Here is a 461373-nt window from a genome sequence, read left to right on the forward strand (position 1 = left end):
AAAAGTGTTTTAATTTATTTGTAATTTTGTTTTTACTTTTTTAGTAAAATAAATAGTATGTTTTCATTCCTGAATCTAAATACCGTTAAAAGTATTAAATATCAGTTAAAAGTATATATTTGCTGACTTTAAAGAGTCTTGTAACTTCTGTTAAATGTGAATACTGATTAATAAATGTAGCTTTTTATTTTTCTAATAGGAATACATTAGTACAAACTTATTTGTTTTAATATATTGAAATACAAACTTGTTTTTTTTATTTTCTGCATTACTAAAAGTATTGGGAAAGCATTTAGTACGTCAATTTTAGCCTGAAAATGGTCTTCGGACAGCTTCCTACGGTCTTCGGACATCTACGAATGCTCTTCTGAAAGGTGAATTTAGTCTTTTAACAGGTTCTTTTATTCTTCTAACAATTACTTTATGTCTTCTGTCGCTTACATAGATACTTTTAACAGCTTCTGATATTCCTATAATACCTTCTTTTAGTTAGCGTAGGGTGGAAAAGGAGTTTTTAGTACTAAATAGTATTATCATTTTTCAGTAAGTTAAAATAGCAACAGGCATAAACTTGCTATTATAGTAGCATAAATAGATAATTGAGTATCATTTTGTAATGTTTATAGTTTTTATTATTGCTTTTTTTTAAAACAACAACAAATAAAATTTAGACATGAAGAAAAAAGAAGTTTTTAGAACGTTTAATTTCTCAGATGCAGTATTAGTAAGGGAAAAGAGAAGCTAGCTTTTATGCGAAGAGATGTAGCGAAATTTACTACTTATGGTATTTTAGCATCAGATATTTTAGCATTAGAAGAAAAAATTACGTTATTTTCAGATGGGATTTCCGATATTGAAATTTTAGGAGATCAAACGAATAGTACAGCATTAAAGAATATTATTGGTGATGAATTGCGCACAGCTATTAGGGATCTAATGACTCGAGTGCAATTGGTATTTAAACCCGAATCCTCTAATTATAGAAAGTTTGGTACAGATACGTTGTCTAAACAATCGGATGCAGAATTATTATTTACGAGTAGGAGAGTGGTTCGTGTGGGGTATTTTTTCTTATCTGAGCTAGAACCTAAAGGAGTATCAGCTACAACACTAGCAGATATTGTTACCTTAGGAAATAATTTTGAAAATGGCATTATAGATTTGAAAATCAAAATTGGAGACCGTGATGTAATGCAGGAGGAGCGTGTAGAAGCGGCTAACCTACTATATGAAAAGCTTGTTAGCTATACTAATACAGGACAAAGCATGTGGGCGAATAGTAATGTTGCAAAATACAATGATTATGTTATTTATAATACACTAACAGGTGAGCCTTTAGATGATACATTATAGAAAATTAGTCTGTTTTTGTACTGCTTAAATTGAATAAAAATAACTGAGGAGCTTAGAATATGAAGATTCAAAACCCCTCAGTTAAAATGACTATTTAACGTATTATTTATATAGTTGGTGTATTCACTCTTAATTTTTCAATTTCTAAGGCGTGCAATTGTTGTGCTAATTCATTTTTGATAGCATCATAGGCAGGATCATACGCAAGATTAGTATATTCCGATGGGTCATTAATTAAATCATACAATTCAAATTGTTTAAAATAAGCACCAAAAGCATCAAAATAGTAGGCAAACTTCCATTTTTCGGTTCTAATGCAACGAATGCGATTGGCCGCTCTAACGATATTCCAACTATTATTTGAACCCGCTTTAATATCATCATAGGTAAATAAAATGCTTTCTTGAACAGCTTTTCCTTCTTCAATAATAGGTAATAAACTTGTTCCAGCTAGTCCAGTAGGAGGAGTAGCTACGTTTGCTATTTCCATTAAAGTAGGCATAATATCTACCAAAGTAGCTAATTTCATTGAGTTTTGTTGACTGTCTTTGTTGAATAAAACTGGATTTGAAATAACTAATGGCACACGCAAAGCTTCTTCATAGGCAACAAATGTTTTTTGACGCAAGCCACCATGTGCTAGTCCCATTTCTCCATGATCAGAAGTGAAAGTAACAATCGCTTTGTCTGCCAAACGTTCTCCTTTTACATCTTCTTTGTATAATTCATCAATGAAATAGCCTAATTCCTTATCGACCTCTTTTAAAAGGGAAGCATAAAAATTAATATAGTTCAGTTTCTCTTCAGTTGAATTAATTTGCCCAAGACTCACTGCCATATTAATTAAAATTTGCTCTTGTACCATTGGTTTTTTATTGCGAATTAACTGTTCATCAACCGTATCAGGAAGTCCAATTTCTCTTCCCGACCAACTACTAGGATGATAACCAGAAGTGCCAGCTGAATTAGGATAGGCCAAAACATCATGAGGGTTTACAAGCGAAAGAACTAATAAATAGGGTTGATGGTGTCCGTTTCTACGTTTTTCTTTCACTTCTTTTAAATATTGAATCGCTTCGGCAGTATATTTAGCATCATGATTCGCAAAGCCTCCACCAAAATTAAGTGGGTTAACATCTTCACCTGCATCGGGAGCCACCCAACCCATTGCACCAAATAAAGAAATATCGGCAGCAGTAAGATCTTCATAATTTGTTTTAGTTCCATTAGGAGCAACTCCTTTACTCATGTGCCATTTGCCACGATATTGCACATCATAACCTTCTGCCCAAAGCGTGTTCATAATGTTGGGTAAAGAAGTGTCAAGTGTGGGTTCTTGGGGAGATAGCAATCCACCCTCAGTAAGCGTTTGCGATACTCCATGTTTTGCAGGGTAAATACCTGTGAATAAGGTAGTACGACTTGGAGAACACATACACGTATTACAAAATGCTCTGTCAAAACTAAAGCCATTTTGTTTCAGAAATGTAAGTGTTTTAAGGTTTTCTTGTTCCCATCCTGGTGGGAAATGCTGTGTTGCACGTTGCTCATCAGTAATAATCAGAATCATGTCGGGTTGTTGGCCCAATTCTTTCAGTTTTTGTTTAAATTCCATACTTGTTTATTTGTTATTAGTTTGAGAAAAAATAATATAGAAAAGCTTTCCTCATTGTTCGAAAAAATCGAAATAGGAGTGTTCACTAATTAATAGTATCATATTGCTAATTTCGAATAATAAACACTAAAAAAACAGCGTATAAATACCTGTTTTTTAGATTATTGAAATGGTTTTTTAATCGCTTTGCTACAATTTGTTATAAAAATAAAAAGAAATAAAAACCTACTTTATTACGAGGCTATTTTTGTAAACACAATTTTCTACGTAGTTTTATTGGCTGATGAGGAAAATCATCATTTCTGTACAATAAAAAAGAATTTTTAAAAGTTTTAGAAACTAAAAATAGTAGAATAAAATGAAAAAAAAAGGAGTATTAATGTTAGTTATTGTATGTTTTTTTGGCTCTTGTAACTTAAAAAATGACAATCATATCGCTTTAAACGATACTACTATAAGCAATGATTTAACTAATGTTGTTGAAAAAGAAAAAATAGATAAAAAAGAGAAAGAGTGCAATTGCTTTGACGGAATAGGCTCAAGTGATAAAGACAAACCTATTTTGGTACATCATTTTTTAAATGGCAAATCAATTAGTGTTTGCGGATTTTATGATGAAGAAATACAAAGTAATCAACTAATAATGTCGGAGTTTGCCATTTTTGATTGTGAAACAGGGAAAAATTATGTTGAATTTGGAGCAACGCAAACATGTGCTATAAAAACAACTCAAAAAGCTTTAATCATTGAAGAATTAAAATATTTACCTGTTGGTACGGATTGGAAATGGGAATTTATTAGTATGGGAGAACAGCAAATTAGCGAAAAAGGAAAAGAACTCATAATCTCAGAAATGAAACCAAAAATATTGTCTCTTTCAATTGATAAGAAATTAGAAATAGCATTTTTAAATTCATTAAAAAGGAATAGTGGAATAAGTCCTAACTGGGAAGAACAAATTGGAAAACTTGAAGTTTTAGCACTAAATGGAAATGAAAAAGCTATGGATATTTTAAAAAATTATGAAACTTTTTTTGCTATTAAAACAGATGGAGCTCTTGCAGAAACATGGAAAGAAGCTATAGCAAACGTTGAATGGATGAATAAAAAATAACATGACAAACAATTTTCCAACTTTAGAATCTAACCGATTATTATTAAGACAACTTAAAGACAACGATATTGAGAATGTTTTTAAAGGACTTTCGCATCCTGACATTATTAAGTATTATGGCATAAGTTTTAACAGTTTAGAGGCAACCCAAGAACAAATGGACTGGTTTGCGAATCTTGAAGCCACAAAAACTGGAATTTGGTGGGCAATTTGTTCAAAGGACGATGGTACTTTTTTAGGAGCTGGTGGTTTGAACGATAAGAATGAACACAAAGCAGAAATTGGTTTTTGGTTGTTTCCAGAACATTGGGGAAAAGGATACATGACAGAAGCTATGCCGTTAATTTGTGCTTATGCTTTTGACGTTTTAGATTTAAATAAAATTGAAGGTTTTGTGGAAACAGAAAACAATAATTGTAAAAAGGCTTTAGCCAAATTGCAATTTAATCTTCAAGAAACACAAGTGGATTGTGAAGTTAAAAACGGAAAGTTAATTAGTATCGATGTGTATACGAAAATGAAATCATAGCTTTTTAAATTTTTAGGGCTTATTTTCAATAAATTAAAAATTGGGTTTTATTTTAAAATGATATTGAAAAATGAAGCAAAAGTATATAAACATAAAATTCAAAAAAAAATAAAAAATCTAACTTTTACCTTCTAAATTTTTCCTATATTTGCTTGCAATTTAACTACAAATTGCAAAATGAAAGCACACACTACTAAAATTATTGGAGAAGGTCTAACCTACGATGATGTTCTTCTTATCCCAAATTATTCTCAAATACTCCCAAGAGAAGTTAGTATTCAGTCAAAATTTTCAAGAAATATCACATTAAACGTTCCAATTGCTTCTGCAGCTATGGATACCGTTACAGAAAGTGCAATGGCAATTGCAATGGCACAAGAAGGAGGAATTGGCGTTTTACATAAAAACATGACTATAGAGCAGCAGGCTGCTAAAGTTAGAAAAGTAAAACGTGCAGAATCTGGAATGATAATCGATCCTGTAACTTTACTTTTAACAGCTACTGTTGGCGATGCTAAAAAAGCAATGAAAGAACATGGTATTGGCGGAATTCCTGTAGTAGATGAGACTATGACTTTGAAAGGAATTGTAACTAATAGAGATTTACGTTTCGAAAAAGTAAACGAAAGACCTATTACTGAGGTTATGACTTCTGAAAATTTAGTAACAGCTAAAGTAGGGACAACGTTACAACAAGCAGAAGAAATTTTACAAAACCATAAAATTGAAAAATTATTAGTGGTTTCGGAAGGTAACAAATTAGCGGGTTTAATTACCTTTAGAGATATAACAAAACTAACTCAAAAGCCTATTGCCAATAAAGATACATTTGGTCGATTGAGAGTAGCAGCAGCTTTGGGTGTAACAGCAGATGCAGTAGAAAGAGCTAGCGCACTTGTTCACGCAGGAGTGGATGCTGTAATTATTGATACTGCTCACGGGCACACTAAAGGAGTTGTAGATGTTTTAAAAGCTGTGAAAGCTGCTTTTCCAAATTTAGATGTTGTAGTAGGAAATATCGCAACACCAGAAGCCGCACAATATTTAGTTGAAAATGGAGCAGATGGAGTTAAAGTAGGAATTGGTCCAGGATCAATTTGTACTACACGTGTGGTGGCAGGAGTAGGTTTTCCACAATTTTCAGCAGTACTAGAAGTAGCAGCTGCAATAAAAGGAAGTGGCGTTCCAGTAATTGCTGATGGAGGAATTCGTTACACAGGAGATATTCCAAAAGCAATGGCAGCAGGAGCCGATTGTGTAATGCTAGGTTCATTATTAGCAGGAACAAAAGAATCTCCAGGAGAAACTATTATTTTTGAAGGAAGAAAATTCAAATCTTATAGAGGAATGGGTTCAGTAGAAGCAATGAAGGAAGGTTCTAAAGATCGTTATTTTCAAGATGTTGAAGACGATGTTAAGAAATTAGTTCCAGAAGGTATTGTAGGTAGAGTGCCATACAAAGGAGAATTAGCAGAAAGTATGCTACAATTTATTGGTGGACTTCGTGCAGGTATGGGATATTGTGGTGCTAAAGACATTCCAACTCTTCAAGAAACGGGTCGTTTCATTAGAATTACAGCAAGTGGAATAGGGGAAAGTCATCCACATAACGTAACAATTACTAAAGAAGCGCCAAATTATTCAAGATAAAAAACAATATAGTATATATATAGAAAAGCAGTTTAGAACATCGTCTAAACTGCTTTTTTGGGTTATATAGAATTGCAACTACATCAATTCTATAAATAGTTTTTTAATAAGTTTAATTTCATCTACATACATTGTTTTTTTACGCGTAGCAAAATGTAAAGTATTTTTTAAGGGCTTTTTTCCTTTCCAAATTAACTGAATTTGATGGTTGTCTAATTCTTTTTTACATAAAAAATCAGGCACAACTGCAAGACCTTTTCCGCTACTTAAGCAACGTACAATTGAATTTAAATTGGGTACGATATAATTGGGACGAAAATCGGCATTCTTATTGAAATTTAATTGCCAAAATCGACGTAAGTGTTCCATATCTCCAGTTGTTCCATACCATTTTTGCTGCTTTAACCAGTTTTCAGTTTCTTCAAGATTGTTCTTTTTTTCAAGAGCTTTAAATTCGGAAGCATTTATTTCATTTCCACCAACCAAAACAATAGTTTCCGATGAAAAAGCTTCATAATCGATTGTATTTTTAGGAACAATTTGAGGTGTAATGATAAGATCTAGAATACCTTTTTCTAAATTTTCAACCATTTCTGGATATTCTCCAAACTGTATAATCACATTAAAAGGAAGTGTAGAAATATATTGTTCTAAAGTAATTTGAAAGGTTTCAAAACACATTCCAATACTAATTGTAGGTGTATGTTTTTCGGTACTTCTCTGAAAGTTTTTCTCAGCTTCTTCAAGTTTGCTTAATGCATTAACTATAAAGTTATATAAAACTTTTCCTCTTTCAGTCGGAATCATTTTTCTTCCTGTACGATTAAAAAGTTTGTATCCAACATAGTTTTCCAATGAACTCAAATGCAAACTAACACCAGGTTGAGAAATGAATAATTCAACTGCTGCACCTGTTAATGTTCCTGTTTTATAAATTGCTTTAAAAGTGCGATACCATTCTAAATTTACCATATTAGTTATTATAATTATAATACAAAGGTATGATTTATATTATTTTTATGATATTATATTGAGTTGTAAATTTGCTGAGTAAATAAAAAGATAGTCAGTATGAAAAAAATATTTGTAATAAATGGAGGTCAAAAGTTTGGTCATTCAGGAGGAAAATTTAACGAATCAATAACAAAAGAAACAATTGCATTTTTCGAAAATAATTCTAGTTTTGAAGTGCAATCTACAGATATAAATAATGATTATATTCCCGCAGAAGAAGTAGAAAAATTTGCTTGGGCAGATGTTATTATTTATCACACACCTATTTGGTGGTTTCAGTTACCTTTTGGTTTTAAAGAGTATATTGATGTTGTTTTTACAGAAGGCCATGAAAAAGGAATTTACTTTAATGATGGTCGTTCGTCTACAAATCCAACTCGAAATTATGGAACAGGTGGTATGCTTAAAGGTAAAAAATACTTAGTAACAAGTTCTTGGAATGCTCCAAAGGAAGCTTTTACTTTGAAAGATGAGTTTTTTAATGAAACCAGTGTTGATAATGGAGTATTGTTTGGATTTCATCGTATGAATGCATTTACAGGTATGACACCATTAGAGACTTTGCATTTTCATGATATTGAAAAAAATGCAGATGTTCCAAAAGAAATTAAAAGATATCAAGAACATTTAACAAAACTATTTATACAATAATTATGGCTATACATTTAACAGTAATTTTAAAAGCTAAAGAAGAACTTACTAATGAAGTAAAAAATCAGTTATTTCAATTAGTGGAGCATTCAAGAAAAGAAAAAGGTTGTTTGCAATATGACTTGCATCAGAGTACTACTGAATCGAATGTATTTGTTTTACATGAGGTTTGGGAAAATCAAGAAATTTTGGATTTGCATAATTCTCAGGACTATTTAAAGAATTTTTTCGCACTTGCTCCAAGTTTGTTGGCAGTGACACCAAATGTTATTTTTACGAATAAACTCGTTTAAAAAAACAAAAGGAGTACCGACTTATATCGTACTCCTTTTGTTTTTTTATATAAACACTTCTGTAAGCTTAAAATTATTGTTGCTTAAACTTGAAGAGTAAATCTTTAAAAGCAATACCAATTCTAAGTTTATGAGTATCTTGGTTGTAATTAATTAAATCTTCAGAATACCCTAAATAGTATTGCAAATAAATGTATTGATTATTTTTCTTAGAGATTTTATAATTTACACCTAGCATAAGACTACCTTTCCAATCGAAGCTAAAAGCTTTTCTAAAATCACTTTCCAGTATTAAATTTTCATTCAATTTGTAGGCTAAATCAATATTTCCGAAACCTCTATAATCGGTAATATCATTATTATCTGGTTTGTCTCCAATAGGAACCCAAGCTTTAATTCCACCTGTAAAATTATTGCTTAAATAACGCATATAATACAAAGAGAGAAAATTCCAACTTCTTGAAAACTCTAAATCTCGACCATTCGATTCGTGTTCATATTGAAGCATCATTAATTCATTTAGCTTTCCACTCTTAAAAAAAGGTTTAATAACTGCCAGTCCAGGATTATAATTTGTTTCTCTAAAGGGTAAAGATTTTTTATAAATGTCCCAAAAAGCCTTTTGTTTGTAAGTAAAAAACAAAAAAGTGTTCCAAGGTAAAGTAGCATTTGTTACTCTTTGTTTGAAACCGATTTGCATTTTGGCATCGCTATTATTACTATTAGGTGTTTCTCCTAGTGTAGTTCCAGAAATAATATAATTATCTCCAAATATTGTAAAAGAAGGCATTTCTTCTACAACATTTTTAAATTGAATACTATCTATAGCTGTGTTCGATTGCGCTTTTGTTTTTTGGTTAAAAAAGAGAGATAGTGCAAATAATAAAAGTAAATTGTTATATTTCATAGGGTTTTTAAGTGCAATAAAGAACTTTGTTTTTTTTTGAAGTCGCAATTTACTAACTAATATTTTTTTTATGTGTAATTAAAGTGATTTTTTCGAATTCTAATAGCACTTAAATTAATTTTCTTTTATGAGTTATTAAGAACGGAACGTTAAAAAGGATGAAGAAAGATAAAAAAGTAGAAATAACCAATCATAAATTATTTTATGAATTTGAATTTTCAAATCTCAAATTAGATTAAATTTTCATTATTAATTTATTGTTGGTTGCAATTTTAAAACTCTTAATGCGATATAAAATTGCTTTTTAATTACCTTTTATACATCAAAAAAACATACAGCACTCTCATTCTTATTTTGCTTTTTCAGGTTGAATTTCACAAACATTATTTGTATTGATGGTTCATTTTTCATCAAAAAAAAGCATCGATTTTATTTAAAATAAATAAAGAGCGTAATTTTTCCATTTTATCATCCAAACATTTGGTCGCCAGAATATTTATAAACACAAGTTATTATAAAACCAGTTCTAACAATTACGTATCAAAACAATGCATGAAAAGCGGAACGTATCTTACAAAAACTGGAGAAAGCTTGTTTATTTTCAAATTCAATTTAAACAGACGTTTTAGTACATCCTACATTTAAAATCGAATAGAAATGTGAAAAATAATATCAATTCTTCTCTTTTGCGCAGTATGCATGATAATTATCATTCTTTACTTCAATGATTTTTACAATTTTCGTAGCTTCAAAATTGAACAATTATATGAAAACACAAAACAATCATACTTTCCATATTCCAGTAATGGGCTTGGCGTATACAATAGACAGTCCAATTAGAATTGCACATTTCGGTATATCATCTGTTGTGTCTATAACTGATGATGACTTAATTGAAAAAATGCGTGCTTTTTATAGTGAAAAATTTAGTGTTCCTTATCAAGAAATTACACAAAAATTTCATGATTATCGCGCAGAAAGAATTACCCATTATTTAAACTTAATGGATACTATTGTAAACGATAAATTCGATAAATTTAAAACAGAATTAACAGAAAGTAAATCAGCTTTAGAGAATTACATTGCATTGCTTCCTAATAAATCGGACGTTAAAAAAACCTTGCAAAAATTTATAGATGAAGGTATTTGTTTTAAAGATGCATTAAGAAAGTTTTTAGAAAAAAATAGCTCATTAGGTGAAATAGATGTCAATATCATGACAAAAGTAGATAAAGACAATTATGATGGAAAAGAAAAATTACCAACAGAGTTTAATGATGCACATGCTGCATTACGAGGTTTTGCTAATAGTAATTTAAGCTCTTCTGTTGTACTTTCAGCAGGAATGAATCCTAGATTGTATAGCTATTTTGAAAACTTCCCAGATTTCTTTCCAAATGAAAATGCATTTCTAAAAAAGAAAATAATTTTAAAAGTCAGCGATTATCGTTCGGCATTAATTCAAGGTAGTTTTTTAGCTAAAAAAGGACTTTGGGTTTCTGAATATCGAATTGAATCTGGATTAAATTGTGGTGGTCACGCTTTTGCAACAGATGGTTTATTATTAGGTCCAATTTTAGAAGAGTTTAAAACAAAAAGAAAGGAACTTATTAATGCTACACATGATTTACTAGTGAAAGCATTAGAAATAAAACAAATGTCCGTTCCAAAAGAACCTTTGCCTTTAAAAATTACTGCTCAAGGCGGAGTTGGAACGGCTGAAGAACATGAGTTTTTATTAGAAAATTACAATTTAGAATCGGTGGGTTGGGGTTCTCCTTTTTTATTGGTTCCAGAGGCAACTTCATTAGACATAGAAACAAGAGAATTATTAGCAAACGCTAAAGAAAACGATTTCTATTTAAGTAATATTTCTCCACTTGGTGTTCCATTTAATTCTATTAAAGGCGTTTCTAATGATTTTTGGAAAGAAAAAAGAATTAACGATAATAAAGCAGGAAGCTCTTGTCCGAAGAAGTTCTTAGCCTTAAACAAACAATATGATGACGTTGGACTTTGTACTGCTTCCAAAAAATACCAAGACATTAAGTTAAGCGAACTAGAAGAAAGTAAAAATCAGTTATCAAATACAGCATTTTCCAAACAAAAAGCAATAATTACAGACAAAGCTTGTCTTTGTGTTGGCTTAGCAAATGCTTCCTATTTAGAAAATAATATGGAAATTAAAGGGCAACAACAAGGAGTAGTTATCTGTCCTGGTCCAAATTTAGCCTATTTTAATAAAGAGGTCTCTCTAAAAGAAATGGTGCAACATATTTATGGGAATGCTACTATTTTGAAAGATATAAATCGTCCAAATGTATTTATAAATGAACTTAAAATGTATGTGGACTATTTCGTAAATGAGGTAAATGTTTATACAACAGCGATTACAAATGCTCAACTAAAAAAAGTAAATAGTTTTAAAAGTAATATATTAGAAGGAATAGAATATTATAAAAATACTTTTTCTAAAACAACATTTTTTAAGATGGAAAGAGAAGCCGTTTTAAATGAACTTGAAAATTATAAAGAGCAACTATTAAAAAGCATAACAAGTACTAATAAACGTCATGAAACAGCATAATTCTTAGCTTGTCTTAATAGGTATAACATTATTTGCACAAGAAATAGATGCAAATTTGCAAATAAACTTATTAGCATTAAATACTGGTTTTCAATATGAAGAGCCTATATTGATCTAGTTGCTTCTTATGAATTGTATAAAAACATCGGAATTTCAGCCAGATATTCACCAATATTTGGTTCATATACTTTTGAAGTTTTATAAGTAGAAAATAAAATAAAGGATTAGATAATAATTGGGCTTTTGTTATGATTAACATTAACCAAAGAATATTTATATCCTCAAAATAGTTAATTGGTTGTTAGAAAAAAAAGACTGTGTCATTCATTAGGCATAGTCTTTTTTATTTCAGTTTCACCTAAAAAAGGAGAAAAGCGCGGTTATTTTAGTCCATTATTATCAGGAAGAAGCCATACAAGAAATTGCCGATTACGTAGACGTAAATTGTTCCCCTGAAATTAAAGCACTTTCAGATATTTTTTGTACCTCTTCTAATGCCTTAAAAATTGCAAATTCTGTTGCAAAAGAAACACCAATAATATTTGCTCCCGATAAAAATTTAGGCAAGTATATTATGGAAAAGGTAGCGATAACGAAAACCTACCATTTACAAATGCTTTAGCCGATACGAGTAAAATGCAATTTAAGAAAAGAAAATTTGGTTCAGAGTTAAGGATTCAAGGGAACCTAATGCATCCCTATTATGCTCCAAATTATGGAGAAGTTAAAAAGCCTTATTATGCCATTTTGAATTTTGGCTCTCATTATATTTTTAATAGATATACATTCAACTTAAAAATGGGAATTGAAAATATATTAGATAGTGAGTATACCACTTTTGCAGATAGGAATACGATACCAAGAATGGGAAGAAATGGGTTTACGAATGTCCTTTTTTCTTTTTGAAGCTATTCTTCTATAATCGCTTTGTAATGCATTTTAACTTGCTCTTCTCCGTATTTTCTTTCTAATTGTTTGATGGTAAAATGAGCTTCGGCCATTTTTTGAAAATGATTCATAAAGACTAAGTTAAGTGTGCCAGCACCTATTGCACCAGCAATAGGTATTCCTTCTGCGGCAAATTTTTCTAATGCTGTAATTTTAAAGCGCGTCGTTATTTTTGTTATCAACTGCATTATTGGTGCACTAGTTGCTAATTTATTAATTGCTGTTTTTAATCCGTTTTCTGTTATGTATTTTGAAGAGGCATCTATTGCTGTTCTTAGTCCCATTCGTATAGCATAATAACTCGTTTCTAAACTATCATCTTCTTTTGATGTACCACCTAAAGCAAAAATAGTTAAACATTCTAATTGCGTTTCAGTTGTATGAATGTCTTCCCCTTTGCTACGTGCAATATCTAAAATAGAGCGCATCATCATTTTAGTTGTAAAGAGTAAATCGGCAGAAAAACCAACAAAACCTAAAAACCCCAAGCCTATGCCAGAAGCGGTTACTGATGTTTTATAGATACTACTTTTTGGTTTTTTAAAAGGTTTGTCCTTATGCATGGTTAGCAAATTGGTCTTCATTACTTTCAATAAAACATTTTGAGCTATTTTAGAGACTTTAGATTGAGCTGTTTTGGGTAGGTAATTGATTGTGCTTTCTAGTTTATCGCCTACATAGTTCACTCCGCTCATTATGAGACCTATGTTTTCTAGGTTGCTTTTTGCCTGTCTTAATAGCTTTTGTTCTTCGGGTGTCATATACTATTTTCTTTTATTAAACAGCGAATAATCATTTATCCTCGATTATTAATTTTAAGGACAATCTTTACCTATTGTTGTTATGCTGCAATTTACACTTTTTACGCAATATTTTTCTTGGAATGCAAGTGATAAAAGGTATAAATAATAACAACAGGTATAATGCTTTTAATTTTTGAACAACAACGGCTAGTATATAAATGTAAAAAAAGATGAAATAGGGTAGGAATGGTGATTGTGTTTCCAAATGAACTCATTAAAACTCGGAAGGAAAGCAGAGATAACTCTTTGATGTTCTTGATAAAAAAGCCCTCTAGAGAGTCTAGAGGGCTGATTATTTACAACTATTTATTTCTTAGATTCTTCTATAGAAACTTTTCTAAACTCTTTTAATAGTTTTTCTAATTCTAAAGTTGATTTACGAGCTCTTGGTCCAGCAGCTTTAACTCCATTCTCAATTAATGATTCCGATTCTGATTTGAATGTTTCGAATTCTGCGTTGATTTTTTCGATTAAATCTTTCATGATAGTATTTTTAAATTAGTCCGCAAAAGTAGAAAGTTTAGTTTTAAAATTTAAATAAATTGTTGTTAAAATAATTGTCATTTTGTCAGTGTTAATTACTTTTTTGTAAGTCCTTGAATTTAAGCCATGCAACTTTGTTATTATGAGTTGTAGCGGTAGCTGCGTAATGAAATGAGGCTGTTTTTTTGTTTCCAAGGGGTAAAATCGTGTGGTTATAATTGGATTTTTTTGTTTTAATGGATTGGAATTACGTTGTTATGTTGTATTGTTTTTTACACAACGGATTAAAATCGTATTGTTATAATTGGAATGTTTTTTATACAACGGATTAAAATCACGTTGCTACAAAATGTGTCGTTCCTATGGAACTCGGATGTTAATGATAGTTCTTGTTAAACCCGCAAAATAAGCATTAACAATTAACCATTAACAATTAACTCAATCTTGTCATGCTGGAAGCATCTCATTCGTTAATACATTACCCAATGAATAAAGATAACCTCCATTGCTTAATGTTCTATAAAGGCTGTTTTAAGTTTGTTTTCTGTAAATTTTATTTTTCATAAAATTTATCTTCACCCCATTTTGCAGGGTTATTTAGTATATAATTTGCAATATTTTGATACGATTGTTCATTTCTGATAATATGGTCATAATAATTGCGTTGCCATAATTTTTCATTAAAACCCATTAACCCCATTTGTTTGGTGACAGATGATTTATACCCACGAACAATAGCACCCAACGTTTGCGATGGTGAACGTAGGGGCGAATTGCATTCGCCCAAAACACCATTCGAAGACGAATTGCATTCGCCCAAAACACCATTCGAAGACGAATTGCATTCGTGGATATTATTATTATTATTATTATCGGGCGAATGCAATTCGCCCCTACCGTTTAATACAATAATACCATGAATATGATTGGGCATTATTATAAATTCGTATAATGTTACATTTTTTCGAATGGCAGCCGTTTGCAACCATGCGTCGTGTGCAATTTGTCCGTATGCATTCAAAATCATTATTCCTTTTTCAATATGTCCAAAACGACAAATTCGATCTTCACAACAAATCGTAATAAAATACAAACCTGCTTGTGAATAATCATAACCTTTCAATCTGATAGATTTTCGTTGAGGCAATTTTTTACGGTTGCCCTTAGTCTCATTATTATAGTTTACATTGTCCTCCATATTATCAAATTTGTCTAAGCAATCTTTACAGTTGTCTACTATAATCCTACTTCTAATTTATAGGATTAATTTACTTTAATAAATTTAGTTATTATTGGCAAGTTGCTACAAAATGGGTCGTTCCTATGGAACTCGCATGTTAATGATAGTTCTTGTTAAACCCGCAAAACAAGCATTAACAATCAATTCCTAGAGCCATCGGCTCGGTCTATATTGTAAGGCAGGGTTTCAACCCTGTAATTACCACGTAACACGATAAAAAGAGCCGTAGGTTTGGTATATTGTATAAAACAATACCTCTCCTCTAAACCCTATTTCTTCCATAATACTACTTCAAACTAGCAATTATCGCTCTAAAACTCTCTAAACCTGCTTCAATATTCTCTACAATATCCAATGCTAATTCGTCTGGGTCGGGTAAATTATCTAAATCTGCTAATGATTTGTCTTTTAACCAAGTAATATCCAAACTTGTTTTGTCTCTTGCTATAATCTCATCATAACCAAACTTTCTCCAACGTCCTTCTGGATTGGTTGCTGCGTTATAGGTTTCTTTTCGTTTTGCTTTATTGTCTGTTTTATATAAATCAATGAAGTCTTTTAAATCAGAAAGTTTTAAAGGATTCTTTTTTAAGGTATGATGTACATTGGTTCTATAATCATACACCCAAACTTCTTTTGTCCAAGGATCTTTACTGGAAGGTTTCCCATCAAAGAATAACACATTGGCTTTTACACCATTGGCATAAAAAATACCTGTTGGTAAACGTAAAATAGTGTGTAAGTCTGTAGTTTCTAATAATTTTTTACGCACTGTTTCTCCCACACCACCTTCAAACAAAACATTATCAGGTAATACTACTGCGGCTTGACCTGTAGTTTTTAACATGGTGCGAATGTGTTGCACAAAGTTCAATTGCTTATTACTTGTCGTAACCCAAAAATCCTGACGGTTATAGGTCAAATCTTCTTTTTCTTGTTCACCCGCTTCATTGGTAAACGTCATGCTACTTTTTTTACCAAAAGGCGGATTGGCTAAAATGTAATCATATTTATCAGTCGAAGTAGTAATCAAAGAATCATTTGGCGAAATAAAATTATCCGAATCAATATCTCCAATGTTGTGTAAGAACAAATTCATCAATGCCAAACGTCTTGTACTGGCAACAATTTCATTACCAAAAAACGTTTCATATTTCAAGAATTTAGCCGCTTCTTTATCTAGGTTACGATTTTCTACAATCCAATCATAAGCCGCTAAAAAGAAACCTCCTGTTCCACAAGCTGGGTCAGCAATGGTTTTCATAGGTTCTGGTTGCAGACATTCTACCATAGCCTTAATTAATGGTCTTGGTGTAAAGTACTGACCCGCTCCACTCTTAGTGTCTTCTGCGTTCTTTTCTAAAATACCTTCATAGATGTCTCCTTTGTCTTTTACACCCATTAAAATCCAACTTTCGGCATTGATTAAAGCGATTAGCTTGAACAACTTGGCTGGGTCTTGTATTTTATTTTGACTCTTGACAAAGATTTGTCCTAAAATCCCTTTTTCTTTGGCTAATTCACGAAGCATAATGTTATAATGCAACTCCAACTCACTACCACTTTTACTAATCAACGTTTCCCAAGCAAACTCGCTAGGAATAGGCATGGTTCTATTGTGGGGTGGTTTGGTGTATTCATCTGCCATTTTTAAAAATAACAAATACGTTAGTTGCTCCAAATAATCTCCATACCCTACACCATCGTCTCTAAGGGTTTGGCAAAATGCCCATACTTTACTGACTATACTGGATGCGTTTGTATTTTCTTTGCTCATTTAATTGAATTGTAGAATTTAACAGTGTTAATGTTTTCTAATATTTGAATTTTATTTTTTGATTCATCAACTAGAGAAAAAGTTAATATTTTTTCTCTTTCAATTTTTAAAATTATAGTATTTTCATTTGTAAAAAAACATTCTAAAGTATCTGTGGTATTAAAATCTTCGCTAATTGTAGCATTATTAAAGATTTTGTTAAATATAATTTTATAGTTTTCATCCAATTCTATAACCTCACATAAAACTTTGTTTCCATTCATATTCAAATAGCCACAAACTAATTTTAAATTATTTTGTTCAGTAATAAAATAATCCAAACAAAAACAAACTGAATACTTTAAATGAATTAATTCTTTAAGTATTAATTCTTCTTGTATTATTTCAAATATAAATAAAACTGAACTATCTTGTTGAGTTAAAAAAGAAGATCTTAAAATTATTATTTCTTTTCCTTCTTTTTCAATCCTGTACAGTTGTTTAACATCAATTATAGATAACCAATTTCCGAAAGGGTCATCTTTTACAAAATCAGTAATTAATTCATTAAGTATTTTATTACATTTTAATTCATCAACTAATGAATTTACAGTAAACAGAGTATTTGTTTTACCACTAAAATCAGTTTTATAAAAAACATCTCCTTTATAACTAGAGTCCATTCTTTTTAAACTTAAAAAACCATTACTGTATTTAATGCTTGATGTAAAGTTTTCTAAAATATCAATTTTATTTTCTTCGATAAACTTTTTTAATACAATGATTTGACCATTCACTTTAAGATATACTACAATTTCATTATCTTCTTTATCAATAATAAAGTCATTAATTTGATACTTCTCAGAAAAGTAAAAAGTATTCATAAATATGTCCTCCTTCGGATTCCAATAGAAACAAGTATTAGAATTAAATCCAAATATTAATATTTTATTTTCAACAGATACAATTTCAATTTTTGAAACTCTAAAATTTTCATTTAAAGGAAGTTCAGCATAAATTATGGATTGATCATTTTCATTTCTAAGAGTTATACTTTTGTCTGTAACTATAACAATAAAACTTTTTGGAATATTTTTATTGATAGTTGCATTTTCTATTTCTTTGTAAAAAGTTTCTGAATCTAGTTCTAAGAAACTTTTTAATGATTGAATTATTCTTTTTAAATTTTCAAATAAATATCTATCATCACTGCATTTTTCTTCAAGATTTAAATTAAGTTTCTTGTATAGCTTAATTTCGTTAATAAATTTACCTAGATTATCATTATAAAAGCCGTAGTGCAAAACATTATAATGATTTGAATGTTTAATGTCAGATACAATTTCTTTAGGTATTTTTAATAAACAGTCATAAGCAATTAATGCTGTGGTTATAAAATTTAGAGGATCTAGATTTTTTGGAGATTCACTATATTTTGACCACAATTCAACTTTTTCTTTTAGTTCGGAAATATTAAATATTGAAAGAATAATAGTTTGTGTAAACTTTAATTTTTCTTTTTTATTCTTAATAGAATTATTATAATCCGAAAGAATATTTTCGAAGGCTTTCATTTTTTCTGAATCTACCCAGTCGTATTTTGAATTTAAATTTGAGGATAAAAATGAATCTAAACTATTTGTCTCAGTTGTGAAATTTTTTGTTTTTGTTGCTATCCTTTTAAACTCAGAATCTAATTTGTCTTGATATTTTGATATTTTTTCTTGTCTTTCAACATAATTAGGATTTATCGAATTAATAAAAGGAGATAATAAGTTGTAATCATTACCATATACAATTGATTCTATATTACATTCCGTTAGTAATTTTATATGATTTTTATTTGTTACTTCTTTTTCATGCAATAATATAAAATGCTGATTACTACTAATTGAAAACCAATCTTTTATAAAATTAAAAACTATTAGAAAATCATCATCCATTACACCATCTTTACTACAACCAATAAATAAAAAGTGATAATCCGAAAGCATTTTTTGCATAAATGATTTATATCCCAGGTTTTTGTTTAATAAATCATAATCATTCTTACTTAAAATTAGTGAGTCAGGCTTTGAAAAAATACCGTGTAGATGCATTACAATTTCATTGTTTAGCTTTAAGGAATTTAATGCTTGGTCATACTCATTGTGAATAAATAATTGCTTATTTTCAATATTATTATATGAGGTTAGTAATGTGTCATAATTAGTTGTAAAAATTATGTCTTGATTTAAATCTAGCACAGAATTAATCAGGTCTGAAGAAACAATTTTCAAATTTTCAAATTCTTCTTTTATCCAATTTGAAAAAGGGAAACTTGGTGCATTTAAAACTTCTTTCAAGAAATTTGCAGCTTCAAGAAGATTATTTTTTGATAGTTCATTTTCTGATTGTTCAATAAGATTCCTTGTATCAATATTTCTGACCCTTGCATATTCTAATCCATTTTTTATTAAACCTAACCAACCTGGGACATTTGCTGTAGCTGAAGAAAATCCGGCTCCAATAAATGGAATTACTTTTTTTTGCTTTAATAAATCAGTTAGTTTTTCTTGTGGTAATAATGACATTTTATAAATTTACTACGTTAATTTTCCTTCAAAAGCCTTTTTTAATATACTCTGTCTCAACGACTCTGCTTGTAACAAACTTTGCGCAATACTTTCCTCCATTTTATCGGCAACACTTAAACGACTTTCGATTTCTTGAACTATTTGGTGTTGTTCTTTTACTGAACAATATGGAAAGGGAATTTCTCTGCATGTTGATACTTTTACATTCCATTGTCCAGCAGTTGCTTTAGATGTTCCTTCTAACCAATTTGTGGTAAATGTATTTTGCATATAATAAGCAATGTATTTTGAAATTACATTCTCATTTGGTCTAAACATTACAATAGCTTGATTGATGTTCCATTCTGGAAATTGGTCAGTTACAATTGAGACTTTTCCTAGTGGTGGTCCAACTATATTAATAAGTACATCACCAGGAATACAAATTGATCTTTTTAAATCTTTTTCATGATTTGCTTTTGGAATATATGTTGGATTTTTTTTAAAGTTTAATGTACCATTGAAATTTAAATTATAAACTTTAATAAAAGGAATTTCTCCACTATCTTGTGATAAAAATTGACTTTTAGGTGTGTAGCCATTATTAATGATTTTTATAACATCAATTGTTTTGACCAATTCCCAACCTTTTGGCAACTCACCATCCTTAACATTCTCATTCGTCAACTTGCCTTCAAAAGCCCATTTTAATACACTTTGACGATAGGTTTTGAGTTGCTGTTGTGCGGTTTTTAAATCTTCTATGCCTTTGTCTAACTCGCTAAAAAGCTCTTCTATTTTGGAGACGATAGCTTGTTGGGTTTCTAGTGGTGGTAGAGGAATTTCAATTTTTCTTAAATTTCCTAAAGGAATAAATCTTTGAGTAGTTCCTTTAAGCAATTTTCGTTCACTAAGTTGTTTTCCGAAAAAGCTTGACCTTAAGAAGTTAACAAAAAATTCTGGTAATATTTTAGCTTCATTTTTTTTAAATAATCCAACATTTTTAATGCTAAAGTTTGCATCACCTTTAATAATTGCAGGGTTACCAATTGTACCAATCATAGCAAATAATATATCTCCATTTTCTACTTTTGACCTTTTAGAAATTTCAAAATGGTCTTCTTCAGAGATAAAACTTATTTTAGTGAAATCTATATCATTTCCTTTAAGGTTTTTTGAAGTTATTAAAGGTATACCGTTTTCTGTAACATATTTTGGTGTATCATGTGTTCCATCTCTTATATCCATTATTTCAGAGGAAATAACAATTTTCCATCCTTTCGGTAATTTCTTATCACTCATTACGCTGCTAATACCTCATTTAACTCATTAATAATCACATCAGTTTCTTCTCCAAACAACGCCCACATTTTACTCAAACCACCTTCTGCATTAAAAGGGCTTAAATCAAAATCGTCTTTTTCTATACTGAAACTATTGGCTACATAGTCCTTCATCATACGCAACCATTGCATTTGGTCTTCGGTAAAGGCATTGTGTTTTCCTGCATTTTTTTCAAAAATCCATTTTTTAAAATTAGCATCAACGGTTTTGTCATAACTCGTCAACGTACTGTCCATACCCACAACTCTTCGTATCAAAGAAACCAAAGCTATCAACTCATTTTTAGCAGAGCCATTGGTTTTTTCCAGTTGTTCGTATGCTTTCCAAACACTTACAGGAGCTAATAAAGGCTTTTCTGTTTTTAGTTTTTCGCACAGTTCTTTTATCATGGTATAGGTAAAAGTTCGGTGTCTATACTCTTGGGCATAAAAGATTTGCAAAGCGGTTATTTCGTCTTTGTTGGTTGCTATCCACGTTTTAAAGTCTTCAATCAATGCCGCACTGGTTACTTCTTGGTCTTTTACCCAACCTATATTGGTAATGGTATCTATGTTTACTACATCAATAATCTGGTCTAACTTTTTACGAATGTCAATAATAAAATTACGTAAATCAGGGCTGTTAAAAACCGCTACCGCATCGTCAATTAATTTTTGGTTTGCAACAGTAATGGCATTTTCAATTTCTATAGGAGCTTGTCCACGCATACTATTCCTAATTCGTAATTCCTCATTCGCAATGGTATCAGGGTCGTGCGCATTGAGTAGTTTTTGCACCACTTGGTTAATGCTTAAACCATTGGCTTTTTCGCTAAATTCCTTTTTATGTTTGTCTTGCAGTTGTTTTTCCAAACGAATCAAACGATTGGCAAGCGTACTCATCATTTCTTCGGAAGTATTGCCCATGGCAACACTGGTAAGCACATCTTTTAAAGAAACACCAGGTGCTTTTTCTAAAGGTCTACTGTCTGTTTTTTGGGATTGTTCTACACCAATAGCATCGATAATTACAAAATGGTCTTTGCTAAACTTAGCTGTAGGCGTTCCTTTGGCTTTCAATTCTTCAATAGAACACGTACGCGTACCACGACCTTTCATTTGTTCGTAATAACTTCTACTTTTCACATCACGCATAAACAACAACACTTCTAAAGGTCTGATGTCCGTTCCTGTGGCAATCATGTCTACCGTAACGGCAATACGTGGGTAATAATCGTTTCGAAACTGTTGCAAGACACTTTTGGGGTCTTCGTCACTTTTATAGGTAATCTTTTTGCAAAACTTATTTTCTTCTCCAAATTCTTCTCGTACAATATCGATAATGTCTTCCGCATGGCTATCGGTTTTGGCAAAAATCAACATTTTCGGTACTTCAAAGGCAGACAGGTCGCAACCTGTCTCTACAGGGTATCGGTCAGGAAACATAGCAGGTAAATTATCTTTTGTTGCTTTAATAATCGTTCTTATCGTACTTGGGTTCACAATGTCTTTATCTAATTGTTTGCCACTATATACTTCATCTTCATCCAACGCTTCCCAAAACTTTTTACGGGTTTGTCGGGAACGCTTGTCGATAAGAGGACTAAACTCTTTTAAAATACTAGCTCCATTTTTATTAATTTCGGTTTCAATGGTAAAGACATTATAAGGCACTAAAACGCCATCAATAACGGCTTTTTCATAGCCATAATCAGAAACCAAGTTTTGATTAAAATAACCAAAGGTTCTATTGTCTGGTGTAGCGGTTAACCCAATTTGGAACACATCAAAATAATCCAACACTTGTTTCCAAAGGTTGTAAATACTTCTATGGCATTCGTCAATTACTACAAAGTCAAAAAACTCAATCGGCACTTTTTCATTATACCCAACAGGAACAGGTTCTTTTGGAATAAAACGAGTTTCGTTAGGATTTTCTTCTTCAGCACTTTCATCTAATTCTGTATCTTTTAAAATAGAATACATCCGTTGAATCGTGCTTATATATACTTGCGAATCATTAGGAATAAACGAACTATTTAATCGCGTAACCCCATATAATTCGGTGAATAATCTATTATCTTCATTAGCCGTAAAAGCTCGAAATTCACTTTCGGCTTGTTCTCCTAAGTTTTTGGTATCTACTAAAAATAAAACACGTTTGGCTTTGGCATATTTAAGCAAGCGGTAAATAAACGTAATGGCTGTAAAAGTCTTTCCAGAACCCGTTGCCATTTGTATTAAGGCTTTAGGTCGTTGGTCTTTAAAAGATGTATCTAAATTGGTAATAGCTGTTATTTGACAATCCCGCAAACCTTCAATTGGTAATGCTGGTAAATCTTGCAAACGAGCACGAAGTGTTTTCTCTTGACTTAACCATTGCGCCAATGTTTCGGGTCTATGAAAAGTAAAAACGGTTCTAGAACGCGGTTTTGGGTCTCTATAATCGGTAAACTTTACAATTTCTCCATTGCTTAAATAGACAAAAGGCAAAGGTTTATTATCGAGTAAGCGCAGTTTTGCATTGGCATAACCTTCCGCTTGATCTTCGGCCGCGGTTAAGATTCCTAGCTCAGCACGCTTGGCTTCAATAATACCCACAGGCTTTTTGTCCAAAAACAAAACATAATCCGCAGGACCAATATCCGTTTGATATTCCCGAATAGCAACACCAAGTCCAGCCGCAAGATTGAAGCTTTTTTTATCTTGTATAATCCATCCGCAGGCAACTAATTGCTTGTCAATGGTATCACGTGCTATCTGTTCAGGATTTTGGTTGGACATATATTTTTATGGTACTTTTCAAACTTAGCGAAAAATTTTGGTACTAGCAACAGGTATTTCTACCTGTTTTTAATGCGACTACTTGTATTTGCAATGTAATACCATTTATCACATGAATTTACTGGAATAAAACGCCCTTTTTTCCTCGCTATTTCAATATAGAATAAAAACGTAGCGATGCTATGCTTTTCTATTTCATATCAAGAAAAAAATCATCATTTTCTTTTACAGTAAATTCAAATCACAAATGGTATAAACCATTTCCTAAAAACGAGAATACACTATTTCTATAGTAATTGTTACATTTTAAACGATTAGTTTACATTCTAAACCAAAGGTAATATAGCAAAAAATAGTATCCTTGCGGGAAACCGTATTTGTGGATGTTTTTTTTTAAGTCGAAAAGTCGAAAGTTTAAAGTTTAAAGTTGACAAGTTTTTTAAAAAATGTATGTCCCTATTTTTTGGCATTCCTAATCGCTAATTCTCAATTCTCAATTTTTACTATTTTTACTGTTTTTTTTAGGTTTGGTAGCAGTTTAGTAGCAGTTTCGTTCGGAGATTGTAGCGAAAAAGTGCCTGTTTAGTGCTACTCGTCCGCAGCGCTTCCGAACAACTTCCGAACAAAACCCTTATTTGACTGCTTTTAAACCCTTTTAATACATCAGTATAGGTCATAACCAGTCAAACCAAGTCAGAACCAGTCACAACCGTTCAAAAAAAGGTTTTTATTAGTTTTTGGTATGCCTTTTGAGATAGTAGAATAAGGCTAATTGTTGATGATGAATTATTAATGTTTAATGATTTTGTTTGTGGAATTTGTAGAAGGTTACGTCCGTTGTTTGGATAACGAGTTTGGGGATGTTTTTTTTAGTTTTTAGTTTGGGGTGTCATTTTTGGGTAGGAGGGATGTAGGTGAAAAAAATCTAGTGGACTAGATTGGTGTTCTTTTAGTTTAGTCAGTAATTCGGGAATGGGATAGCGTTTTTTGTTGTGAGTTTAGGATTTCTAAACCTTTTGTAAGATCTGTTAAAAAACCAAGGTTAACAGTTTGGCATATAAGTTATAAAGTTTTTTTATTCCATTTCTCCTGGTAAAGTTATACCATCTCCTTCTAATTTTGCTTCTTTCCATTGTTTTTCGAAGTCAGGAATGTTATAATAGTTTTTGGCTTTGAACTCTTTGCTGTAGGTATTGTCATAATCATAATGTTCTGCAAAAGTTCCCATAAATTCATAGGTTCTGTAGTCATTCATGTTACTATAAATAAAACTATGCATACGGGCTATAATTTCTGCTTTTTGAGAAAAAGTGAGTTCAAGGGTGTTTTTTGGATTTAAAAGCCAATCAAAATAATACCATTTCAAAAAGTTGAATTTTTCAGTTGCTTTCTCATCATTTTCTGAAATGATTTTTAAGAAAGTGTAATTAAAGCCGATTTTCCCATCGCATTTTTTATTGTAGATGATTTCATTTAATGGTTCAAGGTCTTGGGCGTCCATTTTGGTGTTTTCGGCTACCCATTCTACTAATGCGGTATCATCATAATAGCCAAAAGTAGTTACTAAGCTTCGCATAAAAGTTTCATCATTCAAAATAAGCCATTTGAAATGGGCTTTACTATCGTTAAATAAATACATGTTTCGTGCTACAAGAGTTTGGATGTTATTATTGCGGTCATATTCTAGGCTTTTATTCTCTTTCCATAAATTTTTAGAAACGATCTCTCCTTTTTCGTCTTTATAATAATTAGCTATACTATTTTCTTTTATTGTTAAGTCTTTAAACTTTTTTTGATAATCAATTATTTGAGGGATTGCGTAACTATCTGTAATGAAATTTTCGTTTTTAATTATAAAATTCCCAAAGTAGTCAATGATGTTGTTTGGGAAATATACAGGTGTTCTGTTGCATTTTTCGATAAAGTTTACATATAGATATTTTGAACTTGAATTTAAATCAATTGTTCTACCAAAAATTGTTTTTATTCTCTCTTTGAACTCTAAATCATTTAAAAATTTAAAACCGTTAGAAGCTAATATTTTTTTCACTTCTGGGAGTATGACTTCTAAATCTTGCGAAGTATATTTATAGGGATTATCAAAACTTGGCTGACCATATTCTAATTGTTTTTCGAGGATGTTTTCTAGAAAAAGAATGGGTTCTTTTTCAATAGTTTCTTTTTGATTTAATTCTTCGTCTGTATAATAGACTATTTTGCTTTCGTAAACATATTTTCTTTTATTTTCTTCATAAGTAGTAATTTTAATTAAACTACCAAATGAATCGTATTCAAAAGTACTGTTCGTGGTAGATTTTTTGCCTTTATTTGAGTTATTAGAATATTGTAAAGTAGTTAGATTATTGTTTTTATCTTTTGTTCTTATGTAGTTTATTCTCGTATAGGAACCATAATCTATATCATTTAAAATAATGCTAGAGACATCCCCATTAATATCATACAAATTTTCAGTAGTATTTCCTGTTTTTCCACTGGGATTGATATATTTTATTAATGAAATGTTGCCTTTTTTATTGTAGTAATATAATGTATTTGTCTTATTTGCGATATCTGAAACTTTATTAATAAAACCATTAGTATCATAAGAAAAAGTTCCTTCATTTACTATATCATTTTTATCTTCTTGATAGTAAACTATTTTATTTAACCTACTTTGTTTATCATAAATATAATTTCTTCTCCTAAAACCACTAACACTATCTAACCTAATACCTGTGTAGTAATAATTCGAGATGGATTTATCGTTTGGATTATCAGAACTGTATGTTTCTTCTTTTGTTAAAAGTCCTTTTTTAGAGAAAAACTTTACATAATATGATACAATTTTACTTTTTGATCCATCTTTTTCATTAAATGTATAAGATGTGTTTATTACTTTCTTTGGACTTCCTTTTAAATTATAATCTTTTGCAGTTAAATAACCACGGATATATACATCTTGTTTTAAAAATGTATTATCTTTTAAAGATTGAGAAAAACTACTTATTGTAGTTAGGAAGAATAAAAAACCGAATATTTTGATCATTTTGAATTAATTAAATTATTATTACTCCCCAGGAAGTGGCACTCCATCGCCTTCTTGTTTGGCTTCTTTCCATTGTTTTTCGAAGTCAGGAATGTTATAATAGTTTTTGGCTTTAAACTCTTTGCTGTAGGCATTATCATTGTCGTAATTTTCTGCAAACTCACCCATGGATTTATACTCACTATAGTCTTTCATATTGCTAAAAATGAAACTGTGAAGTCGTGCAAGGATTTCTGCTTTTTGAGAGAAAGTTAATTCTAAATTATTTTTTTTGTCCAATAACATATTAAAATAATCATATCTAAAAAAGGAATACATTTCATCTGCTTTTTCTAAGTCTTCTGCAATGATTTCTAGTAATGGATAATTAACCTTTATTTTATCGTCACATTTTTGGTTGTATATGACTTTGCTTATTTCTCGTATTTTATCTTTTTTAAAATCGGTGTTATCAGCAACCCATTTGTTTAATTCTTTATCGTCATAATTGCCAAAAGTAGTTACTAGACTTCGCATGAAGTATTTATCATTCAAAATAAGCCATTCGAAATGGGCTTTACTGTCATTGAATAAATACATGTTACGAGCTACAAGGGTTTGTATGTTTTTTTTGCGTTGTTGGTCTAGGTCTGAAACGTCTTTCCATCTAGTTACGTAAATATTGTCACCATTATTAGAAGTAAATTTTGTATTTACTTTGTTTTCAATATCTTTTATAGTAGGGTATAGTTCCTCATAATTAATAATTTCAGGAAGTAATAGTTGGTCAACAACTAATTTTTTTGATTTTGAAATAAAAATATTGGGTCTAAATCCATCGGAATCAGAAAAAGATGCTGTTTTTTTACAAACATCAAATAAATTAATGTAGGATATACTTTTATTAGAATGAATTGTGCCAAATATATTGTTTACCCGATTATTAAATGCTTCATCTGAAGGAAATTTATAACCATTGCTTAATAATGTTTTTGAACATTCATTTTCTAACACTTCAATATCATCATTGTTAAATTGATAATGTTTGATATCTGTTACATCATTTGAAACAGAGTATCCAAATTGTATCTGTCTTGTTAATACATCTGTATTCTTTATAACATTCTGTTTTAAAACATTATCATTATCTATTATTTCAGTTTTTTCGTCTAAAGTTTCAAACTCTGAGTTTTCTCCTTTTTTAACTTTATCACATGAATACAAAGCCAATAATAGAACAATTAGGACTCCATTTTTCAGTATGTTTTTTCTCATATTATTATATTATACTTTTACAATTATTCTTCCCCAAGAAGTGGTACTCCATCGCCTTCTTGTTTGGCTTCTTTCCATTGTTTTTCGAAGACAGGAATGTTATAATATTTTTTGGTGTGGCTTGTGTGTGCGCTACTTTTAAAGCTCCTTTTTCGTAGTTGATGAATTTCTTCTCTGAATAATTTATTTCATAAATTGCTATTACCCTCCATTTTCATCTACAAGTGCATCTTGATATTCTTCTGATTTTTTATAAAGATTTTGATAATCAGGTAAATTATAATAATTGTTTTTAACTATTTCTTTTTGAATGGAACCGTCTAAATCTCTCATCCAGATGCGTTGCATAAAATAACTTTTGTCATTAAAATTAGTATCATAACGGTATTGTTCTCCAAAATAAACTAGATGTGCTAAAAGCTTTGCTCTGTCTTGAAGCGAAAGTTCGTTTCTTTTGTCTTTTTCTTCCATTAAATACATTACATACATTTTTAAGGCTTCAAAATAATCCCTATCATTGGGCTCAATAATTTCTTTTAATATGGGGAAAATTTCTAAATTTAACTTTACTGTTCCATCACATTTCTTATTCCAGAGAAGTTGATCTAATGCTTCTGGGTTGTCATCATCAAAAGTTGTGTTTTCTACAACCCATTTGAGTAATTCTTTATCTTCATAATAGCCAAATTTAGTAACTAAACTTTTCATAAATTTAGCATCATTCAAAATAAGCCATTTGAAATGTGCTTTACTATCGTTAAATAAATACATATTGCGAGCTATGATTTTTTGAGGGACTTTTAATTTTATTTCATCATTTTTAAATTCCACAATTTCATTTAAACAGAAAGCATCAGTGATAACTCTATTTTCAAAATTAATCATTATGTATTTCCCTCGATCTATCCAATATGTTTCTTTTAGAAAATTATTTTTTTCCCATTTAAGGCAAGAATCATCAAGATATTGAGCATAATGATAAGTAAATTTTTCATTTTTTAGACTAAATATTTTATCTACTCTATCAATAAACATTCGGTCAATATAACCATTATCTAGTAATGCTTTTTTAATTATTGGAAAAGTTAATTCTAAATCTTTATTTGTAAGAATATGTGGATTGTCATATTCTACTTCATCTGATTCTATACGTTTTTGTTTCTCAAAATATTCTGCTATTTCTTTTACATTTGATTTACTACCTTGTGAGAATCCAACAAAGTAGAAAAAGAGTATTTTAATAAGAAAGAAATAATTTAAATGTTTCATAGTAGATTATTTATTTTGTTTGAAGCAAACATTACTCCTCTCCAGGAAGTGCTATTCCATCGCCTTCTAGTTTGGCTTCTTTCCATTGTTTTTCGAAATCAGGAATGTTATAATAGTTTTTGGCTTTGAATTCTTTGCTGTAGGTATTGTCATAATCATAATGTTCTGCAAAAGTTCCCATAAATTCATAGGTTCTGTAGTCATTCATGTTACTATAAATAAAACTATGCATACGGGCAATAATTTCTGCTTTTTGAGAAAAAGTGAGTTCAAGGGTGTTTTTTGGATTTAAAAGCCAATCAAAATAATACCATTTCAAAAAGTTGAATTTTTCAGTTGCTTTCTCCTCATCTTCTGAAATGATTTTTAAAAAAGTATAATTAAAACCGATTTTCCCATCGCATTTTTTATTGTAAATGACTTCGTTTAGTGGTTCTAAATCTTGGGCATCCATTTTGGTGTTTTCGGCTACCCATTCTACTAATGTGGTATCATCATAATAGCCAAAAGTAGTTACTAGGCTTCGCATGAAGTATTGATCGTTCAAGATAAGCCATTTAAAATGGGCTTTACTATCGTTAAATAGATACATGTTGCGAGCTACAAGAGTTTGGATGTTTTTTTTGCGTTGTTGGTCTAGGTCTGGAAGGTCTTTCCATCTAGTAATTTCAACCTTTGACCCTTTATCGTTAGTAAATTCTCTTTCCATAGAATTTTCAATATTAGCTATTGAGGAGAATTCCTTTTGATAATTAACAATTTCTGGAATTGCATATAATTCAGTAATAAAATTATTGTTTTTAATTATATAAAAACCAAAAGGTTTTATATCAATTGAATTATCGTTTCTATAAAATTTTATATCCTTTGAACAAACATCATAATCATTTGAAAAAAGAAAATTTTTATTTGAATCAGGGGATATTACTCTATTAAAAAATTTTTTTACTTTTAAATTAAATTTTTCATTACTTAATGTTTTATATCCATTACTTAATAAAATATTTTTTATTGTGGGTAATGTTACTTCTAAATCTTCCTTTTTAAAAACATAAGTTTCAATATCAAAAGAGTTGTTTAGCAATCCTGATATACCTTTCTCAAGTTGTTTTTTTAATATTAAATTAAACATAGAATCAGTATTAATAAAATTGTTATTATCGAAATTATTTTCTTTTTTGTATTCCATTTTTTTTGAGTAATTAACATCTTTTTCTTTTTTACAGCTATAAATACTTAGTATTAGTATTATAAATATTATTTTTTTCATCGTGTTGTATCTTTAGTTAATTCTTTTCCATCGGTAGAAACTACCATTAGTTCTTTTTCTTCATTAGTAGGATTGTAATTTATTGGTTTTACAATCCAAAATTCAGATCCAATACCTGTTTTTTTTATTGGATTTGTAGATATTGTCCTCTTTCCTTTGCCATCATTTGGTTTTCCATCTGATTGATTCCCTCCAAGGTAAATAAAACTTTTTCCATCTTCAGATTGACCACATATAAATGCGACATGAGAGTGAGAAAACACTATAACAGCACCATAAAAGACATCATCAACATTCTTAATTATTTCAGAATTTGGCCAACCATCTACATCATCTCTTTGTTTTTTTGCTTCTATTTTTGGTAGCCAATCAAAAGCAGCTACATTAGCTATAGAGTTTGTATTTTTATATTCTTGAACTTGAACAAAGCACCAATTAACAAATGAACCACACCAAAAAGTTTTATTAGTTCCATCAGGCATACTACTTTCGTCAAAATAAGTGTAAATCCTCTCTTTTAATGGGGATTCCGTTTGTCTAATCCCACTATATGTTTTTAACTCTTGAACTGCAAATGCCATCCAAGGAGCTCTTCCTGCCAAATCAAGATTAGTTGCGTTTTTACATCTTCCAGTAAATGTTTCTGTTTTACCAGGAATGTAATGTTGCTCTGTTACAACTTGTGTAATTTCTTTAACTGTTGTTTTTCCGTTTGCAAATCCTCTTCGTTCTACGTTCATTTGTTTTGTATAATTCCATGCTTGACGTTTATTTGCAAACTCACCTGGTTCTTTCATAAATGTATGATTAGAAGCATATCCGTATTTTGTTACCCATGGTTCTCTTTGGATATTTTTCTTTCTTGTTTCGAGGTTAGATTCAATACCATTATCTGGAACACTTATACTTTCATCAAACACTACATAATCTGGATTGTTGCCATTGCCTACTGCATTTGGTTTTATGACTTGTAAATAAAAATCGGTAAGGGTGGTGAGTTTGTCTTTATTTTTTTGCAAATATTTTTTAACATAGTCCATTTGTTCTATAAATGTCATTGCTTTTAATTTTGCATAGGTTGTTCCAATTGTGTTGGCACTGCCTTCATTAAATTGAACTAATCCCACATAGCCTTTGCCGTTTTCTTTTGATGGAGAAAATGAGTTTGCAGTTTCTAAATGAAAAATAGACATTAATTCGCTTGCTTTTTCTACTTTTTTATCTTCTCCCCAAAGTTCGGCACATACTTCTAATACTTTTTTTCTTTCCTCGCACGTAATTTTTGAACTCCAATAAAAATTATTATCCTTACAAAAACAAGTGACAGTATTGTTCTCTATCTCAGCCGATTCTATTTCTACAAAAACATTATTGTTTTGAACGGCTTCTGGTGTGGCTTGTGTGTGTGCTACTTTTAAAGCTCCTTGTTCGTAGTTGATGAATTTTTTGCGAAGGGTTAGCATTTCTTCTGGTGAAAAAGGGGTGCCATCGGCTTTTTTTGCTTTAATACCCATTTTTTCCATTTCTGTATCATGGGCTAAACTGGCTGGCAAGGAATCGTTTACTATTACTTGGCTTTTGAGTAGTTGGTAGGATTCTTTGTTAGGGTCGGCTGCATCTTTTACTTTTTTAGAAACTTGTGCTATATAATAATCATAGGTTTGGCCTTCTATCTTGCAATCTTCGTTTAATGTGAAACTTACTTCTAGTAAACCGTCTGGGCCTACTTTTTCTGCGTTGTAAGTCTCTATGGCTTCATGGGTAACAATGATTCCTGCTGCATCTTCGTTCATGTTTTCTTTAGGAACTTCTCTCAAAACGTCTATTTTGAGTTCCTCATCGATCATGTTAACAGTATGCGCCCATATTTTGTGCGTTTTTCCATAATAGGTTAGGGTTTGTTGCACATTTTTACCGTCTTCTGTGGCAAAAACGATCGATTTTACTTTTTGTTCGTTAGTAACTTGCAATACTTCGTTGGTCTCTAAAACGCTGTACATTTTTGTGCCCACAATTAAATTGGCATGTGTTATTTCTAGGTTTTCGGCTAAAGTTGTGGCACCTGAGCTATTTTCGGGTAGCTCGATGGTGAAAATTAGGCTATAAGTAGGAGTAGGGTTCTCTGTAGTTGCAGGAATTGCCGCTTCCATTTTTTTCTTATACTCGTCGTTTGTGGCTATTTTAAAATAGCCTTTTCCTTGGTCGTTTAATGCAATTGTTTTTTCTTCTAATAAAAATTTTTCAGGTTCTGCTAAGTAGCTATCATAGTCTCCTTTGAGCCATATTTTGGCTTTCAGAGACAAATTCGATAATCCTTCTATTTCCACAAAACCATAGGACTCTTCTTTGAAACCTGTTTCTGTGCGTTTGTATCCTGTTTTATAGGACCATAAAGCTCTTTTTAATAGGGGAGTTGTCACTTTTACAGTGGAGCTTACTTTTGTAGCTTCTGTATAGGCTCCAGAAACAGAGGCTTCAATTTTAAATTCCCCGTTTTTTGTGAATGTTAGCGAACCATCGTTATTATTAGTTACTCCCTCTGGCAATTGAAGTACTAATTGCTCGTCGTTAATGAGTGGCATTATTCGAGCGGTAGCATCATATTTTACTTTAGAGCCTTTGGGTACATGTAAAGGCAAGGTGATTTTATCTGCGGAGTTTTTAATTACCTCAAATGAAAAAGCATCTGTACCATTAAAACTAGGGGTTTTGCTTGCTTCTAAGGCTTTTCCGTAGGCCTCGATAACATATTTGCCAAAATAATTATTACCTGCTTTGGCATCTATATTGACTATTTCATCTATTCTTTTATTGATGTTAGGGTTTGTTGCAATAGCAGCAGTTTCAAATTGATTCAATCGTACTCTGTCTTTTTGTAGGTACCATTGCACTTTTGCATTAGTTGGAAGTAGGTCAACAGAATATTTTGCTACACTCACGTTTAGTACATCATTATAGCGTAAGAGTCCACTCCCTTTGTGGGAAATGGTATTAACACCGTAGGTGTCTTTCACTTCTAAGGAAACGGTGTGACGGTTTGTTCCTTGCGCATCGGTATAGGCTTCAATAGTATATTTTCCAGCATTTTTAAAAGTCATTACTGCCACTGGAGTAGTTCTAACGCTTTCATTGGCAATGCTAACCTTTAATAAACTAGTATCTTTAGTACTATAACTATTATATAGCACTGCTCCTTCTTTTAATACACGCCAACTCACAACAGGTGAGGTATCTACTAACTTGTTGTTGTTTAAAATTTTCGAAAAATCGCTAAATGAATTTGCCTTGAAGGAAATATTGATTGGAACAGGCATATTTTTAACGGTAGATTTACCTGCTACTGTAATGCCTTCAACATGGTCTTTTACATACTCAATGATAATTGCACATTCATCATCGCCAGCATTTTTACCATAAGCTTCTATACGGTATTCACCTTCTTCTAAATCTTTGAAGAGTGTGTTTAAATTGCAATTAAAAGTAGTACCTAGCCCTATAAAAGTTTTAATTTTATCTTTTATACCCGTTCCTTTAAACAACACCCATGAAATTTTTGAAGCATCTCCAGAAGCACAAGCCTCTAAATGAATCATGCTATCATTTTGAATGTTATTTTGCCAAAACACTTGTAATGGTTCGGGTTCTTTTATAAAATAATAAGTGTTTTTAGTTCCTTTAGGTTTTTCTCTAAAGGGTTTTATAATTTCAATATTGCTAACAGAGGTTTTGGTTGAAGATGAGGAAGCCGTTTCCCATATAGCAGAAGTATTGGCAATAGCAAAAGCATCGGCTTCATTAATATCTATTTGTGAGACACTTCCTTTTTGTCCGCTGTCGGCAAATTGAATGGTTCCTTTTTGGCCATATCCTTCGCATGTACCTGTAGAAACATCTAAAAGTACCTTCATACTTTTATTGAAATCTACATTTTCATAATAATCTTTATATTTTATACTGCATATCCCTGCACAGGGTGCTGTTTTATTGTCTGGTAATTTGCATGTTCCAAAACCTTTTCCATTATCGAAATTTTCAAAAGTATCATCTAAATAGGTAGCAATGGGTTTGTTTTGTGCAAAGTATTTATTTTTACCTAATTTCTTTTTCTGACTTGTTATGTTTATAGGGACTGCCTTCCCTTTATTGTTGTTTGTTGTAGAATTAGAACAAAATGCTTTTGCTCCTTCTATTATTATTTTCCCTTTTGCCATACTTATTGCTTTAACGTTATGGTAATTTCTTCTTTATAGGTAAACCCATCTTTCATTGCGAGATGGAAATTTGCCTTTTTTTTCTTTATTTTTCTTTCAATGGTATCAAAATAGGATTCGGTTACTAGTTTGATGTTTACTTTTTCCTGTTTTGCTTCTTTTTTACTTGCTTTTCTTTTTATTTTTTCGAGTAGCGATTTTTCTATTTCACTATTTGATTCAAAGGAAATAATAATTTCTTTAGAAGCAGGATTTAGTATTTTGGTTCTTCCAATACAAGCTTGAGAGCCAATAGACTTAATGTTCCATACTAGAGTTGTGCCTATATCGGGTTTATTTTTATCATCTATAGAAGGATTAAAAAAAAACAAATTCCAATAGGGTTCTTTGAATTTACTTTTTGTGAAAGCAGCTTCATTTTTTATGATGTCATAATATTGATTTCTAATATTTTTCACGTTTTCTGAATCTTCAAATTCGTTTATTATACACTCTGAGTTTTTTTGCCATTCCTGCAACCAATTGTCAAATTCAAAGAAATTTTTGAAATTCCCGTTAATATCGGTTTGAATTTTTAAAGGGTAGGTGAGCGCTTCTAGTGCTGCCAATATCTCTAAAAAAATATTTTCTTTTTCATTTTCTTTTTTTTCTGTTATTTTATTTACGAGATATACTTTCCCTTCTTCAGCGTTTTGTAGTATTGAAAAATCAATGCTATATTTTGTTTCTATTTTCTTCTGTAGACTATTAACCGTACAATCGATTTTTTCTACTATTTCAAAAACCATTTAAATAATTTTTAAAATAAAATTATTGCTCAAATTCAAATTCAACTTCTTGGTTTTTTATCAAATCAAAAACTACATTTCCTTCTTCTAGTACATAGAAGATATCTAGTTCATTATTATTAAATCGAACATAAGCTATTATCTCATTATTAAGACCATCAAATGAACTTTTATCACCTTTGTATGCATTGTTTAATTCTTTTGTTTCTTTGTATATGTAAACAGAATTATAAGCATATTTTTTAGTATTAGTTTTACTATAATTAGTAATAAAATCGTGTAATTCCTTTTTTAAATTATCATTAACTTGAAAATCTCCTTTTAAGAAAAAGTAATCAATTTTGTCTAGGTTATTCTCACTATCTTTAAATTCGTAATGATAGGGACTTAAAGGTTCTATTTTGATATTTTGCATTTTTTTATTTGTGTTACAAGAAAACAATAGTAAAGCAAATACTGTTATTATATTTATCTTTGTCTTCATGTTCTTAGTTTGTTATTTTTATTTTTTTAATCATTTCGGTAATAAATGGCTTTGCATTTCTATAATGTTGAAGAATATACCATGCCTTAAAACAATCTCCTGTATGATATTGAGGTATTCTATCTGAACCATGTTTTACAATATCATCCCAATCTAAGCCAAAATGGTCATAAAAAGTATAGATTAAATCACATTCCCATTTTCCATTTGATTCTGTATATACATAGTTTTCAATTTCTGCCTTTACACTCCAAACTTGATGTATAGTTATTCCTAACCCAGACACTTTATCCCAAAATGAAGAAAAATTGAGTAAATCCATAGGTATTATTTCCATCTGATTTGGGTCATATTTTGCAATGCTCAATTCTGCTTTAAAAAGATTTACAAAATTGTCATGAAATTTTAAAGTGGCAGCGTTATTTTCTATTTCCTTATTTAACGCATCACTTTTGTATGTTCCGCCAGTACCACTTTTAAAAAGAGATGACATTTCTAAAGCAACAGTTTCCATGCTTCCTATTGAGAGCGATTGCATTAACTGATCTAAATATGCTCCTAAAGTTGCGTTATTGTGTGTAAACATAGCATCGTTCATAATGCTTGCAGATTTAGGAGGTTTATCTCCGCTCATCATATCTTCTGCGGGTGTCTTATCAAAATTATAGCCTGGGTCTCTTCGTGCTTTACCAATAAGTTTTGAATTGACTCTTATTGTTTTTTGCTCTTCTTCACTTTGCGCTACAAAATCACCAAACTTTTTACCACCTTCTTTACCATTAAAACGGACTTCATTTGGTGAAGTAAATTCTAAGTTCTCTTTTGTTGCTCTTATTGCTATAGTTTCGGCTTCCTTGTGTGATGTACCTAAAGTGGTTCTAACAATATTTCCTCCTTCATTCATCTTTATTGCATGTTAACTTTTTTACCACTATTCACATTTACTTCTTTCGCACTTTCTACATGAATGGCTTCCTTACTACTTATTATATTTCCTTTTTCCATGTTTTCTGTAATCGATTTAGCTTTTGAGCTTCTACCTATTTGAGCGGTTTCAAAAATATTACTAGCTGTTAAGCTATAGTCTTCATTGGCTAATTCGGTTATGCTTTCTCCAGCAATTATATTTATATTTTTTTGAGCACTAGAAACTATATTTCCTCCAGCACTATAAATTATATTTTCACCTGCGTTTACAGTAAAGTTTTTTGGTGCATTGATGCTGATATTCTTGTTTCCATCTAATAGCACACTATTTCCACTAGGGTCTTCTAGAAATATGGAACCAACAGCATCGTCTATAATAATTTTACAGCCACTTCTTGTTTGTATCACCTTTTTATCGTTACCTGAAGTCGCATAGGCACTCGATGCACTACCGTTATACATTGCTCCAAGAACAAAAGGTTTCTCTGCATTTCCTGCTTCAAAACCAACTAATACTTCTTCTCCAATTTCTGGAATAAAATACATTCCTTTTCCTCCTCCTGCATGTGGATTTATCATACGAATCCATGGTGAGTTTCCGTCTTGCCAAGCAAACTTTACTTGCACACGACCTAATCCTGATGGATCATTATTATCTGTAACAACTGCGGGTTGCGTATCTGCTGTTGGATGATTGTGTACGTTTCCATAAGGTGGTGCTAAAACGGTATCTGGAACGGCTTGAAAAGTGTTGTGATAGGAGCCCGATTCTTCACAAACATGAGTAATATCGGTAATAATATAGCTTCCAAAATTTTGCTCTTGCAGACCATCTAATAGATTACCTGTCATTGAAAAAGCAGGTTCTTGAATAGAAACGACGTCTCCAATTCGTAATCCTGTTTCGTCACTATCTCCTTTTGCAGTTACTAAATCGGCTGCTCGAGATTGCAATTGTGTGGTTACTCTATCTATTAAATGTGTTCGTGCACTTCCTTCTTCGATAGGGTGTGTATAAAGCATCGTTGAATCGTCTGGAAAAAGCTTTTTAGAACTCTCATACATTACTTTAGAATAGCCTTCTGGCTGGTAATTTACTTCTGTAGCATTCGCTTTTTGTGTTTCTGCATTACTAGAATCATATCCTAAATATTCAAAACCTAGTGGTTTCGCACGCATTTCGATATTGAAACTGTGCAACGATCGACCATATTCTAATACGAAATTTTTAGATTTTGGTTGACCGAATGTTAATTCTTCTCCATTATAATAGAACCATTGTCCTTTTTTTTGTGCCATTCTACAGGCAAAGCCAAAATCGCTTTCTCTGTATTGCACTACATAAGGCAAACTTGTATCGTTTTTTATATCAACTGTCGGTTGCAGTTCTCTTTGAGGATAGCTGCCTGTAATTTTTTTTATGATATCTGACAAAGAATCGTCTGAAAAAGATTGTGTTTTTGGTGTTCCTTCCATTGCAATGGTTGGACTATAACCATTTATTATGATTCCTCCTGCTGCTCCCGAAGTACGAATCATTTGTGCTTCTGTTATTATCCCATTAAACAAAAGTGGTGATGATGTTCTTAAACTTGAAGGTTGTATCTCAATTTTTATGGTTTGACCAATATAGCTTTGTGATTTATCTATTGCTTGACTCACAAATTCTTTTGGTAAAGGTTGTAATAATGAAAAAGTATGATGTGTATGTACTTTTTGATGTATCACTAACTTAGAAAATCGCGTAAGAGATTCGCCTCCAATTTGGATGCGTATAGTAGTGCTTATTGCCATGATGTATTTATTTGTTTTGTTGCTCCCAAATATACAAAAGTGTTTTAATTTATTTGTAATTTTGGTTTTACTTTTTAGTTAAAAAAGTAGGAGACTTTTATAGATTTCTTTTAAATATCTTTAAAAACAGCATAAATCAAACGAAACTATATAGATTGGGACTTAAAGGGAGTTTTAGTTTTCTTAATGAATAGTAATACTAATGGAATTATTATGTTTTCTGTTTTTATAAAGAAATGTATAAATGCAAATAAGTTTGTTTTTTGTTATCTAAATGCAAACTTGTTGTTTTTTTGAAGAAAGTTATTAAAAGTAGGGCAGAAGCATTTGGTCTTTCAATTGTAGCCTACAAATGGTCATCGGACAGGTGTAGATGGTCCTTCTGAAAGGTGAAATGACGCTTCTAAACACTACTTTTTTATCTTCAGACACTTACATAAATACTTCTAACAGTTTCTGACGCTCTTCTAACACCTTCCTTTAGTTAGTTGAGTGGAGAAAAGGAGCTTTTTAATGCCCTCTTCTAAAACTACTTGACAGATTTAATTGTTAAATCTAATGTGAGGATAAATTAATTGTTTATACGATTGAATTATCATGGAAGAATAATGAAAAGCGATGTTCATGTATTCCTGAAAGGAACTATCTTATTAGAAAGCAACTACAGTGACAAATTTATATGGTACTTGAAAATGATGTTTGAAAAAATAGATTATTCTTTTGATTTGAAAGCAGGAATAATTGGTAGATTTTTGAGTCTAGTTCCTAATATTACCTCAGCAGCTTACAAGTAAGAAAAAAATAAGTTCAGTTTTTGTATAGTAGCTTTTACGGAATATGAGAAAGCCTAGTCGTTAGACCAGGCCTTTTTTGTTTTTGAACGTTTTTGCAACTATAAGAAGTTGAGGAAAAGTATGCCAAAAGCTTTTACTTATTCGGCTAATTTAAAAAATACAAAGCAGAGTTTAAATTAAGTATTATTATCTCAATATCTTATAAGCTCTATTGTATATTGTTTTTTGTAATTTAATTTCCACGATAAGTTGAATATCCAAATGCTGACAATGTGATAGGAACGTGATAATGATTTTGATCTTTTATTTGAAAAACAACTTCAATGAAAGGATAAAAACTTTCAATGTTCTCTTTTTTAAAATATTCGTTAGTATAAAATGTTAATTTATATATTCCTAAATTTGATTTTTCTGAATTTAAGAAGTCGGTAATTCTTCCGTTTAAATCAGTTTTTTTCTCATCTACAAACGACCAAACTTTAGTTTGTTCGTTATATTTTTCTAATTTGATTGATATGTCTTTTGCTGGTGAACCTTTTGACACATCTAGAATATGACTTGAAAGTTGGAACTTATTGTTTTGTCCGAACATAAAGGTTGATAAAAGTATTAAAAACGTAGTGTAGATTAATTTTTTCATTATTTTATTTATTAAATTATTTACTAGTTGTGATTCCATTTTCATAAATTGTTGCCGCTTTTGCTATTAAATCGTCATTTTCTGGGTTTCCACCACCAGCAACTCCAATACTACCCACAACATTTCCTTTATACCATATAGGTAAACCACCACTTAAAAGTAATAGTTCTGGTAGCGTATTCAAATTATTAATAAGTGGATTATTATTTGCTTTTTGTAATAATTCAAGTGTTGAAGTTTTAGTTGATAATGCTGTAAAAGCTTTCCTACGAGCTGCTTCTGTGTTATGTATTCCTACACCGTCACCTCGAATCATTAAAATTATATTACCAGAAGCGTCAAGAATTGCTATTGATACATTTTTATTAATTTCATTTGCTTTTTTCAATGCTTTATCAGTTAAAAGATAGGCAGCATCTAATGTTAGATTTTCTACTGATTTAATGTAGTTTTTCTCATAAGTGGCGACTTCTTTTAGGTTTGGATTTTTTTGTGCATTAGTAATAAAAGGAATGATAGCAATTAGTAATAGTAAATTTTTCATCTGTTTTTTTTACAAAGGTAATTGCTGAAAACTTCAGAAAAGTTGTTCTATGTCAACGTTTTTTATAATTTAGATTTCACTCTGCTTAATGTTGAAGCTGATATTCCTAAATAGGATGCAACCATTTTGTTTGAAACATTTAATAATAATTTAGGCTGATGTTTAATTATCCATTTTACTTTTTCTTTAGCATCAAACCCTTGAAATCCGTAAATTCGTTTTTGCGCCATTATAAAACCATTTTCTAAAATTTCAGTGTATAACTTTGCAAATTCTGGCAAAGTATTTACCAAGTGATAAAAATCAGTTCTTGAAATAACGAGTAATTCCGAATTTTGAATTGTTTGTAGGTATTCTTCGGCAGGTTTTTGGTCTATAAAACTAGGTAAAGCTGTTGCAAAATTCTCTTCAAATGCAAAAAATCTTGAATTATCATTACCGTCTTTTGAAATTGTGAATAAACGAATACATCCTTTGTTTATAAAATAATAATTTTGACATACTTCTTCACTAGTCAGTAAGATTTGGTTTCGTTTAGTATGTATAATTTTAAAATATGAAACTATTTTTTTTAATGTATTATCATTCACATCAGTTTTTCTCTTTAAAACTTTTTCAAGAATTTGAAACATTTTCTTTAATATTTTTGATAAAATAGTTTACACATTATTGTACTACAGCATATTTGGGACTAAATTAAGCTCTATTTTTAGGCTTAACTAAATCCTCCCAAATATAAGACGAATCTTCCATTAAGTCAATTACCCAAATCGTATTAAACTTAAGCTGTTGTACTATGTATTTATAAAATTAGTAATTTTTCTTTTGGTTTGCCTAATATTACTCAATTATACGAACATAAATTTACGCTATAATTTACTGTACCCATTTACCTCTATTTACCATAGGTATACCTAGCTGTAAATAGTTTATACTTTTTCAACCAAAAGATATTCCAAATAGCTAAAAGCTGTTACAACTAAATTGTTACGATCTTTAGCCTTTTTAGTAAGCTCATTTAATACGTTTTTATTAATTTTTAGTCCTTTAATCATTATCCATTTAGGATTTTTCAGTACTCTCAAATCCTCAAGTGGGTTTTTGGAATTCAATATGAAATTTGCCAATTTACCATTTTCAATAGTTCCAATTTGTGACAATTCTTTATTTGTTTTGGAAGGATTTATTGTTGCTGTTTTTAAAACTTCATAGTTACTTAATCCTGCTTGTTTGTAAAGTAAAAGTTCCTGATGGATAGAGTAGCCAGGGGCCGTTATTCCTATTCCTGATTCAGTTTCGCAAATAATATTTATGCCTGCTTCATTCATTTTTTTAGTATATACAAATGAAATTGATGTTGCTTAAAAATATTCGTTTTAATTGAGTTATTATTTTCTTTTTCGTTTGTCCATCTATTCTATTTTACTATCAACTATTTGAATTAATGGATTTATATAATGTACAGCATTAGATTTCAACTCACTTTCACCTTGTTCAAGCATTTCAAAAATTTTGTAATGACTAGTCAATGTTGGACAAAATGATTTTTGAGTATTCACGAATTTTTGAATTATCGTTTCAAGTTTTAAACTATCAATTTGGTATTCTAATACTTGTTGAACAATTTCTTCTGCGTGTTCAATATTTGTTATTTAAGGTTGAAATTGGTTTAGATACGGTATTTCTCTGCAAGGATAGGCGGCAATGCAAATATTAGAAATTATAGACTGCTCAATAATAGTTACCCTTTGTTAATTTTTTCTTTAAATTCTTCAATTCTTTGTTTATAATGATCATCAGCATTTATTTCATACGCTTTAGTCGCAAATTTTAAGGCATTTTTAAAATCATTATTTCTTTCATAATAATCGGCCATAGAATCGTAGCTGTTGGCACTATTTGGGTAATACTCAATGGTTAGTTCAAAGTACATCTTAGCTCTTTCCATTTGGTCCATATCCATACTCATGTAACCCTGCATATTTATTAAGAATTCAGGAAAAGGAGGTACAGCGTATCCGAAATGTGTTTCAAGTTTACGTTGTCGATACCTTACAATCTTATTAATTTCTTCTGCAGTTGTAGTTGGCATATTATATTTGTCAATATTTTCCGTTTGGTACCATTCAAAAACAGAAATTAAACCATCCATAATGGAAGGAAAGGGAATAGTACCATGTAAATCTCTTTGATAAAACTTCCATTCAAAAGCTAATTGATTTTGCTTATTTTTATTCAATATTTCAGAAAAAGCAATATTAGATCGTGAAAATAAGGTCAAGTCTGTTGTGTCTTTTTTTATTTCATTTAAGGGCACCCCTGAACCTCCCAGAGACATAAATAATGACTTCCCTTTGTAATTAGCGCTTGAAACTTTATCTTTTGCTTCTGTAATTAATCGTTGATTATCCCAATCCAAACTAGGATCAATCGCCAAATAATTGGAAAACAATTCTGGGTGATGAATTAGTGTGTAAATAGTAAATAAACCTCCGTAAGAATGACCAATAAGAGTCCTGAAATTGGTTACAGGGTATTTCTTTTCTATAAAAGGAATTAGTTCAGTCTCTATAAACTTACTAAAATTGACAGCTTCTCCGTTTTCTTGTTTAAAAGGACTTCCATACATCTCAGTTACTTTTGAAGTTGTCAAGTCCGGCATTCTGTTCTTATTGTTTGAAATGCCAATAATAACCATTTCGGGTGTAAAGCCACCACTATAATAGTTTTGTACATCATTCACTGTAGGGAGAAATACTTCACCATCTAAAACAAAAACAACTGGGTATTTTATGTTTTCATCGGGTTTGTAATCCGCAGGGAGTTGTACATAAATTTTTCTAGTTTCTTTTAGCGTATTAGAGTAAAGACTATCTATAGCGCCTACTTTTTGTAAAAACTGTTGGTTTTCATTTCCCTGAGCTTTTACAAATTGTTGAAAAAAAATAATGAGTCCTATTGTCAATACTATTTTTGATCCTTTTGTCATTTTATTGTTTTTAATTATTCTTATTTAATTTTCTATAATTGAGGTTAAAACTCCAATATGAGTAGTAGCGGATTTACACTAACGAATTTTAAAGTTTTACATTGACTATTTTTATAATTAATTCTATGTTTTTAATACTTAAATCACTATTCTCTATAAACAAAGTTGGAAACAGATTTACTCTGCTTATTTTTTAACAATTCATTCAATTTTGTCATTGATTGTTTATTAATAAGTCTGACTGCATTTTACTATTCAAGAGTATATTTTAATTTTTTTTGCTGCTTTATAATCAATTATTTTCCATGATATTCCATGTTAGGAATCGGGTTATCGTTTTTTAGATATTTGTCAAACCAATTAAGGACTTGCTTATCGACTTCAATTTTGTGTTCAGAAATTCCATGATCACCGCCTTCAAACATAATAAGTTTGTATGGAATTCTAAATTTTTCAAATTCTAAAGCAAGTTTTAGGCTTTGCTCTGGTTTTACTCTCCAATCAGATGTTCCGTGGAGCATTAGTATTGGGACTTTTTTAGGGAATTTATCAGCCCATTTAATGGCAGATCTTTTTTCTAGTTCAATTGCTTTATTCTCTTTGTAATTTGTAATTAATTCGGCTAAGACACCTGTTTCCATTTCAGGTCTATCTTCAATTGAAGCATAATTATCTGCGATAGCTCCTCCAACGACTGCTGCTTTAATTTTATCTGATTGGGTTACTGCTAAATATGTCATCATACCGCCACGACTCCAGCCATACATACCTATTTTATTTGTATCGGCAACTTCTATTTCTTTTAAAACTTCTGGTAGAATAGTTATATCGTTAACATCATTACCTCCAAACTCTTCTTGACCTTCGCTACCTCCATTCCCTCTGTATTGACTTGCAATAACTACATAACCTTCTTTAGCGATTTGACCAAGTGTAATTGCTCCATGTGCTATTTTTAGGACTCCAAAGTCTCTATTTCCACCTCTATTATATATTATACAAGGATATTTTCCTTGTTTCTTAGGTTTAACTAAAAGCCCATTTATTTTTAGACCATCACTTAAATATGTGATAGTATAAATTTCAATACTATCTAAATATTTAAATTGGTTTTTAAATTCTGTTTGACCGTCTTTCACTTCAGTTAGACGGGAATAAATAGGCGTTTTAGATAGTTCTATTAAGTTTTCTTTTAGAAGAAGCTTTTTTTCTTGAGCTCTTACATTTGTAAATAGAACTAATAGAAATAAAACTTTCAAATAATTTAAATTCTTCATTAGATGTATGTTATTTTTTATTATTACTCGTTACTTCATTTATCCATTTATAAACTTCATTCAAAGCAATAGGTGCTATTGTTTGTTCTAACTCTTTGTATTCATCTATATTACCCGTTTTACACTCTTGAAAAAGATGGTTTAGGTTTTCTAATTCTATAATTTTATATTTTTTGTTTCCACCTTTAATTAAAGCTTTACGTATGGCATTTTGATTTATAGTTGCATCAACCTGTTTATCCATACTTCCATTTAAAGATAACATGGGGATCTTTAATTTCTCAAATTCATTGGCTGGATTATAGTTAAAAAAATATTTATTCCATGGTTTTAATACTGTTTCGGTTTCATTATCAATAAATTTTGAAATATTATCATCTGAAGCTCCTAATGATTTTAATATTGGGGTTAAGTAGCTCTTATTGTGCTTTATTAATGCTGTTCTTTTTTTTGCAATATCTAAGTTTGATGATGCAATTTCAATTGCTATTCTTACATTTTTTTCAAAATCATTTTCATTTGGTACAGGAAATGGTCTTAGAATTTTGGATTGCATAACTGCGACTTCACTTCCAGGAATTGCTGTAGCCGCTAACGTAACTATAAAGGATATATTTGAAGATTGATTTGCAACTAATGGAGCAATAATCCCTCCTTCACTATGTCCTATTAAGCCTATATGTTTTACGTTAATATCGTTTCTTGATTTTAAATAGCTAACAGCACTTACTACGTCTTTTGCAAAATCGGCTGTTGTAGCTTTACTAAAATCTCCACTAGATTTTCTAAAACCACGGTCATCATAACGCAATACGGCAATACCATTACGCGTAAGATAATCTGAAATCACTAAAAATGGACGATGTGACTCTGCGCTACCATCTCTGTCGTGTCTTCCACTTCCGCTTATTAAAATAACAACGGGATATTTTCCTTTTTGAATAGGTCTTGTAAAAGTTCCCGAAAGAGTAATGTCTGCATCAGTATTTTTAAATTTTACCTCTTCTTCGTAATAAGGATATGGTTTGGTAGGTTCTTGAGGTCTTTTGTTTTCTGCCATTTTAGGGTTACCCTTAACTAGATTTAAAACAAGTTCGACACTACCTTCTGTATATGTTCCTTCGATTTGGCTTGTGTTTTCATTCCAAACGCCTTCATATTTTATCCCAATGTTTGACCCGTCAATGGTCAATTTTCCGTTTTTAAAAATAGTAGTTTTTGGTTTGATATCCATTACATCAAAAGTTGGAATAGCCATTTTTGATGTAATACTATTTTGATGTTCTTCAAAAAGAAAAACGAAAAGAATTTCTTTATTATCTGGTTTTTTTGTGATACCATGCCATACCCCTTCAAGGCTTTGCGAAAAAGCATTTATAGTTGCGATTAGCATAATAATTATTATGGTTATTTTTGATTTCATTTGTCTATTTATTTTTTGATTAAATTTTACACTTTCAGCTATTAATTTTTAGTTTAACACTGCTTATAGTGGTCGTTATTTATTCGTTTGATTTGATTGATGAAGTGAATCTCGAATTGTATTTATCCTAAATTACATTGCAATAAATAATTCAGTTGGCTTATGCAGCCTATATTGTGAACTTTCCTTATTAAATTGTTTTCCCTGCTTTTAAAGCTTTAGTATCCATATTAATACCTATGATTATTCCAATCAACATCCCAATACTTAAACCTATTGCTATACCCATAGACCTTTCAAGACTTGATAAAAAAATAATTCCAAATAGTATTCCGAAAGAGGATCCTAAACCAACCCCAATTTTGGTATAGTGGTTTTTTGTAATTAAAGAAAATTTATCCTTTAGATAGTTCTCGAATTTTATTTGAGCTTTTTTAAAATATTTTTTTCTATTTAAAGGATTTGATTTTAGATTCAAATTTTCGAGTTCCTTCTCTATATCTTTAATTTCATCTTTTGTGAATTCTCTAGTTTTTAATTTTTTTAGAATATAAAGGAAATTTTCGTAAACTTTGATTTCAGTTGTGTTATTCGTTTTAATTTTTAAACTTTCAAAAAAGTCTTGTGCTTCTTGTATTTTCATGATTTCTAATGTTTTCTTATTTAGTGGCTAGAATTTAAAAACATTACACATAAATTTATTTATTTTTTAAAAATTTTTTAAAAAGCCAGTAATAAGTGGCTTTTTAGCAGTATTTAATTATTCAGTTTTTCTATTTCGCTCATTAATAGTTCTAGTTTTTTTAAAACTTTTCCATAAATTGCTGAAATACAACCTCTAAACAAATTGCAAATTTTGGTATTTTCAATATGGATATTGTTTGACATTTTTATGTTGCCAAAGAAGGTTGATAATACTCCATTTGTTATCAATTTTAATTAAGTGTAAGTATTCTACCCAATTATCAGAAAATAATTTAACAGTTGCTATTCTATCGTAGATATCTAAGATTCTGACATCATTTTTTGGTTTGATTGGAAACTTTGTATTTGATTTGTTCCAGCTATTGGCATTTTGAATCATCTCCTCTTTAGCTATTGATGTACTAATTTCTTTATTATACTTTCTACTATATCCTACAGTCACTTTATTTAAGCTATCATTCATTACTTCATTCATCAATTCTGGTTTTAACTCTTGTAAAGCAATTAAGTAACCTAATGATATTCTTTTTATCTCTAAACTATCTTTTTGAGAAGCAATTTTACTTAAAGAGATATGTTGGTTGTTTATAATTTCTCTATCTCTAATAAACTTCATATTGTGATCGAAGTGTGTTTCTTTAATATGGTTTCCCTCTGTATCATATTCTTTTGTCCCTACTGAGAATCCAGATTGACTCATAACCAAATTATTATTATCATCATGATAGCTGTATTTTATATGATTTGCCTTTTTGTCATATGTATCCTGATAAGAAGCAATACCCACTGAATTATTTGTAATTTTTAAATCTTGATTAAGATTATATGTTGCTTTTGGGTTTCCATCATGATTAAGAACTATACCTGTAATACCAAATTCAAAATAGTTTGAAATGTTTTTTGGAATTTTGTTTAGATTATATCTCTTCTCAATTATCATTTTTTTGTTTTTATACCAATAATATTCAGAAATACCCCAATTAGACTCCATTGGTTTATCATTCAAATCGAAAAACTCCAACTTAGAATAACTTCCTTTCTTATCTTTATAAAAAACTTCTTTGTAAACCTTACGATCATTTGAAATTCTTTTACCATTTATATCAAAAAACGTTCTGATTTCTTTATCTTCTTCATGAGAAATTCTAATTTTATATGCACCAATCGAGGCTAATGGATGTATTTTTTCAGTAAAATAGTGGTTGTTAATGATTTCTACTAACTCCTTATTTTTATTGTATTTAAAAATATAATGTGAAGTGGATAAAGCATCATTCTCATTCATTGGATAAATACCTGCTAATTGTATATATGGAGAAACATGATTATATCTTAAATGTCCATAATATTTATTGTTTATTTTTTCTTGTGCATTTGTTGTTGACATGCAAAGAAAAAAGATAACTAGTGCACTACTTTTTAACCTCATGATTTTAATATTTAGAAATACAACATTCAAATTCTATTACTTATTCAGTCTTTCTATTTCGTTCATTAATAGTTCTAGTTTTTTGAAAACTTTTCCATAAATTACATTTAAATCCCATTGGAATATTCGACCTCCAAAATAACCTAATAACACCGCAATAAATAAGACTAAAACAATTGCTATTACCGGAATTCCATAAAATAAATCTGCATCAGGAAAATGAATAAGTACCTTATTAACAAAGTGTTCTCCTATAGTTTTATTTCTTACCTCTTTAAACCAAAAGCTAATAACAAAAGCTAAAAAAATTAAAGGATAAAAAAAGGTTGATACTTTCTTATTAATATCTTTATGTTTGTTAATCCATAGGTTAAAACTTTTAAGGTATTCATAGCTACTCTCTTTTTTATCAAGTTTTTCTAAACCATTTAAAAGGTTTTTATTTATAATGAATAACACCATAAGCATTATAAAGAATATTATACCTGCTAACACTATTTCTAAAAAATAAGATAAGATTAAAAATACAAATGCAAAAACAACAATTGCCACTAAATTGATACGAAACATTCTTTTAAATTTATCTATAATATGTATGGATTTTTGGTTGTAAAGATTGTTTATTCTTGGAGCTATTAAGGCCCCATCTTTTTGAAAGCCTTCTTTCCATATATTTTCAATTGATTTTTCCATCTAGTATTTCTTTTAATCTATTTTTAATTCTTTTAACTCTAACACCAATATTATTTTGATTTGTTCCTATAATATCTGCGATTTCTTTATATGGTTTTTCTTCTAAATACAACATAATAATAGCCCGATCTATTTCAGATAGTTTTCTGATGGCTTTGTATAATAGATTTAAAGATTCATCTGAAAAAGCTGAATTTGCTTCAAACTCTTCATCTGGAATTGCATCAGAAACAAAATGTTGTACGTTATTTTTCTTTTTCTTAAGCAAAGTCAAGCAGACATTTAAAGAAATACGATAAACCCACGTACTCCATTCTGATTCCTCACGAAAATTTTCTCTACTTCTCCAGATCTGTAAACAGACCTCTTGATAATAATCTTCAAAATCCTCTTGTGAATTCGTATATGCCCGACATAACTTAATAATTATTCCGGAAAATGGTACTATATATATGTTATAAAAGTCAGTACTCACAATCGTTTTTATTTGTTTAGTAGCTTAAATTAATAATTATTACATAAAAAATTATATTTTTTATGTAATAATTATTTGAAAAGTTGTTACTGGTCCAAGAAGATTTTCTTTTCTTCTAATTATCACTTTGTTTTTTTTACGGCTTTTTTTATTAATTTATCAATGAATGAGTGTTTAAAATTTAGCTGTAGGCCCACAAGAAGATTAAATATCTTTTTGTTTTATTATATTATTTACTTTATGGACATACAATAGACAAGATTTTTTGCCTACAGAAAATTTAATTGAAACTCCAAGTTTTTACTGTTTTATCCTTACTTGGTGTAGCTATTAATTTATTGTCAGAGCTTATGTCCATTCCTAAACCTATATCATCTGTATGCTCGGTTATTGTTTGTAGAATTGTTTCCTTACTTATGTCCCAAAGTGTTGCTACAATTGGTTTTGTGAATCCAGTGAAACCAAAATGATATTCTAATAATTCTCCAAGCGGTTTTTTATCTGTTCCGCCAGCTAAAACCATATCATTACCAATAAAAACAACTGAATGAATCGCTTCGTTTTCTCCCTTTAAAGTGTGTACTAATTTCCATGTTTTAGTATCCCATATTTTAATGGATTTATCATCACCAGCACTTGCTAGTAATTTTCCGTTTGGACTAAAGGCCATTGCTAAAGGCACCATTGAATGTCCTACAATAGTTTTTATTAATTTGCCCAATTGCACGTCATAAATTCTAATTGCATTATCACTACCAGAAGCTGCTAAATAGTTCCCAGTTGGATTGAAAACTACTTCCCAAATATTGTGGGTTGCCTCTTTAAATTCATTCCTGATTCTTCCAGTATTTACGTCCCATATAGTTACTTTGTCGTCGTCACTGCCTGCAGCAATTAATTCTCCATTTGGACTAAAATTTACAGACCAAATAACACCCTCGTTGCCTTCTAATACTTTAACAAGTTTACCAGATTTCACGTTCCAAAGTCTTACTTTTCCATCATATGCACCAGTGGCTACAAGATTTCCATTTGAGTTAAAATCTACAGATGGAGATCCTGTTTCATGAGGTAAATTATGTACTACTTCTCCTGTAATTCTATTCCAAATTTTAGTATTTTTGTCAATACCCCCACTTACCATTAATGTATCATTTGGTGCAAACTTTACTTCCCAAACATCACCTGAGTGATGATAAAATGTTTCCTTTAATTTAATAAAGTTTCCTTCAACTAACTTTGGTTGGTTAAATAATTGTGAATACACAAAATATAGAATTACAAATAAGGATAATAATAGTACAATATTTCTTTTTTTCATGTTAATTTAAACTTTTAATTTTTTGAATCATTTCTTTTGCGGACTCTGATTTTGGATTTAATTTTAGAGCTCTCTCATAAGATATGAATGCGTTTTCTTTGTCTTGATTCTTAAAATAAGCTTCTCCTAAGCTATCCCAAGAATTAGATTCCTCTGGAAACAATTTGACATTTTCTTTAAATACAATAATTGCTTCATCAATTGATTTTTCTTGTAGTAATTTATATCCAATACTGTTTAAAATATTATTTTTATTTATTGAAACAGTTTTATTTATTGCTTCTATATAAGCTATTACAAAAGCCTCTTTTTCATTGGTTTTAATGTTAGGTTGTACACCTTTACCTTCCCAATTTGAATTCGTAATTGGGTGTATTGTTTTAATGTATGGTACAGCTATTGAAAAGTCACTATTTAAGTTAATTGTCCTAGTTCTATTTGCTCCTCCTTTTGTAACTTCACCCACCACAATTGCTTTGTCAAAATGTTTTAATGCATATGTAAAAGCCTCTGCAGCAGAAAATGTTTTCTTGCTTGTTAAAATATATAATGGTTTATTTGTCATTCTTTTACCATCAATAGTTTCTAGTGAAAATAATTGCGTTTTTTCATTCGTTTTACGTTCATGAAAATTACTCAATACTACTGGTTTTACATCCATAAAATAGCTAGATAATAGTTGCATCATACTTGGAACTCCTCCGCTATTTTCTCTTAAATCTATAATAACAGCATTAGTATTGTATAAAAAGTCCATTGCAGATGTTACTGCGTCTTTTGCATAAGTTGTATCTGCAAACATGCGTAAATTTAAATATCCGATATTTCCATTTAAGACTTTAACTTCGGAAAATCCATAGTTGATTTCTGCCATTTTCATTGCCATCATTTTTTCCTTTTTGATTTTCATTTCTTCTGAAATGTCAAGATTACTTTTAGCTATTTTTTTGGGATCATACTTTAACTTTAAATGTAAATCTTTACTTATTTTTTGTAAATCTTGATTTATTATTTTAGTAAAGGAGTCAGGATTTGTAATTGATTTGTATTTATTAGATTTTAAATTAGAATTTATAACTAAAGTCATTTCTTTTGCAACATCTAAATCTATATAAGTCTCTAATAAGTTTTTAGAAATTAATTTAATAATTTCTTTTTTTTCGTGTTTAGTCATTTCTTTGTGCTGAGCTCTTAAGTTTGTCAGAGACATAAAGACTAATAGGAATAACATAATTTGTTTTCTCATTTTATTTTGTTTTACTAATTAGACGCAAACCTATTTTTAAATTCAAATTGTAACAATTAAATTTCATCTTTGTGACCTTTTTACACCTATACAGGTTTCTTTTACACCTAAAATCCACTTGAGAATAATATTCCTATGTTTGTACTGATAATTGATATGTTTATGTAATTTATTTTTGGAAGGTAGAAATAGTACTAATTTTGTATTATGATTAAATTCTTAAAAAAATATAAAGCTTTTCTATTTGGACTCATTTTCTTTAGGGTTGTTGTCCTTGTATTGACTCACTTTGACTTAATATTTATTGATAATTCAGAATATTTATCTAATACCTTAAGTTTTATCTTTTATTGGTTTTTATTCTCTTTGCCAATATATTACTTGCCTTTTTTGAAAGAACATAAAACCAATAGTCTTAAGTTTTTTGGTCTTTTAGTTCTTTTAGTTCTTTTAGTTCTTGTTTTAATCAATGATGCCAATTCAAAGATGATTGATAATCCAATTACTTTTATTGGAATTATTTGTATTGGTTTGCTTTTTACCTCAATTGTAGCATCAAAATTTTTCAAAAAATATGCTCTATTTATATTAGTCTTTTATGTATTTAGTTTGAGTTATTTTATCTATATTAGAGTATATATTGATGATATAAATAAATATCTACAGCAGGAAAAGGAAATCAAAATTATTTTAACCATTCCTTTTTTTATATTGATTTTAGGATGGTTTTTTCAGCAATGGAAATGGATGAAAACATTAGAATCAAAAAAAACAAAAGCAGAATTGGCACTCCTAAAAAGCCAAATAAATCCACATTTTTTTTTTAATACTTTAAATAATCTATATGGATTAACAGTAGAAAAATCTGATGAAGCTCCAAGTGTTGTTTTAAAATTATCAGATATGATGCGTTATACTATTTATATGGGAAAAGAAGATTTAGTACCTTTGAAAGATGAGGTTGAATATTTAAATAATTATATTGAATTACATAAAATTAGATACCATAAGAGTGTAGATATACAATTTACCTATTCCAATATATTCAATTATGAAATTGCACCTTTATTGTATATAATCGCAGTTGAAAATGCATTTAAACATGGTGTTGAAAAATCAACTGAAAGAGCGTTTATTCATATTACTATTTCTACAGAAAATGGAATCATTCATTTTGAAATAAAAAACAATTTTGAAGAATTATATACTAAATTTAATCCAGGAATTGGGTTGAGTAATTTAAAACAACGGTTACAATTATTATATCCGAAAAAGCATCAGCTAACCATTGATAGTAGTGGTTTAGTATATAAATTAACTCTTAAAATAGACACTCTATGATATCTTACTTAATTGTTGATGATGAGCCAATTGCTCATCGTATTATTGAAAAATATTGTAGTATGTTGCCTCATTTAGAAAAAAAAGGTAATTGCTACAATGCTTTTGAAGCTATGCAATTTTTAAATGAAAATGAAGTCAACTTATTGTTTTTAGATATAAATATGCCTAAACTATCTGGTTTTGAGTTTATTAAGACGATATCAAACCCACCCAAAATAATTGTAACTACTGCATATAAAGAGTTTGCATTGGAAGGTTATGAGCTTAATATTTCTGATTACTTATTAAAACCTTTTAGTTTTGAACGCTTTGTAAAGGCAATAAATAAGACAATAAATACTGTTAAAGAAAAAGACACTTTACTTGGTTTCACAAAGCCTATTATAGAATCGTTAGGAACGAGTTTTTTTCTTAAAGGAGATAAAAAGCATACTCAAGTTCACTTAAAAGATCTCTTATTTATAGAAGCTTATGGCCATTATACAAAAGTTTATTTAAAAAATGAGATGATTGTAAGTCATGAAAAAATTTCATCATTTGAAAAACTTCTTCCAGACTCTCAATTTATTAGAACACATAAATCGTTTATCGTTTCCAAAAGTGAAATCAATCATATTGAAGGGAATCGAATTATTATTCAAAATCACAAAATACCGATTGGACAAACCTATAAAGTAAATGTTAATAAACTTTTTTAAATTTCTATTTTTAGCTGTTACTTTTTAGCGTTAAAACGAATTAATTAGAATACATTTATTTGATTGGATGCATCATCTAATAGTAGTTTTGCTTTTAAATTTACATCATAAGGAAAAGCAAATTCTTTTATTGGATAGTGCTCTAGACATTTGGTTTCATCTTCTTTTTTAAGGATTACAGGCATTCTTTTTTTTGTATTATGAATTTCATTAGAGGGTTAGCTTCTGTTGTAACTATAGCATAAGTGTTTTTTACTTCTCCTGTAATGGTGTCAATCTATTTAGAATATATGCCAGCAAAAGCAAATAGATTATTATTAATCATCCATTTTTCCGTTTCGTAAGCTTTGTTTCTTAGAATATCTAGATGACTATTTATTAATCAGGATTCTTCAGAATTTCCTTTTAATTTGCCTGCTGAAGTATTCCATTTTGATTTTTCTACAAATCTTGAAATACTTAATTCTATCCTTGTTCCATTTATGGTTATTCTTTGGTAAATGGGTAATAAACCATTTTTGGCTGCTTTAGAACTTTTCACGTAGAAAAGAATTGACATTTTGTGTTTCATTTTGTGGTGACTTATTATCGTTATCAAATTAGTTTTTTATTCTTCTATTATCAAGATGTTTATCTTTTGAACAGCTTGCTATCATTGGGCTATCTTAAAATTCGGTTACCCTAAATTTGATTTTTTTAGGGTAACCGATTATAGCACCAACCTTTTGAGATTTTATGAATAATTTGAATACTATGAAAAACAAAAAAGCCTTTAAATCGTATGATTTAAAGGCTTTTAGCTTAAAATGAATTTTAAAATGTGGAGTCGGAGAGAATCGAACTCTCGTCCAAACAAGCAATCGAAGAGCTTTCTACGCGTTTAGTTTCCGTTTAGATTTTCGACAAAAAGCAAGACCAGAAACAGCCACTCTTTGCTTAGTTTTACATTTTCAAAACGGATTTAAAACATTACCGTTTCTAGGTTTACTTTTACGGTTCACCTATTTCAAACTCCATAAACCAAGGATTTCGAGGTGAATCTAGCTTTCCAACCTGGTTGGAACTAGGCAAATCTTACTATAATTCAGATTAAGCAGCTAAAGCGTAATTATTTTCGCCGTTTAAAGGTTTAGGACCATTTATTAACGAGAATTGTCCCAGTTCTCGACGTGCTTACTTCTCAATTCCACTCGCTGTCAAAACCAGTCGACCCCATTTTGAGTGTTCAGTAATCAGGTTTTAGTTGTCAGTATATAAAATTTGTAATAAATTCTAAACATTAACTTCTAAAACTGTGCCAAAAGTACATTCTTTTTTTCGATAAAAAAAATCTTGTTTTTAGAAATCTATAAAGTTATATTTGTAACAATATCAAGCTAAACCAAATACAAAAATAACAAAATGAAATTCGGAATTATAAAAGAACGCAAGAATCCACCCGATAGACGTGTTGTGTTTTCTCCTGAAGAATTGTTAAATTTTAAGACCAAATATACTGATGCTGAAATAGTTGTTGAATCTTCGGATATTAGAGTTTTTAATGATAATGCGTATAAAGAAAAAGGGTTCGAGGTTGTTCAAAATATGGAGGACTGTGATGTATTGTTTGGGGTAAAGGAAGTCCCAATGGATGCCTTAATTCCTAATAAAAAATATTTTTTCTTTTCTCATACTGTAAAAAAACAACCTTATAATAGAAATTTACTAAAAACAATACTTGAAAAGAACATTGAATTGTTTGATCATGAAACAATTGTTGATGCGAATAATTCTCGATTAATTGGTTTTGGACGTTATGCAGGAATCGTTGGTGCTTATAACGGAATTCGTGCATTTGGAATGAAATATGAACTTTTTAATTTAGCTAAAGCTGAAACTTTGGCTGATCAAAAAATGTTGATTGAACGATTGAAAAGGAATCAATTGCCAAATGTCAAAATAGTTTTGACAGGTAATGGAAAAGTAGCTCATGGTGCTAAAGAAATGCTTGATGCTATGAAAATTAAGCAAGTATCTCCTGAGAATTACTTATCAAAGTCATATACAGATGCTGTTTATACTTTTATTGATGTTTTGGATTATAACAAAAGGAAAGACGGAGAAGTTTTAGGAAAAAGGGATTTTTATAATAACCCGAGTGACTATGAGTCTGATTTTGAAAAGTTTTCAAATGTTTCTGATATGTTTATAGCAGGTCACTTTTATGGTAATGGAGCACCCGTTATTTTATCGAAAGAAATGCTAAGCTCTCCAAAATGTAAATTGAAGGTAGTTGCTGATGTATCTTGTGATATTGATGGACCCATTGCTTGTACACTTAAGGCAAGTACTATTGCAGAGCCTATTTTTGCTTATTTACCTAGTGAACATAAAGAAGTAGCATTAACGCACCCTGCAGCTATTTGGGTAATGTCTGTAGATAATTTACCTTGTGAATTGCCAAAAGATGCAAGTGAAGGTTTTGGAGATATGTTTTTGAAACATGTGATTCCTGCTTTTTTTAATGATGATGCAGATGGTATTTTGGAAAGAGCTAGAATAACTGAAAATGGTAAATTGACTCCTCGTTTTGCATACTTACAAGATTATGTGGATGGAAAAGAATAAAATATTTTTTTTAAAGAAAAATATAAAAAATGTAAAAGAGGCTGTCTATTTTAGACAGCCTCTTTTATTTATTGTGATACATTAATTACTGTTGGTTTTCTTTGTAAAGTTAACCTTAATTATTTTATTTCTTTTACTATAATTTTACCAATTAAATTCACATCAGTTCCTTGTGTTTTTTCAAGTTCCAAATTGATGTCCGTTGTAGGCTTAATCAAGCAGCTTGTTGTTGAAATGTTGTATGAAATATCCGACCCACCTTGTCCAAAATAAAGTTCAGTTGCAAGATATTGATTGTTTGTTGCATCTTTCAATCTGAAAGTATGTCCACCTGTTGCATTGTAGATGTAAAAAGCTACACTAACTTCATACATTTTATTTGCATGTAATGTGATGGATGATCCATTCATTACAACACCATTTACATAAGTTCCTGCTGGAGCGACTGCTGTTAATGTTTGTGCTCCCAAAACACTTGCGTTTCCGATGTTTGCGTATGCATATTCTGGCATTGCTCCTGAACCTGTAGCACTGATTACACTACCTGTTATGTCAATACCTGTACCTGCAGTATAAGTTCCAGCTGGTCCTTGTGGCCCTTGTGGTCCAGTTGCACCATCTAAACCGTCAGCACCATCTAATCCAGCTGGTCCTTGTGGTCCCATTGGTCCAGTTGCACCATCTAAACCGTCAGCACCATCTAATCCAGCTGGTCCTTGTGGCCCAGTTGCACCATCTAAACCGTCAGCGCCATCTAATCCAGCTGGTCCTTGTGGTCCCATTGGTCCAGTTGCACCATCTAAACCGTCAGCGCCATCTAATCCAGCTGGTCCTTGTGGCCCTTGTGGTCCAGTTGCACCATCTAAACCATCAGCACCATCTAATCCAGCAGGCCCTTGTGGTCCCATTGGTCCAGTTGCACCATCTAAACCGTCAGCGCCATCTAATCCAGCTGGTCCTTGTGGCCCTTGTGGCCCAGTTGCACCATCTAAACCATCAGCACCATCTAATCCAGCAGGCCCTTGTGGTCCCATTGGTCCAGTTGCACCATCTAAACCGTCAGCGCCATCTAATCCAGCTGGTCCTTGTGGACCTGGTGTTGAATTTGCTGCATAGAGTGCAAAAGGAACACTCATCATCTGGCTTGTACCAGATATCGAGTAACTCGTTCCTCCTGTAGGATCTGTTTCTGTTTTAATAAAGTAAGGCCCTGCTGACCAGTCTATTGTTGCTAATGAACCTGATACCACTGTTCCTGAGCCAACAGTCAACGTTACTAATCCATTTGCATTAGATGTTGGTGTCTGTGTTTCTTCATAAACAGCTGTTCCACTAGCGCTTGTTTGTAATATGCTAATTTTCATTCCAATTGGCGAACTAGTAACTATAGCATCTCCAGCATCTCTGATTACTGCTTGATAAGTAAATCCATCTGGCGATTGTGAATAGGTAACCATACCTATTAATAAAAATGCAAAAAGTAGAATTCTATTTTTCATATAATAATGTTTTAGTTATTTTTTAATAAGTTTAAATGATTTTAGTAATTTATTTGATGTAATAACATTTAGAACATAAGTTGCTTTTGGCAATATATCAAGATCAATATTTGTTTGATTTGATACAATTGTTCCTGTTTTAAGTAGTTTTCCATTCACGTTAAATAGCTCATATTTCATTACATCTTGAAACTGAGTAAAATTCAAATCCAGCGTTACTTGAGAAACTGCAGGATTAGGGTACATAGCTAAGTTAATAGCAACTGAATTACTCGGTGTTGATAACGAGTAAATCTCTATTGATTGTTGCACTCCTTGAGATAGCTCTCCATTTGTCCCATTAACAGTCTCATAAAAGACTAGCCCGTAAGAATAGCTAACAGAGCCACCGGAGCCTGTTGCATCTCCTCCAGAAAGAACAAATCCTTCTTGGCCGAAAACTGAGGACAACGAGATTAAAAATAATAATGTCAAAGTTTTTTTCATATACTATTAAGTTTTAAGGTTTTACCAAAATTAATAAATTTTTAACAAATAAAAACATATTTTTTTGTTAATTTTAATCAAAATGTTACATTTTTATTGTAGTTTTTGTTAAAATATTAAATCATTATGAATGTTAAAATTTTGTAAACGCTCAATTATAAAAGAAACAAACTATTAAATCAAAAGATTCACAAACTGAAAAAGAACAATTTTAAAATGTGCGAAAAAAAATAATTTTATTATTGTTTTGTTATAGTTTTTCATTTTCACAAACATAACTAACTGTACAATCTTTTCAACAGGGTTTTTAAATCCAGTAGAAATTACTCATGCTGTTGATTCTAATCTTTTTATCGATAAACAATGGGGTTTAAATAAAATTCGTGTTTAATTAGAGGTTGTTTAATAAAAGAAGTGTTTTTGAATTTAAATTGAGCTTCTATTATTTTAACAAAGATGATTGATGATTTTCAATGTGTGAGAAATAGAACAATTTTAAAAAAATGAGTTATATTGGTCACAATTAATAACATATTAAATAAATAAATGAAAGAAAGTTTAAAGTATTTTGCAAAATTATCATCTACAGCAGCTTTTAGTTGGTTGAAGATAAATGTTCTAGGGACAATTTCTACAATTATTGTTTTCATTGTAGCTTTAATTTTTATAGGTAAAGATATAGATGCAGGTCATTCTGGGCATGTAAGCGCTATTCCTTTTATAGGGTTAATGTTTGTAACGAAACCTTTATCGAGTATTTTGTTTGTACTAATTGTAGTATCTCCTGGTTTCATTTTTGCACTTGGTAACAAGTATATCATTGGAAAGTTGATTAATAAAATTTTGAAGGATAAATCGGAAGGTTATATTGAACCTTTTATAGACAAGATACTTTCAAAATTTCAAGAGAAACAACCCTACTTAATTCGAAAAGGAGCTGATGCCTCTATGGTTAAATTGAAATTAATGAATCAGGTTAAAACGGAATCGGATAATAAATGGATGAAACGTATTGTTACTTTCGGATTACAAAAAATTAGTCTTAATGATGTTGACTTTTCTAGTGATACTATTTCTTTTTCTGAAATTATAAAAAACAAATTAGTTACTGCTTTATATGATATTTCGGAGCCTAGTAGAAATTCTATTTTAATTGTTCTTGGTTTGCAATGGTTTTTTTTATTAGTAATTATTTTTTCTCCAATTTAAGATTTTGTACTGCATTAAATTGTAAAACCAGATACAAATGAAGTAATTTGTATCTGGTTTTGTGTTTTATAGCCCTGATGGAAGTGGCATCCTTTTAAACCTATCAGGTTTTAAAACCTGATAGGTTTAAAAGATAGAGCGAACAGCAGGAGGAATGTGTTACCGAAAATAGTTGTGGTGCTTTTAATTATTTCCCCAATCTATTTTTCGTGAGAAATACATTACTGCTCCTAAAATTAGGAATAGTCCAATACTTCCTACCAATAAGGCATAATTTTCTAATTGAATGATTACAAAGATAAAACTATACAAAACGGTTAATGAAGCCCCAATTAATAGTGGGAATTTTTTCTCTTTTAATACCGAAATTGAATAGAGTAGTAACATGATGATTACAGCACTTGCTGCCACAGCATAGGCAATAGTGAAACTAGAATGTTCTGTAATGGAAATTAATAGGGTATAGAACATAATTAAGGCAAGGCCAATCATTGTATATTGGAAAATATGGATGCTTTTCTTACTGATGGTTTGTATTAGAAAGAAAATTAGAAATGTTAGACCAATTACTAGGAATCCGTATTTTGAAGCGCGTTCGTTTTGTTGGTATTCGTCTACTGTTTCAATTAGTTTTACACCATAGGAATAGTTGGTTAATTTTGGTATTTTATTAGTGTATTGTTGTGAGAAAGGTCGGTTTATGTGAAGAATTTTCCAATCGGCATGAAAACCTTGATTGGTTATTTTCTTAGTACTATTGTTGGCAGCAAAACTACCAATGAAGTTGGGTGAATTCCAATTGGCGTTTATATTTGTGGTGGTTGTTTTTCCAATGGGAATGAATTGAACACTATTACTTCCGTTATAATTCATATTGAAATTGAAGTCCATTTTTTGACCTGGATTATAGGTGAAAGCATCTGTTTCTAATGTGCCAAAATAATCATCTTCGTTTGTTTTTGATTCTAAACTGTAATAAGTTTCATTCACACCAATTTTCAAATCGCTTTTGATACTTTTTAGATTGGTGGTTTTAATTATAATGGAGGCTTTGTCCCAAAGTACATCTTCTGTATTGATGTTTAATTTATTAAAGTTGATGTTTTGAAAACTTCCATTAAATTTCATATTGGCTTTAAAAACAATAGGATTATATAGTCCACGATTAATATCGTCTACTTTTTCAATGGTAGTAGTATTGTGCAAATCATCTGGAAAAAAAAAGGCTTGTTGAATAATGGCTTTCTTTTGCGTTGTTTTTTCTTTTGTGATAGCATCGACAATGACAGTTTCTGTATAAGTTTTGTAGGGAATTTGAAGTATTGGTCCATAAAAATGTATTTGACTTCCCCAAGTTTGGTTGACGTTGAGTGTGGTTTCATTCTTGCGTTCCGAACGTTCTCGAATTAGATTTTGAACTAGGTTTAAAGGGATTAATAAGAATAGCGTTAACACACCAACCATAATCATTTTGGCTGTATTGCTTTGTAGAAAAGCTGATTTTGGGTTTGGTGTTGGGTTTTGATTTTGAATAGGATTTTCCATGTGTTATGATTTTAATGAATTGATTTTATATTTGTTGAAAGACTATTTTGAGATATAAAAGTGTAATTGGAATATTGAGTAATAAAATGAAAGTGCTTTTTAGTTGAAACCAATACATTGTTTTATAAACAATTAGATTGAAAATTAAATTGATAAAAACGATACTATTGAAAAGCAAGGCAGTTATAACATAATAGAACCCAATAATGATTATTATTTCATTTTTTGTGATGTAAAACAATACCAAAAGGAAAGTGCCGATACTAAAGGAAAGAAGGGCTAAGAGTTTTGCTAAGTTTCTGTCGGATATTATTTTTTCTTTATGCTCGTTCATTTAAATGATTCTTAATTTGATAGGTAAGATAAATGAGACTTCCATATAAAACAGAAAAGAGTATTGCCTTGAATGAAAGAAGTGTTTGAAAAGAATCTATTAGTAATTGAAACGGATTGGTAATAATAGTCCAACTATTGAAACGGAGGAAACGACCTAAATAGATTCCGAAACCACTTAAAAGGCAGATCATAGGAATGGAATAGGTAATAATTGTTTTAGAATAGAAAAGTGAGAAACAATTTTTGAATTCTTTTAAGGAAAGTAACCCAAAAAGAAAACCAAGGCTTGCAAATGAGAAAAGTAAAACCAAATCGAACCAAAAGAGTTCTGGATTTCCTTTCTTTAGATGTACAAAATCGGTTAAAATATAGAACGAATTGGGTAGAAATAATAGCCAAACAATAAAGAGTAGTGCTCTCGATTTTACATTTTCTAAGAGTTGAATTTTTTGTTTAGCAAACGTGAGCACCAAATAAGGGACAGCCGCTAAAAATAAATTCCAAACTAGAAAGAAATAGAAGATTGACTGTGTTATTTTTGCTCTAAAAAGTAATAATAGACCACAATAGATAGACAAAAGTAGGAGTAAACCGTTTGTTTTCTTATTTGATAAGTAAGCATTAATGATAATTTTCATAGATGTAAAAATTTAATTGTTAGCGGTCATATACAGTATCGCTTTTTATTTATAGGTGTTTTTGTTTGCAGCAAACTTGATGTTAATGGCAATTTTATAGTTATTGTATATTAAAAGTTTGTTTAATTTCTGAAACTGGAAGGCTTAACATTTTTTGAAAGTCTGAATCATAAAAACGATGTGCTTTTTGTCCTCTTTTGTATTGCTTGTAAAAGTTCTTATATTCCGATTGGTAGAAAAGTATACCTGTTGTAATTACCAATAATAAAAAGAGGCTTTTTTTTCCGTTGCCTAAAAGATAGAATTGCAAATAGAGTTCGTCTTTAACCGTAGTACCAATATTGGCAAGCACGTGTAAAACATCATGTTCTTCAAGGCTTTCTTGAATTTCAAATTGATTGATCTTAAAGAAGTGACCTAATTGATACCCAAGCGTGTTTGTTTGGTGTTCTAACAACGATTGGATGTTTATTTCCCATGGTTTATGATTTTTGAAAAAATATTGATAAGGAATTTTCGCTACTGTATACAAGTAGGCTATTATTCGTTCTTTAATTGTTGTTTTCATAGTACTTTGTTTTTCAAAGTTTTTAGATAAAAAAAGGGTTTCCCCTTTTTAATGTATTTTTTTATAGTAAAAGAATAGTAAAACTATAGCTAATAATAGTAGAAGAGAAGGTTCTGACATTTGCGGTGTTTCTTCATCTAAATCCAGAGCCTTGTTTCCAGATAATACCTTTTGCTGTTTGCTAAGTAATGCTGCTTTTTGAGCTTCATTTTCAACTACTATAAAAGAAGTATATGGATTCATAATATGAGACGCAAAGCTTGCTCTAATTAGTTCAATCCATTCTTTTTGATATTCTTTCGGATGAAAAATAGAATGAAGGTATTGCGTTTGCATTTTTATTCCGTTTTCCCAATTTTTGTTTGATGCATTATCGAAATCTATTGTTGCATTGGGAAGAACGCTTAATTGATTATTGTCTTTTAGTAGATAGGTTTGTCCATTCTGTTCATATTTTAAACAGGAAATGGTGTTTTTTGAAGGAATCGAACTTACTTTATTTACAGTTTCTAATGGATTGTTGACTAATGAATGCGATGTGATTTCATAATCAGCATTTATTGTATAGAAAAGTTCAGATTCATAATAATTACTGGTGTAATTTGAAAAGTTATTCTCTATTATAGCTTTGTTTAAATTATTAGAAAGCACAACGATGATTGGATAGGTTTCAATACTTTGTTTTTTATAGGTTTCAAACAGAATATTTTTTATTGCTCTATCCAAATAAAAACCGTTTTTAAAGGTGTTTTTTGTGTTATTTTTTTTCCAATTTGAATTGTAATCAAAAGTTTCTGTATAACTGTTTATTAAACTAATCTTACTTTTGTGTTCTAAAGGTTGTTTTTCGATTATATCTTCAATAATGTCAGTATATATTGTTGCTTTATTGCTAATATCTATTGACGCATCAACAACAAAATGATAATAAGGCTTACGAATTACTTTTTGTAAGTTTTTCTTAGCAGTTGCAGTTACATAAAAAGCATTTTTTGTTTCTAAATTGTTATTGCGTTGTAAGGAATCACCAAGAGTAAAATTCTCATCGTCTATCGTTAAAGAGATAGGTTCTTTATGTAGTATTTCAATTCCAGTTTTTCTTGTTTCGTTTATTGCAAAAGGAAACACCTTAAAAGCAATCGTATTTTTGTTTAAATAATAGAGTAAACCTGGATCTTTATTTTCATTTCTAATATTGTTAAAAACCCAAAGTGCCGATTTTTTCTCCGTTAATAATCCATATTCTTTTTTATCACCTACATAAAGATAATAATCACTAATATAACAACCTTCAGGAAGATTTATTTTTGTAGCATACTCGGATAAATCACGATCATGATTGGTAATTTCTAAGTCGATTGTACTTTTCCAAGCGTGTTGCTTTTCGTTATAGACACTATTAGAATTTGCTTTTGTAATGGTTACATTATCTTTAGTAGTAGATCTATTTAAAAATTCTCTAGACTTATTTTTCTCTCCAAAGAAAATTCTTTCTATATAGTTCAATTTAGTATCCGATAAAGTAAGATTATCTAAAACGAGCCAATTGAAGTACGTATTCAAATAAGGTAAGTTTTCTCCAAAAACGAATGCGTCTTTACTCTTTTTACTAGCTTTAATAGAAAATAGTGTGTTTTCTAGCGAATGGATGTCGATTTTATACTCTTTTTCAAAATCAGGATTATAGACATATTCTAATGCTTCTTTAATTACAGATTTGTCTTGTATATAACTGAAAGTGATTGTTGCAGGAAGCACGCTAAAGGCTACAACTGCAATAATTAGAAGTGTTTTTTTAGAAAATTGGCTAGTTAAACCGTTAAAATCATTATACAATTGAATGGACTGTATCACAAAAATCATGATTGGTGTTAACATTAAAAAGCCTGTTCCTAATGCGATTATTGCTAGAAGCGCAAAAGGCAAATAGGGAAGAAATACAAAAAAGAAATATACTATATAAGTGAATAAAATTGTTTTAAGTGCAAATAATAGTAGTTCTAATCGATAATTTTTAAATTTAGGTAAGCATAATAAAACACCATTAACTAAGGCAAAAAGATAGAACCAAGGCGATGAAAAGTTACCAAAGATTCCATTAGTATTTACAAATAATTGCGAGAAAGAAGAAACACCATTATTAATTAGTAATCCAAGTATCGGAAATAGTATGCAAACTGGAATTTTCCATGCTAATTGATATTTTTTCCATGCGTTTCCTTTCTTTAAAATTAGAATATAGAATAAACGTATTAAGAAGAAAAGGAATAGAAATGTGGTTAATATAAATGCGATTATGATAAAATGTATAGAAAAATTAGTATCTATTTGATGCAAAATTGGCAATCCAATTTGACTAGTCAAATAGGTAATAATTGGAATAGCTATTAGCGCAAGAAAATTCTTTAAAGCACTTGCTTTATCAATATCTTTTGTAAAAATCAATGTGAAAATTAATATGGAATGAATTAACGTAGGCATTATGAAGGTACCCATGTGTAGGAATAAATTTCCAGAAATCATCCAATCAGGTATTGTTGATGGTACTATTTCATTAAGATGTTGAAAATAGCAATACAAATACACAAGATAAAATATACTAGAATAAATTGCATAGTTATAATTGAGTTCTATTTTTTTAATATAATGATAAATTGCAAAAGCAAGGTTTCCAACAAAAAGCAATGTTAAGGCACTGCTAAATTGAAACCAAAGGCTATGTGTTTCTTCATCGAGTAATGATTTTATGATGCTATAATCATTATACAAAATAAACGATAAGATTAACAAAGGAATACTGTTTAAAAAAAGTATCCATTTAGGGTTTAGTAGATTTTTCATTTTGCAATTTTGTTTTTTAATAAATAATCAAATAATAGATATGAAAATAGAAGAAAGAATAGATAGACAAGCGTTCCTTGAATTTGATGCAATAAGTCAAGATTGAAGCTAAAGAAAGTAGGAGCTGTGATGCTACAGAGTATTCTAGATGAATTAGCTAATAACGTAGCTATTAAAGCTAATAGAATCGAAATAATTAAATTTTTTGCTGATGATGGTTTATTTTTTTCTAAATAATAACGATAGGATATGCTTACTAAAAAGATGAGGAAAAAGTTAATTCCAGAGCATGATTTATTAATTACAAAATTTAAGTTTTCATTAAAATATCCTTTGGTGACTACGTAAACAGAATGTGTATTAGTAATAGTATCAATTATTTTAGAAATTGGATATATAAAATATCGAATTTCATCTACTGTTGCTATCGCAAATAGAAATTTTATAAATACAAATAGGAATAGGAGTAGAACGATGTGTGTTTTATTGTTGTTTGTCTTCATAGTACTTTGTTTTTCAAAGTTGATGGGTAAAAAAATAGATTTATGTATTTGATATTAATTTTTCAAGTGCTTCAATGTGTTCTTGAAACGCTTTTTTTCCTTCTTTTGTTGCAATGTATTTTGTGTTGGGTTTTCTACCAATGAATTGTTTTTCAACAGTAATATAGTTTTCGCTTTCTAATGCTTTAGCATGACTGGCTAGGTTTCCATCGGTTACACCTAATAGCTCCTTTAAGGTTGAAAAGTCAGCATTTTCATTCACCATTAAAATCGACATGATACCCAAACGAATTCGGTGATCAAAGGCTTTGTTAATATTTTGAATGATGTTTTTCACAAACTAGGTTGTTTTATTATTTTAAAATTATAGTGTCAATTTATACTATTTCGATTTTTGGCCCAAGAAACTTAGGTTTCACCTTAAAAAGGATGTCTATAAAAACTTTTGTTCTGGCAAAATATTCTCTAATTTTTACTTTTATTCCATATCTATTAGAAACATCTTTCGCATTATAGGCAACAGCATTGATTCCGTTTTTTGTAGCTAAATATAAAGCTCTTTCATTATGAAATTCTTGCGAAATTAAGGTAAAACTATCTAATCCGAAAACCAGCTTTGCTCTAACGACAGAATCTAATGTTCTGAAACCTGCATAATCTAAAAATATTCGATTTTCTGGAACTCCATTACTAATTAGCTCTTCTTTAAAATCGGTTGGTTCATCATAGCCTTCACTACTATTGTCACCACTAATTAGAATATATTCTATTTTATTGTTATTAAAAAGCTCAAGCGTTGCATTTACCCTATATTTAAAATAGAGATTTACAGTACCATTTCTTAAATACTTAGAGGTGCCAAGTACTAAGCCTACTTTGTTCTTCTGTATCAAATTGGCATCTGAAAACACCTTATTTTTTGCATTTTTCTGAATGGTATAATTAGCTAATACGATGATTATTGCTGTTAAAACGATAACCAACAGAGAATATTTACTTATTTTTTTTAACGTCTTGTTAATTGCCATTTTTAATAATTGTCAAATATTGTTTTTACCAATTCAGAATCATATAATTGAGATGGAGCAACAACATTTTCATCATAAGGAATTGCTGTTCCATAGCGTTGTTTCATGATTTGTTGTACTGCTGGATGATTCAAGTTAAATTCCTTTAATTTTTTAGTAGCACATAATTCAATATTTGCTCCTTCTTTATATATTTTCCAAACTAATTCCGAACAATATATTTTTTCATTTGACCATTCAAAATACAAATCATAATCCTTATTATCCATCGTTTTACCAACTAATTTCATTTTTTGTAAAACTTCTTTAGTCAGCTGCTTGTCTGCTTTTTTTAAACGTTTTACAGCATATTTATGGTCTTTACCATGCTGAATCCATTCGCTCAATAAAGTCATTTTTACAGGTTGAACAGCTTCATACACATAGGTTTCCTCATTCTTGATAAAAATAATGCCACAATGAGAAAATTTTGAATTAGTTGCTATTTGTACTGCTTCACATTGAGCCGATTCTGAAGTTTGAAAGATAATGTCACCGTCTTTAAAACTATTTTGAGTGCTTTCTTTAATTAATTTTAAAGAAGTAGCTACTTGGTTTGACATATATAAAAATGACATTGCCAAAAAAGCAGTAACAGTAAGTAATATATATGTTTTTTTCATTTTCATTATTTTATACTCTATTTTCTAACTTCTAGTTTTTTCCGTCATATCTAAGATGCATAATACTACCATATAAAATATGACAAAAACCAAATCCTAATGCCCAAAATAGAAGTCCGTAATTAATAAACCAAGTGGAAAGCAAACCAATTATAATAATGGTTATACCTAAATAACGAACATCTCGTAGCGTATATTTACTTGCATTTACACAAGCTAAACCATAGAATATAAGAGTTAGTGGTGCAATTAAACTAAAAATTTCTTTTTCGATTAAGAAAATAATAAAAAAACCACCTGTTACTAATGGAATACTAAAATTGATCAATAAACGTCTAGAAGCTGAGTTCCATATTGTTTCGTTTTGTTTTTTTGCTTTTCTAATACTATAAAAAACTCCTGTTATTATTGAGGCTATTAAAACACCAAGTGCAATTGCAAATAGTTTATAAACAGCATTTTGAGATATAACTAAACCTTTATACGATCCACTTACAGAGTAATCAAAATAAATAGTTCTATAAGCAAGCCATGCACCAATTAGTGCATAAATACCTGCTAATACACCAGAAAGTCCACTTAAAGATAAACATTGAGTAGATTTACTCATCATTTCTTTAATATCTTGTATGTCTTTTAAATATTTACTTGATTCCATTTTAAAGTACTTTGAATTGCAAAGTAAAACATAATTTCTAAATTGACCAAATGTTTTTTTTGCTTTTGTTAAAAGAATGTTTTAATCCTTTGATAAATTTTTATTGTGGAATAATTGTAATATTTTTAGCCCTATATATTTAGAATAACACATAAATAATTAATAATGAAAAAGGTTATAACTTTATTTTTACTGAGTAGTTTGTTCGTTTATAGTCAAACTGAAGATGAAAAAATGCTGAACAACATTTATGAAACTGCTTTAACAAAATCAAAGTGTTATGATTGGTTAGATTATTTATCAAATACAATAGGATCAAGATTGTCAGGGTCAAAATCGGCTGCCTTAGCTGTTGATTATACAAAAGGAGAATTAGAAAAGTTAGGCTTTGATCGCGTTTTTCTTCAAGAAGTAATGGTTCCGAAATGGGTTAGAGGAGAAAAAGAACAAGCTTATATTGAAATAAAAGGAAAGAAAATAAATGTACCTATTTGTGCCTTAGGAAGTTCTGTAGCTACTTCTAAAAAAGGATTAAAATCAAATATTATAGAAGTTCAAGGAATTGACGAAATGATTGAGATGGGTGAAGATAAAGTGAAAGGTAAGATTGTTTTTTTTAATAGACCAATGACGCCAATTCATATTCAAACATTTAGAGCCTATGGAGGTTGCATTGATCAACGCTCTTCTGGAGCAAGGGAAGCTGCGAAATTAGGTGCTGTTGGTGTTATTGTACGATCGATGAATTTACGTTTAGATGATTTTCCTCATACAGGGAATACAAATTATGGAGATTTACCTAGAGAAATGTATATTCCAGCAGCTGCAATTAGTACTAATGGAGCTAATTTATTGAGCGATTCATTAAAGGAAAACCCCAACTTAGAATTTTATTTTAAACAATCTTGCGAAACGCATGCAGATGTGTTGTCCTATAATGTTGTTGGAGAAATTAAAGGAACTGAAAACCCTAATAAAATCATGGTTGTCGGTGGTCATTTAGATTCTTGGGATTTGGGTGATGGATCTCATGATGATGGAGCAGGAGTAGTGCAGAGTATGGAAATAGCTTCTATTTTTAAGAACTTAGGATATAAACCAAAAAATACAATTCGTGTAGTTTTGTTTATGAATGAGGAAAACGGAAATAGAGGAGGTGAAAAATATGCTGAATTGGCAAGTGAAGCTAATGAAAATCATATTTTTGCTTTAGAAAGTGATGCTGGAGGCTTTTCTCCTAGAGGTTTTTCTATTGATGCTGATGAAGCAAATTTTGCAAAAATTAGTAACTGGAAAAGCTTATTTGAACCTTATTTAATTCATTATTTTGCAATAGGTCATACAGGTGTAGATATTGGACCATTGCAATCAAAACATATTGTTAAAGCAGGTTTACAACCCGATTCTCAACGTTATTTTGATTATCATCATGCTGCAAATGATACTTTTGATGCTATAAACAAACGCGAATTAGAATTAGGTGCTGCAACAATGGCATCGCTACTTTATTTGTTTGATCAACATGGAATTGATTAAATAACGCATATTAATTTAATATAAAAAACATTGAATGAAAGCTCTTTTAGGTTATTTGATTAAAGTTATTTGCTTTTTTATATTTTTAGTATTGGTTTTAAGTTTTATAAATAATTTGTTTTATACAAGACATACTGAAAGTGATTTAGTTTATTTTACGGGGTATTATCTAGGTCTTACTTTAGTTTTTTTATTGTTTTCTTGGTTACTTTATAAATTCAGTAAGTTTGGAAGTAAGCTAATCAAAAACACAAAGAATAAAAATCAAATTAATGAAATAGAAGAAGAGTAAAGAATGGAGTATTATACACAAAAAAGCATCCTATTTTTCTTTAGGATGCTTTTTTGTGTATAATATAGTTTAAATTTTTAGAGTCTAAAAATACCACCAATTGTAAATACACTTTGTAAAAACCAAAAGTCTTGTGAAGCACTGTCTGCGGTGTATTTTGTTGTTCTAATATTATTCATGTTTATATAACCACCTTTTACTTCAGTTTGAATAAAAAAGTATTTATAGAACGTAAAATTTAATCCCATTTTTGCTGATAAACCATAACCAGAAACATGAAATTGGTCATAGCGTTCTTTTCCTAATAAAGTTGTATTTGTTTTAGGATAAATAAATCCACCGCCTAAGCCTTCAGTAGCGTTAATTTGAACTTTATCCGTATTTGGAAGATTAAACCAACCTGAAATATCATCAACTCTAGAAAATTCTGTATTGACATAATTTAAACCATCGGTATGTTCAAATAGTAAAAAATCCTCAGTTAATGTCAATTCATTATTTATCGGATTTTCATTATAACTTCCTGGGTTTTGATAGTAGCCTGAATAATTAACTCTTTTATCATTGAACATTACATACTTCATATGATCAAAACCTATAGAAATATTATAATGATCTGAAATGAAATATCCAATTCTAAAATTAGTTTGAGGAATGGTCATTCTAGCAGGATTCACATAATCGACGTGCCAACCCTTTGGTTTATCATGTGCTTCAACATCATATAATGTAAAGTCATAATCATCACCTCTAAATCGAATATCCGATTTTGAATAGGTTTCTCTGTTTCCACCCCAATAGATATAAAATTTACCTTTGTTGTGAGCTGTGTATTTTTCAGGGGTTTCAACTGTTTCTTGCGAAAAGGTGTACTGTGAAAAAGCACAAAAAGCTAGTACAACCATTAAAAATGATTGTTTGTTCATTACTAAAATATATAAAATATTAAAATTGGTTAATTGTTTTTCTAATAGCAACTAACTTAGTCATTAAGTTTTCTAAATAATCTAAATGTAACATGTTAGCACCATCGCTTTTTGCATTAGCAGGATCGAAATGAGTTTCTATAAAGATTCCGTCTACACCTACAGCAATTCCAGCTTTTGCAACTGTTTCAATCATGTCCGGACGACCACCTGTAACACCTACAGTTTGATTAGGTTGTTGTAGTGAATGCGTAACATCTAGTACGGTTGTAGCATATTGTTGCATAGTTGGAATACCTCTATAATCTACAATCATGTCTTGATAGCCAAACATAGTACCTCTATCTGTAACCATTACGTTTTCGTTTTGGCAATCGATTACTTTTTGAACTGCATGTTTCATACTTTCTGGACTCATGAATTGTCCTTTTTTAAGATTTACCGTTTTTCCAGTGTTTGCTGCAGCCATAACTAAATCAGTTTGACGTACTAAAAAAGCAGGAATTTGAAGAATGTCTACATATTCTGCTGCCATAATAGCATCTTCATTAGTATGAATATCAGTTACTGTTGGAACACCAAATTCTTTAGAAACTTTTGCTAAAATTTTCAATGCTTTTTCATCACCAATTCCAGTAAAACTGTCAATTCTTGAACGATTGGCTTTTTTAAAAGAACCTTTAAATACGTATGGAATTTCTAGTTTATCAGTAATAGTAACAATTTTTTCAGCAATACGCATTGCCATTTCTTCACTTTCTATGGCACAAGGTCCTGATAAAAGGAAAAAATTACCACTTTTTGTATGTTTAATTTGAGGAATATTATCTAAATTCATTATAGTATAATTTTGAAATGCAAAGATAAAAATAAAAACCTTTTAAATCGTAGTTTAAAAGGTTACTTATGTTACATTTAAGAATAATTTAATTCTTTACTATTTATTGTTTTTCTTAATTGTAAATCCTTTAGGACAAACAATTTTTCCTTTTTCGAAGATATTAAAGTAAAGGTTTACTTTTTTATTGGTTCCAGAAAAAATCACTTCATATATAGCTAAAGTTCCTGCTCCCATTAGATTTGTTTCCGTTGGAAATGGGCAACAAGTGTCTGTTTTTTTATAATTTATGCTTTCTCCTTCTGCACCTTCTAAGCTGTTGAAAAAGTATTTTATATTCAATGCTTCCAAATTTTCAGTTAGCGGTCCTAAATTGATTGGGTAATCAGCATCATAGCCATATTTTGAATCATTTGCATATTCTGTAATTTCAAAGGCTTCATTTATTATTTTAGGCTTAACCGCTGAATTATCGATGTTTTTGATTGTAGATTTAGTACTTGTGCAAGAAACAAAAACTATACTTAATAGTAAAAAAGCGAAGATTTTCATAATTAATTTTTCTTAGTTTTAACAAAGTAACTGATTATAGCTGCAATAACAACCCCAAAAGATAATTTTTCAAAAACACTATTTGAAATTGCATTATTAATATTATAATGTGCTTGAGCTTCTTGTAAAGTAATGTTTTTGCCTACAGCAGCTTCAATGGCATTTTGAAAGAAATCGGGAGAAATATGATTGTGTGTAATATATAATACAGCTGGGTTTAAAACAGTAATTAATACGGAAAGTACTATTCCAGAGATAATTCCTTGTTTCCAATCTGATTCTCCTTTATAATGGTTCCTTTTTTTATCTACTAAACATAGTGTATATAGAAATATACTTATTGGAGTGAATAGTAAATTGTAAATGGGCTGATAGCGCACACCTTCATTATGCCATCCTAATTGTTTTTCAACAAACATCCAAATTATATACGCTAGACTATAAATTATAGCCCATTTCATTTCAATTTTAAACGACTTTATCATTTTGGCAGATTTTGAAATCAAAATTAAGATAAATTATTATAATTGGAATTAAATCATGTGATTTTTTATCTTTGCAAAAAAATAATTTGATGGAATTACTTTACGGAACTTGGCATTGGTCAATTTCAGGCTTTGCTATAGGTGCAATAATGTTACTACTTATTTATTTTGGAAAATCATTTGGAATGTCATCCAACTTAAGAACGATGTGTTCTATTATGGGTGCTGGTAAATATAATTCTTTTTTTGATTTCGATTGGAAAGCTCATAGATGGAATTTAATAGTTGTTTTAGGTGCAATTATAGGTGGTTTTATTGCTGTTACCTTTTTAGATAATGGAACTGGCGTAAATGTAAGTGAAGCTACAATCAAAGATTTAGCTGTTTTACAAATTGATGCTCCTAAAGGTAAATTAATTCCGAATGAATTATTTGGATTAGACGCTATGATGAGTGTTAAAGGATTTTTAATATTACTTTTTGGTGGTGTATTGGTCGGCTTTGGAACTCGTTATGCAGGAGGTTGCACTTCTGGACACGCTATTTCTGGATTGAGTAATTTACAAATTCCTTCTTTAATTGCTGTAATTGGCTTTTTTATAGGCGGTTTAATTATGGTTCATCTTTTACTTCCTTTTATAATTTAATAATATATGAAATTTCTACGTTTTTTATTGTTAGGTATTGTTTTTGGTATTGTTTTAACGAAAACAGAAGCCGTTTCATGGTTTAGAATCTATGAAATGTTTAAATTTCAATCGTTTCATATGTTTGGAATCATTATGGTTGCTATTTGTACAGGAGTAATTGGAATTCAGTTGATTAAAAGATTTAAGGTAAAAGATTTTTCAGGTGAAGAAATTCAAATAGTAGATAAAGAAAAAGGATTTCTTAGATATGTTTTTGGAGGTGCTTTATTTGGATTAGGTTGGGGATTAGTAGGGTGTTGCCCTGGACCAATATTTGTTCTTCTAGGAACAGGAGCTCTTGGAGTTGTTATTGTTTTAATAGGTGCTTTATTAGGAACTTACCTATATGGAGTTTTAAAGGATAAATTACCGCATTAGATTATTTTTATGATTATTAATTTGATATTTTTTACAGTTTTAAAAATGAGATTAATATTTTTTTTGAGGATAATTTTTTATTCCGTTTTTCTTCAACCTTAGAGTGAAATTTATTTTACTAATTCGGTTATTTATTGTTTTTTTGATATTGAAATAATAATTTAACCTATTGATTATGAAAAAAATAGCAGTTTTACTTGGTTGTGCTTTGATGTTATGTTTCACCATGTCATCATTTGGTAAAAAGGAAGAAGTATCAATTTCATTAGTTGGTAAATGGAAGTACTTTCAAGAAGGGAAAAAAAACAATAAAAAAGAATCTTTAATAGTTTACCAACATGATGATAGATGTGGCAAGGATTATGTTGAGTTTTTTAATGATGGAAAAGTAAACGATGTGTATTATTATGGCAATGAGAATTGTGATATCTCTGTAGATACAGGTACATGGGAAAGAGAAGGTGTGAATTTAATAGTAAGCTTTCCTTTTGCAGGTAAAGAAAAAGGAGAGATTCTAGTATTAGATGCTACTACATTAAAATTAATGACAACTGTTGGAGGTGTTGAAACTGTTTACGTTTACAAAAAAATGTAATAATTTTAGATATAAAAAATCCCGATTTAAATCGGGATTTTTGTTTTTATAATATTTCAGCACTTAACCCAGCATCTAAAAGAGCGGAGCAAAGAGGTTTTAATTCATCATAACTTCCAGTTTTAATAGCACATTGCCCTTTGTAATGTACTAATAAAGCACATTGTTCTGCTTGTAGCGCTTCATGATTACATACTTTTACTAATGTATCAATAACATGGTCAAAAGTATTAACATCGTCATTATAGAGGATAATTTCATTATTTAATCCTACTAACTCTTCAACTAAAAGTTCTTCTTGTACTTTTTCTATCGTGCTCATTTATAGTTAATTAAAATTTAAGCAAAAATAATTATTGTTTTTTATATTTCAAAGAAACCCAATTATTTCTTTCAAACTTTTTTATGTAGGTTAATCCTTTTTCGGTACACGATTCATTGATAACAGGGATATCTTCTGTATAGAAACCACTCAATAATAATATTCCATCTTGATTTAAACAATTTGCATACTGTTGCATGTCGTTCAAAAGGATATTTCTATTAATGTTTGCGATGATAATATCATATTTTTTATCTGAAGTTAATAAACTTACATCTCCTTCATAAACAGATATATGTTTACAATTATTACGTTCTGCATTTTCAACAGAGTTTTGGTAACACCAATTGTCAATGTCAATAGCGTCAATAGGATGAGCCCCTTTCATTTCTGCTAAAATTGCAAGAATTGCAGTGCCACAACCCATGTCTAGTGTTTTTTTATTTGTAACATCAGTTTCTAATAAATGTTGAATCATCATGTGTGTTGTTTCATGATGACCAGTACCAAAACTCATTTTAGGTTCAATAACAATATCAAATTCTGTATTTGTTTTCTCATGAAATGGTGCACGAACATAGCATTTATTGTCAACTTCTATCGGCTCGAAGTTTTTTTCCCATTCTTCATTCCAATTTACTTGATCGATTTCTTCAAAAGTATAATTTATAGTAAACTCTTCATTTTTTAAAATATAGATGTCATCTAATATATTTTCATTCCAAAATTCCTTTTGAATATAAGCAGAAAGACCATTTTCATTTTCTACAAAACTTTCAAAAGCAGTTTCTCCTAATTCTGCTAATAATATTTCAGAACCCAATGCTGCTGGTTCTATTATAAAATGATAACCGATATAGCTATTTGACATAGTGTATTTTTTTTTGCAAAGGTAAATCTATTTTTAGAGTTATAATATTTATAATTCAAATTATTGTTTTGATTTTTCTACCTTTGTATTCAATTTATACGATATTATGTTAGCAATAGGTCAATACAATACATTAAGAATATTAAGAGATACAAAGGTTGGACTTTTTTTAGGAGATGGAGAAAATGAAGAACATGATGTTTTATTACCTAATAAATATGTGCCAAAAGAGTTCTATATTGGTGATGATATTACTGTTTTTGTATATTTAGATCAAGAGGAAAGACCTGTTGCAACAACACTAAAACCGTATGTAAAACTGAATGAGTTTGCTCATTTAAAAGTGAATTATATTAATAAGTTTGGAGCTTTTTTAAATTGGGGATTGGAAAAAGATTTGTTTGTACCTTTTAAAGAACAAGCAAGACCAATGGAAGAAGGTAAACGTTATTTAATATATTGTTTTATGGATGAGAAAACCGATAGAATGGTAGCGTCAAGTAAAACACAGCAGTTTTTAAATAATGATGAGATAACTGTTGAAAATGGAGAAGAAGTGGATCTTATAGTTTCTCATATAACAGAAGCAGGAATTAATGTTATTATTAATGAAAAACACAGAGGTCTAGCCTATAAGAATGAAGTATTTGAGGAGATAAAACCTGGTATTCGAATGAAAGGTTATATCAAAAATGTACGTCCAGATGGAAAAATCGATGTTTCTTTGAGAAAGTTAGGTGTGGAGGCAATTGAACCTACTTCGCAAATGATTTTAGATGAATTAAAATCCAATAGAGGTTTTCTAGGTTTAAATGATAATTCTCATCCAGAAGATATTAAAACAGTATTGAAGATGAGTAAAAAAGCATTCAAAAAAGCGGTTGGAAATTTATACAGACAAAAACTGATTGAAATTAAAGAAGATGGTATTTATTTACTATAATATATGATTCAAAAAGATAAAATATACTTAATATTGAGCGCATTCACTTTTGTTTATGTGCTCTATTGTTGTTTCTTTAATTCAAATTTATACCCAATATCATTTAGCCCTAATCAAATTATTTGGTTATTTATTCTATTCTTGCCTATTTTGAATATTTATAATATCATCATTAATAGAGATGCTGATAACCGTTATTATTGGATTGCAATAGTATGTAATATTTTGTCAATTGTTTTTATAATGAAAACGTATAAAATAGATTTGTTTTAAGATTGTTTAAATGTAGATTTTGTACTTTCCTTTTTTTCTGGATTTAACATTTTAGACTCTAATTCAAGTAGTTTTTTTTCAAATAAATTTTGTTTTTGTTTTAATGTTTCAATTTCATCTTCTAACTGTTCATTTTTCGCAACTTCTTCATCAATAATTATTTGCTGTTCTTGAATCGCTTTCGTAAGTACAGGAATAATTTCTGCATAATTTATTCCCATAGGGTTTTTATCTTCAGGATTACCAATTACAGCATTTGGAATTAGTCGTTGTAATTCTTGAGCAAGAAAGCCAATTTCTACTATTGATGTACCTGTTTTATCAAAATTTAAATATTTATCATAAATCACGGGATTCATTTTTTTTACTGTTTGTAAGCCGTATGGCACTTCTTCTATTTTTGATTTAACTCTTGCATCTGAAGTATTAATTGTTCCATTTGAAGAATAAATATATCTCCATCTTGAAAAAGAAGATCCATTATCATAGATTCCATCTGCCCAAGGACCAATATTGTCTCCAAATACAAAATGACCATTACCTCCAAGGTTCATTACAAGAACATTACTGTATCCATTTGTAGGATAGTCGGCAGCAGAACTACCAAAATTGGCATTATTAAAATCATTAGCCACATAAAAATCATATGTTCCTGCATTGTTTCCAATTGAAAAAATATTGGAACTACTAGAAGAATTATCGTATGTAGTTAATTTTGCAGTAGCTGAAGAGGTACCAATAGCAACTTTCCCATTCCCATTGATTCTCATTAATTCATTAGATGTGCTTGAGCTATTTCCAGCAAAAAAGATATGAGAAGAACCGATGTCGTCAATTTGATAGCGTAGTGCTGCTCCATTAATTCCAAAACCATAGAATTGATGGTCATTGTTATTGGTTTCATATAATGAAATTTTTCGGTTTGCAACCGTATTTGTGAATTGTAATGGAGCATTAGGTGTACTTGTTCCTATTCCTATATTTCCATTACTGTTAATTCTTAAACGCTCATTTGCATCTGTTTTTATAATAAAATCATTTGCATCCATTGTACCAATAAAATTATTTGTAGCATTTGTTCCGGCATTTCCACTTAAGGACCAGTTTGGGTTTTCTGGACTTGTTTGTGTGGTTACTTTTAGCCATGAGGCTCCATTCCAAAAATAAAATCCAGGAACGACATCATTTGGAACAACTCCATCGGTGGCAGTATTATAAACAATTGTACCTTCTATAATTGCCCCACCATTTGGATTGATAATTGGACTCGTTGTATTACATGCTGTAAGTGCTACTCTTGGAACAATTAAACCTTGTGTACTTGAGTTTATATCTAAAGCTCCATTTGGTGTTGTTGTACCAATTCCAATTTGACCAGATATTGTTGTTGAAAATACAACTAAATTGAACCATAAGAAACGTTTAATTCTTTGCATAGTAGGTTAAGTTTTAATTAATACTATTTCTTTCTAAAATTGATTTGATAGTTGAGTGTTTAATTTAGTGGTTCTTTCTTTTCTATATATGTGTTTAAGTTGATAATCAAATATAATGTTCTGTATTTATAAATATACTTAATTTTTACTATATATATTGTTAAAGTTTTAGGTTTTTTGTTTGTTTTTAATTAAAAGTGTTAGTTTATGTTTTGTTAATAATAGTTTAAATATTGTTGTAAAAAAAAATACGGCTATTTAGCCGTATTTTATTAATTATATTTTATGTTGTCTTTTAGAATATTGTATATCCTAAAGCGATCGTAATTGATTTGTAATCTGAAACCCAGTTTTCGTGACCACCAAGCATTTTTCTATTTGTGTGGTACCTACATTCTAATGAATATTTATCTTTATATTTATAACCAATTCCAAAACCAAAATTCATCGAAGTAGATATTTTTAAGTCAAAAATAGTCCTTGGATTATCAAAATTGGTATCTGTACTATATCTTCGTTCTTCATATAAGATATTTGAATTACCACTATTGTCAATTATAAAAGATCCGTTTATAAAAAGTTTGGATTTTTCATTTAAAAACATATAATATCTTAATCCAATAGGGATTTCTAATGATTTATAATTTACGGTTACCCTTTGTCTATCATTAAGTACAAAACCTTCACTTTTAAAAGTTTGATATGTTGGCTCAATGATTACTGACCATTTGTTTTTATTGAATGGTAAAATCATTTCTGCTTCTATTCCAAATCTAAAATTTGATTCATTTTTGAAATCTATATTGTAATTGCTTACATAACGATTTTCTAGTGTCATAGATGAACTATTTATACCTGGTCTAATTGTTAAATTAAAAATATCCCTTTTAACAGTTGGCTCTTCATAAGTAAGATTTTCAGAGTTACTACAGGTGTTATATTTCTTAAATATTTTAATCAAATCTTTTTTGTTATAGTCAACATTCATTAGGTTTGAAGTTGAAATGTTATCACACTTTAAACTATTGAATAGTTGTTGTTTATATTCATTATTTTTTAGTATTTTTCTATCTTCATTTTCATAACTTTTATATACAAGTTGTGTCATGTCTGATTTATTAACACTAAAAAAATATCTATTTAGACTTTTTTCGGTATATTGTAATAAGTTTGCATTTCCTTCAATTAATACTTTAAGAAATAATGTTTCCTCTTTAAAAACTGGATTTTTTTCTTGGCTAATATTATTCATAAATTCGCTTGAACGATCTATATTTACTGAATATCTTATGTACTTGTTAAAGTTATAAGTTCCAAATTCTTGAGCAGATTCAATTTTAATAGTTTCAGATTGGGCTAATTCAGAAGATTTGAACTCAAAATTTGTAGGATTGTTTTGCCAGTCAATGTTTTTAATTAGACCTTCAATTTTATTACCTTCATTGTTGATGTAATATCCTTTTTCAAAGAGTATTTGTGAGAAAGAATTTATACTAAATAAAACGATTAGTAATAAGAAAATTTGTTTTTTCATTTTTAAATAAATTAATTTCGGCAAAAATATACTTTTTTTTCAGATTTATCTTATGATTATTTTAAAAAAAAGACTATTCTTCAGAATATAACTCAAAAGGATAATTTCCAAATAAAGCAGATAGCCTTTTAATTTGATAGGGCTTTTTTGTATATTTATTTGATAATGAAATTAAGGTTACAGTATCTTTCTTTAGGCTTATGTAGGCAGATGTATTTCCGTGCCACCAACCATTATGATATAGTAATGAAGTTCCATCTTCCCATTCATTCAAACGAATGCCTAATCCGTAATTTTTGACACCTTTTCGTTCGTAGCTATAGCCTTTATATGCTAAGTCTTTTATTTCTTTACTTAAAAACGTATTAGAATATGTTGCTAAATCAAATTGTAAAATATCTTTTGCGGTTGAATAGATATTTTTGTCACCATAAATAGCATCTAAATGATCATAAGGTATTTCTTCCCAAGTACTTTTATACGATTTGCTTACACTATTTCTTTGTTTCTCTAATTCAAAAACAAATGTGTTTTTCATTCCTAGTGGATCGAATATTAGTTTTCTCATAGCTTCAGGGTAGTTAAGTTTAGTAACTTTTTCAATGACAAGTGCTAAAAGCGCATAATTAGTATTACAATAGCTAAATTTGGTATTGGGTGTAGATTCTAATTTTATGTTTTTTGTAGAAAGAAGCTCTAATATGTCACTATTTTTTAGTGTTTTGTTTTTTTTCCATATTGAGTCATTTTCACAGAAATAAGCATAATTAGGCAAACCACTTCTATGATTTAATAACATTTCTATTGATATTTTTTTATGTGGAAAAAGGGGGAATAAGGATTGTAAAGTAGTTCCTAAATTAAGTTTCTTTTCATCGATAAGTTTTAAAACTAGAGTTGCTGTCAAAACTTTACTAACAGAAGCTAAATGTAATGGAGTAGTGGATGATATTTTTTCTTTTCTATCATAGTTAGTATAACCTTGATAGTCTTCAAAAACTATTTGACCATTTTTAGCTACTAAAAAAGAACCACTAAAGTCATCAATATTAATATTTTTTGTATAAAAATTTTTTGATTCTATTTCTTTACTTTTTATGTAATTTATCGATAGTTTGTTAAAATTAGGCAATACTATTTGTTGACTATCTTTTTTTGGGTGTGTTTTTTCAGTCGTTTTTTTTTCTTTTTGACAAGCGATTAATGTACAAAAGGAAAGAGAATAGAAAAGAAGCTTAAAATTCATTTTTTGGGTTAATAATTTGAATATTTGGGTTAATAGCTATAAGCTCATTGATGAACTTTTTATTTTGCTTAGGAGAAATATAAATATCATCAAATTTATTATATCTAATAATAATGCCTTCAGAATTTAAAGCTAGTTTTAATGAAACTGGAATAATTATCCCATCATGGAAATCTATCCTATTAATTGTATCAATCTTAATCGTCTTTTTAAAAGGACCAGAATAACAATTTATCTGAGAGTTTTTAATAGTATATTTTGTATTTATTAAAATCCAGAAAAGTAAGCCGATACATGAGCCATTAATTATAAACGAAATTATAACAGCTATAGTATCTTTGAAGTTAGTAGAGGATATAATTACTCCAATAAGCAAAATAATAATTGCATATAATATAACTTTATTAAAAATACTTATTGAAGATCTATATTGCAAAATAGTTTATTCAGTTAATTTTTTATTTGGTTTTGCACCCATGTAGAAAATAAGCTCACTTCCGTTTTCAATATCATCATGATCAATTGTTAAAGTTGATATACTTTTTCCATTCAATTTTATTTTAGAAAGGTAAACATTTTTAGAACTTTGATTTACTGTTTTTATTGTGAATTTTTTTCCATTTTCTAATAAGATAATTGCAGATTGAATAGATGGACTTCCAATTGAATATTTTGTAGAACCTGGATTAACAGGATAGAAACCTAATGTACTAAAGATATACCATGCACTCATTTGCCCTGCATCATCATTACCACACAATCCGTCTTCTTTATTGCTGTACATTGTATCAACAATCATGCGTACTCTTGATTGTGTTTTCCAAGGTTCATTGGTAAAGTTATACAAATATGGAATATGATGCCCAGGCTCATTACCATGTACATAATTGCCAATGATACCATCTCTTGTAATATCTTCGTTGTGTTCAATATATTTGTCTTCAATAGGTGTTGTAAAGATTTTGTCTAAATGTTTAGAAAAAGAATCTTTTCCCCCCATCATTGCAATCATTTTATCTACTTCATGTGGCACATATAAACCATAATTCCATGCATTTCCTTCAATAAAACCTTGTCCATGTGTGTTCAATGGATCAAATTCTTTTCTCCAGTTGCCATCTGCAAGTTTTGGACGCATATATCCAATAGATTGGTCATATACATTCAAATAATTTTTAGAACGTTTTAGAAAAGTAGAATAAGCATCGGTATTATTGGCTTTTTGTGCAATTTGAGCAATGCACCAGTCATTATAAGCATATTCCAGGGTCTTAGATACTGAAGAAGAACTTTTATCTTCAGGAACATATCCTAAATTCATATAATAACCTAACCCGTCAAAGTAAGGTACTGTAGCAGTATTTGAAGCAGCTTTTAAAGCATAATTCAAATCTACATCTGTTGTATTTTTTGCTACTGCATCTGCAATAACAGAAACAGCATGATAACCTACCATACACCAGTTTTCATTTGCATAATGACTCCAAATTGGTAGCATTTTGTGTACACTTTGATCATGATGCGCTAACATGGATTTAATCATGTCGTTGTTTCTTTTGGGTTGAATAATGTTATATAGAGGGTGTAAAGCTCTATAGGTATCCCAAAGCGAAAAAACGGTATGATTCACAAAACCATTAGAAGTATGAATGTTTTGGTCCAAACCTCTGTATTTGCCATCTACATCTTCATAAATGATAGGGCTTAGCATACTATGATACATAGCAGTGTAAAACGATTCTTTCTGTTCTAAAGTTTCAGTTTCAACATCAATTTTAGAAAGTTCTTTATTCCATTTTTCTTTTGTTTCGTTTTTAACTTTCTCAAAGTCCCAATGTGGTAATTCAGTATTTAGGTTTAATAAAGCACCTTCTGTACTAACAGATGATAGTGCAAATTTGATTTTAATTTTTTCGTTTTCTGAAGTATTAAAATTGAAATAAGCTCTTATATTTTTTCCAGCCATTTCAGGAAAGTTATGCTCTTCGTCAAATTTTCGATAAAAACCATTGTATTTTGATTTGTCATATTTTTTATGACCATAACTAGTAAATGGTTTTGAAAATTGCATTGCAAAATAAACAAATTTAGTTCTTGCCCAACCGTTAGTTTGTTTGTAACCAGTAATTAATGAATCGTTTTCAACTCGAATAAATGTCCAAGTGTTTTTGTCATCATGTAAATAAATATTGGCAACCAAATCTAAAATAATATGAGCTTCATCTGTTTTTGGAAACGCATATTGATGAAAACCAACCCTGTCTGTTGCTGTTAGTTCTGCCTGAATGTTATAATCATCTAAAAGTACACTATAATAACCAGCAGATGCTTTTTCATTTTTATGAGAAAACTGCGAATGATAACCACTCTTAGGTTGTTTTGCTTCACCAGGTTCTAAATTTAATGTTCCAGTTGTTGGCATTACTAAAAAATCGCCTAAATCGGAATGACCTGTACCACTTAAATGAGTATGACTAAAACCAAAAATAGTAGTGTCATCATATTGATAACCTGCACAATATTTATAAGTGTCTGGATTGTATTTCCCATCTTCAGTAAACATTACTTGTAGGTTTGTTTCTGGGCTTAATTGTACCATTCCAAACGGTGTTGTTGCACCGGGGAAAGTATGTCCCATATTTTTTGTCCCAACCAAAGGATTTACAAACTGAGTAAAATCTTTGGTTTGACAAAATATAGATAAAGTTATAAAGAATAAAAAGTAGGTGAAATTTACTTTATTCATTTTTGTAGTATTGAATTATAATTTGAAAGCTTTTTTTGTTTTCTTCTCTAATCCATCTTTATGAACTAAAACAGAAATGGCTTTTAATTTTAAATAAGGAACACTCATATAGATATAACCTCCATTAGCAACTCTTTTTTCATCGGTACCCCAAGAGTTTTTTACTTTATAGTATGTATTTCCTTTTTGATCTTTTACAGTTCCAACAATATGCATTAAATGGTCATCTGTAGTTGTAAAATTTTCAAATTCCGATTGACGGTATTCAGGAGAAATATTCATTTCAGTAATTAATTCTGTTAATCCTTTTTCTGCATCTTCATCAATTTGCGGTATAAAAGCAACACCATTTTTTGCCGAAAAAGTAGCTTCAGAAACATCACAGTCTAACGCTAAAGAAAAACCTTTTGCTAATGCATTATCAATATTTGAAACAAATTCATCTAAAGGCAAATTATATAAACTTCCATTAGAAAAATTATCTGGAATATTTAAAATGAATGGCTTATAATTTTCTTGATGAGTGAAGGATGTTATTGTAACATAATCTTCCGCTTTAATTTTCATTTTTTCCATGAAACTTTTTGGCGTAAATTTTTCTCCTTCATATTCAAAATCTTTAGGATTCTCTCCCAAATAAGCATCTAATATAGCATTAATGGCTACTTTCCATTTTGGAGACAGCTTTTTTCCAGGATTTTGAACATAGGTTTTCACCATTGCTTCTAACACAGCTACCATTTCTGCATGATTGTGTGATTTTTCTTCTTCAGTTAAACCAGTATAAACAGAAACAGGTACCAAACCATAATTTGCGACACTATTTAGTACATCATGAGATAAACCACCTTCGCTAAATTGCGCTTTACCTTGTCTCATTACATAGTTTTCTGCTTTTTTAGGATAGGTATTTCTAACTTGATACATCTCTGATAAATCTACTTTTTTACCAGTTAAACGCGTAATTTCAGATTCTAGAAAAGATGAAGTTGAAAAACTCCAACAAGTTCCAGTTCTTCCTTGAGAAATTACAGGAGTAGCTTCTAGCTCTATAACCGATTGAAATTCATATTTTTGAGCATTGATTGAGAAAATTCCAGAAGTTAATAGTAAACCTAAATATATTTTTTTCATGTGAGTAAATTTTTTAAAGATGCAATATAATGCAAAAAATGAATTATTTTTACTGAAATTTTATATTTACCTCAGCAATAACAAAATTAGGTTTTATTGTTAAACATTAATGTTTTGTTATTTTAGTGATCTATATATAGGAATGAATTTTAATAGTTGAAAAATAAAAATCAAATAAATTATATGAGTACAATAAAATGGAAAACGGTAAAAGAGTTTGAAGATATTACTTATAAAAAATGTGATGGTGTTGCAAGAATAGCCTTCAATCGTCCAGATGTTCGTAATGCTTTCCGTCCTCACACAACTAAAGAATTGATTGAAGCTTTTTATGATGCACAGGAAGATACTTCAATAGGAGTAGTGTTGCTTTCTGCGGAAGGACCTTCGTCAAAAGACGGAATTTGGTCTTTTTGTAGTGGTGGCGATCAAAAAGCAAGAGGACATCAAGGATATGTTGGTGAAGATGGTTATCATCGTTTGAATATTTTAGAAGTACAACGTATGATTCGTTTTATGCCAAAAGCTGTAATTTGCGTTGTTCCAGGTTGGGCTGTTGGTGGTGGTCATTCACTTCATGTGGTTTGCGATTTAACATTAGCGAGTAAAGAACATGCCATTTTTAAACAAACGGATGCAGATGTAACTAGTTTTGATGGTGGTTATGGTTCGGCTTATTTAGCAAAAATGGTGGGACAAAAGAAAGCGCGTGAAATTTTCTTTTTAGGGAGAAATTATTCAGCGCAAGATGCATTCGAAATGGGAATGGTTAACGCAGTTATTCCTCATGCAGAATTAGAAGACACAGCTTTTGAATGGGCACAAGAAATATTGGAAAAATCGCCAACATCTATAAAAATGTTAAAATTCGCAATGAATTTAACCGATGACGGAATGGTTGGTCAACAAGTTTTTGCGGGTGAAGCAACACGTTTGGCTTATATGACAGATGAAGCTAAAGAAGGTAGAGATGCTTTCTTAGAAAAACGCAAGCCTAATTTTGAAAAGAAATATTTGCCATAACAGGTTAAGGAGAATTTTTACGTAAGAATTTGTTTGAACAATTTAAAAATTATGAATGAGAAAAAATAAAGTTTTGAAATGGATTTTTCTAATTTTATTTATTGGATTGATTTCGTATTATTTTTATCCAGAGACAGTGCTTCCAAATAATGTAAAAATAGATTCAATTATTCTTCACAAATCAAAGAGAGAGTTGTCGGTTTATTCAAAAGGTGAACTTTTGAAAACCTACACTATTTCATTAGGTGGAAACCCTATTGGAGATAAAGAATTTGAAGGTGATAAGAAAACTCCTGAGGGTATTTATTATATTAATGATAAGAATCCAAACAGTGGTTATCATAAAAATTTAGGTATTTCTTATCCAAATAAAAAGGATATTGAGGAAGCTAAAAAGTTGGGGAAACCAGTTGGAGGAGATGTTAAAATTCATGGATTAAGAAATAAAACAGGAATTATAAATAAATTTCATAGATGGTTCGATTGGACTTTAGGTTGTATTGCTGTTACTGATTATGAAATGGATGAATTGTATGAAGCTGTTGATCTTGGAACAAAAATTGAAGTTTTACCTTAACTAAATTAAATAAAACAACATAAAAGTATGAATAATTTTACAAACGAAACAATAGATATTTCATCATTACCAAAATTTGAAGAAGTAAAATTACACGCTTTGCACTCAAAATACTTTAAAATTATTTTAATTAATATTTGTATTGTTTTTGGAATCCTATTTTTAGGCTTTTTTACATTATCTTATCTTGATGAAGAAGTTTTTTCTAATAGAGTTTGGATGATTTTAGGAATAAGTTTAACACTCTTTTTTTCTTTTGTTATTGTTTTTAATCATTTAAGTTTCAAAAAAAGAGGTTATGCATTTCGAGAACATGATGTTATCTATAAATCGGGATTAATAAATGAAAAAACAGTAGTAATACCAAATAATAGAGTACAACATGTAGCATTACATCAAGGTTTTTTTTCTAGAATGTTTGGATTGGCTGCAATAGAACTTTTTACTGCTGGAGGAGGTAGTAGCGATTTAGAAATTCCGGGGTTATTGTTAGAAGAGGCTCAAAAAATTAAAAACAGCATTTCTTTAAAAATTAATGATAGTGTTAATGAACTTGAAAATGTAGAGGAAGAAAATCGTATTGATGAAAATCACATTAAAGAAAAAGGAAACACTATAGTCGAAGAAAATAATGAAAACTAAGTTCGATTTTACTGTAGCACAACGACAATCACTAATAGGTGTTGTTGTTCTTTTTGTAAATACTTTGCAAAAATCCATTCGAGCGCTTTGGCCAATGTTGGTTGTTTTCCTCTTTAAGAAAGAGAAATACGATGCCAATTATATTTATTTAGGAATTGTAGCTTTTATAATTTTAATAGCTATTATAGCATTTTTGAAATATTGGTTTTTTAAATTTTATATAGATGCTCAATTGAATGAATTTGTTATCGAAAGTGGAATTTTAAATAAAACCAAAACAACCATTCAATTGCATAAAATTCAGAAAGTAGATATTAATCAAAGTCTAATTCAACGAATTTTTAGTGTACATAAATTAGAAATAGACACAGCAGGTAGTGATAAAAAAGAAGCGTCTATTAATGCAATTTCTCAAGAAATGGCTTTAGATCTTAAAGAGAGACTCGTTGATAACGCTAAAAATTCAACAGAAAAGAATAGCCAAGAAAATACAGAAGAAAAAACAAATACATTTATAAAAATAGGATTGCCAAGCTTAATAAAAATTGGTTTTACAGCCAACTATGTAACTAGCTTTGCCTATTTATTTCTTGTTTATTCAACCATTTCAGAGAATTTAAGACAAATAGGTCAAGAGAATTTGATTAATGAGAATGTAGATAAGTTAGAACGATTTCCAATAGTAACCGTTTTTTTAGTAGCCCTCACTTTAATAATAGTCTTGGTTTTACTAATTAACTTAATAACTACAGTTGTTAAATATTTTAATTTCATAATAAAAAGAGACAATAACACATTTGTGCTTTCATATGGTCTAATCAATCTTAAAAATACAATTATTAACCCAAACAAGGTACAAATTGTAAAATGGACGCAAAACTATTTCCAGAAGAAACTCGATGTAAATACTATAGAAATAAAACAAGCATCGAGTAATGGGCAAGATGCAAAAAAGAAAGATAAAACAAAAATTCCAGGATGTACAGATTTAGAAAAATCTAAGATTTTAGAACTCTTACTTAACGAAATACCAACACAGGAACAATCATTATTACCAAATATCAGGAAATTAATTATAAATGCATTCTTTTTTCTTGTATTACCAATAACAATAGCTATTGTTTTTAATCAGTTAGTAAATCGATTTGATGTTTTTCAAGTTATTCTTCTAATTTCAACTTACACACTATTTGTAGGTTGCCTAATTTGGTTTTCTTATAAAAATTATAAACTATATCATTCCAATAATTTCATTGTAAAATGGAGTGGAGCTTGGGATGTAAATCATGAAATCATTGAGCCCTATAAAATTCAAGGAATAAAAATCTCTCAGTTTTTTTGGCAAAAAAGAACAAATATTGGTTCAGTTGTTTTGTATACAGCTGGTGGAAGTATAAGTTTTAACACTACAAATTATTCAAAGTTGAAAGAATTGGTTAATTATTGGCTGTATCAAGTTGAAACTTCGAAAAAGAGCTGGATGTAATAAACGATATTAAATAATATGATTGTTATAGCAAAATATAGTATTGTCTTGTTTGGATTGTTTCTAATCTTTTCAAGTTTTTTGATGTTTTTTAAACCAGAAAAAACCAGACAAATAATAGGAAAAGCGGGAAGTACTTATTTAATTAACTTTTTAGAATTAGGTTGTAGGCTTTTAGTAGGAATTGCTTTTATAATCTCATCTAAAATAGCTATCTATGAACTTCAATTTAAAGTAGTGGGCTATTTTTTAGTTATTTCTGCTTTGGTTATAATGTGTATACCAATTAAAAAACATAATGCATTTTCTAAAAGAGCTGCTGAAAAATTAAAACCAAACTATCTCAAGATTTGTGGACTTTTTTCCCTCTTTTTGGGGTATATAATACTATTTTCTTTTAAAAATTAATACTAAAATGAAACATTGGATTCAAGCGGCACGATTACGAACGTTGCCATTATCTATATCAGGAATAATTGTAGGAAGTGCTTATGCTTATCATCAAGGTTTTTCCAATTGGAAAATTGTTGTTTTAGCGCTGTTAACTACATTAGGGTTACAAATTCTATCCAATTTTGCTAATGATTATGGTGATGGAGTTAAAGGAACAGACGATAATAGAATAGGAGAGAAGCGTTTAGTGGGTTCAGGTGTTATATCTGCTCAACAAATGAAGAAGGCAGTTATTATTACTTCCATCATTACTTTCATTGTAGCGCTGTTGCTTATTTTTGTCGCTTTTGGAAAAGAAAATTTTGTGTATTCTGTATTATTTATTTTTTTAGGACTGCTAGCTATTGCTGCTGCAATTAAATATACAGTAGGAAACAATGCTTATGGATATAGTGGTTTTGGTGATGTGTTTGTATTTGTTTTCTTTGGGTTAGTTGCTGTTATTGGTACTCATTTTCTTTTTACAAAATCGTTTAGTTGGGAATTAACCTTACCAGCAACAACAATTGGAGTATTGAGTATGGCGGTTTTAAACCTAAATAACATGCGTGACATTGAGAACGATAAAAAATCGGGTAAGAATACCTTAGTGGTTAAATTAGGGCTTAAAAACGCAAAAAAGTACCATTATGCACTATTTTTTATAGGTTTGGTGACAATGACAGTTTTTTCAAGATTGACACAAACATCTCTATTCCCAATATTGATTGTGAGTGTACTTTTCATAAAACATATAGGAACAGTTCATAAGGCGACAGACTATAAAGATTTTGATCCAGAACTAAAAAAAGTTGCTTTAGGCACATTTGCGTTGAGTTTACTCTTTTGGTTAACTTTAGTTTTTCTAAGTTAATTATTATTTACTAACAACTAATTACAAAAAAAATGAAAATAACATTTTACGGACACGCCTGTTTAGGAATTCAAATTGAAGATATAAGTATTCTAGTTGATCCTTTTATAACAGGAAACCCAAAAGCATCTCATATTGATATAAATGCCTTAAAAGCCGATTTTATACTGCTAACGCATGCGCATCAAGATCATATACTCGATGTAGAAGCTATTGCTAAACGAACTGATGCTGTGATTGTTTCTAATTATGAAATTGCAACGCATTACGGTAACAAAGGTTTTCAAAGCCATCCAATGAATCATGGTGGTAGTTGGGATTTTGAGTTTGGAATGGTAAAATATGTAAATGCAATTCATAGTTCTTCTTTTCCAGATGGAAGTTATGGAGGGCAACCTGGCGGATTTATTATTGAAAGCGAAAGAAAGAATATCTACATAGCGGGAGACACAGCACTAACAATGGATATGAAGTTAATTCCATTACGAACCAAATTAGACTTAGCAGTTTTACCAATTGGAAGTAATTTTACAATGGACGTAGAAGATGCAATCATTGCGTCTGATTTTATAGAATGCGATAAAGTTTTAGGCTGTCACTATGATACTTTTGGCTATATTGAAATTAATCATGAAGAAGCAAAACGTAAATTTTTCAATAAAGACAAAGATTTAATGTTGTTAGAAATTGGTGAATCAATAGAATTGTAGAAAAAGAAAATCGTTGTGTTTAATTAAAACAAATTGGAATGTTCATACCAAATAATTATAAAAACGAGAACATAGAAGAAGTTAAGGGTTTTTTGAATGAAAATAGCTTTGGAATTCTAATTAGTCAAGTTGATGGAAAAATAGCTGGAACTCATATCCCAATGCAATTGGATACAGATGAAAATGGAGAAAGCGTTTTGGTAGGACATATTGCAAAAGCTAATCCACAATCAAAATACTTAAAAGGCGAAGAAGAAATTTTAGCCATTTTTAACGGACCTCATAGTTATATTTCATCATCTTGGTATCAAAAAGAAGATGCTCCCACTTGGAACTATATTGCAGTTCACGTTTATGGAAAAGTTAAAATAATTGAAGGAGATGAACTGCTCGAATCTTTAAAGAAATTGGTTGATAAATATGAGAAGAATTCAGAAAATCCAATGTCAGTTGAAAAAATGTCAAGTACAACACTAAAGCAGGTAAACGGAATTGTTGGTTTTTCAATTAAAATTCACGAAATACAAGCTGCCTACAAACTTTCTCAAAATAGAGAAATAGATTATCACAGCATAACAAGTGAATTAAAAAAGAAGGGTGATTCTAATTCGATGGGTATTGTTAACGAAATGGAAAAAACTAAAAAGTGAAGCTTACAATTTTAGTAGAAAGTACAATAAAGACATCTGATTAAAAAGCCATACATATGTTACCGCTAAAAAATAAATTTTAAACATATGAAATCGCTATTAACTGCAAACAAACTCAAATGAATAAAAACGATAATATATGTGACCTATGACAAATAAAACTCAACACATATGAAAGCTACTTATAAAAAATACGTACTCAATTTTAAACGTCCAAGCGGAACTTCAAGAGGTGTTTTGACAGAGAAAGAAACCTGGTTTTTAATTCTAGAAAAGGATAGCAAAACAGGAATAGGAGAGTGTGGAATTTTGAGAACGCTTTCTATTGATGATAGACCCGATTATGAAGAAAAACTACAATGGGTTTGTGATAATATTCAACTCGGAAAAGACGCACTTTGGAACGCACTTTTAGAGTTTCCATCATTACAGTTTGGAGTTGAAATGGCTTTCCTTTCATTAGCCTCAAAAACACCATTTGAATTGTTTCCTTCAGCGTTTTCTTTAGGAGAAAAAAGTATGGAAATTAATGGATTGGTTTGGATGGGTGAAGAGCAGTTTATGAAGGAGCAAATTGAAGAAAAATTAGCACAAGGATTTCGTTGTATAAAATTAAAGATTGGAGCTATAGATTTTGAAAAAGAACTAGGTTTATTACACTTTATACGTCAAAATTTCGATGCTAAAACAATAGAAATTCGTGTAGATGCTAATGGTGCTTTCGGTTTAAATGAAGCTTTAAGTAAATTGGATCAATTATCTGGTTACGAATTACATAGTATTGAGCAGCCTATAAAAAAAGGTAATACTGACACGATGTCAGTGTTGTGTAAAACAGCTCCTTTTCCAATTGCATTAGATGAAGAGTTAATTGGAGTGGTTGAAAAAGAAAAGAAAGAACAATTATTACAAAAAATTATGCCACAATACATCATTTTAAAGCCAAGTTTAATAGGTGGATTTAAAGGAACTTTAGAGTGGATTTCCATAGCTGAAAAGTTAAATATAAAATGGTGGATAACCTCTGCTTTAGAAAGTAATATTGGGCTCAATGCAATCACTCAATTTACCTTTACATTGAATAATAATTTACCTCAAGGATTAGGTACAGGAGGTTTGTATACAAATAATTTTGATTGCCCATTAGAGGTTCAAAAAGGACGTATTTTGTACCTCCCTGAAAAGGCTTGGAATATAGATATGTTAAAATAAAAATAGCCAACAATTGTTGGCTATTTTTATTTCGCATTGTAATAGTTTATACTATTTTTTTATTCAGATTTTACTTTAGCTTTGTTGTCTTTTATCTCAACTTCAGTTTCATTTTCTCCTTTTTTTGTTGAAAATTCAATCCCATCACTACTAATATTTAATGAAGTTCCATCTTCTTTTTTAGGCTCTAAATCTTTTTCGATTATGACTGTTTCTGTTTTTTCAATTACAGTTGGTTCTTCTTTCTGTTCTTTACAACTTGCACTTGCCAAGATAACTAAAGTGGCAATAATTACGGTTACTTTTTTCATGATATTATATTTAAATTTATAAGTGCAATTTATGACCGTTTTGTTCTTATAATCTTATGCAATTTTTAATGATTTTTATAGAATTACCATTTTAATAGATACTAAAAACGATTTGTTGGTGTTATATAAAAAAGTGTTTGTTATGGATAAAAGAATTAAAAGACTCATGGTGTTTTTATCAATTGCTGTTTTAGGTATATTGTTTTTGATACTACTATCTTTTGTAAATACAATAAGAAAAGAAAGAAATTGTGAGTTTGCCAATATCGATAATATTGAGATTAATACAGGTATAGATATCCCAGAAATCATAACATCAGATTGTAATTATGATGAGGACTTTAATCTTAAGTATGCTTATTTTAAACTTAAAGAATTAGATAAAACTGATTACATTTTGAAGAATGAATTCGAAAAATTTCAAACTATCTCTCAGCTAAATATAGGTAAAGACTCTATTCTTTTAGATAAAATTAATACAATCGAAGCTAATTTAGAGCACTCTCATTTTGTTTCAAACCATAGAAGTGATAATAATAATGTTGTTGTTTTCAATAGCAAAACAAACGAATTATGGGTTGTGATACATTTTAAAGATTAATTTTTAAAGCGTACTTTTGCAACTCAGACAAGAATAAAATAAATTATGTTTCGATTAAAATTACCTACAGATCCACGTTGGGCAAATATCGCAGAAGGAAACTTAGAAGAGATTCTTACCGATCATGCTTGGTGCGAACAAAAAGCAGCTTCTAATGCTATTATGTTAATTACTATGTTGCCAGAATTTACTGAAATTACAACCGAACTTATAAAAATAGCTAAAGAAGAATTAGATCATTTTGAGCAAGTGCATGAAATAATCAAATCTAGAGGTTGGATTTTAGGTCGTGAGCGAAAAGACAGTTATGTAAACGATTTGTTTAAATTCATGAAACCAGGCAACCGAAAGCATATCATCGTAGAACGTATGTTGTTTGCTGCAATGATAGAAGCAAGAAGTTGCGAACGATTTCAGGTGCTTTCAGACAATATAGAAGATCAAGAGCTGGCAGTGTTTTATAGAGAATTAATGATAAGTGAAGCCAATCATTACACAGCTTTTCTTCAATTTGCACATGATTTAGCTGAAAAAGGTTATGATGTTAAAAAGCGTTGGGAAGAGTGGTTAGAACACGAAGCAAAAGTGATTGCAAGCTACGGAAACAGTGAAGCTATTCATGGATAGTTTTAGTGTTCAATAATTTGTTTTATTTGATTATTATGAAAAGAAATGAAATGAAATTGATTTTTTATTATTAATTAAGATAATCTTAGTTAGTATAGTTTATTTTAATTCAATGTGCTTTTTAGCAATATTATTTCATTTTTTATATTTTGGTTCAGGAGCAGGTGCTTCAAGTAACTTAGCAATAGTAGTTGGTTATATTTTATTCTTTTTTTGTGTTTTACCACCAATGCTATTTAATATTTATAAAATATACTCCTACAGGAAAATAAATGAACTTATTAAATGGAATTCTTATTTAGTATCACTTGTATTAGTTACAATATTTATGATTTACCAATTTTTTCAATATAAGCATATCTAACCACTAATTCCTATTCTTCAACTCAATCCATTTGCTCATGAATTTAGTGCTTTGCAATGTTTTATATTGGAATATCTGACCTAAAAAATTGTTGTTTCTGTGATTGCTTGTGTTTTCAAGTATTTCATTAACCTTATCTATAAAACCCTTTTCAAACAAAGAGATATTAAAACGATTGTTAATTAGTTGAACACCATTTTCTTGAGATTGATTCCAAACAACTTCATTTTGATACAAATCAATTGCTTTTTCAATAAAATCTTCTTCATTTGATGAAACATACCCATTCCAATCTAAGTCTCCAGACATCGCTTCAGCTCCAATCGCTGTTGTAACATTAGGTAAACCATAAAGCATACTGTCTAATAATTTACCTTTTAAACCCGCACCATATGGAATAGGAGCAAGCAATACTCTTGCGGTAGTGAAAACTTCTTCTACGCTTTCTGCTCTTCCTTTAACCAGAAAACCTTCTTTCTCATTGTGCAATTGTTTCGCTTTTTCAGTAACGTAGGCCCCATAAATATGTAATTCAGCTTTAGGAATAGCTTTTTTAATCGATTTCCAAGACTTTTTCAAGAGAAGTACAGTTTGCCAATTTGGTTCATGTAAAAAGTTGCCTATGCTCATAAAATGGCTTCGTTCTGAAAATTTCGGATAATCATTTATAATTTCGGCAGTAATTGGTGTATTTAAAAAAGGAATATAATGTAAAATGGACGAATCTACTTTGAAAGTTGTTGTTAATAGTTCCATTTCATATTCAGAAATAAGTAAGCTCAAATCGCAACGATAAATAGAAGCCAATTCTCTTTTAAATTGGTCAGAAAGATAATCTTCGGGTTGCAATGCTCTATGCTGTTTGAATGCTGTTTCTCTAGCTTTCCTTAAAAAATGCAAATCTTCTGTATCTAAAATTTGTATAGCATTCGGACATTTTTCTGTAATTCTCCAGCCATATTGTTCTTCCATCATAAAGCGATCGAACAAAACTAGAGTAGGGTTTAATTCAGAAATCAGTGTATCAAAACTAGTATCATTTAACTTTATGTGAAGTGTGTTAATGTTTTGATTATCTAAAGGATACGAAAAATCAGATTTACTTGAAGAAGACAAAAAAGTGATTGTATAGTTATCTTTTTGAAACAACGCGATAAGTTGAAGCATCCTACTTCCTGCCGCGGTGGAATTCGGTTCAGGCCAAACAGCTCCAATAATTACTAAATGGTTTTGCATGAAGCAAATTTAGAATTTAGAACTTAGAATTTAGAATGAAATAGCTATTAATTTTTTGGTTTTTAGAAAATAGTATGTTCTTTGAAATAATAGTTTGCAGTCGTTTTAAGTTTTCATGACATTAAACTTTTTCAAAATTGTTTATATTTACTAAAAATTGTTCTAATGAAACCTTTCTTCTCCTATTGTCCAAATTGTAAGTCAACTCATTTTACATTCGAAAATAATTTTCGTTTTCATTGTTCGACCTGTAATTTTACCTATTATCATAATATTGCAGCTGCTGTAGCCATTGTTTTTACCTTTGAAGATAAGATATTGTTTACAGTACGCAATGTAGATCCCGACAAAGGTAAGTTAGATTTACCAGGTGGATTTATAGACCCAAATGAAAATGCAGAAGCAGCAGCTTGTAGAGAAATTAAAGAAGAGTTAGGATTAGATTTACAACCAAAAAATTTAAAATACAGAACAACATCACCTAATAATTATCCCTATAAAAATGTTCCCTATCGAACTATCGACATTTTTTACGAATGTAATTTAGAATCAGATGTGATTTCTGTTGTTGCAAAAGACGAAATTAAAGAGTTAATCTGGATAAAACGATCCGAAATTGATTTAGATAGCATTGGTTTTGTTTCCATTCGTAAAGTCATCGGTGAGTTTTATAGTAATTAATTATAGATATGTTAAGAATTAGGCTCACTTATTTACTTTTGTTCTTAGTTGTTTTTTTTGGGTTTTCGAAAGAAGAACCTACATTATTAAAAGTATCTTATCTTGAAGACTCAAAGCATATTCTTGAAATAAATGACGTAATCAAACTAAATTTTATACAATTAGAAGATAAGAATAAGTTAAATTTTGGCTTTACTAAATCCAATATTTGGATACAATTGCATTTGGAAAAATTAAAACCAAATACTAAATACAAGATTTTAATAAATACAATCATTAACGACACTATTGAAGTGTATAAAAAGGAGGAAAATACTTTTGAAAAAAAAAATTTCGGAGAAGCTTTTCCTTCAAACAATAGATATCCATCTTATTCATTTATTCCAGAGAAAGAAAATTGTACCATTTATTTTAAGGTTATAGGAAGAAATCAACCTTTATTTTTCCCATTTGAAGTTTTTAAATTAGAGGATACAGAAAAATCAGACTTGAGTGAATTAGTATTTCTAGGTATTATTTATGGTGTCGTTTTTCTAATTCTAATGTTAAATATTGTATTGTATATAAATACATTAGAGCGTATTTATATTTATAGTATGTTTTTTAATGTGTTTTCTTTAGGAGTGCTTTTTTATTTTGATGGCATAATTAAACTTTATTTTTTTCCTAATTCATTGTATTGGAATAATCAATTTATTGCAATTGCATTTTGTGGGAGTTTTATTTTTACAAACTATTATATTGTTGAATTTTTAAATTTAAGGCAACATAAAAAGAGATTAAGCACATATTTTCTTATGGTAAATAGTGCTTTCTTACTTATTTTAGGAGTGTCTTTTTGGCACCCAACAGGATTTAATTGGTATTTAAAGTGTAATTTAGTACTCACTACTGTAGAGGTAATTGTGTTGTCTTACAGTATTCTTTATATTCGAAAAAAAGAAAAAGATTATTTTTTTATACAACTTCTTAGTGTGATTTGTCTTAATGTATTTGGAACAATTTCTCAATGTACTTTTTCAGGTTTGCTACCCATTAATTTTTTGACAAATCATTCTGTACATTTTGTGATTTTACCACAAATATTAATTCAAGCCTTTGCCCTAGGTAAGCGATTCTCTATTTTAATAAAACAACAAGCAGTAATGCGTAAGTCGCTTCAAGAATCGGCACAAGTTTATTCTCGTTCTTTAATTAATACTATTGAAGAAGAGAGAAGAAGGCTTTCAAAAGATTTTCATGATAGTATAGGTCAAAATTTATTAGTCATTAGAAATGGTATGCTTCGAATTCGAAAAGATAATATTGAAGATAAGCATCGTGAAAAGTTAAATGAATTAATGCATATAACTTCAGATACTTTAGATGAAATTAGAATGATTTCTCAAAATTTGAGACCTACTATGCTCGATTCGATTGGGTTAACGGCTTCAATAGAAAGTATGATTCGTAAGTTAAACGAAGTTGTAGAAATAAATTTTAATTTAGATTGCCCTGAATCTATTGATAATGTAGTGCAAAACGAGTTAGAAATTAATATCTATCGAATACTTCAAGAACTAACAAACAATAGTATAAAACACGCTAAAGCTCAAAATGTAACAATTGCTATATCTAAAGAAAATGAAAAACTTTTGATAAGTGTTGTAGATGATGGAATTGGATTTGATACTACTTTTAAAGATTATATAAATCCAAAGAACGGTCTATCATCTATAAAAGAGCGAACAAATATTCTCAATGGGAAATTAAATATCGATAGTGTAAAAAATAATGGAACAAAAGTAACTATTTTGATTCCAGTGAATAAATGAAATAAAACAACAATTATGATGGATAAACTAAATGTGCTATTAGTAGACGATCATCCTATTTTTTTAAAAGGACTAGTTGAAGTGATTCAGGATGAGTTTCCAGATTTTTTAATTCATTCTTTTACATCACCAGAACAAGCTTTTACTAGTGCTAAAAATGTAAAATATGATTTAGTGATTTCAGATTTAGATATGCCAAGAATGAATGGAATTGTATTAATTACAGAATTAAAAAGACAATATCCAGAGATTTTAACAATACTCTTAACCATGCATAAAGAACAAGACATAATGCGTTCTGCATTGGCAAAAGATATAAATGGATATGTATTAAAAGATGATGTAGTGGATGAATTAGTAATCGCTATAGAAGAAGTGTTGAAAGGAAAAAAATACATTTCAGAATTAGAGGTTATAAATAAATTTGAGGATCAAAATGAAGAATTAAAATCATTAACTAAGACAGAATTGTTAGTTTTAAAAGGCATTTCAGATAACAAAACAAGTAAAGAAATAGCTAAAGATCTCTTTGTGAGTTTAAAAACAATTGAAAACCATTGCAATAACATTTCCCGAAAATTACGATTAAAAGGAAGTAATAGCCTTTTGAAATTTGCTATAAACAATAAGCACCTACTTTAAGTTGTCATACTAATATGAGTAGGACTACCTATTTATTTTATGTAAAGTTTATATTAGTTTTGCCTTATATTATGTAAGTATTTACCTAGGGTTTACTTGCAAAGAATAGAAAAAATATAAATTTAAATCATGAAAAAAAATTACAAAATCCTTATTCTATTAGTTTTTATTTTTAATTTTTCACTGAAAAATTATGCGCAGATAGCGGCAACTTATAATTCTAATACTTCTGGAACTTTATCGGGTGTTCCTTTTAATGCTACAAATATAAATGCCACCCAGAATGCGTCAGTAAATTTATTGTTCAGTCCTTATTCGGCTGCACCATTACCCACTTCGCCTATGTTGCAACATTATTCAACGGACAATTTAGTGATCACGTTTGAAAATCCAATACCTAATTTAAGAGTTTATGTATATTGGAGAGCAGGAGTCTATTCGTTCGACCAACCTTTTACTATTTTATCAAGAAACGACATTCAGAATACCTCTGGAAATAACATCGTAGTTTCATCAATAGGTCAAGGAATTATCGAATTTACTAATCCTGTTACTACATTAAATCTTTCCGTATCATCTGCGGCAATAGGTTATAATGGAACTACTTTTGGTTTAGCGCAGTATTTAGATTTAACTCCTCCGTCCGTAACTAGTGTTACAGTTCCTGCTAACACAACTTATACATTTGGTCAAAATTTAGATTTCTTAGTGAATTTCGATGAAGCTGTAAATGTTGATACTGTATCTGGAACTCCATTATTAGAATTAACAATTGGTTCAACTACTCGTCAAGCTGTTTACCAAAGTGGTTCAGGAACAAATACTTTATTGTTTAGTTATACAACACAATGTAATGATTTAGATTCAGATGGTATTACTGTAGAGGCTTTAGCTGCAAATGGTAGTACAATGAGAGATGCTGCTGCAAATAATGTAAATCTTACATTAAATAATATTGAAAGTACAGCAAATGTCTTTGTTAATACTTTACCAACACTGACATTTACAGCTCCTGCCGATTTATGTTTCGATGCTGATTTGCAAGTTGGTTTAGGTGGTGGTTCTAGTACTGGTGGTATTTATTCTGGTGCTGGTGTAACCGATGATGGTAACGGAGCTACATATTCTTTAAATCCTGCTGTTGCTGGTGTTGGAGTGCATACAATAACTTATACTTTTACAAATACTAACGGATGTACTAACTCCATAAGTGATGATGTAGAAATATTTGCCATAGATAATCCTAGTTTCAGTTATGATGCTACTTCATACTGTGTGAATGCTACAGATCCTATAGTTACAATAACAGGAGTAACAGGCGGAACATTTGCTTCTTCTACTGGTTTATCAATTAATACTTCTAACGGTACTATTGATGCTTCTGCTTCAACGCCTGGGACTTATACAGTAACCTATACAACTGCTGGAACTTGTCCAAATAGTTCAAGTGTTGCTGTTACTATTACAGCTTTAGAAGATGCTTCTTTTAATTATGATGCTACTTCATACTGTGTGAATGCTTCAGATCCTATAGTTACAATAACAGGAGTAACAGGTGGAACATTTACTTCTTCTACTGGTTTATCGATTAATGCTTCTAACGGTACTATTGATGCTTCTGCTTCAACGCCTGGGACTTATACAGTAACCTATACAACTGCTGGAACTTGTCCAAATAGTTCAAGTGTTGCTATTACTATTAAAGCTTTACCAACAGTAACATTTACTGCTCCTGCTGATTTATGTTTTGATGTAGGTGTTCAAAATGGTCTTGGTGGCGGAACGACTACTGGTGGTATTTATTCTGGTGCTGGTGTAACTGATGACGGTAACGGAGCTACATACTCTTTTGACCCTGTTATTGCTGGTGTTGGTGTACATACAATTACTTATACGCTTACAGATGATAATTTATGTACTAATTCTGCTAGTGATACTGTGGAGGTATTTGGCGCGATAGACAATACAATTTCTGAGGTAACAACTGGAATTTTAACAGCTAATGAAGCAGGTGCAACTTACCAATGGTATCAATGCCCAAATAGTTTAATTACGGGTGCAACAAGTCAAGATTATGAGCCAACGGCTCTTGGTGATTATAAAGTTGAAATTATGGTTGGATCATGTACAGTAGAATCGACTTGTTATACTTTGACTGCTTTAGACGCTTCCTCTTTTGAAAATAAATCTACATTTATGATGTATCCAAATCCTACGAACGGATTACTAAATATTGATTCTAATTTTGATGGTGATTTTAGTATTGCTAATCAATTAGGACAAACTGTTAAATTGTTTAAAGTTAATTCAAATGTTGAAAACAGGATTAATGTTGAAGATTTAGCAGATGGAATTTATTTCATCAAAGGTTCTAATGGAACTCAAATAGTGTCACAAAGGCTTATTATTAAAAAATAATCTTTATAATAACAATAAAATAATCTAAAAAAGGGTTGTTATGGAGGTTCCATGGCAATCCTTTTTTTAAAAGGAGACTACTATATTAAAAAGTGTCTTTTTATAAGGTTTTGAAAATGTCTTAAAAAAAACATATAAAACCATTAGGCAAATTTGAATAGTAAAAGGTATTAATTATAAATTTCTTTTTTTAGGTACTATCTTAATTACCTAACTTATTTTGTTAATTTTTATTATTTTTACATTAGCAGAGGGAATTCATACTGTGACATTTCACTGAATGTATATCCTGTTTAGCCTCAACTTGTTTGGGGCTTTTTTCTACTTTTTTTATTAGACGGCTTTTGCAAAGCCGAGCAGAGAGGAAAACTCCTGCTCCTTTTCTTGAATATTAATTTCAAACTCAGGATTATATTTTTCATTCTTTTTCCATAATTGATAGATCATTACCAATAATTTCTTTTGAACTGCAACATAACTTTTCATTTTTACACCATGCTTCTCATAGGTTCTGTCATATAAGTCTTTAAACTTTTTTACTTTACATTTAATAACTACTAACGATGGCATATGCATGGCTCGACGTATTCGTGAATTGCCTCTTTTTGATATTTTAGTTTTTCCAACTCGAGTCCCTGATTGTGCTTCTACAACATCATAACCAGCATAGGAAACCACTTGCTTGTAATTGGAAAACAATTCAAAACCATTTGTTTCTGCCAATACTGTTGCAATTGTCAACACACCTAATCCTTTTATAGATTCTATATTATTTATCCTTTGTTCTATTTCTTGATTTGATTTTATGTGTTTTAAAATAGCTTTATTTAATTCTTTAATTTGTGCTTCAAATAACGCTATGGTTTGTTTTAACTGACTAATTACAGATTCCGATTGATGCATTGCAAAACTCAAAGCATCTAATTGATTTTTTAAAACTGTTTTCAATTCAGTTACATTTTGATGTTGCCTAGTTAAAAGTCGTAGCTGATAAAAAAATTCACCCATAGGTTGCCATATTTCTAAACATTGCTCGGCTCCCATTTGTGATAATCCTTTCGCATCAATACTATCATTTTTTGTCTTTAATCCAATAGCTTCTATATATTTTTTAGCTTTATTAGGTAAAATAATTGAAACAGAAAAACCTTGATCAAACAAATAATAGGCACAATTCTCATGATAAATACCTGTCGCTTCCATACAAATTACAACAGGAATAAATTCTTTCTTATGCTTGTTAATCCAAACTACTAAAGCATAAAAACCTTTTTTAGTATTAGGAATAATACAACTAGATTTAACAATTACTTTTTGCCTTTCATCAATAATGCTAATACACGCATTAATTTTTTTACTAGAAACATCAAGTCCAATCGAATACTTTAAATTCATAACATCTTGATTTGAATAATAAACAAAAAACTACAATGGTCTTCGCTCATTTTTTATACAGCATCTTTATATAAAACAAAGTGATTAAGTACTATTGAGACTTGAATGTAATTAAAACCAAATTGATTAGCCTAATGTATGCAATATCATCATAAATGTATTTCGCCCCGATAGAATTTTGCAACTTGGTTTTGTTTATTAATGATTACTATTTCAAAGATACGTACTTCATCTTTTTATTTAAAGTAAAGATATGAGCCCCGATAGTAGTCTACCGTGTGGACACATCTATATTTTCACTATTTTAGACCAAATATAAATTATGCGTAGACATTTTACTGATATTGAAGATTCTCGATTACTTAGACGAAGTAATTTGATTTTGGACAGTTTATTTTGTAATAGTGTTCATTCTATTCGACAAATCACCCAAAATGAATCGGAGTGTAAAGCTTTTTATCGTTTTTTACAGAATAATAGGATCTCAGAATCAAAATTAATCAAAAATATGTCTTCTAATTGTATCACTTCCTGTTTAGATAAAACAGTTTTATGCATACAAGACACAAGTGAAGTAAATCTTTATAATCATAAAAATAGGATTAAAAAGGACGGATTCATTGGCACTACTAATGCTGCAAAAGGTGGGATTGGCTTTTTATTGCACCCTAGCTTTGTTGTTGATGCTTATAATTTCATTCCTTATGGTTTTTCTGATGTTAAAATATGGAATAGACCTCTAGAGAAACTTACAAAACAGGAAAGAAATTACAATAAATTACCTATTGAAGAAAAAGAATCATACAAGTGGATAGAATCTTCTGAAAAATCAAAAGAAGCTCTAGAGAAGGCAAAAAAAATCATCATAATCCAAGATAGAGAAGGTGATATTTATGAGCAATTTGCGATAGTACCTGATGAAAAGACAGAGTTGCTAGTAAGGGCTAGAGCCAACAGAACATTATTAAATAAGATAAAATTATTTGACTTTATAGCTAATGAGCCTCTTCAAGGAAAATATACCATTGCACTAGAAGGAGATAAACGAAGAAACATAAGTAAGCGAGAAGCTACTTTAGAGGTAAGGTTTTCAGCTGTTACTATTCAAAAAAACGATTTAGTTTCGAAAAATGCACTAGATAGTGTTGATTTATATATTATAGAAGCGAAAGAAATTGGTGAGAATATTGAAAATCCAATATGTTGGAAACTATTAACAACTATTAAAGTTTTAGATTTAGAAACTGCTTTACAATGTATTGATTGGTATACCTGTAGATGGGTAATAGAAGAAATTTTTAGGATACTAAAAAAAGAAGGATTTAATATAGAAGCCAGTGAATTAGGTTCAGCTAAATCCATCCGAAAATTAACTTTAATGATGATGGAAACAATTGTTAAGCTATTTTTAATGCAAATAGCCTACGATATGCCAGAACATGAAATAGAATCAAGAAGTTGTTTTACCAATCAAGAACTTGAATGTTTAGAATATCAGATAATAAAATTAGAAGGTAAAACAGAAAAATTAAAAAATCCTTATAAAGAAAAGGATTTGAAAAGATATGTATGGGCAATTGCTAGACTTGGAGGATGGAAAGGATATACTAGTGCTCGAAAACCTGGAATAACTACTTTTTCTATTGGAATTCAAAAATTCGCTTCAATTATGCAAGGATGGCAATTATTTCAAGATGTGTCCACACGGTAGGATAGTAGTGGCATCCTTTTCTTTTTCTTTTCGACTCCGCTCAAAGTGACAAAAAAAGAAAAGATATGGCGAATAGCGGGTGAGTTTTTATACTGAATGAATTGATTGCTGCTTCTAGAAATAATAATTAGAATTAAATTAATAGGATAAATAGTTTGTTGTAAAGAATATTTATTAATGAATAAAAAAGTAAAAATTTTGCTAGTTGATAATCATTCCGCTTTTTTAAAAGGGCTTATGGAAGTGATTCAAGAGGAGTTTATGTCTTTTAATTTATTTTGTTTTTCCTCATCTGAAGAAGCCTTGTATAGTGCAAAAGAAAACAAATATGACTTAGCCATTTTTGATTTAGAAATGGCAGTGATTAATGGTATTTCATTTCATAAAGAATTAAAATTACTAAATCCTGAAACACTATCGATACTTTTAACCTTACACAAAGAACAAGATATTATACAATCAGTTTTTGAAAAAGGAATTGAAGGTTTTGTTCTTAAAGATAATATTCTTGATGAATTAGTAATTGCAATAAAAGAAGTACTAAAAGGGAATAAATATTTTTCAAAATTGGATGCTTTAAATTAGTAATATAGAAAAAGCAATAGCAAACAATAGTCTACTAGAAGAGTAGGTTTTTACTATAGATTTTAAAAGAAGATTTGGTATACTTCAAAATAAAAAAGTCACGTAAAATCTAAAGAATGAGTAGGAATACCTATTTCATTTTTGCGGTTTAGTTTGTTCCTTTGAAGTATGAATTCTTATTAATAAGTCTTTAATTTATAAGTAGGTTGGCCACCTAAAAATAAAAAAGTAGAGTTCAGAAACTACTAAATAAACGAAGCGGAATCCGAAAAGCTATATGAGTAGGTAAGACAAATAAATAAATATGGAAACAAATATTAATTCTATTGAAGCAGAAAATTTAAAAATGATGACTACTGATTTTAAAGAAGTAGTAAAAGGCAAGATGGAGGAGAAGCAAATTGAAAAAATCGTATCCGATATGTCATCTTTTACAAATAGTCATGCTGCACAATGTCCTATTTCAAGCGCTGTTTTTTATGTGTGGATAAATGTTATTGTAGAAGGAGGTAAAAGTGCAGTAGGTCATGGTGGAGGCCTTTTTACTCCAGGAGGAGGAGGATCTTGGGGGCATCTCTATACAAATGATATTGAAAGATTATATAGAGATACAATAAGTTTTCAAGTAAATGCTGCTCAAGTTTACTTAAACGTGAATTTTTTTGATGCTCATAGCAATTTATTAGGAAGTTACCATGGAGGTGGTATAGGAACTGTAAGGGGAATTGGTGGAGGAACAACCAAATGGACATAGCATCAATTAATTACATTTGTTGTTTTTCAAATAAATAATTATAAAATAATAAGAAAAGAGGTTGTTTAAATTTTAGACAGCCTCTTTTTAATTATTTCAAAGTCTCTAAATATAATTAAGACAATCATCTTATAAAAGTCAATATCGAAATAGTATTGTTTATTCAGTTAAAAACGGAATAACACTCATAATAGGCTAAATTTAAAAATGGCAATTAGAATAAGACAGTTTAGTATAACATACGTTAGTTTAGATTTAGAGGTTATGACTATAAAAATGTTTAGTACTCAAATGAAAATTAAAACTTTAAAATTGTAAAACTTAGCTGTAGAATTGCTTTCTTATCTTAAGTCAAGGTTTTTTTTGTTTCCCTTTTCAACATTTGCATAAGTATAATTTAAAAAAAATAAAAATGACAAAGAACATATTTACAAAAGTACTTCTGATAATCTCTGGAATCATTGGAATTTGGGTTGGATACTCCCTGTTATTTTCTACAGTCGCTTTTGAGGCAACTGCTGGGATTAATCTTGGAAAGGACATTAATTTGCTAAGCGAATTGAGAGCTCCTAGCGGACTATTGTTAGTAGGTGGAGTACTAATAATTTTGGGAGCTTTTTATTCTAAACTGAGATTTACGTCTATTCTATTATCCTGTTTAATCTATCTTTCGTATGGATTTTCTCGTTTAGTTAGTATTATATTCGATGGATTTCCAAGTGAATCACTTCAAATAGCCTTGATTGCCGAATTTTTAGTTGGATTAACAAGCCTGTTTGTGCTTATACGATTTAACAGTAAACAGATTAAACCTGTATAACTGTACCGAATTCATTCTGATTTTTATTTATTCAAAATCCTTTTTCTAATTCGGCTAAGAGATTCGGGAGTAACCCCAATATAACTTGCAATTAAATGCAAGGGAACTCTGTTTAGAAGATGCGGTTGGGTTTTCAAAATAGTCTGGTATCTTTCTTCAGGGCTGTAATGGCTAAGTAACTCGATATGTTCTTGAGATTTGTTATAATCGACAGGCATTAAAGTAGGTATCAGATTTTCAAGTTTCGGATGTTTTTTATGTAATTCTTTTTCTGCTGTTCTCGTTCCTGTAGTTAAAATAGAATTTTCGATGGTAGATAAATAGTATTTTGAAGGTCTTTTTTCTAAATAACTGGAATATTGAACAGCGGCTTCTCCTTCACAAAAAAAGGCAGTTGTCTTTTCTTCTCCGTTAACTATTTTGTATTGTCGGAGACACCCCTCAATGACAAAGAAGCATTTAGTACAGATTTGACCTTCACTTAAAATTGTAGTTCCTTTTTTAAAAATCTCCAATTGTGTGTTTTCAACAATAGCAATAATTTCCTCTTCGGTGAATTTCCCGAATTGTGAAATAAACTGAATTAAGGAGTCTTTCTTATTTTTAGTTTGTCCTTTCAAAATAGTTTCTTGATTTATAGAAAGTTTCTCAATATTGTTATTGCATTAAACCTTCGGTAGTACTAATCTAAATTATAAACATCTTACGAATATAATTAAAATTCATTTATTTTGACTACAAAAAAGTTATCCTGAAATATTCCAAATTAGAGAAGCGGAGTAGAAGGAAAGGGGTATTAAATTACTTTTTGAAAGTTTGTGTAGATTTAAAAATAAATCTACAATATAAAGTCTGCTTTGTCAGTGCTCACTTTCAGGCTTAGGTGAAAAGGTGATTAGCACGTTAAACATGTTTATAATTCAAAAGCCTTAGCTATTTGCAGATGTTATTTCGACCATTTATATTGTTCCATTATTTCATCAACTTCCGTTTTCGCAACTATATTGACATAGTTAGAAATTGTTTTAGCAGCGATTCCACCAATTATTTCAATGCAATTTTCTTGAGTAAAACCAATTTCGAAAAAATTACTTAATGTTTTTTCATCAATATGACCTTTATTGATAATCAACTTTCTAGTAAAGTCTCTTAAGGTTTCCAATCTAGAATCAGCAATAGGCTTTCCGTTTCGTAATGATTCTATAACATCTTTTGGTACTTTTGTCATTTTCATTCCCCAACTATGAACAGCCATACAATAAGGGCTATTATTTTCATAACTTGTTGTCATTATTACAACTTGACCTTCTAAAAGTCCTAAACTAGATTTCCCAAGAAACAAGTCAAATGATTGATTATAAGCTTTGTATATAGATGGAGAAATAGCAAGTATTTTGTCTTGATTTGGTATAAATCCAAATTTATCTAAAACTTTTTTTAATAATTCTTTAGATTCCTCGGGTGCTGTTTCTGTTGTATGTTTTGTGAATGTCATTCGTAATTATCTGTTTGTTTTACTTCTGCATAAAGTGAGTTTGTTTAAAAACAACATCAATTTCAAAAATAAAGATACTTAATTGTATTTTTTAGTATTTTAAAAGAAGTATTGCTTACTCAATTTTAGTCAGTTATTTTAATTTAAGTTTGTTCTTTAAATCATTAAACCCACTCCATTTTGGACAGCTTTCGGAATATTCAAATTTATGTGCCCCATATTGAATTATGTTTTGAGAGAATGCTGTACAGATTGTGAATGGTTCGTTTGTATTTAAATTTATTAATTCAATTTCGTAAGCTTTTAGAAATTTAATTTCACGATTTTTAAGTTTTCGTTTTAAGTTATTATAATTTAAAAAATATTTATTTTTGATTCGAGTAATTATAATTTTTTCTCCACCAGAATTAAAGCAACCAGAATAATTATGAGTGATTTCTAAAGTTTCTCCATCTTTTATTGAATCAATTCCAAGATTGTAAATATCGATTGGTTTTGTATTTATTTCATCAATACAAAAATTTAAATAATATGATGTTTCTTCAAAGAGAAGAAATGATTCTGTTGTTTTCCAACCAAAATATGTTTGGTATTCTACACGATATTTACCATCAGCTAAATTATGTGAAGATGTAAAGTTTTTAAATTCAGTTATTATGCTATCATTGCATATTATTTTATATTCATTGTTGTAAACAGATTCATTTTCTTTGGTTTTACATAAATTAAAATCTATAGACAAAGAGTTTTGTGAGATTGCAAAAAGTGAATAGTTAAATATGATGAATATTAATGTCTTACGCATTTTTTTATAATTGTTGTTAATGTTTTGCAGTTAGATGGTACATATGGGTTTGAAAAACTGGTTCGCTAAATTGAGCGCACTCTGTTAGTTTCTAATAGGATAGTCTACTCTATAGACCATTCTGCTTATTACGTATTATGGTTAATTTTTACTATAATTTTTCTATTTGGACAGATTATATAAAAATCGATATTCCCAATAAATATATTTTCGTCACTAAAATTGTGCATATAATATTCATAAGCATAGTAATTTCCTTTTTCGATAAGCAAATCCTCTAATTCAAATTTAAGTTTATCAAGAGAACTATGTGCAAAGTTAAAAAACTGCTGTTCTTTTTGATCGAAAGGTGTTTTTTTTCCAAAATTCAGATTTCCAATTACTTCTTAATTCAGTATTTGGATATTTTGAGAAAAATTCATCATTCGGATTCTTAAAATATTTGGCAGTTTTTTCGTCAATTTCGTAAATCCAAATTGAATACCCATCTCCATTAAAAGACCGTTCTGATTCGTCTATATAAACTAATTTTCCATCATTAAATTCAAATCCAGTTAATTCGAGGTTATAATTTTTCTCTTGAATTTTTTCAATTGGTTTCCAAAAAAAGTCAGAACCTGGAAGTATTCGCCAAAAAAAGCCTGGAATCAATATTAAAACTATTAACAAGGTTGAAAGTCGGTATAATTTCCGCCTATTTTTTTTTCCTAAAGGCTTTAATCATTTTAAATCCGATAATTGGATATGAAATTAATATTATTAGAGTTAAAAATAAAAATATTAAAATCATTTAGGGTATTGGTTTTTGCATTGTGGCTAACGAGTTTATATATGGTTTGTTTTGTGTTTTGGCAATTAACTTAGTAAGTAAGTACCAAATTGAAATACCTACGGAATTTCCAATTTGTTCAAAGACAAGTAATTTCTTAAAATCAATTTATGCAGTTATTTTATCAGTCTAAATGAATTCAGGTATGTTTCAATTAATTTTGTTCTTCTCCAAGGTACATTATTTGATATGATTTATTTCCAACAAAAAAAAATCCTTTTATTCCTCCTTTATACCTATTGGAACATTAGTTTCTTGATTTAAACAAAATTCAAAATATTGTCTATTAAAATTATGTTGTTCAGTTGACTCATCAATATTTTTTTTTCATAAAGTTTAGTTTTAATTGCATACAACTTGTTTGTGTCAGCTATAAGGAAACACTCTTTCAAATATAGATATAATTCATTATAAATTTTTAAAGGAATTTTTAATTTCTGCTTACGGGAGTATAAATTTCTATATATACTGAATGGAATCTACTTTCTGAATCTCAAATTCTTCGTTCAACGACGGTTTACTTTATTTTTTTGTGTTCAGTGATTTTAATTTACTATTGGCTATTTAAGCTAAACGAAACCTTAGCTGTTGTGTGTTATTCTTATATTTATCACTTTTTAATTGTAAATATTTTGTTTCTATATTTAATTTTTAATTGCAAGTTTTTAGCTTCTATGTTCCAACCTAATTTAATTGCATTTTTAATTGATTTCTCTATGAAACTTGGAATTACCTTTTTTGACTCATAACTTTCAGGCTCATTTTCTTTATCATTTATAAATAGCCATTCATCATACCAACCGAAATCAATTTCAAGTTTGTTATTTGGATTTTCATTTGGTCTTATTTGGATAATACTTGTAAATCTCCAATTATAAATATTGTTTTCAATTGTAATTTTCCGAAAACCATTTTTTTTTTGAAATCATCGTTTATCTTTTAACCGTTTACAAACCAAACAGTTTTAGTTTCTCTTTTTAAACAATATTTTAAAATTTTTCAAATCTTGTCCAAAATTATTATCAATATAACCTTTTCCTTTGTCAATTGTAAATGATGAAAAATATTCATCATTATCTAAAGTATAAAATTATGTTTTCAAAAGTAATTTTGGTAATATCTTATCCCATCATTTACCGTGATTTTTCTTTAAAAGTAACGCATAACGTTTTTGTGTATTATTAGTTACATTTTTTCAGCAACTAATTTAGCAAATAAAAAACGAATAGAAAATCTGCGAGTACTAGCCACTAATTATATGGGAGTTTTGTCAACAGTGTTTTTATGGTAACAGCAGAAATCTAATTCCACTACAATGGTTTCTATAATTATCTTCAAAACTCAAAAGTTCATTTGATTTCGGTAATTCATTCTTTGCAGCATATTTATTAAATTCAGATTCTGTTTTGAATTCTGTTATTTCGTCCGTTTTCAAGTCCAACACAAAATAGGAGTTCTCAAACTCATAAAACGAACTTTTTAGATTTCCACTCAATTTGTCATTGGTTACTTTAAACTTTGTCGTTTCAATATCAATTCCGTCGCTAGTTTTTTGTCCTTTTAAATATCCGTATTCATTCCAATTTATGTTTTCAATCGTTTCCCAATGTCCGATTGGAATCATTGGTCCATCTCCAAGTCCGTGATTTCCCCAATATGTAAACGAGAAAATAAAAAGTCCAATTGAGATTAAGAAACCAAAAGAAAACCAATATTTTTTCTTTTCCGATTTTACTCTTTTTAGATATTCAATCGGTTTAGATTTTCCAATAATTAATAAAATCCCGATTACTATAAAAGAATAAATCGATGCAAGAACTCCTATTTTGATTAACTGAAATATGAAGTGAAAAAGTACTTCCATTGATTTGGTTTATATTTTGGTTAACATCAGTTTATCTAAAAACCTGCGTTTATGTTAAAAAGATTAGAAATAAAAGTAAAAATAGTATTTTAAGCTCATCAATTTTATAGAACTAGACATCAATTTAAAATAACCTCTTTAAAACAGCTTTAAAATAAGTTGTTTATATATAATTATTTAAAATATTAAGATTTAAAGAAGGTTGGTCAACAGCTAGAGTTTTTATCAGTAGTTTTTTTATTTTTCCTTTATTAATATTGATAATTTAGGATTTTTAGTGTTCCTGTATATGTTCCAGTAATATTATTTTGTGCCTTTGAAAAAGAAAAATTGATTGTATAAATACCATTGTTATATGAAATACTTGTTTGTCCACTTGTCATATCATCAGAACTTAAAGAATTTCCCGAAACGAATGCTCCATTTTGAATTACAACATTTGTATTTATTCCACTATGATCAATAAAAGGATCGCTATAATCCACATTAGTATGTGAATTTTTAACATTATATGTTGTGTATTGTACACTTCCAGGATTTAGACTAGAACAATACATGTTAAAATCTATTAATTGAGTTATATTATTTGAATAAATGTAATTATTATTTTGTAATGTTACTTCATCATTTGTCAAAATAAAGTAAAATCTTCTTTTATTATAGTTTACGTCAGTTCCATTATAATTTGGTATAATAAAACCTTTTGTTAGTGTTTTTTCAACACCGTTTACAATTAATTTCCCGCTATTTGTTGAAATATCACTTGTTATATTATCATCATTTTTAGAGCAAGATGAAAACAAAGTAATGGAAATTAAAAATGTAAAAAGTAAATTTTGCTTGTTCATACTTTTTTTGTAAAAATTATTGCCAACGTTAGTTTGTCTAAAAACCACCGTTTATATTAAAAACAGATTATAAATAGGAACAAAAATAGCTAGAATTTAATTTCAAAAAAAGAAACAATTCAAATCTCTTGTGTGTTTTTTTATTTATGGTTCAACCACGATTTTATTGTAGGTACTTCAAGTCTAACGAAACCTTAGCTGTTGCGTGTTTGTTTTTTATTCCCAATCATATTTTTTTTCACTATTTTCATTGGTTTCTCAAATTCACTATAAGGTGAGTTTGTTTAAAAATCTTCGTTATATTATAAACATGGGTAAAATAGTATTTTAAGTTTATCAATTTTACTGAATCAGACATAAATTTTAAAAATTAAGACTTAAAGATAAGTTGTGCAACAGCTACTGGTGTTGTAAATTGTTTTCCATTTTGTACCACCAATAGTCTCTGTCTAATGTGTCTCTTAGTTTAATGAAAAGAGGAGCAAATCGTTTAAAGTCATATTTTTCGTTCGGTTCACTCTCATTTTTATAACAATAGGCTGGTTTGTTTTTATCGGTTAGCAATTCATTAATTGAGTTTCCATTAATACTATTCCTATATACTAACGTCTCTCTATCGAAACCTTCAATTTTTTTTAGGTTTTGCAGGTTATATTCGAATACCGAATAATCGTCAGCCCAATATGAATGGGTCAAACGTTTTAAACTGGAATGGATACCTTTTGTTAATTTTCCATTCCAATAAACTTTTTCTTCTGAGACTGCAATTTTTGAATTCCAAAGGTTAGCTATTGGGTCATTATTTATATCATTATTTAATTTATTCAATTCTTCTCTATAGGTCTCATCAAAAAATAATTTTAGATTATCTTCTTTAATTGTTTTCCCTCCTGGTCCAAAATAAAAACCATTTTTGTCTTTTGCATAAAATCGTCCTATGGCTTTAAATGATTCAAAATCTACTTTGGCTTTTATTCGCGTTAAAAACAGCTTTGTAGAATTGCCTTTTTCAATAAGACTGAATCCATATAATTCCTCTTGATTACGGAGAAAAGTTGGACTTAGCCATTCACAGTCATCTTCATCAACATATATAGGGTTTCCTTTGATGTCATCTAAAAAAAAATTGGTTTGTGTATTAGTTTTATGATCTTGATAATAATTTTCGACAAGGCGATTATCTTTTATAGTGATTGTAGATATTATTTGAAATTCTCTACCTATGGGAATATTATTTGGAAATAAGTATGCAGATATTTTCATTGTGTTAATAGTTTACAACGTCAGTTTGTCTAAAAACCTCCATTTATATTAAAATAGGTTATAAATAAAAGTAAAATATTTTTTTAAGTTTATCAATTTTATAGAAACATACATAAATTTAAAAAAAAATAAGACTTAATAAATGTTGTGCAACAGCTACCATTCTTGGTGGTAGTTATATTCAATTTCAATTATTCCTTTTAAATATAATTTTGCTTGTCCACTCAACTCAACTCGTTTGTTTAAATTTTTGCATTTTAAAAATCCTTTTCTGTCGGATAGTTGAATAGCGGTCAATTCATTTTTGTTCAATTCTGCCGACCAGTATGGAGTCAAAAAAGTATGAGCTGAACCACATACAGGGTCTTCATTAACTCCTACTTGGGGTGCAAAAAATCTTGATACAAAATCAGATTTTTCTCCTCTAGCGGTTATGATTATTCCTCTTGCATTGACTTTTGCGATTTTACTAAAGTCGGTTTCAATGTCTTTTATTTGTTGCTCATTTTCAAACCTTAACAAATAATCTGTTTTTCCTTTAAATGCTTTTGTAGGTTTAAAGTTGAATCCACTTTTCAACTCCTCTGATAATTCAACTTCATTAAATTGATCAGACGGAAAATTTAACGTTAACCAATCGCCATCTTTTCTCACAGTTAAATTTCCACTTCTTGGTGAATAGAATTCTATTTTGTTTGAGTTGTAATTTTCAAAGTTAAAAAGTACAAAAGCAGTTGCCAAAGTTGCGTGACCGCACAAATCGACTTCAACAGTAGGGGTAAACCATCTAATTTCAAATTGATTTTTATTTTTTACATAAAATGCTGTTTCAGAAAGATTATTTTCAGCCGCAATTTTCAGCATTGTTTCATCTTCCAACCAATTTTCTAATGGACAGACTGCTGCTGGGTTTCCAGAAAACACTTTGTCTGTAAATGTATCAATTTGATAAATTTTAAGTTCTTTCATTTATTTGATTTTTTTAATTACCGACAACGCCAGTTTGTATAAAAACTTTCGTTTATTTTAAATAAAAAATTGAAGTAAAAATAGCTGATTTAAGCTACACAAAAAAACTTTTTTGAATGTAATGTTTGATCATTGCAAATATTAATATTCGCTTAAAAAACCTTAAAAAAGCAACTTACAACCCAAAAATAGAAGTTTAATACTTTGTTAACTTTTGTTATTTTTCAATCTGATGTACCCAATAAGCACCACTTATGTCTGTAATTTTAAGAGTATATTTTCCTTTAGGCAAGTTTGATAAAATGTCATTTTCCAAATTAAGTTTTGCTTTTGCCCCTAAAGGCACAATTAAACTGTGTTTTCCTGGTTTTATTTTAGCAACATAGTAGTTTGAAATACTCTTTTTGTTCAAGGTTGCTAAATTTTCTTGGGTGTATTCTAAAATTGAGTTGTTTTGACTGTCATATAAGTTAATACCTATAACCCAAGAGCCATAAACATCTACTCCTTCGGTTCTAAAGACATCAAAAGTAAGGGTGTTGTTTTGAATTTCACCATTAGTTATTTCAAGCTTTGGTTTTACTGATTTGTTATGAAGTGTTCCCCAAACTCCTCCGTGAAATACTTGATTGGTCATTAGTGTCATTCCAAAAATAAATAGTGAACCCATTAATACTACTTTAGGAAATAGATGCTCTTTAATTGGTGAAATTCCTGAACCTAACCAACTAAACCATTTCTTTTTGGTAATAGTAAAATTGTGTTTTATTAAATAGTTATCCATAGAATATTTTCCACTTCCTGTTAAAAATAAAACAAAACCTGTAGCTATTCCTAAGACACCAATTTGCCATTCATCTAGACAGGTTGTACCTATCCAACCCGAACCAAGAAGAATCCCCATAGCTAAGCCAAATACGCCAATACTCATAATTCGAGTGAATAACCCAAACATTATAAATAATCCAACAATACCTTCTACAATGGTAAATATTACCATATTTATCCAAAGCACATCTGGGTTCTCCACCAAGTATTGGATAATTGGTTGTATACCTAAAGCATTGGGTAAAAAAGCATTAAACTTTTCGCCAATATATCCAGCCACTTCAGGATCTAATTTGTCGACTAATACAGTTCTTCTCCAAAATGCCGAAAAATAAGTCCAACCTACTACTAATCTTAATGCTAATGCCAAAAGACCTGCATCGTTTTTTATATTTACTGTTTTCATAATATATTATATTGTAAGAGTGATAAAACCTTTCTTAGTAAGTTGAAAGCTGTATAAAATACCATTGGGCGTTATTTCAAGATTACTTGGCAATGTTTCTGGATTTATATTAAATTTTGAAAGTGAAATTCCACATACAAAAACTTTTACCTTTTGAGCTTTTGCTTTTTCCAACAGTACATTAAAATCTGAATTATCAGAAATGTCATTCACTGTTTTACCACAAATGATTACATAAAACTCTCCATATTTTTTCCCGTCTTCTTTTGCCAGTTGATTGACAGTTAGCAATACAGGTTTGAGTTGTTGTATGTTTTTTGAAAGCACTAAATAATTATTCTTTTTAGGGGTAATATTTTGTGCTTGTAATAGCGATGTTCCAAATAGTAAGAGGAATATTGTTGTTATAAATAGGATTGAATTTTTCATTGTTTTTGAATTTTTAAGTTTGAATTAATACTAAAAAAAAGAAGTCCACCAAGTATGGCTACATTCTTAAAAAGTGGACCTAGAGATGTCATTTATCCAACTTGTACAGTTAGCGTAATAGGAATTAAAATAGCTATTAATATTATTGAGGCCATTTTCGTTTTAAAGCCAAGAAGTAATGAAATGCTTGTAATTAGCATTACAATTCCTCATAGAATCACAGCTGTTTCTAGTGTTCCTAGAATATTTCCAATAAAAACCATTGAGGAATTTTCTATTCTGCTCACAGTTTTTTCGGTATTAAAAAAATGATTGGTGCTTGCTATTATAAAAATTAGGCTAAGCATAATGCAAAGTATAACTACAGATTTGTAGCTAACTTCAAGTGTTTTTTCTTGAAATTTCATTTTAGATATTTGTAATTGATTGATATAGCAGAAATAATAAATGCTTTACGTTTTCTTATTTAGAAAATCAATTACGAATAGACCTTGAGGTTCTGATATAAAATATAGAAAGGAACATCAAAAACCAACAGGTTTCTTGATGTATTAAGATTAAAAGAATTCCTAAGTAAATAGGAAGTGAAATCAAAATGAGAGGCTTCCGATATTAGAAAGTCAGATTGCTGAAAAGTTGGTTTTGTGATAGTCTGAATAGTTTCAGAAAACTCAAAAGTCTGGCAATTTGATTGTGAAATTGTAGATTGACTCTTGTTTAAGACGTTGGTTTGAGGAATTCCTAATTCAGCTTGAATAAAATTCCTAACCTTACAAGGTGAAAGCAATAGTAGCAACACAAGTCCAAAAATAGACAAGGTTGAATTCATTTTATTTATTTTACAACTTTCTTTCACTTTGCAAATATAGATACAATTTTTTCGGTATTATGTTATTTTTTTCTTAACGAAAGCCGACTGTTGAGGTAAAGTCGTACGAATGCAACGATGTTGGGCGTTCGCTTTTATTTATTCAGTAGAATATTCAAATGATTTGTCCATTTTTTCGTAAGGAATAAATTCATTTAATATTCTTTTAAGCTCTATGCCTGTCAAAAGTCCTCTGTGTTTCTCCTTTGTCCTTGGTAACTCTATTTCATAATCAATTATTTGTCTTGACAATACGCTTTTCAAGATTTCTGTTTGTTGCTCTGTCAAATACTTGGTATGTGTCTTTAAAACACTTTCAATGTTCTCTCTAAATTCTTTGTCGGAAACATTGTTATAAGTGTCTTGTTCTGACATATCTGTCAACAAAGTTCTGAAAATATAGTGTTGAAAATTTTTTGCAAGATAATTTACCTCGTTGCAGTCGTGCCAAACGAAAACAATTGGAATATCATCTCCATTTTGTTCATTCAATAAAAAACAATAATGGTCGCCAGCACCGCTTTTTGCAAATGGAATAAATTTAAATTCAGGATTTATTTGTCGATAATCTTCTGGGTCAGAAAAGTCATTTATTTCCTCTGCAATAGAATTTGTGTTTAATAATTCAAAGTCGTATGAATGCAAAAGAAGTGTCGGATTTTCTTTGAGTTTAGGAAAAACAGTGCTATACCAATTTGGCCCATATTCGCCAACATTAAGCATTCCGTCTTGTTCCAATTGTTTATAAAGTGCTGAATATTTGAAGTTATATTCTTTTTCGATTTCTGTTAATGTCATATGTTGTCTTTTAGGTTTACTTTAGGTCTCAAAGTGACACCCAACGTTTCCCAGGCTTTACGACTGTTGCGGATTAAAGAAACCAAAACTTTCGGTTAAGCATTGCTTCAAAGATACAAAACTAACCTTGAATTAAGCTCAAAACCCGTAATAGCGTAAAAACTGTGTACATGTTGCACAACTAATAATATTAAATTAAATACTAATTTTATGATTTTTGTAAATTCATAAATATTAATGCTTTTCATTTCTTTAAAATGATTAAAAACTAAAAATTAAAGCCTTTAATTAGTTATGCAACAGCTACGCCTGTTAGCGTTAGTGCTTTCTCTTTAGCTCCAATTAAAGTATTGAAATACTTCATTTTCTTTCTCGTGTAAAAAAAGTAAAATTTCGTCTTCTCCTAATTCTGAATAATTATAACCCGTTACACTACCTACAAAATTCAAAGATTCAAAATTGATCTTCAATTCATCTAGTACTTCCTGTAAATATTCAAGTCCATATTCATCGTCATAAACACCTCCCAAAGTTTCATAAGGTTCTCTTTCGTGGTCGCTATTTCCATTTGAGTAAGCATTGCCTTGAATAAACTTTCCTGTTTCTATATACTTGTCTCTAGTCAACCAATAGTTAATAACTCCACGTACATAAAAATAATAGTCAAAATCTATTTTCTCTCTTCGTTTATCCTCTTTTTTTGTATATTCAGCGTCTGTTAAGTATTTGTCTTTATGTTCTTTATAAACAATTTCGGCCTCTTTGTACCATTCAATTGCTTTTTCAAATTTTGGTATTTGATTAAAGTTACCATCAAATCTATATTTGTCGCCAATTATTTTGAACCTTATAAAATTATAACCAAAGTCTGTTCCTGAAATTTCCTCGTCTGGGTCTCCGTTTCCGTGGACTGTAATAAAATGAACTTTTCCATTTCCTTTACCAATTGAGTTTAGGTCAACTGTAATGAGTGGAAAAAAGACTACTTTATGTAAATCTGTTGGGTTTTCAAAAACGTCCTCTAAACTGGGGAATAATTTAATTTCTGCCATTTTCTATTAAAATTTAGTTCTGTTTCTTGGGTCTCATAGCCTGACAGCTAACGTCAGTTTGTCTAAAAACCTTCGTTTATTTTACTTTATGTTATAAATTGAAGTAAAAATAGCGGATTTAAGATACACAAAAAAAACTTTTCTGAATGTAATGTTTCATCATTACAAAAATTAAAATTAGCCAATAAACCCCAATCGCTTGAGTATCTTAACGTAACGATTAAGCAAATTTTCAAACTGTGCACACAATAATATTTAAAACTTAGCTAACAAATAGTAGCTATAAAATAAATAGTTTTCACGTTACCGCTTAGTTAATTTGGTCGTACTCGGTTAGTTTTTGGAGGAACCGTTTACTTGATTGCCTGTAGTTTTTTCACAGGTTTATAAATTCCATAATTCGTAAATTCATTTAATTTAATTTCATTTATTGGATCAAATACTATGTGTTCGGTATAAATTTTCACTTCTCCCGTTTTTTCTTCTTTCATGAAAACTACTGTTTCAGAGGTAATTCTAGTTACATTCATATTATCTCTTGAACTCATTAAGTATACATTTCCTTTAGGAATTGATATCCTTTTAAAGTCAATGTCATTAACGTAAACAGAGTTGTTTGAATAAAAAATGATACTATCTCTAGTTTCTTTAAATGTTTTAAATTTATAATGACCATTAATATGTTGAGCTTGTTTACGTTTTCCATGGTAGTCATGATATCCCTTAATGTCTGTATTTATTTTTTTGAGATTAACACCTTTTACATTTTGTATACTTGGGTTGTCGAGTCTATAAACTCCTTTAATTTCATTATTATTTGGTATTTGTAGTAAATAAGATAATTTCTCGCTAGAAGTCACATCTTTTTGATTAAATCCATTTTTAGATTTTAATATTTTCATACCTGAAATCATTGAATCTCGACCACCTGATGCATCAAATTTAAATATTGATAAATTCGAATTTTCTATTTTCTGTTCCCATAATTGAATATCCCAAGTTGTATCATAAAAGCAACTTGTAGATAGTAATAATGATATTAATATTATAATTCTTTTTTTCATTTTTATCCATAATTTTTTATAATGAGCTATAACATCAGCTTATCTATAAACCTTCGTTTATTTTAAAATTGATTATATATAAGAGTAAAAATAGCATTTTTAAGTTATCCTATTTTTATAAAATTACACTTAACTCAAAAAAATAAATAAATGAATAGTGCTGTAATGTATACTGTTGTACTGTGCATAATAGTAGGTTACTACAGTAATGTGTACTGTTACATTGTGCATCATAATAGGTTGCTATAGTAATGTGTACTGTTACACCGTGCATCATAGTAGGTTGCTATAGTAATGTGTACTGTTACACTTTGCATCATAGTAGGTTACTACAGTAATGTGTACTGTTACACGGTGCATCATAGTAGGTTACTACAGTAATGTGTACTGTTAGACTGTGTATTATAGTAGGTGACTGTAGCAATTTAGTGCTTACAAAATTGTTTCTTATTCCTTTCATTACAAGTTTTCACAGGATTAGTAAAAAAATAAAAAATTATGATTTTTTCACTATTTAAACTACAAAATTGGCATATAGTTTGTTAATGCTAAATTTTATTAATTTAATTCTATAAATAGTATGGAAACAAAATCGAATTCGGAAAACACAAAACCGACAAAAAAACGTAATTTACCAGCTGCCGATATCAATTTTGGTAACGTGGTTACAAACGTTAGTGCAAAATGGATGGCTAACGATGAGCTTACTTTAAAATGGTTAACCGCTATACAATTTGAAGCAGATGCCACTAGTTTTAACGCTACTTTAGAAACGAGGTTGCAAAAGGGTGCTTCAAGACCTCAATTGACGCAATCTTTAAAAACCTTAGACAAAGAGATAGACAATGCGTTGTCTTACGTGAAGGGGTATATTACCGATAAATATAAAAAAGAGAATGCACCGAGTTATTATGCTGCGTTTGGTATTGAACACAAAACGAATAAATACGTTTTTCCTTTGGATCAAAATAAACGTATTGCAGCTTTAAAATTGATGATTGAGGCAATAACAGTACATGGTTTTGAAGACAAAGAATATGGTCTTCTTTTTTGGACTCCCATAGCGGCACAATATAGTACTTTTGTTGGACAAGCTTCGGCAGTAGACGGACAAGTTGCTGTTAAAGTGGGTGATAAGAATGAGCTTAAAAAGAGCTTGAAAAAAGGATTAAATGCTATTATAAATCTCTTAAAAGCAAATTATCCTGATACCTACAAGCATGAATTACGTGATTGGGGTTTTCAAAAAGAAAAGTACTAATGTGAAATTGTATTAAAAAAAAGCAACTATAAAAAAACTCCTTCAAGGGGTTTTTTCTTTTTTAGAGTAAATTTAAATGATAGAGGGTAGTGCAACCTATTTTTCAAAACCATTAATAGACTTTTTCAAACAGTTAGAGTTGCATTCAATTTTATAATAATAAACGCTTAAGCGCAATTAGGATATCCATTTGGCATAGGTCGGTACGAATAGTATTGTAATACTTCTTCAATAGCAAACTGTAAAGCACGATTTATTGGTACAATTTGATTGCCTAATCTAAAATCAATTTGAGAAAGATTCATATAATAATCGGTAAAAATAGGTACGGGTAGTCCGTTGTTTATTGCTTCATTCGATTTGTCGAAAGCCTCTTTTTGCCCTTCTTTAATTATTTTGCAAGTAGCCAAACGAAATTGTCCATATTTATCTTTATTGGCTCCATAACCAAATAATCTACAAATGAGTCCTCTGTATTTATATGCACTACAACTTCCTGAATTTTTGTCGATAACATATAATGGACTATAAATATAACAGATGGTACTTTTATTTTTTTGTAGTTCAATTAAAATTTGTTGTGCATTTCCATTCAAATAAAGATGAAATGCCCATGGTAAGAATTCTAGAGGAGAAGCATCAATTTCAGGATTGGTACAACACTTTCCACAACCTGCAACACAACTCAATTTTGTATGATTTTGAAAGCTTGTAATTTCTAATTCAAGTTTTGAAAATAAGGCTTCAACTTGGAGCACACGCTTTTCTATAGACATATTTTTTACACAAGGTAGTCTTATTAAATGCTATTGGTACTTTGATTGTGAACAAATTTTGTTTTCTTTATGTTTCGACCAAATTAAAACCTAATCAAGGTGATTTAGATGCAATAAAATTGACGTCAGTTTGATTGATTTTCGATAGAGAATTGTATCAAAGATAAGTAATTTTTTTGTTTAGTATCTAATTTTGATACACGTCATTTCAAGCGAAAAGTATATCGAGAAGTTTGTTCCTTTTCACTATAAAAAATCACTGAATTTGACGGTTTTTCTAATTAACTTTTAGATGGGACTCCTAATTAATCACGTTATTTAAAATTGGGTATAAATGAAATTTAAAACAGTTAATTTATGGTTTTATATGTGATAGAGATTTGTATCTATCTTAAAATTATTAGCAGAAGTGTTTGATTAATAGTTTTTTACATTTTTTCTGTAATTATAGTTAAACTTTGGATTAGCTGATTTTTATATGCTTTTTTTACTAAATTTGGATTGTTAAAAAAATAAATGATTAGTATTATTTAAGTTAATAAAATAGCATATATTCTTATTTCGAAAGTATGTTTTACTATTTCATAATACAAATTGAGTACGATTTCAAATAAACAATAACAAATTTAAATCTTAAAACAATGAAAAAAATCAAATTAGAAGGTAAACTAAACCTTAACAAAGAAACGGTTACTAAATTGAATGATGCTCAAATGAAAAACCTAAATGGTGGAGCATGGTTTACACTTTATCATTGTAATAAAACAAGAAATTGCGCAACAGCAACTTGCCCAACTGTAGGGTGTCCAACTGGTTCTTGTCCAAATGTTTGTGTTCCTCATACAGAAGGTGGAAGCATTTGCCAATCAGGATGTGGAGACATGCAGTGTCCATAATAATTAGACATGTTTAAATATTTGAAGAATGGCTTTCAGTACGTACTGAAAGTCATTTTTTTTAATTATAAATGATAGGTAAATAGCGCTTTACAGTTTTTCTGTAATTATAGTTAAAGTTTTTTAGAGATTATTTTCATGTGTTTTTTTTGTTAAATTTGGTTGGAGTGAAAGTATTTACATATAATTTGATGCTAAAGTGTATCAAATCTAAAAAGTAAAGGATACACCAATTTGACAAAGCGTTAAAAACAATACAAATCAGAAACAAACTAAGACAATGAAAAAAATTAAATTAGAAGGTAAGCTAAACCTTAACAAAGAGACAGTAACACGATTAAACGAAGCAGAGTTAAAGAGGGTAAATGGAGGTACGTTTATGACGCTTAAAGGGTGTAATAATGGTACTAAATTTTGTGTAACAGATACTTGTCAAACAGTAAATTTCACATGTACAATAGTGCTTACGCAAAATTGTCCAACATTAATTTGTCCAACACAAGATGCTACAGCATGTAATTCTAAATGTGGAGATGTATACTGTCCATAATTTTTTTAAAGAAATAATAAAAGATAGCTTTCTATATTTAGAAAGCTATCTTTTTAAAATATAGAGTCCAAAAGAAATTCTAAAGTTGAATGAAAGAAATATTAGAACAAAAAACAAAAGAGATTGTAGAAATAATAATGGACCATAACTATAATAGCATGAGTTTGCTATCTGGAAACACAGGTTCATTATTTTTATTAAGTTATTATGCAGAATATACTAAAGATGACAAATATTTAGAGGTTGTTGAAGAAATTATAGTTGACCTATATACTAATATTAATAATGGAAATTTTCATTTGGACTTTAGCTATTCTAATGGAGTTACCGGATTTCTTTGGGCATTGAACAATCTTTTAGAATCGGGACATATCGATATTGATTTTGATAGTTATTTTTCAGATTCTATTCCTAGTATTGCTAATTATATGATGGAGAAAACAGAAGAAAAAGATTTCGATTTTCTTCATGGTGCTCTCGGGCCAGCAAACTTTCTCCTTGATATTGCGAAAAAATTTCCAATTTGTTTTGCCTTTCTAAACGAATTCAATGAAAAGTTAATCGCAAGCGGAATATACAATCCAACACAAGACACACTTCATTATATTTCTCCCATCTTAAAAGGAGCTGGAGAAAAAGAAAATGTAATCAACTTAAGTCTTTCCCATGGAATGGCAGCAACAATGCATTATATCGTTCGTTGTTTGCAACATGAAGAACTGTATTCAGAAGCATTAGTTGCAGCTTTAAAGCGAATGATTAACGTATACCGATTAAATCAAAATCCGATTGCAACAAATGCTAGCTATTTCCCATCATGGATTAAATTAGAAAATCATCAACCCTTTACAAGTAGATTGGCTTGGTGCTATGGTGATTTAGGTATTGGAACAGAATTGTATAGAGCAGGTGAGACTTTAAACGATGCGGAACTTAAAGAATATGCTTTGACTATATTGAAGCATACAGCACAAAGGAGAGAAGTAGTAAAAGAAAATGTTGCGGATGGTAATTTCTGCCATGGAAGTTGTGGTTTATCTGAAGTGTATCGATCTATTTATCAATTAACAAAAGAGCAATTATTTTTAGAAACGGCAGACTATTGGTTCAATGTTACATTAGATTTAGCGGTTCATGAAGATGGAATTGCAGGCTACAAAACCTATTTAGGAGGAAAAAAGATTTACGAATATAATTCTTCTTTATTAGAAGGAGCTACAGGAATAGGAATGGTTTTTATGGCAACTTTATTACAGAAAGAATTGCCTTGGAAAAAGGCATTAATGCTCTAGTAAAAAAAGAAAGATTCAACTTTAAAATATAATTATGAAGTATGGTATATTAGATTTTGGAACAATACAAAAAGATTCCAATGCAATATCAACAATACATGAAACTATTGAAATGACACAAATGGCAGAAGAACTCGGTTTTTCTAGATATTGGCTTAGTGAACATCATGAAGATAACTTAGCTTGGAAGAATCCGGATTTAATTTTACCATTATTAGCAGGCTATACCGAAAATATAAGAATTGGTTCTGCGGGTGTACTTGTTGGTTTGCACGCTCCAATTAATACGGCCTATCATTATAAATTATTAGCTAATCTTTATCCTTCCCGAATTGATTTGGGCTTAGCTAAAGGAAAAACAGAAGTACATAAAAGTTTGGAACTTGTTGATGGTGGAGATTGGAAAAAAAACATGGAGGATTTTTTTAATAGGGTTAAAAAAATTAAAAGTCTAATTAATGATGAAGTAACCGATATAATTTTGCCACCCAAGCAAGGAGAATCACCCGAATTATGGATTTTAGGAACAAGTAATTCAAGTCAAGATTTTATAATTCAAGAGCAAACTAATTTTTCACTTTCATTATTTCATCTCATTAATGGAATGCCTTCGCCCAATATTATTAAAGAGTTGAAGGAAGCCTATTTTAAAAAGCATCAAAAGGAACTTAATGTAAACATAACACTAAGTGCTTTTTGTAGTAAGAGTGACAAAAGAATTGAAGAGATTCGAGAAAAAACAAAAAATATAATGTTGAATTTTTCAGGGAAACCAGAATATTTTATTCCTTTTTTAGAACAACAAGCCAAGTTGTATAATGTAGATGAAATTATTATTCTAAATCTTGGAGAAACAATAGAAGAAAAGCAATTGCTTATGGAGGTTTTTAAAACAACTGTAAGTGCATAATAAATAGTAGCAAATGAAATACCTTTCAAAGTTTATTTTTAGAACACCATTATATCCTTTTTTGAAAAGCACAACAGATAAACTATTTTCTGAGGCAATTTATATAACTTCTCCATCTTTAAGAAGAGAATATGAAAAATATAAAGAAGGAAAAATAGAAAGCCAAAAGGAAATCAAGAAATTAAACATTGCATATTATAAGTATTTAAGTAGGGCAAGTTCTCGTTGCACCCCTTTTGGACTATTTGCAGGATTAGGAACAGGCGAATTTGGTAATGATAATAAGATCGTACTAAATGCCAATCCGAATGATAAGATTATAAGAAGAACAAGACCAGATATGAATGTTATTTGTATGTTGGCAAAAGAGATTGAGAACAAAGATTTCGTTCAACCTTATGTGAAGTTTTTCCCAAATAATAGTATTTACAAAATAGACTCCTTTTATAGATATGTAGAATATTATTATGCAGCAGGTAGGAGAGTGCATAAAATTAGTAAAGTAGATTTTTCTGATTATTTAGAGCAAATCCTTGAAAGTGCAACAGAAGGTAAAACAGCATTAGAACTGGTCAACACTTTGATTGGTTTAGGTATTGAAGAAGAAGAAGCAACTCCATTTATTAAAGAATTAATCAACTTTCAGCTTTTAGTAAGTGATTTTGAGCCTAGTGTAACAGGTAAGGAGTTCTATGAAGTATTAATAGATAAACTTCATGAGATTCAAAGTAATCATCCTTCAGAAGGCTTAACAGAGACGATACGTTTGCTTTTAGAGATTAAAGAAGATCTTAATACAATTGATGAAAACGTAATTAATGAAGAGAAAACTTATGAAGTATTACATAGCAAAATTAAGTTATTCTTAAAAGATATTCCAGAAACTAATCTTTTTCAAACCGATTTATATTTTAAAACAGAAGAAGCACAATTGAATAGTTCAATTCAAGATTCAATTTCGGATGTCATTGCATTTTTAAATAAAATCACACCCAATTATAATAATACTACGCTAGAAAATTTCAAAAAGAATTTTTCAGAACGCTATGAAGAAGCAGAAATGCCTTTATTACAAGTATTAGATGTTGAAAATGGTATTGGATATCCAAATAAAAATACAGTCGGAGTAAACTACTTAATTGATGATCTTGAAATTGGAAACGCACAACAAGATTTTGAAATCAAATGGACAGTACAACAAAAAAGATTATTTGAATTATTGCTAAAATCACATAAAGAGGATTTAAAAGTTTTAACAATAACAGAAGAAGATTTTAAAGATATTGATTATACAAACACAAATTTACCGCATTCTTTTGCCATTAAATTTAATGTTTTAAATGCTGAAACTGAAAAAATACAGTTGGATGCGATTGCGGGTGCAACGGCTAATTTACTTATAGGGCGTTTTGGGCATGGTAATGAAGAAATTGCTAAAATAATAACCGATATTACAGCACATGAAGAATCGCATGCTAATGATAGTATATTAGCAGAGATTGCACATTTGCCAGAAAGTAGAATTGGAAATATTCTTTCAAGACCAGATATGAGAACCTATGAAATGGCATATTTGGCAAAATCGAATAAAGAAGAACAGTTTCAAATTCAGATTTCCGATTTGTACGTGTCTATTAGAAACGGAAATATCATTTTACGTAGTAAAAAACTAAACAAGCAAATCATTCCAAGATTAGGAAACGCTCATAACTTTAGTTTTAACTCATTGCCTGTTTATCATTTTCTTTGCGATTTGCAATTGCAATTTTATTCAAAACCTTCATTGTATTTTAATTGGGGCTCTTTAGCTTCTCAGTTTCGTTTTCTTCCACGTGTCGAATATAAAAATGTAGTTTTGAAAGCAGCAACATGGCAATTGAATAAAACTGATTTCGAACCGTTATTGAAAGGAAATAGCGATGCGAAGACTATAAAAGCATTTAATGAGTTTAAAAGTAAATTCAATTTGCCAGATTTATTTTTATTAGTTGATGGAGATAATGAATTGCTTATTAATACAGATGAAGAAATAGCAATTTTTTCATTTATTGATACAATAAAAAATAGAGGATCTATTCATTTGGAAGAATTTCTCTTTGATACAGATCAGGCATTAATAAAAGATAATGACGGAAATTGTTTTACGAATGAATGTGTTGCTTTCTTGTTGAATGAAGAAACCAAGTTTCCAAAGATCAATTTTAATGATGAAAAACAAACTGAAGTTTCACGCTATTTTTTACCAGGAAGTGAATGGTTGTATTTTAAAGTCTATTGTGGTGTTAAAACATCAGATTATTTACTGACCGAAATTATATTACCAATCATTGAAGATTTATCAGAAAAAGGTAAAATTAAAAAATGGTTCTATCTTCGTTATTTTGATAGTGATTATCATTTGCGTTTTCGTTTACACTTAGAAAACACAAACGATTACGATTCGATAATGAAACTAATTAATGAGGCTTTGTCCGAATTACATAATAACGGATTAGTTGCAAAAGTTCAATTGGATACTTACAATAAAGAAATTGAACGTTATGGTGTTGAAAATATGGAAACCTCAGAAAAGTTGTTTCATTTAGATAGTGTGTTTTGTACTAATTTCATTAACTATTTAGATCCAGAAATAGGAACAACCATTAAATGGCAAATTGCCCTTAGAGCTACCGATCAATATTTAGATGATTTTGGTTTAGATTTAGAACAAAAAGCAGCCTTTACAGAAAAAGTAGCAGAGAATTTTTTCATAGAAAACAACGGAAATACTTTTCTTAGAAAGCAATTGAACGAGAAGTACCGTAAAATGAGAAGTGAAGTTGAGGATTTAATGTTATATGAAAAAGATGCTGAAAGAGAAATTTTGCCCTTATTAGAGTTGTTAAATGAGAGAAGCTATGCGAATAAAAGTCTGATTGAATCATTAGGAATTAAATATGAAGATAGAGAGTTTCATAATTTAGTTTTTAGTTATATACACATGATGCACAATAGAATTTTTAATGCAAAACAACGTCATAATGAGTTTGTAATTTATGAATTGCTTTCAAGGCATTTTAAATCATTTATAGCTAGAAAGAAATATGCAAAAGTAAAAGTATAACTTCTTTAATACCATTTATCACTTGAATTTACTGGAATAAAACGGCCTTTTTTCCTCGCTATTTCAATATAAAATAAAAAACGTAGCGATGCTATGCTTTGATTTTCTATTTCATATCAATAAAAAAATCATCATTTTCTTTTACAGTAAATTCAAATCACAAATGGTATAAGTTTTCATTTGTAGAGAAGATAGTATTTATAAAGCATAAAAAATGGAGTTAATCAACTCCATTTTTTATGCTTTATAATGTTAAAATAAACTTGTCCTTTAATTATTAATTGTATCACTAATAGGAACTTCAACAGGTTTCTTAACAACTACTACAGGTTTTTCAAATTTCTTTTTTACAGGTATTAGTACTTCTGTAACAAATTTTGAAGGTTTAACTTTACTAGTAAGCCTATTCACTTTGTAAGACTCAATTAACGGTTGCGTATCGTCTTTTATATAGTCACTATTTTCTTCTTTTTCAAAAAATGTTAAGGCTTTTTCCCAAGCATATTTTCTATTCTTATGATCTCCTTTTAAAGTAGATTTTACAGCCATAAACTCTTCCATAAAACCACCAGTAATGTCGCTAAGTGGTGTAGTTAAAATTTCTTCATCTATAGGAACAATTACAGAATAAACAACATAATCATTACTTTCATCCCAATTTTTAAACATAATAAAAGAATCTCCATTTCTTTGTATTCCGTTATCTGTAACAAAAGTATTTATGTTTTTTAATAATGCTTCCGATTTTGCTTGAAATTCTGGTATTGAACAAGAGTCTTTTTGTTGAATAAAATTAGTTGCTTGTTTGGTAATAACTCCATCTAAGGAAACACTAAAATTATTTACTTCATCAACTAGAAAGCTATTGATGTTTTCTAAACCGGTGTTTAAGTAGGTTGAAATACTAGAATTGTTTTTTCCTTTTAAGAGAGCAACAATTTTTTCTCTAAAACTTAAAGTTCCTTTAATTCCCCATGTAATTTTAGTACTTTCTTTTTCTTCTTTAAAAGTCCAATACGTTTTGTATTCTTCACCATCTATTTTTTCAATCTGAAATATAGAATCTTGATTGAATATTTTTGTTGTTGAAATGCTATTTTCTTCCCATTTAATAAAAGCTCCTTCACCTATTGTAGTTTCAGAATATTTGCTTTTAATTGTTGGTTGGTTATTTAATTTTGGATGCCAATTTTCAAGATTTTTATAATCGCTTATAAAATCGAATAATTTTGCTTTTGAATAAGAGATAGTTTTCTCCTGACTAATATTGAATTCACTAGGTTGTGTGGCAATAAAAACAGTAAAAGCTATAGTAAATAATAATAATAGTAGTATAATATATTTAGCGATTCTCATTTTTTGGAAATATGGAGTTTATCAAATATATAAAATTATTCTTTTAAATAGAATTTTATTACAAACAATAATCCTATAAACAGTAAAAAGCCAAATAAAATCCAATAGACACCTTTGTATTGAAGTTTAAGGTCTTTTAAATCTTTTTTATAAACCCTAATCATTAAAAAAATGAAAACAATTACAAAGAATATTGCAAAATAAAGTTGGCCTGTTGAAAACATGATTATATATTTTTTACAAAAGTAAGAAATGAAATAGTCAATTAAATATATTTACACTTATAAAATGAATTAAAATCTATTTTTTTTAAAATATAAAGTAATAGCTTGATTTTCAAAACTAATTATAAAAAAAAACAAGAATGAAAAAACAATTAGAAGCAGTTAGATTATTCCACAACACTTATGGTTTAGGTGTTAGTAACGAATTGAAAGCAGATTTAGGTGTTCAAAAGAATGCTTTACGATTTGAATTAATGAAAGAAGAAAATGAAGAATATTTAGAGGCTGTTAAAAATAATGATATTGTTGAGATTGCAGATGCTTTGGGTGATATGTTATATATTTTATGTGGTACAATTTTAGAACACGGTCTTCAAGATAAAATTGAAGCTGTTTTTGATGAGATTCAAAGAAGTAATATGAGTAAACTTGGTGAAGATGGTAAGCCAATTTACAGAGAAGATGGAAAGGTAATGAAAGGTCCAAATTATTTTAAACCAAACTTTGAAGCTATACTGAAGTAACTTATAAAAAAACGTGTTTAAAAATTAAACACGTTTTTTATTTAACTTTATTGGACGATATAATTACCTGGAATAAACTTTAGTGTTCTAACAATTCTATTCCATGAATTTATTTGCGCTACAATAAGTATCAAGTTGCAAATTGTTTCATCATCATAGAAAGAGGTTAAAGATTTATACATGCTATCTGTAATTTCACTTTGGTTGATAATCGTTAATGATTCAGCAAATAGAAGTGTCGCTTTTTCTTTTTCAGTAAAAAAAGGAGTTTCTTGCCAAACACTCAAAGTTGATAATCGTAACTCGGTTTCACCAGATTGTTTCAATTCTTTATAGTGCATATCGATACAATAAGCACATTTATTAATTTGTGAAACACGCAATCGAATAAGTTCTAAGAGACCGAATTCTAAAGATGTTTCTTTAATGTAGCTTTCGGTTTTCATTAAGCTTTCTACCATTCCTTTTGGTATTCTTTCAAATGTAATTCGTTCCATAATTTGTAGTTATTTAAAATTATAGTACAAATGTAGGCTTGAGTTTTTTCTTAAAAATTAAGATATCTTAAGAAATAAGAAAAACCTACTTCTTTCTAATTTCACTTAGGTATTCGGGAGTAATTTCTAAATAGGATGCAATCATAAATAAAGGAACTCTTTGTGCGAAATCTGGAAAATTATCGACTAAATTAGAGTAACGATCTTTGCTTTTTAGTTTAGAAAGAAAATCATTTTTTTTCTGAATTGCAATAATCATATTTTGATTAATTAAACGAAATAATCGTTCTAGTTTTGGAATTGCAATGTATAGTTTTTCTAGATTTTCGTTACTTATCATTAGTATTTTGGAGTCTTCAATACATTGAATAAATAAATGGGAAGGTGTTTCTTTTATGAAGCTTTCCATATTTGTAAACCACCAATTTTCAATGGCAAATTGAGTGATTTTTTCATTTCCTTTTTTATCAATGTAATAGGAGCGAACAAGACCTTCAAGAATGAAATATTGATACTTACAAATGTTACCTTCTTGAAGAATAAAATCTTTCTTTTGGTAAGTTTTGTATTCGCATTTCGATAAAAAAGTTTTGATTTCTTTATCTTCAAATGAAACATATCTATTGAAATATTCTTTTAGATGTTGCTCCATTTGAAGTAAAGTTTAAAACCTTGTTAGGTATAATTATATTTTCACAGTCCAACCAAAAGTGTCTTCTGCATTTTTGTATTGAATGTCGGTTAATTTCTTTTTCAAATCAATTGCAAATGAATCTTCATTTTTAGGTAATTCAAAATATTCTTCTTTGTAAGAGAAACCAACAATAGGATTAATTACTGCTGCTGTTCCTGCACCAAAAATCTCTTTTAAACTTCCGTTTTTAGCAGCTTCAACTAATTCTTCTACTAAAACAGGACGAATATCTACATTAATATTTTCTCTTTTAGCTAAATCAATAATACTTTTTCTAGTAATTCCATCAAGAATTCTCTCACTTGTTGGAGCAGTATGTAACGTATCATTAATTCTAAAGAAAACATTCATTGTTCCTGCTTCTTCTAATTTAGTATGCGTAGCATCATCGGTCCAAATAATTTGTTGAAAACCTTGTTCGTTTGCTAATTTTGTTGGATAAAACTGCGCTGAGTAATTTCCAGCAGCTTTTGCAGCACCAATTCCTCCATTTGCAGCTCTACTAAAATGTTCTGCGATTAATACTTTCACTTCGCCAGAATAGTATGATTTTGCAGGAGATAAAATAATCATAAACCTATAAAATACAGCAGGAGCGGCAACAACACCCTTTCCAGTTGCAATCATAAATGGTCGAATATATAAAGAGTTTCCATCTCCTTTTTTAACCCAATTTTTTTCAATTTCTAATAAACGTTTTAAACCGCCCATGAAAACATCTTCTGGCACTTCTGGCATAGCCATTCTAGATGCACTTTTGTTAAAACGCTCAAAATTTTGTTCTGGTCTAAATAACCAAACGTCATCTTGATTGTCTTTGTATGCTTTCATTCCTTCAAAAATAGCTTGTCCATAATGAAAAACTTTAGCAGAAGGATCTATCATAAAAGGAGCATAAGGCTCAATACTTGGTTTTTTCCAAACACCATTCTCAAAATCACAAACTAACATATGATCTGTAAAAGTGTTTCCAAAAGAAAGGTTATCGAAATCTACTTCATTAATTTTTGAAGCTGTAGATAAAGTAATGTCTATGTTTTCTAAATTTTTAATGTCCATATATATATTAGTTGTGTATTGTGAATATTAACTTAAGAAGAATTACTCCTATTAAATTTTGTGCAAATTTAGTAAAAAAGGAATCCTTTTCAAGAAGGATTTTAAAAAATAAAACTTAGATTATTAACAATTTTATAGCTTTTTTAAACAATTTATTTATTTTTGTGAATAAACAGTTTAAAATACATATAAATCATGAAAAAAATAATTTGTTTCGGAGCTTTAGCATTAGTAATAATGAGTTGTCAGGAAAAATATGCTACTTTCGGAGATTCAATAGCTGCTGATGGAGCAATTTCTAAAGAAGAATTATTTGACAAGTATAAAACAATGAAAGAAGGTGACACAATTAATGTGAAATTTACTTCTAATATTGAAGATGTTTGCCAAAAGAAAGGTTGTTGGATGAAAATTGATTTAGCAGATGAAGAAAAAGCTTTCGTGAAATTTAAAGATTATGCTTTTTTCGTTCCTATGAACGCTAAAGATAAAGAAGCAGTTGTTAATGGTAAAGCATTTGTTAGTGTTGAATCTGTAGATGATTTGAAACATTATGCAAAAGATGCAGGAAAATCACAAGAAGCAATTGATAGTATAGTTGCACCAAAAGTGACTTATTCTTTTATGGCTGACGGTGTACTAATTGCTAAATAATGAAAAAAGCAATAGTATTATTGGTTTTACTGGGCTTAAGTGCTTGTAATTCTAAGGCTAATGATAAAACTGAATGCACTTCAGAAACGAAAGAGAACGAAGAGGGTTTTGAAATGTATGAAATGTCCGAAATGGCAGCTTTAATGGAACAAATGTATGTTGATAATCAAAGATTGAAAGATCGAATTATTAATGGAGATACAATTGGAGCATTTCCACAACATTTCACAAGAATTCACAGTGCTGTTTTAACGGACGAAACTGATAAAGATGTTTTTTTTAACGAACAAGCAAAGAAATTTATAGAAGCGCAAGAATTGATTTATAAAGATCCAGATAACGCTAAAGCACATTTTAATAATGGTATTGATGCTTGCATCCAATGTCATCAAGTAAAGTGTGGTGGACCGATACCGAAAATTAAAAAATTATACATAAAATAGATTAAAAAGTTTAAGATACGTTCTTAAACTTTTTTCTTTGTATCAAATAATAAAGTAGTGAAAAGAGAGATTATCATAACAAAAGATGGTTCAACAACTATTCATTTGACCGATTTGAATGAAACGTATCATTCTAAATTTGGAGCCATTCAAGAGGCACAACATGTTTTTATTAAATGTGGTTTAGACCTTATTCAAACCTCTTCTGTTTCAATTTTAGAAGTAGGATTTGGGACAGGTTTAAATGCTTTTATTACTTTATTAGAAGCAGAAAAGAGAAAGCAAAATATAAACTATGTTGGTGTTGAAGCATTTCCTATTGAAAATAGTGAAGTTGAAAGTTTAAATTATACAACTTCTTTAAATGTTGAAGACAAGCAAGATTTGTTTTTATCGCTTCATAATAGACCTTGGGAAGAAAAAAATGTTATTGCAGAATACTTTTCATTAGAGAAGAGAAAGCAATTTTTTAAGGACATTAAAGATGTTGATGCTTATAATCTTATTTATTTTGATGCATTTGGTTTTAATGTGCAACCTGAATTATGGGGAACAGAAATTTTTAAAATCATGTTTGATTCTTTGCAAGATCAAGGTATTTTAGTAACCTATGCTTGTAGAAGTTCTATTAAGAAAGCAATGATTGAAGTTGGTTTTACTGTTGAAAAATTACCAGGTGCTCCTGGAAAAAGAGAGATGCTTAGAGCAATAAAAAAATAGTTTTTTATTAAAATAAATAGATAAAATATTTTGTATCTGTTATATTTTTAAATGCTTTTTACTTTTTAATAACATTGCGCTTACTTATAGTTGATATTGAGTTTTTATTTTTTCGGAGTGAAAAATTTTGTTGAATACTACTATAAATTTAGCATTTTTTTCACATTTAAATATTCAGTTGCTTGTAAAAAAATACTATATTTACATCAAGTTATTATCCTAGTCTAATCAAAAATTTAATTAATTGTATGTCTAGATCAATGTATTCGTATTCAAAATCTATACTTGAAAGAGTAAGTTTTGATCCACTACTTTTCTGTAAAGAATTAGAAAAAGCAATCAAAGTTCTGCTACCTTATGAAATTGACCAACTTATGAATTGGTTATTAAAGTACACAGAAGAAAAACCAGAGTTAAAACAATGTTTAATTAACATTAATCAATAAAAAAAATAGAGGAGCATTTGCTCCTCTATTTTTTTGTTTTAGGACTAATAATTTCAACATCATGAAAAGCTATTGCTCCTCTAACAACACTAGAAATAGTGTCTCTAAGTGCATTAATGATATGTATTTTTAATTCGTTTTTAGGATAAATTAAACTCACTTCTCTTGCTGGTTTTGGATTAACAAATGACCTAAGTTTAGTTTTATTTTTTTCGTTTAAATCTAAAGTATGTAAATAAGGCAATAGGGTAGTGCCTAATCCTTCATCAGCTAGTTTTATTAGTGTTTCAAAACTTCCACTTTCAAGTTGAAAATGATTTTCATTGAAGTATTTATTATTCTTACATAGGTTTAAAATTCCATTTCTGAAACAATGTCCATCTTGTAGCAATAAAATATTATCTAAGTCTAGATCGCTAATTTCTATTTCTTTCTTTTCAAAACTAGAATGATTTTCGGGTATATAAGCTACAAATGGCTCATAATAAAGAACTATTTCCTTTATGCTGTCTTCTTCTAAAGGTGTAGCAGCAATTGCACAATCTATATGACCATTCTTTAGTTTATTGATAATCTCTTCTGTTGTGTTTTCTTCAATAACAAGATTAACTTTAGGGTATTTTGTAATGAAGCTATTTAAAAACATTGGAAGTAATGTAGGCATAATTGTAGGAATAATTCCAACTTTAAATTCTCCGCCAATATATCCTTTTTGTTGATCAACAATATCTTTTATTCTTCCAGCTTCGTTTACAATACTTTTCGCTTGATTAACAATTTTTTCACCAATTTCGGTTAGTAAAATAGGCTTTTTGCTTCTGTCAAAAATTAAAATGTCCAATTCGTCTTCTAATTTTTGAATTTGCATACTTAATGTAGGTTGTGTTACAAAACATTTTTCTGCAGCGAGTGTAAAATTTTTATGTTCAGCTACTGCTAAAACATAATATAGTTGAGTTATAGTCATTCTATCAATATTTTTGATAAAAATATAAAAACTATCAATTTGATTTATAAAGTTTGCTATTTTTTTTTATATAAATTTGAAAATAGTAAAAACAATAAAAAATAAATATATGAAAATGAATGCTTTAGGATTGCCAATAGAAGAATCGAAATTTTTAGTTAAAGAATTAAATGTGTTGTTATCTAATTTTCAAGTTTACTATCAAAATTTAAGAGGTTTGCATTGGAATATTAAAGGAAAACGTTTCTTTGATTTGCATGTTAAGTTTGAAGAATTTTATAATGATTCTCAGATAAAAATTGATTTAATAGCAGAACGTGTACTAACATTAGGCGGGACACCTTTACACACTTTTGATGACTATATAAAAAACAGTAAATTGGAAATTGGAAAAGATATTTCTAAGGATGTTATGGCTGTGCAGTTAATCATTGATTCATTGAGTCATTTGTTGAAAATTGAAAGAACAATTTCAAATTTATCAGGTGAAATAGATGATGAAGGTACAAATGCAATGATGAGCGATTTCATTTCTGAACAAGAAAAAACGATATGGATGTTAAATGCTTGGATGGGTGAGGAGAACTGATTTTAGTCAAACTCAATAAAAATCAACTGATTATATTAAAAAACCATGTTTAACATGGTTTTTTATGTTAATTTTAATAATTCGAATATAAAATAATTTTATATTTGTGATATGAAGTTTTTATGTAAAATAGTTTTACTATTCTTTCTGTTTTTCCTTTCTGCACCATCTATTATTTCTTTATGTGATGATAGTGCAGATCTTTCTTCGTTTTTTAATTTATCAGAAGAGGAAGAAGAAGAGAATATTGCTAGTTTTAATGAAATAAAAGTACTTCCAATTTTTCAAAGTTGTTCTTTATTACCATTTAAAAGAATTTTTAGAAAAAAACATTTTATTATTGATGACAAATTTGTAGAAAGTCAGACATTAATTATTTTTTCTCCCCCTCCCGAATTAATTTAAAAAAATACGAAACAATTTTTTTAAATTAAATTAAATCATTTTATGTTCAAGTTTTTAAAGAACGATATTCCAGCGAGTATTGTTGTGTTTTTTGTGGCTTTACCTTTGTGTTTAGGTATTGCTTTAGCTAGTGATGCTCCACCATTATCAGGATTAATTTCGGGTATAATTGGAGGGATCGTAGTAGGTTTGATTAGTAAATCAAAAATAGGGGTGAGTGGTCCAGCTGCTGGTTTAGCAGCAATTGTTGCAAGTGCTATAAGTTCATTAGGAAGTTTTGAATTATTTTTATCTGCTGTAGTTTTAGCAGGTGTAATTCAAATACTTTTTGGTATAGTACGCTTAGGAGTTATTGGATATTTCTTTCCAAATAGTGTTATTAAAGGTATGCTTACAGGAATTGGAATCATTATTATTTTGAAGCAAATACCTCACTTTTTTGGATATGATAATGAAGCAGAAGGTGCTGATAGTTTTATTGAGCAATCTGGAGAGAATACTTTTAGTGCAATTATAAATGTTTTTGACAATATAACATTGGGCTCATTTATAATAGGTCTAATTGGGTTAATTATTATTATATTTTGGGATAATGTGTTAACTAAAAAGCATCATTTCTTTAAGATTGTGCAAGGATCATTAGTTGCTGTATTTATAGGTACAATTTTACAAGTTTTTTTTAGTAACAATGCATCTTTGTTAATTGAAGGAAAGCATTTAGTGCAGGTTCCAGCTCCAGATAACTTATCTGGTTTTCTTGAACATTTAAAATTTCCAGATTTTAGTCAAATTTTTTCTTCTGATGTAATACTTATTGCTTTCACCCTCGCACTTGTGGCTAGTTTAGAAACATTATTAAGTGTTGAGGCAACAGATAAATTAGATCCTGAAAAAAATATTACACCAACAAATAGAGAATTATTTGCACAAGGAATTGGAAATATATTTTCTGGTTTAATTGGAGGTTTGCCTATTACTCAAGTTATTGTTAGAAGTTCTGCTAATGTTCAATCGAATGCTAAGACGAAGCTTTCAGCCATTTTGCATGGTTTCTTATTGCTTATTTCAGTTTTAGCTATTCCAATGCTTTTAAACCATATTCCAAAATCGGTTTTAGCATCAATTTTAATTATCGTAGGATTTAAGCTTGCTAAGCCTTCACTTTTCAAAAAAATGTTCAATTTAGGTTGGACACAATTTGTTCCTTTCATAATTACAGTTGTCTTTATCGTATTTAAAGATCTTTTATGGGGAATTTTTATTGGATTATTTATCGGTGTTATAGTTATTTTAGTAAAAAGTTATCAAAACTCTTTCTTTTTACATAAAAGTGAAAGTAAAGATCCTGAAGTTGTAAAAATGACATTTGCAGAAGAAATTACTTTTCTAAACAAGGCAACAATTCAAAGGGAATTATTTAACCTTCCTGAGAATTCTCGTTTAGAATTAGATATTAGAAAAACGACCTATTTAGACAATGATATCGTTGAGATATTGGAAGATTTTGTAGTACAAGCTAAGAATAAGAACATTTTTGTGCTTTTAAAATCAGAAAGAGGTGAAGTTGATAATCCAAGTAGTTACATTGAATTTTTTAAATTAAGAAAACAATCAAGATAAACAAATAGTTATGAGTGATTTTTATAAAAAGATTATAGAGAATAATAAGTTATGGGTTGAAGATAAATTAAAAATTAGCCCAGATTATTTTAATAATTTAGCAGAAGGACAACAACCTCCTTTACTATGGATTGGTTGTTCAGATAGTCGTGTTCCTGCAAATGAAATTATTGGTGCAGAACCAGGAGAAGTATTTGTACATAGAAATATTGCTAATATGGTTGTGCATTCAGATATGAATATGTTAAGTGTATTGGATTATGCTGTTAATGCTTTAAAAGTAAAACATGTTATTGTTTGTGGTCATTATGGATGTGGTGGAGTTAAAGCTGCAATGGGTAATGACTCAATCGGTGTAATTGATAACTGGATTAGACATATTAAAGATGTATATCGTTTTCATCAAGATGAACTGGATTCAATTGTTGATGAAAAAGATCGTTTTAATAAATTCGTTGAGTTAAATGTAAAAGAACAAGTTTTTGATTTAGCGAAAACATCTATTGTTCAATCAGCTTGGAAGAAAGGTCAAGAATTGAGTATCCATGGTTGGGTTTATGGATTAAATTCGGGCTATGTAACCGATTTAGGTGTAAACTTTAGTTCTGATAAAGATTTATCGAATGTATATCAATTGAAATTTTAAATATATAGATTAGTAGGTTATAAATGTTTTATAGCCTACTATCTTTTATAAGTACAATTATTCGTCTAGGTTTTCGTTAAATGCAGACGGAAGTAATTGAGGTATATATTTTACAAGAATTGGTAATAAAATACCACCACCAGGAAGTAGAAAAATAGTTAAAGAAGGTATTGTTTTACATATATCTAACAACTGTTTTTTTACTTTCTTTTTTTCCACATCATCCAAATCTTTTGTTGTAGATTTTGCTAAAAGAATCATTAATTCTTTACTCTCAACGATTTCTTTAGTCAATCTTTTTTTGTTTCTTGTTATTAGTTTTATAACAGTTGCATTAGTTTGATTGTAGAAATGTTTAACTGGGTTTGAATGATTAAAATAGGATATGTTATTTCTATTTGTTTTGATGAAATTTCTAATATTTAAAATACTTTCTGTAGCAATAGTGTCTGAAATAGTCAATTTTTCAGAAATATAATTCAGAAATAAATATTCATTCTCATCTAATTTCTCATCACTTAAAAGTGCCATTTGAACTAAATCGAAGAAATAGAATTTTTCTAAATCATTAGTGATAAATTCATAATTAAACTCTTCAATGGTAATTTTTTCGACTTCATTACTTTTAGAATAGCGTAATGAATTTTGAAACAATTTTAATAGTAATTCATCAGCATGTGTTTTTATTTTTTTAACATCTAATGCCATGCAAATAATTTGAAAAACTCTTTTTTCGAAGGTTTCAAAGTATTTTTTTGAAAAATCGGTATTTTCTATAAAATGATAAAATGCCAAGACGTCTAAAAAGAGTAATGCATTTGTTACTATATGAGAAAAATTTTTAGAAACAACATTTTGATTGGTCTGAATTCTATCATTAATTACAGACTCTAGTTGTAAATTATCAGATGTTTCAGGTAATAGTTTTTTTAAGAATAAATAGTTGTTTTTTTGTATGGCTTTATAGAATGAATTTGCTGTTTTTAAGAATGCTTCTTTAGATGATGATTTAGTTTTTAAACAAAAAACACCATATAAAGCATCAAGAAAGACAATTTTGGTAATTTCATCAATAGATAATTCCTTTATTTCATCTTCTTTAACATTTGAAAAAGAAACAGCATGACCATATATTAACCCCGTTTTCCTAATAGCAGTATAGTAGTCAATACTATCTAAAATTTCATCATTTTTTTGTTTTTCTAAAACCGTAAAAAATTTATCTATCCAGCCGTTAATTGATGGGTTAATCATGATTGTTTAATTATTTTGCGAAGTTAGAAAAAATATTTTCTATAGATATAAAACTATCTTTATATCTTGCCTAAATAATTTTTCATATTCTTAAAGTTAGTCATATCTTAGTAGAAAATTAATTTATATGAACTATGTTATTATAGCTATTGTATGTGCTTTATTACTACTAGCTTATATTTTTACAATCTCTGCTTCTAAGACAAAAATTCCATCTGTAATTTTGCTTTTAATCCTAGGTTGGGCGGTAAGACAGTTATCTGAAGTTTTTCACTTATCAATGCCAGACTTAAACCCATTACTACCATTGTTAGGTACAATTGGATTAATATTGATTGTATTAGAAGGTTCATTAGATTTAAAACTAAATAAGGAGAAATTACCCTTTGTTTGGAAAACTTTTATAACCGCAATTGTTCCATTAATATTAACGGCAATAATTTTAGCTTATTGTTTTTATTATTTCATTGATGTTAGTTTTAAGGACGGGTTAATTAATGCAATTCCTCTATGTATTATTAGTAGCGCTATTGCAATTTCTAGTGTTGGACATTTAAATGTGTATAATAAAGAATTTGCTATCTATGAAAGTAGTTTGTCTGATATTATAGGTGTTTTGTTTTTTAACTTTATAACATTAAATGCAGTTATTAATTTAGAATCGGTTGGTCACTTCGGAATTCAAATTTTATTAATGGTTGTAATTTCTTTTATTGCTACTGCTTTTTTAGCATTCTTATTGAGTAAAATTGATCATCATGTTAAGTTTGCACCTATTGCTTTATTGATAATATTGATATTTGCAGTATCTGAAATTTATCACTTACCAGCATTATTATTCATTATGTTTTTCGGTTTAATTATGGAGAATTTTGATGAATTAGATAAATTTAAGTGGATTCGTAAATTAAGACCTAATACATTGGATAGAGAAGTGCAGAAATTTAAAGAGTTGATTATCGAATCTGCCTTTTTAGTTCGTTCTGTATTTTTCTTGCTTTTTGGTTTTTTAATGAAAACGGAAGATATTCTAAATCCAGATACTTTTGTAATTGCACTAATAATTGTTACTATAATATATTTGATTAGAGCAGTACAATTGAAGTTCTTTAAGGTTAAATTAATGCCTTTATTATTTATTGCACCGCGTGGATTAATTACGATTCTTTTATTTTTAAAAATTGAAGAAGCAAATAGAATTCCATACGTAAACAAAGCATTAATAATTCAAGTTATAGTACTTTCTGCTTTATTTATGATGGTTGGTTTAGTGTTTAATAAAACAGATAAAATTGAGAAACCAAAGAATAACGACAATTTATCTATTGATTTAGAAGTACCGCTATAGAAGATATGAAAAGACATATACTAAGGGCTGTTCGTAATTTATCGGACAGCCTTTTTGATTTAAAATATAGTCAGAACTTATATCTTTATGTATTATTTTAAGCTATAGATTTGGCAATACTTATTTAGTTTGTTATTGATAAGATAAAAGAAGTAAAATGGTAATATTTTGCGATTAAGTGCAAATCATTTGATTAGTTAAAAACTATACAAATTAGTAGAAAACCTTTCTAATCTTTTGATCTTTTAGAATGTATTTGGGAGTTGTTAAATAAAAAAATCCACTCATAAAGAGTGGATTCTTAAACAAACTAAACCAAAAGTTTGTGCAACCAATTAAAAGCAATATTGATTTTCGCTAATTAATTTTGCTGCAATTTTTTCACGTAACCTAATTACATTAGGCATATTTGTGTATTTTGTAAAACGTTTTAATCCCATTAACATCATACGTTGTTCATCTCCTTCAGCAAAAGAAACAACACCTTCTTTTCCTTTTTCGTTGATGATATCTACTGCATGATATAAATATAATTGAGCCATTGCAATTTGCTCTTGTACTTTATCAGTACCTTCTTTCTTAGCTAATTTTTCAGTTCTAAGAATTGCACTTTCTGCCATGTAGATTTCAATTAAAATATCAGAAGCAGCCATTAATAACTGTTGGTGATCTTCCAATTGTGGTCCGTATTTTTGAACAGCAGAACCAGCAACCATTAAGAATACTTTCTTAAGTTTTGCAATCATTTCTTTCTCTTCAGCAAATAACTCAGAATAATCTGGTGTATCGAAAGAAGGAATACCCATTAATTCTTCAGCCACAGCCATTGCAGGACCTAATAAATCAACATGACCTTTCATTGCTTTCTTCACTAACATACCAACAGATAACATTCTATTGATTTCGTTAGTTCCTTCATAAATACGTGCAATACGAGCATCTCTCCAAGCACTTTCCATTGGTGCATCTTCAGAGAATCCCATACCACCAAAAATTTGAATTCCTTCATCTGTACAAGATTGTACGTCTTCAGAAACAGCAACTTTTAAGATAGAACATTCAATTGCAAATTCTTCAACACCTTTCAATTCAGCTTCTTGGTGTGTGTTTCCTTCTTGAGTTCTAATATTAATTCTAGTTTCTATATCATGTGCAGCTCTATAAGAAGCACTTTCTCCAACATAAGCATTTGTTGCCATTTCAGCTAATTTTGCCTGAATTGCACCAAAACTAGAAATAGGTGTTTTAAATTGTTGCCTTTCGTTTGCATAATTAACAGCACCAGAAATAGTTCTTCTTTGTGCTTCTAAACAAGCAGCCGCTAATTTGATGCGACCAACGTTTAATGCATTCATTGCTATTTTGAATCCATCACCACGACCTGCTAACATATTTTCTACAGATACTTTAGTTTCATTAAAGAAAACTTGACGAGTAGAAGAGGAGCGAATACCTAATTTATGTTCTTCATCTCCTAAAGAAATTCCATTTGACGGATCATTTTCTACGATGAAACCAGTAATGTTTTTATCATCTTCAATACGAGCGAATACGATAAAAACTTGACAGAAACCTGCGTTTGAAATCCACATTTTTCCACCAGTAATTTTATAATGTGTACCATCTTCAGAAAGTACAGCTTTTGTTTTACCAGAATTAGCATCAGATCCTGCTCCAGGCTCAGTTAAACAGTAAGCACCAAACCACTCACCAGTAGCTAATTTAGATACATATTTTTGTTTTTGCTCTTCTGTACCATATAAAGTAATTGGCATTGTTCCAATTCCAGTATGTGCACCAAATGCAGTAGAGAAAGAACCTGTTGCACCAGAAATGTAATCACAAACTAACATTGTGTTTACAAATCCCATTCCCATTCCACCATAAGCTTCAGGAACAGAGATGCTTAAGAATCCAAGATCACCCGCTTTTTTCATTACTTCTTCAGTAAGCGCATAGTCTTTTTTCTCAAATCTTTCTTTGTTAGGCCATAATTCTTTGTCTACGAATTCTTTAACAGAATCACGCATCATAATTTGCTCTTCAGAAAAATCTTCTGGTGTGAAAATATCTTCACATTTTGTTTCTTTTACAAGGAATTGTCCTCCTCTGATAATATCTGCCATATCTTTTTTATTTTTTAGAGAGAAAAGAAAATAGAGAAAAGAATAAAGACTTGGCTTTAATTAATTCTATTTTCATTTCAGTTTTTATTAATCTATTTTCTATACTCTTTATTCTATGTTCTATTTCAAAAACTCAAAAACACCAGCTGTACCTTGTCCTGTTCCAACACACATGGTTACCATTCCGTATTTTGCATTTCCACGCTTACGCATTTCATCAAACAATTGAACAGATAATTTTGCACCTGTACAACCAAGTGGGTGACCTAATGCAATTGCTCCACCATTTACGTTTACGATATCTGGGTTTAATCCAAGTTCACGAACAACTGCTAATGATTGAGAAGCAAATGCTTCGTTTAATTCGATTAAATCAATATCTGATTGTTTTAAACCAGCTTGTTTTAATACTTTAGGAATTGCTTTAACTGGTCCGATACCCATAATTCTAGGTTCAACACCAGCTGATGCAAAGTTTACTAATCTTGCGATTGGTTCAAGGTTTAATTCTTTTACCATTTCTTCGCTCATTACTAAAACAAATGCAGCTCCATCACTCATTTGTGAAGAGTTTCCAGCTGTTACACTACCGTCAGCTGCAAATACTGGACGTAATTTTGCCAATGCTTCAACAGAAGTTCCAGCTCTTGGTCCTTCATCTTTATTCACTACGTATGAACGTGTTTCTTTTTTGCCGTTTTCGTTAACGAAAGTTTCTTCAACAGTAATTGGAACAATTTGGTCATCAAATCTACCTTCTGCTTGTGCTTTTAAGGCTTTCATATGTGATTTGAATGCAAATTCATCTTGATCTTCACGAGAAACTTTAAATTGATTAGCAACTGCTTCAGCTGTTAACCCCATTCCCCAATAATAATCTTCGTGTCCTGCAGCTGAAACTTTATAATCTGGAGTTGGTTTATAACCACCCATTGGAATATAACTCATACTTTCTGCACCACCTGCAATGATACAATCTGCCATTCCTGATTGAATTTTTGCAGTTGCCATTCCGATAGTTTCAATTCCAGATGCACAATATCTATTTACTGTTACACCTGGTACATCTTCTACTTTTAATCCCATTAAGGAAATTAAACGAGCAACGTTTAAACCTTGTTCTGCCTCTGGCATTGCATTTCCAACCATAACATCGTCAATACGAGTTTTGTCGAAATTAGGCAATTCGTTCATCATGTGTTCAATTGTTTCAGCAGCCAATTCATCTGGTCTTTTGAAACGAAAAACGCCTTTAGGTGCTTTACCAACTGCCGTTCTGTATGCTTTTACTATATATGCTGTTTTCATATTTTTTTAGATAATAGAAGAAAGAGGAAAGAGAAAAGAGTAAATATTAATCTTTTTCTTGGTTCTTTTTTCTTGGTTCTTTTTAGTTTCTTAACGGTTTCCCTTTAGTTAACATGTGTTGGATTCTTTCTAAAGATTTTCTTTCACCTGTAAGTGATAAAAATGCTTCTCTTTCAAGATCTAATAAATATTGCTCTGTTACTAATGTTGGTTCAGATAAGTCTCCACCAGCCATAACGTAAGCTAATTTATTAGCAATTTTCTTATCGTGCTCAGAAATATACTTTCCAGCTTCCATACTATCTGTTCCAACTAAGAACATACCTAAAGCTTGTTTTCCAAGTACTTTAATATCTTTTCTTTTTGGAGCTTGTGTGTATCCTTGTTCAGCCATTTGTAATGCTACTTGTTTTGCAGTAGCAATTTGGCGATCTTTATTTACAACAACTAAGTCTCTACCCTTTTGTAAAACTCCTAAATCGAATGCTTCATGAGCAGAAGTAGCCACTTTAGCCATACCTACTGTTAAGAAATATTCTTGAAGTACATTTAATTCAACATCATTTTTGCGGAATAAATCTGCAGCTCTTAAAGCCATTTCTTTAGAACCACCACCACCAGGGATTACACCAACTCCAAACTCTACTAAACCAATATAGGTTTCAGCAGCAGCAACAGCTCTATCAGCATGCATTGTAAGTTCACAACCACCACCAAGTGTCATTCCGTGAGGAGCAGCAATTACTGGAATTGCAGAGTAACGACAACGCATCATAGTGTCTTGGAACATTTTGATAGCCATGTTCAATTCGTCATATTCTTGCTCTACAGCCATCATGAAAATCATTCCTAAATTTGCTCCTACAGAAAAATTAGATCCTTGATTTCCAATAACTAAACCGTTATATTCTTTTTCAGCAATATCAATTGCTTTATTAATTCCTTGAAGAACACCAGCACCAATAGAATTCATTTTTGAAGTAAATTCTAAATTGATAATTCCGTCTCCTAAATCTGTAATGATAGAATCGCTATTATTCCAAACTTTTTTGCTTTCGCGAATGTTATTTAAGATGATAAATGCATCTTGACCAGGAATTTTTTCTACTTTTTTATTTGTAATAGAGTAGAAGTGAGTTGCACCATCTTTTACAGAATAGAAAGAAATTGTTCCAGAAGCAATCATGTCATTAACCCAAGCTGCAGGTGTGTAACCTTCTGCTTTCATTAATTCAATTCCTTTTTCAACACCGATTGCATCCCAAATTTCGAATGGACCATTTTCCCAACCGAAACCAGCTTTCATAGCATCGTCAATTTTGTAAAAATCTTCAGTGATTTCTGGAATACGGTTTGAACAGTATTGGAACATTGAAGCAAAGTTCTTTCTGTAGAAATCTCCTGCTTTATCTTTTCCTTTTACTAATACTTTGAATCTATCAATAGGTTTGTCTATTGTTTTGGTTAATTCTAAAGTCGCAAAAGAAGCTTTTTTACTCGCTCGATATTCTAATGTATCTAAATCTAAAGTTAAAATCTCTTTACCTTCTTTTTTATAGAAACCTTGTCCTGTTTTACTACCCAACCATTTATTTTCCATCATTGTGTTAACAAATGCAGGTAATTTGAATAAATCATGTGATTCGTCGTTTGGACAATTCTCATAAATTCCATTAGCAACGTGTACTAATGTATCTAAACCAACAACGTCAACCGTCCTAAAAGTAGCTGATTTTGGACGGCCAATAACTGGACCTGTTAATTTGTCAACTTCTTCAACGGTTAACCCCATTTCTTTTACCTGGTGGAATAAACTTTGAATTCCGAAGATTCCAATTCTATTTCCGATAAAAGCAGGAGTATCTTTAGCAATAACCGAAGTTTTTCCTAAGAATTTTTCACCATAACCATTTAAGAAATCTAATACTTCATTTGAAGTTTGTGGACCAGGAATGATTTCGAATAATTTTAAGTAACGTGCTGGATTGAAAAAGTGGGTTCCACAAAAGTGTTTTTGAAAATCTTCACTTCTTCCTTCACTCATGAAATTAATAGGAATACCAGAAGTATTTGAAGTAATTAAAGTACCTGGTTTTCTGAATTTTTCAACTTGTTCAAAAACTAGTTTTTTAATATCTAATCGTTCAACTACAACTTCAATAATCCAATCTACATCTGTTATTTTTTTCATATCATCTGTAGTGTTACCTGTTGTAATTCTATTGGCAAAACTTGGATGATAAATAGGAGAGGGTTTCGATTTTAATGCATGTGTTAAATGATCGTTTACTAAACGATTTCTAACGGCTTTACTCTCTAGAGTTAACCCCTTTTTTTGTTCTACTTCTGTCAATTCTCTTGGAACTATGTCTAAAAGTAAAACTTCAACACCAATATTGGCAAAGTGGCAAGCGATTCCGCTTCCCATAATTCCTGAACCAATAACAGCTACTTTTTTAATATTTCGTTTCATTTTGGTTATAATTTATTTTGTTTTCTTTTCAGTATATATTTGCTTTTCGGCAATTAATTCGTTGATAATTTCTGCAACTTCCATAAAGTGTTGTAATTTTTCATCTGAAACATATTCTTTAATTGTTTCATTAAATTTCAAAACCGTAGTCTTCGAAAGTTCTCTTTTTTCTTTACCTTCTTCGGTTAGATGTATTAATACACCTCTACCATCTGCAGGATTCTTTTGACGATTAATTAGCCCTTTTTCTTCCATTGACTTTAATGTTCTTGTTAAGCTAGTTGCTTCCATTCCCATTTTTGGACCTAAAGTCGTTGAAGGTGTTCCTTTTTCTCTATCTATGCTTAATAATGCAAATCCTGTTGCCATGGTTGCTCCATATTTTGAAGCCTCTTCATTATACATTCTTGATACTGCTTGCCAAGTAGCTCTCAATACATAATCAATTGTTTTGTCTTTCATAAAAAAGAATATAATTTCAAAGATAATAAAAAAATACTATGCATGCATAGTATTTGTTAATTTTTTACATTAATTTTTTATTAAAATAAAAAAGCTCACGAATAACGTGAGCTCAAATATATTAGTTGTATATTTTAGAATATAAATCTTTATACTTTTCAAGTATAATTTTTCTTTTAAGCTTCATTGTAGGAGTTAGGTGTCCAGCTTCAATTGACCAAATTTCTGAAGTTAATTCAAAGCGTTTTACTTTTTCCCAATTTCCAAATTTTTCGTTTGCTTCATCAATTTCTTCTTGAATTCTAGAAATTACTTCTTGGTTTTGTGCAATATCGTTATTAGTTGTACCAATATTAATTTTTTTGCGACTTGCCCAATCTTTTATGAAATCGAAGTTTGGCTGAATTAATGCAGCTGGCATTTTTTGACCTTCACCAATTACCATTATTTGTTCAATGAATCGAGATTGTTTGAATGCGTTTTCTAAAATTTGTGGTGCAACATATTTACCTCCTGAAGTTTTAAACATTTCTTTTTTACGATCTGTAATTTTTAAGAAACCTTCATTGTCTACTTCACCAATATCTCCAGTATGGAAATAACCATTAATTAGAACTTCATTTGTTTTTTCTATGTCTTTATAATAGCCAATCATAACATTTGGTCCTTTATAAAGAATTTCGCCATCATCTGCGATTTTTACTTCACCTTCACTTACCAGTTTACCAACAGTTCCAATTTTAAACCCGTTATCTCTCATATCGTTTACAGATATAACAGGCGAAGTTTCTGTTAAACCATATCCTTCCATTACATTTAATCCAGCTGCATTAAATACTCTAGCGAGTCTTGGTTGCAAAGCTGCACTTCCACAAGCTATCACTTTAATTTCACCACCAAGAGCATCTGCCCATTTCGAGAAAATTAATTTTCTAGCTAATTTTAACTGTTGTTCGTACCACCAACCATTTTGTCCATATGGTTCGTATTTTAGACCTAACTCTACCGCCCAAAAGAAAAGCTTCTTTTTAACTCCAGTTAAATCAGCACCTTTAGCAATAATTTTATCATATACTTTCTCCAATACTCTAGGTACTGCAGTCATTACTTGAGGTTTTACTTCTTTTAAATTATCGCTTAAAGATTCTATAGATTCTGCAAAATAGATACTTACTCCAGTGTATTGGTATAAATAAAGTAGCATTCTTTCATAGATGTGGCAAACAGGTAAAAAACTTAATGCTTTTGTGTCTTTTGGTACAACAGGGAATCTTGGAGCGCAATTGATTGCGTTACTAGCAATGTTTTGATGTGATAACATTACACCTTTAGGTCTTCCAGTTGTCCCAGAAGTATAGATAATAGTAGCTAAATCTGTTGTTACTACACTATCTTTTCTTTTTTCAACTTCATCTTGATTTGAGTTGTCTTCTCCTAATTCTAATAGTTCTTTCCAACTTTTGCATCCTTTTATATCATTGTAAGAATAGACTTCTTTTAGATTAGGAATGTTCTTTCTTACAGATTTTAATTTTTCATACACTTCTTCATCTGAAACAAAGCAATAACTAGCCTCAGAGTGATTCAAAACATATTCATAGTCTTCTGCTGTAATTGTAGGGTATATTGGAACAGTTTGTGCACCAGTTTGCAAAATTCCGATATCACAAATATTCCATTCCGTTCTGTTATTTGTAGAAATAAGTGCAATCTTTTCGTTCTTTTGAATATTCAATCTTAATAAAGCTCTCGAAATTGTGTTTGCTTTATCTAAATATTCTTTTGTAGAAGTTTTAACCCAAACACCGTCATACTTAGTAACTAAAGCATCGGATAAATTATATTTTTCCAATTGGTAATACGGGAAATCAAAAAGACGAGTAATTGTTGGCATAATTTACTTTTTTAATAGTATGCAAATTATAAAATTATTATTAATTAACCAATTATTTATGAATATGTTAATTAATATTATTAAATATTTGATAGTTAATATATTATGCATGCATAATATATTTTTTTTCGTTTTTTTGAATATTTAAAACAGTTAGAAAATTCTCATTTTAAGCGAAATAGGTTTATTTTATTCTAATTCTACAAAATTATTGCAAATATTAAGCTTTGCTATGGAACATAAATGGATTATTTTTAATTTAATGATTATTTAAAAAGCAAATAGGATGTTAAAAGTTATGCTTAAGACATATAATTATTATTTTTGTATCAAATTTTAGAAAGATTAAATGAAGTCATTTTTTAGATTAGAAGAATATAAAGTTTTAGGGTATAGAATATTATTAGCCTATTTATTTTATTTTATTGCGAGAGTCGTCTTTTATATATATAATTATGAGATAGTTGATGTTACATCATTAACTACTTTTTTGAAAATTGCCTATCATGGATTGGCATTTGATACCACAGCTATTTTATATATTAACGGATTGTTTATTTTATTATCAATACTTCCATTTTTTATAAATACGGATAGAAAGTATCAAAATGGACTTTTTTGGCTCTATTTTATTTCAAACTTGAGTCTTTATTCGTTAAATTTTGTAGATTTAATTTACTATAAGTATAATTTCTCTAGATTAACAATGGCTGCTTGGGATATTATTAAACACGAGGAATCAAAAGGGGCAATGGCTTTTCGTTTTTTAATTAGCTATTGGGACGTTTTTCTTTTGTACTTTTTAGTTTGTGTGTTGTGGATTTTTTTATATAAAAGAGTAAAGATCAAAAATAACCTAAGAGTAGAAAAAAAAATCAGTTATGTTGCAAAATCAATACTCGGTGTTTTGGTTGTAGCAACATTATGTATTGGAGGAATTAGAGGAGATTTTAAGAAAAGTACACGACCAATTAATTTAGTTGACGCAAATAGACATGTTGAAAAAATTCAACAAGCTGATTTAGTTTTGAATTCTACTTTTTCATTTTTAAGAACTTTAGGAGTAAAGACATTTAAGAAAACAGATTTTAATATTTCTGATGAAGTAATTGAAGCTAATTTTAAACCTATTAAATTATATAGTTCTAATGATCCTTCTAAACCTAATATTGTTTTAATTATTACAGAAAGTTTAGGTAGAGAATATTGTGGTGCTTTTAATAAAAATGCGAACATTAAAGATTACGTTAGTTACACTCCATTTTTAGATTCATTAGCCAATCATAGTATGATTTATACGAATGCATATGCAAATGGATATAAGTCTATTCACGGAATGTCGTCTATCATTTCAGGAATTCCATCTTTTAAAGATGCTTTTACATCATCACCTTATGCGAAACAAAAAATAGAGTCTTTGGTTTCTTGCTTAAAAGGTAAAGGCTATGATAGTTCGTTTTTTCACGGTGCTCCAAATGGTTCCATGGGATTTTTAGGTTACGGTAATATTTTGGGTTTTGATCACTATTATGGAATGACAGAATATGGAAATGATGCTGATTTTGATGGTTCTTGGGGAATTTGGGATGAACCTTTCATGCAGTTTATGAATACTACAATAAGTAAGAAAGAACAACCTTTTTTTAGTACAATATTCACAGTTAGTTCGCATGAACCTTATGTCGTTCCGGAAAAATATAAAGGAACGTTTCCTAAAGGAAATATAAAAATGCATGAATGTGTTGGTTATACTGATTTTGCTTTCAAGAAATTTTTTGAAGCTGCCAAAAAGGAGCCTTGGTATGATAATACTATTTTCGTAATTACTGCCGATCATTGTAATTTGGTTAATTATATGGAAGATTTTTATCATAATGTAATGAATCGATTAGCTGTTCCTATTTTGATATACAAGCCGAATAGTGATTTAGTTGGTGTGAGTGATGAAATTGCACAGCATATTGACATTTATCCAACAATATTAGATATGATTGGTTATGACAAACCATTTAGGAGTTGGGGAAGAAGTCTTTTAACTAAAGAAAATGATATTGCCCCTTATTTAATTAATTATAATTCGGGTAACTATTATTTTATGAAAGATGGTTATATTTGCGTGTTTGACGGAAATAAAGTGATTGGTTTCTATGATGAGAATGATAAAAAATTATCCAATAATTTAATTTCAAAGCGTAATAAAAAAATGGATGATTTAGAAAAAGGCTGTAAAGGTTTCATTCAAGATTATTTCAATACAATTATAGATAAAAAATTAGCAAAAAATTAGTGTGATGAAAAAGAAAATAATTTATTTAATGCTTTTATTAGGAGCGATTTACGGAGGTAAATATGTTTATGATATGAACATTAATCATAACTTTGAAACAATAACAGAAGGTAAAGTATATAAAAGTGGAGTAATTCCGCCAGAAGAGATTGAAGGGTATGTTAAAAAACATGGTATAAAAAGTATTGTTGATTTGCGTTTTCCTGGAACAGGCGATGATGTTAATAACCCTGAAATTCCTTCAGAGTTATTAGCTGAAAAAGAAGCTGTTGAAAAAATTGAAGGTGTTAATTATTTTAATAATGGTTCCGACCAAGTGCCTCAACAGCATAATTTGGATATGTTTTTCAAGATTATGGACAATCAAGATAATTATCCGGTTTTAATTCATTGTTATCATGGAGTAGGAAGAGCCGAAATGTATTCTGCTATTTATAGAATTGAGTATGAAGGTTGGGATCCGAATGAAGCAAGAACCAGTACAAGATTCCTAACAAAATTCAGTTCGTTTGATATAGGTAAACCAAAAGGAGATTATTTATATAATTATAAGAGTAGAAAAGATAGTTTGAAATAATTATTTCTATAAAACAAAAAAGCGAGACTAATTAATATTGATTAGTCTCGCTTTTTGTTTTTATTAATCAGTGATGCTCTTTTTTAGGGTAGTACTTTTCAATTATGAGAATAGTAATAAAACCAATGAAATAGCATACTAAATCAATCCAAGAAAAAGAAGTTCCAATAACTACCTTAGCTGTTTTTGAATGTTCTAAACCTAGTTTTTGAACAATATTGATGTATTGTAGAAACTCAATGAAAAAGGAAAAGAAGAGTACAAAAAGTGCAATTGAAAAAACTGAAAATTTTAGAAATGTTTTAAAAAAACAAAACAATAAAAGAACTACTAATATATCTCCAACATAAGGACGGATAAAATCATCATTTATATATAAAGCGATTACTACTTCAATTAAGAAAATGAGAATAGTTAAAAGGAAATATCTTTTATTGAAGTATAACATTTTGCATTATAAATTTTTAGTTACTTCGTCATGAATTTTTTCAATATCAACATCAATATTTTGTTGTTTCAGATGTTCTAGCATTACTTTTAAGGTCATAGCATTAATGATTCTATTTTGACGGGTCAATTTTAGCATTTGTAGCATCCAGGAAAAACATACTACTGGAGTAGCAAATGAAAATAACATGAGAAGAAAAGTACTTCCGAAATTTAAATACATTATGAGAAAGTTTAATTATTTTTTATTCAATGTAAAGTAAAGGTTTTTTTTGTTTTTTATAAATTTCAATTTCTTTTTTAAAAAAATCTTCCAAATTAGTAACCTTAAAATCCTTTTTTATTTTTATTTTTAATAAAGATATATCATCATCAGGTGTGCAATTAAGATATTCTAATAGCAAAGGGAGTCCGCCTTTACGATATATGGCATTGCAAATTAATGAACCTAATACATAGGAAATATTTGTTATGTCATCAAGATTTTCTGTATTTTCAAACTCCTCAAAATTAAATTTATTTTCATTTAGATATTTTTCAAATTTATTAACATGATATAGAAGTGGTAAATCTCCAGCTCCTGCATCATTAATATAGCATGACAAACCAATTTTGATATAACTATTGCCATTAGGGAAATGATTGTTTATAACATGTATGATTTCATGCAAATGTATTTCTCCATATGCGGTTGAAGAATAAATAATTTGGTTGTCTTGATCAATAAAACCACATAAATTATTTTGCGAGGAACCAGGAATAAAATAGTCAAATCCGTTAACTTTAAATAAATCATCACAATTTTTTGAAATATAATACCTGTAATTAGGTACCTCTTTTATTTTGAAACTGTCTAATAAATTAGATAAGAAAAGATTGGCTTTTCTGGCATTTTCAATATTGAATGGATGTTCAGGATGGTAAATATATTCTATATTACCAACTTTAGTCCTTATCCAATTGCGTGTATAATGATTGATATAATTTGTTAATTTAAACAAATTATTTTCTTTTTTGATTTTTAAGTTTAATATGGCTAAAGTTGTGATCGTTTTTTCATTATCTGATTCATTTTGGTTTTCCCAATAGAGTAAGCATTTTGCAATATAATAATCTCCTTCTTTTTTTAGGTTTAAAATATTAACATCATAACTAATATCTAATAATGAACCACCTAATGAACTAGAAAAACTAGCAACATCTATTGTCTTAAAGGCTTCAATATCATCTTTACAAAATAGCTCACTAAGTGGTTTGTTTTTGTTGAAATAATCTTGTAAAAAGGTTGTTATTAATTCTTTTTCGGAATTATTCAAATCAAAATTTTGATATACTTTATGTTGAGAAAATATTGAACATGAAATCAAAAATAATAAGATTATGATTTTAGTCATTTTAATGTAAGGTTTTGTATTTGTAAAGGTTTGTTTCTAAGCAAATGATACTAGGTGTTTCTTCCCAATTATAGAAACGTAATAATTGATATGCAACACCAGTTAATCCAATAAACATTCCATTATAATTTAAGTTTCCAGTTTCAGAAACTTTTGGAATTTTATCATTTAATATTTCCAAACTAAGTTTATTAATAAAATTTTCAGATATTGATTCATAGTAATCATTTTGAAGTATTCTACCTGCAGATTTTAAAATTTCAATATTACTTAAGTTCCCATGGCACAAACTAAAATTTAATAAATTTAATGATTTAATGATATTTTCACAAGAATAAACAAGTTCACTTTTCATTGCTTCATTTTTTTCAAAAGACATTAGTAAAATTTTGCTTAAACCTATACCAGCAGATCCATGACACCAAGCAGCCATATCAGCATCTTTTTTATTAAGTCTAAAATCATACCATGAATTTGTATCGTTATCGAAGAGGCTTTTCTCGTAATTAAGTGCTTTTTTTATTGTATTCTTTAACTCTGGAATATCAAAATACATTGAAGCCTTTTTCAAAACAAATAAAATTCCAGAAACACCATGAGAGAATCCGTTTAAATAATTTTCCACAATTGTGTCACCAATTTGCATTTTAAATGACCATGCACATGAATCTCCGAAATCTTTACTATTATCAATGATTAACAATAATATTTTTTTTAAAATTACTTCAATATCATTTTTTAAATTTAATTTTATGAAGTCATGTGATACATAAATATCTATTAACTTGTCCGCTATAGCACTAATACCTTGTAAATAATCGAATTCTTCTATTTCGATTAAATCATCGTTTAAAATGTCTTTAATAAAATTTATATATGTAGTTAAGTTTGATTCAAATTCATCTACTGTCAAATCTTTATAAATATGCAAATCTAAAAGGAGATTAGAAAGAGGGAAGTTGAAAACGGATAATGAAAATGTTTTATAGAATTTGTTTTTAGGAGTTATGAATTTTTCAATTAAGGTTTTGTTTTTTTTACGCAGTAAATTATTTGTATTTCTAAAAATAGGATTTTCCGAATATTGAGATAAGTAATGCAAAAGTATTGATATACCAATTGTTCCATCATATAAATCAGATGAGAGCGGCTGAACTGATATAGAACCATTTGAAGGATTTATAGATTTATGAACCCAATTGATGTCATCACCTATAACTATTGATTCATTAATAAGTCTTAATGCAATTTTTTCAGAAGCCTTGAGGTAATTCTCTTTATTGAATTTAATTTCAGTTTCATTTGTCAATCTAACTAATGTATTGTCAGGGATTGAAATCATACCTCTTTTATCTAATTCCAATTCAATTGTTTTTCTAATTAGCATAGAATTGAAATGAATTATTTCATTATCAAGATTTTTAATCTTAATAAATGTTTTTTTCATGCAATCATTAAAACCAAATTCTTTCTTTTTGAAGATTAAATTTTTATAACCATCATATACAGAGCCTTTTGAGTCTGAATAATAGAAAGGCACATCCAAATTTAAAATTTGTTTTTTTATAGATTCTTTTAATGTTTTTTTAAAATTAGGAAAACTTTTTTTCAATAAAACTTTATACTTCTCTATATCATTAAGATATTCGGGAATCAACATTTCATTAATTAGTGTTGCATATAATTCTGTTGTATTAAATAAAAGGCGAATATAAATTTTTTTACTAAAAAGAGAATTTAATTCTCTCAAGATTTTAGTTTTATTTTTTTGAATTTGTAAAGAAATGTTTTCGAATGATTTTAAAATAGTATCAATATCTTCTCTCTTTATTTCAAAATGCTTGTTGTTTATTATTGGAAGATGTTTATTATCATCATTGTTTTCAACAAAAAAAAGCGCAGAAATCATTCCTGTTTTATCTAAGCTCCCATAAGGTACAGGTAAAATTCCAGAATTGATCACACTAGTATCAAATAATTCATTTATTTTAGATCTATAAATTCCAAAATTTTCAATATTTGGAGAAATTATGCTTTCTGGATCTATTAAGTATATATCATCATTATTTATAATAATATTATCATTAATGAAATCTCTCGAATTTAATATATATGATAAAGATAATAAATGACCTATATTTTTTAGATATGACTCTGAATCAGTAGCATTATGTGTTATATATTTATGCCAAGAGTAAGTGGATTTGGTTAAATTTTGAGGTATTTTTAAATTTAAATTTAAGTTCAGATTCTGTTCTAATATTTTAATAAAAGATTCTGTAAATTTTTCTGTATTGACTTTTCTTGGTTTGTAAATTAATCTATTTCCATCTTCAAATAATAGTATTAAAGTAGATTTCAGATGAGAATGAAAATCACCTTTTCCAAATTCGATTGAGAAAATGACATCATTTGTAATGAAACCTAATTTAATAAGTTCATTTCTATCTTTCTCAAAATCTGTAATTAGTTTTTTAAAATTCTTATATTTTTTTTTATTTATTGTTTTTATTAAGAATTTATAGTAGGGGTATTTTCTATTTAAATAATGTTTGAATTTTTGTGTATTCTTCAGGTCGTTAAATTCAAATGCGTTTTCAATTAAATTATGTTCTAAACATATTTCACTTTCATATTTTAAAATAAATTTAGCAATATCATTTATTGAAGTATTTGTATAATTAATGAAGTCATTTATTATGTTTTCTTTGTATTTTAAATTTTCAATAAAATTAAATTTTTTATGCATATATTAAAAAAGTAAGATGATTTTTAGCAGAAGAGAGTATTGTAATTATGTTTTATAAAATTAAAATAGGCTGTCTAAAGAATTAGACAGCCTTATTAAAATTATTCAAAGCTTAATTCTTTTGGTTTTTTTGGACATATACAGTTACATACTGCAGTGTTGTCACATGTACTACCACTAGCTGTTCTTGTTTTTCCAGAAGCAGCAGCCTCAACTAAACCTCCACTAATTTTAAACATTTGGCTATCATTTAATCTTTTTAGCCCAGAGTTAATCTCAATTTTCAATAATTTTTTCATAAAAATATTTTTTAAATTTATTGTGCTAATTTATTTATTTTTATATAAAAAACAAATAAAAAAATAACTACCTCAAAAAAGAAATAAAATTTTTAATTTTCTCGATAGGGTTGTCTTTTAAAAATTTAATGAAAGCACTTCCAATTATTGCTCCTTTTTGGTGTTCTGTTGCTTCTGTAAATGTTTGTTTGTCTTTAATACCAAAACCAACAATTTGAGGATTTTTTAGATTCATATTTGAAATTCTCTTAAAATACTCTAATTGCTCTGTTCCAAAACCTGATTGACTTCCTGTAACAGCAGCAGTGCTAACCATATAAATAAAACTGTCTGAATGATTGTCAATTTTCAAGATACGCTCATCAGATGTTTGTGGCGTAATTAGAAATATGTTTTTTAGTCCATAACTTTGAAAAATATACTTATAATGTCTTTCATATTCATCAATTGGTAAATCTGGAATAATAAACCCATCAATGCCAATTTCAGAGCATTTTTGACAAAATTTTTCGATTCCAAATTGCATCATCGGATTAAAATAACCCATAATAATTAGTGGAATTTTTACAGTTTCTCTAATTCCTTTTAGTTGTTCAAATAACAACGCAGTAGTCATTCCGTTTTCTATTGCAATTGTTGAACTTTCCTGAATTGTAGGACCATCTGCTAAAGGATCTGAAAAGGGTAATCCAATTTCGATCATGTCGACACCATTTTTTTCTAATTCATGAATGATTTCAACAGTATCATTTAATTTTGGATATCCAGCTGTAAAATAGATGGATAATAATTTTTTATTTTCTTGAAGTTTAGTGTTTATTCTTTTCATTTGTTCATTTATTGTTTCAATTGTATCTATTTAAGTTCTGTAGGTTAAAACTTAAAATAATCGATATAGGTATTCAAATCTTTATCTCCACGACCAGAAAGGTTAATTACAACGATGTCTTCTGGTTTAAATTGTTTTTTATCTAAAACAGCGAAAGCATGTGCCGTTTCTATAGCAGGAATAATTCCTTCCGTTTTTGAAACTTCTAAACCAAATTGCATAGCTTCCTTATCAGTAATTGCAAAAAACTGTGCTCTATTCGTATCATGAAGATGTGCATGAAGAGGACCAACACCTGGATAATCTAATCCTGCTGAAATAGAGTAGGGTTCAGTAATTTGTCCATCTTCTGTTTGCATCAATAAGGTTTTACTTCCATGAATAATTCCAATTTTACCCAAAACCGATGTTGCTGCACTTTCTCCTGAATCTATCCCATGACCAGCAGCTTCTACAGCAATAAGTTTTACATTTACGTTTTCTAAAAACTCATAAAATGCTCCAGCAGCATTACTACCACCACCAACACAAGCAATAACATAATCTGGATTTTCTCTTCCTTCTAATACTTTTAATTGCGATTTTATTTCTTTTGATATTACACTTTGAAATCTAGCAACCATATCTGGATAGGGGTGTGGCCCAACTACAGAACCAATGATATAGAAAGTATCTATTGGATTATTTATCCAATCTCTAATAGCTTCATTAGTTGCATCTTTTAAAGTTTTAGATCCAGAAGTTGCTGGACGAACTTCTGCACCAAGCATTTTCATTCTTGCAACATTTGGAGCTTGTCTTTTAATGTCGATTTCTCCCATATAAACAATGCATTCTAATCCCATTAATGCACAAACTGTTGCTGTTGCTACTCCATGTTGTCCTGCACCAGTTTCGGCAATAATTCTTGTTTTGCCTAGTCTTTTTGCCATTAATATTTGACCAATAGTATTGTTTACTTTATGTGCTCCAGTATGGCAAAGATCTTCTCTTTTTAAATATATTTTAGTATTATATTTTTCAGACAAACGCTTTGCAAAATATAATGGAGTTGGTCTTCCAACATATTGTTGTAGTAAATCATTAAACTCTTCTTGAAAAGAAGGTTCTGCAATGATTTTTAGATAATTTTCTTTTAATTCTTCTACATTTGGAAATAGCATTTCAGGTATGAATGCACCTCCAAATTTTCCGTAGAACCCATCTTCGTCGACAGAATATTTAGTCTTCATATAGTAGTTTTTTTAATCGTCGTAGTTTAGAATAATTTTTATAACCTGTTTTCTTTTCGAATCTGCTATTTACATCGACACCATAGCAATATTTTGCTTTATCTGTACTTAAGAATGCTTTAATTGCATCTACGCTTGTTAGCCCAATTCCACCACTTAAGAAAAATGGTTTTTCTAATTTATAATTGTCTAATAATTCCCAATCGAAGGTTATTCCATTTCCTCCAGGTAATCTTCCTTTTGTATCAAAAAGAAAAATATCGACTCCATCTTGGTATTCATTTAAGTTATCAAAATTAAATGTCTCATCAATTGAAAAAGCTTTTATAACCTCTACATTAAGCTCTTTAATAGATTTACAAAATGTTGGAGATTCATTCCCATGAAGTTGAATAGCATCAAAACTGAATTGCTCCACTCTTTTTGTTATTACTTCAATAGTTTCATTTACAAATACACCCACTTTTTTTATGTTTTTTGGTATTTCAATGATGCTGTCATCACAATATTTTCGTTGTGATTTTTCCCAAAAAATAAATCCTAAATAATTTGGTTTTAATGTGGAAATTTCTTCGATATTATCGGGAAATTTCATGCCACATATTTTAAGTTTAACGTCCATTATGTTATAGTTTTATTAATAAAATCTTTTGCAAATTTACCAGGGTTTTCTGTTCTCATGAAATGTTCTCCCATAAGAAACCCTTGATATCCATATTGCTGTAAGTCTTTAACAGCTTCAACAGTACTAATACCACTTTCTGAAACTTTTACAAATTCGTCTGGAATTTGTTTCGCTAATTCTTTACTGTAATCTAAACTTACATCAAATGTTTTTAAATTCCTATTATTTACACCAATCATGTCTAAGCTTGGCATGATAGATTTTTCTAATTCTTCTAAATTATGAACTTCTAAAAGTACTTCTAAAGCTAAACTTTGAGCAAACTCAGATAGTTGTTTAATTTCTTGATGTGTTAATACTGCTGCAATAAGTAAAATCACATCAGCACCATGTGCTTTCGCTTCTAAAATTTGATACTCATCAACTATAAATTCTTTTCTTAACAAAGGGATATTTACAGATGCTTTAGCTATTATTAAATCATCTAAAGAACCACCAAAATATTTTCCATCTGTTAATACAGAAATCCCACACGCGCCAGCATTTTGATAGCCTAAGACTACATCTTCAACTGAATGACTATTATTTATAGTTGGTTTAGATGGAGAACGTCTTTTATGTTCAGTAATTATACCCGATAGACTATTTTTTAACAATTTACTCATTGAAAGCGTTCGACCATTGAATAATACTGAGGATTCGAGTTGAGAAACTGGAATAATTGATTTTTTAAGTTCAACTTCTCTTTTCTTATCTATAATGATTTTATCTAGGATGTTCATTTTGTGTTTTTTTTACCTCTTCATGCAACGTCTAAAATTATTTATGTCTTGACAGCGCTTGAACGAACTATATTATTGGCTTATTGATATTAATTTATTTAGTTTTTCAAAAGCTTTACCACTAGCTAGACTTTCTTGTGCTTTTGCTAATGCATCTTCATAACTTGAATTTTCAACCGTTTTAATTGCTATAGCAGCATTAACACAGACTACGTTGTTCTGTTCAATATTTCCTTTACCGGAAATTACGGTATGAAAAATTTGTGCAGACTCATCAACAGTATTTCCACCTTTAATTTTTTCTAAATTTATGAGTGGTAACTTGAAATCACTTGGATTTAGTATGTTTTCAGATAAATTTGAAATTATTTTCACATCATCCGTTAAAGACACTTCATCAAAACCACTTAAACCATGTAAAATACTATAGTTTGTGTTTGTATTCTGGTATAAATATGCATACATTCTAGCCAATTCTAAACTAAAAACGCCAACCATTTGATTTTTTGGAAAGGAAGGGTTTACCATTGGACCTAGCATGTTAAAAAAAGTTTTTACTCCAAGTTCCTTACGTATTGGAGCTACATTTTTCATTGCTGGATGAAATAATGGTGCATGAAGTATTGCAATATTTGTTTCTTCTATAGACTTTGTTAGAAAATCACTTTCATTTGTAAATTTTACTCCCATTTTCTCCATTACATTACTAGACCCGGAAATAGATGAAACACCATAATTCCCATGTTTTGCAACTTTTATTCCAGCACCAGCAACAATGAATGAAGCTAAAGTAGAAATATTAAAAGTATCTTTTCCATCTCCACCTGTACCACATAAATCTATTGTGTTATAGTCAGAAAAATCTATTGGAATACATAATTCTAACAAAGCTTCTCTAAAACCAGATAGCTCCTCAATGGTTATGCTTCGCATCATATAAACAGTAAGAAAAGCAGCAATTTGATTATGGTTATAGTTTCCAGAGGATATGTTTACTAATACTTCTTTCGCTTCAGATTTAGAAAGTATTTCGTGATTTATGAGTCGGTTTAATATTGTTTTCATTTTGTAAAGTGTTTCGTTAATAATAATTAGTGTTGTTATAGACTAATTATTAAGCCAATTTTCTAAAATTTGTTTTCCATAAGGTGTTAAAACACTTTCCGGATGATATTGAACACCTTTAACATCATATTCTCGATGTCTTAAAGACATTATTTGCCCATTTTCATCAACAGAAGTAATTTCTAATGTATCGTGCGGAAAATTTTCAGTATCAACAACCCAAGAATGATATCGCCCAACTTCTATTGTATCTGGAATGTTTTTAAACAAGGTATCATCGATACTTTTGGTTACTTTTGTTGCAACTCCATGATATACCTTTTCTAGGTTAATTAATTGTCCACCAAAAACTTCTGCAATTGCTTGCTGGCCAAGACAAACACCAAGCATACTTTTTGATGATGCATATTTTTTAATGACAGCTTTTAATAAGCCTGCTTCATCTGGAATTCCTGGTCCAGGAGAAAGTACTATTTTATCGTATTTCTCTAACTCTTCTAATTCAAATTCATCATTACGGAAAACGGTAACTTCTGCGTTAAGATCTTCTAAATAATGTACCAAGTTATAGGTAAAACTATCATAATTATCTATTACTACTATTTTCATATTTTTTCAATTTCAATGTTGATATTAAAAAACGATATCAACTAATTATTTTTTTTTCAATTTTTTAATGCTAAAATCAATTGCAATTGATTATTTATATTGTTTCAGCTAAATCTAAAGCGTTTTGTAAAGCTCCTAATTTATTGTATACTTCTTGCGTTTCGTTTTCTTCTAAAGAGTTTTCTACAATTCCAGCACCAGCTTGAAAATGTAGTTCATGATTTTTACTTAAAAAACTACGTATCATTATAGCATGATTAAAATTTCCTTCAAAATCCATAAATCCAATTGCACCACCATAAAGTCCTCTATTGGTTGTTTCAATACTTTCAATTAATTCCATTGCTTTGTATTTTGGAGCACCACTTAAAGTTCCTGCTGGAAATGTTCGAGCTACTAAATTCATGAAATTCTCATTATCCTTCAGTTTTCCAGTTACTTTAGAAACTAAATGTATTACGTGTGAAAAGAATTGTACTTCTTTATAATTTTCAACTTGAACATTATTGCAGCTTCTACTTAAATCATTACGAGCCAAGTCAACTAGCATTACATGCTCACTATTTTCTTTTGCATCTTCACCTAATTTCTTTGCTAATTCAGCATCTTTTTCATCGTTTCCAGTACGTTTAAATGTTCCAGCAATAGGATGAATTTCTGCATTTTTATCTTTAATTACTAATTGAGCTTCTGGTGAAGAACCGAAAATTTTAAAATTTCCATAATCAAAATAGAATAGGTAAGGAGATGGGTTGATACTTCTTAAAGCTCTATAAACATTGAATTCGTCTCCTTTAAATGGTTGTGAAAATCGACGAGACAATACCAATTGAAAAACATCACCACGATGACAGTGTTTTTTAGCTAAACTCACATAATCTTTAAATTGATTATCGGTTAAGTTGGAATAACCGTCTCCTGATTTAGTAAATGAAAAAGAAGCAAAATTTTTGGATTGAAGTAGTTGATGAATCTCATCGGTATTATCTGAGTTATCTATGCTATGACAAAATATGTAGGCTTCATTTTTGAAATGATTGATAGCAATAATATTTTGATAGATAGCGTAATATATTTCTGGGATTTTATTTTCTTGTGACTTTTCGGCTATAGTAATGCTTTCAAAATGTTGTATAGCATCATATGATATATAACCAAATAGACCGTTATTAATAAATTTAAATTTAGATTCATCAGCTATGAATTGTTTAGAAAAATTTCCTAATTCATTAACAATATTTACAGATTTATCAATTGGAATAATTTCAGAATAGTTATTTGGAAAAGTTGTTTCAATCTTTTGATTCTCTACTTTGAACGATGCAATAGGATTAAAGCAAATGTATGAAAACGTATTATCGTTTGCATGATAATCGCTACTTTCAAGTAAAATACTATTTGGAAATCGATCTCTTATTTTTAAATAAATACTAACAGGTGTTATAGTATCTGCTAATATTTGTTTGTGTGAAGTGTGTAGTTTATATGTTTTCATTTTATTTGTTTTCTTATTTAATAATTAATTTTAAGCATAAAAAAAAGGCTTGTCGTGATTGACAAGCCTTTTATATGTATTTTGTTTAAATTATACTATAGCAGGATTTGCTCACGACGTTTGACGTAAGTTGTTCCACCACCAAGTATTATTTAAAAATAGTTTCATTTCTCTTTTGTAATTGATATGCAAATATAACGAAAGTTTATTTTTATAAACAAATTTAAAATCAAAAAAGTCCAAAAATAAATTTGGACTTTTTTTTCATAGCAATTATTTATTTGATAATTAGAAGTTTAATGTAACATCTAATTCAAATTCATCATAAATAGTTTTGTCTCCAAGATCATCAAAGAAAGAACCAGAACCGTATTTAATATCATATTTAGCTCTATCAACAATTACTTTTGTAGTAGCAGTATTTCCATTTACTGTAATATCAAATGTAACAGGGTTTGTTTTTCCTTTTATTGTTAGATCAGCAGTAACAGTTGTAACATTATTTCCTTTATCTGTAACTGTTTTGAAAACTAATTTAGCTGTTGGGAATTTTGCTACACCAAAGAAATCATCAGATTTTAAATGTCCGTCTAATTTATCTTTGTAACCTCCTGTTAAATCAGTAGTATTAATTGTAGTCATATCTACAGTAAAATTTCCACCCGCTAATTTATCACCTTTGAATACTAAAGCACCCTCTTTTAACTTGATGTCTCCATTGTGCTGACCTGTTACTTTTTTTCCTAACCATTCTACTTTACTTTTTGCAACATCAACTTTTTTAGTTGTTTGAGCGTTAATAGAGAAAGTAACTAATGCAATTACTGCTAATGCAGCTGTTTTTAAATTTTTCATTTTTTTAAGTGTTTATTATTAGATTGTTTTAAATAATTCTTCGTTTGGTTTGCGAACTTTTAGAAAATGTTGTGTAGCGTCTTCTTCATGACGGTATCCGACTGTTGCAACTAATGATGCATTCAAGCCTAATTCGTTAAGTCCTAAAATATCGTTATATTTTTCTGGTTCAAAACCTTCCATAGGAGTAACATCGATCTTTAAATCTGCAGCAGCATTCATTAAGTTTGCTATAGCTAAATAGGTTTGTTTTGAAGCCCAAATTGCTTTTGATTCTTTAGGAAGTGGAATGATTTTAGATTTCATAAAATCACTATATCCTTTTAAATCTTCCAATTTTAAATTTCTTGTTTTTGCCATATTGTTTAAGTAATCATCTATATGATTTTCTTGAATATCAACAATGTTTGCAAAAACAAATAGGTGAGAGGCATCGACAATTTGTGTTTGTCCCCAAGATGCAGGCTGTAATTGCGCTCTTACTTCTGGATTTTCAATAATTAAAACTTGATACGGTTGCAATCCATAAGAAGATGTACTCAAACGTATTGCTTCTTTTAGATTTTCTAAATCATCATTTGTGATTTTTTTGGTATTATCAAATTTCTTAGTTGCATATCTCCAATTCTGACTTTCTAAAAATGTACTCATATTATATTTCTCTAAGTTTTTCTAATAAATTATTTAATTGTTCTAATTCTTCGTTGGTTAAATTCTTTGTAAAAATAGAGTCATGATCTTCAATTTTTGGATCTAACTCAGTGAGTGTTTTTAATCCCTTTTCTGTAATTTTCACTTCGATTTTTCTTCTATTATTTGGACAAATATTTCGCTCTACCATTTCTTTCAAAAGAAGTTTATCAATTAAACGTGTTGTGTTACTACTTTTTGTAACCATTCTTGAAAGAATGTCTTGCATGTTTAATGGTTTTCCTTTTTGACCTCTCAAAATTCTGAGAACATTATATTGTTCACTCGATATTTCATAGGGTTTTAACAGTTCATGAAATTTGTCTCCAATGAAATTTCTTGTAAAAGTTAAATTTAGCATTACTTTTTTGGTTATACTTAGTTTGACAGTACTTTTTATTTCTTGTTCAATATTCATTTGTATCTACTTTATTTGTGTGTACAAATGTAATACTTTTTGTTATTTGTATATACAACTGTTTGGTAAAATTTTGTTAAAATTTTAAGAACGCATATTAAATAGGGTTAAATTTGATTTTATAAAAGAATTAAGATGAGATATTTATATAGTTTACTGCTTTTTTCTATTCTATCATTTGCTCAAAGTACAGATACTGCCAATAAAGCTCATGAAATAGAGGGAGTTAGAGTAGAATCATATGATTATAATGGATTTGAAAAGTTTTTAAAATTTAACGATGAGACAACATATATTATTAACTTTTGGGCAACATGGTGTGCACCATGTATTAAAGAGTTACCTTATTTTGAAGAAATAGGAGCGAAGTATAAAAGTAAAAAAGTAAAAGTAATATTGGTAAGCTTAGATTTCCCTAAACAAGTTGAAAAATCTTTAATTCCATTTATTAAAAGAAAGAAATTAGAATCGATGGTAATTCATCTAGATGACCCTGATGCTAATTCTTGGATAGAAAAAGTCGATTCTAATTGGTCTGGTGCCATTCCAGCTACAATTATTTATAATAAAAATGATTCAAAGTTTTATGAACAGTCATTTACTTTTGAAACCTTAGAAATTGAATTAAAAAAAATGTTAAACCAATAAAATTATAGAATGAAAGTATTTAAAGTTTTTTTTTCAGGATTAGTATTAGTTATAATTAGTGCATTTACAGTTAATGAAATAACTTCTGGTTATGAGATTAATGATATTGCTACAGATTTTAAGCTTAAGAATATAGATAATAAGTTTGTTTCTTTAAAAGACTATAAAGAAGCAAAAGGGTTTATTGTTGTTTTCACGTGTAATCATTGCCCATATGCCGTTGCTTATGAAGATCGAATTATTGCTTTGGACAAAAAGTATAAAAAACTAGGGTACCCCGTAATTGCAATTAATCCAAATAATCCAGAGGTTCAAGAAAAAGATAGTTTTGAATTAATGAAAGTGAGAGCCAAAGAAAAAGGTTTTACTTTTCCTTATTTATTTGATGAAGGACAGAAAATTTATCCACAATATGGAGCAACAAAAACACCACATGTATATATATTGGAAAAAACAAAACAAGGAAATCAGGTAAAATATATAGGTGCAATTGATGATAACCATTCAGATGCTTCTGCTGTTAAAGTTAAATATGTAGAAAATGCTGTTGATGCTTTGTTAGAAAATAAGGAAGTTGCTGTAAAAATGACCAAAGCTATTGGATGTTCAATTAAAGGATAGTATTTTTGAAAAAAAAATATAACAATGAATTTAGATCAACAAAACTGGTGGAGTAAATTTCTAACCGATGAAAAAGGAGTGATATTAGATGTACGCACCTCAGACGAAGTGAATAGAGGTAAGATTCCAGGATCAATTAATATTGATATTTTCAAAGGACAAGGCTTTATCTACGAAGTAGAAGAATTGGATAAAAACAAAAATTACTATGTGTATTGTGCTGCAGGAGCAAGAAGTGCTAATGCGTGTAATATTATGAAGGAATTAGGTTTTGAAAATGCTTATAATTTAGTAGGCGGTTTTTCAGAATGGACTGGACCAACAGAATAAAAGAATAGTAGATTTTAAGTATAAAAAAGAGGGATGAATATAATATATATATCATCCCTCTTTTTTTGTAGTTAGTTAAAAGAAATTAATTAACTATAATTTTCTTAATTGCTTTCTTATTGTTTGATGTAATTTCAACTAAATAAAAACCACTTGAAAGGTTTGAAATTGTATAAGTTGAATTGTTAATTACATTTACATTAGAGTATTGAATTCTTTCTATAATTTGTCCATTGATATTATAAACAGTAATAGTATCTAAATTTTCTGTACTTGAAACTGTAAATATTCCATTTGTTGATGGATTTGGATAAATAGTTGTATTTTCATTCAATGCAAAGTCTGTTGAGCTCAATGTGTTGCAGTGACTAGACCAAACTTGGCAAGCATATTCTGGATGGTCAATGAAAGGGTTTCTATTATTCTGATATGTATAAATAGCATTATTACGATTAATTTCTTTTTGAGAAACAGGATCGTTAAGATGCCAATCTAAAAGAGTATATAAAAAAGTATCGGTTAAAACTTGGGTAGATGTTCCGTTAAACATTGAGTAATTCCAATTTGTTACTTGAGTTTCATATCGTGTTATAAAATAGAAATAAATACGAGCAATATCTCCTTTAAACTCATCAATTGGTTCGAAAACATTTCCAGTATATCCTGAAAATAATCCAGTATTTATATTATTTCCTAGTTTTGATCCATTCATGGTCGGATTTGAAATTCCAGATTGTGAAACTAAATTACTACCAACATACCCAAAAGGATAATTACTTCTAAAGCCGTTCACACGACCATCAGTTGGTAACAAATGGTGTGCGTCACCTCTCATTGGATTATTTTGACTAAAGATAGACTGTGGAATAACGTGTTCTTTATTATAACAAACACCTTCACCATTATAATTTCCACATTCATCTGTAATAGGTGTATAATTATAAGGATCTGTTCCGCTTGGGTTTTCAGAATAAATATCTAAAATAGTGCTATTGTCATTTTCATAATATAAATCCAAATCGTTTGTTGCAGTAAATGCATCAAATGAATCATAGCCTTGATCATTATGATTATTTATAATATTGTATAATTGTGTTTTCAATGTATAACCTGAACCTGTGGCTGAATCATAATAACCAGGTGGTATTTGAGCAAAAATTGAAATAAAACTAAAAATTGATAGCAAAGTAATTTTGTTCTTCATAAGGATAAAATTTATTAATATTAGCATATTAATTATGTTACCATTAGTAAAAATGATAACATAATAATATTAACCTTTTCTTTCTAATAATGCCATATAAAAGCCATCAAATCCACTTTGATGTGCTAATACTTTTCTTTCTTTGACAAAGTTGAAATTTTTTCCAGCTTCTGTGCTTAAAAAGTGTTTCACTTGCTCTTCATTTTCAGAAGGCAATACAGAACAAGTAGCATAAACCATTTTTCCACCTGGTTTTACAATTCTAGAGTAGCTTTGTAAAACTTCGGCTTGTACTTTTTTAATATTATCGATAAATTCTGGTTGTAATTTCCATTTACTATCTGGATTACGTTTCATTACACCTAATCCGCTACAAGGAGCATCAATCAGAACTCTATCTGCTTTTTCATGTAATTTTTTAATCACTTTTGTAGAATCGATAACTCTAAATTCAACATTGTGTACTCCATTACGTTTAGCTCTTAATTTTAATTGCTTCAATTTACTCTCATAAATATCCATTGCAATTAGTTGTCCTTTGTTTTCCATTAAAGAAGCCATATGAAGTGTTTTTCCACCAGCACCAGCACATGTATCAACAACTCTCATTCCTGGTTTAACATCAAGAAAATAAGCTACTAATTGTGAAGATGCATCTTGTACTTCAAAATATCCTTGTTTGAAGATATCTGTCATAAAAACATTAGCTCTTTCTTTAAGAACTAATGCATCTGGATGATCGTTAGAAACAACAGTTTCTATATTTAAATCCATTAAGATTGCCTTTAGCTTTGCTTTTGTAGTTTTTAAGGTGTTCACTCTTAAAATAACATCAGCTTGTTTGTTTTGTGCTTCTAGTTCTTTTGTCCAAACTTCTTCTCCAAGTTCTTTAACACAAAGTTCGTCCATCCAATCAGGAATTGATTCTTTGAATCTTCGTATTCTAGATAATTCATCAAATCTTCCTTTTATTTTTCTAGCAGGTGTATTTTCAAAATATTTCCAATCTGGCAATTGAATTCCTCTTAAAGTGGCCCAAACTGCAAACATTCTCCATATATTATCTCTATCGTATGGTTCTCCAACTTCTGCTATCTCAGCATATAATCTTTTCCAGCGTACAATTTCATAAATTGTTTCTGCTACAAATTTTCTATCGCTACTTCCCCAGCGTTTGTCTTTCTTTAAAGCCCTTGCGACAACTTTATCTGCATACTCACCTTCATTAAAAATTGCAAGTAAAGAATCTATAACAGTAAATACTAAGTTTCTATGTAATCTCATTTCTATATTTAATCAGCTTGCAAAGATAATAATAAATACAAAAAAAGCTGCCTATTATAGCAGCTTTCTTTTTTGTTATTATCGATCACCTCGACTCGAATTTCCTCTTCCTGAGGAAGAACCTCTACTTGAAGTAGTATTTCCGCTTTGTTTTGAAGTACTTCTTGATTGTGTATTACTTCTACTTGAACTATTTCTTCTTGAACTTGAGTTACTTCTTGATGAAGTATTGTTTCTAACTGAAGAGTTATTTCTTGAAGAAGTAGCTCTTGGTGTTGCATTTGTATTACTTCTTGTGGAAGCATTGTTTCTAGATGTAGATCTAGGTGTTGTACTTGTATTACTTCTTGTAGAAGAGTAATCTCTAGTACTCGAAGTAGCTCTTGGTGTTGTATTTGTGTTGCTTCTTGTAGAAGAATAATCTCTAGTACTTGAAGTAGCTCTTGGTGTTGTATTTGAATTACTTCTTGTGGAAGAATGATCTCTATTTCCTCTAACGGATGATGAGTTTCTTGTAGTTGTTAACTCTCTCGAACCAGCAACACGTGTTCTAATATTTCTATTTTGATCTAATTGATGTCTATTAGAATATCCACTATTTCTATGCGAGAAAGATCGATTAGGATATCTTCTTTCATAACCATTAGCTCTTCTTCCATGATAATTATTATACCCATAACTACATCTTCTTGTGTTTACATAATGATAGGAATGACTATGATTAATATGTATTGTAATATGGTTTCGATATCTAAAAATCGGGAAAGGATTCCAATAGCTATAGTAAGTAGGGTAGTAGTTCCAACTCCAAGAAGAACAATAAGGACGGTAACTTGTTACCCAAAAGCTTGTATAGATTACTGGTCGGTGAACATATACTGGCTCATAAATATAATTATCACCATACATATAAACATCTCCAACAACTTGTACTTGTACATTGTTGTTTCTATCTCTGTCTACTTCTACAGATGCTACATCTTGATAAAGGTCTTTGTCTAAAACAGCTTGTATAACAATGATATGTTCATTTCCTTCTACAGATTCTATTACTCTTAAATAATCTACAAAGTTATCATTGTTTAAGTCTAAATTAGAAATTTGAGATTCAGGATCATTTAATCTTCTCTCGAAATCTTCTAAATCGGCTGCGTCACCAAAAATTGTAGCAACTGCTCTTAAATCTAAATTATCACTGATGTCGCTATTATTCGCTCTAACAGTTGTTTTATCTTGCGCAAAGGAAGTTATGGCTAAGAATAAACTAAATATTCCGGTAAGTAAATTCGTTTTCATATCATTCAATATTTATAGTTTCTATATGAATGATTTCAATTATTGTGCCAATAATTTTTTAGGTAATTTTTTTAAGAGTAGTTTTATCTTTTAAAAGTATTTTTTTACCAACAATATCAATATATCCTTTTTTGTTAAATTCAGATAATAAACGAATGCAGCTTTCTGTGGCAGTTCCAATCATTCCAGCTAATTCTTCTCTAGATAATAAAAGACGAATCGTTCCATCTTCATTACTACCAAAAGTATCTTCAAGATATAACAATGTTTCTGCTAACCTTTGTTTTACTGTTTTTTGAGCCATATTAACCATATGGTCATCAGCTTCTTTTAAATCTCCACAAATGGTTCGCATTACATCCATAGAAAAATCATTATTTTGAGTAAAAAACTGTAAAATTTCAGCTTTAGGGATAAAACAAACTTCCATGTCTTCAAGAGCAACAGCAGATAGATTTGCAGATTCTTCACTAATCATAGAGCGTTGTCCTAAAAGTTCTCCAGGCTTAACTAGTTTAATAATTTGATCTTTACCATTTGAACTCAATTTAGATAATTTACAAACACCATCTTTAATGCAATATATTCCATTGAGATTTTCACCTTCTTCAAAAAGAGATTGTCCTTTTTTTATAGTATAAGCTGTTTTACAATTGGCAACTTTAATAAGTTCGTCTTTTGTTAGTGCTTTTATAGAACTGAATTGTCTCACAATACATTGCTCACATTTGCTCATAGATGGGTAATTAAAGTTTTTACAAAGATACTTAAAGTATGATAAATATCATATTTATAACTACTTGTTTTTTTAAACTTTGCACTAGGTATAAAAGAGCAAATTATGGACACAAATAATTGTTTCCATTGTGGTAATGAAGTTATAAAAAAAGAAGAAATTATTTTTGACGAAAAATCGTTCTGCTGTAATGGTTGCAAGACTGTTTATGAGATTTTTAGTCAGAATGATTTAACATGCTATTATGATTTTGAAAATGCTCCTGGAGCAACACCACAGGAAATAAAAGGAAAATATGATTTTTTAGATGATGAAAAAATTATTGCAAAACTTCTCGATTTTCAAGAAGACACAACATATATTATTTCACTGTATGTTCCTCATATACATTGTAGTTCGTGTATTTGGATTTTGGAAAATCTTCAAAAACTTCAAGAAGGCATAAGTACGTCTCAGGTTAATTTTCCAGATAAGAAAGTAAGAATAACGTTCAATTCTTCAAGAGTTTCTCTTAAAGAATTGGTTTATTTATTAAGTTCAATTGGTTATGAACCCTACATAAGTCTAGATAATTTTGAAGAAGGGAAAAAGAAAGTAGATAGAAGTTTAATTTATAAGCTTGGAATTGCATTTTTCTGCTTTGGAAATATCATGCTTTTATCTTTTCCTGAATATTTTGAAGTAGAAGAGTTTTGGATTAATCAGTATAGAGGTTTTTTTCGTTGGCTAATCTTTGCATTAGCGTTACCTTCTTTTTTCTATTCCGCAAGCGATTATTATGTTTCAGCATATAAAAGTATTAAATCTAAAATGTTGAATATTGATATTCCTATTGCTTTAGGAATTTTAGTAATGTTCATTAGAAGTACTGTCGATATAGTCTTCGATTTGGGTCAAGGTTTTTTTGATAGTCTAACTGGATTGATATTTTTTATGCTTCTCGGAAAACTATTCCAACAAAAGACGTATAGTTTTCTATCTTTTGAGAGGGATTATAAATCGTATTTCCCTATCGCAATTACTAAAATAAACGCAGAAGGAAAAGAAATTCCTGTTCAGGTATATGATATTGAGAAAGGAGACCGATTACTGATTAGAAATCAAGAATTGATTCCTGTTGACGGGATTTTAATTTCCGATAAAGCTTCTATCGATTATAGTTTTGTTACAGGTGAGGCTATTCCGATTGATAAAAAATCAGGAGATAAAGTTTATGCGGGTGGTAAAATTATAGGGAATCTAGTAGAACTTGAAGTTTTATTTTCTGTTTCTCAAAGTTATTTAACGCAACTCTGGAGTAATGATGTTTTCCAGAAAAAAATAGATCAAAAACATAAAACGATTACCGATAAGATAAGTCAATATTTCACACCAATATTATTAGTGTTGGCTTTTATTGTGTTTGTTGTTTGGTTGTTTATAGATGTTTCTATGGCTTTTAATGTTTTAACAGCTATATTAATTGTTGCTTGTCCTTGCGCACTAGCTTTAACAGCCCCTTTTACATTAGGAAATGTGTTGCGAATAATGGGAAATCAGAAAATGTATTTGAAAAATGCAACCGTAATTGAGCAATTAGCAAAAGTAGATACGATTGTTTTCGATAAAACGGGAACTATTACCTCTAATAAAAAATCGTCAGTAGATTTTCACGGAGAAGTTTTATCTAGTGATGAATTAAAGCGAATTAAAAGCATAATTAGAGGTTCGAACCATCCATTAAGTAGAAAAATTTACGATTATCTTCCAGAATTTGATACAATTGAAATAGATGATTTTAATGAAATAACCGGTAAAGGAATTGAAGCTAAAATTAAGGGTGTTTTAATTCAAATTGGTTCTGCCTCTTTAGTAAACGTTTCGGAAAAAGAAACTTCCAAACAAACGAAAGTGCATATAAAAATTGATGGTCTTTATAAAGGTTATTATTATTTTGATAATCAATATAGAAATGGAATAGAGGAGTTGTTTAGAAGTTTAAGTGCTAAGTATGAATTGAAGATTCTTTCTGGAGATAATGATGGTGAAAAAGAAACTTTACATGAACTTTTACCTAATAATACAGAATTAATTTTCAATCAAAAACCGGAGCAAAAGCTGGAATATATAGAAAAGTTACAATTACAAGGTAAAAATGTAATGATGATTGGTGACGGATTAAATGATGCTGGTGCCTTAGCGCAAAGTAATGTTGGAATTTCTATTTCAGAAAATGTAAATGTATTTTCTCCTGCTTGCGATGGAATTATGGATGCTAGTCAGTTTTCAAAAATTGGTTACTATTTGAAATTTTCAAAAAACGCAATGCGAACTATTTATATGAGTTTTGGACTTTCATTATTATATAACTTAGTAGGCTTATCTTTTGCAATAACAGGGAATTTATCACCTTTGGTTGCCGCTATAATTATGCCGCTGAGCTCAATAACAGTTGTTAGTTTTGTAACCATTATGTCTAACTATTATGCAAAGAAGAAATGTTAATTTTTTTAACAGATATGACAAATATCATATTTTAAGAAATTGCCAAAAACTAACTTTGCTGTATAAATTTTAAGGTATGAGTGTAATTTACATATTAATCACAATCAGTATAGTAGTTGCTGTTGGATTTTTAGCCGCTTTTATAAGAGCTGTTAAAACCGGACAGTATGACGATGACTATACTCCATCAGTCAGAATGCTATTTGACGATGAATTAAAGAAGAATCCAAAAAAAATAATTAAAGTAGAAAAACAAAAATCAATCTAAATTATGGAGATGCAACAATTTTATTACGACAACAAAATTGTAAAGAAATTCCTTTATGCGAGTATCTTATTTGGAGTTGTTGGTATGCTAGTAGGTTTAATAGTAGCATTTATGTTCCTTTTTCCAAACATGACCGATGGGATTCCTTGGTTAAGTTTCGGAAGATTAAGACCACTACATACAAATGCAGTAATTTTTGCTTTTGTTGGTAATGCAATATTCGCAGGGGTTTATTATTCCTTGCAACGTTTGTTAAAGACAAGAATGTATAGCGATGTATTAAGTACAATTAATTTCTGGGGTTGGCAATTAATCATTGTTGCTGCAGCAATTACGCTTCCTTTAGGTTATACAACTTCAAAAGAATATGCAGAATTAGAATGGCCAATAGATATAGCAATTGCTTTAATTTGGGTAGTTTTTGGTATTAATATGATTATGACAATTCTAAGAAGAAGAGAGCGTCATTTATATGTTGCCATTTGGTTCTATTTAGCAACATTTATTACAGTAGCTGTTCTTCATATTTTTAATAGTTTAGAATTGCCAGTTTCTGCAATGAAAAGTTATTCTGTTTATGCAGGTGTTCAAGATGCATTAGTGCAATGGTGGTATGGTCATAATGCAGTAGCATTTTTCCTAACAACACCGTTCCTTGGTTTAATGTACTATTTTGTACCAAAAGTAGCTAATAGACCGGTTTATTCATATAGATTATCGATTATCCATTTCTGGTCATTAATCTTCCTATACATATGGGCAGGACCACATCACTTATTATATACAGCTTTACCAGATTGGGCTCAAAACTTAGGAGTTGTTTTTTCAATCATGTTGATCGCTCCATCTTGGGGAGGTATGATTAATGGACTATTAACTTTAAGAGGAGTTTGGGATAAAGTACGTACAGAACCTGTTTTAAAATTCTTTGTAGTTGGTATTACAGGTTATGGTATGGCAACTTTTGAAGGACCAATGTTATCGCTTAAAAATGTAAATGCTATTGCGCATTATACAGACTGGATCGTTGCTCACGTTCACGTTGGAGCTTTAGCTTGGAACGGATTCATGACATTTGGTATGATTTATTGGTTAATACCAAGAATGACAAAAACAAAATTATATTCTACAGGCTTAGCAAATTTCCATTTCTGGATAGGTACTTTAGGTATTATTTTATATGCTCTTCCAATGTATGTTGCAGGATTTATGCAAGCTTCAATGTGGGATCAATTCAAACCAGACGGAACATTACAATATGGAAACTTCCTTGAAACAGTAACTGAAATTATGCCTTTCTATTTAATGAGAGCTATTGGTGGTTGCTTATTTATAACTGGATTATTAGTATTGGTATATAATATTATTCAAACGGTAAGAAAAGGTTCTGCTGTAGAAGATGAATTAGCAGAAGCTCCAGCACTTACTAAGATTGCTGCAGGAAGAATGAAAGGTGAAAAATTCCACCCTTGGTTAGAAAGAAAACCAATTCAATTAGCCATTTTAGCAACAATTGCTATTCTAATTGGAGGAATTATTCAAATTGTACCAACAATTATGGTAAAAACGAATATACCAACAATATCAGAAGTTAAACCATACACTCCATTAGAATTAGAAGGTAGAGATATTTATATACGTGAAGGTTGTAATAACTGCCACTCTCAAATGATTCGTCCGTTCCGTTCAGAAGTAATGCGCTATGGAGAATATTCTAAAGCAGGTGAATTTGTATATGATCATCCATTTTTATGGGGGTCTAAACGTACAGGTCCAGATTTAGCGAGAGAAGGTGTTCCAGGAAAACCAAATAATGGAGGAAGACCAGACGATTGGCACTTTAACCACATGTGGGACCCACAAAGTACTTCAGATGGTTCTATAATGCCTGGATACAAGTGGATCATTAGAAATAAATTAGATACATCGGCTACGCAAGATAAAATGAGAGCAATGCAAACTTTAGGTGTTCCATATACCGATTTAGAAGTAAAAACAGCTATGGACTCAATTGCGAAGCAAGCAGCTAAAATTGAAGTGAATTTGTTGAAAAACAAAGACATCAAGAAAACATTTGATGAACTAAAAGCAACAAAAGGTTCAGATTTTGTTCCTGCAAGAGATAGAGAAATCGTTGCCTTGATTGCCTATTTGCAAAGATTGGGTACAGATATTACCAAACAAGATAATGCTAAATAATTGAGATATGCTAAAATTTATAAAACATAACTTAGAGACTATTTCTGGTGTTGAAATATATCCAATTATATCATTAGTAATTTTCTTTTCCTTTTTTGTTGGATTGTTCTTCTGGGTATCCAGTTATAAGAAAGACAAGATTAAGGAACTAAGTGAGATGCCAATCAAAGATTAATTTTTAAAGATTTTAAAATGAAAAACATAATCCCTTCATACGTAAGAGTTCCATTATTATTTGCTACTGTTTTTGCAGGAATGGAATTCTTTATAGACTCAGGAGATAAACCCGCTTTTATTGAATATCCAATGGTATCATTATTTTTAGGAGTATTTTTATTCCTACTTATAGCGATAGAAATTGTAATCAGTGCGGTAGATAAAGTAACCTATCAATTATTAAGTGAAGAACAGAAAAAGCAATTAGAAGAAGCGCAATCTTTTTCATTTGCTGATAGTAAACTATATAAAAGCTTAACACGTTCTAAAGCCATTGAAGAAGAGGCAGACGTAATGCTAGATCATGATTATGATGGTATTAAGGAGCTAGATAATGTATTGCCACCATGGTGGGTCTATTTATTCTATGGTTGTATTGTTTTTGCTGTTGTTTATTTAGTACGTTTCCATATTATTGGAGATTATACTCAAAAAGAAGAGTATGAAATGGCACTTGTTGAAGCTCAAAAAGAACATGAAGAATATCTAAAAGCGAACCCAATTCAAGTAAATGTAGATAATGTAGAATTATTAACAGACGAAGCAAGCATTGCAGAAGGAAAGAAAATTTTTGGAGAAAGTTGTGTGGCTTGTCACGGTGCTAACCTTCAAGGAGGAATTGGTCCAAACTTAACAGACAATCATTGGATAAATGGCGGAGGAGTTAAGAACATCTTTAAATTAATTTCAGAAGGGAGTACTAAAAACCCAACAATGGCTCCTTGGAAAGACGTCATAAAATCAACAGATATTCAAAAAATAGCGAGTTACATTATTTCTTTAGAAGGTTCAAATCCTAGCGAAGCAAAAGCACCAGAAGGAGAAATTTGGGTTGCTGAAGGAACTACAGAAACTGCTGCACCAACTGAAAAAGTTGAAACTGTGGTAGATTCTTTAACTACAAAATAATAATAAAAGGTTTAGTATTTTGCTAAACCTTTTATTTAATATATAAAAAAATGGCAAAATTACCTGATGAAAGCTTTAGAGATACCATTGGAACAATCAATGAAGAAGGAAAAAGGAATTTTATTTTTCCAAAGAAACCAGTTGGTAAGCTTTATGAAAAAAGAAAATTAGTTAGTTATGGTCTTTTAATTTTTCTATTATCTGCACCATTCATTAAAATTAATGGCAATCAGTTGTTATTATTTAATGTTCTTGAAAGAAAATTTTCAATATTTGGCTTTCCATTTTGGCCACAAGACTTCTATTTGTTTGTTATTTCTATGATAATAGGAGTAGTTGGGTTAACACTCTTTACTGTAGCATTTGGTAGAATATTCTGCGGTTGGTTTTGTCCGCAAACTATTTTCTTAGAGATGGTTTTCCGTAGAATAGAATATTGGATAGATGGAGATAGAGGTGCTCAAATGCGATTAGCGAAACAAGAGTGGAATGCTGAAAAAATTAAAAAACGTATTTCAAAGTGGATTATATTCTTCATCATTTCATTTTTAATTGCTAATGTATTTTTAGCTTATTTAATTGGTGGTGATACAGTAATAGAACATGTAATTGATGGACCGTTAGAAAATGGTAAAACACTAATAGCATTATTAATTTTCACTGGAGTATTCTATTTCATTTTCGCATGGTTTAGAGAACAAGTATGTATTATTGCTTGTCCATATGGAAGAATGCAAGGCGTACTTTTAGACAATAAATCGATTAATGTTGCCTATGATCACATTCGTGGTGAAGGTGAAATTGGAAGAGCAAAATGGGACAAAAGAGAAGATAGAGCAGAATCTGGTAAAGGAGACTGTATCGATTGCAAACAATGTATTCATGTTTGTCCAACAGGAATAGATATCCGTAACGGTACACAATTAGAATGTATAAATTGTACAGCTTGTATCGATGAGTGTGATACAATAATGGATAAAGTCGGATTGCCAAAAGGTTTAATTCGTTATGCAAGTGAAGATGAGATTGTAAAGAAAGAAAAGTTCAAAATAACAGCTAGAATGAAAGGCTATATAGCCGTTTTAACTATATTAATTGGTATTCTAATTGGTTTACTTTTCTTAAGAAATGATGTAGAAGCGAAAGTACTTCGATTACCGGGACAATTATACCAACAAAAAGGAGAAATAATTAGCAATGTTTTCACCTATAAAATAATTAACAAAACGGTTAAGGATTTCGATAACATAACAATAAAGCTTGAAAAACCAGATGGAGAAGTAAAACTAGTTGGAAATACGCATATCAAAATTTTAGCCGAAAAATCGTTTCAAGGCACATTATTTATAAAAATTAATGCTAAAGATTTGCATGAAGATAAAATGAAGATAAAATTAGGCTTCTATAATGATGGCAAATTAATTGAAACAACAACAACAACTTTTTTAGGGCCTAGATCATTCAAGTAGGTTTTTAAAAATAAAAACATAAAGAGATGAAAATTAATTGGGGAACAGGAATTGTAATTGCATTTGCATTATTCATATCGTTCATACTCTATTTTGTACTTAAAGTACAACTAAACGATGACTATGAACGTGAATTAGTAGTTTCAGATTACTACCAACAAGAATTGAAAGTACAAGGAAACATTGAAAACACAAACAATGCAAATGAACTTGAAACTAAAATTATAATAGAAAAAGCAGCCGAAGGAATTGAAGTTTCATTTCCAGAAAGCTTCGATTATAAATTAATCAAAGGGAAAGTGTCCCTATATCGACCGTCTAATCAGAAATTAGATTCTGAAATGCAAATTTCATTATCTTCTTCACATTTGCTCATACCTAAAAGTAATCTGGTGGGCGGTCTTTGGGACATTACTATCGATTGGGAGTACCAAGGTGTATCCTATAGAAATAAAAAATCAATTTATTATTAGAATCGTTTAGTTGATTATTTGTTAATAGGTTTAGGCTGTATTGCTTATAATATTGACACCTCACTTTTCTAATTCATAATTTTAAATTCATAATTGTTTTCATAAATGCTTTACACAGCTATCATATTCGGATTAATTAGTAGTTTTCACTGCATAGGAATGTGCGGACCAATTGCTATGATGTTGCCTGTGGATAGAAATAATGAAACAAAAAAAATAACACAATTAATTGTGTATCATTTAGGCAGATTGTTTGCCTATAGTTCTTTAGGATTAGTTTTTGGTTTGTTGGGTAAAGGTTTTTTCTTGGCAGGAATGCAACAACAATTATCTATAATTGTAGGAATAATCATGATTATAATAGCATTAGTTCCAGAAAAAACTTTAGCCCAATATAATTTTTCAAAACCAGTATATAAAATCATATCCAAAGTAAAATCCAATCTAGGAAAACAATTCAAAAACAAAAGCTACAAATCGTTCTTTACTATAGGCTTGTTAAACGGTTATTTACCTTGCGGAATGGTCTATGTAGCATTATTTGGAGCTTTAGCAATGCCAACAATTCATTATAGTATTTTATATATGTTACTATTCGGATTAGGAACTGTTCCTATGATGAGTTTAGTTGTTATTATTTCCAACCTAATTACCAATCCAGTACGAAACAAAATACAAAAAATGATTCCTTTTATAGCCGTTTTTATTGGAATGCTATTCATTATTAGAGGACTAGGATTGGATATTCCTTATCTTTCTCCTGGAACAACAAGTCTCTTTGTTCAGGCTGAAGCAGATTGCCATTAAGTAGGTTCATTTTAGTTGTTTGTGCTGTTAAAAGTTCTTCTCAATTAAATTTACTTTAATCTTTTTTCATGTCTCTTTTTCTTGTAGTTGTATAGTACTTTCCATAAATAGGATTTTATTGTATATAAAAAAGTATTCCATTTAAAACGTATTCCTCCTAATTGCCAATTCACATCAAATTTCTTTCTTTTTTCAGTTACTTTTCCTGTTTCCCTTGAATAGTTAGGTAAAGAAACTTTACAATGTAACATTGGTTCATTATCTTTTATTAGTTCATAAAAATCTTTTGTATGAGAAGTTTTTAAAAAATATTTTATTTCAATTATGGTTCTGTTTTTTGATGCTTTATAAATATAAAGGTTAATGTCATAAAGATTTTTATAGAGTAATATTAAATCTTGAGTGATTTCTTGTAATGATTTTGGAATTAAACTTTGATTGACTTTTTTTCTGATTTTGTTTCGTTCAAAATAGTTTTCGCCAATAGTTTCATCTATTTCAGACATAATATATAGACAATCTCTCGATATCTCATTCCAACATATATCGGTTGCCATATCAATAAGTTTTGAAGTTGAATCGGATATTTTATTCTCTAGACTTTTTTTATTCATAATTTGTAAATATAAGTTTTTGTCTTTAATTTTTTAAAAATAGTTAATAGTGCTTTTCATTTCAAACGCAATTCAAAAGGTTTTAAGAAGTGATAAGTCCATATGATACAAACTTGTTTGTTTTGTATAACAACTACTTTTTAAACAAATAAAAATTAAGTAACTACTTATAAGTATCTATTAAACCTTATTTTAAAAAGCGCAAGCTAACTACATACAAAGAAGAATCTATATTATTTTTTTTAAAAAGTAAGAAATAGATGAATCTAAAATAAAAACACTTTTGTATATTTGACAGCAACAAACAAACATACAAAGAGATAAACATGAGTGAAAAGCACATTGTAGTGCAGGGAGCAGAATGTGAATGTAAATTTAGTGTAGAACCAAAAAAAGATAAATTAAAAGTTTTATCACAAACAAAGGACTATGCCAATGATAAAGACGCATCAAAAAAACTCATTGCAACCGACAAAGAAATTGGTCAAACTTTAGAGAAAAATACATTTGGTAAATGCAAGCTACAACCCACAAGTAGTGATTATTTACCCTGTCAAGCCGTTATTACCAAATGGAGTGGTTTCTATGAAAAAGTAACAATGTCCAATCAAGGTAAAATTCTTCTAGAAGATAGCAAAGCCACCTGTCCCATTGGTGGTCCCGATTGTATTTCCATAACCAAGCACGGACAAAAAACCGAAGGTTCTTCCCAAAATGCCAAAAACGCAAATGAAGACATTCATAGTCAGCTGAACCCAATGGTCAACCTAAGAGACATGGGAAAAGAACCTGCAAACTCAGATAGTGAAGATGGAACATGGTAACAGTTTAAAATACTAAGGCAATGGCAAAAGGAGTAAGAAAAATAAAATGGTCACCCGAAGATGGAGACGCAGAAGTATATCCCAATCTTTCTATACCGAATCGAAAATTAACCATCGAACCCGATAAATTTGCTTGGTTTGAAATAAGCGAATGGGAAAGTGGCACAACAGAAGAAGACAAGAAAAAGCAAATCACTTGGATAAGGCAATCGCAAAACAGAAAAGAAGTTTTCAGTTACACACTAACAGCATCCACTCAAAAATACGGAGTTAAAATTCCGAGAAAACTTTGTGGGTCTTTTTCTTATTATATAGAAGCTAGTCTTTTTGGAAAGCGCGATTTTAGAATAGAGACAGGTCTTCAAGTTAGCGGTTATTGTCCAGAACGAATTATTTCGAGCAAATGGAGTACCACAAATGATGGTAATGATGTTCGTAGCCAACAATTCAAATACGGTCAATTAATTCATTTAGGTCTAAATACAGAAGGACTAAATGGTTCAAAAACCTTAATAGTAGAAGTCTATAAATATAATGAAGGCAGTTATGTTACTGGTAGAAAAGCCGACACATTAGTTTTTACCTATACCAGCGTAGAAGTGACAGATGGAGAAGTAAACCTAAAAATGGGTAACACAATCAATTGGTTTGTTCATGCCAAAGAAGAAGTAGAAAAATTCTATATCAAGATAAAAAACCATCGAGGCGAATATATTATAGATCCTAATAACGACGATAAACATGCACGTTTTCTTAGAATAAAAAAAGAAATAGTAACCAAACCAATAGAACCGTCAACCAATAATACCCCTTTGAAAGTAGGTAAGGCAGATGTTAATGTAAAAAATTACCATAACTGTAAGTTCAAAGAAATTAGTATTACCGATTATCCAGAGGAGCCATTAGTTATTTTTAATGAAGGAACAGCATTTTTAAAGAAGCAAGCTACCAATGTACGCTATGAATCGCAAGAGGTCTATTTTGATTTTGATAAACATACTATCCGAAACACAGAAACAACTGTTTTAGACAGTCTTTCCACTTTTCTAGTAGCGAATGAGCATCTAACGGTTTCCCTTTCGGGTCATGCAGACGATAGAGGAACACTCGATTATAACCAAAACCTTTCTGAAAAAAGAGCCGATTCGGTACGTTTATACCTCTTTAAAAAAGGATTAGACGATACCAAATTTGTCATTAGAGGTTATGGAGAAGTAAAACCAAAATCGAAAGGAACTTCCGAAGAATCCTACCAACAAAACCGAAGAGTAGTCGTAGAATTTTCCTATGTAGAATATAACGCACCTGTAATGGTATATGAAACCATTGCACCTACACATCAAATTAGAAAAAAATTAAATCTAAAAATTAGCGAAAGAAAAAATGAACAATGTTTTAGAGATGGAAAAGAAAAACACACCAAAGAAATCCTTATAAAAGAAAATACCAATCTTGGAAAAAATGAATTTACTCAAAGTAGCGATAATTTTTCAAATGAAGTATATTCTATAATTGGTTCCGACTTTAAAGAAAAATATCTTTGGTATTTACTCAAATATTTAAACCCAGTAGGCACCATCTATAATTCCTATCTATTCCATATTAACACCTGTGGCTATTTTGCCAACAAAGACACCCCAACCCTGCAAATAAAAGCCTATCCCGATGTGGTTTGGATAGGGCATTTTCAATATAATTATGCAAATAGTGGCGATTACTTTTTTCACGATAAAAATCTACAATTAGAAAATGGTATTGAAAACGTTGTTAATGAGTTTAAAAACAGTATTTTTTACGATCTTCTTTCAATAATACCAGGCGGCTTCGTTTTTAAAGAAGTGTTACTGCCTTATATTGTAAAACAAGCGAAAGATTTTAATTATGCTATTCATACCATACACAACAGAGAATTAGAAAAAAAAGGACAAGAACTCTCTCTAACAGGGACACTTACCAATATTATTACTGAAACGAAATACACAAAATATGCAGCAGCAGCAGTAATATTTTATTTTGTAATATTAGGTATTGTTATCGATTTGATTATGATCTATCTTACTAGAGGAAAAAACCTTCAGGGAAGAATTGCAAAATTGGCGACTAAAGTAAAGCAAGTAAAAACATTTCTAGACAAAACAGGATTAGAGATTGTACCACCTTCATTGGCTTTAAATGCTGGAATGTACTATAAGAAGCAAAACGATGGGCGCTTAGCACTCATTTATGAAGCCAATTTGAATGCGAATCCTATTGTAGCTTTAAATTTTGAAAAAGAGTTCGACTTAGTAAAAATATTAACCGAAAAGTTAGCTCCTGCTAAAGGAGAAAAACCCGTTAATAAAAAACTAGAAGAGAATAAAAAATGGGTTTTAGCGGCACTAAAAGAATCGGGTATTGAAGAACTTAAAGGTTCATTTACAGCACTAGGAGAGTGGGCAATGGAACTTAAGGTTAAATATAACTTTTTAACTCAGTCCTATGCTATTATAGATCAACTAGGTAACTTTGTAGACAATAGTAAAGCAGAAGTAATTTGTAAAGAGCAAATAACAATAAAAGTTTTTATAAGTGGAAAGTATAAAAATGACTTTAAATTTTTTGGAATTAAAACAAATATTAAAGGTGAATTCGATTTAAAATTAAATGGTGCAGCAGCTTTAAAAACAAATTTCCAAGTTAGTAAAGATGAAGGATTAAGTATGAAAAAAACACTTATCTTTTCAGGTATAAAGGGAACATTTACTGGACGTATAAAAGCAACAAATGATATTTTGGGAACTCTATTCGATTTTGGTACAGATGAAAAAAAACCAATTGAGTTCACATTGATAGATCCTCATGAAATAGATTTAGGAACCATTCAATTTTTCAATCAAAACAAATAAAATGAGTATGAAAAAAACTTTAATCTTAGTAGCCTTATTCACAATTGCTCAAGGTTGCACACAAAAAAACAAAACCATGATTACACAAAACCCAAGCATAACAGCAGATAACATAGTAGATGAATTAACAAAACAAGTGAAACATTATCCAAGTGAAAAAATATACAATTTTAGATATGAAAATTTTAATTGTTTTATTGAAATTTTTGTAAATGACATTTTGATATACAAAGATTTTACAGATTCTAAAGCAGGTTCAGGCTTTGATATTAATCCATGTATTTTTAAAAGTGGTTTGCAGAAAGTAACATATAAAATGTATCCAGCTAAAGATAATAATTTAAATAAATTTGAAGAAAACACCTATTTAACTTTGCAATTAGAATCATATGATTTAAAAAATGAAAGCGCAGATGATATAATTTATAAAATTCATAAAACTCCTGTAACAATAGTAAAAGATGAATATGGAAATGAATCAGAATTATTTGTTGCTACAGGAAAAGACTATTACGAAGGAAGTTTCACTTTCGAAGCCGAGGTACCTTATGAATTAGAAGGTTTTGAAGATGCACAAGATTTACGAAAAATGGATCCTAAGGAATTAGAAAAAAAACTGATAAATGAATATGCTGTAATAAAAAACATATATCAAAACAAAGAGTACGATAATATTGCAAAAATTTCATTTTACAATTTAAAGAATCAATTTGTTGCTAAATACGATGATGAAAAATACATAAAAGATGTATGGAAAATGCTTATGGATGCTTACAAAGAGCCAAGTTTTGAGATGCAACCCATTGAAAATCAAAAAATGGTATTTTTTGCCGATGGTAAATTGGTTGCTTTAATGCAAAGCACTACAGACAATCGTTTAAGAGGAAATACAGCATTATGGGCAAAAGTAAATCATGATGGGGGTTTGAGACCTATGTTCTGTAATCGATACTTCTATATCCCAAAAGGCAAAACAAAATTTGAAGTTTATTAAAAATGAAGATTTTCATATATTTTTTAATTTTTCTTTTTTTGGGACTAAGCCTTGTTGCTTGTACACAAAAAAAAGAAACCATGATTGCACAAAACCCAAATATAACTGAAGCTAATATCGTAGAAGAGTTAACAAAACAAGTGAAACACTATCCAAAAGAACCAACTTTTTTAATTAATTATGAAAGATCTTGGTGCTTTATGGAGATTTTTATAAATGATATGCTTGTTTATAAAGAATTTATTGAGTCTATGTCAGCTACATCTTTTGAGATTAGTAGTTATATTTTTAAAAGTGGAAAACAAAAAGTTTCATATAAATTATATCCATTAGGTAAGTTAGAGGGAGAGACTGATGTATATAATCATTTTATAGATGATACATCACTTAAAATTCAAATTGAAGAGTTCGATGTTTCAAAATCAAGGAATCCTAATGGTATAATTATTAAAGAGTATAGTTCTCCAACAACAATAAGCAAAGATGAATATGGTAAAGAATCAGAATTATTTGTTGCTACAGGAAAAGACTATTACGAAGGAAGTTTCACTTTCGAAGCAGAGGTACCTTATGAATTGGAAGGTTTTGAAGATGCACAAGATTTAAGAAAGTTGGATCCTAAGGAATTAGAAAAAAAACTGATAAATGAATATGCTGTAATAAAAAACATGTATCAAAACAGAGAATATGATAATATTGCTAAAACCTCATACAACAGTTTAAGAGACCAGTTTATTTCAGAATACGAAGAAAAAGAAAATATAGCGTCTATTTGGGAAGAATTAATGAGTGCTTTTAAAGCATCTAGTTTAGAAATGCAGCCTATTGAAAATTACAAAATGGTATTTTTTGCCGATGGTAAATTAGTTGGATTAATGCAAACCACTACAGACAATCGTTTAAGAGGAAATACTGCTTTATGGGCAAAAGTAAATCATGATGGAGGTTTAAGACCTTTGTTTTTGAATAGTTATTTTTATATCCCAAAAGGCAAAACACAATTTGAAGTTTATTAAAAGGAACAAATAATCAATTAAAAAAGTATAAATTATGGGACTATTTGATTTTATCAGAAATGAGTTTATAGAAGTAATCGACTGGGTTGATAACTCTATCGATACTGTTATTTGGAAATTCCAAGATAAAGGAAATAATATTAAAAATGGTGCACAACTTACGGTAAGGGAAAGTCAAGTGGCTCTATTAATGAACGAAGGTGAGTTTGGTGATGTATACGAATCGGGAAGATTTAGTTTAACTACTAATAATATGCCTATTACTACAACATTGAAATCTTGGAAATATGGTTTTGATAGTCCTTTTAAAGTAGATGTTTATTTTGCAAACACCAAACAGTTTACAAATCTTAAATGGGGTACATCTGGAGCTGTTATGCTTCAAGACAGTCAGCTAGGACAAATACGATTAAAATCTTTTGGAAGTTTTGCAATTAAAATTAACGATATTAAAAAAGTAATTACACAATTTTCGGGTACTAATCCATATATAAAAATTGCTACAATTGAAGAAACATTAAAAAAATGTATTGCAAGCAAATTAGCAGAAGGACTTGCAAGAGCAAATATTTCTGTTTTTGAATTAGCTTCAAAATTTACCGAAATAGGCGCCATTATTAAGCCTATTTTACAGCTTGAAATGGATGTTTTCGGCATTGAACTTACCTATTTTTACATCGAAAGTGTTTCACTTCCTGAAGAAGTAGAAAAAATGATTGATAAAAAAACTGAACTCAATATTTTAAGAGGTAATTTGAATGAATTTAACCAAATGCAAAGTGGTATAGCCTTAGAAAAAATGGCTGAAAATGAAGGAACAATTGGAGCAATGGGGGCAGGGATTATTTTAAATAATACGCTAGGACAACAGGCACAAAATACTAATACTACAAATAAAACAGAGCTTTTAGATGTATTGAAACAATTAGGTGAATTAAAAAATAATGGTGTACTAACCGAAGAAGAATTTAATACTAAAAAGAAAGAAATTTTAAGTAAGCTGTAATGAACCAATTAAAAGAGTTTCCTTGTCCTAATTGCAATTCAGAACTTAATTACGATGCCGATAAATCTAAGCTAAGTTGTTTGCATTGTAATTCTCAATTCCCTATCAATATTGAAAAAACTGTATTAAAAGAAATTGATATAAATAGTTTTAAAACATTAATGTTTCAAGAAGAAAAAGATAGCTATCAACTTGATTATAATTGTTCTAAATGTGGTAAAATAAATACAGTTTCTTCAACTTTATCTTTTTTTGAATGTGAGAATTGTGGCAACAATGTTATTAATAGTAGTGCTTATCAGGAGAAAAAAGTTACTCCGCAAGGTATTATTCCCTTTACGATATCAAAAGAAAAAGCGATTAGTGTTTTTAATGATTGGATAGGAAAAGGATTTTGGAATGATTCCGATTTAAAAAAAATGTCATTAATTGATAATTTGAAAGGAATATATTTGCCATTTTGGACGTTCGACTGTTCTACATTTAACCAATGGAGCGGGCAATCGGGAACGCACTATTATGAGAATGAATACTATACAGATGATAAAGGAGAACAGCAGTCAAACAGAATACAAAAAACGAGTTGGTCTTTCAAACAAGGTGAATTTACACACCTAACGAATGATGTTTTAATTACTGACAATGATGAAATTCCCCAAAATATAATAGATGAAATTTATCCTTTCCATTTAGATGAATTACTGCCTATGGATGAGTGTTTTTTGTTAGGATGGAATGCAAAAACCTATCAGAGCAAAATGGAAGAATGTTATTCACTTTATAAAGATAAAGTAAAAGAAGTAGTAACATCAATGTCTATAGATTATTTAAAAGATGATACTTACTCAAATTTGCAAGTGTCAACTACTTTCTCTAATGAAACATACAAATATATTATTTTACCAATATGGTACTGTAGCTATTTGTTTAAAGGTAAATCGTACTTTTTTATTATTAACGGACAGACGGCAAAAGTTCATGGAAATAAACCACTTTCAACTTCTAAAATAGCTCTAGCAATTGTATTAGTTGTTTTATGTATTGCAATTTTACTGTTTTTAAATGGATAATTGTATCTCTACTATATTCATTATAAAATTAAACTTCTTAGTTTTAATTTTAATTAAAAATTTGTATATTAGCTCAAAATGAGTACTTTATGTACATGGTTTACAAACAATTTTAACACTTTTTAATTATGAAAAATCTAAAGAAATTAGGTAGAAGTTTAAGTAAAGAAGAACAAAAAACAATTAATGGAGGCTATAAAACTAAAGCAAGTTGTGATGCTATGGGAGGTTTTTGGGGACAAATGGCAGAATCTGGTATTTGGTGTTGTACTATTCCAGGTGTACGATCTTATTGTCCTCCTAATTAGTCTATTTTAATAATAAAACAATAGAAAACAGCTTTCGGGCTGTTTTTTTTTATTCTTAAACTTCAAATTAGGCACTTTTAAAATTAAGAATACATATTAAAAAACTATTATTTTAGGTTGTTTTATCAAATTTTTACGTCAATGGGGGTAAAATTTTAGGTCCTAGACCTAAAACTTTACGTCTAGTAGGGTAAAACTTTAGGTTGTTGACCTAAAATTTTACGTCTGATGGGGTAAAATTTTACGTTGTCCTACCTAAAATTTTAGGTCAACAACCTAAAAGTTTGGGTTCAGGACCTAAAAGTTTAGGTTATTTGGTTAAAAAAGGAAGATGAACACTAAATTGTCATAGAAAACAATTGCGTTTGGGGCGTTTTTCGTTTCAAACGCAAGTCAAAAGCCATACAGATATTACGAACATAAGGCTTTCCTTTTTCGGTTACAAGGATAGATTGATCTCCAAATTCTAACAAACCATCTTTTTCCATCTCTGTAAGATTCGGTAAAATAGTTGTTATTTCAGGAAAATAGGTAGTAGCATCATTCCATGAAGTTTTAAATTGACACATTAAATTCAAGATATGTTTTCTAATAATCAAATCTTCATTATTTAGAATATGACCTCTAAAAAGTGGCAATTCATCTTTATTTAATTTAGCATAATAATCTTCCAAACTTTTTTCATTTTGTGCAAAGGCATTCCAAGAATCACTAATTGAAGAAACACCTAAACCAATCATAACTTCTGTTTTAGAAGAAGTATAGCCCATAAAATTACGATGTAGATTCCCTGTTTTGAAAGATTGGGTCATGGTATCGCTTTCCAAAGCAAAATGATCCATCCCAATTTCGATATAATTGCGTGCTAACAACTCATTTTTTCCTTTTTCATACAACTCACGTTTCACATCGTCTTTCGGTAAATCTTCATCTTTAAAACCACGTTGACCATTACCTTTAATCCATGGCACATGCGCATAGCTATAGAAAGCAATTCGATCAGGTTGTAAGGAATTTGTTTTCGCAATGGTATCTAACACATCATCTAAGGTTTGAAAAGGTAAACCAAAAATTAAATCATGACTAACAGAAGTATAACCAATTTCTCGTGCCCAAAACGTCACTTTTGCCACATTATGAAACGATTGCTTTCTATGAATCGCTTTTTGCACTTTTTCAGAATAATCTTGAACACCAAAACTAACCCTTCTAAAACCTAAATCATAGAGCGTTTGTAAATGTTCATAACTGGTATTATTAGGATGTCCTTCAAAACTAAACTCGTGTTCCTCTGCGCTATTTGCATTTTTAAAAATTCCATTAATTAAAGTCGTAAGGTTTTCTGGCGAAAAAAAAGTAGGTGTTCCACCACCCAAATGAATTTCTTTAATAATAGGACGTTCTGGAAGCAATTCACAATATAAATCCCATTCTTTTAATACTGCTGTAATGTATGGATTCTCCACATCATGTCGTTTGGTAATTCTTTTGTTGCAACCACAAAAAGTGCATAAACTTTCACAAAAAGGCAAATGAATATATAGACTAATCCCTTCTGTAGTGTTAGACGCTATGAATGACTCTAATAATGATTTTTTCCACTGATTTACCGTGAATAAAGTTTCTTCCCAATAGGGAACTGTTGGATAACTTGTATATCTTGGACCAGGAACATTATATTTTTGAATTAATGACATGATTTATATCGTTTCCTCAAAAATAGGTATAGCCTATAAACTGAAAAATGATAATTATCATATCTGCGTTTTTTCTAATTTAAATTGTAAATTCGTGCTTTAAATTAGTAAAATGAAAAAAATAGTACTCCTTTTTTGTATATCGATATTGTTTTTGGCTTGTAAAGAAGAAAAAAAGATTTCATATACAAAAGTATCTTTAAATGAAATTCATTCCGATTCAATAAACATAAGAGCAATTGTTTTAGACAGTAATCAATTGTGGTTTGCTGGAAGTAATGGTAAGTATGGAGCTATTGAATTATCGACAAATAAAAAATTTAGAGGAAGAGTAAGTAAAGATTCATTGCATCCAGAATTTAGAAGTATTGCTAAAACCAGTAAAGCAGTTTTTATTTTGAGTGTTGCAAATCCTGCTTTATTATATAAAATTTCTAACGATAAAAAAGAAGTAAAATTGGTGTATCAAGAAGAAAATGAAAAAGTATTTTATGATAGTATGCAATTTTTAGACGATCAGTTTGGAGTAGCAATGGGCGATCCTGTTGCCAATTGTTTGAATATTATTATAACTAAAGACGGAGGAAATTCGTGGCAAAAAGTGCCTTGTGCTTCATTACCAAAAGTAGAAGAAGGAGAAGCCGCTTTTGCAGCAAGTAATAGTAACGTACTATTGCGAAATAATAAAATAATTATTGTTTCTGGTGGGAAAAAATCCCGCTGTTTTGTAAGTGAAGACAAAGGAATTACTTGGAATGTGTATGATACACCAATTGTGCAAGGAAAAGAAATGACAGGTATTTTTACAGCCGATTTCTATGATGAAAACATAGGGTTTATTGCTGGTGGTGATTATGAAAAACAAGAAGATAACTCGAAAAATAAAGCCATTACCAAAGATGGAGGAAAAACATGGAAACTTGTAGGTCAAAATACAGGTTTTGGTTATGCATCGTGCGTACAGTTTGTACCTAATAGTAAAGGAGAGGCATTAGTTTGTGTTGGAGGAACAGGACTTCATTATTCTAACGATAGTGGAAAAACATGGTTAAAATTGTTAGACGATAAGGATTTATATACGCTTCGTTTTAAAAATGATTCTGTGGCTTATGCAGCCGGAAAAAATAGAGTTGTGAAATTAATATTAAAAAATTAACAGTTTATTATATACGTTATTAATTGTCAAATTAAAAAATAAAATTATTTTTGTCCCGTAATGTTTAGGAAAATAATAAAATATTTAGTCTTATTATGTAGTATCTTTTTAATTGGATACCAAACTCTGTTTTCAAATATTGTTGATTGTCAGTCTTTAGATTATCAAAATAATACAGAAAATCATATAGCTGATGAAAACGTTACAAACCCTTTACTAAGTGGAGAATTAAATGTTAGAGTTTCACTTCCAAAATTTGATAAAGGCAAGCATAAATTATTAGCAATAGACTGTGACGATGAAGAAGAAGATCGAATTTGTTTTAGAAAAGAAACAACTTTAGATGCTTTTTCAAAACTTACTTGTACAAAATGCTTATCAGATTATTTTTCGTATTATATTAAAAGTCGTTTTCTTTTCTTTAAACGATTTATTAACTTTTATTCATTCAGAATATTTATCATATTACAAGTCTTTAGGATATGATTTAATTTGGTACAGTTCTTATTACCAAAAAAACAACTTTTTTTCGTAAATAAGTTCTCTAATAGTAATTGCTATTTAGAGCAAATTCCTGTTGTTTAATTACAACATTCCAAAAAAAATAAAAATATATACATATTAAAACCTAATTACCATGAAAAAAGTATTCATGCTATTGATTTTCTGTGCCTTATCGTTAAATATAAGTTGTCATAAGAAAGAAAAAGAGAAAAGTGAAGCAACTAAATTTTTAGTAACAAACCCAGTTCAAAAAGATACATTAATTACTAAAGACTATGTGGCTCAAGTACAATCGAGTCGTCATATTGAATTAAGAGCACAAGAGAGAGGATACCTTCAAAAAATTCTTGTTGACGAAGGGCAGTTTGTAAAAAAAGGACAGTTATTGTTTCAAATTATGCCCAAAATTTATGAAGCAGAAATGAAAAGAGCGCAAGCTGAAGCAAATTATGCAGAAATTGAATATAAAAACACAAAACGTTTAGCCGATAGCAATGTAGTTGCACAAAATGAATTAGCAATGGCTAAAGCAAAATTAGATAAAGCCAATGCAGAATTAGACTTGACTAAAGTACATTTAGAGTTTACCGAAATTAGAGCTCCATTCGATGGAATAATAGATAAATTTCATGTAAGACTAGGGAGTTTAATTGAAGATGGAGATTTACTTACTAACCTTTCTGATAACAGTAAAATGTGGGTATATTATAATGTGCCAGAAGCTGAGTATTTAGATTATAAATCTAAAAAGGATGATGGTAGTTTGTCAAAAGTAAATTTATTAATGCCAAATAATAAGTATTTTAATTATTCAGGAGTAGTTGAAACAATTGAAGCAGATTTTAATAATGAAACAGGAAATATTCCCTTCAGAGCAACTTTTCCAAATCCAAAAGGTTTATTAAGACATGGAGAAACAGGTAATATTCATGTATCTATTCCAATGTTAAATGCTATGCTAATTCCTCAAAAAGCAACCTTTGAAGTTTTAGACAAAAAATATGTTTATGTAATTACTAAAGATAATAGTATTAAATCTAGAGAAATTACAATTGAAGCTGAAATTCCACATATTTATATTGTAAAAAGTGGAATAACAGAGAGTGATAAAATTTTACTAGAAGGGTTAAGATTGGTAAAAGAAAATGACAAAATAGAATATGAAATGGTTAAATCTACAGATGTTTTGTCTCAACTTGAATTATACGCTGAATAATAGAACTTTAAAAAAAATATAAAATGTTTAATAGATTTATACATAGACCCTGTGATTCCGATAATTATTGTTTTTATAGGTTCTTTGGCTATCAAGCAATTACCCATATCACAGTTTCCTCAAATTGCACCAACAACTGTCAATATTTTTATAGCATATCCTGGAGCAAGTGCTGATGTACTTGTTAAATCAACTTTAATTACATTGGAGAATTCAATTAATGGAGTAGAAGGTATGCGATACATGGCTACCGATGCGACAAGCGCAGGAGAAGCAACTTTGAGAATTATTTTTGAACCAGGAACAGATCCAAATCAAGCTGTAATTAGAGTCAAGACTAGAGTCGATCAAGTGATGCCACTTTTGCCAGAGTTAGTTCAACGTGAAGGAGTTATCATTACTCCAATTCAACCAAGTATGTTGATGTATGTTAATCTTTATGCAAAAGATAAAAATATGGATGAAAAATTTCTATATAATTATGCTAATGTAAAAATGATACCAGAAATAAACAGAATTAAAGGTGTAGCAAGGTCTCAAATATTAGGAAGTAGAACATATGCAATGCGTGTTTGGTTAAACCCAGATAGAATGAGAGCATATAATATTTCTATTGAAGAAGTAATGAATGCTTTAGAGGAACAAAGTATTATTGGTCGTCCTGGAAGAATTGGACAAAGTTCAGGAATTGAAGCACAATCTTTAGAATATGTTTTGACTTATAAAGGGAGATTTAATAAGCCCGAAGAATATGATAAAATAGTAATTAGAGCTAATGCAAAGGGTGAAAGTATACATTTAAAAGATATTGCAAATGTTGAACTAGGAAGTGAATTCTTTGATATATACTCTAATTTAGATGGTCATCCTTCTGCTGCTATTGTGTTAAAACAAAATTACGGAAGTAATGCAAGTGATGTAATTGATGAAGTAAAATCTAAATTAGAAGAAATGAAAGCTAGTTTTCCTCCAGGAATGGACTATAAAATTAGTTATGATGTTTCTCAATTCTTAGATGCATCAATTGAGCAAGTTATTGATACTCTTCGTGATGCTTTTATTTTAGTTGCTTTAGTTGTTTTTGTCTTTCTTGGAGATTGGCGATCTACTTTAATTCCAATTTTAGCAGTTCCAGTATCATTAATTGGGGCCTTTTTTGTAATTCAATTTTTTGGATTGTCAATAAACTTGGTGACATTATTTGCTTTAGTTTTAGCCATTGGTATTGTTGTAGATGATGCTATTGTTGTTGTTGAGGCAGTACATGCTAAATTTGATGAAGAACCAGACATTACACCCTATAAAGCAGTTAAAAAAGTTTTAGGGGAAATTAGTGGAGCAATTATAGCTATTACAGCAGTTATGGTGTCGGTTTTTTTACCAATCTCATTTATGTCTGGTCCAGTAGGTACTTTTTACAGACAATTTTCAATTACGATGGCTAGCTCAATTGTTATTTCTGCCTTGATTGCACTTACGCTTACTCCTGTTTTATGTGCAATGCTTTTGAAAAACAATCATGGAAAAGCAGGAAAGAAAAATGTACTTACAAAAATTTTAGATAGTTTTAATTCAAATTTCGAGAAACTTACAGGAAAGTATGTTGCTGGCTTAAAAAAAATTGTTAGTAGAAGATGGTTAACATTTGGAATATTGTTAGTTTTTTGTGCTGGTATTTTCTTTGAAAATCAAATTTTACCATCTGGATTTATTCCTAGTGAAGATCAAGGTACAATCTATGCCATTATTCAAACTCCTCCAGGAGCAACCTTAGAAAGGACTAATCAAGTTTCTCAAAAACTACAAAAAATTTGTGAAGAAATCGATGGAGTAGAATCGGTGTCATCTTTAGCAGGTTATGAAATCATGACAGAAGGTAGAGGTTCAAATGCAGGAACTTGCTTAATTAACCTAAAAAAATGGTCTGATCGTGATCATACGGTAAAAGAAATAATGGAAGAATTGGAAGAAAAAACTAAAGACTTAGGTGCAGTTGTCGAGTTTTTCGAGCCACCAGCAATTCCAGGTTTTGGTTCGTCAGGTGGATTTTCAATGCGTTTATTAGATAAAACTTCAGAAACGGATTATAAAGAATTTGATAAAATAAACAAAGAGTTTATCGATAATTTAAGCAAGCGAAAAGAATTATCTGGACTATTTACATTTTTTGCTGCAAACTATCCTCAATATGAATTAATCATGGATAATGATTTGGCAATGCAAAAAGGGGTTTCTGTTGGAAAAGCAATGGAAAATCTTAATATACTAATTGGTAGTACTTATGAACAAGGATTTATAAAGTTTGATCGATTCTTTAAGGTATATGTACAGTCTGATCCAAAGTATAGAAGATTACCTTCAGATATTTTAAATCTTTTTGTAAGAAATGAAGAAGGAGAGATGGTACCTTATTCAGCTTTTATGAAATTGAAAAAAACGCAAGGACCAAATGAAATTACAAGATATAATATGTATAACTCTGCTGCTATCCAAGGATTACCAGCAAAAGGATATACTACTGCAGATGCAATTAAAGCCATTCGAGAAGTCGCAAAAGAGTTACCAAAAGGATATGATATTGCTTGGGAAGGTCTTTCATTTGATGAAGCAAATAGAGGAAATGAATCACTTTATATTTTCATGATTGTTTTAATATTTGTTTATTTTGTATTAGCTGCTCAATATGAGAGTTTTATAATTCCATTAGCTGTTATACTCTCCTTACCTGTTGGGATATTTGGCTCATTTGTATTACTTCAATTTATGGGACTTCAAAATGATATTTATGCACAAATAGGACTCATTATGTTAGTTGGTCTTTTGGGTAAAAATGCGGTATTAATTGTAGAGTTCGCAGTACTTAAACATCAACAAGGAGCAACTATTTTAGAAGCTTCTATTGAAGGAGCTAAAGTTCGTTTTAGACCAATTTTGATGACTTCCTTTGCTTTTATTGCAGGATTAATTCCTTTAATTATGGCATCTGGTGCAGGAGCCATTGGAAATCGAACAATTGGAGCATCAGCACTTGGAGGAATGTTATTTGGAACATTATTTGGTGTTTTAATTGTACCTGGTTTATATTTCATTTTCGGTACCCTTGCAGAAGGTAGAAAACTTATAAAAGACGAAGATGAAGGTTCATTAACTGATGATTTTGTTCATCAATTAGATAGTTTTCCTGAGGATGAAGAATAATAAAATGAAAAAAAGAGAAATGAATATACTTAATATAAATAAATATAAATATGTAGTTTTAGTCTGCATATTATTTAATTTAATAGGCTGTAAAACGCCACATTTAGTTGAAAAAGTAGCAAATACCAATTTACCCGAAAAGTATGCTTCTTCCCAAGATTCAATAAACTCTGGGAAGGTAAAATGGAAAGACTATTTTGGAGATGCTTATCTTAATGGATTGATTGATATTGCTCTCAAAAACAATCAAGAACTGAATATTACGTTACAAGAGATTGAAATTTCTCGTAATGAAATTCAAGCTAGAAAAGGAGAATATTTACCTTTTATAGGAATGAAAAGTGGTGCAGGATTAGAAAAAGTTGGCCGATATACAAGTAAGGGAGCAAATGATGCAACCACAGATATAAAACCAAATACAGAAATGCCAGAACCTCTTCCAGATTATATGATTGGTGCTTATGCCAGTTGGGAAGTCGATATTTGGGGAAAACTTCACAATGCTAAAAAGGCAGCTGTAAGCCGCTATTTAGCATCTGTAGAAGGGAAAAACTTTGTTATTACTAATCTTATAGCAGAAATAGCTAATTCGTATTATGAATTATTAGCACTGGATAATCAATTGAGTTTAATTAAACAAAATATTAATATTCAAAATGATGCTCTTAAAATTGTAAAATTACAAAAAGAATCTGCAAAAGTAACAGAATTAGCAGTAAAGCGATTTGAAGCACAAGTATTATACACACAGAGTCTTCAATTTAATATTGAACAAAATATTGTTGAAACAGAAAATAGAATAAATTATTTATTAGGAAGATACCCTCAACCTATAGAAAGAGATTCTAAATTTTTTGCAACATTAAATATTGAAAGTATTGGTATGGGTTTGCCATCTGAATTATTAATTAATCGTCCAGATATTAGACAAGCCGAATTAAATTTAGAAGCTGCTAAACTTGATATTAAAGTCGCAAAAGCTAGATTTTATCCATCATTAGGAATTTCTGCTGGTATAGGTTTTCAGGCTTTTAATCCTTCCTATTTAATAAAAACTCCACAGTCTCTTCTATATTCTATAACTGGAGATTTAATAGCTCCATTAATAAATAGAAATGCCATAAAAGCAACATATTATAATGCGAATGCAAAGCAAATACAAGCAGTTTATAATTATGAACGTACTATTTTAAATGCTTATGTTGAAGTAGCAAATCAACTTTCTATGGTTGAAAATATTGCAAAAACATATCATTATAAATCAAAACAAGTTGATGCTTTAAATGAATCAATTACAATTTCAAATGATCTTTTTAAATCTGCAAGAGCAGATTATATGGAAGTTTTGTTAACACAACGTGATGCATTGGAGTCACAGTTTGATTTAATTGAAACAAAAATGAAACAATTAAATACTAAAGTTTTTATTTATAAGGCTTTAGGTGGTGGTTGGAATTAGTTCTTTTTATTAGCTTTATTTAGTAAGCCATCTTGTAATAAAAATACAAGATGGTTTTTTATACTAATAAGATCGTTAAATTTATTCATAGTTTTTACAACAAAGCATTTTGCATCACTGTTTAATACATATATTCCTTTTTTCTAGTGTATTAATAAAAGATTAAAATGACTATTTTTCTTAGGAGATTTCATTATCTAACTTTAAAAATTATTGCCATTTTATGGAATTAATTGGCCAACTATAATAGCTACAAACAGCTTGATTGTTTAGTATTCCAGGTTGCCAACCTTTCATAGTTAAAAACGCTTCTCTTAATTCTTTTTTACAAAGTGTATTAAGTTTAGATTTAGAGAATGTCGCTTCAATTACTTCGCCTTCTAAGTTAATGGTTAAAATTATGTGCAATTTTGTAATCAAAACATTATCTCTTTCCATACTACGCAATAAAACAGGAACGATATGATTATTAAAATACTTATCTAGATTACTTGTCTCACTTTTAAATTTTGGCTGTATTTCTGTGTATCTAGCAATGGTATCACAATTTTTATCCTGTGAGTAGGATGTTGTTAATGTAAATATTAGTAGCAATAGAAATGTGGAGAATATTTTTTTCAAAAGGATAATTAGTTTCATTATTTTTAAAAGCAATTTTATTGCAATAGTGTAAATAAAGATAGAAAAATGTAATGATTTTTTTAAATATTTTTTGAGATTATAAAATATTGTTATCTTTAATTTTGGTAATAATACCATTTATCACTTGAATTTACTGAAATAAAACGCCCTTTTTCCTCGCTATTTCAATATAATATAAAAACTTAGCGTTGCTAAGCTTTTATATATCATCCCTAAAGGGATTTATATTCACATTCTTAGTAGTTTTTATTACCAATATTTTATCCCTAAAGGGATTGTTATTGGAATTATTATTTGTTATCAATAGTTTTTCCATAAAGGGATCTTTACATTTATCCATACAAAAAAAGCACTTTTCAGTGCTTTTCATTATTCTCTTTTTCCTCTAAATTGTTTTAGTAGCTTTCGGTTAAATTCATCTTCTACTTTTTTAAGTTTGATCACTTTTTTAGCAGGTAGCACTTTTAGTAAATCTTTAATGTACTTCTTTTTAAGATTGTGCATTTCATCTTCATAATCTTCCATCTGATTAATTAGTTCTTTTGCTTCTTTTTCTGAGACACTATCAATACCATCATTCTCAAATTTATTGATGATTTTCTTCATTTTATTATGTCTAATTTCAAACTGTTTGTCATCAAATGTATTATAAACAGGCCAAAATTTCTGAGCTTCATCTGTAGTTAAGTTCAGTTGTTCGGTAATATATGCTATTTTAATAGCTTTAATCTTTTCTTTTTTTTCTCTAAATCCTTGCGAAAATGTAATGGAGAAAATGAATAATAGTAGTATCGTTAATTTTGTTTTCATCGTTATTGATTTAAATAATAATCTAAATTTTGTGTATCTAATAAATAGGCTTCAACAGCATCATCGCTAAGTGATAAGTCATTTTCTAAAGCAGTTATATCTTCGTTCGATAATTTATCAACGATTTCATAAGTAGAGTATTCTGTACTTAAATAGTTCTCTAATGTTGCTGTTTCTAATGTTGTTGCTCCTTTCATATTAAAATATACAGGAATTGCAATCATAACTAATAGAACAGCTGCAATACTGGAAATCCAAAGTTGTTTTCTGTGAAATAAAGAAACTACTTTCACATTTTCTTTAGGCAATTGTTGCATCATTTTTGCTTCAAATTGCTCAAAGTAATCATCTGGAATTTCAAATCCGGTATTTATTTTTGGTTCTTTATCTAATTTGAAATCTTTCATTTTTAGATTCTTTATATTTATAATTGTAAATCTTTTTTTAGTGTATTGCCTTTATATATTGGACAAAATTAACTATAAAAGGTTTAATTCGTTTTTAAATGTTCTTCAATTTTTTTTACTGCCAAATGATAACTGGCTTTTAATGCACCTACTGAGGTGTTAACTATTTCTGATATCTCTTCATATTTTAACTCTTCAAAATATTTCATTTTAAATACAAGTTGTTGTTTATTAGGCAATAGTGCAATTGCATTTTGAAGTTTCAACTGAATTTCGTCTCCATCAAAGTAAACATCACTTTCAAGTTTGTTAAGTGCATTTTGTTGTACTTCTTCATTAGTGATTCCGCTTTTTCTGGCTCTTTGTTGTAGAAAGTTTAACGATTCATTAGTAGCAATTCTATAGACCCATGAAAATAACTTGCTTTCTCCTTTAAATTTGGAGATATTTTGAAATATTTTTAGGAATGTGTTTTGTAAAACATCATCTGTATCATCATGGTTTAATACAATATTCCTTATATGATTATACAAAGGCTTTTGATACAATTGCAACAATTCCCGAAACGCTTCTTGTTGCGTTTTCGGGTTGAGTAACCGCTCAATAAATGCTTTTTCGTCTTGCAATTTTAAATTGTTTTAATCGTTAGACTAAAGATAATTAAAAAGGTTTAATCATTCGGTAAGAAAAAAATAATTGGTATTTTTGCGCAAACAAAATAAAGTCATGGTTAAAACAGTAATTTTTGATATGGATGGTGTAATTGTAGATACAGAACCTGTACACCATTATGCTTATCACGAACATTTTAAGGAATTAAAAATTAATGTAACGGATGCTATATATGAAACATTTACAGGTAATTCTACTCGTAATGTTTTTCAAAAATTAAAAGATTTATTTGATTTAAAAGAAGATGTAGAGGATTTAATTCTTAGAAAACGTCATATTTTTAATGATGCTTTCGATACAAAACCCGATTTGTTTTTGATTGATGGTGTTGAAGATTTGATAAAAGACCTTCATAGTAATGAAATTCAATTAATTGTCGCTTCTTCTGCTTCAAAAGGAACTATTAATAGGGTGTTTACTCGTTTTAATTTGCATCAGTACTTTACCCATATTGTTTCTGGAGAGGACTTTCCAAAGTCGAAACCCCATCCTGCAATTTTTGAACATGCCGCTAGTTTATCTGTAAATCCAAAAGAAAACTGTATCATTATTGAAGATAGTACAAATGGAGTAGTTGCTGCTAAAGGAGCTGGAATATATTGTTTAGGCTACAAAAGTTTGCATACAAAAGGTCAAGATTTAACTTTGGCTGATAGTATTATAAATGATTTTAAAGAAGTGAATGCAGAGAAAATTAGAGTTTTACTTTAATAATGTATTGAATGCTTATTTATGATGCATCTCTATTTGGGAGTACATGCGTTGCTAAAATGCGTTTCCCGTCTTTTTTTACTTCTTCATTTTTTCTTAAACTCCATAAAATATCACTCGAAAACTTACGTGTTTTTTCAACGTTAACGATGGGATTTGGATAATTTTCTCCTAACCTAAAATTGTATAATTCTTGTTCTATGGGAGTTAATTTCCAAGGTTCATGAAGAAAGGGTAGCGGTAAGAATTCGAGTTCAGGAACCCATTTTTTAATAAATTCTCCTTCAGGATCATGTTCTAGCGAGTTTTTAATAGGATTATAAATTCGTAATGTATTAACACCTGTAACACCTGCTTGCATTTGAATTTGTGGATAATGAATACCAGGTTCAAAATCTAGAAAATTTTGAGCCAAATGTGGAGAACAGTTTTGCCATGGTTGCCAAAGATTATGTGTATAAAAAGAGACTACGAGTGCACGCATTCTAAAGTTTAGATATCCAGTTACAGCAAGGCATCGCATGCAAGCATCTACGATTGGAACACCTGTTTTCCCCATGATCCAAGCTTCATGATAGTGTTTTTTTACAGGCTGATTTAAGTTTCGATATCCTTTATTGATAGCTTTAAATTCCATTTGGCATTCCATTTCAAATTTTTGAATGAAATGCGATTGCCATCTTAGTCGGGACATAAAATTTAATATTGCTCTTTTTCTGTCGTTATTGATTAAGTAACGTGTGGATTCTTGAAAAACTTCACGAATAGATAAATTTCCCCAAGCGATATAAGGTGATAATCGGCTACAACTTTTCCTTGCTTTTTCGGGTTTAGAAATATTTTTTGAATAATTGATGACTCTTTCTTTAAAAAAGGAATTCATATATCTTTTTGCCATTAGAAAACCACCTTTCTGAAATAGTGAATCTGGATTTGTTTCTAATGATACAAGTGTAAAATGATTTTCAATATTTTCAATGTCTTTATACTTTATAAATGTTCGAGCATTAGGTTGAAACGGAAAGCAATCATTATTCATATAATCATACCAATCTTCTTTCCAGTTTTTTCTATTTTGTATGCCTCTAATTATTCCATTATTAATGCTTTCAAACCATCGAATGTTACTTACATTGAAATATTGAGATAATTGTATGTCTCTTTCGTATGTTCGTTTTATTCCTGTTTCTTGATGTGAATATATAGCATGAATATTAATCAAGTTATTTAGTTTTTCAAAGACAGTTATTGCTTCATCTTCTACAATTAATAGTTGTGTATGAAAAGGAAGAAGTGCTTTTTGTAATGCCTTTAAAGACTGTTTTATAAAATCAAAATGGCGTTTACTATAATGAATGTCATTCTGTAATGAAGGTTCAAAAATGTAAAGTAAAAGTGTTTTTCTTCCCGATGAAATAGCATTATAAAGTGCTTCATTATCAGTTAATCGCAAATCTCTTTTAAGCCAAACAATATTCATATAAATTCATTTTAAAAAATTATGCCAAAGCTTCTTTGTAGACACTCAAACACTTTTCTCTAGCTGTTTTATGATCTACAATAGGTTTTGGATAGTCTAAAGTTTCTAACTCTGGAATCCATTTCTTGATGTATTTTAAATCTTTATCAAATTTTTTAACTTGCTCTGTAGGGTTAAAAATTCTAAAATAGGGAGCAGCATCTACTCCAGATCCAGCGGCCCATTGCCAGTTACCCACATTACTAGATTGTTCATAATCCAAAAGTTTTTGAGCAAAATAGGTTTCGCCCCACCTCCAATCTATTAATAAATGTTTGCATAAAAAACTAGCGACAATCATTCGTACTCTATTATGCATGTGTCCAGTTGCATTGAGTTCTCGCATTCCAGCATCTACAAATGGATAACCAGTTTCTCCTTGACACCATTTTTCGAATAAAGCTTCATTATTATCCCAAGGAATAGCATCATATTTCGGACGGAAGCTTTGGTTAATTGTGTGTGGAAAATGCCATAGTATTTGCATAAAAAATTCCCTCCAAATAAGTTCGTTTAAGAAGGTTTCATTCTTTGATTTGAGTGCATGAATCAGCATTTCGCGAATTGATACTGTCCCAAATCGTAAATGAACCCCTAAGAGCGATGTACCATTAACAGAAGGAATATTTCTAGTATCTTCATAATTATTAATTAATTGATCTGAAATATTGAACGTTGGAATGGTTATGTTTGAAGGCTGAAAACCAATAGCTTCTAAGTTTAGAAAAGGATATGAATGCTCTGCGATTTTATCTATTTTATGCTCTGATTTACAATACTCTAAACTTATTTTTTTTAATTTTTCTTTCCATTTTTTTGAAAAAGGAGTAAAGACTACATAAGGTGTTCCATCGTCTTTAATGACTTCGTTTTTTTCAAAAATAACTTGATCTTTAGATGTCTTAAACGTAATATTATTTTCTTTAAAAAGCTGATAAATTTCTTTATCTCTTTTTCTAGCATAGGGTTCATAATCATGATTTGCAAATACAGTTTTAATGTTTTGCTCTTGCACTAATTTTTCAAAAATAGTAATTGGCTTACCATAAAAAACTGCTAATGATTTATCCTTTTCTTTTAATTTATTATTTATTATCGATAATTGCTGTTGAATGAATTCGACTCTAGCATCATTTTTTTCCAGTTGATCAAGTATTGTATTGTCAAATATGAATATTGGCAAAACAGCTTCATTTTCACTTAGAGCATGAAACAAAGCAACGTTATCATTTAATCGTAAATCTCTTCTAAACCAGAATATATTCATTTTTTTGTATTTATATTTTAAAATAATTGCAGTATCTTGAAATTGACTTTTATAGTTATCCGTTAACTGATAGTGTTGACATTCCACCATCTACATGGAAAACTTGACCAGTTATCCATTGACTTTTTTCAGATAATAAAAAAGCAGCCATTTCTGCAATATCATTTGCACTACCAATCTTTTTTAAAGGATGTCTTTCTGCTGCTTTTTCTTTTTTAATTTCGTTATTTAGAAACTTATTTGCCAAAGGAGTATCTGTTAATGAAGGAGCAATTATATTTAATCGAATTTTTGGTGCATATTCAGCAGCAAATGCTTTTCCAAAACCTTCAATAGCTCCTTTTGCAGCAGCTATACTTGTATGAAATGGCATACCTTTTCCAACTGCAACACTACTAAATAATACTATACTTGCATTTTCTGAAGCAAGAAGATTTGGCAAAATGCTTTGTAGTACTTTAACCATATTGATAAAGTTGATTTGTAAATCTTCTTGAAAAGTTTCAATTTTTATGCCTTTAAATGGTTTTAAATTAATACTTCCAGGCAAAAAAACAAAGCCATCGATTTTTTGTGGTAAAGCTTCTGCATTAAGTGATTGAGAATTTACATCAAAAGGAATGTAATTTATTGTTGCGTCTAAGTTCTCAGACGTTCTAGAGGCTACAAAAATATTTGCTTCTTCTTTTATTAATTCTGTTAGTGCGAATCCAATTCCGTAAGATCCGCCAATTAATAGTATGTTTTTTTTCATTTTTTTGTCTTTGTGAGTAATGAAGAAATTTCATTCTCAATTATTTTTAAATTAAAAGGGTTATACCATTTATCACTTGAATTTACTGTAATAAAACGCCCTTTTTTTCTCGCTATTTCAATATAAAATAAAAACGTAACGATGCTATGCTTTGATTTTCTATTTTATATCAAGAAAAAAATCATCATTTTCTTTAACAGTAAATTCAAATCATAACTGGTATTATTTTTAAACTAGTTCTTATACTCACCAAAGAGTTCAATTAGTTTTTTTCTTCTGTATTCGAATATTTCATTGAGTTTTGGTTTTACAATAATAGGATGAACCATCTGACCAATAATTCCCATTGGAATTTTATAATCTATAATATCTTCCATTTCAACTCCCCCAGGTATTTCATTTAAAAAATGTTTATGATGCCAAAGTGAGTAAGGTCCAAATCGTTGTTCATCTACAAAGTATTTTTTATCTTCAACATGAGTAATTTCCGTTACCCATTTTGTAGGTATACCCATTACAGGAGTAACAATATACTGTATAATTTGACCAGGATACATTAACTTTTCGTTACCTGAAAGTATATTAAACCCCATATAGTCTGGAGTAATTTTTTTTAAATTAGTTGGATTAGATAAAAATGACCATGCTTCTTCAATAGAAATGGGTAAATTTTGCTTGGTATGAAGTCTATATATTTTCATAATTACTTTTTTGTTTAACAAATATACAAAAATATTAAACAAAATAATTTTAATTTTAGGAATAGCTTAACATATTCATTGTACATTTTTAGTAATTTCGTAAAAAACAAAGTATCACCAAAATATTAATAAAAAAACAAAAATGAAAAAGGTATTTATTATGGCGTTGTTAGCGTTTTCTTCGCTAACTATTAATGCTCAAGTAGAAACACCGCAAGCAAGTCCATCTTCAAAAGTGGAACAAACTGTAGGTTTAACAAATGTATCGATTGATTATTCTAGACCAGGAGCAAAAGGTAGAACAGTATATGGAGATTTAGTTCCTTATGGTAAGAATTGGAGAACTGGAGCAAATGCAAATACAGTTATTACATTTGATGAAGATATCAAAGTGAATGGTCAAGAATTGAAAAGAGGTAAATATGCTCTTTATACAACTCCAAAGGCAGACTCTTGGGATGTTATTTTTTACTCGGCAACAGATAATTGGGGTTTACCTAAAACATGGGACGAGAGTAAAGTTGCGTTAAGAACAACAGTTAAACCAGAAACTTTAAATAAACCTGTTGAATCTTTTACAATATCATTAAATAATTTATCAAACGATAGTGCAACTCTAGATTTAGCTTGGGAAAGAACAATGGTTTCTGTTCCTTTTACTGTTCCTACGAATAAAGTAGCAATGAACAGCATAGAAAAAGCTTTAGCTGGACCAAGTGCAGGAGATTATTTTTCTGCTGCTCAATATTTTTATCAAACAGAAAATGATTTAAATAAAGCATTAACTTGGATTAATAATGCAGTGAGTTTAACTCCAGAAGGAAAAGATACTCCTTTTTGGTATTTACGTTTGAAGTCTTTAATTCAAGCAAAATTAGGAGATAAAAAAGGAGCAATTGCTACTGCAAAATCATCTTTAGATGGAGCTAAAAAAGCAGGTAATGGTGATTATGAAAAAATGAATAAAGATAGTATTGCTGAATGGTCTAAATAAGAGTATTCGCTTTACGTTTCTATAAAAAATGCCGTTTGATTATCAAACGGCATTTTTTATGTAATTATCTTATTAAGTTGTAATTCTACTATTTGAATTTATCTTTCTTCATAATATATAATATCAAGTAGATATGTGTTTTGAACCAAAGTAGTGCCAATCTGAAAATACGTAGTATCATTAATGAAATTTTTAATATCATATTTCATTTCGTTACTCACAGAAATATTCGCTTTGTTCTTTTGTAGAATGTCTTTTTCGATTTTACTTAATAGCGTTGGGTATCTTGTGTTCGATTTTAAAAACGTAATAATCTCTAATAAGTAATCATTTTTATTAAATTTTTTCGCATCGACATTTACTTTATTTATTGTAAATCGCAATGTAAAATCATCACAACCATGTGTTTCAGCAGTAATTTTAGTATTTTCAGAGTTGTATTCTTCAGTTTGCTGATTTAACAAACAATAATTTATATAATACTCTCTTTTAACATCAACATTAGTATTAAAAATGAATTGATTCTTCATTTCATCCGTCTTACAAGATGATACTGTTTTTATATGATTAATTGGATCATAAGCCAAAGAAACTATTCTGTCTGAGAATACTTCTCCATTTACACCATTTAAAACGGCTCTTATTTTAACAATTTCATTTTCGACTTCTACGAGTGTAAATTCTTGATAGCCTTCTGAAAATTGTTTATAGCTAATAATCTCAATTGTATTTCCATTAATTTGAATTATGCCTAGGTTAATTTCCGATCTTAATCTACTTTCTATAAATAGCGTTGCAAAAATGTCTGGAATTCCGTCTTTATTAAAATCACCAATTGAATTCTTCAAAAATCTTATTTCGGAAATTGAAAATTTTTCATTTGAATAATATGGATCAACTTTCCATTCTAACATTTTTCCCTGATTATATTGGGATAGGTTAGTATTTTCTTGATTTAAGTTTATTTTTTTTAAATTTTCAAACTCTTTTAGAATCTTTCTTTTTTGAGCATTACCAATTAAACTAAATAGAAGTAAAAAGAGTAATAGTAACTTATTTTGATGTATTTTCATTTTCTAATAAATCCAATTCATTTAGTTCTAAGTGCTTATTATTTCTTTTTTTCTATTATTCAATAGGAATTGAAAGAATAATGATAGGATAATAGTTAATACTACTCCAATAAAATTCAACCACAAATAACTTAGTTTTTCACTATCATTTGGTTGAATGTGTATTGTGAAATAATAAATTATAAAAATAATTAGTTGACTCAAACATGCACCAATGAAAATTGCTTGTCCTTTAATATATTTAATATAGAAACCAACTAAAAATATTCCTAAAACAGTTCCATAAAATACCGAACCAATAATGTTTACTAATTGAATTAAGTTTTCAAACAATGAGCTAATACAAGCAAAACCAATGGCTACAACACCCCAAAATAGAGTGAACCATTGTGTTGCATATACATAATGTTTATCTGATTTTTCTTCAACATTTCGTTTATAAATATCTATTGCAGTAGTTGCCGCAAGAGAATTTAGCCCGGAAGCACTTGAAGACATCGCTGCACTAAAAATTACAGCCAAAAGTAATCCTAATAGTCCCTTTGGTAAATAATGTAATATAAAATACAAGAAAACATAATCCTTATCATTGGTCTCAGAAGCAGTATCTACTTTTTTAATGATTTCTTTTGCATTTTCTCTCAATTCTTTTTCCTTTAAAGAAAGAGCAACCATTTGCTTACGAAGCGTTGGATTATCAAAATCATTATGTTGTAATTGTTCAATATAAATTTTATTGACAACTTGTTTTTCTTCATTGATGTAGGCTAATTTTTCTTCTAAATCTTCATAATTCTCTTTATAATTAGATTCTTTTACTTTTGTTACATTATTTGGATTGAAATGTAAAGGAGTGTCGTTAAATTGAAAAAACACAAACACTAATACACCAGTTAAAAGTATAAAAAACTGCATTGGAACCTTTAAAATACCATTCATGATTAACCCCATTTGGCTCTCTTTTACAGATTTTCCAGATAAATAGCGTCCAACTTGCGATTGATCGGTTCCAAAATAGGATAACATTAAGAAAAATCCACCAGTTATTCCACTCCAAAAGGTATACCTTGTTTCTGGATTATAAGAAAAATCTAAAATATCCATTTTACCATTTGCACCTGCAATATGCAAGGCGTTAGAAAAATCTAAATCTTCGGGTAAATAATCAAGGATTAAGAAAAAGGTAATAAACATTCCCAATAGAATGATAAACATTTGATGCTTTTGAGTAACATTTACGGCTTTAGTTCCTCCAGTTACAGTATAAATTATTACAAGTGAACCGATAATAATATTCAACATTGTTAAATTCCAACCTAATAATGCAGAGAGAATAATTGAAGGTGCATATATAGTTATACCTGTTCCTAAACCTCTTTGAATAAGAAATAATATAGCCGCTAATGTTCTTGTTTTAACATCAAAACGTTGCTCTAGGTATTCATAGGCTGTAAATACTTTTAATTTATGATATATAGGAATAAAAGTATAGGCAATAACAATCATTGCAAGAGGTAAACCAAAATAGAATTGAACAAATCCCATTCCATCATGATAGGCTTGTCCAGGTGTTGATAAAAAGGTAATAGCACTTGCTTGTGTTGCCATTACCGATAATCCAACGGTAAACCAAGGTGTTTCGTTATTATCAAGTAAATAGTCCTTAACGTTAGCGCTTCCTTTTGTTTTTAGAGCACCATAAATAACTATAAAAAGTAGGGTACATGAGAGTACGATCCAATCTAAATATTCCATATTATGAGTAAACTTCCATTAAAATAAAGAAAATTAATATATATAAAGCGTTTAAAAACAATACATAATTATAACTTTTCTTCCATTGATATTTTTCTTTCATCCTCTTAATTATTTGTCAAGTGAAATTAAATTGGCTAGCAATCTATAAGCTCCAGAGACACCTACTGGTAATTCCCTAAAGAAACTTAATCCAGTATAAATATAATTTCCTTTTCCGTGTTTTGCAATTAATAATGCACCTTCTTTTTGTTTCTCACCCGAATCGGCCGATGATAGGATAGGAGTGAATGCTCTATTCCATTTGCTAGGATAGTATAAGCCTTGTTCTTGTACCCAATTCTCAAAGTCTTTGCTAGTTATTTTGTTTGGAGTGTTTAAAACAGGATGCTTTGGATTAACAAAAGAAACTTTAGCATTTTCATTCGTAACTCTGTCTCTTGATATTTTCAAATCATATGGAGCAACTTCTTCTGTTAATAAACCACTTGTTGTATTATATTGTACAATAAGATTTCCGCCATTTTCAACATATTGAAATAAATCTTTATTTTTAAATTTCAATTCTTCAATAGTATTGAAAGCTCTAATACCTAGAATGATAGCGTCATAATTAGTCAAGTTTTCGATAGAAATTTCACTCGGATTTATATATGTAATTGTATAACCAATATTTTCTAAATATTTTCCAACTTCATCTCCTGCACCTATAATATAACCAATATTTTTACCTTTTGTTTGAATGTCTAATCGTACTAATTTACCTTCTGATGGTTGTAAAATAGTTTGCTTTGGAATATGATCGTATTTTATTTCAACACATTCCAATTGATGTTTTTCTGTATTCGTCTGAATTTCAACAGAAAAATCGGTATTACTCTCATTGCTTGGAGGGAAAATTTTAAATGTTATTGTTTTTTCTTCATTTTCTCTTTCTATTGAAAACTGAATTTCATTGGGTTCAACTTTCCAATTTGAATCCACTATTAATTTGGCTATTCCAGAACTATTGGCTTTATTTGATTTTAGCTTTACTTGAATTTCTTTCGGATTGTTTGTATTAAAAATGGATACTTTATTTACAATTTCAGAAGTTACTTCTGGTAAAACTGAAAAAGGAATATATGTTTCTCCTTTTTCTGGATCATTCTTTTTGAAAACTAAATTCTTTATAAAATCAATTTTATGTCCTTCTATTTCTATAGAAAAAACCACAGGAAATTGTAATTTTTCTTCAGGATAAATTCGGATGGCTTTATTAGAAACTTGATACATTCCAACTGTTGGCTTTTCTTTTAACCAGAATAGATTAGAATATTCAACAGTATTTGGTATAATGAATTTTTTCTCTTCGAACTTGATTGTTTCGTTGTTTGAAAGTGTTTCAGATTTATTTTGTACTCCTTGGTTTAGAATGTTATAACTAAGAAGTTTAATGTTGTTATTACTTCTATTAATTGCTTCAAAAAATATACTTATAGATTCGTTTTTTGTTCCATTTTCGCTTGAAGTAATGGCTTCAAGGTATAAACCGCTACAGGCTTCAATGATTTTTGAAATTTGTTTACTCTTGCTTTTTTTCCAATAGTTATTGTCTAAGTTTTGAATTAATGTATAGGCTTCAATCAATTTTGGAATATGACTTGATGGATTTGTAAAATTAAAGTTTTTTTCAATTTCATTTAGAATCTTTCCAATTGCTTCTCCACCTTTAATTCTATTCCATGAAGTATCAATTCCTTCAAATAAATTAGCACTATTTGGTAAACTACCTTTTAATATTTCTAAAAATTCTGTCTCACTTCCTCTAGATCCTGTTGAACCAAATCCTTGACATTTATGCTGACTACGACTTAAAGCAGCAATTTCATGATTACTTTTTCCTTTTAAAGGGTAATAAACATTTGCATTGAAAGATAATAAATTTGATTTATCTGCTCTTTCAAAAGCTTTTTCACTTCCATAAAACCACCAAGATGTATTAAAAAACACTCTACTTGGTTTATTATTCAGTTTTTCATAGGCTTCTAAACTTAACATTGCAGAAGCTGTATGATGTCCGTGAGTAGTTCCAGGTGTTCTATGGTTAAAACGATTGATAACAATATCGGGTTGAAATGTTTCCATTACTTGAATAACATCTTCTAATACTTGCTCTTTATTCCAAATTGAAAATGTTTCATTGGGCTCTTTAGAGTAACCAAAATCATTTGCACGAGTAAAAAATTGGTTTCCACCATCAATATTTCTTGCTGCTAATAGTTCTTGTGTTCTAATTGCTCCTAATTTTTCTCTTAATTCTGGTCCAATTAAATTTTGTCCACCATCTCCACGAGTTAATGATAAATAGGCTGTTTCCGCGTGGTAATGGTTTGAAAAATAAGTGATCAATCGTGTGTTTTCATCATCTGGATGTGCAGCTACATAAAGAACTTTTCCTAAAAAATTGAGTTTCTGAACGGCTTCATAAATTTCTGCTGCATTTGGCTTTTTCGGTGCTTGAGCATAGCTTATAGTAGAAGATAGAAATAGTAATAGCAAATATTTTTTTATCATTTTTTGTGATGTTTTTGAACCCGAATTAAAAATTAGGTCTAAATTTAAAAAAGGAAGATTTAATTACTTCCTTTTTAACAATATTTTGGGACTTTAGATTTTTCATAACAGTGAGAAATGTTTTACATTTTATTTTAATCTGTAAATTCTTTATCTTCAAAAGTAGATTTGATAATCAGAATTCCTTTTTGCATTAATAAATTATTAGGATAAGTAACTAGTTCGTTATCAGTTTTTTTTAATATAATGTAAAAAGCTTTTATGTCTTGTATTTCTCCTTCAAGTGGAAAGTCTTTGTCCATAATTTTTATTTTATCTCCAATTTTAAAAGGATAGGAGAAAAATAGAATTATTCCAGCAGTTATATTACTTAATAATGACCATTGCGCAAAGGCTGCAACACCAATAACAGCGAAAACGGAAGAAATGAATAGGAAAATTTGCTCTTTTTTTACACCCCAAATAATAATAATCGTAAAAATTGCTAATAATCCTAGGAGTATATTTACATATTTTATAACAAGGTTTGTTCTGTGTTCTAATGACTCGTTTAGTTTCGCAGATTTTTTTATTATTTCTGATGCAAAAACTCTTAAAAATAGAAGTACACAAATGACTATGAAAGTAAATATTTCTTCTTGTAGATAAGGGTTTTCTAAATATTTAAGCATAAGAAAGTAATTTTGTATATACTTTTTCAACAGGAAGACCAACAACATTACTATATGAACCTTCAATTTTTGTAATTGCAATTAAACCAATCCATTCTTGTATTCCATAAGAACCAGCTTTATCAAATGGTTTGTAATTGTCTAAATAATAGTTAATTTCAGAAGTTGCTAATTCTTTGAAAGTTACTTTCGTTACCTCATGTATTGTTTCAATTTTTTCACTAGTTTTGAATGAAACTGAGGTTATTACTTGGTGTGTTTTTCCAGACATAGAAGATAACATTTTAAAAGCATCTTCGTAATCTTTTGGTTTACCTAGAGCTTTTTCTTCATGCCAAACAATGGTGTCACTTGTAATTAAAAGATCATTTTTCGTAAGGTTTTCAAAAGCACTTGCCTTTAATTCTGATAAATAGTTTGTTATCTCTTCAGATTTTAAGTTTTTTGGATAAATTTCTTCAATTTCTTTTAATTGAATAGTGAAATCAACATCCATTTCTTTAAAAAACTGTTGTCTCCTAGGTGAACCAGAAGCTAAAATAATAGTGTATTTGTTTAATTTTTCTTTAAGCATTTTTGATTGAATAAGTAATTACAGCAATTGAAAGTATTCCAAAGAAAAGAACAATTTTTAAAACTAAACTTAAATGTTTGTAATCATGCTTTGTTTTTGCACTCCATAATTTAATCATGAAGTAGAGTAGTGGACCAACAATGAAAAGTAGTCCATAATATAATATATAGTTATAGTCTAATAAATTAGTGTTTATATAATAGAGCAATAATAAAATTGGAACTAAAGTTAATAAACTAATTATTCTTGCAGTTCTCTCTTTTCCTAAAAGTACGGGTAAAGTTTGAATTCCAGATGCATAATCGCCATCGGTATCTTCAATATCTTTAATAACTTCTCTTAAAAAGTTGATTATAAAAGCAAAAACTGCATAATCAAATAATACCCCAAAAGCTTGTTTCATTTGCGCTGTGTTTCCTTCATAAGTTGCAGGGAATAAATCGAAAACACCTAATATAATGATACTGAAAGATAGTATGAAAGCAACAGTTATATTACTAATTATTACAACCCTTTTTAAGTAGGTTGAATACACATATAATAATGCTGCAACGAAAATAAAGATGGTAAAAAGTCCTTTTTTTCCAACAACATTAGAAAGGTAAAAACCAATTCCGACACCTATTAAGTTTAGAGCTACATAAATATTATAGCCCATACTTTCCGAAACCGATTTGCCTATAATTCTATCTTTTGGCTTAGCAATTTCATCATTATCTTGATCCATGATATTATTGATAACATAACCAGCAGCAGCAATACAAACAGTCGAAAGCACTAACAATGCAAATTGAAAGTTTGATAGCGATAAAAAATTACCTGTTGGGGTTAAATTGGTAAGTGTAGCCGATTTTAAATAGGTATAACGAAAAAGTACTTGCATAAAAGCAAGCATTAGTAGGTTTTGAAAACGTATTAGTTTTAGGTATTTCATATTTTTTTAGTAATTAATTATGAGTAAATAATGATAAGTTAAAAAAATGACAACTTAAAATTAATCATATTTAGCATCAAAATGTTCCATCCATTTTCCTTGTACTTTCATTACTTGTTCAATCACATCACGAACGCAACCATTTCCTCCGTTAATATGGGAAATATACTTGCTTAAATTTTTAATTTCTGGAGCCGCATTTTGTGGACAAGTTGGTAACCCTACCAATTTCATTACATGATAATCCGGAATATCGTCACCCATATATAACACTTGTTCGGGTTTAATAGTGTAGATGTCAATAAATTCTTTGAATGTTTCCACTTTATCCGAAACGCCTAAATGAATATCAGTAATTCCTAAATTACGCAAACGAACACGAACCCCTTCATTACTTCCACCAGAAATAATACAAACGGTATAACCGTTTTCTACAGCTGCTTTCATGGCATAACCATCGCGAATGTTCATATTTCGAAGCATTTCACCTGTTTGAGTAACCTGAATAGTTCCGTCGGTAAGTACACCATCAACATCGAGGATGAATGTGGTAATTTCGTTCATTAATTCTTTATAGCTTTTAGACATTTTGTATCGATTGAGTTAATAATTTATAGAGTTCTTTATAGTTTGATTCCTGTAGAAAATCCATGTGTTTTTCTATGGTTTTAGTATCGTTTCTCAAAGCAGGTCCAGTTTGTGCTTCTTTTGGAGACAGTTGTGTTATTTTGTTAGCTGTTTCTATAATTAAAGGTTGCAAGATTTCAAAAGGCACTTTGTTTTCATTACAAATTTCATTGCCAATTTGATACAAATGATTGACAAAATTACACACAAAAACGGCAGCAACATGCAAACTTTTTCGTTGTTCGGATGAAATGGCATATGCTTTTTTAGAAATTAGGTCGGCCAATGCTTTCAAAATGGCATAATCTCTTTCATTTTCAGTTTCTAAACAAATGGGAATAGTTGAAAAATCTACAGCTTTAGACCTACTAAACGTTTGCAAAGGATAAAAAACACCTTTTCTATTCTTATTGTCTAAAACGGAAAGTTCAGAAGTACCAGATGTATGCACCACTAAACGATTTTTAAAAGGTAAATTACTTGCAACTTCTGCAATGGCATTATCAGAAACCGAAATAATATAGACATCTGCTTCTTTAATATCGTTATAAGTTGAAGTAATTTGGTTTTCAACAATTAAATGAGAAATGCTTTCTTTAGAACGAGCAAAAACCTGGACGATAGTTACTTCTTCTGTATTAAGCATTACTTTTAATAGGTGTTGGGCAACATTACCGCTACCAATAATTACAACTTTAATCATGAGGCTAAAATACTATTTTTTTAGAAAAGTAAATAGTTGCAGGAATGCAATATTTTGTTATTGTTAATTATAGGATTTATAAGTGCTTAATCGTTCTATTTGTAGTAATTTTGCACTTTTAAATTTATACTATGAAAAGAATATATTTTTTACTATTTGTTTTGTTCGGATTGCATATACAAGGGCAGATTGTTAATATTCCTGATGCGAATTTTAAAGCGAAGTTAACCACTTTAGGTATTGATACTAATAATGATGGAAATATTCAGGTATCGGAAGCTCATCAAGTTACTTATCTGAATGTGAGTGATCAAAATATTACTAATTTAACGGGTATTAATGAATTTATAAATTTAACATTCCTTAATTGTGCAGGAAATTCAATAATAACATTAAATTTAGATGGATTGAATAATTTAATTGAGTTAAATTGTACGAATAGTCATATTGCATCAATGAGCTTAAATGGATTAATAAATTTAAAAAAAATCACATGTATAGCTAATCAATTAATTACATTTGATGCTTCTGATCTTATTAGTTTAGAGGAATTATATTGTGATTCAAATGAGTTAACTACTTTAAATTTAAATAATTCAAAAAAATTGAAAAAAATATATTGTTGGGGAAATGAGCTAGAGAGTTTATTTTTAAAAAATGGATCAATTGAAACTTCAATTTCAATTATGGATAACCCTAATTTGAGTTATATTTGTTGTGATGATGATCAAGTAAATCAATTAGAACTTCTTACTACTCAAAATGGGATATTAAACTGCAATGTAAATTCTTATTGTTCTTTCACTCCTGGAGGTACTTTTTATGAAATAACAGGGAATTCAAAATTCGATTCTAATAATAATGGGTGTGATAATTTAGATTATAATTATTCAAATTTAAAATTTAATCAAACTGTTTCTAATAATTTAGTTGGTGTTTATATCACAAATCAATCAGGGAATTATTATATTCCAGTTCAAGCAGGTTCTCATACCATAACTCCAAATCTAGAAAACCCAAACTATTTCACTATTTCTCCAACCAATATTACAGTAGATTTTCCAACACAAACAAGTCCTTTTACTCAAGATTTTTGTGTTACTGCAAATGGTATTAATCACGATGTGGAAGTAATTGTTTTATCACTAGTTCCTGCTAGACCTGGCTTTGATGCTAAATATAAAATAATCTACAGAAATAAAGGAAATCAAGTTGAAAACGGAGCGATTACTTTTACTTATAATAATGCTGTTTTAGATTATGTATCAGCCAACCCAGTTTTTGATAGTCAAGGTACAGATACATTCACTTGGAATTATGCTAATTTAGAGCTTTTTGAAACTAGAGAAATTGAAGTGGTTTTCAATGTGAATTCACCAATGGAAACTCCAGCAGTTAATAATGGTGATCAATTGAATTTTACTGCACAAATTACTCCAATGGTTACTGATGAAGTACTTTATGATAATACTTCTGCGATTAAACAAACCGTTGTTGGTTCATATGACCCTAATGATAAAACATGTTTAGAAGGAGAAACTGTTGGTCCAGATATGATAGGCGAGTACGTTCATTATTTAATTCGTTTTGAAAATACAGGAACGTATCCTGCTGAAAATGTTGTGGTAAAAGACATGATTGATGTGTCTAAATTTGATTTAGCTACTTTAATCCCATTAAAAGGAAGTCATGAGTTTTATACTAGGATTAAGGATAATAAAGTAGAATTTATCTTTGAAAACATCAATTTAGACTTCAATGACGCTACAAATGATGGTTATGTGGCTTTCAAAATTAAAACAAAATCGACTTTAGTGCTTGGTGATACTTTTTCTAATGATGCTAATATCTATTTCGATTATAACTTTCCAATTACAACGAATACTTATACAACTACGATTCAAGCTTTAAGTATACAAGACTTCGATTTTAATTCAAAATTTACGTTATATCCAAACCCTGTGCAAGATGTTTTACATTTCAATTCAAAAGAGAATTTAGAAATTCAATCGGTTGAAATTTATAATATGTTAGGACAAATTGTAATTTCTGTTCCTAATAGTACTACTTCGGTAGACGTTTCTAGCTTAAAATCAGGTAATTATTTCATAAAAGTGAATACAGAACAAGGTATTTCAAATACAAAATTTATAAAGGAGTAATTCTTTTCTTATAAAAAATGTTAAAATTTATTTAAATCCCAATTTTTCATCGAATTGGGATTTTTGCTTTAAAAAACTCTTTTTTTTTAACTGTTAACAGAAAAATTTTCTACTAATTATTTTAAAAATATTTTTATAGTTAATTAAATATTTTTTTCGCAATGAAAATTTACATTTTATGACTTTTCTTTAATGAAAGTGAATATTGAAGGTGTTTTTTTACACATAATTTAATATACATTTGCAGTCCCAAATATTTACATATGAGAAAATTATACTTTTTATTTATTGTTTTATTATCAGGATTGTTTTTACAAGGTCAAAACGTAAATTTATCTGATACAAATTTTAAGACTAGATTATTAGCAGCAAACGAGAATAATACTGTTGCAAAAAATTTATCTGGCGAATGGTTTAAAATTGATTCTAATAATGATGGTAAAATTCAAATTTTTGAAGCAGAAGAAGTTACTTATTTAAATGTTTCAAATGCTGATATTTCTGATTTAACAGGAATTGAAAGTTTTATTAGTTTGAAAGAATTAAACTGTTTGAGAAATCAAATTACAAATTTAGAAATTACTACTTTATTAAAATTAGTTACTTTAGATTGTAGATATAATCCAATTTCTTCTTTAGATTTTTCAAACTTGGTAAACATTAAGAAAATAAACTGTTCTCAAACACAATTATCTTATTTAAATTTAAAAAATAATAATCCAAGTTGGATTGAATTACAATTAGAAAACACTCCAAACTTAGAATATATTTGTGCTAATCAAGAAGATATTACTTGGATTCAAGATCGTTTAAATCAATTCGGGTATACAAATTGTAATGTAAATAGTTATTGTAATTTCACTCCAGGTGGACAATTTTATCAAATAACAGGAAACATTAAATTTGATTCAAACAATGATGGTTGTGATGTTTCAGATATAAATTTTTCAAACTTAAATTTTTCAATTTCTAACGGAAATGAATCAGGTAACTTTATAGCGAATCAATCAGGTAATTATGCAATTTCTGTTGATGAAGGTTCTTATACTATCACTCCAACTTTAGAAAATCCTTCATATTTTACAATTACTCCTAACCAGATCCTTGTTGATTTTCCAACAATGTCTAGTCCAGTAATGAAAGACTTCTGTGTAACTGCAAACGGTATTCATTCTGATGTTGAAGTATATGTTTTACCTTTGGATGCTGCAAGACCAGGTTTTGAAGCACGATATAAAATTGTATTTAGAAATAGAGGTACAGAAGTTGAAAGTGGAAACATAAGTTTTACACACAACAATACAGTAACAACTTTTGATTCTTCATTGCCAAGTTATGGTAATCAATCTACAAATGGTTATGAATGGAGTTATTCTGACTTACAGCCTTTTGAAACAAGAGAAATAACAATTGTTTTGAAAGTAAACTCTCCATCTGCTATTCCTTCAGTTAATATTGATGATGAATTGAGTTATACAGCTGTTATTACGTCTAACAATGTAGACGAAACTCCAAATAATAATACATTTACATTAGATCAAACGGTTGTTGGTTCTTATGACCCAAATGATATAACATGTTTAGAAGGTGAGACTGTTTCTCCTGAAGTGGTTGGGAAGTATGTTCATTATATGATTCGTTTTGAAAATATGGGAACATTTGCTGCAGAAAATGTTGTAGTTAAAGATTTAATTGATGCACAAAAATTTGACATTTCTACTTTAGTTCCTTTAGATGCAAGTCATGATTATTATACTTCAATTGAAAACGATAATGTAGAATTCATTTTTGAAAATATTGATTTAGATTATAATGATACTTCTAATGACGGTTATATTTCTTTTAAAATAAAAACAAGATCTGATTTAGGAGTTGGGGAAACATTCTCTAATGAGGCAGATATTTATTTTGATTTTAACTTTCCAGTGAATACAAACAAGTATACTACAACTATTGAAGCTTTAAAATCGGAAAGTTTTGAATTTAGTAATTATTTTACTTTATATCCAAATCCTGCGAAAAACACTATAAGTTTAGATTCGAAAGTAAACATAGAAGTTACATCAATCGAAATTTATAATATTGTTGGTCAATTAGTAATTTCAGTTACTAATGATACAAATACTATAGATGTTTCTAGATTAACGAAAGGAAATTACTTTGTTAAAATACAAACTGAAAATGGAACTACGAATACTAAATTTATTAAAGAATAATTAGTTCGTACTAGCTGTTAAAAACACTTTCTTAAAATAATATATCCCGTTTGGAAATTTCTAAACGGGATATTTGTTTTATAAGCAAATCTCTATATTTAACCCCTTTGATGTAATTAATGAAAAAGATGCTAGTTTTAGTGTTTTTGTAGAGTAAAAACAGGATAAAGTTTCTCGTTGCGCTTCGTATTCGAAGAAACGTATATCAAAAACAAATTGTAACCAACGAATTATATTCTAAAAATGAAAAGCCCCATTTAGAAAAAATTCTAAACAGGGCTTTTGTTGGTATTGCATTGAATATTATCTAAGAGTTGCTCCTAATTGTTTTTCAAAATTAGTTAACAATTTACTCATTATTTTTTCAATTTCTTTATCGTTCAAAGTTTTGTTTTCATCTTGAATAGTGAAACTAACTGCATATGATTTTTTACCTTCTGGTAAATTTTTCCCTTCATAAACATCGAATAAATTGATGTTTTTTAATAGTTTTTTCTCCGTTTGTTTTGCAATTTTGAAAACCTCTTCAAATGAAGTGCTTTGGTCTAATAAAAGTGCTAAATCTCTTCTAACTTCTGGATATTTAGGAATATCAGTAAACTTCATTTTATTAGAAATATACTTTTGAATTTTTCCCCAATCAATATCTGCATATAAAACATCTTGCTTAATATCGAAATGTTTTAAGATAGATTTTTTAACTGTACCAAACTCAACAATTGTTTCTTTTCCAACAGCTAAACTAATTCCTTCAGCGAAAACATCGTTTTCAATGGGTAAGCTAGAAAGTTTAGTATCTAAACCAATACGAGATAGTATAGAGTTTATATAGCCTTTAAATAAGAAAAAATCAGATTTTTGTTGTGTTTGTGCCCAACTTTCTTCTGTTCTGTTTCCTGTTGCGAATAGTGTTAAATGTTTATTCTCTTCGTATCCTGAAGGCAAGTTGTGATAGGTCTTTCCAAATTCGTATAACTTTAAATCGCTTCGTTTTCTGTTAATATTAAATGAAATAGATTCTAAACCAGAAAATAACATAGATTGACGCATGGTCGATAAATCATTACTTAATGGGTTTAACATTACAACATTAAACTCTTCCTTTAAATTTTCTGATAATTTCACATAATCAGGTGTTGTTAAAGAGTTTGCCATCATTTCGTTGAAACCAACAGCACATAATTGATCTGAAATTATGTTTTGTACTTTATATTCTTCTGTTCTTGAAGAATTAGAAATAGTAGCGTTTAATTTTTCTGTAAATTGAATATTATTATAACCGTAAACTCTTAAAATTTCTTCTATTACATCAATTTCTCTTTGCACATCAACTCTGTATGAAGGAATCATTAATCCTAAACCAGATTCTGTTACATTGGTTACTTTAATGTCTAAGGAAACTAAAATTTTCTTGATGGTTTCTTTAGGAAGTTCTTCACCAATTACTTTAGTTATTTTTTCAAAATTTATAAAAACTTGAAAATCTTCTATTTTTTTAGGATAAATATCCACAATATCTGATGTAATTTCTCCACCAGCTACTTCTTGAATTAATAAAGCCGCTCTTTTTAAAGCATAAGCAGTAATCGAAGGATCTATTCCTCTTTCAAATCTAAAAGAAGCATCAGTGTTTAAAGCATGTCTTTTTGCTGTTTTTCTAACAGAAACAGGATTAAAATAGGCACTTTCTAAGAAAATAGCAGTTGTATTCTCTGAAACACCAGAATCTTTCCCTCCAAATACACCTGCAATACACATTGGTCCATCTGCATGGCAAATCATTAAATCATCCGCATCCAATGTTCTTTCAACATCATCTAAGGTTGTAAATTTTGTTCCAGCTTCTATAGTTTTAACGACAACTTTATTACCTTTAATTTTGTTAGCATCGAAAGCATGTAATGGCTGACCTAATTCATGTAGTACATAGTTTGTAACATCTACAATATTATTCTTTGGAGTTAAACCAATTGCTTTGAGTCTATTTTGTAACCAACCTGGTGAAGGTTTTACTGTAATATCTGAAATGGTTACACCACAATAACGTGGCGCTAATTTTTCATCTTCTACAGAAACATCAATTTTTAAAGTTCTTTTATCTACTCTAAAATTACTTACCGATGGTGTAATTAATTCTAATATTTTATCTTTTAATACTAATCCAGCTTTTAAATCTCTAGCTACTCCAAAATGGCTCATAGCATCGGCACGATTAGGTGTTAAACCTATTTCAAATACTTCATCTACTTCGATGTTGAAGACATCTTTTGCTAAAGTTCCAGGCTTTAAAGTAGTATCAAGAATCATAATTCCATCATGACTTTCTCCAATTCCTAATTCATCTTCAGCACATATCATTCCGTGACTTTCTTGTCCTCTAATCTTTCCCTTTTTTATTTCGAAAGATTTTCCTTCTTTATCATATAGTTTCGTTCCAATTGTAGCAACTGGTACTTTTTGTCCTGCAGCAACGTTTGGAGCACCACAAACAATTTGTACTGGCTCTTTTCCGTCTCCTAAGTCTACAGTGGTAATTTTCAATTTATCTGCATCAGGATGTTTTTCACAAGTAAGTACATGTCCAACAACAATTCCTTCAAGACCTCCTTTTAAACTTTCATATTTATCTACACCTTCAACTTCTAATCCTAAATCTGTAAGTAATGAAGCAGTGTCTTCTGAATTCCAGTCTATTTTAATAAACTGCTTTAACCAATTGTATGAAATACGCATTTTGTATCGAATTTTAAAGTAGCAAATATAGGTATTGTAGCTTTTAGTTTAAAATATATTTTAAGTAAAATGTTTTTTCTTATCCATTGGTTCTTTAATAATTATAAGGTGCTTATATTATTGTTTTTACAAAATTTTAATGTTAAAATTATCAAAATATCAATTTTATGCTATAAAATGAATAGAATGTGCTATTGATAGTTGTTAATAGAAATTAAATTTGAAATAATAAAAAAATAGATACAGATGAATACTATAATTGAAAGACCAAAATTTAAAGAAAAGTATGGTAATTATATTGGAGGAAAATTTATTGCACCTATTTCGGGACAATATTTTGATGTTTATTCTCCCATAGATGGTAAAGTTTTTACGAAAGCTGCACATTCGTCTAAAGAAGACTTGACTCTTGCAGTTGATGCCGCTAGTGAAGCTTTTAAAACTTGGAGTCGTGTTTCGGCAACTGAAAGAAGTAATTTGTTACTTAAAATAGCTCAGGTTATGGAAGATAATTTGAGTTATTTAGCTGCTGTTGAAACTGTAGATAACGGAAAAGCAGTTAGAGAAACACTAGCCGCCGATTTACCACTTGCTATAGATCATTTTAGATATTTTGCAGGTGTTATCAGGGCAGAAGAAGGTTCTTTAAGCGAACTTGATGAAAACACCGTTTCTCTTGTGGTTAATGAGCCAATTGGGGTTGTAGCCCAAATTATTCCATGGAACTTCCCAATTTTAATGGCAGTTTGGAAATTAGCTCCTGCTTTAGCTGCAGGTAATTGTGTTGTTTTAAAACCCGCTGAGAACACTCCAATTTCAATATTAGTTTTAATGGAATTAATAGGGGATTTGTTACCAGCAGGTGTTTTAAATGTTGTTAATGGTTTTGGAGCAGAGCTTGGAAGAGCTTTAGTCACAAATCCTAAAGTTGCCAAAGCTGCTTTTACAGGTTCAACAGCTACTGGGCGTTTAGTAATGCAGTATGCAACCGAAAATATTATTCCTGTAACGCTTGAATTGGGTGGAAAATCTCCAAATGTATTTTTTCCATCTGTGATGGATCATGATGATGCCTTTTTGGATAAAGCTATTGAAGGTGCTGTTTTATATTGCTTAAACCAAGGAGAAGTTTGTACTTGTCCGTCTCGATTATTAATTCATGAAGATATCTATGATAAATTTATCGCACGTGTTTTAGAACGAATTGCAGCTATAAAAATTGGAAATCCTTTAGATTCAACAGTTATGATGGGTGCGCAAGCCTCTAAGGTGCAAAAAGATAAAATTATGTCCTATCTAAAACTAGGAAAAGAAGAAGGAGCAGAGTTGTTAATTGGTGGTAATGAAAATATTTTAGAGGGTGATTTAAGAGATGGCTATTATATTCAGCCAACAGTATTTAAAGGACACAATAAAATGAGAATTTTTCAAGAAGAAATCTTCGGTCCTGTTTTAGCAGTAACAACTTTTAAAACCACAGAAGAAGCTTTAGAAATTGCCAATGATTCAATATATGGTTTGGGTGCTGGTGTTTGGACACGCGATGCACATGAACTATATCAAGTGCCTAGAGGAATTAAAGCAGGTAGAGTTTGGGTAAATCAATACCATTCTTATCCAGCAGGTGCACCATTTGGGGGCTATAAGCAATCGGGTGTTGGAAGAGAGAACCATAAAATGATGCTTGATCATTACCGACAAACTAAAAATATGTTGATCTCTTACGATAAAAACAAGTTAGGTTTTTTTTAGCAGAATTTGGCCCAATGTAAAAATTGGGCTTAATTATTAATATAATAGTTTATGGGAAAAATTAAAAGATTAGATGTTACAGCAAATGCTCTTGAACTTATTCAAACTTTAGAAAATAGATTCGGAGATTTAATGTTTTATCTGTCTGGAGGTTGTTGTGAAGGAACGCAACCGCAATGTTTTGAAAAAGGTACTTTGTTTACAAGGTCTGGAGACGTTTGTATTGGACAAATAAATGGTTTTGATTTTTGGGTAGATAAAGATTTATTTGAATACTGGAAACATGCTCATTTTACTTTGGATGTTATGAACGGAATTGGAGCTGGTGGTTTTTCTTTAGAAACTCCTTTTAATAAAACATTTATTCTAAAATATCGAATTTTTAATGATGATGAATTAAATGATTTAGAACCTGTGCGTTTTAGTAGCTATGATTAATTTGAAAAATGCATTAATTGGTATTGTTTTGGAGTTACTCCTTCATGCTTTTTGAACAAGCGAATAAAGTAATTACAATCTTCAAAACCAGTAGCATAGGAAACTTCATTAATTTGAATTTTTGGGTTACTTAATAATTTTTTCGCAAATTTTATTTTTTCATTTAATATATATTCAATTGGACTCATTCCTAATTCTCTTTTGAAATTTCTATAGAATGATGCTGTACTCATACAAGCTTCATTGCTTAACTCTTTCATTTGTATAGGATTATGAATGTTGTTTTTTACATATTGAATACTAGCCATTATTGGACTATCAATATCAATAACTTTTATATCATCAAATCGTTTAACCGTTTGGGTTTGAATAATTCGTATTATTAATTCTTGTAACGTTAAATCGGCAAGCGCATCTTTTGTAATAGATGTGCCCATACATTCTTTAATTAACTTATTAATAGTATTTGTTAATTCTATATTATTATAAAAGAAATAGTTTTCATAGTCCAATTTCCAATGATTATTATTCCCTTCTTTAGGATATCTTTCATTTAAAAAAGTAAGAGTGTCTGTAATTACTTTACTATCTATCGCCAATGCAATACATTGTGTAGGTGTCGCTTTTGATGCTTCAGGGAAATCTATTTTCATTTCAACGTTTGAAGGTACAATTACCGTTTCACCAGGTAAATATTCAAATTGAGGATCATCAAGTAAATGCATTATTTTTTTACCTCTTAACATGCTTGTCACTACTAAATCATTAAATTTTAAAGGAACTAAATCCGATTTTTGATAGGTTTCAAAAATGTTTAATTCGCAATGTTCTAATGAAAAAATAGTTCTATTCTCTACTAATGTTTTTAAAGATTTTTCATTAGTCAGTTTTGGTGTATCAAGTAAATTTCTAATCGACATGAAAGCAGTTTTATTTGAACTAATTTAATGAAAAATTGTTAGTAATCATTAAAAAATTACGTTTAATATAAAATAATGCTTTAAAATTAGAGAAGTTACAGTTTAAAACTTCAAAAATTATTAATTAATATGATCCATATAATAATTTAGTGTAGACCAATATTTGTCCTTATAAATTTCAAAACTTAATGCTAAACTATCTTCATGTTTTTTTATCAATTCTGTGAGTACTTTAGATGGAACTCTAAAATCTTTACAGGCATAAAATATTGTTCGAATACCTTCAGAAGATTCTCTTCCTAAATTTAAATTTCCACCACCAAATTTTAATTGATTGTCTAATTGATCTTCAAACTCATTTAGGAGTTGAATCGTTTCATTATTAGGAAAACCATTATTTTGCGTTCCGTCATATTTTATATTTACACAAACAAACCATTGATGAGAAGCTTTTTCTTCCCATTTTAATAAATCGGTATTTATAATTGCAATAAAAGGGTTTCCATTTGAAGTTGTTGACTCTAATACTGTGAAGGTATCGTTTTCGGTGCTGTGTTTTGTAGATTCATATTTTTCTACAAACTCTTTTTCGCGCCAAATTAAATAACTTTTTAATTTAGTTATTGAAATTAATTCTTCAGTTGTTTCATTTGGACCTATTATATTCATTTTGTCTATTATTGAGACTGCATTTAATTCGCCTAAGTAATTGTCTATAAATATATAACAACCTAAATCAATTTGTTCTTTATCTTCTATTTTATAGTCGTTATGGATTAATGTAATATTTATTTCATCTGGAAACGCCTCATTTATGATACTAAAAAATTTAATATTATCTGTATCAAACGTATAATTGTTCATGTTAATACCAAAAGATTCTCGTGTATTAGCAGGTTTAGAAGCAGTAAATTTCCAACCATCTACAATTGGAGCTGCATTTATCAACTCTTCTGCATAAACTATATTTTTAATATTTCCATCGGCAGTAATTATTAACTCTACAGTATCTTGATCATACATGCCTGTTAAGAAAAAATAACCTTCTTTCAATTCATTTAGCTTCTTAGATAAGTTTGCGAAAAAGAGGTCTTCAATATTTTTTCCGCTTTTAACTATTTCATGAAATTTTCTTTCATTTTGCATGAACCAATTCCAAAAATCTTCATTGTTATTTATCTGAAATTCTGTTTGCTTCGTATTTTTTCCAAATATTTTTTTAAATAAACTCATAACCTTCTTTTTACAGGATTTCTTCGACGTGTTTTTTAATATTGCTGGCAAGCTTTTCCGTTGGTAAATCGTTAGCATCATTACCAAATGGATCTTCAATTTCTTCAGCAATAAGCTCTAAACTAGCTAAAACATAGAATGTAAATACTACTATCGGAATTACATAATAACCTAAGTTGAATACGTAGCCAAAAGGTAAAGTCATTATATAAAAAAAGATAAACTTTTTAATGAAGGCACTGTAAGAGTAGGGTATAGGTGTGTTTTTTATTCTTTCACAAGCTCCACAAATATCTGTAAATGATTGTACTTCGTTATTAATGATGATTAGTTGGTCTCCTGATATCTTTCCAGATACATGCAAATCGTGTATTTTTTGAAATAGCATTTTTGCAATTTGATTAGGACGATGTTTGTGATGATCTATTTCTAAATCTAAATCATCGAAAAGCATCTTAGCAGTTTCTTCATCTCTTAGATGTTTTTGTAAGATTGAAGCATAAGCTGGTATTACTCTTTTAAAAAACTTTTTATCGTGTTCCTCTTTTAATATTGCTGATAGTTTTATGGCTAAATTTCTACTGTTATTTACCAATGCTCCCCAATGTTTTCTTCCTTCCCACCAACGATCATAGGCTGTATTGGTTCTGAAAACAAGTAGTAATGAAATGACAAAACCTAGCATTCCATGCATAATCGTTATGTTTTTTACATGACTGGTTTGTGCTAATTTCCAATATTCAATTTCTAAATAGGCTACTCCATAAGAGAAAAGACCAATGGTTATCATCATTGGAATTAATTGACGAAAGGTATCCGATTTATGAAAACGAAAAATAAAAGTAATCCAGTCTTTTGGGTTGTATTGAACCATATGAATTTAGAAATTAGAATTTAGAATGAAGGGTAAATTTAATAAATTATTTTAAACTTAAAATTCCTGCTAGTTCTTTTAAGTTTATCTCTGATAATTTTGTTTGGTACTGTGCATTAGCATAACGAACTGAAGCTTCTATGAAATTTTGTTGAGCAGTTCTCACTTCGATTGTTGTTATTGTTCCAATTTTAAATTTGGCTAATGTAATGTCTAAATTTTTACCTGCTATTTCTACATTTTCAGCTTCAATTTTAATTAACTCTAAATTGGTTTGATAACTTTCATATAATGAAGCTATTTTAGATTCTAAAGTTAATTTTTGTTGTTCTACTACATAAGTAGCATTTTCGACTTCATATTTGGCAGTTTTCTCTCTTCTATTCTGTAGTAAACCATTAAAAATAGGCACACTCGCAGTAATTCCATATACAAACCCTTGACCAGAAGACTGAGTAATGAAACCTAAAGATGCTTCTGAACGGGTGAAATTATAACCCGATGATAATCGAACAGTAGGGTAGCGGTTTCCTTTAATTTGTTTTAAATTTAAATCGGCTATTTTTTTAGATAAGATTTGCGCTTGCAGTTGCGGATTTTGTTTGGAAGCTAATTCTTTTAATTTGGTGTACTCTAAATTTTCGTCAAACGAAATCTCATTTATAACTTTAAAATCAGTTTGTAAGTCTCTAGTTAATAATTCGTTTAGTTTTATTTTTGTGTTTTTGTAGAATTGTTTTTGGTTTAATAATAAACTTCTATCGGTGTTCAAATCGACTTGAGCATTTAAAACTTCTAGTTTTGAAGCTTTTCCAATTGTAAAGCGATTTTGTGCTGTAGTAACTCTTTGGTTTGAAATTACAATTGCGCTATCAATGGAAGCAATTACTTGTTGTTGCTGAATTAAATCGTAGTAGGTGATGTATACATTGCTAATTCGATTAAGAATTGTAGCTTGCATTTCAGATTTTCCTTGCGCTTCTAAAACACTTAATTGTTCTTTTTTGGCAAACATACTTAAACCATCAAAAATTGTCCAATCTAAACCTACACCATAATTTAGCGAGAAGTTTTTGGCATTGTTTAGTTCTCTAACTGAACCATCTGCTTGGGTTTGTTTGGTATTAAGCTGACTATTGTTATTGTTTAAATTTGCACTAATAGTTGGTAATAAACCTGCATTGGCTAGGTTGTTATTTGTTTCATTAATTTTTGCATTGTTCTTTGCAATTTTAATTTCGAAATTGTTTTCTAAAGCAATTTCAATAGCTTCTTCAAGCGTTAAAACTTCTTGCGATTGTACAGTGAAGCTAATGAAAGCAAAAAGTAGGTATAGGTATTTTCTTGACATGATTATTTTTCTAAAGCATCTAAATTATCAAATTCTGGCCGGTGTTTTTTGGCTCTCGACCATAATAAATAAATGGTTGGAATTACAAAAAGGGTTAAGACTAATGAGAAAAGTGTTCCACCAACAATTACAACCCCCATTCCCATTCTACTTGCAGATGCAGCACCAAGCGATAATGCAATAGGTAATGCTCCTAAAGCAATGGCTAAACTGGTCATTAATATTGGTCGTAAACGTGATTCTGATGCTTCAATTATAGCATCATATTTGGTTTTTCCTTGTTCTCGTAGTTGGTTTGCAAATTCTACAATTAAGATTCCGTTTTTGGTTACAAGTCCGATTAGCATAATGGTTCCAATTTGACTGAATATATTCCATGTCTGATCGAATAACCATAATGAAAATAATGCTCCTGCAATTGCCATTGGAACGGTTAAAATGATAATAAATGGATCTATAAAACTTTCAAACTGTGCTGCAAGAATTAAATAAATTAACAATAAGGCTAAACCAAATGCGAAAGAAGTATTCGAACTACTTTCTACAAAATCTCTTGATTCTCCACCTAAATCGGTTGTAAATGTATCGTCTAAAACTTTTGCTTTTATTGCATTCATTGCATCAATTCCATCACTGATACTTTTTCCTGGTGCTAAACCTGCATTTATAGTTGCAGACATGTATCTGTTATTGTGATATAATTGTGGTGGATTGCTTTGCTCTTCTACTGCAACGACATTGTCCATTTGTATTAATTCCCCTTTATCGTTTTTAATAAAAATAGATTTTAAATCTAATGGTGTTGCTCTATCTTCTTGTAAAAACTGACCAATAACTTGATATTGCTTTCCGTTTTTCATAAAATAACCAAAACGTTGTCCGCTTAATGATAATTGTAATGTTTGAGCAATATCTATTACAGAAATACCTAAGTTTTTAGCTTTCTCTCTATCGATTGTTACGTTTATTTCGGGCTTATTGAATTTTAGATTTACATCTACCATAGAAAAGGTAGGGTCATTAGATGCTTCTTCCATAAATAATGGAATTTTTTCTTGTAGTTTTTCAAAATTTTGCGCTTGAATAATATATTGAATCGGTAAACCGCCTCTTCTTCCTACGGAAATAGTAGGTTGTTGAATAATTGCAGTTCGAGCATCGGGATAGGCTTTTGTCCATTTTCCTAATTGATCTGCAATTTCCATTTGTGATTGTTCTCGTTCACTTGGATCTTTTAAAGAAATTCGAACAAAACCACTATTAACGGATCCGCCTCCAAATCCTGGTGATGAAACGACTAAGCTTACTTTTTTTCCTTTAACAGAATCGTCTACCAACTTTGAAATTTCTTGCATGAATCGATCTGTATATTCATAGGTTGCTCCTTCTGGTGTAGACATTCTCATTACAAAACCACTTCTATCATCTAATGGAGCGGTTTCTTTTTGAAGTACAGAATAGAACAGATAAATCATTCCAAAACAGAAAATAACTATTGCAAAACTAGCCCATTTGTGTTTTACAAATCGTTTTAAATAGGACGCATAACCTGTGTTTAATTTTACAAAGTAGGGCTCTGTTAAATCATAGAATTTTGTTCTTTTTTGTTCTCCACCTTTCATTAAATAGGCATTTAACATTGGTGTTAATGTTAGTGAAACAAAGGCAGAAACTAATACGGCAGCACCAATAACGACTCCAAATTCTCTAAACAGTCTTCCAACAAAACCTTCGAGGAAAATTACAGGTAAAAAAACGGCAGCCAAGGTGATTGAAATGGATATAACTGCAAAAAATATTTCATTAGATCCTTTTATAGCAGCTTCTATTGGTGACATTCCTTCTTCTACCTTTTTATAGATGTTTTCAGTAACTACAATTCCATCATCAACAACTAAACCTGTTGCTAAAACAATGGCTAAAAGAGTTAATACGTTAATTGAAAAACCAAATAACCACATGATAAAAAATGTAGCAATTAGGGAAACAGGAATGTCTATTAATGGACGAAATGCGATTGCCCAATCTCTAAAAAATAAGTAGATAATAAGAATAACTAATACAATAGAAATTAATAATGTTTCTACAACTTCGGTAACCGATCGTTTTACAAAAACAGTAGTGTCTATCGCAATGTTTAATTTAATATCTTGAGGTAGGTCTTTCTTTAGTTTTTCAAATTCTTTATAAAAAGCATCTGAAATATCAATATAATTTGCACCCGGTAGCGGTACAATTGCTACAGCCACTAAAGGTTTTCCCGATTGTGTTAGCTGTGTTTCTATATTTTCTGGGCCTAATGTAGCCGAACCGATATCACTTAATCGTATAATCTTATCTCCAGTTGAACGAATAATTATAGCATTAAATTCTTCAGCAGTTGTTAGATTTCCAACTGTTTTTACTGTTAGTTCGGTATTATTTCCTGTAATTTTACCAGATGGTAATTCAACATTTTGTTCGTTTAATGCTTTTCTAACATCAGAAACTGTTAGTCCGTAGGATGTTAGTTTATTAGGATCAATCCATAAACGCATTGCGAATCTTTTTTGTCCCCAAATTTGAATACCACTAACTCCTGGAATTGTTTCTAGTCGTTGGCCAATAACATTTTCTGCATAATCACTTAATTCTAATCCACTTCTAGTATCACTTTGAACTGTCATGGATATAATTGCGTCACTATTTGCATCAGCTTTAGAAACGATAGGTTGTGAATCGATATCTTCGGGTAGACTTCGAATGGCTTGCGATACCTTATCCCGAACATCGTTGGCTGCTTCTTCTAAGTCTTTTTCGAGATTAAATTCAATTGTAATGGAACTGCTTCCTTGATTACTAGATGATGTAATGTTTTTTATTCCATCTATAGAATTGATTGCTTTTTCTAGTGGCTCAGTTATTTGCGATTCTATAATATCTGAATTTGCTCCGGTATAGTTGGTTCGAATTGAAATTTGTGCAGGATCGATAGAAGGATATTCTCTAACACCTAAAAATTTATAGCCAATGAATCCAAATAGAATAATAGCCAGATTTAATACGATAGTAAGAACGGGTCTTTTTATACTTAAAGTAGATAAACTCATGACTATTTTTTGAGGTGAATATTTAGAGGTGTTTCGGGTTTTAGACTCATTATTGCAGAAGTAATAATGGTGTCTCCAGCTTTCAATCCTTTTGTTACTAGAATGGATTTTTCGGTTCTTGTACTAGTTTCAATGTGCAATTCTTTTGCTTTTCCATTTTCTGAAATGAATATTTTTTTTCCGTTTTGTACTGGAATGATTGCTTCTGTTGGAATTAGAATGGCATTATTAATTTCAGTTAATGGCAATTTCACATTTGCATAGGTTCCTGGGAATAGTTTTCCTTCTTTGTTGTTTGCTTTTGCACGAACAAGTAGTGTTCGTGTTGCAATATCGATGCTTGGATCTATTGCATATATTTTAGCGGTGAATATTTCATTATTTCCTGAAACTGTAAAATTGATAGCTGAATTTAATTTAATTTCGCTTGCATATTTTTCTGGAATTGAAAAGGTTATTTTTAATTCGTCTGCACTTACTAAATTGGTTACAACTGTAGCAGGAGTGAGGTAGGTTCCTGGAGAAATGTTTCGTAGTCCAATTTTTCCAGAAAATGGTGCTTTAACAGCTGTTTTTGAAATTTGTGCTTGTATTAATTGCGTTTGTGATTGTAGACTTCTAAATTCTGCACTTGCAATGTCATATTCTTCTTGACTAATGGCTTCTTTTTCGAGTAGTAGTTGGGCTCTTCTTTCGTTTTCTTTCGCTAGATTTTTTCTCGTTATAGCTTGTGCTAACTGCGTTCTTAATTCGATATCGTTTACTTTGAAGAGTGTTTGCCCTTTAGTTACTTTTGTTCCTTCGTTGAAATAGATTTTTTCTACAATTCCAGAAACTTCGCTTCTAATTTCTACTTGCTCATCGGCTTCTATAGAACCAGAAACAGCAATTATGTTTGAAAATTTTTCCTCTTTGGCTATAATTCCGTTCACTTTTAGTGCAGGTTTATCATTTCCGTTGGTATTGCTTTTAGGTGTTGTTGATTTATCGGCATTCGATTTTATTCTATATCCAATAAATCCAACAAATAAAAGTAGTAATAGTAGTAATAGTAATGTTTTTAGTTTCATTTTGTAACTGTAAAATAGTTTGGAAAGCAAAGCTAGTTTTTACAGTTTTATAATGCGAGTTACTTATAATTTATTTAACATTTGTAGGTACAACTATTTAAGTGGTATTTCTATAGAGCTAGTAGCATTATAGAGCAGAGTTTTTTCTTTTTCATTATGCTACTTCAATATTTATTTATTGCTATTATAAAGTTGGGAATAGTTATTATGTAAATTATTGTGTTAATTATAGTATTTTGAATTGCTATTATAAAGTTACCGAATGCTATTATAAGATTTAAGATGCTTATTCTACTTTTTATGCTGGTAATTATAATATTACTGATAGCTATTATAGTTTTTATGGCATTAATTATAAAAAAAAACTACAAAGTTATAAGTGCTTTGTAGTTTCTTGTTCTTATTGTTTATCTGTAAATCTTAATCTTACTATGGCTTTGTAATACGGTTTTGCTGCTTCTCCGAGGGATTTTAAGTAGGCTTTAATTTCTCTCATTAATTGGATAATGTTTTTCTCATTATCATATAAAACAGCATTACGATTTTTTCTTGCTGTAATAAGCGCATTAACAGAAGCGTTTACTTGTATATTTAAAGATCCTAACTCTTGCTGATATGCTTGTAAACTTACTATTTGTAGCTCGGCTTCGTTTGGTGTATAAGCATTATGAGAAGCGAGTTGGTTTATATAGGTTTCCAAGTTTGCAATGCGACTGTCATAGGAGAGTTGTGCTGTTGAAATACTTTCTGTTTTTGCTGTGTTTGGGTTAATTTTCTTTGCAGTTTTTGTACCTCTCAATTTTCTAACTTGACTTTGCAAATTTTCCTTATCGGTTGTTGAAATAGCTACTGATTTTGCAAAATTGATACTTCTTGTGATTATTTTGCCCATTTCTTTCATTTTTAATTCTCTTGTAGCGACTACATTTTTATAAAGAGGAATTTTAGTGTTTAATTCGTTTACCACGGTTGCGAGTTCGCTTTTGTATGGGTTTAAATTAATTAGACTAATGTTTGTATTAGATGGGTTGTATAGTGCTCCCATTTCTTCTAATACTTGAAAGGCTGTGCTAAAGTTAGCTACGTTTTTGTTGTGCCCTGTTTCGCTTACTGATTTCTTTTTTTTAGTTGCCATTTTATGAAATATTTTTGATTATTAATAAATCGAAACAAATCAAAAAGTGTTCCATTTTTTATGACTATAGTGCTGTTTTGTGTGAGTATTATGTATTTTTTAACTTTTTAGGTGCTTTTTTTGTGATTTACTGACGGATTTAAAGCACGTTGCAACACTAGTTGGTGTTTTGTTTTTAAAGATGAAGAGATTTTGAGGAGTGGTTCGAGTTTGCACCCGAACCACTATTGCTTTATAAATTGTTGTGTGTTCGCTCTTTTCCGCTTAATTTAGAGAATTGAGACCAAGTTTATTTCCTTCTGTGTCCAAAAACAAGGCAAAAAATCCACTTTCATCTGCGTGAGCTGTTTTCAGCATAAGAATTTTTCCTCCATTTTTTTCAACCTTATCAAGAATGGTTTGAAGATTATCTCCTCCATTAAGATATATGGTTACTCCGTCAGCAGAAGGCTTATATCCTTCGCCTTTTATTAAAACTCCTGTAACCATTTGTTCTTCGTATGGGAATATTCCCATTTCCATTTCTGGCATTTCCATTTTTTCAATGTTAATGCCCAAAATCGCTTGATAAAAATTTATTGCTCGTGAAATATCCGTTGCTGGAATTTCAAAAATTGAAATATGACTTTTCATTTTATTTCTTTTTAGATTAGATTCAACTGTGATAGTCTCGGTTTTTGATTTGTTTTGGCTGTTACAGACAGTAATACTTAAGGAAAGAATTATAGCTGTATAAAGAATGTTTTTTTTCATATCGTTCTGCTTAATTTGATAAGACAAATTTAGATTACGTGTGAATACCAAAATTGTAAAAATGCGACACGTTGACTATTTGTAGAAAAGGGTAGATAGTGCCATATTTTCATTGCCTAAAAACTCCTTCGGGTTAATTCCAGTAAACTCCTTAAAGTCTTTTATGAAATGTGCTTGGTCAAAATATTCGCTTTTATATGCAATGTCAGTTAGGTTCTCTGTCTTCTTGTTAAGTAACATTTTTAGAGCAGTTTGCAAACGTATTACTTTACCTAACTGTTTTGGACTAACTCCAATTTGATTTTTGAAATTTCGTTCAAGTTGTCTCCGTTTTGATAAATCTTCTTTAAGAATTGTGCTTATCGAAGCACTTCCGTTTGTTGCTAAAAGTGCATCAATAGTAGTTTTTACGATATTGTCGATTGTAGTTTTTTCGTTTAACTTATCTAAAAGAAAATTTTCAATTATTTCTATTCGTTCATTACTATTCGTTGCCTCTATTATTTTTTGTTCCAATTCGTTTGCGGTTTTTTCTCCAAACAACAAATCTATTGGTGTTTCCTTATTCGCCAAGTTTTTAATCGGTATTGATACGAAATTCGCAAAACCGTAAGGATAAAAACGAATTGCAAATGTATTTACGTAGCCTGTCGGTTCAATATAAAAGGGTTCAATTGTTTGTCCGAGAACCATTGCACGAGGTTGTATAATAAATTCATCTCCAGAAGTATATCGTTTAATGTCGTCTCCAAGTATAAATGCCATTTCAATTGTTCCGTCTGGAATTATCCGCTGTCTTTGTGCATCAGATTCAGCAGGAACTTCTAAAGTCCAATAACAACTGATAAGAGATTCCAAATCAATATTTGGTTGAAATGTTTGGTAGTTCATTTGTAGTTCTTTTTTTGAGTGAAGGATAACTCGTTTATATGTATGACTATATACAGGTACCAAAATGATTATATATATACATGATTTTGCATTTTATATTTACAAATATAACTTTACCATTTTACTCTTACAGTAGGTATTTCTACCTGTTTTTATGTACTTGTAAAATAATTAACTTAACTATTTTATAAGTCATGATTCATTTTCTAATTACAAATTAATTATATGCTATTGAATTTGACCTCATTGTTTGGACTTTGCGGAGTAGGTTATTTTAAATTGTTGAATTGTAATGAGTCTCTATTTTATTTAAAACAGTTTTTAAATTCTCATTTTCTTCACAAACTTCAATATACAAGTTGGAATAAAATTCTTTGTTATTATTATGTACTTGTTTAAATTCATCTAACATGAATTCATAAGTAGCATCTAGATTAGTCTGACTTTCTAAAAATTGATTTATAGGATATTCTTCTAACAAATAACTCAAATTTTCTTCACTATGCTGTCCACTTGCTGAAAAAAGACTAACAGCCAGTAATTCCATACTGTCTAAGTTGCAACCATATTTTTCAAAAGCAAATAGTAATCCCATATATTCGTGGACAGTATGGTCTGTATCTAAGGTTTTTAAAAATGCACCATATAATTTACAATATTTACTATTTGATCTTAGTAAGGCTATAGCAAGAGTTAAACCAAAAACTTGTTCTTCATCTCTATAAAGGACAGCATATTTACCTACATCTAGGTTGTGTTTAATAATTAAATGTAATAAGTCTACTACTAGCTTTGTAGATTCTGGGAAAGAGCATGCAGCTTCAAAGAATGCAGCATCACTGTCTTCTTTTAAATATAAAACATCGTAACCTTGAAAGTAATCTTTCATTGGTTCACATTTAACTTCAAAAGAAGAAAATTCCCCATTTATGTACTTTCCAAAAATAAGTTTTAAAAATTCCCCATCTTCTATTTTAGTTAATAGTTTCTCATTTGTTATTTCTTTAATCAAACCATTTAAGGTTTCACAAATGTCTTTTTCTGACTCTAAATTGGATATTATTTCTTTTTTCATTATTTCTTCTTTTTTTGTACATCTAAAAAATATAAGTATAAGTTCATTTATTAGTATAAAAAGTTCTTATTTAAAAAGTAAATTAAGAATAATTATAGTATTAAATTTTTAACAAAGGTAAACCTCATATTTAGTTCAAAAATCACTATAAATAAGTATTTTTGATATTTAATTTATGTATTTAAGCAAAAAAATATTCTATTGATGGTAGTTCATTTTTTTATTAAAAGCTAAATTAAAGAAACGTTAAAGTATTGATAACAAGTTAAAAATAGCTCAATTGGGTTAGATGATAATTACACTACTGGTTATTTTAAACCTTTTTTTCTAATTTTGAAATTAAAATAATGTAACCATTTCCAATAATTAACATTGCAAAACAATGAAACGCTAGACTAAACCAATCTTTCATTAGTAAGGATAATAGAGTATCAAATCCATAAAGAATGATACAGAATAAATATGCTTTTTTATTTCCTTGTTTACTTTTAGTTCCTAGTACTATGAAAAGTAAAGAAATTAAAATTGTAATAATTAAAATGAAATAATGTGAATCTATATTTATAATGTTTTCTACTCCTTGAAAAGTAGTATAAATAAAATAATTTACGTTTAAGCCCAAAATAAATCGGAAATCATGATTGAATATAAAAGCAATTATATTAATTAGTGAAAATATACCTATTGCAGATATAAATGAAGTACCGTTTTGTATTAGTTTTTGCTCTTTAGTTTTTTCACTTTGTACATCTGATTTTTCATCGTCTCTTATTTTTAATACTTCGCTTGCTGTTGGTTTCAAACCCCTTTCATTTGCAATTTTTTTTGCAATTTTAACTTCTAGGTTTTTCCACTTTGAGGGTGTAACAAGTACTTCTATAATATCTTTATCTGAAAAAGTATACAGGTAATGATCTTCATTGTTTTCAAGTATTTCATTTTCATATGTTTCTTGTATTTTATCGACGCTCTCGAAATCCGAAGGTTTTATTTTTACAATTACTTCGTTTGCTGTCGCATCGTTTACTAATCTAAATTTTATAACAGGTTCTTGCAGTTCATATTGGATACTATGATTCTTTAATAATTGAATTAATTCTTCAGCATCAATTTCATCTTCAAATTTTTTATATTCTATAAAATCATCCATTTTTTTTATAATTTTATTATAAGGTTTTAAGCCTTTCTTTCCTTTGGGTAAAAGTAGAATAAAAGATAACAATTTCAAAAGAACTTTGGCATTCATAGAAAAAGGAAGTCTAGGTTTGTTTGCACTATGATATTTGCGTTTCTAATGAATATTTTAATTGCACTTTATGTAGTTGGTGAATTATTTTAAATCCGTATTATTTTTCATGTTGTATTCATTTATTATGTCATCATTTGAACGATAATCGCCTAGTCTTAGTGAATCAAATTCATCTTTTCCTTCATGTTTATAAATACCAATTTCTTTTAGTGCTTCATTAATCGCATCATTTACTAGCTTTGCTTTAGTTGGTATTTTTGGATTTTCAATTCCATCAAATGAAATGATTGGACCTAAAATAAGATTACCATTTTCCCATACTTCTGCAATTTGAAAACCTGGTCCGCCAAAATAATCGGTTTCTAAATAAAGACATTTTCCTTTAAAAGAAAACTCTTTGAGAATTTTAAGTGTTTGATTGCTTAATTCTTGATAGGGTTCAATTGTTTGCTCAGAATAATTAGATCCATATTTATTTTTAAAAGGTATTAAAAAATAGTTTCCTACTAAATTTACACTAGGTAATTCTCCTTGATATTTGAAACTCGTTATTATTCCATTTATTGTATGCGCCATTTTAATAAAATTTAATGATATTAATACCCTGTAATGAAAAATTCATTTCTTATAAAACTTAACTTTTTAGATACTTTAATTGTTTTAATTTCATCATTACATTCTGAACTAATTATTTCAATAGGCTGTGCTAACCAATCTAGTTCTGCTAAACACGTTTCTGTTTTTTGAGTTATACTATTGTTTTTTATAGTGCTGCTTATTGTTTGTGAAGCTTCTGCATCTTGAAATGTACGTGCTAGTGTTAATGTATCTGTTGTTTTGTTCGCTATTTCATCATATAACAATCCGTAAGTGCGTATTCCATAATCATATTGTTCGCTAACAATTAGTAGGTATTCGTTTGGCTTAATTTGTACTTTTCCAACAGGTAATAGTGTGGTGTTTTCTGTCCAATCAAATGTTTTTAATTGTAAGAAATATTTTTGATAGGCTAGAGGAATTAGTTTTTCTTTCGAAAAAAGGTGTATTTGTAAATCTTCAGGAATTATTATTTTAATACTGTCTGTTGAGAGTGTTTGAAAAAAATGTAATGGGGTAGTTGTCTTCTTATTCGATTGATTATTGCAATTGATAAATAGAATTGCAAAGAGAAAATATACTATTTTTTTCATTTTTTATAAATTTTACCAAGGACCATTTCTTGTAATATTAACAAATGAATTTCCATCGAAACGATAGGCTCCTTTAAAACCAACAAACCATAATCGTTGTTGTTGATCTTCATAGATTTGAAATGTTCCAGGACTAGAATCTCCAATTTCAATAGTATGTTTTGTAAGTTCTTTACCATTATAGCTATATAAATTTCGTTTGTCTGCATTGAACCAAATGATTCCTTTACTATCTTCTATAACACTACCAATACTAATGTCTTTGTCAAAAAGACTTATTTCAATTGGAGTATATTTAGTACCATTATAGTAGCAAAGTCCGTTGTGTGCAGTTGCAAACCAAATGTTCCCTTTTAAATCTTCTACTGTTTGATTTACATAATCATTGCAAAGTCCGTCTTTTTCTGAAATACCTATTATAGTATTGCCATTATATATATATGCTCCTCCATTGGTACTAAACCAAAGTTGTCCTTGACTATCTTCCATAATATTATGTACAATTTTATCGCTTGTAACTCCTCTAGTTGGATCTGGTTTGGCTTTTGGCAGTGCTAATACTGAAAATTTTTCACCATCAAATGAACATGCACCTTGAAGTGTACCTATCCAAACAGTTCCATTTCGATCGGTTGTAATACTCCAAACATCATTACTAATTAAACCATCATTTTCGGTATAATTGATGAAATAGGTGCCATCATATTTCGTTATTCCATCAGAATGACCTATCCATAAATTACCAGTTTTGTCTTCTGCTATGGCTTTTATTGTGATGCTTTTTCCATTTAAATTTTTAATATCGAAATAGACTAGCGATTGACCATCATAACGGGAAAGTCCGTTTTGAGTTCCAAACCAAAAGTTTTTATTTTTATCTTGTAGCATTGTGCGCACAACTCCGCTTATTTGATTTCCTTGGGATTCTTTTATATGTGGGTCGGTTTTAAACTCGGGAAGATTTTCAGCAGGGATACTAATACTATCTGCTAATATTTTAATTTTTTCTTTGTTAGGGAATGCTTTTTTAGTAACTATATTCTCTTTTTTCTGACCATTACATGAGGTAAATACGATTAAAAAAAGAAGAAGTATTATATGGATTCCTTTAAAGATTTGATTTCCTTTTTTAATGAATTTACTTTTCATATGTTTACTTTTTATTTTTTAGCGGTAACATAAGGTATTCCCTTTTTTAATGATTGGTGACTGCATATGCAAACTGCTAGTTTATGAGGATTTCATGTTATTCTTTTTTAAGCTTTTAGCTAATATAATTCCAAATGGTTTGTTTTTTACTGATTTCTAAAAAAACTTCTCGTAATTTTTTATGCTCAGGTTTTTCCATTGGAGCATCGTCTTTTAAGAGTTTTACAGCATGATGTCGTGCCAATTGCAAAATGTCTTTATCTTTCACAATATCTGCAATTTGAAGATTTAAAACACCACTTTGTTGTTTTCCCATAATGTCTCCTGGACCACGTAACTTTAAATCGACCTCAGAAATTTCGAATCCATCATTAGTTCGTACCATGGTTTCCATTCTAATTTTACTGTCTTCACTCAATTTAAAGCCTGTCATTAATACACAATAACTTTGTTCGGCTCCACGACCTACACGACCTCTTAACTGATGAAGTTGGGAGAGTCCAAAACGTTCGGCACTTTCTATAACCATTACAGAGGCATTGGGTACATTTACGCCGACTTCTATAACTGTTGTGGCTACCATTATATTTGTTTTTCCAGCAGCAAAACGTTGCATTTCGGCTTCTTTTTCAGCAGGTTTCATTTGTCCGTGCACAATAGAAATGGAATAATGGGGTAGTGGAAAATCTCTTGAAATACTTTCGTAACCGTCCATTAAATCTTTATAATCCATTTTTTCGGATTCTTGAATTAACGGATATACGATATAGATTTGTCTGCCCTTTGCAATTTCATCTTTAATGAATTTCCATACTTTTAAACGATTGCTATCATAACGGTGAACGGTTTGAATGGGTTTTCTTCCTGCTGGTAATTCATCGATAACAGAAATATCTAAATCACCATATAAGCTCATTGCTAATGTTCTAGGAATAGGAGTAGCCGTCATAACGAGTACGTGAGGAGGAATTAAATTTTTCTTCCATAATTTACTACGCTGCTCTACACCAAAACGATGTTGTTCATCTATAATTGCAAAGCCTAAATTTCTGAATTTAACCTTATCTTCTAATAAGGCATGTGTTCCAATTAGGATGTCTAATTCTCCATTTTCTAATGCTTCATGAATTTTTCTTCTAGCTGCAATTTTGGTTGAACCAGTGAGTAGTTCTATCTTAATATCCAGTTCTTTAGCTAATTCTGAAATACCATTAAAATGTTGTGTTGCTAAAATTTCTGTAGGTGCCATTAAGCAACTTTGAAAGTTATTATCTTTTGCTATCAACATGCAAAGTAATGCAACAATTGTTTTACCAGAACCAACATCACCTTGAAGTAATCGATTCATTTGTGCATTACTTCCTAAGTCATTTCGAATCTCTTTAATTACTCTTTTTTGAGCATTGGTTAATTGAAAAGGAAGATGATTGTTATAAAAATTAGTAAAATTATCTCCAATAATTTCAAAAGGGTGTCCTTTAATTTTATGTTTACGAATTAGGTTTTTTGTAATTAATTGTAATTGTATAAAAAACAATTCTTCAAATTTTAATCGGAATTGTGCTTTCGAAAGTAAGTCCTGGTTTTTAGGAAAATGAATATTTAATAAGGCTTCTTTTTTAGAAATTAGCTTTAATTCTTCAATTAAGTAGGTTGGTAGTGTTTCAGAAAATAAAGTATGCGTTTCTAAAAAAAGTTGTTGCATCAACTTGTTTACTACTCTGTTTGAAATGCCTTTATTTGCTAATTTTTCTGTACTAGGGTAGACCGGTTGCATGGCAGAACGAAGACTGGCTTTGTGTTCTGCTAATAATTCCATATCAGGATGTGCCATATTGAATGTACTTCCAAACTGACTTACTTTTCCAAATATTACATATACTTCATTGATTTTTAATCCTTCACGAATCCATTTGTGTCCTTGAAACCATACTAGTTCCATTTCTCCTGTGTCGTCTATAAAAGTAGCCACTAAACGTTTGCCTCGCTTTTGTTCTACCGTTTTGATATTTATGATTTTACCAATTATCTGTACTTCAGAATTGTTATTTTGAAGCTGATTTATCTTAAAATAGCGGGTTCTATCAATATATCGATTAGGAAATAGGTTTAATAAATCACCATATTTATGAATAGCCAATTCTTTACGTAGCAGTTCTCCTCTGTTAGGGCCAACTCCTTTAAGATATTCAATAGGTGTTTCGAGTAGATTCATGTGTAAATTTTCAACTTAGCGAAGATACTGTTTAATTTAAAAAATTAAAAATAGTAATACAATCAAAACAGGTAAAACTACTCGTTTTTAAGACAAATAGGTTTGCTAATTTTATCCTAGCTATAACAGATTAATAATTAAGGTATTAATAATCAAATTGATAATAGAATGAATCGCAAAAAAAATACTTGTAATTGTAATTCGGAAAATTGTTCGAATAAAAAAGAAAGTACACTGATTTTGAAAAAAACGGGACGAACTATTCCTTCGATTATTTTAAGCATTATTGTTGCTTTTTTTCCTAAATGTCCTATTTGTTGGGCTGTTTATATGAGTATGTTGGGGAGTTTCGGTATTGCAGAGATTCCTTATATGCGTTGGCTTTTACCTGTTTTTTTAGCTTTTTTAGCTTTCCATTTATGGTTATTATATAAAAAAGTACCTCAAAAGGGTTATGGTCCTTTTCTGCTTAGTATTTTAGGTTTTTCTATTATGTTGTTAGCTAAATTTATATTTATTACACAAGAATGGCTAGCGATATTTGGAATGGGTTTTATTTTATTTGGTTCGCTTTGGAACAGTTTTTCAATGCCAAAAACAAAATTAATTATTAATTGATCGTTATTTCATTGACTTTTTTAAATCGGTAATCAGTTGAATAGATGTTTCGGTATTCATCAATTCTAATTGTTTAATAATGAGTTCTTTTTCCTCATTAGAAATTTCAGGTTCAGGTTTCAAAAACTGTTTTTCGTTGGCTTCTTTAAAAAACAAGGCATCTGTCCATTCATTTCGAATACCATCTATAACTAAGTGAATTCTATCAACATCTCCTTTGTTAGCAACAGAATGTGTGAAATTGGCATTAATATACCAACATTCACCTTCATTCATTAATAATCTTTCGTTATCTAAAATGAATTCTACACTTTCATTTGTAATTACAGGTACATGAATTCTAAAATTCCCATCTTCATAGCCTAAACAATTGTCTGTATGTGGTTTTATGACAGCTCCAGCAGCTAATCGAAGTAGCCTTACTGTAGTTTTTTCAAACTCAAAACTGTCTATTATTTCTTTAAAATAATGACAATTATCGATTGCATCAGTATATTCAATGGATTCTTTACCCATTGGAAAGGCATTAATATTCTCTGATTTACCACCTTGCGATACTAATGCAATAGACGACCATTTTCCAGTATAGTCGTTAGTATTATAGTGGTTAATCCAATTCTTGTTTAAAATGATATGTACGTCTTTTTGAAGTTTTTGAATATCAAATAGTAGTGGGAATTTTATGTGTTTGATTAAATCACTCATATCAATTTACTTTTTAGAAAAATAATAATTTTATACTAAATCGCAATACCAAAAACCATAATTGAAAGCAGTATCATCGGTATCGCAAGCTGTATTTGTTGTTGCCGTTTTTGGTTTTTCATATTTTTTATAAACAATTTCTCCTATTTCAAAATCGATTTGTTTTGAGAAATTTGGGCCATCGAAGGTAAAGGTATGAAATTCTCCATTTTCTCCACAAACATCTACGTTATCGGGCAATTCTTTAATAAAGTCTTCATCAATTACTCTTCCAACAAATTCTTTTCCTAAATATTTTTCATTAACACAAACTACAATGGTTTTAAAACCTAATGATAAAAATTCTTCTATTATTTCTTTTGTGTCTCTTTTCCATAAAGGAAAAACTCCTTCAAAATTTGCAAGTGCTAATTTATCTTCTCTATATTTTCTAAGATCTTCAAGAAAAATATCTCCAAAAATTGAATATTTCACCTCTTTTTCTTTAAATTCTAGAAGTGTTTTCTTCATTAAATCATCATAAATCTCCATGGTTGGCATTTCTGGAACAATCATTTTTGTTAATGGTAATCCAATGCTTTGGGCTTGCTGTTCTAGAAGTTCAACACGAATACCATGCATTGAAATGCGCTGAAATTGTTGATTAACACTGGTTAAAAGTGTTATGATTTCATATTCCTTTTCTTGTTGTATTTTATAGAGTGCTAAAGCAGAATCTTTACCGCTGCTCCAGTTGAATATTGCTTTTTTCATTTTTTTTGAATGTTTTAAAGTGTAAACTTACAAAATTTAGTCTTTTTATAGTTTAAATTTAAACAACACTAAAAAAATAACTAAAAATAGATCTGAAATTTTTATATTTCTGCATGTGTACTTTATAATAAATTTTAGTTAATTATTTTGAATTGTTTTTAAAAATTTACGATGAATGAGGAAACATTTTTCTATTTTTATAAAATTATTTATTAAATTAATAATTTAAACAAACATGAAAAAAATATCTTATTACTTTTTATCATCCTTAATTCTTTATTGTGTATTATTTAATGTTTCGTGTACATCGGATAATTCTCCATCTGAATCTGAATCAGTTGCACCATTATCACCAACGCCAACCTCGTTAAATTTTCAAGAGATAATGTTAAACACTTTTTCTGTTGCTAATTTTTTTAAATTTTCTTCTACTGGGATTACTAATGATATAATTATAAATTCACCCTCTGCATTTTTAATTTCCTCGGATAATAGTACCTATACAAACTCTATAACTCTTTCTAATACAGCAAATCAAAATATAACAATATATGTGAAATTTGCTCCTACTGAATTAGGTTCTGTAGATGAATTAATAACAATTAATTCATTGAATCGCCCTCAAAAAACAGTTCAAGTAAAAGGTATTGGAATTCCAAGAGTATATAATTATCAAACATTTTTAAATGCAAGATCTGCTTTTGGAGCCGGATTAAACCAAACGAATACAGAAACTTTTGTAATGCATAATGATGTTACTAATATTGAAAAAATTTATGCCTATATAAAATTAAAATGTCCTACAGGAGGTTGTAATGCATGGGATGTTTTTGCAAATATTAAAGTTAAAGATCCTCAAACAAACGATTGGTATGAAATAGCAAGATATATTACACCTTATGGAAAAAATAATGAGCAAGTTAGTAGAGGGTTCAAAGTTGATGTAACCGATTTTAAATCTCTTTTAACCGGTTCAGTTGAACTTAAATCTTTTGTTGAAGTTTGGGGTAATGACGGCTGGTTGGTTTCAGTTGACTTCGATTATATTGAAGGAACTCCAGATTATAAATATTATGCAGTTTCAAGCGTGGTTCAATATAATCAAAACTCTTTGGAGGGTGTTGTTTATGGTGAAGATGCTTCTGCTTTTGATTTAACAAAAACGGTGCAAATACCTTCTAATTCACAAGCTACAAGTTTAAGGACAGTTATAACTGGTTGGGGACATGCAACTCCTAATGATCCAGATGGCAGGCCATGTGCAGAATGGTGCTATAGAACTCATAAGGTAAAAATAAACAGTGCAGATACATTTTCACATTATCTAGGCCCGATAGGTTGTAATAGTAACCCTGTTCAGCCACAAGGTGGAAATTGGAGTCCTGATAGAGCAGGTTGGTGTCCTGGAATGGGTGTTCCTGTAAGAACTGATAATCTAACAAATTCTTTTGCGGGTCAAAGTTTTGATTTTGAATATGAGTTTGAGCATTGGGTAAACGATTTACTTTCTACAAATTCAAATATTCATGCTTATTATGCAATATCTACTTTTGTAGTTGTAAAAAGTGATACACCAATTGTTAAACCAACGGTAAACTAAAAAAAAAGCATTTTTTTAAGAGAAGCTGTCCAAAAAGTATAATTTTGTTATTTATTCTTAAATCGAAATAACAAATTTTATCCTTTTGGATAGTTTTTTTTTATTTATATAAATTCTATTATGAATCGTATTTTATTATTTTTATTTATTTCACTATCTGTTTATTCTCAACAAACAAAAAAGGTTGATTTTAAAGTTTGTAGGGCTATTGTCTCTCCAAACCATATTGATGAAACAATTACAGGAGAAGTAGTATATGAATTTGAAGTAAAGTCAAAAATTGACACCATTCGAATTAATGCTATCGCTATGGTTTTCACAAACGTTTTATTAAATGGTAATGAAGTAGATTTTAAAAATTCGGGAAAAGAATTGTTGCTCTTTGAAGGCTATAAGAAAGGAAAAAACATGGTTTCGTTTCGATATACAGCAAAACCGAAGCAAACTTTATATTTTAGTGGAGAAGGGGAAGATTTACAAATTTGGACTCAAGGACAAGGAAAAAACACCAGTTATTGGCTACCTAGTTTTGATGATGTGAATGAAAAAGTAATTTTTAATTTATCAGCTAGCTTTAGAAATGATTTTGAAGTAATTCTGAATGGAAAATTTCTTGCTAAAAATTATAATTCTAAAGGAAACCTAATTCAATGGGATTATTCTATGGAAAAACCAATGTCTTCTTATTTAGTTATGATGGCAATTGGGCGATTTATAAAACAAACAGAAATTACAAAACAAGGAACTGTTTTAGAATTTTATTTAGACAGAAAAGATGCAGACAAGTTTGAATCGACCTATCGCTATTCTAAACGTATGTTTGAGTTTTTAGAAGACGAAATAGGAGTGAAGTATCCTTGGGGAGTTTACAAGCAAATTCCTGTGCGTGATTTCCTTTATGCAGGTATGGAAAATACAACCTCTACTATCTTTTCTCAGGATTTTGTAGTCGATTCTATATCTTTTAACGATAAAAATTATGTGAATGTTAATGCACATGAATTAGCACATCAGTGGTTTGGAAATCTAATTACAGCGAAGGAGAGTAAACACCATTGGTTGCACGAAGGTTTTGCTACCTATTATGCATTATTGGCTGAAAAAGAAGTTTTTGGAGAGGACTATTTTTATAATGAATTGTATGAATCTGCACAAATTTTAGAACAAGCAAGTAAGCAGGATACGATTCCAATTTTAAGCCCTAAAGCAAGTTCATTAACCTTTTATAAAAAGGGTGCTTGGGCGCTTCATGCTTTGCGTAGTGATATTGGAACTATAAAATTTAAAAAAGCAATACAATGTTATTTGAATAAATATGAGTATGAAAACGTTGATACCGATGAATTTCTGAAAATTATAAGAAAAGCATCAAGATATGATATTAAAAAATTTAAGAAGAACTGGTTAGAAAGTTCTAAATTTAATTTCAATACAATTGAAAATTACCTCGTTATTAATCAATCGGTTAATCAGCTTCTTGAATTCAATAGAACGAATAGACAGTTAAGTGAAGAAGAATTATTTGAAAAGTTAAAAAAAGGAATTTTATCCAATTTATATTATAATGTAAAACAAGAGATTGTTTTTCAATCGCAAAATTTATCAGAAGAACATAAAATGGAAATTATTTTGTTGGCAATGGAAACCAACGATACAAAAGTGAGACAAACAGTAGCTGAAGTTTTAAAAGTAATTCCAATCAATTTTAAAGTTAAATTTGAGACTTTATTAAATGATAATTCATATATTACTAGAGAAATAGCTTTGTTCCGATTATGGACTAATTTTAAAGAAGATAGGGAAAGTTTGATTGCCCTTTCTAAAGATTGGATTGGTACTAATTATAATTTAAAAATAGCCAACTTAACTCTTAAAATTGTTGGTTCTAATGATAATTTTGAACGAAAACAAAACGCAATTGCAGAATTAGAGATTTATACAAAATTGCCTTATGAATCTTCTGTTAGAGAAGCAGCTTTACAAACGTTTATAGAGTTAGGTATTATAACCGATAGTGTTTTAGAAGAATTAATAGAAGCTTCAATGCATCATAAATGGCAATTTGTTAAGTTCGCAAAAGATAATATTAGAAAACTGATTTCTAACGATGATATTAGACAAAATTTTATACGATTACAATCAGAAACTTCTCAAAAAGTAACTGAAAGAATTAATTATTTCCTAAAAGAAACCGAATAATGAGAGCATTAGTAATATCTGGAGGAGGAAGCAAAGGTGCTTTCGCTGGAGGTGTAGCACAATATTTGATTAGAGATTTACACAAAGATTATGATTTATATTTAGGTACTTCTACAGGAAGTTTATTGGTTTCTCATTTAGCTTTAGAAAAAGTTGAAAAAATTAAAGAAATATATACTTCGGTAAACCAAAATACTATTTTTAGTCATTGTCCTTTTGTTGTTAAAAAACAGTTTGGAGAAGATACTATTGCAATTAATCATTTTAAAGTATTAACCAATCTTATTAAAGGATCTAAAACTTTTGGTGAAAGCAAGAATTTAAAAAAACTAATAAGAAAAGTATTTACTGTTGATGAGTTTGATATTTTAAAAGCCAGTAAGAAAGAAGTAATTGTAACAGTATCAAATTTGTCTTTAAATACGGTAGAGTATAAATCGATTAATGATTTTAGTTATGATGATTTTTGCGATTGGGTATGGATTTCGTGTAATTACATACCTTTCATGTCTTTAGTTAGAAAAAACGGTTGCGATTATGCCGATGGTGGTTTTGCATCAATGGTTCCAATTGAAGAAGCTATTAAAAGAGGAGCAACACATGTAGATGCAATTATTCTTCACACTGAAACTTCAATATATAATAGAATGCCTGCAACAAGTCCGTTTAATGCATTGACCAATCTATTTTCTTTTATGATGGACCGAATAGAATACCAAAATATTAAAATTGGTAAATATGAAGCAAAATTTAAAAATGCAACCATTAGTTTCTATTATACTCCAACGCTATTAACTACTAACTCTTTGGTTTTTAATAAAGAACAAATGAAACAATGGTGGAAGAGTGGTTATGATTATGCAAAAAGTAGAGAAATTGATACTCAAGAAATCCCTGTTGAAGAATAAAAAATAAAAAAAAGTTAATTGAAAGGGTAACAAAATTGATTCATGGTTGATATATAATAAACTTAAAAATAATAATCATGAAAAAATTCAAAATTATTCTAGCATTAATCATCACAAGTTCATTCCTTTTTGTAGGTTGTGAAACAAATGATGATGGTTATACAGACGAACAAAATCAAGATTCTTCAATTAATTATGATTTTGGAACAACCGTTTCAAAAGATTTTATGGGAGAAATTGTAAATGAAAACGGAAATCCAATACAAAGCGCAACAGTAACAATTGGTAATACTACAGCACAAACCGATATTAATGGTGTTTTTATTATTAATGGTGCAAGTGTAAAATCGAAATTCGCTTATATTACAGTAACAAAATCAGGTTTTTTAGACGGTTCACGTTCTGTAATACCTACAAGTGGTGTAAATAAAGTTAAAATAATGCTTCTTGACGCTACAGTTGTAGGAACAGTAAACTCTGGAACTGCAGGAAGCGTTAACTTACCAAACGGTACTAAGGTTGACTTTGGTGGTGACTTTAAAAAACAAGATGGTTCTGCCTATTCTGGAACAGTAAGTGTAATTATGCATCATTTAGACCCTGCAGATACAGATGTTGAAGCAAAAATGCCAGGTATGCTTTTAGCATCAGACGTTAACGGACAAGCGAAAGTTTTGGAAACATTTGGAATGATGAATGTAGAACTAAGAGGTTCTGGTGGAGAAAAATTACAATTAGCCAATGATGCTACTATTGAAATGCCAATTACCACAGGACAAATTGCATCTTCACCAAGTTCTATTCCATTATGGCATTTTGATGATACTAAAGGATATTGGGTAGAAGAAGGGTCAGCAACTAAAGTAGGAAATAAATACGTAGGTACTGTTTCTCATTTTTCATGGTGGAATTGCGATGCACAGTTTCCAACGGTTAATCTATGTTTAACAATTGTTAATCCAAATAATCAACCAATTTCTAATGTTCAAGTTGAATTAGCACCAAATAATCAAACTTATCCAAGATCAGGAACAAGTGATAGTAGTGGAGAGATTTGCGGATTAATTCCAGCAAATCAAACGATAACAATGAACATTAAAGATAATTGTGGTAATATCATTCAAACTTCGCAAATTGGACCATTTTCTTCAAATACAGTACTTCCAACTATTACATTGACAACAGGAATGGTTGCTCAAACAACTGTACAAGGAACATTAACAGATTGTAATAATACCAACGTTACCAATGGTTATGTAATATTAAATTATGGTAATCAAAATCTGTATTCAAATGTTACAAACGGAAGTTTCAGTTTTAATACACTTGTTTGTAGCGGTAATGATGATTTCACTTTAGAAGGATTTGATTATGATAGCGTGCAAACAACAGGAGAAATTAGCTACACATTTACAACTCCAGTTACCAATATAGGAACATTAGTTGCTTGTACTGCTGTAGCAGAATATATTACTTATCAAATTGATAATGAACCTGTAGATTATTTTATTGGAAATATTTCAGCATCTTCATCGCCAAATGGCTTAAACGTTTCTCTACAAGGAACAACAGGAACTTCAAGTTTCTATTTCTATGGAGATATTTTTGCAACAGGAAGTTATACAACAGCAAATTTCTTAATAGAAAATAGTGAAGTAATCATTCAAAATGGTGTAACAAATAATGTTGTTTGTAATGTGAGTCAAATTGGAGCAATTGGAGGCTATATCGATATCACTTTTAGTGGAACTTATGACGATAATGGTACTACAAAATCAATATCAGGAGTAATTCATGTCATAAGAGATAACTAATTCAAAATTTAACAAAAACAAAACCCAGAAATAGCAATATCTCTGGGTTTTGTTTTATAAAAACTATTTCAATTAAAAAACTGTTTTCAATTCTTCTTTAATATAATTGATAGCAATTTTACTAGGTGACTCCATTTCTGTGAGTGCTAATAAAATAGCTTCTCTTAATTTTTCTGCATTAGGTATTTCTTCTTCAACCGATTTTTGACGAATCATTTGAATAGTTGAATTTTTTGCCTTGTTAATAATATCCCAAGTAGCTGTAGTAAAATATACTTGTTGTGTTAAATTATGTTCAAACTCTGTTTGAATTGTATGAATCAATAACGTTGCATAATCGTGCTTGTCAATATTAGGAGGAGTTATACGTAATAATAATTGTGTTGGATTAATTCTTTCTAACAATAAAACTATACGTTCGTAGGCTTGCAAACGTATAGGTAAAGCTTGCTTTTGATTCTCTTTCAATAATTCAAAACGTCTTCTATTTTCTTCATTTTTAAAAAAAGAATGAAATAGAAAATAAGCTACACCACCTGTAATTAATGCTGGAAGCGTATAAGAAGCTAATTCAATAATTTTTGTACCGTCCATAATAGTTTTTTGAAGCTTTTTCCTGCTATCCCTTTTATCTATTTCTTCGCTATCGCTACAAAATAGGATATCAGTTCTATCAGGGTTATGTTAATAAGAGCAAAGTAAAACTAATCTTTTTCAAAATGCAAATCCATTTTTTATAATTCTAAGAAACACATTGTTGTCTTTTAATTAATAATCTCCTAAATAAGTTGATAATTTCATTTGTAATACTAGATATAGTAGTGTATTTTTGTAGATTAATATATTCACTTGTCATAAATTACAAATGCAACATATAATTTCACAATTAAACGAGGCTCAACAAGCACCAGTACTACAAAAAGACGGTCCAATGATTGTTATTGCAGGTGCCGGTTCTGGTAAAACAAGAGTACTTACTGTACGTATTGCTAACCTTATGAGTCAAGGTGTTGATGCTTTTAATATATTATCATTAACCTTTACAAACAAAGCAGCACGTGAAATGAAAAAACGTATTGCTGATATTGTAGGAAATAATGAAGCCAAAAACCTTTGGATGGGTACATTTCACTCTGTATTTGCTAAAATTCTAAGAATTGAAGCCGATAAATTAGGATATCCAAGCAATTTTTCAATTTATGACACTCAAGATTCTTTACGATTATTAGGTTCTATCATTAAAGAAATGCAATTGGATAGAGATATTTATAAACCCAAACAAGTGTTAGGTAGAATTTCATCCTATAAAAATTCATTAATTACTGTAAAAGCCTATTTTAATAATCCAGACCTTCAAGAAGCAGATGCAATGAGCAAAAAACCACGAATGGGTGAAATATACCAACAATTTGTGGAACGTTGTTTCAAAGCTGGAGCTATGGATTTTGATGATTTATTATTAAAAACAAATGAGTTATTAAATCGGTTTCCAGATGTCTTAGCTAAATACCAAGACCGTTTCCGATATATATTAGTAGATGAGTACCAAGATACAAATCACTCACAATATTTAATTGTTAGAGCACTTTCCGATCGTTTTCAAAATATTTGCGTAGTAGGAGATGATGCACAAAGTATTTATGCCTTCCGTGGAGCAAACATTAATAACATCTTAAACTTCCAAAAAGACTACGAAAATGTTGTAATGTATCGTTTAGAGCAAAATTACCGTTCTTCAAGAAATATTGTAGAAGCAGCAAATAATGTAATCGATAAAAATAAAACCAAATTAGATAAAGTCGTTTGGACAGCCAATGATGATGGCCCAAAAATAAAGGTGCATCGTAGCTTAACAGACGGGGAAGAAGGACGCTTTGTTGCTTCAACTATTTTTGAGCAAAAAATGCAAAACCAATTGCCAAATAGTAGTTTTGCAGTGCTTTATCGTACAAATGCTCAATCGCGTTCTATTGAAGACGCACTACGTAAGCGTGATATTCCTTATAGAATTTATGGTGGTTTATCGTTCTATCAACGTAAAGAGATTAAAGATGTTTTGTCCTATCTACGTTTGGTTATTAATCCAAAAGACGAAGAAGCCCTAATACGTGTTATTAATTATCCTGCAAGAGGAATTGGAAACACAACTATAGAAAAATTAACTGTTACAGCAAATCATTATAAACGTTCCATTTTTGAAGTAATGGAGCACATTGATAAAATTGATTTAAAACTTAACTCAGGAACAAAAACAAAATTGAAAGATTTTGTTACGATGATAAAAAGCTTTCAAGTTATTAATGAAAATCAAGATGCTTTCTATTTGACAGAGCTTGTTGCCAAAAAAACAGGTTTAGTTCAAGAATTAAAAAAAGATGGAACACCAGAAGGAATTACTCGTATAGAAAATATTGAGGAATTATTAAATGGTATTAAAGATTTTACAGAAGGTCAAAAAGAAATAGATGGAGCAAGAGGTGCTTTGTCAGAGTTTTTAGAAGATGTTGCGCTTGCTACAGATTTAGATAAAGATACGGGAGATGATGATAGAGTAGCACTAATGACAATTCACTTGGCAAAAGGACTTGAATTTCAGCATGTTTTCATTGTTGGATTAGAAGAAGATTTGTTTCCAAGTGCAATGAGTATGAGCACACGAAGTGAGTTAGAAGAAGAGCGTCGTTTGTTCTATGTTGCACTAACTAGAGCAGAGCATCAAGCCTATTTAACCTATGCACAATCTCGTTATCGATGGGGAAAATTAGTAGATAGTGAACCTTCTCGTTTTATTGAAGAAATAGACGATAAGTTCTTAGATCATTTAAACCCAATAGAAACAAGTAATTATCGCTATAAACCATTAATGAATATTGATGTTTTTGGAGATATTGATAAATCAAAGTTACGATTAGCAAAACCAATTGCTAGTAAACCACCTGCTTATCTGAATACTCGAGCAAATGACAAACCTAATGTTAGAAAATTAAAACCTGTTTCTGGAATTAAAACAGAAGGTAGTAATCTATTCGAAACTAAGTTAGCTATAGGGAATGTAGTCATGCATGAACGTTTTGGTAAAGGTCAAATTATTAGTATTGAAGGTATTGGAGCAGATAAAAAAGCAGAGATTAAATTTGATGTTGGTGGTTTGAAGAAGCTATTATTAAAATTTGCAAAATTAGATGTAATCGGATAATTCGTATACCTTACAACGAAGACATCTACATAAGAATAAAGAAAACACTAATAGTAAATGATATTGCGTTTGTAGATAAAAAAATGTTTGGAGGTATTGCCTTTATACTTGAAGATAAAATGTGTTTTGGTGTAATCATTAATCAAATAATCTTGAGGGTTTTAGATATACATTATGAAATAGTATTAGAGACAAATCACTACAACCCAATGAATTTTACTGGTAAAACAATGAAAGGTTTTCTTTTTGTTGATGAAGAAACGTTTCAAAATAATGTTTTTCTACATAAAGTGATATAATAGGGTATTGAATTTTCTAAAAAAGGAGTTTTGAAGACTAAAAAGAGAAAGTAGATTAAAACTTGCTATTAATAAAGTTAATCATTTTCAGATAAGCATCTAATAAATCAGGTTGAGACCAATTTCCATGTCCACCGTTATAGAGATTAAACTCATTATAAACACCTAGAGCATTTAATTGATTATGCATATTTTGTCCTTGTGTTGTAGGAATTAGAGGATCTGCATTACCATATAATAATAACGTAGGAGGAGAAGTAGTTGTAGCAGTATGATATGGACTCAAACTCTCATAATAAGATTCATTACCAACATAATTAACGCCTGTTAAAGAAAAATATGTAGCCAACCATAATGGATTGTTTGTATAATTACTATCTGTAAAATTTGTAGGACCAACAATACTACAAACCATCTTAATATCATTTGTAGTGTCATGCGCATAACTATATAGCATAGATAAATGACCTCCAGCACTTGTGCCAATAAATCCAAAATTATTAGAAATAGTATAGTTTGTAGTTTTTAATTTATTAATAACTGTAGTTATATCATTAATCTGCATGGGAAATGCATAATTATTTGCAGAAGCCAACCTGTAATTAATATTTGCAATAGCATATCCAGGCAAATTTTGTTTAATAATAGGAATCAAATAGCTCATATCTTGTTTGTCTCCTTCAATCCAACCTCCACCATGAACTAAAATCAACGTTTTTGTGTTTTCATTTCTATTTGCTGGTAAATACAAATCAAAAACTTGTTCTGAATCTGTGCCATAACTAACGTTTAGAAGCGTTTCTTCTCCTAGGATAATTGTATCTTCATCGGAAGCGCAAGAAATGAATAATGAAGTTACTACAAGAAGTAAACTAAAAAATAAGTTATTGATTTTCATGGCTATTCTCTATCTTTGATAATATTTTTACAATATAGTAAAAAAATAAAAATACAAAAAGTAAACAACAATAAACAAAGCATGGCCGAATTCATTAAAATATACGAAGATAAACCTAGCGAAGCTGCTATAAAAAAAGTAGTAGATGTCTTGAGAAATGGTGGATTAATTATTTATCCGACAGATACTGTTTATGGCTTAGGTTGTGATATTACAAATTCTAAAGCATTAGAAAAAATTGCAAAAATTAAAGGTATAAAGCTTGAAAAAGCAAATTTATCATTTATTTGCAGCGATTTAAGTAACATTTCAGATTATATTAAACAGATAAATACAAGTACTTTTAAGATTCTTAAAAGAGCTTTACCAGGACCATATACTTTTATTTTACCTGGCAATAATGATTTACCAAAAGAATTTAGAAAGAAAAAAACGGTAGGTATTCGTGTTCCAAATAACAACATAGCTTTACAAATTGTTCGAATGCTAGGAAATCCAATTGTTTCAACATCTATCCATGATGAAGATGAAGTTATTGAATATTCTACAGATCCTGAGTTGATTTTTGAAAAATGGCAAAATAAAGTAGATTTAGTTATAGATGGTGGTTATGGAGATAACATTGCTTCTACAATTATTGACTTATCTGGCGATGAACCAGAAATTATTAGAGAAGGTAAAGGAAGTATTGATATTTTTTAAATAGTATTTGAAAATGATTAAATATATTATTATACTATTTTTTAACTTTTCAATTTATGCACAAATTAATATTCATGGAAAAATAACAGGAGATAACAAAGAGCCAATTTCTGGAGCATCTGTCTATGTTAATGGGACAACTATTGGAGCTATAACAGATGTAAATGGCGATTTTAACTTTTCAATTCCGAATGAAATTAATGCGCTTATAATTACAAGTCATATTGGATATAAAACGGCTTATTCTGAAATTAAAAAGGAAAGTTTTGTTCTTAATGTCACTTTAGAAAGTGATGTTACTGAACTAAAGGAGGTTGTTCTTAGCCAAAATCGTTTTTCTAGAGAGGAAATGTTAACATTATTTAAAGACTGTTTTTTAGGAACAACAAAAGCAGGAAAAAAATGTACAATTTTGAATGAAGATGATTTGTATTTTACTTATGATACTGATAATTTTATATTAATGGCTCATTCAGATAGAATGCTAGAAATAGACAATAGTTACCTTGGTTATAAGGTTAATTATACACTTTTGGATTTTAAATGCAAACTATTTAAGCTTAGTATTAAAGAAAAGGATGTAGTAAGTAATTCATTTGGAGGTTACTCAAACTTTAAAGAAACAGATACAACAGAAGTTGTTCAAAAAAGAAGAGAAGAATCTTATAAAGGTTCTGTTTTACATTTGTTTAGAAATTTATCTAATGAATCATGGTCTAAAGATGAATTTGCATTATTTGAAAGTGCATATATGGTTGATTCTAAAGATCATTTTAAAATTAAAAATACGACCAATAATCTTTTTGAAGTTACTATACAAAAACAGAATAAATCCTTAAGGAATAAAGGCTTTGTTGCAGAGTTTAGCATTCTATATAATAAAAAAGAACACTCTAAAATTTATTTTTATACGACAAATTTTATAATTGATAGTTTTGGGTTGTATACAAATTATGATAAGGTGTATTTTTCTGGAGATATTTCAAAACGGAAAGTAGGTGACTTATTGCCTTCTAATTATGGATTATAAAAAAAGGTACTTCAAAACTTGAAGCACCTTTTTGTGTTATTATAATAATGATTACATACCTAGTAGTCTTTTCTTTAGAGTTCTATCTACAGCTTTTTCTTCTAACCATATTCCAAAAAGAGCTCTTCTAAAATCTAATCCTTCAATTTCACCAGTTAATTTATCATTTAAAAATACATATGTTTTAACATCTTCTTTTGAGTAAACAAACTCAACATAACCTTTTTCGGTAACAGATTCAAAAAATGACATGAATTTATCCAAACGCTCTCTGATTAAGCTTATGTCCCCTTTATAAGATTTCTCAACACCATCTTCAATGGCTTTAATTAACTTTTCTCTAGTTACCAAAGAAGAAGTTACATACAAACGAGTTGCAATAGTTTCGTCAGAATCTAAAATTTTATCTGGATCATTTGTTCTTTCTGTAAGATATAACGCTTGAACGTATAAATTAATCCACATTTTATCCCTAATTCCGTAACCGTTTAGATACAATTTAGTTTTACCACCTGTATCTCTAACTTTAATAGATTTTTTAATTTTAATTCCATCGACATCTAAATCATCTTGAGAAAATGACATGAAACTTACAAAAAACGCTAATAGTAAAATAATTTTTCTCATAATTTTAAAATAATTGGGAACTTAAAGATAAGTAAAAAAAAGTATTTACAAAAAAAGTTATAATACTTTATTAAATATATTTTTTAAGTCTTGTTTATTATTAAATTCTAAAATAACAAAATTTATGCCAATTATTTGATTAAAAATTATTTAGCAGTTTTTAAGGTTTTCATTTCTTTTTCAATCATTTCATAGAATTGATCAATTTTTGGCAAAATAATAATTTTTGTTCTTCTATTTTTTGCTCTGTTTTCAGGACTATCATTGCTCACTAAAGGAATATACGAACTTCTTCCTGCAGGAATTAATTGTTTTGGGTCAACACCTAAATCATTTTGTAATACTCGAACAATAGAAGTAGATCTTTTAACAGATAAATCCCAGTTATCTAATAAAACATTATTTTTAATAGGCACATTATCTGTATGCCCTTCAACCATACATTCAAAATCTGGCTTGCTATTAATTACTTTAGCAACCTTAGCTAAAACATTTTTAGCTCCATCACTAACTTCATAACTTCCTGATTTGAATAATAAATTATCAGCAATAGAAATAAATACAACTCCTTTTTCTACATTAATATTAATATCTGGATCGTTTAAACCAACTTCTTTCTTTAAACTTGTAACAAGCGCCAATGTAACACTGTCTTTTTTAGTAAGTGCATCTTGTAATCTTGTAATTTTAAGATCCTTCTCTTTTAAACTTTCTAAAGACTTTTCTAAATTTTGAGCACCTTTGGTTGTTAATACAGTTAATTCTTTAGAATTGTTGATTAAATCAGAGTTGTTCTTTTTTAAATAATCTAACTGACTTGTAATTGCTGTTTTCTCGGTTAAACAATTATTTAATTTAACTGTTGTAGAGTTTAACAAATCTTGTACTTCTTTATTCTTTTTTTCTAAATCAACAAACTTCTTTTTAGAAACACAAGAAGTCATTAACAAAGCCAATACAGAGATTGACATAACGATTTTTTTCATTTTTTTTCATTTTTTATTATACAAATGTACATTAAATCAAAATATCAAAAATTGAACCAAATTCTAAAAAAAAGTTAATTTTTAGAGGCCTCATTTTAATATTTTTCTTTCTTTAATACAAAGTGTTGATACACAATTGAATTAGTTTTAAAATAATTATTTTTATTAATTTTTGTTCTTTTCTTTAAATGCTTTCTAAGTCCTATATAAAAGGAATAGTGTGCCTTTAAAACGGCTATTATATGCTTAAACTTACCTTGTGTCAAAAAACGAATGCTTGCAATTCCATCTAATAGTAATCGAATAAATAGAATGCTTAATAAGTTTTTACTAGGTAAATTTTTAGTAAGCATGAATAATGAATTTCTAAAATTCAAAAAAGTCTTTTTTGGACTTCCGGAATCTAATGTAGCACCGCCTACATGATATACTGTTGATGAACCACAATATTTAGCAATATTTCCATCGTTAAATGATCGCCAACATAAATCTATTTCTTCTTGATGTGCAAAAAAATCATTATCAAAACCGTTTAATTTACTGAAAACGGAATTTCTAATGAAAAAGCAAGCACCAGAAGCCCAGAATATTTCAACTTCATCATTATATTGTCCATTATCCTTTTCTAATTTTTCAAAAATGCGACCTCTACAATAAGGAAAACCATACTTATCTATAAAGCCACCAGCAGCACCAGCATATTCGAAATCTGTTTTCTTTTTATAATCTAAGATTTTAGGTTGAATAATAGCAGTATTCAATTCATTATCGAAGATTCGAATAATAGGTTCAAGCCAATTTTTAGTAACTTCAATGTCACTATTAACTAACGCTAAATAGGGCTCTTTTATTGTTCTTAAACCTTCATTATATCCCTTAGCAAAGCCATAATTGTCTTTGTTTATAATAATTTGTATTGAAGGAAACTCTTTTTTTAATAATTTTACTGAATTATCTGTTGATGCATTATCAATTACATAAATTGATGCATCCTGAGAATATTCAATTACAGAAGGAAGAAATTGCTTAAGTAATGAAGCTCCATTCCAATTTAATATAACAACAGCAATTTTTTTCAATTTTTTTCAATTTTTAAAATCTGGTAAAGCACTTAAAAACGAATATTTTTCATTTTCAAAATCCATTTGACAAAAGTAATGATTTAGTCCGTTTGTTACCATTAAATAGGAAGCTTTTAATACTAAATTATATTGAGCAATTTGATCAAAAGTTTTTTGCGAAATAGGAACTTCGGGAGCTTTACACTCAATTAATAAAAAGATATTTCCTTTAGAATCAAAGACAACAATATCATACCTTTTATTTATTCCATTAACTTTAACTAGTTTTTCTACATTGATAAAAGACTTAGAATATTTTTTGTCATCAATTAAATAACGAACAACATGTTGTCGAACCCATTCTTCAGGAGTTAGAACCACAAATTTTTTTCTAATTTCATCAAAGATATAGGGTTTATTTTTACTATTTTTGAACCGAAACGAATAGGAAGGAAAATTGAGTTGTTGCATTTAGCAAAATTAAATAAATATTACAAACAGTCAACTAAATTAAGACTAGAGATAAAAAAGTATGGATGAAGTTATACATATAATAAAAGATATTAAAGCTGGGATTTTTAAGCCTATATATTTTTTCATGGGTGAAGAACCATATTATATAGATAAACTGACCGAATATATCGAAGATAATGTGCTCACAGATGATGAAAAAGGATTTAATCAAGTTGTTTTGTATGGAAGAGATACATCTATAGAAGACATTGTTTCTAATGCAAAACGTTATCCAATGATGGCTGAAAGACAAGTTGTCATCGTTAAAGAAGCACAAGAATTATCTAGAACAATTGATAAGCTAGAGGCTTATGCAGAAAATCCACAACCATCTACTGTATTAGTTTTCGCATATAAATACAAATCATTAGATAAAAGAAAAAAAATAACGAAAGTACTTGGTAAAGCAGGAGTAGTTTTTGAGAGTAAAAAATTATATGAAAACCAAGTAGGAGACTGGATAAAAAGAATTCTTTCAAGTCAGAAATACGCAATTGAACCGAAAGCAGCAGCAATGCTTGTTGAATTTTTAGGAACTGATTTATCAAAAATAAGTAATGAACTGGATAAATTAAAGATAATATTACCGAAAGGGCATACTATTACAGCTAAAGACATTGAAGAAAATATTGGAATTAGTAAAGATTATAATAATTTTGAACTTAGAAAAGCAATCGGTGAAAAGAACCAATTAAAAGCTTATAAAATCATTAATTATTTTGCACAAAATCCTAAAGACAATCCTATAGTTGTTACTACAGGACTTGTGTTTGGTTTTTTCTCTCAACTATTACAATATCATGGTTTGAAAGATAAATCGAAGGCAAATGTGGCAAAAGTTTTAAAAGTAAATCCGTTTTTTGTATCTGACTATGACGTTGCTGTTCGAAATTATCCAATGAGAAAAGTGAGTGGAATTGTTGCACTTTTAAGGGAAATCGATGTTAAAAGCAAAGGAGTTGGTTCGACTATTTCTCAACATGATTTATTAAAAGAAATGATGATAGGTATTTTTAAATAAAAAGCTATCATAAATTAAAAATTGAGATTGAATTTTAGATTATTATTCAATTTTGTATCTTAGCAGACTGAATTTTCAGTACTCGAATCTTAAAACACTTATTATGGGCATGAATAAAAATACTGTATTAGCTTGGGCAACATTCATTATGATTATAATGGGATTAATTTTAATTGGATTAGGAATATATAGATATGCAGATGTAGCTGGTTGGGGTTTTTCAGCTGTAGGTGTCGGTTTTTTTGCTATTGCTTGGGTTTTTAATGCCTTAAAGGGAAGAGTATAATTTTTTAGAAAAACGAATATGAAGTCGGTTATTTTATAACCGGCTTTTTTATTTAATAATAGCTAAGAAATGAGCTTTGAAAATGATTATTTGTTTAATTACGTGTGTTTTATCTGTTTTTATTGGGTAATGAATTTTAGAATCGAACACTTATTAGTAGATCGATCTAAATGGAGTATCCTGAAAAGCCAATTTAAAAATAGAGTAGGGTAAATAAACAAATAATAAAATGAAAAAATTATCAACATTTTTAATCTTGTTCCTTTTTGCGCAACAAGTAGGTTTCTCACAGTGTGCAAATGGAGATTGTAGCACTGCGAATATGGATTTTGATCCTGATCCTTATTTTGTGAGTAATGCCGATTGGCAAGCATCACATGGAACACCATCTGTGAGTCCAAATAATGCATGGATGTGGTCTGCAAACGGAATTGGAGAAGGTATCAATTATCATTCCTATAATTTTGTTGCTGGTCGTCAGTACTGTATAACAATTGTTGCAACAACAGTTGTTAGAGGAGGTGGTTTAGCCGATCCTAATGCACATTTTAAAATGATTGCTACTCAAGGTGATGTTATAGGTGGTGGAGGATCTTCTATGCCTGCTTTACCTTCACCAAATCAGCTGATAGCGAATGAAAATTGGAACGCAACAGGACCACCAAGTACGAATTCTTATACGTATACTTTTACAGCTGCAAATAATTTCGATAATTTATGGATTTATCCATATTCAAGCACAATGCCTGTAGTTGAATTAACACTGAAAAGGTTAATTATTTGTGATGTAACTCCAGAACCTTGTGCTGTTAAATTTAGAATTGGTTTAAGTGAATATGGAGGTGGAAACACAGCAATAACAGCTCAATCAGATCCAATTCCTTCTGGTGGAGTAGTTACTATGAATATAATCAAAAATGGTTTAAGTGTATATAATGGATTACCAATAAGCTATATTGGAACACCAGGTAACTATACAATATGTATGACATTAACATTAAAGAGTGGTGTTAAGTGTACAAAATGTTTTGATTTCTGTATTGGTAAATGGTATGATAAGAATAAATTCTCAACAAACGAAGTAGAAGACGTAATTTCAACTAAAACAAAAATTAAAGGTTATAATCCATTCCCAGAAGAGTTGAAAGAGAAAAATATTGAAGAATTATTTAAAAATGATAATGTTCAGTTATTCCCAAACCCAAATACAGGAATATTTACGATTCAATCTAATAATGAAGTATTAATTGAAAACGTTGTTATTAATAATTTAACTAACAATAGATTAGTTAAAACAATTAAACCACAAGCAACTTCAGTTAAAGTGGATTTATCTAAAGAAGATTCTGGGATATATATTGCAGAAATTAAGTTTAGAGATGGAACTATTATTAATAAAAAAATTATTATAAAAAAATAGAAATGGTTTTAGATTAGATTGATTTTATGAAGTGATTCTAAATTCAATTATTTAAAAACGAATAATAACGTTTACTATTTAAAAAGAAGATGTCTGTTTATTTCAGGCATCTTTTTCGTTTTGTGCTAAATTTTACCCTTCAGAGACATTGACTTTTTTAAATTTTAAGCCTATATTTGTACACGTATTAAGTGTTTTTTAAATAGTTGAAGATGATTCTGACTTTTATTAAATATCTTATTAAAAAGAATACTCATACTAATATTTTAAATTAATAAAAAACAATGTCAGACGATAAAAAAGTGATTTTTTCAATGTCTAAAGTGAATAAGATTTACTCTAGTACAAACAAACAAGTTCTTAAAGATATCTATTTAAGTTTTTTCTATGGTGCAAAAATTGGTATTCTTGGTCTTAATGGTTCTGGAAAGTCATCATTATTAAAAATCATTGCTGGTTTAGATAAAAATTTTCAAGGTGATTTAGTTTTTGCTCCTGGTTATACCGTTGGATATTTAGAACAAGAACCACAATTAGACGAAACTAAAACGGTTATAGAAATTGTTAGAGAAGGTGCTGCTGAAATCTATGGCTTGTTGGATGAATTTAATAAAATAAACGATAGTTTTGGTCTTCCTGAAGTATATGAAGATGCAGATAAGATGCAGAAGCTAATGGATCGTCAGGCAGAACTACAAGATAAAATTGATGCTGCTGGAGCGTGGGAAATAGATACTAAACTTGAAATTGCAATGGACGCACTTCGTACTCCAGATGCAGATACTCCAATTAATGTACTTTCTGGAGGAGAGAAACGTAGAGTTGCTTTATGTCGTTTATTATTACAACAACCAGATGTACTTTTATTAGATGAGCCTACCAATCACTTAGACGCTGAATCGGTGCTTTGGTTAGAACAACATTTACAACAATATGCAGGAACAGTAATTGCTGTAACGCATGACCGTTATTTCTTAGATAATGTTGCAGGTTGGATTTTAGAATTAGATAGAGGTCAAGGTATACCATGGAAAGGGAACTATTCTTCTTGGTTAGATCAAAAATCAAAACGTATGGAGCAAGAAGAAAAATCAGCTTCAAAACATAGAAAAACACTTGAGCGTGAGTTAGACTGGGTTCGTCAAGGAGCAAAAGGTAGACAAACAAAACAAAAAGCACGTCTTCAAAACTATGATAAACTTTTAAATGAAGACCAAAAAGTTTTAGAAGAGAAATTAGAGATTTATATTCCTAACGGTCCACGTTTAGGAACGAATGTAATTGAAGCTAAAAAAGTAGGTAAAGCCTTTGGAGAGAAATTGTTATATGATGATTTAAATTTCACATTACCACAAGCTGGAATCGTTGGAATTATTGGTCCGAATGGTGCTGGTAAATCAACAATTTTTAGAATGATAATGGGTGAAGAAAATCCAGATGGTGGAGAATTTTCTATTGGTGATACAGTAAAAATAGCTTATGTAGATCAATCACATTCGAATATTGATGCCGAAAAATCAATTTATGAAAACTTCTGTGACGGACAAGAATTAATGATGATGGGTGGAAGACAAGTTAACTCTCGTGCCTATTTATCTCGATTCAATTTTGGAGGAAGTGATCAAAACAAAAAAGTAGCAACACTTTCTGGAGGAGAACGTAACAGACTTCATTTAGCGATGACTTTAAAAGAAGAAGGAAATGTATTGTTACTTGATGAACCTACAAATGACTTGGATATTAATACACTAAGAGCATTGGAAGAAGGTCTAGAGAACTTTGCAGGTTGTGCTGTTATTATTTCGCATGATAGATGGTTTTTAGACCGTGTTTGTACACACATATTAGCTTTTGAAGGTGATTCTCAAGTATATTATTTTGAAGGTAGTTTCTCTGAATATGAAGAAAATAAGAGAAAACGACTAGGTAAGGACATTACTCCAACACGTATTAAATATAAAAAACTAATTAGAAACTAATTCTAAATTAGTTGAAATTAAATAAATCCTCATTTTTTAGCTGAACTAGTTAAAAATGAGGATTTTTCGTTAAATAAAAGATTACTTATCTATTTTTATTGATAATTATTCTATTTTTATTCTGTTTTTAGTAGTCTAATTAGTATATTTATATTCTATTGTAACTTTAGAATTAATTCAATTCTCACTAAAAGCCCTTAAAATGAAAAAAATCTTAAAAACTACACTGCTATTACTCTGTTTAGTTTTTACGATAACTACGTATCCTCAAGATAGTTTAAGATCAAATAAAGAAATTAAAGTACTACTATTAAAAGCGAGTAAGTATCTTAATGAGTTTGAAACCGAACTTTCCATTGAAAATGCAAAAAAAGCTTTATCACTTTCATTAAAATTAAAAAATAATGATGCTATTGCAAGATCATATAATTTTATTGGTTTAAACCTTGTAGAGCATAATGAATATGAAAAGGCAATTGGATATTATAAAAAAAGTCTTACTTATGCTGATAAAGCTAAAAATGACACAATAAAGAGTTGGGTTTATAATAATTTAGGTAATCTATATTCTTATAATTTAAAAAACCATAAAAAAGCAATTGAGTATTATTTAATTTCTCTAAATCACGCAAAAAAAGTAGGAGAAATAGAGCTAAATTATAATAAATTAAATGTTATTAGTACTTATTTTGACAGTAATCAATTTGATAAAGGAGAAAATTATTTAAATGACGTAGAAGAAAGTTTAGTTTTTTTAAATAAAGAATTTGAAGCACAATTTTTATACTTTTCCTTAAAAGGTGATTATTATACTAATAAAAAAAAGTTTGATAATGCGGAAGAAAACTATTTAAAAGCATTAGAAATTTGTCAATCCAAACCTAAAAACTTTTATTATTATCATGAGATTACAATAAATGAGAGTCTTTCTACTTTTTATAATAGTCAAAATGATTATAAAAAAGCTTACCAATTCCTTTATGTTGCAGATTCTTTAAAGGAAAAATACAATAGAAAAAATAATATTAGAAAGGTTAAACTCCTAGGAGAGCAAATTGCCCATGAAGAAATAGAACGAGAACTGATTAAGATTGAAACAGAAAAGAAAGATCAAGACCAAGAGTTAATGAATTTTAAGGTTTTTCTAATTCTGATTGGTTTAATTTTCTTGATTACATTACTAATTTTATATTCACAATTTAGAATAAACAAGATTAGAGTAAAATCAAACAATGAGCTAAGAGTTGCCAACGAAGAACTATTGATTGCAAAGGAAAATGCAGAAGAAGCGTCAAAGCTAAAATCTCAATTTGTTTCTACAGTTAGTCATGAATTAAGAACACCATTATATGGTGTTATTGGAATGACAGATATAATAGAAGTAGAGCATAACGAATTAATTAATAGTCCTCATTTAAAAGCACTTAAATTTTCTGCAAAATACCTTCTTGCATTAGTAAATGACATTTTAAAAGTTTACAAATTTGAAGAAAATCAAGTTGTTTTAGAAAATAATTTATTCAATTTAGAGGATAAATTAGAAACAATTAAAAACTCGATGGAAAATATTGCATCAAAACATAATAATAGTATTATTGTTATTGTTGACGAAAAAATTCCACAATTTATAATTGGCGACAGTATTCGTTTGTCTCAAATTATTATGAATTTAATGAGTAATTCATTAAAGTTTACACGAAATGGTGAAATTGAAATAACTGCAATTTTGAAAGAAGTAAAAGATGATTCAATTTATATAGAATTTAAAGTTCGTGATACTGGAATTGGAATTCCAAAGAAATTTCAAGATAAAGTATTTGAAAAATTTGTTCAGATTGACAGAAAAGAGGATGATTATCAGGGAACAGGTTTAGGACTAACGATTGTAAAAAAATTAATTGATCTTTTTGGAGGTGAAATAAGCTTAGAAAGTGAAGAGAATGAAGGAACAACATTTACATTTACAATTCCTTTCGAATCTGGTGAAGATAAAGTTACAGAGTTTGTTAATAACATTGAAGTAGATTTATCTAAACCGAAAACATATAGAATACTGATTGTAGAAGATAACAAGATTAATCAAATTGTAACCAAAAGGTTATTAGAAAACTATAAGTTTATATGTGAAATAGCAGATGATGGTTATCAGGCTATTGAATTGTTAGAAAAATACGAATTTGATGCCATTTTAATGGATATTAATATGCCCAAAATTAACGGTTTTGAAACTACAAAATTAATAAGGCAAAGAAATTATTCTTTGCCTATTATTGCTGTAACTGCCTTTGAAAAAGAAGAAGTTGAAGAAAAAGCTAAAATTTCTGGTATCGATGACATAATAGCTAAGCCATTCGATGCAAAACAATTATTTAAAATGATTCATCAACATGTTAGTGTTAAACAAGTTTAATACCAACGCTTTTTATTCTTTTTTGAGCTATCTGATTTTCTAGATTTATTTTCATTTTTTTGAGAATTTGTTTTGTTCTTATTTCTCAAATCTGGTTTTTGTCCTTCCTTTTTCTCTTCTTGACCATATGGAAAAGGATGATCTTCAACCACTTTAATTTTCATTCGAATAAGCTTTTCAATATCTTGCCAATATGCTTTTTCATCTTTTGCACAAAAAGAAATAGCTAATCCCGAATTTCCAGCTCTTCCAGTACGTCCAATTCTATGAACATAAGTTTCAGATATATTTGGAATATCAAAATTTATAACAAATGGTAAACTATCAATATCAATTCCTCTTGCCGCAATATCTGTAGCAACTAAAACAGGAATTTCCTTGTTTTTAAAGCTCTCTAAGACTCTTTGTCTAGAGTTTTGTGATTTGTCACCATGAATTGCTCCCGACTCAACACCTTGCTTTTTTAATGCCTTTACGATGTTGTCTGCGCCATGTTTTGTTCTTGTAAAAACTAAAACGTTTTCAATATTATCATTTTTAATTAAATGATAAAGTAAATTTCTTTTTTCCGATTTGTCTACAAAATATACTTTTTGAGAAACTTTTTCTGCTGTACTAGAAACAGGTGCAACAGTAACATATTTTGGATCTCTTAAGAAACTGTCTGCTAGTTCTCTAATTGCAATTGGCATTGTTGCAGAAAAAAGCAATGTTTGTCTATTATCTGGCGTAAGTTTTATAATTTTCTTTACATCATTAATAAATCCCATGTCTAACATTTGGTCTGCTTCATCAAGCACTAATTGATGCATGTGATTCAAATCTATATAACCTTGTTTGTATAAGTCTAAAAGTCGCCCTGGTGTTGCAATCAAAACATCGATACCTCTCTTTAATTGATCAACTTGTGGAACTTGATTTACACCACCAAAAATTACTAATGTCTTGATATTAGTATATTTCGCATAAGTATTAAAGTTTTCACCAATTTGTATCGCTAATTCACGAGTAGGGGTTATAACCAATGTTCTAATTTTCTTTACTTTTTTCGCAGAACCAACAATTTGATGTATTAATTGAATTATAGGTATTGCAAATGCTGCTGTTTTTCCTGTACCTGTTTGCGCACAAGCAACTAAATCTCTTTCTGCAAGTACTTCTGGGATTGCTTGCTCTTGAATTGGAGTAGGTTTTTCATATCCTAATTCTAAAAGTGATTCTTGAATGTTATTTATTAATTTAAGATCTTTAAATGTCATATTATTTTTATTCTGTAGATTAATTTAGAGTGTTTTACTCTTCATAAAATCTGTTATTAAATAAGCAATTAATTTGCCTGTTAAGTGATTGTTATTTGTTTCGTCCAATTCTGGAGCTCCTTCACAAATATGGAGATAAGATGCGTTTTTGTGTTTGCCAAAAAAATGAATATATTCTCTGGCTTGATTTACGCTAAAACCACTCAAAGTCATTGCGCTAGAATAGATATTGGGTATTGCATCTAAATCTAATTCAATTCCAAATGGCTCTTGTTTTATAAATTGAAGTGCACTTTCTAATTGTGTATCAAAAGTTTTATTTTTTCGAACTTCAATATCCTCATAAGATACATATTTAACTCTATTATCTAGCTCCTTTATTGTGTTAAATACACTTTTTGAAATGAAGCTTTCATGTAATCCAAAAATAAAATACTTTTTTAAGAAACCTTCTTCGAAAGCATAACTAAAACCATTTCCAGAGTGTCTTCCTTCTAATATTCTAAAATCGGTGTGAGCATCAAAATTTATGGCATTCACTGGTTTTCCCTTTGCTAAAGCTAGACCTTTAATATTTCCGTAGGCATTATTATGTCCACCACCTATAATAATCGGAATTTTACCTACTTTAATTATTTGATGAATTATATGTGATACTTCTTTATCAATTTTTTCAACAATTTGGAATAGTCTTTTTTTATCTTCTTTTAAATGAATTTTCAACTCTTTAGCTTCTTTCATTTCCTTTTCGACGTTAAGTTCTCCTAGGATTAAAAGGTTACTGCCTTTGCAAAATTTATTGTGTTGGATGTTAACTAGGCTTTTTAATGCATTTTCATAGGCTGAAGCTGTTCCTGGTCGCCCATGATTTGCTTTTACTCCTATATCTTCAGGGATTCCAAAAACAACAAAATTGGCGTCGCACTTAGCTAAAAATTCCCAACCATTATCACTCGATGGAATTGTTATTATTTTTTCACCAAATTTAACTTCACCACTTCTATGATTTGTTATTTTAGCAAGGTCTTTAACCGTTAAAAGTTTTATATTTTCCATTTATAAAAAAAATTCATCGTCAAAAATACTATTTTAAAATAACTTTCGTTGTTACTATTGTTAAATACTTTAGAAATTGTACATTTGTTAAAAAGGATTGAAAAAAAACAACCAAACAAAACTTTATGGAAAATAAGAAAAATAATTCAGGTTTAAAAGCAGCGATCGTAGTATTGACTTTGTTATTATTAGGAAGTGTAGGATATATTTATAAACTTACAGCTGACAATAAGGAACAAATCTCATTACTAACAGCAGATAAAGCGTCATTAGAAGATGATATTAAAGCAAGAATTGCTGAGTTAGAGATTATGTCGAGTGAGAATACTGCTTTAAAAAGTGATATTGATGCTCAAAAAGAAGAAATGGAAAAACTTTTAGAAGAATTAGAAAAATCTAAAGGTGATGTTGCAGCAATGAATAGATACAAAGGCGAATATTTTCGTTTGAAAAAAGTTATGGATAATCTTGTTGCAGAAAACAAACTATTAAAAGAGCAAAACGTTTCTTTAACAACAAGTTTAGATAGTACTAATGTAGCTTTGGATGAAAATAAAAAATTCACTGATACATTATTAGTTCAAAATAATAATTTGACTAAAACTATTGAAAAAGCTTCTAAGTTAGCAGTTTTAAATTTGAGTGTTTTAGCTTTAAAAGAAAGAAGTTCTGGAAAACAAATTGAAACAACTAAGGCAAGAAAAGCTAATAAATTAAAAGTTAGTTTTTTAATTGCTGAAAATCAAATTGCAAAATCTGGAGATAGAAAATACTATGTTCAAATAATTGATAGTAAAAACAATATATTAGGTGAAAAAGCTACGATTGCTATGGGAGAAAGCGATCAGTCTTTAACTTATAGTTTTATTACTACAGTAAAATACGAAAACAAATCAGTACAAGTTAATGAAGATCTTTCGGGAGAAGATTTTGAAGCTGGAACTTATTTTGTAAACATTTTTAGTCCAAATGGAGAAAATGTATCAAAAACTAGCTTCGTATTGAAATAACAAATATTTAATAAATGTATAATTTAAGAGAGGTGTGCTTTAAAGTACACCTCTCTTTTTTGTTTATATCTTAAGTTTTCTTTTTAATAGTAGAAAAATTTGAGCCATAATATAACTATCGCCTGCAGCAGTATGTCTGCCAGTCTTTTTAATTTTATAGGTATCACACAAGTGATCTAAAGTAATGATCTCATCATCAGGCAAATTTTTTAACTTTTGATACATTATAGCAATATCCATAAAATCATTTTTTAATTTACCTGCATTTAGTTTTTCTAGAATTACGTTTATTATTTCAATATCGCTTTCTATATTATAGCTCACTAAAGTTGCATTTTTAATGAAGTTTATAAATTCAATAATAGCTTCATTCTCGCTTAGTTTTTCATGATTCTTATTTTTTATTAAGTCATGAAAAATTATTTCTTCAGGGTTATTTATTGATTGTTCTATAAAAATCTCTATAAAATCATCAATATAAATTGCTTCATTTTCAATTCCAATCGCGCTCAAAACAAGCAATTTATTCTTTTCATTCTTTGAGCTCGTTTTTAAATCAAAAATAACATAGCGATTTGTACTATTTTTATCATTAAAGTGTTGAAGATATTCTTCCCAAAATTTTGGATAATCTCGAAGAATATTTTTTAAAAAAGAAATGTCCATAATTATTAGGTGAAATAAGTAAGTTTAAATTTATTTTTTATGAGCTCTTGAACATCATTTATTGGCTGAAAAGTATTTTTTAATTTTACTTTATCTAATTTTGATAACTCTTTTAAATTTAAATAATTACCATCTGTATTATGCATAAGACCTTCTTCTGTTCTAAATTTAACTAATTCTAGAAAAGCTTCTTCACAAGCTTCATAAATTGTAGCATTTAAAGGTTCAATTTCTGCTAATTTTGCAAAACGAGACGCTGTATTATTAATATTTTTAACACCGTGATCTAAAATTAAAATTCTTGCAGCATCAATAAGCTGTAATAACGCTCTCCTTTTAATATCAAAAGTATCTTTATGTTCTCCGTCACTTTCTACTAAAAACTGTCTAAAAAAGCCTAATGGAGGCGGATTCTTTAATGCTTCGGATCCTAAGTAAGCTAAAAATAGCTGATTATCTTTAGAATGTTCAAAAATTGTGTCTGTAATTTCTTTAACTAACTTATCATTACCATAAACAAAATCATAGTCAAAAAATAATGTGCTAATTACATCTTGTTTTTCTCTAGGATTTAAAATCCATGTTTTAAATTGATTTTTCCAATCACTTATTGACTTACACCATAAAGGATTACTTGCCATCATGTTATCTTCACAAAAAGAATAGCCAATTTTATTTAATTTTTTTGTAACAATACCTCCTAAGTTTAAAAAATACTCTTTTACTTCATCGTATCTTTCATCACTAACATCTTCAAAAATGATTGCATTGTCTTGATCGGAAAGTAATAGTTGCTCTTTTCTACCTTGACTTCCGATATTTATCCAGGAAAACGAGCAGGGAGGAGGTGTTCCTAACTTTTCAATTGTTTGATCGATCGCTTTTCGAGTAATTGCAGTATTAATTTCACTAACAATAGAACAAATATGTTTTATGGGAATATTTTTATCAATTGAATGTTGGATTAAATCAGATACTTTTTCTCTAATATTCTTTAAATCTCCTGTATTTTGTGCTCTTTTAGCTTGTTTTAATAATACACCTGGATTATTAGCCTGAGCCACAACAATATCATGTTCTGAAATTATTCCACTAATTTGCGAATGTGAAGTTCCATCTTTCGTTACACATAAATGACCAACATTATGTTTTAACATCATTATTTGTGCTTCAACAATTGAAAGGTTTTCTGTTACTGTAATTACAGGTGATGACATTACTTTATCTATCGTTGTTTCGATAGAGTAGCGGCCTGTTGCAATTTTTGATCTTAAATCTTTATCGGTTACAATACCTATAGGTAATCCTTCATTATGAATAATTATACTTCCAATCTTTTTATTAGTCATAATCAATGCAATATTTTTAACAATTTCTGTTGAAGAAGCTGTTACTGCATTTTTTGTATAACGAATGGGTTGATAGTATTGAATTTCATTAGTACTATCATTATAAATTACATTCTCTGACAATAATTTCCCTTTATGATTTTTGTCTAAAGGATTTCGTGTATTTGAAGCAAAACTTTGCAATAAGAAATTTAAAACATTACTGTTTTGCATAACAATTGGTTTAAAAACTTCAATAGGAATTGCGTAGACAATACTTTCTTCACGTGCTTTAGCATTCATGAGGTAATTATCTTTTGCAAAAAAAGGTCGAAGCCCAATAATATCACCCTCATCGCATTTATCAATTAAGATATCATCAGAATCTGAAGTAATAGTTAAACCTATCGCACCAGAAGCAACCATGTAAAATGTTTTATGTGTTTGATCGTTTACTTTAAATAAATAATCATTTTTTTCAAGATAAATTACATTAATACTTTGAGCTATTTCTAATAAATTGGGGCTGTTAATACTGGTAAAAGGATGGTAACGTTTTAAAAAGTCTGCAATACTTTCAGCAATTGGGTTTTTCATTTCTATGGGAATTAGAACTAATTTACAAATAAATTCTAAAGCAAAATAAAGAAATAATTACATTATAATAAGGCTATTTTGTAAATAATTTAGAATTGGGCTACAAAACTCATTCCTAATTGATTACCATTATAGAAAGGAGCAATCAATGCAGTAGAATTACTTTCCTGATTATTGAAAAAAAGTTTTTTAATATGTGGATGAAGCCAATAGGCCGTTTTTGTGCAAAGTATTCCAATTCCAGCTCCGGCAGCAACATCGGTTAACCAATGTCTGTCATTATACATTCTAAAGTATCCTGTTCCGGCAGCAACGAGAAAACCTGAAATACCATACAAAACTGAAACATCTTTATATTCTTGCCAGAGTAATTCTGCACCTGCAAAAGCTGTTGCAGTATGTCCCGAAGGAAAAGAATTAAAAGAGGACCCGTCTGGTCTTTGTACTTTTGTTACACTTTTTATACTCATTACCGATCCAGAAACTAATAAATAAGAAGTTGCTGCAATAATTGTTCGGTCATTAAAATTATTCTTTCCTTTAATTCCAAATGCATTTAAAGCATAAACACTAGCTAATGGTAAATATTGACTAAAATCATCTATTGTAATTTTTTCATCAATATTTTCATTTAGTTCATTTTTAATTTCAGCATTAAAACCTTTAATTTGATCACTTTCAATTCCTATAAAACCATAACCTATAAGCAATGATGGAATAATTAAGGCTTTATAATTTAGTTTGTGATTTACCGAAAGCGTGTCTTTTTTAATTTCTTGTGCTTTACTTGAAAATACAATTAATAATAAACAAAATAACTTATTTTTCATGCTTTTTAAGGAATAATAATGTTCAAACTTCTTTCTAGAATAGAAATTGATATTCTATTGGTGTTTAGAATATGATATTCACCATCTATTTGCGCAACACAATTTGAAGTATTTTCAATGTCTACATTCATTTCTTTAATCAAATGATGTTTTGCTTTCTTAAAAGTATGAATCTTATTAATAATAACTGCAATTCCAAAGTATAATTTATTAAAAAAATTTAATTTAGGAACTGTTAATAGGTCTAAATAGCCATCAGATAAAGATGCATTTGGTGTTAATGATATATTATAACCCATTTCATTAGAATTAGATATAAAAAGGAATAATAATGACTCTTTAAGTTTATGATTTCCAATGGAATAATTAAATACTTTGGGTTCATACCATAAGCTTCTATTTATTGATGCTTTTACATAGGACATTAAGTTTCTTTTACCTGAATTTTGATATCTTTCAATAATTTCAGCATCAATACCTAAGCCCATATTGCTAAAGAAATAGGTGTCATTAATTTTTCCAACGTCTATTGTTGTTGTTCTATTATTTTCAATAATTTGAAGTGCTTCTAAACTATTTTTTGGAATGTTTAAATTAGATGCTAAGCCATTCCCAGAACCAATAGGTATAATTCCAAGTTTTATAGACGTATTTACAAGCCTATTTGCTACTTCATTTATTGTTCCGTCTCCACCACAAGCAATAATTACATCAGGATTCAACTTTATAGCTTCTTCTGTTAATAAAATAGCATGTTTTGGGTATTTAGAATAACTTACGTTTATCTTATATTTTTTGGTATCGAAATAGGTTTTAATCGTTTCTTCATTAATAGAGTGGTTTCCTTTTCCTGAGCTTGGATTTATAATAAAAAATAGGTGTAACATTATTTTAGCAATTTGTGTGTAAACAAATAATCCGCAGTCTGATACCAAGCAATTGTTTCCTCTAAAAAAGTTTTATCCATCGGAATTGTACTTAAATTATTTGTTTTTTTGTCCCATTTATTAAACGTTTGTTTCTTTTGATCAGATAAAATCATAGCCTTATCATTCTTCATTAAAGTAAGTTTTCTATAAGTTCCTAAAAGTGCTCTTTCTTCAAAAGAAGGATCAAAAACATTTTTCCCAAATAAATTGGACTCATATTTCCAATTAAAAATTGAAAAAAGAGTAGGGAATAGGTCAATTTGAGAACATTGCTTTCCAATAATTTGACTTTCAATTTCAGAAGAATTTATAATGAAAGCTGGAATGTGATAATTTGCAATGTCTATTTCATTTTTTCCAGCACTACTCGCACAATGGTCTGCAATTATTACAAAAATTGTGTTTTTATACCATTCTTTTGTTTTCGCTTTTTCAAAAAGTTGTTTTAAAGCGTAATCGGTATATTTAACGGCTCCCGATCTTCCAGTTCCAGAAGGAATATCAATTTTATTTTCAGGATAAGTATAAGGTCTATGATTTGAAGTAGTCATTACAAAATTGAAAAATAATTTGTTATCCTTATACTGTTTGTCTGCAATAGTAATTACTTTATCGTATAAATTTTCATCACAAATTCCCCAAGCATTTTCGAAAGTAACTTCATTATCATCAATATTATATCGCTTCGTTTTAATATCATCATTTAAAATACTTCCTCTTCCTCTATCATAAATATCGAAACCATTACCTCCAAAAAAGGAGTTCATATTATCAAAATAACCATCGCCTCCATAAAAGAAATTAGTTGTATAATTTTTAGATTTAAAAACAGTAGCAATCGTAAATAAATTATGATTTTCAGGTCTTTTAACAATACTTTGCCCAGGAGTAGGAGGAATCGATAAGGTGATTGCTTCCATACCTCTAACGGTTCTTGTTCCTGTTGCATAAAGATTATCAAAAAAGATACTTTTTGTTACTAAACTGTCTAAAAATGGTGTTATTTTTTCTGTATTTCCATTTTTTTCCATAAAACTAGCACTTAAGCTTTCAACCATAATAAAAATTACATTCTTTTTAACTTCATTATTAGTAGCAGTATCATTAATTGTTCTATGAATAGAAAGCTTATCCGATGAAAAAGTTGTTTTGTCATCACTAAGATTCTTTTTAATCATTCCAAAAGCTTTTTCATTATCTACAGTGGTATAAAAACGCTCATATTTCATTTGATTATTTCTAAAGGCAGCAAAAAAAGAATAAATTCCGGCTTTTGAAATTTCAGAATTATAACGATTACTAGACCATTCAGCCATAGAATTGGGTATAAATTTTAAAAAGAGGAATACTATAAAAAGGCTAATAGATAAAGAAGTTAACCTAGTTTTTAAATTGACTTTATTTTTAAATACATTCTCATAAATAGATTTCTTTTTGAATAACCAAAAAAAGAATACAGTTATTGCAATAACAATACTTACTAATAGATATATATTATATGATTCTTGAATATTTGAAAGTACTTCATATGTGTATATTAGATAATCTACAGCTATAAAATTAAATCTATTTTTAAATTCTTCCCAAAAGGTAATTTCAGCTAAAAATGTAAAAACTAAAATAAATAAGGTTAAAAAAGAAAAGAAATAAACAATGCATTTATCTAAAAAGCTACCAATTAATTTATTAGGTAGTATAGTAATATATAAAATAGATGGAAATAGAATAAATGATACAACTCCAAAATCAAAGAAAGAACCGATAAAAATTGTCTTAATTAAGTCTAAAAAACGCCAAGATGCTTCGTCAAAATGCCAAAATAGAAATACAAACCTTAAAACAAAAGAAAAGGTTAGAAACCAAAGAGAAAATGCAATTACTAAACTATAACGTGAATCAAAATTGACAGTTTTTTTCATAGAATTGGGATTATATTTTTAAAACACAACAAATATCAAACTGAATTCTGTAGTAAATCTGTATTTTTGATTCGAATAGATTTAAAATAGAATTCTATCCTATTTTTGTTGATTAATAACACAATATTTATCGGTCATGAAAATTCTTTTAATTGAAGATGAAATAGAAATGCAAAAAAGTATACAACAATATTTATCAGTTGATAAAAATATTGTTGAAATTGCAAATGATTATGATAGTGCCGAAGAGAAAATTAAAATCTATGAATATGATTGTATTTTGCTAGACATTACTTTACCCAAAGGTTCTGGTTTAGATTTGATAAAATCAATTAAAAAAAAGCGACCAAAAACAGGAATCATTATTATTTCAGCAAAAAACTCATTTGATGATAAAATTCATGGTTTAGACCTTGGAGCTGACGATTATTTACCAAAACCATTCTATTTACCAGAATTAAATGCGCGTATAAAAGCTTTATTAAGAAGAAATAATTTTGATGGAGACAATTCTATTAGATTCAATGAAATTGAAATTTTTCCAGAAGAAAGAAAAGTTTTAGTGCATAACAAACCTATAAAATTAACTAGTAAGGAGTTTGATTTATTAGTTTACTTCATAACAAACAAAGATAGAGTTATTCAAAAAAACGCATTAATTGAGCATTTATGGGGCGATAATTCTGATCAATTTGATAATTTTGACTTTATTTACAACCACGTAAAGAATTTACGCAAAAAATTAGTAGAATCGAAATGTGAAGATTATATTCAATCACTTTATGGAATTGGCTATACATTTAAAACCGAATCATGAAATTATTAACAAAGACTAGTATTTATTATACACTTTTTCTAATTCCTATACTTTTAATTTCGGCTACTTTTTTCTATTTTTTTACACTGCATGAAGTTGGTGAGAGTAGTGAAAATTTATTATCTGATAGAGTAGACGTTATAAAAGAATATTTGAAAGAAAATGATACAATTTCTGTATACACTTTACAAGAAAATAAAGAGTTAAATATTAAAGAAATAAGTATCGGAAAAACTATTCCAAATACTTTTTCTGATACATTAATTTATTCCACTTCTAAAAAAGTATATATAGCAAATAAAGTATTAAAAACTAGCTTTGTCTTAAATGATAAAAACTACTCTATAACAGTTTGGAAAAGTACCATAGAAATTTATGAATTAATTGAAGTTATTTTTTATACTTTTCTAATATTAATTATACTTTCACTTTTAATTTCAATCTACATTAATAGTAGAATTTCCAAGAGAATTTGGCAACCGTTTTGGCTTACTTTAGAGCAACTTAAAAGATTTAGAGTAACAAATAATAATGTTGGTGAGTTTGAAAAAACAGAAATAATAGAATTTAATGAATTAAATCAAAGTGTTTCACAAATGATGAATAAAATGATTGTTGATTTCAATAATCAGAAGAAATTTTCAGAAAATGCATCACACGAATTACAAACACCATTAGCAATAATAAAATCTAAAGTTGAATTATTATTACAATCTGAAAACTTGAAGGAAAATGATGTCCATACATTATTATCAATCGACGATTCCTTGGTACGTTTAAATAGAATAAATAAAGCATTATTATTATTGAGCAAGATAGAAAACCGACAATTCATAGCATCAAGTATAGTTCCTGTAAATGAAATTATAAAAAATAAAATCAGTTTAAATGAAGAATTTTTAAACAATAAAAAAATTAATTTAGTATTTCATTCAAACAGTGAACTAAGTTTCCAAATGAATCCAGAACTTAGTTATGTATTAGTAAACAATTTACTTCAAAATGCAATTAGACATAATTATGAAGGCGGAATTATCAATATAGAAATAAAAGATAAATCATTACTCATTTCGAATTCAGGCAGTAAAAAATCTTTAGATATAAACAAAATTTTCAATAGATTTGAAAAAGAATCTATTCATACCAATTCCATAGGTTTAGGATTATCTATTTGCAAGGAAATTGCTGAAGTAAGCAACTTAAAACTTGCATATACTTTTGAAAACGATTTACACATATTTTCTATAAAACAGAGTAGTATTGATTCACTAAAATAAACAATGCTTAACACGCTAGTTATAAAGATAACAATCTTCTTAAATTTTCTATTTTACATAATATATATTATAGTTCAAAATGATTATCTTATAAAAAGAGCCTTTTTAAACAATTTATTGCTTATTATAGATTCTATTGAATTATAATTCTAAATAAGTAGGTATTTATCTATTTAAATTATTGTTTTAAACTTAATAAAGTTTTAAATTTGCAAACCTTAATTATACACGTACAGATGGAAAACAAATATGCACAGAAATTAATTGAAAAAATTCAAAAAGAAGTTTTACAGGATAAATTCGATTTAGAATCTATTGTTACAAATTTAAAGAAGATTAGAGAGTATTCTTTAGAAGAACAAAATCCTGTAGTTACAAAAGCTTTGAGATTAGCCTATGAACATTTAGAAAGCAATAAAGCATTTTTAATTGGAATTCCAGAAGATGAACCATTAGAGTCTGAAGAAGAACAAGCTCAAAACGTATCAGAAGTTAATGATATTGAAAGTTTTGAATATTTCATGTCTCTTTTGTATGATTTAACTATTAAAAATAACCTTTTAGATTTAAGGGAATATAACAAAGCCTTTGTTGCGTTTAACAACTAATTCTTATTTCTATTTTACATAATATTGAAATCGGTAATTCGTTACCGATTTTTTTATATATACTTTAACATAAGAATATACATTATTCTCACTAAATTTGCACTCCTAAATCTACTATTAATGCAAAAGCAAAAGAAATCAAGATTAAAGTTAATGCATCAGTATTATAAGTATACTGGTTTTTATTCTTTTATTTGGCAGAATACAAAAAAAGCGTTAATTCCATTAGCTGTTATTGTAGGTATTCTACTTTATGTAAACTATAAAGTAATGAATATCAATGATATGCTTTTACATGTAACTAAAAATTTTAGCGATTTTTCAATTTTTACATTATTTTTTATTTCTGAAAGTATTTTAGGGCTTTTGCCACCAGATATATTTATTGCTTGGACAAAAAGTACAGAATCACCACTACTCTATTTATCTATTTTGGCAGTACTATCCTATTTAGGTGGTGTATTTTCATATTATAAAGGAAGAACATTACTATTAATTCCGAAAATAAATAATTATTTAGAAGGAAGAATGACAAAGCACATTAAGAACATGCAAAAATGGGGAGGATTTCTTATAGCTGTTGGTGCATTATTACCATTACCTTTCGCAATTGCTTGTTTAGCTGCTGGAATGATTAAATTTCCACAAAAACAATTTTTTATCTTTGCATCGTTGCGTGTGTTTCGTTTCGTTATCTACGGATATTTAATTTATACTGCTTTATCATGATAAAAATTTTCAAAAAAATCGCTCTTTTAGAAGGTATTTCACTATTGGTATTATTATTTTTTGCAATGCCTATGAAATACATTTTTAATGAACCAATCTATGTTAAGCAAGTAGGAATGGCTCATGGAATTTTATTTTTATTATATATTGCATTTGCAGTAGTTTTAAAATTTGAACAAAAATGGGATTTAAAAAAATTCTTTACAATATCTATTGCTTCAGTAATTCCTTTTGGAACATTCTACATCGAAAAAAAATATTTATAAAGCATAAAATAATTAATGAAACTATTCAATTGGGTATATCGCATCTTAAAAGACTTTGATTTTAACGAGAATTTTGCTCAATATGCAAATTTGTTTGCTAACATAATAATACTAATTATTTTAGCCTATTTATTAGACTATATTTTTAAAAAATTACTAATTGTTATTTTAGCAATAGTAGCTGCAAGAACAAGATCTACTTTTGATGATTTTTTAATAGCTAATAAAACAGCCAAGTATATTGCTCACTTAGTTCCTTTAGTTTTTGTTTTCCGAACAGTTCCAGTAATTTTAAAAGATTTTACATCTTGGGAAAAATTCTTTGAAAAAGGAATAAAAATATATATCATAATTTTATCTCTTTGGATAATTAGAAGTGTTTTTAATTCTTTAAGAGATTACCTAAAGGACAAACCACGATATAGTGATAAGCCTATCGATAGTTACATCCAAGTAATTATGATTCTTTTATGGGGCTTTGGTTTTTTCTCTTTTGTTTCTATTTTATTTGAAATAACTAGACCTGTATTTATTACTGCATTAGGATCGATTTCTGCAATTGTTATTTTGATTTTTAGAGATACAATACTTGGTTTTGTAGCAAGTATATCTGTATCTGTAAACGATATGGTACGTATTGGTGATTGGATTACAATGGAGAAATTTGGTGCTGATGGAGATGTTATCGAAATCAATTTAGCAACTGTAAAAGTTCAAAACTTTGATAATACAACAACAACAATTCCAACTTATAGTCTAATTTCTGATAGTTTTAAGAATTGGAGAGGAATGCAAAATTCTGAAGGAAGAAGGATTAAAAGATTTGTTTTAATTAAAACTAAATCGGTTCGTTTTATTACAGATGAAGAAGCAAATGATTTTAAAAAGATTCATTTTTTAGAAAATTATATAGATCATCGTCAAAAGGATATTAAAAAATACAATACAAACAATACTATTGATAAATCTCTAATTATTAATGGTCGTAATTTAACAAATTTAGGTTTATTTAGAAAATATATTGAAACCTATATCCAAAATCATTCTGGCATTAATAAAGAGATGTTATTAATGGTTAGGCATTTACAACCTACAGAAAAAGGGATTCCTTTAGAAGTTTATTGCTTTTCTAAAGATAAAACATGGGAAAATTATGAATATATAATGGCCGATATTTTTGACCATGTAATTTCTTCAGTTAAATATTTTGATTTAGAATTATTTGAATTAGAACTTGTTGTCTCAAATGATAAATAAAATTATTTATCATTGAAACGATCTTTTACATATTCAATTTTTGTTTTTCCATGAAGTTTTGGTTTTCCATTTTCATCTAAATTAACCATTGTAATAGAATCTACAGTAAGTATTATTTCTCTTGTCATTTTATTTCTTGCTTCACATTTTAAAACTAAAGAAGTTTTACCAAATTTAACAACTTCAATTCCAAGCTCTATGATGTCTCCTTGTTTCGCAGAACTCATAAAGTTAATCTCAGTCATGTGCTTTGTAACCACTCTAGGGTTTTCAAGTTGAATTATTGTATATAATGCAGCTTCTTCATCTATCCAAGCTAATAGTTTCCCTCCAAATAACGAGTCATTTGGATTCAAATCTTCAGGTTTTACCCATTTTCTAGTATTAAAATTCATTCTCTTTAATTTTTATAATATGATACAAAAATAATTAAAATAGTCCGATTTTTAGAACTTAAGCGAGTATATAATGTACAAATATTATTAATAAATTAACATTCGTCAATCTTAATTTAAAGCCAATTTTAGTAAATTTATAAATAACAAACTACTACTTAAAAGATGAAAACAAAAGAAGAATTGATATTAGAAGCAAGAGGTGGATCGTTAGGCGTTATTACCCAAAATTCAAGTACTGAAGAAGTTTTCCAAAATAAAACATTACGCCCAATTCTTAAACTTCAAAATGATTTGATTATTGAAGTATTTAGAAACTATGCCATAAAACAAAAGAATGTTTTATTTAGTCTTTCTCCTGAGAAAAAAATAAATTATGTTGAAAATGCGATTCAACGTGATATTAAATTTAGAAATTTACTGAAAGGAATCGTTATTGGAATGTTTACTATTTCTGAATATAAAGAATACATTCAGAATTCATCAAACTTGAATAAACGAATAATGGGCTTATTGATTGAGCGAATTAAAAGTCAGATTCAAATATTTGAACAATAATTATTTATAGCTCAAAGCAAGATGTTAAATAATACTTTCTCCATTTAAATCTGTTGTTAATACGTCTGTCATATAATTGAAGAACGGTCGCATTGCATCAAAAGTTTTTAATATTTCTTCATTAAAATTGGAAGATAAAACTTCTTTATTTGTAAAACTTCGTGTTACTAAATACTGTTTTTTACGTATAAGATCAATATCTGGATGATTTTTATCAAAATCTCTAGGTGAAGTCTTTAGTTCATCTCCTTGAAGTGAACCAAAGAATTTTTTAAAATTACTCTCTTGAATTATTGCTCTCATATCTGATGCATCAAGCTCAAGTTCCTTTCTAATGCGTAATAAATCTTCTGAATTTGGCTCCCAAAAACCACCGCCAACAAAACTTGCATTATTTTCTATATGAAGATAATAACCACCTCTTAAAGTAGGCTTATTTCTAACAAAACCAGCACTAAAGTTTATTTTATAAGGTAATTTATTTTTAGAGAAACGAACATCTCTATAAATTCTGAAAATTTGAACTTTTTCAATACCATCAACTTTAGCTAAGTCCTCTCCTATCTTATTAAAAAAGTTTTTAGCCTCTTTCTGTAATTTATCAAACTGTTTTTTATTTTCTGCAAACCAATCTCTATCATTATTCTCTTTTAGTTGATTAAGAAAATCAAAAGTTTTTTGTGTAATCATTTTATTAAAATTAATAATTCATTTTGGTTAATCTATCATCAGAATCACGCTTTTCATAAACATAATGTGTAATACTATCTAAATAAACATTATTTAGTACTTCTTTTGTTTCAGAATTACTATTGATTATCTGATACTTAAATAGATAAGTCGTGTTTTTCTTTTCTGTATCAATTTGATTATAACTTACATTATTATATTTCTTGAAAATAACATATTTATACATAACTTTTTCTTTCCATGTAACTTTACTATTAACAGTAAGAGAATCGTTAATTTTTATAGTTAATGTATCTAAAACTCTATCTAATTCTGTTTCATTAAAAGTATCAAACTTCTCTTCTTTTCTACCACAACTTAATAAAATAATAAAGAGTACTAATAAATATCTCATAATGAGCAAAATGTATTTTTTTATGTTAAAAATGTATTTTTTTTAAAGATACAAAGTTTAAAATTAATTATGTTTACAAAAAAAAATGAAAATTGAAAAAATTATTTGCTTAACCTTTATACTATCTCTAATTTTTAAATTATTACATTGGCCAGGAGGAAGTGTTTTAATGATTCTATCCGTATTATTTTTAGTATTATTATATTTCCCATTGGGGTTTTACATTTTTAATGAAGACAAAAAAAGGCTTAAGGAGAATATAGGAATATCATTCATTTTTGGTTGGTTTTTATCCGTTTCCTTAGTTGGAATTCTATTTAAACTAATGTTTTGGCCTGGCTCAAAATCTATGCTAATAATTGGGTTTGTATCTAGTTTAATATTATTTATTGTAGCTTTATTACTTAAGAATAAAAGAAATGAAACGGATAAATTCTATTTTAAAAATTTACTAATCAGAACAGGAACAATTTTTGTCATTACTTTACTTTTATTGCTTGTCTCTAATCGAAGTTTAATACGTTTTCAATATCACGATGATCCGAAATATGCAGAATTAATGATTGAGAAAAATGAAAATCCTAATTCTATTGAAATTGATAAGAAAATAGATGATTATCTAATTGAGAAAAATCAAGATAAATAAATTTAAAAAACGCTCTACTTTTAATAAAAATAGAGCGTTTTTTAATTATCTTAAAATTCAATTAGTGTTTTATGAATTTTTGATGTTTGTTTCCTATTGATAAAATATAGGTTCCTTTATTCAAATTACTAATATCGATACTATTATTTGTTTGATTAATAGTAGTTTGTTTTACTTGAATTCCTAAAATTGAATAAATAGTTACTTTTTCTGATTGTGTTATACCTTTAACGATTATATTATCTATTGCTGGATTTGGATAGATTGTTAATTTTAAATTTTCCGTTAAAAATTCTTCCGCTCCTAAAGTACTACTGTCAACAACTTTCAGCACAACTGAAGTAGCATTATAAATAACCACAAACTCTTTATCATATCCTAAATCAGGAAAATTTAAAGTAGTAAACGTATCAGTAATATTACTTGCTGTTAAAACAGTAAATTCTGAACCAATTATTGGATCAAAGCCATCCAAAAGCGTTACATTTAATTGACCATTCAATGTTGCTGCATCAGAAACAGTTACTAAATCATTTTCGGTACTATTTATATCAATATTTAATTTTGCGTTATTTTCAAAAAATAAATCAGCATCAAAAACGTAAGTACCTATTTTTAAATTATGACTCACAGCTGGACTTAAATTAGCCGTTAAATTAAAATTATTGCTATGTGACGTATTATTTCCTGAAAGAATCGAGCTATTTATAATAGTTCCATCATTATATAGAATTGCATTATTAAAAAAGTTAGAATATATTGTAAAAATACCTGTATTATTTAGTGTTCCTTCATTTGTTGCAAAAGAAATACTTGTAAAATTTGCTTCATTATTAAATGTCGCATAATTATTAAAAAAAGAGTAACTATTAAATATATTTTGATTTGAAAAAAGACTATAATTTCTAAAAAAAGATCTACTTAAAAATGTACCTGTATTAGTGACTGTTCCATTATTTGTAAATGTAGAATTACTCTCGATTTCTCCTTCATTACTAAGTTCTCCATTAATTACTACTAAAAAACTATTGATTAATTTACCTCTATTGATTAACTTTCCATTTATAGTATATTCAGAGACCTTTACCTCTGAACCAACAGTAATAATGATCTCATCTGTTGCTCCTAAAGTTGTTCCAGGGTAACTAGGGCTCCAATTAGCTTGATCTGTCCAATTACCTATTCCTGTATAAGTGAATGTGGTTTGTGCATTTAAGGAGAATGCAATAATTGTTAATGCAAAAAGTAATGTTTTTTTCATGGCTTGTTATTTATGTATTTTAAAAATGCAAAAATAACATATTTTATTTTATGTCATTAATTTCTTTCAATTATTTTATTTCTCCCTACTTTTTAAAACATTTACTACATCATTCAATTGATAGCCTTTTGCTTGTAATAAAATCAAATAATGGAACAATAAGTCGGCACTTTCAGACAAAAATAAATAATCATTAGTATCTTTAGCCTCTATAACAACTTCTACAGCTTCTTCTCCTACTTTTTGAGCTATTTTATTCATTCCTTTAGCAAACAAACTGGCTACATAACTTGTCTCAGAATCTGCATTTTCTTTGCGTTCTTTTATTGTGTTTTCTAGTTTTGAAATGAATCCGAAATCTTGTTTATTTACTTCTTGCCAACAAGTATCGGAACCCGTGTGACATGTTGGTCCAACAGGTTTTACTTGTAATAAAAGAGTATCATTATCGCAATCATTTTTAATGGAGACTAATTCTAAAAAATTACCACTTTCTTCTCCTTTTGTCCATAATCGATTCTTAGATCGACTGAAAAATGTTACTTTATTAATTTCTAAAGTTTTATCAATCGCTTCTTGATTCATATAGCCAAGCATTAATACATTTTTGGTTTGATTGTCTTGTATAATGGCTGGAATTAATCCGTTTTCGTTTTTTGTAAAGTCTATTTTCATTTGTTCTTGTTTAATTGTTGAATCGTTGAAATGTTTAAATTCTAATTGAAATTCCCTTTTCAACTAAATAAGTCTTTAAATCTGGTATTTTAATTTCTTGAAAGTGAAAAACACTAGCTGCAAGTGCTGCATCTGCTTTTCCGTTTATAAATGCATCTGCAAAATGTTGTTTATTCCCTGCTCCGCCAGAAGCAATAATTGGAATATTAACTAATTTTGATAATTGAGCTAACGCTTCATTAGCAAATCCGTTTTTTGTACCGTCATTATCCATTGAAGTAAATAAAATTTCTCCAGCACCACGTTGCGCTACTTCTTTTGCCCATTCAAATAAATTTAATTGAGTTGCAACTTTTCCTCCAACTAAGTGAACCATCCAATTACCATCAATTAGTTTGGCATCAATTGCCACTACAATGCATTGACTACCAAATTTTGAACTCAGCTGATTAATTAAATCTGGATTTTGAACTGCCGATGAATTGATTGAAACTTTATCAGCTCCATTTTTTAATAAAATAGCGACATCTTCTACAGAAGAAATTCCGCCACCAACTGTAAACGGAATATTGATGGTTTGTGCTACTTTTCGAACTAATTCGACTAAAGTTTTTCTACGTTCTTCTGTGGCTGAAATATCTAAGAAAACAAGCTCGTCTGCTCCTGTTTCAGAATATTTTTTTGCCAACTCTACAGGGTCACCAGCATCTTTTAAATCAATAAAATTGACACCTTTAACGGTGCGTCCGTTTTTTATATCTAAACAAGGTATTATTCGTTTTGTAAGCATCTTTTAATTATTACACAGAGATTCACAAAGTTTTCTCAGAGAATACACAAAATTCTTAAAGAATCTTTGTGATTATTTTACGTGACTTTGCGAAATGATCTATTTATTTAAAATATATTCTTCTAATTGTTTTAATGTAATTCTACCTTCATAAATGGCTTTTCCGATAATGGTTCCTTCACAGCCTAATTCGGCTAATTTAGGTAATTCATCAAAAGTAGAAATGCCACCTGAAGCGATTAGTTTTACATTGGGACATTGATTTAAAATATCTTGATATAATTCAAAACTCGGCCCTTCAAGCATACCGTCTTTAGCAATATCGGTACAAATAACATACGATATCCCTTCATTTTGATAGTTTTGTATGAATGGAATCACTTCTTCTTTACTCTCTTCTAACCAACCTGAAATAGCTATTTTTCTATTGTTTGCATCTGCTCCAAGTATGATTTTTTCTGTTCCAAATTGAGTAATCCAATTTTTAAATAATTCAGGATTTTTTACGGCAATACTTCCTCCAGTTATTTGATTTGCACCACATTCAAAAGCGATTCTTAAATCATCGTTGGACTTTAAACCACCACCAAAATCAATTTTTAAACTAGTTTTTGTAGCAATTTGTTCTAAAATTTTATGGTTTATTATTTTACTCGATTTTGCTCCGTCTAAGTCTACTAAATGTAGGTATTGAATACCATGTGCTTCAAAGGATTTTGCTACTTCAAGCGGATTTTCATTGTATATTTTCTTTGTATCGTAATCACCTTTAGATAAACGGACACATTTACCATCGATGATGTCTATTGCGGGTATTATTCTCATTTTTTTGAGTAATTAGCTATTAGTTGGTAGTTCTAAAAAGTTCTTTAAAATTTGTTCTCCGTGAATTCCACTTTTTTCCGGATGAAATTGTACACCGTAAAAATTATCTTTTTGTAATGCTGAAGCATACTTTAAATCATAATTAGTATAAGCAATTGCGTTTTTGCATCTTGGAGCATAATAACTATGTACCAAGTACATATATTCATTTTCCTTTATTCCATTAAAAAGATTGGATTCTAAGTTATAAATTGTATTCCATCCCATTTGTGGCACTTTAACATTCGTTGTGAATTTGATAATATCTACATCAAAAATACCTAAACCTTTGGTGTTGCCTTCTTCAGATGAATTACACATTAACTGCATTCCTAAACAAATTCCTAAAACAGGTTGTTTTAAGGTTGGTATTAATACATCGATACCTGATTCAATCAATTTTTCCATAGCACTACTCGCTTCTCCAACTCCTGGAAATATAACTTTATCTGCAGATTTAATGGTGTTCCAATCGTTTGTCACTATTGCTTCAAAACCAATTCTTTTTATAGCAAAGAGTATGCTTTGTATGTTTCCTGCACCGTAATCTATTATGGCTATTTTCATATATATAGTCTTAAAGTTTAAAGTCGAATGTCTTAAAGTCTATTTTCGTAAAGTTATTCTCCTTTTGACTTTATGACTTTCAAACTTATTTAAAGCATTCCTTTTGTTGAAGGTAAAATCATCTTCTCTGTATCACGTTTTACTGCTACTTTAATTGCTTTTGCAAAAGCTTTGAAAATAGCTTCAATTTTGTGGTGTTCGTTTGTTCCTTCTGCTTTTACATTTAAATTGGCTTTAGCACCATCGGTAAAAGATTTAAAAAAGTGGAAAAACATTTCGGTAGGCATCTCTCCTATTTTTTCACGTTTAAATTCAGCTTCCCAAACCATCCAATTTCTTCCTCCAAAATCAATAGCTACTTGCGCTAAACAATCGTCCATTGGTAAGCAAAAACCATAGCGCTCAATTCCTAATTTATTACCCAGAGCTTTAGCAAAAACTTCACCCAATGCAATTGCAGTGTCTTCAATAGTATGGTGTTCATCAACTTCTAAATCACCTTTCATTTGAATATCCAAATCCATTTGACCATGACGTGCAATTTGATCTAACATATGATCAAAAAAGGCTAGACCTGTGCTAATATTACTTTTTCCAGTTCCATCAAGATTTAGTGTAATTGCAATATCAGTTTCATTCGTTTTACGAATAATTGAAGCAGTTCTTTCTTCTAACTTTAAATATTCGTAAATTTTTTGCCAATCATTACTTTCTAAGACTATAACCGAATCTAATTCTTCTCTTTTAACTGAAATTTCACTTGTTCCTAGATTTGTATTATCATTAATAAAAATAGCTTTTGAGCCTAAGTTTTTTGCTAATTCTACATCCGTTAATCGGTCACCAATTACAAATGAATTTGCTAAATCATATTCTTCAGAGAAATAGTGTGTTAATAATCCTGTTCCTGGTTTTCTCGTGTTTGCATTTTCATGTGGAAAAGTTCTGTCTAAAAACACATTATCAAAAATAACACCTTCATTTTCATAGGTTTTCATGATAAAATTATGAACAGGCCAAAATGTTTCTTCTGGAAAAACAGCAGTTCCAAGACCATCTTGATTGGTAATCATTACTAATTCAAAATCTAATTCTTTAGCAATTTTACTTAAATAAGGAATGCATTTTGGGTAGAATATCATTTTTTCAAACGCGTCAATTTGTTCATCAACGGTTTCTTTAATCATAGTTCCATCTCTATCGATAAATAATACTTTTTTAGACATTTTTTAAATTTTTAAGCAATTCAATTACTTTTTCGTTTTCTTCTTTTGTTCCAATTGTAATTCTTAAACAACTTCTACATAAAGAATCATTAGAACGATTTCTAACTACTATTCCATTCTCTAGAAATTGTTTGTATTGAAAAGCTGCATTGTCTACTCTAAAAAGAATAAAATTAGTTTCAGAAGGGAAAATTTCTGTTACAACTTTACAACAAACTAAAGCAGTCATTACTTTTTCTCTTTCAATTTTCAAGTACTCAATGTCTTTTGTATATTCATTAGTTTCTAATTTTTCTATTGCTAAATTTTGAGAAACAACATTGACATTATAAGGTGGTTTTATTTTTTCTAAGATGCTTATAATTTTCTTAGACGCATATAATAATCCTAATCGTAATCCTGCCATTCCATAAGCTTTAGATAGTGTTTGCACAATAACTAAATTAGGAAATTCTTCCAATCTTTTTAACCAACTTTCTTTTTCTGAGAAATCAATATAGGCTTCATCAATAACAACTAATCCACTAAAGTTAGTGAGAATTTCTAAAATACTCTCACTTGAAAATGAATTTCCAGTTGGATTATTGGGTGAACAAAGAAAAATTATTTTGGTATTTTCATTCGCTCTATTTAAAATCGAACTAACATTAGGCTGAAAATCATCGTTTAAAATTATTTTTTTATTTTCGATAGCATTCAAATTGGCTAAAACACCATACATTCCATAGGTTGGTGGTAAAGTAATTACATTATCGATATTAGGTTCGCAGAAAGCTCTAAACAATAAATCTAAAACTTCATCACTACCGTTTCCTACTAAGATATTATTTGTTGCTATGTTTTTCATTTTAGATAGAACCAATTTCAAATCTCTTTGATGTGGATCTGGATAACGATTTAAACCTGTATTATAAGGATTTTCGTTAGCGTCTAAAAAAATCATGTCACCAGTAAGTTCTTTAAATTCATCTCTAGCCGAAGAATAAGGACTCATTTTCTTAACATTTTCGCGTATTAAATTATCTAAATTCATTTATGCTTTATTTAATTCATTTAATCGCAATGTTACTGCATTTTTATGTGCTTGTAAACCTTCTGCTTCTGCCATTATTTCGATACTTTTACCTATGTTTTGAATTCCTTTTTTAGAAATTTTTTGGAAAGTCATTGCTTTTTGAAAACTATCTAAATTTACACCGCTATAACTTTTAGAATAACCATTAGTTGGTAAAGTATGATTGGTTCCAGAAGCGTAATCTCCAGCACTTTCAGGTGTATAATTCCCTATAAATACAGAACCCGCATTTTCTATTTTTTCTACAAAATAGTTCTCGTTTTTAGCACAAATAATGAAGTGTTCTGGCCCATATTCGTTAATTAAATCTAGCGCTAAAGTATCGTTATCAACAAAAATTAAATTAGAATTTGAAATCGCAACTTGTGCAATCTCTTTACGAGGAAGCTTTTCTAATTGCTTATAAATTTCTGTTTCAACATCATTCAATATGTTTTTTGAAGTTGTAACTAAAATAACTTGGCTGTCTTTTCCATGTTCAGCTTGACTCAATAAATCGGAAGCCACAAAGCTTGGATTAGCTGTTTCGTCTGCAAAAACAAGTAATTCACTTGGTCCAGCTGGCATATCGATTGCAACTCCTTGTTGAGACGCAAATTGTTTTGCAACTGTTACAAATTGATTACCCGGTCCGAATATTTTATAGACTTTATCAATCGATGCTGTACCATAAGTCATAGCTCCAATGGCTTGAATACCTCCAGTTTTATAAATTTTAGTCACACCACACAATTGTGCAGCATATAAAATAGCAGGATTAATTTTACCTTCTTTATTTGGAGGTGTGCATAAAATAATATCATTACAACCTGCTATTTTTGCTGGAATAGCTAACATTAAAACCGTTGAAAATAATGGTGCAGAACCACCAGGTATGTATAAACCTACCTTAGAAATAGGTCTTTTTTCTTGCCAACATTGTACTCCTTCTGTAGTTTCTATTTCAATCTTAGAAGTCTGTTGTGCGTTGTGAAACTTAAAAATATTGTCTTTAGCAATTGCAATAGCTTCTTTTAATTCATCCGAAACTAAAGTAGTTGCAGTTTGAATTTCTTCATTAGTCACAGTGAAATTATCTAATGTAATTCCGTCAAATAATGAAGTGTATTTTATTACAGCTTGATCTCCTTTTTGTTGAATTTCTTTAAAAATTCCTTTCACAGTTTCTTCAATATCATTGAAACTTTGTGTTGGTCGTTTTAAAATTTCGGACCAGTTTTCGGGTTGTGGATTATATATTTTATTCATATTGTTGACTTTATTCTGTTCTCTATGTTCTCTTTTCCTCTATAAAACCATTTTTTCAATTGGGCAAACCAGAATTCCTTCTGCTCCAGCTTCTTTTAATTGATCGATGACCTCCCAAAAAGTATCTTCTTCAATTACAGAATGAACACTACTCCATCCTTCTTCACTTAAAGGCATAACTGTTGGACTTTTTAATACAGGTAAAATGGCACTAATCTCATCAATCTTATCGTTTGGTACATTCATTAAGATATATTTTGATTTTCTAGAACGCAAAACTGCTTGCATTCTAAACTGAAGTTTGTTTAATAAAGTTTTTGCTTCTTCTGAAATTTCTGGTGAAACTCCAAGTACTGCTTCACTTTTTAGAATTACTTCTACTTCTTTTAATCCATTTTTAAATAAAGTACTTCCACTAGAAACAATATCCACAATAGCATCTGAAAGTCCGATGTTTGGAGCAATTTCTACTGAGCCAGAAATTTGGTGAATATCGACTTCAATTCCCTTCGAACCAAAGTAGTTATTAACAGTGTTAGGATAGGAAGTTGCAATTCTTAATCCGTTTAAATCTTGAAGTGATGTAAAATTAAATGTTTTTGGAACAGCTACAGAAACTTTACATTTTGAAAAACCCAAACGCTCAGCAACAGTAATATTTTTACCTTTTTCGTAAAGTAAATTATCACCTAAAATAGCAACATCTACTACTCCATCAATAAGATACTGTGGAATATCTGAATTTCTAAGGAAATAAACTTCTAGAGGAAAATTAGAAGCTGTTACTTTTAATTGGTCATTTCCATTGTAAATAGAAATACCTGAATCTTTTAATAGTTGGATACTTTCTTCGTAAAGTCTTCCTGATTTTTGAATTGCAATTTTTAAGATACTACTCATTGGTTGTTTAAATAAGTTTGAGTATAACAATTACAGATTTCTAAGAAAGAAAAAACCCGTTTGATATACTCAAACGGGTTTATAATTATTTTGGTGTATTACAAAATCATCATTGCCTAGCTTGAGCTTGGTTTAAATGATGATGATGATGTAATTGATTTGTAAACATTTTTTCTTTTTGTTTTAATAACACTGCAAATATAATAACATTAATTTGTTAAAAACAAGTCTTTTATAAAATTTATATTTTGTTTAAGCTAATTGAACTCCGAAAAAGTGTCCTACTAGAGCAGTTAAAACCATTGCAATTGTTCCCCAAAAAGTGACTCTTAAAATTGCTTTAAAAATACTTGAACCACCTGTTTTTGCAGCCAATGCACCTAAAATTGCTAAAAATAAAATTGCTGAACCATAGAGCCAAAATTCCATAGTTTTAATTGGTAAAAATAAAGTTACTAAAAAAGGTAATGCTCCACCAACGGTAAACGCAGCACCCGAAGCTAAAGCAGCTTGTAAGGGATTAGCTTGACTTATTTCGTTGATTCCTAATTCGTCTCTGACATGAGCTCCTAAAGCATCATGAGCTGTTAATTCTTTGGCAACTTGCAACGCCGTTTCTTTTTTCAAGCCTCTTTGTTCGTATATTTCAGTTAAACGTTGTAACTCCATTTCTGGCATTTCAACTAATTCAATTTTTTCTCTTTCAATATCTGCTTTTTCTACGTCTGTTTGTGAACTCACCGAAACATATTCACCAGCGGCCATAGATAAAGCTCCTGCTACTAATCCTGCTAGTGTTGCTAAAATTATTGGTTCTCTCAAATCGCTAGCTGCTGCAATACCAATTGCTAAACTAGAAGTAGATAATATTCCATCATTTGCACCTAAAACAGCAGCTCTCAACCAATTGCTTTTGTGGATAAAATGATTATCTAAATAGTTATCTAATTCGTTTTCCATAATTGTACAAATTTAATGATCCTCATCAGAATTCAATTCCTCTATTGGTGAACTACTATCTCTAATTTCTGTATGACGAATTTCTCCACCTGTTGTGCCTGTTTGTTGTCCTAAAAATACTGCGATTAAAGCAACAATAAGTACAAGGTAAGAAACTAGATTTGCTTTGGCATGTTTCTTAAAATTCAAATAGAAGCCTACTAGCGAGAATGCTCCTAAAATATATAAAACTATTGCCAACTTTTCAGCCATTTCTTCATGTTCGTGAATAATTTTATGACCAACAGTTGGAAGATCTTCTACTATCTCTTCTGCTCCTTCACCTGTGTACATACTTGCTGCAGCAAACAGAGAGGTGATTACAAAAAGTATATAGGACACATTCTTTATTGTATCATTTTTTAAGACTATTCCTGTAATTAAAATTCCTAATCCAAAAATCACTCCGATAATTGGAAAATGGTTTACTACCATGTGTAAATGTGCGTCGTTCATAATTTTATTTGTTTAGTATATGTCAAAAACCCCTTTAGTTAAGATTTTAGATTCTTTAGTTATTCTTTTATTAACAATTATTTCTACTTCTGATATTGATTTTTCTCCAATTATAACAGCTACTTTTTCAAAAATATAATTCTCTTTAGTAGTAGATTTCAATAAAAGTACGTAATTTTTATCAACTTCTGTAATTAAAGCATCACTAGGAATTGCAAAACCTTTTTTAGAATCTGTTAAAATAGTTGCTTCTACAAACATTCCAGTTAGCAATCTTTGTTTTATCGATTTATCTAAATGCCCGTGAATCATTATGGTTCTGTCATTTCCTTCAATAGATTTACCAACTAATACAACTTCTGCTTTAAAAACTTCTTTAGAAGCTTGAGGAACAGTAAAATCAATATTTTGTCCAATTTTGACAGCTAAAATATCTTTTTCAAAAACAGCTAATTCTATATGTAAATGTTCTGTATCAACAATCTCTAAAATGACATCTGAAGGAGACATGAACACCCCAACATTAGCATTCATAACTGTAATATCACCAGCAATAGGTGCAAAAAGTGTAATCGTTGATGTTAGATTTCCTTTTAAAACTTGAGCAAGAGAAATGTTTAATAATTCTAATTTCTTTTTTAAACTCTGATACATTGCGTTAGCTCTTTTGTACTCACTTTCAGCTTTTAGATAGTTTTTTTGAGAAGTAATTTTTTCATCATACAAGGTTTTTTGTCTATCGTATTCTGATTTTAAATAACTAATTTGTTCAGCTACTTCTAAATAATCTTTCTGAATATCAATAAATTCAGTGTTCTCAAGCGTAACTAAAGCTTGCCCTTTTTTTACTTTATCACCAATTAACAAGTGCGTTGTTTTTACATAACCTCCAACGAATGATGTTATTTTCGCTCTGTTTTCTGGTGGAACATCGATTTTTCCTGTAGCTTTAATTCCTACATTAAAATCTTGCTCTTTTGGTGTTCCAATTTCTAATTTTAAAGATTGAAATTGTTCTTTAGTTACAGTGATTAAACCCTCATCTACGGTTTCAATAACTTCCTCAGTATTGTTTTTACAAGAAGTTAAAATCAAAGTTAAAGCTATAATATAAGTTAATTTTCTCATCTTATTGTATTGTTATATATTGTAATTGCAATTGTGTTAAATTGTATTGTAATAAAGCATCCAAATAATCAATTTGGATTGATGTAGCATTATCTAGACTTAAAATGTATTGAAAAAAGTCAATTTCTCCATGTTTATAACTCATGTTGGCTACTTTTAGAATTTCTTCTGAAAGCTTTTTACCATATTGATCATAATAATTGATGCATTCTTTATACTGGTCTAACTCCTGGTTTTTTTGTTTTAAATGAGCTTCGATTTTCAGCATTTCACTTTCTTTTTGAGTTTCCCAACTTTGTAATTCTAATTTTGCTACTTTATTTTTTGAACTATTGTAGAATAACGGAATGCCAATTCCAACTTGAAAACCATATAATGAAGAAGATAATCCTGTGTTCTTTCCTTGAAAATATTGCAAATGAATATCAGGTAAAGCTTGTTGTTTTTGAAAACTAATTTGTTTTTTATAAATATCTGTAATATTCTGATAATATGAATTATAAAGTTCTTTATTGTTAGTATAACTTAAACTATTTTTTTGTTCTAATTCAGTTGAACTTATACTGATTTTTTCCTCTGATTGAACCAAAACTTGCAACATTTCATATAATCCAGTCTTTTCTTTTTCTAACTGAATTAATTGGGTATTTATTTGACGAAATTTAGCTTGAGCTGTGATTTTTTCTAGATAATTACTTTCTCCTAATTCAAATCTTCTATCACTTGCTTTTGAGAAATTTTGATATAAACTATCTAAGTACTGATACAATTTTTGTTTGTGCTGCACATAAACAATTTGGTTGTATTTTACAGAAATTTCATTGGCTAACTGATTTTTTTGAAGTGCTAATCTTGATTTTTCTTTTTCAAATTCAGCGGTCAAAACTTTTTTATGAGCACCATAAACGGTTGGAAAAGCAAATGTTTGTTGAATTCCAAACACTTTTAAAGGTTCGTTATTTATAGCTAAATTATTTTGGTCATAACTGTAATAAACCATTGTTTTATCAAAAGAATAGGCTGACTTAATAGAAATTTCAGCTTTATCTACTTGCAATTGTAAAGCTTTAATGTTTTTATTGTTTGCAATACCTTTTGCAATTAAACTATCTAGTTCAGCAGTATTATTCTGTGCAAATCCAAAACTTGTAAAAAAGAAAAAAGCAATAATATAAGTTCCTGTATGGTGTTTTTTAAATTTTGGTTTTTTAAATTCTTTGGTATCTAAAATTTTATAAAGAATTGGTAAAACTAACATCGTTAATAATGTTGCTGTGAATAATCCACCAATTACAACGGTTGCTAATGGTCTTTGCACTTCTGCTCCAGCTGAAGAAGAAATTGCCATTGGTAAGAACCCTAATGCAGCTGCACTTGCTGTTAGTAAAACAGGTCTTAATCTATCAGTTGTTCCTTTCAAAATTAATTCGTTGATATCTTTCATACCTTGGTGTTTTAGTTCTTTAAAATGTTCGATTAATACAATTCCATTTAAAACGGCTATTCCGAAAAGAGCAATAAATCCTACACCAGCTGAAATACTGAATGGTAAATCACGAATCCATAAGAATAAAATTCCTCCAACAGCAGATAATGGAATCGCTGAATACACCATCAACGCTTCTTTAATTGATCCAAAAGCAAAGTATAATAAGATAAAAATCAAAGCTAAAGCAATAGGAACAGCAATCATTAATCGGTCTTTTGCACTTTGTAAGTTTTCAAATTGTCCACCATAAGTTACTCTATAACCTGTTGGTAATTTAATTTTTGTATTCACAATTTTCTGAATATCATCTACAACACTTTGTAAATCTCTATTTCTAACGTTAATTCCAACTACAATTCTTCTGTTAGTATTATCTCTTGAAATTTTTGCTGGTCCAGTTGTGTATTCAATTGTAGCTAATTCTTGCATTGGAATTTGATTTCCATTTGGAGTAGAAACATATAAATTTTGAATATCTTGAATATCAGTACGATTGCTTTTGTCCGAACGAATGACCATATCGAAACGTTTTTCACCTTCAAATACAGTTCCCACTATTTTTCCTGAGAAAGCTAGTGATAAAACATCATTTAAATCGGCAATGTTCATTCCGTATTGGGCTATTTTTGAGCGGTTGTATTTGACAGCCATTTGAGGTAAACCTTCTGTTTTTTCGATTATAATATCTGAAGCTCCTTCTACATTTTTAATCGCTTTGGCAATTTCATCCGCTTTTCGAGCTAAAATATCTAAATCGTCTCCAAAAACTTTTACAGCAACATCTGAACGTGTTCCTGAAATTAATTCGTTAAAACGCATCTCAATAGGTTGTGTGAATTCGATTTCCATGTTTGGAATCTTTTTTTCTATCGCTTCTTTAATTTTATCCGCTAATCCATCTTTGGTATCCGCTGAAACCCATTCTGATTTTGGGTTTAATTTGACAATTACGTCACTTTCTTCCATACTCATTGGATCGGTTGGCACTTCAGCTGCTCCTATCCTACTAACTACTTGTTCTACTTCGGGAAAGTTTTTCAGAATAATTTGTTCGATTTTTGTAGTAGTTTCAATAGTCTTAGTTAGAGACGTTCCTGTTTTTAAAACGGGTTGAATTACAAAATCTCCTTCATCTAAAGTTGGAATAAATTCTCCACCCATGGTTGTAAATAAAAGTACTGCCATGACCAAAAGTCCTAATGCTCCGTACAAAACTTTTTTAGTGTTATTTAAAGCCCAATTTATGGAAGGTAAATACCAAGAATTCAATTTGTTAATCAATCTATTGGAAAGTGAGTTTGGGTTCTCTTCTTTTGGTTTTAAAAATAAAGATGAAATTACTGGAACATAAGTAAAACAGAATAACATAGCTCCAACTAAAGCAAAACTAAACGTCATTGCCATAGGTTTAAACATTTTTCCTTCCACTCCAGAAAGTGATAAAATAGGAATGAATACAATTAAGATGATTAGTTGACCAAAAACTGCTGAATTCATCATTTTTGAAGCACTTTTATAAGTGATTTCATCAATTTGAATTTGTCTGTCTTCTTTTGACAATCCAACTAAATGCTTGGATTTATGAGCAATTTGGAAGGCAATAAACTCGACTATAATGACGGCTCCATCGATTATTATTCCAAAATCAATAGCCCCTAAACTCATTAAATTGGCATCAATTCCGAAAATATTCATAAAGGAAATGGCAAATAATAAACATAAGGGAATCACAGAAGCTACTACTAAACCTGAACGCCAATTTCCTAATAATAAAACCACTACAAAAATTACAATCAAACAACCTAAAATAAGGTTCTCTGCTACCGTAAAAGTGGTTTTTCCTACTAGTTCACTTCGTTCTAAAAATCCGTTTATGTAAACTCCTTTTGGTAATGTTTTTTCTATTTCTAAAACTCTTGCTTTAACATCATCAATGACTTGTTTGGAGTTTCCTCCTTTTAGCATCATGACTTGCCCTAAAACTTTTTCACCTTCACCGTTTCCTGTTATAGCTCCAAAACGATTGGCTGCACCATATTTTACATTAGCGACATTTTTAACTAAAATTGGATTTCCATTTGAAGTTTTAATCACAATGTTATTAATGTCTTCAATGGATTTTACTTTTCCTTCTCCACGAATGAAATAACTTTGATTGGTTTTTTCGATGTAAGCACCACCTGCTATACTGTTGTTTTTTTCTAAAGCTGTTAAAACATCACTTATTGTAATGTTCATGGACTTTAAAGCAGATGGAACAACAGCTATTTCATATTGTTTTAAATAGCCCCCCCAAGTATTGATTTCTACAACACCTTTTATTCCAGATAATTGACGTTTAACAACCCAATCTTGCAAGGTTCTTAAATCAGTAACAGAATATTCATCTTTATATTCGGGTTTTACCTCTAAAGTGTATTGATAAATTTCACCTAAACCTGTTGTGATTGGCCCCATTTGTGGAGTTCCAAAACCAGCAGGAATTTTTTCAGAAGCTGATTTTATTTTTTCAGCAATTAATTGTCTTGGTAAATACGTTCCTATTTCGTCATTAAAGACAATAGTTACAACGGATAATCCGAATTTTGAAATAGAGCGAATTTCTTCTACTCCTGGTAAGTTTGCCATTTCTAATTCAACAGGATACGTAATATATTGTTCTATATCTTGAGTTGAAAGATTTTGTGAAGTTGTGATAACTTGCACTTGGTTATTGGTTACATCTGGCACAGCACCAATAGAGATTTGGGTAAGCGAATACAATCCAAATCCAAGAATGCCTAATGTAAATAAAATAACAATGAATTTATTTTTAAGACTGAAAGCAATTATTTTTTCTAACATTTTATTAAAATTGAAAAATTAATAAATAGTATTCATCTGTAAATAAGATGAATACAAAATAATTATAGAAATTAGTTTAAATTTCTATAGAGTATTATGTTAGCCTATTTTAGGAGGAAGCCAAATAGAAGCAAATAAATTTGACTTGAATGAATTTTTGTAAAAGAAGATTTTATTTACATCAAAAAAAATTATTTCCATTAAAAGCTGAAAACTTAAAATTGGAAATGTAAACAATGTATTAACTGAATTTTCAAAGGTTTTAAATGGTAAATCTTGATGTTCTTTTTTATTATTTTCAGTTTTTTTTAAATAATGATCTTTAATGAAGTCGGTGAAAGAAACAGATTGGTTTGCTACTTTGCTTTTATGTTCATTATAATGGTCAATTAAGTTAGGAACTTTCAATAATTGCCCTATTGATGTGTTGGCACACATAAATACTATTATTAAAAAAAAGGCAACTGCTTTATTCATTTTGTAAAATTAGTAACTTAATTAATTCTATTACAAATTTACAGTTTAAAAATAGAATGAAACTTAAGTTCTACTTAGGATTTCCTAAAGGGAAAATTAATTTTACTTCTGTTCCAATATTTAAAGTACTATTTAATATAATTTCAATTTTTAGTAAATCACATAATCTTTTCACAATGGACAATCCTAAACCTGTTCCTTTTATTTCTGGATGATTAGAAACATCTGAACGATAAAAAGAGCCAAATATTTTATTCAAATCCTCGTTTGAAATACCCACACCATTGTCTTTTATATAAAAATCAATAGCATTATTCTTGGTAACTAATGAAATAGAAACTTCTCCATTGCAATTTGTATACTTAATAGCGTTAGAAATTAAATTACTAATGATGATATATACTAAATAGTTATCTGACATCAAATAATAATCTTCACTAAAGTTAGTTTTGATACTAAGTTTTTTGCTTTCAATTTTATCAGAAAATCGAGTTAAACCATCTAAAATAATAGCGTTTAAATAAATAGATTCCTTTTTTATATTTTGTTTTTGATTTTCAAAACGAGCTAAAAGGAGCAATTGATCGACCATATGATTCAAGCGATCAACTTCGGCAATACAAAAGCTTATTTTAGACTGATATTCTTCTTGTGTTCTTGGTTTGCGAATTAAAACCTCCATTGTTCCTTTCATAACAGCTAAAGGTGTCCTTAATTCATGAGATGCATCAGAAGTAAATTGTTTTTCTCTTTCAATCGTATTTTCAATTCTATCCAACAGGTGATTAATATTTTCAGAAAGTATATACAATTCATCCTGATTATTTGGTAAAGGAATTCTGGTTTGCAGATTGTCCTTAGTAATCTTACTTGAAGTTTCTATAATTGTTTGAACGGGTTTGATACTTCTTCCTGCAAAAAATCGAGCAATGAGAAACAATATAATTAAAATTATAGGAAAAGATATAAGTAAAGTATTTGTTAGAATAGCTACTATTTCAAAATCTTCTAAAGACATGGCAACCACAACATAGCCAACAATTTTTCCTTTATTTATAATTGTTGTTTGAATCTGTCGAAGTGGTACATCATTTAATGAAGCATTGACAAATTTGTTATTACAAGTATTTGGAAATAATTCAAGATTAGAATCATTAAGATTTGGTGATTTATCAATCAGTTGTTTATTATCGTCATAGAATTCTACAAAAACAGGATTTACTTTTATTGAATTATGTTCTCTAGCTCTCCATTGATCTACCTGAATTAAATAGGTATCATTTTCATCTGTTGAAACATCATCTAAATGCTTATTTAATTCTTCTTGAATACCAGCATTAATATGTTGGTTCACACTAAATTTAACAATAAAATGGATGCATACAAAAACAAGAGCAATAAGAATTGAACTACTAATAATATAATTAAATGCAATTCTATTTTTGAACGAAAATGAGAAAAAATTAGTCATTTGCAATATAGCCTACTCCTCTAATAGTTTTTATTAATTCTTGTTCTTTAGTTAAGTTTAATTTCTTTCGAATAGCATTAATAAATACGTCAATTACACCTGTATCATATTCAAAATGAATGTCCCAAACGTCTTCAATAATTTTATTTCTAGTACAAACAGTACCTTTATTTTTAATTAAATATTGCAAAAGTTCAAACTCTCTTTGTGTTAATATAATTTCATTTTGATCAATAAACACCTGATAAGTACTAAGGTTTAAACTTATATTTCCTAATGTAAGAATGGTAGCTTCATTTTTTGTTCTAAAATGTATCTTAATTCGTTCTAAAAGTTCCTCAAAACTAAATGGCTTTTTTATATAATCATTTGCACCTGCTTTTAAACCCTCAATAGTTTCTTGAAGAGTGTCTTTTGCAGTTAAGAATAATATTGGAATTGTTTTATTTTCTACTCGAATGGCTTTGCAAACGTCTAATCCGCTCATTTTTGGTATCATCCAATCTAAAAGAATTAAATCTACAGGTGTTTTCAATGCTTTTTCTAACCCTTCTTCTCCATTTGTCGCATAAGAAATCACGTAACCTTCTTCCTCTAAACCTTGTTTTAGAAAATTAATAATCCCTTTTTCATCTTCTATGATTAAAATATGCATTGCTATATTTATTGTTGAACAAATTTAATTCCAAAAGACACAATATTAGCGAATAAACCATCGCTCCTTTTATAATGATTGTACCTAAAATCGATATTTTTTAATCCAAATTTCCAAATTTTTCTATCCATAAAAATATCGGTGTATCCAATACCAACACCATATTGATTAGCATTAAAAGTAGATAAATCATAATCGGAAGTATAATATTTTTCAGTAGAAAGATGTTGCTCGTATGGTGCAAAATATTTAGATTTCTGTTGTGTATAATAACGATACATTGGAAAAACAGTAAACTTATCAGACAATTTAATGGGTAATTCAATATTCATTGTATGAGAAGAAATATCCCAGTTATCCCAATAATAACGATAATAAGAACGAATTACTAGACGTTCATTAACATAATAATTCAATCTAGCACCTACAGGTACTTTAAAACGACTATCTGGTAAGCGTTCAATATCATCTGCTAATTGAAATTCGTTAATAAACGAATCGGCAACATCTGCAAAATAAATTCTTTGATAAGGAGTTGATAATAATCCTTGTTGTTGTAGTACATCTAAAAACAAAGAAAATTGCATCTTTTTTGTTGCTACCTGAGAAAAACTTAAAGAAACTGCGTAAGAATTTCTGTTTTTATTCTCATGAAAAGAAAACTTATTTGGATTATAAGCTGTGTTTCCAGTTATAGTGAAATTATTAAATATACCTCCATTTGTATTACCATAAGAAGCGAAATCTTGCAATTCTTTAGGGTAAATTGGACTCCAAGTGTCTAAATATACGTTTGCAGATAAATTAATTTCAGAGTTCTTATCATTGAATAATTTAGTTATTCCACCACCAAAGCCAATAGATGAATAATCATACTCTACTGAACCAGATAAATGTGCGTTCCAAACGGTATTCCTATCATCTGAACTATGACTGTAATTTGTTACTAAACTTGTTAAAGCATCTGAAGCTGAAGCACCAGAAGAAGCTTGCCAAGGACTAGGTGTATTACTATCGAAAGGATTAATATTTCCTGATGAAGCAGAAGAATAAGCAGAAATACCGGCATCAATGGTTAAAACTGCATCATCATTTAAAGGTACTGCAACAACGATTGTTGGAGTAATATCTGTTAAATCTTCCATTCCTTTTCCTCCAGAAACAGCAGAATGAATACCATCTTGTTTATAGTAACTCGCTAAAAAATCAACTTCTATATTTTCTAATACTCGCTTTTTATATGTCACATTTGTAGAGTCTTTTTCTTGACTATAGGAGAACAAACCGAATCCGAGTAATAATACTGTTATATATTTCATTTAATACAATTTAGACTTGAAAATTAGTTACAACCACAACCACCACCTGTTTTTCCACCATTCGCTCCTGCAGCAGCCTCACGATATACTTGAAAATTGGTTTCAAACCTTTCAGACGATTTTGCCGTTAGTTTCATATCAGGATCATTAATATACTGTTTGTCATATTCTTTGACACTATTGCATGAATATCCTAAAGAAAGGATTGCTATTACTAAAATTATTTTTCTCATTTTATTCTGATTTAAGGTCTATGTTTTTTGAATGATGAATTGTTCCTTCATCATCAATAATAATACATTCAATTCCATTTATCTGATTCACAAGGTCTAAACCAACCTCTACTCCTAATACAAAAACACCTGTAGCTATAGCATCTGCAATCTCAGTTTGTTTTGCAAAAACAGAAATACTAATAATACCAGAGGCTGGATAACCAGTTCTAGGATCTATAATATGTGAATATCGCTTCCCGTTGAAAGTGACATACTTCTCATAATTTCCTGAGGTCTCCACTGCACTATCTATAAGCGGAAATGTAGCAAATACTTTATTCTTATTCAAAGGATTAACAATTGCTACTGTCCAAGGTTTTCCATCTATTTGATGTCCCCAAGTATTAATATCTCCCGATACATTTACTATTCCAGCTGTACAACCTTTACTTTTAAGTAATTCTTTTATTCTATCTGCAATATAACCTTGACCTATGCCTCCTAATCCCAATTTCATCCCTTTCTCTTTAAGGAAAATTGTTTTCAATTTAGCGTCTAGAATTATTTTTTGATAACCTACTCTTACTACAGATTTTTTAATAGCCTCTTGAGTTGGCATTTCTTTCATGCTTCCATCAAATTTCCAAATTTTATCCATAGATGCATAACTAATATCAAAAGCACCCTTAGTTAATTGCGAAATCTTAATTGCTCTTTCTACTAAATCAAAAACTTCCACTTCCACTTTTATTGGTTGAATACCTGCATTTTGATTTACCTTTGATATTTGAGAAGTAGGAATCCAATCCGATATTTGGTTTTCAATTCTTTTTACTTCATCTATAGCTATATCACAAAACTGTTTCCCTTCAATGGAATCTTTTGCAATTACAGTAATTTCAAAAGGACTACCTAATAAAGATGCTTTACTTTTGTGTATAACTTGTCCGAAAGAAATAGTAGTTACTACCCAAAATAAAACAAAAAAGCTTAGTTTTTTCATTATTTTAAAGCATAAATCATCTTAATATACTCATCTGGAGAAACATTTTTAAATCCCATTTTTCCAAAAATAGTTCCTTCTGAATTTAATAAAACAACTAAAGGAAAACTTCCTTCATTATTATACTTTTCTGCTAAGGCTCTATTGTGAGCTGTTTGATTATCTGATAATTGATTAGATTTTTTTCTTGGAAAGTTTACTTTGACTAAAATCCATTTTTCAGATGATTCTTTAATGAATGCTTCCGACTGCCAAATATTTTTATCTAAACGAATGCAAGGAGCACACCAATCGGATCCTGAAAAAACCATTAGTATATCCTTTCCTTCTGCAACAGCTACTTTTTTAGCTTGTTCAAAATCATATTTCCAATCTTGTGAGAAGCTTATATTGGCAAATAAAATAAACAGAATGATGAGAATCTTTTTCATAACAATTAATTTTAATACAAATTAAAGATTTTTTTGTAGTAATAAATACAATACTATTTTAAATTAAGTAAAACTTAAGAAAGCACAACTAATTTAATAATAATTTAAGACTTAAAAACAAAAACGTTGCTAAAAGATTATAACATTCCGTTATATTTCCTTGTAAACCATTCAATTGAGAGTAATAAACAGATTAAAATGAGTAACCAATTCCAATCTATTAAAGGGGATTTTTTGATAACTTCTTTTTGTACTGGAAGGTATTTTGTATTTTGATTTAAAGATGTGATTAATGCTTCTAATTGATCTAAATAGTATACTTTTCCTGAGGTATTTGCAGCTAACTGCTCTAATCTAGTTTTATCAGGATTAACAAATTGCTTTTCAAAATCAAATTCAAGAACTTCAAAACTACCCGAAAAAGAGGTTTTTGACTCTTTTTCTTTAACAGTAAATTGATAATTACCTTTATCTAAATCATCAAATTGAACTTTATAATCCAAACTTGATTTTAAGAAATTATACAGTTTTGTTTTTTTAGTACCCGAATTAGTCAATTGTATTGTTAACTGCGCATTTTCATCCAATTCATAATTTTTATTGAAGTATTGGGCGGTAATTTCAATAGTTTCACCAGCATTATAAAAGCTTTGATAATCGACTGTTAATGATTTCTTGGATGAATTTGAAGCCAAGTATTGAATTGTCTTATCCATAAATAAATCAAAATCATTAAAAGATTTTTTCTTTAGATGTGTTTCCATTCTCCATTTCCAAATGTTTTCTCCAAATAAATATGCTTTCCTTTGCTTTCCAGTTTCAGAAAAACTCAATAAAGGATTACCCGTTTGTATATTTCTAATAGTAGCATCTAATAAATTCACTGATGCTGTTTTAGAAGTAATTGTTCCAAATGAATTTTCTAATGGCGAAAAATTATCAAAACCAATATTATCTTGAGAAAATAAATTAAATCCAGAATCATATTTTGCAAAATAACTTTCTTTTTGACTCGACATTCTAAAAGTGAAATCGGACTGATTTCTATTCAGAAAAAGAAAATCTGTATTTGTTCCAGTAATAATAAAAGTGTTTAATTGTGCAATTTTATTTAATTCAAAAACTGATTTAAAAGAGGTGTTTGGTTGATAAAATATTAGAAAACTATACTCTTTTAAATCTTTAATTTCTAAAGGTTTAATAATAGTTACTTTACGTTGTTCATTAATTTCAATACTTCTTTTAATTGCTCCTAAATCGGGATGATTAATATCTGAAATTAATGCGATTTCAGTTCTTTGATCAATAACTTCAACTGCAAAGTTTTTATAATTATTTATTTTATTTTTTTCAGGTTTTGATGAAATAATAGAAGCTTTGTATTTTTGAATTCCAATACTTGACGCGTCTAATAGTACCTGAATTGATTTTACTTTTTCCTTTGATGAAAATGTAATATTTTGCTTATGAACAATTTGATTTCCATTCTGAATTGAAAAAGTTGAAGTTACAGCATCATTTCCATTATATTGAAGAAATACTTCCACTGGAAATTTATTCTTTAAAAAAGCATATTTATTAACGTTAATTTGATTTATTTTTAAGTCAAAAACGGTGGTTGTATCTCCTAAAACAATAGGATAAAGCGCTGTGTTCTCTTGAAAACTATAGATATAATCACTTCCTTTAGTTTGATTACCATCTGTAAACAAAACAATTGGGTAGTTTTCATTTCTATAAATCTGTTTGAGGTTTTTAGCTACATTATCAATATGAGTCTGTTTTCCAGAAAAATCAATGTTTTTTAAACTTATAAAATCATCATCAAAACTATATAATTGTATATCAAATTTTTCGTTTAACTCTTTATTTGAACTAATTTTAGTATAAAAATCATTTGATAAATTTGAGTTATTCAACTCTTTTATTGATTCTGAATTATCTACAATAATTGGTAAAGGTGTTTTCTTTATTTCAAAAGTCTTTCTAGAAAAAACGGGGTTTATTAGTAAGACTAAAACAGAAAATAAGGTTAAAAAACGAATAAAAGCTAAAAACAGATGCAATTTCGATCTATTTTTAGCTTTATAATAATATTGAAAGAATGATAAACCAGCAGCTATAAATACTGATAAAATTAGAAGTAAAATAGTGCTTGTTGTCATAAAATTATTTTTGTTTCAGTTTTTGTATTAGTAACTGTAAACTAAGAACCGAGTATCTTTAATGCTCTATGTTAACATTCCACCGTCAACATTAATAACTTGTCCAGTAACGTAAGCACTCATGTCTGACGCTAAAAACACGCATACATTAGCAACATCTTCAGGAGAACCACCTCTTCTTAAAGGAATTGATTCTCTCCATCCTTTAACAACATCTTCATTTAATTTTGCAGTCATTTCTGTTTCAATAAAACCAGGAGCAATTGCATTGCAACGAATATTACGAGAACCTAATTCTAAGGCAATCGATTTTGTAAATCCAATCATTCCTGCTTTAGAAGCTGCATAATTTGCCTGTCCTGCGTTACCTTTAACACCAACAACGCTACTCATGTTAATAATAGAACCTTTTCTGTTTTTAAGCATTGTTTTTTGAACTGCTTTTGTCATATTGAAAACAGATTTTAAGTTGATTTCAATTACTTTATCGTAATCTTCTTCACTCATTCTCATCAATAAGTTATCTTTTGTAATACCAGCATTGTTGATTAAAATATCTACTGTACCAAAATCGGTAAGTACATCTTCAACTAATTTTTGAGATTCATCAAAATTTGCTGCGTTAGATTGATATCCTTTAGATTTTACTCCTAAAGCATTTAATTCATTCTCTAATTCTTGTGCAGAAGCAGCAGAAGAGCTATATGTAAAAGCTACATTAGCCCCATTTTTAGCAAATACTTCAGCTATTCCTTTACCGATACCACGGCTTGCCCCAGTTATTATAACTACTTTTCCTTCTAATAATTTCATTTTAGTTTGTCTTTATTGTGACCCAAATATATTAATAATTTAAAGTTTATAAAACAGAATATCAAAATAGTTAATTATAAATTATTTTAACCATTATTGAATATTTTTCATAAAGTTATCCAACTATAACGTTTAAACTACGAATAACGCATTATATAAATTAAAAAAAAGTAATAAATATTGTTTTTTAAGCATAATTTTATAAAAAAACATTAAACAAAATATCACATAAAACATTTTATTATTCTATTTAAGCATCTTCTCGTCTTTTTACTGACCTTTAAATATTTAAAAAATGTAGCGTTTTCAAAGACTTTAAGAAACAAAGAATTACTTTTTAATATAAAATTTTCATATCCTAAAGAAAATAATTAAAGAAGAGTATAAAATATACATAGTCTAAATAGGAATAAATACACTTAATTAAAAATTAATTTTAAACCTTTCAAGTGTTTTAATGTCTAAAAAATAGCAAATCATATTAATTATAAAATTATGCCTATGAAAACTAATCGAGTACTATTATTTTTATTTGTTTTTTCAATTATATCTTGTAATAATGATTCTGACGATGGTTATGAAAATATTGTAAGTTATCCTAGTATCCTGGCTACATTTGGAAATACAATTGATACCGATAATTTAGATAATTACGCAAATCAAACAATTCCTAATTACATAACTAAAGACAATGGTTTAATAAACCCTATAACGGATAAAGGTGCAACATTAGGACGAGTGTTGTTTTATGATAAAAAATTATCCTCCAGTAACTCAATTGCTTGCGCAAGTTGTCATAAACAATCTAATGCGTTTGGAGATAATGTAATAGCAAGTACAGGAGTAAATGGAACAACAGGTAGACATTCAATGCGTTTAATTAATGCTAGATTTTCTAATGAAACAAAATTCTTTTGGGACGAAAGAGCTACAACTTTAGAGATTCAAACCACTATGCCTATTAAAGATCATGGAGAAATGGGATTTAGTGGAACTAATGGGGATTTATCTTTTAATGATTTAATTATAAAATTAAATGAAGTAGCGTATTATAAAGAGTTGTTCAGTTTCGTTTATGGCTCTGAAGAGATTACAGAAATTAAAATTCAAAATGCTTTAGCACAATTTATAAGAAGTATTCAATCTTTTGACTCAAAATATGATGCTGGAAGAGCTCTAGTAGCAAATGATAATCAAGCATTTTCAAATTTTACGCAACAAGAAAATTTAGGTAAAAATTTATTTTTATCACCACCTCAGTTTGATGGATCTGGTTCACGTATTGGTGGTGGAGTTGGTTGTGCTGGCTGTCATAGGGCACCAGAATTTGACATAGACCCAAACACATTAAATAATGGAATAATTGGAACTATAAATGGGACAGGAATAGATTTAACCAATACACGAGCACCTTCATTAAGAGATTTAGTAAATCCTAACGGTATATTGAACACAACATTAATGCATACTGGAAATATTCCAAATCTTCAGGCTGCTATAGGTCATTATAATACAATTAATTTAGCTCCTGGCAATACAAATCTTGATGCAAGATTACAACCCGGAGGAAATGGACAACAACTCAATATGACTGGAGCAGAAATGAGTGCATTACAAGCATTTCTAATTACTTTATCAGGTTCTGATGTTTACACAAATTCTAAATGGAGCTCTCCATTTTAATAAATTATATAAAACAAAAAAGTCCCAAAAATTTGGGACTTTTATATTACTATTTTAAGAAAATATTATCCTAAAACTTCTTTTACTTTTTTACCGATTTCTGCAGGAGAATCAACAACGTGAATTCCGTTTTCTCTCATGATACGTTTTTTAGCTTCTGCTGTATCATCAGCTCCACCAACAATTGCACCAGCATGACCCATAGTTCTACCTTTAGGAGCAGTTTCACCAGCGATAAAACCAACAACTGGTTTGCGGTTACCATCAGCTTTTACCCAACGAGCAGCATCTGCTTCTAATTGTCCACCAATTTCACCAATCATAATGATGATTTCAGTTTCTGGATCGTTCATTAATAATTCTACTGCTTCTTTAGTAGTAGTTCCAATAATTGGATCTCCACCAATTCCAATAGCAGTTGTTATTCCTAAACCTTGTTTAACAACTTGATCAGCTGCTTCATAAGTTAATGTTCCTGATTTAGAAACAATACCTACTTTACCTTTTTTGAATACAAAACCTGGCATAATTCCAACTTTTGCTTCTCCTGGAGTAATTACACCTGGACAGTTAGGTCCAACTAAACGACAATCTCTAGATTGAATATAGTCATATGCTTTAATCATATCTGCAACAGGAATTCCTTCCGTAATACAAATAATTACTTTAATTCCAGCATCAGCTGCTTCCATAATAGCATCGGCAGCAAATGCAGGTGGTACAAATATAATTGAAGTATCAGCACCAGCTTTATCTACAGCTTCTTGAACTGTATTAAAAACAGGTCTATCTAAATGTGAAGTTCCCCCTTTTCCTGGAGTTACACCACCAACAACATTTGTTCCGTATTCAATCATTTGAGAAGCGTGGAAAGTTCCTTCGCTACCTGTAAAACCTTGAACTATTATTTTTGAATCTTTATTTACTAAAACACTCATGATATGATTATTATATTAGTTTTTAAATTGTCTTGCAAAAGTAAGTTTTTTGTAAAAAAAACTAGGCTTTTTTTTGTTATTTTTTCTTTAAAGAGGTTGACTTATTTGATAGCCTTTTATTATTTTACCATTTTCGAACTCCCAAATCACTATAAATTTAGCAATTAACATTATTTCATCGGGATTTTCAATAGTAGCAACCTTATGATTATACCTTATTACTACTTGATTATCTTGTTCAATTAAATGAGTAATATCTATATATGATGCACTATAATTTGAAAATAATTCCTTAGAAATTTTAATTATATCGTTTTTATGCAACACTAAATCTCCATCAGAACTTGTCCATTCTAAAACAATATCCTGATGAAAATATTTTTCTAGAGTTTCAGAATCTCTAATACCATCTTCTAGGTATATTTTTTGAATAAGCTCTTTATTTGTCATCTTTTTTTAATTGATCTAAAATTTGAGGAATTTTTTTAATATTGGCCAATTGCTTCAATTTCTCTCTAGATTCTTCAATTGGTGTTCCAAAATAGGTTTTTCCTCCATCTATAGACTTTGTTACACCTGTTTGTCCCATAACAACGGCTTTAGTACCTATTGTTATTCCGCTTGTTGTTCCAACTTGTCCCCAAAGTGTTACTTCATCTTCAACAATTACACAACCCGCAATTCCAGTTTGAGCAGCAATTAAACATTTTTTTCCAATAACTGTATCATGTCCAACATGAACTTGATTGTCAATTTTTGTTCCTTCACCGATGGTTGTATCACCTGTAACACCTTTATCTATTGTACAAAGTGCACCAATACCTACATTATCTTCAACCACTACTCTTCCTGAAGAAAGTAATTGATCAAATCCATCCGGTCTTTTTTTGTAATAAAAAGCATCTGCTCCTAAAATAGTTCCTGCACTAATAATTACATTATTTCCTATAACTGTGTTATCATAGATTGAAACATTAGAATGTATTATACAATTATCTCCAATTGTAACATTATTACCTACAAAACAATTAGGTTGAATGAGAGTGTTTTTTCCTATTGCAGCTGAATCTGAAATGGAAACATTTGCATATTGAAATGGTCTAAAATGTTTCGTTAATGTATTGAAATCTCTAAAAGGATCATCAGAGATTAATAATGCTTTTCCTTGTGGACAATCGACTTCTTTATTGATTAAAATAATTGTAGCTGCTGATTCTAAAGCTTTATCATAGTATTTCGGATGATCTACAAAAACGATATCACCAGATGAGACAACATGAATCTCATTCATACCAAGAACAGGAAAATCTTCATCACCAACAAATTCAGAATTTATTAATGTTGCTATTTCTTTTAGACTATGTTTTCTATTGAATTTCATAAAATAGTAATTAGTGATTAGTAAAAAGTGATTAGTTTACCTTTTCTAATCACTATTCACTATTACTTTATTATACGCGCTCCATGTATTTACCAGAAGCTGTATCAATTTTAATTTTGTCTCCTTCGTTAATAAATAAAGGTACATTTACTGAAGCTCCAGTTTCAACTGTTGCAGGCTTTGTAGCATTTGTTGCTGTATTACCTTTAACTCCTGGTTCTGTATAGGTTACTTCTAAAATAACTGAAGCTGCCATGTCTACAGATAATGGTAAATCTGTTTCAGTATTTACCTGAATCATTACATTTTCTCCTTCTTTTAATAAATCTGGAGCATCTAAAACATCTTTATTTAAAAAGATTTGTTCAAATGACTCTGTATTCATGAAGTGATAATCTTGACCTTCTGCATATAAAAATTGAAAAGTATGTGTTTCAACCCTTACAACATCAATTTTATGACCTGCTGAAAAAGTATTATCTAAAACTTTTCCGTTTGTTAACGATTTTAATTTAGTTCTTACGAATGCAGGACCTTTTCCTGGTTTAACGTGAAGAAATTCAATAATTTTATAAATATCGTGATTGTATTTAATACAAAGTCCGTTTCTAATATCTGAAGTACTTGCCATTTTATATGTTATTTTATTTTTCGCTTATTATATTTACCTTTCTAAAGGTAACAGTTTCAATTAATTTTGATTGTGTAATACAATACCTCGATATTCTTCTCATAAATGAAGTTCCTACAAACTATAGATAAGGAATTCAAATATATTTCGAATTATTATATTGTACCTGTATAACCTTTCATTACACCTCGAGAAGAATTTCTAATAAATTGAATAATATCATCTCTTTCTGGAGTTGCTTCCATTTCTGCTTCAATAATACTTAAAGCCTGTGTTGTATTATAATTTTTTTGATATAAAATTCTATAAATATCTTGAATTTCTCTAATTTTTTCAGTTGAAAAACCTCTTCTTCTTAATCCTACAGAGTTAATTCCAACATAAGATAGTGGCTCTTTAGCTGCCTTAGTAAATGGTGGAACATCTTTTCTTACCAATGAACCTCCAGAAACCATCGCATGTTCACCAACAGAAATGAATTGATGTATTGCAGCCAAACCTCCAATAATTGCAAAATCTCCAATAGTAACGTGTCCTGCTAAAGCAACACCGTTAACAATAATTGCATTATTACCAATTTGACAATCGTGTGCAATATGTGCCGTTGCCATAATTAAACAATTATCACCAATTTTAGTTTGTCCAGAAGCAATTGTACCTCTGTTTATAGTAACACACTCTCTAATAGTAGTATTATCACCAATAATAGCTAATGAATCTTCTCCTCCAAATTTTAAATCTTGAGGAACAGCAGAAATTACAGCTCCCGGAAAAATATTACAATTTTTACCGATTCTTGCACCTTCCATTATGGTTACATTTGAACCTATCCAAGTTCCTTCTCCAACAATTACATTATTATGTATGGTTGTAAACGGATCAATTACTACATTTCTTGCAATTTTAGCTCCAGGATGAACGTATGCTAGTGGTTGATTCATAATATTATTATTGTTTTTTAACTATTTGTGCCATTAATTCTGCTTCAGCAACCAATTTTCCGTTTGCATAGGCATTTGCTTGCATATGACAAATCCCTCTTCTAATTGGAGTAATTAAATCACATTTAAAAATTAAAGTATCTCCAGGTAACACTTTTTGTTTGAATTTAACATTATCAATCTTCATGAAATATGTTAAATAATTTTCTGGATCTGGAACAGTACTTAATACTAAAATACCTCCTGTTTGTGCCATTGCTTCTACAATTAAAACTCCTGGCATAACTGGTGCGTCTGGAAAATGTCCTACAAAGAATGGTTCATTCATTGTAACATTCTTTAAACCAACAACTCCACTATCTGATAATTCTAAAATCTTATCAATTAATAAAAACGGAGGTCTATGAGGTAACATTTTCATTATTTGATGAATATCCATCAATGGTTCTTTGTTTAAATCATAAACAGGAACTTGATTTCTTTCTTCAATTTTAATAATCTTAGCCAATTTTTTTGCAAATTGTGTATTTACAAAATGTCCAGGCTTATTTGCTATTACTTTCCCTTGAATTCTTGTTCCAATTAAGGCTAAATCTCCAATAACATCTAGTAATTTATGTCTAGCTGCTTCATTTGGATGATGTAACGTTAGATTATCTAAAATTCCATTAGGTTTAACAGTTATAGATTCTTTATTAAATGCTTTCTTTAAATTTTCCATTGTTTCTGTAGAAATATCTTTGTCTACATAAACAATTGCATTATTTAAATCTCCACCTTTAATTAATCCATTATTTAAAAGCATTTCCAATTCATGTAGAAAACTAAAAGTTCTACTGTCTGAAATTTCGTTTTTAAATTCACTTATATTTTTAATGCTAGCATTTTGAGTCCCTAGTACTTTTGTACCAAAGTCAACCATTGCAGTAACACTATATGTATCACTAGGTATAATTGTTATATCACTTCCTGTAACTTCATCTGTATATGAAATTACATCTTTTACAACAAATATTTTTCTTTCTCCTTCTTGTTCAATTACACCAACTTTTTCAATGGCTTCAACAAAATACTTAGAAGAACCGTCCATAATAGGTGGTTCAGAAGCGTTTAACTCAATAATTACATTATCAACATCACAACCAACAAAAGCTGCAAGAACGTGTTCTGAAGTTTGAATTTTAACTCCTCTTTTCTCTAAATTTGTTCCTCTTTGAGTATTTACAACATAATTTGCATCAGCCTCTATAATTGGTTGGCCTTCTAAATCGACTCTAACAAATGTAAAGCCATTATTTATTGGTGCAGGTTTAAATGTCATTTTTACTTCTTGACCAGTATGTAGACCGACTCCTGTTAATGAAATTTCGCTAGCGATGGTTTTTTGTTTAACCATGATAATTGTAAAGTTTAGTTGTTTTTTTTAATTTTTTCTAAATCGGATACTATTTTCGGTAAATTTCTAAAATGTACATAAGACTTTGAGAAATCACCATAATTGAAAGCAGGACTACCTTGAACCACTTCTCCATCGGATAAATTTTTTCCGATTCCTGATTGCGCTTGAATTTTTACATTGTCTCCAATCACTAAGTGTCCAGCAAAACCTACTTGACCACCAATCATACAATTTTTACCAATTTTTGTTGAACCTGCAATCCCTGTTTGGGCTGCAATTACGGTGTTTTCACCAATTTCAACATTGTGAGCAATTTGTATTTGATTATCTAGTTTTACTCCTTTTTTTATAACTGTAGCTCCTAATGTTGCTCTATCTATAGTAGTACAAGATCCAATTTCTACGTTATCTTCTATGATAACATTACCAATTTGCGGAACTTTTGTATAGGACCCATCTTCCTGTGGTGCAAATCCGAAACCGTCTGAACCAATAATTACTCCGGAATGTACAGTACAATTATTACCAATAACCGTTTCTGAATAAATACGTACACCTGCAAAGAAAACACAATCATCACCAATTACTACATTGTCTCCTATAAAGCTATTTGGATATATTTTTGCGTTTTTTCCTATTATTACATTTTTTCCAATACAACAAAAACTACCTAAATATAATCCTTGCCCATAAGTCACATTCTCAGAAATCATAGAGGGTTGTTCAATACCCGATTTCATTAATTTTACTTGATTATAATATTCTAATAGCTTCGAAAAAGATTTATAAGCATCTTCAACTTTAATTAAAGTTGTTGCTATTTCTTGTTCTGGATGAAACGTTTTATTAACAATTGTAATAGTAGCTTTTGTTGTATAAATATAGCTTCCGTATTTTGGATTTGCTAAAAAAGTTAAAGATCCATCTGTACCTTCTTCTATCTTAGCTAACTTATAAACCTCTGCATTTGGGTTACCTACAACCTCCCCTTCTAAAATACCTGCTATTTGCTCTGCTGTAAATTTCATTTACTTTATTTAAATTATCGACTAAAAATGGGATTTTACTCCTTTTGTTTGTCTAAAAAATAGAGTGACTCTAATTTATTCTGACAAAAATATAAAATTAAATCAAATAGTTATACTTCTAAGACTACTTTTGGAAAACATATAAAATATTTTGTTACAGTCTTAGATAGTGCTTTTAAGTGTAATTGGTCTGACGCTTCAACAACGTCTTCAATAGTTTTGTCTTTTTTTAATATCCTAATTGGCTCACTTTCTTTATCATAGGCTTGGTTTTTAACCTTTCCTTTAAAAATAAAATAGTCTAATTCTTTATCGGTTAATGATTTAATTTTTAAAAAATCTTCTTTATAATGATTAAGAATTTCCTTACTTGGTTTTTCATCTTGCATTTTAATTTTCAACAAATCTCGATTTATAATCATTCTACAAAGCGTAGATAAAACATAATCTTCATGAAACTGCCAAGCTTTAATGGCTCCAAGAACATCATAATCGTCTAATTGAGAAAAAGTATTCAAAATTGTTTCATCAAAATCTAATAAAGAAACTTTATTTTTCATGAAATACTGTAACGGCTTACTTGCTTCTAATTCAACACCCTTTTGTGTTAATTCTTTAGCTCTTTTTAAAATACGAGTCAAAGTTAGCTCAGCAACAAGGCTTGTTTTGTGCAAATAAGCTTGCCAATACATTAATCGCCTAGCAACTAAAAATTTTTCAACTGAGTAAATACCTTTTTCTTCAATAACCAGTACATCATCCTGAACATTCATCATTTGGATTAAACGCTCACTATTAATGTTACCTTCTGCTACTCCACTGTAAAAACTATCCCTTCTTAAGTAATCCATTCTATCCATATCCAATTGGCTTGAAATTAATTGAAGCATGAATTTTCTGTGATACTCTCCTCTAAAAACTTGAATTGCAAGTGAAAGTTTTCCATCAAATTCTTTATTCAATTGCTCCATAAATAATAAAGACAATTCTTCATGATGAATTTCTTCAACAATACTATGTTCCATAGCATGACTAAAAGGGCCATGACCTATATCGTGTAGTAAAATTGCAATAAATAGTGCGTTTTGTTCCTCATCTGAAATTTCTACACCTTTAAATCGTAATGTTTGTACTGCTTTTTGCATAATATGCAAACAACCCAAAGCATGATGAAAACGAGTATGATGTGCACCTGGATAAACTAGGTATGACATACCCATTTGTGAAATCCTTCTTAATCTTTGAAAATAAGGATGCTGTATTAAATCATAGATGAGTGTATTGGGTATGGAAATAAAACCATATATTGGATCGTTAAAAATTTTTAATTTATTGGTTTGAATCACAAGTATAAATTTAGGACAACAAATGTAATGAATTAAATATTACTCAAAGAAATAGAAATAATTTAAGTTGTTTTATACCTTTTAATGACTATTAAAAATTTATTTTTAGATAATATTAAAACATTTCATAAAACTTTATACTATTTTTAATACATCCTCGTTGAAGTTATACTTAACTTGCATTGAAATTACAATAATAAATAAACGGAATAACACAATATGAACAAAATAAAAATTCTTTGGGTAGATGATGAAATTGATTTATTAAAGCCACATATATTGTTCTTAGAAAAGAAAAATTATGAGGTAACCACTTGTAATAATGGCCAGGATGCTATTGATTTATTTGCAGAAACAAAATTCGATATTGTTTTTCTAGATGAGAATATGCCTGGATTGAGTGGTCTTGAAACACTTTCAGAAATTAAAGAAAAAAAATCTTCAATTCCAGTAATAATGATTACGAAGAGTGAGGAAGAATATATAATGGAAGAAGCAATTGGTTCTAAAATAGCCGATTACCTAATAAAACCAGTAAATCCTAATCAAATTCTATTAAGTTTAAAGAAAAACCTAGATCATTCTCGATTGGTTTCTGAAAAAACAACCTTAGATTATCAAAAGGAATTTAGAAAAATAGCTATGGATATGGCTATGGTAAATTCTTATGAAGAATGGGTAGACTTATACAAAAGACTTGTATATTGGGAAATGGAACTTGAAAATATTGAAGACCAAAGTATGGTTGAAATATTAGAAAGTCAAAAAGCTGAAGCAAACAATCAATTTGGGAAATTCATTGAACGTAATTATGAAGATTGGTTCAGTAAAACGGATGATAAACCAATATTATCACATAAAATATTTGGAGAATTAGTTGCACCAGAAATTAGAAAAAAAGACAAACCAATTCTATTCATTGTTATTGATAATTTACGATACGATCAATGGAAAGCCTTTGAAGGAATTGTTAGCAATCATTATAAATTAGAAAAAGAAGTGAGCTACTTCTCTATTTTACCAACAGCAACACAATATGCTAGAAATGCTATTTTTTCAGGTTTAACACCTTTAGAAATGGAAAAAAAGTTTCCTCAATATTGGAAAAACGACATTGATGAAGGAGGAAAAAACCTTTATGAAGGAGAATTTTTAACAGAACAATTAAAGAGTTTAGGATTAAATATTAAGCAAGAATATTATAAAATTACCAACTTTAAAGATGGTAAAAAATTAGCTGAAAATTTCAAAGGACTTAAAGGAAATGATTTAACAACAATAGTCTATAATTTTGTAGATATGCTTTCACATTCTAAAACAGAAATGGAAGTAGTAAAAGAACTAGCTTCAGATGATAAAGCATATCGTTCATTAACAGTTAGTTGGTTTAAAAACTCTCCATTATTAGACATTATACAACAAGCTCAAAAACAAGGCTTTAAATTAATTATAACAACTGATCATGGTACAATAAATTGTAAAAATCCTTCAAAAGTTATTGGAGATAAAAATACAAGTTTAAATTTGCGTTATAAAACGGGAAGAAGTTTAACTTTTGAAGACAAAGATGTTTACTCAATTAAAGATCCTAAAAAGATTGGACTTCCTGCATTAAACATGAGTAGTTCATTTATTTTTGCAAAGAACGATCTGTTTTTAGCCTATGTAAACAATTTCAATCATTATGTAAGTTATTATAGAAATACCTATCAGCATGGAGGAATTTCACTAGAAGAAATGATAATTCCTTTTATGGTATTGGAACCAAAATAAAATAGAACATAAATACCACAGTTGGAGTTATTATTAATTTAACTGTGGTAATATTTAGAAACCAATAATATATGACAATAAACTTTACCCTAAACGAAATACAGCATATCGCAAAACAAATTTTAGCTACTCCTTCTCTAAAAAAAGTAATTACTTTTCATGCAGAAATGGGAGCTGGAAAAACTACATTAATTAAAGCTATTGTTACCGAATTAGGTGTGCAAAGTAATTCTAGTAGTCCTACCTTTTCATTAGTTAATGAATACGAAGCAAAAAATGGAGAAATCATCTATCATTTTGATTTATACCGTTTAAATACTGAAACCGAAGCTTATGATATGGGAATAGATGAATATTTCTATTCTGGAAATTGGTGTTTTATAGAATGGCCAGAAAAAACACCAAATCTAATTCCAATAGACCATGCAACAATACATATTAAGCAGAATTTAGATAATAGTAGAACACTTGTTTTAAATAATTAAGCATACTCTAAAAGAAGTTATTAATGATAAAATGTTAACTCTTTTATATAAGTTCTATTTTCAAATAATAAAAAATTTCCTAAATTGGCTCAACTTTAGATTAACCTATCATGTCAATATACAGTCCGTTTTCAAAAATGCAGTTACTCCCACAGGAAGAAAAGTTGGAAATCATAAATCACAAGAGCGATTTATTCATCGGAATACCTAAAGAAACGGCATATCAAGAGAGACGAATTTGTTTAACACCAGATGCAGTTAGCTCTTTAGTTTCACACGGACATCGTGTAATGATAGAAGCTGGAGCCGGTGAAAGTTCAAGTTATAGTGATAAAGACTATTCTGAAGCAGGTGCAGAAGTAACAAATAATACTAAAAAAGTATTCACTTGTCCAATAATTCTAAAAGTAGAACCTGCAACACTTCCAGAAATAGAAATGATGAATCCTCAAACCATTATCATTTCTGCAATACAATTAAAAACACAAAGAAAAGCCTATTTTGAAGCCTTAGCTTTAAAAAGAATTACAGCACTAGCCTTCGAATTCATAAAAGATGAAGATGGCTCCTATCCTGCTGTAAAATCATTATCCGAAATTGCAGGTATTGCCTCAATACATATTGCTGCCGAATTAATGATTAATCAAAATATAGGCAAAGGATTATTATTTGGAAACATAACAGGTGTTCCTCCCACAGAAGTTGTTATTTTAGGAGCTGGAACAGTTGCAGAATATGCAGCAAGAACAGCAATTGGACTTGGGGCAAGCGTTAAAGTTTTTGATAATTCAATTACAAAATTAAGACGCCTACAAAACACACTCAATCAACGTATATTTACATCTACAATTCAAGAAAAAGCATTATTAAAAGCCTTACGAAGATGTGATGTTGCTATTGGAGCTATGAGAGGAAAAAACAGAACTCCAATTGTAGTAACAGAAACAATGGTAGAACACATGAAAAAAGGAGCCGTTATAGTAGATGTTAGTATCGATACAGGTGGTTGCTTTGAAACCTCAGAAATAACTACTCATGAAAAGCCAACTTTTATAAAGAATAATATAATTCATTATTGCGTTCCTAATATTCCTTCACGTTATTCAAAAACAGCCTCATTATCTATAAGTAATATAATTACTCCATTCCTACTCCAAATTGCTGAAGATGGCGGAATTGAAAGTGCCATTCGTTGCAATAGAGGATTAAAAAACGGAATTTATTTCTATCATGGTTTATTAACAAATAGATCCATTGCAGATTGGTTCAATTTAGAGTATAGAGATATTAATCTTATTGTTTTTTAGGGCATTCCCTAAAGGTCGCGCTATCCATTCTATCTTTTATTTGTTCTTTACAAATAAAAGGATGCCATTACTATCGCTAATGCAGTACCAAAATTGCTATATTTGCAAAAAAAAATAAATACAATGAAATTAAGATTTCGATTAGCCTTTTATCTATTTGGGTTATTTTTAGGAATATTTGCAGTTGTTCAATTTCTTGGAGCAAAAGCAGAAGCTAAAGGAGTTATGTTTTGCTATTTACCAAATTGTCGTGTTCTAAAAGATTTAAGAAGTAAATCCCTAAACTATTCACCAGAAGCAAAAGCAACTTTAGAAGAAAATTGGGTAAATTTAGATGACATTAAAAAAACATTAGAATTTGGAGATGTAGATTTTTCAAAAAGTAATAAAGCCTATAAAAAAGGTAAAATTTACATTATAGAAGGGCAAAATTCTAGTAATGAAGAAATTACGGTAACTATGATTAACTTCACAGATAAAGTACTTTTAGAAAAGATAGAAAAAAAATAATTTTTTTTAAAAAAAGCTTGCAGATATAAATATTCCTTGTATATTTGCACTCGCAATACGGGAATAACGGATGCTATTTATTGGGGCGATTAGCTCAGCTGGTTCAGAGCACCTCGTTTACACCGAGGGGGTCGGGGGTTCGAACCCCTCATCGCCCACCAATTTAAAATCCTACAGAAATGTAGGATTTTTTGTTTTATACTACTTCTACTCTACTTTAAAAGTTATTTAATCAAAAAGGGGTTTCGACACATATCTTCTTCTATTACGAAACGTTTTGAAATAATTAAAATTAAAAATTGTTTCAAAAAACATTTAGACTTAATCCTTGAAAACATACTAGGCTGTAATAATTTAATCATTCAAATATATTAGCTTAAGTAATTTTATACGCTTTTAAGTTCAACTACTACAAATTTCAAACGAACAAATGCGTTTTTAAGTTCTATGAAAATAGTGCTTAAATTCTCCTTTAATTTGCAGAACAAAACATCACAACACTTCAAAAACTAGACTAGCTTTTAATTAAAATGCAACAACAAAGTAATTATTTTTTAATTAAAGCGTAATACCAAAATTGAATTATTAAGTTAATTTTCAATAGATTAACAATGGACTCTATTTGCAAAAAAGAGACACTAAATTATATAGAAACATTAAATAGAATGGGAAACTTTTTAATGAAATTAAACTATAAATACCTAAAGTATTTTTAACGCTAACTTTTTATTAATTTAATTTTTACAAACACGTATGAACAAACAACAAACAATCAACAAACAATGTGAAGATAGAAGTCTTCATGAATGTACAAAAAGGAAAAAAAATACATTCCTTAAAAAAGCTTTGCTAACGCTTAGCTTATTATTTACATTTTGCATAGCAAATGCACAAATTTCTATTGTAAATCCAAGTACGTCTTATTATTGTGGTTCAGTAATTACTTTAAAGTACTCTCCAAATCTAGTTAATGGAGAAAGCCTAACATGGATAGTCGATTCAGGAGCTATTAAAATTAGACCTGTAAGTACTAACACTAGTGGAACAAGTGTCATTTCTAACACAACAGACACTTTTATTGAAGTAATAGTTAATGGTCGTGGTCGAATTAAAGCTATAAATAGTAATGGTTTAACACCATATATAGATATAGTACCTTCACCTGCGAATCTAAATAACTTATCAATTACAAGCTCAACAACTATTCATACACCTAACGGAATTCAAACAACAAGAGGTTGGGTTTGTTTAAGCAATGATGGTTCATCAGAAACGATTACAATTACTAATCCTAGTCAATTAAACGTATTTTGGGTAGTTAACGGAGGTGCAGAAATTGTTTCAAGAACACAAACTACAAATACAAATCCATTTTCGTCAAGCATTACTTTCAAAACAACAGGACCAAATGCAGGAAAAGGATTCATTCGCGGTTTTATTTCAGACCCTTGTGGTACCTTGACATGTGATCCTGCTATTGATTTAGAAATATTAAAAGATATCGTGCCAGCAGAAATAAATGGGCCAACGTGTCTAAGAGATAATAATTTAGACCCAAATACAAACTCTGTAGTGTATAGTATTCCTGATGAACTTGCTGGAAATGCAGTTTTTAGATGGGAATTATATGATAGTGCTGGAAACCTAGTTCCTGCAAATAATCCAGATTTTTATATTAATTCACAAGTGCTTTATGGAAATTCAGCAACCATAAAATATAATGGAACTTTACCAAGTATAAAAGGAAATTTTTCTGTTAAAGTAATTAATGAATGTGGAGGAAGCTTTACTAGAGCGATTACTGTAAGTCCAATAAGGCCAATTATAACTCAAACCACTTTTTGTGTACCAGAAGCAAGCAGAAGTACAAAATCAATAACTTTACCTGCATTATTAACAGGACAAAGCTATCAAGTTACACCATTTAAAAATGTAAATGGAATTATTGAACTTAATCCAAACTGGATTGTAGATGCTAGTAGTAATCCGATAAATATTACATTTAATGATAACTTGAGTGGTTTTCTTGAAATAAAAGCAGTTAGTAGCACAGATGCCAACTGTACGAGTGAAGCTACATTAATTTATATTAATCGTGAAGGTGCTGCACCAACGATTACAGGACCTCTATGTGTGCAACGCAATACAACAGATGCTTTTACTTTTACAGCTAGTCCGTTCGGTCAATACACATGGTCAATAACTCCTCAATTAGCAGGTTTTAATCTTCAAAATAATGGTAATACCTTAACAGTAACACCTCCAACATCTGGAATTGGAGTTTCAGGTAACTATACGGTTACAGCAAGCTTAGAAGGATGTTCAACTACACAAACAGCTACATTTGATTTTGAAATTGGACCAGAGAAACCAAGCATTACAGGTGATACTTGTATTATACCAGGTCAACAATATACATATAATGTTACTTCTGATGGAGCAGCATATGCGATTGCAACTGTTATAAAAGCTAGTGGAAATGTAACTTCTCCTCCATTTCCAATAACGAATCCATATGCATTTACTGCATTAAGTGAGAACGCAACTGTATCAATAACTACATATTCAGCTACGGGTTGTGCTTCTTTACCAACCACAATTGATATTAAACCAATACCAGAAATTAATAGTATCAGTAGTAATCAGCCATGTATTGTTTTTGGACAAACGCCAACAGTAACTTTTACAGCAAATATTACAGGGAATGTAACAAACTATATTTGGAGCCATCCAACTCAATGGACAATAACAGATGGTGGTAATGGATACCCTTTTATTACTTTACAATTAGATGCCACAACTGCAGGAAGTGTATGTTTGGTTGGAGTTAATGGTACTTGTAGTAGTGAAGAACTTTGTCTAAATATTCCTCGTAACGATTTAAGAGTTTCTGTTAGTAAAACTTTACTTAACCCATCTGTGGGACAACTAACAATAACTTCAACAACTAATACACCATTAGAAGTTGAGGTCAGGTATTCAAATTTAGAAGCTGATGTTATTGGTTGTGGAGGTACGTTGTTCCCTGGAAGTACAACAGCCCAAGAGACACATGCAAACTTTTATCTAACAGGAATTCCTGCTTATACATGGGTTTCAATAAAAGTAAGAAACCCAGTTACAGGATGTGAAAATTGTTTTCATTTCAATCTTTCGGAAATGGCAGTAAATTCACCTATAAATTTTAAAACAAATACTGCTAAAAATTTAGATGTATTAGCATATCCAAACCCTGTAAAAGATGTTTTAAATGTAACTGTGCCTTCAAAAAATAAAGTACAAAACATCCAATTATTTGACATGCATGGTAAAACTGTTTATCAAGATATAAACAAAGTCAATGAAACAAAAATTGATGTTTCAAGATTTGAAAAAGGAACTTATATTCTTTTAGTTGTTACTAATAATGGTGCAGAAACTAAAAAGATTATAATTGAATAAATTCTAAATAGTACCCAAACTATGATTAAAAAATAAGGCTGTCCATATGGACAGCCTTATTTGTGCTATATTTTATAGTTGATCTGTGCTTTATTTTTTCAAAGAATATTTCTTAATTACTCTATCTTTTTTATTTTTCTTTGAAGTTAAATTAGCTTTAGCCTTCAATTCATCAATAATAGTTTTGTTTACTTTTGGTTGATTTTCTTTTACAAATTCGATCTTAAAATCTTTAAAATTGTCTGCGAAATTAAATACTAATCCCTGATTTGGCAAAATAGTTTGACTCTTATTTCCCAAAACCTTAGTTGCATCTAATTGAATTGATCCCGTTGCTCGTCCAATTTGCGCTTCATCTAAAGTAGGATATTTAACATCTAAAATTAAATCCGTTTTCAAAGAAGCCGAACTTAACTTATATTGTCCAGGCTTCAATAAATTCAATCCAAATAAATCTTTTGAACTTGGATTAGTAGAATCAAATTCTATTGTATTTCCTTTTTTAATAACAATTTGATGGTCTTTATATTCCTTAGAATTGTAAAACAAAACATAACCATTCTCATTGTTTAGTCTTAAAGTATTTTTTATTAATTGATTGTTTGCTAAACTCAAATCTACGTGTTCTTGAGTTTCTCTAAAGTCCTTTGAACAAATAATACTAAACCTTGAAATCAATCTACCTTGTTCATAAATTTCAGCAATAAAATCGCCTTCACCAGACAGTTTATGCACAATAAATGAAAATGGTCCTAAAAGTTGATTTGAAAAATTACTAGTTTCAATAATGTTTCTATTTAAAATTGTACTCATTTTTTCTTTATGTTTAAATTAAACTTCTATATTTAAAATCATTTCTGTAGCATCAATATCTACACCTAACTGTTTAATAGGTAATAAAACAGGAGGATTTCCAGGCATAATAGGATATGGTGTTGGCAACTGGTAAAGTGGTGCTTTCTTTAAAAAGTAATTAGCAACTTCGGTCAAAATAAAATCGAAAATTCCAAAACTAACACCCAATAAATCAGAAAACCATTCGTCTATATCGTCCACAATATCCAGAATACCTCTAATAATATCGCTAATTCCATGTAAAATCCAACTTAAAATACTTTTCGCCCAACCTGGCAAACCACCAAATATTCCATCAATGAAATTGTCGATAATTTTATCTAAAATATTCCCAACGGTATCCGAAATATCAATTAAATCGAAATCTAGCCAATTTACTTTTAGAAATAACTGCCATTTATCGGCAACATTATTTGCATGAGCTTGATATTCGTTCATTCCAGCATTTGCAGGATTATCAAAAAACTTAATTTCATGCTTGAATCCTCCAGAAATTTCAGATTCTATTAATCCATCTAAATTAATTGGAATAGAAATATCTGGATTTGCAGAAAAAATACAGATTTTTGGTGCTCTAAGCCAACATCCACCAAAAGGACTTGGAATAATGCAAAAACCACCTACACACATTTCTGGAATATCAATTTCTAGTTTAACATTTAATGGATCATAAACAACATCCAGTTCAGAAATTTTAATTTCATCAGGATTATTTTGTAAATCAACTGTTCCTCCATGTAACTTCACTCCTAAATTATAAGAAGCTCTAAAGCGACCGTTTGAAGCTCCAGATTTTGTTACATGAAAATTATCAATGGCTTTCTTAACCACCTTTTGAATACTTTTTTCAGATAAAGCAATTTGTACTGTTCCCATAATTTATTAATTTATATTAAAAAAGACTGAAATTTTATCATTTGACACATTTGGATTATAAGGCACCTGAGCAGATGTAGGTGTCAAACCAATAGTAAAGTAATTCTGAACATTAAAAGATAAATCTTGAATTGCTAATTTTACTTTAGGAAAAACAACATCGTCTAAAAGATGTTTTAAATAGCATTCTATAGAATTCTCTAGTCCAAGTGGTCTTATATCCTGAATTTCAATTCCTAAAAGTTTCATTTTTAAGAAACCATTTTCGTTTACTATAGTAAGCTTAGCAAAGAAATTTAAACAAAAACAAGAAAGACGTGCTTGATTAAAAGGGTTGAAATTTAAACCTGTAGAAATTTCAAAATCTTTAATATCCTTAATATCTTTAATTCCAGTATTTTTAATAGGAAGTTTTCTATCTCTAATTTTTTTAGGAACTGTAATTGCTTCTTTACTCTTAACAGAATCAAAAAGACCTCCAATAAACTTCAGTTGCTTTCCACAAGACAAACCAGCGCAAACTGTTCCTTTCAACGCGAACTGTTGTATCGCTAAACTACCAAGTTCTGGAGGTAATGTTATTGTATTGGTTGGATTAAAGTCTACTTTTAATTCTTTTAATTGAACACAAAAATCCAAACCAGAATTAGGATTATTACTTCCTGGAATTGGAATCTTACTAATTTCTGTACACAAATCAATACCCATAGTTTTCAGAACGGGTTTCACATTAATTGGTGAACAATAATTATTATTTTTAATTAAATCTTTCGACGCATAGTTAAAAATACTAGGTCGTTGCATCATTACTTCTTCAATAATTGTATTGAATACTGTTTCAGGAAAAATTCCTGTAACATCAGAAAAATTTGTTAATGCCATTTTTTCAAAATTTGTATTAGCCTACTCTATTCAGTTTTCGGCTTCCCTGCTTGTAAATAAATCACAATGCAAATATCATCAACATAAAAACATTAAAACAGAGGCAATTGCCTGATTTACAAAGGGTAAACTCACCCTTTTTACAATATTTAAATAAAAACATATTTGCTATTTTAATAAAATGAGCTAGAAATACTAGTGAACCAGTAGAGAAACAATTATATTTGAGTAGTAAAAAATGTTCTATTCTATTTTTTGAAAGAATAAGTAATAGAATGAATTCAAAAAGTATGAACCAACTCAAATACCTACTCGATCAACATATTAACTTCAATCTTGAAGAATGGGAAGCATTTATCGAATTGTGTGACCCAGTATTAACTTTACCTCCAAAATCGATTCTAACGAATTTTCATCAAAGAGAAACAAAAATATATTTCATAAAAAAAGGATTGTTGCGTTTATATTATTTAGAAGAAGGAAAAGAAATAAATGTTTCCTTTGTGACCGACAATCAGTTTGCTTCTTCATTTTCAAGTTTAATTACACACAGCCCATCATTAGAAGCTTTAATAACAATTGAAGAATCAACATTAATAAGCATTTCTTACGAAAAATTAATAGCGCTCTATCTACAATTTCCAAAATTTGAACGTTTTGGACGAATATTTACAGAACAAAAATATTTGTGTATTGCCACTAGAAATAGAATATTGCAATCTAAAAAGGCAAACGATAAATATGATGATTTTGTAAAATCTCACGACTCAAAAATTATTTCAAACGTACCCCAATATCACATTGCATCCTATTTGGGTATAGAACCGGAATCTCTTAGCAGAATAAGAAAAAAAAGCCTTAACATTTATCAATAAATGTCATAAATTTTTCGGTTTCCTTTGTATTACATTTAAAAAGAATACAAATGAAAAAGAAAAAAAGCCTCATTATTAGCATTGTTATATTTATAGTATTGCTCATAACATTTCAACTTACTGCAATTACTCCATTTGCTTGGTCTCCACCAAAACTACCCGAAAATACAGGTGTTTATCAATCCAATGAACTTCTTACCTCTTCCAAAAAGATTCATCTTACTATGGGTTTTGGTCCTGAAAATGTAGCCATAGATAGTCTAGGTAACCTCTATTGTGGTTCACATATTCAAAAAGAAGATTTCTCAATCGGTAAAATTTTAAAAATTACACCTAATGGAAAAGTATCTGTGTTTTCAGACACAAAATCTTGGGTTGCAGGAATGGATTTTGATAAAAAAGGAAATCTTATTGCTTGCGATTTATCGAGAGGGCTCATTTCAATCAATCCAAATGGAGAAATAACTGTTCTAGCCACTAAAACAGAAGAAGGTGACCCAATTAAAATTCCAAATGATGTAGACATAGCTAGCGACGGAATGATTTATTTTACAAACTCTTCAAGTCAGTTAGATTTTAATATGGATAATATAATGCAACTCATCTTTGAGCAGAAAAAAGACGGTGGACTCTATCAATACAATCCGAAAACAAAAAAAGTAAAAACACTTACAAAAGGAAACTATTTTCCAAACGGTGTGGCAATTTCGAAAAATGACGATTATCTACTCTTTGTAGAAACTTCACGTTATCGCATATTAAAACACTGGCTAAAAGGGGAGAAAAAAGGAACTACAGAAATTTTTATAGATAATCTTCCTGGTTTTCCAAATGGAATCTCTAAAAGCAAAGACGGGAATTTCTGGTTAGGATTTTCTACAAAAAGGATAAAAGATCTAGATGCTGCCCACCCAAGTGTTTTTAAAAAGAAACTCATTTTTGCACTACCAAAATGGATGCAACCCGAAATTGAACCTTTTGGAATGCTAATGAAAGTCGCTCCAGAAGGACATATACTAAAAACCTACTACGACACTACAGGAACAATTGTTCCCGAAGCGAGTGCAATTACTGAATATAATAATCATCTATATATAGGTGGTGATAGAACAGCTTATATTTCTAAATGGAAAATAGAATAAGTAAGGAGCTTAAAAAAGGACGCTAATTTCATATAGTATCACAATTAGATTTGTAATGATTATTGAAATTAGTGTCTTTACTTTTTAAAACCAATTTGAAAGTTTTAAAATGAAAAATTAATTTTCTTATATTCAATCTGAATCCTTTTTTTATAGTCAAAAAAATAAATTTTAGTTATCTTCGTAGTCAATTAAAATTTATAGTAGTACCTTCTCAAGGTCTTGATTAATTTTGGGTATTAAAAATGTATAATACATTCATTAATGGACACTAAACAACTGAAAAACATCAAGATAGTTACTTTATATATAAACTAAAATTGGGAACAATACTATAACAGTAACTACTTACTGATATAAAAATCATTAGAAAATAAAAATGAATACAAATTTAAACATAGCAGTTCTAATTGATGCTGATAATATACCATCAGCACATGTAAAAGAAATGATGGAGGAAATTGCCAAATATGGTAATCCTACAATAAAAAGAATTTATGGAGACTGGACAAAGCCAAATTTATCAAAATGGAAAAACCTACTCCTTGAAAACGCAATAACGCCAATTCAACAATACGGTTACACTACGGGTAAAAACGCTACCGATTCTGCCATGATTATAGATGCCATGGATATTCTTTACAGCGAAAAAGTTAGTGGATTCTGTCTTGTTTCTAGCGATAGCGATTTTACACGCTTAGCAACGAGACTGCGAGAAGCAGGAATGGAAGTAATTGGAATTGGTGAGAAAAAAACACCAAATCCTTTTATTGTTGCCTGCGATAGGTTTATCTATATTGAAATTTTAAAGAAACAAACGGAAGAGAAAAATGATCAGAAACAGGTGCCAGAAACAGAAATAGACAAAATCACTAAGAAAGAAATAAAACTTATTTCTGCTACAATTAACGATTTGTCCGATGAAGAAGGATGGGCTTTCCTTGGAGATGTTGGAAGTTTATTACAGAAAAAACAACCCAACTTTGACTCTAGAAATTATGGTTTTGAAAAATTAACACCGCTTATAAAATCTATTGGCAGTTTTGAAATTGAACAAAGAGAAAATCCAAAAAGCAGATACAAACTAATCTTTGTGAAAAACAAATAAAGATTACAGTATTCTTTATCAATCACTTAAACAAGTATAAGTATACTTAAAAAATAGCGTTTAATTCTAAATAAATAGAATTAAACGCTATTTTTTGGATATTTAAGTATATTTTTTGAGTATTAAATATCATATTTTGGGTATTAAATACCACTTTTTTAGGTATTCAATATCACTTTTTAGATATTTAACATCAATTTTTGGGTATTAAATATCACTTTTTGGATATTTAATGTCACTTTTTAGGTATTTAATATCATTTTTTGGGTATTAAATATCATTTTTTAGATATTTAATATCACATTTTGGGTATTTAATAACAATTATTGTATATTTAATACCTAAAAAAACTAATTAAATATGGAAAAAACGATAGACATTAGTAAAATTATAAATGCTTATTTTTTAAAAAACAGAATTAGGAAAGCTGCACTAGCTAGAAAACTCAATAAAAAAAGTAGCTACATTGGGTATCTTCAAAAACGTCCAAGCATACAAACCCAATCCTTGTGGGATTTATGCCATGCATTGCAATACAACTTTTTTCAAGATCTTGCTTTATTACTACCCAAGTCCTACTCGACTACAGTTCTAGAAAACGATACAAAAGACGAAACCATTGCTCAATTACAACAAGAAATTAAAATTTTAAAAGCAGAGAAAGAAGTCTTATTGCAAGTTTTAAAAAAATAGAAATCTTCTGCCTAAATCAGAATAATAACGGTTTGTTTACTATTAGTCCTTGTAATTTTTTAGTACTAAAAAAACACATTAACTTGCTAAACTATTTATAGCAATACAATAATGGACAACACACTAAAAAGAATACAAGATGAAATTTATACTAAATGTAATCTACAAATTACAAACTTTGAAGCCGAAAAAGAAAGCAAAGAATATGCAGCTTGTAGATTCCTACTAAACAATTTAAATATTGTTTATAGAAATGCAAAAACAACACCAACAAAAAGAGGACAATTTGTAACGTTTTGGAAAAGAAATAATAAAGGACCAATTGAACCCCTACATGAAAATGATTTGATCGATTTTTATGTAGTAACTGTCCAATTAGAAGACAAAATGGGGCAATTTGTTTTTCCAAAAGCGATACTCATAGAAAAAGGAATCATTTCGACAGATACAAAAGAAGGAAAAAGAGCCTTTAGAGTGTATCCGAATTGGGATATTGCCAACAATAAACAAGCTGAAAAATCACAAAAATGGCAACTGCATTATTTTTATGAAATTAAGCCATTAACCGATTTAAAGAAAGTGAGTGAGTTGTATAATGAGTATTCTTTGCATTAGTTAGTAAAAAGAATAAGTTTTTTGAATCTAAGGATTCAATATTTATAAATAATTTTATTTTAAATATATTTGAGGAATAATATTAAATGATTTACTAAAAAAATATTCTGAGAATAGTCTTTGATAAAATAGATAAATCATATACTCAATTAGAATGCTTTAAATAAATTAAACTAACCAAAAATTATGGAGATAACTGAAAAGCTACTGATTGAATTACAAAATCGACTTAAAGTTGGTAGTCGAAGAGGTGTCCATTTAAATGCAATTCCTGCAAATTCAAGATATAAGTTCGATTTAACGAGATTATCTCATATTGATGAAAAACTACCTACAAATTTTATAAATTCACTTTTAACAGAGTTACCTTTAAAGTTCAAAATTAGTTGGAAAGATAATGTTCCAGATTTAAACTCACTTTTTGAAGAAGATCAAATACAGTTAGTAAAAATTACAAAATCTTTCGAGAATTTAATCAATCAAACAGATGCTATAGAATCGGAGAAAGGAATAAACACATTCGGTTTTGGTTTTCCAATACTTGTAAGAAGAGACGAATCAGATAATAAATTGACGGTTGCTCCTATTTTAATTTGGTCATTAAGGATAAGAAGAACAAAAGAATTTAATACTTGGGAAATATTAAGAACAGAAGATGACCCAATTTATATAAATGAGATTTTAATAAATCATTTACAAAACGATTCAAAAATAGAAATTAATCAAATTTCAACTGACTTTTTAGATGATGGATTAATTGATAAAAATGAACTTTTAGATATATGTGTAAACATCATTGAATCTATAAATAGCTCAATTCCAGATAATCTTCGCGAAACATTTGAAAAAAAGCTAAATGAAATAAAATCTATTCCAGAAAAAAAATATTATGAAAAACTACCATTAACATCTAATAATTCATTTATAGATTTTGGTGGTCTTTTTTCAATTTTTGAGGTTCAGAAGCAAAATATTATTCACGATTATGCCAATTTACTTGAATTACAAGGTGCAACAATTGACCTTGAGGATATGGAAGAACATACGTTTCAACCAATATCATCAGTGGAAACCGATCCTTCTCAACAAGGAATTTTACATTCTCTAAAAAAGTCTCGAAACATTTTAATTCAAGGGCCACCAGGTACAGGAAAAAGTCAATCGCTTACAGCAGTTTTAGTAAATGCATTAGAGAATCAAAAAAAGACAATCGTTGTTTGTGAAAAGCGAACAGCTTTAGAAGTACTTCATAATGCTTTAAATGAAAAAGGTCTTAATTATCAATGCGTTTTACTAAAAGATATTGTTAAAGATAGAAAATTAGCTGTTGATTCTGTGAGAGAGAGAGTAGACAATTCTTCAAATCGTCGATACAGATACTCTCACTCTAAAGAGACTTTAGATAATATTATTGATAAGTCAAAAAACTTAATTGATACAATAAATAAACAACACAAAAAAATAGGTGAAAATTTAGTTGGTAATAAAAATTGGAGCCATATTGTTGGTTCTCTATTATCTGAATTAAAAGACAACTCAGAAGATTACAATCTTGATTTAGCAAAAGATACATTCAGTTATGAATCATCTGAACTAAATCAATTATTAGAACTGATTAGAAAAGGTCAAAATTTATATGATGATTTTAGACCTCATTTAGACCTTTCATTTATCAACTCTGCAAAATTAGTTGGAGATAATCCATTTATTATAGAACAACAGATTGAAGAGGATTTTTCAATCTATAAAAAAGAGTTAAAAAAAGTATTAGATAACGTTTCAAACTATGAAGTAGAATATTATAAAATAAGAAAAGAACAATTTAATTTTCAAAAAGCATCAATTAGCTCTATTGAAAATTCTATCCAAAGCATTCTAAAAAAACACGAAGCAAATAATGATTTTTTAGATGAAAAAAAAACAAACGGATTTTTATTTAAAATAGTTTCAATATTTTCAAAAGAGAAGAAAACAACACTCGCAGATCAAAAAAATATAGGTTCTCTATATAACGATTATTCATTAAAAACTTATCACAGTAAAGACTTTGAAACCATTAGTTTTTCTAATTCTATTAAAGGGAATCGAGACATTCTTAAAAACTATAAACAAATTATTGAGAGAATTGATAATGAGTTTCAATCTAAAATCGAAAATGAGTACAAATTACTAAACTTAATTAAATCAACTGAAAAGGAATTTGAAACAGAACTTCTACAAACAATAAAAGCAAACTTCAGTAACTTAAAAACTATAATCAAAGAACAAAATTGGACTAACAAAGAGTTGAATGGAGATTCTCACAATGTGTTGAGTTCTCAAATTCAGAATTTAGTAGATTCAAAAGAACAATTTTTCGCAAATGAGAGTGATCTTTTTTCAATCGAGTTTAAGTGGTTTCAATTTTATAATGAATTGTCGGCTGAAAATAAATTAATCCTTGACCAATTAAAGAAAAAAACAAATTGGAAAAAAACATTTTTAATTTTCTATCTTAATTCTATGCTTGTAAATTCTGCAAACATGGATTTACCAACAAATGATAACGATCATATAGAATTAGGAAAATCTTTATCTGAACTTGAAAAAGAACAGATTAAATATATTAGAGAATATTGGTTTTCAAAACAAATAGATGCAACAAGAGATTTTGATGATAAGAACCCAAATTTAGCTGTTGAAAATCTATACAACAAACGAGCAGGTAAAAGACATAAACGATTATCTCTAAGAGAAATAGTAAAAATGGATATGGATTTATTTACTACTTTTTTTCCAATAATTCTAGCAACACCAGACGTAGCAAGTAACCTCTTTAAAGGTAAAAACCAATATTTTGATATTGTTATGTTTGACGAGGCGAGTCAATTAAAATTAGAAGATAATTTACCAGCACTTTTAAAAGGGAAACAAATTATCATTGCAGGAGATGAGCACCAAATGCCACCTTCAAATTATTTTAGCAAAATATTTGACGGTGTAATTGAGGATGAAGATGAATTTGAAGATGAAATAGATAAAATTAAAAACGATATAAGCAATTCACTTTCTGATTGTGAATCTCTTCTTGATTTCGCATCCGAATTAGGTTTTGAGAAAAAACATTTAGACTTTCATTATCGTTCAAGGCATCCCTACCTAATTGATTACTCAAATTATGCCTTTTATAATCAACGATTAAAACCACTTCCTAACGATTTTGAATATATTCCGATAAATTATGTACCTGTAAACGGCACATATTCCGATAATTCTAATGACGCAGAAGCTGAAACAATTTTATCAATTATTGACAACAATATTTCAAGACTACCTAATGGAGAATATCCAACAGTTGGAATAGCAACCTTTAACATCAACCAACGAAATCTAATTTTAGAAAAGATAAATCAAAGAAGAAAATTTGAGAAATATAGCGAATTTAATAATAAAATAATTGAGCTTGAAGAAAATGGTTTTTTTGTCAAAAATTTAGAAAATATTCAAGGAGACGAAAGAGATGTAATAATTCTCTCAACTACTTATGGTATTAATAAAGAAGGAAAATTTAACCAAAGGTTTGGCTCAATAAATCATCAAAAAGGATACAAACTTTTAAATGTTATCATTACAAGAGCAAAGTACAAAGTTTATGTATGCTCTTCAATTCCAGAAGATGTGTTTTTAAATTATAAAAAGCATTTAATAAATGAAGGTTCAAATAACCGAAAAGGTGCTTTATATGCTTATTTAGCCTACTCAAAAGCTGTTAGTGAGCAAGACAATGAAGCAAGAATTTCAGTCTTAAATATCCTCGCAGAGAATTCTACTAAAAACAAAACAATTGAAAACATAAATGAAGACCTAGAGTCACCATTTGAGGAAGAAGTTTATGAAGCTCTAACTGAACATTTTGATAAAAAAAATATAATTCCTCAACATCAATTTGCTGGTTTTAGAATTGATATGGTTTATGATACAAAACATATGGGACTTCCAAAGATAGCAATAGAATGTGATGGAGCTGCTTTTCATTCTAGCCAAGAGGCATATTTGCACGATAGACATCGACAAAAGATTCTTGAAGGAAACGGATTTGTATTCCATAGAATATGGAGTACAAATTGGTGGAGAAACCCAAAAATGGAAACAAAAAAACTTGTAGATTTTATAAAGGCTATTGAAAACAGTAGCCCATCAATATTTGAAGATAAATCAGAAATAGGACTAGCATTTACTGATGATGTTATTATTGTCAAAAATGAACTTTCAAGCCTTCAAATTGGTTTAGAAGAAACTATTGAAGTTGTTAATAAAGAAGACAAAAAATAAACAGAAATATTTGATTGAACTATTACTTTCAATTACAAAATGAAAGTAAAATATTAAAAAAGTTATCTAGTAAAACTAGATCAATATAATAAATCTAACTAAGTATTACAATTGCAAGATATTCAAGATTAACATTTAATACACACTTAACAAAAATAATTAGCAAATGAATGCAATAGACTTCATTATTGGAGCATTATTAGTAAATGCAATGCCTCATCTCATTTTTGGACTTACAAAAACTCATTTTCTAGGATTATTTGGATATAGTCCTAATGGGAATATTACCTATGCTATTCTTCAGTTTTTCCTTTGTGTTTTATTATACTATATCAATTATGATTATAAAGAATTATTAAATAATGGCTATTTAATTGGTGGAGTAACAGTTCTTGGTCTATATTTTATATTTGGAAAATTCCTTGTGAAGTTTTATGGAAAACAGAAAATCAACAAAAAAGATCAATAAGTAATACAAATTTTATAGTTTTAACTCATTGCAAGCCCACCTTTGTAAAAACTTCAAATTTTCACAAAGTTAAACCTATTACTTCAATTGTTTTTTGACCCCACCTAAGAGTTAAAAGTTTGCGTTATATTTGTAAGAACAAGTATCTATTAACCCTGACAAACTACTAAATTTAGAAAATACCAACATGAATAGCGAAAATAGTATTTCAAAAGATAAAAACATTCTTTTAGACCTAACAAATGGTAACAATGAATCCAAAGATTATAAATACTTAATAAATCATTTTTGTGGAACAATAGTAACGACTATTTCTGAAATTCAAATTCCTGTAAAGGATAAAAAAATCTATGTCTGTGGAGATATTGAACAACTTGAAAATGGAAACACTCCTCTAGATTTATATGTAATTAAAGAAATTTCTATTCATCATGAGAAAAGTAATAAAGAAAATATTCATCTCATCACATTAGGTAAAGTTCCTATTCTAATTAGTAATTCAGGGGTCTATTTTAGACGTTTTTTTGATGATAATGAGTATTTTAATAAGATAAAATCGGAACATGAATTTCAACATTTAACAGAATCCAATAAAGACGCTAAGGCATTAAGAAAAGGAATCTATTTAAGCGAAATAGTAAAAGAAAAGGCAGAAAATGATAATGAAAAATTACATTTTAATCTTTTACGATGTTCTAGTAATTTAACAGGACCTACTGATAATTTTCGCGAAACCGATACTACAATCATTACTACTTTAAATGACGAAATTAAATATCTTTTCGAAAAAGAAATAAAGCTAAATCATGTATTAGTACAGATTTATGAGAATAAATTGAAAACCGATGCAAATACAAAACAAGTAAAATCGAAAATTAAAGCCCATTCTGACAAAACAAAGGATATGCCAAAAGAAGGACTAATTGTTTTTTGCACTTTCTATGACAAAACCAATTTTGATCAACTAAAACCTTCTGAAACCGACAAATTTGATTGGGTATACAAACAAACAAGCGGATTGACCCGTTTGCATTTCAAATTGAAAAATACGGTTGATGATCCTAGTTTAGAAAAAGAATTTAGCGTTACATTATATCCAAATTCAGTATTTTTAATTCCACTTTCAACCAATAGATTATACACCCACGAAATTAAACCGTCCGTATTAAATGTAGATCAAATCCCTATTAGAATGGGCTATGTAATACGTTGTTCCAATTTAGAAGCTGTCTATATGAACAATCAAACCTATATTAAAGAAAACGGAAAACGGATTCAATTAGAATCTATGACTTCAGAAACCATGGAAAATTTACGTAATTCCTATTATGAAGAAAACAAAACAGAAAAGAAAGTCGACTATGGAAAAGTCCATTTCAGTATGAATTCTGGAGATTATGAAAAACCAATTTACTAAACAGAACACAATAAAAAATGCAAAATAACCAAGGTTTTTATACCATTGAATTGTCTTTAGAAAACAACCTATTTAAGGAATTATCTCAATCAATTCATTTCGAAAATATTACAAAAGGAAGAATTGGTAATCATTTAGTTAAAGTTGAGCAAGAGAAAATTCCATTAGTAAGAACAACAACTACATATACAATTCCGCCTCATTATTTTTTGCCATTACATCATCAAATTGTTGAAAAAATAAATGATACAATTGTTGAAAATGATAACAATGTTTTACCAAAACTCGATTTTAACAATGCACTAATCGAAATTTACGATAAAGAGTATACTACAATGAAATATCATTCTGACCAATCTTTAGATCTAAAAAAAGATTCCTACATTGGTCTTTTCACTTGTTATGAAAAACCAGAAGAATTGACAGCACAAACATTAAGAAAGCTAAAAATAAAAGATAAGATAACGCTTGAAGAGTTTGATATTCCACTAAAACATAATTCGGTTGTATTATTTTCATTGCATACCAATACAAAATTTTCACATAGAATTATATTAGAGCAAGTTCCAAAACAAAAGCCATTAACATCCGATAATAAATGGTTAGGTATAACTTTTAGAACATCAGATACCTACATTCAATTTAAAGATAGTAATCCTTGTTTTATAAATGGAGAACCATTAGTAGTAGCAAATGAAGATCAAAAAAGAGATTTTTTTAGAATTAGAGGTGAAGAAAACAGAAACCTAGATTTTACCTATCCTAAACTAGCCTATACTTTAAGTATTGGTGATACAATTGAGCCAAAAGAGAGTTTGTGAAATTAACCTAGTCTAAAGGGGCACTGCTTCAATAAAATTGATAGATTAAAAAAGGAACTGATTGGAAATTAAAAAGGTTAATAAATGAAAAAGGAAATTAAAAAAATATGGATAGAAAGCGAAATTAAAGGGCCTATTATTGGTGGTACTTTAGAAACAAATGATAATAGTGATGTAATTATTACATTTTCAGATGACACGCAGTTTGTAGCTACTTTTTTCACCTATGAAAACATTGAAATGCTAAGAAAAAAGAATAAAAATACAGGAGAATGTTTAAATGGAAAATACTTTTGGGCTTCAAATATGTTACTTGTGGATAAAATCAACATAAAAGAAGTTGAAGAAATAGTCAATCATTTGATAACTGAAAATGAATTTGAAAATACTTTCGAAAAAATAATCATTAATTAAAAAACACATAAAATATCTAAGAAATACCTTTTGTTAGAATTTGTATTAGCTTTGTCGCTTCAAATATGCTAATTTCTTTAATCTTAAAAGAAGGCAGTCGAAAAAAAGCCCCATTACTTTATAGAATAATTTTGGCAGTAGTTTTATATTACGAATTAACACTTAATATAAAAAAAGATAAGATATAAAAAATCCCTCGTTTTAGAGGGATTCATTTGTATTATAATTTTCTTCTAGCTCTTTCTTTCTTTATTAAATCAAGCTCTCTACTCGTTTGTCCGGCAACAGAAGTATTTTCTTCAGCTCTACGAATCAAATACGGCATCACATCTCTAACAGGTCCAAAAGGAAGGTATTTAGCAACATTATATCCAGCAGCAGCCAAATTATAACTAATATTATCACTCATTCCGAATAATTGACCGAAAAAGACACGAGAATCATTCTTCTCAAGACCTTTCTCATTCATTAATTCCATTAAACGATAGGAACTATTTTCATTATGTGTACCTGCAAAAATGGCCATTCTTTCAATATTATCAACCATATAAACAACTGCAGCATCATAATTATCATCTGTAGCTTGTTTAGTTGCACAAATAGGTGTTGGATATCCATTTTCCTCTGCTCTATTATTTTCTTTTTCCATGTAGGCACCACGAACTAATTTCATACCAATATAGAAACCTTCAGCTTTAGCCAAAGCATGTATTTTTTTAAGGTAATCCAATCGATCCCAACGGTACATTTGTAACGTGTTAAAAACAATAGCTTTTTCCTTATTGTATTTTCGCATCATGTTAGTAACCAAATCATCAGCTGCTTCTTGCATCCAACTTTCTTCACCATCAATCAACAATGCAACATCTTTATCATGAGCAATTTGGCATACTTTATCAAAACGAGCTACTACTCTATCCCATTCCGATTGTTCTTCAGCTGTAAAAGATTTCCCTTCACCTATTTTCTGATACAATGCAAAGCGTCCAAAACCTGTAGGTTTAAAAACAGCAAAAGGAATAGCTAAACGTTCTTTCGCAAATTCAATCGTTTTAATGGTCATATCTAACGCAGCATCAAACTGCTTTTCATCTTCTTTTCCTTCTACAGAATAATCTAAAACAGAAGAAACACCTTTAGTGAACATATTATCTACTACTCGCAAACAATCGTTTTCACTAACGCCTCCACAAAAATGGTCAAAAACTGTACTTCTTATTAGTCCTTCAACAGGTAAGTGCGCTTTCAATGCGAAATTTGTAACGGCTGTACCAATTCGTACAAGTGGCTGAATTTCAATCATTTTAAATAAGAAATAAGCCCTTTCCAATTGTGTATCACTTTTTAACTCAAAAGCAACTTGTGTGTTGTTAAATATTTTCTCCATCTGTAGTTAATAAATTTGAAGTGCAAATATACTTTACAGCGTTGTAATTTTAAATAAAAAATGCCTTATTTTGCAATAAATATAGAAAACAATTACAATGCAAACCATTCAAGCAAACAATTATAATGTTTTTTTTAAGGAAAACGGGTACCACTATTTATCTGAAATTTTACTAGTTGAAAACTATTCTAAAATTTTTATCATAGCAGATGAAAATACTTCTAGCCATTGTTTGCCTCGATTTTTATCATTACTTGCAACTGATGTCGAAATTGAAATCATCGAATTGGAAGCAGGTGAAGAAAATAAAAATATAGAAACGTGCTTGCAAGTTTGGCATTCTCTTACTGAACTTGGTGGAGATAGAAAAAGCATCATTCTTAATTTAGGTGGAGGCGTAATTACAGATATTGGAGGCTTTATTGCTTGTACTTTCAAAAGAGGTATCGATTTCATCAACATTCCAACTACCCTACTTTCTATGGTTGATGCATCAATTGGAGGAAAAAATGGTGTCGATTTAGGAAATCTAAAAAATCAAATCGGAATTATTAGAGAACCTAAAGCAGTAATTATAGACACACAGTATTTAGAAACATTAGAAGGTAATCAAATGCGATCTGGGTTTGCAGAGATGTTAAAACATGGATTAATTTATGACAGAACCTACTGGAACAAATTAAAAGACACAACTGCTTTAAATACAGAAGACTTAGACGATTTAATTTATGAATCAGTTCTAATAAAAAATAAGATTGTTTCTGAAGATATTTCCGAGAATGGTATCAGAAAAGCATTAAATTATGGTCATACATTAGGACATGCAATTGAAAGTTACTATCTTGAAAGTTCTGAAAAAACAAGCTTACTTCATGGAGAAGCAATTGCTATTGGAATGATTTTAGAAGCCTTTATTTCTAAAGAAAAAGGATTGATCTCTAATGAAGAATATCAAGAAATAAAATATGTAATTAGCGATATCTATGATTTTGTTGAATTTAATGAAACAGATATTAAAAACTGTATTGATTTGCTCATTTATGACAAAAAAAATGAGTTCGGAACAATCCAATTTGCGCTACTTGAAGGCATTGGAAGTATAAAAATAAATCAACAATCAGATAATGAATTGATTTACAAAGCTTTCAACGATTATAAATCATAAAAATATTTTAATTAGTAAATATAAAATAGCTTAAAAATATTTTTACATTTGCATTAGAATGAGAGACAATATTTTTACGATACAATTGGATGAAAAAATGAAAGGAAGAGCCCGAAAAGCATCTTCAACTTCTAGTATTATACATTCTCGCAATACACTTTTTATTCATTTATTTGAACTTTTAAAAGCTTTTAATGAAAAACTGCTTATAGTGTTTGCAAATATTAGGCTTTGAAAAATTAAAAGAGCAGCACAATTACTATTTTTTTAATTTTAAAACCTAATATTCAAATGAATACAAAATATTACGACTTAATAAATCAAACTTTTTATTTTCCTCAAGAAGAGTTCAAATTAAACAAAGACAATCTTGAATTTCATAATATTGATTTAATGAAACTGGTCGAACAATATGGTACACCTTTAAAGTTTACCTATTTACCACAAATTTCTAACAATATCAACAAAGCAAAAGGTTGGTTTAGAAAAGCAATGGAAAAGCACAAGTACGAAGGTAATTATCAATACTGTTATTGCACAAAAAGTTCTCATTTTCAATTTATTATGAATGAAGCTTTTAAAAACAACATTCATATTGAAACCTCTTCTGCAATAGATATTAACATCGTAGAAAATTTGTTAGCTGAAGGAAAAATTACAAAAAAGACCTTTGTAATTTGTAACGGATTTAAGCGTGATGCTTATGTAGATAATATTGCTCGTTTAATTAATAACGGTCAAAAAAATACAATTCCAGTAATTGATAACTATGAAGAGTTAGATCTTTTACAAGAACAAATTGATGGAAAATTCAAAATCGGAATTAGAATTGCAGCCGAAGAAGAACCTAAGTTTGAGTTTTATACTTCTAGATTAGGAATTGGTTACAAAAACATAGTTCCTTTCTACAGAAAACAAATTCAAGAGAATAAACAAGTGGAATTAAAAATGCTTCACTTCTTTATTAATACAGGAATTCGTGATACAGCCTATTATTGGAATGAATTATTGAAATGTTTAAAAGTATATATTGCACTTAAAAAAGAATGTCCTTCTTTAGATAGTTTAAATATTGGTGGTGGATTTCCAATCAAAAACTCATTAGCATTTGAATATGATTACCAATACATGATTGACGAAATCATAAATCAAATCAAAATTGCGTGCGATGATGCAGAAGTAGATGTTCCAAATATTTTTACAGAATTTGGATCTTTCACAGTTGGAGAAAGTGGTGGAGCAATTTATCAAGTATTGTATCAAAAACAACAAAATGATAGAGAGAAATGGAACATGATCGATAGTTCTTTCATTACTACGCTACCTGATACTTGGGCAATTAATAAACGTTTTGTTATGTTGGCGATTAACCGCTGGAATGATACCTACGAAAGGGTGCTATTAGGTGGTTTAACTTGTGATAGTGATGATTATTACAATTCAGAACAAAACATGAATGCGGTATACTTACCAAAATACAACAAAGAGAAACCATTATATATTGGATTTTTCAATACAGGAGCTTATCAAGAAACCATTGGAGGATTTGGAGGTTTACATCACTGTTTAATTCCACAACCAAAACACATCTTAATTGATAGAGATGAAAATGGAATTATTGCGACAGAAGTCTTCTCTGAACAGCAAAAGGCAGAAGATATCATGAATATTTTAGGATATAAAAAATAATAAACAGTTTAACGCGTAAAAAAGTTAGACAATTAAATATAAAAAATATGAAAGGACCTATTAGTCAATTTATAGAGCACAATTATTTACATTTCAATGCAGCTGCATTAGTAGATGCTGCAAAAGGATATGAAGAACATTTATTAGATAATGGAAAGATGATGGTAACTTTAGCAGGTGCAATGAGTACGGCTGAGTTAGGAAAATCATTAGCAGAAATGATTCGTCAAGATAAAATTCATATTATTTCTTGTACAGGAGCAAATCTTGAAGAAGATATTATGAATTTAGTTGCTCATAAATCATACAAAAGAATTCCTAATTATAGAGATTTAACGCCTCAAGAGGAAAGAAATTTATTAGACAATCATTTCAATCGTGTTACAGATACTTGTATCCCAGAAGAAGAAGCCTTTAGAAGACTACAATCTCATTTATTTGACATTTGGAATAAAGCAGAAAAAGCAGGAGAAAGATATTTTCCACATGAGTTTATGTATCAAATGATTAATTCTGGAGTTTTAGAGCAATACTATGAAATCGACCCTAAAGATTCTTGGATGGTTGCTGCTGCAGAAAAAAACTTACCTATCGTTGTTCCAGGATGGGAAGACAGTACAATGGGTAATATTTTTGCTTCTTACTGTATTAAAGGAGAATTAAAAGTATCTACTACAAAAAGTGGTATCGAATATATGACTTGGTTAGCAGATTGGTATCCAAAAAATTGTGAAGGAAAAGGAATCGGATTCTTCCAAGTAGGTGGAGGAATTGCAGGAGATTTCCCAATTTGCGTTGTACCAATGCTTTATCAAGATATGGAGATGCATGACATCCCTTTTTGGAGTTATTTTTGTCAAATATCAGACTCAACAACAAGTTACGGATCTTATTCTGGAGCAGTTCCAAATGAAAAAATTACTTGGGGAAAGCTTGATATCACTACACCTAAGTTCATAGTAGAGTCAGATGCAACTATAGTTGTGCCGTTAATTTTTGCTTATATTTTAGGTTGGTAATTTTTTTGAAAAAAAAATAAGAAAACAATTTGATAATTACCTTAAGGGTCTTACATTTGATAAAAATACCTGATTAAAACTAACCCAAATGAAAAGAGTAATTGTTGATTACGCAAAATTAACAAACGAAATTTTGACCCTTTTAGTTGAAAAATTTCCAGAAGGATATGATGATTCTGACATCATTCGTTTTAAAAATGTTAAAAATGAAACAGTTGAAGCTGTTGAAGTACGTACTGAAGATACAATCTTCTTAGTAAAAGTAAGTACTAAACTAGCCGACAGAATTGAAAATTATGATGAAGATGATGAAGATGATTCTGCAGATGATTCATTAGAGTCATTAGCTGATTTAGAAATCGCTGATGAAGCAGATGAAGATGAAGATTAGATTCAATAAAAAAGGTATGCAAATCGCATACCTTTTTTATTATAAATACCTTTCTTTAATAACTAATATATGATGTTTTTCGTGACCTAAAATAATATAGCCTAATCCACGAACAGAAACTGAATTATTTGATGCATTACCTATACGCATATATTGTTCCTCTGTAAAGCTAGAAAATAATGCAATTGTTGCTTTTCTAACTAAAATATATTCTTCTATTAAATTTTCTAAGCTTCTAGTAGTAGCATTTGCATTATCAACATATTCATTCTCATCAAATCCAGGAATTAAAGTTGTATCATTTCTAGAAATTCGTAATGCTCTATATGCAAAAATGCGTTCCACATCTATTAGATGCAATAAAACATCTTTAATTGTCCATTTTCCTGTAGCATATCTAAATTCATGCTTATTTTCTGGAATATTTTTGAAAAAGGAAACAATTTCTTCTTCTTGTGCTTTTAAACCTTCTACAATGTTTTTAACAAACATCGATTTGTTGACGTAATTTGCATAAAAGGGTGCAAACTCATTTTGATTGAATTGTATCATATAAAAAAATCCCGATTAAAAATCGGGATTGAATATTAAAGTTCTTTAAAAATAGTATGCATTAATCGTTTTTTGTCGTTGATACTCTCTTCAAGAGAAATCATTGTTTCCGTTCTATACACACCATCAATATCATCAACCATGAAAATAACTTCTTTTGCATGTTTTGTATCTCTCGCTCTAATTTTACAAAAGATATTAAACTTTCCAGTTGTAATGTGAGCCACTGTCACATAAGGAATTTGATTAATTCTTTCTAAAACGAATTTAGTTTGAGAAGTATTATGAAGAAAAACTCCTACATAAGCAATAAAAGAATAGCCTAATTTTTCATAATCCAAAGTTAAAGATGAACCTTGTATAATCCCTGCATCTTCCATTTTTTTCACCCTAACGTGTACTGTACCTGCAGATATTAACAGCTTTTTTGCTATATCTGTAAATGGAACCCTTGTGTTGTCAATCAACATGTCTAAAATTTGATGATCAACTTCATCTAAACGAAACTTACTCATAAAAGTATATAATAAATTATGTAATACAACGTAAAACTATACCTCATATTGCTTACCATTTTTAAATTTAACTTTTTCACCAAAAACAAAGTCTGCCTTCGCTCCTATTTCAGGTAAATTAGAGATGTTACAATTGTAAACAATCTCATTTAAATCAAATTCAACATGTCCGCTATGATTTTCTAAATCTTCAATTTGAATTATTCGAGCTTCAAACTCAATGACATCCAAATTTAAGACTTCGGTATATTGAGCTGCAAAGTTAATAGTTTTTTTCTCTGTATTATCAATAAAATTCACATTTTTATAAAGAAAATCGTAAAAACACTTAGAATTTTGCGGAATCTTCAAATAGAAATCCAATTCGTTTTTAACTATATCGTTTTCGTTTGTCTGTTTAAACGACTCAAACAAAGAGCAGAAGATGAATTTTCTTACTTCATTTCGATTATAATCGTCTTTATAGTGTCCAGCTTCAAAAAGTATCGTTGGAACGCCTCTAAAAGTAAAATAATCACCAATACAGTTCACATTAAATGAATCATCAAACCTCCCAACCTGATTTGGAATGAATTTTTGTAAATTATCATTCATTCTATTGATGATTTTAATAGCTTTTAAGCGTACATCATTGAATTCTCTTGACTCATTATAAGCAGGTGCTAAAAAAGAGACTGTAGCGGGTAAATTATAGGTTTCTGTACCGAAAATTGTACGTTGATCATGTAAATTATAACATAAATCGGGTTTATAATCCTCAAAAACACTCCTTAAAAGCTTACTTTCTGGTTGTGTAATCTCAAAAGCATCTCTATTTAGATCAATTTCATTCGCATTTACACGAGTGTAAACCTCTGCCCCATCTGGATTTAGTATTGGAATACAGTAAAGTGTGTATTTTGTATAGATTTCTTTTGAAAAATCGGTATCAGAAGATAAATAATTAAAAAAATCAAACAGACCTTTAGTAGTTGTGGACTCATTTCCATGCATTTGCGACCAAATTAGTACTTTAATTGGTCCAATTCCGTATTCTACGCTATAAATAGGCTTGTCTAACACTGATTTGCCAATAGTTTTTACTCTAAATTGGTTGGGTAACTTCTTCATTAATGGTAAAATATGATTATTTGTAACATATCTCCCCTTTAATTCATTCTCTAAATGTTCTGTTGCTAATTGTAAATTGTTCATGACTTAAAATTATGTTACAAATGTAAACAAGATATATTTTACATTTGTAAACAGTCGAATTGTAATTTATTATAACAATTGTAAACAGTAATTTATCTCTGTACTAGCTAATTATTATGTTATTTAACAATTATAAACCATGTTTTACTTATTGTTATTTAAATAACTGTAAATCAGTAGTTGAAACACCTAAATAAGAAGCTTTAGTTTAAGTAAAAAATACTTTTATTTAGTAATATTTGCTAATGTCAATCATATTGGTTACATTTGTAAACACTCTAAAGTGTTATTCCTAACTTAATACAGTTTACAATGGTAAACATTGATGATTTCATAAAAAGACTCGAAAAACTACTTGAATATTACAATTTATCTGCATCTGCTTTTGCAGATAAGATAGATGTGCAGCGTTCAAGTATATCTCACCTCCTTTCAGGAAGAAATAAACCTAGTTTAGATTTTGTTCTAAAAGTGGTTGAAGAATTTCCGGATGTAGATTTGTATTGGATATTAAATGGAAAAGGAAGTTTTCCAAAAGAAGAAGAAAAAAAATTGGAAGAGAAAAAAACAACTCATACTCCAACGAATGAAAATTTAAAAGAAAAAATTGGAACCGAAGAAAAAAACAATTTATTTAGTGATATTGACAACCCTCAAAATACGCGCGTATTTGAAAATTTTTCAGACCAAGAGTCGAATACGCAAAATTTAGAGCCAAAAAAAAACAACTCGGATATTGACCGAATTGTCGTTTTTTATAAAAATGGTACGTTTAAGAACTATACACCCGAATAATTAATCAATTGTAGTAAAACTATTTTGAGGAATTTTACCAATTACACCTTTATAATAGGATTTTAGAACTTTCATGTCCTTTTCAATATCTCCAGTTGGATAAAAAGGTGTATTATAAACAACTTGTTTCTTTCCATAATCGAAAGCAACAGGAATAATTGGAATATTTGCCTTCATTGCCATATAATAGAAACCCGTTTTCCATTCCTCTACTTTTTTCCTAGTTCCTTCTGGTGCTAAAGCCAATCTAAAAATTTCATGTTCTGCAAATACTTTAGCAATTGCATCAACTTTATTTTCTTTTTTACCTCTATTTAAAGGAGCACCACCAACCCATCTGAAAAAATAATTAAAAGGAAAAATGAATAATTCCTTTTTAGCTAGAAAATTGATTTGCTTTTTAAGAATTCCTCTAGAAAAAATTCCAAGGAAAAAATCCCACCAACTTGTATGTGGAACCGCAATAATAATACATTTCTTAACTTCGTCATTAATTGTACCTACTACTTCCCAACCAAAGATTGAGCAAAATATAAATCGATATATTTTTTGTTTCATTAGTTATGATTTGCTGTAAAATTAAAATTATATTTACAATTAGAAAGAATTTTATATGATTAAAAGATTATTAAGTTATTTATTCCCGATTACCATTTTTGAAAAAAAATCTTCTATTAGTGAAAACTTAGAAGTTACCTGGAATAATGGTAAACTTGTTTTAGATTCTAAAAATACAAATTATTCTTATGGTAGCTTACAAAAAGTGCTTCGAAAAGGTTTGTCTTATATTGGTTTCGACAAAATTTCAACAATGAACGAAATTCTTGTTTTAGGTGTTGCTGGAGGAAGTGTTGTAAAAACATTAGTAGATGAAATAAAATGTAAAGCTTATATTATAGGAGTAGAAATTGATGAAAGTGTTATTGAAATTTCTAACACCTATTTTGGCTTAGATAAAATTCCAAATTATAAAACAGTTATAGCAGATGCTTCTCAATTTGTTTCAGAAACTACCCGCACATACGATTTGATTATTATTGATATTTTTCACGATTCGAAAATGCCCGATTTTTTATTTAGTCAAGAGTTTATCAATGCTATTAAAAAAATTGTAACCAAAAATGGTTTTATTTTATTCAACACAATGCTACTTGATGAAACTAATGAAACACGAAATGTTGACTTTATGAAACATTTTGAAAAAGATATTTACATTTGTAAAACATTTTCAAATGTTGAATATTATAATCAGTTAATAATTATAGAAAAAAACAAAATAGATTAGAATCGTTAAAAATCTAACTTATCCAGTTTTGACTGTATTGAAAATTCTTTCATTTCATTTTCTAATATGCTAAAATTTTCTTTTTTTACGCTCTTATTAATTTTCCCATCTTTAAGAACAAAAATTTCATCGCAAGTATCACTTAGTGTAGAAAAAATATGAGAAGAAATCAAAACTGCTTTTCCTGATTTTTTCAATCTATGAATTAATTCTGTTATAACTATGTTACTTTGAATATCAACTCCATTAAAAGGTTCGTCTAAAATATAAAAATTATTTTTCTGAAATAAAATTGCAGTTAGTGCCAATTTCTTTTTCATTCCAGTAGAATACGTAGCGGCATACTGATTTAAAGGAAGATCAAAAATATTTTTATCCTCAAAATCCATTGGTGGCATTTTTCTAGCAACACATAATAATTGAAGATATTCTTTAGCTGTAATCTTTGAAAAAAAGAAAGATTCAGTTTGAAGGTAACCTAACTTTTCTTTTAAAATTCCATAATCACTTGAAATAACTCCTGTATAGGATTCTAATCCCGATATGCAATTGAATAACGTAGTTTTGCCTGCTCCATTCTCGCCCACAATTCCGTAAACTTTTCCTTTTTCAAAAGAAAGATTAATATTCGATAAAATTATATTTTTACCAAAAGACTTACTTACATTTTCAATTTTAATCATACTAATACATCATTTAACTTTTTTATTGACTGAACATATAAATACGGAAGTATTAAAACAAGTATTGGTGGAAACCAAACCAAAAAAGCAAGCACTACTCCTTCTCTAATGAAAATAGCATCTGGATAAGCAGCATATTTTGCTAACATTCCTGTTAGAATGAAAAAATAACTTAAGCAAAGAATGCCTACAATTGTAATTATTTCATTTTGGAAAAATAGACATAATGCAATAACAATTGGCAAACATAATAATGTTGAATACAAGACAATAATCTTGAATTTATAAAATATAAATTCTTTAGGACTCATGGAATAGATCCAAACATAAAAAGCACTTTCTGGTTTTGTATAAAAATTCAAACATATAAATTGAACCATTAATATTGAAAAAAATCCTAAGTTTAAATTTTCTGCACGAATCGACATAAAAGTTAAAAAATAAGCTAAAATGAAAACGGAAAATGTTTTTCTAAATCCAATACAAAATTCAAAAGGATGTTTAAAAAAAGGAGTTTTAATTGAAACATTAAATGTATTCTCATAAGTCATTAATGCTAAAATAAAACCTAATACAAATAGCAAAAAGGCTGTTATAAAATATTCCTTATAAATTAGAAAAAAAATAAATGGTATTAGAATCAAACTATTTTCAGCGATTCTAATCTTAAAGTAATCCGTTTTTGAAAAAGTAAATTTTAGAAAATCGTTCTTCTTTTTTTCTCCTAATTGAAAAATTAAACTTAATCCAAGAAATAAATAAAAGAAAGTTGCATAATCTGTTCTAGAAAATAATTCATTGGAAGCATAAAAGAATAAAAAAGGTGTGCAACCGTAAACTAAAATGGGTGGTATTCCAAATTCAGACAAATGACGATTCATCATTCGGATTTGCAATTCAAAATATTCTTTCATTTTTAGTTTACATTTGTAAATATCTAATTACTAATAATTTGTCTTGCTTTTTCTAAATCTTCAAGAGTATCAATACCTATACTTGCATGAGTGGTTTCTACCATTTTTATGCGCTTTCCATATTCTAAATAGCGCAATTGTTCTAATTTCTCAGATGCTTCTAATGCCAACATTGGTAAACGATAAAAATCTAATAATGCTTCTTTTCTAAAGGCATAAATTCCAATATGTTTCATATAGCGAACACCTACATTTTCTTCTCTAGGATATGGAATTACGGAACGTGAAAAATAGAGTGCGAAATTTTGTTGATCTACAATTACTTTAACATTATTTGGATTTTCAATCTCTTTTTTGTCTTTTATTTCATACATTAAAGACGCTAAATCTACTTTTTTGTCCAGATCATTTTCGAAAATTTCAATCACTTTTTGCAGTGGTTCAGTGTTAATAAAAGGCTCATCACCTTGCACATTTATAACAATATCAACCTCTAAATTTTCAACTGCTTCAGCAATTCTATCACTACCACTTTCATGTTCTTTTATACTCATAATGGCCTTTCCATTATTTGTAATTATCTCATTATAAATAAGTTCAGAATCGGTAACAACAAATACATCTGCAAACAAATTTGTATTTACAGCTGCTTCATAGGTTCTTAAAATTACTGTTTTTCCACCTAAATCTTGCATTAATTTTGCAGGAAAACGAGTGGAAGCATATCGAGCAGGAATTACAGCTATTATTTTCATTTGTGATTTTTTATGCACGTCAAAAATACATTTTATTTTAAAAAAATAATTATAATTTTAAATAACTTCTAAGCTTAATTTTCAAAATATTCATCTTTAAAACCAATCAAATATAATTTTTCTTTAGCCCTTGTCATTGCAGTATATAACCATCGCAAATACTCTTTATCGATACCGTTTGGTAAATAAGGTTGCTCAATAAAAACAGTATTCCATTGTCCACCTTGCGATTTATGACACGTAATTGCATAAGAAAACTTCACTTGCAAAGCATTAAAATGAGGGTTATTTTTCACTTTTAAAAACTTCTTATATTGCTGTGTTTCCTCTTCATAATCTTTCATAACTTCCTGATACAGTGTGTTCGATTCATCATAAGTTAATGAAGGAGACTCACTCGTTATAGTGTCTAAAAGCAATACTGTTTCAAAAGAAGGTTGATTTGGATAATCGATCATTCTAACAACCACATTTGCAAATTTGAAACCATAGAATTGTTGAATATTAACAATCTTTAAAACTTCAATAATATCACCATTTGCAATAAAACCAGCCTCAGATTCCTCTTGCAACCAAAAATAATTATTTTTAACCACCATCAATAAATCACCGCTGGAAAGTTCACCTTCTCTACCTAAAATCTTCGTTCTAATTTGTTGATTGTATTGATTGGCTCTTTTGTTAGAACGCACAATAAAAGCCGTTTCCTCTTCTCCATTTTTTTCAAAAGATTCATAAATAGCATCTTGAATCTCATAACCATCAATCAAACGAACAATATCCTTAAAAGTATTCAATTGAAATTTAAAACTATCAAAAAAGTACGATTTCAATAACTCTCGAAGTTCCGTTGCATTGAAAAGAATTCCAGATTCAACCGCTTGTCGCATAACCTCGTCTAACTCAATTTGCTTCACTTCTTTATTAAAATGTAAAGACAGCATATCTGCATCTAAAGCAGGACTAACCTCTAAATTCACTGGTGGAAGCTGTGCAGTATCTCCTATAAAAATGATCTTGCAATTCTTTCCCGCATCAACATAGAAAATTAAATCGTCTAAAAGCGATCCATTTTGATACATTTTAGAATCCTGAGAAGTATCTGATATCATTGAAGATTCATCAACAATAAAAATAGTGTCTTTAAACTTATTGGGTTGCAATTTAAATGAAACGGCACCCGATTTGTTTTTTTTAGGAAAATAAATCCTTTTGTGTATTGTAAAAGCAGGCTTTTGAGCATAATTGCTAATCACCTTTGCAGCACGACCTGTAGGAGCTAATAGAACATATTTTTTATCCACCGTTTGTAGGTGGTTTACTAAAGTTGAAATTATAGTTGTTTTTCCAGTTCCGGCATATCCTTTCAAAATAAAAATTTCATCTTTTTCATTATTTAAGATGAAATCGGCTACTTTTTGAAAAAAAATATCTTGTTTTAGAGTCGGATTAAAAGGGAAATTATTGCGTAACGTTTTGTAAAACAGTGCAGAAGTCATTATTTTTATAAATTGTCTTGGAGATTTTTTCAAATATACTGATGATTTTTTAAAGATTTTCTTTTGAGTAGAAAAAAAAATTGTAGATTTGCGTACCATTTTAACTAAAAAACTAATATAAATGTTACTATTAATCCTTTATGTAATCATAACTTGCCTTGTTGCTATAGGTCTAGTTAAACTTATTGATAAATTTTTGCCTAGTGGTGCTAGAATTATAGTATCTGTGATTTTATGGGCAGCAACAGCTTTCTTAGCTTATTTAATTTATAGTTCTGTAATGAGACCTATTGAATTTGAAAAAGCAAAAGACGAGCGTTACAAAGCTGCAGTTCAAAAAATGATTGATCTTAAAAAAGCACAATTAGGATACAAAGCCATTCACGGTGAGTATGCAGACACTTTCGATAAGCTTGTAAACTTTATTGATTCTGAAAAATTTGCAATTGTAACAAGAAGAGATACTTCTGTTATTGATGCTACAAAAAATCAAGCATATAATATTGTAACAGATGCAACTGGAACTGGTGGTTATTTTAAAGATATTGTTGTTAAAGACACTATTGGATATGTAAGCGTTAGAGATTCTTTATTTAAAAATAACGACAGATACAAATCTTTAGATATAGTTAAATATAAAGGAGTTGAAGTACCTGTAACAATGAAAACAAGTTTTGTTATCAGAAATGAAACAAAATTACCAGTTTTTCAAGCAATTATAGATAAGAATGCATTACTTGTTGGTTTAGATGAAGAATTATTAGCTCAGGAAAACAAAGTAGAAGATATTAATGAAATTAATGGACCAGAAATTACTTTAGGTTCTTTAGTAGAAATAACTTTAACAGGAAACTGGCCAAAAAGATATGGTAGTAACGAATAACGATATTACACAAAAAAATTATAAAAAGTTGTCCATTCAGGTTTCTCTGAATGGACTTTCTTTTTGTGTTTTCGATTTAATTACACAAAAAATAATTGCATTCAATACTACAGAGTTTTCAAGAAACAAAGTAATTGAAGAGCAATTATGGAAAACTTTTTTAGATAATTCTATCCTTGCAAATACCTACGACGAAATTGTTGTTTTACACGATAATAACTTAAACACTTTTGTCCCAAATTCACTATTCGATCCAGAATTTCTAGGCAGCTACCTCCAATACAATGTCAAAGTATTTAATACCGACTTGTTTAATTATGATAAAATAGAAAATTATTTTATAAATAATGTATATGTACCCTATGTAAACATTAATAATTTTTTAATAGATCAATTCGGTAGTTTCGACTACAAAAATGTGAATACCATTTTAGTAACAAAGATTTTAGATTATTCTATTGGTAATGATGACAAACAGGTTTTTGTTCATTTTCAAAAGAATTATTTTCAAATTATAGCAGTAAAGAATCAACAATTGTTATTATTCAATTCTTTTGAATATGCAACTCCTGAAGATTTTATATATTATCTATTATTCACCTATGAACAATTGCAATTAAGTCCAGAAACTATTGCAACACATTTATTAGGTATAATTGATAAAGACAATTCATATTTTAAAATTGCTTATAAATTTATTAGACATTGTAGTGTGTTAGATACTCAAAAATGGACTAATACTTTTGGGAAAACAGACGTAGAAATACGCCATAATTTTATATTATTTCATTCATGAGAATAATTTCAGGAAAACACAAAGGAAGAAGAATTGTAGCTCCAAAAAAACTACCTGTTAGACCAACAACAGATATGGCTAAAGAAGCACTCTTCAATATTATCAATAATCATTTCAATTTCAGTGACTTAAATGTTCTGGAATTATTTGCAGGAACAGGAAATATTGGCTATGAGTTTGGTTCTAGAGGAAATACAAGAGTTATTGCAGTAGATGCAGATTATGGTTGCATTAGCTTCATAAGAAAAACAGCTACAGAATTAGAATTAGACATTACTCCTATTAAATCGGATGCGTTTTCCTATTTGGAAAGATGCAATACTACATTTGATATTATTTTTGCAGATCCACCTTATGATTTATCTCAAGAAAATTTTGAAAAAATTGCAACACAATCATTTCAAAACAATATACTCGATGAAGAAGGAATGCTAATTATAGAACATTCCAAACACACAAAATTAGACCAGGTAATCAATTTTTCATTTTCCAAACATTACGGTGGCACAACATTTTCCTTTTTTCAATATGAAATAGAAGAAGAAACCGAAGAAGAGGAAGAAATATAATACCCCTTGTTATTTGAGTTTACAATAAGAGAAAAGATGATTTTTTCATGATAGAAAATTCAAATGATAGATGGTATAAGCATAAAAAAAGTTTTAACTGATTTTGACATCAATTAAAACTTTTTTTTGTTCTAAATATAGTGTTTAACCAACACGTTAATAATATATTCCCAATAGATTTAAAAACGAGCTAAAATTAAACCTTAAAATATTATTTAAATTCACTCACCATTTTCAAAATAGTCTCAATTCCTTTCTGAGTTTCTTCTGCATCATCGTCAAAAAATGGAGGATTTGAATAATCATTTTCAGTAGTATCATTGATAAATTCTGAAATTTTCTCAATTATTTCAGCAGAATCTATCGCTAAAATCTTCTTTATTACATCAATTTTTAATTCTTGAATTTTCATATATAGCTATTTATTTATTTTCATTAATCAGTAAAAGCGCATTTTTTGTATTCCTTATTGTGTAGAAATTGCTAAAACCAATGCTCTAAAAACTAGATTTATAAAAACAATTATTCAATAACGAACTATTCCAAAAGTAAGAATTTTTAGAATTTAAATCAATGAAAATTAATTATTTAACCTATAAATAACATATTTATAGAAAAACTGTAGATTAAAAAAAGCAGACCTATAAGCCGGATTCTGTATCGCGCAAGCGCGACCCTTATCATTTATCTAGATTTTACATTACTGTAAAACTCAAGCTGTCTACCCTTCAACATCGAACGAGTCGCCCTTATCTAACCGAAGCTAGAATTGTTGATATACTTGACATTTCACCGCATAGAGTTTACCTGGTTTCACTACAGCATTACCTGTACATACTTTCTGTTGCACTTGTCCTCCTTGCCGAAGCAAGTGATGGGTGTTACCCATTATACTACTCTTTGGTGTCCGGACTTTCCTCCCTTCCGATTAATCGAAACGACGATAAGGCGGTCTGCGTTGCAAAAGTAGTTATTTAACTTTCCTTATGCAATAGCACAATTGGCATTTATAATGACAACATTAATTCTTTTTTTTCTTACTTTTAGGTACTCCAAAATAAATCAACTGTGCCTACTATTTCAACATCAAAACATATAATCGTCTTTTTACTTCTTTTCTTTGCCTTAGACCTACTTTTTATTGCTTTGGAATACCAAAACATGAGATTCTTTTCTAAAGCCCTCCTACTGCCTTTATTGATACTCTTTTATATCCACCAAACAAAGAAAAACAATACTGAGCGAGACAAAAACTTCATGATAGGCTTGCTTTTAAGTTGGTTGGGCGATCTTTTTTTATTACTTCCTTCCGGTTTCCTTTTTGGTTTGGGGAGTTTTCTATTGGCACATCTTTTTTATAGCCGTTGTTTTTATACCCTATCCAATACACCGCTTCGTCTTAATTATAGACTCTTGCTCCCTATTCTTGTGTATCTCATGCTATTTTTAACCCTACTTTTTCCGCATTTAAACGAACTAAAAATCCCAGTGGTGTTCTATGCTATAACAATTAGTTTCATGCTCTATATGGGCTATAATACCCGCAAAACAATTACACCCATCGCTTTTAAGAACCTATTCTTTGGTGCTTTGCTTTTTGTTGTTTCCGATTCTGTTTTAGCACTGCACTTGTTTGTATTTCCTTCTAAATTTATGGAACTACTTGTAATGATTACCTATGTATTGGCTCAATATTTTTTGATACAAGGAATGATTTTAAAGAAAGAATTCGTAAAGTTCTAAAAGCGGAAAGTTTGAATGTCTTACAGCGGAAAAAATGCTCACCGCTAACCAAAAACTATTAACGTATGATTTAAATAGGAACGATGCATTTTGTAGCAACGTGATTTTAATCCGTTGGTATTAATGAATGGTGTTTGATGATAAATTGTTAATGATTAATTATAAATGGTATTTTACAAATTTGTTTGCGCAATACAAACAAATTCGAATTTGGTGGTAATGAGATAATTATAATATACCGAACCTACGGCTCTAAAATTAATGGTTAATTATTGATGATTAATTATAAATGGTTTTGTTGGTGGAATTGCAAACAGGGATTATTCCCAAAACGTGTGAGTTCCATAGGAACGACTCATTTTGTAGCAACGTGATTTTAATCCTTTGTTATGATGAATGTTTTTTTTTTTGGTTAATTATAAATGGTGTTGTTGCTAAAATTGCAAACAGGGATTATTCCCAAAACGTGTGAGTTCCATAGGAACGACCCATTTTGTAACAACGTGATTTTAATCCGTTGTTTTAATGAATGCTGTTTTACAATTTTGTTAGCACAATACAAACCCATTTGAATTTAAAATTCTCTAATTCTTATAAATTTATTTTTGTTAGCATTCCATAGCCTACTCACCCAACTATTCCCCTCCTTTGGAGGGGTGTCCAAAGGACGGGGTGGTTGTAATGTGGAGCAAAATGGGATCCTTTCAGAATGACAAGATTGTGGAATTTAATTATTAATGATTGATGATCAATGATTAATTATTGATGCTGTTTTACAATTTTGTTAGCACAATACAAACCCAATTGAATTTAGAATTCTCTAATTCTTATAAATTTATTTTTGTTCGCATTCCGTAGCCTACTCACCCAACTATTCCCCTCCTTTGGAGGGGTGTCCGAAGGACGGGGTGGTTGCAATGTAGAGCAAAATGGGATCCTTTCAGAATGACAAGAATGTGGAATTTAATGTTGTGTTTTCCCATCAAAATAGGGACAGTTACAACTTTTAATTTTGGAAAAAATTTATAAACAATACAAGTTGTGTATACCTTTCAAATAATCATTCACGAACTCCTATAAAAAAACAATTATAAAAGTAGTGAGTAAAATAAGGGCAGTTACAACTCGCCGTAAAAAATAAAGAAAACAGAATCGGTTGTGTATACCTTTCAAATAATCATTCACGAACTCCTATAAAAAACAATTATAAAAATCGTGAGTAAAATAAGGGCAGTCGCAACTGTACGTAAATAATCTAAAACACCAATGTAGTTGTGTATACCTTTCAAAATAAAGGCAGTGACAACAAACCAGTTTTATATCCAAAATTCACAGGTGTTGTGTATACCTTTCAAAATAAAGGCAGTGACAACCGGTTACCATCAATTTAAAATTAACACATGGTTGTGTATACCTTTCAAAATAAAGGCAGTGACAACTTGTTTAGTTTCAGGTGCGGGAACTAACTCATTGTGTATACCTTTCAAAATAAAGGCAGTGACAACGTACTTTGCTGTATGCTTTATAATGAAAGGGATTAAGCCACTTTCTTGTTTAAAAAAATGACTTTATAGTATAGTTTTCAGTATGTCAAGGAGCAGTTTTTTAATTCTAAAGTTCTTCTAAAATTGTATTGACTTCTTGTTCAAATAGTTCATAAATGTTTTGTGCAATAGAAATATCTGCTATGCTTCGATACTCTTTTTTGTGCTTGTAGTACTCAAAATCAGCCATTTTTGTTTCAGTTATTTTTTCTATAGAATGTATAAATGGAAATTCAGAATGGGAAAATTTCTTTCTTCCCAAACTTAAAACATTATTACTTTTATCGTTAATATAATTATTTTCTAATAACCATTTCAAATAAATTTTAAATTGGATTTCATTAAATGCTTCTTTCTTTTTTGGTCGTTCTTCAAATTCTATTTTTTTTATTCCTTCAAAATCTTTTTCAACTATAGATTTTTCCAATTCAAAAACAAGATCAAATATTTTCTCTCTAATTCTATCATATTCTTTTATTTGATATTCTAATAAATCAAATGGAATTTCTTTCTCTTCAAAATAATCTAATAATTTAGGTAACCTTTTGTCTTTTATAAATCTTTTAAAACGCCCAAAATCTTTAATTGTCCATTGATAACCCTTTTGCCCTAAATAGATTTGTTTTTCTGGTTCTGCTACTTTTTGCAAGAATGCATCTTGTTTCTCTTTTGTATCGAGAACGAGCCAATTTTCTTTTTTTTCTTCAGATAAAGCTTCCCACGAAGTAATTTGTACTTTCTGTCTTGTGCTGTCTTCTGCAATAATCGTGCAATATAATTCCCTCCCTTTCTTTACAATTCTATGCCTAAAAGAAGCTTGATGCTCTAAAATACTTTTCTTAGAATCTGGAAAAATATTTTTCAATTCTATATTTTCAATAAGACCAATACTTTGATCTTCTTTTAGCAAAGCTTCACAAAGTATTTTTAAAATTCTATCCTTAGTTTGTATAAATCGTATATGTTTTTCATTAGCTGCTACAAATTTATCATAATTAGACTTAATCTGCTTATCAGTTAATCTATCTAAAGGCTTATAAATGACTTGTTGTTTATCTATATTATAAATTCTAATAAAATTATAAAAGGGCTGGCTGTCATTTTCTAAATATTTTCGAAAAAGAACTGAAAATTTTTCATTGTTTAAAAAGGAAATTTCTTTTTTAGTAAGTTGTCTTTTTAGTACTACATTCAAAGAATCATCAAATAATGAAGTTGGCAAATTAACGGGTAATTTCGTTTTATTAATTACCCATTTATCATAATTAAAATTACAAATTTTTTCATTCAACTTTTTAAATGAATAGGGAATCCTTTGTTTTTTTAATGCATATCCACCTTTCTTTCCTGGTACTAATAGATAATTAGTAATCCATTTTATTTTTGCATCAAGGTAATTTTGATAAAAATCAATAATTCCATTTGAGTCAAAAATAAGTTTTTCATTTAAGAAAACATGTCCTTTATTATAATCAAAAATGTTTAACTCTTCTAAAATGGAAACAATGTCTTCTTTATTAATACTAAAAAAGGCAATTTTATTTTGTAATTTATTAAAATAAGGCTGTGTTATTTTAGCTTTAACATTCTCATCAATAAGCATATTTAGTATATCACGAGTAATATAGGTAGCATATTCACCTAACTTTGGTTTTTCATTCTCTTTTGGTTCTTTTCTGGAAACCTTTAAAAGTTTTTTTATATCTTCTTTTATTTGCCTAATAGTTATATGAATTTTTTTATCTTCATTTATATCTCTTATTCCCATTAAATAAGCTTGCAATTTTTCGGGCAACTGATTTACTAAAACACCTTCTGGCAAATGTTTTTGAAGTTCTTTTCTTCTTTCTGCTATATAAAAATGATACTTTATTTGGCTAAAACTTTCTAATTCTTTTTTATTATTTGTTATTTTTTTAAAATCTTCTTTTTTAAGCGAATACAGTTTTTCTTTTGATAAATTATATTTTGATAATAATCTTTTCTCTTCTATTGCTGTTACAAAATGAACAGTTCCATTTCTATCTTGTAATTTCTTCTTATCAAAAACTTTTTTGGTAAAAGATTCAGGTTCATAACTTACTTTATTTTTTATATCATCAATAATACTGTTATCAAAGAGCAATACATTTGTTTCAGTAATGAATTTTTTTATTAATTTTTCAGCTGATTTTTTGTTTGGATCAATTGTACGTAATAATAATAGCTTTGGTAAATCGTGAATACTAATAAAGCCAGTAGGGTTGTTTTGTAAATGTGCATCTGCCTTTTTATTTTCAAAAACATTTGGATATTTTATTTTTTCTTCATCTTTTTCAAAAATATAAAAAGCTATTTTATTATTATTCATATTATAATGAGGAAAAAATTGTTCAAATTTAATCTCTTCATCATTAAAATCTCGCTTCAAAATTTTTACTATTTCTTGCTCTTTATTTTCAAAATCACTTAATTTACCATAAGCATTTATGGTTTTAATAATTCTTCTAGGTTGCTCATTTCCAATAATTGTTTTATCATATTTTTTTGTAACCAACCTTCCTATTGTAACTTGAAAACGAATGTCTTCTAGCATATTCATTTCATCTAAGAATCGCAAAGCAAAATAAGGAAATCGATCATCATGTCTTTTTAATGCCGTTAATTCTTTTATTGCATTCTCTAAATCTTCATCATTTATATCTTCGTAATTTGTACTATTCAATATTACATTTTCCAATTCAGTACCAGCTACTTTTGGGTCAAATATTTTTTTATCATTATCTGTTAGATGATTAAAAAGTTCTTTCGGACATTTATTAAGCTCTGATAAAATTTCCATTAATAAAGATTCCTTAGGGTTGTCATTACCTAATCTCACATCAGGTATCCTTAACGAATATGTTGTAAAAGCCTGAATAGTAGCTCTAAATGGTGGAGTAGTTTCGTTTTTAAAGCCTTTAAACCTTTTTAAAAACTTAGTAGCATAACTTCTTTCTAAAAAAAGATTTATGAAAAAGAATATACCTTGTTCTGTAAATTCATTCTTCTGTAAATCTTCAAATAGTTGATATTTTTTTAGAATATGGTTATAGTCTTCAATATTTTGTGTTTGTGCATTTCGGATATAAGAAAAACGCGGAGCGTATTTAAAAAGTAATTCAAAAATAGGTTTTAACTGAATGTCAAATTTTTGTTTTCGATTTAGCCTATTACCTGTATCATCAATAGCTAAATAATGGGTATAGGCATTTCTAAATTCATTTAGTTCTATAAAAGTTTTTTTTAGAAAAAAGTGTAATCCATCATAATCAATAGTAATATCAGTTGATTCTTTATTTATTTTATCTTCTGTTTCTAGGTTATCTTGAACAAAAATTTTAAAGAAAGGAAATAGATGTCTTCTAGTTATATAATTAAAAACTTTATTTCTTTCATCCTCAAACAATCTTTGCGAGCTATCAAAAATATTAGCTAGTATGTGATTTGAGTCAATAATATTTTCATCATCTTCAATTGGGGGAAAATCTAAATGTTTAAATGTTTCCGTTAAATGATTTATAATCAAAAAAACGTTATGTCTTGCCATATTTAGATAAGCTCCAAAATACTGTGGGTCGTTGGCTAAAGTTCGTTTATTTCCTACTTTATTTTTTTCTTGTGTGTCTTCCATCTGTTTATCGTTTGTAATTGATCTTTACTCTTCTTTTTTTACTACTATGTGCTGTTTGTTTTATTCCTGCTACAATTTAAGGCAATTTCATAATACAACATAGTAAACTCTTACAATAATTAGTATAAAAAAGCAGCTCCTGAAACCGCTAAACTAAAATTTTACTTTGATACTAACTTACGGTTTTTCGTATTGAAGCTCTTTTTTACAGCAAAAACGGAAAAGCCAAAAACAAAAAATGCTCCTTTTTACTCGAAATAGTCGTTTTTTAGGTCCTAGACCTAAACTTTTAGGTGGGTAGACGTAAACTTTTAGGTTCGAGACCTAAAATTTTAGGTGGGTGGACGTAAAATTTTAGGTAGGTAGACGTAAACTTTTAGGTCTCGAACCTAAAATTTTACCCCCATAGACCTAAAATTTTGGGTAAAGAACCTAAAAAACAAAGTATTTTAACACTTACACTCGTCTATTGTAGGTTTTTTAGCAGTTTTGGCACGTGATTTGTAAGAGTTTGAATGTATAAACATTAAACACATAAAATTATGTCATTAAACAATTTAGGGGTATACCATATTACTCCGCAACAGAAAGAAGCGATAGACAATGCCTTGAACACCATTGTAGAAAACTTATCGGCAGTAACGCAAAACCTTTCGGCAGAAGACCGTCAGAAATTTGGTAGCGTTAACGAAATCAATAAATTATTAATTAACAAGTGTAGAGAATTTCAGCAAAACCAAACCACTTTAGCCACTCCCGATGTGGATTGGGTTGAGTTTGAAGCCGATTATCAGGATCGTACTTTTGCAGATACGCGTTTGGATCGTTTGGCAACTATTACCCGTATGTTGAGTGATTTTAAAATTGTACACGATTATGACAATTACCAAGATGCACTAACCGATTATGATTATACGAAGTACAAATCGTCGACTAAAGTTCCTGGTTATACCGAAAAAGTAGGAGAGCTAAAACAATTCTTCCCGAACTCGGGCGGTTCTGGTCCTGCTACTCCAAAACAATAAATTCTTTATTCCAGATTATAAATGCGTAATTTGTTTCATCCCAAATAGACTTTCATTAGTTGTTTGGGATTTTTTATGCGCTGTTTTTAATGCATGTTTTTTGATGCATGTTTTTTGATTATAAATGGTTAATGGTTAATTATTAATGGTGTTTTACAAATTTGTTAGCACAATACAAACAAATTTGAATTTAGAATTCTCTAATTCTTATAAATTTATTTTTGTTCGCATTCCATAGCCTACTCACCCAACTATTCCCCTCCTTTGGAGGGGTGTCCGAAGGACGGGGTGGTTACAATATGGAACAGCAAATGGGATTCTTTCAGGATGACAATATTGTGGATTTGGTTTGGGTTTATAATATACCGAACCTACGGCTCTATTTTCTCGTGCTTCGTTGTAATGGCAGGGTTGAAACCCTGCCCTACATATATATCGAGCCTACGGCTCTGAAATTGATGGTTAATTATTAATGGTTGATTGTTAATGATATTGTTTGGGGCTAAATAGGCACGCTGATTTTGCAGATTTTTGCAGATTTTCTAAACGGGTGAGTTCCATAGGAACGACCCATTTTGTAGCAACGTGATTTTAATCCGTTGGTATAATAAAGATTCGTTCCAATTTAACCCAAAATTGTCACCCTGTTAAGGGTCGCATTAGAAACTCCGAAATGTGGAGCAGCAAATGGGATCCTTTCAGGATGACAAGATTGTGGATTTTGGTTTATAATATACCGAGCCTATGGCTCTAAGATTGATGATTAATGTTTAATGAAAACCCTACCTCTTTAAAACTTCAGACTCTAAACCAATTATTTACCCCATGGTTTTGGTATTTTTTTATTCCATACTGCTTTTTGTGAAAGTAGCCAGCTAAAATCGCCTGATAGTTGATTATTGCTCTGTGTAAAGGTTTTAGTTTTTATATCATAGCCCGTATAAATAGTAGCACTAGAGTGACACCCAATGCAGCTTTCTGTACCAAAAACAGTAATATCGCTCGCAGGATTATCTTCCATAAAATTAGATGCCGATTGATTGCCTCCTTGGAAAAAGGTTTCCATTGTAATATTGGTTAAATAGGCTAAGTTTGGTTCTCCTCCTGATTTATTAGTGATAGACCCTGGTAATTTATAGCCTTCTTCGGTATGAGAATCGGGTGATATATTTTGGTGTAAAGGATATTGTGTATCTATTAGTTGATAGTATTGAAACACGCTATTTTGCGATTTAAAATAGGCTTGCATTTTCTGATTGATTTGTTGTACTCGCACAGGAATATCAATCATACGTTTGGCTTGTGTTTTCATAACATCAGAATTGGCAAAATATTTATCGGTTGTATCGCCAGAAATGGTCCAATAATCACCATGTACGCCTGTATTGTGGGTATAGGTAGTACCGTTAGATACATCTACATTTACTGGGCAAATTTCGCAGTTTGGATCGGTTAACGAAGGGTGAATGACTTTCTTTTTTTTGTCTTTTTCCATTACATTTTGATCTAAATTATCAATTTGTTCAAAAGTAGACCAAACCCATTGTTTTCCTGTTGGTGTTTTTTGACTAATGTGGAAACCAATCATTCCTAGTTCTTTTTTGATTAATTTTCCATCTTTGCCTTCTATGTAACCCCAATTGCGATAATAACGTTCTTTATGATCGTCTTTTTCTAGTATTTTCCAAGCAAATTTAATTTCAACAGCTCCTAATGCATTTTTCTCATAATCGCCTGCTGGAAAATCGGCAATAGCTCCGTTTTTAGTAAAATCGATTTGTCCATTAATGTTGTATAGTTTATTGGTAACTACATAGTCATATTCTTCTTTGTTCATTAAAACTTCATAGACTACAACATTTCCGTTTTGATCGTATAGTTTTCCTGCAAAGGCTTGGTCGGTTTCGTCGGCTACATTTTTAGCTCTTTTTCTACCTGTTGGTGTTACTGAAGATAAGAAAATACGAGCCGTAGTATCATTCACAATTTCATTGGTAAATTTAATAAATCCACCATCGTCTCTTTTGCTTTCCCAAGGTGCTGGCACTCCTCCATCTTGTCGGTACACTTGAAAAGCTTCTTTCCAACCCAACCATGCGGCTTTCCCTTTGTCGGTAAAGTTGGGTTTTGGGTTTCCTTTTTTATCGGTGGGCCAAAAAACAGCTACAAAAGCTTGCCAACTGTATTCGTTGAACACCTCATTTAATTGATAAATGTCTCCCTCTTCTTTTAATTTGGCTTGCAATTCTGGATTTACATCTACCGGAATTTCAGCGGATAGTTTGATAGGAGATTTCACTTTTTCATAGTCATTATGGCCTTCCTTTTTATCGCAAGAAAAGAATAATGCTACTAAAACGGGTATAAAGAAAATGTTTTTCGCTATACTCGGTTTTCTTCGGTAGGTTTTTAATTTGTTGTTCATTGTTTATGGTTTTATGTTAGTTTTTGTTTTTGCCTTCTTTGCCAAAATGCGCTTTCTTGATAGCGTTGTTCTTGACTGTAGTATTTTGCTTTTTTTGCTTCATAGTGGGTATAGTCTTGTTGCACGATATATTCATATTTTCTTAAACCTAATGTTTCATTCTTTAAATAATCGAGTATAGCAAAGGTGGCAAATTGACTCATTACTAATGATTTATAGATTCCCATAGACGAAATGGGATCGTAACTTGATGCTGCGTCTCCAACAGCCAACCAAGCCTCGCCCACACAGTTGGTTACATACTGACTTTGTGCTGCCACCAATTGGTTTTCGGAATAGGAAAAATGCTTAGGAATACGCTTTGTAGTGTAGACTGATGTATTCAATAGGTTTTCGAATGAAGCCTTCGATTTTAAGTTTAATTTCGTTGCAATATCGGCATCGGTCATGTAGCCAATAACCAATTTATTGTTGGGTAAAGTAGCGCTATACCACCAACCGTTAGCATCGGTTTCAACCAAAGTACCTTTTTTTAGAGACAGCACTTCGTTATTTGTATCGTAAAAACGATAAATACCAACTAGAGTATCGTTAGTAATTTTAGAGATGCCTTGAAGACTTGTAAAAGCTGCTTTTTTTCCTGATGCATCAACGACAAAACGAGCTGCAATTTGTTTTTCATTGGTGTTTTCGAAACACGTTAGTTGCCAATGTGATGGTGACTTTAAAGCAGTAGTACAGCTTGTTTTAAAAAAGAAATCGACGCCTCTTTGTTGGGTTTCATTCATCATGAAACGATCAAAAACACTACGGTCTAAGTTCCAACCATAGCCAAAAGGGGAATAAATATACTCGTTGGTGTATAATTCTGACGATCCCCAAACGGAAGATGTACCATAGGAAGACAGGAAATTACATGCCAAAAAAGCCTCCCAAATGCCCAATTTTTGAAATTGATTGGAAGCTTGGGGAGGCAATGTTTCTCCAATGCGACGTGTAATATTTTCATAGAAACCACGCTCAATAATGGCTATTTTGAGGTGCTTATTTTGATTTTTTAAAGCAATAGCCGTTGAACAACCTGCTACTCCTGCTCCTATAATTACTACGTCATACATATAGTGTGTTTTTAGTGTTCTTTTTAGTCTTGGTCTTGTTTTACGGCAATCCATTGTGCCACTACTCCTGCTGGTGCGGTAGATTCTCCATTGGCACCTGTTGGGTGTGGAATGGCTCTTACTATTGTGCCGACAATAGCTGGGCGTTGATCGACACCGTTCATCCAATTGGGTACATAATAGCCTACATAGTTATAGATCCACTCGGCTCCTCCTACTATTCCTTTTCCTTGAAACTGTAGTGTAAATGGGTTACCATAACCTATTGAACCGCTTAGTTTTAGTTCCCAACCTGGTCCGTAAATTAATCCGTCTAATGTTTGCATTGGGCCTTCGTTAATTTTTATGTTACCTCTACCAAATTCTAACGAGTCAAAATCGGCTGAAAGATCGGGATTGCTTAAAAAACTTCTGTAGGTCCATGTGCCTGTTAAAATTTCGGGTACTCCGTTGTTTGTTGTGTTCATAATTTGTTTGTTTATGTATTGAGATTTTATACTATTTCCTGTTATATCATTTGACAGTTTTTAAACGAAACCTTTATTGACTGAGTTCTATTTTTGTTTAAAAAAACTTTTTCCTTTTATAGCCCCGATAGTAGTGGCATCCTTTCATTGCGAAAGGATGCTTTCCTTTTTATATTGCTCTGTGCTTCGCAATGAAAGATAGAGCGAATAGCGGGATTATTTGGTTACCGAAGAAGTGTTTTTGTGCTTCTAATACTAATTGAACTCCAGTTTATATTTCTGCTTACTTCTTTTTTGAACGTGTTGTATTTTGATCTAATATTCTATTTCCGGGTTGTACTGGTGCTCCTAAAGCATCGTTATTTCTTTCTATTTGATAGAATTGTCGGTCATTGTCTTCTCCACTGGCAATTAGAAAGCCTAAATCTTTCCATGCTTGCACCATTTGCAAATCGCCCGCATTATTATCGGGTATTCCAGAAGCCCAATATACTTGCGAACCATTCAGTGTTTCGTTAACCACAATTGGTCGGTGGGCAGGCCACCAAGGTATATTATAGGCTACTTGTTGTTGCACTGGGTCTCCTGTAGAATCGGGATAGATGTTATTCCAATTTTCGTAAGTAACATTTACATTTTGGTCGGTACACTCATGGAAATCGGCTTGCCAAGGCACACCAATGTATTTGGTTAAATCGCCCGGTTCTAGCCCTTTTTGAAGGTCTGGAGCATTGCTACCATCTTTATCTGCTATGGGTTGCGGTATGCTCAAATTTCCTGGAACATAACTAGCCTGTTTAATTCTATAGGGTGCGCTATAAATGGCTGGGTTTTTCATAATCCAAGTCATTTCGGCTCCTGGACAAAAAGCACCACCCACTGCATTACCCAGTACTCCTCTATCGATTGCTGTTCCTGTTTTTGGTGGTAATGCCCAAGGATTAGGACAGTTGGTATTGCTTTCGCCCCATTCTTCGCATTCGTTGACAAATTTACCTGCTGCCCATTGTCGCAAGAAAAACAATTGCGTTGGTCGCATGGATAAAAACTTATCGGGTGACGTATTGGTTATTGGATTATTACCACAAAGCATAGGCATTAAACGAGGCTTGTTGGCCGATTTGTTATTGCCTTCTACCATATAGTCGTTAGTTTGGCTTGTTTTTCTCATGATGCCCATAACCCTTTGTCTTAAACCGAAATTTGGATCACCCTCGCTGGTTGGTGGTTGTGAAAGGGCTTCTTTGCTCAAGTTTCCTCCTGTTCCTCTATTATGCGGATCGCCACCATCGCTTGGATCGAAAACCATGGAGAAAGTAGTTTGCTCATAGGGTCTTCTAAACATTGGCCAAATGTCTTTAAAGAATTTCGGATAATAGTCTGGATTATAGCGTGCAGCATTTTTCCAAATATCGAATTCTTCTTTTGTTTTTGGGCTATTACTAGCAATATCGTAAGGAGGTACTCCAAAAAGTTGCGGATTATAGGCGAAATTGCGAACAAAAATATCATACATGGTTTCATCCATAGTAATCATATCTTCCATTTCTGGTGCATATCGAGGATATCCTACTACTACCCAAGCTGGAATTTGAACATCCATAGTGGCTTTGGTTTTTGTTTTAATTTCCTTATCGCCATCGTAGGTAATATTGATGAATGTGTATTCTATTTTTGCGGTTACTGGACCATCGGAAGTGTCGTCGAACCAACCATCATTATTTACAAAATTTTTAATGACTGGTGTTTTGGTAGAGCCCGAATTTCCGTTGCCTCCTAAAACCAATAAACGTATGTTTTTGTTTTGTTCATTCACCATTAAACTCCCCAAGGTTTCAATACTATTCGGTTGAATATCTGCTGGTGGAAAGGTTTGCGGATAGGCAACTTTCTTGTTTTTACTATTGTCGTTTTTCTTACTCTCTGATCCAAATTTTGCAAATGCTCCTTGATTGTTTTTAAGGTTAACCGTAACGGGTCCTGGATCTATGATTAATTGCCTTCTTAAGTCGGGTTGGTTTACTTCTGGATTGCGCAATGGATGATCGGGTGCATAACCGTGTTGTCCGTTGGTTTCTTGAAATTCATACCAAGAGGCTTTCTTGTTTGCTAAGTGCACTGTCCAATCGATATCGGTTACGGTTCCTTCAACTATGCGAGGTGCCGAAACTGCGGTTTGATAGATGAAGTTGTACTTGCCTCCTACTACTATTTCTTTTCCGTTTTCGTCTTTATCATCATCATAAGCAAAAACTCTAAAGCGAGCAGCTTGTTTTTTAATTTTTGATAAATCGTTGTCTTCTTTAAAACTAGAAACTCTTACTGGGTTTCCGTTTTCATCTATAGTCTCTTTCCCCGCATTATCGCATGCTATTGGCAAAGTTCCAGGTTGTTCTGGTGCAATGTAGAATTGGTCCGAATTACCTAATCTTGCAATTCCGATACTTGGGTGTATTTTGAATGTTGTATATGATGTACTCATTTGTTTGTGTTTTTATTTAGTCCATAAAGTTTAGTGAAACACCTTCTATATAAACGGCATTTTCGGCTGGTTTGCCATTAATTCCAACGATAACCAACTGAATTGTGATGTTTTTGTCGCCATTTTTCAGTACCCTTTGTACAGCTGCTGTAGCATCTATTTTATAGTTTCTAGGCTCATGATGGTTTAATGGTCTTCTATCAAAAGTACGCGTGTTATCTAAAGGCAAATTACAATGTCCTGGTCCGCCATAGCAGCTACCACTAAAAGTGGAGAACTGTTCTACAAAATTGTCATTGTTAGCTGTTGGTGTATCAATAGAAGCATTAGGTGTGTTTAAGAAGACTTTAATCGTTGCATTTTGAAGGTTTCCAACTTGTATGCGGTGCAAAACAATTTCTGCTTTACGATGCGCATCTAATGTTGTTTGCGAAACGGTTGCAGGTGCAGCATTAAACTTGGTTAAACCAACTTGATTGGATACTTTATAAAATACCGAATCTCTCATATAGGTATAGCCTAGTTTTTTAACACTCATAGCATCTTTTACGGTTAATGTCCATGGAGCCATAACAGCATCCATTTCTTCTGGTGTTCCGCTGTGCAACTCTTGCCATTTTGTCCAAATTCTATCCACATTAGAATGGTGCCCCCAAAATAGAGGATCGAAAGCTGTTGTTCTATTATCGGTCATCCAACCTGAAACAGGATTGTCTATGTTTTGAGGATTGGTTGTTAGATTTAATTCTTGGTATATTTTTACCCATTCTGGATTATTATCGGGATAATTTGGATTGGATCCTCCTGAAAAATTATGCATTCCGTTGTGCACTTTCTCTAAAGCACCATAGTGATGATCGTAGACTGAACCTCCTCCAAACTCTTCAAAACTATTCACATCTAAAATTAACTTAATATCATCTTTTGTAGGATATTGAGATATTCCAGTTGTATGATTCATTGCACCTGGCCAACGGTTCGGAAACCACAATGGATTCACTTCTTTTAGCACAGTGTAAATAGCATTTATTTTTTCTGTCCAAACAGCAATTCCGTTTTGATTGGCAATTTCATAAGAAATACTAGCTGCTTTTAGAAAACGCAAACCCGAATTATAAATGGTTCCTTTTTTGGTAATATTGGCTAATGCCGTAATTTCTTTTGTAGACAGTAAAGGAGAACCATTTACCGATTTCATGTCTTTCAACTTTGCAAAACCTTTGGCATTCAAATAGCATCCATAGGCATCGGGCAAAACTCCTAAATCGAATTGTAAGTTATTAAAAGAGGTTTTGTTTTCATCGGAATAATCGGTCCAAGACCAATAAGGCAATGCTATATCTTTGTTATAATCTTGTAGTTTTTGTTCGAAAAAATAAAGATACAGTCGGTGCCAAGGCAAAAATTGTTCCCAACCGTGCTGGCAAGAGTTGGTGTGTATTCTTGCCCAATAATCGAAACTTCTATCATCTTGCCAATAATCATTGTATTGATTCATACAATTAATGGCTTCTCTAAAAGTTGCTAGTTCCTCAGTCGATAAGGAACTAATTTCTTTTCTAATGGTTAATCCTTTCACATCGCTACGATCGGAATTTGTTGTATTCGTAGAAGTTTGATGGAGCATTTCTCCTCTAGCCAACGACAATACAGAATTCGTAGACGCAACGGTGAGTAACCTTGATTTATTTATTTTTTCTTCTTCTAGTGTTAAAGGACAATCGGCATCTATCCAATTGGCAATAACTTGAATTTGTTCGGCAGTAGCCACATATTCCGCATCCCACAGTAATTTAGGAAAAATGTTTCCATCGAAAGGAGATAATCCTCTAAGACCGATTATAATTCCTGATCGATCACTTCTTTTCTCTGAAGTATAGTCTGGATTTCCACCTCCAGAACCTCCAGAAGGCCAACAATCGGTAACTGTATTTTTCGTGGTGAGTTGTGACGAAGTGGTTATACTTTGTTTTGTATCTAGCGGAGCAACCGATTTCTCTTGTGTTCCACAACATCCTTCCGTTTTTACAGGACTACTACTTTTTACTTGCGGTACACTCTTTTCTTGAGAACCACAACAACTTTTAATTTCATCATTAGGTGTTGTAGTCGCATCTTTTGGAGCAATTAATCGTTGTCCGTATAAGGAAGCTTTTAAAAAAGTATCTGGATTTAACCAAAAAGCATGTAACCCTTGATAGCTTGGAATGGTTTTTCCTTGAAGCGTATTTAGAATGGTAGTTACTTGCTCATACAAAGACTTTTCTGGTTTTTTACTAGTCATTTTATTTGCTGTTTAGTGTTTGTAATTTACACTTCGAAATAACAAATAAATAATGATTGGTTTATACGTAGAAATACCTGTTTTGGAACGAACGAGTTAAAATTTAATGGTTTATACGATTCAATTATTACTATAAATAACCTTTTATACCAAATTATTCTTCTTCATATAAAATCCAATCCCTATACCTATTAAAACAATGAAAAGAATAAATATAAATAATAGTACAAAAAACAATACACTACGCAGAAAGATCTTTTTAAAATTCAAATCAAAAATCTTTTTAAATGCATAGGCAAAATACAGAAATTGCAAAACAAAAGAGAGTGATGTAGTAACTAAAAGCAACTTCGTATTGAAAATAGAGAGTAATATTACTATTGAAGTAAAAATAGATGCCTGAGAAAACAAATAAATAATAATTACATAATGCTCTGCCCAGTTATAGTCTTTGTATTTTGAAAATAGAATCTTAGAAAACAAAACATAAACTGGAATAAAAAGGATGGTTATAATGTTTGAATATTCTAGCGTAAACTTATTAACCTTTTGCGTTATTTCTTGATCCATTTCACCTTGACTTCCATTAGAAAAACTGATTAGCTCACTGTAATCTATTATTCCTTTTTGAACTAAGTAATAATAGAATCCAGCTAAAGTAAGTGAAAAGGCAAAATAAGGAATTGGATTAAAATATTTTGTTCGCATTCCATCGATATAACCTTCAACAACTTCTTGAGGTTGTTTAAAAAGCTTGGTAAATGTTTGATAAAACTTGTTGTCAATATTAAAGAACTTGTCTAAAATTTCTTCAAATAAATTTTTAAAAGTAATTCTTTTCGTAATTACTTTTCCACCACATTCCGAGCAAAACTTTTGATTATTAGACAAATCGTTTAAACAATTTTTACACTTCTTTGAATAATTTTTAAACTCCATTCCTTTGAATATTTTTTTTCAAATATAAATTAAATTTACTTTTGAATAATCACAAATAGTACCTTATATTTGTATTTCAATTACTGCAATGGAACAATTTATAGTATCAGCTCGAAAATACCGTCCGCAAACGTTTAAAGATGTTGTGGGACAAAAAGCGATTACCAATACTTTATTGAATGCCATTGAAAACAATCACCTAGCACAAGCTTTATTATTTACAGGACCAAGAGGTGTTGGAAAAACAACATGTGCGCGTATCTTGGCTCGAAAAATCAACCAGGAAGGCTATGATGATCCTTTAGAAGATTTCTCTTTTAATGTTTTCGAACTCGATGCTGCTTCCAACAATGGAGTGGATGATATTCGAAGTATTATTGACCAAGTACGAATACCTCCACAAACTGGAAAATATAAGGTGTATATTATTGATGAGGTACACATGCTTTCTCAGGCTGCTTTTAATGCTTTCCTAAAAACATTAGAAGAACCACCAAAACATGCTATTTTTATTTTAGCAACAACAGAGAAGCATAAAATTATCCCAACGATTCTTTCGCGTTGTCAAATATTCGATTTTAAAAGAATTACGGTAAATGATGCTAAAGAGCATTTAGCAGAAATTGCCAAAGAACAAGGCGTTGCTTTTGAAGATGATGCGTTGCATGTTATTGCTCAAAAAGCAGATGGTGCGATGCGTGATGCTTTGTCTATTTTTGATCGTGTGGTTTCCTATTGTGGAAACAATTTAACCCGTCAAGCAGTAACTGAAAATTTAAATGTTCTCGATTTTGAATACTATATAAAAATTACCGATTTACTTCTTGAAAATAAAATTCCTGATTTACTAATGGCTTACAATGATATTTTAGCCAAAGGTTTTGATGGACATCATTTTGTTGCTGGTTTAGCTTCTCACTTTAGAGATTTAATGGTATGCCAAAATCCGGTTACACTTAGTTTATTAGAAGCAGGAGAACATGCACAAAGTTTGTATTCGGCACAATCGAAAAAAGCCACACAAGATTTCTTAATGAGAGGAATTGAATTAGCAAACGACACCGACTTGAAATACAAAAACAGTCAGAACCAACGACTTTTAGTAGAACTTTGTTTGATGCAATTGGCCTCTATCACACTTGATGGAGAAAAAAAAAAGCTAAGTCCTTTATAATTCCTGCCACCTATTTTAGAAATGGGAGTTACTCTATTACAGAAGTAAAACAAGACCCACCTAAAACAGATACAAAACTCACAGAAAACAAAGAAACTGTTGTAGCAGAACAACCTAAAACTGTTCCACCACCTGTTGAAGTGAAACCAGAACCTATTATTCAGCATTTAAAGACTGAAATTGGTTCTAAAAATATGATTTCTGCACTTTCTTTATCGAGCATTAAGGCAAAAAAAGAACTGGAAGCCAAACAAATGAGTCATGTTAAACATCATGATAAATTACCTACAGAAGCTTTCAATGAAACCGAAATGCGATTGGTTTGGGATAAATTTGCCCAACGTTTGACCAAACAAAACAAACGATTAATGGCAACCTATATGCAAATGAACGATCCCGTTTTGAATGGATCAACCATTACTTTAGAACTACCAAACGAAAGTACAAAAGAGGAATTTTTATCGGGCTATAATGAATTATTAGGCTATTTAAGAGGTAAACTACACAATCATGACATTACGATACAAGTTATCGTTAATGAAGTTACTGAAACGAAATATGCCTTTACTCCTATTGAAAAATATGAACGCTTAAAAGGTATTAACCCAAGTTTGGAACTATTACAACGCCTTTTTGATTTGGATGTGTAAAATAAATCTATTTTTATAAACGCTATCTATTTACTAAACAAATCAGCACATCTTCTAAAACTATATTTATAAAATTTTAATTTTTCTCAAAACATGAGCGAAAGTATTCTTCATCAATTATTAAAGAAATCTAAGGAAACAAAAGAGTTGCTATCCGTTTGGCAATATAATGCAGAGAAAGGTTCACTAGTTGGTTATGTAGTTGATTTTAACGATGAATTTATTGTGTTTAATCAATTTACAAAATTCGGAAAACCCGATGGAAAAGTTATTTTAAACCTTTCTAGTGTAAAAACAATCGATTATAATGATGATTATACGAAAGTTATGGAATGCTTAATTCAATATTCTGATGTAATAGACAAACCCTTAGAAACGAATATTCCTATTGAATTTATAGATCAATGGCAATTTGAAACCCTTAAACATTTAATTACTATGAAAGACCAAATTGCAAGTTTTGAAATTAATGGTGGTGATTTTTATACTGGTTTTGTGAAAAAATTATCTACTGAAGATTTTGTATTACAATGCATTGGAAAAAATGGTGAAGATGAAGGTAGTGCATTGTATAGAATAGAAGATATTTCAGAAATTAGAATGGATGACATGGACGATAAGAGACGCTTATTATTGTATAAATGGAGAAACGCTATTATATAAAATTAACACCAAAACAATTTAAGAACATGAAAAATATACTGTTACTTTTTGTTTGTATTATTTCTTTTAAAGGTTATAATCAAGAGTACCTAGATAAAAAAATAGATGAAGGAATTGCATTCTATAAAGGTGGAAAGGTTGACAAAGCGTATAGAATTTGGAAGGAAATCGAAAAAAAAGCCGATAAAAATTCTTCTACCTATGGAACTACTATTGGTAATATTCTTTTTTATTATATTGAAAAAAAAGACGAACCAAATTTCTTAATTTATTATGATAAAATTATAAAATCAGGATTGAACGATAGAGATTTAAATCATGAAATTGGGAAACCATTTAAAAATTATCGTTATCATGCTACCATGCATATTGCAAGTTATTACGGTAAAAATAAAGAATTTCAAAAAGCATTAGAATTCATCGAAAAAGCAGATAATGAAATTATATTTGAAACGACCTCTTTAAGCGCTTATACTTATCAAAAAGTAGATTTAGCTTTTTGGAAACATCGTTTATTGAAAGATTTAGGGCAAAATGATAAAGCAATTTCAAAACTTATTGAGCGCGCTTTTGAATATGATTATAAGAATATGTATCCCAATTGGGCTACAGTAAGCCCTGGTACGGATGAAGAAGAATTAGCTGAAACAATTTGTGAAAATTTTTCAGATTTAAATATCTTAAAAACCGAGATTGATGCTGCCATAGAAAATGCAAAATTTGATAAATCTAAAAAAATCATCGAATTCAAATTATTCGAAATTGATTATACGATTAATTTATATACGGATTTTGAGAATATTGATATTGCTAAAGAATATCTAAAAAAGTCTTATTTTTATGAATATCTAAAGGAGAAATAATTAAATGAATGGAATAACCTACATCAAAAACAGTATTACAAACCCAATTGAATTATGACAATTGATAATTTACCTCTTGAAAATGAAAGTTTTTGGGGTTATTTAAACCATAAACTTAGAATTGAATTTAGAAATAACCAATTAAATGATAGGCTTTTCATATATCCTATTGAAATTTCTGTAAATTCTATATCTCAAAAAACTAAAACAAATGTTCCTACATTAATTAATGCTAAAATTGTTTTCACAGTAGAAGAATGTAGAGAAAAAGAGTATGTAGCAAAGCTAAGCTTAGGAAATAATTCTCGTAAAGTTTATATACACACTAAAGGTGCAGATTTAACAAAGTGTTTTCCTGAATCTAAACCTTTTACAGATTGGATAAAAATAGATGAATTAAAAAAGGAGATTCAAATAGATTTATTGTAAGCTTACATTTCATAAAATATAATTAATTAGAATATTTTATTAATTTATAACCTGCCTATTTTATTTTTTGCTGTATTTTTAAGTTCAAAAGGTATACCAACAGATAATAAAACCGTAACAATAGAAAAAGAAAAAATTAGATTTATCAACGCTAAGACAGGTAAAGAAATGGATATCGATAGCATTATTAAACCACATGTTGACAGTATAATAAAGGAGCATAAAAATAGCATATGAAATTAATTATACTCGATATAGACGAAACTTTACTTCACGCTACCGATACATTGATACATGAAGGTTATGATTTCAAGGTATTTAATTATTTCGTGTATAAAAGACCTTTTTTAGACACATTTCTACTAGAATTGAAAAAACATTTTAAAGTCGCAATTTGGTCGTCGGCTTCAGATGATTATGTGCAAGAAATTGTAGGTCAAATTTTTCCGAAAGAGTACCAACTCGAATTTGTTTGGGGTCGTTCTAAATGTACATTACAAATTGACTCTCAAAGTATCGATGATTATGGTTCGTTTGATTATTTTAATCACATGAATTATAGCAAGATACTTAAAAAAGTAGCAAAAAAAGGTTTTGCAACATTAGAAGAGATATTAATAATTGATGATACACCTCGAAAATGCAAATACAATTATGGAAATGCTATCTACCCTACTACGTTTTTAGCCAATCCAAATGATACAGAATTAGAGTTGCTTTTACAGTACCTTATTAGTATTAAAGAGGTTGAGAATGTTAGAAAAATTGAGAAACGAAATTGGAGAGAAATAAAAACTTTAAAATAGTAATATTATGAAAAATAATATGTTTTTCTTGATTTTTTTCCTGAGTACTATCATTTTGCACGCTCAGAAAATAATTTACAAACCTATTTTTATTAACCAATGTACTAACGAGGAAGATAAAAATGTTATTTGGGATATTATTGATTTAAAACAAAAAAAATATTTAAAAAAAGGACCTTTTGATATTGAAATCCTATTACCTAGTCTAGGAGAGTTTCAGTTGGTTTATGACTTTTATGATTCAGAACAGATTGAAATTAAAAAAACTGGAACTACCACAGATACCATCTTTTTAGAGAAATTAAAATTATTTGTTGCAATAAGTAATCCTCCTTTTTCAGAATATAAAGTTTGTAATACGCTTGCAAATGGTCGTGTTACAGATTATTATTCTAATGGAAAAATAAGAGCGATAGGTACTTTTGAAAATGGACAACTTACTGATACTTTAAAAAAATATGATAATGAAGGTATACTAACTGAATTACAAATTCCTAACAAAAAAGGTAATCGATTACTTGATTACTATAAAGATGGAAAAATAAAAGTTGATTTAAACTACAGAAAAAAAGAGAAAAAACTTTATTATGAGTCAGGGAAACTAGCAGAATATGAATCTTGGAAAGGTAAAAGTAAATTAGTTTCTTACTTTGAAAATGGTACTCTAAAACGTTTAAAACGTCCTAAAAAGCAAGAAACCTTTTCTGAAAAAGAAATTTTGGTTGATAAAATAACCCGAAAAGAAATTTTAAAACTCAAAAGACTCTTCTCATTTAACAGAATAGATCGAAATCATCGTTTTTATGAGTATCATTGGGTACATCATGATAAAAAAGGGGCGAAAAAATGTGAAATAGTCTATTACGAATCCAACTATTCCGTGTATGATTTTCCAGATAGTATTCAACAAATTAATCAAACATCATTTGATATGGTTACTTTTTATAAAGAAAGTATTCCTTATAAAAAAATAGAAGCTATATATTTAAACGAAGAAAATAATTATTCCAAACAACTTATTGTATATCGAAAAGAAAATGAGGACTGGATTGAAGAAAAAAGATACTCCATTGATGCTATTTATTCTCTAATTGAATAATTTACAGCACATTAATATTTTTAGTTTTACCCCTATGTCAAAATTTAAAACTTTGACATAGGGGTAAAACAGAGAAAAAGAATATTAAAAGGGCATAATTTTTGATTGAATCCCAAAACAATAAACGAAATAAAATGAAAAAAACATTCCTTTTTATTGCCCTAGTGTTCATAACATTGACTACTGCTCAAAACACAAATTACATTGGTCACTATGAGAAAAAAATTAAAGCCAACGATGGGTTTGTGCTTGAATATGAATTAAAGATTAAAGCAGACAGTACTTTTACTTTTCATTCATTCAGAAATATTGGTCAGTTAAATAGCGTCGATGAAAATAGTTATGCTAAAGGCACTTGGAAAGTCATTAAAAATATCATTTATTTTTATACTGATAAAGAAACCGAGCTTGATGAAAAACACCAATTGAACTTCACTAATAGTAGCGGAAGAATGGATCATAAAGACAAAAAACTTTTCCGTTTTTATCATTCTGATATCTTTTGGGTAGATAAATTAACCCTTACTAAAATAGAATAATATGCAAAAGGAGTATGTTAAATTTGTTTTATAGTGCATCTTTTTGCTTTTATTCGCTATTATTATTTTTTAAACTTTTACAAACATTAAATGCAGAGTTATAGAATCGCATACTGGCTGTCTCTAATTGGTGGTGTTTTCATACTATTGTTAGGGTATATTATGGACTATTATGAAAGCAGTTCAAGTAGTATTACTTTTTCAAGATCGAGTTATGGAGAAGGTATTCTTACTCCTTTTGGAGCAAAAATAATTGGCTCTCTTTTAATCTTTACTAAATAAAAAAGAAGTCTTAGAAGAAAGAGCTAGACTTGATGACACAGAATATGAATATCTCATCATAAGAAAAAAAGAAAAAGAAGCATTGAGGAAATTGGAAAAAAAGAAAAGACAGAAAAAACGTAAAAAGAAAATGAGAAAATAATAGATTTTTATTCCCGTATTTTTCAATAAAATAAGTGCTAAAAATATCTCTTTTCTTAAAATTGAGTTAACAAATTTTTAAATTCAATAAAAAATAACTTACATTTATCCCTACTAAGAATCGAAAATATGTAGAATTTCTTGTGAAAATGAAAGTTCTATACTATGATTATAAAAAATTAAAAATTTACATTGTATGAATCAAAAACCATCAAATGCATTCGTCGCAGCATCATGGGTTGCTCTTGGAGCAGGTATGATAGGCTATTTAATTGGACTATTTAGAGCTGAAATGCTATTGAACGAAAAAGGATATTATTTCACAATCCTAATGTTTGGTCTATTTGCGGTTGTATCACTACAAAAAAGTGTGAGAGATAAACTAGAAGATATTCCTGTAACCGATTTATACTATGGAATTTGTTGGTTTGCTACTCTCCTATCTATTTCGTTATTAGTTATTGGGCTGTGGAACGCTACCCTATTATCTAGCGAAAAAGGATTCTATGCTTTTTCATTCTTACTAGCGATTTTTGGAGCCATCACAGTTCAAAAAAATACACGTGATAACCAAAATCTTACGGTTAACAAAAAAGAAGAAAAAGAAGAAAAAGAACAACAATACTAAATCTCATAAAATTGGAAAACACTACCTTTAGAGAAGTAGAAAGCATTGCATTAGCAAGTAGAAAAAGAAGAATCGTAGCCTATTTGATTGATCATTTAGTAATGTCTTTTGCTACAATTGGAATTGTTTTTCTACTACTTGGTCCGAACTTTATAGAAAATGAGAACTTTGTCCAAGTTGGAATGACATTCGCTTCTGTAATGCTAATTACCATGCTTCTATATATGGCTAAAGACTGTATTAATGGCGTAAGTATTGGAAAATGGGTAATGGGAATTAGAGTTAGAGATGAAAAAAATGCAAATGAAGTTCCTTCGATAGGAAGATTATTTCTAAGAAATATTCCAATTATTGTTTGGCCCGTAGAGTTTATAATTTTAGCAGCAAGCACAGATAAAAAACGTTTAGGTGATAAATTTGCAAAAACTATCGTTGTAAAAAACCCAAACAAACCAACAAAGATGGTTCGTATTGTTCCGTTAATTGCAATAGTTCTCTGTTTTATTGCTTCTTTTGTTTTTTTCTTAAGTGCTGTTATGAAAAATTCAGATGCTTATAAAGTTTCGATACAAGAAATTGAACAAAATGATGCCATTATTAGCGAAGTTGGTAAAATTACTGGCTATGGAATGATGCCAATGGGAAATATAAATATTAGAAATGGTTATGGTAATGCGCAATTAACAATTGAAGTGCAAGGAACTAAAAAGAATGTTAATGTTTTTACTCATTTAACCAAAGAACCTAATGGAGAGTGGAAAATAGAAGAAATAAAAAATTTATATTAAAGAGTTCAATAAAATTACCAAACTGAAATATTTTGAAAAAGATATTTCAGTTTTTTTATTCTAAAATTCGAACTTTTACATCCTTAGCGAAATTTCTTCCAATGGGTATGGTGTAATTTTTTATTTGAATTCTATTTCCTTCAATAAAATCGACTTTATCAATAGCAATTGTATAGGATTTATGGACTCTAATAAAATTCAACTCAGACAATTCTTCCGATAAAGATGACAATGATTTGTGCGTAATATATGTTTTATCAATTGTAATAATTTTTATATACTCCTTCATTCCTTCAATAAACAAAATCTGATTTAAATTAATTTTAATCATCTTTTTATCAACTTTTACAAAAAAATAGGATTCTGAAACAGGATCAATCTTTAAATTATTCTTAACATTAAATTCTAAAAGTAATTTATCAATACACTTTGCAAACCTGGAAAAAGGAATAGGCTTAACTAAATAGTCTAAAACATTTAAATCATAACTCTCTGCTGCAAACTCTCTAAAAGCACTTGTTATTACTACAAACGATTTAAATTTCAATAGATTAATCAATTCGAAACCTGTCATAACAGGCATTTTTATATCTACAAATAATACATCAACCTGCTGATTTGCATTTAAAAAAGTGAGTCCTTCTAATGCATTATCAAATTTTCCAACAATTTCAAAATCTGGAAATGCTTCAAAATATTTTTCTAAAACATTCAAAGCTAATGGTTCATCATCAATCAGGACACAATTAATCTTCATACTGTAATGGTATTTGTAATCGAATTATAAAATAATTAAATTTAACCTTTTCTTCTAAAATAAAGCCCGATTTATATAACAATTCTAATCTTTTTTGAAGGTTATTCATCCCAATTCCACCTTTCAATTTTGTCTTCGTATCTGGATTAAAATTATTAATAATTACAAAATGTAATTGTTCCTCTATAATTTGAACATTCAACTTTATTATTAAGTTTTTATTGTTTACACCACCATGTTTAAATGCATTTTCGATAAAAGAAATCAGTAAAAGCGGTGGAATTTGTACGTTCTCAATTTCAGATTCAATATTAAAAATAGAAACTACATCGGAGAAACGTAATTTTTCAATTTCAATATAATTACTAATATATTCAATTTCTTTTAACAACGGAACGCATTGAACATCATTAATATCATATAAAACATATTCCATTAATTTTGAAAGCTTAATTATTACCTCGGGAACCTTTGAAGATGACTGCAACGACAAAGAATATAAATTATTCAATGTATTAAAAAAGAAATGAGGTTGAATTTGATTTTTTAAAAACTCTAGTTTAATTTTTAATTGACTCTCTATTAATGCCTTATTTCTGTTTCTTTCATTAATCCAAACCATAGTAAGATAAACAGAAGTAACAATTGCTAAAACATATAACTCTCCTATTACTACAGCAACAATATAATTAATATTATAAGGTTTATAATCTTTGTTTGTTTCTGGCCAAATATCTTCAGTAATTAGATAGTAGGTTAAAAAAGTTCGAATCATGTAAGCTAAAAAAATACTTGCAAAAAGCCAAAACAAATACTCTTTATACTTATGATTTAAAATAAACTTTGGCAGTAAAAAATACAAATTAAAATAAGCAAAAGGAATATGAATTATAAATTCAAGAATATTAGATTTCAAAGAATAACTGTAATCATCAAAATAAGCACCCCACCTAATAAAATTCATAAAAAAATAAAATAGCCAAAACCATAAATGATACCTAAACGGAATTTTAGGTCTATCATACCTATTTTTACCTGCAAAAAAAGATTTAAATTGAAAGACATTCATAATTAGACAAAATATAATATTCTTTTATCATTAAAAAAAAATAAAAAAAACCTCTGCTTTTATTTTCTGTAAAAAAAACAAAAAAACAACTTTTTTAACAATTAAAAGCACTATTTTTTATTATTTATAGAAAAAAATTATAATTTAAACAAAAATAAACAGAGATACTACATCTTTTATTAAATAAAAAAATGCTTTTATAAAACATTATTGATAAAAAATCACCGTTCGTTGAAATTTTAATGTTGTTGGTTTAAATAATTTTTTTAAAACAATAGTTAAAAATATATTTACAGTATGACTAACAAAAAAACAAACTATATAACATGAAAAAAGTAATTTTAATTACTCTACTTTTTTTTACTCTGCAAAGCGTTGTAGCACAGGTAAAAAAAATAAAAGGACAAGTCACAGACATGACTGGTCTACCTTTAAATATGGCAAACATAATTATTAAAGGAGAAAAAAAAGGTACTATTAGTGATTTTGATGGTTACTTTTCTATTGATGTAAACAAAGGACAAACACTAGTAATATCCTATCTTGGGTTTGAAACCAAAGAAATTATTGTTCAAGATCAAACTGAAATTAATGTACAGCTAAAAGAATCTATAGTAACAGGATTAAATGAAGTAGTTGTAACTTCATTAGGCATTAAAAAATCCAAAAAATCATTGACCTACTCTACTCAAGAAGTTAAAAACGAAGAATTAACAAGAGTAAAAGACGCTAATATTGTAAACACAATTGCAGGTAAAATTGCAGGTGTTGCAATAACAAGAAGTGCAGGTGGAACAGGTGGTTCTACAAAAGTTATAATTAGGGGAAACTCATCTATAATAAACAATCAGCCTTTATATGTTGTAGATGGAATACCGTTATATAATGTATCTCCAAGTCAACCAAATGAAGTATTTGGTGATACAGGAACTGGAAACAGAGATGGTGGAGATATTATTTCTTTAATTAATCCAGATGATATAGAAAACATGTCTGTACTTAAAGGAGCAGCAGCTTCTGCTCTTTACGGTACACAGGGAGGACGAGGTGTTATATTATTGACCACAAAAAAAGGAAATACAGGAAAACCAACAATCAAAATTACGTCTACCTCTATTTTTGAGCAGCCATTATCTTTACCTAAACTACAAAACTCCTATTTAGCAGTAGCCGACAATGCACAAGAGTCTTGGGGACCAGCTGGACAAAGCAAAGAATATGTGAACAACTTTTTCAATACAGGAGTAACACAAACCACTTCGGTAAACTATACAGGAAGTAGTATTTTAGGAACATCAATGTTATCGTTTGCTAACACAAGGGCATCGGGAATATTACCAGAAAATAGTTTAAATAAAAACAACTTTTCACTCAAGCAAAACACAAAGTTTTTCAACGACAAATTAAACATCAGTGCATTAGTAACCTATGCTAATCAAAAGATTTACAATAAACCTACGAGTGGACTGTATAACAACCCTTTGACTGGTTTGTATACTATGAACAGAAATAATGATTTTAATAATTATAGTAATAATTATGAAAATTACAATGCGCAATTAGATATACCAGAACAAAATTGGAATACTACTCCCGATGAATTTCAACAAAATCCATATTGGTTAATCCATAGAAATAAAACGATCGATAAAAACCGTTTTCTAATGGCTTCACTTAGTTTAGATTATACTATCAATACTTGGTTGAAAGTAGCTTCAAGATATAGTTATAGCAGTGTATCCAATTCATTCGACAAGAAAATATATGCTACTTCTGCAGCAACACTTTCACATGAAAATGGTAGATATATATTCTATGATTTAGTAAGTTCTCAAAATTATGGTGATTTAATTGCAACAATTGATACCGATTTTAATGAAGACTTTAGTTTTACTACAAACATTGGTTCAAGTTTATTAAAAAACTCAAACAACAAAGGTACTTGGTTAGATTCAGGAATTACAGAAGGGTTAGCTTCTCCTAACTGGTTTACACTTTCAAACTTTAATAGTATACGAGGAAGTCGTCAAATAGATGCTGGAACAAAAGAAATACAATCGGTTTTTGCAACAGCAAACATAGGATATAAAGATTACCTGTTTTTTGATGTGAGTGGAAGAAAAGACTGGTCATCAGCATTAGTTAACACTTCTAGTATTGGTTTCTTCTATAAATCAGTTGGTGTATCAAACATTATATCTGAAGTAATAGAAATGCCCAAATTTGTAAACTATGGAAAAATTAGAATGTCCTATGCAGAAGTTGGTAATGATGTATCATCCTATATAACAGTGCCACAATATACTATTGATCCTGTTACTGGTAATCCAAACTTCCCAAATACAAGACCTTTATTTGGTGCAGATTATAAATCGGAATTAAAATCGGAATTTGAAATTGGTACAGAATGGCGACTTTTTGAAAACAGATTTGGCTTTGAATTATCTTATTACAATTCGAAAACTAAAAATCAATTATTCTACATCCCTGCACCTTTATCAGCCTCATCTGCAAGTTTCTTTGGTATAAATGGTGGAAGCATTAGAAATACTGGAATTGAACTTATAGCAGATGCAAGAATCATCGAAAATGATAAATTTTCTTGGAAAACAATCCTTAATTATTCACACAATAAAAACACAGTTGAGAGCATTCCTGCCGATTTAGGTAACGAAGTAGCATTAACAATTGCGGGTAACAATGGCTATCAATATTCTTTAGTAGAAGGAAGACCTTTTGGAGTTATTCAAGGAAGAACATTAAGAAAAGACGAACAAGGAAGAGCAATATTAGCTACAGATGGTTCTTTACAATACAATAATACTTTTGAAGAAATAGGAAATGCAAACCCAGACTTTATGTTAGGTTTAGCCAATAACTTTAAAATTGGTAAAGTAAATGTAAATCTATTAATAGACGGACGTTTTGGTGGCGATGTTTTAAGCTTAACAGAGTCTATAAATGATTTCTATGGGGTTTCACAAGCTACTGCCGATGCAAGAAATAACGGAGGTGTAACATTGCAAACTGTTAGTGCTTCTGGTGTTCCAGCCACAACAACATTTACAGCAGAAGAATATTATAAATTTGTTGGTGGACGAAACGGAGTAGCAGGAGAATATATCTATGATGCTACAAACGTAATATTAAGAGAACTTTCTTTAGGCTATACCTTCACTCCTAAAAAATCAGGATTAATACACTCTGCGTCTTTATCTTTAATTGGTAGAAATTTATTTTTCTTCTATAAAAAAGCACCATTCGATCCGAACTTGTCTTTAAGTACAGGGGAAGGTTTACAAGGTGTAGACATCTACGGAATACCAAGTACTAGAAGTCTTGGTTTAAACTTAAATGTAACTTTTTAATCTAAGAAAATGAAAAAACAATTTATAAAAATAGTAATAGTCGTTGCCGTATTCAACTTATTTAGTTGTACAGAAGACTTTGAAGCAATTAATACAAATTCAACGGGACAATCTGAAATTACATTACCCGATTTGTTTAAAGGTATCTATTCAAACATTGTAATAGCAAAACCAGAATGGCAATATCAATTGCAACAAAATTTAAACGCCGATCTATGGTCTGGTTACATGGCAACACCAACAGGTTTTGCAGGAGGGAGTAACAATAGTACCTATAATTTAATTGATGGTTGGAATGATTTTGCTTGGGCACCAACCTACAAAAATATAATCGCTTTTACCGATGCAATTGAACGAAAAACCAAAAATGTTCAAAATGATTTTTATGCACTATCATTACTACTAAAAGTACAAGCTATGCATAAAGTAACCGACACTTTTGGTCCAGCTGTCTATTCACAATATGGCACAGGTGTACTTCCAGTATCTTATGATTCTCAAGAAGAAATATACAACGCTATGTTTACCGATTTAGAAACAGCAATTACACATTTAACAAATAAAATTCAAAGTGGAGAACCTTCCAACTTAGCAGGTGTAGATAAAACAGTATATGCTGGAGATATGACTAAATGGGTAAAATTCGGTAATTCCCTTCGCTTAAGATTAGCCATGAGAATTACAAAGATTAATCCAGTGTTAGCAAAAACTGAAGCTGAAAAATCATTTGCACATACTATAGGAGTAATTACAGAAAACAATGAAATCTTATCTTTAAATATACCACATCCAGTAGGTGTAATTAGTGAAGGATGGAAAGATATTAGAATGTCAGCCGATATGGAATCTATTTTAGTTGGCTATTCAGATCCAAGATTGAGCAAATACTTTAAAGAATCAGTACAATTTCCTACTGAATATAAAGGAGTAAGAACAGGAATCAATATTATTTCAAAAAGTGATCATCAAGATTTTTCTGGATTATCAGACGAAATTGTGTCGAAAATTACATTCATGACAGCTGCAGAAGTTTATTTCTTAAGAGCAGAAGGTGCATTAAGAGGCTGGAATATGGGTGGTATTTCTCAACTATTATATGAAGAAGGTGTGAAAAAATCATTTGAGCAACATGCAGCAACAAATGCAACAGCTTATTTGGCAGATAACAGTAGTGTACCTACAAACTATGTTGATACTGCACCAGGTTATGCTGTAAATAATACAAATGCTGTAAGCACAATTACAATAGAATGGAATGATATAGATACTAATGAATTAAAACTAGAACGAATAATTACACAAAAATGGATTGCTTGTTTTCCAGACGGACAAGAAGCTTGGTCGGAACATAGAAGAACAGGATATCCAAAATTATTTCCAGTAATAAAAAACACAAGTGGTGGTATAATTGACTCTAATTTAGGGGTTCGCAGAATTAATTTCCCTATATCCGAAGTAAATGCAAATGCTGCAGGAGTGGCTTCTGGAGTGAGTAAATTAAACGGTCCCGATAACGGAGCAACGAGATTGTGGTGGGACACAACGGGTTCAAACTTCTAATTGCTGTATAAACGACATAAGTAAAACCCTTATGTCGTTTTAGAATAAAAAATTTCAAAAAGAAAAAATATGAAAAATGTTTTAGACATTAAACCAGACATCAGTTACAAAAGTGTTGGTCACTTTGAAGAAACTCGATTCGAAAAAATTCATAATGCCATATTTAAAAACGCAACAGATGCCTCTATTGTTGTAGCTCATGAAATTGCAACTTTAATACAAACAAAACAAAAAGAAAGCAAAAACTGTGTTTTAGGATTAGCTACTGGATCTTCACCCGTAAAAGTATATGAAGAATTAGTAAGAATGCATAAAGAAGAAGGATTAAGCTTTCATAATGTAATTACATTTAATCTAGATGAGTATTATCCAATGACAAAGGAAAATAATCAAAGCTACCACTATTTCATGCACGAACATTTGTTCAATCACATAGATATTAAGCCAGAGAACATTAATATTCCAGATGGAACGGTTGCTATAGATGAAATCAATCAATATTGCATTGATTACGAAATGAGTATAAAAACAGTTGGCGGTCTTGATTTTCAATTATTAGGAATTGGTAGAACAGGACACATCGGATTCAACGAACCAGGATCACACGTAAATTCTGGAACACGAATTATTACGCTAGATCATGTAACACGTTCAGACGCTTCATCTGCTTTCAACGGAATAAGTAATGTGCCCAAAAAAGCCATTACTATGGGAGTGTCTACCGTTCTAAAATCGAAAAGAATCGTATTATTAGCATGGGGAGAAAACAAAGCCGATGTTATTACGACAACCATACAAGGAGAAATTAGTTCGGATATTCCTGCAACATTTTTACAAAATCATAACAATACTACATTTATACTCGATGTTTTTGCAGCATCACAACTTACGCGCTTCAAAACACCATGGTTAGTGGGCGAATGCAAATGGACACAAGAATTAAAAAGAAAAGCGATTGTTTGGTTGTGCCAGCAAACCAATCAGTCAATACTTAAACTTACTGATAGAGATTACAACAACCACGGAATGTCGGATCTTTTAGCATTAGAAGGTTCAGCCTATGATTTAAACATTAATATGTTTAATGTACTACAACATACCATTACAGGTTGGCCTGGTGGAAAACCAAATACAGACGATACCAATAGACCTGAACGTGCACTACCAGACAAAAAAAGAGTTATCATTTTTAGTCCGCATCCCGATGATGATGTAATTTCAATGGGTGGAACATTTTACAAATTAATTAAACAAGGACATGATGTTCATGTTGTTTATCAAACCTCTGGAAACATTGCTGTAACAGATCATGAAGCATTAAAATTTGCCGAAGTTGCCAATGATTTTAGTGGCGATAACAAAGAAAGTATCAATTTTCTCAAGGTAATTGAATTTTTAAGAAATAAAAAAGAGAACCAAATAGACGCACTAGATGTTAGAAAACTAAAAGGACTCATTCGAAGAAGAGAATCTTATGCAGCTACACGTTTATTAGGGTTAAAAGATGAAAACATACATTTCTTAGACCTTCCTTTTTATGAAACAGGACAAATTAAGAAAAACCCACTTGGAAGTAAAGACGTAGAAATTATAGAAAATATCATTTCAGAATTACAGCCCCATCAGGTTTTTGCAGCGGGAGATCTTGCCGATCCTCATGGAACGCATGAAATTTGTTTAAATGCGATTTTCGCAGCTATGAAAAACTTAAAAAATCAGTCGTATATGAATGATTGCTGGTTATGGTTATATAGAGGAGCTTGGCACGAATGGGATACGCACGAAATAGATATGGCTGTACCGCTAAGTCCAGATGAAGTATTAATAAAAAGATATGCTATTTTATCGCACCAATCTCAAAAAGACAGAGTAATGTTTCAAGGAAACGATTCAAGAGAATTTTGGGTAAGAGCAGAAGATAGAAACAAGAACACAGCCAAACTTTATGACTTTTTAGGTTTGCCCGAATATGAAGCTATTGAAGCGTTTAAACGATTCGATTATTAAGTAAAAACAAACACCATTTAAACAAAAATAAGCTGTTCAAAAAGTAAAAAACAAGAGTATTAGATTCAATACTTTTGTTATAAATGACATAATAGTAGTCTTTTTGAACAGCCTTTTTATTTAAAAAAGCCCATTAATTCATAGAATAAAGTTGATAATAACAAATTGATGAAATACCTATACCTATTCCTATTAATAAGCTACACTACATGTGCGCAACAAATCAATATAGATAAATTGAGCCTCATGCCTTGGCCACAAAATATTAGACTACATGATGGAACTTTCCAAATAACAAAAGATTTCAATATTAATATTACAGGAAATCCAAATCCTCGCATTTATAGCTATGCCACACGTTTTTTAAGACGTTTAGATGGTAGAACAGGGAATTTCTTTACCCAAAGTTACACTACAAGCTCAAATCAAAAACCCAATGCACAATTACAAATCAATTGTTTGCAACAAGGAAAAATTGACATTAGTCAAGATGAAAGTTATCAATTAAAAATTACACCAAAAAATATCACTATTGATGCAACTTCCGATTTAGGAGCGATGCATGCATTAGAAACCCTTTTACAACTATTAACTGTACAAGATGGCCAATTTGTGTTTCCTGCTTTAACCATAAATGATGCACCACAATTTACTTGGAGAGGCTTAATGATCGATGTAGCAAGACATTTTCAACCAATCGAAGTGATTACTAGAAATATAGACGCTATGGCAGCCTTAAAACTAAACATTTTTCATTGGCATTTAACCGATGATCAAGGATGGAGAGTCGAAATTAAAAGTCTGCCACAATTAACAAAACAAGCTTCCGACGGATTATTCTATACCCAAGAAGACATTAAATATATTGTAAACTATGCTGCTGAAAGAGGAATAATGGTTATACCAGAAATAGATGTTCCAGGACATGCTACTGCAATACTAACTGCAATTCCAGAAATTGGTAGTTTTTACAACAAGGACAAAACAATAAAAACATATACTCTAGAAAGAAATGCAGGTATTTTCGACCCAACACTAGACCCAACAAACCCTAAAACATATATCATTTTACAACAAATATTTGATGAGGTATGTGCACTATTTCCTTTCAACTATTTTCACATTGGAGGCGATGAAAACGAAGGCAAAGATTGGGATGCTAATCCAAAAATTGCGGCTTTCAAAAAAGAACACCAATTAAAAACCAACCATGATTTGCAAACCTATTTTAATATGAAACTATTAAAAATTTTGCAAACCAACAATAAAGAAGTGATGGGTTGGGAAGAAATAATGACACCCAACATGAGCAAAAATGCCATTATACATTCTTGGAGAGGTGTCAATGAAGGACTACATGCGGGAGAATCGCTAATTAATGCCGCAAAATCGGGATATAAAACCGTATTATCTAACGGATTCTATATCGATTTGGCATTAGGCATTGATGAACATTATAACGTAATGCTCATCGATGAAAAAGCCAACCTAACAACAGAAGAAAAGAGCAGAATATTGGGTGGAGAAGCCACTATGTGGGGCGAACTTGTTACACCTGCAACAATAGATTCTCGCATTTGGCCAAGAACAGCAGCTATAGCAGAAAGACTATGGTCGAATAGTACTATTACCGATGTTGATTTTATGAGAAAAAGAATCGTCAATGTTTCCTTTAGATTAGAAGAACTTGGTGTGCAACATATCAAAAACAAAAGCGTACTATTAAGAAATATTGCAAACAATCAAGATATACATGCTTTAGATGTTTTATCCAAAGTATGCGAACCTTTAAAAATATATACTCGAAACAAAGAAGGAACAGAATATCAAAGCTACTCCCCTTTTACACTCTTTGCCGATGCTTGCACTCCAGATGCAGAAGATGCCTTTATTTTTGAAAAAAGAACCACAAACTATATCAAAAATAAAAGTCCAGAAAATACGCAAGCACTTATCTATTATTTTGATTTATGGATACAAAACCATGAAGAACTAAAGCTGTTAAGTACAAACGCACCATTAATTCAGCCATTACTTCCAGTTTCACAAAATCTTAGTGACATAGCAAATGAATTTAAAAGGATACTAACACAACAACAAAAAATAAACAAAGAGCAATTGACTAAACTATTAGCCAAATGCGAATCAAAAAATCATGCCGATATTGAATTAGCGGTTTCCCCTTCTTTAAAGAAATTGTTAGGTAGCCTATAATTTCGTTTTCATAATAGTTAGAAAAGATTAATCAAAAGAAGGGAAAGGCAAAGGGAAAAATTCCTTTGCCTTTTTTTATTTACTCCAACCAAAATAACTATTCAAAATCATTCACCTCACTTTTCCCCTATTTCAATTCATAAATTCCCCAATTCATCTATTTTCAATTTCAAAAAATAACTTCTTCCTATAGATTTGTCTCATAATTAATAATCAAAAATAAAAATGAGAACAACTGCAAAAAAATTAAGATTCCTTACAGCTTATGCTACAATAATGACGGTACTATTAACTTCGTTAGTTTTATTTTCTTTCCATAAAATAAATAAAATTGAAAACTTTGAAGAAATCAATGTAAAACGAATTAATATTTTAGAAAACGATGGAACCATTAGAATGGTAATTAGTAATAAAGAAAAACAACATTCTGGACGAATGGACGGTAAAGATTGGGAAAAAAGAGAACGTCCTTCTGGAATGATTTTCTTTAACGATGAAGGAGACGAATGTGGTGGACTAATCTATCAGGCTAAAAAAACAGAAAAAGGAATAGTAGCTGGAATGTCTATTACAATGGATCAACACAAAAACGACCAAGTATTACAACTATCCAATCAAGAATTTGTGAAAGATGGTAAGTTAACTTCACAACGTGGTATTCACATTAATGCCATCAATTATGAATCGAAAGCAAATTTAACGAAACAATTAATAGAAGAGGCTAATAAAATTGAAGACACGAAACTTAGAAATACTAAATTAAACGAAATTTATAAAGAACACACAAGCAAAAACCTCCTATTCTTAGGGAAAACAAAAGGAAACTCGCAAGGACTTTTCATAAGTGATCCACAAGGGAACCCAAAAATGATGATCTATGTAGATGACAAGGGAGAACCAAAAATTCAAACCTTAAATGAAAAAGGAGAAGTTAAAGATTTTTTAATCCTTGAAAAATAAAATTTAAAAAAAATATAAGCGTAGCTCAATCACTACGCTTATATTTTTTCAATCATTACTTATATTTGTAGCATGAATACCATAAACAATCGCTCATTTCTAAAAAATAGCATTCTTGTTATAGTAGTAATTGTACTAATTAATACGGTTCAAATATTTACACTTTATCAAACCAAAAAATTTGGAGATATTAATTTCTACAATATCGAAGATCATATATTTGGAATAATTACCTGTCTTTTTTCCTTTATTAGCACCTATTTATCTTGGCAGTTCATAGCTAAGAAATACACTCAAAAAGTAATAAAAATTGGACTTACATTTTTAGTAGCCCTACTCCTTTTTAGCTGTATTACAAGTCTGTATTACACATTACTACGTCACTTTGTCTATCATTTAAGTACCAGTTTGGATATGCTTATTGGAAATATTGTTTTCGGATTAACTACCAATCATCTTTATATTAGTGGCTACACCATTGCTTATCTTCATTTTTCCAATGCTAAAAAATTAGCCTTAGATGTTGAACGATTAGAGAAAGAAAAAATCCTTTTTCAATCGAAAATGCTTCAAAAAAACTTAGAACCACACTTTCTATTCAATAACCTAAGCGTTTTATCTAATCTTGCCCATAAAAAACCAGAACAAGTAGAAGACTTCATCGATGATTTTTCAGATGTGTATCGTTATTATTTAAAACATAATCAACAAGAAATTGTCAGCTTAAAAGAAGAAATTGATTTTATAAATTCCTATATGAATTTAATCCAAAAGCGTTTCAATACCGCCTATCTACTTTCGCTTTCTATTGAAGACAAATCGGGTTATATAGTACCTTGCACCTTACAATTGTGCCTTGAAAATGCTATAAAACACAATTTCGGAAGTACCGAAAAGCCATTGCATATTACTATTGAGCGCATAGAGAATCAAATCGTAATAAAAAATGAATTCCGACCTGTAGAAACATTAAAAAGCTCTAAATTAGGCAATCAATATTTGAAAAATCAATATCAAATAATGTTCAATCAAAGCATAACATTCGAAACCACAAGCACACATTATATCGTCAAAATACCCATTATACAATGAAAGTACTCATTATAGAAGATGAAGATTTAAACGCAGAAACTATTGTTAACCACATTCATAGGTATGATGCTACATTACAAATTGTTGCACATTTAAAGAGTAAAGCAGCAATAGAAGATTGGTTACTTCAAAACAATAGTGTTGATCTTGTTTTCTCAGATATTGAATTATTAGACGGCAATGTATTTTCGTTATTAAAAGAAAACAAAATTGCTGCGCCCATAATATTTACAACTGCCTACGATACGTTCTATCAAGATGCCTTCGATAGTAACGGAATTGCCTATCTTTTAAAACCAATTAGTTACAAAAGATTCGAAGCAGCCATGCATAAATTTCAAAACCTAAAAGGCAATGAAAAGCAACAAGATTGGGAAAAAATTGCTACTACACTACTCAAAAGTACAGCTAACTATAAAGAGCGAATCATTATTAAAAACAATAATGAAATAACTATTCTAAACACTAAAAACATAGCCGCCCTACTCACCGATGCTGGAAAATGTATTGCAATTGACGAAGATGGAAAAGAACATACTTTTAGAGACAAAATAAGCGACTTGGTCGCACAATTAGATCCAAACATTTTTTTTCAAATCAATAGAAGCGAAATTATAAACCTCAATTATATTCAAAAAATAGAAACCTATTTTAATGATCGATTACTCATTAAAATTAAAAACTATAAAAACAAACTAACCACTAGCACATCCATTACACCACAATTTAAACGTTGGTTAGAAAAATAACAAAACTTTTTTATAAAACACTACACAATCCTATCTTTGAAAAAAGAAAAGCAAAATGACTAATTTCACCCAATATCCAAAACTAAACCAACTCTTCTTCATAAGAATAAGTATAGTTATCCTATTCGGTATAGCAATTAGTTACTTTATTATAAACATCAGTAATACACTAGATACCATAGAAAACAGCATATATATAGCTATTAATAAAGATTCTGACATACAAATAGTAAAAAAGCAATTGGAGTTAGAAATGTTAATGAACGAAGCAAGAACCACCATACAAAATAACATTAGCTATTTATTCATATGCATAATAATTGGAATGCAACTAATGAATAGAAATAGTGACAAAACCACCAAAGAGAATAAAAGACTTGATGAACTAGAAAATAGCAATCAAAATGAATAAAAACCTAAAAGAAGTAGCCCTACTCTTCTTCAAACTAGGAAGCATAGCTTTTGGAGGTCCAGCAGCACACATTGCCATGATGGAAGACGAAGTGGTCAAAAAAAGACAATGGATAACGCAACAACATTTTCTAGATATGGTGGGCGCTACCAATTTAATTCCTGGTCCCAACTCTACCGAAATGACCATGCATTGCGGACACGAAAGAGCGGGTTGGAAAGGATTAATTGTTGCAGGAGTATGCTTCGTTTTCCCTGCTGTAGTAATAACCATGCTATTCGCGTGGTTGTATCAAGAATACGGACAATTGCCAAATGTGCAACCCTTTCTATACGGCATCAAACCCGCAGTTATTGCCATTATTATTGGTGCAGTATATACATTAGGCAAAAAAGCCCTAAAAAACACAACACTAGGTATATTGGGTGTACTAACACTAATTGCCTGTTTATTAGGAGTACACGAAATTATAGCCCTTTTTACCTGTGGTAGTATTGGCATAATGATCTATCACTTTAAAAATTCAAAAAACAACCTAAACAGTTTCACACCATTAGTACTGTTTCAAATTACTGCATCGGCAAGTAGTTTAAAAGTATTATGGGCATTCCTAAAAGTAGGAGCACTATTATATGGTGGTGGCTATGTACTGTTTGCCTTTCTAGATGCCGAATTAGTAAGCACAGGACTACTCACCCGACAAGAACTAATAGATGCTGTAGCCGTTGGACAGTTTACACCTGGGCCCGTACTTTCCACAGCCACATTTATCGGTTGGCAACTCAACGGATTTTGGGGAGCAATAGCCGCTACTATTGGAATATTTCTACCCTCATTTATATTCGTAGCCATCCTTAACCCAATCATTCCAAAAATGAGGAAATCCAAAGCCATAGCTTCATTTCTCGATGCTGTCAACATTGCAGCAGTTGCCTTAATTGTAGCCGTTTGTATTGAAATGGGAAAAGACACCCTAACCGACTGGAGAACTATACTAATAGCACTACTCAGCCTTATCGTTGTGTTTGTCTTTAAAAAAATGAACAGCGCTTTCATTGTTATAGCAAGCGCTATTTTTGGTTATTTACTATCTTTAATTTAAACCTATGAAAAAAATAATCGCATTACTCCTCCTATTCACTTCTTTTTTAGCAATTAGTCAAAAGAAAATGATGAAAAAAGTAGCAACCGCTTTTGAATATTATAAAAATGATGAAAAACTAAAAGCAGTCACAATTTTTCAAGAAGTAATTAAAGAATACCCCAAATCCGATTATTACGGGAAAAACCTGTATAATATTCCAACCATTTACCAAGAGTTAGGCGAAACAGATTTAGCGATAGAATGGTATAAAAAAGTACTAGAAGATAATAAAATTAAAGATTCAGAAGAAGATCATTCTAGAGGAATATTCGAAACCAATGCTAATTATAAACATTATTCCGCAACAAATATTGGAGTAATCAACTATAACAATAAAAACTATACCGAAACATTAAAATACTACAAATTAGCAGCAACTACATATCCTTACTTTAATAGTTCAGAAACCGATTTAAAGCTAAATAAAATAAAAATCAGTAGTTACATTGCAGATTGCTACATACATCTAAAAGAAATCGATAGTGCAATCGTTGTTCTATTACCACATGCATTAACAACAAGTCCAACGTTAAAAAATCAAGCAAGTGAAAAAATAATGCAATTGCTACACGACAATAATAAAAAACAATCATTCAAAACAGAATTCGAAAAAGCGATAGAAAGTGCAAGAACATCTCCAAAGGGTATCATCTTAACGTGCTATAACATAGAAATAGAATTAATCCCCTATTCAGACGAAGAATTAACAACCGAATATTTAAAAAACACCAACTTATATAAAGAAGTAAATAAAACCGACAATTAATTCCATATAATAATGAAGCAAATAATCCTGCTGTTTTTATTTATAACGCTATTTAATTTGGCATGCAGGATAATTACAAACTTTCAAACATAGCTTAAGCATCCAACAAATTATTAATTATTCTTTTTAAGGAGCACCACCAAAGTGCCCCACAGCACACTCCCCCCGCTATTCGCTATAGCTGTCATTGCATCGTTCCTAGCAATAACAGGCTGTCGCTACTATCCTACCGTGTGGACACATCTATATTTTCACTATTTTAGACCAAATATAAATTATGCGTAGACATTTTACTGATATTGAAGATTCTCGATTACTTAGACGAAGTAATTTGATTTTGGACAGTTTATTTTGTAATAGTGTTCATTCTATTCGACAAATCACCCAAAATGAATCGGAGTGTAAAGCTTTTTATCGTTTTTTACAGAATAATAGGATCTCAGAATCAAAATTAATCAAAAATATGTCTTCTAATTGTATCACTTCCTGTTTAGATAAAACAGTTTTATGCATACAAGACACAAGTGAAGTAAATCTTTATAATCATAAAAATAGGATTAAAAAGGACGGATTCATTGGCACTACTAATGCTGCAAAAGGTGGGATTGGCTTTTTATTGCACCCTAGCTTTGTTGTTGATGCTTATAATTTCATTCCTTATGGTTTTTCTGATGTTAAAATATGGAATAGACCTCTAGAGAAACTTACAAAACAGGAAAGAAATTACAATAAATTACCTATTGAAGAAAAAGAATCATACAAGTGGATAGAATCTTCTGAAAAATCAAAAGAAGCTCTAGAGAAGGCAAAAAAAATCATCATAATCCAAGATAGAGAAGGTGATATTTATGAGCAATTTGCGATAGTACCTGATGAAAAGACAGAGTTGCTAGTAAGGGCTAGAGCCAACAGAACATTATTAAATAAGATAAAATTATTTGACTTTATAGCTAATGAGCCTCTTCAAGGAAAATATACCATTGCACTAGAAGGAGATAAACGAAGAAACATAAGTAAGCGAGAAGCTACTTTAGAGGTAAGGTTTTCAGCTGTTACTATTCAAAAAAACGATTTAGTTTCGAAAAATGCACCAGATAGTGTTGATTTATATATTATAGAAGCGAAAGAAATTGGTGAGAATATTGAAAATCCAATATGTTGGAAACTATTAACAACTATTAAAGTTTTAGATTTAGAAACTGCTTTACAATGTATTGATTGGTATACCTGTAGATGGGTAATAGAAGAAATTTTTAGGATACTAAAAAAAGAAGGATTTAATATAGAAGCCAGTGAATTAGGTTCAGCTAAATCCATCCGAAAATTAACTTTAATGATGATGGAAACAATTGTTAAGCTATTTTTAATGCAAATAGCCTACGATATGCCAGAACATGAAATAGAATCAAGAAGTTGTTTTACCAATCAAGAACTTGAATGTTTAGAATATCAGATAATAAAATTAGAAGGTAAAACAGAAAAATTAAAAAATCCTTATAAAGAAAAGGATTTGAAAAGATATGTATGGGCAATTGCTAGACTTGGAGGATGGAAAGGATATACTAGTGCTCGAAAACCTGGAATAACTACTTTTTCTATTGGAATTCAAAAATTCGCTTCAATTATGCAAGGATGGCAATTATTTCAAGATGTGTCCACACGGTAGGCTACTATCGGGGCTACCCAACCACCTTTGTTTTTTTAAACACATTTTCAATAGTTGCCCAACACAAAACACATCGGTAAACACACACAAACAGCTATTTACAAAAAATCATTTTTTTGGATGCTAAACGCACTGCGTCTGGGGCAAAAAAATACTTTTGACGCTAAACGCACTGCGTCTGGGGTGAAAAAAACACTTTTGACGCTAAACGCACTGCGTCTGAGGTGAAAAAAATACTTTTGACGCTAAACGCACTGCGTCTGAGGTGAAAAAAACACTTTTGACGCTAAACGCACTGCGTCTGGGGTGAAAAAAATACTTTTGACGCTAAACGCACTGCGTCTGAGGTAAAAAAAACACTTTTGACGCTAAACGCACTGCGTCTGAGGTAAAAAAACACTTTTGACGCTAAACGCACTGCGTCTGAAGTAGAAAAAACGCTTTTCACGCTAAATATTCTGTTTCTAAACTGAAATATTAAAATTTTTATAAATTTTCTCAACTTATTAAAAAAATAAATATTTTCGTTGTTCAACAATTATAAACAATACAACATGAAAGAGTTACAATCTTTAAGTTTAACAAGATTAACTAATCTTGAGTTTGGGCAGCACGCAAAAAGCGTATTAAACGGCATTACTACTTTAAACAATGCTACCGATGAAGGTTTTACAAACTACCTCGCACAATTAGCAACCAACATCGACAACTATGACAGAGCCATGATACAGGTTCAGAAAAGCGATGAAACAGACAAAATTGTCCATGCCGATCAACTGCGAGACAAAGCAGTAACCGCTCTCAGTCGGTATCTAAGAGTATTCGAACTATCGGAAAACGAAGATGAAGTACTTGCCTACAAAAGCTTAAATACCCTATTAAAAACCTACAAAGGCATCCAAACATGGAACTTTGAAGAAGAAAGCAACGGTATCGACAACCTCGTAAACGATTTAAACGAGGGTAAATACCTGTCTAGTGTTACTTTACTAAACATGACGAGCTATGTAAACCGAGTAACCACGCGCAACAACGACTTCAAAACCCTCTTTGCAGGGCGCACCCAAGAAGTAGCCTCTAAAGAAGTATTCGATGTAAAAAAACTAAGAAACAATTTAAAAACCACCTACTCCGATTTGGCAGACTATGTACTTTCTATGTCGAAAAGTAAAAACACAGCCGAATTCAACAAAGCCTTAGACCTTATAAACACAGTACGAAAGTACTATTCCGATTTGTTAGCCAAAAGAAAAGCAACTACAAAGAACACACCCGAAACACCCATTCCACCAATGGAATAAGAACTATGCCAGCCGAAAGGTTGGCATTTTTTTGTAGTAATAAAAGCATCAGCAAGAAAAACGATAGATGATTTATTATTTATATATTTGAAAGACATATAAAATAGGACACTCATCATACATATAAACAAGTTAGCGGTAAGCGTCGATCCGACCAAAAAACAGAATTGACAACTATTAAAAATGACATAATGATAAAAACAATTTTAATAACTTTAACACTTGTAACAACTTTTTGTCTTGGTTTCACTTTTAAATCAATAATAACAAAAAATAACGACAATAAAATGAAAAAAGTAACAGGAATTGGGGGCGTTTTTTTTAAATGCAAAGACCCAAAAGCAACAACAGAATGGTATCAAAAACACCTTGGTTTAGACACAAACCCTTATGGTGCAACATTTGAATGGTATGAAAGTCCAGACAGCACAAAAAAAGCACAAACACAATGGACACCATTCGCTGAAAACTCAAAATACTTCGACAAAGACTTTATGATAAATTACCGAGTAGAAAACTTGGAAGCACTTGTTGATGAACTAAAAAAGGAAGGCGTAACCATTGTGGACAAAATTGAAACTTTTGATTACGGAAAATTTGTTCATATTCTCGACGGAGAAGGAAACAAAGTTCAACTTTGGGAAGCAGTTGACTAAACTAGAAAGTAGACAAAAACTGAAATTTTATAAACGAAAAAATACCTAACCGTTAGTCGAGTAGTCAGTTCAGCTAGAAACTAACAGCGTTTGCTCTTCAAACTGGTTTAATTCATTTTCTGGAACATACATGATTATTAGGATACAAGAGTAGTAAAACAAGGGAAATTTATACACACGTTAGTACTAAAAAGCCTTTCCCTGATGGAATATTTCATACCTGCTAACGAAAAATTATTAATGAACTTAATTTTGTATTTGGAAACAGATACAAAGACAAAAAAAGAATAATATGGACAAAGCACTTCAAACAATGATTGACAATATGCCCGAAAAAACAGGTAAATCCTTGAGCGAATGGAAAAAGGTGCTTAAAGCAAAATCTTTTTCTAAACATTCAGAAGCTGTAAATTTTCTAAAAAAAGAACATAATGTAACGCACGGATTTGCGAATACAATTGTGGTATTGTCAAAAGAAGGAAATGAAACACCAACCGACCTTATTCAAAATCAATACGAGGGAAAGGAAAATTTACTTCCGATTTATGAAAACCTTTTATCTGTCGTAAAAGAATTTGGAAAAGATGTTACAATCACGCCAAAAAAAACAAGCGTAAGTATTATCAGAAAAAAACAATTTGCATTAATAAAACCTGCCACCAAAACCCGAATTGATTTAGGATTAAAATTTAAGGACAAACCGACAACAGACAGACTTGAAAATTCAGGACCTTTTGGAACAATGTGTACACACAGAGTTAAGTTATCGAATGTCAACGAAATTGATAGCGAACTAAAAAAATGGCTGAAAGAATCCTATCAAAATGCGGAATAAAAACTGTAGGAAATCGAGTAAACAACTCTGTCAGTAGCTGACAGCGTTTGCTCTTCAAACTGGTTCAATTCATTTTCTGAAACATCCAAGAATTATTAGGGCAAAATAGTAGATTTTATACGCTTGTAATTACTAAAAGCTTTTAACAGATTAAAACATTTTAGATGATTTTGAGTTTTTTTAATATATTTACAACTAAGAAATTAAAAGGTGCACATACAAGTAAGTTGGAAGTAATTTTGAAAAACAGAAACAACAAGATTGAAAAATAAAATGAAAATACAAACATCAATCACAATTATATTAATTGTTTTGGTTCAAAATTTATATTCACAAACATTTGACAAACCGACATACGAAAGGTTACTAAAATCAGACAAAATAGAATTTGTAAAATATGCAAAATCAGTTGGTTTGACAATTGAAACTGATTCAATTTCAGAATCTATTTTTGCGAAAAAAGCAGGTTGTTTATTTATAAAACCGACTGGAACTAAAAATGATAATCAATATTATCAACTTGATCTAATTGTTTCTACCCAAAATAAAGAGAATAATAAAATCATTCTTGAAAATGCAAAAGAAAACCCTGAAAAGAAAGGTGTTTGGACTGATAATGAATATTTATACAGAGAATGGGATATGGAAAATCCTATGTCTAAAGAAATGTGGTACAAAATATTGATATATAAAATAAAATAAAAATGACTGCCAACAGATGCTTGACAAGACGTTGGCAGAAATTTTTAAAAAATATAAAACGAATAATGTTACTTTACAAGTTCCAGCCATCTCAAAGTAGCAAAACGTTATACCTCATTTTAAAAAATGGCATAAGAAAAATGAAAATCATCCAATATATAATTTTTGTCTTTTTAATATTCGCGTCTTGTTCGCAAAAAAATAACAATGAAAAAAATGACACTTTTACATTAGACAAAGTTAATGTTGCGATGATTTACGAAAAAAAAGTAAATGATATTCCTTGTTTACTATTTAATGTAACTGATACAATAAAAAAGAATCAGAAAATTGGAATAATATTCAAACTTGACGTAAAATATGATAATCCGAAAAAAGGAAGCAATTGTTGCGCATTTGAACCTGGTGTTGACGGAACTAAGGAAAAAATAAAAAAAATAAAAATACTCTTTATAAGCAATAATGAAGAAATAGACGTAACAGAGAAATTATTCAACATTGAAGAAGCATTCATGTTTACTAGTTTCGAAGAATACATTCAAGGCCAATTTAGAAATAATGATTTTAAATGCGTTTGTTACGAACAAAAAAACGACGAATTAATCGAGAACTTAAAACGAGAACATCTTGGAGGAGAAATAATTAAAAATAAAATAGACAAAAACAAAACTCCAATAATAAAAAACATAAACGATTTTGTAAATATATATAATTCATTAACTGGAGATAAATATAATGGGACATTTGACAATAGTGATTTATATTCTGGATGGAGAATTACTAATCATTATTACTATTTTTGGTTACCTGAAGAATTTAATATTTCACTAAAAAAATATAATCAATTAGAAATCGAAGTGGAATTATTAAAAGGCAAGAAATTGAAATTTTTACGAGTACTGAAATAACGAGGTATAACAGCCATTTTGATATAGCTGCAATTTAGTGGAAGTATCGTTTCGCATCAAGTTTTCGTGAAGCCGAAAATTGAGCGGTTACAAACTTCCAGTCATCTCAAAGCAGCGAAACCTTACCCACAATATGAGAAAAAAGATATCATTAATATTAATCATACTATCAATAGGAATTACTAAAGCCGAGAGCTTTATGACCGCTCAATATCCTGACAAAATTATTTATAATGGAACAGAGTACAATTTAAACTCAAATCCATTAGAACCATATTTTGATAAAAATCCCAAAAATAGACCAAGCATGGTGTCGACAGCTCTATGGCGTGGATATGTTGGATATTTTGAAATTATTGAAAATGAATTATATTTAACTGATATGAAAATACCAATTTATCAAACTGATGAGGATGGAAATTATAAAGAAAAATGGTTTTCAATCTACAGAATGTATTTTTCTAGACAAGAAAAAGTGAAAGTAGATTGGTTTAGCGGAATTCTGATTTTACCTCACGGAGAAATGGTTAATTATGTTCATCAAGGTTACGCATCTACCTACAGTAAATACTGGCTTCTCGAAATTGAAAACGGGACTTTTAATGAGGCTAGAAAATATGAGAATAAAGAATTTGAGAAATTTAAAAAACGTCAATTTGAAGTTTTTGAAAAAACAGAAGAATATAAAAAACTTTTTACCAAATTAAAAGAAAACGATAAATACAACGACGATGAATTTATAAAATCATTTATTTCTGATTTTGTAATTAATTATACGACAAAATTTATGACTGAATAAAATACTGTGGCAATCGAGTAAACAACTCTGTCTGTAACTGACAGCGTTTGCTCTTCAAATTGGTTCAATTCATTTTCTGAAACATCAAAGAATTATTAGGGCATAATAGTACTAAAACAAGAGGATTTTATACGCTTGTAAGTACTAAAAGCTTTTAACAGATTAAAAACACTTTAGATGATTTGTAATTTTTTATATATTTACAACTAAGAAATTAAAAGGTGCACAATATAAGCAAGCTGTAATTAATTAGACTCAACAATACAATAACTTAAAATTTGAATTTATCCCAATATATAAAAAAGAGAAACGGTGTACCATTAGGAGCAAGTAATTCACTTCGCAATATGATGATTCGTTCTTTAGGAGCTGGAAAATTTTCAAATTTTTGGAAATATTGGAATCCTATTTGGAGTTATTATTTAGGGAAATATATTTTTAAGCCTCTTAAAATCATATTCCCTCCTGCTTTGTCTCTTTTAATCACATTTGCATTCTGTGGTTTTTTACATGATTTAGTAATAATGATAATAAGATGGGGTTTTGCATTTTTATTAACTCCTTGGTTTTTATTAATGGGTTTATGTGTGATTATAGGTGATTATGCAAAAATTGACTATTCAAAATTCACGTGGACAATTCGAGCTTTTATAAATATATTAATCATTTCAAGTTGTTTATTTATAGCGTATCAAGTACAAATCTAAATGTAAACAAGAATTATTGAATTGGATAGAACTAATTACAATCCAATAGACGGCTCTGTCAGTAACTGACAGCGTTTGCTTTTCAAATTGGTTCAATTATTTTTCTAGAATATGCAAGAATTATTAGGGCATAATAGTAGTAAAACTAAAAAAAAAATACACACGTTAGTACTAAAAGCTTGTAGCAGATTAAAAGTCCTTTAGATAATTTGTAAGCAAAAAATTATATCTTTGAAATAAAATAAAATATGACATTTATGATACATATACAACCATTTTTGTGCGTATATGTATGACAGAGTGATACATATAAACGAGTTAGCAGTCATTTTACAACTGAAAAACGATAAAAAAAGTTTAAAAAAATGAAATTAATAAATTTTTTAAAGAGTACTTTTAATGATTCAAAATTTGTTGAAACAAAATTGCAAAAAGAGTTTATTGAAAAAGATTATGCTGAAAAAGTTATTTTAAAAAACTCTGCTAAATTAAATTATCAACTGTTGTTGTTGTTTTTGTTTATTGATATTTATTTATTGTATAATATAAAAACATACTCGCATAAAATATTAATTATAATCTTCTGCTTAGTAACTTTAATTTTACCATTAACCAAAATAATAAATCAAAAACCAAAATTAATAATTTCAAAAGATAATCTAACATTTAAAGATGGAAAACATATAAAATGGTCACAAATTGAATCAACAATAATAGAAGAATTAGACTCGTCCGAAATTAGCAGTTACTATAAATTAAATGTTAAACTCAAAAACAACGAAACGATAAAAATACGTTTGAGTGATTTAAATTATTCGAAATCCGAAATTAGTCATATTATAGAATATTATAAACAAAATAACGGCTGCTAATCGAATAGACGGCTCTGTCAGTAACTAACAGCGTTTACTCTTCAAACTGGTTTAATTCATTTTCTAGAATATGTAAGAATTATTAAGACACAATAGTAGTAAAACTACAGAAATTTATACACACGTAAGTACGAAAAGCTTGCAGCAGGTTAAAAGTCCTTTAGATGATTTGTGATTTTTTAATATATTTACAACTAAGAAATTAAAAGGTGCACATATAACCAAGTTGTAAAACATTATTACTAAATAAATGAAACTTTATATTTTAATATCATTTATATTTTTCTATAATTTCACATTTTGTCAGACAGAAAAACTTGATAAAATAATTCATAAAAGAATAGAAAGATTACAAAATAAAAACATTGATACAATAGGTGTTTATAAAATTCATGGAGAACATTTAATAACAACAAAATCTGGAGCTACTACTGCATATATATTTTGGATAGAGCAAACCGTGATTAAAATTATTAAAGTAAATGGATGTAAAATTTCAAGGTCAAAAAAACTTCTTGATAAGGATATATTTGAATTTTATTATTCTAATCAAAACTCCATAGATAAAGAAACATTAGATAATTTTATTACAGAAGATGGTGGATTTGTTTCTACTAGTCATCATATAAAAAATAATATTACTATTTATGATACTAACAAAACTAAAACTTGGGAGATCAATAACTTTTACTTGATTAAAAATTCTGGAGATTATATAAACATTAATTATGATAAAAATATTGATTTGAAACTGATTCAATGGAAAAATTTAATTGACAAAAAAATAATTAATCTGTTTAAATAAACGTTTTACAATCAAATAGACGGCTGTTTCAGTAACTAACAGATTTTGCTCTTCAAATTGGTTCAATTCATTTTCTGGAATATACAAAAAATTATTAGGACATAATTCTAATAAAACAACTGAAATTTACATACATGTAAGTACGAAAAGTTTAGAACAAATTAAAAGCCCTTTAAACAATCTATAGTATAATTTTTATTATTTTTGATGAGTACGATAAAACACAACCACGAACACAATGCGTTTTTTTGTATTGTTCAAATTAATTCAAAATCAATATCTTAAATATATTTAAACTTTTGGAGTTAATTATATTAAGGGTTGGCAATAATTATGACCAAATAATATGAAACATCTTAAATTAACCATTTTACTATTAAACGTAATTTGCTTCACTGCTTGTAATCAAAGACAGAGCAAAACCGTTAATACAAATAGATTAAGCTCATCGATAAATGAATATCTAACAGCATGTGAGTCAAATGGATTCAACGGAGCTGTTTTAGTTACAAAAAGAGACAGTATTATTATTAACAAAGGTTATGGATTTGCCAATAAGGAAAAGTCTTTTGCAAATACTCCTAAAACAGTATATGATATCTGTTCTGTAACAAAACAGTTTACAGCAACGGCAATATTGAAGTTAGCAGAAGACAAAAAACTAAAGCTAACTGATTCTTTAATTATATATTTTAAGGATTTGCCTATTGATAAACAAAACATCACCATTCACCATTTACTCACACATTCAGCTGGCTTTGGGCATGGAATAGGCAAAGGTGATTTTGACCATATCCCTGAAAAAGAATATTTCGAGCAATTGTTTCATACCGACTTGCTGTTCAAACCAGGAGAAAAATATGAGTACTCTAACTCTGGCTACAGTATTCTTGGACGAATAATAGAAATCGTATCAGGCAAAAGTTATGAAAGCTATATAAGAGAATTTTTATTTAAACCAGCAGGGATGTATCAAACTGGTTATCTCCTTCCTGAATGGGATAGTGATTTAGTGGCTAATGAATATTTGTACAATGTGATAAATAAAGAGAACCGCATTTACGAATATCAGAAAGATGGAAAAATCGCTTGGCCTTTAAAAGCAAATGGAGGTATTCACTCCACCCAAGAAGATATGTACAAATGGTATTTGGCATTAAAAAACAATACAGTATTAAACAAACAATCGATAGAAAAATTAACAGCACCTCACATTCTCGAGTATGAAGGCGAATCGAGTTATTATGCTTATGGGTGGGTAACATTTCAGTCAGATAGAAGTACTAAAGTAATTACCCATAATGGATTTAATGGAGTTTCTTATTATGAGTTTATTTGGTTTCCTGAAGAGGATGCTCTTATTCTATTTTCGACCAATTCGTCAACTCGCGAATCTTCAAAAATACCGTTTGAATTAGAAAAAATGCTCTTTAATAAGAATTATAAAGCTAAAGCGATCTCAAAAAGTAACGTTAGTGAGTTACTAAAATTTTCTGAAAATTATTCGGGAGATTTGATTTTTTTGGGAAAAGAATTAAAGCAAGAATTCGAAGAAAAGTTGAATAATCCTGCCTATTTAAACCGTTTAAGTGGGGTTTATTTAAGAGCGAATAAAATTAATTATGCAATTGTTATTACGGAACTCAATACGGAATTATTTCCTCTTGATGGTAATGTATGGGATACTATGGGAGATGTATACCTTGCTGCTAAACAAAATGAAAAGGCAATAAATAGTTATAAAAAAGCATTAGAACTTAAGCCAAAAGATGACGATTGTTTCTGGTGCGAGAATTCTCTAGAACAGTTAGAGAAATTGAAAACAAAAAAATAAACTATTGCCAATCAAGTAGACAGATCTGTCTATAACTAAAGGAGTTTGCTCTTCAAATTGGTTCAATTCATTTTCTGAAATATCCAAAAATTATTAGGGCATAAACGCAATGCGTTTTTTGTATTGTTCAAATTAAATAATTCAACATCTTAAATATATTTAAACTTTAGGAGTTGCGTATATTTATGAGTTATATGCAAGTTGTGAAAAACAAATTTTAACAAAAACATTGAAAAAAACAATATTTACATTATTATTTATTTTATCGTTGAATTCGGTTTTCGCATTTAGCATAAACGACACTTTGCAACTAAAAAACAAATTCAACGAACTCACAATTCGATATCAATATGGAGATGAATCCTATAATATTGAGGAAATGAAATTTGTAAAAAATGGAAACAAAATAATCGCAACAATTTCTATTCCTAACAATGAACAACTTGAACAATCCGAAACTGAATTGACTAAAATCAATATTTCTTCAATTGATAAATTTCTGACCAAAGCTTTTGAATTTAAAAATGACTGTGTTGAAAAATGGACAAGTTCTTACGTGAATTACTACACTCTTAATATAGATAAAAAGCAAATCAAGATTTATAAATTTTGCAATTGGGAAGAATCAAATTTTATGGAGCTGAAAAAACAAATTTTCGGTAATTATTTAATAAAATTGGATGAAAAGCGAAAACAGCTAAATATTAAAAATAATGAACTTTTAATTGGACTTTGGAAATATGACAATAGTATTCATAAGATTGAAAAAGACAAAATCTATACTCTAACTAGATTAGAAAGCAAGTCCAAAGAAAATTGTTTTTTGAAATTTAAAAAAGAGCAAAAACTTGTCGACTATTATTGTCTTAAGAATTCGAAAACAAAATATGATTTTAAATTTGACATTATCAATGGAGATTTGATTTTATGCATAAACGGAGAAAATAAAAATGATACGAAAGACTTTGTATATGGCTATACTTTTAAAGTTTTGGAATTGAATAAAAACTCAATTAAGTTAACAACACTGAATTAAAACCTGTATATAACAGCTACAGCGCTTTGTAGCAATTGCTAGGTTTGCTTGTGTTTAGAATTTTACTTCTTCTGTTCGCTTCGTTCAAGTCTCCGAAAATTCTATGAGGAGTTTTGTACTTGTAAACTTTTGTCCTAAATTTACACAACTGCCACAAGCAGTAACACGTTAGCTGTAACCTAAACCAAGATATGAAATTCATTTTTACCATTTTTTTATTCACTACACTAATTCAGAATGAGAGCGATAGTTTGATTGGAAAATATTCTTACTCACAACAACATTTTTCGGAATCGTTAAAACTGAATTCTAACAAGACCTTTAATTATTCTGTCAGAATGGAGTTATTTAAGCAGGAAATAAATGGAAACTATGTAGTTATTGGAGATAGTTTAGTCCTAAATAGTGTACCGCAAAGGGACAAAATCATAGTTGATGAAAAGTTTAAAAAGTCGAAAAAGAACACATTTAGAGTTACGGATAAGAGTGGTCATCTAATAACTTATCATTTAACCGTTAATACTGACAAAAAAGAAGTCATTGAATTAAGAGACTGTTTTGATAAAGTGACTATCAATGATAACAAGATTAAAAGTTTCCAAATAACTGACACTAAAGGTTTAAAATCACCAGAATATACTATCAAAGGGACAAGTAGTAATTATTTTGATATAAGATTTGAACAAATTAGAGTTTTCGAAAGTGAGAAATGGATTATTGACAATAAACTAAAGAGAATTAAACCCATTGGAACAAATGGTGAATATCAATCCTATTTTTTGAATAAAAATTAAAAGGCAATAACTAACAGCCGTTTATTACAACTGCTAGCTAGGCTTGGTTTGTGTTCGGAATTTTACTTTTTCTGTTCGCTTCGCTCGAGTCTCCGAAAATTCCATGAGGAGTTTTGTACTTGTAATCTTTTGTGTTAAATTTACTTAACTACTATTTGCAGCATAACGTTGTGCTTAATTATTGAAAAAGAAAGATAAAATTTAATGAACAAGGAATTTACAACCAAGGAAAGGAAGAAGGTATTTGATGAAATATTCAAAGAAAAAATAGTCCCATTATTCAATGATTATGGTTTTAGTTTACACACAAAAACTTCGAAAAGATTATTTAAAAACTTAGAAAACAAACTCTCTGTTTTCGTTTTTATTGAATATAAAAATCGGTTTAAATATTACGATATTTCTATCGCATACTTTGATGAAGAAATTGGAAATGTGTATGATGATAATTATTTAGCTTTGGTAAATGGAATGAACCCGAGTTTTAGTGGAGAGAATAAAGAAGAAATCAAATTATCTGTTGATGATTGGATTACAGAAATGAAGTCAACAGTGTTTCCTTTTATTGAAAACCATTCTACACATAAATCAATAGTAGAGTCTGATCAATTTTATATATCTAAGTCACGAGCAAGTAAAATCACAGAACGTTTGAAAGGCCATTAAAAATTAGATTAAAATAACTAAGTACGAACCAAGAACTTTATAACCTTTCAAAACAAAATGTAACCTATTGGCTAATTTATACTTATTCAAAAAAAATATAAAATATACGTTCGGACTAGAGTTTAACAAAAATGTTGAAATGATTTCTGAAAACTTTGGTTTTTAAAATTTGAGTAATTATTGTAATACCTTAGAAATTGTAAAAAAAGACAAAAGATTTAAAGACAAAATAGTTGATTATATTGAATTAGCATATTTGAACAATCTAAATTCATTTTGCTGGTTGGTTAAGGAAAAACGAAAGCCAAATAAAGAATTAGGAAAATGGGAAGAAAAAAAGTCAATCCATATTACGTTAATGCAAACACTAATAAACTAGAAAGTATAATTTAGAAAAAAAGTATGTCGATTGCTGCGGTATATCAATAACAAAAAAGTCCAAAAAAAAGCTTAGAAAAAAAAACAATTAAAAAAGAAAATAAACCTATAATAATACTGCCAACAGGAGCATCAAGAAATTGAGGTTTTAGTGTTTAATTTAAAGTTAGTTTTGTAGTTTTGATTTTCTGTTTTTAATCGAAAGTTTCGGACTTACAAATATCCAACTTCTTAAAAACCGTGAATCCTTGGCGGTACCCTTAAAACCGAATCGAAAGCAAATATAAAATGACAAACGAGCAAACAGCAATTAAAGCAACTTATTTTAGTATTATTGGAAATACAACTCTTGCAGTTGTAAAAGGACTTGCTGGTTTTTTTGGAAATTCTTATGCTTTAGTTGCTGATGCAATTGAATCTACTACGGACATTTTTTCTTCATTTTTAGTTTTGTTTGGAATAAAATATTCTAATAAACCTGCTGACGAGAATCATCCATATGGACACGGAAGAGCTGAACCTTTGATTACCTTTATAGTAGTCGGGTTTTTAATCACATCAGCAACAATTATTGCATATGAAAGTATTCAAAATATTGGAACTCCTCATAGTTTACCTAAAGCATGGACATTGATTGTTTTAGGATTAATAATCATTTGGAAAGAATATTCTTTTCAAAATGTTATCAAAAAAGCCAAACAAACTAATAGTTCATCATTAAAAGCAGATGCGTGGCATCACAGAAGTGATGCAATTACATCAGTTGCAGCCTTTATCGGAATATCAATTGCCTTATTTTTAGGTAAAGGTTATGAATCTGCCGACGATTGGGCAGCTCTTTTTGCTTCATTTTTTATTTTATACAACAGTTATTTAATTTTCAGACCAGCACTTGGAGAAATAATGGACGAGCACAGATATGATGATTTAGTAGAAAACATTAGGGAAATATCATTAAAAGTAAACGGAATAATTGGAACAGAAAAGTGTTTTATAAGAAAATCTGGAATGAAATACCACGTTGACTTACATGCAATTGTTAATGCGAAAATTACAGTAAAAGAAGGTCATGATTTAGCACATAAATTAAAAGATAGATTAAGAAGTGAAATATTCGAATTAGGTCATGTGTTAATACATATTGAACCAAATGAATAAAAAGCAATTGCTAGGCTAGGCTTGGCTTGGTTTATGTTCGGAATTTTATTTCGTCAGTTCGCTTCGCTCGAGTCTCCGAAAATTCCACAAGGAGTTTTGTACTTGTAAACTATTGTTATAAATTTACATAACTGCCACAAAATCACGTTAGCGGTCATTGAGAACAGAAAAACAAAACAATATGAAATTAGGAGCATTTTCTATTAGTCTTAGCGTAAAAGACTTAAAGACATCAAAAGAATTTTACGAAAAATTAGGTTTCAACACTTATGCTGGGAGTATGGAACAAAATTATCTCATAATGAAAAACGACAATGCACTCATTGGACTTTTTCAAGGAATGTTTCAAGGCAACATTCTGACTTTCAATCCAGGTTGGGACGAGAATGCAAGCAACTTAGAAAACTTTGACGACATTCGTAAAATACAGAAAGAATTAAAAAACAACGGACTTACACTTACAAGCGAAGCTGACGACAAAGGAGAAGGACCTGCAAGCCTAATGTTAACCGACCCTGACGGTAATGTGATTTTGTTAGACCAACACCGTTAATGTCTCCCTCATTTGAAAGCAAACAAAGACAAAATAACAAAACAACGAACCGCTAAAAAGACCTATCCAGCATTAAAAAAATAACTGAATAAAAAATAATTTATGCCACATTTTGTAATTGACTGCTCTGAAAATATCATAAAAATAAAATCACCTAAAGAAATTATTCAAAAAGTGTATGATACAGCCGAATCAACTGACCTTTTTGATAAAGGAGATATTAAAGTAAGAATTAATCCTTTTGAGTATTATAATATTGGAAATACTAAAGATGACTTCATTCATATTTTTGCTAATATTATGGAAGGAAGAACTGTCTCTCAAAAAAAGAACCTTTCAGAAAGAATTATTACTGAATTGAAATCAATGTTCCCAGACGTTCCGATTATTTCTATTAATATAAGAGATTTTGAAAAAGCTACTTATTGCAACAAATCAATGGTTTGATACTGGACTAAATATAAAGCGGAATTAAAAAACATTCGCGAAAACATTAAATTTTAAAAAACAATTTTAAAATCTATAAAAAACTTAATGAATTAACCAATGAACACTAGAACACTTGAAGAACAGCGGATTGAATTTATCAATCAAAAATTTCTTGCTACACCATTAGCTGGATTGATTATTTGGACTTTAATCGGATTAATCGGAATCTTTTTCTCCGACTTTGTAGCGGTTTGGTCAATTTTTATTGGAACTGGAAGTATTGTATATCTGGGGCTGTTTCTCTCAAAATTCACAGGTGAAAATTTCCTCGATAAAAGTAAACCTAAAAACGAATTCGATACTCTTTTTCTTTTTACAGCTGCGCAAGCGATTCTTGCCTATTCAATTGCAATACCATTTTTCCTCGTTGACTATTCTTCTCTTCCAATGACTGTAGGAATTCTGACTGGATTGATGTGGTTACCATTTTCTTGGATTATAAAACATTGGGTTGGAATTTTTCATACATTAACTAGAATAATTACAGTGCTAACCCTTTGGTATCTCTTACCCGAACATAGGTTTATAGCAATTCCGTTTGCAATCGTTTTGATTTATATCATTACATTAATTATCTTAAAAAACAGAAAGATAACTGAATAAAAACGACATCACAACAATAGCTATAAGTAATTGCTTGTTCTCGCGGAATTTCCAACTTGGTGTGTGCTTGCTAAGTAAACCGCAAATTCACACAACTACTTTTAGCCGAGATCGTTTTAGCAACAAGACTCAGAAAATCCGAATAAAAAAAATCTAAATTAAGAATGATAGAGAATAAGACACTAAATTTTCTAAAAAAATTAAATTCTAATAATTCAAAAGAATGGTTAGATGAAAATAGATCGGATTACAATTTTGCGAAAAATAATATTTTAGCTATGACGCAATCTTTAATTGACCAAGTTTCAAATTTTGATGGTGGAATAGAAAAAGCAGATTTAGACCCAAAAAAGTGTATAACAAGATTAAATAGAGATTTAAGATTTTCTAAAGATAAAACACCTTATAAAACCGATTATTATATTGTACTAAATCAGAAAGGAAAAAATAGCTCATCTGCTTTTTATTATGTTCATATTGAACCCAATAATTGTTTTGTAGGCGGTGGTGTATACAATCCGCAACCTAACGAACTAAAAAAAATTCGTAATAAAATAAATAATTCTTTTGGTGAGTGGCATAAAATAATATCAAATAAAGAGTTTGAGAAAAAGTTCCCAAGTGGAATTCATAATTCAGGAATTCTATTACGAAGTCCTAAAGGGTTTGATGATGATAATCCAGCAATTGAATTTTTAAAGATGAAAGGATTTTATACTCAAGAAAATATAACAGATAAGGAAATGCAATCGAATTTAGTTTTGGAAAAAATCATAGATTATTTTAAATATGTAAAACCATTAATTGACTATTTAAACGATGCAATTGAAGAATAAATTAAGTCCTGTTGCTAAAAGCGGTTTGTAGCAATTGCTAGGCTTGGCTTGTGTTCGGAATTTTACTTCGTCAGTTCGCTTCGCTCGAGTCTCCAAAAATTATAAAGTATTTTTACTTTTAAACTTTTGTTATAAATTTACGCACCTGCCACAAGCGGCAATACATTAACAGTTAACTTATGTATTAACGGATATTTCAGTAAAAAGAAAACTTTAAGAAAATGAACATATTTGACAAAATTTTCGGGAAACAACAAAAAAAAGAAACATTCCCACAATCAAATGCAAAGAAATCTCTTCCTAACATTGAAGAATTTCCTCAACTAAATACTTCGGATAGAATGGGTATAATTATGACTGTTGGTGACACCGGAGAATCAAAATACTTTCCTTTTCTTAAATATGCAATTCTTAATGACCCTGACCTGAATGTAACATTTGCAGCATTAAAACGAATTCATCTTTTCAAAGACAACGCAGAAGTTGTTCCAATACTTACAGAAATAAAAAATAGCGGTAATAGTCAAAAAATTGAACCTTACTTTTCCATGGCTTTATCTAGACTTGGTATTATTACAATAAAAGAACTTGAGGACATAATTAACAATACCAAATAAAGGACTTGAAAATTTTAATGTTTTAATAATTATTGCAATAGTAATTTGCTATATTAGGCTTTAATATTGCAGGTTTAGGAGTAATTTCAGCATTTAATCAATAAATATTTAAATAAAAAACTGAATGCATAACAACTGTTCATGTTGCACAACCATTTATAACAATTGCTAGGCTTAACTTGTGTTCTTAGTTTTGTCCCTATAATCTTTTGCTATAATTTTACCCAACTGCTACATGCAATAACATTTTGGTAGTAATAAGAAAAACCAATTAACATGTTTAGATTATTTACTTTATTATTGCTCGTTTTTAATTTATCTAGCTATACTCAAAAGAACGCTATGAATAACATAACAAATTTAGAACTTAATAAAAAAACTAAGATAGACAATTCTCTTTCTATTTTATTAACTAGGTTCTCACACAAAAATGCAATAAGTGATAAACAAGTTTCCGTATTATCTGGTCATTTAATTTTTTTTCAAGGGGAAAAAGAATACGAATTGATGATTTCAATGTATGAAAGTGCAGATAGAATTTCCCACAAGAAAGAGTATGAATCTATTAATTGGAATGAATACACAATCAAATTAAAGCACATTAGTTCTTATGAATCCATTGATGTCGTAATTACTAAAAATGATGCGCCAATAAAAAAGAATATTCCCTTAGATAAAAGTCAATTAATAAGTAAAGCCAATAAAATTATTACCACCAAATACTCTCAATTCATATTCGACCCACTGCTATATGAAATTACAGCTTGGAAAAGCTCCGAAGAAACAATCGTCAAATACAGAAGAATTATCAGGTTTGTCCCTCTTGAAAAAAAAGATGAAAATTTAGATTATGATTTTGAAGTTAATTTAACCAACCAAAGTGTTTCTCCATTTGATTTCTGGGGATTGGACAAGTTTTACTTTCCAACGATTGAAGAGCAAGAAAAAATTAATTTTGTCATTAAAGAGTTTGGATTGCCACGCTTGGGTTTTAACAATACTATTGTTGAAGGTCCTGATATGTATAGCATATACATAGATAATGAAGTAGCGTTTGGAGAATATTTTATAGATAAAAAAACTGGTAAAGAATGTATGGGATCGATAGAAGGAAGCTATGCCCTACCCGATTTCCCTGAATTAATTAACCAAGACCCTCTAATTGAAATCAAAGAATAATCTTAATACGTTTTTAAAAAAATAAAATGAGTAATAATAAATAATCACTACAGCCAATAATACTGCATGTTGTAAACTTTTTATTAGTAATTGCTAGACTTGGTTTGTGTTGGAGTTTTGCTCTTGCAATCTTTTATTATATATTTACGCTACTGCTACAAGCGAGAAAACATTAGCACTCTTTTAAAAAACATATGAAATTTAAAATTGTCTTATTACTTAGCATATTAATAATTTTATATGTTTACTCTTCAGAAATTAAGTTTATGCCTAATTTTAGACATAGATCTGATGGATGGCATTTAATATATCCAATACTTATATTCTCATTCATTTTAATTTTTCAATTTTTATGGGCTATATTCGTTATGATAAAAGAGAAAAAGAAATCATGGAAAATGATTACAATAATGATATTAACATTTTTTTCATTTTTATTATTAAATAATCTGAAAGGGAACCTTAACAGTATCGCATATATTGCAATGATAATTATTGCAATTAGTTCAATAAAATTTTATTGCTTTGAAAAATACAAATAAATTATAATTAAAAAATACGTGGTAACAATCGTTTATAACAATTGCTAGACTTGGTTTGTGTTGGAGTTTTGCACCTGCAATCTTTTGTTATAAATTTACCCAGAAGTCACAAACAGTAAAACGTTGTGTGTAATTATAACCAAATTCGTAGAAAATTGAGTTTAGAAAATAAAAAAATAAATATCCAAGAAGATTGGAAAATTTATAAAAATGAATTTGTCGATTTAGAACCTAATAATTCTTATCCAATTGATGATATTTGGCATTACTTTCAAGAAGATATTTTACACGCGAATTATAAAGATTTTTTTATCGATTTGGGTTTTTATGGAGAATATTTAGATAATCGAAAGGGATTTTTTAGGCTTATTGTAGCAAAAGGGGGTTTTGGAAAAGGCGAACTTTATGAAAAATTTTTATCACGTTCAACTGACGAAATAAAAGAAAAAATTGAATTTTATTTTAACTTAATTCTGAGTAAAAGCGTCGAAAATATATCTGGTCTAAAATATGATAATGAAGAACATGTAGATGAATATGATATTTATTCCGCAGTCAACAATATTTTTATAAAATTATCTGATGAAGATTTTGAAAAATTGTCAACATCACAATAAAACATTAATAAACGCATAAAAGCTAAAGTTTCGTTGAATCTATAACACGAACAATATGCTGAAAACACTGAAACAAAAAAATGAAACATTTTGTAAAATTTCTTTTAATTCTATTTCTTTTTACAAATCTGAATTTAGCTAAAATTTATTCTCAAAACACATATAAAGATATTGTAAAAGCAGAAAAACTATTTGATAAAGGAAATTATAAAAAAGCTTTAAGAAAAGTAGATGATGCTATAAAACATAAGAATTGTACTTGTGGAAGTTGTGAATTTGAAATAAATTACAAAACTAACTTAATGCGCTATAAAATCTATTTAAAACTATTAAATTATAAACAAGCTAGAAATTCATTAGATTCAATCTACTTCTCTTCCGAAAAAATTGATTCGTTGAAAGTTGCGGCTTATAAAATTGAATTTGGAGAAGAAAAATTAAAAGGAATAATAAACTCTTCAATTAAAAACTCGAAAATTGAATGTGAAAATGAAATATGTTTTGCCATAATTCCATATGATAAAAACTTGTTTTTAAAATTTAAACTAAGCATTAATTTAATCGATAAATATTTTTATAGTTCAGAAAAATTTCAAGATAACCAAATTTGGAATGATTATTTTTTAAATACTTTTAACTATAAACAGCTTTAATAATTTAACACTACAGCCGTAGCCCTTGCACAACGCCTTTAAAATGTATTTTTTTTAATTTTTTATCAAACTTCAAATATAATTAAGAATCACACCTAAAGAAGTAGTAAAAAACTCGAAACGAATAAAAAATGTCATTATATTTGATTTCGCAAAAATCTATGATGTTTGCTATATTTAAAAACAAATTAGCAACAATAAAACAAAACTAGAATTAATGAATTTTAAAGCAATCTTTCATTACATAAGTTACTTACAATATCCATTAATGCTAATTGGATTGTACTTTGCGTTTATCCCCTATTTGTCAGGAATGGAAATAGTAAAAGAAAATCCAAAATTAATCTTCGAAAACTTAAACTCAGTCTTAATTTTTATGGGACTCGGAACCAGTTTTTCTTCATTACAAGATACTAGTAAAACACAAAACAAGTTTTCAAAAAAAATCTGGGAGAATCCAATAAAAGGTAAGCTTACCATTATAATAATGTGTTTAACAATTTTATTTTTGCTCATCTTTGGATTGACTGGATATTTTACTACACATGAAGGAATTTTAAAAGACTTATCCGTTGGAATTATCGTGCTAAGCTTGGGAATGTTTGGATTTTTGAAAGCTGCAATAGAAATGTTTGAAAATCATAGAAAAGATAAAAACACTGTTAACAAGAGCTAAAACGCTTATTCATTTATTTGTATTGCTCTTTAATAAGTGAATGTATTCCACCACCTAAAAATAAAACTGACTGAAATAATAAAAATGGATAAATTATTCACTTTATGTTTTAATATTTATAGATTTCTTCTATTCTTTCTTTTTCCGTTTTTTATTTTTGGTATACTAATGACTGGAATTGCCGGACATAATTCGAATCTAAATTATACAGATTATATTTTTTTAGGTTTCATTTTAATTACTCCAATTGTATTGACTTATTTTAAAAGAACAAAATCTAAAAAAAATAACAGAATAACTTTAAAATGGATATCCTCATTTTTAATTCTAATTGGAATTATTATAATTTGCATTGGAATTTTTGACCAAGTACTACTTTATAAAGAAAACAACTTTAATTCTGGAGATAGCTTAGTTTCATTCCTTCTTCTTATGTTTATAACGCTAAGCATAATAGTTTTAGTCGGACTTATGAATGATAAAGTTTAACTAATACCGCTAACAACTGAGTTTTTTTAAAACAATTAAATAAACATCGTTTAATACTTTCTTAGCCTAATATAAATTTAATAATGATAAAGTTACTTCACGTAAAGGTTTTTTAGTGTAACTAAAAACATCTATTTTTAATGAAAATTAATATAAACGGAGGTTTTTAAACAAGAACATGTTAACACTAATTCCGAAAAACAATATGACAAAAGTACATTTCATAATAATTTTCCTTTTTACAATAAACCAAATTATCTCTCAAAATTTAAACGATGGAAAGGGATTTGGTAATTCAATAATTCTAAAATCCGATATTTTACAGGAAGAGCGAGACATTCAAATTTTCTTACCAGCTAATTACGAGCAAAATTCTAAAAAATATCCAGTTCTGTATGTACTAGATGCCCAACGTTATTTTTTAAATGGAATTGCATTTCAACAAAACCTCACCTGGCAGGAAGTTGCCCCAGAATTCATTGTTATTGGAATTAATACCAACCCTATAAAAAGACGTAATTTATTTTACGAGGAATCTTCTAAGTTTATCCAATTCTTAGAAGATGAGCTGATTCCTGAAATAAATAAAAGATACAGAACACTCAATCAACGAATTTATTTTGGATGGGAAATGGCAGCGGGCTTAGGTGTTGAGATATTTGCAAGAAAACCCTACCTTTTTAAAGGTTTTCTTTTATCAAGTCCTACGCATATCTCTGGAGAACGCTTAGAGATAGTAAGCAAAATGTTGAAAAATAGCACTCAACATGATTTAAAACTATACACAGCATTAGGAACTGTTGAAAATTGGGCAACAGAATCTATGTTTTCTTTAGATTCTATTTTTCAAATGCATCCAGTAAAAAACATACAATGGGAATACAATCTTTCTGATAAAGAGAATCATTACACAACTCCGTTAACTACCATAAATGAAGGGTTGAAACTATTTTTTAGTGACTATGGACCAATCCGATTTTATTCAATTAACGAGTTCTTAGATTTTGGTGGTATAGAGAAACTTAAAGAACATTATCAAGATAGAGGGGAAAAATATCAAATCTCAGAAGAGATTCACTCTGACACAAAACACTATCTTTTGCTACAAGCACATAAAGAAAATAATTTTAAGATTTTCGAAGAGTTAGTTCGGGAAATCGAAGGTGAAAATTTTATTAAGAATTACTACAGACAAGCTAGATGGTTCGACAGATATTCTCAGTTTTATCTTGAAAATAATAGATTAGAAGATGCTCTTGAAATTTTAGATTTAGGACTCGATAAGTTTCCTAATGCTTCAGTTCTACATTTTGGAAAAGGAAATTATTATAAGACGATTGGAAAAATTAAAGATGCAAAGAAATGGTATAAAATAGCTATTCAAATTGCAAGAAAGAATAATGAACCTGAATTAGAAGAGTATATTACTGAACTACAAAAATAATTAATACATAACGTCATCTTCAGTTTTTAATACTGTAACTACAAAAAAAGCTACTGCAAATAGAGAGCCCGCTTGATGATTTGCAAGCACTATTTTTTTATATTTGAAAATAAAATAAGCCATTTGTTATACATAGCTACCATGATTTAGGTAGCTTTGTATTATTTTGCCATACATATAAAAAAGTTATACATATTAAGAGAAATGAGAACTCCAAAAATATTATTAGTTTTGATTTTGATTTTCTTCTCTTGTAAAACTGCTAAAGTTGAAACCAAAACTGAAAAATCAAAAGCAGAAATAAATTTATTGGAATTTCCTAAACAAATAGGTTTTGTTAATGATTTTGAAAAATTTTTCTCAGAAGAAGAAAATAAATTCCTAGAGGATTTACTAGTTTATTATGAAAAGAATTCAAATAAAAAGATTGTAATAATTACAATTGGTTCGATTCCTGAAAACACGAGATTTGACAAGTATGCTATAAGAATATCAAACAATTGGAATGTTGGAAAAAACAATAACGGAAACGGATTAACCGTTGTCTTGAGTAAATCTTTGAAAAAAATAAGAATTTCAACATCTGAAAAAGCAAAAGAACTCTATTTATCTGACGAACTTTGTGAAAAAGTAATTTATGAAACAATGATTCCTCAATTTAAAAACGGAAAGCATTATGATGGTGTTTTACTTGGGCTGAATGAATTAATAAGAAAATGGATGTAAAAGTACTTTATATAACAGCCGTTATTCTCAATGGCTTTGGCTTGGTTTTTCCTTCAGAAAAACTGCCGGTTGTCAAAACATTTTCTATATTTGTTATAGCCAGTCTTTAATCATGCTAACAAAGGCTAGCCAAAAAACGTTCACTACATTTAAGATAAACCGAATAAATAATGAACCAAGAAGTAAATAAATATCTGAATAGCCTCAAAAAATGGAAAGAGGAATTAACAAAACTTCGTGAAATTATTCTTGAATCTGGACTAAATGAAGAATTTAAGTGGATGCATCCTTGCTATACCGATAATGGAAAAAACATTGTTCTAATCCACGAATTTAAAGATTACTGTGCAATTCTATTTCATAAAGGAGCTTTACTAAAAGACTCTGAAAATATTTTAATACAGCAAACAGAAAACGTACAATCTGCAAGACAAATACGATTTACCGACTTACCAGAAATTTTTGAACTTGAACCGATAATTAAACAATATATAAACGAAGCAATTGGAATTGAAAAATCAGGAATAAATGTAATAAAGAAAAAAACTTCCGATTTCGAAATTCCTAAAGAATTAGAGCAGATATTTGAGGAAAATCCCGATTTTGAAATAGCATTTACAAATTTAACCGCAGGAAGAAAGAGAGGTTATCTTTTACATTTTAACAACACAAAACAGTCTAAAACTAAAATATCCCGAATTGAAAAAAATATGGAGCGAATTAAAGATGGATATGGTTTAAATGATTGTACTTGCGGATTATCGAAACGAAAACCAAATTGCGATGGTTCACATAAACAATTAGAAACTGAAAAAAATTACGATTAAACTATATGAGCATATTCTCTTATCATCTTGTCAAAATACCATTTATAGTAGCAATAAAAGGATTATTCTTTAAACCTATTAATAAGAATACTAAGGGCTTAATTCATTCTGAATATATGACTGCAATGACCTTAGGCTCTCCTATCCTATCACCTTCACGATTTTTAATAAGACAAGTAGCAATATTTGCACAATGGGAAAACGAACAAGCACTTGAAAACTATTTAAAGAATGAAAAGTTTGGAAAAATTTTAATTAAAGGTTGGCATGTTCGGTTATCGTTTATGAGAGAATGGGGGAATATAAGCGGATTTAAAATACCTGACCTAAAAGCAGAATTAGAAAGTCCATCATCTCCAGTAGTTGCTGTAACGATCGCTAAAATGAAGCCATTTGCAGTCCCAAGGTTTATACATTGGGGAAGGCCTGTTGAAAAATTAGTTCGTGACCACGCAGGAACATTACTTTCATTAGCATCTGTAAGATTACCTAATACGGTTTCTACCTTTTCTATATGGAAAACAGAAGAAGAAATGACTAATATGGTTCACGGACATAGTGTAATGCCAAAACCAAAAAGGCATTCAAATGCGATGAAAGAAAGGGAACGAAAAAACTTTCATTTTGAATTCACAACTTTACGATTTAAACCTCTTTCTGAACTTGGAACTTGGAAAGGAAAAGAAAACTTCATTCCAAATATTCAAAATAATTAACCTTTTGTAAATGGAAACTGCACCTTTAAAACAAAATTTTCAAGATTGGATAACACAACAATGGGTCATTCTGTTTGGTAAAAAAATTATACCTAATCAAAACGAATGGTTATTAGGTCCTTTTGGAAAAACCAATGGAATTGGTCAAAAATTCATAAAACAATTGATGTTAAACGAAAGTTTAGAAGTTGATACAAGTAAATATGAAAGAGGTATATTACAATCAATAAAGCAACTAAAATTTTCAAAAAATGAGCTTGAAATATTATCTAAAAATGTAATTGATTTTTACGAAAAAACAAGTAATTATGAATTTGATTTAAAAGTAAAATGGAATCCATTTTTTAAATTTTTTGGAGTGTTTTTAAAAATATTGTTTAGCAATCGAATTGAACAATTAAATTTACCTTTAGCAAATAGTAAAAATTCTAAAGCTTTAAAAAGTGAAATAATTCACTTGATTGATAAAAAAACCAAAATACTAAAAAGAACGATCTGGCTTAGAACTTTTAAAGACTCCGAACGAGTTGTATATTCAGGAATTTATGAGGTTTGTACTATTCCTAATGGAAACAATTGCATAAAAGCAATTTTTCCTTTACCAAACGGAAACGCAACTGTAATTTTAAATCCTAGTGTAGGCAAAAATGGTGAACTTGTTTTAAAATCATCAGGAATGAAAATTGGAGATAGTGGTTTTTACTTTTTACTAAATGATTCTAAGGGAAATTTATGGACTAAATTCATTAAATCATTTAAAGATCAATTAATTGTGAGTTCTGATGATGAGAAAATAAAAGCAAAACAAACCCTAACCTTATGGAATTTAAGAGTGTTGACGTTTGAGTATGAAATAATAAAAAAAGATTCTAAAGAAGCTGTAATTAAATAAACTGTAAAGTTTCCTATTCTAAACTTAGTTATTATTAAGACTATAAATATAATAATGCTGAAAAGAGGTATTACTACAGCTATTATTTTTATTTTATTAATGTTTTAGGATGCAATACTTTTAATTCAATAGATTAAAATTTAGGAAAACATATTTTCCAAATTTTGTTTCGTTAGTTTATACATAATTAGGATTCCCAATAAATTTACCAGTTTCTGTGATTTTAGATTCTATTCCGTTTATATTTGCTACATTATAGGGGCAACTAGAGACAAAAAGTACAATCTAAAAAAGATGAACAAACTTAAAAGAGGTGAATTTTTCGGAGCACATTATCAAAAACTAAATTTTGAGGACTTCACAATAACCGATACTGAATATACACATAATAAAGTCGATTGGCATTTTCATGAAAACCCTTATTTCACCTACCTCTTACAAGGAAAACTCTATGAAGCCAATAAAAAAGAAGAATACTATTTAGAATCGGGTAGTTTACTGTTTCATAATTGGCAAGATGCTCATCACAACATAAAACCCAAAGATTATACAAGAGGATTTCATATTGAATTTAATTCGGATTGGTTTCTAAAACACGATATAGCTTCAATGGATTTTGAAGGAAGTCTTAATTTAAAGAACCCAGTTATTAAAAGCTTAATGAATAAAGTCTTTTTAGAAACAAAGATCAACGACAATCAAAGTCAACTAAGTATAGAACTATTAATGATTGCGATTTTTAATAAAATGAAAACGCATGAATCAATTGTAAATACTAAAACTCCAGAATGGGTTAAAAAAACGCAAGAAATTCTTCTAGAAACTGATGTTAATTATACTCTTGAAATGCTAAGCAAAGAGTTAAACATTCATTCCGTTCATCTTTCAAGAGAATTTCATCGCTATTTTGGAACAACATTTGGACAATATGTAAGACAACTAAAACTAAATAAGGCAATAACATTAATTGCATCGAACCAACTTTCCATGACAGAGATTTGCTATAAATGTGGTTTTTATGACCAAAGCCATTTTATATCCTCCTTTAAACAGATTTATAAAATTTCACCTTCTAGTTTCAATAAAAACTTTAAGAATGTTAAAAATATACAATTATAGCCATTTTTATAATCTCATCTTTGTGCTTCAATCAAAATAAATCAAAATGAGATTACACAATTTTCTACTGCTTTTTCTATTATCTTATTTTTCTTCCCTAAAGGCACAAAACATGGAAGATTACACAAAAGCTTGGGAAGGACAATTTAATACTTCAAAAGTACTAAATTTCACTGTTGAAATTGAAACCATTACATCTGAAAAGTCAATTTTTAGAATTTCAAATGACCACATAATTATCAATGAAGCCTTTTCAACTGAAAAAAAAGTAATTGATATCTTCATAGATGAAAACCTCTCTTTTATAGGTGAGTTTAACAGTGATAAAACTACTATAAATGGCTTTATAAAGTCGGGTTACTTCTTTTACCATGTCGATCTAATTAAGAAAAACACAAACACATATACTGGCAATTGGAATGCTTTTATTGTTGATGAATTGAAATCTAAAGCTTTCTATTTGAGTATTGAAAATGGAGCTAAAGAAAATTATGAAGCCTATCCTATATTTGGCGACAATCGATTTACGGGAACTTGGTGTGCAAATTTCAAAAAGAATGAAACTATTATTTCTTTTACCGATTTTAAAACAGGATTTAATTTTAAAGGACAACTAGGAGAATCAAAAATCGCATTAGACATTTATTTAACTGATAAATTGGTGACTCAAATAAAGTTAACTCCATCTAAAGAAGAATGGAAAATTGGAGCGTTTAAAACCAATACAATAACTAAAATACCTGAGTCTTTAAATGACGGTTGGAAAATTGCGACTTCAAAGAATATAAATACCAATTTACTCCGTGAAATGGAAGATGCCATAAATTCTAATTCACTTGAAAATACACATAGTGTTCTTATCGCTCAAAAAGGCAAATTAATATATGAGCATTACTTTTCAGGATATACAAGCACTATTCCTCACGATATGCGTTCTGCTTCAAAAAGTATTTCATCGGCTATGGTTGGAATTGCAATAGATAAGAAAATGATTGTTGACGAAAATGAAAAACTCTTTAATTTTTTACCCGAAAAATATAAAACAACTACAGATACGCTTAAAAAACAAATCTCAATTCACAGCTTGCTAACAATGAGCTCTGGATTAGATGCTATTGATTTTGGTATAGAAAGCGATTCGTATGCAACGGAAGACAACTACCAACAACAGCAAGACATTACAAAGTATATTTTAGAAGCTCCAATGCTCTACAAACCGAATTTACATTCCAATTATGGCTCTGCAAATCCTTATTTATTAGGTGTCATTGTAGATTCAGTTGTTTCAGAACCGTTGGAATTATTTATGGACAAAACCTTGTTTCAAAAATTAAATATATCGAATTATATCATTCAATCTGATGGACACGGTGCACCCTATTTTGGAGGAGGTATGTATTTAACACCACGAGATATGCTTAAATTTGGGCAACTATACCTTTCTGAAGGAAAATGGAAAAATGAAAGAATAGTATCTAAAGAATGGGTGAAAAAGTCATTCAAAAACTATCATGTTTTAGAAAATACTCAAGATAAAAATGGTTATGGTTATTTGTGGTGGCATAAAACATATACAATAAATGGTCAAATAATTAATAGCATCGAAGCAAGAGGTGCTGGTGGACAATATATTTTTGTTATTCCAAAATTCAAATCTGTTGTAGTAATTACTTCTTCAAATTTTAAAAATGGGAAATTTCAACAACCTGAAAAAATACTGGAAGATTATATATTACCTTCTTTATTAAATTAAAAACGAAAATATTTTATAGTTGTAGCGTCTATTGGTACTTAAAAATAAATACTCTAAATAATTATAAATAAAAAATTGATAAACGTAAAGAAAGTAGTTTTGGATTATAAAAAAGTTTTTTAGTGTAGTTTAAATCAGCTATTTTTACTTTTAATAAAATCCTAGTTTTTTGTCAAACTAAGGTTGTGTTATATTTTACAAAAAAAACAGATATGAATTTTGAAAAAATAAAAGTAAAATCATTTTTATTACTATTGTTAATAATATCATCTTGTAATACCATTAAATTAAATAATTTGACTAATGAACAAGATTTGAGTAAAGAGATTGAAGTTGTTCATTTAATATCAGAAAAAGATAAAATTTCTCATAATGGTAAAAAAATAGGAGATATAGTTTTCAAAGATAATAAAAACCCTGATTGGAATTATTTGAAAAATAAAATGACAGCGTTTGCAAAATTAAATGGTGCAAATTTAATTGAAATAAAAACATTTGGTTGGGGGAAAAAAGGGCAAGTATTTTATTTAGAAGCAAATCTTTTTTATGTTGAAAATGAAAAAAAATTTTTAAATACTGAAAATAATAAAGATGAAAGATGTTCAATAGTAATTTTCAGAGATGGATTGGAATCGCCATTAGGTTCAGCTTTTACTATCAATGCTTCAATTAATAATACCAAATTTGAAAACCTAAAAAAAAGTAATTATTTTAGAGAATATGTTGATGATTGTAACCAAGAAAATACTGTTTTAATAAATAAAAACTCATACAAAGTTAAACTAAATGGTAAGAGCAAATATTATAAGGTAGCAAAACAAACTGGAACAGGATATTTAGGAAATAGTGTACAAATTGGAATTGGAGGAGTATATTTTGTTGAAATTGAAGATGAAGTTTTAGGAAAATTATTAATTAGTGAAATTAATGAATAAAAAATATCTTTATTAATAAAAACAGATAGATTAATATTTTCTACTTCCGAACTTAACGATTCTGAACAAATAGATATTATATAAAAATTAGCTAAATATTTTGATAAACCAACAATCAAAGAAATGAAATTCATTCTGAGGGTTTTAAACACTTTCAATTAATTGATTGCGAAAATTTGAAACTAAAGCATAATGAGAATTAAAGCCTATTTACTGAATTGCTTTCTTCTTTTACTTCCAATTATACTATGGAATATCATTCTTATTGACTATTTACCCGAAAGTTATAGTACTGCTATATTTGACAATAATATTCCAAAGTTAATTAGTTATAGCGAAATCATTCTGCGATTTATACTATTTGCACTTCCTATATTCATGAAGCTTTCTATAAAAACGAAATTGCAAAAAATTGGTCTTTTAGCTTATTGTATCGGACTCATTTTATACTTTTCTTCATGGATTATTATGATTACAAATCCTCAATCTAATTGGAGTCAAAGTCAAATTGGATTTATGGCTCCAGCATATACAACCCTATTCTTTTTTATAGGCATCGGACTAATTGGTAACAAAGCTTTTTTCAAATTCCCATATCTCTCTCTGATTTATATTTTTCTGTCATTACTATTTGTTATATCACATTCAACGCACGCATATATTGTCTACATGAGATTGTAATAATTATAATCTCCTGAAATCATTAGGATTCGCTAAACACTAGTACCAATAATTAAAAGGCGATACCATATATTACCTCAAAAAATAATTTTAATTTCGGTTATAAAAATCCTTAATCAAGTTTTTTAGTGTAGCTTAAAACCGCTATTTTTACTTCAATTTCTAATACAAATTAAAATAAACAGAGGTTTTAGAAAAACTGACTTTATATTCAATTTAAACGAAACTTATAAATAAATGCTGGATTCTGGAAGTAAAATGGAAATTGTCCAATTAATTATTGGCATAATAGTTATCGTATCACTTAAATTTATAATAATTAAAATAATTTATAATAGAATCCGAATATCAAAACTAACAAGAGAAGAATTGAGATTCGATTCCATTCGTCCAATCTATAAAAAATTGAAACTTGGAGAAATTCCCAAAATTTCAATAATTGAAAAATATGCAAATAGTTTAGAAAGCAGAACTTTAACTTATAATCTTCTAAACAAATTCAATAAGGCAGAATTGTTTCCGAAAGAATTATTGACAATTGAAAAATTTTCTGAAAGTTATTTAGCAAATTGGCTTAACATGAATGATGATTTTGATAATTTTCCAGATGAAATTGTTTTTGAAAATAAAATGGAATTAAAAAATGAAATAACTATTTTGGTTTTTAAATTCAAGACTTATGAACCTCACATTTTTGCTGAAAAAGATTGGCTAAAAGGTTATATAGGGTATAAATCATCTGAAATTAATTCATTTAAAGATCCAGAAATTATTATGAGTAATTTAAGTAATGAAAATTTAACGGATAGTGATTTAGAAAAGACAATTGAATTACAAAAACTGCCTGCTAACAGCTAACGTTTATTCATTTGTTCTTATTGTTTTTTAAGGCATTCATCATCACTTTGCAAGTTGTTGAGCTCAAAGAATGAAAGGATTTGTTTTTTGGCTACTCCCAATTAATTTTAAAAGATTGCATTCAAAAAAGTTTCTTGTGTAGCTTAAAACCGTTATTTTTACTTAATAAATTATAATCTAAATTAATACAGACGGAGGTTTTTAGACAAACTGATGTTATGTGCTATTCAATGAAACCACTAAATTCAAGAGTAATTAATATGAAAAAATATTTTGTCTGTTTTCTTTTAATTCAATTATTTGGATGTAAAAATGAAAATAATTGCGAGCAAGATTTAAAAAAAGCTAATGAAGAAATTATTGCACTAAAAAAACGAATACTTGAAACAAAAACTGTAGACAGCGTATTTTCTGTCGTTGATACTTTGCCAAAAAATTATTTAATAAATAATTCTGGGCAAAAAAAGAGTTTTAAGCCAAATATGATAGAGCTTAAAAATGCTGAAATTATTTATAAAGGAGAGAACGATAATCTTGCATGGCTTCATTTGGAAGTTACGAATACATTGTCAAGAGATATAAAAAGTATTATGATAAAAATTCATAGTGTTGACTGTGATAACTCAGATGACGAATATATTGAAGAGTTTACAGTTATTCGCCAAAACGCTACTAAGACAATAGAAATTCAGATATCTTCACAAATTATACATGACAAAATTATGAACTGCTATAAACATCCTCCAGTTATTGAAATCACAGATGCGATATTAATAACAGGCGAAAGATATCCAAATACAAAAGGAAGAAATTATTACAAGTATGAAGGGCAATCTAATTGACAATTATAAATTTCAAAAAACAATGAACAGCATAAAACGGCTAAGATTTATTCATCAATTTTTATTGTTTTTTAAGGCATTCATCATCACTCCGAGAATCGTTGGTCTTGAAAAGCCAACAATGAAGAGATTGGGATTTTAGCTACTCCCAATTAATGTTGAAAGATTACATTAAAAAATGTTTTTTAGTATAGCTAATTCCGTTATTCTTACTTTTAAATTGAATCTAAAATAACACAAACGGAGGTTTTTAGACAAAATCAGGTTGTGTACAATTAAAAAAACAATGAATGAATAATATTTATAATGAGTTTTTCACTACACTTAAAGAATATTTAGTAACATTAGAAATTGACAAAAAACATAAAGGAATTGAAGGTTGTTCTTCTCAAGAAATCGAATCAATTGAAAAAAGAAAAGGCAATTTACCAATTGCTTATAAGGAATATTTGAAAAGTATTGGAAAAAAGTTCTTATTTGAATTTATGGATGCTGAGGATATGGCATTTGACGACCTAGATTATATTGAACAATTTGGGGGAAAAGTTTTTAAAACTAACCAATTTAAAATGGAAAGGCCATATATGGTTATTTCAGAAAGACGAAACGAATATATTACATTAATTTACCTTGACAAAGGAAACAATCCTAAAACTTGGATAATGAGTAAATATTGGGATGAGGAGGAAAAAGGTAAAAATCTAGAAATAAGAACCGATTCATTTACAGATTTAATACTTGTTTTTTTTCAACAGTCACTAATTAATTTCCCATTCACTTTTAACTGGGTTACCGAAGAAGACCAGAAGGACAAGGATGTTGTGGAAAAAAGATATATAAATTGGTTTAGAAATTTACAATCTATTGAAGAAAAAATAAAATCAAATAGTTCAAAAAACACACTTGTAAAGCAGTTAAACGATAAGTTTCTAGATTACTATCTTCCAAGTAAATCAACAATAATTGAAGAGTTAAATAAGTCTAATTTTGGAACAACAATAAATAATGTTAAAAAAACAGATAATATAGCCCCGCAAAATTCAAATAAAAATAAAATTATTAAATGGATAAAAAAGTTATTCAATTAATTGCACACAACAGCTAAGGATTCGTTGCGTTCTTAGCACGACAAAGAAATTAATTTTAAACCCTTAAACAAACTCAGGACAAGCTCACCTTTTACATTCCATTACTATAGCGATTTCGAAAAGTTTTTTAGTGTAGCTTAAAACCGCTATTTTTACTTCAATTTCTAATACAAATTAAAATAAACGGAGATTTTTAGACAAACTGATGTTACACGCAAGCTTAAAAAATTATGGTTATGGAAGAAATATTAGATTATTTTCAAGGCAAAGAATATTTTGATGAACATTCAGAATGGATAGATGAACATGTTGAAAAACATTTTCCGAATGAGGAAGTAAAAGTATTTCATGAGTTTATGTCATTGGATTTTAAATTACATGTCTATTTTATTAAACCTAAAAATTTAAATTATAATATTTTATTGACAAGCGGAATAAGCAGTTTAGAAATGAATGTGCCAGAGATTGTAGAAGAAAAAGATAAATATAAGTTTGCAGAGTTGATGCTGTTAATTCCAAAAGATGTGGAATTTAATGAAGTTTATACTGGAGAAAACAAGAATGATTTTATAATTAAAATGCTAAAGGTTACCGGTAAATTTCCACATCAATATGATACTTGGTTAGGTATTGGGCATACTATTAGATATTCAGAAGATTTAGAAACTTATGGTACAGACACTAACTTCGTTGGTGGTGTTATTTTACCTTCTGCAACTTTTGAAGAAGATTTTACAGAAATAAATAAAAATGGTAGAATTATTAATATTTACAGCTTTTTTCCTCTATATGAAAACGAACTAAACTACAAAATTGAAAATGGATACAATGCTCTATTAGATTTAATAATTAAAAACAATTGCTTGGAAATCTTAGACAACAATAGAAAAGATATAACTCCTAAAAAATCGTTTTGGAACAAATTGAAAAAATAAAAGCCAGTTGCTAACAGCTAAGGTTTATTCATTTCTTCTGTCCCGTCCTGAAATAAGTTGACATAAAATCGACTTATTATGAATAAATCAGAAAACAGGCCAGCAAAGCGTAGTCAACGCGATTATAATCTGGGCTTTAAATTAGCTGTTATTTCTCAAGTAGAAAAAGGCGAACTTACCTATAAGCAAGCTCAAAAGAAGTATGGAATTCAAGGTAGAAGTACAGTTTTGGTTTGGTTAAGAAAATTTGGTAATTTAGATTGGAGTAACCCCAAGCTTTTGTTTATGGTCAAATCTAAAGAAACTCCAGCCCAAAGCATTAAAAGATTAGAGAAAGAATTAGCTGATGAGAAGCTTAAAAACACAGTGCTAAACACCATGATTGATATCTCAGATAGTCAATACGGTACTCAAATTAGAAAAAAGTTTTCACCCAAACCATCCGACGCATCCAACAAGAAGAAGGCATAAGTATGTCCAGAACTTGTAGATTGTTTGGGGTAAGCCGACAAGCTATTTATCAGCAGGAAGCACGTTGTTTAGAACGAGAGAAAGAATTATTAATAGTAAAGCAACTCGTTGAAAAACAAAGAAGAATTATGCCTCGATTAGGCACAAGAAAACTTTATTTTTTACTAGAACAATCTTTTGTTGAAAATAGAATTAAAATCGGGAGAGATGCATTTTTTGCTTATTTGAAAAGAGAAAAAATGCTAGTTAAACCAATGAAAAATTACACAAAAACCACCTTTTCTAAACACTGGTTACGTAAGTACCCCAATTTATTTAAAGATATCGATATCAACAGAATAGAACAGGTTTTTGTTAGTGACATAACTTATATAAAATCTAATAAAAGAACTCATTATCTATCATTAGTTACAGATGTTTTTAGCAGAAAAATAGTTGGTTATCATTTGAGTGATGACATGAGTGCAGAAAGTGTGGTTAAGGCCTTAAGAATGGCAGTAAAAAACAGAAAAACAAACCTTCAATTAATACATCACTCAGACAGAGGTTTACAATATTGTTCTAAAATTTATCAAAATGAATTAACCAAAAATAATATTATTGCTTCTATGACCGATGGCTATGATTGTTATCAAAATGCTCTAGCGGAAAGAATAAATGGTATTCTAAAACAAGAATTCCTCATATACAAATGTAAATCAGGTGATGAACTTAACCTTTTAGTTAGAGAGTCTGTGGAATGCTATAATAGTAAAAGACCTCATTTGAGTTTAAATATGAAAACACCTAACTTTGTATATGAAAAAACCAGTGAAGTTAACTTCACTGGTTTTAATTAATTTATTGTAAAACTCGTCAACTTATTTTAGGACGACTCATTCTTATTGTTTTTTTATTTGGTTTTAACACTAACTTCATATAAGAACTGGCATTATTTATTAACTATAGCTCTTTTTAATAATTTATGTTCAAGTTCTAAAACTTCAAGTTTTATTTTTAACTGAGTTTGTTCGTATAAACTATACCTATTTAACGTTTCTATTGCTTTACTCTCTATTCTTGTTAAGGCCTCATATTCAAAACCCACAAACTCTTTTTTAGACAATGCTAAATGTACAAAGTCTATTGTTCGCAATGCAGCTTGGTATTTTTCTTCTACCTCGTTACACTTTTTTTCCAAACGAAATTGCTTTATAGCAACATCTTTCAATTGTGCTTCCAGTTTTTCAAGTTGTTCCTGTTCTTGTCTTTCTACGGTCGCTTTTCTATGGACACTATCCAAAGGCAATTCATTTGCAATCTTTAATATAAAGCCAAATTTTTCTCTCGATTTAGCAGGCAAACCACGATATCCGATTTTATGCATCGACCATTGACTCCTACTCACATTAAGTAACATCGCCATTTCTTCTTGCGGTAGTATTATTTTTGTTTTAAAAATGGTTTCCTTTTTCATATCTAAATATTTATTTTGTAGTTATGTTTTACTTTCGTTCCTAACATTTGTGTCATTATTTTTTAAAAAACACATTTGCCACGTTTTTTGTTTCAATTTCAAAAAAAAATTAAAAATTGCAACAAAAAGTGTTGCAAAATGAAATAATAAAGAGAAATGACACAAGAATTATGAAAATATAAAATGCTACTTTATCGTAAAACAAAAAAGATGCCAATCTATTTTGTTTAAAAAAATATAAATGAGTTTTACTAATAAAACAAACCTCTAAAAAACAAAAAATTGTATGAATGAAAAAAAATAGTACATTTGCATCAGAATGAAAAAAATACAAAACATATCATTTATACTTTCAAACACAACCTATTATTGCTTAATAATGGGCAAAAAAGTATATGGATATAACACAAAACAACACCGTTGATATAAAATAATAAATCTATAACACTAAGCCCGAACAGAACTGTTCGGGCTTTTTTTATTTAAAACAAAATGGAAACACTTAAAAAATTACATGAAAACGTAGCAATTATGCTTCCCGAAAACGGATTAGAACAAAAGCTACAACAAGCTGAAAAAGAAAACCGAAAACTTAAAATAAAATTAGGTTTTGATCCCACTGCTCCCGATTTACACCTTGGTCATGCTGTCGTACTCAAAAAAATGAAGCAGTTTCAAGAACTTGGACATCAAATTATTATTGTTGTTGGAAGTTTTACAGCAAGAATTGGAGACCCAACAGGGAAAAACAAAAGTCGAAAACCACTTAACCTAGAAGAAGTAAAACACAACGCTACAACCTACATTAAACAACTCTCTAAAATTATCGAAGTAGACCAAGCTGAAATCGTTTTTAATTCGGATTGGTTGGACAACCTACCCTTTTCTGAAGCCTTACAATTGATCTCTAAAGTAACTGTTGCTCAATTAATGCAACGCAAAGATTTTAACAAACGATTTACAGAAAACACACCCATTGCAATGCATGAACTCATCTACCCTATCTTACAAGGTTTTGATTCCGTACAATTGGAATGTGATATAGAAATGGGCGGAACTGATCAACTTTTCAATTGCACCATGGGAAGGCAATTACAAGAAAGTCATAATTTAGCTCCACAAATAGTCATGTGTATGCCGTTATTACGCGGAATAGATGGAACTGAAAAAATGAGCAAATCGCAAAACAATACTATTGGACTAACCGATGACCCCAACACCATGTTTGGTAAAACCATGTCGATTCCCGATGTTTTAATTGAAGAGTTCTTAAACCTTGCCACCGATTTTTCAATAGAAGAAAGGCAACAAATTAATCAACAATTAATTGAGGGTGAAAACCCAATGAATGTTAAAAAGAGGATTGCAAAAAATATCATTAAACAATTTCATGATGAACAGGCAGCAACAGATGCTGAAACATTTTTTATAAACCAATTCCAAAACAAAAAATTCGAAGACAAAAGTTTTAAACAAGTTGTTATTACTACTTTAAACCTACAATCTAATGCGCTAACGACAGTAGCACTTTGTAAAATATTCAAAGAAAATCTATCCAACACTGCCATAAGAAGACTAATAGAAGATGGTGCTGTACAAATAAATAACGAAAAAATAAAAGAACCGTACCAAATGATTGAAATAGCAAAAAACTTAAAAATAAAAATTGGCAAACGCGATTTCTATGAACTACAATAAAGAGATTTGTAATACCAGCTGTGAGTTGAATTTACTGTATAAGAAAATGATGATTTTTTTCTTGATATGAAATAGCGAGGAAAAAAGGGTGTTTTATTCCAGTAAATTCAAGTGATAAATGGTATAAACATTCATTTCACAGATGAAAGTAAATATGTGAAATGAATGTTCTAAACAAAAAAACTCCCAATTACTCAGGAGTTTTTAATATAGATTTATAAGAATTCAAGAACTAAAAAACAAACATAGCTCTCTCACCCATTAGATCATTTACTTCTTCAGCTACTTGTTCTAAAACAGCTTCATCTGTATGATTCATAATTACTTTATCAACTAAAGCCACAATAGTTTCCATATCTTCTTCCATCAAACCACGAGTAGTAATTGCAGAAGTACCCACACGAATACCCGAAGTTACAAATGGAGACTTATCGTCAAAAGGAACCATATTTTTATTTACTGTAATTTCAGCTTTTACCAAAGCATTTTCAGCCTCTTTACCAGTAATATTCTTATTTCTCAAATCAATCAACATCATGTGATTATCTGTTCCACCAGAAATAATTTTATAGCCTCTACTTACAAAAGCAGCAGCCATTGCTTGAGCATTCTTTTGCACTTGCATTGTATATCTGAAAAATTCATCTGTTAAAGCTTCTCCAAATGCAACCGCTTTAGCAGCAATAATATGCATTAAAGGTCCACCTTGATTTCCAGGAAAAACAGACATATCTAAAATATGAGACATCATTCTAATATCACCTTTAGGCGTTTTTAATCCCCATGGGTTCTCAAAGTCTTTACCCATCATAATCATACCCCCTCTTGGACCTCTTAAGGTCTTGTGAGTCGTAGTTGTAACAATATGACAATGAGGAATAGGATCATTCAATAAACCTTTAGCAATTAATCCAGCAGGATGCGAAATATCAGCTAACAATAATGCGCCAACACTATCCGCAATAACACGGAAACGTTCGAAATCCATATCGCGAGAATAAGCCGAAGCACCCGCAATAATCATCTTTGGTTTTTCTTCCAAAGCAATTTCTTGAATTTTATCATAATTTAACCTTCCTGTTTCTTCTTCTACACCATAAAAAGAAGGTGTATATAATTTTCCAGAAAAATTAACTGGAGAACCATGAGTTAGATGACCTCCATGAGATAAGTCAAAACCTAATATTTTATCTCCAGGTTTCAAACAAGCTGCAAAAACTGCAGTATTTGCCTGAGAACCAGAGTGAGGTTGTACATTTACATATTGTGCACCAAATAAAGCTTTTGCTCTATCTATTGCAATTTGTTCTACAATATCAACAACTTCACAACCTCCGTAATAACGCTTTCCAGGATACCCTTCAGCATATTTATTTGTTAAAACAGAACCTGCAGCTTCCATTACTTGATCACTTACAAAGTTTTCGGAGGCAATTAGTTCAATACCGTGAATCTGTCTGTCTTGCTCATCAAGAATCAGATCAAAAATTTGTTCGTCGCGTTGCATTTCTTAGTAATTCGTTAAAATTTATCCAAATTTACAAAAAAGGTTTGTTAAATTGCTAGTAAAGTCTATATTTGATATATAATTTTTCAACAACAAACTAACATTATATTATGCCAAATATAGCGAATGATCCAAAGAGAAAATCATGGATAGAAGTGTCTAAAGAAAGTGACTTTCCTATACAAAATATTCCCTTCGGAGTTTTCATAACTAAAGAAGATGTAATAACAATAGGAACACGAATTGGAGATTCAGCCATAGATATGGGTGCTCTTCAACAATTGGGTTATTTTGAAGGAATCGATTTGACGGATGACATGTTTATGCAAGATACGTTAAACGATTTTATATCGGATGGTAAGAAAACATGGCGATTAGTTAGAAACCGACTTGTAGAGATTTTTAGTATTGACAATCCAAAATTAAGAGACAATAAAAAGCATTGTGATGTTGTTATTTTCGACATGAAAGATGTTGAAATGCTCTTACCTGTACAAATTGGTGATTATACCGATTTTTATAGCTCAAAAGAACATGCAACCAATGTAGGGAAAATGTTTCGTGATCCAGAAAATGCACTTTTACCAAACTGGTTACACATTCCTGTAGGATATCATGGAAGAAGTTCTACAATTGTTCCAAGTGGTGTATCGGTTAAAAGACCAAACGGGCAAACATTACCTCCTGGAGAAACACAACCTGTTTTTGGACCTTCTAAATCTGTGGATTTCGAATTAGAAACTGCCTTCATTACAACAGATGCTAACTTAATAGGAGAACCAATTCCTGTAGGAGAAGCAGAAGATTATATCTTCGGAATGGTTTTATTTAATGATTGGAGTGCAAGAGACATTCAAAAATGGGAATATGTTCCACTAGGACCATTCTTAGCGAAAAACTTTGCTTCGTCTATTTCTCCATGGATTGTAACAATGGATGCTTTAGAAGCATTTAGAGTAAAAAGTCCTGAACAAAATCCAGCTCCTCTTTCTTACTTACAACAAACAGGAGATAATGCTTTCGATATTAATCTTGAAGTTTCTATAAAACCAGAATCAAGTGAAGAAACAGTAGTATCTAAATCTAATTTTAAATACATGTACTGGTCAATGTCGCAACAATTAGCACATCACACTGTTAATGGTTGTAGAATTAACTCTGGAGACATGATGGGAAGCGGAACGATTTCTGGACCAACACCAGATTCTTTTGGGTCTATGCTTGAATTGACTTGGGGTGGAAAGAATCCAATCAAATTGAACGATGGTACAGAGCGTAAATTCATTAATGATAATGATACCGTAATTATTAGAGGGTATTGTGAAAACGAAGATATGAGAATCGGTTTTGGAGAATGTTCTAGTAAATTGCTACCAGCCTTGAAAATTAAATAAAAAAAAGTTTTAATACATTTTTAAAAACAGTTGTAATTAATTATTACAGCTGTTTTTTTATACCTGTAAATGAAAGTTTACGAAAATACAGGCATAAAAAAAGTCCTGAAAGAATCAGGACTTTTAAGTTAATTTGGGTGAATGACCGGGTTCGAACCGGCGACCCTCGGTACCACAAACCGATGCTCTAACCAACTGAGCTACAATCACCATTTTTTTAACGAGTGCAAATATAATAACTTTTTTAATAGCTTCAAAATTTTTTTATTCACTCTAATATTTTTTTTTCATAAAAAATTAAAGCCGATTGAATGTAGCGATATCAACATACTATTGAAAATGAGGAAAAAGTAGGATTATATACAAATAAAACAGAGAAGTGTTAAAATATAGGCATAAAAAAAGTCCTGAAAGAATCAGGACTTTTAAGTTAATTTGGGTGAATGACCGGGTTCGAACCGGCGACCCTCGGTACCACAAACCGATGCTCTAACCAACTGAGCTACAATCACCATTTGTTTAACGAGTGCAAATATAAGCGCTTTTATTATACCTCCAAAGCTTTTTGAAAGTTTTTTTAATCTTTTCTACACCAATTTACTTAAGTCATTGACAGCTAAACATCTTTCTACTGTAAAACCTTCTGCATAATCTACACCAACTAATCTACCTAGGTCTTGTGCACGATAAGAAATAGAATCTAGAAAGTTTTTTGATGTAATTGGCGTTACAGGTTCTTTAGAATCTGAATTATAAAATTGTGATTCGTAAGCTAAAACAGCATTTACTTTTACATCGATAAAACCAGTAATATCTACTACAAAATCTGGAGTTAAATTTTTCCACTGAATATAATGATAAACCTGTTTTGGTCTCCAAGCTTCTTGCTTTACCCCCTTTTCATCAAAAGTTTCGATTTTTGATAATCCAGAAAGAAAACAGGCATCACTAACAAGCTTACTTCCTTTACCATGGTCAATATGACGATCATCAACAGCATTACAAAGAACAATCTCAGGTTGGTATTGTCTAATTTTTTTTATAATTTCTAATTGATGCTTCTCATCATTTAAGAAAAAACCATCTCTAAATCGCAAATTTTCTCTAATAGATACACCAAGAATGACTGCTGCTGCTGCTGCTTCTGCATCTCTAATCTCGGCCGAACCTCTTGTTCCTAGTTCACCCCTAGTTAAATCTATTATACCTATTTTTTTTCCAAGTGAAACTTCTTTGGCAATAGTACCAGAACAACTCAATTCAACATCATCTGGATGGGCTCCAAAAGCCAATATATCTAATTTCATACTCTTTTCAGTTAATTTATAATTTTTAGCATTGTTGCTAATTTATTTTCTGTTTCGTAAAACTCTTTTTCCGGAATACTATCTTTTGTAATTCCGCAACCTACATATAGGTTAATTTGCTTTTCTTCAATTTCCATACATCTTAAGTTGACAAACAAATTTGAAGTTTCATTCCTATTCCATTCTCCTAAAAAACCAGAATAGAATTTTCTATCATATCCTTCTTCTTTTAAAACAAATTCCATCGCTTCCTTTTTAGGCAATCCACAAACTGCTGGTGTAGGATGCATCTTATACAACAACTCTTTAGCGAGTTCTCTATTTATTAATGTAGCTTCAATGTTCGTTTTAATATGCGCTAAAGTACCTGCTTTTGCAGTGTAAGGTTCCGAAAGCTTAATTTCTTCTACAAATGGCTTAATTTCATTTGTAATAAAATCGGTAACAAATTGTTGTTCCTGAATTTCTTTAGCTTCCCAAACGAGAGTATCATTATACAATTGTGTACCTGCTAAAGCAACAGTATTAATAGTAGTACCTTCAATCTTTAACAGTTGTTCTGGTGTTGCTCCCATCCACATTCCTATCTCTGGGTGAAAAAATAAATATCGAAAAGCTGTTTTATATTGCATTACTAATTTTAAAAAAGTATTTTTAAAATTAATTGAAACTGCTAAGTTAACTTTTCGAGAAACTACCACTTTTTGAAACTGTCCTTCTAAAATTGCATCAACACTTCGCTTTACTAAATCTTCAAAATCATTTTTAACTAATGGATCCGTTTCTTCTTTTTCAAAGGTAGAATCTGTATTGTTTTTTTCTTTGATGATTGCTTCAAAAAAATCACACTGCTTTTCACTTAAAATATATTTTTCTGAATTTGAAAAAGGAGCAAAAACAAACCCACTTTGTCCAAAAAACGATTCTAAAACAGCGTTGCGTTGAAAAAAAGCTTGCAAAGTTTCTGAATTTGGAGCGGCATAAATAACAAAAGGTAATTTTGACTGATACTGAGTATCTATTTTATCTAAAATTCCTTGCATTATCTTTGTCTTCTAGATAATACCATATTCGTTAATTTACACAATGAAATTAACTGTTCTTTTTCGTCAACAATTCGAATTTCCCACAAATGAATACTTCTTCCTCTATGTACAATTTTAGCTGTTGCATAAACCATTCCTTCTCTTTTGCTTTTTAAATGATTGGCACTAATTTCTATACCTCTAACTTCAAATTTTTCTGGATCGATAAACATTAATGAAGCAGCACTTCCAACACTTTCTGCTAAAGCCACTGTAGCGCCACCATGCAATAATCCCATTGGTTGATGCACTCTTGGATTTACTGGCATTTTTGCAGTTAAAAAGTCTTCTCCTGCATCTATATATTCTATTTCTAAAGTTTGCATCAATGTGTTTTCAGACATTTTTTTGCAAGCAGCTAACATTTCTTCTCTATTAAGCATTATAATTCTGTTTTTTACAAAAATACAAATTCTATCAACTTTAATCCGTATAACAAAACAATATATCTTACGTTATAACTTTAAAAAAATAATTACTTTTACCAATAAATCCTAATAATATAAAATTCAAATGAGAAATTACTCTTATATATTTATTCTTTTATGTATCGTTTTATTTTCTTGTCGTAAAGATTTTGACTTTGAATCGAGCACAGGAAACTTAGGTTTTTCAAAAGATACAGTATACTTAGACACAGTTTTTACAAACATTGGATCAAGTACTTATACCTTAAAAGTATATAATAAAAGTAACCGAAATATATCTATTCCAAAACTTGAATTAGAGAAAGGAAACAATTCTAAATATCGTTTAATGGTTGATGGAATTCCTGGAAATGTTTTTGAAAATGTTGAAATGTTAGCCAAAGATAGTATGTACATTTTTATAGAAGTAACAGCTGATGCAATAGACGCAAATCCTGCCGATTTTCTATACACCGATCGAATTCTATTTGGAGAAGGAAGCCAAACACAAAAAGTAGAATTGGTTACACTTATACAAGATGCCTACTTTATTTATCCGCAACGTACACAAAATCCAGATGATACTTATACTTATGAATCTATTAATTTAGGTGTTGATATAAATGGCGACCCAATTGAAATTAGAGGAACCGTTTTAGATGAAACCGATCCAATAAATGGGAATGAATTACACATGACAAACAACAAACCTTATGTAATATATGGTTATGCAGTTGTCCCATCAAACAAAACATTAATAGTCGATGCTGGAGCAAGAGTGCATTTTCATGCTGAATCTGGTTTAATTATGGCTAACAATGCTTCAATGCAAGTAAACGGAACACTTTCAACAACTGAAGATTTAGAGAATGAAGTTATTTTTGAAGGAGACAGACTAGAACCTGATTTTTCAGAAGTTTCAGGACAATGGGGAACAATTTGGTTTACACAAGGAAGCACGAATATAAATTTAAAGAATTTAACTATTAAAAATGCAACTGTTGGTCTACTTGTTAGTGGAAACGATGGAACAGCATCACCAACTATAACTATGAATAATGTGCAAATTTACAATTCTAGTAATGTTGGATTATTAGCCCGAACTGGACATATTGATGCAACTAATGTTGTAATTAATAACTCTGGACAAACTAGTTTAGCTTGCACTTTTGGTGGGAATTATAATTTCACACATTGTACAATTGCAAATTATTGGGGAACTCCAAATCAGAATTCCTTATTAATTGATGATTATGACGGAAACCCAACGTATGCCTTGACACAAGCTAATTTTAATAATTGCTTAATCTACGGAACAACCAATTATTCAATATCCTTGAAGAAAGAAGGTATAGACGCTAATTTTAATTATCAATTCAATAATTGTTTAATCAAATTTAACGACTTTAGTAACCAATTTGGTTCACACCCTGAGTATCAATTTTCAGGAAGTAAATACGCAAACTGCCTAATTGCAACAAATTCAAGTACAAACAAACCTGATTTTAAAAACGGAAACAAAAATCAGTTAATGATTGGGAATGATTCTGCCGCAAAAGGAATGGCCGATTTTAATTTCTCAACGGGTACAAATGATATATTAGGAGCTTCAAGAACAAATCCTTCAGATATTGGAGCCTATAATTTTATTATCTTTAACTAATAAACAAAAACTTATAGCATCATGAAAAAATCAGTACTACCTTTATTACTTATTGCAATTAGTTTTGCCTCTTGTAAAAACGAAGAAACAAAAGTAGAAACAGAAGTAAAACCTGTTGATACGACTACAGAAATTGCCGTTGAAGAACCAATAACTATTCCAGATTCTGCTACAATTAATAAAGCGATGATGGACTACATGACTCCAAATGAAGCACATATGAATTTAGCTAAAGAAAATGGAATTTGGGACGAAGAATTAACAATGTGGATGCACGCAGGAGCAACACCACAAACAAGTAAAGCAACTGCTGAGTATAAAATGATTCTTAACGGGATGCATCAAGAAATGACCCATAAAGGCGACTTTATGGGTATGCCATTTGAAGGAAGAGGAACTATGTCTTTTGATAATGCTACACAAGAATATGTTTCAACTTGGGTTGATAATATGAGTTCTGGTGTAACAAACATGAGAGGAAAATTAGATAAGGAAACTAATATTCTTAAAATGGAAGGACAAAGTGTAGATCCTGTAACAAAACAGTTAAAAAGAATGAAAGAAGTCATTACCTATATCGATTCTAACAATCATAAATTAGAAATGTATGATACTGGTTATGATGGCATAGAATTCAAAACAATGGAGATTATCTTAAAAAGAAGAAAATAATTACATTTTATTATTATTAATAAAAATGTTAATAATTTAACAATGCGTTAATTTTTAATAGTGTTTTTGTGTATATATTTACTCTACATAAACACAACTATAATGAAAAAAATTAACGCATTCTTTTTTGTAATACTTTCTGTATGTATTACTTACGGCCAAGCCCCTTCAGGCTATTATTCATCCGCTTCAGGAAATGGCTACACACTAAAAACTCAATTATACAATATTATTAAAAACCATAATAATAGAGGTTATAGTGGACTTTGGACAACATACAATACATCAGATAGAGATCATCAAAACGAAAATGACAATACCATTTTCGATTTATACTCAGAAGTTCAGAATGGCTCAGATCCCTATAACTTCACATACGGTTCTAATCAATGCGGAACCTATTCCATAGAAGGAAATTGTTATAATAGAGAACACATGATTCCGCAATCTGTTTTCAACTCTGCTTCTCCAATGGTTGCAGATGCTCATTTTATAACACCTACAGATGGAAAAGTAAATGGTATTCGTTCTAATTATCCTCACGGAGATGTTGCATCAGCATCTATAACAACTAGAAATGGAAGCAAATTAGGCTCAAGTGCCGTTTCTGGATATTCTGGAACTGTTTTCGAACCTGTAGATGCTTTTAAAGGAGACATAGCACGCATGTATTTTTATTTTGCGACACGCTATCAAAATACTGTAGCAAATTACAATTACGATATGTTTAATAATAACAGTACACAGGTTTTTACAACTCCTTTCCTAAATATGCTTTTAGCATGGCATGCACAAGACCCTGTTAGCGCAAGGGAAATTGAAAGAAATAATGCTATTTATGCTAGACAAGGAAATAGAAATCCATATATCGACAATCCAAACTATGTCAATTTAATTTGGGGCGGAACTTCTGGAGGAGACAATACAGGAGGAGGAAACAATTCGGGTACTAAGAGCGATTTATATCTTTCTGAATATGTTGAAGGTTCATCAAACAACAAGGCTTTAGAAATCAAAAATGAAACTGGAAATAATATCAATTTATCTTCCTATTCTGTAAAAAAACAAACGAATGGATCAGGTTCATGGAGTTCAGGGTTAAATTTATCAGGTACATTAAACAATAATGGAAAATTTGTAATTGTGAACAGTTCGATATCTTCTTCGTGTTACAATAAAAGCAATGCAAACATTTCAACTAGTGCTACAGAAATGGCATTTAATGGAAATGACCCTATTGGTCTTTTCAAAAATGGTGTATTAATTGATATTATTGGAAACTACAACGGTGGGGCATCAAATTTTGCTTCTGAGGTAACAATTAGACGAAAATCAACTGCAACTGTACCAAAAACGACTTATAATAGTTCAGATTGGAATACCTTTGCTTCGAATACTTGTAGTGATTTAGGAAACAAAACAACACAAGAAAACGTTGATTCAACTATTAAATTCAGGGCATTTCCAAATCCAAATAATGGAAATTTCAGTATTTCAGTAGAAAACATAGACGCTACTACTTTAGTTGAAATACATTCAATACTAGGTCAGAAAGTATATTCAAAAACTATTCAAAATGATAGCCAAATTGAGATTAATAGTCTTTCAAAAGGTATTTATTATATCAGAGTCTCTAATACTGTTTTTAATAAAGTTTCAAAAGTAATAATCGAATAAAAAACTTCATAAAATACTTAAAAATCCTATCCTTCTACAATGATAGGATTTTTTTGTTACTAAGTTTGATATTTATGCTTTGAACTTCAATTTTTTTAAAATAAATTTGCACTATAAACAACAACACCCGAGGCGAAACGAATTGTTTGAAGCGCAACGGAATAAAACAACACAACACAATGATTCATTTTTTCGGAAACGAAACCGCTACTCTATTTGCTGTTCAGTCTCAAAATGAACTTTCAGTAGAAACTGTATCAAAATTAAATTGGCTTTTTAACGCTTCACTTATTGTAGACAATCAAAATAAAGTTCAGGCATCTATCGATGCTTTTTTTGTTGGTCCTAGAGCAGCTATGATAACACCTTGGAGTACTAATGCTGTCGAGATTACTCAGAATATGGGAATTGAAGACATCATTAGAATTGAAGAGTTTGAAAAAGTAACAGAAGGTTATTTAGATTTTGATCCGATGTTATCCCAAAAATATTCTAAATTAAATCAAGATATTTTTGCAATAAATGTATCACCTGAAGCGATTTTAGAAATTGATGATATTGCATCATACAATCAAACAGAAGGTTTAGCATTAAATGATGAAGAAATTGACTATTTAAATAATTTAGCTACTAAAATTGGTAGAAAACTGACCGATTCTGAAGTATTTGCTTTTTCACAAGCCAATTCAGAACACTGTCGTCATAAAATTTTCAACGGAACATTTGTAATTGATGGTAAAGAAAAAGAAACTTCTCTATTCAAATTAATCAAAAAAACATCCTCTGAAAATCCTAACGATATCGTTTCGGCTTATAAAGATAATGTAGCATTTGTAAAAGGACCAGTTGTAGAACAGTTCGCACCAAAATCAGCTGATAAACCTGATTTTTATGAGAAAAAGGACTTCGAATCCGTACTTTCTTTAAAAGCTGAAACCCATAATTTCCCAACAACCGTTGAGCCTTTCAATGGAGCAGCAACGGGTTCAGGTGGAGAAATTCGTGATCGTTTAGCTGGCGGACAAGGTTCTTTACCTTTAGCAGGAACTGCAGTATATATGACTTCCTATTCGCGTTTAACGAATAATAGAGCCTACGAAAACGGAATGCCAGAAAGAAAATGGTTGTATCAAACGCCAATGGATATTTTAATCAAAGCTTCAAACGGAGCATCTGATTTTGGAAATAAATTTGGGCAACCGTTAATTACAGGTTCAATTTTAACTTTCGAACATGAAGAAGAAGCTCGCAAATTAGGTTACGATAAAGTAATCATGCAAGCCGGTGGAATTGGTTACGGAAAATTAGATCAAGCGATTAAAAAGAAACCACAAATAGGAGACAAAATTGTTATTCTAGGTGGTGAAAACTATAGAATTGGAATGGGTGGCGCTGCTGTTTCTTCAGCAGATACTGGTGCATTTAGTTCCGGTATAGAATTAAACGCTATCCAACGTTCGAATCCAGAAATGCAAAAACGTACTGCTAATGCTATTCGTGGATTAGTAGAAAGCGACGAAAATCCTATTGTTTCTATTCACGATCATGGTGCGGGTGGACATTTAAATTGTTTATCTGAACTTGTTGAAGAAACAGGTGGTTTAATCGATTTGGATAAATTACCTGTGGGTGACCCAACGTTATCTGCTAAAGAAATTATCGGTAACGAATCACAAGAAAGAATGGGATTAGTTATTGGTAAAAAAGATATCGATACACTTCAAAGGATTGCTGACAGAGAACGTGCTCCTATGTACCAAGTAGGTGATGTTACGGGTGATCATCGTTTTACGTTCGAAAGCAAAACTACAGGTGCAAAACCAATGGATTACGCTTTGGAAGATTTCTTCGGAAGTTCTCCTAAAACCATCATGACCGATAAAACGATTGATAGAAATTATTCAGAAATTGCTTATTCACAAGAAAATATACCTAGCTATTTAGAAGAAATTCTAAAATTAGAAGCTGTGGCTTGTAAAGATTGGTTAACAAATAAAGTAGACCGTTGTGTAGGTGGAAAAGTTGCTAAACAACAATGTGCTGGTCCATTACAATTGCCATTAAACAATGTTGGTGTAATGGCTTTAGATTATAACGGAAAAGAAGGAATTGCTACTTCAATTGGCCACTCACCTATTTCGGCTTTAATTGATCCAAAAGCAGGAAGTAGAAATGCTATTGCAGAAGCGTTATCGAATATCGTTTTTGCTCCTTTAAAAGACAATTTAAAATCGGTTTCTTTGTCTGCCAATTGGATGTGGCCTTGTAAAAACGAAGGAGAAGATGCTCGTTTGTATAAAGCTGTGGAAGCTTGTTCGGAATTTGCTATCGAATTAGGAATCAATATTCCAACAGGGAAAGATTCGCTTTCTATGAAACAAAAATATCCTAATGAAGAAGTCATTTCTCCAGGTACTGTAATCATTTCTGCTGCTGGAAACTGTAATGATATTACTAAAGTCGTAGAACCTGTTTTCCAAAAAGACAAAGGTTCAGTGTACTATATAAATTTATCTCAAGATGCTTTTAAATTGGGAGGAAGTTCCTTCGCTCAAACCCAAAATAAAATTGGTACTGAAACACCAACGATAAAAGATAGTGCTTTCTTTAAAAAAGCATTTAATACGATCCAAGAAGCGATTAAAGCCAATTTAATAGTTGCTGGACATGATATAGGAAGTGGTGGTTTAATTACTACTTTATTAGAAATGTGTTTTGCCGATGTAAATATTGGAGTAACTTTAGATTTTAGTTCGTTTACCGAAAAAGACTTAGTTAAAATTCTTTTCGCTGAAAATATTGCAATTGTTTTACAAGCTAAAGACGATACTATTTTCGAAAAAGCATTTGAAGGAATTGAAGTATTCAAATTAGGAAAAGTTACTAATAGCAGCACTTTAGACCTTGGACTTTTAACTTTTGACATTAACAAATACAGAGAACAGTGGTTTGAAACCTCTTTCCTACTCGATCAAAAACAAACCAAAAACGGAAAATCGCTAGAGCGTTTTGAAAACTTCGCTTACCAACCGTTAAACTATACTTTCCCAACACAATTTACAGGTGAAATTGCTTCGTTTCCAAAAGATAACCGACCAAAAGCAGCCATTATTCGTGAAAAAGGAAGTAATTCGGAGCGTGAAATGGCAAATGCCATGTATTTAGCTGGTTTTGATGTAAAAGACGTTCACATGACCGATTTAATTTCGGGTCGTGAAACTTTAGAAGACATTCAGTTCATTGGAGCTGTTGGAGGGTTCTCTAATTCAGATGTATTAGGAAGTGCTAAAGGTTGGGCTGGAGCGTTTTTATATAATGAAAAAGCCAACACTGCTTTGAAAAACTTCTTCAAAAGAGAAGACACTTTATCCGTTGGAATTTGTAACGGTTGCCAGTTGATGATGGAATTGGAATTAATCAATCCGGACCATGAAGTACATGGAAAAATGCAGCATAACGATTCGCACAAACACGAAAGCAACTTTACTTCGGTAACGATACAAGAGAACAATTCGGTGATGTTAAAAACCTTAGCTGGAAGTACATTAGGGGTTTGGATTTCTCATGGAGAAGGAAAATTCAATTTACCTTACACTGAAGACAAATACAATATTGTTGCCAAATATGGTTACGAAAGTTACCCAGCCAATCCAAATGGCTCTGACTTTAACACAGCAATGATGTGCGACACCACTGGAAGACATTTAGTAATGATGCCACACATTGAACGTTCTACTTTCCCTTGGAACTGGGCACACTATCCAAAAGACAGAAACGATCAAGTTTCTCCTTGGATTGAAGCTTTTGTTAATGCAAGAGAATGGATTGAAAAAAAATAATAAATTCTTTTAAATAATATACAAAAACAGCCTCAGATTCTATATTAGAGGCTGTTTTGTTTTGGGAAATTTTTTATATTTACTTTTAAAATTAAAAACATGAATCGATATAAGTTTCATCACAAAGTTCTATCATTCTTATGCGAAAAATATTTAGCTTATAATAAAGATGATTCACTACAATTTTCTTACACTTCATTAGAAATATCTAAGCAATTAAATATTAACCATTTAAAAACTGAAATAATTCTCTTCGACTTAAAAGAAGATAAAAGCATTAATTATAATAAAACAAAAGGTTTCTACATTGAAGATGGAGCTGGAATTAGCAAGCAAAAATCTAATTTTTACAAATTCAAACATAAAGAACATAAAATTTCAAAAACAAAAGAACTTTTAGCCTTCATTGTTTCAATATTAGCTATTATTTCATTTTGTATTTCTACATATATAAATTTTAAAAAATGAAAATACAACTCAGTCTATACAAAAACGATTTTTTAGAATATCAATTATATACAGATTCAAAGAATAAAAGAATCAGCAAAAAGAAGCGTAATACATGGTTAATGCTTACTTCTTCTTTTCTTTTATTTGCTGTAATTACTTTCTATTATCATGATAAGCAACATAGTTATTTACTTTTTATTATTACTATAATAACATTCCTTTTTTTCCCTTTTTATCAAAGAAAACAATATAAAACTCATTATTCTAAACATATTGAAGAAAATTATTATAATCGTTTTGGGCAAGAATCAACTTTAAACTTTGAAGAGGAATATATCACTTCTAATGATGCTAATTTTGAAACTAAAATGAATTATACAGCATTTGAAGAATTAAACGAAATAAAAGACTATTATTTTATTAAATTAAAAACGGGAGGAAGTCTAATAATACCAAAAAACAAATTGACGAATTCAGAAGAATTCCATCTAGAAATAAATAAAATCGCTGATAAATTCAACTGGAAGAAAAATGTGGAATTAGATTGGAAATGGAAATAAAATGAAAAACCTACTTCAATCAATCACCCTACTCTATTCTATTTTTGCTTTTAGTCAAAACATTTCTGAAATCAATGCAAACCTTAAAATTTCAGATAGTTTAACAAATCAAAAAGAAATTAGAATTTATAAAAAAGAGGGCACTACAAATTATAGCGAACTCCTTCATTTGTATTTTGAAAATGAAAAATGGGAAGCAGTGCAATATAAATACTATACTTCTACTAATTTCAAAAGTCCGACAAAAATTCAGAAAATATTACTGAAAACCGATGAAGATTTAGAACTAGCTTGGATTCAAATTTTGGCTACTAATATTGAGTTTTTACCCAATCAATCTGAAATTGAATACAAACTTCGAGGAAAATTAGAAATCGACAGATTAACTAATGGAGAATATGAGTATTCCTATAAAAAGACCTTGGCTATTGATGGAACAAACTATTTAGTCATGGTTAAAAACTATAATAAACGAAACAAAGTAACATTCGATAATCCAGAAAGATATTTAAAATTATATCCAAACGTAGATGAACTTATCGATTTTTGTAATCTATTAAAAATAATAAATAGTACATTTTCTACTTCAAAAACGCCTAACTTAAAATATTAAAATATTATTTTCTAAATTTGAGCTAACAAACAATAATCAATATGAAAAAAATATTTTTAGCTTGCAGTTTCATTTATTTAGGAGCTTCATGTAATTCAGAAAAAGAATCCAAACCTACAAAACAACACGAAATAATTGGTACTTGGAGACTTTTAACTGGTGTAACTGTCGAAAACAAAGACACTACATTGGTTGATTATACAAAAGGGCAAGAATTAATAAAAATCATCACTCCTACTCATTTCTCATTTTTAAGACATGATCTAAACAATGGAAAAGATTCAACAGCAACATTTGTAGCTGGTGGTGGAAAAGCAAAAATAACATCAGACAAATATACCGAATATCTTGAATATTGTAATTATAGAGATTGGGAAGGTGGAACTTTTGAATTTGATTACAGCATTAAAAATGACACATTAATTATAAAAGGGATAGAAAAGATTGAAAAACTAGGTGTTAATCACTTAAATATAGAAACTTACATAAAAGAGAAATAATCACAATTCGGTGTTAAAAAAAACAAAAATTGTAACATTTATAGCTTAGAATAGTCAAATATTGTAAATACACACTACAACATCGTAGTCTGTTTTTTATTTATTACATAATCATCAATCATTCTAAAAGCTTAAAATTTACATTTTATGAAAACAAAAAATCTAATCATTTTACTACTTATGAGTATCACCACACAAGCCCAACAATTTGTTGGAGACTGGAAAGGAGAACTAGACGTTCAAGGAATGAAATTGGAAATCATATTCCATATTGCACAAAAAGACAATGTATATACTTCAACGATGGACGTACCTATGCAAGGTGCTTCAGGAGTTGCTATAGACAAAACTGAGGTCAACAACAATGCTATCACGTTAAAAGCTCAACAAATGGGAATTGAGTTTGGTGGAGCCTTTAAAAATGGACAAATTGTTGGAGAATTCCGTCAAGGAGGTATGAACCTTCCTCTAACACTATCTTCTTTCGAAAACAAACTACCTGGAAATACGGCTTTACCTTCTTCTAAGCAAGAATTAGATATGCTAAAAGCCTATGATAAAGGAAATTTCAGCTATTCGGTTTCCGATTATTTCGCAAAACCAAAAGCATCAGGATTTCAACTTTCACCTAACGGAAAATACATGTCGTATCGTGAGAAAGATGAAAACAACAAACGTCATGTATATGTTAAAGAATTAGCTACTGGAAACATAAAGAAAGTAATTGAAGAAAAAGAAGAACTACTTCGCGGTTATGGTTGGATAAATGACGAACGTTTATTCTTTTCTATGGATAAAGGTGGTGATGAAAATTACCATATATATGGTGTTAATATTGATGGTAATAATCTAAAAGACCTTACTCCTTTTGATGGTGTACAAGCAAGTATTGATAATATTTTAAAAGAACAAAAAGATTACATTATTGTTTCAATGAACAAAAACAATAAGCAAGTCTTCGAACCTTTCAAACTGAATATCGTTACTGGAGAATTAGTCCAACTGTATAAGAATGAAGATGTAGCAAATCCTATTCAAGGTTATGAGTTTGACAAAGATGGAAACCTTAGAGGCTTTAGTAAGCTAGCCAATGGTGTTCAAAATGAAATGTACTATAAAGACAATAAAACAGGAGAATTTAATTTACTTTTAACTACTAATTGGGATGATACCTTTAGTATAATAAGTTTCAATTATGCTTCGAAAAACAAAGACGAAGCCTACGTTTTAACTAATTTAGATAGTGACAAAACTCGCGTTGTTTTATACGATTTAGCTGCAAAGAAAGTCCTTAAAGAAATATTCTCGAACCCTACATTCGATGTAAACGGATTAAAGTTAGCAAGAAAGAGAAACTACGAAATTGATAATTTCTCTTATGAAGGAGAAAAATATGAAATCATACCTGTAAGTAAACTATACAAAGATATTTACGGTCAAATGAAGAAAGAATTCCCAAATAAAGAAGCTTATATTGTTGATTATGATGACAATGAAACGCAGTTTTTAGTTGTAGTTCAAAGTGATAAATTATATGGTACATATTACCAATATGATGCTAAAACAAAGAAATTTAAATTATTATATGATTTAATGCCACAGTTAAAAGAAGCTGATATGGCAGAAATGAGACCTATACAATTTAAAAGTAGAGATGGAAAAACGATTTATGGTTACATCACTTTACCAAAAGAAGCTTTACAAGGTAAAAAAGTACCCTTAATTGTAAATCCACATGGTGGACCACAAGGCGTAAGAGATTCATGGGGTTTTAATCCAGAAACACAACTATTCGCTAGTCGTGGATATGCTACTCTACAAGTTAATTTTAGAATATCTGGTGGTTATGGAAAAGAGTTTTTGCAAGCTGGTTTCAAGCAAATAGGTAGAAAATTAATGGATGATGTGGAAGATGGTGTGGCATATGCTATTGAGCAAGGTTGGGTAGACAAAGATAAAATCGCTATTTATGGAGGAAGTCATGGTGGTTATGCTACTCTAATGGGCTTAGTAAAAACTCCCGATTTATATGCTTGTGGTGTAAACTATGTTGGAGTATCTAATATTTTTACCTTCTTCGATTCTTTTCCAGAATATTGGAAACCTTACAAAGAAATTGTAAAACAAATTTGGTATGATTTAGATAATCCAGAAGAAGCTGCAATTGCTAAAGAAGTTTCACCTGTATTCCAAATTAACAAAATCAAAAAACCACTGTTTGTAATTCAAGGTGCTAATGATCCTCGTGTAAATATTTCAGAATCCGATCAAATTGTAACTGGATTGAGAGCCAAAGGATTTGAAGTACCTTATATGGTAAAGTATGATGAAGGACATGGTTTTGGTAAAGAAGAAAATTCAATTGATATGTATGAAGCTACTTTAGGTTTCTTAGCTAAAAACCTAAAGAAATAAAGAGCAACAATTTAAAAATACACTAAGGCAGTTTCTTAATTGAAATTGCCTTTTTTAGTGTCAAAAAATTACATTCCATATACTGTTGATTTTTAAAGTTATGCTTATATTTCGGAAAAATAACAACAATGAAAAAAACAATCTTTATAACTACAATTTTAACCCTTTTCATGTCTTGCAACAAAGTAAAAGAGACAACAAAAGAAACAATTAACAAAACAGGAGAAACTGTTGGGAAATCGGCTACAGAATTTTTTGATGGTGTATCAGATGGCGTTGAAAAAACACTAGAATGCGAGATTACATTGAGTTCTCAACTTATTGAAAAAGGCTTAAAAACTGGAAAGTATGAAGTTAAAAGTAATTTAAATAATGGAAAAGACAATGTATTAGTTTTATACTTAATTTTCGATAAAGACATTGACCAAACATTGTATTTAAAAGCATTCGATAAGAAAAATGTCGAAATTGGAAGAAGTAAATTAGAAGTCACTGGTAAAAAAGGAGAAGCTGAGTATTTTGATTTTCAATTTAACGATAGAACAGATATAGAATCAAAAAGCAAAATTAGTATTGAATAAACTTAAGAAAAATGAAAATAAAAGAAAACAAAGTAATTGATAGTTTAAAATAATAAACAATACTAGAAGCTTAAAGGTTACTGTTCCAAGATTTTTTTTTATCATTTTTGATACAACCATTGTGCAAGAAGAACAAAAATATACAATAATCTTACACTTCTAAATTTAACTTAAACACAAATTCTTAGAAAAAATAAAAGAGTTGTAATATAAAAATTACAACTCTTTTTATTTTACAGAAAATCTTAATTAGTTCTTAATAAACTTCTTAACTACACTTCCATCAATAGTTTTAACATTAATAAAATAAACACCCGAATTTAAATCAGAAACATTCATTTCTACATTCGTGTTATTCGCTTTATTATCTTTTACAATTCTACCATTAATATCTGTAACAGTAATCGATTGTAATTCAAAATCAGGAGATGAAATATTTAATACATCATTTACAGGATTAGGATAGATTGAAATATTCGCAGAAGACGAATTAAAATCATTAGTTGATAAATTTGTATCTAATGTAATCGTATCTAAAAATAAAAATGTTTCAGTAGCACCTACAGCAGAATTATTATGAATTCCAAAGTAATAAATACCAGGAGTTGGAGCAGTAAATGTTGCTGTATGAGTAACATAACTAGCATCACTATTATTTGTAAAAGACTGAACTATTGTAGCCTGACCTGCAGCAGATTGTGAATCACCAACAGTTAAATCAAAAGCCATTGGAGAAACTGTTGCTGTTGAGTATAATCTTGTTTTAAAAGATACCGTTACAACTTCACCAGAAGCTAATTCCATACCTCTAAAATACCCTCTTCTATCAGACTGTGCTGTTGTACTATTAAATGTATATATCGCTACTCCTGCACCACCATCTGCATAATTAGCAGGTGTTGTTGTACCAGTAGAATTAAACGTAGCAAATTGACCTGCAAATCCATCAGTATAATTATTTGCAGCTGATTCAAAATCATTAGAATAAGGCAATCCTACTGGAAGATACCCATAAAAAGGTCCTGCCCATGTACTTTTATCAGATGGACCACAATTACCTCTTACATAATATCTAAAATTAGTCGATGCCGGAATAGATGCAATGTTTGCTGTTGAATATGCTAACGCTCCTGAAGCCGCAGTTATCATTGTACCATACTCTACTGGTGTAGAAAAATCATTACTCCAATCTACATCATAATTTGCTGGTTGTGGACTAGCTTGATCCCAATATAAATTAGCTTCAGTTGTTGACACATATTCAGGTAAATAAAAATCAGCTGGAGCTGGTGCAAAACAAGTTGCTGGTGTAAATGTTAAATCAAAAGAATGATTATCATCCTCCCAATTATTATCCCATAAAATATAATATGCTGTTCCTGCAGTAACTGCCACATTAGTAATAGCAGATCTATAATTTGATCCAGAAACATCATCATTAGAAGAAACACAAGTCCAAGGACCTGCACAAGAACCTGTTAAAAGGCTTAATCTAGTATCTGCACCTGCAACATTAGCTGCAATATCAGAAGTAACTGTTAATATTCCAGAAAGAGATGGAGTATATCTAAACCATCTTGCATGTGGAGTTGCGCTATCATTACCTGCAAAACAAACTGTTTCAGAAGGATAGGTCCCCATAGTTAAATCACCGATAGAATAAGTCCCGTTAGCAGAAATAACTGTTGGTGCTGCACAAGTAGTACCCCCTTGTCCAAAAGAATTAAAACCAATAGCCAATAAGCTAAGTAGTAGTGTTTTTTTCATAATTTATTATTATTTTTTGTTAGTTTGTGGTAAATATAATCAAAAAATAAAATAATCATAAAAAAATAGCCAAAAAAACTTACTTTTAACATATATTTAATATAAACGGCAAATAATAATATTGCCGTCTATATTTAAAATTTAATCAATTAATTTTTCACAAATTTCTTAACTGACTTACCTTTTTCAGTATGAATATTTATAAAGTAAATTCCAGAATTCAATTCAGAAACATTAATTTCTGTTCTATTTTTACCAACAGAAGTAAATTCTTTAATAATTCTTCCATTTGTATCTAAAATCTCGGCTTTTTCAATATTAAACTCACTACCTATATTTAAAATAGAATTTACAGGATTTGGATACAATTTAAAGTCGGCTTTTTCAAAATTTGAAGAACTTAATGTTCCTCCAGTTATTTGAACATCATCAATTGCTAATCTGTATTGATTTGCTGTAGAAAAGCAATTAAATCCTAAATAATAATCACCTGTTATTGAAGGTGTAAAACTTAAATCAGCTTGAGTCCAAGTTTGAAGTGTTATTCCACTATAAGTTTGTAATGTATTTGTTTGAGCTGCAACAATTTTATCATTACCAATTGTTACTTTAAAATTTTCTGGATATGCTGTTGCACCATCTGCAGTTTTGTATTTAAACTTAATTGAATAACTTGTACCTGCTGTTAAATATAAACGTCTTGAAAATAACCATGCATTAGCAGCATTAGTTGTATGATAATTATATCCTGCATAAGCTGTACCTTCTGCTGCTGCAGGTATTGGTGCTGCTTGAGTATATATTCCCCAATTATTTCCAGTACCAGCATTTAATAAAGACCAATCTTGACTTGTTTCAAAACCATAAGAGTAAGGTGGTATTGCAGCTGAAAATACTGTTGTAAAATTATACGGCCCAGCCCATATGCTTTCATTTGGTGCAGTACACGATTTTTTAATGTAATAACTATAATTAGTACCCGAATTTAAACTTGTTAATGTATATGGAGATGAAATTGAATTATATGTTACCCCAGTACCTAATGAAAAACCTGTAACACCATATTGAATTGAAAAATTAGCTCCAGTACCTGTCCATGATACATTTGCACCAGTTTCAGTAATTAATGATGTTGTAACACCATTCGGTGAAGCACAAACCACATTCTTTCCTAAAAATGTTTGAGGTCTCCAATTTGAGTCTGTTAAAGTAGTTTGTAGAGCAGTTGTACTTTGA

The 461373-nt window shown here is 29.6% G+C and carries 425 protein-coding genes, 3 tRNA genes, 2 other RNA genes and 2 pseudogenes (1 of these 432 only partly in view); 212 read left to right on the top strand and 220 right to left on the bottom strand.

Translation table 11 applies throughout. From position 1 onward, the window contains the following. Window positions 1–750: 750 nt before the first annotated feature. The gene (locus L2Z92_RS15620) at window positions 751–1353 is read left to right on the top strand and encodes a hypothetical protein (RefSeq protein ID WP_236455333.1); all 603 of its coding nucleotides are present in this window, start codon (window positions 751–753) and stop codon (window positions 1351–1353) included. A gap of 106 nt (window positions 1354–1459) precedes the next feature. Here L2Z92_RS15620 and L2Z92_RS15625 read toward each other — a convergent pair whose 3' ends face one another. Further along, window positions 1460–2968, bottom strand: a complete 1509-nt coding sequence (locus tag L2Z92_RS15625) for a sulfatase-like hydrolase/transferase (protein ID WP_236455334.1) — start codon at window positions 2966–2968, stop codon at window positions 1460–1462. A 358-nt stretch (window positions 2969–3326) separates the two neighbouring features. Between L2Z92_RS15625 and L2Z92_RS15630 the strand changes: the two genes are divergently transcribed. From L2Z92_RS15630 to guaB, 3 genes are all read left to right on the top strand, one after another. Further along, window positions 3327–4082 carry a hypothetical protein gene (locus L2Z92_RS15630; RefSeq protein WP_236455335.1) on the top strand — a complete coding sequence of 252 codons (756 nt, stop codon included), beginning with the start codon at window positions 3327–3329 and terminating at the stop codon, window positions 4080–4082. A gap of 1 nt (window position 4083) precedes the next feature. Continuing rightward, window positions 4084–4611, top strand: coding sequence for a GNAT family N-acetyltransferase (locus tag L2Z92_RS15635; protein WP_236455336.1), 528 nt, complete (start codon window positions 4084–4086; stop codon window positions 4609–4611). Window positions 4612–4788: 177 nt separating this feature from the next. Continuing rightward, a complete protein-coding gene (gene guaB / locus L2Z92_RS15640; RefSeq protein WP_236455338.1) occupies window positions 4789–6261 on the top strand; it encodes an IMP dehydrogenase in 1473 nt (490 codons plus the stop codon). 78 nt (window positions 6262–6339) lie between these two features. On the opposite strand, the gene L2Z92_RS15645 is transcribed toward guaB, so the two are convergent. Next, entirely contained in the window at window positions 6340–7233 is an 894-nt protein-coding gene (locus L2Z92_RS15645) for a LysR family transcriptional regulator (protein WP_236455340.1), read from the bottom strand. Window positions 7234–7332: 99 nt separating this feature from the next. Between L2Z92_RS15645 and L2Z92_RS15650 the strand changes: the two genes are divergently transcribed. Both L2Z92_RS15650 and L2Z92_RS15655 read left to right on the top strand, forming a co-directional pair. After that, window positions 7333–7926 (top strand): NAD(P)H-dependent oxidoreductase, encoded by a 594-nt coding sequence (locus L2Z92_RS15650; RefSeq protein ID WP_236455342.1) that lies wholly within the window; start codon window positions 7333–7335, stop codon window positions 7924–7926. Window positions 7927–7928: 2 nt separating this feature from the next. Further along, window positions 7929–8219: a putative quinol monooxygenase gene (locus L2Z92_RS15655; RefSeq protein ID WP_236455344.1), complete on the top strand. Its 291-nt coding sequence runs from the start codon at window positions 7929–7931 to the stop codon at window positions 8217–8219. Window positions 8220–8292: 73 nt separating this feature from the next. On the opposite strand, the gene L2Z92_RS15660 is transcribed toward L2Z92_RS15655, so the two are convergent. After that, on the bottom strand, window positions 8293–9126 hold the full coding sequence (locus L2Z92_RS15660) for a phospholipase A (protein ID WP_236455346.1): 834 nt from the start codon (window positions 9124–9126) through the stop codon (window positions 8293–8295). A gap of 766 nt (window positions 9127–9892) precedes the next feature. Here L2Z92_RS15660 and L2Z92_RS15665 point away from each other — a divergent pair. The 3 genes and pseudogenes from L2Z92_RS15665 to L2Z92_RS15675 all read left to right on the top strand — a co-directional run bounded on the left by L2Z92_RS15665 (window position 9893) and on the right by L2Z92_RS15675 (window position 12619). Then, a complete protein-coding gene (locus L2Z92_RS15665; RefSeq protein ID WP_236455348.1) occupies window positions 9893–11713 on the top strand; it encodes a hypothetical protein in 1821 nt (606 codons plus the stop codon). 382 nt (window positions 11714–12095) lie between these two features. Further along, a pseudogene (gene nadA, locus L2Z92_RS15670) lies at window positions 12096–12290 on the top strand (quinolinate synthase NadA); the annotation flags it as partial. Between the two features lie 59 nt (window positions 12291–12349). Then, window positions 12350–12619: a hypothetical protein gene (locus L2Z92_RS15675; protein WP_236455349.1), complete on the top strand. Its 270-nt coding sequence runs from the start codon at window positions 12350–12352 to the stop codon at window positions 12617–12619. A 2-nt stretch (window positions 12620–12621) separates the two neighbouring features. Here the strand turns inward: L2Z92_RS15675 and L2Z92_RS15680 are convergent, their stop codons facing one another. From L2Z92_RS15680 to L2Z92_RS15755, 16 genes are all read right to left on the bottom strand, one after another. After that, entirely contained in the window at window positions 12622–13422 is an 801-nt protein-coding gene (locus L2Z92_RS15680) for an EcsC family protein (RefSeq protein ID WP_236455351.1), read from the bottom strand. Window positions 13423–13770: 348 nt separating this feature from the next. After that, window positions 13771–13947, bottom strand: a complete 177-nt coding sequence (locus L2Z92_RS15685; RefSeq protein ID WP_236455353.1) for a histone H1 — start codon at window positions 13945–13947, stop codon at window positions 13771–13773. 553 nt (window positions 13948–14500) lie between these two features. Continuing rightward, window positions 14501–15145 (bottom strand): transposase, encoded by a 645-nt coding sequence (locus L2Z92_RS15690; RefSeq protein WP_236455355.1) that lies wholly within the window; start codon window positions 15143–15145, stop codon window positions 14501–14503. A 328-nt stretch (window positions 15146–15473) separates the two neighbouring features. After that, the gene (locus L2Z92_RS15695; RefSeq protein WP_236455357.1) at window positions 15474–16964 is read right to left on the bottom strand and encodes a class I SAM-dependent DNA methyltransferase; all 1491 of its coding nucleotides are present in this window, start codon (window positions 16962–16964) and stop codon (window positions 15474–15476) included. Further along, entirely contained in the window at window positions 16961–19516 is a 2556-nt protein-coding gene (locus tag L2Z92_RS15700; protein WP_236455359.1) for an SIR2 family NAD-dependent protein deacylase, read from the bottom strand. The genes L2Z92_RS15695 and L2Z92_RS15700 overlap by 4 nt, the downstream gene beginning before the upstream one ends. Window positions 19517–19528: 12 nt before the next feature. Then, complete coding sequence (locus L2Z92_RS15705; RefSeq protein ID WP_236455362.1) at window positions 19529–20800, bottom strand: restriction endonuclease subunit S; 1272 nt, start codon at window positions 20798–20800, stop codon at window positions 19529–19531. After that, window positions 20800–23604: a type I restriction endonuclease subunit R gene (locus L2Z92_RS15710; protein ID WP_236455363.1), complete on the bottom strand. Its 2805-nt coding sequence runs from the start codon at window positions 23602–23604 to the stop codon at window positions 20800–20802. Before L2Z92_RS15710 ends, L2Z92_RS15705 begins: the two co-directional genes overlap by 1 nt. Before the next feature lie 1075 nt (window positions 23605–24679). Next, window positions 24680–26650 (bottom strand): hypothetical protein, encoded by a 1971-nt coding sequence (locus tag L2Z92_RS15715; protein ID WP_236455365.1) that lies wholly within the window; start codon window positions 26648–26650, stop codon window positions 24680–24682. 21 nt (window positions 26651–26671) lie between these two features. Next, a complete protein-coding gene (locus tag L2Z92_RS15720) occupies window positions 26672–27904 on the bottom strand; it encodes a hypothetical protein (RefSeq protein ID WP_236455367.1) in 1233 nt (410 codons plus the stop codon). A gap of 201 nt (window positions 27905–28105) precedes the next feature. Next, a complete protein-coding gene (locus L2Z92_RS15725) occupies window positions 28106–29173 on the bottom strand; it encodes a hypothetical protein (protein WP_236455369.1) in 1068 nt (355 codons plus the stop codon). 31 nt (window positions 29174–29204) lie between these two features. Next, on the bottom strand, window positions 29205–30362 hold the full coding sequence (locus L2Z92_RS15730; protein ID WP_236455371.1) for a hypothetical protein: 1158 nt from the start codon (window positions 30360–30362) through the stop codon (window positions 29205–29207). 77 nt (window positions 30363–30439) lie between these two features. Next, the gene (locus tag L2Z92_RS15735; RefSeq protein WP_236455374.1) at window positions 30440–34654 is read right to left on the bottom strand and encodes a hypothetical protein; all 4215 of its coding nucleotides are present in this window, start codon (window positions 34652–34654) and stop codon (window positions 30440–30442) included. 2 nt (window positions 34655–34656) lie between these two features. After that, window positions 34657–35442, bottom strand: coding sequence for a hypothetical protein (locus tag L2Z92_RS15740; protein WP_236455379.1), 786 nt, complete (start codon window positions 35440–35442; stop codon window positions 34657–34659). Between the two features lie 22 nt (window positions 35443–35464). Then, window positions 35465–35857: a hypothetical protein gene (locus L2Z92_RS15745; RefSeq protein ID WP_236455381.1), complete on the bottom strand. Its 393-nt coding sequence runs from the start codon at window positions 35855–35857 to the stop codon at window positions 35465–35467. 73 nt (window positions 35858–35930) lie between these two features. Then, window positions 35931–36830, bottom strand: a complete 900-nt coding sequence (locus L2Z92_RS15750; protein WP_236455383.1) for a DUF3289 family protein — start codon at window positions 36828–36830, stop codon at window positions 35931–35933. 2 nt (window positions 36831–36832) lie between these two features. Further along, window positions 36833–38647, bottom strand: a complete 1815-nt coding sequence (locus L2Z92_RS15755; protein WP_236455384.1) for a type VI secretion system Vgr family protein — start codon at window positions 38645–38647, stop codon at window positions 36833–36835. 608 nt (window positions 38648–39255) lie between these two features. On the opposite strand from L2Z92_RS15755, the gene L2Z92_RS15760 reads away from it, so the two are divergent. Then, entirely contained in the window at window positions 39256–39441 is a 186-nt protein-coding gene (locus L2Z92_RS15760; protein ID WP_236455385.1) for a hypothetical protein, read from the top strand. A gap of 232 nt (window positions 39442–39673) precedes the next feature. On the opposite strand, the gene uraH is transcribed toward L2Z92_RS15760, so the two are convergent. The 13 genes from uraH to L2Z92_RS15825 form a co-directional block, all read right to left on the bottom strand. Continuing rightward, entirely contained in the window at window positions 39674–40081 is a 408-nt protein-coding gene (gene uraH, locus L2Z92_RS15765) for a hydroxyisourate hydrolase (protein ID WP_236455386.1), read from the bottom strand. 16 nt (window positions 40082–40097) lie between these two features. After that, complete coding sequence (locus L2Z92_RS15770) at window positions 40098–40625, bottom strand: heme-binding protein (protein WP_236455391.1); 528 nt, start codon at window positions 40623–40625, stop codon at window positions 40098–40100. Between the two features lie 62 nt (window positions 40626–40687). Beyond that, on the bottom strand, window positions 40688–41257 hold the full coding sequence (locus L2Z92_RS15775; RefSeq protein WP_236455393.1) for a Crp/Fnr family transcriptional regulator: 570 nt from the start codon (window positions 41255–41257) through the stop codon (window positions 40688–40690). 297 nt (window positions 41258–41554) lie between these two features. Continuing rightward, window positions 41555–41953: an amidohydrolase family protein gene (locus tag L2Z92_RS15780; protein ID WP_236455395.1), complete on the bottom strand. Its 399-nt coding sequence runs from the start codon at window positions 41951–41953 to the stop codon at window positions 41555–41557. A gap of 413 nt (window positions 41954–42366) precedes the next feature. Further along, window positions 42367–43614 carry an alpha/beta hydrolase-fold protein gene (locus tag L2Z92_RS15785; RefSeq protein WP_236455397.1) on the bottom strand — a complete coding sequence of 416 codons (1248 nt, stop codon included), beginning with the start codon at window positions 43612–43614 and terminating at the stop codon, window positions 42367–42369. Between the two features lie 296 nt (window positions 43615–43910). Continuing rightward, the gene (locus tag L2Z92_RS15790; RefSeq protein ID WP_236455399.1) at window positions 43911–44891 is read right to left on the bottom strand and encodes an alpha/beta hydrolase family protein; all 981 of its coding nucleotides are present in this window, start codon (window positions 44889–44891) and stop codon (window positions 43911–43913) included. Window positions 44892–44901: 10 nt separating this feature from the next. Continuing rightward, window positions 44902–46314, bottom strand: a complete 1413-nt coding sequence (locus tag L2Z92_RS15795; RefSeq protein WP_236455401.1) for an alpha/beta hydrolase family protein — start codon at window positions 46312–46314, stop codon at window positions 44902–44904. A gap of 190 nt (window positions 46315–46504) precedes the next feature. After that, window positions 46505–46957, bottom strand: coding sequence for a hypothetical protein (locus tag L2Z92_RS15800; protein WP_236455403.1), 453 nt, complete (start codon window positions 46955–46957; stop codon window positions 46505–46507). A gap of 222 nt (window positions 46958–47179) precedes the next feature. Next, entirely contained in the window at window positions 47180–48448 is a 1269-nt protein-coding gene (locus L2Z92_RS15805; RefSeq protein ID WP_236455406.1) for a nuclear transport factor 2 family protein, read from the bottom strand. Between the two features lie 36 nt (window positions 48449–48484). Beyond that, the gene (locus L2Z92_RS15810) at window positions 48485–49141 is read right to left on the bottom strand and encodes a hypothetical protein (RefSeq protein WP_236455408.1); all 657 of its coding nucleotides are present in this window, start codon (window positions 49139–49141) and stop codon (window positions 48485–48487) included. Next, entirely contained in the window at window positions 49125–49616 is a 492-nt protein-coding gene (locus tag L2Z92_RS15815; protein ID WP_236455412.1) for an RNA polymerase sigma factor, read from the bottom strand. The genes L2Z92_RS15810 and L2Z92_RS15815 overlap by 17 nt, the downstream gene beginning before the upstream one ends. A gap of 280 nt (window positions 49617–49896) precedes the next feature. Further along, window positions 49897–50937 (bottom strand): WD40 repeat domain-containing protein, encoded by a 1041-nt coding sequence (locus tag L2Z92_RS15820; protein ID WP_236455421.1) that lies wholly within the window; start codon window positions 50935–50937, stop codon window positions 49897–49899. A 1-nt stretch (window position 50938) separates the two neighbouring features. Further along, window positions 50939–52183 (bottom strand): S41 family peptidase, encoded by a 1245-nt coding sequence (locus L2Z92_RS15825; RefSeq protein ID WP_236455423.1) that lies wholly within the window; start codon window positions 52181–52183, stop codon window positions 50939–50941. A gap of 207 nt (window positions 52184–52390) precedes the next feature. On the opposite strand from L2Z92_RS15825, the gene L2Z92_RS15830 reads away from it, so the two are divergent. Together L2Z92_RS15830 and L2Z92_RS15835 are read left to right on the top strand one after the other, a co-directional pair. After that, on the top strand, window positions 52391–53524 hold the full coding sequence (locus L2Z92_RS15830) for a sensor histidine kinase (RefSeq protein WP_236455425.1): 1134 nt from the start codon (window positions 52391–52393) through the stop codon (window positions 53522–53524). After that, window positions 53521–54225 (top strand): LytR/AlgR family response regulator transcription factor, encoded by a 705-nt coding sequence (locus tag L2Z92_RS15835; RefSeq protein WP_236455427.1) that lies wholly within the window; start codon window positions 53521–53523, stop codon window positions 54223–54225. Before L2Z92_RS15830 ends, L2Z92_RS15835 begins: the two co-directional genes overlap by 4 nt. A 44-nt stretch (window positions 54226–54269) precedes the next feature. Here L2Z92_RS15835 and L2Z92_RS15840 read toward each other — a convergent pair whose 3' ends face one another. From L2Z92_RS15840 to ssrA, 3 genes are all read right to left on the bottom strand, one after another. Continuing rightward, a complete protein-coding gene (locus tag L2Z92_RS15840; RefSeq protein ID WP_236455429.1) occupies window positions 54270–54410 on the bottom strand; it encodes a hypothetical protein in 141 nt (46 codons plus the stop codon). Window positions 54411–54607: 197 nt separating this feature from the next. After that, a complete protein-coding gene (locus tag L2Z92_RS15845; protein WP_236455431.1) occupies window positions 54608–54796 on the bottom strand; it encodes an Arm DNA-binding domain-containing protein in 189 nt (62 codons plus the stop codon). A gap of 247 nt (window positions 54797–55043) precedes the next feature. Continuing rightward, window positions 55044–55439, bottom strand: a transfer-messenger RNA (tmRNA) gene (gene ssrA / locus L2Z92_RS15850). 187 nt (window positions 55440–55626) lie between these two features. Between ssrA and L2Z92_RS15855 the strand changes: the two genes are divergently transcribed. Continuing rightward, window positions 55627–56832, top strand: coding sequence for an NAD(P)-dependent oxidoreductase (locus L2Z92_RS15855; RefSeq protein ID WP_236455432.1), 1206 nt, complete (start codon window positions 55627–55629; stop codon window positions 56830–56832). Window positions 56833–56951: 119 nt separating this feature from the next. Here the strand turns inward: L2Z92_RS15855 and L2Z92_RS15860 are convergent, their stop codons facing one another. Next, window positions 56952–58331, bottom strand: a complete 1380-nt coding sequence (locus L2Z92_RS15860; protein WP_236455435.1) for a collagen-like domain-containing protein — start codon at window positions 58329–58331, stop codon at window positions 56952–56954. A 15-nt stretch (window positions 58332–58346) separates the two neighbouring features. Beyond that, a complete protein-coding gene (locus L2Z92_RS15865) occupies window positions 58347–58817 on the bottom strand; it encodes a T9SS type A sorting domain-containing protein (protein WP_236455437.1) in 471 nt (156 codons plus the stop codon). Between the two features lie 546 nt (window positions 58818–59363). On the opposite strand from L2Z92_RS15865, the gene L2Z92_RS15870 reads away from it, so the two are divergent. Continuing rightward, window positions 59364–60026 carry a hypothetical protein gene (locus L2Z92_RS15870; RefSeq protein WP_236455439.1) on the top strand — a complete coding sequence of 221 codons (663 nt, stop codon included), beginning with the start codon at window positions 59364–59366 and terminating at the stop codon, window positions 60024–60026. 183 nt (window positions 60027–60209) lie between these two features. Here L2Z92_RS15870 and creD read toward each other — a convergent pair whose 3' ends face one another. From creD to L2Z92_RS15915, 9 genes are all read right to left on the bottom strand, one after another. Beyond that, window positions 60210–61571 carry a cell envelope integrity protein CreD gene (gene creD / locus L2Z92_RS15875; protein WP_236455440.1) on the bottom strand — a complete coding sequence of 454 codons (1362 nt, stop codon included), beginning with the start codon at window positions 61569–61571 and terminating at the stop codon, window positions 60210–60212. A gap of 320 nt (window positions 61572–61891) precedes the next feature. Then, window positions 61892–62545 carry a DUF1361 domain-containing protein gene (locus L2Z92_RS15880; protein WP_236455441.1) on the bottom strand — a complete coding sequence of 218 codons (654 nt, stop codon included), beginning with the start codon at window positions 62543–62545 and terminating at the stop codon, window positions 61892–61894. A 100-nt stretch (window positions 62546–62645) separates the two neighbouring features. Continuing rightward, window positions 62646–63113 carry a Coq4 family protein gene (locus L2Z92_RS15885; protein ID WP_236455442.1) on the bottom strand — a complete coding sequence of 156 codons (468 nt, stop codon included), beginning with the start codon at window positions 63111–63113 and terminating at the stop codon, window positions 62646–62648. 48 nt (window positions 63114–63161) lie between these two features. Continuing rightward, window positions 63162–65954 carry an MSEP-CTERM sorting domain-containing protein gene (locus L2Z92_RS15890; RefSeq protein WP_236455443.1) on the bottom strand — a complete coding sequence of 931 codons (2793 nt, stop codon included), beginning with the start codon at window positions 65952–65954 and terminating at the stop codon, window positions 63162–63164. After that, window positions 65951–66457: an exosortase K gene (gene xrtK, locus L2Z92_RS15895; RefSeq protein ID WP_236455444.1), complete on the bottom strand. Its 507-nt coding sequence runs from the start codon at window positions 66455–66457 to the stop codon at window positions 65951–65953. Before xrtK ends, L2Z92_RS15890 begins: the two co-directional genes overlap by 4 nt. A 40-nt stretch (window positions 66458–66497) precedes the next feature. Then, window positions 66498–66794: a winged helix-turn-helix domain-containing protein gene (locus tag L2Z92_RS15900; RefSeq protein ID WP_236455445.1), complete on the bottom strand. Its 297-nt coding sequence runs from the start codon at window positions 66792–66794 to the stop codon at window positions 66498–66500. 40 nt (window positions 66795–66834) lie between these two features. After that, window positions 66835–67485, bottom strand: a complete 651-nt coding sequence (locus L2Z92_RS15905; protein WP_236455446.1) for a SanA/YdcF family protein — start codon at window positions 67483–67485, stop codon at window positions 66835–66837. 2 nt (window positions 67486–67487) lie between these two features. Continuing rightward, complete coding sequence (locus L2Z92_RS15910) at window positions 67488–68147, bottom strand: YiiX family permuted papain-like enzyme (protein WP_236455448.1); 660 nt, start codon at window positions 68145–68147, stop codon at window positions 67488–67490. Between the two features lie 31 nt (window positions 68148–68178). Beyond that, the gene (locus tag L2Z92_RS15915; protein ID WP_236455449.1) at window positions 68179–68805 is read right to left on the bottom strand and encodes a hypothetical protein; all 627 of its coding nucleotides are present in this window, start codon (window positions 68803–68805) and stop codon (window positions 68179–68181) included. Window positions 68806–68970: 165 nt separating this feature from the next. Between L2Z92_RS15915 and L2Z92_RS15920 the strand changes: the two genes are divergently transcribed. Together L2Z92_RS15920 and L2Z92_RS15925 are read left to right on the top strand one after the other, a co-directional pair. Then, window positions 68971–70341, top strand: a complete 1371-nt coding sequence (locus L2Z92_RS15920) for a M20/M25/M40 family metallo-hydrolase (protein ID WP_236455452.1) — start codon at window positions 68971–68973, stop codon at window positions 70339–70341. A gap of 34 nt (window positions 70342–70375) precedes the next feature. Continuing rightward, window positions 70376–70633 carry a hypothetical protein gene (locus L2Z92_RS15925; protein ID WP_236455454.1) on the top strand — a complete coding sequence of 86 codons (258 nt, stop codon included), beginning with the start codon at window positions 70376–70378 and terminating at the stop codon, window positions 70631–70633. A 77-nt stretch (window positions 70634–70710) separates the two neighbouring features. On the opposite strand, the gene L2Z92_RS15930 is transcribed toward L2Z92_RS15925, so the two are convergent. From L2Z92_RS15930 to L2Z92_RS15945, 4 genes are all read right to left on the bottom strand, one after another. Beyond that, window positions 70711–71559 carry a hypothetical protein gene (locus tag L2Z92_RS15930; RefSeq protein ID WP_236455456.1) on the bottom strand — a complete coding sequence of 283 codons (849 nt, stop codon included), beginning with the start codon at window positions 71557–71559 and terminating at the stop codon, window positions 70711–70713. A 19-nt stretch (window positions 71560–71578) separates the two neighbouring features. Further along, a complete protein-coding gene (gene kdsA, locus L2Z92_RS15935) occupies window positions 71579–72397 on the bottom strand; it encodes a 3-deoxy-8-phosphooctulonate synthase (RefSeq protein ID WP_236455458.1) in 819 nt (272 codons plus the stop codon). A 99-nt stretch (window positions 72398–72496) separates the two neighbouring features. Then, window positions 72497–72949 carry a 2-dehydro-3-deoxyphosphooctonate aldolase gene (locus L2Z92_RS15940; protein ID WP_236455460.1) on the bottom strand — a complete coding sequence of 151 codons (453 nt, stop codon included), beginning with the start codon at window positions 72947–72949 and terminating at the stop codon, window positions 72497–72499. A 2-nt stretch (window positions 72950–72951) separates the two neighbouring features. Beyond that, complete coding sequence (locus L2Z92_RS15945; protein ID WP_236455462.1) at window positions 72952–73434, bottom strand: DUF4199 domain-containing protein; 483 nt, start codon at window positions 73432–73434, stop codon at window positions 72952–72954. An 89-nt stretch (window positions 73435–73523) separates the two neighbouring features. Between L2Z92_RS15945 and L2Z92_RS15950 the strand changes: the two genes are divergently transcribed. From L2Z92_RS15950 to L2Z92_RS15960, 3 genes are all read left to right on the top strand, one after another. Then, a complete protein-coding gene (locus tag L2Z92_RS15950) occupies window positions 73524–74081 on the top strand; it encodes a YeeE/YedE family protein (RefSeq protein ID WP_236455463.1) in 558 nt (185 codons plus the stop codon). Window positions 74082–74087: 6 nt separating this feature from the next. Next, window positions 74088–74501 (top strand): DUF6691 family protein, encoded by a 414-nt coding sequence (locus L2Z92_RS15955; RefSeq protein ID WP_236455464.1) that lies wholly within the window; start codon window positions 74088–74090, stop codon window positions 74499–74501. 175 nt (window positions 74502–74676) lie between these two features. Further along, complete coding sequence (locus L2Z92_RS15960; protein ID WP_236455465.1) at window positions 74677–75096, top strand: lipocalin-like domain-containing protein; 420 nt, start codon at window positions 74677–74679, stop codon at window positions 75094–75096. 46 nt (window positions 75097–75142) lie between these two features. On the opposite strand, the gene L2Z92_RS15965 is transcribed toward L2Z92_RS15960, so the two are convergent. Together L2Z92_RS15965 and prmA are read right to left on the bottom strand one after the other, a co-directional pair. Then, window positions 75143–75418: an ATP-dependent Clp protease adaptor ClpS gene (locus L2Z92_RS15965; RefSeq protein WP_236455466.1), complete on the bottom strand. Its 276-nt coding sequence runs from the start codon at window positions 75416–75418 to the stop codon at window positions 75143–75145. 31 nt (window positions 75419–75449) lie between these two features. Next, complete coding sequence (gene prmA / locus L2Z92_RS15970; protein WP_236455467.1) at window positions 75450–76289, bottom strand: 50S ribosomal protein L11 methyltransferase; 840 nt, start codon at window positions 76287–76289, stop codon at window positions 75450–75452. A gap of 106 nt (window positions 76290–76395) precedes the next feature. On the opposite strand from prmA, the gene L2Z92_RS15975 reads away from it, so the two are divergent. Beyond that, window positions 76396–77232, top strand: a complete 837-nt coding sequence (locus tag L2Z92_RS15975; protein WP_236455468.1) for a CvfB family protein — start codon at window positions 76396–76398, stop codon at window positions 77230–77232. A gap of 269 nt (window positions 77233–77501) precedes the next feature. On the opposite strand, the gene L2Z92_RS15980 is transcribed toward L2Z92_RS15975, so the two are convergent. The 6 genes from L2Z92_RS15980 to L2Z92_RS16005 all read right to left on the bottom strand — a co-directional run bounded on the left by L2Z92_RS15980 (window position 77502) and on the right by L2Z92_RS16005 (window position 85601). Beyond that, complete coding sequence (locus L2Z92_RS15980; RefSeq protein WP_236455469.1) at window positions 77502–78941, bottom strand: tail fiber domain-containing protein; 1440 nt, start codon at window positions 78939–78941, stop codon at window positions 77502–77504. A 295-nt stretch (window positions 78942–79236) separates the two neighbouring features. Continuing rightward, window positions 79237–80475 (bottom strand): porin family protein, encoded by a 1239-nt coding sequence (locus L2Z92_RS15985; protein WP_236455471.1) that lies wholly within the window; start codon window positions 80473–80475, stop codon window positions 79237–79239. 73 nt (window positions 80476–80548) lie between these two features. Continuing rightward, entirely contained in the window at window positions 80549–81721 is a 1173-nt protein-coding gene (locus tag L2Z92_RS15990) for a serine hydrolase domain-containing protein (RefSeq protein WP_236455473.1), read from the bottom strand. Continuing rightward, window positions 81711–82157: a PH domain-containing protein gene (locus L2Z92_RS15995; protein ID WP_236455475.1), complete on the bottom strand. Its 447-nt coding sequence runs from the start codon at window positions 82155–82157 to the stop codon at window positions 81711–81713. Before L2Z92_RS15995 ends, L2Z92_RS15990 begins: the two co-directional genes overlap by 11 nt. Before the next feature lie 6 nt (window positions 82158–82163). Continuing rightward, complete coding sequence (locus tag L2Z92_RS16000) at window positions 82164–84467, bottom strand: GH92 family glycosyl hydrolase (protein WP_236455478.1); 2304 nt, start codon at window positions 84465–84467, stop codon at window positions 82164–82166. 15 nt (window positions 84468–84482) lie between these two features. Continuing rightward, window positions 84483–85601 carry a C1 family peptidase gene (locus tag L2Z92_RS16005; RefSeq protein WP_236455480.1) on the bottom strand — a complete coding sequence of 373 codons (1119 nt, stop codon included), beginning with the start codon at window positions 85599–85601 and terminating at the stop codon, window positions 84483–84485. Between the two features lie 183 nt (window positions 85602–85784). On the opposite strand from L2Z92_RS16005, the gene L2Z92_RS16010 reads away from it, so the two are divergent. From L2Z92_RS16010 to L2Z92_RS16050, 9 genes are all read left to right on the top strand, one after another. After that, window positions 85785–86624, top strand: a complete 840-nt coding sequence (locus L2Z92_RS16010; RefSeq protein WP_236455482.1) for a 1,4-dihydroxy-2-naphthoyl-CoA synthase — start codon at window positions 85785–85787, stop codon at window positions 86622–86624. Between the two features lie 55 nt (window positions 86625–86679). Beyond that, window positions 86680–87201 carry a L,D-transpeptidase family protein gene (locus L2Z92_RS16015; protein WP_236455484.1) on the top strand — a complete coding sequence of 174 codons (522 nt, stop codon included), beginning with the start codon at window positions 86680–86682 and terminating at the stop codon, window positions 87199–87201. 27 nt (window positions 87202–87228) lie between these two features. Then, on the top strand, window positions 87229–87843 hold the full coding sequence (locus tag L2Z92_RS16020; RefSeq protein WP_236455486.1) for a PH domain-containing protein: 615 nt from the start codon (window positions 87229–87231) through the stop codon (window positions 87841–87843). After that, window positions 87833–89329, top strand: a complete 1497-nt coding sequence (locus tag L2Z92_RS16025) for a PH domain-containing protein (RefSeq protein ID WP_236455489.1) — start codon at window positions 87833–87835, stop codon at window positions 89327–89329. The genes L2Z92_RS16020 and L2Z92_RS16025 overlap by 11 nt, the downstream gene beginning before the upstream one ends. A gap of 18 nt (window positions 89330–89347) precedes the next feature. Next, the gene (locus tag L2Z92_RS16030) at window positions 89348–89737 is read left to right on the top strand and encodes a hypothetical protein (RefSeq protein ID WP_236455490.1); all 390 of its coding nucleotides are present in this window, start codon (window positions 89348–89350) and stop codon (window positions 89735–89737) included. A gap of 7 nt (window positions 89738–89744) precedes the next feature. After that, window positions 89745–90635: a 1,4-dihydroxy-2-naphthoate octaprenyltransferase gene (gene menA, locus L2Z92_RS16035; protein WP_236455493.1), complete on the top strand. Its 891-nt coding sequence runs from the start codon at window positions 89745–89747 to the stop codon at window positions 90633–90635. A 32-nt stretch (window positions 90636–90667) separates the two neighbouring features. Continuing rightward, entirely contained in the window at window positions 90668–91345 is a 678-nt protein-coding gene (locus tag L2Z92_RS16040; protein ID WP_236455495.1) for a metal-dependent hydrolase, read from the top strand. 38 nt (window positions 91346–91383) lie between these two features. Then, window positions 91384–91995, top strand: a complete 612-nt coding sequence (locus tag L2Z92_RS16045) for an FMN-binding negative transcriptional regulator (RefSeq protein WP_236455496.1) — start codon at window positions 91384–91386, stop codon at window positions 91993–91995. 171 nt (window positions 91996–92166) lie between these two features. Beyond that, a complete protein-coding gene (locus tag L2Z92_RS16050) occupies window positions 92167–93207 on the top strand; it encodes an o-succinylbenzoate synthase (RefSeq protein ID WP_236455497.1) in 1041 nt (346 codons plus the stop codon). A gap of 59 nt (window positions 93208–93266) precedes the next feature. On the opposite strand, the gene L2Z92_RS16055 is transcribed toward L2Z92_RS16050, so the two are convergent. Further along, entirely contained in the window at window positions 93267–93518 is a 252-nt protein-coding gene (locus tag L2Z92_RS16055) for a hypothetical protein (RefSeq protein WP_236455498.1), read from the bottom strand. Window positions 93519–93660: 142 nt separating this feature from the next. Between L2Z92_RS16055 and L2Z92_RS16060 the strand changes: the two genes are divergently transcribed. Both L2Z92_RS16060 and miaE read left to right on the top strand, forming a co-directional pair. Beyond that, window positions 93661–94119 carry a hypothetical protein gene (locus L2Z92_RS16060; RefSeq protein ID WP_236455499.1) on the top strand — a complete coding sequence of 153 codons (459 nt, stop codon included), beginning with the start codon at window positions 93661–93663 and terminating at the stop codon, window positions 94117–94119. Between the two features lie 45 nt (window positions 94120–94164). Then, window positions 94165–94746 (top strand): tRNA-(ms[2]io[6]A)-hydroxylase, encoded by a 582-nt coding sequence (gene miaE, locus L2Z92_RS16065; protein ID WP_236455500.1) that lies wholly within the window; start codon window positions 94165–94167, stop codon window positions 94744–94746. Window positions 94747–95113: 367 nt separating this feature from the next. Here miaE and L2Z92_RS16070 read toward each other — a convergent pair whose 3' ends face one another. Further along, window positions 95114–96346: a glycosyltransferase gene (locus L2Z92_RS16070; protein WP_236455501.1), complete on the bottom strand. Its 1233-nt coding sequence runs from the start codon at window positions 96344–96346 to the stop codon at window positions 95114–95116. A gap of 165 nt (window positions 96347–96511) precedes the next feature. Here L2Z92_RS16070 and L2Z92_RS16075 point away from each other — a divergent pair, with 165 nt between their 5' ends. From L2Z92_RS16075 to L2Z92_RS16090, 4 genes are all read left to right on the top strand, one after another. Beyond that, window positions 96512–97027 carry an NUDIX hydrolase gene (locus tag L2Z92_RS16075; protein ID WP_236455502.1) on the top strand — a complete coding sequence of 172 codons (516 nt, stop codon included), beginning with the start codon at window positions 96512–96514 and terminating at the stop codon, window positions 97025–97027. Between the two features lie 8 nt (window positions 97028–97035). Continuing rightward, window positions 97036–98841 (top strand): sensor histidine kinase, encoded by a 1806-nt coding sequence (locus L2Z92_RS16080; protein WP_236455503.1) that lies wholly within the window; start codon window positions 97036–97038, stop codon window positions 98839–98841. Window positions 98842–98856: 15 nt separating this feature from the next. Next, complete coding sequence (locus L2Z92_RS16085) at window positions 98857–99483, top strand: response regulator (RefSeq protein ID WP_236455505.1); 627 nt, start codon at window positions 98857–98859, stop codon at window positions 99481–99483. Between the two features lie 129 nt (window positions 99484–99612). Next, window positions 99613–101901 (top strand): T9SS type A sorting domain-containing protein, encoded by a 2289-nt coding sequence (locus L2Z92_RS16090; protein ID WP_236455506.1) that lies wholly within the window; start codon window positions 99613–99615, stop codon window positions 101899–101901. 333 nt (window positions 101902–102234) lie between these two features. Here L2Z92_RS16090 and L2Z92_RS16095 read toward each other — a convergent pair whose 3' ends face one another. Beyond that, window positions 102235–103296: an IS110 family RNA-guided transposase gene (locus L2Z92_RS16095; RefSeq protein WP_236453290.1), complete on the bottom strand. Its 1062-nt coding sequence runs from the start codon at window positions 103294–103296 to the stop codon at window positions 102235–102237. Between the two features lie 322 nt (window positions 103297–103618). Here L2Z92_RS16095 and L2Z92_RS16100 point away from each other — a divergent pair, with 322 nt between their 5' ends. The 4 genes from L2Z92_RS16100 to L2Z92_RS16115 all read left to right on the top strand — a co-directional run bounded on the left by L2Z92_RS16100 (window position 103619) and on the right by L2Z92_RS16115 (window position 107166). After that, window positions 103619–105007, top strand: coding sequence for an IS4 family transposase (locus tag L2Z92_RS16100; protein ID WP_236455507.1), 1389 nt, complete (start codon window positions 103619–103621; stop codon window positions 105005–105007). 177 nt (window positions 105008–105184) lie between these two features. Continuing rightward, a complete protein-coding gene (locus tag L2Z92_RS16105) occupies window positions 105185–105592 on the top strand; it encodes a response regulator (RefSeq protein WP_236455508.1) in 408 nt (135 codons plus the stop codon). Window positions 105593–105896: 304 nt separating this feature from the next. Next, a complete protein-coding gene (locus L2Z92_RS16110) occupies window positions 105897–106346 on the top strand; it encodes a VapA/VapB family virulence-associated protein (protein WP_319800379.1) in 450 nt (149 codons plus the stop codon). A gap of 412 nt (window positions 106347–106758) precedes the next feature. Further along, a complete protein-coding gene (locus tag L2Z92_RS16115) occupies window positions 106759–107166 on the top strand; it encodes a DUF4345 domain-containing protein (protein ID WP_236455509.1) in 408 nt (135 codons plus the stop codon). A gap of 23 nt (window positions 107167–107189) precedes the next feature. Here the strand turns inward: L2Z92_RS16115 and L2Z92_RS16120 are convergent, their stop codons facing one another. The 10 genes from L2Z92_RS16120 to L2Z92_RS16165 all read right to left on the bottom strand — a co-directional run bounded on the left by L2Z92_RS16120 (window position 107190) and on the right by L2Z92_RS16165 (window position 116902). Next, window positions 107190–107786: a Crp/Fnr family transcriptional regulator gene (locus L2Z92_RS16120; protein ID WP_236455510.1), complete on the bottom strand. Its 597-nt coding sequence runs from the start codon at window positions 107784–107786 to the stop codon at window positions 107190–107192. 326 nt (window positions 107787–108112) lie between these two features. After that, window positions 108113–108661: a carboxymuconolactone decarboxylase family protein gene (locus tag L2Z92_RS16125; protein WP_236455511.1), complete on the bottom strand. Its 549-nt coding sequence runs from the start codon at window positions 108659–108661 to the stop codon at window positions 108113–108115. Window positions 108662–108794: 133 nt separating this feature from the next. Beyond that, on the bottom strand, window positions 108795–109466 hold the full coding sequence (locus tag L2Z92_RS16130) for a hypothetical protein (RefSeq protein ID WP_236455512.1): 672 nt from the start codon (window positions 109464–109466) through the stop codon (window positions 108795–108797). Window positions 109467–109784: 318 nt separating this feature from the next. Further along, a complete protein-coding gene (locus L2Z92_RS16135; protein WP_236455513.1) occupies window positions 109785–110117 on the bottom strand; it encodes a hypothetical protein in 333 nt (110 codons plus the stop codon). Window positions 110118–111577: 1460 nt separating this feature from the next. Further along, window positions 111578–112159: a hypothetical protein gene (locus L2Z92_RS16140; RefSeq protein WP_236455515.1), complete on the bottom strand. Its 582-nt coding sequence runs from the start codon at window positions 112157–112159 to the stop codon at window positions 111578–111580. A gap of 251 nt (window positions 112160–112410) precedes the next feature. Further along, window positions 112411–113007, bottom strand: coding sequence for a hypothetical protein (locus L2Z92_RS16145; RefSeq protein ID WP_236455516.1), 597 nt, complete (start codon window positions 113005–113007; stop codon window positions 112411–112413). Window positions 113008–113406: 399 nt separating this feature from the next. After that, the gene (locus L2Z92_RS16150) at window positions 113407–114270 is read right to left on the bottom strand and encodes a DKNYY domain-containing protein (RefSeq protein ID WP_236455519.1); all 864 of its coding nucleotides are present in this window, start codon (window positions 114268–114270) and stop codon (window positions 113407–113409) included. 156 nt (window positions 114271–114426) lie between these two features. Then, a complete protein-coding gene (locus tag L2Z92_RS16155) occupies window positions 114427–115239 on the bottom strand; it encodes a PhzF family phenazine biosynthesis protein (protein WP_236455521.1) in 813 nt (270 codons plus the stop codon). Between the two features lie 217 nt (window positions 115240–115456). Further along, entirely contained in the window at window positions 115457–116473 is a 1017-nt protein-coding gene (locus L2Z92_RS16160) for a TQO small subunit DoxA domain-containing protein (protein WP_236455523.1), read from the bottom strand. 6 nt (window positions 116474–116479) lie between these two features. Further along, window positions 116480–116902: a DsrE family protein gene (locus L2Z92_RS16165; RefSeq protein ID WP_236455524.1), complete on the bottom strand. Its 423-nt coding sequence runs from the start codon at window positions 116900–116902 to the stop codon at window positions 116480–116482. Between the two features lie 54 nt (window positions 116903–116956). Here L2Z92_RS16165 and L2Z92_RS21415 point away from each other — a divergent pair, with 54 nt between their 5' ends. Further along, the gene (locus L2Z92_RS21415; RefSeq protein ID WP_319800380.1) at window positions 116957–117214 is read left to right on the top strand and encodes a hypothetical protein; all 258 of its coding nucleotides are present in this window, start codon (window positions 116957–116959) and stop codon (window positions 117212–117214) included. A 166-nt stretch (window positions 117215–117380) separates the two neighbouring features. Here L2Z92_RS21415 and L2Z92_RS16175 read toward each other — a convergent pair whose 3' ends face one another. The 4 genes from L2Z92_RS16175 to L2Z92_RS16190 form a co-directional block, all read right to left on the bottom strand. Next, on the bottom strand, window positions 117381–117731 hold the full coding sequence (locus L2Z92_RS16175; protein WP_236455525.1) for a hypothetical protein: 351 nt from the start codon (window positions 117729–117731) through the stop codon (window positions 117381–117383). A gap of 138 nt (window positions 117732–117869) precedes the next feature. Then, the gene (locus L2Z92_RS16180; protein ID WP_236455526.1) at window positions 117870–118568 is read right to left on the bottom strand and encodes an SMI1/KNR4 family protein; all 699 of its coding nucleotides are present in this window, start codon (window positions 118566–118568) and stop codon (window positions 117870–117872) included. A 332-nt stretch (window positions 118569–118900) separates the two neighbouring features. Continuing rightward, on the bottom strand, window positions 118901–119620 hold the full coding sequence (locus L2Z92_RS16185; RefSeq protein ID WP_236455527.1) for a hypothetical protein: 720 nt from the start codon (window positions 119618–119620) through the stop codon (window positions 118901–118903). A 353-nt stretch (window positions 119621–119973) separates the two neighbouring features. Continuing rightward, window positions 119974–120684, bottom strand: a complete 711-nt coding sequence (locus tag L2Z92_RS16190; RefSeq protein WP_236455528.1) for a hypothetical protein — start codon at window positions 120682–120684, stop codon at window positions 119974–119976. A 580-nt stretch (window positions 120685–121264) separates the two neighbouring features. Between L2Z92_RS16190 and L2Z92_RS16195 the strand changes: the two genes are divergently transcribed. Continuing rightward, window positions 121265–121945: a hypothetical protein gene (locus L2Z92_RS16195; protein WP_236455529.1), complete on the top strand. Its 681-nt coding sequence runs from the start codon at window positions 121265–121267 to the stop codon at window positions 121943–121945. Window positions 121946–122112: 167 nt separating this feature from the next. On the opposite strand, the gene L2Z92_RS16200 is transcribed toward L2Z92_RS16195, so the two are convergent. After that, window positions 122113–122721 (bottom strand): YkgJ family cysteine cluster protein, encoded by a 609-nt coding sequence (locus tag L2Z92_RS16200; RefSeq protein WP_236455531.1) that lies wholly within the window; start codon window positions 122719–122721, stop codon window positions 122113–122115. Window positions 122722–123362: 641 nt separating this feature from the next. On the opposite strand from L2Z92_RS16200, the gene L2Z92_RS16205 reads away from it, so the two are divergent. The 5 genes from L2Z92_RS16205 to L2Z92_RS16225 all read left to right on the top strand — a co-directional run bounded on the left by L2Z92_RS16205 (window position 123363) and on the right by L2Z92_RS16225 (window position 129472). Beyond that, complete coding sequence (locus tag L2Z92_RS16205; RefSeq protein ID WP_236455533.1) at window positions 123363–123617, top strand: class I lanthipeptide; 255 nt, start codon at window positions 123363–123365, stop codon at window positions 123615–123617. 280 nt (window positions 123618–123897) lie between these two features. Continuing rightward, on the top strand, window positions 123898–124167 hold the full coding sequence (locus L2Z92_RS16210) for a class I lanthipeptide (RefSeq protein WP_236455535.1): 270 nt from the start codon (window positions 123898–123900) through the stop codon (window positions 124165–124167). Window positions 124168–124256: 89 nt separating this feature from the next. Further along, window positions 124257–125459, top strand: a complete 1203-nt coding sequence (locus tag L2Z92_RS16215) for a lanthionine synthetase LanC family protein (protein WP_236455537.1) — start codon at window positions 124257–124259, stop codon at window positions 125457–125459. Between the two features lie 34 nt (window positions 125460–125493). After that, a complete protein-coding gene (locus L2Z92_RS16220; protein WP_236455539.1) occupies window positions 125494–126369 on the top strand; it encodes an LLM class flavin-dependent oxidoreductase in 876 nt (291 codons plus the stop codon). Between the two features lie 13 nt (window positions 126370–126382). Next, window positions 126383–129472 carry a lantibiotic dehydratase gene (locus L2Z92_RS16225; protein WP_236455541.1) on the top strand — a complete coding sequence of 1030 codons (3090 nt, stop codon included), beginning with the start codon at window positions 126383–126385 and terminating at the stop codon, window positions 129470–129472. Between the two features lie 270 nt (window positions 129473–129742). Here the strand turns inward: L2Z92_RS16225 and L2Z92_RS16230 are convergent, their stop codons facing one another. Further along, window positions 129743–130828 carry an SRPBCC family protein gene (locus tag L2Z92_RS16230; RefSeq protein WP_236455543.1) on the bottom strand — a complete coding sequence of 362 codons (1086 nt, stop codon included), beginning with the start codon at window positions 130826–130828 and terminating at the stop codon, window positions 129743–129745. A gap of 364 nt (window positions 130829–131192) precedes the next feature. On the opposite strand from L2Z92_RS16230, the gene L2Z92_RS16240 reads away from it, so the two are divergent. Next, window positions 131193–131576, top strand: coding sequence for a nucleoside triphosphate pyrophosphohydrolase family protein (locus tag L2Z92_RS16240; RefSeq protein ID WP_236455546.1), 384 nt, complete (start codon window positions 131193–131195; stop codon window positions 131574–131576). A 47-nt stretch (window positions 131577–131623) separates the two neighbouring features. On the opposite strand, the gene L2Z92_RS16245 is transcribed toward L2Z92_RS16240, so the two are convergent. The 3 genes from L2Z92_RS16245 to L2Z92_RS16255 all read right to left on the bottom strand — a co-directional run bounded on the left by L2Z92_RS16245 (window position 131624) and on the right by L2Z92_RS16255 (window position 133826). Then, window positions 131624–132073, bottom strand: coding sequence for a carboxymuconolactone decarboxylase family protein (locus tag L2Z92_RS16245; protein ID WP_236455547.1), 450 nt, complete (start codon window positions 132071–132073; stop codon window positions 131624–131626). An 85-nt stretch (window positions 132074–132158) separates the two neighbouring features. Beyond that, on the bottom strand, window positions 132159–132725 hold the full coding sequence (locus L2Z92_RS16250) for a Crp/Fnr family transcriptional regulator (protein WP_236455548.1): 567 nt from the start codon (window positions 132723–132725) through the stop codon (window positions 132159–132161). A gap of 33 nt (window positions 132726–132758) precedes the next feature. Continuing rightward, window positions 132759–133826, bottom strand: coding sequence for a branched-chain amino acid aminotransferase (locus tag L2Z92_RS16255; protein WP_236455549.1), 1068 nt, complete (start codon window positions 133824–133826; stop codon window positions 132759–132761). A gap of 195 nt (window positions 133827–134021) precedes the next feature. Here L2Z92_RS16255 and L2Z92_RS16260 point away from each other — a divergent pair, with 195 nt between their 5' ends. The 4 genes from L2Z92_RS16260 (at window position 134022) to L2Z92_RS16275 (ending at window position 136089) form a co-directional block, all read left to right on the top strand. Beyond that, the gene (locus tag L2Z92_RS16260) at window positions 134022–134480 is read left to right on the top strand and encodes a DUF4920 domain-containing protein (RefSeq protein WP_236455550.1); all 459 of its coding nucleotides are present in this window, start codon (window positions 134022–134024) and stop codon (window positions 134478–134480) included. Beyond that, window positions 134480–134923, top strand: a complete 444-nt coding sequence (locus L2Z92_RS16265) for a hypothetical protein (protein ID WP_236455551.1) — start codon at window positions 134480–134482, stop codon at window positions 134921–134923. The genes L2Z92_RS16260 and L2Z92_RS16265 overlap by 1 nt, the downstream gene beginning before the upstream one ends. Before the next feature lie 57 nt (window positions 134924–134980). Next, window positions 134981–135643: a tRNA (5-methylaminomethyl-2-thiouridine)(34)-methyltransferase MnmD gene (mnmD, locus tag L2Z92_RS16270; protein ID WP_236455553.1), complete on the top strand. Its 663-nt coding sequence runs from the start codon at window positions 134981–134983 to the stop codon at window positions 135641–135643. A gap of 248 nt (window positions 135644–135891) precedes the next feature. Then, a complete protein-coding gene (locus tag L2Z92_RS16275; RefSeq protein ID WP_236455554.1) occupies window positions 135892–136089 on the top strand; it encodes a hypothetical protein in 198 nt (65 codons plus the stop codon). A gap of 25 nt (window positions 136090–136114) precedes the next feature. Here the strand turns inward: L2Z92_RS16275 and L2Z92_RS16280 are convergent, their stop codons facing one another. Next, complete coding sequence (locus L2Z92_RS16280) at window positions 136115–137056, bottom strand: LysR substrate-binding domain-containing protein (protein WP_236455555.1); 942 nt, start codon at window positions 137054–137056, stop codon at window positions 136115–136117. A 109-nt stretch (window positions 137057–137165) separates the two neighbouring features. Between L2Z92_RS16280 and L2Z92_RS16285 the strand changes: the two genes are divergently transcribed. From L2Z92_RS16285 to can, 4 genes are all read left to right on the top strand, one after another. Next, window positions 137166–137645 (top strand): Dps family protein, encoded by a 480-nt coding sequence (locus L2Z92_RS16285; protein WP_236455556.1) that lies wholly within the window; start codon window positions 137166–137168, stop codon window positions 137643–137645. A 111-nt stretch (window positions 137646–137756) separates the two neighbouring features. Beyond that, window positions 137757–138050: a hypothetical protein gene (locus L2Z92_RS16290; RefSeq protein WP_236455557.1), complete on the top strand. Its 294-nt coding sequence runs from the start codon at window positions 137757–137759 to the stop codon at window positions 138048–138050. A 42-nt stretch (window positions 138051–138092) separates the two neighbouring features. Next, window positions 138093–139670: a SulP family inorganic anion transporter gene (locus L2Z92_RS16295; protein ID WP_236455558.1), complete on the top strand. Its 1578-nt coding sequence runs from the start codon at window positions 138093–138095 to the stop codon at window positions 139668–139670. A gap of 10 nt (window positions 139671–139680) precedes the next feature. Continuing rightward, complete coding sequence (can, locus tag L2Z92_RS16300; RefSeq protein ID WP_236455559.1) at window positions 139681–140316, top strand: carbonate dehydratase; 636 nt, start codon at window positions 139681–139683, stop codon at window positions 140314–140316. Between the two features lie 57 nt (window positions 140317–140373). Here can and L2Z92_RS16305 read toward each other — a convergent pair whose 3' ends face one another. Then, window positions 140374–141570, bottom strand: coding sequence for an LETM1-related biofilm-associated protein (locus L2Z92_RS16305; RefSeq protein ID WP_236455560.1), 1197 nt, complete (start codon window positions 141568–141570; stop codon window positions 140374–140376). 127 nt (window positions 141571–141697) lie between these two features. Here L2Z92_RS16305 and L2Z92_RS16310 point away from each other — a divergent pair, with 127 nt between their 5' ends. Then, on the top strand, window positions 141698–142918 hold the full coding sequence (locus L2Z92_RS16310; RefSeq protein ID WP_236455561.1) for a cation:proton antiporter: 1221 nt from the start codon (window positions 141698–141700) through the stop codon (window positions 142916–142918). Window positions 142919–143253: 335 nt separating this feature from the next. On the opposite strand, the gene L2Z92_RS16315 is transcribed toward L2Z92_RS16310, so the two are convergent. The 5 genes from L2Z92_RS16315 to L2Z92_RS16335 form a co-directional block, all read right to left on the bottom strand. Beyond that, the gene (locus L2Z92_RS16315; protein WP_236455563.1) at window positions 143254–145044 is read right to left on the bottom strand and encodes an acyl-CoA dehydrogenase family protein; all 1791 of its coding nucleotides are present in this window, start codon (window positions 145042–145044) and stop codon (window positions 143254–143256) included. Window positions 145045–145164: 120 nt separating this feature from the next. Further along, on the bottom strand, window positions 145165–146352 hold the full coding sequence (locus L2Z92_RS16320; RefSeq protein ID WP_236455566.1) for an acetyl-CoA C-acyltransferase: 1188 nt from the start codon (window positions 146350–146352) through the stop codon (window positions 145165–145167). Window positions 146353–146434: 82 nt separating this feature from the next. Further along, a complete protein-coding gene (locus L2Z92_RS16325; RefSeq protein ID WP_236455567.1) occupies window positions 146435–148825 on the bottom strand; it encodes a 3-hydroxyacyl-CoA dehydrogenase/enoyl-CoA hydratase family protein in 2391 nt (796 codons plus the stop codon). A gap of 12 nt (window positions 148826–148837) precedes the next feature. Further along, a complete protein-coding gene (locus L2Z92_RS16330) occupies window positions 148838–149287 on the bottom strand; it encodes a MarR family winged helix-turn-helix transcriptional regulator (protein ID WP_236455569.1) in 450 nt (149 codons plus the stop codon). Between the two features lie 121 nt (window positions 149288–149408). Then, complete coding sequence (locus L2Z92_RS16335) at window positions 149409–151181, bottom strand: AMP-dependent synthetase/ligase (protein ID WP_236455571.1); 1773 nt, start codon at window positions 151179–151181, stop codon at window positions 149409–149411. Between the two features lie 349 nt (window positions 151182–151530). Here L2Z92_RS16335 and L2Z92_RS16340 point away from each other — a divergent pair, with 349 nt between their 5' ends. Both L2Z92_RS16340 and L2Z92_RS16345 read left to right on the top strand, forming a co-directional pair. Beyond that, window positions 151531–153468, top strand: coding sequence for an LTA synthase family protein (locus L2Z92_RS16340; protein WP_236455573.1), 1938 nt, complete (start codon window positions 151531–151533; stop codon window positions 153466–153468). Between the two features lie 4 nt (window positions 153469–153472). Next, window positions 153473–154045: a dual specificity protein phosphatase family protein gene (locus L2Z92_RS16345; RefSeq protein WP_236455575.1), complete on the top strand. Its 573-nt coding sequence runs from the start codon at window positions 153473–153475 to the stop codon at window positions 154043–154045. A 67-nt stretch (window positions 154046–154112) separates the two neighbouring features. Here L2Z92_RS16345 and L2Z92_RS16350 read toward each other — a convergent pair whose 3' ends face one another. The 15 genes from L2Z92_RS16350 to L2Z92_RS16420 all read right to left on the bottom strand — a co-directional run bounded on the left by L2Z92_RS16350 (window position 154113) and on the right by L2Z92_RS16420 (window position 167534). After that, window positions 154113–154493 (bottom strand): ribosomal maturation YjgA family protein, encoded by a 381-nt coding sequence (locus L2Z92_RS16350; protein ID WP_236455576.1) that lies wholly within the window; start codon window positions 154491–154493, stop codon window positions 154113–154115. Window positions 154494–154499: 6 nt separating this feature from the next. Continuing rightward, window positions 154500–154631, bottom strand: coding sequence for a hypothetical protein (locus L2Z92_RS16355; RefSeq protein ID WP_262912983.1), 132 nt, complete (start codon window positions 154629–154631; stop codon window positions 154500–154502). A gap of 106 nt (window positions 154632–154737) precedes the next feature. After that, window positions 154738–155886, bottom strand: a complete 1149-nt coding sequence (locus L2Z92_RS16360; RefSeq protein ID WP_236455577.1) for a hypothetical protein — start codon at window positions 155884–155886, stop codon at window positions 154738–154740. Between the two features lies 1 nt (window position 155887). Further along, window positions 155888–158635, bottom strand: coding sequence for a DUF4135 domain-containing protein (locus tag L2Z92_RS16365; RefSeq protein WP_236455578.1), 2748 nt, complete (start codon window positions 158633–158635; stop codon window positions 155888–155890). Between the two features lie 101 nt (window positions 158636–158736). Further along, window positions 158737–158934: a hypothetical protein gene (locus L2Z92_RS16370; RefSeq protein ID WP_236455579.1), complete on the bottom strand. Its 198-nt coding sequence runs from the start codon at window positions 158932–158934 to the stop codon at window positions 158737–158739. A 67-nt stretch (window positions 158935–159001) separates the two neighbouring features. Then, window positions 159002–159763, bottom strand: coding sequence for a tryptophan synthase subunit alpha (gene trpA, locus L2Z92_RS16375; protein ID WP_236455580.1), 762 nt, complete (start codon window positions 159761–159763; stop codon window positions 159002–159004). A gap of 44 nt (window positions 159764–159807) precedes the next feature. Beyond that, window positions 159808–160995, bottom strand: a complete 1188-nt coding sequence (gene trpB / locus L2Z92_RS16380) for a tryptophan synthase subunit beta (protein WP_236455581.1) — start codon at window positions 160993–160995, stop codon at window positions 159808–159810. Next, entirely contained in the window at window positions 160985–161617 is a 633-nt protein-coding gene (locus L2Z92_RS16385; RefSeq protein ID WP_264554445.1) for a phosphoribosylanthranilate isomerase, read from the bottom strand. The genes trpB and L2Z92_RS16385 overlap by 11 nt, the downstream gene beginning before the upstream one ends. Then, entirely contained in the window at window positions 161617–162402 is a 786-nt protein-coding gene (gene trpC, locus L2Z92_RS16390; RefSeq protein ID WP_236455583.1) for an indole-3-glycerol phosphate synthase TrpC, read from the bottom strand. The genes L2Z92_RS16385 and trpC overlap by 1 nt, the downstream gene beginning before the upstream one ends. Window positions 162403–162474: 72 nt before the next feature. Continuing rightward, complete coding sequence (gene trpD / locus L2Z92_RS16395; protein ID WP_236455584.1) at window positions 162475–163467, bottom strand: anthranilate phosphoribosyltransferase; 993 nt, start codon at window positions 163465–163467, stop codon at window positions 162475–162477. A 42-nt stretch (window positions 163468–163509) separates the two neighbouring features. Then, window positions 163510–164076, bottom strand: a complete 567-nt coding sequence (locus tag L2Z92_RS16400) for an anthranilate synthase component II (protein WP_236455585.1) — start codon at window positions 164074–164076, stop codon at window positions 163510–163512. A gap of 94 nt (window positions 164077–164170) precedes the next feature. Next, on the bottom strand, window positions 164171–165571 hold the full coding sequence (locus L2Z92_RS16405) for an anthranilate synthase component I family protein (RefSeq protein ID WP_236455586.1): 1401 nt from the start codon (window positions 165569–165571) through the stop codon (window positions 164171–164173). Window positions 165572–165859: 288 nt separating this feature from the next. After that, window positions 165860–166426 carry a YceI family protein gene (locus tag L2Z92_RS16410; RefSeq protein ID WP_236455587.1) on the bottom strand — a complete coding sequence of 189 codons (567 nt, stop codon included), beginning with the start codon at window positions 166424–166426 and terminating at the stop codon, window positions 165860–165862. Window positions 166427–166444: 18 nt separating this feature from the next. Then, on the bottom strand, window positions 166445–167077 hold the full coding sequence (locus L2Z92_RS16415) for an NAD(P)H-dependent oxidoreductase (protein ID WP_236455588.1): 633 nt from the start codon (window positions 167075–167077) through the stop codon (window positions 166445–166447). A 1-nt stretch (window position 167078) separates the two neighbouring features. Beyond that, a complete protein-coding gene (locus L2Z92_RS16420) occupies window positions 167079–167534 on the bottom strand; it encodes a MarR family winged helix-turn-helix transcriptional regulator (RefSeq protein WP_236455589.1) in 456 nt (151 codons plus the stop codon). Window positions 167535–167669: 135 nt separating this feature from the next. On the opposite strand from L2Z92_RS16420, the gene L2Z92_RS16425 reads away from it, so the two are divergent. The 3 genes from L2Z92_RS16425 to L2Z92_RS16435 are packed head-to-tail and all read left to right on the top strand — an operon-like array spanning window position 167670 to window position 169133. Then, on the top strand, window positions 167670–168182 hold the full coding sequence (locus tag L2Z92_RS16425; RefSeq protein ID WP_236455590.1) for a TlpA disulfide reductase family protein: 513 nt from the start codon (window positions 167670–167672) through the stop codon (window positions 168180–168182). 9 nt (window positions 168183–168191) lie between these two features. Then, window positions 168192–168803 (top strand): thioredoxin family protein, encoded by a 612-nt coding sequence (locus L2Z92_RS16430; RefSeq protein WP_236455592.1) that lies wholly within the window; start codon window positions 168192–168194, stop codon window positions 168801–168803. 24 nt (window positions 168804–168827) lie between these two features. After that, window positions 168828–169133 (top strand): rhodanese-like domain-containing protein, encoded by a 306-nt coding sequence (locus L2Z92_RS16435; RefSeq protein ID WP_236455594.1) that lies wholly within the window; start codon window positions 168828–168830, stop codon window positions 169131–169133. An 85-nt stretch (window positions 169134–169218) separates the two neighbouring features. Here the strand turns inward: L2Z92_RS16435 and L2Z92_RS16440 are convergent, their stop codons facing one another. The 4 genes from L2Z92_RS16440 to L2Z92_RS16455 form a co-directional block, all read right to left on the bottom strand. After that, window positions 169219–170337 carry an endonuclease gene (locus tag L2Z92_RS16440; protein WP_236455596.1) on the bottom strand — a complete coding sequence of 373 codons (1119 nt, stop codon included), beginning with the start codon at window positions 170335–170337 and terminating at the stop codon, window positions 169219–169221. 69 nt (window positions 170338–170406) lie between these two features. Continuing rightward, window positions 170407–171621 carry an RsmB/NOP family class I SAM-dependent RNA methyltransferase gene (locus L2Z92_RS16445; RefSeq protein WP_236455598.1) on the bottom strand — a complete coding sequence of 405 codons (1215 nt, stop codon included), beginning with the start codon at window positions 171619–171621 and terminating at the stop codon, window positions 170407–170409. A 78-nt stretch (window positions 171622–171699) separates the two neighbouring features. After that, window positions 171700–172917 (bottom strand): hypothetical protein, encoded by a 1218-nt coding sequence (locus tag L2Z92_RS16450; protein ID WP_236455600.1) that lies wholly within the window; start codon window positions 172915–172917, stop codon window positions 171700–171702. Window positions 172918–172975: 58 nt separating this feature from the next. Continuing rightward, window positions 172976–173653 carry a Crp/Fnr family transcriptional regulator gene (locus L2Z92_RS16455; protein ID WP_236455601.1) on the bottom strand — a complete coding sequence of 226 codons (678 nt, stop codon included), beginning with the start codon at window positions 173651–173653 and terminating at the stop codon, window positions 172976–172978. A gap of 105 nt (window positions 173654–173758) precedes the next feature. On the opposite strand from L2Z92_RS16455, the gene L2Z92_RS16460 reads away from it, so the two are divergent. From L2Z92_RS16460 to L2Z92_RS16495, 8 genes are all read left to right on the top strand, one after another. Continuing rightward, complete coding sequence (locus L2Z92_RS16460; RefSeq protein ID WP_236455602.1) at window positions 173759–176137, top strand: heavy metal translocating P-type ATPase; 2379 nt, start codon at window positions 173759–173761, stop codon at window positions 176135–176137. A 76-nt stretch (window positions 176138–176213) separates the two neighbouring features. Further along, window positions 176214–176405 carry a cbb3-type cytochrome oxidase assembly protein CcoS gene (gene ccoS, locus L2Z92_RS16465; protein ID WP_236455603.1) on the top strand — a complete coding sequence of 64 codons (192 nt, stop codon included), beginning with the start codon at window positions 176214–176216 and terminating at the stop codon, window positions 176403–176405. A 3-nt stretch (window positions 176406–176408) separates the two neighbouring features. After that, complete coding sequence (ccoN, locus tag L2Z92_RS16470; protein ID WP_236455604.1) at window positions 176409–178604, top strand: cytochrome-c oxidase, cbb3-type subunit I; 2196 nt, start codon at window positions 176409–176411, stop codon at window positions 178602–178604. Window positions 178605–178611: 7 nt separating this feature from the next. Next, window positions 178612–178779 (top strand): CcoQ/FixQ family Cbb3-type cytochrome c oxidase assembly chaperone, encoded by a 168-nt coding sequence (locus L2Z92_RS16475; protein ID WP_236455605.1) that lies wholly within the window; start codon window positions 178612–178614, stop codon window positions 178777–178779. A 17-nt stretch (window positions 178780–178796) separates the two neighbouring features. Beyond that, on the top strand, window positions 178797–179729 hold the full coding sequence (locus tag L2Z92_RS16480; protein ID WP_236455606.1) for a cbb3-type cytochrome c oxidase N-terminal domain-containing protein: 933 nt from the start codon (window positions 178797–178799) through the stop codon (window positions 179727–179729). 50 nt (window positions 179730–179779) lie between these two features. After that, window positions 179780–181198, top strand: coding sequence for a cytochrome c oxidase accessory protein CcoG (gene ccoG / locus L2Z92_RS16485; protein ID WP_236455607.1), 1419 nt, complete (start codon window positions 179780–179782; stop codon window positions 181196–181198). A 26-nt stretch (window positions 181199–181224) separates the two neighbouring features. Beyond that, window positions 181225–181671 (top strand): FixH family protein, encoded by a 447-nt coding sequence (locus tag L2Z92_RS16490; protein WP_236455609.1) that lies wholly within the window; start codon window positions 181225–181227, stop codon window positions 181669–181671. 105 nt (window positions 181672–181776) lie between these two features. Further along, window positions 181777–182478, top strand: a complete 702-nt coding sequence (locus tag L2Z92_RS16495) for a sulfite exporter TauE/SafE family protein (RefSeq protein ID WP_236455611.1) — start codon at window positions 181777–181779, stop codon at window positions 182476–182478. A 50-nt stretch (window positions 182479–182528) separates the two neighbouring features. Here L2Z92_RS16495 and L2Z92_RS16500 read toward each other — a convergent pair whose 3' ends face one another. Further along, the gene (locus tag L2Z92_RS16500) at window positions 182529–183092 is read right to left on the bottom strand and encodes a hypothetical protein (protein WP_236455612.1); all 564 of its coding nucleotides are present in this window, start codon (window positions 183090–183092) and stop codon (window positions 182529–182531) included. Between the two features lie 326 nt (window positions 183093–183418). On the opposite strand from L2Z92_RS16500, the gene L2Z92_RS16505 reads away from it, so the two are divergent. From L2Z92_RS16505 to L2Z92_RS16535, 7 genes are all read left to right on the top strand, one after another. Further along, entirely contained in the window at window positions 183419–183916 is a 498-nt protein-coding gene (locus L2Z92_RS16505; RefSeq protein ID WP_236455613.1) for a DUF4280 domain-containing protein, read from the top strand. A gap of 20 nt (window positions 183917–183936) precedes the next feature. Then, window positions 183937–186801 carry an OmpA family protein gene (locus tag L2Z92_RS16510; RefSeq protein ID WP_236455614.1) on the top strand — a complete coding sequence of 955 codons (2865 nt, stop codon included), beginning with the start codon at window positions 183937–183939 and terminating at the stop codon, window positions 186799–186801. A 7-nt stretch (window positions 186802–186808) separates the two neighbouring features. Continuing rightward, window positions 186809–187795 carry a hypothetical protein gene (locus L2Z92_RS16515; RefSeq protein WP_236455615.1) on the top strand — a complete coding sequence of 329 codons (987 nt, stop codon included), beginning with the start codon at window positions 186809–186811 and terminating at the stop codon, window positions 187793–187795. A gap of 2 nt (window positions 187796–187797) precedes the next feature. Next, window positions 187798–188811: a hypothetical protein gene (locus L2Z92_RS16520; RefSeq protein WP_236455616.1), complete on the top strand. Its 1014-nt coding sequence runs from the start codon at window positions 187798–187800 to the stop codon at window positions 188809–188811. Window positions 188812–188845: 34 nt separating this feature from the next. Continuing rightward, window positions 188846–189817 carry an SPFH domain-containing protein gene (locus L2Z92_RS16525; protein WP_236455617.1) on the top strand — a complete coding sequence of 324 codons (972 nt, stop codon included), beginning with the start codon at window positions 188846–188848 and terminating at the stop codon, window positions 189815–189817. Continuing rightward, complete coding sequence (locus L2Z92_RS16530) at window positions 189817–190887, top strand: hypothetical protein (protein WP_236455619.1); 1071 nt, start codon at window positions 189817–189819, stop codon at window positions 190885–190887. Before L2Z92_RS16525 ends, L2Z92_RS16530 begins: the two co-directional genes overlap by 1 nt. 128 nt (window positions 190888–191015) lie before the next feature. Continuing rightward, window positions 191016–191195, top strand: coding sequence for a hypothetical protein (locus tag L2Z92_RS16535; RefSeq protein ID WP_236455621.1), 180 nt, complete (start codon window positions 191016–191018; stop codon window positions 191193–191195). A gap of 338 nt (window positions 191196–191533) precedes the next feature. Here L2Z92_RS16535 and hemN read toward each other — a convergent pair whose 3' ends face one another. Beyond that, window positions 191534–192892 (bottom strand): oxygen-independent coproporphyrinogen III oxidase, encoded by a 1359-nt coding sequence (hemN, locus tag L2Z92_RS16540; protein WP_236455623.1) that lies wholly within the window; start codon window positions 192890–192892, stop codon window positions 191534–191536. Window positions 192893–193004: 112 nt separating this feature from the next. Between hemN and L2Z92_RS16545 the strand changes: the two genes are divergently transcribed. The 5 genes and pseudogenes from L2Z92_RS16545 to L2Z92_RS16565 all read left to right on the top strand — a co-directional run bounded on the left by L2Z92_RS16545 (window position 193005) and on the right by L2Z92_RS16565 (window position 200425). Continuing rightward, window positions 193005–194048, top strand: a complete 1044-nt coding sequence (locus tag L2Z92_RS16545) for a WD40/YVTN/BNR-like repeat-containing protein (RefSeq protein WP_236455625.1) — start codon at window positions 193005–193007, stop codon at window positions 194046–194048. Between the two features lie 60 nt (window positions 194049–194108). Then, window positions 194109–194534 (top strand): hypothetical protein, encoded by a 426-nt coding sequence (locus L2Z92_RS16550; RefSeq protein ID WP_236455627.1) that lies wholly within the window; start codon window positions 194109–194111, stop codon window positions 194532–194534. 151 nt (window positions 194535–194685) lie between these two features. After that, complete coding sequence (locus tag L2Z92_RS16555; protein WP_236455628.1) at window positions 194686–195768, top strand: efflux RND transporter periplasmic adaptor subunit; 1083 nt, start codon at window positions 194686–194688, stop codon at window positions 195766–195768. A 23-nt stretch (window positions 195769–195791) separates the two neighbouring features. Beyond that, window positions 195792–198966: pseudogene (locus L2Z92_RS16560) on the top strand (efflux RND transporter permease subunit). 4 nt (window positions 198967–198970) lie between these two features. Further along, window positions 198971–200425, top strand: coding sequence for a TolC family protein (locus tag L2Z92_RS16565; RefSeq protein WP_236455629.1), 1455 nt, complete (start codon window positions 198971–198973; stop codon window positions 200423–200425). Window positions 200426–200635: 210 nt separating this feature from the next. Here L2Z92_RS16565 and L2Z92_RS16570 read toward each other — a convergent pair whose 3' ends face one another. From L2Z92_RS16570 to L2Z92_RS16585, 4 genes are all read right to left on the bottom strand, one after another. Continuing rightward, window positions 200636–201064: a hypothetical protein gene (locus tag L2Z92_RS16570; protein ID WP_236455630.1), complete on the bottom strand. Its 429-nt coding sequence runs from the start codon at window positions 201062–201064 to the stop codon at window positions 200636–200638. Window positions 201065–201436: 372 nt separating this feature from the next. Then, window positions 201437–201877 (bottom strand): sensor of ECF-type sigma factor, encoded by a 441-nt coding sequence (locus tag L2Z92_RS16575; protein ID WP_236455631.1) that lies wholly within the window; start codon window positions 201875–201877, stop codon window positions 201437–201439. Between the two features lie 2 nt (window positions 201878–201879). Continuing rightward, a complete protein-coding gene (locus L2Z92_RS16580) occupies window positions 201880–202284 on the bottom strand; it encodes a hypothetical protein (RefSeq protein ID WP_236455632.1) in 405 nt (134 codons plus the stop codon). An 83-nt stretch (window positions 202285–202367) separates the two neighbouring features. Further along, window positions 202368–202910: an RNA polymerase sigma factor gene (locus L2Z92_RS16585; RefSeq protein WP_236455633.1), complete on the bottom strand. Its 543-nt coding sequence runs from the start codon at window positions 202908–202910 to the stop codon at window positions 202368–202370. A 100-nt stretch (window positions 202911–203010) separates the two neighbouring features. Between L2Z92_RS16585 and L2Z92_RS16590 the strand changes: the two genes are divergently transcribed. Further along, a complete protein-coding gene (locus L2Z92_RS16590; protein ID WP_236455635.1) occupies window positions 203011–203667 on the top strand; it encodes an HAD family hydrolase in 657 nt (218 codons plus the stop codon). Between the two features lie 19 nt (window positions 203668–203686). On the opposite strand, the gene L2Z92_RS16595 is transcribed toward L2Z92_RS16590, so the two are convergent. The 4 genes from L2Z92_RS16595 to L2Z92_RS16610 form a co-directional block, all read right to left on the bottom strand. After that, window positions 203687–205147 carry a cryptochrome/deoxyribodipyrimidine photo-lyase family protein gene (locus tag L2Z92_RS16595; RefSeq protein ID WP_236455636.1) on the bottom strand — a complete coding sequence of 487 codons (1461 nt, stop codon included), beginning with the start codon at window positions 205145–205147 and terminating at the stop codon, window positions 203687–203689. A gap of 19 nt (window positions 205148–205166) precedes the next feature. Further along, complete coding sequence (locus tag L2Z92_RS16600) at window positions 205167–206453, bottom strand: cryptochrome/photolyase family protein (protein ID WP_236455637.1); 1287 nt, start codon at window positions 206451–206453, stop codon at window positions 205167–205169. Between the two features lie 55 nt (window positions 206454–206508). After that, window positions 206509–207207 (bottom strand): SDR family NAD(P)-dependent oxidoreductase, encoded by a 699-nt coding sequence (locus L2Z92_RS16605; RefSeq protein ID WP_236455638.1) that lies wholly within the window; start codon window positions 207205–207207, stop codon window positions 206509–206511. A 233-nt stretch (window positions 207208–207440) separates the two neighbouring features. Then, window positions 207441–207908: an SRPBCC family protein gene (locus L2Z92_RS16610; protein ID WP_236455639.1), complete on the bottom strand. Its 468-nt coding sequence runs from the start codon at window positions 207906–207908 to the stop codon at window positions 207441–207443. A 142-nt stretch (window positions 207909–208050) separates the two neighbouring features. Here L2Z92_RS16610 and L2Z92_RS16615 point away from each other — a divergent pair, with 142 nt between their 5' ends. Continuing rightward, the gene (locus tag L2Z92_RS16615) at window positions 208051–208902 is read left to right on the top strand and encodes a DUF2911 domain-containing protein (protein WP_236455640.1); all 852 of its coding nucleotides are present in this window, start codon (window positions 208051–208053) and stop codon (window positions 208900–208902) included. Window positions 208903–209000: 98 nt separating this feature from the next. Here the strand turns inward: L2Z92_RS16615 and L2Z92_RS16620 are convergent, their stop codons facing one another. The 8 genes from L2Z92_RS16620 to L2Z92_RS16655 all read right to left on the bottom strand — a co-directional run bounded on the left by L2Z92_RS16620 (window position 209001) and on the right by L2Z92_RS16655 (window position 217795). Further along, window positions 209001–209975: a hypothetical protein gene (locus L2Z92_RS16620; protein WP_236455641.1), complete on the bottom strand. Its 975-nt coding sequence runs from the start codon at window positions 209973–209975 to the stop codon at window positions 209001–209003. A gap of 27 nt (window positions 209976–210002) precedes the next feature. Then, the gene (locus L2Z92_RS16625) at window positions 210003–211730 is read right to left on the bottom strand and encodes a sodium:solute symporter (RefSeq protein WP_236455642.1); all 1728 of its coding nucleotides are present in this window, start codon (window positions 211728–211730) and stop codon (window positions 210003–210005) included. A gap of 111 nt (window positions 211731–211841) precedes the next feature. Continuing rightward, window positions 211842–214286, bottom strand: coding sequence for a PIG-L family deacetylase (locus L2Z92_RS16630; RefSeq protein ID WP_236455643.1), 2445 nt, complete (start codon window positions 214284–214286; stop codon window positions 211842–211844). A gap of 134 nt (window positions 214287–214420) precedes the next feature. Beyond that, window positions 214421–214957, bottom strand: a complete 537-nt coding sequence (locus tag L2Z92_RS16635; RefSeq protein ID WP_236455645.1) for a mechanosensitive ion channel family protein — start codon at window positions 214955–214957, stop codon at window positions 214421–214423. Beyond that, window positions 214950–215531, bottom strand: a complete 582-nt coding sequence (locus tag L2Z92_RS16640) for a Maf family nucleotide pyrophosphatase (RefSeq protein WP_236455647.1) — start codon at window positions 215529–215531, stop codon at window positions 214950–214952. The genes L2Z92_RS16635 and L2Z92_RS16640 overlap by 8 nt, the downstream gene beginning before the upstream one ends. Next, the gene (locus tag L2Z92_RS16645; RefSeq protein WP_236455649.1) at window positions 215524–216465 is read right to left on the bottom strand and encodes a geranylgeranylglycerol-phosphate geranylgeranyltransferase; all 942 of its coding nucleotides are present in this window, start codon (window positions 216463–216465) and stop codon (window positions 215524–215526) included. Before L2Z92_RS16645 ends, L2Z92_RS16640 begins: the two co-directional genes overlap by 8 nt. 60 nt (window positions 216466–216525) lie before the next feature. Next, window positions 216526–217053, bottom strand: a complete 528-nt coding sequence (locus L2Z92_RS16650; protein WP_236455651.1) for a KdsC family phosphatase — start codon at window positions 217051–217053, stop codon at window positions 216526–216528. Next, on the bottom strand, window positions 217046–217795 hold the full coding sequence (locus L2Z92_RS16655) for a Rossmann-like and DUF2520 domain-containing protein (RefSeq protein ID WP_236455653.1): 750 nt from the start codon (window positions 217793–217795) through the stop codon (window positions 217046–217048). The genes L2Z92_RS16650 and L2Z92_RS16655 overlap by 8 nt, the downstream gene beginning before the upstream one ends. Window positions 217796–217926: 131 nt before the next feature. Between L2Z92_RS16655 and L2Z92_RS16660 the strand changes: the two genes are divergently transcribed. Together L2Z92_RS16660 and L2Z92_RS16665 are read left to right on the top strand one after the other, a co-directional pair. Further along, entirely contained in the window at window positions 217927–219957 is a 2031-nt protein-coding gene (locus L2Z92_RS16660; protein WP_236455654.1) for a DUF7619 domain-containing protein, read from the top strand. 263 nt (window positions 219958–220220) lie between these two features. After that, window positions 220221–222173 carry a DUF7619 domain-containing protein gene (locus L2Z92_RS16665; protein WP_236455655.1) on the top strand — a complete coding sequence of 651 codons (1953 nt, stop codon included), beginning with the start codon at window positions 220221–220223 and terminating at the stop codon, window positions 222171–222173. 303 nt (window positions 222174–222476) lie between these two features. Here L2Z92_RS16665 and pheT read toward each other — a convergent pair whose 3' ends face one another. Beyond that, complete coding sequence (gene pheT, locus L2Z92_RS16670) at window positions 222477–224906, bottom strand: phenylalanine--tRNA ligase subunit beta (protein ID WP_236455656.1); 2430 nt, start codon at window positions 224904–224906, stop codon at window positions 222477–222479. A 246-nt stretch (window positions 224907–225152) separates the two neighbouring features. On the opposite strand from pheT, the gene L2Z92_RS16675 reads away from it, so the two are divergent. Then, entirely contained in the window at window positions 225153–226658 is a 1506-nt protein-coding gene (locus L2Z92_RS16675; protein ID WP_236455657.1) for an aldehyde dehydrogenase family protein, read from the top strand. Window positions 226659–226709: 51 nt separating this feature from the next. After that, window positions 226710–227096, top strand: coding sequence for a DUF779 domain-containing protein (locus L2Z92_RS16680; protein ID WP_236455658.1), 387 nt, complete (start codon window positions 226710–226712; stop codon window positions 227094–227096). Here the strand turns inward: L2Z92_RS16680 and L2Z92_RS16685 are convergent. From L2Z92_RS16685 to recG, 15 genes are all read right to left on the bottom strand, one after another. After that, window positions 227093–228016 (bottom strand): AraC family transcriptional regulator, encoded by a 924-nt coding sequence (locus L2Z92_RS16685; protein ID WP_236455659.1) that lies wholly within the window; start codon window positions 228014–228016, stop codon window positions 227093–227095. The two genes, L2Z92_RS16680 and L2Z92_RS16685, sit on opposite strands and share 4 nt — an antisense overlap. A gap of 120 nt (window positions 228017–228136) precedes the next feature. Continuing rightward, window positions 228137–229249 carry a DUF695 domain-containing protein gene (locus L2Z92_RS16690; protein ID WP_236455660.1) on the bottom strand — a complete coding sequence of 371 codons (1113 nt, stop codon included), beginning with the start codon at window positions 229247–229249 and terminating at the stop codon, window positions 228137–228139. Window positions 229250–229259: 10 nt separating this feature from the next. Next, window positions 229260–230123 carry a bestrophin family protein gene (locus tag L2Z92_RS16695; RefSeq protein WP_236455661.1) on the bottom strand — a complete coding sequence of 288 codons (864 nt, stop codon included), beginning with the start codon at window positions 230121–230123 and terminating at the stop codon, window positions 229260–229262. Between the two features lie 46 nt (window positions 230124–230169). Further along, window positions 230170–231474 (bottom strand): TolC family protein, encoded by a 1305-nt coding sequence (locus tag L2Z92_RS16700; protein WP_236455663.1) that lies wholly within the window; start codon window positions 231472–231474, stop codon window positions 230170–230172. Window positions 231475–231476: 2 nt separating this feature from the next. Then, window positions 231477–234563 carry an efflux RND transporter permease subunit gene (locus tag L2Z92_RS16705; protein ID WP_236455665.1) on the bottom strand — a complete coding sequence of 1029 codons (3087 nt, stop codon included), beginning with the start codon at window positions 234561–234563 and terminating at the stop codon, window positions 231477–231479. Between the two features lie 2 nt (window positions 234564–234565). After that, the gene (locus tag L2Z92_RS16710; protein ID WP_236455666.1) at window positions 234566–235633 is read right to left on the bottom strand and encodes an efflux RND transporter periplasmic adaptor subunit; all 1068 of its coding nucleotides are present in this window, start codon (window positions 235631–235633) and stop codon (window positions 234566–234568) included. A 400-nt stretch (window positions 235634–236033) separates the two neighbouring features. Further along, window positions 236034–236768: a hypothetical protein gene (locus tag L2Z92_RS16715; RefSeq protein ID WP_236455668.1), complete on the bottom strand. Its 735-nt coding sequence runs from the start codon at window positions 236766–236768 to the stop codon at window positions 236034–236036. Between the two features lie 264 nt (window positions 236769–237032). Beyond that, complete coding sequence (locus L2Z92_RS16720) at window positions 237033–237521, bottom strand: VOC family protein (RefSeq protein ID WP_236455669.1); 489 nt, start codon at window positions 237519–237521, stop codon at window positions 237033–237035. Window positions 237522–237596: 75 nt separating this feature from the next. Beyond that, window positions 237597–238412 carry an AraC family transcriptional regulator gene (locus L2Z92_RS16725; protein ID WP_236455671.1) on the bottom strand — a complete coding sequence of 272 codons (816 nt, stop codon included), beginning with the start codon at window positions 238410–238412 and terminating at the stop codon, window positions 237597–237599. Between the two features lie 274 nt (window positions 238413–238686). Next, on the bottom strand, window positions 238687–239487 hold the full coding sequence (locus tag L2Z92_RS16730) for a hypothetical protein (protein ID WP_236455673.1): 801 nt from the start codon (window positions 239485–239487) through the stop codon (window positions 238687–238689). A gap of 313 nt (window positions 239488–239800) precedes the next feature. Then, window positions 239801–240637 carry a hypothetical protein gene (locus tag L2Z92_RS16735; protein ID WP_236455675.1) on the bottom strand — a complete coding sequence of 279 codons (837 nt, stop codon included), beginning with the start codon at window positions 240635–240637 and terminating at the stop codon, window positions 239801–239803. A gap of 180 nt (window positions 240638–240817) precedes the next feature. Continuing rightward, on the bottom strand, window positions 240818–241312 hold the full coding sequence (locus L2Z92_RS16740) for a hypothetical protein (RefSeq protein WP_236455676.1): 495 nt from the start codon (window positions 241310–241312) through the stop codon (window positions 240818–240820). Between the two features lie 20 nt (window positions 241313–241332). After that, window positions 241333–241926: a hypothetical protein gene (locus L2Z92_RS16745; RefSeq protein WP_236455677.1), complete on the bottom strand. Its 594-nt coding sequence runs from the start codon at window positions 241924–241926 to the stop codon at window positions 241333–241335. Between the two features lie 12 nt (window positions 241927–241938). Further along, a complete protein-coding gene (locus L2Z92_RS16750) occupies window positions 241939–243075 on the bottom strand; it encodes a ligand-binding sensor domain-containing protein (protein WP_236455678.1) in 1137 nt (378 codons plus the stop codon). A gap of 115 nt (window positions 243076–243190) precedes the next feature. Then, window positions 243191–245290: an ATP-dependent DNA helicase RecG gene (gene recG, locus L2Z92_RS16755; RefSeq protein WP_236455679.1), complete on the bottom strand. Its 2100-nt coding sequence runs from the start codon at window positions 245288–245290 to the stop codon at window positions 243191–243193. A 168-nt stretch (window positions 245291–245458) separates the two neighbouring features. Between recG and L2Z92_RS16760 the strand changes: the two genes are divergently transcribed. Next, window positions 245459–245908, top strand: coding sequence for a hypothetical protein (locus L2Z92_RS16760; protein ID WP_236455680.1), 450 nt, complete (start codon window positions 245459–245461; stop codon window positions 245906–245908). 3 nt (window positions 245909–245911) lie between these two features. On the opposite strand, the gene L2Z92_RS16765 is transcribed toward L2Z92_RS16760, so the two are convergent. Together L2Z92_RS16765 and L2Z92_RS16770 are read right to left on the bottom strand one after the other, a co-directional pair. Next, entirely contained in the window at window positions 245912–246613 is a 702-nt protein-coding gene (locus L2Z92_RS16765; RefSeq protein WP_236455681.1) for an aspartyl/asparaginyl beta-hydroxylase domain-containing protein, read from the bottom strand. Window positions 246614–246643: 30 nt separating this feature from the next. Continuing rightward, window positions 246644–247366: a Dph6-related ATP pyrophosphatase gene (locus tag L2Z92_RS16770; RefSeq protein ID WP_236455682.1), complete on the bottom strand. Its 723-nt coding sequence runs from the start codon at window positions 247364–247366 to the stop codon at window positions 246644–246646. 235 nt (window positions 247367–247601) lie between these two features. Between L2Z92_RS16770 and L2Z92_RS16775 the strand changes: the two genes are divergently transcribed. The 4 genes from L2Z92_RS16775 (at window position 247602) to L2Z92_RS16790 (ending at window position 253887) form a co-directional block, all read left to right on the top strand. Next, entirely contained in the window at window positions 247602–248966 is a 1365-nt protein-coding gene (locus L2Z92_RS16775) for a peptide-N-glycosidase F-related protein (RefSeq protein ID WP_236455683.1), read from the top strand. A 120-nt stretch (window positions 248967–249086) separates the two neighbouring features. Further along, on the top strand, window positions 249087–251165 hold the full coding sequence (locus L2Z92_RS16780) for a M1 family metallopeptidase (RefSeq protein ID WP_236455685.1): 2079 nt from the start codon (window positions 249087–249089) through the stop codon (window positions 251163–251165). After that, window positions 251165–252073 (top strand): patatin-like phospholipase family protein, encoded by a 909-nt coding sequence (locus L2Z92_RS16785; RefSeq protein WP_236455687.1) that lies wholly within the window; start codon window positions 251165–251167, stop codon window positions 252071–252073. The genes L2Z92_RS16780 and L2Z92_RS16785 overlap by 1 nt, the downstream gene beginning before the upstream one ends. Before the next feature lie 77 nt (window positions 252074–252150). Then, window positions 252151–253887, top strand: coding sequence for a hypothetical protein (locus L2Z92_RS16790; protein ID WP_236455689.1), 1737 nt, complete (start codon window positions 252151–252153; stop codon window positions 253885–253887). 72 nt (window positions 253888–253959) lie between these two features. Here L2Z92_RS16790 and L2Z92_RS16795 read toward each other — a convergent pair whose 3' ends face one another. After that, a complete protein-coding gene (locus L2Z92_RS16795) occupies window positions 253960–254481 on the bottom strand; it encodes a DUF7935 family protein (protein WP_236455691.1) in 522 nt (173 codons plus the stop codon). A 271-nt stretch (window positions 254482–254752) separates the two neighbouring features. Here L2Z92_RS16795 and L2Z92_RS16800 point away from each other — a divergent pair, with 271 nt between their 5' ends. Together L2Z92_RS16800 and L2Z92_RS16805 are read left to right on the top strand one after the other, a co-directional pair. Continuing rightward, entirely contained in the window at window positions 254753–257083 is a 2331-nt protein-coding gene (locus tag L2Z92_RS16800) for an ATP-dependent helicase (RefSeq protein WP_236455692.1), read from the top strand. 83 nt (window positions 257084–257166) lie between these two features. Continuing rightward, window positions 257167–257382: a TfoX/Sxy family protein gene (locus L2Z92_RS16805; protein ID WP_236455693.1), complete on the top strand. Its 216-nt coding sequence runs from the start codon at window positions 257167–257169 to the stop codon at window positions 257380–257382. Between the two features lie 55 nt (window positions 257383–257437). Here the strand turns inward: L2Z92_RS16805 and L2Z92_RS16810 are convergent, their stop codons facing one another. Continuing rightward, complete coding sequence (locus L2Z92_RS16810) at window positions 257438–258280, bottom strand: alpha/beta hydrolase (protein ID WP_236455694.1); 843 nt, start codon at window positions 258278–258280, stop codon at window positions 257438–257440. Window positions 258281–258361: 81 nt separating this feature from the next. On the opposite strand from L2Z92_RS16810, the gene L2Z92_RS16815 reads away from it, so the two are divergent. Together L2Z92_RS16815 and L2Z92_RS16820 are read left to right on the top strand one after the other, a co-directional pair. Beyond that, window positions 258362–258982 carry an L-threonylcarbamoyladenylate synthase gene (locus L2Z92_RS16815; RefSeq protein ID WP_236455695.1) on the top strand — a complete coding sequence of 207 codons (621 nt, stop codon included), beginning with the start codon at window positions 258362–258364 and terminating at the stop codon, window positions 258980–258982. A gap of 13 nt (window positions 258983–258995) precedes the next feature. After that, window positions 258996–260012, top strand: a complete 1017-nt coding sequence (locus L2Z92_RS16820; RefSeq protein WP_236455696.1) for a carboxypeptidase-like regulatory domain-containing protein — start codon at window positions 258996–258998, stop codon at window positions 260010–260012. 51 nt (window positions 260013–260063) lie between these two features. Here the strand turns inward: L2Z92_RS16820 and L2Z92_RS16825 are convergent, their stop codons facing one another. The 4 genes from L2Z92_RS16825 to L2Z92_RS16840 all read right to left on the bottom strand — a co-directional run bounded on the left by L2Z92_RS16825 (window position 260064) and on the right by L2Z92_RS16840 (window position 263157). After that, window positions 260064–260639 carry a chalcone isomerase family protein gene (locus L2Z92_RS16825; protein ID WP_236455697.1) on the bottom strand — a complete coding sequence of 192 codons (576 nt, stop codon included), beginning with the start codon at window positions 260637–260639 and terminating at the stop codon, window positions 260064–260066. A gap of 146 nt (window positions 260640–260785) precedes the next feature. Next, window positions 260786–261625 carry an OmpA/MotB family protein gene (locus L2Z92_RS16830; RefSeq protein ID WP_236455698.1) on the bottom strand — a complete coding sequence of 280 codons (840 nt, stop codon included), beginning with the start codon at window positions 261623–261625 and terminating at the stop codon, window positions 260786–260788. A 95-nt stretch (window positions 261626–261720) separates the two neighbouring features. Next, window positions 261721–262704, bottom strand: a complete 984-nt coding sequence (locus tag L2Z92_RS16835) for a glycosyltransferase family 2 protein (RefSeq protein ID WP_236455700.1) — start codon at window positions 262702–262704, stop codon at window positions 261721–261723. 6 nt (window positions 262705–262710) lie between these two features. After that, complete coding sequence (locus tag L2Z92_RS16840) at window positions 262711–263157, bottom strand: type I restriction enzyme HsdR N-terminal domain-containing protein (protein ID WP_236455701.1); 447 nt, start codon at window positions 263155–263157, stop codon at window positions 262711–262713. Between the two features lie 61 nt (window positions 263158–263218). On the opposite strand from L2Z92_RS16840, the gene holA reads away from it, so the two are divergent. The 5 genes from holA to L2Z92_RS16865 all read left to right on the top strand — a co-directional run bounded on the left by holA (window position 263219) and on the right by L2Z92_RS16865 (window position 270315). Beyond that, entirely contained in the window at window positions 263219–264220 is a 1002-nt protein-coding gene (gene holA / locus L2Z92_RS16845; RefSeq protein WP_236455703.1) for a DNA polymerase III subunit delta, read from the top strand. A gap of 103 nt (window positions 264221–264323) precedes the next feature. Then, window positions 264324–264506: a CAL67264 family membrane protein gene (locus L2Z92_RS16850; RefSeq protein ID WP_236455704.1), complete on the top strand. Its 183-nt coding sequence runs from the start codon at window positions 264324–264326 to the stop codon at window positions 264504–264506. A gap of 229 nt (window positions 264507–264735) precedes the next feature. Next, the gene (locus L2Z92_RS16855; RefSeq protein ID WP_236455705.1) at window positions 264736–265926 is read left to right on the top strand and encodes a T9SS type A sorting domain-containing protein; all 1191 of its coding nucleotides are present in this window, start codon (window positions 264736–264738) and stop codon (window positions 265924–265926) included. Between the two features lie 284 nt (window positions 265927–266210). Then, window positions 266211–267905 (top strand): energy-dependent translational throttle protein EttA, encoded by a 1695-nt coding sequence (ettA, locus tag L2Z92_RS16860; protein ID WP_236455706.1) that lies wholly within the window; start codon window positions 266211–266213, stop codon window positions 267903–267905. A gap of 202 nt (window positions 267906–268107) precedes the next feature. Continuing rightward, a complete protein-coding gene (locus L2Z92_RS16865) occupies window positions 268108–270315 on the top strand; it encodes an ATP-binding protein (protein ID WP_236455707.1) in 2208 nt (735 codons plus the stop codon). On the opposite strand, the gene L2Z92_RS16870 is transcribed toward L2Z92_RS16865, so the two are convergent. Then, window positions 270312–271574 carry a DEAD/DEAH box helicase gene (locus L2Z92_RS16870; RefSeq protein ID WP_236455708.1) on the bottom strand — a complete coding sequence of 421 codons (1263 nt, stop codon included), beginning with the start codon at window positions 271572–271574 and terminating at the stop codon, window positions 270312–270314. The genes L2Z92_RS16865 and L2Z92_RS16870 overlap by 4 nt on opposite strands. Before the next feature lie 24 nt (window positions 271575–271598). Next, entirely contained in the window at window positions 271599–272630 is a 1032-nt protein-coding gene (locus L2Z92_RS16875; protein ID WP_236455709.1) for a formimidoylglutamase, read from the bottom strand. A 125-nt stretch (window positions 272631–272755) separates the two neighbouring features. On the opposite strand from L2Z92_RS16875, the gene L2Z92_RS16880 reads away from it, so the two are divergent. After that, window positions 272756–273640, top strand: coding sequence for a hypothetical protein (locus L2Z92_RS16880; RefSeq protein ID WP_236455711.1), 885 nt, complete (start codon window positions 272756–272758; stop codon window positions 273638–273640). Window positions 273641–273703: 63 nt separating this feature from the next. Here L2Z92_RS16880 and L2Z92_RS16885 read toward each other — a convergent pair whose 3' ends face one another. The 5 genes from L2Z92_RS16885 to L2Z92_RS16905 all read right to left on the bottom strand — a co-directional run bounded on the left by L2Z92_RS16885 (window position 273704) and on the right by L2Z92_RS16905 (window position 279909). Then, a complete protein-coding gene (locus L2Z92_RS16885; RefSeq protein WP_236455713.1) occupies window positions 273704–274306 on the bottom strand; it encodes a 3'-5' exonuclease in 603 nt (200 codons plus the stop codon). 5 nt (window positions 274307–274311) lie between these two features. After that, window positions 274312–276231, bottom strand: a complete 1920-nt coding sequence (locus L2Z92_RS16890; RefSeq protein ID WP_236455715.1) for a DUF294 nucleotidyltransferase-like domain-containing protein — start codon at window positions 276229–276231, stop codon at window positions 274312–274314. Between the two features lie 89 nt (window positions 276232–276320). Continuing rightward, window positions 276321–277061 (bottom strand): phosphatase PAP2 family protein, encoded by a 741-nt coding sequence (locus L2Z92_RS16895; protein WP_236455718.1) that lies wholly within the window; start codon window positions 277059–277061, stop codon window positions 276321–276323. A 5-nt stretch (window positions 277062–277066) separates the two neighbouring features. After that, window positions 277067–277948 (bottom strand): diacylglycerol/lipid kinase family protein, encoded by an 882-nt coding sequence (locus tag L2Z92_RS16900; protein ID WP_236455719.1) that lies wholly within the window; start codon window positions 277946–277948, stop codon window positions 277067–277069. Continuing rightward, the gene (locus L2Z92_RS16905) at window positions 277948–279909 is read right to left on the bottom strand and encodes an LTA synthase family protein (RefSeq protein WP_236455721.1); all 1962 of its coding nucleotides are present in this window, start codon (window positions 279907–279909) and stop codon (window positions 277948–277950) included. Before L2Z92_RS16905 ends, L2Z92_RS16900 begins: the two co-directional genes overlap by 1 nt. 136 nt (window positions 279910–280045) lie before the next feature. Here L2Z92_RS16905 and L2Z92_RS16910 point away from each other — a divergent pair, with 136 nt between their 5' ends. The 6 genes from L2Z92_RS16910 to L2Z92_RS16935 all read left to right on the top strand — a co-directional run bounded on the left by L2Z92_RS16910 (window position 280046) and on the right by L2Z92_RS16935 (window position 284863). Next, window positions 280046–280726, top strand: coding sequence for a response regulator transcription factor (locus tag L2Z92_RS16910; RefSeq protein ID WP_236455723.1), 681 nt, complete (start codon window positions 280046–280048; stop codon window positions 280724–280726). Next, window positions 280723–282003, top strand: coding sequence for a sensor histidine kinase (locus tag L2Z92_RS16915; protein WP_236455724.1), 1281 nt, complete (start codon window positions 280723–280725; stop codon window positions 282001–282003). The genes L2Z92_RS16910 and L2Z92_RS16915 overlap by 4 nt, the downstream gene beginning before the upstream one ends. A 236-nt stretch (window positions 282004–282239) precedes the next feature. After that, entirely contained in the window at window positions 282240–282611 is a 372-nt protein-coding gene (locus L2Z92_RS16920; RefSeq protein ID WP_236455726.1) for a hypothetical protein, read from the top strand. A gap of 120 nt (window positions 282612–282731) precedes the next feature. Next, window positions 282732–283340, top strand: a complete 609-nt coding sequence (locus tag L2Z92_RS16925; protein ID WP_236455728.1) for a YqaA family protein — start codon at window positions 282732–282734, stop codon at window positions 283338–283340. Continuing rightward, window positions 283337–283606, top strand: coding sequence for a DUF3817 domain-containing protein (locus L2Z92_RS16930; RefSeq protein ID WP_236455730.1), 270 nt, complete (start codon window positions 283337–283339; stop codon window positions 283604–283606). Before L2Z92_RS16925 ends, L2Z92_RS16930 begins: the two co-directional genes overlap by 4 nt. A gap of 15 nt (window positions 283607–283621) precedes the next feature. Continuing rightward, window positions 283622–284863, top strand: a complete 1242-nt coding sequence (locus L2Z92_RS16935) for a mechanosensitive ion channel family protein (RefSeq protein ID WP_236455731.1) — start codon at window positions 283622–283624, stop codon at window positions 284861–284863. 2 nt (window positions 284864–284865) lie between these two features. Here the strand turns inward: L2Z92_RS16935 and L2Z92_RS16940 are convergent, their stop codons facing one another. Next, entirely contained in the window at window positions 284866–285258 is a 393-nt protein-coding gene (locus L2Z92_RS16940; protein ID WP_236455732.1) for an acyl-CoA thioesterase, read from the bottom strand. Between the two features lie 165 nt (window positions 285259–285423). Here L2Z92_RS16940 and L2Z92_RS16945 point away from each other — a divergent pair, with 165 nt between their 5' ends. Further along, window positions 285424–285816: a glyoxalase gene (locus tag L2Z92_RS16945; RefSeq protein WP_236455733.1), complete on the top strand. Its 393-nt coding sequence runs from the start codon at window positions 285424–285426 to the stop codon at window positions 285814–285816. A 24-nt stretch (window positions 285817–285840) separates the two neighbouring features. Here L2Z92_RS16945 and L2Z92_RS16950 read toward each other — a convergent pair whose 3' ends face one another. Continuing rightward, complete coding sequence (locus tag L2Z92_RS16950) at window positions 285841–286506, bottom strand: DUF2461 domain-containing protein (RefSeq protein WP_236455734.1); 666 nt, start codon at window positions 286504–286506, stop codon at window positions 285841–285843. Between the two features lie 10 nt (window positions 286507–286516). Beyond that, complete coding sequence (locus tag L2Z92_RS16955; RefSeq protein ID WP_236455735.1) at window positions 286517–286900, bottom strand: hypothetical protein; 384 nt, start codon at window positions 286898–286900, stop codon at window positions 286517–286519. 85 nt (window positions 286901–286985) lie between these two features. Here L2Z92_RS16955 and L2Z92_RS16960 point away from each other — a divergent pair, with 85 nt between their 5' ends. Continuing rightward, window positions 286986–287546: a GldL-related protein gene (locus tag L2Z92_RS16960; RefSeq protein ID WP_236455736.1), complete on the top strand. Its 561-nt coding sequence runs from the start codon at window positions 286986–286988 to the stop codon at window positions 287544–287546. A 61-nt stretch (window positions 287547–287607) separates the two neighbouring features. Here L2Z92_RS16960 and L2Z92_RS16965 read toward each other — a convergent pair whose 3' ends face one another. From L2Z92_RS16965 to fabG, 22 genes are all read right to left on the bottom strand, one after another. After that, entirely contained in the window at window positions 287608–288807 is a 1200-nt protein-coding gene (locus L2Z92_RS16965) for a T9SS type A sorting domain-containing protein (RefSeq protein WP_236455737.1), read from the bottom strand. 75 nt (window positions 288808–288882) lie between these two features. Then, complete coding sequence (hisIE, locus tag L2Z92_RS16970) at window positions 288883–289497, bottom strand: bifunctional phosphoribosyl-AMP cyclohydrolase/phosphoribosyl-ATP diphosphatase HisIE (RefSeq protein WP_262913016.1); 615 nt, start codon at window positions 289495–289497, stop codon at window positions 288883–288885. Between the two features lie 19 nt (window positions 289498–289516). Next, the gene (gene hisF / locus L2Z92_RS16975; RefSeq protein WP_236455741.1) at window positions 289517–290272 is read right to left on the bottom strand and encodes an imidazole glycerol phosphate synthase subunit HisF; all 756 of its coding nucleotides are present in this window, start codon (window positions 290270–290272) and stop codon (window positions 289517–289519) included. 99 nt (window positions 290273–290371) lie between these two features. Next, entirely contained in the window at window positions 290372–291097 is a 726-nt protein-coding gene (hisA, locus tag L2Z92_RS16980; protein ID WP_236455743.1) for a 1-(5-phosphoribosyl)-5-[(5-phosphoribosylamino)methylideneamino]imidazole-4-carboxamide isomerase, read from the bottom strand. A 12-nt stretch (window positions 291098–291109) separates the two neighbouring features. Continuing rightward, on the bottom strand, window positions 291110–291703 hold the full coding sequence (hisH, locus tag L2Z92_RS16985; RefSeq protein ID WP_236455745.1) for an imidazole glycerol phosphate synthase subunit HisH: 594 nt from the start codon (window positions 291701–291703) through the stop codon (window positions 291110–291112). Between the two features lie 89 nt (window positions 291704–291792). Continuing rightward, window positions 291793–292929: a bifunctional histidinol-phosphatase/imidazoleglycerol-phosphate dehydratase HisB gene (gene hisB / locus L2Z92_RS16990; protein ID WP_236455747.1), complete on the bottom strand. Its 1137-nt coding sequence runs from the start codon at window positions 292927–292929 to the stop codon at window positions 291793–291795. Then, a complete protein-coding gene (gene hisC / locus L2Z92_RS16995; RefSeq protein WP_236455749.1) occupies window positions 292922–293962 on the bottom strand; it encodes a histidinol-phosphate transaminase in 1041 nt (346 codons plus the stop codon). The genes hisB and hisC overlap by 8 nt, the downstream gene beginning before the upstream one ends. Continuing rightward, complete coding sequence (hisD, locus tag L2Z92_RS17000) at window positions 293963–295252, bottom strand: histidinol dehydrogenase (RefSeq protein ID WP_236455751.1); 1290 nt, start codon at window positions 295250–295252, stop codon at window positions 293963–293965. Between the two features lie 39 nt (window positions 295253–295291). After that, window positions 295292–296152, bottom strand: coding sequence for an ATP phosphoribosyltransferase (gene hisG, locus L2Z92_RS17005; RefSeq protein WP_236455753.1), 861 nt, complete (start codon window positions 296150–296152; stop codon window positions 295292–295294). 252 nt (window positions 296153–296404) lie between these two features. Next, window positions 296405–297112: a VIT1/CCC1 transporter family protein gene (locus L2Z92_RS17010; RefSeq protein ID WP_236455755.1), complete on the bottom strand. Its 708-nt coding sequence runs from the start codon at window positions 297110–297112 to the stop codon at window positions 296405–296407. 12 nt (window positions 297113–297124) lie between these two features. Then, entirely contained in the window at window positions 297125–297607 is a 483-nt protein-coding gene (locus L2Z92_RS17015) for a hypothetical protein (RefSeq protein ID WP_236455757.1), read from the bottom strand. 12 nt (window positions 297608–297619) lie between these two features. Then, window positions 297620–298735 (bottom strand): efflux RND transporter periplasmic adaptor subunit, encoded by a 1116-nt coding sequence (locus tag L2Z92_RS17020; RefSeq protein WP_236455758.1) that lies wholly within the window; start codon window positions 298733–298735, stop codon window positions 297620–297622. Window position 298736: 1 nt separating this feature from the next. After that, window positions 298737–303068 carry a CusA/CzcA family heavy metal efflux RND transporter gene (locus L2Z92_RS17025; RefSeq protein ID WP_236455760.1) on the bottom strand — a complete coding sequence of 1444 codons (4332 nt, stop codon included), beginning with the start codon at window positions 303066–303068 and terminating at the stop codon, window positions 298737–298739. Window positions 303069–303167: 99 nt separating this feature from the next. After that, entirely contained in the window at window positions 303168–303545 is a 378-nt protein-coding gene (locus L2Z92_RS17030; protein WP_236455763.1) for a hypothetical protein, read from the bottom strand. Window positions 303546–303615: 70 nt separating this feature from the next. Then, window positions 303616–305016, bottom strand: a complete 1401-nt coding sequence (locus tag L2Z92_RS17035; RefSeq protein ID WP_236455765.1) for a sensor histidine kinase — start codon at window positions 305014–305016, stop codon at window positions 303616–303618. Next, window positions 305009–305671 carry a response regulator transcription factor gene (locus L2Z92_RS17040; protein ID WP_236455766.1) on the bottom strand — a complete coding sequence of 221 codons (663 nt, stop codon included), beginning with the start codon at window positions 305669–305671 and terminating at the stop codon, window positions 305009–305011. The genes L2Z92_RS17035 and L2Z92_RS17040 overlap by 8 nt, the downstream gene beginning before the upstream one ends. An 8-nt stretch (window positions 305672–305679) precedes the next feature. Continuing rightward, complete coding sequence (locus tag L2Z92_RS17045; RefSeq protein WP_236455769.1) at window positions 305680–306990, bottom strand: DUF3570 domain-containing protein; 1311 nt, start codon at window positions 306988–306990, stop codon at window positions 305680–305682. A 23-nt stretch (window positions 306991–307013) separates the two neighbouring features. Continuing rightward, window positions 307014–307223, bottom strand: coding sequence for a DUF4266 domain-containing protein (locus tag L2Z92_RS17050; RefSeq protein ID WP_236455770.1), 210 nt, complete (start codon window positions 307221–307223; stop codon window positions 307014–307016). A gap of 1 nt (window position 307224) precedes the next feature. Continuing rightward, window positions 307225–308208 (bottom strand): FAD:protein FMN transferase, encoded by a 984-nt coding sequence (locus tag L2Z92_RS17055; RefSeq protein WP_236455771.1) that lies wholly within the window; start codon window positions 308206–308208, stop codon window positions 307225–307227. Beyond that, a complete protein-coding gene (locus tag L2Z92_RS17060) occupies window positions 308208–308639 on the bottom strand; it encodes a thioredoxin family protein (RefSeq protein ID WP_236455772.1) in 432 nt (143 codons plus the stop codon). The genes L2Z92_RS17055 and L2Z92_RS17060 overlap by 1 nt, the downstream gene beginning before the upstream one ends. A gap of 137 nt (window positions 308640–308776) precedes the next feature. Beyond that, window positions 308777–310804, bottom strand: a complete 2028-nt coding sequence (locus L2Z92_RS17065) for a hypothetical protein (protein ID WP_236455773.1) — start codon at window positions 310802–310804, stop codon at window positions 308777–308779. Between the two features lie 66 nt (window positions 310805–310870). Continuing rightward, on the bottom strand, window positions 310871–311617 hold the full coding sequence (fabG, locus tag L2Z92_RS17070; RefSeq protein WP_236455774.1) for a 3-oxoacyl-[acyl-carrier-protein] reductase: 747 nt from the start codon (window positions 311615–311617) through the stop codon (window positions 310871–310873). 501 nt (window positions 311618–312118) lie between these two features. Here fabG and L2Z92_RS17075 point away from each other — a divergent pair. After that, the gene (locus tag L2Z92_RS17075; RefSeq protein WP_236455775.1) at window positions 312119–313300 is read left to right on the top strand and encodes a cytochrome-c peroxidase; all 1182 of its coding nucleotides are present in this window, start codon (window positions 312119–312121) and stop codon (window positions 313298–313300) included. A 65-nt stretch (window positions 313301–313365) separates the two neighbouring features. On the opposite strand, the gene sucD is transcribed toward L2Z92_RS17075, so the two are convergent. The 8 genes from sucD to L2Z92_RS17115 form a co-directional block, all read right to left on the bottom strand. Continuing rightward, the gene (gene sucD, locus L2Z92_RS17080; protein ID WP_236455776.1) at window positions 313366–314238 is read right to left on the bottom strand and encodes a succinate--CoA ligase subunit alpha; all 873 of its coding nucleotides are present in this window, start codon (window positions 314236–314238) and stop codon (window positions 313366–313368) included. Between the two features lie 87 nt (window positions 314239–314325). Next, window positions 314326–314688 (bottom strand): nuclear transport factor 2 family protein, encoded by a 363-nt coding sequence (locus L2Z92_RS17085; RefSeq protein ID WP_236455777.1) that lies wholly within the window; start codon window positions 314686–314688, stop codon window positions 314326–314328. Continuing rightward, window positions 314678–315619, bottom strand: coding sequence for a UDP-3-O-(3-hydroxymyristoyl)glucosamine N-acyltransferase (locus L2Z92_RS17090; protein ID WP_236455778.1), 942 nt, complete (start codon window positions 315617–315619; stop codon window positions 314678–314680). Before L2Z92_RS17090 ends, L2Z92_RS17085 begins: the two co-directional genes overlap by 11 nt. 70 nt (window positions 315620–315689) lie before the next feature. Continuing rightward, window positions 315690–316250, bottom strand: a complete 561-nt coding sequence (efp, locus tag L2Z92_RS17095; protein ID WP_236455779.1) for an elongation factor P — start codon at window positions 316248–316250, stop codon at window positions 315690–315692. Window positions 316251–316405: 155 nt separating this feature from the next. Next, window positions 316406–317191 carry an acyl-ACP--UDP-N-acetylglucosamine O-acyltransferase gene (gene lpxA, locus L2Z92_RS17100; RefSeq protein WP_236455780.1) on the bottom strand — a complete coding sequence of 262 codons (786 nt, stop codon included), beginning with the start codon at window positions 317189–317191 and terminating at the stop codon, window positions 316406–316408. A gap of 7 nt (window positions 317192–317198) precedes the next feature. Continuing rightward, on the bottom strand, window positions 317199–318587 hold the full coding sequence (locus tag L2Z92_RS17105) for a bifunctional UDP-3-O-[3-hydroxymyristoyl] N-acetylglucosamine deacetylase/3-hydroxyacyl-ACP dehydratase (protein WP_236455781.1): 1389 nt from the start codon (window positions 318585–318587) through the stop codon (window positions 317199–317201). Between the two features lie 14 nt (window positions 318588–318601). Continuing rightward, window positions 318602–319618, bottom strand: coding sequence for a UDP-3-O-(3-hydroxymyristoyl)glucosamine N-acyltransferase (gene lpxD / locus L2Z92_RS17110; protein ID WP_236455782.1), 1017 nt, complete (start codon window positions 319616–319618; stop codon window positions 318602–318604). Between the two features lie 110 nt (window positions 319619–319728). Continuing rightward, window positions 319729–320964 carry an HD domain-containing protein gene (locus L2Z92_RS17115; RefSeq protein ID WP_236455783.1) on the bottom strand — a complete coding sequence of 412 codons (1236 nt, stop codon included), beginning with the start codon at window positions 320962–320964 and terminating at the stop codon, window positions 319729–319731. Between the two features lie 219 nt (window positions 320965–321183). Here L2Z92_RS17115 and porX point away from each other — a divergent pair, with 219 nt between their 5' ends. The 6 genes from porX (at window position 321184) to L2Z92_RS17145 (ending at window position 328480) form a co-directional block, all read left to right on the top strand. Next, window positions 321184–322737 carry a T9SS response regulator signal transducer PorX gene (gene porX / locus L2Z92_RS17120; RefSeq protein WP_236455785.1) on the top strand — a complete coding sequence of 518 codons (1554 nt, stop codon included), beginning with the start codon at window positions 321184–321186 and terminating at the stop codon, window positions 322735–322737. 71 nt (window positions 322738–322808) lie between these two features. After that, window positions 322809–323222: a tRNA (adenosine(37)-N6)-threonylcarbamoyltransferase complex ATPase subunit type 1 TsaE gene (gene tsaE / locus L2Z92_RS17125; protein WP_236455786.1), complete on the top strand. Its 414-nt coding sequence runs from the start codon at window positions 322809–322811 to the stop codon at window positions 323220–323222. Between the two features lie 110 nt (window positions 323223–323332). Continuing rightward, window positions 323333–324529, top strand: coding sequence for an alanine dehydrogenase (locus L2Z92_RS17130; RefSeq protein ID WP_236455787.1), 1197 nt, complete (start codon window positions 323333–323335; stop codon window positions 324527–324529). A gap of 123 nt (window positions 324530–324652) precedes the next feature. Next, the gene (locus L2Z92_RS17135) at window positions 324653–325039 is read left to right on the top strand and encodes a DUF4258 domain-containing protein (RefSeq protein WP_236455788.1); all 387 of its coding nucleotides are present in this window, start codon (window positions 324653–324655) and stop codon (window positions 325037–325039) included. 83 nt (window positions 325040–325122) lie between these two features. After that, a tRNA-Val gene (locus L2Z92_RS17140) sits at window positions 325123–325200 on the top strand. Window positions 325201–325792: 592 nt separating this feature from the next. Continuing rightward, entirely contained in the window at window positions 325793–328480 is a 2688-nt protein-coding gene (locus tag L2Z92_RS17145; protein WP_236455789.1) for a T9SS type A sorting domain-containing protein, read from the top strand. Window positions 328481–328570: 90 nt separating this feature from the next. Here L2Z92_RS17145 and L2Z92_RS17150 read toward each other — a convergent pair whose 3' ends face one another. Genes L2Z92_RS17150 through L2Z92_RS17160 form a run of 3 tightly spaced genes read right to left on the bottom strand, consistent with a single transcriptional unit; the run spans window position 328571 to window position 331093 of the window. Further along, window positions 328571–329293, bottom strand: a complete 723-nt coding sequence (locus L2Z92_RS17150; RefSeq protein ID WP_236455790.1) for a hypothetical protein — start codon at window positions 329291–329293, stop codon at window positions 328571–328573. Between the two features lie 18 nt (window positions 329294–329311). Then, on the bottom strand, window positions 329312–330211 hold the full coding sequence (locus tag L2Z92_RS17155; RefSeq protein ID WP_236455791.1) for a hypothetical protein: 900 nt from the start codon (window positions 330209–330211) through the stop codon (window positions 329312–329314). A gap of 6 nt (window positions 330212–330217) precedes the next feature. After that, window positions 330218–331093 carry a hypothetical protein gene (locus L2Z92_RS17160; protein ID WP_236455792.1) on the bottom strand — a complete coding sequence of 292 codons (876 nt, stop codon included), beginning with the start codon at window positions 331091–331093 and terminating at the stop codon, window positions 330218–330220. A gap of 275 nt (window positions 331094–331368) precedes the next feature. Here L2Z92_RS17160 and L2Z92_RS17165 point away from each other — a divergent pair, with 275 nt between their 5' ends. The 10 genes from L2Z92_RS17165 to L2Z92_RS17210 all read left to right on the top strand — a co-directional run bounded on the left by L2Z92_RS17165 (window position 331369) and on the right by L2Z92_RS17210 (window position 342958). Beyond that, window positions 331369–331968 (top strand): Crp/Fnr family transcriptional regulator, encoded by a 600-nt coding sequence (locus tag L2Z92_RS17165; RefSeq protein WP_236455793.1) that lies wholly within the window; start codon window positions 331369–331371, stop codon window positions 331966–331968. A gap of 50 nt (window positions 331969–332018) precedes the next feature. Next, a complete protein-coding gene (locus L2Z92_RS17170) occupies window positions 332019–333110 on the top strand; it encodes an SMP-30/gluconolactonase/LRE family protein (protein ID WP_236455795.1) in 1092 nt (363 codons plus the stop codon). A gap of 379 nt (window positions 333111–333489) precedes the next feature. Then, the gene (locus tag L2Z92_RS17175) at window positions 333490–334218 is read left to right on the top strand and encodes an NYN domain-containing protein (protein ID WP_236455796.1); all 729 of its coding nucleotides are present in this window, start codon (window positions 333490–333492) and stop codon (window positions 334216–334218) included. 360 nt (window positions 334219–334578) lie between these two features. Continuing rightward, the gene (locus L2Z92_RS17180) at window positions 334579–334911 is read left to right on the top strand and encodes a hypothetical protein (protein WP_236455798.1); all 333 of its coding nucleotides are present in this window, start codon (window positions 334579–334581) and stop codon (window positions 334909–334911) included. A gap of 111 nt (window positions 334912–335022) precedes the next feature. Next, complete coding sequence (locus L2Z92_RS17185; RefSeq protein ID WP_236455800.1) at window positions 335023–335526, top strand: MepB family protein; 504 nt, start codon at window positions 335023–335025, stop codon at window positions 335524–335526. A gap of 186 nt (window positions 335527–335712) precedes the next feature. After that, window positions 335713–339837 carry an AAA domain-containing protein gene (locus L2Z92_RS17190; RefSeq protein WP_236455802.1) on the top strand — a complete coding sequence of 1375 codons (4125 nt, stop codon included), beginning with the start codon at window positions 335713–335715 and terminating at the stop codon, window positions 339835–339837. A gap of 166 nt (window positions 339838–340003) precedes the next feature. After that, window positions 340004–340306 (top strand): hypothetical protein, encoded by a 303-nt coding sequence (locus L2Z92_RS17195; RefSeq protein ID WP_236455803.1) that lies wholly within the window; start codon window positions 340004–340006, stop codon window positions 340304–340306. A gap of 187 nt (window positions 340307–340493) precedes the next feature. After that, window positions 340494–341723 carry a hypothetical protein gene (locus L2Z92_RS17200; protein WP_236455805.1) on the top strand — a complete coding sequence of 410 codons (1230 nt, stop codon included), beginning with the start codon at window positions 340494–340496 and terminating at the stop codon, window positions 341721–341723. A gap of 17 nt (window positions 341724–341740) precedes the next feature. Next, window positions 341741–342544: an alpha-ketoglutarate-dependent dioxygenase AlkB gene (locus tag L2Z92_RS17205; RefSeq protein ID WP_236455807.1), complete on the top strand. Its 804-nt coding sequence runs from the start codon at window positions 341741–341743 to the stop codon at window positions 342542–342544. 84 nt (window positions 342545–342628) lie between these two features. Next, window positions 342629–342958, top strand: a complete 330-nt coding sequence (locus tag L2Z92_RS17210; RefSeq protein ID WP_236455809.1) for a hypothetical protein — start codon at window positions 342629–342631, stop codon at window positions 342956–342958. 220 nt (window positions 342959–343178) lie between these two features. Here the strand turns inward: L2Z92_RS17210 and L2Z92_RS17215 are convergent, their stop codons facing one another. Beyond that, complete coding sequence (locus L2Z92_RS17215; protein ID WP_236455811.1) at window positions 343179–344345, bottom strand: proline dehydrogenase family protein; 1167 nt, start codon at window positions 344343–344345, stop codon at window positions 343179–343181. Window positions 344346–344442: 97 nt separating this feature from the next. Here L2Z92_RS17215 and aroB point away from each other — a divergent pair, with 97 nt between their 5' ends. The 4 genes from aroB to L2Z92_RS17235 all read left to right on the top strand — a co-directional run bounded on the left by aroB (window position 344443) and on the right by L2Z92_RS17235 (window position 348609). Then, window positions 344443–345510, top strand: coding sequence for a 3-dehydroquinate synthase (gene aroB / locus L2Z92_RS17220; RefSeq protein ID WP_236455813.1), 1068 nt, complete (start codon window positions 344443–344445; stop codon window positions 345508–345510). Window positions 345511–345801: 291 nt separating this feature from the next. After that, window positions 345802–347199, top strand: a complete 1398-nt coding sequence (locus L2Z92_RS17225) for an arginine decarboxylase (RefSeq protein WP_236455816.1) — start codon at window positions 345802–345804, stop codon at window positions 347197–347199. A 47-nt stretch (window positions 347200–347246) separates the two neighbouring features. Further along, window positions 347247–348218, top strand: coding sequence for a deoxyhypusine synthase family protein (locus tag L2Z92_RS17230; RefSeq protein WP_236455817.1), 972 nt, complete (start codon window positions 347247–347249; stop codon window positions 348216–348218). Window positions 348219–348306: 88 nt separating this feature from the next. Continuing rightward, the gene (locus L2Z92_RS17235; protein ID WP_236455819.1) at window positions 348307–348609 is read left to right on the top strand and encodes a hypothetical protein; all 303 of its coding nucleotides are present in this window, start codon (window positions 348307–348309) and stop codon (window positions 348607–348609) included. 39 nt (window positions 348610–348648) lie between these two features. Here L2Z92_RS17235 and L2Z92_RS17240 read toward each other — a convergent pair whose 3' ends face one another. The 3 genes from L2Z92_RS17240 to L2Z92_RS17250 are packed head-to-tail and all read right to left on the bottom strand — an operon-like array spanning window position 348649 to window position 350870. Then, window positions 348649–349161, bottom strand: coding sequence for a DinB family protein (locus L2Z92_RS17240; protein ID WP_236455821.1), 513 nt, complete (start codon window positions 349159–349161; stop codon window positions 348649–348651). Window positions 349162–349196: 35 nt separating this feature from the next. After that, window positions 349197–349676: an Lrp/AsnC family transcriptional regulator gene (locus L2Z92_RS17245; RefSeq protein ID WP_236455823.1), complete on the bottom strand. Its 480-nt coding sequence runs from the start codon at window positions 349674–349676 to the stop codon at window positions 349197–349199. 36 nt (window positions 349677–349712) lie between these two features. Beyond that, window positions 349713–350870 (bottom strand): M14 family metallopeptidase, encoded by a 1158-nt coding sequence (locus L2Z92_RS17250; RefSeq protein WP_236455825.1) that lies wholly within the window; start codon window positions 350868–350870, stop codon window positions 349713–349715. Between the two features lie 312 nt (window positions 350871–351182). Between L2Z92_RS17250 and L2Z92_RS17255 the strand changes: the two genes are divergently transcribed. After that, window positions 351183–351665, top strand: a complete 483-nt coding sequence (locus L2Z92_RS17255; protein ID WP_236455826.1) for a helix-turn-helix domain-containing protein — start codon at window positions 351183–351185, stop codon at window positions 351663–351665. On the opposite strand, the gene L2Z92_RS17260 is transcribed toward L2Z92_RS17255, so the two are convergent. Continuing rightward, window positions 351666–352223 (bottom strand): 1-acyl-sn-glycerol-3-phosphate acyltransferase, encoded by a 558-nt coding sequence (locus tag L2Z92_RS17260; protein WP_236455828.1) that lies wholly within the window; start codon window positions 352221–352223, stop codon window positions 351666–351668. A 55-nt stretch (window positions 352224–352278) separates the two neighbouring features. Here L2Z92_RS17260 and L2Z92_RS17265 point away from each other — a divergent pair, with 55 nt between their 5' ends. Continuing rightward, window positions 352279–352950, top strand: coding sequence for a spermidine synthase (locus tag L2Z92_RS17265; RefSeq protein ID WP_236455829.1), 672 nt, complete (start codon window positions 352279–352281; stop codon window positions 352948–352950). Between the two features lie 5 nt (window positions 352951–352955). Here the strand turns inward: L2Z92_RS17265 and L2Z92_RS17270 are convergent, their stop codons facing one another. The 4 genes from L2Z92_RS17270 to L2Z92_RS17285 all read right to left on the bottom strand — a co-directional run bounded on the left by L2Z92_RS17270 (window position 352956) and on the right by L2Z92_RS17285 (window position 356801). Further along, window positions 352956–353633: an ABC transporter ATP-binding protein gene (locus L2Z92_RS17270; protein ID WP_236455830.1), complete on the bottom strand. Its 678-nt coding sequence runs from the start codon at window positions 353631–353633 to the stop codon at window positions 352956–352958. Then, the gene (locus L2Z92_RS17275) at window positions 353630–354547 is read right to left on the bottom strand and encodes an ABC transporter permease (RefSeq protein ID WP_236455831.1); all 918 of its coding nucleotides are present in this window, start codon (window positions 354545–354547) and stop codon (window positions 353630–353632) included. The genes L2Z92_RS17270 and L2Z92_RS17275 overlap by 4 nt, the downstream gene beginning before the upstream one ends. A gap of 23 nt (window positions 354548–354570) precedes the next feature. Then, window positions 354571–355302, bottom strand: a complete 732-nt coding sequence (gene kdsB / locus L2Z92_RS17280; protein ID WP_236455832.1) for a 3-deoxy-manno-octulosonate cytidylyltransferase — start codon at window positions 355300–355302, stop codon at window positions 354571–354573. Window positions 355303–355376: 74 nt separating this feature from the next. Beyond that, window positions 355377–356801 carry an ATP-dependent DNA helicase gene (locus L2Z92_RS17285; RefSeq protein ID WP_236458874.1) on the bottom strand — a complete coding sequence of 475 codons (1425 nt, stop codon included), beginning with the start codon at window positions 356799–356801 and terminating at the stop codon, window positions 355377–355379. A gap of 121 nt (window positions 356802–356922) precedes the next feature. Between L2Z92_RS17285 and L2Z92_RS17290 the strand changes: the two genes are divergently transcribed. From L2Z92_RS17290 to rsmD, 3 genes are read left to right on the top strand one after another with little or no spacing between them, the layout of a single operon-like run. Next, the gene (locus tag L2Z92_RS17290; RefSeq protein WP_236455833.1) at window positions 356923–357684 is read left to right on the top strand and encodes a hypothetical protein; all 762 of its coding nucleotides are present in this window, start codon (window positions 356923–356925) and stop codon (window positions 357682–357684) included. Beyond that, entirely contained in the window at window positions 357668–358480 is an 813-nt protein-coding gene (locus L2Z92_RS17295; protein WP_236455834.1) for a DUF3822 family protein, read from the top strand. The genes L2Z92_RS17290 and L2Z92_RS17295 overlap by 17 nt, the downstream gene beginning before the upstream one ends. Further along, window positions 358477–359049, top strand: coding sequence for a 16S rRNA (guanine(966)-N(2))-methyltransferase RsmD (gene rsmD, locus L2Z92_RS17300; protein ID WP_236455835.1), 573 nt, complete (start codon window positions 358477–358479; stop codon window positions 359047–359049). Before L2Z92_RS17295 ends, rsmD begins: the two co-directional genes overlap by 4 nt. Before the next feature lie 211 nt (window positions 359050–359260). On the opposite strand, the gene L2Z92_RS17305 is transcribed toward rsmD, so the two are convergent. Both L2Z92_RS17305 and rnpB read right to left on the bottom strand, forming a co-directional pair. Then, window positions 359261–359461, bottom strand: coding sequence for a hypothetical protein (locus L2Z92_RS17305; RefSeq protein WP_236455836.1), 201 nt, complete (start codon window positions 359459–359461; stop codon window positions 359261–359263). 216 nt (window positions 359462–359677) lie between these two features. After that, an RNA gene (gene rnpB, locus L2Z92_RS17310) (RNase P RNA component class A) lies at window positions 359678–360009 on the bottom strand. 108 nt (window positions 360010–360117) lie between these two features. Between rnpB and L2Z92_RS17315 the strand changes: the two genes are divergently transcribed. Next, a complete protein-coding gene (locus tag L2Z92_RS17315) occupies window positions 360118–360792 on the top strand; it encodes a lysoplasmalogenase (protein WP_236455838.1) in 675 nt (224 codons plus the stop codon). 1611 nt (window positions 360793–362403) lie between these two features. Here the strand turns inward: L2Z92_RS17315 and cas13b are convergent. Next, window positions 362404–365988: a type VI-B CRISPR-associated RNA-guided ribonuclease Cas13b gene (gene cas13b, locus L2Z92_RS17320; RefSeq protein ID WP_236455840.1), complete on the bottom strand. Its 3585-nt coding sequence runs from the start codon at window positions 365986–365988 to the stop codon at window positions 362404–362406. 542 nt (window positions 365989–366530) lie between these two features. Between cas13b and L2Z92_RS17325 the strand changes: the two genes are divergently transcribed. After that, complete coding sequence (locus L2Z92_RS17325; protein ID WP_236455841.1) at window positions 366531–367013, top strand: hypothetical protein; 483 nt, start codon at window positions 366531–366533, stop codon at window positions 367011–367013. Between the two features lie 814 nt (window positions 367014–367827). Here the strand turns inward: L2Z92_RS17325 and L2Z92_RS17330 are convergent. The 6 genes from L2Z92_RS17330 to L2Z92_RS17355 form a co-directional block, all read right to left on the bottom strand. Next, entirely contained in the window at window positions 367828–369438 is a 1611-nt protein-coding gene (locus tag L2Z92_RS17330; RefSeq protein WP_236455842.1) for a hypothetical protein, read from the bottom strand. An 11-nt stretch (window positions 369439–369449) separates the two neighbouring features. Next, window positions 369450–370556, bottom strand: a complete 1107-nt coding sequence (locus L2Z92_RS17335) for an NAD(P)/FAD-dependent oxidoreductase (protein ID WP_236455843.1) — start codon at window positions 370554–370556, stop codon at window positions 369450–369452. Between the two features lie 23 nt (window positions 370557–370579). Next, a complete protein-coding gene (locus L2Z92_RS17340; protein ID WP_236455844.1) occupies window positions 370580–371023 on the bottom strand; it encodes a hypothetical protein in 444 nt (147 codons plus the stop codon). 283 nt (window positions 371024–371306) lie between these two features. Beyond that, a complete protein-coding gene (locus tag L2Z92_RS17345; RefSeq protein WP_236455845.1) occupies window positions 371307–373505 on the bottom strand; it encodes a LodA/GoxA family CTQ-dependent oxidase in 2199 nt (732 codons plus the stop codon). 16 nt (window positions 373506–373521) lie between these two features. Beyond that, window positions 373522–375789 (bottom strand): tyrosinase family protein, encoded by a 2268-nt coding sequence (locus tag L2Z92_RS17350; RefSeq protein ID WP_236455846.1) that lies wholly within the window; start codon window positions 375787–375789, stop codon window positions 373522–373524. 144 nt (window positions 375790–375933) lie between these two features. Beyond that, entirely contained in the window at window positions 375934–376728 is a 795-nt protein-coding gene (locus L2Z92_RS17355) for a DUF3667 domain-containing protein (protein ID WP_236455847.1), read from the bottom strand. Between the two features lie 88 nt (window positions 376729–376816). Between L2Z92_RS17355 and dnaX the strand changes: the two genes are divergently transcribed. From dnaX to L2Z92_RS17410, 11 genes are all read left to right on the top strand, one after another. Beyond that, window positions 376817–377902: a DNA polymerase III subunit gamma/tau gene (gene dnaX, locus L2Z92_RS17360; protein ID WP_236455848.1), complete on the top strand. Its 1086-nt coding sequence runs from the start codon at window positions 376817–376819 to the stop codon at window positions 377900–377902. 140 nt (window positions 377903–378042) lie between these two features. Further along, window positions 378043–378552, top strand: coding sequence for a DNA polymerase III subunit gamma/tau (locus L2Z92_RS17365; protein WP_236455850.1), 510 nt, complete (start codon window positions 378043–378045; stop codon window positions 378550–378552). A 93-nt stretch (window positions 378553–378645) separates the two neighbouring features. Next, window positions 378646–379215, top strand: a complete 570-nt coding sequence (locus L2Z92_RS17370) for a hypothetical protein (protein WP_236455852.1) — start codon at window positions 378646–378648, stop codon at window positions 379213–379215. A gap of 26 nt (window positions 379216–379241) precedes the next feature. Further along, window positions 379242–380078 (top strand): hypothetical protein, encoded by an 837-nt coding sequence (locus L2Z92_RS17375; protein WP_236455854.1) that lies wholly within the window; start codon window positions 379242–379244, stop codon window positions 380076–380078. A gap of 54 nt (window positions 380079–380132) precedes the next feature. Further along, a complete protein-coding gene (locus L2Z92_RS17380) occupies window positions 380133–380507 on the top strand; it encodes a hypothetical protein (RefSeq protein ID WP_236455855.1) in 375 nt (124 codons plus the stop codon). Window positions 380508–380740: 233 nt separating this feature from the next. Further along, window positions 380741–381313 carry an HAD family hydrolase gene (locus tag L2Z92_RS17385; RefSeq protein ID WP_236455857.1) on the top strand — a complete coding sequence of 191 codons (573 nt, stop codon included), beginning with the start codon at window positions 380741–380743 and terminating at the stop codon, window positions 381311–381313. A 7-nt stretch (window positions 381314–381320) separates the two neighbouring features. Then, entirely contained in the window at window positions 381321–382412 is a 1092-nt protein-coding gene (locus L2Z92_RS17390) for a toxin-antitoxin system YwqK family antitoxin (protein ID WP_236455859.1), read from the top strand. 134 nt (window positions 382413–382546) lie between these two features. Continuing rightward, window positions 382547–382951, top strand: a complete 405-nt coding sequence (locus L2Z92_RS17395; RefSeq protein WP_236455861.1) for a hypothetical protein — start codon at window positions 382547–382549, stop codon at window positions 382949–382951. 90 nt (window positions 382952–383041) lie between these two features. Continuing rightward, window positions 383042–383233: a hypothetical protein gene (locus L2Z92_RS17400; RefSeq protein ID WP_236455863.1), complete on the top strand. Its 192-nt coding sequence runs from the start codon at window positions 383042–383044 to the stop codon at window positions 383231–383233. Window positions 383234–383570: 337 nt separating this feature from the next. Next, the gene (yiaA, locus tag L2Z92_RS17405; protein ID WP_236455865.1) at window positions 383571–384002 is read left to right on the top strand and encodes an inner membrane protein YiaA; all 432 of its coding nucleotides are present in this window, start codon (window positions 383571–383573) and stop codon (window positions 384000–384002) included. Window positions 384003–384013: 11 nt separating this feature from the next. Continuing rightward, window positions 384014–384790 (top strand): RDD family protein, encoded by a 777-nt coding sequence (locus tag L2Z92_RS17410; protein ID WP_236455867.1) that lies wholly within the window; start codon window positions 384014–384016, stop codon window positions 384788–384790. Between the two features lie 55 nt (window positions 384791–384845). Here the strand turns inward: L2Z92_RS17410 and L2Z92_RS17415 are convergent, their stop codons facing one another. Both L2Z92_RS17415 and L2Z92_RS17420 read right to left on the bottom strand, forming a co-directional pair. Next, complete coding sequence (locus L2Z92_RS17415) at window positions 384846–385547, bottom strand: LytR/AlgR family response regulator transcription factor (RefSeq protein WP_236455869.1); 702 nt, start codon at window positions 385545–385547, stop codon at window positions 384846–384848. Next, complete coding sequence (locus L2Z92_RS17420) at window positions 385537–386511, bottom strand: sensor histidine kinase (RefSeq protein WP_236455871.1); 975 nt, start codon at window positions 386509–386511, stop codon at window positions 385537–385539. The genes L2Z92_RS17415 and L2Z92_RS17420 overlap by 11 nt, the downstream gene beginning before the upstream one ends. Window positions 386512–386942: 431 nt before the next feature. Here L2Z92_RS17420 and L2Z92_RS17425 point away from each other — a divergent pair, with 431 nt between their 5' ends. From L2Z92_RS17425 to L2Z92_RS17675, 51 genes are all read left to right on the top strand, one after another. After that, window positions 386943–389984, top strand: a complete 3042-nt coding sequence (locus L2Z92_RS17425; RefSeq protein WP_236455872.1) for a SusC/RagA family TonB-linked outer membrane protein — start codon at window positions 386943–386945, stop codon at window positions 389982–389984. 9 nt (window positions 389985–389993) lie between these two features. Beyond that, window positions 389994–391544: a RagB/SusD family nutrient uptake outer membrane protein gene (locus L2Z92_RS17430; protein ID WP_236455874.1), complete on the top strand. Its 1551-nt coding sequence runs from the start codon at window positions 389994–389996 to the stop codon at window positions 391542–391544. 69 nt (window positions 391545–391613) lie between these two features. Then, window positions 391614–393551, top strand: a complete 1938-nt coding sequence (gene nagB, locus L2Z92_RS17435; RefSeq protein WP_236455876.1) for a glucosamine-6-phosphate deaminase — start codon at window positions 391614–391616, stop codon at window positions 393549–393551. Window positions 393552–393719: 168 nt separating this feature from the next. Further along, window positions 393720–395765 carry a beta-N-acetylhexosaminidase gene (locus L2Z92_RS17440; RefSeq protein ID WP_236455877.1) on the top strand — a complete coding sequence of 682 codons (2046 nt, stop codon included), beginning with the start codon at window positions 393720–393722 and terminating at the stop codon, window positions 395763–395765. Window positions 395766–395990: 225 nt separating this feature from the next. Then, entirely contained in the window at window positions 395991–396725 is a 735-nt protein-coding gene (locus tag L2Z92_RS17445; protein ID WP_236455878.1) for a hypothetical protein, read from the top strand. A 72-nt stretch (window positions 396726–396797) separates the two neighbouring features. Then, complete coding sequence (locus tag L2Z92_RS17450; RefSeq protein WP_236455879.1) at window positions 396798–397817, top strand: sensor histidine kinase; 1020 nt, start codon at window positions 396798–396800, stop codon at window positions 397815–397817. Next, a complete protein-coding gene (locus L2Z92_RS17455; protein ID WP_236455880.1) occupies window positions 397814–398566 on the top strand; it encodes a LytR/AlgR family response regulator transcription factor in 753 nt (250 codons plus the stop codon). The genes L2Z92_RS17450 and L2Z92_RS17455 overlap by 4 nt, the downstream gene beginning before the upstream one ends. A 55-nt stretch (window positions 398567–398621) precedes the next feature. Continuing rightward, the gene (locus L2Z92_RS17460; RefSeq protein ID WP_236455881.1) at window positions 398622–398978 is read left to right on the top strand and encodes a hypothetical protein; all 357 of its coding nucleotides are present in this window, start codon (window positions 398622–398624) and stop codon (window positions 398976–398978) included. After that, a complete protein-coding gene (gene chrA / locus L2Z92_RS17465; protein WP_236455882.1) occupies window positions 398971–400080 on the top strand; it encodes a chromate efflux transporter in 1110 nt (369 codons plus the stop codon). Before L2Z92_RS17460 ends, chrA begins: the two co-directional genes overlap by 8 nt. A 4-nt stretch (window positions 400081–400084) precedes the next feature. Further along, window positions 400085–400888, top strand: coding sequence for a tetratricopeptide repeat protein (locus L2Z92_RS17470; RefSeq protein ID WP_236455883.1), 804 nt, complete (start codon window positions 400085–400087; stop codon window positions 400886–400888). A gap of 277 nt (window positions 400889–401165) precedes the next feature. After that, window positions 401166–402554: an IS4 family transposase gene (locus L2Z92_RS17475; protein WP_236453288.1), complete on the top strand. Its 1389-nt coding sequence runs from the start codon at window positions 401166–401168 to the stop codon at window positions 402552–402554. A gap of 554 nt (window positions 402555–403108) precedes the next feature. Beyond that, window positions 403109–403855 (top strand): DUF6261 family protein, encoded by a 747-nt coding sequence (locus L2Z92_RS17480; protein WP_236455884.1) that lies wholly within the window; start codon window positions 403109–403111, stop codon window positions 403853–403855. Window positions 403856–404046: 191 nt separating this feature from the next. Continuing rightward, the gene (locus L2Z92_RS17485) at window positions 404047–404511 is read left to right on the top strand and encodes a VOC family protein (protein ID WP_319800382.1); all 465 of its coding nucleotides are present in this window, start codon (window positions 404047–404049) and stop codon (window positions 404509–404511) included. Between the two features lie 292 nt (window positions 404512–404803). Further along, window positions 404804–405346 (top strand): DUF4287 domain-containing protein, encoded by a 543-nt coding sequence (locus tag L2Z92_RS17490; RefSeq protein ID WP_236455886.1) that lies wholly within the window; start codon window positions 404804–404806, stop codon window positions 405344–405346. A gap of 273 nt (window positions 405347–405619) precedes the next feature. Further along, the gene (locus tag L2Z92_RS17495; RefSeq protein WP_236455888.1) at window positions 405620–406048 is read left to right on the top strand and encodes a hypothetical protein; all 429 of its coding nucleotides are present in this window, start codon (window positions 405620–405622) and stop codon (window positions 406046–406048) included. 140 nt (window positions 406049–406188) lie between these two features. Then, window positions 406189–406956 (top strand): hypothetical protein, encoded by a 768-nt coding sequence (locus tag L2Z92_RS17500; protein WP_236455889.1) that lies wholly within the window; start codon window positions 406189–406191, stop codon window positions 406954–406956. A 133-nt stretch (window positions 406957–407089) separates the two neighbouring features. After that, the gene (locus L2Z92_RS17505) at window positions 407090–407755 is read left to right on the top strand and encodes a hypothetical protein (protein WP_236455891.1); all 666 of its coding nucleotides are present in this window, start codon (window positions 407090–407092) and stop codon (window positions 407753–407755) included. A gap of 278 nt (window positions 407756–408033) precedes the next feature. Next, entirely contained in the window at window positions 408034–408462 is a 429-nt protein-coding gene (locus L2Z92_RS17510) for an MBOAT family O-acyltransferase (protein ID WP_236455893.1), read from the top strand. Between the two features lie 365 nt (window positions 408463–408827). After that, window positions 408828–409334 carry a hypothetical protein gene (locus L2Z92_RS17515; RefSeq protein WP_236455895.1) on the top strand — a complete coding sequence of 169 codons (507 nt, stop codon included), beginning with the start codon at window positions 408828–408830 and terminating at the stop codon, window positions 409332–409334. A 250-nt stretch (window positions 409335–409584) separates the two neighbouring features. Beyond that, window positions 409585–410139, top strand: coding sequence for a hypothetical protein (locus tag L2Z92_RS17520; RefSeq protein ID WP_236455896.1), 555 nt, complete (start codon window positions 409585–409587; stop codon window positions 410137–410139). 346 nt (window positions 410140–410485) lie between these two features. After that, a complete protein-coding gene (locus L2Z92_RS17525; RefSeq protein ID WP_236455897.1) occupies window positions 410486–411973 on the top strand; it encodes a serine hydrolase in 1488 nt (495 codons plus the stop codon). Between the two features lie 229 nt (window positions 411974–412202). Then, on the top strand, window positions 412203–413009 hold the full coding sequence (locus L2Z92_RS17530; RefSeq protein WP_236455898.1) for a hypothetical protein: 807 nt from the start codon (window positions 412203–412205) through the stop codon (window positions 413007–413009). A gap of 191 nt (window positions 413010–413200) precedes the next feature. Next, window positions 413201–413803, top strand: a complete 603-nt coding sequence (locus L2Z92_RS17535; RefSeq protein ID WP_236455899.1) for a hypothetical protein — start codon at window positions 413201–413203, stop codon at window positions 413801–413803. A gap of 204 nt (window positions 413804–414007) precedes the next feature. Further along, the gene (locus L2Z92_RS17540) at window positions 414008–414469 is read left to right on the top strand and encodes a hypothetical protein (protein ID WP_236455900.1); all 462 of its coding nucleotides are present in this window, start codon (window positions 414008–414010) and stop codon (window positions 414467–414469) included. 169 nt (window positions 414470–414638) lie between these two features. After that, the gene (locus L2Z92_RS17545; protein ID WP_236455901.1) at window positions 414639–414848 is read left to right on the top strand and encodes a hypothetical protein; all 210 of its coding nucleotides are present in this window, start codon (window positions 414639–414641) and stop codon (window positions 414846–414848) included. A 287-nt stretch (window positions 414849–415135) separates the two neighbouring features. Then, the gene (locus tag L2Z92_RS17550) at window positions 415136–416005 is read left to right on the top strand and encodes a cation diffusion facilitator family transporter (RefSeq protein ID WP_236455902.1); all 870 of its coding nucleotides are present in this window, start codon (window positions 415136–415138) and stop codon (window positions 416003–416005) included. A gap of 181 nt (window positions 416006–416186) precedes the next feature. Then, complete coding sequence (locus tag L2Z92_RS17555; RefSeq protein WP_236455903.1) at window positions 416187–416558, top strand: VOC family protein; 372 nt, start codon at window positions 416187–416189, stop codon at window positions 416556–416558. Window positions 416559–416660: 102 nt separating this feature from the next. Then, complete coding sequence (locus tag L2Z92_RS17560; protein ID WP_236455904.1) at window positions 416661–417005, top strand: 5-carboxymethyl-2-hydroxymuconate Delta-isomerase; 345 nt, start codon at window positions 416661–416663, stop codon at window positions 417003–417005. Window positions 417006–417104: 99 nt separating this feature from the next. After that, window positions 417105–417650, top strand: a complete 546-nt coding sequence (locus L2Z92_RS17565; protein ID WP_236455905.1) for a DUF7010 family protein — start codon at window positions 417105–417107, stop codon at window positions 417648–417650. Between the two features lie 164 nt (window positions 417651–417814). Beyond that, the gene (locus L2Z92_RS17570; protein WP_236455906.1) at window positions 417815–418486 is read left to right on the top strand and encodes a DUF2461 domain-containing protein; all 672 of its coding nucleotides are present in this window, start codon (window positions 417815–417817) and stop codon (window positions 418484–418486) included. A gap of 221 nt (window positions 418487–418707) precedes the next feature. Next, the gene (locus tag L2Z92_RS17575) at window positions 418708–419103 is read left to right on the top strand and encodes a hypothetical protein (protein ID WP_236455907.1); all 396 of its coding nucleotides are present in this window, start codon (window positions 418708–418710) and stop codon (window positions 419101–419103) included. Window positions 419104–419445: 342 nt separating this feature from the next. After that, window positions 419446–420282, top strand: coding sequence for a hypothetical protein (locus tag L2Z92_RS17580; RefSeq protein ID WP_236455908.1), 837 nt, complete (start codon window positions 419446–419448; stop codon window positions 420280–420282). 295 nt (window positions 420283–420577) lie between these two features. Next, complete coding sequence (locus tag L2Z92_RS17585) at window positions 420578–420730, top strand: hypothetical protein (protein ID WP_236455909.1); 153 nt, start codon at window positions 420578–420580, stop codon at window positions 420728–420730. Between the two features lie 249 nt (window positions 420731–420979). Continuing rightward, window positions 420980–421441 carry a hypothetical protein gene (locus tag L2Z92_RS17590; protein ID WP_236455910.1) on the top strand — a complete coding sequence of 154 codons (462 nt, stop codon included), beginning with the start codon at window positions 420980–420982 and terminating at the stop codon, window positions 421439–421441. Between the two features lie 80 nt (window positions 421442–421521). After that, complete coding sequence (locus L2Z92_RS17595; protein ID WP_236455911.1) at window positions 421522–422094, top strand: hypothetical protein; 573 nt, start codon at window positions 421522–421524, stop codon at window positions 422092–422094. Between the two features lie 217 nt (window positions 422095–422311). Then, on the top strand, window positions 422312–422770 hold the full coding sequence (locus L2Z92_RS17600) for a hypothetical protein (RefSeq protein ID WP_236455912.1): 459 nt from the start codon (window positions 422312–422314) through the stop codon (window positions 422768–422770). Between the two features lie 84 nt (window positions 422771–422854). After that, window positions 422855–423259: a hypothetical protein gene (locus tag L2Z92_RS17605; protein WP_236455914.1), complete on the top strand. Its 405-nt coding sequence runs from the start codon at window positions 422855–422857 to the stop codon at window positions 423257–423259. Window positions 423260–423437: 178 nt separating this feature from the next. Continuing rightward, window positions 423438–424703 carry an alpha/beta hydrolase-fold protein gene (locus L2Z92_RS17610; RefSeq protein ID WP_236455915.1) on the top strand — a complete coding sequence of 422 codons (1266 nt, stop codon included), beginning with the start codon at window positions 423438–423440 and terminating at the stop codon, window positions 424701–424703. A gap of 204 nt (window positions 424704–424907) precedes the next feature. Beyond that, complete coding sequence (locus tag L2Z92_RS17615; RefSeq protein WP_236455917.1) at window positions 424908–425429, top strand: TPM domain-containing protein; 522 nt, start codon at window positions 424908–424910, stop codon at window positions 425427–425429. A gap of 170 nt (window positions 425430–425599) precedes the next feature. Then, window positions 425600–426256 carry a DUF1801 domain-containing protein gene (locus tag L2Z92_RS17620; protein WP_236455918.1) on the top strand — a complete coding sequence of 219 codons (657 nt, stop codon included), beginning with the start codon at window positions 425600–425602 and terminating at the stop codon, window positions 426254–426256. 5 nt (window positions 426257–426261) lie between these two features. Continuing rightward, the gene (locus L2Z92_RS17625; protein WP_236455919.1) at window positions 426262–426972 is read left to right on the top strand and encodes a hypothetical protein; all 711 of its coding nucleotides are present in this window, start codon (window positions 426262–426264) and stop codon (window positions 426970–426972) included. 10 nt (window positions 426973–426982) lie between these two features. Beyond that, window positions 426983–427864 carry a hypothetical protein gene (locus tag L2Z92_RS17630; RefSeq protein ID WP_236455920.1) on the top strand — a complete coding sequence of 294 codons (882 nt, stop codon included), beginning with the start codon at window positions 426983–426985 and terminating at the stop codon, window positions 427862–427864. Window positions 427865–428158: 294 nt separating this feature from the next. Continuing rightward, on the top strand, window positions 428159–428983 hold the full coding sequence (locus tag L2Z92_RS17635) for a helix-turn-helix domain-containing protein (protein WP_236455921.1): 825 nt from the start codon (window positions 428159–428161) through the stop codon (window positions 428981–428983). Window positions 428984–429095: 112 nt separating this feature from the next. Beyond that, window positions 429096–430736, top strand: coding sequence for a serine hydrolase domain-containing protein (locus tag L2Z92_RS17640; protein WP_236455922.1), 1641 nt, complete (start codon window positions 429096–429098; stop codon window positions 430734–430736). A 212-nt stretch (window positions 430737–430948) separates the two neighbouring features. Then, window positions 430949–431671 carry a hypothetical protein gene (locus L2Z92_RS17645; RefSeq protein ID WP_236455923.1) on the top strand — a complete coding sequence of 241 codons (723 nt, stop codon included), beginning with the start codon at window positions 430949–430951 and terminating at the stop codon, window positions 431669–431671. Between the two features lie 192 nt (window positions 431672–431863). Continuing rightward, window positions 431864–432352 (top strand): hypothetical protein, encoded by a 489-nt coding sequence (locus L2Z92_RS17650; protein WP_236455924.1) that lies wholly within the window; start codon window positions 431864–431866, stop codon window positions 432350–432352. 258 nt (window positions 432353–432610) lie between these two features. Next, on the top strand, window positions 432611–433210 hold the full coding sequence (locus L2Z92_RS17655; RefSeq protein WP_236455925.1) for a hypothetical protein: 600 nt from the start codon (window positions 432611–432613) through the stop codon (window positions 433208–433210). Window positions 433211–433440: 230 nt separating this feature from the next. Further along, the gene (locus L2Z92_RS17660; RefSeq protein WP_264554449.1) at window positions 433441–434052 is read left to right on the top strand and encodes a hypothetical protein; all 612 of its coding nucleotides are present in this window, start codon (window positions 433441–433443) and stop codon (window positions 434050–434052) included. A 290-nt stretch (window positions 434053–434342) separates the two neighbouring features. Continuing rightward, complete coding sequence (locus tag L2Z92_RS17665; protein ID WP_236455929.1) at window positions 434343–435140, top strand: SMI1/KNR4 family protein; 798 nt, start codon at window positions 434343–434345, stop codon at window positions 435138–435140. A gap of 236 nt (window positions 435141–435376) precedes the next feature. Further along, window positions 435377–436075, top strand: a complete 699-nt coding sequence (locus L2Z92_RS17670; protein WP_236455931.1) for a suppressor of fused domain protein — start codon at window positions 435377–435379, stop codon at window positions 436073–436075. A gap of 78 nt (window positions 436076–436153) precedes the next feature. Beyond that, window positions 436154–437385, top strand: a protein-coding gene (locus tag L2Z92_RS17675; protein ID WP_236454916.1) for an IS3 family transposase whose coding sequence is annotated in 2 segments (ribosomal slippage) — window positions 436154–436514 and window positions 436514–437385 — 1233 coding nt in all. Because the reading frame shifts where the segments join, the coding sequence is not laid out codon by codon here. A gap of 92 nt (window positions 437386–437477) precedes the next feature. Here L2Z92_RS17675 and L2Z92_RS17680 read toward each other — a convergent pair. Then, a complete protein-coding gene (locus L2Z92_RS17680; protein WP_236455933.1) occupies window positions 437478–438002 on the bottom strand; it encodes a hypothetical protein in 525 nt (174 codons plus the stop codon). 492 nt (window positions 438003–438494) lie between these two features. Here L2Z92_RS17680 and tyrS point away from each other — a divergent pair, with 492 nt between their 5' ends. Continuing rightward, window positions 438495–439700 carry a tyrosine--tRNA ligase gene (gene tyrS, locus L2Z92_RS17685; RefSeq protein ID WP_236455935.1) on the top strand — a complete coding sequence of 402 codons (1206 nt, stop codon included), beginning with the start codon at window positions 438495–438497 and terminating at the stop codon, window positions 439698–439700. A 232-nt stretch (window positions 439701–439932) separates the two neighbouring features. On the opposite strand, the gene glyA is transcribed toward tyrS, so the two are convergent. Next, the gene (glyA, locus tag L2Z92_RS17690) at window positions 439933–441207 is read right to left on the bottom strand and encodes a serine hydroxymethyltransferase (RefSeq protein WP_236455937.1); all 1275 of its coding nucleotides are present in this window, start codon (window positions 441205–441207) and stop codon (window positions 439933–439935) included. Between the two features lie 110 nt (window positions 441208–441317). Here glyA and fahA point away from each other — a divergent pair, with 110 nt between their 5' ends. Then, window positions 441318–442601: a fumarylacetoacetase gene (fahA, locus tag L2Z92_RS17695; protein WP_236455939.1), complete on the top strand. Its 1284-nt coding sequence runs from the start codon at window positions 441318–441320 to the stop codon at window positions 442599–442601. A 135-nt stretch (window positions 442602–442736) separates the two neighbouring features. Here fahA and L2Z92_RS17700 read toward each other — a convergent pair. From L2Z92_RS17700 to L2Z92_RS17720, 5 genes are all read right to left on the bottom strand, one after another. After that, window positions 442737–442812: transfer RNA gene (locus L2Z92_RS17700), tRNA-His, on the bottom strand. A gap of 226 nt (window positions 442813–443038) precedes the next feature. Next, window positions 443039–443114, bottom strand: a tRNA-His gene (locus L2Z92_RS17705). Window positions 443115–443188: 74 nt separating this feature from the next. Further along, entirely contained in the window at window positions 443189–443908 is a 720-nt protein-coding gene (gene bshB1 / locus L2Z92_RS17710; RefSeq protein WP_236455940.1) for a bacillithiol biosynthesis deacetylase BshB1, read from the bottom strand. Window positions 443909–443919: 11 nt separating this feature from the next. After that, window positions 443920–444951: an isochorismate synthase gene (locus L2Z92_RS17715; RefSeq protein ID WP_236455942.1), complete on the bottom strand. Its 1032-nt coding sequence runs from the start codon at window positions 444949–444951 to the stop codon at window positions 443920–443922. Beyond that, window positions 444951–445376, bottom strand: a complete 426-nt coding sequence (locus L2Z92_RS17720) for a PaaI family thioesterase (RefSeq protein ID WP_379678204.1) — start codon at window positions 445374–445376, stop codon at window positions 444951–444953. Before L2Z92_RS17720 ends, L2Z92_RS17715 begins: the two co-directional genes overlap by 1 nt. A gap of 130 nt (window positions 445377–445506) precedes the next feature. Here L2Z92_RS17720 and L2Z92_RS17725 point away from each other — a divergent pair, with 130 nt between their 5' ends. The 10 genes from L2Z92_RS17725 to L2Z92_RS17770 all read left to right on the top strand — a co-directional run bounded on the left by L2Z92_RS17725 (window position 445507) and on the right by L2Z92_RS17770 (window position 458370). Then, complete coding sequence (locus tag L2Z92_RS17725) at window positions 445507–447063, top strand: hypothetical protein (RefSeq protein WP_236455944.1); 1557 nt, start codon at window positions 445507–445509, stop codon at window positions 447061–447063. 21 nt (window positions 447064–447084) lie between these two features. Further along, window positions 447085–447735: a DUF1579 domain-containing protein gene (locus L2Z92_RS17730; protein WP_236455946.1), complete on the top strand. Its 651-nt coding sequence runs from the start codon at window positions 447085–447087 to the stop codon at window positions 447733–447735. 102 nt (window positions 447736–447837) lie between these two features. Further along, a complete protein-coding gene (locus tag L2Z92_RS17735) occupies window positions 447838–449412 on the top strand; it encodes an endonuclease (RefSeq protein ID WP_236455948.1) in 1575 nt (524 codons plus the stop codon). 179 nt (window positions 449413–449591) lie between these two features. Continuing rightward, a complete protein-coding gene (gene purL, locus L2Z92_RS17740) occupies window positions 449592–453251 on the top strand; it encodes a phosphoribosylformylglycinamidine synthase (RefSeq protein WP_236455950.1) in 3660 nt (1219 codons plus the stop codon). Window positions 453252–453350: 99 nt separating this feature from the next. Further along, window positions 453351–453719, top strand: a complete 369-nt coding sequence (locus tag L2Z92_RS17745; RefSeq protein WP_236455952.1) for a hypothetical protein — start codon at window positions 453351–453353, stop codon at window positions 453717–453719. After that, window positions 453716–454261, top strand: coding sequence for a YcxB family protein (locus L2Z92_RS17750; RefSeq protein ID WP_236455954.1), 546 nt, complete (start codon window positions 453716–453718; stop codon window positions 454259–454261). The genes L2Z92_RS17745 and L2Z92_RS17750 overlap by 4 nt, the downstream gene beginning before the upstream one ends. A 1-nt stretch (window position 454262) precedes the next feature. Continuing rightward, window positions 454263–454874, top strand: a complete 612-nt coding sequence (locus L2Z92_RS17755) for a hypothetical protein (protein WP_236455956.1) — start codon at window positions 454263–454265, stop codon at window positions 454872–454874. 41 nt (window positions 454875–454915) lie between these two features. After that, complete coding sequence (locus L2Z92_RS17760; protein WP_236455958.1) at window positions 454916–455374, top strand: lipocalin-like domain-containing protein; 459 nt, start codon at window positions 454916–454918, stop codon at window positions 455372–455374. A gap of 147 nt (window positions 455375–455521) precedes the next feature. Continuing rightward, entirely contained in the window at window positions 455522–457789 is a 2268-nt protein-coding gene (locus L2Z92_RS17765; RefSeq protein WP_236455959.1) for a S9 family peptidase, read from the top strand. Window positions 457790–457917: 128 nt separating this feature from the next. Further along, complete coding sequence (locus tag L2Z92_RS17770; RefSeq protein ID WP_236455960.1) at window positions 457918–458370, top strand: hypothetical protein; 453 nt, start codon at window positions 457918–457920, stop codon at window positions 458368–458370. A 249-nt stretch (window positions 458371–458619) separates the two neighbouring features. On the opposite strand, the gene L2Z92_RS17775 is transcribed toward L2Z92_RS17770, so the two are convergent. Together L2Z92_RS17775 and L2Z92_RS17780 are read right to left on the bottom strand one after the other, a co-directional pair. Next, window positions 458620–460137, bottom strand: a complete 1518-nt coding sequence (locus L2Z92_RS17775) for a T9SS type A sorting domain-containing protein (RefSeq protein WP_236455961.1) — start codon at window positions 460135–460137, stop codon at window positions 458620–458622. 149 nt (window positions 460138–460286) lie between these two features. After that, a protein-coding gene (locus L2Z92_RS17780) for a T9SS type A sorting domain-containing protein (protein WP_236455962.1) crosses the window boundary here: on the bottom strand, window positions 460287–461373 show its 3' portion. 539 nt of this gene lie beyond the right edge of the window; 1087 of the gene's 1626 nt are visible here — the last part of the coding sequence; its start codon lies beyond the right edge, outside the window — the gene reads right to left on this strand; its stop codon occupies window positions 460287–460289.

It is taken from the genome of Flavobacterium jumunjinense (genome assembly GCF_021650975.2).
GTDB classification, from domain to species: Bacteria; Bacteroidota; Bacteroidia; order Flavobacteriales; family Flavobacteriaceae; genus Flavobacterium; species Flavobacterium jumunjinense.

Coding starts and splice junctions, on each gene's coding strand:
- L2Z92_RS16495 (WP_236455611.1), top strand. CDS start 181,777: ATGCTTTACACAGCTATCATATTCGGATTAATTAGTAGTTTTCACTGC.
- L2Z92_RS16385 (WP_264554445.1), bottom strand. CDS start 161,617: ATGGACGTTAAACTTAAAATATGTGGCATGAAATTTCCCGATAATATC.
- L2Z92_RS15725 (WP_236455369.1), bottom strand. CDS start 29,173: ATGAAACATTTAAATTATTTCTTTCTTATTAAAATACTCTTTTTCTAC.
- L2Z92_RS15880 (WP_236455441.1), bottom strand. CDS start 62,545: ATGAAAATTATCATTAATGCTTACTTATCAAATAAGAAAACAAACGGT.
- L2Z92_RS16310 (WP_236455561.1), top strand. CDS start 141,698: ATGAACTATGTTATTATAGCTATTGTATGTGCTTTATTACTACTAGCT.
- L2Z92_RS16865 (WP_236455707.1), top strand. CDS start 268,108: ATGAAAAAAATCTTAAAAACTACACTGCTATTACTCTGTTTAGTTTTT.
- L2Z92_RS16915 (WP_236455724.1), top strand. CDS start 280,723: ATGAAATTATTAACAAAGACTAGTATTTATTATACACTTTTTCTAATT.
- L2Z92_RS17540 (WP_236455900.1), top strand. CDS start 414,008: ATGAACAAGGAATTTACAACCAAGGAAAGGAAGAAGGTATTTGATGAA.
- L2Z92_RS16895 (WP_236455718.1), bottom strand. CDS start 277,061: ATGAAAAATAAGTTATTTTGTTTATTATTAATTGTATTTTCAAGTAAA.
- L2Z92_RS17480 (WP_236455884.1), top strand. CDS start 403,109: ATGAAAGAGTTACAATCTTTAAGTTTAACAAGATTAACTAATCTTGAG.
- L2Z92_RS15820 (WP_236455421.1), bottom strand. CDS start 50,937: ATGAAAAAAAGAAATATTGTACTATTATTATCCTTATTTGTAATTCTA.
- L2Z92_RS17625 (WP_236455919.1), top strand. CDS start 426,262: ATGAGCATATTCTCTTATCATCTTGTCAAAATACCATTTATAGTAGCA.
- L2Z92_RS15685 (WP_236455353.1), bottom strand. CDS start 13,947: ATGAAAGATTTAATCGAAAAAATCAACGCAGAATTCGAAACATTCAAA.
- L2Z92_RS16780 (WP_236455685.1), top strand. CDS start 249,087: ATGAATCGTATTTTATTATTTTTATTTATTTCACTATCTGTTTATTCT.
- L2Z92_RS17380 (WP_236455855.1), top strand. CDS start 380,133: ATGACAATTGATAATTTACCTCTTGAAAATGAAAGTTTTTGGGGTTAT.
- hemN (WP_236455623.1), bottom strand. CDS start 192,892: ATGTCATTAATTCAAAAATATAATGTTCCTGGTCCAAGATATACAAGT.
- L2Z92_RS16645 (WP_236455649.1), bottom strand. CDS start 216,465: ATGAAATACCTAAAACTAATACGTTTTCAAAACCTACTAATGCTTGCT.
- L2Z92_RS15830 (WP_236455425.1), top strand. CDS start 52,391: ATGATTAAATTCTTAAAAAAATATAAAGCTTTTCTATTTGGACTCATT.
- L2Z92_RS16800 (WP_236455692.1), top strand. CDS start 254,753: ATGCAACATATAATTTCACAATTAAACGAGGCTCAACAAGCACCAGTA.
- L2Z92_RS17425 (WP_236455872.1), top strand. CDS start 386,943: ATGAAAAAAGTAATTTTAATTACTCTACTTTTTTTTACTCTGCAAAGC.
- L2Z92_RS16215 (WP_236455537.1), top strand. CDS start 124,257: ATGAAAGAAATATTAGAACAAAAAACAAAAGAGATTGTAGAAATAATA.
- L2Z92_RS16870 (WP_236455708.1), bottom strand. CDS start 271,574: ATGACATTTAAAGATCTTAAATTAATAAATAACATTCAAGAATCACTT.
- L2Z92_RS15910 (WP_236455448.1), bottom strand. CDS start 68,147: ATGAAAAAAACATATATATTACTTACTGTTACTGCTTTTTTGGCAATG.
- L2Z92_RS16705 (WP_236455665.1), bottom strand. CDS start 234,563: ATGAGTTTATCTACTTTAAGTATAAAAAGACCCGTTCTTACTATCGTA.
- L2Z92_RS17190 (WP_236455802.1), top strand. CDS start 335,713: ATGGAGATAACTGAAAAGCTACTGATTGAATTACAAAATCGACTTAAA.
- L2Z92_RS17420 (WP_236455871.1), bottom strand. CDS start 386,511: ATGAATTTTATTAGGTGGGGTGCTTATTTTGATGATTACAGTTATTCT.
- hisF (WP_236455741.1), bottom strand. CDS start 290,272: ATGCTTACAAAACGAATAATACCTTGTTTAGATATAAAAAACGGACGC.
- aroB (WP_236455813.1), top strand. CDS start 344,443: ATGCAAACCATTCAAGCAAACAATTATAATGTTTTTTTTAAGGAAAAC.
- L2Z92_RS17185 (WP_236455800.1), top strand. CDS start 335,023: ATGGACAACACACTAAAAAGAATACAAGATGAAATTTATACTAAATGT.
- guaB (WP_236455338.1), top strand. CDS start 4,789: ATGAAAGCACACACTACTAAAATTATTGGAGAAGGTCTAACCTACGAT.
- chrA (WP_236455882.1), top strand. CDS start 398,971: ATGAATAAAAACCTAAAAGAAGTAGCCCTACTCTTCTTCAAACTAGGA.
- L2Z92_RS15860 (WP_236455435.1), bottom strand. CDS start 58,331: ATGAAAAATAGAATTCTACTTTTTGCATTTTTATTAATAGGTATGGTT.
- L2Z92_RS17720 (WP_379678204.1), bottom strand. CDS start 445,376: ATGCTTAATAGAGAAGAAATGTTAGCTGCTTGCAAAAAAATGTCTGAA.
- L2Z92_RS17580 (WP_236455908.1), top strand. CDS start 419,446: ATGAATAACATAACAAATTTAGAACTTAATAAAAAAACTAAGATAGAC.
- L2Z92_RS16060 (WP_236455499.1), top strand. CDS start 93,661: ATGGATAAAAGAATTAAAAGACTCATGGTGTTTTTATCAATTGCTGTT.
- L2Z92_RS16075 (WP_236455502.1), top strand. CDS start 96,512: ATGAAACCTTTCTTCTCCTATTGTCCAAATTGTAAGTCAACTCATTTT.
- L2Z92_RS15855 (WP_236455432.1), top strand. CDS start 55,627: ATGAAATTCGGAATTATAAAAGAACGCAAGAATCCACCCGATAGACGT.
- L2Z92_RS15695 (WP_236455357.1), bottom strand. CDS start 16,964: ATGAGCAAAGAAAATACAAACGCATCCAGTATAGTCAGTAAAGTATGG.
- holA (WP_236455703.1), top strand. CDS start 263,219: ATGGATGAAGTTATACATATAATAAAAGATATTAAAGCTGGGATTTTT.
- L2Z92_RS15835 (WP_236455427.1), top strand. CDS start 53,521: ATGATATCTTACTTAATTGTTGATGATGAGCCAATTGCTCATCGTATT.
- L2Z92_RS17635 (WP_236455921.1), top strand. CDS start 428,159: ATGAACAAACTTAAAAGAGGTGAATTTTTCGGAGCACATTATCAAAAA.
- L2Z92_RS17755 (WP_236455956.1), top strand. CDS start 454,263: ATGAAAAACCTACTTCAATCAATCACCCTACTCTATTCTATTTTTGCT.
- L2Z92_RS17090 (WP_236455778.1), bottom strand. CDS start 315,619: ATGAAATTCAATAGAAAACATAGTCTAAAAGAAATAGCAACATTAATA.
- L2Z92_RS16410 (WP_236455587.1), bottom strand. CDS start 166,426: ATGAAAAATTTAAAAACAGCTGCATTAGCAGTAATTGCATTAGTTACT.
- L2Z92_RS17440 (WP_236455877.1), top strand. CDS start 393,720: ATGAAATACCTATACCTATTCCTATTAATAAGCTACACTACATGTGCG.
- L2Z92_RS16965 (WP_236455737.1), bottom strand. CDS start 288,807: ATGAAAAAAACATTACTTTTTGCATTAACAATTATTGCATTCTCCTTA.
- L2Z92_RS17180 (WP_236455798.1), top strand. CDS start 334,579: ATGGAAAAAACGATAGACATTAGTAAAATTATAAATGCTTATTTTTTA.
- L2Z92_RS16600 (WP_236455637.1), bottom strand. CDS start 206,453: ATGAATATATTCTGGTTTAGAAGAGATTTACGATTAAATGATAACGTT.
- L2Z92_RS16935 (WP_236455731.1), top strand. CDS start 283,622: ATGAAACTATTCAATTGGGTATATCGCATCTTAAAAGACTTTGATTTT.
- lpxA (WP_236455780.1), bottom strand. CDS start 317,191: ATGAATCAACCACTAGCATACGTTCATCCTGGAGCTAAAATTGCAAGA.
- L2Z92_RS16510 (WP_236455614.1), top strand. CDS start 183,937: ATGGCAAAAGGAGTAAGAAAAATAAAATGGTCACCCGAAGATGGAGAC.
- L2Z92_RS15980 (WP_236455469.1), bottom strand. CDS start 78,941: ATGCAAAGAATTAAACGTTTCTTATGGTTCAATTTAGTTGTATTTTCA.
- L2Z92_RS17170 (WP_236455795.1), top strand. CDS start 332,019: ATGAAAAAGAAAAAAAGCCTCATTATTAGCATTGTTATATTTATAGTA.
- L2Z92_RS16100 (WP_236455507.1), top strand. CDS start 103,619: ATGCGTAGACATTTTACTGATATTGAAGATTCTCGATTACTTAGACGA.
- L2Z92_RS16040 (WP_236455495.1), top strand. CDS start 90,668: ATGAAAATAACATTTTACGGACACGCCTGTTTAGGAATTCAAATTGAA.
- L2Z92_RS16360 (WP_236455577.1), bottom strand. CDS start 155,886: ATGACTAAAATCATAATCTTATTATTTTTGATTTCATGTTCAATATTT.
- L2Z92_RS16460 (WP_236455602.1), top strand. CDS start 173,759: ATGGACACAAATAATTGTTTCCATTGTGGTAATGAAGTTATAAAAAAA.
- L2Z92_RS16630 (WP_236455643.1), bottom strand. CDS start 214,286: ATGATAAAAAAATATTTGCTATTACTATTTCTATCTTCTACTATAAGC.
- bshB1 (WP_236455940.1), bottom strand. CDS start 443,908: ATGAAATTAGATATATTGGCTTTTGGAGCCCATCCAGATGATGTTGAA.
- L2Z92_RS17770 (WP_236455960.1), top strand. CDS start 457,918: ATGAAAAAAACAATCTTTATAACTACAATTTTAACCCTTTTCATGTCT.
- L2Z92_RS15905 (WP_236455446.1), bottom strand. CDS start 67,485: ATGGCAATTAACAAGACGTTAAAAAAAATAAGTAAATATTCTCTGTTG.
- L2Z92_RS16640 (WP_236455647.1), bottom strand. CDS start 215,531: ATGCTTAAAGAAAAATTAAACAAATACACTATTATTTTAGCTTCTGGT.
- L2Z92_RS17730 (WP_236455946.1), top strand. CDS start 447,085: ATGAAAAAATCAGTACTACCTTTATTACTTATTGCAATTAGTTTTGCC.
- L2Z92_RS17750 (WP_236455954.1), top strand. CDS start 453,716: ATGAAAATACAACTCAGTCTATACAAAAACGATTTTTTAGAATATCAA.
- L2Z92_RS16205 (WP_236455533.1), top strand. CDS start 123,363: ATGAAAAAAATCAAATTAGAAGGTAAACTAAACCTTAACAAAGAAACG.
- L2Z92_RS15925 (WP_236455454.1), top strand. CDS start 70,376: ATGAAAGCTCTTTTAGGTTATTTGATTAAAGTTATTTGCTTTTTTATA.
- L2Z92_RS16725 (WP_236455671.1), bottom strand. CDS start 238,412: ATGAACTACCAAACATTTCAACCAAATATTGATTTGGAATCTCTTATC.
- L2Z92_RS16905 (WP_236455721.1), bottom strand. CDS start 279,909: ATGAAAAAAACTGTCAATTTTGATTCACGTTATAGTTTAGTAATTGCA.
- L2Z92_RS16530 (WP_236455619.1), top strand. CDS start 189,817: ATGAACCAATTAAAAGAGTTTCCTTGTCCTAATTGCAATTCAGAACTT.
- L2Z92_RS17075 (WP_236455775.1), top strand. CDS start 312,119: ATGAAAACTAATCGAGTACTATTATTTTTATTTGTTTTTTCAATTATA.
- L2Z92_RS16330 (WP_236455569.1), bottom strand. CDS start 149,287: ATGAAAGACAAAACAATTGATTATGTATTGAGAGCTACTTGGCAAGCA.
- L2Z92_RS17725 (WP_236455944.1), top strand. CDS start 445,507: ATGAGAAATTACTCTTATATATTTATTCTTTTATGTATCGTTTTATTT.
- L2Z92_RS17395 (WP_236455861.1), top strand. CDS start 382,547: ATGAAAAAAACATTCCTTTTTATTGCCCTAGTGTTCATAACATTGACT.
- L2Z92_RS17145 (WP_236455789.1), top strand. CDS start 325,793: ATGAACAAACAACAAACAATCAACAAACAATGTGAAGATAGAAGTCTT.
- L2Z92_RS16365 (WP_236455578.1), bottom strand. CDS start 158,635: ATGCATAAAAAATTTAATTTTATTGAAAATTTAAAATACAAAGAAAAC.
- L2Z92_RS16505 (WP_236455613.1), top strand. CDS start 183,419: ATGAGTGAAAAGCACATTGTAGTGCAGGGAGCAGAATGTGAATGTAAA.
- L2Z92_RS17455 (WP_236455880.1), top strand. CDS start 397,814: ATGAAAGTACTCATTATAGAAGATGAAGATTTAAACGCAGAAACTATT.
- L2Z92_RS16745 (WP_236455677.1), bottom strand. CDS start 241,926: ATGAAAAAAATAGTATATTTTCTCTTTGCAATTCTATTTATCAATTGC.
- L2Z92_RS17555 (WP_236455903.1), top strand. CDS start 416,187: ATGAAATTAGGAGCATTTTCTATTAGTCTTAGCGTAAAAGACTTAAAG.
- L2Z92_RS16685 (WP_236455659.1), bottom strand. CDS start 228,016: ATGTCGATTAGAAATTTACTTGATACACCAAAACTGACTAATGAAAAA.
- L2Z92_RS17505 (WP_236455891.1), top strand. CDS start 407,090: ATGAGAAAAAAGATATCATTAATATTAATCATACTATCAATAGGAATT.
- L2Z92_RS15920 (WP_236455452.1), top strand. CDS start 68,971: ATGAAAAAGGTTATAACTTTATTTTTACTGAGTAGTTTGTTCGTTTAT.
- L2Z92_RS16280 (WP_236455555.1), bottom strand. CDS start 137,056: ATGACTATAACTCAACTATATTATGTTTTAGCAGTAGCTGAACATAAA.
- L2Z92_RS15730 (WP_236455371.1), bottom strand. CDS start 30,362: ATGGAATACAAAAAAGAAAATAATTTCGATAATAACAATTTTATTAAT.
- L2Z92_RS16575 (WP_236455631.1), bottom strand. CDS start 201,877: ATGAAAACAAAATTAACGATACTACTATTATTCATTTTCTCCATTACA.
- L2Z92_RS16250 (WP_236455548.1), bottom strand. CDS start 132,725: ATGGAGCAACATCTAAAAGAATATTTCAATAGATATGTTTCATTTGAA.
- L2Z92_RS17445 (WP_236455878.1), top strand. CDS start 395,991: ATGAGAACAACTGCAAAAAAATTAAGATTCCTTACAGCTTATGCTACA.
- L2Z92_RS17010 (WP_236455755.1), bottom strand. CDS start 297,112: ATGGAAAACGAATTAGATAACTATTTAGATAATCATTTTATCCACAAA.
- pheT (WP_236455656.1), bottom strand. CDS start 224,906: ATGCGTATTTCATACAATTGGTTAAAGCAGTTTATTAAAATAGACTGG.
- L2Z92_RS15780 (WP_236455395.1), bottom strand. CDS start 41,953: ATGAATGAAGCAGGCATAAATATTATTTGCGAAACTGAATCAGGAATA.
- L2Z92_RS17535 (WP_236455899.1), top strand. CDS start 413,201: ATGAAATTCATTTTTACCATTTTTTTATTCACTACACTAATTCAGAAT.
- L2Z92_RS15760 (WP_236455385.1), top strand. CDS start 39,256: ATGAAAAGCGATGTTCATGTATTCCTGAAAGGAACTATCTTATTAGAA.
- L2Z92_RS17640 (WP_236455922.1), top strand. CDS start 429,096: ATGGAAGATTACACAAAAGCTTGGGAAGGACAATTTAATACTTCAAAA.
- L2Z92_RS17240 (WP_236455821.1), bottom strand. CDS start 349,161: ATGATACAATTCAATCAAAATGAGTTTGCACCCTTTTATGCAAATTAC.
- L2Z92_RS16155 (WP_236455521.1), bottom strand. CDS start 115,239: ATGAAAGAACTTAAAATTTATCAAATTGATACATTTACAGACAAAGTG.
- L2Z92_RS16095 (WP_236453290.1), bottom strand. CDS start 103,296: ATGAATTTAAAGTATTCGATTGGACTTGATGTTTCTAGTAAAAAAATT.
- L2Z92_RS16055 (WP_236455498.1), bottom strand. CDS start 93,518: ATGAAAAAAGTAACCGTAATTATTGCCACTTTAGTTATCTTGGCAAGT.
- L2Z92_RS15870 (WP_236455439.1), top strand. CDS start 59,364: ATGAAAGAAAGTTTAAAGTATTTTGCAAAATTATCATCTACAGCAGCT.
- L2Z92_RS17295 (WP_236455834.1), top strand. CDS start 357,668: ATGGTAGTAACGAATAACGATATTACACAAAAAAATTATAAAAAGTTG.
- L2Z92_RS17035 (WP_236455765.1), bottom strand. CDS start 305,016: ATGACTAATTTTTTCTCATTTTCGTTCAAAAATAGAATTGCATTTAAT.
- L2Z92_RS15790 (WP_236455399.1), bottom strand. CDS start 44,891: ATGAAGAATTTAAATTATTTGAAAGTTTTATTTCTATTAGTTCTATTT.
- L2Z92_RS16715 (WP_236455668.1), bottom strand. CDS start 236,768: ATGGCAACTAAAAAAAAGAAATCAGTAAGCGAAACAGGGCACAACAAA.
- L2Z92_RS16190 (WP_236455528.1), bottom strand. CDS start 120,684: ATGAAAAAAAGAATTATAATATTAATATCATTATTACTATCTACAAGT.
- L2Z92_RS15800 (WP_236455403.1), bottom strand. CDS start 46,957: ATGAAAATACAAGAAGCACAAGACTTTTTTGAAAGTTTAAAAATTAAA.
- L2Z92_RS16080 (WP_236455503.1), top strand. CDS start 97,036: ATGTTAAGAATTAGGCTCACTTATTTACTTTTGTTCTTAGTTGTTTTT.
- L2Z92_RS16290 (WP_236455557.1), top strand. CDS start 137,757: ATGAAGTTTTTATGTAAAATAGTTTTACTATTCTTTCTGTTTTTCCTT.
- L2Z92_RS16305 (WP_236455560.1), bottom strand. CDS start 141,570: ATGATTAACCCATCAATTAACGGCTGGATAGATAAATTTTTTACGGTT.
- rsmD (WP_236455835.1), top strand. CDS start 358,477: ATGAGAATAATTTCAGGAAAACACAAAGGAAGAAGAATTGTAGCTCCA.
- L2Z92_RS15655 (WP_236455344.1), top strand. CDS start 7,929: ATGGCTATACATTTAACAGTAATTTTAAAAGCTAAAGAAGAACTTACT.
- L2Z92_RS17065 (WP_236455773.1), bottom strand. CDS start 310,804: ATGACAACAAGCACTATTTTACTTCTAATTTTATCAGTATTTATAGCT.
- L2Z92_RS16945 (WP_236455733.1), top strand. CDS start 285,424: ATGAAAACAAAAGAAGAATTGATATTAGAAGCAAGAGGTGGATCGTTA.
- L2Z92_RS15990 (WP_236455473.1), bottom strand. CDS start 81,721: ATGAATTTTAAGCTTCTTTTCTATTCTCTTTCCTTTTGTACATTAATC.
- L2Z92_RS17560 (WP_236455904.1), top strand. CDS start 416,661: ATGCCACATTTTGTAATTGACTGCTCTGAAAATATCATAAAAATAAAA.
- L2Z92_RS16415 (WP_236455588.1), bottom strand. CDS start 167,077: ATGAGTACATTTTTAGAAAGTCAGAATTGGAGATATGCAACTAAGAAA.
- L2Z92_RS17615 (WP_236455917.1), top strand. CDS start 424,908: ATGAGAACTCCAAAAATATTATTAGTTTTGATTTTGATTTTCTTCTCT.
- L2Z92_RS16960 (WP_236455736.1), top strand. CDS start 286,986: ATGAAAATTGAAAAAATTATTTGCTTAACCTTTATACTATCTCTAATT.
- L2Z92_RS16595 (WP_236455636.1), bottom strand. CDS start 205,147: ATGAATATTGTTTGGCTTAAAAGAGATTTGCGATTAACTGATAATGAA.
- L2Z92_RS15795 (WP_236455401.1), bottom strand. CDS start 46,314: ATGAAATCAAAAATAACCATAATAATTATTATGCTAATCGCAACTATA.
- L2Z92_RS16750 (WP_236455678.1), bottom strand. CDS start 243,075: ATGAAAAGTAAATTCATTAAAAAAGGAAATCAAATCTTTAAAGGAATC.
- L2Z92_RS16570 (WP_236455630.1), bottom strand. CDS start 201,064: ATGAAACTAATTATCCTTTTGAAAAAAATATTCTCCACATTTCTATTG.
- prmA (WP_236455467.1), bottom strand. CDS start 76,289: ATGTCAAATAGCTATATCGGTTATCATTTTATAATAGAACCAGCAGCA.
- L2Z92_RS16260 (WP_236455550.1), top strand. CDS start 134,022: ATGAAAAAAATAATTTGTTTCGGAGCTTTAGCATTAGTAATAATGAGT.
- L2Z92_RS16930 (WP_236455730.1), top strand. CDS start 283,337: ATGATAAAAATTTTCAAAAAAATCGCTCTTTTAGAAGGTATTTCACTA.
- trpD (WP_236455584.1), bottom strand. CDS start 163,467: ATGAAAACAATATTAAACCGACTCATAAATCACGAAATACTTTCTAAA.
- L2Z92_RS15840 (WP_236455429.1), bottom strand. CDS start 54,410: ATGCCTGTAATCCTTAAAAAAGAAGATGAAACCAAATGTCTAGAGCAC.
- sucD (WP_236455776.1), bottom strand. CDS start 314,238: ATGAGTGTTTTAGTAAATAAAGATTCAAAAATAATAGTTCAAGGTTTT.
- L2Z92_RS17335 (WP_236455843.1), bottom strand. CDS start 370,556: ATGTATGACGTAGTAATTATAGGAGCAGGAGTAGCAGGTTGTTCAACG.
- L2Z92_RS16140 (WP_236455515.1), bottom strand. CDS start 112,159: ATGGAAGTACTTTTTCACTTCATATTTCAGTTAATCAAAATAGGAGTT.
- L2Z92_RS16875 (WP_236455709.1), bottom strand. CDS start 272,630: ATGGAAAATATAAAACTTTTAACGGTTAAAGACCTTGCTAAAATAACA.
- L2Z92_RS16770 (WP_236455682.1), bottom strand. CDS start 247,366: ATGAAAAAAGCAATATTCAACTGGAGCAGCGGTAAAGATTCTGCTTTA.
- L2Z92_RS16680 (WP_236455658.1), top strand. CDS start 226,710: ATGGGAAAAATTAAAAGATTAGATGTTACAGCAAATGCTCTTGAACTT.
- L2Z92_RS17155 (WP_236455791.1), bottom strand. CDS start 330,211: ATGGGAACAGTACAAATTGCTTTATCTGAAAAAAGTATTCAAAAGGTG.
- L2Z92_RS17060 (WP_236455772.1), bottom strand. CDS start 308,639: ATGAAAAAGATTCTCATCATTCTGTTTATTTTATTTGCCAATATAAGC.
- L2Z92_RS17515 (WP_236455895.1), top strand. CDS start 408,828: ATGAAATTAATAAATTTTTTAAAGAGTACTTTTAATGATTCAAAATTT.
- L2Z92_RS16690 (WP_236455660.1), bottom strand. CDS start 229,249: ATGAGTTTATTTAAAAAAATATTTGGAAAAAATACGAAGCAAACAGAA.
- L2Z92_RS15770 (WP_236455391.1), bottom strand. CDS start 40,625: ATGAAAAATTTACTATTACTAATTGCTATCATTCCTTTTATTACTAAT.
- L2Z92_RS17655 (WP_236455925.1), top strand. CDS start 432,611: ATGGAAATTGTCCAATTAATTATTGGCATAATAGTTATCGTATCACTT.
- L2Z92_RS17575 (WP_236455907.1), top strand. CDS start 418,708: ATGAACATATTTGACAAAATTTTCGGGAAACAACAAAAAAAAGAAACA.
- L2Z92_RS17325 (WP_236455841.1), top strand. CDS start 366,531: ATGTCATTAAACAATTTAGGGGTATACCATATTACTCCGCAACAGAAA.
- L2Z92_RS21415 (WP_319800380.1), top strand. CDS start 116,957: ATGGCTACATTCTTAAAAAGTGGACCTAGAGATGTCATTTATCCAACT.
- L2Z92_RS15705 (WP_236455362.1), bottom strand. CDS start 20,800: ATGAGTGATAAGAAATTACCGAAAGGATGGAAAATTGTTATTTCCTCT.
- L2Z92_RS17050 (WP_236455770.1), bottom strand. CDS start 307,223: ATGAGAAAAATAATTTTAGTAATAGCAATCCTTTCTTTAGGATATTCA.
- L2Z92_RS16940 (WP_236455732.1), bottom strand. CDS start 285,258: ATGAATTTTAATACTAGAAAATGGGTAAAACCTGAAGATTTGAATCCA.
- L2Z92_RS17490 (WP_236455886.1), top strand. CDS start 404,804: ATGGACAAAGCACTTCAAACAATGATTGACAATATGCCCGAAAAAACA.
- L2Z92_RS16295 (WP_236455558.1), top strand. CDS start 138,093: ATGTTCAAGTTTTTAAAGAACGATATTCCAGCGAGTATTGTTGTGTTT.
- L2Z92_RS16535 (WP_236455621.1), top strand. CDS start 191,016: ATGAAAAATCTAAAGAAATTAGGTAGAAGTTTAAGTAAAGAAGAACAA.
- L2Z92_RS16145 (WP_236455516.1), bottom strand. CDS start 113,007: ATGAACAAGCAAAATTTACTTTTTACATTTTTAATTTCCATTACTTTG.
- L2Z92_RS15720 (WP_236455367.1), bottom strand. CDS start 27,904: ATGAGAAAAAACATACTGAAAAATGGAGTCCTAATTGTTCTATTATTG.
- L2Z92_RS17290 (WP_236455833.1), top strand. CDS start 356,923: ATGTTACTATTAATCCTTTATGTAATCATAACTTGCCTTGTTGCTATA.
- L2Z92_RS17135 (WP_236455788.1), top strand. CDS start 324,653: ATGAAATTAAGATTTCGATTAGCCTTTTATCTATTTGGGTTATTTTTA.
- L2Z92_RS17045 (WP_236455769.1), bottom strand. CDS start 306,990: ATGAAATATATAACAGTATTATTACTCGGATTCGGTTTGTTCTCCTAT.
- L2Z92_RS17715 (WP_236455942.1), bottom strand. CDS start 444,951: ATGCAAGGAATTTTAGATAAAATAGATACTCAGTATCAGTCAAAATTA.
- L2Z92_RS17430 (WP_236455874.1), top strand. CDS start 389,994: ATGAAAAAACAATTTATAAAAATAGTAATAGTCGTTGCCGTATTCAAC.
- L2Z92_RS17645 (WP_236455923.1), top strand. CDS start 430,949: ATGAATTTTGAAAAAATAAAAGTAAAATCATTTTTATTACTATTGTTA.
- L2Z92_RS17165 (WP_236455793.1), top strand. CDS start 331,369: ATGAATTCAAAAAGTATGAACCAACTCAAATACCTACTCGATCAACAT.
- L2Z92_RS16480 (WP_236455606.1), top strand. CDS start 178,797: ATGAAAAACATAATCCCTTCATACGTAAGAGTTCCATTATTATTTGCT.
- L2Z92_RS16150 (WP_236455519.1), bottom strand. CDS start 114,270: ATGAAAATATCTGCATACTTATTTCCAAATAATATTCCCATAGGTAGA.
- L2Z92_RS15755 (WP_236455384.1), bottom strand. CDS start 38,647: ATGGCAATAAGCACTACTATACGCATCCAAATTGGAGGCGAATCTCTT.
- L2Z92_RS17160 (WP_236455792.1), bottom strand. CDS start 331,093: ATGGCATTAACAAATTTTTCTGATGTTACAGGAATTTTTCCTGAAACA.
- L2Z92_RS16810 (WP_236455694.1), bottom strand. CDS start 258,280: ATGAAAATCAATAACTTATTTTTTAGTTTACTTCTTGTAGTAACTTCA.
- lpxD (WP_236455782.1), bottom strand. CDS start 319,618: ATGAAATTTACAGCAGAGCAAATAGCAGGTATTTTAGAAGGGGAGGTT.
- L2Z92_RS15950 (WP_236455463.1), top strand. CDS start 73,524: ATGGAATTACTTTACGGAACTTGGCATTGGTCAATTTCAGGCTTTGCT.
- L2Z92_RS16115 (WP_236455509.1), top strand. CDS start 106,759: ATGACAAAGAACATATTTACAAAAGTACTTCTGATAATCTCTGGAATC.
- L2Z92_RS16790 (WP_236455689.1), top strand. CDS start 252,151: ATGAAAAAATTCAAAATTATTCTAGCATTAATCATCACAAGTTCATTC.
- L2Z92_RS16830 (WP_236455698.1), bottom strand. CDS start 261,625: ATGAAAAAAATCGTTATGTCAATCTCTGTATTGGCTTTGTTAATGACT.
- L2Z92_RS16955 (WP_236455735.1), bottom strand. CDS start 286,900: ATGAGATATTTATTAGTACTCTTTATTATTTTATTAAGTTGTGGTAGA.
- L2Z92_RS16175 (WP_236455525.1), bottom strand. CDS start 117,731: ATGAATTCAACCTTGTCTATTTTTGGACTTGTGTTGCTACTATTGCTT.
- fahA (WP_236455939.1), top strand. CDS start 441,318: ATGCCAAATATAGCGAATGATCCAAAGAGAAAATCATGGATAGAAGTG.
- L2Z92_RS16550 (WP_236455627.1), top strand. CDS start 194,109: ATGTTTAGGAAAATAATAAAATATTTAGTCTTATTATGTAGTATCTTT.
- L2Z92_RS15940 (WP_236455460.1), bottom strand. CDS start 72,949: ATGAAAATCTTCGCTTTTTTACTATTAAGTATAGTTTTTGTTTCTTGC.
- L2Z92_RS17205 (WP_236455807.1), top strand. CDS start 341,741: ATGCAAAATAACCAAGGTTTTTATACCATTGAATTGTCTTTAGAAAAC.
- L2Z92_RS15635 (WP_236455336.1), top strand. CDS start 4,084: ATGACAAACAATTTTCCAACTTTAGAATCTAACCGATTATTATTAAGA.
- L2Z92_RS15945 (WP_236455462.1), bottom strand. CDS start 73,434: ATGATAAAGTCGTTTAAAATTGAAATGAAATGGGCTATAATTTATAGT.
- ccoG (WP_236455607.1), top strand. CDS start 179,780: ATGGCAAAATTACCTGATGAAAGCTTTAGAGATACCATTGGAACAATC.
- tyrS (WP_236455935.1), top strand. CDS start 438,495: ATGGAAACACTTAAAAAATTACATGAAAACGTAGCAATTATGCTTCCC.
- L2Z92_RS17215 (WP_236455811.1), bottom strand. CDS start 344,345: ATGGAGAAAATATTTAACAACACACAAGTTGCTTTTGAGTTAAAAAGT.
- L2Z92_RS17620 (WP_236455918.1), top strand. CDS start 425,600: ATGAACCAAGAAGTAAATAAATATCTGAATAGCCTCAAAAAATGGAAA.
- L2Z92_RS17345 (WP_236455845.1), bottom strand. CDS start 373,505: ATGAGTACATCATATACAACATTCAAAATACACCCAAGTATCGGAATT.
- L2Z92_RS16315 (WP_236455563.1), bottom strand. CDS start 145,044: ATGGCAGATATTATCAGAGGAGGACAATTCCTTGTAAAAGAAACAAAA.
- L2Z92_RS16225 (WP_236455541.1), top strand. CDS start 126,383: ATGAAATACCTTTCAAAGTTTATTTTTAGAACACCATTATATCCTTTT.
- L2Z92_RS15710 (WP_236455363.1), bottom strand. CDS start 23,604: ATGTCCAACCAAAATCCTGAACAGATAGCACGTGATACCATTGACAAG.
- L2Z92_RS16660 (WP_236455654.1), top strand. CDS start 217,927: ATGAAAAGAATATATTTTTTACTATTTGTTTTGTTCGGATTGCATATA.
- L2Z92_RS15665 (WP_236455348.1), top strand. CDS start 9,893: ATGAAAACACAAAACAATCATACTTTCCATATTCCAGTAATGGGCTTG.
- L2Z92_RS16325 (WP_236455567.1), bottom strand. CDS start 148,825: ATGAAACGAAATATTAAAAAAGTAGCTGTTATTGGTTCAGGAATTATG.
- L2Z92_RS15915 (WP_236455449.1), bottom strand. CDS start 68,805: ATGGAATCAAGTAAATATTTAAAAGACATACAAGATATTAAAGAAATG.
- L2Z92_RS16185 (WP_236455527.1), bottom strand. CDS start 119,620: ATGGCAGAAATTAAATTATTCCCCAGTTTAGAGGACGTTTTTGAAAAC.
- L2Z92_RS16615 (WP_236455640.1), top strand. CDS start 208,051: ATGAAAAAGGTATTTATTATGGCGTTGTTAGCGTTTTCTTCGCTAACT.
- L2Z92_RS17255 (WP_236455826.1), top strand. CDS start 351,183: ATGGTAAACATTGATGATTTCATAAAAAGACTCGAAAAACTACTTGAA.
- L2Z92_RS16665 (WP_236455655.1), top strand. CDS start 220,221: ATGAGAAAATTATACTTTTTATTTATTGTTTTATTATCAGGATTGTTT.
- L2Z92_RS16440 (WP_236455596.1), bottom strand. CDS start 170,337: ATGAAGAACAAAATTACTTTGCTATCAATTTTTAGTTTTATTTCAATT.
- uraH (WP_236455386.1), bottom strand. CDS start 40,081: ATGAAAAAATTAATCTACACTACGTTTTTAATACTTTTATCAACCTTT.
- L2Z92_RS15960 (WP_236455465.1), top strand. CDS start 74,677: ATGAAAAAAATAGCAGTTTTACTTGGTTGTGCTTTGATGTTATGTTTC.
- L2Z92_RS16500 (WP_236455612.1), bottom strand. CDS start 183,092: ATGAATAAAAAAAGTCTAGAGAATAAAATATCCGATTCAACTTCAAAA.
- L2Z92_RS16920 (WP_236455726.1), top strand. CDS start 282,240: ATGGAAAACAAATATGCACAGAAATTAATTGAAAAAATTCAAAAAGAA.
- L2Z92_RS17605 (WP_236455914.1), top strand. CDS start 422,855: ATGGATAAATTATTCACTTTATGTTTTAATATTTATAGATTTCTTCTA.
- L2Z92_RS16635 (WP_236455645.1), bottom strand. CDS start 214,957: ATGCTTAAATATTTAGAAAACCCTTATCTACAAGAAGAAATATTTACT.
- L2Z92_RS17210 (WP_236455809.1), top strand. CDS start 342,629: ATGAAAAAGGAAATTAAAAAAATATGGATAGAAAGCGAAATTAAAGGG.
- L2Z92_RS16285 (WP_236455556.1), top strand. CDS start 137,166: ATGAAAATGAATGCTTTAGGATTGCCAATAGAAGAATCGAAATTTTTA.
- ccoN (WP_236455604.1), top strand. CDS start 176,409: ATGGAGATGCAACAATTTTATTACGACAACAAAATTGTAAAGAAATTC.
- L2Z92_RS15645 (WP_236455340.1), bottom strand. CDS start 7,233: ATGGTAAATTTAGAATGGTATCGCACTTTTAAAGCAATTTATAAAACA.
- L2Z92_RS17390 (WP_236455859.1), top strand. CDS start 381,321: ATGAAAAATAATATGTTTTTCTTGATTTTTTTCCTGAGTACTATCATT.
- L2Z92_RS17015 (WP_236455757.1), bottom strand. CDS start 297,607: ATGAACGACGCACATTTACACATGGTAGTAAACCATTTTCCAATTATC.
- ettA (WP_236455706.1), top strand. CDS start 266,211: ATGTCAGACGATAAAAAAGTGATTTTTTCAATGTCTAAAGTGAATAAG.
- L2Z92_RS17020 (WP_236455758.1), bottom strand. CDS start 298,735: ATGAGAAAATTAACTTATATTATAGCTTTAACTTTGATTTTAACTTCT.
- L2Z92_RS16720 (WP_236455669.1), bottom strand. CDS start 237,521: ATGAAAAAAAACATTCTTTATACAGCTATAATTCTTTCCTTAAGTATT.
- L2Z92_RS16855 (WP_236455705.1), top strand. CDS start 264,736: ATGAAAAAATTATCAACATTTTTAATCTTGTTCCTTTTTGCGCAACAA.
- L2Z92_RS16445 (WP_236455598.1), bottom strand. CDS start 171,621: ATGAGATTACATAGAAACTTAGTATTTACTGTTATAGATTCTTTACTT.
- L2Z92_RS16545 (WP_236455625.1), top strand. CDS start 193,005: ATGAAAAAAATAGTACTCCTTTTTTGTATATCGATATTGTTTTTGGCT.
- L2Z92_RS15890 (WP_236455443.1), bottom strand. CDS start 65,954: ATGAAAAATCTACTAAACCCTAAATGGATACTTTTTTTAAACAGTATT.
- L2Z92_RS16320 (WP_236455566.1), bottom strand. CDS start 146,352: ATGAAAACAGCATATATAGTAAAAGCATACAGAACGGCAGTTGGTAAA.
- L2Z92_RS17680 (WP_236455933.1), bottom strand. CDS start 438,002: ATGAAAAAGGAAACCATTTTTAAAACAAAAATAATACTACCGCAAGAA.
- L2Z92_RS17375 (WP_236455854.1), top strand. CDS start 379,242: ATGAAAAATATACTGTTACTTTTTGTTTGTATTATTTCTTTTAAAGGT.
- tsaE (WP_236455786.1), top strand. CDS start 322,809: ATGACAATAAACTTTACCCTAAACGAAATACAGCATATCGCAAAACAA.
- L2Z92_RS16520 (WP_236455616.1), top strand. CDS start 187,798: ATGAAGATTTTCATATATTTTTTAATTTTTCTTTTTTTGGGACTAAGC.
- L2Z92_RS17470 (WP_236455883.1), top strand. CDS start 400,085: ATGAAAAAAATAATCGCATTACTCCTCCTATTCACTTCTTTTTTAGCA.
- L2Z92_RS16130 (WP_236455512.1), bottom strand. CDS start 109,466: ATGCGTAAGACATTAATATTCATCATATTTAACTATTCACTTTTTGCA.
- L2Z92_RS16900 (WP_236455719.1), bottom strand. CDS start 277,948: ATGTTACACCTATTTTTTATTATAAATCCAAGCTCAGGAAAAGGAAAC.
- L2Z92_RS16210 (WP_236455535.1), top strand. CDS start 123,898: ATGAAAAAAATTAAATTAGAAGGTAAGCTAAACCTTAACAAAGAGACA.
- L2Z92_RS16710 (WP_236455666.1), bottom strand. CDS start 235,633: ATGAAACTAAAAACATTACTATTACTACTATTACTACTTTTATTTGTT.
- L2Z92_RS17250 (WP_236455825.1), bottom strand. CDS start 350,870: ATGAACAATTTACAATTAGCAACAGAACATTTAGAGAATGAATTAAAG.
- L2Z92_RS17665 (WP_236455929.1), top strand. CDS start 434,343: ATGAATAATATTTATAATGAGTTTTTCACTACACTTAAAGAATATTTA.
- L2Z92_RS16490 (WP_236455609.1), top strand. CDS start 181,225: ATGAAAATTAATTGGGGAACAGGAATTGTAATTGCATTTGCATTATTC.
- L2Z92_RS17500 (WP_236455889.1), top strand. CDS start 406,189: ATGAAAATCATCCAATATATAATTTTTGTCTTTTTAATATTCGCGTCT.
- L2Z92_RS15660 (WP_236455346.1), bottom strand. CDS start 9,126: ATGAAATATAACAATTTACTTTTATTATTTGCACTATCTCTCTTTTTT.
- L2Z92_RS17415 (WP_236455869.1), bottom strand. CDS start 385,547: ATGAAGATTAATTGTGTCCTGATTGATGATGAACCATTAGCTTTGAAT.
- L2Z92_RS15865 (WP_236455437.1), bottom strand. CDS start 58,817: ATGAAAAAAACTTTGACATTATTATTTTTAATCTCGTTGTCCTCAGTT.
- L2Z92_RS16785 (WP_236455687.1), top strand. CDS start 251,165: ATGAGAGCATTAGTAATATCTGGAGGAGGAAGCAAAGGTGCTTTCGCT.
- L2Z92_RS16180 (WP_236455526.1), bottom strand. CDS start 118,568: ATGACATTAACAGAAATCGAAAAAGAATATAACTTCAAATATTCAGCA.
- L2Z92_RS16515 (WP_236455615.1), top strand. CDS start 186,809: ATGAAAAAAACTTTAATCTTAGTAGCCTTATTCACAATTGCTCAAGGT.
- L2Z92_RS17270 (WP_236455830.1), bottom strand. CDS start 353,633: ATGATTAAAATTGAAAATGTAAGTAAGTCTTTTGGTAAAAATATAATT.
- L2Z92_RS15690 (WP_236455355.1), bottom strand. CDS start 15,145: ATGGAGGACAATGTAAACTATAATAATGAGACTAAGGGCAACCGTAAA.
- L2Z92_RS15805 (WP_236455406.1), bottom strand. CDS start 48,448: ATGAGGTTAAAAAGTAGTGCACTAGTTATCTTTTTTCTTTGCATGTCA.
- L2Z92_RS16555 (WP_236455628.1), top strand. CDS start 194,686: ATGAAAAAAGTATTCATGCTATTGATTTTCTGTGCCTTATCGTTAAAT.
- L2Z92_RS17265 (WP_236455829.1), top strand. CDS start 352,279: ATGATTAAAAGATTATTAAGTTATTTATTCCCGATTACCATTTTTGAA.
- ccoS (WP_236455603.1), top strand. CDS start 176,214: ATGAGTGTAATTTACATATTAATCACAATCAGTATAGTAGTTGCTGTT.
- L2Z92_RS17230 (WP_236455817.1), top strand. CDS start 347,247: ATGAAAGGACCTATTAGTCAATTTATAGAGCACAATTATTTACATTTC.
- L2Z92_RS17130 (WP_236455787.1), top strand. CDS start 323,333: ATGTCAATATACAGTCCGTTTTCAAAAATGCAGTTACTCCCACAGGAA.
- hisG (WP_236455753.1), bottom strand. CDS start 296,152: ATGAGTAGTATCTTAAAAATTGCAATTCAAAAATCAGGAAGACTTTAC.
- L2Z92_RS17370 (WP_236455852.1), top strand. CDS start 378,646: ATGAGCGAAAGTATTCTTCATCAATTATTAAAGAAATCTAAGGAAACA.
- L2Z92_RS15825 (WP_236455423.1), bottom strand. CDS start 52,183: ATGAGAAAACAAATTATGTTATTCCTATTAGTCTTTATGTCTCTGACA.
- L2Z92_RS17650 (WP_236455924.1), top strand. CDS start 431,864: ATGAGAATTAAAGCCTATTTACTGAATTGCTTTCTTCTTTTACTTCCA.
- L2Z92_RS16880 (WP_236455711.1), top strand. CDS start 272,756: ATGGAAAATAAGAAAAATAATTCAGGTTTAAAAGCAGCGATCGTAGTA.
- L2Z92_RS15680 (WP_236455351.1), bottom strand. CDS start 13,422: ATGACACCCGAAGAACAAAAGCTATTAAGACAGGCAAAAAGCAACCTA.
- L2Z92_RS16230 (WP_236455543.1), bottom strand. CDS start 130,828: ATGAGAATCGCTAAATATATTATACTACTATTATTATTATTTACTATA.
- L2Z92_RS16420 (WP_236455589.1), bottom strand. CDS start 167,534: ATGAATATTGAACAAGAAATAAAAAGTACTGTCAAACTAAGTATAACC.
- L2Z92_RS15740 (WP_236455379.1), bottom strand. CDS start 35,442: ATGGTTTTTGAAATAGTAGAAAAAATCGATTGTACGGTTAATAGTCTA.
- L2Z92_RS17660 (WP_264554449.1), top strand. CDS start 433,441: ATGAAACCACTAAATTCAAGAGTAATTAATATGAAAAAATATTTTGTC.
- L2Z92_RS16085 (WP_236455505.1), top strand. CDS start 98,857: ATGATGGATAAACTAAATGTGCTATTAGTAGACGATCATCCTATTTTT.
- L2Z92_RS17330 (WP_236455842.1), bottom strand. CDS start 369,438: ATGAACAACAAATTAAAAACCTACCGAAGAAAACCGAGTATAGCGAAA.
- L2Z92_RS16805 (WP_236455693.1), top strand. CDS start 257,167: ATGTTTGGAGGTATTGCCTTTATACTTGAAGATAAAATGTGTTTTGGT.
- L2Z92_RS16910 (WP_236455723.1), top strand. CDS start 280,046: ATGAAAATTCTTTTAATTGAAGATGAAATAGAAATGCAAAAAAGTATA.
- L2Z92_RS16405 (WP_236455586.1), bottom strand. CDS start 165,571: ATGAAAACATATAAACTACACACTTCACACAAACAAATATTAGCAGAT.
- L2Z92_RS17350 (WP_236455846.1), bottom strand. CDS start 375,789: ATGACTAGTAAAAAACCAGAAAAGTCTTTGTATGAGCAAGTAACTACC.
- L2Z92_RS16350 (WP_236455576.1), bottom strand. CDS start 154,493: ATGTTATACTTCAATAAAAGATATTTCCTTTTAACTATTCTCATTTTC.
- trpB (WP_236455581.1), bottom strand. CDS start 160,995: ATGAAGACTAAATATTCTGTCGACGAAGATGGGTTCTACGGAAAATTT.
- L2Z92_RS16475 (WP_236455605.1), top strand. CDS start 178,612: ATGCTAAAATTTATAAAACATAACTTAGAGACTATTTCTGGTGTTGAA.
- L2Z92_RS16090 (WP_236455506.1), top strand. CDS start 99,613: ATGAAAAAAAATTACAAAATCCTTATTCTATTAGTTTTTATTTTTAAT.
- L2Z92_RS17025 (WP_236455760.1), bottom strand. CDS start 303,068: ATGTTAGAAAAAATAATTGCTTTCAGTCTTAAAAATAAATTCATTGTT.
- L2Z92_RS17630 (WP_236455920.1), top strand. CDS start 426,983: ATGGAAACTGCACCTTTAAAACAAAATTTTCAAGATTGGATAACACAA.
- L2Z92_RS17030 (WP_236455763.1), bottom strand. CDS start 303,545: ATGAATAAAGCAGTTGCCTTTTTTTTAATAATAGTATTTATGTGTGCC.
- L2Z92_RS15675 (WP_236455349.1), top strand. CDS start 12,350: ATGCAATTTAAGAAAAGAAAATTTGGTTCAGAGTTAAGGATTCAAGGG.
- L2Z92_RS16730 (WP_236455673.1), bottom strand. CDS start 239,487: ATGAAAAAAGAAATAATATCCAATTTAGAGTCAGAAAAAGACATTTGT.
- recG (WP_236455679.1), bottom strand. CDS start 245,290: ATGAATCTACTCGAAACACCTATTGAATATCTTAAAGGAGTTGGCCCT.
- L2Z92_RS17235 (WP_236455819.1), top strand. CDS start 348,307: ATGAAAAGAGTAATTGTTGATTACGCAAAATTAACAAACGAAATTTTG.
- L2Z92_RS15930 (WP_236455456.1), bottom strand. CDS start 71,559: ATGAACAAACAATCATTTTTAATGGTTGTACTAGCTTTTTGTGCTTTT.
- L2Z92_RS16840 (WP_236455701.1), bottom strand. CDS start 263,157: ATGCAACAACTCAATTTTCCTTCCTATTCGTTTCGGTTCAAAAATAGT.
- fabG (WP_236455774.1), bottom strand. CDS start 311,617: ATGAAATTATTAGAAGGAAAAGTAGTTATAATAACTGGGGCAAGCCGT.
- L2Z92_RS17085 (WP_236455777.1), bottom strand. CDS start 314,688: ATGACAAATAAAGAGCTTATTCAAAAAATATACCTAGAAGATGGTATT.
- L2Z92_RS15965 (WP_236455466.1), bottom strand. CDS start 75,418: ATGAGCACGATAGAAAAAGTACAAGAAGAACTTTTAGTTGAAGAGTTA.
- L2Z92_RS17355 (WP_236455847.1), bottom strand. CDS start 376,728: ATGGAGTTTAAAAATTATTCAAAGAAGTGTAAAAATTGTTTAAACGAT.
- L2Z92_RS16355 (WP_262912983.1), bottom strand. CDS start 154,631: ATGCTAAAATTGACCCGTCAAAATAGAATCATTAATGCTATGACCTTA.
- L2Z92_RS17775 (WP_236455961.1), bottom strand. CDS start 460,137: ATGAAAAAAACACTACTACTTAGCTTATTGGCTATTGGTTTTAATTCT.
- L2Z92_RS16735 (WP_236455675.1), bottom strand. CDS start 240,637: ATGGATGATTTTATAGAATATAAAAAATTTGAAGATGAAATTGATGCT.
- L2Z92_RS17585 (WP_236455909.1), top strand. CDS start 420,578: ATGGCATTTAATATATCCAATACTTATATTCTCATTCATTTTAATTTT.
- nagB (WP_236455876.1), top strand. CDS start 391,614: ATGAAAAATGTTTTAGACATTAAACCAGACATCAGTTACAAAAGTGTT.
- L2Z92_RS16070 (WP_236455501.1), bottom strand. CDS start 96,346: ATGCAAAACCATTTAGTAATTATTGGAGCTGTTTGGCCTGAACCGAAT.
- L2Z92_RS17525 (WP_236455897.1), top strand. CDS start 410,486: ATGAAACATCTTAAATTAACCATTTTACTATTAAACGTAATTTGCTTC.
- L2Z92_RS16245 (WP_236455547.1), bottom strand. CDS start 132,073: ATGGAACGAATTACATTTGAAAGAATACCAAAAGGAATGGTAGAAAGC.
- L2Z92_RS16200 (WP_236455531.1), bottom strand. CDS start 122,721: ATGTCTATAGAAAAGCGTGTGCTCCAAGTTGAAGCCTTATTTTCAAAA.
- L2Z92_RS16020 (WP_236455486.1), top strand. CDS start 87,229: ATGAATAATTTTACAAACGAAACAATAGATATTTCATCATTACCAAAA.
- L2Z92_RS16675 (WP_236455657.1), top strand. CDS start 225,153: ATGAATACTATAATTGAAAGACCAAAATTTAAAGAAAAGTATGGTAAT.
- efp (WP_236455779.1), bottom strand. CDS start 316,250: ATGGCAAGTACTTCAGATATTAGAAACGGACTTTGTATTAAATACAAT.
- L2Z92_RS16450 (WP_236455600.1), bottom strand. CDS start 172,917: ATGAAAACGAATTTACTTACCGGAATATTTAGTTTATTCTTAGCCATA.
- hisD (WP_236455751.1), bottom strand. CDS start 295,252: ATGAATAAAATATATAATCCACAACCCGAAAACTGGTCCGAAATTTTA.
- L2Z92_RS16885 (WP_236455713.1), bottom strand. CDS start 274,306: ATGGACATTTCTTTTTTAAAAAATATTCTTCGAGATTATCCAAAATTT.
- L2Z92_RS16740 (WP_236455676.1), bottom strand. CDS start 241,312: ATGGCGCATACAATAAATGGAATAATAACGAGTTTCAAATATCAAGGA.
- L2Z92_RS16815 (WP_236455695.1), top strand. CDS start 258,362: ATGGCCGAATTCATTAAAATATACGAAGATAAACCTAGCGAAGCTGCT.
- porX (WP_236455785.1), top strand. CDS start 321,184: ATGAACAAAATAAAAATTCTTTGGGTAGATGATGAAATTGATTTATTA.
- L2Z92_RS17150 (WP_236455790.1), bottom strand. CDS start 329,293: ATGAGTACAATTTTAAATAGAAACATTATTGAAACTAGTAATTTTTCA.
- L2Z92_RS17460 (WP_236455881.1), top strand. CDS start 398,622: ATGACTAATTTCACCCAATATCCAAAACTAAACCAACTCTTCTTCATA.
- L2Z92_RS17200 (WP_236455805.1), top strand. CDS start 340,494: ATGAATAGCGAAAATAGTATTTCAAAAGATAAAAACATTCTTTTAGAC.
- L2Z92_RS16275 (WP_236455554.1), top strand. CDS start 135,892: ATGTCTAGATCAATGTATTCGTATTCAAAATCTATACTTGAAAGAGTA.
- L2Z92_RS16695 (WP_236455661.1), bottom strand. CDS start 230,123: ATGGTTCAATACAACCCAAAAGACTGGATTACTTTTATTTTTCGTTTT.
- L2Z92_RS17570 (WP_236455906.1), top strand. CDS start 417,815: ATGATAGAGAATAAGACACTAAATTTTCTAAAAAAATTAAATTCTAAT.
- L2Z92_RS17105 (WP_236455781.1), bottom strand. CDS start 318,587: ATGGTTAAACAAAAAACCATCGCTAGCGAAATTTCATTAACAGGAGTC.
- L2Z92_RS16000 (WP_236455478.1), bottom strand. CDS start 84,467: ATGAATAAAGTAAATTTCACCTACTTTTTATTCTTTATAACTTTATCT.
- L2Z92_RS17305 (WP_236455836.1), bottom strand. CDS start 359,461: ATGAAAATTCAAGAATTAAAAATTGATGTAATAAAGAAGATTTTAGCG.
- L2Z92_RS16105 (WP_236455508.1), top strand. CDS start 105,185: ATGAATAAAAAAGTAAAAATTTTGCTAGTTGATAATCATTCCGCTTTT.
- L2Z92_RS17520 (WP_236455896.1), top strand. CDS start 409,585: ATGAAACTTTATATTTTAATATCATTTATATTTTTCTATAATTTCACA.
- L2Z92_RS16240 (WP_236455546.1), top strand. CDS start 131,193: ATGAAAAAACAATTAGAAGCAGTTAGATTATTCCACAACACTTATGGT.
- L2Z92_RS15745 (WP_236455381.1), bottom strand. CDS start 35,857: ATGCAAAATATCAAAATAGAACCTTTAAGTCCCTATCATTACGAATTT.
- miaE (WP_236455500.1), top strand. CDS start 94,165: ATGTTTCGATTAAAATTACCTACAGATCCACGTTGGGCAAATATCGCA.
- L2Z92_RS17040 (WP_236455766.1), bottom strand. CDS start 305,671: ATGCATATTTTAATCATAGAAGATGAAAAAGGGATTATTAATTTTCTA.
- L2Z92_RS17385 (WP_236455857.1), top strand. CDS start 380,741: ATGAAATTAATTATACTCGATATAGACGAAACTTTACTTCACGCTACC.
- L2Z92_RS16820 (WP_236455696.1), top strand. CDS start 258,996: ATGATTAAATATATTATTATACTATTTTTTAACTTTTCAATTTATGCA.
- L2Z92_RS15975 (WP_236455468.1), top strand. CDS start 76,396: ATGTTAGCAATAGGTCAATACAATACATTAAGAATATTAAGAGATACA.
- glyA (WP_236455937.1), bottom strand. CDS start 441,207: ATGCAACGCGACGAACAAATTTTTGATCTGATTCTTGATGAGCAAGAC.
- cas13b (WP_236455840.1), bottom strand. CDS start 365,988: ATGGAAGACACACAAGAAAAAAATAAAGTAGGAAATAAACGAACTTTA.
- menA (WP_236455493.1), top strand. CDS start 89,745: ATGAAACATTGGATTCAAGCGGCACGATTACGAACGTTGCCATTATCT.
- L2Z92_RS16620 (WP_236455641.1), bottom strand. CDS start 209,975: ATGAAAATACATCAAAATAAGTTACTATTACTCTTTTTACTTCTATTT.
- L2Z92_RS16345 (WP_236455575.1), top strand. CDS start 153,473: ATGAAAAAGAAAATAATTTATTTAATGCTTTTATTAGGAGCGATTTAC.
- L2Z92_RS16265 (WP_236455551.1), top strand. CDS start 134,480: ATGAAAAAAGCAATAGTATTATTGGTTTTACTGGGCTTAAGTGCTTGT.
- L2Z92_RS16165 (WP_236455524.1), bottom strand. CDS start 116,902: ATGAAAAATTCAATCCTATTTATAACAACAATATTCCTCTTACTATTT.
- hisH (WP_236455745.1), bottom strand. CDS start 291,703: ATGAAAATAGCCATAATAGATTACGGTGCAGGAAACATACAAAGCATA.
- L2Z92_RS16045 (WP_236455496.1), top strand. CDS start 91,384: ATGTTCATACCAAATAATTATAAAAACGAGAACATAGAAGAAGTTAAG.
- L2Z92_RS17735 (WP_236455948.1), top strand. CDS start 447,838: ATGAAAAAAATTAACGCATTCTTTTTTGTAATACTTTCTGTATGTATT.
- L2Z92_RS17450 (WP_236455879.1), top strand. CDS start 396,798: ATGAATACCATAAACAATCGCTCATTTCTAAAAAATAGCATTCTTGTT.
- can (WP_236455559.1), top strand. CDS start 139,681: ATGAGTGATTTTTATAAAAAGATTATAGAGAATAATAAGTTATGGGTT.
- L2Z92_RS16590 (WP_236455635.1), top strand. CDS start 203,011: ATGGTTAAAACAGTAATTTTTGATATGGATGGTGTAATTGTAGATACA.
- L2Z92_RS16765 (WP_236455681.1), bottom strand. CDS start 246,613: ATGAGTGATTTAATCAAACACATAAAATTCCCACTACTATTTGATATT.
- L2Z92_RS17550 (WP_236455902.1), top strand. CDS start 415,136: ATGACAAACGAGCAAACAGCAATTAAAGCAACTTATTTTAGTATTATT.
- L2Z92_RS16625 (WP_236455642.1), bottom strand. CDS start 211,730: ATGGAATATTTAGATTGGATCGTACTCTCATGTACCCTACTTTTTATA.
- L2Z92_RS17245 (WP_236455823.1), bottom strand. CDS start 349,676: ATGAGTAAGTTTCGTTTAGATGAAGTTGATCATCAAATTTTAGACATG.
- L2Z92_RS15750 (WP_236455383.1), bottom strand. CDS start 36,830: ATGAATGAAGGAGGAAATATTGTTAGAACCACTTTAGGTACATCACAC.
- hisB (WP_236455747.1), bottom strand. CDS start 292,929: ATGTCTAAAAAAGTATTATTTATCGATAGAGATGGAACTATGATTAAA.
- L2Z92_RS16400 (WP_236455585.1), bottom strand. CDS start 164,076: ATGAAAATAGTAGTAATAGATAATTATGATAGTTTTACCTATAACTTG.
- L2Z92_RS16850 (WP_236455704.1), top strand. CDS start 264,324: ATGGGCATGAATAAAAATACTGTATTAGCTTGGGCAACATTCATTATG.
- L2Z92_RS16925 (WP_236455728.1), top strand. CDS start 282,732: ATGCAAAAGCAAAAGAAATCAAGATTAAAGTTAATGCATCAGTATTAT.
- L2Z92_RS15845 (WP_236455431.1), bottom strand. CDS start 54,796: ATGAAACACAAAATGTCAATTCTTTTCTACGTGAAAAGTTCTAAAGCA.
- L2Z92_RS15785 (WP_236455397.1), bottom strand. CDS start 43,614: ATGACAAAAGGATCAAAAATAGTATTGACAATAGGACTCATTATTTTT.
- L2Z92_RS16650 (WP_236455651.1), bottom strand. CDS start 217,053: ATGTCTAAAAGCTATAAAGAATTAATGAACGAAATTACCACATTCATC.
- L2Z92_RS16030 (WP_236455490.1), top strand. CDS start 89,348: ATGATTGTTATAGCAAAATATAGTATTGTCTTGTTTGGATTGTTTCTA.
- L2Z92_RS17260 (WP_236455828.1), bottom strand. CDS start 352,223: ATGAAACAAAAAATATATCGATTTATATTTTGCTCAATCTTTGGTTGG.
- yiaA (WP_236455865.1), top strand. CDS start 383,571: ATGAATCAAAAACCATCAAATGCATTCGTCGCAGCATCATGGGTTGCT.
- L2Z92_RS15620 (WP_236455333.1), top strand. CDS start 751: ATGCGAAGAGATGTAGCGAAATTTACTACTTATGGTATTTTAGCATCA.
- kdsA (WP_236455458.1), bottom strand. CDS start 72,397: ATGAATTTAGATAATATTCCTCAAATTAAACATACAAAAAGTGGTAAT.
- L2Z92_RS17765 (WP_236455959.1), top strand. CDS start 455,522: ATGAAAACAAAAAATCTAATCATTTTACTACTTATGAGTATCACCACA.
- L2Z92_RS17595 (WP_236455911.1), top strand. CDS start 421,522: ATGAAACATTTTGTAAAATTTCTTTTAATTCTATTTCTTTTTACAAAT.
- L2Z92_RS17225 (WP_236455816.1), top strand. CDS start 345,802: ATGAATACAAAATATTACGACTTAATAAATCAAACTTTTTATTTTCCT.
- L2Z92_RS15715 (WP_236455365.1), bottom strand. CDS start 26,650: ATGATCAAAATATTCGGTTTTTTATTCTTCCTAACTACAATAAGTAGT.
- L2Z92_RS16430 (WP_236455592.1), top strand. CDS start 168,192: ATGAAAGTATTTAAAGTTTTTTTTTCAGGATTAGTATTAGTTATAATT.
- L2Z92_RS16195 (WP_236455529.1), top strand. CDS start 121,265: ATGGAAACAAAATCGAATTCGGAAAACACAAAACCGACAAAAAAACGT.
- L2Z92_RS17745 (WP_236455952.1), top strand. CDS start 453,351: ATGAATCGATATAAGTTTCATCACAAAGTTCTATCATTCTTATGCGAA.
- trpA (WP_236455580.1), bottom strand. CDS start 159,763: ATGAAAAGAATAAACACTAAACTTCAAGAAAATAAAAAATTATTATCC.
- L2Z92_RS17340 (WP_236455844.1), bottom strand. CDS start 371,023: ATGAACACAACAAACAACGGAGTACCCGAAATTTTAACAGGCACATGG.
- L2Z92_RS16160 (WP_236455523.1), bottom strand. CDS start 116,473: ATGAAAACAGTAAATATAAAAAACGATGCAGGTCTTTTGGCATTAGCA.
- L2Z92_RS16950 (WP_236455734.1), bottom strand. CDS start 286,506: ATGATTACACAAAAAACTTTTGATTTTCTTAATCAACTAAAAGAGAAT.
- dnaX (WP_236455848.1), top strand. CDS start 376,817: ATGGAACAATTTATAGTATCAGCTCGAAAATACCGTCCGCAAACGTTT.
- L2Z92_RS17600 (WP_236455912.1), top strand. CDS start 422,312: ATGAATTTTAAAGCAATCTTTCATTACATAAGTTACTTACAATATCCA.
- L2Z92_RS16795 (WP_236455691.1), bottom strand. CDS start 254,481: ATGGACGGTACAAAAATTATTGAATTAGCTTCTTATACGCTTCCAGCA.
- L2Z92_RS16525 (WP_236455617.1), top strand. CDS start 188,846: ATGGGACTATTTGATTTTATCAGAAATGAGTTTATAGAAGTAATCGAC.
- L2Z92_RS16015 (WP_236455484.1), top strand. CDS start 86,680: ATGAGAAAAAATAAAGTTTTGAAATGGATTTTTCTAATTTTATTTATT.
- trpC (WP_236455583.1), bottom strand. CDS start 162,402: ATGAACATCCTAGATAAAATCATTATAGATAAGAAAAGAGAAGTTGAA.
- L2Z92_RS17760 (WP_236455958.1), top strand. CDS start 454,916: ATGAAAAAAATATTTTTAGCTTGCAGTTTCATTTATTTAGGAGCTTCA.
- L2Z92_RS17285 (WP_236458874.1), bottom strand. CDS start 356,801: ATGACTTCTGCACTGTTTTACAAAACGTTACGCAATAATTTCCCTTTT.
- L2Z92_RS16425 (WP_236455590.1), top strand. CDS start 167,670: ATGAGATATTTATATAGTTTACTGCTTTTTTCTATTCTATCATTTGCT.
- L2Z92_RS16760 (WP_236455680.1), top strand. CDS start 245,459: ATGAATCGCAAAAAAAATACTTGTAATTGTAATTCGGAAAATTGTTCG.
- L2Z92_RS16125 (WP_236455511.1), bottom strand. CDS start 108,661: ATGACATTCACAAAACATACAACAGAAACAGCACCCGAGGAATCTAAA.
- L2Z92_RS16890 (WP_236455715.1), bottom strand. CDS start 276,231: ATGAAAAACCCAATTGCTGAAAGTATTGCAGACTTTTTAAAACGTTAC.
- L2Z92_RS16340 (WP_236455573.1), top strand. CDS start 151,531: ATGAAGTCATTTTTTAGATTAGAAGAATATAAAGTTTTAGGGTATAGA.
- L2Z92_RS15630 (WP_236455335.1), top strand. CDS start 3,327: ATGAAAAAAAAAGGAGTATTAATGTTAGTTATTGTATGTTTTTTTGGC.
- L2Z92_RS16335 (WP_236455571.1), bottom strand. CDS start 151,181: ATGCCAACAATTACTCGTCTTTTTGATTTCCCGTATTACCAATTGGAA.
- L2Z92_RS15955 (WP_236455464.1), top strand. CDS start 74,088: ATGAAATTTCTACGTTTTTTATTGTTAGGTATTGTTTTTGGTATTGTT.
- L2Z92_RS15700 (WP_236455359.1), bottom strand. CDS start 19,516: ATGTCATTATTACCACAAGAAAAACTAACTGATTTATTAAAGCAAAAA.
- L2Z92_RS16825 (WP_236455697.1), bottom strand. CDS start 260,639: ATGAGAAAAATTATTTTACTATTAGCGTTTTTTGTAAGTTTCATGTCA.
- L2Z92_RS16655 (WP_236455653.1), bottom strand. CDS start 217,795: ATGATTAAAGTTGTAATTATTGGTAGCGGTAATGTTGCCCAACACCTA.
- hisC (WP_236455749.1), bottom strand. CDS start 293,962: ATGAATTTAGATAATTTAATACGCGAAAATGTTAAGAAAATGAGTCCT.
- L2Z92_RS16610 (WP_236455639.1), bottom strand. CDS start 207,908: ATGAAAATATATAGACTTCATACCAAGCAAAATTTACCCATTTCTATT.
- L2Z92_RS16220 (WP_236455539.1), top strand. CDS start 125,494: ATGAAGTATGGTATATTAGATTTTGGAACAATACAAAAAGATTCCAAT.
- L2Z92_RS16370 (WP_236455579.1), bottom strand. CDS start 158,934: ATGAAAAAATTATTGAAAATTGAGATTAACTCTGGGCTAAAAAGATTA.
- L2Z92_RS16775 (WP_236455683.1), top strand. CDS start 247,602: ATGAAAAAAATATCTTATTACTTTTTATCATCCTTAATTCTTTATTGT.
- L2Z92_RS17195 (WP_236455803.1), top strand. CDS start 340,004: ATGAATGCAATAGACTTCATTATTGGAGCATTATTAGTAAATGCAATG.
- L2Z92_RS15735 (WP_236455374.1), bottom strand. CDS start 34,654: ATGGCAAAAGGGAAAATAATAATAGAAGGAGCAAAAGCATTTTGTTCT.
- L2Z92_RS17670 (WP_236455931.1), top strand. CDS start 435,377: ATGGAAGAAATATTAGATTATTTTCAAGGCAAAGAATATTTTGATGAA.
- purL (WP_236455950.1), top strand. CDS start 449,592: ATGATTCATTTTTTCGGAAACGAAACCGCTACTCTATTTGCTGTTCAG.
- L2Z92_RS15985 (WP_236455471.1), bottom strand. CDS start 80,475: ATGAAAAAACAAATTTTCTTATTACTAATCGTTTTATTTAGTATAAAT.
- L2Z92_RS16110 (WP_319800379.1), top strand. CDS start 105,897: ATGGAAACAAATATTAATTCTATTGAAGCAGAAAATTTAAAAATGATG.
- L2Z92_RS17475 (WP_236453288.1), top strand. CDS start 401,166: ATGCGTAGACATTTTACTGATATTGAAGATTCTCGATTACTTAGACGA.
- L2Z92_RS16605 (WP_236455638.1), bottom strand. CDS start 207,207: ATGAAAAAAAACATACTATTAATTGGCGGATCTTACGGAATTGGATTC.
- creD (WP_236455440.1), bottom strand. CDS start 61,571: ATGGAAAATCCTATTCAAAATCAAAACCCAACACCAAACCCAAAATCA.
- L2Z92_RS17485 (WP_319800382.1), top strand. CDS start 404,047: ATGATAAAAACAATTTTAATAACTTTAACACTTGTAACAACTTTTTGT.
- L2Z92_RS17275 (WP_236455831.1), bottom strand. CDS start 354,547: ATGAAAGAATATTTTGAATTGCAAATCCGAATGATGAATCGTCATTTG.
- L2Z92_RS17495 (WP_236455888.1), top strand. CDS start 405,620: ATGAAAATACAAACATCAATCACAATTATATTAATTGTTTTGGTTCAA.
- L2Z92_RS17565 (WP_236455905.1), top strand. CDS start 417,105: ATGAACACTAGAACACTTGAAGAACAGCGGATTGAATTTATCAATCAA.
- L2Z92_RS16025 (WP_236455489.1), top strand. CDS start 87,833: ATGAAAACTAAGTTCGATTTTACTGTAGCACAACGACAATCACTAATA.
- L2Z92_RS16010 (WP_236455482.1), top strand. CDS start 85,785: ATGAGTACAATAAAATGGAAAACGGTAAAAGAGTTTGAAGATATTACT.
- L2Z92_RS16005 (WP_236455480.1), bottom strand. CDS start 85,601: ATGAAAAAAATATATTTAGGTTTACTATTAACTTCTGGAATTTTCTCA.
- L2Z92_RS16455 (WP_236455601.1), bottom strand. CDS start 173,653: ATGAGCAAATGTGAGCAATGTATTGTGAGACAATTCAGTTCTATAAAA.
- L2Z92_RS17175 (WP_236455796.1), top strand. CDS start 333,490: ATGAATACAAATTTAAACATAGCAGTTCTAATTGATGCTGATAATATA.
- L2Z92_RS15650 (WP_236455342.1), top strand. CDS start 7,333: ATGAAAAAAATATTTGTAATAAATGGAGGTCAAAAGTTTGGTCATTCA.
- L2Z92_RS16050 (WP_236455497.1), top strand. CDS start 92,167: ATGAAAGCTACTTATAAAAAATACGTACTCAATTTTAAACGTCCAAGC.
- L2Z92_RS17400 (WP_236455863.1), top strand. CDS start 383,042: ATGCAGAGTTATAGAATCGCATACTGGCTGTCTCTAATTGGTGGTGTT.
- L2Z92_RS15625 (WP_236455334.1), bottom strand. CDS start 2,968: ATGGAATTTAAACAAAAACTGAAAGAATTGGGCCAACAACCCGACATG.
- L2Z92_RS16700 (WP_236455663.1), bottom strand. CDS start 231,474: ATGTCAAGAAAATACCTATACCTACTTTTTGCTTTCATTAGCTTCACT.
- L2Z92_RS15775 (WP_236455393.1), bottom strand. CDS start 41,257: ATGTTTCAAATTCTTGAAAAAGTTTTAAAGAGAAAAACTGATGTGAAT.
- xrtK (WP_236455444.1), bottom strand. CDS start 66,457: ATGAAGACAAACAACAATAAAACACACATCGTTCTACTCCTATTCCTA.
- L2Z92_RS17610 (WP_236455915.1), top strand. CDS start 423,438: ATGTTAACACTAATTCCGAAAAACAATATGACAAAAGTACATTTCATA.
- L2Z92_RS17055 (WP_236455771.1), bottom strand. CDS start 308,208: ATGAAAAAACTAAGCTTTTTTGTTTTATTTTGGGTAGTAACTACTATT.
- L2Z92_RS15810 (WP_236455408.1), bottom strand. CDS start 49,141: ATGGAAAAATCAATTGAAAATATATGGAAAGAAGGCTTTCAAAAAGAT.
- L2Z92_RS15885 (WP_236455442.1), bottom strand. CDS start 63,113: ATGAAAACAACAATTAAAGAACGAATAATAGCCTACTTGTATACAGTA.
- L2Z92_RS16565 (WP_236455629.1), top strand. CDS start 198,971: ATGAAAAAAAGAGAAATGAATATACTTAATATAAATAAATATAAATAT.
- hisA (WP_236455743.1), bottom strand. CDS start 291,097: ATGAGAATAATACCCGCAATAGACATCATCGATGGTAAATGTGTCCGT.
- L2Z92_RS16580 (WP_236455632.1), bottom strand. CDS start 202,284: ATGAAAGATTTCAAATTAGATAAAGAACCAAAAATAAATACCGGATTT.
- L2Z92_RS16255 (WP_236455549.1), bottom strand. CDS start 133,826: ATGGACATTAAAAATTTAGAAAACATAGACATTACTTTATCTACAGCT.
- L2Z92_RS16435 (WP_236455594.1), top strand. CDS start 168,828: ATGAATTTAGATCAACAAAACTGGTGGAGTAAATTTCTAACCGATGAA.
- kdsB (WP_236455832.1), bottom strand. CDS start 355,302: ATGAAAATAATAGCTGTAATTCCTGCTCGATATGCTTCCACTCGTTTT.